Source organism: Serratia grimesii (genome assembly GCF_900186025.1).
Classification (GTDB): domain Bacteria; phylum Pseudomonadota; class Gammaproteobacteria; order Enterobacterales; family Enterobacteriaceae; genus Serratia; species Serratia grimesii.
Window position 1 is genome coordinate 876,325 of record NZ_LT883155.1, and the last position, 461,373, is coordinate 1,337,697.

At 53.1% G+C, this 461,373-nt stretch carries 414 protein-coding genes, 15 tRNA genes, 3 rRNA genes, 3 other RNA genes, 2 pseudogenes, 1 riboswitch and 1 other annotated feature (2 of these 439 cut by a window edge); of the genes and pseudogenes, 252 read left to right on the forward strand and 185 right to left on the reverse strand.

Annotated elements, in window-relative coordinates; all coding sequences use genetic code 11:
* The 5 genes from SGBXF1_RS04060 to SGBXF1_RS04080 form a co-directional block, all read left to right on the forward strand.
* Positions 1 to 1,466, forward strand: a 16S ribosomal RNA gene (locus tag SGBXF1_RS04060); it begins 77 nt to the left of the window's first position.
* Positions 1,467 to 1,610: 144 nt separating this feature from the next.
* Positions 1,611 to 1,686 (forward strand) — tRNA-Glu (locus SGBXF1_RS04065).
* Positions 1,687 to 1,920: 234 nt separating this feature from the next.
* A 23S ribosomal RNA gene (locus tag SGBXF1_RS04070) occupies positions 1,921 to 4,829 on the forward strand.
* Positions 4,830 to 4,930: 101 nt separating this feature from the next.
* Positions 4,931 to 5,046 (forward strand): 5S ribosomal RNA (rrf, locus tag SGBXF1_RS04075).
* The 16S, 23S and 5S rRNA genes sit together here with 2 tRNA genes alongside, the layout of an rRNA operon.
* Positions 5,047 to 5,141: 95 nt before the next feature.
* Positions 5,142 to 5,218 (forward strand) — tRNA-Asp (locus SGBXF1_RS04080).
* Between the two features lie 186 nt (positions 5,219 to 5,404).
* Here SGBXF1_RS04080 and SGBXF1_RS04085 read toward each other — a convergent pair.
* Complete coding sequence (locus SGBXF1_RS04085; RefSeq protein ID WP_186427862.1) at positions 5,405 to 5,794, reverse strand: hypothetical protein; 390 nt, start codon at positions 5,792 to 5,794, stop codon at positions 5,405 to 5,407.
* 298 nt (positions 5,795 to 6,092) lie between these two features.
* On the opposite strand from SGBXF1_RS04085, the gene SGBXF1_RS04090 reads away from it, so the two are divergent.
* The 17 genes from SGBXF1_RS04090 (at position 6,093) to dkgB (ending at position 20,563) form a co-directional block, all read left to right on the forward strand.
* Complete coding sequence (locus tag SGBXF1_RS04090; RefSeq protein WP_238321003.1) at positions 6,093 to 6,797, forward strand: beta-ketoacyl synthase chain length factor; 705 nt, start codon at positions 6,093 to 6,095, stop codon at positions 6,795 to 6,797.
* Positions 6,797 to 7,615, forward strand: a complete 819-nt coding sequence (locus SGBXF1_RS04095; protein WP_186427863.1) for a lysophospholipid acyltransferase family protein — start codon at positions 6,797 to 6,799, stop codon at positions 7,613 to 7,615. The genes SGBXF1_RS04090 and SGBXF1_RS04095 overlap by 1 nt, the downstream gene beginning before the upstream one ends.
* Positions 7,616 to 7,619: 4 nt before the next feature.
* A complete protein-coding gene (locus SGBXF1_RS04100; RefSeq protein WP_037426925.1) occupies positions 7,620 to 7,880 on the forward strand; it encodes a phosphopantetheine-binding protein in 261 nt (86 codons plus the stop codon).
* A 9-nt stretch (positions 7,881 to 7,889) separates the two neighbouring features.
* Positions 7,890 to 8,141 (forward strand): acyl carrier protein, encoded by a 252-nt coding sequence (locus SGBXF1_RS04105; protein WP_012005336.1) that lies wholly within the window; start codon positions 7,890 to 7,892, stop codon positions 8,139 to 8,141.
* A 15-nt stretch (positions 8,142 to 8,156) separates the two neighbouring features.
* Positions 8,157 to 8,741, forward strand: coding sequence for a COG4648 family protein (locus SGBXF1_RS04110; RefSeq protein ID WP_130379313.1), 585 nt, complete (start codon positions 8,157 to 8,159; stop codon positions 8,739 to 8,741).
* Entirely contained in the window at positions 8,708 to 10,081 is a 1,374-nt protein-coding gene (locus SGBXF1_RS04115) for an AMP-binding protein (protein ID WP_238321004.1), read from the forward strand. The genes SGBXF1_RS04110 and SGBXF1_RS04115 overlap by 34 nt, the downstream gene beginning before the upstream one ends.
* Positions 10,078 to 10,422, forward strand: a complete 345-nt coding sequence (locus tag SGBXF1_RS04120) for a 3-hydroxyacyl-ACP dehydratase FabZ family protein (RefSeq protein ID WP_037422917.1) — start codon at positions 10,078 to 10,080, stop codon at positions 10,420 to 10,422. The genes SGBXF1_RS04115 and SGBXF1_RS04120 overlap by 4 nt, the downstream gene beginning before the upstream one ends.
* Positions 10,413 to 12,131, forward strand: a complete 1,719-nt coding sequence (locus SGBXF1_RS04125) for a glycosyltransferase family 2 protein (RefSeq protein ID WP_186427864.1) — start codon at positions 10,413 to 10,415, stop codon at positions 12,129 to 12,131. Before SGBXF1_RS04120 ends, SGBXF1_RS04125 begins: the two co-directional genes overlap by 10 nt.
* Positions 12,128 to 12,556: an acyl-CoA thioesterase gene (locus tag SGBXF1_RS04130; RefSeq protein ID WP_186427865.1), complete on the forward strand. Its 429-nt coding sequence runs from the start codon at positions 12,128 to 12,130 to the stop codon at positions 12,554 to 12,556. Before SGBXF1_RS04125 ends, SGBXF1_RS04130 begins: the two co-directional genes overlap by 4 nt.
* Entirely contained in the window at positions 12,553 to 13,158 is a 606-nt protein-coding gene (locus SGBXF1_RS04135) for a LolA family protein (RefSeq protein WP_186427866.1), read from the forward strand. The genes SGBXF1_RS04130 and SGBXF1_RS04135 overlap by 4 nt, the downstream gene beginning before the upstream one ends.
* Positions 13,148 to 15,454, forward strand: a complete 2,307-nt coding sequence (locus SGBXF1_RS04140) for an MMPL family transporter (protein WP_186427867.1) — start codon at positions 13,148 to 13,150, stop codon at positions 15,452 to 15,454. Before SGBXF1_RS04135 ends, SGBXF1_RS04140 begins: the two co-directional genes overlap by 11 nt.
* Positions 15,454 to 16,026 (forward strand): DUF3261 domain-containing protein, encoded by a 573-nt coding sequence (locus SGBXF1_RS04145; RefSeq protein WP_037422923.1) that lies wholly within the window; start codon positions 15,454 to 15,456, stop codon positions 16,024 to 16,026. Before SGBXF1_RS04140 ends, SGBXF1_RS04145 begins: the two co-directional genes overlap by 1 nt.
* On the forward strand, positions 16,026 to 17,195 hold the full coding sequence (locus SGBXF1_RS04150) for a beta-ketoacyl-[acyl-carrier-protein] synthase family protein (protein WP_037422924.1): 1,170 nt from the start codon (positions 16,026 to 16,028) through the stop codon (positions 17,193 to 17,195). Before SGBXF1_RS04145 ends, SGBXF1_RS04150 begins: the two co-directional genes overlap by 1 nt.
* Positions 17,192 to 17,665: a hotdog family protein gene (locus tag SGBXF1_RS04155; protein WP_037422934.1), complete on the forward strand. Its 474-nt coding sequence runs from the start codon at positions 17,192 to 17,194 to the stop codon at positions 17,663 to 17,665. Before SGBXF1_RS04150 ends, SGBXF1_RS04155 begins: the two co-directional genes overlap by 4 nt.
* Complete coding sequence (locus SGBXF1_RS04160) at positions 17,662 to 18,393, forward strand: 3-ketoacyl-ACP reductase FabG2 (protein ID WP_186427868.1); 732 nt, start codon at positions 17,662 to 17,664, stop codon at positions 18,391 to 18,393. Before SGBXF1_RS04155 ends, SGBXF1_RS04160 begins: the two co-directional genes overlap by 4 nt.
* Positions 18,390 to 19,619, forward strand: coding sequence for a beta-ketoacyl-ACP synthase (locus SGBXF1_RS04165; protein ID WP_037422938.1), 1,230 nt, complete (start codon positions 18,390 to 18,392; stop codon positions 19,617 to 19,619). The genes SGBXF1_RS04160 and SGBXF1_RS04165 overlap by 4 nt, the downstream gene beginning before the upstream one ends.
* Before the next feature lie 140 nt (positions 19,620 to 19,759).
* On the forward strand, positions 19,760 to 20,563 hold the full coding sequence (dkgB, locus tag SGBXF1_RS04170; protein WP_186427869.1) for a 2,5-didehydrogluconate reductase DkgB: 804 nt from the start codon (positions 19,760 to 19,762) through the stop codon (positions 20,561 to 20,563).
* Positions 20,564 to 20,605: 42 nt separating this feature from the next.
* On the opposite strand, the gene yafC is transcribed toward dkgB, so the two are convergent.
* The gene (gene yafC, locus SGBXF1_RS04175; RefSeq protein ID WP_130379331.1) at positions 20,606 to 21,493 is read right to left on the reverse strand and encodes a DNA-binding transcriptional regulator YafC; all 888 of its coding nucleotides are present in this window, start codon (positions 21,491 to 21,493) and stop codon (positions 20,606 to 20,608) included.
* Between the two features lie 106 nt (positions 21,494 to 21,599).
* Here yafC and SGBXF1_RS04180 point away from each other — a divergent pair, with 106 nt between their 5' ends.
* Together SGBXF1_RS04180 and SGBXF1_RS04185 are read left to right on the forward strand one after the other, a co-directional pair.
* Positions 21,600 to 22,775, forward strand: a complete 1,176-nt coding sequence (locus SGBXF1_RS04180; RefSeq protein WP_186427870.1) for an MFS transporter — start codon at positions 21,600 to 21,602, stop codon at positions 22,773 to 22,775.
* A gap of 236 nt (positions 22,776 to 23,011) precedes the next feature.
* Positions 23,012 to 23,806: an endonuclease/exonuclease/phosphatase family protein gene (locus SGBXF1_RS04185; protein ID WP_073963495.1), complete on the forward strand. Its 795-nt coding sequence runs from the start codon at positions 23,012 to 23,014 to the stop codon at positions 23,804 to 23,806.
* Positions 23,807 to 23,870: 64 nt separating this feature from the next.
* On the opposite strand, the gene mltD is transcribed toward SGBXF1_RS04185, so the two are convergent.
* Both mltD and gloB read right to left on the reverse strand, forming a co-directional pair.
* On the reverse strand, positions 23,871 to 25,259 hold the full coding sequence (gene mltD, locus SGBXF1_RS04190) for a murein transglycosylase D (RefSeq protein WP_172479801.1): 1,389 nt from the start codon (positions 25,257 to 25,259) through the stop codon (positions 23,871 to 23,873).
* Positions 25,260 to 25,330: 71 nt separating this feature from the next.
* Positions 25,331 to 26,086, reverse strand: coding sequence for a hydroxyacylglutathione hydrolase (gene gloB / locus SGBXF1_RS04195; RefSeq protein WP_186427871.1), 756 nt, complete (start codon positions 26,084 to 26,086; stop codon positions 25,331 to 25,333).
* 168 nt (positions 26,087 to 26,254) lie between these two features.
* On the opposite strand from gloB, the gene SGBXF1_RS04200 reads away from it, so the two are divergent.
* The gene (locus SGBXF1_RS04200; protein WP_186427872.1) at positions 26,255 to 26,974 is read left to right on the forward strand and encodes a class I SAM-dependent methyltransferase; all 720 of its coding nucleotides are present in this window, start codon (positions 26,255 to 26,257) and stop codon (positions 26,972 to 26,974) included.
* On the opposite strand, the gene rnhA is transcribed toward SGBXF1_RS04200, so the two are convergent.
* Entirely contained in the window at positions 26,971 to 27,438 is a 468-nt protein-coding gene (gene rnhA / locus SGBXF1_RS04205; protein WP_061808633.1) for a ribonuclease HI, read from the reverse strand. The two genes, SGBXF1_RS04200 and rnhA, sit on opposite strands and share 4 nt — an antisense overlap.
* Before the next feature lie 72 nt (positions 27,439 to 27,510).
* Between rnhA and dnaQ the strand changes: the two genes are divergently transcribed.
* Positions 27,511 to 28,251, forward strand: coding sequence for a DNA polymerase III subunit epsilon (dnaQ, locus tag SGBXF1_RS04210; protein WP_037422963.1), 741 nt, complete (start codon positions 27,511 to 27,513; stop codon positions 28,249 to 28,251).
* Positions 28,252 to 28,408: 157 nt separating this feature from the next.
* Positions 28,409 to 28,485: transfer RNA gene (locus tag SGBXF1_RS04215), tRNA-Asp, on the forward strand.
* A gap of 46 nt (positions 28,486 to 28,531) precedes the next feature.
* Here SGBXF1_RS04215 and SGBXF1_RS04220 read toward each other — a convergent pair.
* The gene (locus SGBXF1_RS04220) at positions 28,532 to 29,992 is read right to left on the reverse strand and encodes an NCS1 family nucleobase:cation symporter-1 (protein WP_037422966.1); all 1,461 of its coding nucleotides are present in this window, start codon (positions 29,990 to 29,992) and stop codon (positions 28,532 to 28,534) included.
* Between the two features lie 165 nt (positions 29,993 to 30,157).
* Between SGBXF1_RS04220 and SGBXF1_RS04225 the strand changes: the two genes are divergently transcribed.
* Genes SGBXF1_RS04225 through puuE form a run of 3 tightly spaced genes read left to right on the forward strand, consistent with a single transcriptional unit; the run spans position 30,158 to position 32,605 of the window.
* Entirely contained in the window at positions 30,158 to 30,907 is a 750-nt protein-coding gene (locus tag SGBXF1_RS04225) for a GntR family transcriptional regulator (RefSeq protein WP_186427873.1), read from the forward strand.
* Positions 30,904 to 31,647, forward strand: coding sequence for an allantoin racemase (gene hpxA, locus SGBXF1_RS04230; protein WP_037422972.1), 744 nt, complete (start codon positions 30,904 to 30,906; stop codon positions 31,645 to 31,647). The genes SGBXF1_RS04225 and hpxA overlap by 4 nt, the downstream gene beginning before the upstream one ends.
* 19 nt (positions 31,648 to 31,666) lie before the next feature.
* The gene (puuE, locus tag SGBXF1_RS04235; protein WP_186427874.1) at positions 31,667 to 32,605 is read left to right on the forward strand and encodes an allantoinase PuuE; all 939 of its coding nucleotides are present in this window, start codon (positions 31,667 to 31,669) and stop codon (positions 32,603 to 32,605) included.
* A gap of 534 nt (positions 32,606 to 33,139) precedes the next feature.
* On the opposite strand, the gene SGBXF1_RS04240 is transcribed toward puuE, so the two are convergent.
* From SGBXF1_RS04240 to SGBXF1_RS04260, 5 genes are read right to left on the reverse strand one after another with little or no spacing between them, the layout of a single operon-like run.
* Positions 33,140 to 35,377 (reverse strand): TonB-dependent siderophore receptor, encoded by a 2,238-nt coding sequence (locus SGBXF1_RS04240; protein WP_037423078.1) that lies wholly within the window; start codon positions 35,375 to 35,377, stop codon positions 33,140 to 33,142.
* A gap of 39 nt (positions 35,378 to 35,416) precedes the next feature.
* On the reverse strand, positions 35,417 to 36,745 hold the full coding sequence (locus SGBXF1_RS04245; RefSeq protein WP_186427875.1) for a lysine N(6)-hydroxylase/L-ornithine N(5)-oxygenase family protein: 1,329 nt from the start codon (positions 36,743 to 36,745) through the stop codon (positions 35,417 to 35,419).
* Positions 36,742 to 38,490, reverse strand: coding sequence for an IucA/IucC family protein (gene iucC, locus SGBXF1_RS04250; protein ID WP_130379343.1), 1,749 nt, complete (start codon positions 38,488 to 38,490; stop codon positions 36,742 to 36,744). The genes SGBXF1_RS04245 and iucC overlap by 4 nt, the downstream gene beginning before the upstream one ends.
* Positions 38,487 to 39,437, reverse strand: a complete 951-nt coding sequence (locus tag SGBXF1_RS04255) for a GNAT family N-acetyltransferase (RefSeq protein ID WP_130379345.1) — start codon at positions 39,435 to 39,437, stop codon at positions 38,487 to 38,489. The genes iucC and SGBXF1_RS04255 overlap by 4 nt, the downstream gene beginning before the upstream one ends.
* On the reverse strand, positions 39,434 to 41,179 hold the full coding sequence (locus tag SGBXF1_RS04260; protein ID WP_186427876.1) for an IucA/IucC family protein: 1,746 nt from the start codon (positions 41,177 to 41,179) through the stop codon (positions 39,434 to 39,436). Before SGBXF1_RS04260 ends, SGBXF1_RS04255 begins: the two co-directional genes overlap by 4 nt.
* Positions 41,180 to 41,317: 138 nt before the next feature.
* Between SGBXF1_RS04260 and SGBXF1_RS04265 the strand changes: the two genes are divergently transcribed.
* Both SGBXF1_RS04265 and SGBXF1_RS04270 read left to right on the forward strand, forming a co-directional pair.
* Positions 41,318 to 42,541, forward strand: coding sequence for an MFS transporter (locus tag SGBXF1_RS04265; protein WP_186427877.1), 1,224 nt, complete (start codon positions 41,318 to 41,320; stop codon positions 42,539 to 42,541).
* A 5-nt stretch (positions 42,542 to 42,546) separates the two neighbouring features.
* Complete coding sequence (locus SGBXF1_RS04270) at positions 42,547 to 43,431, forward strand: siderophore-interacting protein (protein WP_186427878.1); 885 nt, start codon at positions 42,547 to 42,549, stop codon at positions 43,429 to 43,431.
* Between the two features lie 37 nt (positions 43,432 to 43,468).
* Here the strand turns inward: SGBXF1_RS04270 and hpxZ are convergent, their stop codons facing one another.
* The 4 genes from hpxZ to SGBXF1_RS04290 are packed head-to-tail and all read right to left on the reverse strand — an operon-like array spanning position 43,469 to position 47,055.
* Complete coding sequence (gene hpxZ, locus SGBXF1_RS04275) at positions 43,469 to 43,852, reverse strand: oxalurate catabolism protein HpxZ (RefSeq protein WP_037422993.1); 384 nt, start codon at positions 43,850 to 43,852, stop codon at positions 43,469 to 43,471.
* 3 nt (positions 43,853 to 43,855) lie between these two features.
* Positions 43,856 to 45,256: an AtzE family amidohydrolase gene (locus SGBXF1_RS04280; protein ID WP_061808644.1), complete on the reverse strand. Its 1,401-nt coding sequence runs from the start codon at positions 45,254 to 45,256 to the stop codon at positions 43,856 to 43,858.
* Positions 45,253 to 45,444, reverse strand: coding sequence for an oxalurate catabolism protein HpxX (hpxX, locus tag SGBXF1_RS04285; RefSeq protein ID WP_037422999.1), 192 nt, complete (start codon positions 45,442 to 45,444; stop codon positions 45,253 to 45,255). The genes SGBXF1_RS04280 and hpxX overlap by 4 nt, the downstream gene beginning before the upstream one ends.
* 24 nt (positions 45,445 to 45,468) lie before the next feature.
* Complete coding sequence (locus tag SGBXF1_RS04290; RefSeq protein ID WP_061808659.1) at positions 45,469 to 47,055, reverse strand: gamma-glutamyltransferase family protein; 1,587 nt, start codon at positions 47,053 to 47,055, stop codon at positions 45,469 to 45,471.
* A 256-nt stretch (positions 47,056 to 47,311) separates the two neighbouring features.
* Here SGBXF1_RS04290 and SGBXF1_RS04295 point away from each other — a divergent pair, with 256 nt between their 5' ends.
* The 10 genes from SGBXF1_RS04295 (at position 47,312) to SGBXF1_RS04340 (ending at position 56,099) form a co-directional block, all read left to right on the forward strand.
* On the forward strand, positions 47,312 to 48,151 hold the full coding sequence (locus SGBXF1_RS04295; RefSeq protein ID WP_186427879.1) for a MurR/RpiR family transcriptional regulator: 840 nt from the start codon (positions 47,312 to 47,314) through the stop codon (positions 48,149 to 48,151).
* Positions 48,152 to 48,369: 218 nt separating this feature from the next.
* Positions 48,370 to 49,161, forward strand: a complete 792-nt coding sequence (locus tag SGBXF1_RS04300) for a transporter substrate-binding domain-containing protein (protein ID WP_186427880.1) — start codon at positions 48,370 to 48,372, stop codon at positions 49,159 to 49,161.
* A 12-nt stretch (positions 49,162 to 49,173) separates the two neighbouring features.
* Entirely contained in the window at positions 49,174 to 49,839 is a 666-nt protein-coding gene (locus SGBXF1_RS04305; RefSeq protein WP_130379353.1) for an amino acid ABC transporter permease, read from the forward strand.
* On the forward strand, positions 49,839 to 50,495 hold the full coding sequence (locus tag SGBXF1_RS04310) for an amino acid ABC transporter permease (RefSeq protein ID WP_037423012.1): 657 nt from the start codon (positions 49,839 to 49,841) through the stop codon (positions 50,493 to 50,495). The genes SGBXF1_RS04305 and SGBXF1_RS04310 overlap by 1 nt, the downstream gene beginning before the upstream one ends.
* Entirely contained in the window at positions 50,476 to 51,219 is a 744-nt protein-coding gene (locus tag SGBXF1_RS04315) for an amino acid ABC transporter ATP-binding protein (RefSeq protein WP_186427881.1), read from the forward strand. The genes SGBXF1_RS04310 and SGBXF1_RS04315 overlap by 20 nt, the downstream gene beginning before the upstream one ends.
* Positions 51,220 to 51,383: 164 nt before the next feature.
* Positions 51,384 to 52,625, forward strand: coding sequence for a pyridoxal-phosphate-dependent aminotransferase family protein (locus SGBXF1_RS04320; protein WP_061808648.1), 1,242 nt, complete (start codon positions 51,384 to 51,386; stop codon positions 52,623 to 52,625).
* Positions 52,625 to 53,881: an allantoate amidohydrolase gene (gene hpxK / locus SGBXF1_RS04325; RefSeq protein ID WP_186427882.1), complete on the forward strand. Its 1,257-nt coding sequence runs from the start codon at positions 52,625 to 52,627 to the stop codon at positions 53,879 to 53,881. Before SGBXF1_RS04320 ends, hpxK begins: the two co-directional genes overlap by 1 nt.
* Positions 53,881 to 54,381 (forward strand): 2-oxo-4-hydroxy-4-carboxy-5-ureidoimidazoline decarboxylase, encoded by a 501-nt coding sequence (gene uraD / locus SGBXF1_RS04330; RefSeq protein WP_130379357.1) that lies wholly within the window; start codon positions 53,881 to 53,883, stop codon positions 54,379 to 54,381. Before hpxK ends, uraD begins: the two co-directional genes overlap by 1 nt.
* On the forward strand, positions 54,374 to 54,709 hold the full coding sequence (gene uraH, locus SGBXF1_RS04335; RefSeq protein WP_186427883.1) for a hydroxyisourate hydrolase: 336 nt from the start codon (positions 54,374 to 54,376) through the stop codon (positions 54,707 to 54,709). The genes uraD and uraH overlap by 8 nt, the downstream gene beginning before the upstream one ends.
* A gap of 37 nt (positions 54,710 to 54,746) precedes the next feature.
* Complete coding sequence (locus SGBXF1_RS04340; protein WP_037423027.1) at positions 54,747 to 56,099, forward strand: nucleobase:cation symporter-2 family protein; 1,353 nt, start codon at positions 54,747 to 54,749, stop codon at positions 56,097 to 56,099.
* Positions 56,100 to 56,132: 33 nt separating this feature from the next.
* Here the strand turns inward: SGBXF1_RS04340 and SGBXF1_RS04345 are convergent, their stop codons facing one another.
* Together SGBXF1_RS04345 and SGBXF1_RS04350 are read right to left on the reverse strand one after the other, a co-directional pair.
* On the reverse strand, positions 56,133 to 56,906 hold the full coding sequence (locus SGBXF1_RS04345; protein WP_186427884.1) for an amidohydrolase: 774 nt from the start codon (positions 56,904 to 56,906) through the stop codon (positions 56,133 to 56,135).
* Entirely contained in the window at positions 56,894 to 58,054 is a 1,161-nt protein-coding gene (locus SGBXF1_RS04350) for a pyridoxal phosphate-dependent aminotransferase (protein ID WP_186427885.1), read from the reverse strand. Before SGBXF1_RS04350 ends, SGBXF1_RS04345 begins: the two co-directional genes overlap by 13 nt.
* A 162-nt stretch (positions 58,055 to 58,216) precedes the next feature.
* Here SGBXF1_RS04350 and SGBXF1_RS04355 point away from each other — a divergent pair, with 162 nt between their 5' ends.
* Genes SGBXF1_RS04355 through SGBXF1_RS04365 form a run of 3 tightly spaced genes read left to right on the forward strand, consistent with a single transcriptional unit; the run spans position 58,217 to position 60,056 of the window.
* Positions 58,217 to 58,831, forward strand: a complete 615-nt coding sequence (locus SGBXF1_RS04355) for a methylthioribulose 1-phosphate dehydratase (protein WP_037423033.1) — start codon at positions 58,217 to 58,219, stop codon at positions 58,829 to 58,831.
* Positions 58,828 to 59,517, forward strand: coding sequence for an acireductone synthase (gene mtnC / locus SGBXF1_RS04360; protein ID WP_037423035.1), 690 nt, complete (start codon positions 58,828 to 58,830; stop codon positions 59,515 to 59,517). Before SGBXF1_RS04355 ends, mtnC begins: the two co-directional genes overlap by 4 nt.
* Positions 59,514 to 60,056, forward strand: coding sequence for a 1,2-dihydroxy-3-keto-5-methylthiopentene dioxygenase (locus tag SGBXF1_RS04365; protein WP_037423037.1), 543 nt, complete (start codon positions 59,514 to 59,516; stop codon positions 60,054 to 60,056). The genes mtnC and SGBXF1_RS04365 overlap by 4 nt, the downstream gene beginning before the upstream one ends.
* 17 nt (positions 60,057 to 60,073) lie before the next feature.
* On the opposite strand, the gene mtnA is transcribed toward SGBXF1_RS04365, so the two are convergent.
* Positions 60,074 to 61,102, reverse strand: coding sequence for an S-methyl-5-thioribose-1-phosphate isomerase (gene mtnA / locus SGBXF1_RS04370; protein ID WP_037423038.1), 1,029 nt, complete (start codon positions 61,100 to 61,102; stop codon positions 60,074 to 60,076).
* A gap of 144 nt (positions 61,103 to 61,246) precedes the next feature.
* Here mtnA and mtnK point away from each other — a divergent pair, with 144 nt between their 5' ends.
* Positions 61,247 to 62,446, forward strand: coding sequence for an S-methyl-5-thioribose kinase (gene mtnK, locus SGBXF1_RS04375; protein WP_037423039.1), 1,200 nt, complete (start codon positions 61,247 to 61,249; stop codon positions 62,444 to 62,446).
* A gap of 250 nt (positions 62,447 to 62,696) precedes the next feature.
* On the opposite strand, the gene fadE is transcribed toward mtnK, so the two are convergent.
* Positions 62,697 to 65,153, reverse strand: a complete 2,457-nt coding sequence (gene fadE, locus SGBXF1_RS04380; protein ID WP_061808656.1) for an acyl-CoA dehydrogenase FadE — start codon at positions 65,151 to 65,153, stop codon at positions 62,697 to 62,699.
* Between the two features lie 245 nt (positions 65,154 to 65,398).
* Between fadE and lpcA the strand changes: the two genes are divergently transcribed.
* Together lpcA and SGBXF1_RS04390 are read left to right on the forward strand one after the other, a co-directional pair.
* Positions 65,399 to 65,980: a D-sedoheptulose 7-phosphate isomerase gene (gene lpcA, locus SGBXF1_RS04385; protein WP_004949058.1), complete on the forward strand. Its 582-nt coding sequence runs from the start codon at positions 65,399 to 65,401 to the stop codon at positions 65,978 to 65,980.
* Between the two features lie 101 nt (positions 65,981 to 66,081).
* Positions 66,082 to 66,888, forward strand: coding sequence for a class II glutamine amidotransferase (locus SGBXF1_RS04390; RefSeq protein ID WP_037423042.1), 807 nt, complete (start codon positions 66,082 to 66,084; stop codon positions 66,886 to 66,888).
* On the opposite strand, the gene dpaA is transcribed toward SGBXF1_RS04390, so the two are convergent.
* On the reverse strand, positions 66,820 to 67,590 hold the full coding sequence (dpaA, locus tag SGBXF1_RS04395; protein ID WP_037423045.1) for a peptidoglycan meso-diaminopimelic acid protein amidase: 771 nt from the start codon (positions 67,588 to 67,590) through the stop codon (positions 66,820 to 66,822). The two genes, SGBXF1_RS04390 and dpaA, sit on opposite strands and share 69 nt — an antisense overlap.
* A 577-nt stretch (positions 67,591 to 68,167) precedes the next feature.
* Between dpaA and SGBXF1_RS04400 the strand changes: the two genes are divergently transcribed.
* Genes SGBXF1_RS04400 through nqrM form a run of 8 tightly spaced genes read left to right on the forward strand, consistent with a single transcriptional unit; the run spans position 68,168 to position 75,277 of the window.
* A complete protein-coding gene (locus tag SGBXF1_RS04400; RefSeq protein ID WP_186427886.1) occupies positions 68,168 to 69,517 on the forward strand; it encodes a Na(+)-translocating NADH-quinone reductase subunit A in 1,350 nt (449 codons plus the stop codon).
* 3 nt (positions 69,518 to 69,520) lie between these two features.
* Complete coding sequence (locus SGBXF1_RS04405; RefSeq protein ID WP_037423048.1) at positions 69,521 to 70,762, forward strand: NADH:ubiquinone reductase (Na(+)-transporting) subunit B; 1,242 nt, start codon at positions 69,521 to 69,523, stop codon at positions 70,760 to 70,762.
* The gene (locus SGBXF1_RS04410; RefSeq protein ID WP_037423050.1) at positions 70,752 to 71,546 is read left to right on the forward strand and encodes a Na(+)-translocating NADH-quinone reductase subunit C; all 795 of its coding nucleotides are present in this window, start codon (positions 70,752 to 70,754) and stop codon (positions 71,544 to 71,546) included. The genes SGBXF1_RS04405 and SGBXF1_RS04410 overlap by 11 nt, the downstream gene beginning before the upstream one ends.
* The gene (locus SGBXF1_RS04415) at positions 71,539 to 72,168 is read left to right on the forward strand and encodes an NADH:ubiquinone reductase (Na(+)-transporting) subunit D (protein ID WP_020825369.1); all 630 of its coding nucleotides are present in this window, start codon (positions 71,539 to 71,541) and stop codon (positions 72,166 to 72,168) included. The genes SGBXF1_RS04410 and SGBXF1_RS04415 overlap by 8 nt, the downstream gene beginning before the upstream one ends.
* Before the next feature lie 6 nt (positions 72,169 to 72,174).
* Positions 72,175 to 72,771, forward strand: a complete 597-nt coding sequence (gene nqrE / locus SGBXF1_RS04420) for an NADH:ubiquinone reductase (Na(+)-transporting) subunit E (protein WP_012005400.1) — start codon at positions 72,175 to 72,177, stop codon at positions 72,769 to 72,771.
* Positions 72,772 to 72,786: 15 nt separating this feature from the next.
* Positions 72,787 to 74,010, forward strand: coding sequence for an NADH:ubiquinone reductase (Na(+)-transporting) subunit F (gene nqrF, locus SGBXF1_RS04425; protein WP_037423058.1), 1,224 nt, complete (start codon positions 72,787 to 72,789; stop codon positions 74,008 to 74,010).
* A complete protein-coding gene (locus tag SGBXF1_RS04430) occupies positions 74,011 to 75,042 on the forward strand; it encodes an FAD:protein FMN transferase (protein ID WP_037423061.1) in 1,032 nt (343 codons plus the stop codon). It begins immediately after the preceding gene.
* Between the two features lie 7 nt (positions 75,043 to 75,049).
* On the forward strand, positions 75,050 to 75,277 hold the full coding sequence (nqrM, locus tag SGBXF1_RS04435) for a (Na+)-NQR maturation NqrM (RefSeq protein ID WP_037423064.1): 228 nt from the start codon (positions 75,050 to 75,052) through the stop codon (positions 75,275 to 75,277).
* A gap of 739 nt (positions 75,278 to 76,016) precedes the next feature.
* On the opposite strand, the gene SGBXF1_RS04440 is transcribed toward nqrM, so the two are convergent.
* On the reverse strand, positions 76,017 to 76,901 hold the full coding sequence (locus SGBXF1_RS04440; protein ID WP_186427887.1) for a glycerophosphodiester phosphodiesterase family protein: 885 nt from the start codon (positions 76,899 to 76,901) through the stop codon (positions 76,017 to 76,019).
* A 195-nt stretch (positions 76,902 to 77,096) separates the two neighbouring features.
* On the opposite strand from SGBXF1_RS04440, the gene dinB reads away from it, so the two are divergent.
* On the forward strand, positions 77,097 to 78,158 hold the full coding sequence (gene dinB / locus SGBXF1_RS04445) for a DNA polymerase IV (RefSeq protein WP_186427888.1): 1,062 nt from the start codon (positions 77,097 to 77,099) through the stop codon (positions 78,156 to 78,158).
* Between the two features lie 52 nt (positions 78,159 to 78,210).
* Here dinB and pepD read toward each other — a convergent pair whose 3' ends face one another.
* Complete coding sequence (pepD, locus tag SGBXF1_RS04450; protein WP_061806726.1) at positions 78,211 to 79,671, reverse strand: beta-Ala-His dipeptidase; 1,461 nt, start codon at positions 79,669 to 79,671, stop codon at positions 78,211 to 78,213.
* 324 nt (positions 79,672 to 79,995) lie between these two features.
* Here pepD and gpt point away from each other — a divergent pair, with 324 nt between their 5' ends.
* The 6 genes from gpt to SGBXF1_RS04480 all read left to right on the forward strand — a co-directional run bounded on the left by gpt (position 79,996) and on the right by SGBXF1_RS04480 (position 85,679).
* Positions 79,996 to 80,454 (forward strand): xanthine phosphoribosyltransferase, encoded by a 459-nt coding sequence (gene gpt / locus SGBXF1_RS04455; protein ID WP_037423424.1) that lies wholly within the window; start codon positions 79,996 to 79,998, stop codon positions 80,452 to 80,454.
* 226 nt (positions 80,455 to 80,680) lie between these two features.
* The gene (gene frsA, locus SGBXF1_RS04460; protein WP_061806727.1) at positions 80,681 to 81,928 is read left to right on the forward strand and encodes an esterase FrsA; all 1,248 of its coding nucleotides are present in this window, start codon (positions 80,681 to 80,683) and stop codon (positions 81,926 to 81,928) included.
* A gap of 60 nt (positions 81,929 to 81,988) precedes the next feature.
* A complete protein-coding gene (gene crl, locus SGBXF1_RS04465) occupies positions 81,989 to 82,390 on the forward strand; it encodes a sigma factor-binding protein Crl (RefSeq protein WP_037423417.1) in 402 nt (133 codons plus the stop codon).
* Positions 82,391 to 82,506: 116 nt separating this feature from the next.
* Positions 82,507 to 83,610 (forward strand): glutamate 5-kinase, encoded by a 1,104-nt coding sequence (proB, locus tag SGBXF1_RS04470; RefSeq protein WP_012005410.1) that lies wholly within the window; start codon positions 82,507 to 82,509, stop codon positions 83,608 to 83,610.
* A gap of 9 nt (positions 83,611 to 83,619) precedes the next feature.
* On the forward strand, positions 83,620 to 84,873 hold the full coding sequence (gene proA, locus SGBXF1_RS04475) for a glutamate-5-semialdehyde dehydrogenase (RefSeq protein ID WP_186427889.1): 1,254 nt from the start codon (positions 83,620 to 83,622) through the stop codon (positions 84,871 to 84,873).
* Positions 84,874 to 85,109: 236 nt separating this feature from the next.
* Positions 85,110 to 85,679, forward strand: coding sequence for a hypothetical protein (locus SGBXF1_RS04480; RefSeq protein ID WP_061806729.1), 570 nt, complete (start codon positions 85,110 to 85,112; stop codon positions 85,677 to 85,679).
* Positions 85,680 to 85,974: 295 nt separating this feature from the next.
* On the opposite strand, the gene SGBXF1_RS04485 is transcribed toward SGBXF1_RS04480, so the two are convergent.
* The 3 genes from SGBXF1_RS04485 to SGBXF1_RS04495 form a co-directional block, all read right to left on the reverse strand.
* Complete coding sequence (locus SGBXF1_RS04485) at positions 85,975 to 86,514, reverse strand: hypothetical protein (protein ID WP_186427890.1); 540 nt, start codon at positions 86,512 to 86,514, stop codon at positions 85,975 to 85,977.
* 558 nt (positions 86,515 to 87,072) lie between these two features.
* Positions 87,073 to 87,597: a cytochrome b561 gene (gene cybB, locus SGBXF1_RS04490; RefSeq protein WP_186428464.1), complete on the reverse strand. Its 525-nt coding sequence runs from the start codon at positions 87,595 to 87,597 to the stop codon at positions 87,073 to 87,075.
* A gap of 115 nt (positions 87,598 to 87,712) precedes the next feature.
* Complete coding sequence (locus tag SGBXF1_RS04495) at positions 87,713 to 89,200, reverse strand: UbiD family decarboxylase (RefSeq protein ID WP_186427891.1); 1,488 nt, start codon at positions 89,198 to 89,200, stop codon at positions 87,713 to 87,715.
* 107 nt (positions 89,201 to 89,307) lie between these two features.
* Here SGBXF1_RS04495 and SGBXF1_RS04500 point away from each other — a divergent pair, with 107 nt between their 5' ends.
* Positions 89,308 to 90,195: a LysR family transcriptional regulator gene (locus SGBXF1_RS04500; RefSeq protein ID WP_165392845.1), complete on the forward strand. Its 888-nt coding sequence runs from the start codon at positions 89,308 to 89,310 to the stop codon at positions 90,193 to 90,195.
* On the opposite strand, the gene SGBXF1_RS04505 is transcribed toward SGBXF1_RS04500, so the two are convergent.
* The gene (locus SGBXF1_RS04505) at positions 90,192 to 91,790 is read right to left on the reverse strand and encodes an ABC transporter substrate-binding protein (RefSeq protein ID WP_061806734.1); all 1,599 of its coding nucleotides are present in this window, start codon (positions 91,788 to 91,790) and stop codon (positions 90,192 to 90,194) included. The genes SGBXF1_RS04500 and SGBXF1_RS04505 overlap by 4 nt on opposite strands.
* 306 nt (positions 91,791 to 92,096) lie before the next feature.
* Here SGBXF1_RS04505 and bhsA point away from each other — a divergent pair, with 306 nt between their 5' ends.
* Positions 92,097 to 92,351, forward strand: a complete 255-nt coding sequence (gene bhsA, locus SGBXF1_RS04510) for a multiple stress resistance protein BhsA (protein ID WP_037423396.1) — start codon at positions 92,097 to 92,099, stop codon at positions 92,349 to 92,351.
* A gap of 486 nt (positions 92,352 to 92,837) precedes the next feature.
* Positions 92,838 to 94,184, forward strand: coding sequence for a condensation domain-containing protein (locus SGBXF1_RS04515; protein ID WP_186427892.1), 1,347 nt, complete (start codon positions 92,838 to 92,840; stop codon positions 94,182 to 94,184).
* Positions 94,185 to 94,301: 117 nt separating this feature from the next.
* On the opposite strand, the gene SGBXF1_RS04520 is transcribed toward SGBXF1_RS04515, so the two are convergent.
* Entirely contained in the window at positions 94,302 to 97,397 is a 3,096-nt protein-coding gene (locus tag SGBXF1_RS04520; RefSeq protein WP_186427893.1) for an amino acid adenylation domain-containing protein, read from the reverse strand.
* A 72-nt stretch (positions 97,398 to 97,469) separates the two neighbouring features.
* Positions 97,470 to 99,071 (reverse strand): condensation domain-containing protein, encoded by a 1,602-nt coding sequence (locus SGBXF1_RS04525; RefSeq protein WP_130379391.1) that lies wholly within the window; start codon positions 99,069 to 99,071, stop codon positions 97,470 to 97,472.
* A gap of 506 nt (positions 99,072 to 99,577) precedes the next feature.
* Between SGBXF1_RS04525 and SGBXF1_RS04530 the strand changes: the two genes are divergently transcribed.
* The 4 genes from SGBXF1_RS04530 (at position 99,578) to SGBXF1_RS04545 (ending at position 106,957) form a co-directional block, all read left to right on the forward strand.
* Entirely contained in the window at positions 99,578 to 101,701 is a 2,124-nt protein-coding gene (locus tag SGBXF1_RS04530) for a TonB-dependent receptor (RefSeq protein WP_130379393.1), read from the forward strand.
* A gap of 256 nt (positions 101,702 to 101,957) precedes the next feature.
* Entirely contained in the window at positions 101,958 to 104,879 is a 2,922-nt protein-coding gene (locus tag SGBXF1_RS04535) for a condensation domain-containing protein (RefSeq protein WP_186427894.1), read from the forward strand.
* Between the two features lie 46 nt (positions 104,880 to 104,925).
* Complete coding sequence (locus SGBXF1_RS04540; RefSeq protein WP_130379397.1) at positions 104,926 to 106,158, forward strand: YncE family protein; 1,233 nt, start codon at positions 104,926 to 104,928, stop codon at positions 106,156 to 106,158.
* A gap of 214 nt (positions 106,159 to 106,372) precedes the next feature.
* Positions 106,373 to 106,957, forward strand: a complete 585-nt coding sequence (locus SGBXF1_RS04545) for a flavin reductase family protein (protein WP_037423375.1) — start codon at positions 106,373 to 106,375, stop codon at positions 106,955 to 106,957.
* A gap of 62 nt (positions 106,958 to 107,019) precedes the next feature.
* Here the strand turns inward: SGBXF1_RS04545 and SGBXF1_RS04550 are convergent, their stop codons facing one another.
* Both SGBXF1_RS04550 and SGBXF1_RS04555 read right to left on the reverse strand, forming a co-directional pair.
* Positions 107,020 to 107,256, reverse strand: a complete 237-nt coding sequence (locus SGBXF1_RS04550) for a hypothetical protein (RefSeq protein ID WP_186427895.1) — start codon at positions 107,254 to 107,256, stop codon at positions 107,020 to 107,022.
* Between the two features lie 345 nt (positions 107,257 to 107,601).
* Positions 107,602 to 107,850: a hypothetical protein gene (locus SGBXF1_RS04555; protein WP_037423372.1), complete on the reverse strand. Its 249-nt coding sequence runs from the start codon at positions 107,848 to 107,850 to the stop codon at positions 107,602 to 107,604.
* A gap of 211 nt (positions 107,851 to 108,061) precedes the next feature.
* Between SGBXF1_RS04555 and SGBXF1_RS04560 the strand changes: the two genes are divergently transcribed.
* Positions 108,062 to 108,703, forward strand: coding sequence for a DsbA family protein (locus SGBXF1_RS04560; protein WP_037423370.1), 642 nt, complete (start codon positions 108,062 to 108,064; stop codon positions 108,701 to 108,703).
* Between the two features lie 3 nt (positions 108,704 to 108,706).
* Here the strand turns inward: SGBXF1_RS04560 and SGBXF1_RS04565 are convergent, their stop codons facing one another.
* Positions 108,707 to 109,429 (reverse strand): acid phosphatase, encoded by a 723-nt coding sequence (locus tag SGBXF1_RS04565; protein ID WP_186427896.1) that lies wholly within the window; start codon positions 109,427 to 109,429, stop codon positions 108,707 to 108,709.
* A 249-nt stretch (positions 109,430 to 109,678) separates the two neighbouring features.
* Here SGBXF1_RS04565 and feaR point away from each other — a divergent pair, with 249 nt between their 5' ends.
* Positions 109,679 to 110,593: a transcriptional regulator FeaR gene (gene feaR, locus SGBXF1_RS04570; RefSeq protein ID WP_037423431.1), complete on the forward strand. Its 915-nt coding sequence runs from the start codon at positions 109,679 to 109,681 to the stop codon at positions 110,591 to 110,593.
* 35 nt (positions 110,594 to 110,628) lie between these two features.
* On the opposite strand, the gene SGBXF1_RS04575 is transcribed toward feaR, so the two are convergent.
* The 4 genes from SGBXF1_RS04575 to SGBXF1_RS04590 all read right to left on the reverse strand — a co-directional run bounded on the left by SGBXF1_RS04575 (position 110,629) and on the right by SGBXF1_RS04590 (position 114,664).
* Positions 110,629 to 112,128, reverse strand: a complete 1,500-nt coding sequence (locus SGBXF1_RS04575; RefSeq protein WP_130379407.1) for an aldehyde dehydrogenase family protein — start codon at positions 112,126 to 112,128, stop codon at positions 110,629 to 110,631.
* A gap of 275 nt (positions 112,129 to 112,403) precedes the next feature.
* Positions 112,404 to 113,042 carry a leucine efflux protein LeuE gene (gene leuE / locus SGBXF1_RS04580; RefSeq protein WP_037423363.1) on the reverse strand — a complete coding sequence of 213 codons (639 nt, stop codon included), beginning with the start codon at positions 113,040 to 113,042 and terminating at the stop codon, positions 112,404 to 112,406.
* A gap of 168 nt (positions 113,043 to 113,210) precedes the next feature.
* A complete protein-coding gene (gene tehB / locus SGBXF1_RS04585; protein ID WP_186427897.1) occupies positions 113,211 to 114,071 on the reverse strand; it encodes an SAM-dependent methyltransferase TehB in 861 nt (286 codons plus the stop codon).
* Positions 114,072 to 114,193: 122 nt separating this feature from the next.
* The gene (locus SGBXF1_RS04590; protein WP_186427898.1) at positions 114,194 to 114,664 is read right to left on the reverse strand and encodes a GNAT family N-acetyltransferase; all 471 of its coding nucleotides are present in this window, start codon (positions 114,662 to 114,664) and stop codon (positions 114,194 to 114,196) included.
* 131 nt (positions 114,665 to 114,795) lie between these two features.
* Between SGBXF1_RS04590 and SGBXF1_RS04595 the strand changes: the two genes are divergently transcribed.
* Positions 114,796 to 115,914 carry a DUF1615 domain-containing protein gene (locus SGBXF1_RS04595; protein ID WP_186427899.1) on the forward strand — a complete coding sequence of 373 codons (1,119 nt, stop codon included), beginning with the start codon at positions 114,796 to 114,798 and terminating at the stop codon, positions 115,912 to 115,914.
* On the opposite strand, the gene SGBXF1_RS04600 is transcribed toward SGBXF1_RS04595, so the two are convergent.
* Both SGBXF1_RS04600 and SGBXF1_RS04605 read right to left on the reverse strand, forming a co-directional pair.
* Positions 115,911 to 116,516: a glutathione S-transferase gene (locus tag SGBXF1_RS04600; protein ID WP_186427900.1), complete on the reverse strand. Its 606-nt coding sequence runs from the start codon at positions 116,514 to 116,516 to the stop codon at positions 115,911 to 115,913. The genes SGBXF1_RS04595 and SGBXF1_RS04600 overlap by 4 nt on opposite strands.
* Positions 116,517 to 116,544: 28 nt before the next feature.
* Complete coding sequence (locus SGBXF1_RS04605; RefSeq protein ID WP_172479772.1) at positions 116,545 to 117,387, reverse strand: alpha/beta fold hydrolase; 843 nt, start codon at positions 117,385 to 117,387, stop codon at positions 116,545 to 116,547.
* 72 nt (positions 117,388 to 117,459) lie between these two features.
* Here SGBXF1_RS04605 and SGBXF1_RS04610 point away from each other — a divergent pair, with 72 nt between their 5' ends.
* Entirely contained in the window at positions 117,460 to 118,368 is a 909-nt protein-coding gene (locus tag SGBXF1_RS04610) for a LysR family transcriptional regulator (protein WP_186427901.1), read from the forward strand.
* 21 nt (positions 118,369 to 118,389) lie between these two features.
* Here the strand turns inward: SGBXF1_RS04610 and SGBXF1_RS04615 are convergent, their stop codons facing one another.
* Positions 118,390 to 120,066 (reverse strand): alpha-keto acid decarboxylase family protein, encoded by a 1,677-nt coding sequence (locus tag SGBXF1_RS04615; protein WP_061806747.1) that lies wholly within the window; start codon positions 120,064 to 120,066, stop codon positions 118,390 to 118,392.
* An 811-nt stretch (positions 120,067 to 120,877) separates the two neighbouring features.
* On the opposite strand from SGBXF1_RS04615, the gene pagP reads away from it, so the two are divergent.
* From pagP to SGBXF1_RS04630, 3 genes are all read left to right on the forward strand, one after another.
* Positions 120,878 to 121,471 (forward strand): lipid IV(A) palmitoyltransferase PagP, encoded by a 594-nt coding sequence (gene pagP, locus SGBXF1_RS04620; RefSeq protein WP_037423347.1) that lies wholly within the window; start codon positions 120,878 to 120,880, stop codon positions 121,469 to 121,471.
* Between the two features lie 248 nt (positions 121,472 to 121,719).
* On the forward strand, positions 121,720 to 122,205 hold the full coding sequence (locus tag SGBXF1_RS04625; RefSeq protein ID WP_037423345.1) for a YjjA family protein: 486 nt from the start codon (positions 121,720 to 121,722) through the stop codon (positions 122,203 to 122,205).
* A gap of 166 nt (positions 122,206 to 122,371) precedes the next feature.
* Complete coding sequence (locus tag SGBXF1_RS04630; protein ID WP_037423342.1) at positions 122,372 to 122,635, forward strand: putative hemolysin; 264 nt, start codon at positions 122,372 to 122,374, stop codon at positions 122,633 to 122,635.
* Between the two features lie 9 nt (positions 122,636 to 122,644).
* On the opposite strand, the gene SGBXF1_RS04635 is transcribed toward SGBXF1_RS04630, so the two are convergent.
* Positions 122,645 to 123,262 (reverse strand): hypothetical protein, encoded by a 618-nt coding sequence (locus tag SGBXF1_RS04635; protein ID WP_186427902.1) that lies wholly within the window; start codon positions 123,260 to 123,262, stop codon positions 122,645 to 122,647.
* Positions 123,263 to 123,370: 108 nt separating this feature from the next.
* The gene (locus tag SGBXF1_RS04640) at positions 123,371 to 124,060 is read right to left on the reverse strand and encodes a ZIP family metal transporter (protein ID WP_037423336.1); all 690 of its coding nucleotides are present in this window, start codon (positions 124,058 to 124,060) and stop codon (positions 123,371 to 123,373) included.
* A gap of 134 nt (positions 124,061 to 124,194) precedes the next feature.
* Here SGBXF1_RS04640 and SGBXF1_RS04645 point away from each other — a divergent pair, with 134 nt between their 5' ends.
* Positions 124,195 to 124,977: a DeoR/GlpR family DNA-binding transcription regulator gene (locus tag SGBXF1_RS04645; RefSeq protein WP_061806749.1), complete on the forward strand. Its 783-nt coding sequence runs from the start codon at positions 124,195 to 124,197 to the stop codon at positions 124,975 to 124,977.
* Between the two features lies 1 nt (position 124,978).
* Entirely contained in the window at positions 124,979 to 125,362 is a 384-nt protein-coding gene (locus SGBXF1_RS04650; RefSeq protein ID WP_037423330.1) for a VOC family protein, read from the forward strand.
* Here the strand turns inward: SGBXF1_RS04650 and SGBXF1_RS04655 are convergent, their stop codons facing one another.
* On the reverse strand, positions 125,363 to 126,271 hold the full coding sequence (locus tag SGBXF1_RS04655) for a LysR family transcriptional regulator (RefSeq protein WP_186427903.1): 909 nt from the start codon (positions 126,269 to 126,271) through the stop codon (positions 125,363 to 125,365).
* A 126-nt stretch (positions 126,272 to 126,397) separates the two neighbouring features.
* Between SGBXF1_RS04655 and SGBXF1_RS04660 the strand changes: the two genes are divergently transcribed.
* From SGBXF1_RS04660 to SGBXF1_RS04680, 5 genes are all read left to right on the forward strand, one after another.
* Positions 126,398 to 127,279 (forward strand): pirin family protein, encoded by an 882-nt coding sequence (locus SGBXF1_RS04660; protein ID WP_186427904.1) that lies wholly within the window; start codon positions 126,398 to 126,400, stop codon positions 127,277 to 127,279.
* 139 nt (positions 127,280 to 127,418) lie between these two features.
* Positions 127,419 to 128,045: an isochorismate family cysteine hydrolase YcaC gene (ycaC, locus tag SGBXF1_RS04665; RefSeq protein ID WP_037423323.1), complete on the forward strand. Its 627-nt coding sequence runs from the start codon at positions 127,419 to 127,421 to the stop codon at positions 128,043 to 128,045.
* A 175-nt stretch (positions 128,046 to 128,220) separates the two neighbouring features.
* A complete protein-coding gene (locus tag SGBXF1_RS04670) occupies positions 128,221 to 128,556 on the forward strand; it encodes a hypothetical protein (RefSeq protein ID WP_130379423.1) in 336 nt (111 codons plus the stop codon).
* Positions 128,557 to 128,620: 64 nt separating this feature from the next.
* Positions 128,621 to 129,073, forward strand: a complete 453-nt coding sequence (locus SGBXF1_RS04675; protein ID WP_037423318.1) for a thiol-disulfide oxidoreductase DCC family protein — start codon at positions 128,621 to 128,623, stop codon at positions 129,071 to 129,073.
* Positions 129,074 to 129,159: 86 nt separating this feature from the next.
* Entirely contained in the window at positions 129,160 to 129,423 is a 264-nt protein-coding gene (locus SGBXF1_RS04680; RefSeq protein ID WP_037423315.1) for a hypothetical protein, read from the forward strand.
* Here SGBXF1_RS04680 and SGBXF1_RS04685 read toward each other — a convergent pair.
* The 3 genes from SGBXF1_RS04685 to SGBXF1_RS04695 form a co-directional block, all read right to left on the reverse strand.
* Positions 129,411 to 129,962, reverse strand: coding sequence for a GNAT family N-acetyltransferase (locus SGBXF1_RS04685; protein ID WP_186427905.1), 552 nt, complete (start codon positions 129,960 to 129,962; stop codon positions 129,411 to 129,413). The genes SGBXF1_RS04680 and SGBXF1_RS04685 overlap by 13 nt on opposite strands.
* Before the next feature lie 100 nt (positions 129,963 to 130,062).
* Complete coding sequence (locus SGBXF1_RS04690; protein ID WP_061806754.1) at positions 130,063 to 130,818, reverse strand: DUF2076 domain-containing protein; 756 nt, start codon at positions 130,816 to 130,818, stop codon at positions 130,063 to 130,065.
* 126 nt (positions 130,819 to 130,944) lie between these two features.
* Entirely contained in the window at positions 130,945 to 131,730 is a 786-nt protein-coding gene (locus SGBXF1_RS04695; RefSeq protein WP_061806755.1) for a helix-turn-helix transcriptional regulator, read from the reverse strand.
* Positions 131,731 to 131,845: 115 nt separating this feature from the next.
* Here SGBXF1_RS04695 and SGBXF1_RS04700 point away from each other — a divergent pair, with 115 nt between their 5' ends.
* The gene (locus SGBXF1_RS04700; protein ID WP_061806756.1) at positions 131,846 to 132,616 is read left to right on the forward strand and encodes a class I SAM-dependent methyltransferase; all 771 of its coding nucleotides are present in this window, start codon (positions 131,846 to 131,848) and stop codon (positions 132,614 to 132,616) included.
* A gap of 102 nt (positions 132,617 to 132,718) precedes the next feature.
* On the opposite strand, the gene aqpZ is transcribed toward SGBXF1_RS04700, so the two are convergent.
* The gene (gene aqpZ / locus SGBXF1_RS04705; RefSeq protein ID WP_037423302.1) at positions 132,719 to 133,414 is read right to left on the reverse strand and encodes an aquaporin Z; all 696 of its coding nucleotides are present in this window, start codon (positions 133,412 to 133,414) and stop codon (positions 132,719 to 132,721) included.
* A gap of 445 nt (positions 133,415 to 133,859) precedes the next feature.
* On the opposite strand from aqpZ, the gene SGBXF1_RS04710 reads away from it, so the two are divergent.
* Positions 133,860 to 135,224 (forward strand): esterase-like activity of phytase family protein, encoded by a 1,365-nt coding sequence (locus SGBXF1_RS04710; protein WP_186427906.1) that lies wholly within the window; start codon positions 133,860 to 133,862, stop codon positions 135,222 to 135,224.
* A 38-nt stretch (positions 135,225 to 135,262) separates the two neighbouring features.
* On the opposite strand, the gene SGBXF1_RS04715 is transcribed toward SGBXF1_RS04710, so the two are convergent.
* On the reverse strand, positions 135,263 to 136,444 hold the full coding sequence (locus SGBXF1_RS04715) for a low temperature requirement protein A (RefSeq protein ID WP_186427907.1): 1,182 nt from the start codon (positions 136,442 to 136,444) through the stop codon (positions 135,263 to 135,265).
* Positions 136,445 to 136,752: 308 nt separating this feature from the next.
* Between SGBXF1_RS04715 and SGBXF1_RS04720 the strand changes: the two genes are divergently transcribed.
* Positions 136,753 to 137,037: a YdgH/BhsA/McbA family protein gene (locus tag SGBXF1_RS04720; RefSeq protein ID WP_037423294.1), complete on the forward strand. Its 285-nt coding sequence runs from the start codon at positions 136,753 to 136,755 to the stop codon at positions 137,035 to 137,037.
* A gap of 244 nt (positions 137,038 to 137,281) precedes the next feature.
* A complete protein-coding gene (locus SGBXF1_RS04725) occupies positions 137,282 to 137,839 on the forward strand; it encodes a class I SAM-dependent methyltransferase (protein ID WP_037423290.1) in 558 nt (185 codons plus the stop codon).
* On the opposite strand, the gene SGBXF1_RS04730 is transcribed toward SGBXF1_RS04725, so the two are convergent.
* Positions 137,840 to 138,301, reverse strand: coding sequence for a GNAT family N-acetyltransferase (locus SGBXF1_RS04730; RefSeq protein WP_037423288.1), 462 nt, complete (start codon positions 138,299 to 138,301; stop codon positions 137,840 to 137,842).
* A gap of 220 nt (positions 138,302 to 138,521) precedes the next feature.
* Between SGBXF1_RS04730 and SGBXF1_RS04735 the strand changes: the two genes are divergently transcribed.
* From SGBXF1_RS04735 to aroL, 4 genes are all read left to right on the forward strand, one after another.
* Complete coding sequence (locus SGBXF1_RS04735) at positions 138,522 to 139,637, forward strand: ABC transporter substrate-binding protein (protein ID WP_037423429.1); 1,116 nt, start codon at positions 138,522 to 138,524, stop codon at positions 139,635 to 139,637.
* Entirely contained in the window at positions 139,630 to 141,753 is a 2,124-nt protein-coding gene (locus SGBXF1_RS04740; RefSeq protein WP_037423286.1) for a TonB-dependent siderophore receptor, read from the forward strand. Before SGBXF1_RS04735 ends, SGBXF1_RS04740 begins: the two co-directional genes overlap by 8 nt.
* 90 nt (positions 141,754 to 141,843) lie before the next feature.
* A complete protein-coding gene (locus SGBXF1_RS04745) occupies positions 141,844 to 142,362 on the forward strand; it encodes a GNAT family N-acetyltransferase (RefSeq protein ID WP_037423284.1) in 519 nt (172 codons plus the stop codon).
* A 115-nt stretch (positions 142,363 to 142,477) separates the two neighbouring features.
* On the forward strand, positions 142,478 to 143,002 hold the full coding sequence (aroL, locus tag SGBXF1_RS04750) for a shikimate kinase AroL (protein WP_037423282.1): 525 nt from the start codon (positions 142,478 to 142,480) through the stop codon (positions 143,000 to 143,002).
* Positions 143,003 to 143,137: 135 nt separating this feature from the next.
* On the opposite strand, the gene SGBXF1_RS04755 is transcribed toward aroL, so the two are convergent.
* A complete protein-coding gene (locus tag SGBXF1_RS04755) occupies positions 143,138 to 143,890 on the reverse strand; it encodes an AraC family transcriptional regulator (protein WP_037423279.1) in 753 nt (250 codons plus the stop codon).
* 99 nt (positions 143,891 to 143,989) lie between these two features.
* Here SGBXF1_RS04755 and SGBXF1_RS04760 point away from each other — a divergent pair, with 99 nt between their 5' ends.
* From SGBXF1_RS04760 to ppnP, 7 genes are all read left to right on the forward strand, one after another.
* The gene (locus SGBXF1_RS04760) at positions 143,990 to 144,394 is read left to right on the forward strand and encodes a nuclear transport factor 2 family protein (protein ID WP_037423276.1); all 405 of its coding nucleotides are present in this window, start codon (positions 143,990 to 143,992) and stop codon (positions 144,392 to 144,394) included.
* A 46-nt stretch (positions 144,395 to 144,440) separates the two neighbouring features.
* Positions 144,441 to 144,641, forward strand: coding sequence for a YaiA family protein (locus tag SGBXF1_RS04765; protein ID WP_037423273.1), 201 nt, complete (start codon positions 144,441 to 144,443; stop codon positions 144,639 to 144,641).
* 306 nt (positions 144,642 to 144,947) lie between these two features.
* Positions 144,948 to 145,721, forward strand: coding sequence for an IclR family transcriptional regulator (locus tag SGBXF1_RS04770; RefSeq protein ID WP_037423270.1), 774 nt, complete (start codon positions 144,948 to 144,950; stop codon positions 145,719 to 145,721).
* A gap of 202 nt (positions 145,722 to 145,923) precedes the next feature.
* The gene (locus tag SGBXF1_RS04775) at positions 145,924 to 147,489 is read left to right on the forward strand and encodes an OPT/YSL family transporter (RefSeq protein WP_186428465.1); all 1,566 of its coding nucleotides are present in this window, start codon (positions 145,924 to 145,926) and stop codon (positions 147,487 to 147,489) included.
* 31 nt (positions 147,490 to 147,520) lie between these two features.
* The gene (locus SGBXF1_RS04780) at positions 147,521 to 148,450 is read left to right on the forward strand and encodes a DUF1177 domain-containing protein (RefSeq protein ID WP_061806761.1); all 930 of its coding nucleotides are present in this window, start codon (positions 147,521 to 147,523) and stop codon (positions 148,448 to 148,450) included.
* Positions 148,451 to 148,454: 4 nt separating this feature from the next.
* Entirely contained in the window at positions 148,455 to 149,132 is a 678-nt protein-coding gene (locus SGBXF1_RS04785; RefSeq protein WP_186427908.1) for an AroM family protein, read from the forward strand.
* A gap of 210 nt (positions 149,133 to 149,342) precedes the next feature.
* The gene (gene ppnP / locus SGBXF1_RS04790) at positions 149,343 to 149,633 is read left to right on the forward strand and encodes a pyrimidine/purine nucleoside phosphorylase (protein ID WP_037426875.1); all 291 of its coding nucleotides are present in this window, start codon (positions 149,343 to 149,345) and stop codon (positions 149,631 to 149,633) included.
* A 171-nt stretch (positions 149,634 to 149,804) separates the two neighbouring features.
* On the opposite strand, the gene rdgC is transcribed toward ppnP, so the two are convergent.
* Positions 149,805 to 150,716, reverse strand: a complete 912-nt coding sequence (gene rdgC, locus SGBXF1_RS04795) for a recombination-associated protein RdgC (protein WP_061806762.1) — start codon at positions 150,714 to 150,716, stop codon at positions 149,805 to 149,807.
* Between the two features lie 88 nt (positions 150,717 to 150,804).
* Entirely contained in the window at positions 150,805 to 153,417 is a 2,613-nt protein-coding gene (locus SGBXF1_RS04800) for an ATP-binding protein (protein WP_186427909.1), read from the reverse strand.
* 141 nt (positions 153,418 to 153,558) lie between these two features.
* Between SGBXF1_RS04800 and SGBXF1_RS04805 the strand changes: the two genes are divergently transcribed.
* The 6 genes from SGBXF1_RS04805 to SGBXF1_RS04830 all read left to right on the forward strand — a co-directional run bounded on the left by SGBXF1_RS04805 (position 153,559) and on the right by SGBXF1_RS04830 (position 159,772).
* Positions 153,559 to 155,079 carry a sugar ABC transporter ATP-binding protein gene (locus SGBXF1_RS04805; RefSeq protein WP_186427910.1) on the forward strand — a complete coding sequence of 507 codons (1,521 nt, stop codon included), beginning with the start codon at positions 153,559 to 153,561 and terminating at the stop codon, positions 155,077 to 155,079.
* A 28-nt stretch (positions 155,080 to 155,107) separates the two neighbouring features.
* Positions 155,108 to 156,097: an ABC transporter permease subunit gene (locus tag SGBXF1_RS04810; protein ID WP_037425954.1), complete on the forward strand. Its 990-nt coding sequence runs from the start codon at positions 155,108 to 155,110 to the stop codon at positions 156,095 to 156,097.
* A 99-nt stretch (positions 156,098 to 156,196) separates the two neighbouring features.
* On the forward strand, positions 156,197 to 157,138 hold the full coding sequence (locus tag SGBXF1_RS04815; protein WP_061806765.1) for an ABC transporter substrate-binding protein: 942 nt from the start codon (positions 156,197 to 156,199) through the stop codon (positions 157,136 to 157,138).
* Between the two features lie 62 nt (positions 157,139 to 157,200).
* Entirely contained in the window at positions 157,201 to 157,887 is a 687-nt protein-coding gene (locus SGBXF1_RS04820; protein ID WP_061806766.1) for a D-lyxose/D-mannose isomerase, read from the forward strand.
* Between the two features lie 11 nt (positions 157,888 to 157,898).
* The gene (locus SGBXF1_RS04825) at positions 157,899 to 158,759 is read left to right on the forward strand and encodes a ketose 1,6-bisphosphate aldolase (RefSeq protein WP_037425960.1); all 861 of its coding nucleotides are present in this window, start codon (positions 157,899 to 157,901) and stop codon (positions 158,757 to 158,759) included.
* On the forward strand, positions 158,759 to 159,772 hold the full coding sequence (locus SGBXF1_RS04830; RefSeq protein WP_186427911.1) for a carbohydrate kinase family protein: 1,014 nt from the start codon (positions 158,759 to 158,761) through the stop codon (positions 159,770 to 159,772). Before SGBXF1_RS04825 ends, SGBXF1_RS04830 begins: the two co-directional genes overlap by 1 nt.
* On the opposite strand, the gene SGBXF1_RS04835 is transcribed toward SGBXF1_RS04830, so the two are convergent.
* Positions 159,747 to 160,487, reverse strand: a complete 741-nt coding sequence (locus SGBXF1_RS04835) for a response regulator (protein WP_037425964.1) — start codon at positions 160,485 to 160,487, stop codon at positions 159,747 to 159,749. The genes SGBXF1_RS04830 and SGBXF1_RS04835 overlap by 26 nt on opposite strands.
* A 210-nt stretch (positions 160,488 to 160,697) precedes the next feature.
* Between SGBXF1_RS04835 and mak the strand changes: the two genes are divergently transcribed.
* Entirely contained in the window at positions 160,698 to 161,606 is a 909-nt protein-coding gene (gene mak / locus SGBXF1_RS04840) for a fructokinase (protein WP_037425966.1), read from the forward strand.
* A 78-nt stretch (positions 161,607 to 161,684) separates the two neighbouring features.
* On the opposite strand, the gene licT is transcribed toward mak, so the two are convergent.
* From licT to sbcD, 3 genes are all read right to left on the reverse strand, one after another.
* Positions 161,685 to 162,527, reverse strand: coding sequence for a BglG family transcription antiterminator LicT (gene licT / locus SGBXF1_RS04845; RefSeq protein WP_186427912.1), 843 nt, complete (start codon positions 162,525 to 162,527; stop codon positions 161,685 to 161,687).
* A 257-nt stretch (positions 162,528 to 162,784) separates the two neighbouring features.
* Positions 162,785 to 166,036, reverse strand: a complete 3,252-nt coding sequence (gene sbcC, locus SGBXF1_RS04850) for an exonuclease subunit SbcC (protein ID WP_186427913.1) — start codon at positions 166,034 to 166,036, stop codon at positions 162,785 to 162,787.
* Positions 166,033 to 167,265 (reverse strand): exonuclease subunit SbcD, encoded by a 1,233-nt coding sequence (gene sbcD / locus SGBXF1_RS04855; RefSeq protein WP_186427914.1) that lies wholly within the window; start codon positions 167,263 to 167,265, stop codon positions 166,033 to 166,035. The genes sbcC and sbcD overlap by 4 nt, the downstream gene beginning before the upstream one ends.
* A 488-nt stretch (positions 167,266 to 167,753) precedes the next feature.
* Between sbcD and phoB the strand changes: the two genes are divergently transcribed.
* The 5 genes from phoB (at position 167,754) to proY (ending at position 174,115) form a co-directional block, all read left to right on the forward strand.
* Positions 167,754 to 168,443, forward strand: a complete 690-nt coding sequence (gene phoB / locus SGBXF1_RS04860; RefSeq protein WP_020825449.1) for a phosphate response regulator transcription factor PhoB — start codon at positions 167,754 to 167,756, stop codon at positions 168,441 to 168,443.
* 24 nt (positions 168,444 to 168,467) lie between these two features.
* Entirely contained in the window at positions 168,468 to 169,784 is a 1,317-nt protein-coding gene (gene phoR, locus SGBXF1_RS04865; RefSeq protein WP_046374371.1) for a phosphate regulon sensor histidine kinase PhoR, read from the forward strand.
* 16 nt (positions 169,785 to 169,800) lie between these two features.
* On the forward strand, positions 169,801 to 170,739 hold the full coding sequence (locus tag SGBXF1_RS04870) for a PstS family phosphate ABC transporter substrate-binding protein (RefSeq protein ID WP_037425990.1): 939 nt from the start codon (positions 169,801 to 169,803) through the stop codon (positions 170,737 to 170,739).
* Positions 170,740 to 171,317: 578 nt separating this feature from the next.
* Complete coding sequence (gene brnQ, locus SGBXF1_RS04875; RefSeq protein ID WP_037425978.1) at positions 171,318 to 172,637, forward strand: branched-chain amino acid transport system II carrier protein; 1,320 nt, start codon at positions 171,318 to 171,320, stop codon at positions 172,635 to 172,637.
* A gap of 71 nt (positions 172,638 to 172,708) precedes the next feature.
* The gene (gene proY / locus SGBXF1_RS04880; protein WP_037425981.1) at positions 172,709 to 174,115 is read left to right on the forward strand and encodes a proline-specific permease ProY; all 1,407 of its coding nucleotides are present in this window, start codon (positions 172,709 to 172,711) and stop codon (positions 174,113 to 174,115) included.
* A gap of 33 nt (positions 174,116 to 174,148) precedes the next feature.
* On the opposite strand, the gene SGBXF1_RS04885 is transcribed toward proY, so the two are convergent.
* Both SGBXF1_RS04885 and SGBXF1_RS04890 read right to left on the reverse strand, forming a co-directional pair.
* Complete coding sequence (locus SGBXF1_RS04885; RefSeq protein WP_037425984.1) at positions 174,149 to 174,412, reverse strand: hypothetical protein; 264 nt, start codon at positions 174,410 to 174,412, stop codon at positions 174,149 to 174,151.
* Positions 174,413 to 174,543: 131 nt separating this feature from the next.
* Complete coding sequence (locus SGBXF1_RS04890; RefSeq protein WP_186427915.1) at positions 174,544 to 175,809, reverse strand: mechanosensitive ion channel family protein; 1,266 nt, start codon at positions 175,807 to 175,809, stop codon at positions 174,544 to 174,546.
* 247 nt (positions 175,810 to 176,056) lie between these two features.
* On the opposite strand from SGBXF1_RS04890, the gene malZ reads away from it, so the two are divergent.
* Positions 176,057 to 177,880: a maltodextrin glucosidase gene (gene malZ / locus SGBXF1_RS04895; protein WP_186427916.1), complete on the forward strand. Its 1,824-nt coding sequence runs from the start codon at positions 176,057 to 176,059 to the stop codon at positions 177,878 to 177,880.
* Positions 177,881 to 177,945: 65 nt separating this feature from the next.
* Here malZ and ggt read toward each other — a convergent pair whose 3' ends face one another.
* From ggt to SGBXF1_RS04910, 3 genes are all read right to left on the reverse strand, one after another.
* Positions 177,946 to 179,709: a gamma-glutamyltransferase gene (gene ggt / locus SGBXF1_RS04900; RefSeq protein WP_186427917.1), complete on the reverse strand. Its 1,764-nt coding sequence runs from the start codon at positions 179,707 to 179,709 to the stop codon at positions 177,946 to 177,948.
* 230 nt (positions 179,710 to 179,939) lie between these two features.
* A complete protein-coding gene (locus SGBXF1_RS04905; RefSeq protein ID WP_020825459.1) occupies positions 179,940 to 180,542 on the reverse strand; it encodes a peroxiredoxin C in 603 nt (200 codons plus the stop codon).
* Positions 180,543 to 180,771: 229 nt separating this feature from the next.
* Positions 180,772 to 181,353: an ACP phosphodiesterase gene (locus SGBXF1_RS04910; RefSeq protein ID WP_186427918.1), complete on the reverse strand. Its 582-nt coding sequence runs from the start codon at positions 181,351 to 181,353 to the stop codon at positions 180,772 to 180,774.
* 120 nt (positions 181,354 to 181,473) lie between these two features.
* Between SGBXF1_RS04910 and queA the strand changes: the two genes are divergently transcribed.
* The 6 genes from queA to secF all read left to right on the forward strand — a co-directional run bounded on the left by queA (position 181,474) and on the right by secF (position 189,713).
* Positions 181,474 to 182,553, forward strand: coding sequence for a tRNA preQ1(34) S-adenosylmethionine ribosyltransferase-isomerase QueA (queA, locus tag SGBXF1_RS04915; protein WP_061806780.1), 1,080 nt, complete (start codon positions 181,474 to 181,476; stop codon positions 182,551 to 182,553).
* 800 nt (positions 182,554 to 183,353) lie between these two features.
* The gene (locus SGBXF1_RS04920; RefSeq protein WP_186427919.1) at positions 183,354 to 185,102 is read left to right on the forward strand and encodes a hypothetical protein; all 1,749 of its coding nucleotides are present in this window, start codon (positions 183,354 to 183,356) and stop codon (positions 185,100 to 185,102) included.
* A 268-nt stretch (positions 185,103 to 185,370) separates the two neighbouring features.
* Positions 185,371 to 186,495: a tRNA guanosine(34) transglycosylase Tgt gene (gene tgt, locus SGBXF1_RS04925; protein ID WP_037424353.1), complete on the forward strand. Its 1,125-nt coding sequence runs from the start codon at positions 185,371 to 185,373 to the stop codon at positions 186,493 to 186,495.
* 33 nt (positions 186,496 to 186,528) lie between these two features.
* Positions 186,529 to 186,861 carry a preprotein translocase subunit YajC gene (gene yajC, locus SGBXF1_RS04930; protein ID WP_012005503.1) on the forward strand — a complete coding sequence of 111 codons (333 nt, stop codon included), beginning with the start codon at positions 186,529 to 186,531 and terminating at the stop codon, positions 186,859 to 186,861.
* A gap of 25 nt (positions 186,862 to 186,886) precedes the next feature.
* On the forward strand, positions 186,887 to 188,734 hold the full coding sequence (gene secD, locus SGBXF1_RS04935) for a protein translocase subunit SecD (RefSeq protein WP_073963408.1): 1,848 nt from the start codon (positions 186,887 to 186,889) through the stop codon (positions 188,732 to 188,734).
* 10 nt (positions 188,735 to 188,744) lie between these two features.
* Entirely contained in the window at positions 188,745 to 189,713 is a 969-nt protein-coding gene (gene secF / locus SGBXF1_RS04940) for a protein translocase subunit SecF (protein ID WP_061806782.1), read from the forward strand.
* Positions 189,714 to 189,794: 81 nt separating this feature from the next.
* On the opposite strand, the gene ttrR is transcribed toward secF, so the two are convergent.
* On the reverse strand, positions 189,795 to 190,394 hold the full coding sequence (gene ttrR, locus SGBXF1_RS04945) for a tetrathionate respiration response regulator TtrR (protein WP_061806783.1): 600 nt from the start codon (positions 190,392 to 190,394) through the stop codon (positions 189,795 to 189,797).
* Complete coding sequence (gene ttrS / locus SGBXF1_RS04950; RefSeq protein ID WP_186427920.1) at positions 190,369 to 192,126, reverse strand: tetrathionate respiration histidine kinase TtrS; 1,758 nt, start codon at positions 192,124 to 192,126, stop codon at positions 190,369 to 190,371. Before ttrS ends, ttrR begins: the two co-directional genes overlap by 26 nt.
* Positions 192,127 to 192,279: 153 nt before the next feature.
* On the opposite strand from ttrS, the gene ttrB reads away from it, so the two are divergent.
* The 3 genes from ttrB to ttrA are packed head-to-tail and all read left to right on the forward strand — an operon-like array spanning position 192,280 to position 197,145.
* The gene (ttrB, locus tag SGBXF1_RS04955) at positions 192,280 to 193,014 is read left to right on the forward strand and encodes a tetrathionate reductase subunit TtrB (protein WP_186427921.1); all 735 of its coding nucleotides are present in this window, start codon (positions 192,280 to 192,282) and stop codon (positions 193,012 to 193,014) included.
* Positions 193,011 to 194,069, forward strand: coding sequence for a tetrathionate reductase subunit TtrC (gene ttrC / locus SGBXF1_RS04960; RefSeq protein WP_186427922.1), 1,059 nt, complete (start codon positions 193,011 to 193,013; stop codon positions 194,067 to 194,069). Before ttrB ends, ttrC begins: the two co-directional genes overlap by 4 nt.
* Entirely contained in the window at positions 194,062 to 197,145 is a 3,084-nt protein-coding gene (gene ttrA / locus SGBXF1_RS04965) for a tetrathionate reductase subunit TtrA (RefSeq protein WP_186427923.1), read from the forward strand. The genes ttrC and ttrA overlap by 8 nt, the downstream gene beginning before the upstream one ends.
* A gap of 39 nt (positions 197,146 to 197,184) precedes the next feature.
* Here ttrA and SGBXF1_RS04970 read toward each other — a convergent pair whose 3' ends face one another.
* Positions 197,185 to 197,739: a SadB/YajI family lipoprotein gene (locus SGBXF1_RS04970; RefSeq protein ID WP_186427924.1), complete on the reverse strand. Its 555-nt coding sequence runs from the start codon at positions 197,737 to 197,739 to the stop codon at positions 197,185 to 197,187.
* Positions 197,740 to 197,925: 186 nt separating this feature from the next.
* Between SGBXF1_RS04970 and nrdR the strand changes: the two genes are divergently transcribed.
* The 6 genes from nrdR to pgpA all read left to right on the forward strand — a co-directional run bounded on the left by nrdR (position 197,926) and on the right by pgpA (position 202,177).
* Complete coding sequence (gene nrdR, locus SGBXF1_RS04975; protein ID WP_037424287.1) at positions 197,926 to 198,375, forward strand: transcriptional regulator NrdR; 450 nt, start codon at positions 197,926 to 197,928, stop codon at positions 198,373 to 198,375.
* A gap of 10 nt (positions 198,376 to 198,385) precedes the next feature.
* Positions 198,386 to 199,495 carry a bifunctional diaminohydroxyphosphoribosylaminopyrimidine deaminase/5-amino-6-(5-phosphoribosylamino)uracil reductase RibD gene (gene ribD, locus SGBXF1_RS04980; RefSeq protein ID WP_186427925.1) on the forward strand — a complete coding sequence of 370 codons (1,110 nt, stop codon included), beginning with the start codon at positions 198,386 to 198,388 and terminating at the stop codon, positions 199,493 to 199,495.
* Positions 199,496 to 199,738: 243 nt separating this feature from the next.
* Complete coding sequence (gene ribH, locus SGBXF1_RS04985) at positions 199,739 to 200,209, forward strand: 6,7-dimethyl-8-ribityllumazine synthase (RefSeq protein WP_037424293.1); 471 nt, start codon at positions 199,739 to 199,741, stop codon at positions 200,207 to 200,209.
* Between the two features lie 20 nt (positions 200,210 to 200,229).
* Positions 200,230 to 200,646: a transcription antitermination factor NusB gene (nusB, locus tag SGBXF1_RS04990; RefSeq protein ID WP_061806788.1), complete on the forward strand. Its 417-nt coding sequence runs from the start codon at positions 200,230 to 200,232 to the stop codon at positions 200,644 to 200,646.
* Between the two features lie 51 nt (positions 200,647 to 200,697).
* Complete coding sequence (thiL, locus tag SGBXF1_RS04995) at positions 200,698 to 201,681, forward strand: thiamine-phosphate kinase (RefSeq protein WP_186427926.1); 984 nt, start codon at positions 200,698 to 200,700, stop codon at positions 201,679 to 201,681.
* 1 nt (position 201,682) lies between these two features.
* On the forward strand, positions 201,683 to 202,177 hold the full coding sequence (gene pgpA / locus SGBXF1_RS05000) for a phosphatidylglycerophosphatase A (RefSeq protein WP_037424299.1): 495 nt from the start codon (positions 201,683 to 201,685) through the stop codon (positions 202,175 to 202,177).
* 46 nt (positions 202,178 to 202,223) lie between these two features.
* On the opposite strand, the gene SGBXF1_RS05005 is transcribed toward pgpA, so the two are convergent.
* From SGBXF1_RS05005 to xseB, 4 genes are all read right to left on the reverse strand, one after another.
* Positions 202,224 to 203,198 (reverse strand): aldo/keto reductase, encoded by a 975-nt coding sequence (locus SGBXF1_RS05005; RefSeq protein ID WP_186427927.1) that lies wholly within the window; start codon positions 203,196 to 203,198, stop codon positions 202,224 to 202,226.
* A 106-nt stretch (positions 203,199 to 203,304) separates the two neighbouring features.
* Positions 203,305 to 205,170: a 1-deoxy-D-xylulose-5-phosphate synthase gene (dxs, locus tag SGBXF1_RS05010; RefSeq protein WP_130379471.1), complete on the reverse strand. Its 1,866-nt coding sequence runs from the start codon at positions 205,168 to 205,170 to the stop codon at positions 203,305 to 203,307.
* Between the two features lie 158 nt (positions 205,171 to 205,328).
* Positions 205,329 to 206,249: a (2E,6E)-farnesyl diphosphate synthase gene (gene ispA / locus SGBXF1_RS05015; protein ID WP_037424308.1), complete on the reverse strand. Its 921-nt coding sequence runs from the start codon at positions 206,247 to 206,249 to the stop codon at positions 205,329 to 205,331.
* 5 nt (positions 206,250 to 206,254) lie between these two features.
* Entirely contained in the window at positions 206,255 to 206,518 is a 264-nt protein-coding gene (xseB, locus tag SGBXF1_RS05020) for an exodeoxyribonuclease VII small subunit (RefSeq protein ID WP_037424311.1), read from the reverse strand.
* A gap of 232 nt (positions 206,519 to 206,750) precedes the next feature.
* Between xseB and thiI the strand changes: the two genes are divergently transcribed.
* Positions 206,751 to 208,199 (forward strand): tRNA uracil 4-sulfurtransferase ThiI, encoded by a 1,449-nt coding sequence (gene thiI, locus SGBXF1_RS05025; RefSeq protein WP_037424314.1) that lies wholly within the window; start codon positions 206,751 to 206,753, stop codon positions 208,197 to 208,199.
* Between the two features lie 150 nt (positions 208,200 to 208,349).
* Here the strand turns inward: thiI and yajL are convergent, their stop codons facing one another.
* Positions 208,350 to 208,940: a protein deglycase YajL gene (gene yajL / locus SGBXF1_RS05030; RefSeq protein ID WP_186427928.1), complete on the reverse strand. Its 591-nt coding sequence runs from the start codon at positions 208,938 to 208,940 to the stop codon at positions 208,350 to 208,352.
* The gene (gene panE / locus SGBXF1_RS05035; protein ID WP_186427929.1) at positions 208,903 to 209,814 is read right to left on the reverse strand and encodes a 2-dehydropantoate 2-reductase; all 912 of its coding nucleotides are present in this window, start codon (positions 209,812 to 209,814) and stop codon (positions 208,903 to 208,905) included. The genes yajL and panE overlap by 38 nt, the downstream gene beginning before the upstream one ends.
* Positions 209,815 to 209,996: 182 nt before the next feature.
* Between panE and SGBXF1_RS05040 the strand changes: the two genes are divergently transcribed.
* Entirely contained in the window at positions 209,997 to 210,488 is a 492-nt protein-coding gene (locus tag SGBXF1_RS05040) for a YajQ family cyclic di-GMP-binding protein (RefSeq protein ID WP_037424321.1), read from the forward strand.
* A gap of 203 nt (positions 210,489 to 210,691) precedes the next feature.
* On the opposite strand, the gene SGBXF1_RS05045 is transcribed toward SGBXF1_RS05040, so the two are convergent.
* The 8 genes from SGBXF1_RS05045 to SGBXF1_RS05080 form a co-directional block, all read right to left on the reverse strand.
* Positions 210,692 to 212,056: an MFS transporter gene (locus SGBXF1_RS05045; RefSeq protein WP_037424323.1), complete on the reverse strand. Its 1,365-nt coding sequence runs from the start codon at positions 212,054 to 212,056 to the stop codon at positions 210,692 to 210,694.
* 349 nt (positions 212,057 to 212,405) lie between these two features.
* Positions 212,406 to 213,296 carry a heme o synthase gene (gene cyoE, locus SGBXF1_RS05050; protein WP_012005526.1) on the reverse strand — a complete coding sequence of 297 codons (891 nt, stop codon included), beginning with the start codon at positions 213,294 to 213,296 and terminating at the stop codon, positions 212,406 to 212,408.
* A gap of 17 nt (positions 213,297 to 213,313) precedes the next feature.
* Entirely contained in the window at positions 213,314 to 213,652 is a 339-nt protein-coding gene (locus SGBXF1_RS05055; protein WP_037424324.1) for a cytochrome o ubiquinol oxidase subunit IV, read from the reverse strand.
* Entirely contained in the window at positions 213,649 to 214,266 is a 618-nt protein-coding gene (locus SGBXF1_RS05060; RefSeq protein WP_037424326.1) for a cytochrome o ubiquinol oxidase subunit III, read from the reverse strand. The genes SGBXF1_RS05055 and SGBXF1_RS05060 overlap by 4 nt, the downstream gene beginning before the upstream one ends.
* A complete protein-coding gene (cyoB, locus tag SGBXF1_RS05065) occupies positions 214,256 to 216,247 on the reverse strand; it encodes a cytochrome o ubiquinol oxidase subunit I (protein ID WP_061806792.1) in 1,992 nt (663 codons plus the stop codon). The genes SGBXF1_RS05060 and cyoB overlap by 11 nt, the downstream gene beginning before the upstream one ends.
* 3 nt (positions 216,248 to 216,250) lie before the next feature.
* The gene (gene cyoA / locus SGBXF1_RS05070; protein WP_037424327.1) at positions 216,251 to 217,201 is read right to left on the reverse strand and encodes a cytochrome o ubiquinol oxidase subunit II; all 951 of its coding nucleotides are present in this window, start codon (positions 217,199 to 217,201) and stop codon (positions 216,251 to 216,253) included.
* Positions 217,202 to 217,642: 441 nt separating this feature from the next.
* Entirely contained in the window at positions 217,643 to 219,121 is a 1,479-nt protein-coding gene (gene ampG / locus SGBXF1_RS05075) for a muropeptide MFS transporter AmpG (RefSeq protein ID WP_186427930.1), read from the reverse strand.
* A gap of 53 nt (positions 219,122 to 219,174) precedes the next feature.
* On the reverse strand, positions 219,175 to 219,753 hold the full coding sequence (locus tag SGBXF1_RS05080; protein WP_037424332.1) for a lipoprotein: 579 nt from the start codon (positions 219,751 to 219,753) through the stop codon (positions 219,175 to 219,177).
* A 365-nt stretch (positions 219,754 to 220,118) separates the two neighbouring features.
* Between SGBXF1_RS05080 and bolA the strand changes: the two genes are divergently transcribed.
* From bolA to SGBXF1_RS05125, 9 genes are all read left to right on the forward strand, one after another.
* Positions 220,119 to 220,433: a transcriptional regulator BolA gene (gene bolA, locus SGBXF1_RS05085; protein ID WP_004940361.1), complete on the forward strand. Its 315-nt coding sequence runs from the start codon at positions 220,119 to 220,121 to the stop codon at positions 220,431 to 220,433.
* A gap of 366 nt (positions 220,434 to 220,799) precedes the next feature.
* Positions 220,800 to 222,104, forward strand: coding sequence for a trigger factor (gene tig, locus SGBXF1_RS05090; protein ID WP_186427931.1), 1,305 nt, complete (start codon positions 220,800 to 220,802; stop codon positions 222,102 to 222,104).
* Between the two features lie 563 nt (positions 222,105 to 222,667).
* Entirely contained in the window at positions 222,668 to 223,291 is a 624-nt protein-coding gene (gene clpP, locus SGBXF1_RS05095; protein WP_020825491.1) for an ATP-dependent Clp endopeptidase proteolytic subunit ClpP, read from the forward strand.
* A 163-nt stretch (positions 223,292 to 223,454) separates the two neighbouring features.
* Entirely contained in the window at positions 223,455 to 224,726 is a 1,272-nt protein-coding gene (gene clpX, locus SGBXF1_RS05100) for an ATP-dependent protease ATP-binding subunit ClpX (protein ID WP_061806794.1), read from the forward strand.
* 194 nt (positions 224,727 to 224,920) lie between these two features.
* On the forward strand, positions 224,921 to 227,275 hold the full coding sequence (gene lon, locus SGBXF1_RS05105) for an endopeptidase La (RefSeq protein WP_037424338.1): 2,355 nt from the start codon (positions 224,921 to 224,923) through the stop codon (positions 227,273 to 227,275).
* A 216-nt stretch (positions 227,276 to 227,491) separates the two neighbouring features.
* Entirely contained in the window at positions 227,492 to 227,764 is a 273-nt protein-coding gene (hupB, locus tag SGBXF1_RS05110; RefSeq protein ID WP_006319790.1) for a nucleoid-associated protein HU-beta, read from the forward strand.
* 182 nt (positions 227,765 to 227,946) lie between these two features.
* Entirely contained in the window at positions 227,947 to 229,833 is a 1,887-nt protein-coding gene (ppiD, locus tag SGBXF1_RS05115; RefSeq protein ID WP_186427932.1) for a peptidylprolyl isomerase, read from the forward strand.
* Positions 229,834 to 229,972: 139 nt separating this feature from the next.
* Positions 229,973 to 230,359: a ComEA family DNA-binding protein gene (locus SGBXF1_RS05120; RefSeq protein WP_130379483.1), complete on the forward strand. Its 387-nt coding sequence runs from the start codon at positions 229,973 to 229,975 to the stop codon at positions 230,357 to 230,359.
* A 156-nt stretch (positions 230,360 to 230,515) separates the two neighbouring features.
* The gene (locus SGBXF1_RS05125; RefSeq protein WP_037424348.1) at positions 230,516 to 230,932 is read left to right on the forward strand and encodes an acyl-CoA thioesterase; all 417 of its coding nucleotides are present in this window, start codon (positions 230,516 to 230,518) and stop codon (positions 230,930 to 230,932) included.
* A gap of 114 nt (positions 230,933 to 231,046) precedes the next feature.
* Here SGBXF1_RS05125 and queC read toward each other — a convergent pair whose 3' ends face one another.
* Positions 231,047 to 231,745 carry a 7-cyano-7-deazaguanine synthase QueC gene (gene queC / locus SGBXF1_RS05130; protein ID WP_061806798.1) on the reverse strand — a complete coding sequence of 233 codons (699 nt, stop codon included), beginning with the start codon at positions 231,743 to 231,745 and terminating at the stop codon, positions 231,047 to 231,049.
* 116 nt (positions 231,746 to 231,861) lie between these two features.
* A complete protein-coding gene (locus SGBXF1_RS05135) occupies positions 231,862 to 233,589 on the reverse strand; it encodes an SgrR family transcriptional regulator (RefSeq protein ID WP_186427933.1) in 1,728 nt (575 codons plus the stop codon).
* A 104-nt stretch (positions 233,590 to 233,693) separates the two neighbouring features.
* On the opposite strand from SGBXF1_RS05135, the gene cof reads away from it, so the two are divergent.
* Positions 233,694 to 234,518 (forward strand): HMP-PP phosphatase, encoded by an 825-nt coding sequence (cof, locus tag SGBXF1_RS05140; protein ID WP_186427934.1) that lies wholly within the window; start codon positions 233,694 to 233,696, stop codon positions 234,516 to 234,518.
* A 113-nt stretch (positions 234,519 to 234,631) separates the two neighbouring features.
* On the opposite strand, the gene SGBXF1_RS05145 is transcribed toward cof, so the two are convergent.
* Entirely contained in the window at positions 234,632 to 235,672 is a 1,041-nt protein-coding gene (locus SGBXF1_RS05145; RefSeq protein ID WP_037424359.1) for a PLP-dependent cysteine synthase family protein, read from the reverse strand.
* Between the two features lie 123 nt (positions 235,673 to 235,795).
* Between SGBXF1_RS05145 and SGBXF1_RS05150 the strand changes: the two genes are divergently transcribed.
* The 5 genes from SGBXF1_RS05150 (at position 235,796) to amtB (ending at position 242,121) form a co-directional block, all read left to right on the forward strand.
* Positions 235,796 to 236,257, forward strand: a complete 462-nt coding sequence (locus SGBXF1_RS05150) for an Lrp/AsnC family transcriptional regulator (protein WP_061806800.1) — start codon at positions 235,796 to 235,798, stop codon at positions 236,255 to 236,257.
* A gap of 213 nt (positions 236,258 to 236,470) precedes the next feature.
* Complete coding sequence (locus SGBXF1_RS05155; protein WP_186427935.1) at positions 236,471 to 238,246, forward strand: SmdA family multidrug ABC transporter permease/ATP-binding protein; 1,776 nt, start codon at positions 236,471 to 236,473, stop codon at positions 238,244 to 238,246.
* Positions 238,239 to 240,017, forward strand: coding sequence for a SmdB family multidrug efflux ABC transporter permease/ATP-binding protein (locus SGBXF1_RS05160; protein WP_186427936.1), 1,779 nt, complete (start codon positions 238,239 to 238,241; stop codon positions 240,015 to 240,017). The genes SGBXF1_RS05155 and SGBXF1_RS05160 overlap by 8 nt, the downstream gene beginning before the upstream one ends.
* Positions 240,018 to 240,459: 442 nt before the next feature.
* Complete coding sequence (glnK, locus tag SGBXF1_RS05165) at positions 240,460 to 240,798, forward strand: P-II family nitrogen regulator (RefSeq protein WP_012005549.1); 339 nt, start codon at positions 240,460 to 240,462, stop codon at positions 240,796 to 240,798.
* 36 nt (positions 240,799 to 240,834) lie between these two features.
* Positions 240,835 to 242,121 (forward strand): ammonium transporter AmtB, encoded by a 1,287-nt coding sequence (gene amtB / locus SGBXF1_RS05170; protein ID WP_037425288.1) that lies wholly within the window; start codon positions 240,835 to 240,837, stop codon positions 242,119 to 242,121.
* A 92-nt stretch (positions 242,122 to 242,213) separates the two neighbouring features.
* On the opposite strand, the gene tesB is transcribed toward amtB, so the two are convergent.
* The gene (tesB, locus tag SGBXF1_RS05175) at positions 242,214 to 243,077 is read right to left on the reverse strand and encodes an acyl-CoA thioesterase II (RefSeq protein ID WP_037425284.1); all 864 of its coding nucleotides are present in this window, start codon (positions 243,075 to 243,077) and stop codon (positions 242,214 to 242,216) included.
* A gap of 229 nt (positions 243,078 to 243,306) precedes the next feature.
* Here tesB and SGBXF1_RS05180 point away from each other — a divergent pair, with 229 nt between their 5' ends.
* Entirely contained in the window at positions 243,307 to 243,798 is a 492-nt protein-coding gene (locus SGBXF1_RS05180) for a YbaY family lipoprotein (protein ID WP_186427937.1), read from the forward strand.
* A 65-nt stretch (positions 243,799 to 243,863) separates the two neighbouring features.
* Here the strand turns inward: SGBXF1_RS05180 and SGBXF1_RS05185 are convergent, their stop codons facing one another.
* Positions 243,864 to 244,178: an MGMT family protein gene (locus SGBXF1_RS05185; protein ID WP_037425277.1), complete on the reverse strand. Its 315-nt coding sequence runs from the start codon at positions 244,176 to 244,178 to the stop codon at positions 243,864 to 243,866.
* A gap of 156 nt (positions 244,179 to 244,334) precedes the next feature.
* Here SGBXF1_RS05185 and ffs point away from each other — a divergent pair.
* Positions 244,335 to 244,431, forward strand: an RNA gene (gene ffs, locus SGBXF1_RS05190) — signal recognition particle sRNA small type.
* Between the two features lie 231 nt (positions 244,432 to 244,662).
* Here the strand turns inward: ffs and SGBXF1_RS05195 are convergent.
* The 3 genes and pseudogenes from SGBXF1_RS05195 to SGBXF1_RS05205 all read right to left on the reverse strand — a co-directional run bounded on the left by SGBXF1_RS05195 (position 244,663) and on the right by SGBXF1_RS05205 (position 250,468).
* Positions 244,663 to 246,639, reverse strand: a complete 1,977-nt coding sequence (locus SGBXF1_RS05195) for an alkyl/aryl-sulfatase (protein WP_037425274.1) — start codon at positions 246,637 to 246,639, stop codon at positions 244,663 to 244,665.
* 599 nt (positions 246,640 to 247,238) lie between these two features.
* Positions 247,239 to 248,582, reverse strand: a complete 1,344-nt coding sequence (locus SGBXF1_RS05200) for an NCS2 family permease (protein ID WP_061806802.1) — start codon at positions 248,580 to 248,582, stop codon at positions 247,239 to 247,241.
* Positions 248,583 to 248,655: 73 nt separating this feature from the next.
* Positions 248,656 to 250,468, reverse strand: a pseudogene (locus SGBXF1_RS05205) (adenine deaminase).
* 138 nt (positions 250,469 to 250,606) lie between these two features.
* Here SGBXF1_RS05205 and SGBXF1_RS05210 point away from each other — a divergent pair.
* Positions 250,607 to 251,536, forward strand: a complete 930-nt coding sequence (locus tag SGBXF1_RS05210; RefSeq protein ID WP_037425272.1) for a LysR family transcriptional regulator — start codon at positions 250,607 to 250,609, stop codon at positions 251,534 to 251,536.
* Between the two features lie 79 nt (positions 251,537 to 251,615).
* Here SGBXF1_RS05210 and SGBXF1_RS05215 read toward each other — a convergent pair whose 3' ends face one another.
* From SGBXF1_RS05215 to SGBXF1_RS05225, 3 genes are all read right to left on the reverse strand, one after another.
* Positions 251,616 to 251,819, reverse strand: coding sequence for an HHA domain-containing protein (locus SGBXF1_RS05215; protein WP_044548719.1), 204 nt, complete (start codon positions 251,817 to 251,819; stop codon positions 251,616 to 251,618).
* Positions 251,820 to 251,874: 55 nt separating this feature from the next.
* Entirely contained in the window at positions 251,875 to 252,243 is a 369-nt protein-coding gene (tomB, locus tag SGBXF1_RS05220; RefSeq protein WP_004940312.1) for an Hha toxicity modulator TomB, read from the reverse strand.
* Positions 252,244 to 252,405: 162 nt separating this feature from the next.
* Complete coding sequence (locus SGBXF1_RS05225) at positions 252,406 to 252,732, reverse strand: hypothetical protein (protein ID WP_061806803.1); 327 nt, start codon at positions 252,730 to 252,732, stop codon at positions 252,406 to 252,408.
* 330 nt (positions 252,733 to 253,062) lie between these two features.
* On the opposite strand from SGBXF1_RS05225, the gene SGBXF1_RS05230 reads away from it, so the two are divergent.
* The 4 genes from SGBXF1_RS05230 to SGBXF1_RS05245 are packed head-to-tail and all read left to right on the forward strand — an operon-like array spanning position 253,063 to position 255,677.
* A complete protein-coding gene (locus tag SGBXF1_RS05230; RefSeq protein WP_186427939.1) occupies positions 253,063 to 253,209 on the forward strand; it encodes a hypothetical protein in 147 nt (48 codons plus the stop codon).
* A complete protein-coding gene (locus tag SGBXF1_RS05235) occupies positions 253,206 to 253,919 on the forward strand; it encodes a metal ABC transporter ATP-binding protein (RefSeq protein ID WP_037425262.1) in 714 nt (237 codons plus the stop codon). The genes SGBXF1_RS05230 and SGBXF1_RS05235 overlap by 4 nt, the downstream gene beginning before the upstream one ends.
* Positions 253,916 to 254,773: a metal ABC transporter permease gene (locus tag SGBXF1_RS05240; RefSeq protein ID WP_037425259.1), complete on the forward strand. Its 858-nt coding sequence runs from the start codon at positions 253,916 to 253,918 to the stop codon at positions 254,771 to 254,773. The genes SGBXF1_RS05235 and SGBXF1_RS05240 overlap by 4 nt, the downstream gene beginning before the upstream one ends.
* A gap of 25 nt (positions 254,774 to 254,798) precedes the next feature.
* A complete protein-coding gene (locus tag SGBXF1_RS05245) occupies positions 254,799 to 255,677 on the forward strand; it encodes a metal ABC transporter solute-binding protein, Zn/Mn family (RefSeq protein WP_186427940.1) in 879 nt (292 codons plus the stop codon).
* 109 nt (positions 255,678 to 255,786) lie between these two features.
* On the opposite strand, the gene ykgO is transcribed toward SGBXF1_RS05245, so the two are convergent.
* The 4 genes from ykgO to sdeX all read right to left on the reverse strand — a co-directional run bounded on the left by ykgO (position 255,787) and on the right by sdeX (position 260,878).
* Positions 255,787 to 255,930 carry a type B 50S ribosomal protein L36 gene (gene ykgO, locus SGBXF1_RS05250; RefSeq protein WP_037425251.1) on the reverse strand — a complete coding sequence of 48 codons (144 nt, stop codon included), beginning with the start codon at positions 255,928 to 255,930 and terminating at the stop codon, positions 255,787 to 255,789.
* Positions 255,931 to 255,942: 12 nt separating this feature from the next.
* Complete coding sequence (locus SGBXF1_RS05255; RefSeq protein ID WP_037425248.1) at positions 255,943 to 256,200, reverse strand: type B 50S ribosomal protein L31; 258 nt, start codon at positions 256,198 to 256,200, stop codon at positions 255,943 to 255,945.
* A 326-nt stretch (positions 256,201 to 256,526) separates the two neighbouring features.
* Positions 256,527 to 259,673 carry a multidrug efflux RND transporter permease subunit SdeY gene (gene sdeY / locus SGBXF1_RS05260; protein ID WP_037425245.1) on the reverse strand — a complete coding sequence of 1,049 codons (3,147 nt, stop codon included), beginning with the start codon at positions 259,671 to 259,673 and terminating at the stop codon, positions 256,527 to 256,529.
* A gap of 17 nt (positions 259,674 to 259,690) precedes the next feature.
* A complete protein-coding gene (sdeX, locus tag SGBXF1_RS05265; protein ID WP_186427941.1) occupies positions 259,691 to 260,878 on the reverse strand; it encodes a multidrug efflux RND transporter periplasmic adaptor subunit SdeX in 1,188 nt (395 codons plus the stop codon).
* Between the two features lie 142 nt (positions 260,879 to 261,020).
* Here sdeX and acrR point away from each other — a divergent pair, with 142 nt between their 5' ends.
* The 3 genes from acrR to mscK all read left to right on the forward strand — a co-directional run bounded on the left by acrR (position 261,021) and on the right by mscK (position 265,561).
* Positions 261,021 to 261,704 carry a multidrug efflux transporter transcriptional repressor AcrR gene (acrR, locus tag SGBXF1_RS05270; RefSeq protein WP_186427942.1) on the forward strand — a complete coding sequence of 228 codons (684 nt, stop codon included), beginning with the start codon at positions 261,021 to 261,023 and terminating at the stop codon, positions 261,702 to 261,704.
* A 10-nt stretch (positions 261,705 to 261,714) separates the two neighbouring features.
* A complete protein-coding gene (locus SGBXF1_RS05275) occupies positions 261,715 to 262,068 on the forward strand; it encodes a DsrE/DsrF/TusD sulfur relay family protein (RefSeq protein ID WP_037425236.1) in 354 nt (117 codons plus the stop codon).
* 100 nt (positions 262,069 to 262,168) lie between these two features.
* Positions 262,169 to 265,561 (forward strand): mechanosensitive channel MscK, encoded by a 3,393-nt coding sequence (mscK, locus tag SGBXF1_RS05280; RefSeq protein ID WP_186427943.1) that lies wholly within the window; start codon positions 262,169 to 262,171, stop codon positions 265,559 to 265,561.
* Positions 265,562 to 265,601: 40 nt separating this feature from the next.
* On the opposite strand, the gene rsmS is transcribed toward mscK, so the two are convergent.
* Both rsmS and priC read right to left on the reverse strand, forming a co-directional pair.
* Positions 265,602 to 265,781, reverse strand: a complete 180-nt coding sequence (gene rsmS, locus SGBXF1_RS05285) for a pleiotropic regulatory protein RsmS (RefSeq protein WP_020825528.1) — start codon at positions 265,779 to 265,781, stop codon at positions 265,602 to 265,604.
* Positions 265,782 to 265,887: 106 nt separating this feature from the next.
* Positions 265,888 to 266,424 carry a primosomal replication protein PriC gene (gene priC, locus SGBXF1_RS05290; RefSeq protein ID WP_037425301.1) on the reverse strand — a complete coding sequence of 179 codons (537 nt, stop codon included), beginning with the start codon at positions 266,422 to 266,424 and terminating at the stop codon, positions 265,888 to 265,890.
* Between the two features lie 151 nt (positions 266,425 to 266,575).
* On the opposite strand from priC, the gene SGBXF1_RS05295 reads away from it, so the two are divergent.
* From SGBXF1_RS05295 to SGBXF1_RS05350, 12 genes are all read left to right on the forward strand, one after another.
* Positions 266,576 to 266,956, forward strand: a complete 381-nt coding sequence (locus tag SGBXF1_RS05295; protein WP_037425229.1) for a DUF454 family protein — start codon at positions 266,576 to 266,578, stop codon at positions 266,954 to 266,956.
* 192 nt (positions 266,957 to 267,148) lie between these two features.
* Positions 267,149 to 267,700: an adenine phosphoribosyltransferase gene (gene apt, locus SGBXF1_RS05300; RefSeq protein WP_037425226.1), complete on the forward strand. Its 552-nt coding sequence runs from the start codon at positions 267,149 to 267,151 to the stop codon at positions 267,698 to 267,700.
* A gap of 162 nt (positions 267,701 to 267,862) precedes the next feature.
* On the forward strand, positions 267,863 to 269,815 hold the full coding sequence (gene dnaX, locus SGBXF1_RS05305; protein WP_037425223.1) for a DNA polymerase III subunit gamma/tau: 1,953 nt from the start codon (positions 267,863 to 267,865) through the stop codon (positions 269,813 to 269,815).
* Positions 269,148 to 269,212 (forward strand) — a sequence feature (DnaX frameshifting element). Its footprint overlaps the gene before it by 65 nt.
* 41 nt (positions 269,816 to 269,856) lie before the next feature.
* Entirely contained in the window at positions 269,857 to 270,186 is a 330-nt protein-coding gene (locus SGBXF1_RS05310; protein WP_012005575.1) for a YbaB/EbfC family nucleoid-associated protein, read from the forward strand.
* Positions 270,186 to 270,791, forward strand: a complete 606-nt coding sequence (gene recR / locus SGBXF1_RS05315; RefSeq protein ID WP_037425220.1) for a recombination mediator RecR — start codon at positions 270,186 to 270,188, stop codon at positions 270,789 to 270,791. Before SGBXF1_RS05310 ends, recR begins: the two co-directional genes overlap by 1 nt.
* Before the next feature lie 144 nt (positions 270,792 to 270,935).
* Positions 270,936 to 272,801, forward strand: coding sequence for a molecular chaperone HtpG (gene htpG / locus SGBXF1_RS05320; RefSeq protein WP_037425216.1), 1,866 nt, complete (start codon positions 270,936 to 270,938; stop codon positions 272,799 to 272,801).
* Positions 272,802 to 273,003: 202 nt separating this feature from the next.
* Positions 273,004 to 273,648, forward strand: coding sequence for an adenylate kinase (adk, locus tag SGBXF1_RS05325; RefSeq protein WP_061806811.1), 645 nt, complete (start codon positions 273,004 to 273,006; stop codon positions 273,646 to 273,648).
* 164 nt (positions 273,649 to 273,812) lie between these two features.
* Positions 273,813 to 274,946, forward strand: a complete 1,134-nt coding sequence (locus SGBXF1_RS05330) for a sugar diacid recognition domain-containing protein (protein ID WP_037417837.1) — start codon at positions 273,813 to 273,815, stop codon at positions 274,944 to 274,946.
* Between the two features lie 118 nt (positions 274,947 to 275,064).
* On the forward strand, positions 275,065 to 276,330 hold the full coding sequence (locus SGBXF1_RS05335) for a GntP family permease (RefSeq protein ID WP_037417838.1): 1,266 nt from the start codon (positions 275,065 to 275,067) through the stop codon (positions 276,328 to 276,330).
* 9 nt (positions 276,331 to 276,339) lie between these two features.
* The gene (locus SGBXF1_RS05340; RefSeq protein ID WP_037417839.1) at positions 276,340 to 277,500 is read left to right on the forward strand and encodes a glycerate kinase; all 1,161 of its coding nucleotides are present in this window, start codon (positions 276,340 to 276,342) and stop codon (positions 277,498 to 277,500) included.
* Positions 277,501 to 277,645: 145 nt separating this feature from the next.
* Positions 277,646 to 278,608: a ferrochelatase gene (gene hemH / locus SGBXF1_RS05345; protein ID WP_037417840.1), complete on the forward strand. Its 963-nt coding sequence runs from the start codon at positions 277,646 to 277,648 to the stop codon at positions 278,606 to 278,608.
* 91 nt (positions 278,609 to 278,699) lie between these two features.
* Positions 278,700 to 280,004, forward strand: a complete 1,305-nt coding sequence (locus SGBXF1_RS05350) for an inosine/guanosine kinase (protein ID WP_037417841.1) — start codon at positions 278,700 to 278,702, stop codon at positions 280,002 to 280,004.
* A gap of 48 nt (positions 280,005 to 280,052) precedes the next feature.
* Here SGBXF1_RS05350 and ybaL read toward each other — a convergent pair whose 3' ends face one another.
* Both ybaL and SGBXF1_RS05360 read right to left on the reverse strand, forming a co-directional pair.
* Positions 280,053 to 281,744: a YbaL family putative K(+) efflux transporter gene (gene ybaL, locus SGBXF1_RS05355; protein WP_037417842.1), complete on the reverse strand. Its 1,692-nt coding sequence runs from the start codon at positions 281,742 to 281,744 to the stop codon at positions 280,053 to 280,055.
* 245 nt (positions 281,745 to 281,989) lie between these two features.
* Entirely contained in the window at positions 281,990 to 283,210 is a 1,221-nt protein-coding gene (locus SGBXF1_RS05360) for an MFS transporter (RefSeq protein WP_037418168.1), read from the reverse strand.
* Positions 283,211 to 283,390: 180 nt separating this feature from the next.
* Between SGBXF1_RS05360 and ushA the strand changes: the two genes are divergently transcribed.
* Both ushA and SGBXF1_RS05370 read left to right on the forward strand, forming a co-directional pair.
* Positions 283,391 to 285,046, forward strand: coding sequence for a bifunctional UDP-sugar hydrolase/5'-nucleotidase UshA (ushA, locus tag SGBXF1_RS05365; RefSeq protein ID WP_186427944.1), 1,656 nt, complete (start codon positions 283,391 to 283,393; stop codon positions 285,044 to 285,046).
* A gap of 234 nt (positions 285,047 to 285,280) precedes the next feature.
* Positions 285,281 to 286,021, forward strand: a complete 741-nt coding sequence (locus SGBXF1_RS05370) for a methyltransferase family protein (protein WP_186427945.1) — start codon at positions 285,281 to 285,283, stop codon at positions 286,019 to 286,021.
* Positions 286,022 to 286,070: 49 nt separating this feature from the next.
* Here SGBXF1_RS05370 and ybaK read toward each other — a convergent pair whose 3' ends face one another.
* The 3 genes from ybaK to copA all read right to left on the reverse strand — a co-directional run bounded on the left by ybaK (position 286,071) and on the right by copA (position 290,464).
* Positions 286,071 to 286,550 carry a Cys-tRNA(Pro)/Cys-tRNA(Cys) deacylase YbaK gene (ybaK, locus tag SGBXF1_RS05375; RefSeq protein ID WP_037417850.1) on the reverse strand — a complete coding sequence of 160 codons (480 nt, stop codon included), beginning with the start codon at positions 286,548 to 286,550 and terminating at the stop codon, positions 286,071 to 286,073.
* Positions 286,551 to 286,776: 226 nt separating this feature from the next.
* The gene (locus SGBXF1_RS05380) at positions 286,777 to 287,580 is read right to left on the reverse strand and encodes a TraB/GumN family protein (protein WP_037417851.1); all 804 of its coding nucleotides are present in this window, start codon (positions 287,578 to 287,580) and stop codon (positions 286,777 to 286,779) included.
* A gap of 160 nt (positions 287,581 to 287,740) precedes the next feature.
* The gene (copA, locus tag SGBXF1_RS05385) at positions 287,741 to 290,464 is read right to left on the reverse strand and encodes a copper-exporting P-type ATPase CopA (RefSeq protein ID WP_130379515.1); all 2,724 of its coding nucleotides are present in this window, start codon (positions 290,462 to 290,464) and stop codon (positions 287,741 to 287,743) included.
* Between the two features lie 108 nt (positions 290,465 to 290,572).
* On the opposite strand from copA, the gene cueR reads away from it, so the two are divergent.
* Together cueR and SGBXF1_RS05395 are read left to right on the forward strand one after the other, a co-directional pair.
* On the forward strand, positions 290,573 to 290,983 hold the full coding sequence (gene cueR / locus SGBXF1_RS05390; RefSeq protein WP_037417860.1) for a Cu(I)-responsive transcriptional regulator: 411 nt from the start codon (positions 290,573 to 290,575) through the stop codon (positions 290,981 to 290,983).
* Between the two features lie 132 nt (positions 290,984 to 291,115).
* Positions 291,116 to 292,870, forward strand: a complete 1,755-nt coding sequence (locus SGBXF1_RS05395) for a hypothetical protein (RefSeq protein WP_186427946.1) — start codon at positions 291,116 to 291,118, stop codon at positions 292,868 to 292,870.
* Between the two features lie 75 nt (positions 292,871 to 292,945).
* Here SGBXF1_RS05395 and SGBXF1_RS05400 read toward each other — a convergent pair whose 3' ends face one another.
* Positions 292,946 to 293,416: an NfeD family protein gene (locus tag SGBXF1_RS05400; RefSeq protein ID WP_037417864.1), complete on the reverse strand. Its 471-nt coding sequence runs from the start codon at positions 293,414 to 293,416 to the stop codon at positions 292,946 to 292,948.
* Between the two features lie 2 nt (positions 293,417 to 293,418).
* Positions 293,419 to 294,324 carry an SPFH domain-containing protein gene (locus tag SGBXF1_RS05405; RefSeq protein ID WP_037417867.1) on the reverse strand — a complete coding sequence of 302 codons (906 nt, stop codon included), beginning with the start codon at positions 294,322 to 294,324 and terminating at the stop codon, positions 293,419 to 293,421.
* Positions 294,325 to 294,564: 240 nt separating this feature from the next.
* Here SGBXF1_RS05405 and cfa point away from each other — a divergent pair, with 240 nt between their 5' ends.
* Entirely contained in the window at positions 294,565 to 295,716 is a 1,152-nt protein-coding gene (gene cfa / locus SGBXF1_RS05410; RefSeq protein WP_037417871.1) for a cyclopropane fatty acyl phospholipid synthase, read from the forward strand.
* Positions 295,717 to 295,841: 125 nt separating this feature from the next.
* Here the strand turns inward: cfa and SGBXF1_RS05415 are convergent, their stop codons facing one another.
* The 3 genes from SGBXF1_RS05415 to tesA all read right to left on the reverse strand — a co-directional run bounded on the left by SGBXF1_RS05415 (position 295,842) and on the right by tesA (position 298,216).
* Positions 295,842 to 296,696, reverse strand: a complete 855-nt coding sequence (locus SGBXF1_RS05415) for a co-chaperone YbbN (RefSeq protein ID WP_037417875.1) — start codon at positions 296,694 to 296,696, stop codon at positions 295,842 to 295,844.
* Positions 296,697 to 296,775: 79 nt separating this feature from the next.
* On the reverse strand, positions 296,776 to 297,552 hold the full coding sequence (locus SGBXF1_RS05420) for an SDR family oxidoreductase (RefSeq protein ID WP_037417878.1): 777 nt from the start codon (positions 297,550 to 297,552) through the stop codon (positions 296,776 to 296,778).
* Positions 297,553 to 297,577: 25 nt separating this feature from the next.
* Positions 297,578 to 298,216, reverse strand: coding sequence for a multifunctional acyl-CoA thioesterase I/protease I/lysophospholipase L1 (tesA, locus tag SGBXF1_RS05425; RefSeq protein WP_051922560.1), 639 nt, complete (start codon positions 298,214 to 298,216; stop codon positions 297,578 to 297,580).
* Here tesA and ybbA point away from each other — a divergent pair.
* From ybbA to galE (SGBXF1_RS05445), 4 genes are all read left to right on the forward strand, one after another.
* On the forward strand, positions 298,187 to 298,873 hold the full coding sequence (gene ybbA, locus SGBXF1_RS05430) for a putative ABC transporter ATP-binding protein YbbA (protein ID WP_037417885.1): 687 nt from the start codon (positions 298,187 to 298,189) through the stop codon (positions 298,871 to 298,873). The two genes, tesA and ybbA, sit on opposite strands and share 30 nt — an antisense overlap.
* Positions 298,870 to 301,302 (forward strand): putative ABC transporter permease subunit YbbP, encoded by a 2,433-nt coding sequence (gene ybbP, locus SGBXF1_RS05435; RefSeq protein ID WP_037417887.1) that lies wholly within the window; start codon positions 298,870 to 298,872, stop codon positions 301,300 to 301,302. The genes ybbA and ybbP overlap by 4 nt, the downstream gene beginning before the upstream one ends.
* Before the next feature lie 421 nt (positions 301,303 to 301,723).
* Positions 301,724 to 303,130 carry a sugar porter family MFS transporter gene (locus SGBXF1_RS05440; RefSeq protein WP_186427947.1) on the forward strand — a complete coding sequence of 469 codons (1,407 nt, stop codon included), beginning with the start codon at positions 301,724 to 301,726 and terminating at the stop codon, positions 303,128 to 303,130.
* Between the two features lie 60 nt (positions 303,131 to 303,190).
* A complete protein-coding gene (gene galE, locus SGBXF1_RS05445; RefSeq protein ID WP_186427948.1) occupies positions 303,191 to 304,207 on the forward strand; it encodes a UDP-glucose 4-epimerase GalE in 1,017 nt (338 codons plus the stop codon).
* A gap of 70 nt (positions 304,208 to 304,277) precedes the next feature.
* Here galE (SGBXF1_RS05445) and purK read toward each other — a convergent pair whose 3' ends face one another.
* From purK to ppiB, 4 genes are all read right to left on the reverse strand, one after another.
* Positions 304,278 to 305,345: a 5-(carboxyamino)imidazole ribonucleotide synthase gene (gene purK, locus SGBXF1_RS05450; protein ID WP_186427949.1), complete on the reverse strand. Its 1,068-nt coding sequence runs from the start codon at positions 305,343 to 305,345 to the stop codon at positions 304,278 to 304,280.
* Complete coding sequence (purE, locus tag SGBXF1_RS05455) at positions 305,342 to 305,866, reverse strand: 5-(carboxyamino)imidazole ribonucleotide mutase (protein ID WP_037417898.1); 525 nt, start codon at positions 305,864 to 305,866, stop codon at positions 305,342 to 305,344. The genes purK and purE overlap by 4 nt, the downstream gene beginning before the upstream one ends.
* Positions 305,867 to 306,031: 165 nt before the next feature.
* Positions 306,032 to 306,754, reverse strand: coding sequence for a UDP-2,3-diacylglucosamine diphosphatase (locus SGBXF1_RS05460; protein ID WP_037417901.1), 723 nt, complete (start codon positions 306,752 to 306,754; stop codon positions 306,032 to 306,034).
* Between the two features lie 10 nt (positions 306,755 to 306,764).
* The gene (gene ppiB / locus SGBXF1_RS05465; protein WP_037417904.1) at positions 306,765 to 307,259 is read right to left on the reverse strand and encodes a peptidylprolyl isomerase B; all 495 of its coding nucleotides are present in this window, start codon (positions 307,257 to 307,259) and stop codon (positions 306,765 to 306,767) included.
* 302 nt (positions 307,260 to 307,561) lie between these two features.
* Between ppiB and cysS the strand changes: the two genes are divergently transcribed.
* Positions 307,562 to 308,947, forward strand: a complete 1,386-nt coding sequence (gene cysS, locus SGBXF1_RS05470) for a cysteine--tRNA ligase (RefSeq protein ID WP_061806829.1) — start codon at positions 307,562 to 307,564, stop codon at positions 308,945 to 308,947.
* A gap of 193 nt (positions 308,948 to 309,140) precedes the next feature.
* On the opposite strand, the gene ybcJ is transcribed toward cysS, so the two are convergent.
* A complete protein-coding gene (ybcJ, locus tag SGBXF1_RS05475; RefSeq protein WP_037417915.1) occupies positions 309,141 to 309,353 on the reverse strand; it encodes a ribosome-associated protein YbcJ in 213 nt (70 codons plus the stop codon).
* A 10-nt stretch (positions 309,354 to 309,363) separates the two neighbouring features.
* Positions 309,364 to 310,230, reverse strand: a complete 867-nt coding sequence (gene folD, locus SGBXF1_RS05480) for a bifunctional methylenetetrahydrofolate dehydrogenase/methenyltetrahydrofolate cyclohydrolase FolD (protein ID WP_037417918.1) — start codon at positions 310,228 to 310,230, stop codon at positions 309,364 to 309,366.
* Positions 310,231 to 310,461: 231 nt separating this feature from the next.
* Between folD and SGBXF1_RS05485 the strand changes: the two genes are divergently transcribed.
* The 3 genes from SGBXF1_RS05485 (at position 310,462) to SGBXF1_RS05495 (ending at position 311,186) form a co-directional block, all read left to right on the forward strand.
* The gene (locus SGBXF1_RS05485; protein ID WP_037417919.1) at positions 310,462 to 310,671 is read left to right on the forward strand and encodes a hypothetical protein; all 210 of its coding nucleotides are present in this window, start codon (positions 310,462 to 310,464) and stop codon (positions 310,669 to 310,671) included.
* Positions 310,668 to 310,964, forward strand: a complete 297-nt coding sequence (locus SGBXF1_RS05490; RefSeq protein WP_130379535.1) for a hypothetical protein — start codon at positions 310,668 to 310,670, stop codon at positions 310,962 to 310,964. The genes SGBXF1_RS05485 and SGBXF1_RS05490 overlap by 4 nt, the downstream gene beginning before the upstream one ends.
* A 145-nt stretch (positions 310,965 to 311,109) precedes the next feature.
* Positions 311,110 to 311,186 (forward strand) — tRNA-Arg (locus SGBXF1_RS05495).
* A 15-nt stretch (positions 311,187 to 311,201) separates the two neighbouring features.
* On the opposite strand, the pseudogene SGBXF1_RS23775 reads toward SGBXF1_RS05495, so the two are convergent.
* Positions 311,202 to 311,333 (reverse strand): annotated as a pseudogene (locus SGBXF1_RS23775) (integrase); the annotation flags it as partial.
* 180 nt (positions 311,334 to 311,513) lie between these two features.
* On the opposite strand from SGBXF1_RS23775, the gene SGBXF1_RS05500 reads away from it, so the two are divergent.
* Positions 311,514 to 312,095, forward strand: coding sequence for a hypothetical protein (locus tag SGBXF1_RS05500; protein WP_186427950.1), 582 nt, complete (start codon positions 311,514 to 311,516; stop codon positions 312,093 to 312,095).
* A 30-nt stretch (positions 312,096 to 312,125) separates the two neighbouring features.
* Here SGBXF1_RS05500 and SGBXF1_RS05505 read toward each other — a convergent pair whose 3' ends face one another.
* Positions 312,126 to 312,815 carry a VIT1/CCC1 transporter family protein gene (locus SGBXF1_RS05505; RefSeq protein ID WP_037417926.1) on the reverse strand — a complete coding sequence of 230 codons (690 nt, stop codon included), beginning with the start codon at positions 312,813 to 312,815 and terminating at the stop codon, positions 312,126 to 312,128.
* 302 nt (positions 312,816 to 313,117) lie between these two features.
* On the opposite strand from SGBXF1_RS05505, the gene SGBXF1_RS05510 reads away from it, so the two are divergent.
* From SGBXF1_RS05510 to SGBXF1_RS05535, 6 genes are all read left to right on the forward strand, one after another.
* Entirely contained in the window at positions 313,118 to 314,662 is a 1,545-nt protein-coding gene (locus tag SGBXF1_RS05510; protein WP_186427951.1) for a glycosyltransferase family 39 protein, read from the forward strand.
* Between the two features lie 213 nt (positions 314,663 to 314,875).
* A complete protein-coding gene (locus SGBXF1_RS05515) occupies positions 314,876 to 316,495 on the forward strand; it encodes a mechanosensitive ion channel family protein (RefSeq protein WP_420329899.1) in 1,620 nt (539 codons plus the stop codon).
* Positions 316,496 to 316,536: 41 nt separating this feature from the next.
* The gene (locus SGBXF1_RS05520; protein WP_238321037.1) at positions 316,537 to 317,631 is read left to right on the forward strand and encodes a BamA/TamA family outer membrane protein; all 1,095 of its coding nucleotides are present in this window, start codon (positions 316,537 to 316,539) and stop codon (positions 317,629 to 317,631) included.
* A 51-nt stretch (positions 317,632 to 317,682) separates the two neighbouring features.
* A complete protein-coding gene (locus SGBXF1_RS05525) occupies positions 317,683 to 318,669 on the forward strand; it encodes a hypothetical protein (protein ID WP_420329900.1) in 987 nt (328 codons plus the stop codon).
* Between the two features lie 44 nt (positions 318,670 to 318,713).
* Complete coding sequence (locus tag SGBXF1_RS05530; protein ID WP_227021799.1) at positions 318,714 to 319,799, forward strand: BamA/TamA family outer membrane protein; 1,086 nt, start codon at positions 318,714 to 318,716, stop codon at positions 319,797 to 319,799.
* Positions 319,799 to 320,914 carry a DUF4056 domain-containing protein gene (locus tag SGBXF1_RS05535; RefSeq protein WP_186427954.1) on the forward strand — a complete coding sequence of 372 codons (1,116 nt, stop codon included), beginning with the start codon at positions 319,799 to 319,801 and terminating at the stop codon, positions 320,912 to 320,914. The genes SGBXF1_RS05530 and SGBXF1_RS05535 overlap by 1 nt, the downstream gene beginning before the upstream one ends.
* 42 nt (positions 320,915 to 320,956) lie before the next feature.
* Here SGBXF1_RS05535 and SGBXF1_RS23780 read toward each other — a convergent pair whose 3' ends face one another.
* Positions 320,957 to 321,118 (reverse strand): YnfU family zinc-binding protein, encoded by a 162-nt coding sequence (locus SGBXF1_RS23780; protein ID WP_218000716.1) that lies wholly within the window; start codon positions 321,116 to 321,118, stop codon positions 320,957 to 320,959.
* A gap of 314 nt (positions 321,119 to 321,432) precedes the next feature.
* On the reverse strand, positions 321,433 to 322,494 hold the full coding sequence (locus SGBXF1_RS05540; RefSeq protein ID WP_186427955.1) for an aldo/keto reductase: 1,062 nt from the start codon (positions 322,492 to 322,494) through the stop codon (positions 321,433 to 321,435).
* Positions 322,495 to 322,590: 96 nt separating this feature from the next.
* On the opposite strand from SGBXF1_RS05540, the gene SGBXF1_RS05545 reads away from it, so the two are divergent.
* From SGBXF1_RS05545 to SGBXF1_RS05555, 3 genes are all read left to right on the forward strand, one after another.
* Positions 322,591 to 323,502, forward strand: coding sequence for a LysR family transcriptional regulator (locus SGBXF1_RS05545; protein WP_186427956.1), 912 nt, complete (start codon positions 322,591 to 322,593; stop codon positions 323,500 to 323,502).
* Between the two features lie 129 nt (positions 323,503 to 323,631).
* Positions 323,632 to 324,183 (forward strand): flavodoxin family protein, encoded by a 552-nt coding sequence (locus SGBXF1_RS05550; RefSeq protein WP_037417940.1) that lies wholly within the window; start codon positions 323,632 to 323,634, stop codon positions 324,181 to 324,183.
* 593 nt (positions 324,184 to 324,776) lie between these two features.
* A complete protein-coding gene (locus tag SGBXF1_RS05555) occupies positions 324,777 to 326,225 on the forward strand; it encodes a GGDEF domain-containing protein (protein ID WP_037418180.1) in 1,449 nt (482 codons plus the stop codon).
* 6 nt (positions 326,226 to 326,231) lie between these two features.
* Here SGBXF1_RS05555 and SGBXF1_RS23785 read toward each other — a convergent pair whose 3' ends face one another.
* Both SGBXF1_RS23785 and SGBXF1_RS05560 read right to left on the reverse strand, forming a co-directional pair.
* The gene (locus tag SGBXF1_RS23785; RefSeq protein WP_218000717.1) at positions 326,232 to 326,393 is read right to left on the reverse strand and encodes a YnfU family zinc-binding protein; all 162 of its coding nucleotides are present in this window, start codon (positions 326,391 to 326,393) and stop codon (positions 326,232 to 326,234) included.
* Between the two features lie 225 nt (positions 326,394 to 326,618).
* Positions 326,619 to 327,098 carry a cold-shock protein gene (locus SGBXF1_RS05560; RefSeq protein ID WP_037417943.1) on the reverse strand — a complete coding sequence of 160 codons (480 nt, stop codon included), beginning with the start codon at positions 327,096 to 327,098 and terminating at the stop codon, positions 326,619 to 326,621.
* Positions 327,099 to 327,264: 166 nt separating this feature from the next.
* On the opposite strand from SGBXF1_RS05560, the gene SGBXF1_RS05565 reads away from it, so the two are divergent.
* Complete coding sequence (locus SGBXF1_RS05565) at positions 327,265 to 327,774, forward strand: VOC family protein (protein ID WP_037417947.1); 510 nt, start codon at positions 327,265 to 327,267, stop codon at positions 327,772 to 327,774.
* A 30-nt stretch (positions 327,775 to 327,804) separates the two neighbouring features.
* Here SGBXF1_RS05565 and SGBXF1_RS05570 read toward each other — a convergent pair whose 3' ends face one another.
* The 5 genes from SGBXF1_RS05570 to SGBXF1_RS05590 form a co-directional block, all read right to left on the reverse strand.
* Positions 327,805 to 328,632, reverse strand: coding sequence for an amino acid ABC transporter ATP-binding protein (locus tag SGBXF1_RS05570; protein WP_037417950.1), 828 nt, complete (start codon positions 328,630 to 328,632; stop codon positions 327,805 to 327,807).
* Positions 328,633 to 328,641: 9 nt separating this feature from the next.
* The gene (locus SGBXF1_RS05575; RefSeq protein ID WP_037417955.1) at positions 328,642 to 329,529 is read right to left on the reverse strand and encodes an amino acid ABC transporter permease; all 888 of its coding nucleotides are present in this window, start codon (positions 329,527 to 329,529) and stop codon (positions 328,642 to 328,644) included.
* A 47-nt stretch (positions 329,530 to 329,576) separates the two neighbouring features.
* Positions 329,577 to 330,104 (reverse strand): GNAT family N-acetyltransferase, encoded by a 528-nt coding sequence (locus SGBXF1_RS05580; protein WP_061806860.1) that lies wholly within the window; start codon positions 330,102 to 330,104, stop codon positions 329,577 to 329,579.
* A gap of 90 nt (positions 330,105 to 330,194) precedes the next feature.
* On the reverse strand, positions 330,195 to 331,520 hold the full coding sequence (locus SGBXF1_RS05585; protein WP_037417960.1) for an LLM class flavin-dependent oxidoreductase: 1,326 nt from the start codon (positions 331,518 to 331,520) through the stop codon (positions 330,195 to 330,197).
* 184 nt (positions 331,521 to 331,704) lie between these two features.
* Complete coding sequence (locus SGBXF1_RS05590) at positions 331,705 to 332,868, reverse strand: M20 peptidase aminoacylase family protein (protein ID WP_186427957.1); 1,164 nt, start codon at positions 332,866 to 332,868, stop codon at positions 331,705 to 331,707.
* Between the two features lie 346 nt (positions 332,869 to 333,214).
* Between SGBXF1_RS05590 and cspE the strand changes: the two genes are divergently transcribed.
* Positions 333,215 to 333,424 carry a transcription antiterminator/RNA stability regulator CspE gene (gene cspE / locus SGBXF1_RS05595; RefSeq protein WP_002210315.1) on the forward strand — a complete coding sequence of 70 codons (210 nt, stop codon included), beginning with the start codon at positions 333,215 to 333,217 and terminating at the stop codon, positions 333,422 to 333,424.
* Positions 333,425 to 333,491: 67 nt separating this feature from the next.
* On the opposite strand, the gene SGBXF1_RS05600 is transcribed toward cspE, so the two are convergent.
* The 3 genes from SGBXF1_RS05600 to crcB all read right to left on the reverse strand — a co-directional run bounded on the left by SGBXF1_RS05600 (position 333,492) and on the right by crcB (position 335,969).
* Positions 333,492 to 334,682 carry a multidrug effflux MFS transporter gene (locus SGBXF1_RS05600; protein ID WP_061806863.1) on the reverse strand — a complete coding sequence of 397 codons (1,191 nt, stop codon included), beginning with the start codon at positions 334,680 to 334,682 and terminating at the stop codon, positions 333,492 to 333,494.
* A gap of 5 nt (positions 334,683 to 334,687) precedes the next feature.
* Complete coding sequence (locus SGBXF1_RS05605) at positions 334,688 to 335,284, reverse strand: TetR/AcrR family transcriptional regulator (RefSeq protein ID WP_037417970.1); 597 nt, start codon at positions 335,282 to 335,284, stop codon at positions 334,688 to 334,690.
* Between the two features lie 301 nt (positions 335,285 to 335,585).
* On the reverse strand, positions 335,586 to 335,969 hold the full coding sequence (gene crcB, locus SGBXF1_RS05610; protein WP_037417973.1) for a fluoride efflux transporter CrcB: 384 nt from the start codon (positions 335,967 to 335,969) through the stop codon (positions 335,586 to 335,588).
* Positions 335,970 to 336,045: 76 nt separating this feature from the next.
* Positions 336,046 to 336,108: riboswitch (Fluoride riboswitch) on the reverse strand.
* 82 nt (positions 336,109 to 336,190) lie between these two features.
* Between crcB and SGBXF1_RS05615 the strand changes: the two genes are divergently transcribed.
* Positions 336,191 to 336,619, forward strand: coding sequence for a GNAT family N-acetyltransferase (locus SGBXF1_RS05615; protein WP_186428467.1), 429 nt, complete (start codon positions 336,191 to 336,193; stop codon positions 336,617 to 336,619).
* Here the strand turns inward: SGBXF1_RS05615 and SGBXF1_RS05620 are convergent, their stop codons facing one another.
* Positions 336,620 to 337,693, reverse strand: coding sequence for a diguanylate cyclase (locus tag SGBXF1_RS05620; RefSeq protein WP_037417977.1), 1,074 nt, complete (start codon positions 337,691 to 337,693; stop codon positions 336,620 to 336,622).
* 219 nt (positions 337,694 to 337,912) lie between these two features.
* Between SGBXF1_RS05620 and tatA the strand changes: the two genes are divergently transcribed.
* Positions 337,913 to 338,122 (forward strand): Sec-independent protein translocase subunit TatA, encoded by a 210-nt coding sequence (gene tatA, locus SGBXF1_RS05625; RefSeq protein WP_037417979.1) that lies wholly within the window; start codon positions 337,913 to 337,915, stop codon positions 338,120 to 338,122.
* Between the two features lie 95 nt (positions 338,123 to 338,217).
* Here tatA and lipA read toward each other — a convergent pair whose 3' ends face one another.
* The 14 genes from lipA to leuS form a co-directional block, all read right to left on the reverse strand.
* A complete protein-coding gene (lipA, locus tag SGBXF1_RS05630; RefSeq protein WP_012005634.1) occupies positions 338,218 to 339,183 on the reverse strand; it encodes a lipoyl synthase in 966 nt (321 codons plus the stop codon).
* A gap of 315 nt (positions 339,184 to 339,498) precedes the next feature.
* Positions 339,499 to 340,989, reverse strand: a complete 1,491-nt coding sequence (locus tag SGBXF1_RS05635; RefSeq protein WP_186427958.1) for an asparagine synthetase B family protein — start codon at positions 340,987 to 340,989, stop codon at positions 339,499 to 339,501.
* 406 nt (positions 340,990 to 341,395) lie between these two features.
* The gene (gene lipB / locus SGBXF1_RS05640; protein WP_186427959.1) at positions 341,396 to 342,064 is read right to left on the reverse strand and encodes a lipoyl(octanoyl) transferase LipB; all 669 of its coding nucleotides are present in this window, start codon (positions 342,062 to 342,064) and stop codon (positions 341,396 to 341,398) included.
* A gap of 134 nt (positions 342,065 to 342,198) precedes the next feature.
* A complete protein-coding gene (ybeD, locus tag SGBXF1_RS05645) occupies positions 342,199 to 342,462 on the reverse strand; it encodes a DUF493 family protein YbeD (protein ID WP_020825613.1) in 264 nt (87 codons plus the stop codon).
* A 111-nt stretch (positions 342,463 to 342,573) separates the two neighbouring features.
* The gene (dacA, locus tag SGBXF1_RS05650; RefSeq protein ID WP_037417985.1) at positions 342,574 to 343,785 is read right to left on the reverse strand and encodes a D-alanyl-D-alanine carboxypeptidase DacA; all 1,212 of its coding nucleotides are present in this window, start codon (positions 343,783 to 343,785) and stop codon (positions 342,574 to 342,576) included.
* A 176-nt stretch (positions 343,786 to 343,961) separates the two neighbouring features.
* Positions 343,962 to 345,053 (reverse strand): endolytic peptidoglycan transglycosylase RlpA, encoded by a 1,092-nt coding sequence (rlpA, locus tag SGBXF1_RS05655; protein WP_186427960.1) that lies wholly within the window; start codon positions 345,051 to 345,053, stop codon positions 343,962 to 343,964.
* Between the two features lie 10 nt (positions 345,054 to 345,063).
* Positions 345,064 to 346,176: a peptidoglycan glycosyltransferase MrdB gene (mrdB, locus tag SGBXF1_RS05660; protein ID WP_037417991.1), complete on the reverse strand. Its 1,113-nt coding sequence runs from the start codon at positions 346,174 to 346,176 to the stop codon at positions 345,064 to 345,066.
* Positions 346,177 to 346,184: 8 nt separating this feature from the next.
* The gene (gene mrdA / locus SGBXF1_RS05665; protein WP_061806865.1) at positions 346,185 to 348,080 is read right to left on the reverse strand and encodes a peptidoglycan DD-transpeptidase MrdA; all 1,896 of its coding nucleotides are present in this window, start codon (positions 348,078 to 348,080) and stop codon (positions 346,185 to 346,187) included.
* Positions 348,081 to 348,118: 38 nt separating this feature from the next.
* Complete coding sequence (rlmH, locus tag SGBXF1_RS05670; protein ID WP_004949595.1) at positions 348,119 to 348,589, reverse strand: 23S rRNA (pseudouridine(1915)-N(3))-methyltransferase RlmH; 471 nt, start codon at positions 348,587 to 348,589, stop codon at positions 348,119 to 348,121.
* Positions 348,590 to 348,592: 3 nt separating this feature from the next.
* Entirely contained in the window at positions 348,593 to 348,910 is a 318-nt protein-coding gene (gene rsfS, locus SGBXF1_RS05675) for a ribosome silencing factor (protein WP_037417998.1), read from the reverse strand.
* A 188-nt stretch (positions 348,911 to 349,098) separates the two neighbouring features.
* Positions 349,099 to 349,761, reverse strand: coding sequence for a nicotinate-nucleotide adenylyltransferase (gene nadD / locus SGBXF1_RS05680; protein WP_037418001.1), 663 nt, complete (start codon positions 349,759 to 349,761; stop codon positions 349,099 to 349,101).
* Positions 349,751 to 350,785 (reverse strand): DNA polymerase III subunit delta, encoded by a 1,035-nt coding sequence (holA, locus tag SGBXF1_RS05685; protein WP_061806867.1) that lies wholly within the window; start codon positions 350,783 to 350,785, stop codon positions 349,751 to 349,753. The genes nadD and holA overlap by 11 nt, the downstream gene beginning before the upstream one ends.
* Positions 350,782 to 351,342, reverse strand: coding sequence for an LPS assembly lipoprotein LptE (lptE, locus tag SGBXF1_RS05690; protein ID WP_037418006.1), 561 nt, complete (start codon positions 351,340 to 351,342; stop codon positions 350,782 to 350,784). Before lptE ends, holA begins: the two co-directional genes overlap by 4 nt.
* 14 nt (positions 351,343 to 351,356) lie before the next feature.
* A complete protein-coding gene (gene leuS, locus SGBXF1_RS05695; RefSeq protein WP_061806868.1) occupies positions 351,357 to 353,939 on the reverse strand; it encodes a leucine--tRNA ligase in 2,583 nt (860 codons plus the stop codon).
* A gap of 327 nt (positions 353,940 to 354,266) precedes the next feature.
* On the opposite strand from leuS, the gene SGBXF1_RS05700 reads away from it, so the two are divergent.
* Positions 354,267 to 354,749 (forward strand): zinc ribbon-containing protein, encoded by a 483-nt coding sequence (locus tag SGBXF1_RS05700; protein WP_037418010.1) that lies wholly within the window; start codon positions 354,267 to 354,269, stop codon positions 354,747 to 354,749.
* Positions 354,750 to 354,806: 57 nt separating this feature from the next.
* Here the strand turns inward: SGBXF1_RS05700 and SGBXF1_RS05705 are convergent, their stop codons facing one another.
* The 12 genes from SGBXF1_RS05705 to miaB all read right to left on the reverse strand — a co-directional run bounded on the left by SGBXF1_RS05705 (position 354,807) and on the right by miaB (position 366,720).
* The gene (locus SGBXF1_RS05705) at positions 354,807 to 355,505 is read right to left on the reverse strand and encodes an FMN-dependent NADH-azoreductase (RefSeq protein WP_061806869.1); all 699 of its coding nucleotides are present in this window, start codon (positions 355,503 to 355,505) and stop codon (positions 354,807 to 354,809) included.
* Between the two features lie 139 nt (positions 355,506 to 355,644).
* Positions 355,645 to 356,577: a pyrimidine-specific ribonucleoside hydrolase RihA gene (gene rihA, locus SGBXF1_RS05710; protein ID WP_130379557.1), complete on the reverse strand. Its 933-nt coding sequence runs from the start codon at positions 356,575 to 356,577 to the stop codon at positions 355,645 to 355,647.
* Positions 356,578 to 356,908: 331 nt separating this feature from the next.
* Positions 356,909 to 357,634, reverse strand: coding sequence for an amino acid ABC transporter ATP-binding protein (locus tag SGBXF1_RS05715; RefSeq protein ID WP_012005648.1), 726 nt, complete (start codon positions 357,632 to 357,634; stop codon positions 356,909 to 356,911).
* Positions 357,634 to 358,308, reverse strand: coding sequence for a glutamate/aspartate ABC transporter permease GltK (gltK, locus tag SGBXF1_RS05720; RefSeq protein ID WP_037418016.1), 675 nt, complete (start codon positions 358,306 to 358,308; stop codon positions 357,634 to 357,636). Before gltK ends, SGBXF1_RS05715 begins: the two co-directional genes overlap by 1 nt.
* Positions 358,308 to 359,048: an amino acid ABC transporter permease gene (locus SGBXF1_RS05725; protein WP_037418020.1), complete on the reverse strand. Its 741-nt coding sequence runs from the start codon at positions 359,046 to 359,048 to the stop codon at positions 358,308 to 358,310. Before SGBXF1_RS05725 ends, gltK begins: the two co-directional genes overlap by 1 nt.
* Before the next feature lie 212 nt (positions 359,049 to 359,260).
* On the reverse strand, positions 359,261 to 360,157 hold the full coding sequence (locus tag SGBXF1_RS05730; protein WP_037418024.1) for an amino acid ABC transporter substrate-binding protein: 897 nt from the start codon (positions 360,155 to 360,157) through the stop codon (positions 359,261 to 359,263).
* A 423-nt stretch (positions 360,158 to 360,580) separates the two neighbouring features.
* Positions 360,581 to 362,110, reverse strand: a complete 1,530-nt coding sequence (gene lnt, locus SGBXF1_RS05735; protein WP_130379559.1) for an apolipoprotein N-acyltransferase — start codon at positions 362,108 to 362,110, stop codon at positions 360,581 to 360,583.
* 7 nt (positions 362,111 to 362,117) lie between these two features.
* The gene (gene corC, locus SGBXF1_RS05740; protein ID WP_037418030.1) at positions 362,118 to 362,996 is read right to left on the reverse strand and encodes a CNNM family magnesium/cobalt transport protein CorC; all 879 of its coding nucleotides are present in this window, start codon (positions 362,994 to 362,996) and stop codon (positions 362,118 to 362,120) included.
* Between the two features lie 84 nt (positions 362,997 to 363,080).
* Positions 363,081 to 363,554 carry an rRNA maturation RNase YbeY gene (gene ybeY, locus SGBXF1_RS05745; RefSeq protein WP_020825630.1) on the reverse strand — a complete coding sequence of 158 codons (474 nt, stop codon included), beginning with the start codon at positions 363,552 to 363,554 and terminating at the stop codon, positions 363,081 to 363,083.
* The gene (locus tag SGBXF1_RS05750) at positions 363,551 to 364,606 is read right to left on the reverse strand and encodes a PhoH family protein (RefSeq protein ID WP_037418034.1); all 1,056 of its coding nucleotides are present in this window, start codon (positions 364,604 to 364,606) and stop codon (positions 363,551 to 363,553) included. The genes ybeY and SGBXF1_RS05750 overlap by 4 nt, the downstream gene beginning before the upstream one ends.
* A gap of 215 nt (positions 364,607 to 364,821) precedes the next feature.
* Entirely contained in the window at positions 364,822 to 365,157 is a 336-nt protein-coding gene (locus SGBXF1_RS05755) for a zinc ribbon domain-containing protein YjdM (protein ID WP_037418037.1), read from the reverse strand.
* 138 nt (positions 365,158 to 365,295) lie between these two features.
* Positions 365,296 to 366,720 carry a tRNA (N6-isopentenyl adenosine(37)-C2)-methylthiotransferase MiaB gene (gene miaB / locus SGBXF1_RS05760; protein WP_037418039.1) on the reverse strand — a complete coding sequence of 475 codons (1,425 nt, stop codon included), beginning with the start codon at positions 366,718 to 366,720 and terminating at the stop codon, positions 365,296 to 365,298.
* A gap of 196 nt (positions 366,721 to 366,916) precedes the next feature.
* Here miaB and ubiF point away from each other — a divergent pair, with 196 nt between their 5' ends.
* Positions 366,917 to 368,098, forward strand: a complete 1,182-nt coding sequence (gene ubiF / locus SGBXF1_RS05765; RefSeq protein WP_037418041.1) for a 3-demethoxyubiquinol 3-hydroxylase — start codon at positions 366,917 to 366,919, stop codon at positions 368,096 to 368,098.
* Positions 368,099 to 368,197: 99 nt separating this feature from the next.
* Here ubiF and SGBXF1_RS05770 read toward each other — a convergent pair.
* From SGBXF1_RS05770 to nagB, 12 genes are all read right to left on the reverse strand, one after another.
* A tRNA-Gln gene (locus SGBXF1_RS05770) sits at positions 368,198 to 368,272 on the reverse strand.
* 19 nt (positions 368,273 to 368,291) lie between these two features.
* Positions 368,292 to 368,368, reverse strand: a tRNA-Met gene (locus SGBXF1_RS05775).
* Between the two features lie 38 nt (positions 368,369 to 368,406).
* A tRNA-Gln gene (locus SGBXF1_RS05780) sits at positions 368,407 to 368,481 on the reverse strand.
* A 41-nt stretch (positions 368,482 to 368,522) separates the two neighbouring features.
* A tRNA-Gln gene (locus SGBXF1_RS05785) sits at positions 368,523 to 368,597 on the reverse strand.
* 28 nt (positions 368,598 to 368,625) lie between these two features.
* A tRNA-Leu gene (locus SGBXF1_RS05790) sits at positions 368,626 to 368,710 on the reverse strand.
* 8 nt (positions 368,711 to 368,718) lie between these two features.
* A tRNA-Met gene (locus SGBXF1_RS05795) sits at positions 368,719 to 368,795 on the reverse strand.
* 220 nt (positions 368,796 to 369,015) lie between these two features.
* The gene (asnB, locus tag SGBXF1_RS05800) at positions 369,016 to 370,680 is read right to left on the reverse strand and encodes an asparagine synthase B (protein ID WP_130379563.1); all 1,665 of its coding nucleotides are present in this window, start codon (positions 370,678 to 370,680) and stop codon (positions 369,016 to 369,018) included.
* A gap of 289 nt (positions 370,681 to 370,969) precedes the next feature.
* Positions 370,970 to 372,424 (reverse strand): chitinase ChiC, encoded by a 1,455-nt coding sequence (gene chiC / locus SGBXF1_RS05805; RefSeq protein WP_186427961.1) that lies wholly within the window; start codon positions 372,422 to 372,424, stop codon positions 370,970 to 370,972.
* A 284-nt stretch (positions 372,425 to 372,708) separates the two neighbouring features.
* Positions 372,709 to 373,461 carry an HAD-IIA family hydrolase gene (locus tag SGBXF1_RS05810; protein WP_037418050.1) on the reverse strand — a complete coding sequence of 251 codons (753 nt, stop codon included), beginning with the start codon at positions 373,459 to 373,461 and terminating at the stop codon, positions 372,709 to 372,711.
* Positions 373,462 to 373,528: 67 nt separating this feature from the next.
* Positions 373,529 to 374,749, reverse strand: coding sequence for a DNA-binding transcriptional regulator NagC (gene nagC / locus SGBXF1_RS05815; RefSeq protein WP_037418052.1), 1,221 nt, complete (start codon positions 374,747 to 374,749; stop codon positions 373,529 to 373,531).
* A 27-nt stretch (positions 374,750 to 374,776) separates the two neighbouring features.
* Positions 374,777 to 375,916, reverse strand: coding sequence for an N-acetylglucosamine-6-phosphate deacetylase (gene nagA, locus SGBXF1_RS05820; protein WP_061806874.1), 1,140 nt, complete (start codon positions 375,914 to 375,916; stop codon positions 374,777 to 374,779).
* Between the two features lie 18 nt (positions 375,917 to 375,934).
* On the reverse strand, positions 375,935 to 376,735 hold the full coding sequence (nagB, locus tag SGBXF1_RS05825) for a glucosamine-6-phosphate deaminase (RefSeq protein ID WP_012005664.1): 801 nt from the start codon (positions 376,733 to 376,735) through the stop codon (positions 375,935 to 375,937).
* 334 nt (positions 376,736 to 377,069) lie between these two features.
* Here nagB and nagE point away from each other — a divergent pair, with 334 nt between their 5' ends.
* From nagE to SGBXF1_RS05865, 8 genes are all read left to right on the forward strand, one after another.
* Positions 377,070 to 379,016 carry a PTS N-acetyl glucosamine transporter subunit IIABC gene (nagE, locus tag SGBXF1_RS05830; RefSeq protein ID WP_037418058.1) on the forward strand — a complete coding sequence of 649 codons (1,947 nt, stop codon included), beginning with the start codon at positions 377,070 to 377,072 and terminating at the stop codon, positions 379,014 to 379,016.
* A 251-nt stretch (positions 379,017 to 379,267) separates the two neighbouring features.
* Positions 379,268 to 380,932 (forward strand): glutamine--tRNA ligase, encoded by a 1,665-nt coding sequence (glnS, locus tag SGBXF1_RS05835; protein ID WP_037418061.1) that lies wholly within the window; start codon positions 379,268 to 379,270, stop codon positions 380,930 to 380,932.
* 580 nt (positions 380,933 to 381,512) lie between these two features.
* A complete protein-coding gene (gene chiP / locus SGBXF1_RS05840) occupies positions 381,513 to 382,916 on the forward strand; it encodes a chitoporin ChiP (RefSeq protein WP_037418064.1) in 1,404 nt (467 codons plus the stop codon).
* Positions 382,917 to 382,975: 59 nt separating this feature from the next.
* A complete protein-coding gene (gene chiQ, locus SGBXF1_RS05845) occupies positions 382,976 to 383,302 on the forward strand; it encodes a ChiQ/YbfN family lipoprotein (RefSeq protein ID WP_037418067.1) in 327 nt (108 codons plus the stop codon).
* A 14-nt stretch (positions 383,303 to 383,316) separates the two neighbouring features.
* Entirely contained in the window at positions 383,317 to 385,974 is a 2,658-nt protein-coding gene (locus SGBXF1_RS05850) for a beta-N-acetylhexosaminidase (RefSeq protein ID WP_186427962.1), read from the forward strand.
* Between the two features lie 76 nt (positions 385,975 to 386,050).
* Entirely contained in the window at positions 386,051 to 387,196 is a 1,146-nt protein-coding gene (locus tag SGBXF1_RS05855; protein ID WP_186427963.1) for an MFS transporter, read from the forward strand.
* Between the two features lie 49 nt (positions 387,197 to 387,245).
* A complete protein-coding gene (galE, locus tag SGBXF1_RS05860) occupies positions 387,246 to 388,298 on the forward strand; it encodes a UDP-glucose 4-epimerase GalE (protein WP_186428468.1) in 1,053 nt (350 codons plus the stop codon).
* Complete coding sequence (locus tag SGBXF1_RS05865; protein WP_186427964.1) at positions 388,288 to 390,249, forward strand: TcdA/TcdB catalytic glycosyltransferase domain-containing protein; 1,962 nt, start codon at positions 388,288 to 388,290, stop codon at positions 390,247 to 390,249. Before galE (SGBXF1_RS05860) ends, SGBXF1_RS05865 begins: the two co-directional genes overlap by 11 nt.
* A 214-nt stretch (positions 390,250 to 390,463) precedes the next feature.
* Here SGBXF1_RS05865 and fur read toward each other — a convergent pair whose 3' ends face one another.
* The 4 genes from fur to ybfF all read right to left on the reverse strand — a co-directional run bounded on the left by fur (position 390,464) and on the right by ybfF (position 393,364).
* Positions 390,464 to 390,910: a ferric iron uptake transcriptional regulator gene (gene fur, locus SGBXF1_RS05870; protein WP_037418079.1), complete on the reverse strand. Its 447-nt coding sequence runs from the start codon at positions 390,908 to 390,910 to the stop codon at positions 390,464 to 390,466.
* 320 nt (positions 390,911 to 391,230) lie between these two features.
* On the reverse strand, positions 391,231 to 391,770 hold the full coding sequence (fldA, locus tag SGBXF1_RS05875; RefSeq protein ID WP_037418081.1) for a flavodoxin FldA: 540 nt from the start codon (positions 391,768 to 391,770) through the stop codon (positions 391,231 to 391,233).
* Positions 391,771 to 392,011: 241 nt separating this feature from the next.
* Positions 392,012 to 392,299 carry a LexA regulated protein gene (gene ybfE, locus SGBXF1_RS05880; RefSeq protein WP_012005675.1) on the reverse strand — a complete coding sequence of 96 codons (288 nt, stop codon included), beginning with the start codon at positions 392,297 to 392,299 and terminating at the stop codon, positions 392,012 to 392,014.
* Between the two features lie 291 nt (positions 392,300 to 392,590).
* The gene (ybfF, locus tag SGBXF1_RS05885) at positions 392,591 to 393,364 is read right to left on the reverse strand and encodes an esterase (protein WP_130379575.1); all 774 of its coding nucleotides are present in this window, start codon (positions 393,362 to 393,364) and stop codon (positions 392,591 to 392,593) included.
* A gap of 281 nt (positions 393,365 to 393,645) precedes the next feature.
* Between ybfF and seqA the strand changes: the two genes are divergently transcribed.
* The 4 genes from seqA (at position 393,646) to SGBXF1_RS05905 (ending at position 397,041) form a co-directional block, all read left to right on the forward strand.
* Positions 393,646 to 394,185 (forward strand): replication initiation negative regulator SeqA, encoded by a 540-nt coding sequence (gene seqA / locus SGBXF1_RS05890; protein ID WP_037418084.1) that lies wholly within the window; start codon positions 393,646 to 393,648, stop codon positions 394,183 to 394,185.
* Positions 394,186 to 394,262: 77 nt separating this feature from the next.
* The gene (gene pgm / locus SGBXF1_RS05895) at positions 394,263 to 395,906 is read left to right on the forward strand and encodes a phosphoglucomutase (alpha-D-glucose-1,6-bisphosphate-dependent) (RefSeq protein ID WP_061806882.1); all 1,644 of its coding nucleotides are present in this window, start codon (positions 394,263 to 394,265) and stop codon (positions 395,904 to 395,906) included.
* A 185-nt stretch (positions 395,907 to 396,091) separates the two neighbouring features.
* Positions 396,092 to 396,742, forward strand: a complete 651-nt coding sequence (locus tag SGBXF1_RS05900; protein WP_186427965.1) for a PadR family transcriptional regulator — start codon at positions 396,092 to 396,094, stop codon at positions 396,740 to 396,742.
* Positions 396,742 to 397,041, forward strand: coding sequence for a DUF3861 domain-containing protein (locus SGBXF1_RS05905; protein WP_037418095.1), 300 nt, complete (start codon positions 396,742 to 396,744; stop codon positions 397,039 to 397,041). The genes SGBXF1_RS05900 and SGBXF1_RS05905 overlap by 1 nt, the downstream gene beginning before the upstream one ends.
* 48 nt (positions 397,042 to 397,089) lie before the next feature.
* On the opposite strand, the gene kdpE is transcribed toward SGBXF1_RS05905, so the two are convergent.
* The 6 genes from kdpE to SGBXF1_RS05935 form a co-directional block, all read right to left on the reverse strand.
* Positions 397,090 to 397,779 carry a two-component system response regulator KdpE gene (kdpE, locus tag SGBXF1_RS05910; protein WP_037418096.1) on the reverse strand — a complete coding sequence of 230 codons (690 nt, stop codon included), beginning with the start codon at positions 397,777 to 397,779 and terminating at the stop codon, positions 397,090 to 397,092.
* A gap of 18 nt (positions 397,780 to 397,797) precedes the next feature.
* On the reverse strand, positions 397,798 to 400,491 hold the full coding sequence (kdpD, locus tag SGBXF1_RS05915) for a two-component system sensor histidine kinase KdpD (protein WP_037418099.1): 2,694 nt from the start codon (positions 400,489 to 400,491) through the stop codon (positions 397,798 to 397,800).
* Positions 400,492 to 400,566: 75 nt separating this feature from the next.
* Entirely contained in the window at positions 400,567 to 401,136 is a 570-nt protein-coding gene (gene kdpC / locus SGBXF1_RS05920) for a potassium-transporting ATPase subunit KdpC (RefSeq protein WP_037418102.1), read from the reverse strand.
* Positions 401,137 to 401,155: 19 nt separating this feature from the next.
* Positions 401,156 to 403,225 (reverse strand): potassium-transporting ATPase subunit KdpB, encoded by a 2,070-nt coding sequence (gene kdpB, locus SGBXF1_RS05925; protein ID WP_037418104.1) that lies wholly within the window; start codon positions 403,223 to 403,225, stop codon positions 401,156 to 401,158.
* A 229-nt stretch (positions 403,226 to 403,454) separates the two neighbouring features.
* The gene (gene kdpA, locus SGBXF1_RS05930) at positions 403,455 to 405,143 is read right to left on the reverse strand and encodes a potassium-transporting ATPase subunit KdpA (protein ID WP_186427966.1); all 1,689 of its coding nucleotides are present in this window, start codon (positions 405,141 to 405,143) and stop codon (positions 403,455 to 403,457) included.
* On the reverse strand, positions 405,143 to 405,232 hold the full coding sequence (locus SGBXF1_RS05935; RefSeq protein WP_004949718.1) for a K(+)-transporting ATPase subunit F: 90 nt from the start codon (positions 405,230 to 405,232) through the stop codon (positions 405,143 to 405,145). Before SGBXF1_RS05935 ends, kdpA begins: the two co-directional genes overlap by 1 nt.
* A gap of 446 nt (positions 405,233 to 405,678) precedes the next feature.
* On the opposite strand from SGBXF1_RS05935, the gene SGBXF1_RS05940 reads away from it, so the two are divergent.
* The 12 genes from SGBXF1_RS05940 (at position 405,679) to nei (ending at position 416,027) form a co-directional block, all read left to right on the forward strand.
* On the forward strand, positions 405,679 to 405,885 hold the full coding sequence (locus SGBXF1_RS05940) for a YbfA family protein (protein WP_037418110.1): 207 nt from the start codon (positions 405,679 to 405,681) through the stop codon (positions 405,883 to 405,885).
* 144 nt (positions 405,886 to 406,029) lie between these two features.
* Positions 406,030 to 406,983 (forward strand): YbgA family protein, encoded by a 954-nt coding sequence (locus SGBXF1_RS05945; RefSeq protein ID WP_061806886.1) that lies wholly within the window; start codon positions 406,030 to 406,032, stop codon positions 406,981 to 406,983.
* Positions 406,984 to 406,998: 15 nt separating this feature from the next.
* On the forward strand, positions 406,999 to 408,429 hold the full coding sequence (phrB, locus tag SGBXF1_RS05950) for a deoxyribodipyrimidine photo-lyase (protein ID WP_186427967.1): 1,431 nt from the start codon (positions 406,999 to 407,001) through the stop codon (positions 408,427 to 408,429).
* A 22-nt stretch (positions 408,430 to 408,451) separates the two neighbouring features.
* Entirely contained in the window at positions 408,452 to 409,432 is a 981-nt protein-coding gene (locus tag SGBXF1_RS05955) for an MBL fold metallo-hydrolase (RefSeq protein ID WP_186427968.1), read from the forward strand.
* Between the two features lie 17 nt (positions 409,433 to 409,449).
* On the forward strand, positions 409,450 to 410,193 hold the full coding sequence (locus SGBXF1_RS05960; protein ID WP_061806889.1) for a type 2 GTP cyclohydrolase I: 744 nt from the start codon (positions 409,450 to 409,452) through the stop codon (positions 410,191 to 410,193).
* A gap of 162 nt (positions 410,194 to 410,355) precedes the next feature.
* Positions 410,356 to 411,012, forward strand: a complete 657-nt coding sequence (pxpB, locus tag SGBXF1_RS05965) for a 5-oxoprolinase subunit PxpB (RefSeq protein ID WP_073963415.1) — start codon at positions 410,356 to 410,358, stop codon at positions 411,010 to 411,012.
* Positions 411,006 to 411,938, forward strand: a complete 933-nt coding sequence (gene pxpC, locus SGBXF1_RS05970) for a 5-oxoprolinase subunit PxpC (protein ID WP_186427969.1) — start codon at positions 411,006 to 411,008, stop codon at positions 411,936 to 411,938. The genes pxpB and pxpC overlap by 7 nt, the downstream gene beginning before the upstream one ends.
* Positions 411,928 to 412,665: a 5-oxoprolinase subunit PxpA gene (pxpA, locus tag SGBXF1_RS05975; RefSeq protein ID WP_037418127.1), complete on the forward strand. Its 738-nt coding sequence runs from the start codon at positions 411,928 to 411,930 to the stop codon at positions 412,663 to 412,665. Before pxpC ends, pxpA begins: the two co-directional genes overlap by 11 nt.
* 111 nt (positions 412,666 to 412,776) lie before the next feature.
* The gene (locus tag SGBXF1_RS05980) at positions 412,777 to 413,508 is read left to right on the forward strand and encodes a DUF969 domain-containing protein (protein ID WP_186427970.1); all 732 of its coding nucleotides are present in this window, start codon (positions 412,777 to 412,779) and stop codon (positions 413,506 to 413,508) included.
* A complete protein-coding gene (locus SGBXF1_RS05985; RefSeq protein ID WP_130379589.1) occupies positions 413,505 to 414,524 on the forward strand; it encodes a DUF979 domain-containing protein in 1,020 nt (339 codons plus the stop codon). Before SGBXF1_RS05980 ends, SGBXF1_RS05985 begins: the two co-directional genes overlap by 4 nt.
* A gap of 9 nt (positions 414,525 to 414,533) precedes the next feature.
* Positions 414,534 to 415,178 carry a pyroglutamyl-peptidase I gene (gene pcp / locus SGBXF1_RS05990; protein ID WP_061806890.1) on the forward strand — a complete coding sequence of 215 codons (645 nt, stop codon included), beginning with the start codon at positions 414,534 to 414,536 and terminating at the stop codon, positions 415,176 to 415,178.
* A gap of 57 nt (positions 415,179 to 415,235) precedes the next feature.
* Positions 415,236 to 416,027, forward strand: coding sequence for an endonuclease VIII (gene nei / locus SGBXF1_RS05995; RefSeq protein ID WP_186427971.1), 792 nt, complete (start codon positions 415,236 to 415,238; stop codon positions 416,025 to 416,027).
* 59 nt (positions 416,028 to 416,086) lie between these two features.
* Here the strand turns inward: nei and SGBXF1_RS06000 are convergent, their stop codons facing one another.
* The gene (locus SGBXF1_RS06000) at positions 416,087 to 417,379 is read right to left on the reverse strand and encodes a citrate synthase (RefSeq protein WP_186427972.1); all 1,293 of its coding nucleotides are present in this window, start codon (positions 417,377 to 417,379) and stop codon (positions 416,087 to 416,089) included.
* 733 nt (positions 417,380 to 418,112) lie between these two features.
* On the opposite strand from SGBXF1_RS06000, the gene sdhC reads away from it, so the two are divergent.
* The 28 genes from sdhC to pnuC all read left to right on the forward strand — a co-directional run bounded on the left by sdhC (position 418,113) and on the right by pnuC (position 440,976).
* Entirely contained in the window at positions 418,113 to 418,502 is a 390-nt protein-coding gene (sdhC, locus tag SGBXF1_RS06005; RefSeq protein ID WP_004949747.1) for a succinate dehydrogenase cytochrome b556 subunit, read from the forward strand.
* A complete protein-coding gene (gene sdhD, locus SGBXF1_RS06010; protein WP_012005699.1) occupies positions 418,496 to 418,843 on the forward strand; it encodes a succinate dehydrogenase membrane anchor subunit in 348 nt (115 codons plus the stop codon). Before sdhC ends, sdhD begins: the two co-directional genes overlap by 7 nt.
* Position 418,844: 1 nt before the next feature.
* Positions 418,845 to 420,611, forward strand: coding sequence for a succinate dehydrogenase flavoprotein subunit (gene sdhA / locus SGBXF1_RS06015; protein WP_037418138.1), 1,767 nt, complete (start codon positions 418,845 to 418,847; stop codon positions 420,609 to 420,611).
* Positions 420,612 to 420,627: 16 nt separating this feature from the next.
* Positions 420,628 to 421,344 (forward strand): succinate dehydrogenase iron-sulfur subunit, encoded by a 717-nt coding sequence (locus SGBXF1_RS06020; protein WP_037418141.1) that lies wholly within the window; start codon positions 420,628 to 420,630, stop codon positions 421,342 to 421,344.
* A 267-nt stretch (positions 421,345 to 421,611) separates the two neighbouring features.
* Positions 421,612 to 424,419 carry a 2-oxoglutarate dehydrogenase E1 component gene (gene sucA, locus SGBXF1_RS06025; protein ID WP_037418144.1) on the forward strand — a complete coding sequence of 936 codons (2,808 nt, stop codon included), beginning with the start codon at positions 421,612 to 421,614 and terminating at the stop codon, positions 424,417 to 424,419.
* 17 nt (positions 424,420 to 424,436) lie between these two features.
* Positions 424,437 to 425,651: a 2-oxoglutarate dehydrogenase complex dihydrolipoyllysine-residue succinyltransferase gene (gene odhB / locus SGBXF1_RS06030; protein WP_061806891.1), complete on the forward strand. Its 1,215-nt coding sequence runs from the start codon at positions 424,437 to 424,439 to the stop codon at positions 425,649 to 425,651.
* Positions 425,652 to 425,893: 242 nt separating this feature from the next.
* The gene (gene sucC / locus SGBXF1_RS06035; protein ID WP_012005704.1) at positions 425,894 to 427,060 is read left to right on the forward strand and encodes an ADP-forming succinate--CoA ligase subunit beta; all 1,167 of its coding nucleotides are present in this window, start codon (positions 425,894 to 425,896) and stop codon (positions 427,058 to 427,060) included.
* The gene (gene sucD, locus SGBXF1_RS06040) at positions 427,060 to 427,932 is read left to right on the forward strand and encodes a succinate--CoA ligase subunit alpha (RefSeq protein WP_020825678.1); all 873 of its coding nucleotides are present in this window, start codon (positions 427,060 to 427,062) and stop codon (positions 427,930 to 427,932) included. Before sucC ends, sucD begins: the two co-directional genes overlap by 1 nt.
* Before the next feature lie 797 nt (positions 427,933 to 428,729).
* Complete coding sequence (gene cydA / locus SGBXF1_RS06045) at positions 428,730 to 430,298, forward strand: cytochrome ubiquinol oxidase subunit I (RefSeq protein WP_037418146.1); 1,569 nt, start codon at positions 428,730 to 428,732, stop codon at positions 430,296 to 430,298.
* A gap of 14 nt (positions 430,299 to 430,312) precedes the next feature.
* On the forward strand, positions 430,313 to 431,452 hold the full coding sequence (cydB, locus tag SGBXF1_RS06050) for a cytochrome d ubiquinol oxidase subunit II (protein ID WP_037418149.1): 1,140 nt from the start codon (positions 430,313 to 430,315) through the stop codon (positions 431,450 to 431,452).
* Positions 431,453 to 431,469: 17 nt separating this feature from the next.
* On the forward strand, positions 431,470 to 431,583 hold the full coding sequence (cydX, locus tag SGBXF1_RS06055) for a cytochrome bd-I oxidase subunit CydX (RefSeq protein WP_004949761.1): 114 nt from the start codon (positions 431,470 to 431,472) through the stop codon (positions 431,581 to 431,583).
* The gene (gene ybgE / locus SGBXF1_RS06060; RefSeq protein ID WP_037418152.1) at positions 431,583 to 431,879 is read left to right on the forward strand and encodes a cyd operon protein YbgE; all 297 of its coding nucleotides are present in this window, start codon (positions 431,583 to 431,585) and stop codon (positions 431,877 to 431,879) included. Before cydX ends, ybgE begins: the two co-directional genes overlap by 1 nt.
* Positions 431,880 to 432,009: 130 nt before the next feature.
* Complete coding sequence (ybgC, locus tag SGBXF1_RS06065; RefSeq protein WP_012005710.1) at positions 432,010 to 432,414, forward strand: tol-pal system-associated acyl-CoA thioesterase; 405 nt, start codon at positions 432,010 to 432,012, stop codon at positions 432,412 to 432,414.
* Entirely contained in the window at positions 432,411 to 433,094 is a 684-nt protein-coding gene (tolQ, locus tag SGBXF1_RS06070) for a Tol-Pal system protein TolQ (protein WP_006324117.1), read from the forward strand. The genes ybgC and tolQ overlap by 4 nt, the downstream gene beginning before the upstream one ends.
* A 12-nt stretch (positions 433,095 to 433,106) precedes the next feature.
* Positions 433,107 to 433,535 (forward strand): colicin uptake protein TolR, encoded by a 429-nt coding sequence (gene tolR / locus SGBXF1_RS06075; protein WP_037418155.1) that lies wholly within the window; start codon positions 433,107 to 433,109, stop codon positions 433,533 to 433,535.
* A gap of 81 nt (positions 433,536 to 433,616) precedes the next feature.
* Positions 433,617 to 434,870 (forward strand): cell envelope integrity protein TolA, encoded by a 1,254-nt coding sequence (gene tolA, locus SGBXF1_RS06080; protein ID WP_186427973.1) that lies wholly within the window; start codon positions 433,617 to 433,619, stop codon positions 434,868 to 434,870.
* A 133-nt stretch (positions 434,871 to 435,003) separates the two neighbouring features.
* Complete coding sequence (tolB, locus tag SGBXF1_RS06085) at positions 435,004 to 436,296, forward strand: Tol-Pal system beta propeller repeat protein TolB (protein ID WP_020825685.1); 1,293 nt, start codon at positions 435,004 to 435,006, stop codon at positions 436,294 to 436,296.
* 44 nt (positions 436,297 to 436,340) lie between these two features.
* On the forward strand, positions 436,341 to 436,850 hold the full coding sequence (gene pal / locus SGBXF1_RS06090; protein WP_037418161.1) for a peptidoglycan-associated lipoprotein Pal: 510 nt from the start codon (positions 436,341 to 436,343) through the stop codon (positions 436,848 to 436,850).
* Positions 436,851 to 436,859: 9 nt separating this feature from the next.
* Complete coding sequence (gene cpoB, locus SGBXF1_RS06095) at positions 436,860 to 437,660, forward strand: cell division protein CpoB (RefSeq protein ID WP_037418164.1); 801 nt, start codon at positions 436,860 to 436,862, stop codon at positions 437,658 to 437,660.
* 177 nt (positions 437,661 to 437,837) lie between these two features.
* Positions 437,838 to 437,913 (forward strand) — tRNA-Lys (locus SGBXF1_RS06100).
* Between the two features lie 32 nt (positions 437,914 to 437,945).
* Positions 437,946 to 438,021: transfer RNA gene (locus SGBXF1_RS06105), tRNA-Val, on the forward strand.
* Between the two features lie 7 nt (positions 438,022 to 438,028).
* Positions 438,029 to 438,104, forward strand: a tRNA-Lys gene (locus tag SGBXF1_RS06110).
* Positions 438,105 to 438,233: 129 nt separating this feature from the next.
* Positions 438,234 to 438,309 (forward strand) — tRNA-Lys (locus tag SGBXF1_RS06115).
* Between the two features lie 55 nt (positions 438,310 to 438,364).
* Positions 438,365 to 438,440: transfer RNA gene (locus SGBXF1_RS06120), tRNA-Lys, on the forward strand.
* Positions 438,441 to 438,485: 45 nt separating this feature from the next.
* Positions 438,486 to 438,610, forward strand: a non-coding RNA gene (locus tag SGBXF1_RS06125) — RtT sRNA.
* A 42-nt stretch (positions 438,611 to 438,652) separates the two neighbouring features.
* Positions 438,653 to 438,777: non-coding RNA, RtT sRNA (locus SGBXF1_RS06130), on the forward strand.
* A gap of 379 nt (positions 438,778 to 439,156) precedes the next feature.
* Entirely contained in the window at positions 439,157 to 440,218 is a 1,062-nt protein-coding gene (nadA, locus tag SGBXF1_RS06135; RefSeq protein ID WP_037421321.1) for a quinolinate synthase NadA, read from the forward strand.
* Positions 440,219 to 440,250: 32 nt separating this feature from the next.
* Complete coding sequence (gene pnuC, locus SGBXF1_RS06140) at positions 440,251 to 440,976, forward strand: nicotinamide riboside transporter PnuC (protein WP_061806899.1); 726 nt, start codon at positions 440,251 to 440,253, stop codon at positions 440,974 to 440,976.
* Between the two features lie 37 nt (positions 440,977 to 441,013).
* Here the strand turns inward: pnuC and zitB are convergent, their stop codons facing one another.
* The 3 genes from zitB to SGBXF1_RS06155 are packed head-to-tail and all read right to left on the reverse strand — an operon-like array spanning position 441,014 to position 445,778.
* Entirely contained in the window at positions 441,014 to 441,964 is a 951-nt protein-coding gene (gene zitB / locus SGBXF1_RS06145; RefSeq protein ID WP_037421327.1) for a CDF family zinc transporter ZitB, read from the reverse strand.
* Positions 441,964 to 445,176, reverse strand: a complete 3,213-nt coding sequence (locus SGBXF1_RS06150) for an ATP-binding protein (RefSeq protein WP_186427974.1) — start codon at positions 445,174 to 445,176, stop codon at positions 441,964 to 441,966. Before SGBXF1_RS06150 ends, zitB begins: the two co-directional genes overlap by 1 nt.
* Positions 445,173 to 445,778, reverse strand: a complete 606-nt coding sequence (locus SGBXF1_RS06155; RefSeq protein WP_130379599.1) for a response regulator transcription factor — start codon at positions 445,776 to 445,778, stop codon at positions 445,173 to 445,175. The genes SGBXF1_RS06150 and SGBXF1_RS06155 overlap by 4 nt, the downstream gene beginning before the upstream one ends.
* A 206-nt stretch (positions 445,779 to 445,984) precedes the next feature.
* On the opposite strand from SGBXF1_RS06155, the gene aroG reads away from it, so the two are divergent.
* Entirely contained in the window at positions 445,985 to 447,037 is a 1,053-nt protein-coding gene (gene aroG, locus SGBXF1_RS06160; RefSeq protein ID WP_186427975.1) for a 3-deoxy-7-phosphoheptulonate synthase AroG, read from the forward strand.
* A 183-nt stretch (positions 447,038 to 447,220) separates the two neighbouring features.
* Here aroG and gpmA read toward each other — a convergent pair whose 3' ends face one another.
* The 9 genes from gpmA to modE form a co-directional block, all read right to left on the reverse strand.
* Positions 447,221 to 447,973: a 2,3-diphosphoglycerate-dependent phosphoglycerate mutase gene (gene gpmA, locus SGBXF1_RS06165; RefSeq protein WP_004941818.1), complete on the reverse strand. Its 753-nt coding sequence runs from the start codon at positions 447,971 to 447,973 to the stop codon at positions 447,221 to 447,223.
* A gap of 214 nt (positions 447,974 to 448,187) precedes the next feature.
* Positions 448,188 to 448,526 (reverse strand): PsiF family protein, encoded by a 339-nt coding sequence (locus SGBXF1_RS06170; RefSeq protein ID WP_037421338.1) that lies wholly within the window; start codon positions 448,524 to 448,526, stop codon positions 448,188 to 448,190.
* Between the two features lie 196 nt (positions 448,527 to 448,722).
* Positions 448,723 to 449,766 (reverse strand): galactose-1-epimerase, encoded by a 1,044-nt coding sequence (gene galM, locus SGBXF1_RS06175; protein WP_186427976.1) that lies wholly within the window; start codon positions 449,764 to 449,766, stop codon positions 448,723 to 448,725.
* Positions 449,760 to 450,911 carry a galactokinase gene (gene galK, locus SGBXF1_RS06180; protein ID WP_186427977.1) on the reverse strand — a complete coding sequence of 384 codons (1,152 nt, stop codon included), beginning with the start codon at positions 450,909 to 450,911 and terminating at the stop codon, positions 449,760 to 449,762. The genes galM and galK overlap by 7 nt, the downstream gene beginning before the upstream one ends.
* A complete protein-coding gene (gene galT, locus SGBXF1_RS06185; RefSeq protein ID WP_186427978.1) occupies positions 450,908 to 451,960 on the reverse strand; it encodes a galactose-1-phosphate uridylyltransferase in 1,053 nt (350 codons plus the stop codon). The genes galK and galT overlap by 4 nt, the downstream gene beginning before the upstream one ends.
* 284 nt (positions 451,961 to 452,244) lie before the next feature.
* The gene (locus SGBXF1_RS06190; RefSeq protein WP_186427979.1) at positions 452,245 to 453,066 is read right to left on the reverse strand and encodes a CPBP family intramembrane glutamic endopeptidase; all 822 of its coding nucleotides are present in this window, start codon (positions 453,064 to 453,066) and stop codon (positions 452,245 to 452,247) included.
* Between the two features lie 136 nt (positions 453,067 to 453,202).
* Positions 453,203 to 453,775: a cysteine hydrolase family protein gene (locus SGBXF1_RS06195; RefSeq protein ID WP_037421354.1), complete on the reverse strand. Its 573-nt coding sequence runs from the start codon at positions 453,773 to 453,775 to the stop codon at positions 453,203 to 453,205.
* Between the two features lie 127 nt (positions 453,776 to 453,902).
* Positions 453,903 to 455,366, reverse strand: coding sequence for a molybdate ABC transporter ATP-binding protein ModF (gene modF / locus SGBXF1_RS06200; RefSeq protein ID WP_186427980.1), 1,464 nt, complete (start codon positions 455,364 to 455,366; stop codon positions 453,903 to 453,905).
* 90 nt (positions 455,367 to 455,456) lie between these two features.
* The gene (gene modE, locus SGBXF1_RS06205; protein WP_037421361.1) at positions 455,457 to 456,248 is read right to left on the reverse strand and encodes a molybdenum-dependent transcriptional regulator; all 792 of its coding nucleotides are present in this window, start codon (positions 456,246 to 456,248) and stop codon (positions 455,457 to 455,459) included.
* Between the two features lie 201 nt (positions 456,249 to 456,449).
* Here modE and SGBXF1_RS06210 point away from each other — a divergent pair, with 201 nt between their 5' ends.
* The 4 genes in view from SGBXF1_RS06210 to SGBXF1_RS06225 are tightly spaced (at most 7 nt apart) and all read left to right on the forward strand, a layout consistent with a single transcriptional unit that may run on beyond the window.
* The gene (locus SGBXF1_RS06210; protein ID WP_186427981.1) at positions 456,450 to 458,618 is read left to right on the forward strand and encodes a TonB-dependent siderophore receptor; all 2,169 of its coding nucleotides are present in this window, start codon (positions 456,450 to 456,452) and stop codon (positions 458,616 to 458,618) included.
* Positions 458,619 to 458,625: 7 nt separating this feature from the next.
* Positions 458,626 to 459,627, forward strand: coding sequence for an ABC transporter substrate-binding protein (locus SGBXF1_RS06215; RefSeq protein WP_186427982.1), 1,002 nt, complete (start codon positions 458,626 to 458,628; stop codon positions 459,625 to 459,627).
* 1 nt (position 459,628) lies between these two features.
* Complete coding sequence (locus SGBXF1_RS06220; protein WP_037421365.1) at positions 459,629 to 460,384, forward strand: class I SAM-dependent methyltransferase; 756 nt, start codon at positions 459,629 to 459,631, stop codon at positions 460,382 to 460,384.
* A 1-nt stretch (position 460,385) separates the two neighbouring features.
* On the forward strand, positions 460,386 to 461,373 hold the 5' portion of the coding sequence (locus tag SGBXF1_RS06225) for a FecCD family ABC transporter permease (protein WP_061806907.1). The gene runs 62 nt beyond the window's last position; only the first 988 of its 1,050 coding nucleotides appear in the window; its start codon is at positions 460,386 to 460,388; the stop codon falls past the right edge of the window.

Here is a 461,373-nt window from a genome sequence, read left to right on the forward strand (position 1 = left end):
GAGAGCTTGCTCTCTGGGTGACGAGCGGCGGACGGGTGAGTAATGTCTGGGAAACTGCCTGATGGAGGGGGATAACTACTGGAAACGGTAGCTAATACCGCATAACGTCTTCGGACCAAAGTGGGGGACCTTCGGGCCTCACGCCATCAGATGTGCCCAGATGGGATTAGCTAGTAGGTGGGGTAATGGCTCACCTAGGCGACGATCCCTAGCTGGTCTGAGAGGATGACCAGCCACACTGGAACTGAGACACGGTCCAGACTCCTACGGGAGGCAGCAGTGGGGAATATTGCACAATGGGCGCAAGCCTGATGCAGCCATGCCGCGTGTGTGAAGAAGGCCTTCGGGTTGTAAAGCACTTTCAGCGAGGAGGAAGGGCAGTGTGTTAATAGCACATTGCATTGACGTTACTCGCAGAAGAAGCACCGGCTAACTCCGTGCCAGCAGCCGCGGTAATACGGAGGGTGCAAGCGTTAATCGGAATTACTGGGCGTAAAGCGCACGCAGGCGGTTTGTTAAGTCAGATGTGAAATCCCCGCGCTTAACGTGGGAACTGCATTTGAAACTGGCAAGCTAGAGTCTTGTAGAGGGGGGTAGAATTCCAGGTGTAGCGGTGAAATGCGTAGAGATCTGGAGGAATACCGGTGGCGAAGGCGGCCCCCTGGACAAAGACTGACGCTCAGGTGCGAAAGCGTGGGGAGCAAACAGGATTAGATACCCTGGTAGTCCACGCTGTAAACGATGTCGACTTGGAGGTTGTGCCCTTGAGGCGTGGCTTCCGGAGCTAACGCGTTAAGTCGACCGCCTGGGGAGTACGGCCGCAAGGTTAAAACTCAAATGAATTGACGGGGGCCCGCACAAGCGGTGGAGCATGTGGTTTAATTCGATGCAACGCGAAGAACCTTACCTACTCTTGACATCCAGAGAATTCGCTAGAGATAGCTTAGTGCCTTCGGGAACTCTGAGACAGGTGCTGCATGGCTGTCGTCAGCTCGTGTTGTGAAATGTTGGGTTAAGTCCCGCAACGAGCGCAACCCTTATCCTTTGTTGCCAGCGCGTAATGGCGGGAACTCAAAGGAGACTGCCGGTGATAAACCGGAGGAAGGTGGGGATGACGTCAAGTCATCATGGCCCTTACGAGTAGGGCTACACACGTGCTACAATGGCGTATACAAAGAGAAGCGAACTCGCGAGAGCAAGCGGACCTCATAAAGTACGTCGTAGTCCGGATCGGAGTCTGCAACTCGACTCCGTGAAGTCGGAATCGCTAGTAATCGTAGATCAGAATGCTACGGTGAATACGTTCCCGGGCCTTGTACACACCGCCCGTCACACCATGGGAGTGGGTTGCAAAAGAAGTAGGTAGCTTAACCTTCGGGAGGGCGCTTACCACTTTGTGATTCATGACTGGGGTGAAGTCGTAACAAGGTAACCGTAGGGGAACCTGCGGTTGGATCACCTCCTTACCTAATGATATTGATTGCGTGAAGTGCTCACACAGATTGTCTGATGAAAAAGTAATGAGCAAAAGCGCTACCTGTTGATGTAATGAGTCTCTGACTCATGCTGATACGAACCGATTAAGACATTCAGTTTAATCGGATTTTCGTGTCCCCATCGTCTAGAGGCCTAGGACACTGCCCTTTCACGGCTGTAACAGGGGTTCGAATCCCCTTGGGGACGCCAATCCGATAATGAGTGAAAGACATTATCACCGGTTAGTCATAACCGAAAAAATCTTAAAGATGACTCTTGCGAGTCGTGTTTAAGATATTGCTCTTTAACAATCTGGAACAAGCTGAAAATTGAAACATGACAGCTGAAACTTACTCCTCCGTAGAAGTACTGGAGTAAGGAGTACCCTGTCATAGAGTCTCTCAAATGTAGCAATACGAAAGTGGAAACACCTTCGGGTTGTGAGGTTAAGTGACTAAGCGTACACGGTGGATGCCTAGGCAGTCAGAGGCGATGAAGGGCGTGCTAATCTGCGATAAGCGTCGGTAAGGTGATATGAACCGTTATAACCGGCGATACCCGAATGGGGAAACCCAGTGCAATTCGTTGCACTATCATACGATGAATACATAGTCGTATGAGGCGAACCGGGGGAACTGAAACATCTAAGTACCCCGAGGAAAAGAAATCAACCGAGATTCCCCCAGTAGCGGCGAGCGAACGGGGAGGAGCCCAGAACCTGAATCAGTTCTTGTGTTAGTGGAAGCGTCTGGAAAGTCGCACAGTAAAGGGTGATAGTCCCGTACACTAAAATGCATTAATTGTGAGTTCGATGAGTAGGGCGGGACACGTGACATCCTGTCTGAATATGGGGGGACCATCCTCCAAGGCTAAATACTCCTGACTGACCGATAGTGAACCAGTACCGTGAGGGAAAGGCGAAAAGAACCCCGGCGAGGGGAGTGAAATAGAACCTGAAACCGTGTACGTACAAGCAGTGGGAGCACCTTCGTGGTGTGACTGCGTACCTTTTGTATAATGGGTCAGCGACTTATATTTTGTAGCAAGGTTAACCGTATAGGGGAGCCGTAGGGAAACCGAGTCTTAACTGGGCGAATAGTTGCAAGGTATAGACCCGAAACCCGGTGATCTAGCCATGGGCAGGTTGAAGGTTGGGTAACACTAACTGGAGGACCGAACCGACTAATGTTGAAAAATTAGCGGATGACTTGTGGCTGGGGGTGAAAGGCCAATCAAACCGGGAGATAGCTGGTTCTCCCCGAAAGCTATTTAGGTAGCGCCTCGTGAACTCATCTTCGGGGGTAGAGCACTGTTTCGGCTAGGGGGCCATCCCGGCTTACCAAACCGATGCAAACTCCGAATACCGAAGAATGTTATCACGGGAGACACACGGCGGGTGCTAACGTCCGTCGTGAAGAGGGAAACAACCCAGACCGCCAGCTAAGGTCCCAAAGTCATGGTTAAGTGGGAAACGATGTGGGAAGGCATAGACAGCCAGGATGTTGGCTTAGAAGCAGCCATCATTTAAAGAAAGCGTAATAGCTCACTGGTCGAGTCGGCCTGCGCGGAAGATGTAACGGGGCTAAACCATGCACCGAAGCTGCGGCAGCGACGCTTAGGCGTTGTTGGGTAGGGGAGCGTTCTGTAAGCCGTTGAAGGTGGTCTGTGAGGATTGCTGGAGGTATCAGAAGTGCGAATGCTGACATAAGTAACGATAAAGCGGGTGAAAAACCCGCTCGCCGGAAGACCAAGGGTTCCTGTCCAACGTTAATCGGGGCAGGGTGAGTCGACCCCTAAGGCGAGGCCGAAAGGCGTAGTCGATGGGAAACAGGTTAATATTCCTGTACTCGGTGTTACTGCGAAGGGGGGACGGAGAAGGCTAGGCTAGCCGGGCGACGGTTGTCCCGGTTTAAGCGTGTAGGGGGAATGACCTGGTAAATCCGGTTATTCATTCAACCCTGAGGCGTGATGACGATGCACTACGGTGCAGAAGTAGTTGATGCCAAGCTTCCAGGAAAAGCCTCTAAGCATCAGGTAACACAGAATCGTACCCCAAACCGACACAGGTGGTCAGGTAGAGAATACCAAGGCGCTTGAGAGAACTCGGGTGAAGGAACTAGGCAAAATGGTGCCGTAACTTCGGGAGAAGGCACGCTGGCGCGTAGGTGAAGAGACTTGCTCTCGGAGCTGAAGCCAGTCGCAGATACCAGCTGGCTGCAACTGTTTAATAAAAACACAGCACTGTGCAAACACGAAAGTGGACGTATACGGTGTGACGCCTGCCCGGTGCTGGAAGGTTAATTGATGGGGTCAGCCGCAAGGCGAAGCTCTTGATCGAAGCCCCAGTAAACGGCGGCCGTAACTATAACGGTCCTAAGGTAGCGAAATTCCTTGTCGGGTAAGTTCCGACCTGCACGAATGGCGTAATGATGGCCAGGCTGTCTCCACCCGAGACTCAGTGAAATTGAACTCGCTGTGAAGATGCAGTGTACCCGCGGCAAGACGGAAAGACCCCGTGAACCTTTACTATAGCTTGACACTGAACATTGAGCCTTGATGTGTAGGATAGGTGGGAGGCTTTGAAGTGTGGACGCCAGTCTGCATGGAGCCAACCTTGAAATACCACCCTTTAATGTTTGATGTTCTAACTCGGCCCCGTAATCCGGGGTGAGGACAGTGTCTGGTGGGTAGTTTGACTGGGGCGGTCTCCTCCCAAAGAGTAACGGAGGAGCACGAAGGTTAGCTAATCACGGTCGGACATCGTGAGGTTAGTGCAAAGGCATAAGCTAGCTTGACTGCGAGAGTGACGGCTCGAGCAGGTACGAAAGTAGGTCTTAGTGATCCGGTGGTTCTGAATGGAAGGGCCATCGCTCAACGGATAAAAGGTACTCCGGGGATAACAGGCTGATACCGCCCAAGAGTTCATATCGACGGCGGTGTTTGGCACCTCGATGTCGGCTCATCACATCCTGGGGCTGAAGTAGGTCCCAAGGGTATGGCTGTTCGCCATTTAAAGTGGTACGCGAGCTGGGTTTAGAACGTCGTGAGACAGTTCGGTCCCTATCTGCCGTGGGCGTTGGAAGATTGAGAGGGGTTGCTCCTAGTACGAGAGGACCGGAGTGAACGCACCACTGGTGTTCGGGTTGTCATGCCAATGGCACTGCCCGGTAGCTAAGTGCGGAAAAGATAAGCGCTGAAAGCATCTAAGCGCGAAACTTGCCTCGAGATGAGTCTTCCCTGGGAACTTGATTCCCCTGAAGGAACGTTTAAGACTAAGACGTTGATAGGCTGGGTGTGTAAGTGCAGCGATGCATTGAGCTAACCAGTACTAATGATCCGTGAGACTTAACCTTACAACACCAAAGGTGTTTTTGATTTGAGAAGATTTTCAGCGATGTTCCGAGATTGGTTCTGATGGCTACGTGAAGTAGCGGTTGGAATGAAACAGAATTTGCCTGGCGGCAATAGCGCGGTGGTCCCACCTGACCCCATGCCGAACTCAGAAGTGAAACGCCGTAGCGCCGATGGTAGTGTGGGGTCTCCCCATGCGAGAGTAGGACACTGCCAGGCATCAATTAAACGTTATCGGTCTGACAACCGGTAATGAGCAAGATCGCCAAGAGCGGTGTTGCCCACATCGAAAGATGTGACGTGAAAGAACCGGTGGAGCGGTAGTTCAGTTGGTTAGAATACCTGCCTGTCACGCAGGGGGTCGCGGGTTCGAGCCCCGTCCGTTCCGCCACTAATTGATAAGCCCTGAGTCTATGACTCAGGGCTTTTTCATATTCAAAATCCAAAAAAATTAAATATTGCAGCGTGTTTTATGCGGTGAAAATCTGTTCTGATAAATAATTATCTGAATTGAATGCCAATATAAAGAATAATATACCCGGCAGTAGGAACCTCCGCCGGGTAATAAGTTTGGTGATTATTTAATATTCTGACGTGCCAGTTCTATCTGTATATCTTTATCGAGATTGGCCACCCAACGGTTATAATTTGGGTGAATCTTTCCCTCTTTGGCATCCATATTACTGCTGTCTAGATACTTAATCTGATAACTATTTGCATTGTAAGTGATGCGGATGTTGGCACTGTGCCCGCGTAACAGGATTTTGCCATCGATCACGCCATCACTTGTCGGATTCAGCATCCAGCTGCGATTCAACCCGGCAGAGAGAATCGCCTGGCGTACTTGTGCATCAGTGTGACTACCTACAACATTCTGATTGATGTTTTTTACCGGCGCGGTGCCAGCACACCCACTGATCAGGACTGCGGCGAATACGCCAGTTAAAATGAGCTTTAATGGTTTCATACTCTTTTCCATGAGCGGTCGTAAATAGGTAATGTATTAGCCATACACGAAGAATGATGTATGGTTGTCCTTCAATAAGATACCTCTATAGACCCTTTTCGACAAATATTGCTGCTTTTCATCGTGATAATTCTCTTTTTGCTCAAGTCCTACGAAGTTATGTCGATAAGTAACCCTAATCTTTTAATTGAATATTCCGCGCAAAAATAGGAATTTTGGGAATGCAATCTGAGGTCAGATATAATAAATTTACCCACGCAATTTTTCTGACCGGTAATACCCTTAATATGGCGGCGACATGAATATACTCAGTTGGTGGGCAATGGCTCCCGATCGTGGAACGCGTGAAGCTTGGCGTCAATGGGCTACGGATAACTCATTTACTACTGAATCTCAGGGCACATTACCTGGCTGTTCGCATATTCCCATGATGTCGCTGCGTCGGATGAGTGCCGGAACGCGTTTGGCAGTAGAGAGTGGGTTAATCTTACTGAATGACTTTCAGGCGGATATGGCGATCTTTACCAGCCGTCATGGTGAATTAGAGCGGACACACAAAATTCTCCAACACCTGCATCAGGACCAGCCGCTATCGCCAACGGATTTTGCCATGTCGGTGCACAACACGGCTGCAGGTTGGTTAACGATTATGGCGAAGAATACCTTGCCAACTACATCATTGGCTGCCGGTGAAGACAGCTTTCAGCAGGGTATGATTGAGGCTCAGGCCGTATTGGCGACGGGCAGTGCGGAACGGGTGCTATTAATTGATTTTGACGGTGTTGTGCCGGATGTTTACCGGCCTTTTGTTCCCGTGAACTCATATCCCTATGCTGTCGCGTTATTGTTGGAAAGTGGCGGTTCACTGCATTGCAACGTTGCAGACGCCGGGCCTACTGCCTGTCAGGAGCCACAGAGTCTGTCATTTTTGCGCGGTTGGTTGCGTACTGATGATGAGTTTACTGTTCCGGGTCCACGGCACGAATGGTTGTGGGGGCGCTGATGGCGACGACGATATCTGCGGAAAGTGTGCCTGAACAATCGTCTTGGTTTAATCGCTGTTGGCGGGTTGTGGCCACCGGCTTTTGCTTTTCACTTTTCGGCCTGGGTGGCCTGCTGCTATCAGGTGTTTGGTTTAACCTGATGCGTCTGGTGGTTCGCGATCCTGCGCGCCGTAGTCGACTGACCCAAAACTCGATCCGACATAGCTTCCGTTTCTTTTTGGCAACGACGCGCTTTTTCGGTGTACTGGATTACCATTTCGACAACGTTGAACGCTTGAGTGAGGACAGTGGCTGTCTGGTGATCGCTAACCATCCCAGCCTGCTGGATTATGTGTTGCTGGCTTCACAGATGCCGCGCTGCGACTGTATCGTCAAGGAAGCATTACTGAGCAACATGTTTGTCAGTGGTGTGATCAAAGCTGCGGGCTATCTGGCAAATGCGCAGTCGGATGTCCTGTTGGAACAGTGCCGGCAACGTTTAGCTAGCGGTGGGACTATCCTGATCTTTCCTGAAGGAACACGCACTACGCCGGGTAAGGCGTTGTCACTGCAACGAGGGGCTGCCAATATTGCGCTTCGTAGCCAGTGTGATATCCGCGTGGTGCATATCCACTGCCAGCCACCCATGCTGACGAAGCAGGGTAAATGGTATAAGATCCCGCCGATAAAACCGCAGTTCCGCATCACCGTTCAGGATAAGATCGACGCTCGCGCATTCATACATGCGAATGACGTTTCTCCCGCCCTCGCGGCAAGAAGATTAACCCAGCATTTAACTGACGCTTTACAGTCAGATTCTATAAATAATGAGAAATAGTGTAATGAATTTATTGAGCTCTGAAATCAAGCAATTGATCATTGATACGCTCAATCTTGAAGGTATGACACCGGAGGAGATTGACGCCGAAGCGCCGCTGTTTGGTGATGGACTGGGTTTGGACTCCATTGACGCATTGGAGCTGGGTTTAGCATTAAAGAACCGTTATGGCGTGGTGCTGTCGGCTGAAAGCCAAGATATGCGCCAACATTTTTATTCCGTGGAAACGCTGGCGAAGTTTGTTTCTGCACAGCGTAGCAAATAAGAGGTTTTCATGGATAAGCAAGAAATTTACCTGCAAATTCAGGCGCTACTGGTCAAGCTGTTCGAGTTGGATGCTGATGACATCAAACCCGAGTCTCGGTTGTACGAAGAGTTAGAGCTGGACAGTATTGATGCTGTGGATCTAGTGGTACACCTGCAAAAAACAACCGGTAAGAAGATTAAGCCGGAAATGTTCAAGTCGGTACGCACCGTGCAAGACGTGGTTGATGCCATCGATGAGTTACTGAAGTCAGACAGCTAAGATCAGGGCGTGAAGGTGAAGACCATTCCTTGGCTAAATGGAATCTTGCGGCTGTTACAGGTTGCGACCTGGCTAGTTCTACTGCTTTACCCGTTGGCTGTTTGGGTTGGTTTATCGCACTGGGGAACCACTGTCTTGGCGCCGTTATTGGTGACGGTCTTTACCCTTCGTCTGTTTGTACTGCGTGGTAAATTGCGTCAGCAAATGTGGTTGGGCAAAGCCTTGGCCATTGTTGGCATCTTGCTGGCGCTTGCCAGTTGGGCACTGAAACAGAGTCATTGGTTGCTGTATTACCCGGTACTGGTCAACGCATTGCTGTTGTTACTGTTTGCGTACTCGTTGTTTGCACCACCCACGGTGGTTGAGCGGTTGGCGCGTATAACCGAGCCACAGTTGGATGCCGTTGGCGTGGCTTATACTCGCAAGGTGACTCAGGTCTGGTGTGGGTTCTTTATTGTTAACGGTGCAATAGCGCTGGCAACCTGTCTGTCTGGGGATATAACACTCTGGACGTTGTATAACGGCGGCATCAGCTACCTGCTGATGGGGGCATTAATGGGTATTGAATGGATAGTCAGAAAAAGGATCAGGCACATCTGAGTTTACCGATGAGCCAATGGCTAAGTTCGGCGCGCGACGATTCTGTGCTTATTGCCTGGCGTGGCGCCGAGACATTATGCCTCGGCCAATTTCGCCGTGACGTTGCGGCATTGACCGAGAAACTGATGAGTAGGGAAGAGCATCGGTGGGCGCTGTGTTTTGATGATAGCTATCGTTTTGCCGTTGCGTTGTTGGCCTCTTTGTATGCCAACAGAGTGCCGGTAATTTTTGGTCATCAGCGCGAAGCTATCCTCAGAGAGCAGCGGGCAGACTTCGACGCACTGCTAACTGATTTACCCCTCGATCTTGATGTACCGATTTTGCCGGTAGCAGAAGGGGGCAGTACGGGGGTAGCGCTGCCTGCCTGGCCGCAAGACCCACGATTTATCCTTTATACCTCCGGCTCGACCGGCCAACCGCAAGCGGTGAATAAATCGGTGGGCTGTATGGATCGCGAAAGCGAACTGCTGGCAGCAACCTGGGGCGATGCTTTCCAGAGATGTTGCGTCGTGGCTACAGTCTCTCATCAACATATGTATGGCCTGAGTTTTCGATTATTCCTGCCACTGGCTTTGGGTCTGCCATTTGATGCCCAGTTGACGCGATACCATGAACAGTTGATTGCTCAGCATCAGGGGCGGCGTTTGGTGTTAGTCAGTAGCCCCGCGTGGCTTAAACGGTTGGATAACCGGTTGGCTGTCGCAGAGTGCGTTGATGTTCTTTCCGCAGGTGGCCCGCTATCCTGTGCTGAGGCGATGCTGTCTCAGCAAGCGCTGGGCGTATTGCCGTTGGAAATTTATGGCACGACGGAAACTGGCACACTGGCCTGGCGCAGGCAATATCGCGAGGCCACATTGTGGCAGCCGTTTGCGGATGTAAAGTTAACGGTGAACTCCGATGACAGTGTCCACGTTGCGTCCCCATTAATACCCGATACTGGGGAACTGGTGCTGAGCGATCTTATTCAGCTTGCGCCAGATGGCCGCCAATTTCAGTTAAAAGGCCGTGCAGACCGTATTATCAAGCTGGAAGAGAAACGTCTGTCGCTAACCGAAGTCGAGCAACGCTTAATTTCACTGCCGGAGATCGCCGATGCTGCAGTGTTAACGCAACAGCAAAGAGGGCGCACTGTATTGGCGGCGGTGATTGTGCTGTCTTCGTATGGTGAAACGCGCCGGCATACCTTGTCCGAAGGGGAATTTACTCGTGAGTTGCATCAGGCGTTACGAGGCTGGCTGGAGCCGGTGGCCCTGCCGCGCCATTGGCGTATTATCGACGTTATCCCGCTTAACCCACAAGGTAAACGCGCCTATGCCGAACTACAGGAGCTGTTTTTATGATGCAACCTGAGGTGCTGCAACAACAGGTGAGTGATGCTACCCATGCCAGCCTGCAACTGCGTTTACCTGCCGGGCTGTTTTGGTTCCGTGGCCATTTTCCAGAACACCCGATCTTGCCGGGGGTCACGCAGTTGAACTGGGTCATGCAGTATGCGCGTCAGTTGCTGGCTATTGAGGCCGAGTTTAGAGGGATCGAAGTGGTAAAGTTTCAACAACCCTTGCTGCCAGAACAAACAGTGACGTTGCAGCTTGAATGGCAGCCAGCGCGACATAAGTTGCTGTTTAGCTACCGCGTGGGTGAGGCGACGGCCAGCAGCGGCAAGATCTCATTATGTCAGTGAGTGCACCATTCTCTCCCTGCATTGTTATTCCCTGTTTCAATCACGGGCAGATGATGGCAGCAGTGCTGGCTGCACTGGCTGGCTATGGTTTGCCATGCCTGATCGTCGATGATGGTAGTGATCCCACGACTGCTCAGGAATTGCAGCGGTTGGCTGCCGGGCTGCCATGGGTCATGTTGCTACGGCTGGAGCAAAATCAAGGCAAAGGTGCGGCAGTCATCGCCGGTTTGCAGTTGGCACAACGGCAGGGCTACAGCCATGCTTTACAGGTGGATGCCGACGGTCAGCATCAACTGAGCGATATCCCGGCAATGATTACTGAAGCGCGCACTTATCCAGACTGTCTGATTTCCGGTCGGCCTGTTTATGACAGCTCAGTGCCGAAAGCGCGTTTGTATGGCCGCTACGTCACCCATGTCTGGGTGTGGATTGAAACCTTGTCGTTGTCGTTGAAAGACAGCATGTGCGGTTTTCGTGTCTATCCGGTGGCGCCGACGCTGGCGTTGACGACACGCCAACCGCTTGGCAAACGCATGGATTTTGATACCGAAGTGATGGTCAGATTGTACTGGCAGGGCGTCGCGAGCCGTTTTCTACCCACACGCGTAACCTATCCTGTCGACGGCGTTTCCCACTTCGATGCGTTGCGCGATAATTTGCGCATATCCTGGATGCATACCCGTTTGTTTTTCGGCATGTTGCTGCGCATTCCCCACTTGTTGCGCCAGCGGCGTCGGTTCGCTGTTCCAGAGCATTGGTCGGCGACGCAGGAGCGTCAAGGCCTGTGGGGTATTCGGCTGATGTTGCGGGTGTACCGTTTGTTCGGTCGCCAGGCCTTTCAGCTGTTGTTGTATCCGGTAATCGGCTATTTCTGGCTGACAGGCCGCACTCAGCGCGAGGCATCGCGAGAGTATTTACAACGTTTGCGGTTGTTTGCCCAAAGCAGGCAGCAGCCGTTGCCCGAGCCACTCGATAGCTTCCGTCACTTTATGCGGTTTGGTGATGCGATGCTTAATAAGCTGGCAAGTTGGCAGGGCGAGCTGAGAGATATCAGGCTGGTGAATCCTTCGCTATGCGAACATCAGATTGCCAGCGGCAAGGGAACCTTAATTCTGGCCTCGCATTTGGGAGACATTGAATCCTGTCGGGCATTGGGGGAGTTGGGTTCCGGCGTGATTGTTAATGCTCTGGTGTTTACGGAACACGCCGAGCGTTTCAATCAGTTGATGAAAGAGGTTAATCCTCGCGCCAATCTGAATTTGATCTCAGTGACGTCGTTGGGGCCGGAAACGGCTATGCGCTTGCAGGATAAACTGGATGCCGGTGAATGGGTGGCGATCGTGGGTGATCGCACTTCAGCGGGCAAATATCAGCGTGGTGAGCAGCCGCGCGTCGTGTGGAGCCATTTCCTCGACCATCCCGCACCGTTTCCACAGGGCCCGTTTGTTCTGGCCGCCGCGTTGCGCTGCCCGGTATTTTTGATGTTTGGCCTCAAGCAGCAGGGGCATCTTAACGTTTATTTTGAACCCTTTGCCGATCCGCTAATCTTACCGCGCCAGCAACGTCAGCAGGCGTTGCAAGAGGCTGTGGACCAGTATGCCGCGCGGCTGGAACATTATTGTCTGTTGGCGCCGCTCGACTGGTTTAATTTTTTCGATTTCTGGCAGTTGGCGTCGCAACCGTCATCGCAACAGAGGCCTGAGACATGAAGCTAAAAGACGATCCGCGATTCTCCGTCAAGGTTGAGATCACCATTCCTTTCCATGATACCGATGCTATGGGTGTGGTCTGGCATGGCAACTACTTCCGCTATTTTGAAATCGCCCGTGAGGCTTTGCTGAAACAGTTTAACTATGGCTACCGGCAAATGCAGGCATCGGGCTATGTTTGGCCGATCGTCGACACACGAGTGAAATATATTGCCCCAGTGTTGTTTGAACAGAAAATCATTGTCTGTGCCGAGTTGGAGGAATATGAAAATCGCCTGCGTATTGGCTACCGTATCCTTGACGCGCACAGCGGTCAGTTGACCACTCGCGGGCATACTATTCAGGTGGCGGTAGAGATTGCCAGCAAAGAAATGTGCTTTGTTTCGCCGCAGGTGTTGTTGGATAACATCGAGGAGGCACAATGAAATTTTGGATGCTGGCGTTCGTTACCTTTTTCAGTGTGAGCGTGCAGGCGGTAACGTTGCCGGAACTGCAACAGCGCTTTAGCCAACAGCCGGTACTGCGTGCTCAGTTCGAACAGCAACGCAGCATTAGCGGTATGGCAAAACCCTTGAAGTCTAGTGGTGAGCTGCTGATTTCTCAGCAAAAGGGGCTATGGTGGGCGCAACAAAAACCCTTCCCGTTGACCTTGCTGTTGGATGATAAACGTATGGTACAAACTCTGGCGGGCCAGCCACCGCAGGTAGTAACGGCGGAAAACAACCCGCAGATGTTCCAGTTCAACCATCTACTGACCGCACTGTTTCACGCTGACAGCCAGGCACTGGAGCAAAACTTTGCTTTGCAGTTCAGCGATCTGGGTAATAACCAATGGCGACTGGTGCTGACGCCAAAAACCACGCCGCTCGACAAGCTGTTCAAGCGCATTACTCTCAATGGCGAGCAATTCCTGGAAACTATTGATATTGATGATATGCAAAGTGACGCTACGCATATCCGTTTCTTTAACCAGAAAACGACACCCCAAACACTGACGGCTGAGGAGCAACAGCGTTTTGCGTCCTGAATTGCACCGGCGGTTAGCGTTTGGTTGGTTGGCGATTTGCCTGCTATTACTTGCCGCGCTGTGCTGGCTGCTGCCGCGTAGCCAGATTAACAGTAGCGTCTTGGCGTTATTACCGAAGCAGCAGCTGGTGGGCGTACCGGATGAACTGGCTGATGGCTTCAGTCGCCGGCTCGATCGGCAACTGATGTGGTTGGTGAGTCCACCTCCAGGAGCGGATAGTGCGGCAGTAAATTGGTGGTGGCAGCAATTACGGCAGATGCCCGAACTGCAGCAGGTTGGCGGGCCAATGGATGCGCAACGCCAACAGCAGTGGGGGCGATTTTTCTATCAGCATCGTAATGTGCTGTTGGATGACACTACCCGGCAACGGCTCCAGCAAGGACCGGATGCACAAAGCCAGTGGATTCTGGGACAACTCTATTCAGCTTTCGCTGGCGTCAGCGGTAAAGAACTGGCCAACGATCCATTGATGCTGGTTCGGGCCTCGCAATTGGCGCAGCAGCAAAACGGGGGATTGTTGAGTCTGTCCAACGGCTGGCTGGTGGCGCGCGACGTACAAGGCCGCAGTTGGTATCTGCTGCATGCGGAGTTAAGTGCATCTTCTTATGACATCACCAGTGCCCGACGGACGGTGGATAAACTGACAGCGTTGCAGCAACAACTGCAACAACGCTGGCCGGGCGCAGAGGTGCTGAACCGCGGCACACTGTTTTACAGCAACTACGCTAGCCAACAGGCCGAACGGGATATTTCCACTATTGGCCTAGCGTCGGTCGTGGGCGTGTTTTTATTGGTGTTGTTGATGTTCCGCTCGCCATTGCCGTTGTTGTTGTGCGCGCTGTCAGTGAGCATTGGCGCATTGGCGGGCACTGTCGCTACGTTGCTGGCGTTTGGGGAAATACATTTGATGACGCTGGTGTTGAGCATCAGCATTGTCGGCATTTCGGCGGATTACACGCTCTATTTCCTGACCGAACGTATGGTACATGGTCAGCAATCGACGCCTTTAGCCAGTTTGCAGAAACTGTTACCTGCCTTGTCGATGGCGCTAGTGACCACCGTGGTTGCCTATCTGGCACTGCTGATTGCGCCATTTCCGGGCTTACAGCAGCTGGCGGTGTTTGCCGCTGCGGGGCTAAGTGCGGCCTGTGTCACGGTGATATGTTGGTATCCTCGGTTATCGCGTCGGCTACCCGTGCGTCCGGCGCCGGGATTAACACTGATTCTGCGTTGGCTGCATGCCTGGCGTCATCGGCCAGTGCTGCGTTATGGGTTACCCGGAGCACTGCTGTTGCTGGTGGTCGTCGGTTTTAGCCAACTGAAGGTGGACGACGATATCGGGCAATTGCAGGCATTGCCAATGGAACTGCAGCAGCAGGAACAACGTATTGCGGCTCTCACGGGGCAGCATAACGATCAGAAATGGCTGGTGGTCTATGGCACCAATGCCGAACAATTGCTCCAGCGGCTGGAGCTGTTACAGCCCAAGCTGGCACAGGCTAAACGGCAAGGCATTCTGGCGGATTATCGGTTGTTACCTTTGCCTTCGCTTCAGCGTCAACAGCAGAACGTCGCCTTGTTACAACGGGTTGTACCCCAGGTGATGGCGCAGTTACAGCAGGCGGATTTGTCGCTGAAAGCCCCGGACTTAACGCCTGAATGGGTGACACCGGAACAGTGGATGGGCAGTGTGGTCAGCGAGGGCTGGCGGCTGCTGTGGTTGACGTTACCTGATGGACGCAGTGCGGTGTTGGTACCGGTGAACGGCGTGCAGAACAGTGCGGCGATGCAGACATTGGCTAAGCAAGTGCCGGGCACCGGGTGGATCGACCGAAAAACCGAATTCAGTGAACTCTTTGGGCAATACCGGTTGTATCTCTCGTATTTGCTAATGCTGTCAGTGGCGGCGATTGCGCTTATCTATCTCTGGCGTTTTGGTTTGCGCCATGGCCTGCGCTGTATGGTGCCAATGCTGTTGTCACTGGGTAGCGGTATTGCGGTGTTGGCATTGAGTGGCCATACGTTGAATTTGTTCTCGTTATTGGCACTGGTACTGGTACTGGGGATTGGTATTAACTATACGCTGTTCTTTACCAATCCCCGTGGTACCCCGACCACCTCGATGTTTGCCATCTTTATGGCGGTATTCACCACTCAACTGACCTTCGGCATGTTAGTGCTGAGTCATACGCAGGCCATCAGCAGTTTTGGTATCGTTTTGAGCAGCGGAATTGCCGTGGCATTTCTGTTGGCGCCGCTGACGTTAGCAACAAAAAGAAAAAGAGGAAAAGCCTGATGCACGGCTTACGAATGATGTTGTTAATGCTGGTCACCGTGCTGGCCGGTTGTGCCAGTTCGCAGGATCAAACCCTGCCGCAAGCCTGGCTGAAGCCCGGTACCCGGGTAACATTACCTGCGCCGACATTGGCTCAGCCGTTCAATCAGCAACAGTTACTGACTGCTAACGTGAAAGGGCAGCAGCATTCGATGCTGGTATTGCTCAATGCCGACGGCCAGCGTCTGCAACTGGTGGGAATGTCGCCGCTCGGTATTCGTTTGTTCAACCTGACCTATGATCACCAGGGTATCCGTACCGAACAGTTGATCAAGGTGGGGGAATTGCCACCAGCCAGCCAAGTGCTAGCCGACATTATGCTGAGCTATTGGCCGGTAGCAAATTGGCAACCCTTGTTGCCTGCGGGATGGCGCTTAGAGGATCAACCGCAGGTGCGCCGTCTGTATGATGATCGCGGGGTGATCGTCAGTGAAATTCGTTACCAGCAGACAGATGGGCGGCGTGAACCACTCTCTATTACACAATCTGCCTTCCACTATCGCATCACCATACAGAACCTGGGGAGCGAATAATGATCTACTTCTCCGCCGTAGGAATGGTGAATGCACTGGGTAATAGCTTGCCGCAGATTGCAGAAAATCTGGCGCGGGGCGTGTCTCCGGGGATGCAGCAGCAGACGCAATGGCTTATCGGCGGCGCACCATCCTGGTTTGGCAACGTGCAGGGGGAATTACCCACAATTCCTGAGTCACTCAAACAGCATAATTCTCGCAACAATCGTCTGCTGCTGGCGGCGTTGGCCCAGATCGGCGTGCCAGTGCGCGAGGCTATTGCCCGTTACGGTGTGTCACGTGTCGCGGTGATCATGGGGACCAGTACTTCGGGGATCCACGAGGGTGAGTTGGCCTTACAACAGTACCAGGCAGGGCAGTGGCCGCAGGGTTATGATTACCAGCAGCAGGAGTTGGGCGATCCGGGCCAGTTCCTCAGTGCTTTTCTCGCGACTCGTGGCCCGGCGTATACTCTGTCTACTGCCTGTTCATCGAGTGCTCGTGCCATCATCAGCGGCAAACGCCTGATTGATGCAGGGCTGGTGGATGCGGCGATTGTCGGCGGTGCTGACAGTCTGTGCCAAATGCCAATCAATGGATTCAACAGTCTGGAATCACTGTCTGCGGATCGCTGCACACCTTTTGCGACCGGGCGCAGCGGTATTAATATCGGCGAAGCCGCTGCACTGATGTTATTAACGCGGGAACCGGCACCCGTGGCGCTGCTGGGCGTCGGTGAGTCTTCGGATGCCTGGCATATGTCGGCGCCGCATCCGGCAGGTGAAGGCGCCGAGCGGGCTATCACAATGGCGCTGCGGCAGGCTGGTTTAGGCGTCGAGCAGATCGGTTATATTAATTTGCATGGTACCGCCACGCGGCTGAACGATCAGGTTGAAGCTCAAGTGGTTAATCGCCTGTTTGGTTCCCAGACACCCTGTAGTTCCACCAAACATCTCACGGGTCACACGCTGGGCGCAGCCGGTGCCGTAGAAGCTGCGTTGAGTTGGTTGCTGCTGACCGAGCAACTGCCGTTGCCACAGCAGGATTTCAGCGTTGTACCACGCGATGCTGAACTGGCAACTATCGGTCTGGTTTGCCGGCCGCAGTCTTTGGGGCCACGTACAATCTTGTCCAATTCGTTTGCCTTCGGTGGCAATAACGCTTGTCTGCTGTTGGGAGATGCCCCATGAATCCGTATCACACCGCCGAATACTACTTGCCTCACGCTTCTCCGATGGTACTGCTGGAGCGGGTACTGGAAGTGGGGGAGGAACATGCAAGATGTGCGGTTAAGGTTAGCGGCGATGGCGTGCTGGCACCTTTCCTTGACGCGCAGGGTGCATTACCAGGCTGGTATGGTATTGAGCTGATGGCGCAGGCGATTGGCGTATGGAGTGGATGGCATGGTCGCCAGAGCGCTCAGCCACCCCAGCTTGGCATGCTGCTTGGCGGGCGCGCGATTCGCTGCGAACTGTCATCCTTTCCCGCAGGCAGCGAACTGTTGGTGAGCGTGCACCAGCTGTTGAAAGATGAAAAATTAGCCAGTTTTGAGTGTGAAATTAGTATCAATAATGTGCAGATCGCACAGGGAAGGTTGAACACCTATCAGCCTGATCAACAAGAAATTATTCAATTAACGACCTTAAGGGGAGACGCATGATGCGTTCCGTTTTAGTCACCGGCGCCAGCAAAGGAATCGGCCAGGCGATTGCCTGCCGCTTGGCTGCGGATGGCTTTTTGATTGTAGTTCACTACCACAGGGATAAGACCGGGGCAGAACACACGCTGCAGCAGATTGTCAGTGCTGGCGGGCAAGGGCGGTTGATTCAGTTTGATATCAGCAACCGTATTGAGTGCCGTGAGCGGCTAGAGCAGGATATCGACACCCACGGTGCTTATTACGGCGTGGTGAACAATGCGGGGATCACCCGCGACGGTGCTTTCCCGGCATTAAGTGAAGACGACTGGGATGGCGTGATCCATACCAATCTCGACAGCTTCTACAACGTGCTACACCCTTGTGTTATGCCGATGATTGGCCTGCGCAAGGGGGGGCGGATCGTCGCGCTGTCGTCGGTTTCCGGCGTGATGGGCAACCGTGGGCAGGTCAACTACAGTGCGGCCAAGGCCGGTGTGATTGGTGCCTGTAAGGCGCTGGCAATTGAGCTGGCAAAGCGCAAAATTACGGTTAACTGTATTGCACCAGGCCTGATTGACACAGGGATGATCGACATGGAGCCGGCCGCGCTGGATGAAGCAATGCGCGCTATCCCGCTCAAACGCATGGGGTCGGCGGAAGAAGTGGCGGGGTTAGCCAGCTACCTGATGTCAGATGTTGCCGGTTATGTGACGCGGCAAGTCATTTCCATTAATGGAGGAATGGTATGACACAGCGCGTGGTCGTTACTGGTATGGCGGGTATCACCGCATTTGGCAATAATTGGGTGGACGTGTCCAGCCGACTGAGGCAGGGCAAGAATGCCGTGCGTTACATGTCACAATGGGAAGAGTATCAAGGGCTGAATACTCACCTCGGCGCACCGGTCGAGAATTTCGTGTTGCCGGATCACTACACCCGCAAGCGTATCCGTTCGATGGGACGTGTTTCATTACTGGCGACTCGGGCGACCGAATTGGCGCTGGAGCAAGCAGGACTACTGGGTGAGGCCGTATTGACCAACGGTGAGACCGGCATCGCCTACGGCTCATCGACCGGCAGTACCAAACCAGTCAGTGAGTTCGCCACCATGTTGACCGAAAAGCACACCGGCAATATTACCGGTACCACCTATGTGCAGATGATGCCTCATACTGCGGCGGTAAATGCAGGCCTGTTCTTCGGCTTGCGGGGCCGAGTGATCCCGACCTCCAGCGCCTGTACGTCGGGCAGCCAGGCGATTGGTTACGCTTACGAGAGTATTCGCCACGGCTATCAAACGGTGATGGTGGCGGGAGGCGCTGAAGAGCTATGTCCTTCGGAGGCCGCGGTGTTCGACACGCTGTTTGCCACCAGCCAGCAAAACGATCACCCCGAGCTATCACCTCGTCCGTTTGATCGTCAGCGAGACGGTTTGGTCATTGGCGAAGGCGCGGGAACGTTGATTCTGGAGTCGTTGGAGCATGCGTTGGCGCGTGGTGCCACTATTTACGGTGAAATTATCAGCTTTGCGACCAACTGTGATGCGGCACATATTACCCAGCCTCAGCAGGAAACCATGCAGGTTTGCATGCAACAGGCACTGAAAGCATCTGGGTTGGCAACCGGCGATATCGGCTATATCAGCGCTCATGGGACGGCAACAGACCGTGGTGATATCGCGGAAAGTCAGGCAACGGCAGCCATTTTCGGTAACCGTACGCCGATCTCTTCATTAAAAAGTTATTTTGGTCATACGCTGGGTGCTTGTGGTGCATTGGAAGCCTGGATGGCGCTGGAGATGATGCGCGAAGGCAGCTTTGCCCCAACGATTAACCTCAGTGAGCCGGACAGCACCTGTGGTGATCTGGATTACATCATGGGCGATTATCGCCAAATTGATACCGAATTTGTGCAATCGAACAACTTCGCGTTTGGTGGTATCAATACCTCGCTAATCCTGCGTCGTTGGGCATAACTCCTCATTGCCGGGGGCTCACCCCGGCAATTGTTGCTGTTTAATCAAAAGTCTTATGCACAATAGGGCGTTTTTGATCAACAAAACAGTTGCCATAATCCTCTCATATCGCTTTAACATCCTAATGAGAGAATAAAATTATGGGCATCCCTGCATTTGGTTTAGGCACTTTCCGTCTTCAGGATCAGGTCGTGATCGACTCGGTCAGCACAGCACTGGCACTGGGATATCGTGTCATTGATACTGCACAAATCTATGAGAACGAAGCGGCGGTAGGCCAGGCGATTGCCGCCAGCGGTGTTCCGCGTGACGAACTGTTCATCACTACCAAGATTTGGATCGCCAATCTGGCGAAGGGCAAGCTGATCCCAAGCCTGCAAGAAAGTCTGGCAAAGCTGCAAACCTCCTATGTTGATTTAACCTTAATCCATTGGCCTTCGCCGAATGATGAAGTCTCTGTCGCAGAGTTTATGACTGAGTTAGCGGAGGCGAAAGCGTTGGGCCTGACGCGTCAGATTGGTGTGTCCAACTTCACGCTGGATCTGATGCAACAGGCAATTGACGCCGTGGGGGCGGATCAAATTGCCACAAACCAGATTGAGCTTTCGCCATACTTGCAGAACCGCAAAGTGGTGGAGTTTGCCCAACAGCATGGCATTGCTATTACCTCCTACATGACGCTGGCTTATGGCAAAGCATTGCAGGATGAGACTATCAAGGCGATCGCGGCACGCCGCAATGCTACCCCGGCTCAAGTCATCTTGGCTTGGGCATTGCAACTGGGTTACGCGGTAATCCCATCATCGACCAAACGTGAAAACCTGGCGAGCAATCTGTTGGCGCAACAGTTGACGCTGACTGCCGAAGAAATGGCGGAGATCGCCACGTTGGAAAATAATGGCCGTTTGGTCAGCCCGGAAGGCCTGGCTCCGAACTGGGATTGATTTGACATCATACGCATCGAGGCGCCCAGACGGGCGCCTTTTTTATTGTGCCAGACGCTCACTGATAAAATCGATAAAGCTGCGCAGGCGGTTGCTGACTGCGCTGTCACTGTAATACACCGCATTGATCGGCATTGCTACCGGCAGTGTCTCTTTCACTAAGATTGGTACCAGATCGCCGCGTTTGATATCTGCCTCAGTCATAAAATCTGACAAGCAAGCAATGCCGTTACCGTGCAGGCTCAAATGGCGCTGGGTTTCACCGCTGTTGGTGGTCAGGCTTGGGGTGATTTCTAACTGTCGGCCGTCGGCACACGCGAGCGGCCAGCGGTTCAGGCTGGGTAGATCGTTAAAACCTATGCAGCAGTGCTGCGCCAGATCCTCTACGCATTGTGGCGTGCCGTACTGTGCTAAATAGGCAGGGGAGGCCAGTATCTGCCGATAGCTGGTCATCAGTTTGCGTGCTTTTAGGCTGGAGTCGGTTAATTCGCCGACGCGAATAGCAATATCGACCTTACGTTCTATCAGATTGATAAAGTTTTCTGAGGACACCAGCGACAACGACATTTCCGGATAAAGCGCCCGAAACTCCGCCACCAACGGCGTTAATACGTGTAATACCACCGGTGTTGCGGCATCGACGCGCAGTAACCCTTGAGGGCGTTGGCGACTTTCCATTAATGCGTTTTCTGCCGCAGCCATATCACTCAGTACCTTCTGCACTTGGCGGAAATAGTTTTCTCCTTCCTGCGTCAGGCTGATTTGGCGTGTAGTGCGGTTGAGCAACGTGACGCCCAGCTTGGTTTCCAGCTTCTTGACCGTGCGACTAACGACGGAATTAGCTTGGTCCAGTCGCTCTGCCGCCCGGCTGAAACTGCCGCTTTCAACCACGGTAACGAAGGTGATTAGCTCATCGGAATTCGCTTTCACTATTGCTCCTTTGGCAAAATTAATTTGATATTTTGAGCATTTTTATCATTTAACCATGCGCCGATAATAGCCGTCATCAACCTGAACGCTATTTGGAGTAAAAAAGATGCCTCTCGCATTACTTGCATTGACCATCAGTGCCTTTGCTATCGGTACAACGGAATTCGTGATTGTTGGGCTAATCCCGACGATTGCAGAACAACTTGGAGTGACGGTCCCTTCAGCCGGACTGCTGGTGACCATTTATGCCATCGGCGTGGCCATTGGAGCACCGGTCCTGACGGCATTAACGAGCCGGGTACCACGCAAACTGTTGCTGATTAGCCTGATGGTGTTGTTTACCTTGGGTAACTTATTGGCCTGGCAGTCGCCAAGCTATGAGTCGCTGGTGGTGGCTCGCCTGCTGACCGGTCTGGCCCACGGGGTGTTTTTCTCCATAGGCTCCACTATTGCCACCAGTTTGGTCGCGAAAGAGAAAGCCGCCTCGGCGATTGCCATCATGTTTGGAGGCCTGACGGTAGCGCTGGTGACCGGGGTACCGTTGGGGACCTTTATCGGTCAGCACTTTGGTTGGCGTGAAACCTTCCTGGCGGTGTCGTTGATCGGCGTGATTGCTACCGTAGCCAGCATGATTTTGGTGCCAAACAATATTAAAAATCAGGCCAGTGCCAGTATTGGCGAGCAGTTTAAAGTACTGACTCATCCACGTCTGCTGCTGATCTACGCGATTACTGCATTGGGCTACGGTGGTGTGTTCACAACCTTTACCTTCCTGGCACCGATGATGCAGGAACTGGCGGGCTTTTCTGCTCCGGCTGTCAGTTGGATTCTGTTGGCCTACGGTATTGCTGTGGCGATTGGTAATATTTGGGGCGGCAAACTCGCGGATCGACACGGGGCGGTACGCGCGCTCAGTTTTATTTTTGCCGCGCTGGCCGCGTTGCTGTTGGTGTTCCAGTTCACTGCCAGCCACAGTGTTGCCGCGTTGATGACGGTGATCGTGATGGGGGTATTTGCCTTTGGTAACGTTCCGGGCCTGCAGGTGTACGTCGTGCAGAAGGCAGAACAGTACACGCCAAATGCCGTGGATGTCGCTTCCGGTCTGAATATCGCGGCCTTTAACGTAGGTATTGCACTGGGGTCGGTGATTGGCGGTCAGACCGTAGTAAGCTTGGGATTGGCGCAAACGCCGTGGATTGGTGCACTGATTGTGTTGGTGGCACTGTTACTGGTCGGCGTTAGCGGACGGTTGGATAAAAAATACCGACAGCAACTGGCTTAATCCCCATTTCCGTGGCCCGCATCTTTTGCGGGCCTTTTTGCATTTAGGCTTCACCGCCGTCAACCTTTACACACATATACTGTCAGAAGATTGAATTCCCCGCCTTACGCCCCTATAACTGAAAAGGGTATGCCCCGTAAAAGCCATGCCGTCATGTCAGGGCAGGCGTATAATCGAATTATTGTTGGCGGGAATGTCACCGCCAGTTTCATCCTAATGGGAAATAGGCGAATAGCGTGCCGAAACGAACTTATGCAATGAGGTATGTTGCAGGCCAGCCAGTTGAGCGAATTTTCCCTGGCGCCATTAATCAACCGCTGCCACCCGGGGCTGCATTGCCCACATCTGGTGCGTTACGGGTAATGGTGTGGAATATCTTTAAGCAGCAACGGGCCGATTGGCTTTCGGTGTTGAAAAGTTATGGTAAGGATGCGCAACTGGTACTGTTGCAGGAAGCGCAAACGACGCCTGAACTGGTGAGTTTCGCGACCTCAAATTATCTGGCTGCCGATCAGGTTCCTGCTTTTGTGTTGCCACAGCACCCTTCTGGGGTCATGACACTGGCGGCGGCACATCCGGTCTACTGTTGTCCGTTACGCGAGCGTGAACCACTGCTGCGATTAGCCAAGTCGGCGTTGATCACCGTCTACCCGTTATTTAATGGTCAGTTATTGATGGTCGTGAATATCCATGCGGTGAACTTTAGCCTGGGGGTGGACGTTTATAGTAAGCAACTGGGGCCGATTGGTGAACAAATTGCCAATCATCACGGTCCGGTAATCATGGCCGGTGATTTTAATGCTTGGAGCCGTAAACGCATCAATGCGCTGTATCAGTTTGCCAGTGATATGGCATTGCGTGAGGTGAGCTTCACGGATGATCATCGCCGTAAGGCCTTTGGGCGCCCATTGGACTTTGTGTTTTATCGCAACATGGGTGTGGCTGAGGCTTCGGTACTGGTGACCAGTGCGTCGGATCATAACCCGCTGCTGGTGGAGTTTCATCCGGAAGCCGATAAACCACACTGGTAGTGCAGTGCCCAAAATACAGACAATAAAAAAGCACCCCGAAGGGTGCTTTTTTTGTGCCGAAAATTTAGGTATCCGGCGACGTTTTATCGCTGACAAACAAAGTCAATTTCAGACCTGGTTGCAGGCTGTTGTTGGCCTTTGCAAGCGTTGAGTTCCAACGCATCACGTCGTTAATATCGACGCCGTGACGACGTGCAATGCTGGCGAGCGAATCACCTTTACGAACTTGATAGGTGATACTGCTGTTATTGCCAGTGTTGCTGGCCACTTGCAGGGTTTGCCCAACTTTTAAGGTGCTCTTGGCACGTAAGTTGTTCCAACTCTGCAAATCGCTGGACTTAATGTTCAACCGTTTGGCGATGCCCGATACCGTGTCGCCGGAGCGCACTTTATACGAACTTCCACCAGTCAAACCGCTGTTCTTCGCCAACTGTGTTGTCGGCTGCGTCACTGCGATCTGGCCATCGGCCAACGAGTCTTTCAGCTGATCGGCATGACCTTTGGGAACCATAATGTAATGGGGCCCGTTGGGTGCCGTAACGCCTTTTTTGTAGCCAGGGTTGTAAGCTTTCATCTTGGTAAGAGAAAGCCCAGCCATCTCAGCCGCCTGAGTTAACTGTATTTGCTGCCCAACATCAATACGCGCCAGTGCACGGGTGTTATCAGTCTTAGGGAGATTGATACCGTACTTCTTGCTGTTTTTAATGATGTCGCTCAGTGCCAGCATTTTCGGGACATAAATTGACGTTTCACGTGGAAGCGACAATGCCCAGAAATTGGTTGGCTTACCCTGGCGCTTATTCGCCTTAACCGCCTGCATGACTCGGCCTTCACCACTGTTATAAGCGGCAATGGTCAGTAACCAGTCACCGTTAAACATGCGGTTCAAATACTGCATCATATCAAGCGCAGCAGTCGTCGAGGCCACAACATCGCGTCGCCCGTCATACCACTGATTGTTTTTCAAACCATAATTCCGACCCGTTTGCGGCACGATTTGCCATAGCCCTGCGGCGTTGGCACTTGACGTGGCGTGTGGGTCAAAAGCGCTCTCCACTATGGGTAGCAGTACCAGTTCCATCGGCATATTACGTTTCTTAATCTGCCCGACTATCCAGTACATGTACGGCTCTGCCCGTAATGTTACATCGTGGAGATAGCTCTTACTTTTTAGGTACTTTCTTTTTTGATCACGGATCCGGGAATTTTCCGGAACCTCCATCTTCAGCTCGTCGCTAATGAAGTTCCACAGGTTCTGTTGCGCGGCACCACTATTGTTATCTAGCCACCGCGCCGAGCTCGCTCGACCATTCGCTGTGTACTCTCCTGCTTCACCTTCTTGACCTGCCGAAGACAAACTCTGTGCATGCTGTTCTGGGGCCGGTGCGTCCTGCCTGGACGACTGGCACCCCACTAGCAAGACTGAGGCGAGAAATATCGCTTTAGCCTTCATGTGTGTGTCAATGTAGTTGCTTAAAAGACGAGCAATCATACTTTGCTTCGTCAAATAACACAACTAAAAGCTCAGAAGTTGTCTTTCCGCAGGCGTAATTCGGAAAAAACTGAATGAAGGTCTTGTGGTGGCGTATGAAAGTCTAATTCTCTTTGTAAATCAGTGTCATGACAGCGTAAAAATAAGTTAATTATACGCTCTAATTGTAGCGTGGTGGGCACGCTGGGTTGGCCTTTTGCCCGTAACGCAGCGACATGTTGCTGATATGTTTCAATCTCTCGATCTTCCGGCAAAATAGCCCGCGCAAACTTAAGATTTGAAAGCGTATATTCATGCGCGCAACAAATTAAGGTGTTATCGGGAAGTTGCGCGAGTTGTTGAAATGAGTCGTACATTTGCTCGGCGGTCCCTTCGAACAGTCTGCCGCAGCCAGCAGAGAAAATAGTGTCTCCGCAGAACAGATAAGGCGCGCTATAGAATGCCACATGTCCCAATGTATGTCCGGGAACGGCGATTGTGGCGAATTTTTGACCGTTTATTTCGATGGTTTCGCCATTATGAACGATGTGGTTGGCGCCTTTGTCTGCAGTTTCCTGCGGGCCATAGACTTTTAGCCCTGGATAGCGCGCCGTGATTTGCGCTACGCCACCGACGTGATCGTGATGATGATGGGTGAGTAGAATAGCGTCAGGCACCAGATGTAGACGATCGAGCGCTTCGAGTACCGGTTGCGCTTCGCCGGGATCGACAATAATGCAATGCCCTTTCTGGTTATCCAATAACCAAATGTAATTGTCCTGGAAGGCGGGAATGCTGATAAGATTCATGTAAGACCTCTTGTTGGTAACGGCTTGATTTACACGTCGTCTTTCTAAACGCGGTGCTGTTCGCTGCTGCACACGCTCACCCAGTGACTGACTGGCGTTAGCGCTTGGGGACACGAGTTAGCCACCTGGCTGCAATTTGAATCCATTGGGTAGAGAAGATACTAAATCATGAAACCAGCCCATACTCTACAAAAGCTCACCGGCCCACAGTCTTGGGCAGAGTTGCCGTGGGGGGAATACTATCGTGAGGCGCTCGAACGGCAGTTGCAACCCTGGTGGCCGAAGCTGTTTGGTTTCCATCTGCTTAAGCTCGGCAATCTCAGCGCTAGTCTGGCAACCGACAAGTGTGCTATTTCCCATCAGGTGAATGCGGGTCTGGAGGGTGAAAATCTGCAGGTGATCGCGGATGCCTACCAGTTGCCCTTTGCTGCTAAATCCGTGGATGCCTGTTTATTGGCGCATACGCTGTCTTATGCTGACGATCCGCACCGGATGCTGCGTGAAGTCGATCGCGTGTTGATTGATGACGGTTGGTTGGTGATCAGCAGTTTCAACCCGTTCAGTTTGCTGGGCTTAGGTAAGCTGGTACCGGGATTGCGTCGTCGTCAGCCCTATGTCAGCCGGATGTTCACCCAAATGCGTTTGCTGGACTGGCTGAGCCTGTTGAATTATGAAGTGTTATATCAGTCGCGTTTTCACGTGCTGCCGTGGCAACGCAAAGGCGGGAAGTTTCTGTGTACGCATTTACCGGCGCTGGGGTGTATAAGCGTGATTGTTGCGCGTAAACGCACTTTGCCGTTGACGCCAACACCGATGAAGCTTGGGGCGAGAAAGCCTTCTCTCAGCCGCGCTGTTGGCGCGACCAAGAGTTATCGCAAACTGCCTTAGCTTTCCGGTTTGTAACCCACATCATCTTGGGTTGGGTTACCCGCTGCATCACGTGCCAGTACGTCACAACGTTCGTTTTCCGGGTGACCGGCGTGGCCTTTGACCCATTCCCATTTGATGGTGTGGCGCTGAATAGCTAAATCCAACCGTTGCCACAGATCGACATTCTTAACCGGTTTTTTGTCGGCGGTTTTCCAACCGCGCTTTTTCCAGTTGTGGATCCAACTGGTGATGCCCTGGCGCACATATTGGCTGTCAGTGCTGAGGATCACTTCACAAGGCGTTGTCAGAGCTTCTAGCGCGACAATGGCCGCCATCATCTCCATACGGTTGTTGGTGGTCAGGCGGAAGCCCGCGCTGAAGGTTTTCTCAGTCTGTTTATAACGCAATATTGCGCCATAACCACCGGGGCCCGGATTGCCAAGGCAGGAGCCGTCGGTGAAAATTTCTACCTGTTTGAGCATCTCTGGTAGACTCTTCCTATCAGTTTTATAAAAGCCAAGTCTGACATAAACGAGCGCTGTGAGCACTGCAATATGATCTCTACAACCACCAGACAGATTGTCCTCGATACCGAAACCACCGGTATGAACAAACTCGGGGTGCATTACGAAGGCCACCGCATCATTGAAATTGGTGCGGTCGAGGTGATTAACCGTCGCCCGACGGGGCGTCACTATCACGTTTATATCAAGCCTGATCGCCTGGTCGATCCAGAGGCCTATGGGGTTCATGGCATCAGCGATGAATTCCTGGCAGATAAACCGACGTTTGACCAAATTGCCGATGAGTTTATCGACTTTATCCGCGGCGGTGAGTTAGTCATCCATAACGCGGCGTTCGACATCGGCTTTATGGATCACGAATTCCGCATGCTGCAACAGGGCATCCCGAAGACCGATACCTTCTGCACCATTACCGACAGCCTGTTAATGGCGCGTCGCCTGTTCCCAGGCAAACGTAATAACCTCGATGCCCTGTGCAGTCGTTATGAGATAGACAACAGCAAGCGTACCTTGCACGGCGCATTGCTCGATGCCGAAATCCTGGCGGAAGTGTATCTGGCGATGACCGGTGGTCAGACGTCGATCGCGTTCCAGATGGAAGGGGATACGCAAAATAACAACTCAACGCAGGACATTCAGCGTATTGTTCGCCCGGCGACAACGATGAAAGTGGTCTATGCCAACGATGAAGAAGTGGTCGCGCACGAAGCTCGCCTGGATCTGGTGGCGAAAAAAGGTGGCAGTTGCTTGTGGCGCACAGAAGTGGAGTAATGCTGTTTTCGGCGTATAAAAAGGCAGTCGGATAACCTTTACGTCGTGTTAGCTGAAAAACTGCGCAAACGGTTCATTTGGTAAGAAAAAGGCATTGACGCCATACTGACTCAACCGTAATATGCGCCTCGTTCCTCTCGAAAGAGAAGAACGGCGCGGAGCGGTAGTTCAGTTGGTTAGAATACCTGCCTGTCACGCAGGGGGTCGCGGGTTCGAGCCCCGTCCGTTCCGCCAACATTCAGAAGCCCTGAGTTAGCAATAACTCAGGGCTTCGTTGTTTTTAATCTTTGCTCAATTCGGCTTTGGCAAAGGTGACCGCCTGATTGGCTGCCCATTCTCGGCGGGCAATGATCCGATAGCATCCTCCACCCAACGCAGCACCGATAAACCAACTGAAGTTTGCCACCTCGTGCAAACCCGGTGTGAAGCTGATCGCCAGTCCAATCATCACCGCAGGTACCAGCGCCCAGATCGCATTCGGGTTGAACCCGTTTTTGTACCAGTAGCGACCGGCCGGGGTGGCGTTATACAAATCATCGACATGCAATTCCCCCCGCTTGATGATGTAAAAATCCATCAACAGAATGCCGAACAGTGGGCCGATAAAGGCCGCCAGAACATCCAGTGTGTAATGAATCAACTCGGGCGACTGAAACAGATTCCACGGCGTGAGCAGAAATGAGCCGACGGCGGCAATCATTCCGCCAGTACGGAAGCTGATCTTCTGCGGTGAGCAGTTAGAGAAATCAAATGCTGGTGATACAAAGTTGGCCACAATATTAATGCCAATAGTGGCCACTATCATGGTCAGCAACCCAAGGGCGACGGCAATATCACTGTCGAGACGGGTGACTGTTTCGATGGGATCGGTGATGAGCTGCCCGAACAACGGCAAGGTGCCGGAAACAATCACCACGGTCACCAGCGAAAATAACAGATAGTTAAACGGCAGTCCCCAACGGTTGCCGCGTTGCACCTCGGCAAAACTTTTGCCGTAGCGGGTAAAATCGCCAAAGTTAAGCAGTGGGCCTGAAAAATAAGATACCACTAGCGCAGTGGCGGTTAGCATTAACCAACCTTGTTCGCCGGCACTCAGGTTTTTACTTGTTAGCGTGAGGGAAAGGTTGGAAAAACCGACGCGGTAAATAATCCAGCCCGCCAGTGCGAACATCACCACATACACTGCCGGCCCGGCGATATCGATAAAGCGTTTAATGGCCTGCATACCATGCCAAAACACCATTGCTTGCAACAGCCACATGGTGATGTAGCAAAACCATCCAAGCTGCGATAGCCCAAGAAAATGTGGTTGGGTCATCGGCTCCAGCGACGGGAAGAATTTCAGCAGTGTCAGCATCAGTGCGTTGGAAGCCAGATAGGTTTGGATGCCGTACCAGGCGAAGGCAATCATGCCACGGATCACCGCGGGAATATTGGCACCAAACACGCCAAACGCCTGGCGGCTTAATACGGCGTAAGGCACGCCGCCAAGTTGGCTGGGTTTGGCCACCAGATTAGCGCAAAACTGTACGATGCAAATTCCTGCCAACAGGCAAATTAGCACCTGCCAGCTCGACAGACCGAGGGCGAAGAAGCTGGCTGCCACCACATAGCCACCCATACTGTGCACATCCGACATCCAGAAAGAAAAGATGTTGTACCAGCTCCAGTTTTGGTCACGCGTAGGTGCCAGGTCATCGTTGCACAGCTTAGGACTGTAGTTTTCATTAGGGTTTGGCATAAATCGTGCTCCTCTCAAGAACGTCACCCGGATGTCGTTATCTGTTTTTGGTAAAGCTTGCTGGGAGGGCTTTTGCAGGATCCAGGCCAGACTGTGTTTTCTTGTATACAAAATATCTGTTTTTTGTATACGATTTGGCTATCGAAGGGGACGGGGAGCAGAAAAATGATCGGTATGACGAACGGCGCCAGCGCTGTGTGGCAGGGGCAACAGGCCACTTACTTCATTGAAGATAAAGACGATCATATTTATAACTCGCTGGTGAAAGCCATTGTCGAACACCGGTTGTTGCCCGGCAGTAAACTGCCGGAAGAAGCGCTGGCAGAAACGTTTGGTGTTAGCCGGACCGGCATTCGGCGGGTATTGCAGCGCCTTGCTGCAGTGCAATTGGTCACCCAATTGCCCAAACGTGGTGCACAAGTGGCAACGCCGGGGCAAGACGAAGCTGCTCACGTTTTCCAAACGCGAAAAATGCTGGAGTGTGCCAACCTGCCGCAGGTGATTGCTCACTGCAGTGAAGATCATTTGTTGGCGATGGAAGAGATCGTGGCACAGGAACAGCAGGCGCATCGCGATCAGGACGGGGCTGCGGCGATTCGTCTGTCTGCGTCGTTCCACGTGCAGCTGCAGGCGATTGCCGGCAATCAAGTGCTGACGGAAATGGTTTCACTGCTCACATTGCGCTCATCGCTGGTGATAGCTGTATACGGTTCTCCCTGGCAGCAAGGCTGTCGTTGCCATGATCACACCGATCTACTGACGTTGTTGCGTGCGAAGGACAGTGCAGCGTTGGCGGATCACCTGTCCCGCCATTTTGACGATATCGTGGCTAATCTACAGTTTGACCAAGGTGCCAATGAGGCGCCGGATTTCGCCCATATTTTTGCTGCAACCGCATCACGGGAGTCGCTATGACCGCTCGCTGCATTATTCAGGTCATTAATCCGAATACTAGCTTGGCGATGACCGAAACCATAGCCGTCGCTGCTCGCTCGGTAGCCGCTCCGGGTACGGAGATTCTGGCCGTTAGCCCGCAAGCTGGGGCACCGTCGATAGAAGGGCATTTTGACGAAGCCATCGCGGCCATCGGTGTGTTGCAGCAGGTAAAGCTGGGGCGGGAGGCTGGCGTCAGCGGTCATATCATCGCCTGTTTCGGCGATCCGGGCCTGCTGGCGGCACGTGAACTGGCAAACCGGCCAGTGATTGGGATCGCTGAAGCAGCAATGCATATGGCGACGCTGGTCGCGACGCGTTTTTCCATTGTCACCACTCTGCCGCGTACCTTAGTCATCGCACGGCATTTGTTGCATCAATATGGTTTTGAACGGCACTGTGCCGCGTTGCATGCGATTGATCTACCGGTACTCGCGCTGGAAGATGGCAGTGGTCTGGCTCAGCAAAAAGTGCGTGAACAGTGCATCCGAACAAAACAGCAGGACGGCAGCGGGGCGATTGTGCTCGGTTGTGGAGGGATGGCCGATTTAGCGCGAGAACTGACGTTGGAATTGGGGATCCCAGTGATCGACGGCGTCAGCGCTGCGGTGAAAATGATCGAATCACTGCATGCGCTCGGTCTGAGCACCAGTAAACACGGCGATCTGGATTTCCCACAAGCAAAACCCTTGTCCGGCATGTTTAGCAGTTTCAACGGGTAATCAGAAAAGGGAAGCAGCGATGAGTGAGTACCAGTTCAATAAAGATTACCCCCGTGATTTGATCGGCTACGGCGGGCAACCGCCTCATGCTCGTTGGCCCGGACAGGCACGCATCGCAGTGCAGTTTGTCCTCAATTACGAGGAAGGCGCGGAAAATAACGTGCTGCATGGGGATGCGGGTTCTGAACAATTCCTTTCCGATATCATCGGTGCTGCCAGTTATCCGGAGCGGCACATGTCGATGGATTCCCTGTACGAATATGGTTCACGCGCTGGATTCTGGCGTATTCATAATGAGTTTCAGCGTCGTGGCCTGCCGTTGACGGTGTTTGGTGTGGCGATGGCGTTGGCGCGTAACCCGTTGGTGGTTGAAGCGATCAAAAACGCCGATTACGACGTAGTCAGCCACGGTTGGCGCTGGATCCACTATCAACATATGGATGAAGCGACCGAACGGCAGCATATGCAGCAGGCCATCACGGTATTGCGTGAGCTTTTCGGCAAGGCTCCACTCGGTTGGTATACCGGCCGCGACAGCCCAAATACCCGTCGGCTGGTGGTGGAACAAGGTGGCCTGTTGTACGACAGCGATTATTACGGTGACGATCTGCCGTTCTGGACCGAGGTGCTGTGTTCAGATGGTGAGAAAAAACCGCATTTGATTGTGCCCTATACCCTGGAAGCCAATGACATGCGTTTTGCCTCACCGCAAGGGTTTAACACCGGTGAGCAGTTCTTCACTTATCTGAAAGACAGCTTTGATGTGCTGTACGCCGAAGGGGCGGAGTCTCCGAAGATGTTGTCGATCGGGATGCATTGCCGCTTACTCGGGCGTCCGGGCAAATTCCGTGCGTTACAACGTTTCCTGGATTATATCGAACAACACGACAGAGTTTGGGTATGCCGGCGGCAAGACATCGCCGATCATTGGCTGGCGCAGCATCCGTTCAATCAATAAAAAAGGCCGATACGGCAATACTGCTCAGCTAGGCCTGACAGATTACTTCTCTGGTTTCTGTTAGTGACGTGTAAAGGAACATTTGGGCCGAAAGTCGATACCTGAACCCGTCGTCGCTGGGCAGACTATCCATTGTGTTTGACGTTACGGGCTGAAAATAACGGTGATGCTGAGATATGAGCACGTGGTTATATGCCCTTGAAGACGCCGAACGCAGGAACGGCGCATAGGCGAAACCGCCATGGACGGCGGTTTCAAGCGAGACAGGCAGGGACGCCTGTAGTAGCTGGCCGTGATGCGACGTGACGAAGGGAGGGCAGTTGGCGAAGCCAACCGTCTGACAGGGCAAAGGCGCGGGTTGCAAGGGACCGCGCCTTACGGTCCCTTGCTCGGTCGGGGCGCATAAACTGCATAGGACATCGCATATTTATCGACCGAAACCGTGCTCACATTCTTAGATAAATATTAACGGGCAAAAGGGCCGATACGACCCTTTTGCCATTCTGTTTGGGCGCATCTATTGCACCCACAGGATCAGAACAGTACGGAGTAATTCAGACCAAAGGTGCGACCGCGGCCTTTATAGCTGTACAGCTCTGGAGAGCCGTAGGTTGGACTATAAAGGATCGGTGCACGTTGGCCCCAGACAGTGGTGTATTCCTTGTCCAGCAGGTTCTCTACACTGAAACTGAGTTTACCCACCGGCAGAGCGTAACTACCGAGGAAATCGATGGTGTTGTAGCCATCAATTTTGCGGCCCTGAGTGGAACCGGCTTTGGTGTAATCACCATCATCCGATACGTCGAAGCTCTGTTGAGACTGCAAACGCAGATTCCAGTCGCCCGGTGCCCAGCCGACATAGGCAGTGACTTTTGATGGGCTTGCAGTGTCCACCAACAGCTTTTTCCACTCGCCGTTGACCTTGGTCTCGGAGCGGATGAAATTGAAGTTGGTACCCGCGCTCCAGTCACTGTCTTCGAAGAAGTAATCGACTGCGCCTTCTACCCCATAAATACGACGCTTATCGGAATTGACGTTGATAGTCATGTCGGTTTTATTGATTGAAATACTCTTATCGGACAGTGAGTAGTAGCCGGCGATCTGCGTGCGCAGATTATCGCCGGTATAGCGCCAGCCGAGCTCATAGGAGTTAACCTTGATCCCTTCCAGCTTGGAATCGCCGACGTTGACGCTTTTGTTCAACTGATAGTGGCCATTGTTCAGCGAATAAGTGCCGTTGCCGTAATATTTGCCCGGATCCGGGATTTCATAGCCCTGCGAGAAGTTGATCCAGGTCTGTTGACGTTCGGTCAGGTGCGCCAGCAGGCCGGCGTTGAACAGGGCGTTGTTATAGTCGGTTTTCCCGCCTGGGATCGCATCCGCTGACGTCGCGCCGCCGGTGGCGATGGCCTGTTGTTGGCTATAGCCAACAAAGTCATCAATCTTGTTTTCAGTGTACTGATAACGCACACCGCCGCTTAGGGTAAAGATAGGGTTGATATCGTAACTGGCCTGCATGAACGTGGCCAGGTTGCTGGTGGTATAACCCGGATAGCGACCGGTGTTATAGGCATTCTCCAGCGTCATACCACCGGATTGCTGTGCCTTCGCCAGATTGAAGAACTGCTGGTTGGAATTAAACGTTTCATGCTCGGCGTCGATGCCATAGGTCAGCGTCAGGGCGTCGATCGGTTTGCTGTTCAGCGTCAGCTTGCCGCCGTAAAAGTCGGTTTTCTGCTGTGAGGCGCCGATGCTGCTGACGTAGTAGTTCGGTGCTTTGCCCGCCAGCGTCGGGAACGGGTAGAAGGTCAGCGATTCATCGCGATAATAAACCTGCGCCACCAGATCCTGACCGAGGAAATCGGTGTTGGAGTACTGCAGGTTAATCAGGTGACGTTCAGTGCCAGGAATACGATCCGAATTCAGGTTGCCGCTGTTATACGCTTTGGCGTTGCCGGTCACTGCGGAGAAATTTTCTCCCAGGAACAAACCGTGATCGCCATCGGACTGGCTTTTGTAATACTGGGTAGTCAGTTGCAGCTGCTGGTGGTCGTCGATATTGATGGTGCCGGTACCCATCACGTCGAGACGATCGGAATACTGCAGGCCAGTCTGGGTATTGTCGATCAGGACTTCATTGCCCTTGCCATCGTACCAACCGCCATAACGTTGGTAAGAGACTGACAGACGGCCCGAGGCATTATCGTTACCGCCGCTGACTGCCGCCGCGACGTTCTCGTCGTGGTCGTTATGGCCGCCAAAGCCGGTTTTGCCACCGATCTGCAACTCAACCTGCTGCTCTTTCTGGCCTTTTTTGGTGACGATGTTGATCAAACCGCCGGTACTGCCGCCGCCGTACAGCGAGGTGGCACCGGAGATCACTTCAATGTGGTCGATGTTAAAGGGATCGATCGAATCCAACTGGCGGCTGTCGCTGCGTGAAGAGTTCAAACGCACGCCGTCGATCATCACCATCATTGAACGACCGCGCAGGTTCATGCCGTAGTTGGTACGGCCCTGGCCACTGACGTCCATTCCTGGGATCAATTGCGCCAGCATGTCCTTGATCTCTTTGCCACCCTGTACCTGCTGCTCAATTTCCTGGCTCTCAATCACCCAGGTAGTCTGTGCCATTTCTGCCACGGTACGGTGTGAGCGGCTGGCGGAAACCACCATCTGCTCTTCGCTTTTTTGTTCTTCTGCCCAGGCTGCGGCTGGTGCGAGCATCGCCAGCAGACAAGGATTTAATACCCAGAGGTGTTTACGCTTCATCATTATTATCTTCCAGTGTTTCCCATCATTGGTGTGTAGTTAAAATTCGGTGTAATTGAGCATGACGTGATCGGCACGGGCTGGTGTGCCCGGTTGCCGACTGCGCCATTGGATCACCGCCGGGGTGGACGTTAAATCGAACTGGTCGTGTCCTAAAGCCCGGTTAAGAATACGAGCCGATCGCCAGGCCATCAGGCTGAGCTGGGGTTCGGCGATGCCGTGACTATGCATGCCGGCGTTAACGGCAAACAGGCAGTTTTCCTTGGGACCTTGCCACTCAAGGGTGAAGTCGGGGGCCACACGGTACTGATCATCGGCGGTGGTTAGCAGACGTTCTGCCAGCGGTTCAAGGAATGCGGGGCGATCCTGCTGGTAGCCTGTGGCGAAGATCACCACATCGGTATCGACAGTTTCTTTGCCCTGATCGAGATGATGATGGGTCACCAACTGCCAGCCGTTGCCTGTGGCCTGGATCGCGGCCAGCGAGCGGCTTGGCAACAGGTGTGCCCAGGGTTTTTCACGCAACACTTCAAACTGGTGATACATCGCGCGGTAAATTGCTAACAGCGAGTCGCTGGTGATGCCATCGGAGGTCATCTTCTGCTCGGTCAGCATGCGCTGCTTGGCACTGTCGTTTAGGCCGTAGAAGCTGTCAACGTAGTCCGGGGTGAAGTACTCGTTGGCGAAGGCGGCTTCATCCAATGCGTTATAGTTGTTGCGACGTGAGATCCAGTTCAACTGCGCTGGTTGGCCCCATTCGGCACGGAAAATGTTCAGGAACAGGTCCGCACCGCTCTGGCCGCCGCCGACGATGGTGACGCGTTTGCCGGTCAAGTCCGGGTTGCGCAGCGTCATCTCACTGGCATGGAAGCAGCGATCGTTTTGTTCGGTGACGCAGTCTGGCAGCTTGATGCGTTTGCCAATGCCCAGACAGACGTGACGTGCCCGGTAGGTGGCACGTTGGGTGGTGACGACAAATTGGCGCTGTTGGTCGTCAAAGTCCACGCTTTGAATGTCTTGGCTGAACTCGAGCGATTTCAGCCCATTGGCGGCCCAATCCAGGTAGTCGGCGAACTCCTCACGCGACACCGTGCGCAGCTCGGTGGTCAGGAAGCGGTAAAATTTCTTCCGCTTCACCAAATAGTTAATAAAGCTGTAGGGATTCGTGGGCGATACCGCACTGACCAGATCTTTCAGGAAACTGGTCTGCATATGGCAATCCGGCACCATCATGCCGGGATGCCAGGAAAAATGGGGTTTGCGCTCGAGAAATTTACTGTTAAAACCGGCAACTTCGCTGCCGAGTGCGGCAATACTGAGGTTGAACGGACCGATGCCAATGCCGATGAAATCCAGAGGCTGATTCATTGGGCAAACTCCTTGGTGACCAGGTAAAGAGGGTTATCCAGATCCTGCAGATAGTTTGGCAACATGCGACTGCCGCCATCCTGCTCTGAGTAGGTGAGTTTCACCGGGTTGAGCACCACGCGAATGATTTGTGGTTTAAACAGATCAAAGAGAGCAAAGCGTTCTGCCATGTCTGGGTGTTGAGCCATATAGCTGTTCAACACGTGCGCCAGCAGTTGATAGAAGCGGGTTTCGCTGATTCCACAGGCTCGCATCAGCGGCGAAATAAAACGCAGCACAGTAACGAAATGCCCGGTTTGTAAGTCATGGATCAGGTAGTCGGCAGACAGACGTACGGTGACATCCTTCACGACTTTCGGTAGCGACGCCGCTTCAGGGAAGTCTTGATCAACCAAACGCATATCGCCCTGGAAGTCTTTTAACAGCACGCGCTGTGGCACATGGTCCTTCATCACCAGCGTGATGTTCTGCCCATGGGCGATCAGGGCCACGCCATAGCGGCACATCAGGTGGTACATCGGCAACACCACTACGCTGAACATCTGTTGCAACCAGGCTTCAGCACTCAGGCCGGAGCGGGCGATATAGGCGGCGATTAGTGGTTGGCCGTGGTTGTCGGTTTCCATCAGTGTCGCCATCAAAATGGCTTGCTCACCTTCTTGCAGATAGCAAGATGGGTTTTCACGCCAGATTACGCCGAGCATTTCCTGATACCGATAGGGTGCTTCGGCCAAAGAAGCGTAGGTTGGGTGTGTCATATAACCTGCCGCCGGTTCGCCAAGGATCTCGGCGCCGCTGGCGTGTAGTGTGCTGTCCTCGGTAAAAATCTGCTGTAACCAGCGCGATGCGGCCGGCCCGGCGCTGATGTATTTACCCGGAATACCGCGATAACACGAGGTATTGTAAATGGTCAGCGGCAGCTTAATGTCGAATGCGGAGCGGCGGCTGATGTTGGTCAGGGTACGCAACGATTGCTGTGCCAAATAGTTGTCGCCGAATTCACCCAGTTCCACCAGTTCGCCTTCGGCCAGTTGTGGCAGGAAGTGCAAGGCAATCTTTTGCTGCCACTGCCACGGATGCAGCGGCACCGGGATCCAGTCATGGGTCAGTCTCAGTTCGCGCCAACGGCGTTCAAAACGCTGGCGTTCGGCGCTATCCATTGCACTGCTAAGCAGATTTTCCAGTGGATACTCTTCGTCGGCACACCAGACGAAGCTGCCACGCTTGGCTGCTACCCAGTGCAGTCGGAACTGCCCCTGATACTCTGGCGCATATTGCTGTAATGCGGTCAGCCCCCAGCCACGGCGGCCTTTGTTGAACACAAATTTGGGATGTCCGGCCAACAGACATTGCAGTGCATCAGCGTCCAGCGCGATCAAATCCTGCGCGCTCATGCCATGACGGGCGGACAGCAGCTGCATATCACCGCGCAGCGTGGCGTACAGATCTTCCAAATGTTCGGCAATCTGCGCATCGTCCATTTTCAGCACCAGCGCTAACTGACGCAGCGTTTGGTCGGCGGCTAATGGGGTTTTATCGCAGGCCAGCGTAGCCGGATCGATATGCAGCCAACCCCAGATACCGCGTTCAGCGCTAAAACTGTAGTGGGCATCGCCCAGCGTGATGTGCCATTGCCCATTATGCTGTTCGGCATGCAGCGTGCGCTCGTATTCCAGCTCGGCGAGGATTTTGGCGATCATTTGGCGGTTAACACGTGGCCAGTCGACATAATCAGTGGTGATCATACTGAAGCCCCCCGGAAGAATTCATCACGTTGATTCATGATCAAACGTGAACGCTTATGCGGGAAATCAAACTCTTTGACGGTGTGGTAACCCGCAGTTTGCAGATGACGGAACAGGCGCTGGTTATCCGCGCGTGGTTCTGCAACGATACGAGTGGTGCGCGGTTCGTCCAGATACAGGTAATGCGTCAGGCCACGCAGCCAACTGCGGATGTAGTGTGCGCCGCGACAGTCTTCTTCACCGACCAGCATGTGCAGCCCACGGTCGAATGGCTGCCAGCGGTAGTGACGACCGATACGGTCCTCGGGGGCCCAATAGACTTCGAAATAGCCGAATGGGCGATCATCAAAGCAACCCAGCAGGGGATAGCAGTAACTGGAGTCCAGTTGACGTTGCAGATAGGCAGCCTGAGTCTCAAGTGGGCCGCTCATTTCCCAGAATGCGTCGACGCGGGGTGAGTTCATCCAGCGGGTGAACTGTTCGGCGTCGCGTTCCACTTCTGGCAGACGGAAGCTGAGGGTTTTCTTCAACTGGGGATCGTAACGGCGATACACTTCCCCGCTGGGCCGTGCCGGGCGTTGCGGGAACCACAGGCTGCGTTCGGCGTCATACTGCATTTTCCCGGACGCAGCGTGGCGTTCGGCACCTAGCCACAGTGGCAGTTGATAAAAGGTGTCGCGTGCCAGGTAGTCACTGTTAGCCAAGGCAAATAGCACCTGCGCTTGCGGTTCTTCGCACCATTGCGCATAGGGCAATGTGATACCGCTAAGTTGTGGTGCCGCGACCAGTAATTGATCCAGCGCCTGCACTAACCAACCTTGCGGAAGCTGCCCCGGATAGTGCAGCACGGCACTGCCGTCCAGGCCCAGCCCGAGTTGCAGCTCCTTTTCCAGCCGCTCGCAGCGAAAACCGCTGCCGGCATGCATCAGTTTAGCGTGCGGCATCATTGGGTCGCCCCCTGGCGCAGCGGGTTGACGAAGTCGAAGTAAATCACCGCCGGATCGACGATAGTATTTTCGTTATGGTCGTGCAGGTAACAGAAGAAATTGCCTTTGCAGTTCCAATGACTGCTGTCGAGCACGTAGTCCAGGCACAGAGTATTTTTTGCATTGGCGCGCAGGCCGCTCAGTGCATCGCGCACCCGTGCCATCAGCTGTTCTTCACTGTCGAAACCGGCCGCTGCCAGCGCAGCGGTGACCGCCAGGCTGGAATTAACCAAGAGGTAGTAAGGGAAGTAACGTAGCAGTTGTTGCTCACTGAAGCGGTTTTCCGCATCGGCCTCGCCAATCTCGTCTAACCAGGGGCCGGCATCGCGGGTAAAGCCGCTGCCCTGACAGTCGCGGTACAGCATGCCGATCGGCAGGTCCTGCTGCATCTCTACCAGAATATTTTGCTGGTGGGCCAGAAGAACCAGTCCGTAATCGGCTTCGGTGCTGAATAGTGGCAGTAAGACGTGTTGGCAATAAGCATCCAGCCAGGTATGGGCGGCCTGTTGCAATGGCAGGTTCAGGCGAGTGGCTAAACGGCGCACGGCTGCAGCCAGCAAGCTGTCGCCGCCGTCCGGTGCAGCTTGGGTCAAGGTCACCAGCACATTGGTTTGGTTTTCCGCTTGATCGAATAACAGGTTATCGCGCAGCGCCATCAAGCTTTCTTCCTGAATCGTCCCGTCCGCAGAACGCAAACCGGCCCAGCCGTCTTCCTGCATCACACGGAAGGTCGGATAACGTGCCTGCAAGTGCTGCCAGCGTGGTGTTTGTGCTAAACGGGCCAAACGGATGCCACGCTTCACTTCTTTTACCGACAGGGTACGCACTGAATTGGTCAGGCGTACGCTGAGGGAGAACTTGATCATGTCGCGGTTGCTGGCGCTGTACAGCGAACGAGAGGAGCTGGTTGGTAACCAACGTTCACCGGCTTCACCCAGATCGCGGAGCAGCCCCTGAGTCACCAGATCTTGGCACCAGACTTGCGTTAGCAAATGATCGGCTTGCCACGGATGCATCGGCAACAACCAGACGTCATCGGTAAAGTGTGCCAACAGCTGCGGGGCACTTTCGGCAGCAAAACGTTGCAGGCGTTGTTGCAGTGTCAGATTAAGACTCTCACCGCACAGCTGACGTTTATCGACAGCAAACCAACGCAGTGGGAAACGGGTGCCAAAGTCTGGCAGGTAACGGCGCGCCTGCTGCTCATTGAAGGGCTCATGGGATTTGGGGGCCGGGTGGAAGGCGTGGCCGACCAGCAGTCCTTGTTCCGCTTGGGCGAAGTTCAATGGCTGGTCGCGCAGTGCAGGCCAGTCCAGACGAACAGTGATCGCCTGTTGGGTATTATCATGACTTTCCAGCACACGCTGGCGGAAGCGGGCTACCACGTCATCCGACAATTCACCTTTCACCGAAGGTTTCTCCAGCAACAGGGTGACCAGTTGCTCTATGCTCAGCGCAACGCCTGCTCCGTCGTCCTGCTGATGCAGACGTGCCGGGAACAGATATTGGTGATGCTGAGTGGGGGAGGTATGGCGTAACGCGATGCGAATAGCCTGAGAAGACGAAAGTGGAATGTGGAGTTGTGGATGCTGTTGGTGGTTGGCTGGCGGAATGATTTGCCAGTCCCGAGTTTCACGCATCAATGCGTTGAGAAAACATTGGGCAGCCACGTCGGTCGTCGCGGTTTCAAACTGGATTGTCATGATCCCATTTCACTGTTTGAATCAATTGAGAATGATTCTTATATCAATAATATTTATTGTTATCAATCGTCCTATGATACAATTTTTCAATGAATTGAACATAACCTTATAATTTTATTAACGGTAAATTTACGTTTGATGCATATTTCTTCTCCCCCTAAATCACCGACAATTGGGAATACGTCTCCTTCCAATTGGCCTCTGGCGCTTTGTGCCGGGCTGTTGGGCATCGGGCAAAACGGCCTGTTGGTGGCATTGCCGGTGTTGGTGGGCATGACCCAATTATCGCTTTCGGTCTGGGCTGGGCTATTGACGCTCGGCTCAATGCTATTTCTGGTCGGTTCGCCATGGTGGGGCCGGCAGTCTGAAATTCGGGGCTGCAAGTTTGTGGTAACCATGGCATTAGCAGGGTATTTGTTCAGTTTTGCTTTACTGGCCTTAGCCGTTTGGGGGCTATCTGCCGGTTGGCTTTCACCGATGGTGGGGCTAGGTGGACTGATCGTGGCAAGAATTATCTATGGGTTGACGGTATCCGGTATGGTGCCTGCCAGCCAGACATGGGCGTTGCAGCGTGCAGGTTACGAACAGCGCATGTCGGCACTGGCGACCATCAGCTCCGGTCTGAGTTGCGGGAGGCTGCTTGGGCCGCTGTGCGCAGCATTGGCATTGTCTATTCATCCGATGGCGCCGTTGTGGCTGATGGCTATTGCACCATTGATTGCCTTGCTGGTGGTGTGCCGCCAGCACAACGATCCGCCGTTGCCGCCAGTCGCGCATCAGCAAAATCGGCTGCGTCTCAATATGGCACCTTATTTACTGTGCGCATTGTTGTTGGCTGCGTCCGTTAGCCTGATGCAACTGGGGCTGGCACCACATTTGACGCGTTTGTTTAACCACTCTGCCACCACCGTCAGCCATCATGTGGCGGTATTGCTGAGCGTCGCTGCGGCCTGTACGTTGTTGGCGCAGTTCCTGATCGTGCGCCCACAGCGCTTTAGCGCGCCGCAGCTACTGTTGATTGCGGCAGTATTGATGGTGGTGGGGCTGGGCCTGATGTGTGCTCAACCGTTGGCGCTATTTTATACCGGCTGTGCGCTGGCCTCCTTTGGCGCCGCCATGGCAACGCCGGGTTATCAGTTGATGCTGAACGATAAATTATCTACCGGCAAAGGGTCAGGGGCGATCGCAACCAGTCATACGTTGGGTTATGGTCTGAGTGCACTGATGGTGCCGGTGGTGGCAAGGTTTTATGGTGAGTCGCAGCTGATCGCGGCGGCTCTGACGATGGCGGTCCTGCTGGGTGGTATCAGCGGCTGGCTATGGCACCAGCACCGCATCCAGGTAAATTCTGCGGGAGAGTAAGCATTATGTCCGGCGTATCAAGCTACAGAATTTTTGATATCACACTGAAAGTAAAAGAGAATGTATCGCCTTCCTTGCTGCGCTGCGTTTTTGAGGGACCGGACGTCCACCGCATGAAGCTGGAAGCGCCGGATCAGCGCATCAAACTGTTGTTCCCGGCCGAGGAAGGGCAGAACCTACGCCTGGAAAACAGTGACGACTGGTATCGGAACTATATGGCGATACCGAAAGCACAGCGTCCGGTGATGCGCACTTATACGTTGCGCGCGTTACGGGTCGAACAGAACCAAATGGAGGTCGAGTTTGTACTGCATGGTGTGAACGGGCCGGCCTCCGCGTGGGCGACGCATGCCAAACCAGGAGATACCATTCAGACGGTGGCACCCAATGCCGATTTCGACGGTGACAGCGGCGGCTACGAATGGGCACCGCCGAGTGCGTTGCAACAAGCTCTGCTGATCGCCGACGAAACGGCCGTGCCGGCGGCGGTGGGCATTCTGGAGCAGTTGGCGCAGCAGGCCAACCCGCCACGGGTGCAGGCGTTTTTTGAAGTGCCGGTCGCGGGTGACTGCCTGAATATGGACCGCTTCCCGTTTGCCGAGGTGTATTGGTTACCGCGTGACGTGGGACATCAGCAGATGCATGGCACCTTGTTGGTGGAATCGGTGCGCCAACGGGTAAATATTCCCGAATCGGCGCGGACGCAAGCGCAGTCGCTGGCGGAAAACAGTCTGGGGGGCGATCTGCTGTGGGAACGAGCCGAAGGGGCGAAAAGCTTCTACGCCTGGGTTGCAGCAGAGTCTTCCGCTGTGAAGGCGTTACGCCGTTATCTGATTGGCGAACGCGATCTCGATCGTTCCACCGTTAACTTTATGGCGTACTGGTGTTGATATCAGCATTAAACGGGGCGCGAGCGCCCCGTTTGCCTTACGCCATCAAACTCACATGCGCGGCGACGATGCGCCAACCGCAGGGCAGTTTGACCCAGGTTTGCATCTGACGGCCAATGCGTTCGCTACCAGGTCGGCGAAATTCGGTGCTGGCCACCGCCATATCGTCACCGTAGGTGGTGATCACGGTGTTCTCAAGCAGACGTTCCAGTCCTTTTGAGGGCCGCTGCTGGCGGAAGTCGCGGATCTGATCGATACCGTACAAATTCTCCGTCGCGCCATAACGAACGGTACGCCCGTCGTGCCAAAACAGTTCATCCAATACGTCAATATCGTTGCTAATCAACGCCTGCTCATAGCGGTAAAAGGCGGCGTTCACCTCTGCCAAAACCGCTGGACGATCAATATAGTCACTCTTCATCAGTTAATCCTGTTTCCCCGGTAAAACACAGGCCGCCACGCCGCGTTGTTCCAGCGCATAGGCGGCGCGCAATGCCAGATCCTCGCGCCACGGCGGGGCGATCAGTTGCAGACCAATCGGCAGGCCAGAGGCCGTTTTCAGCGGCACGGTCACTACCGGTAAGCCGAGGAAGGAGATCGGTTGTGTCAACATCCCCATATTGGCACGGATGGGCAGATCGGCACCGTTTATGCGCATGGTTTCCTGACCAATGGCTGTAGCACTGCACGGTGTTGCTGGGGCGATCAGAATGTCCCAGTGTTCAAACAACGGCAATACCTGCTGTTGGAAATGGGAGCGGAAGCGTTGTGCCTGCACATACCAAGCGGCAGGCAGCATGGCACCGGCCAACAAGCGTTCACGTGACAATGGCTCAAAGCGTTCAGGGTGACTACGCAGCAGTGGCAGGTAGTGGTTACCTCCCTCCGCGGCAGTGAGAATAAACGCGGCAGAACGCGCCAGTTCAGCCTGTGGCAATTCGACTTCGGCGATGGCTTCAAGTGCCTGTGCGACTTGCAAGACCGCCGCTTTTGCGTCGTCATCGCACCATTGCTGAAAATATCCCGCCAGTACTGCACAACGCAGGCCCTGTTGTCCACGCGGCAGCAGTGACTCGGTTTGGGTGATCGGTTTTTCTGCCTGAAAGCGATCTTCGATATCGGTGCCTTGCATCACGTCATATACCGCCGCCAGATCACGCACCCGACGTGCAAAGGGACCGACATGATCCAGACTGGCGATAAAGGGTTGGCTGCCACTCCGCGACAAGCGACCAAAGGTAGGTTTTAGGCCAAAGATGCCGCACAACGAAGAGGGCACACGTATTGAACCGTTGGTATCGCTGCCGAGTGAGAATGTCACCAACCCGGCGGCGACGGCTGCCGCTGAACCGCCAGAAGAGCCGCCGGCAATGCGTGTGGTGTCGTGTGGGTTGCGTGTCGCGCCATAGTGACTATTTTCGGTGGTAAAGCCATAGGCATAGGCATCCATATTCAGCATGCCGGAGAGCAACGCACCCTGTGTCGCCAGCTTGTTCACCACCCAGGCATCCTGTTTGGCGGGCGGGTTATCGCAAAACAGGCTGGCACCGGCCAGGGTGGTCTCCCCGGTGACATCGAACAGGTTTTTCACTGCATAAGGAATGGCTGCCAGCGTCGGCAAAACCTGGCCCTTGGCGCGGATGCGATCAATATGATCGGCCTCACTCAACATACGTTCGCGGGTGATGTGGGTGTAGGCGTTCAACGAAGGATTGAGCTCATCGAGACTTTCCAGCGTTTGCTGGGCGATCTCTCGGGCAGACATCGCACCTTGGTTCAAAGCGGCGCGAATCTCGGCGATCGACAAAGCGCTTAGTGGATTCATGCTCGATATACCCCGGCAATTTCCAGGCGCTGATCAAGCGGCAAGGCCATCAGCGGTTCCGCCATCGCGGCGATGCGGTTGAACTGGGCCAACAGTTCTTGGCGGCGTACGTCATCCAGTTCCAGGGCCAATATGGCTTCCATCTGGCTGATATAGGCTGCCCAGTCGGCGGCAAGTGGATTGTTCATTGTGTCCCCTTCTTGATAGCGCGATTAGAAGCCAGCGGCGCTGCCGTTGCTGCGTGGATCAAAAGCGCCTTCGAGCATGCCGTTAGTATGGCGAACAATGGCGCCGGCGTGGCCGACGGCTTCGCTAAAGTCAGGCAGCAGCTCCACGTCGTGTCCGCGTTGACGTAAATAGCTCACGGTTTCCTCGGTGAAGCGCCCTTCAAGCTTCAACGAGTCAGAGCTTTCGCCCCAGGTGCGGCCGAGTAACCAGCGTGGGGCACTGATCGCCTGTTGCAGCGGTAATCCCTGCACCACATGGCGGACAAAAACTGCCGCCTGGGTCTGCGGTTGACCATCCCCTCCCATTGAGCCATACACCAGAGTGCGTCCGTCATACAAACGTGCGGCCGCCGGGTTCAGGGTGTGGAACGGTTGTTTACCCGGTGCCAGTGCCAATAGGTGGGCAGCATCCAAACTGAAAGAGGCGCCGCGGTTTTGCCACAGTACGCCGCTGTGTGGCAGCACTACGCCACTGCCGAATTCGTGATAAATGCTTTGGATAAAGGACACCGCCAGGCCGCTGCTGTCCATAACGCCCATCCAGACGGTATCGCCGGGGCCTTTACCTTTCCCCCAGTTAGCAGCCTGTTCAGGATCGATGTGTTTGGCCAGTGCATCCAGGTGCTCGGTGGTCAGCAATGCCTGTGGATCCTGTGTCATCTGACGTGGGTCTGTGATGAATTGGTCGCGCAGACTGAAGGCCAACTTGGTGGCTTCAACAATCCCATGGATGACAGCACCTTCGCTGCGGCTGGCGAGCGGCAGGCGGTCAGTCAGCCCGAGGATCGCCAGCGATACCAGGCCCTGAGTCGGCGGTGTCAGGTTAAAAACTTCGCCTTTCTGATGTTCAAGCCGCAACGGTGTACGGCGGCGTGGGCGATAATCTGCGAGATCCTGCGCGGTGAGTGGCATGCCGAGCCTGGCCATATCAGCCGCCATATCCAGCGCCAGTGGGCCGCGATAGAAACTGTCCAAACCCTCTTCGGCCAGCGTAATCAACGTATCCGCCAACTGTGGCTGGCAGAAGCGTTGCCCGGCGTGAGGTATTTCGCCATGCGGCAGGTAAGTGCGGGAAAAGCATTCCAGATTTGCCAGCTCAGAGTATTTGCTACGCGTGGCGGCTTCTTGCGAAGCAGTAACCGGAATGCCATCTGCGGCGTAGCGAATGGCATCTGCCAGCAGGCGCGGGAGCGGTAATTGTTCGCCACCAAGTTCGGCGGAATAATCCAACGCTTCCTGCCAGCCGCCAACGGTACCCGCGACAGTCAGTGCCGCTTTGGGACCCCGATGCGGTATGTGGCTTTCACCTGCGTAAAAATCCAGTGTGGCTAAAGAGCCTGCTGCCCCACTGGCATCGATCGCCACTGGATCGCCTTGTGGGGGAACGATCAACCAGAAGCCGTCGCCCCCCAAGCCGTTCATGTGTGGGTAGACTACGGCGATAGTGGCGGCAGCGGCGACCATCGCTTCAATCGCGTTTCCGCCTTCACGCAGTACCGCCAGTGCACTTTCGCTGGCGAGGTGGTGCGGTGTAACAGCCATGCCCAATGGCGCTGTGTTGCTGTTAATCATCTTTGGCCCTTGTTTGAGGTCAGCGTCTGCCTCAAACACAAGCAAGAGATGTTCCATGTTTTCGTTAAGGGCAATAATCGCTTGCCAGCAGGTGGATTGGGCATGCTATGTTCCGCTGAAACAAAGGTTACAATCTCCATCATATTTCACATGGCCGTGGTGTTATCTTCCTCGCTCACTCCAGTGACTAAGCTTCTGGGGGATTGGTTATTGCCTGGCCGCACGTTGAAATCTATTGGGGAAAGCAGGAGTAGCAATGAAGCAGATTGATGAACGCCTGCGCGGTGAATATCCACGGCTCACGCCGCAGGAACAGCGGGTGGCCGACTTTATTTTTGATCACTTTGATGACCTGATCAGCTACAACAGTGCTGAGCTAGCACGCTTGAGCGGCGTGTCCAAAGCTACGGTCAGCCGCTTGTTCAAACGCCTGGGGTACCCAAGCTACCGCGCTATGCGTGATGAGTTGCGCACCCTGCGTCAGAGCGGTATGCCGTTGACTGATAACCGTGATGCGGTGCAGGGCAACACCTTGCTGGCGCGGCACTACAAACAGGAAATGGCCAATCTCACCCACTGGGTAAACCACATTGATACCAATCAGTTCACTGCGGTGATCGCCGCTTTGGTGCAGGCGCGGCGTGTGGTGCTGATGGGGTTTCGCAACAGCTATCCGGTGGCGATGCACCTGCGCCAACAACTGATGCAAGTGCGGGAACAGGTCTTACTGGTGCCTCAGCCTGGCCAGACTTTGGCAGAAGAGTTGGTTGATCTGGATAAACGGGATGTGGCCGTGGTGGTGGCGTTTCGTCGCAGACCGCGTCAGTTGCGTGCACTGTTAACACAATTACAGGTTCAACAGGTGCCGACACTGCTGGTGTGTGAACCGCAGGTGCAGTCATTGATCCCGCTGGCGAGCTGGCATCTGGCGACGCCCCTCGACAGTGTTTCTGCTTTCGACAGTTATTCTGCGGCGATGAGTTTGGCTAACCTGATGAGCAATGCCTTGCTGCATGAGACCCTGGCGCAAGGTCGTCAACGCATTCACCAGATCGCTGACTTGTATAGCGATTTGGATGAGCTGGAACAGCGCTGACTTCAGCGCTATTTTGGTGCTTTCGCACTTTGATGGTGCGCTATTTTCCCGTTTGATTGATTGGCCTTGCCGTGACCATGGCAGGGTGACTCCTCTCCTAATGCCCTAACTTACGGGCAGTAACGCCAAACATTCCCGATGCTGTTAATTGGCACATTAGTTGCAAAGTGATAATCAAAGAATCTTTTGTTTCATCATTTCACCATCGGGGATAATCTATGAACTTCAAGAAAATCGGTGTAGTGGCGTTAGGTGCGGTGCTGCTAATGGCGCAGGCCGCGACGGCGATGGCGGATCAACTGCAGGAAATCCAGCAGCGCGGTGTGCTGCGTGTGGCTGTACCCCAGGATTTCCCACCGTTTGGTTCGGTGGGGACCGATTTACAGCCGCAGGGTTATGACATCGATATGGCGCAATATCTGGCCGACAAGATGAAACTTAAGTTGCAATTGGTGCCAGTCACCAGCGCCAACCGCGTGCCCTACCTGCAGACCAACAAGGTCGATTTGGTGATTTCCAGCCTGGGTAAAAATGCGGAGCGTGAGAAGGCGATTGCCTTTAGCCGCACCTATGCGCCGTTCTTCCTTGGCGTGTTTGGCCCGAAAGCGTCGGCGCTGGCGGACGCCGCGCAGTTGGACGGTAAAACCATTGGCGTGACGCGCGGTGCGGTGGAAGACATGGTGCTGAGCGACACCGCGCCGAAGGGCGCGCAGATCAAGCGATATGAAGATAACAACACCACGCTGTCGGCTTATCTGTCCGGTCAGGTGCAATACATCGCTACCGGCAATCTGGTGGTGAGCGCCATTGCGCGACAGAATCCGACTCATGCGCCAGTAGCCAAATTTATGCTTAAAGATTCACCGTGCTACGTGGGGTTGCGTTTGGGCGAGCCAGCGTTGAAAGCAAAAGTGGATGAACTGATTGAACAGGCGTTGAAAGACAACACCCTTAATGGTTTGTCGGAAAAATGGCTGAAAGCGCCATTGCCTGCCAACTTTGGCGCATAACGGGGACGCCTGATGACCTATCAGCTTAACTTTCCTGCTCTGTGGCCTTATCTGCCCGAATTGCTGGCCGGCCTGCTGACCACCATTGAGCTGACGGCCATGGCCACGGTGATGGGCGTTGCACTGGGTATTTTTGGTGCAGCGCTCCGTAGCGGCAAAGCTAACCTGCCCAGCCGTCTTTGGGGTGTTTACGTTGAGATCGTGCGCAATACGCCGTTCGTGGTGCAACTGTTCTTCATTGTATTTGGTCTGCCCAGTTTGGGATGGAAACTGACCGCCGGCCAGGCGGCATTACTGGCGATGGTGGTTAACCTGGGCGCTTACAGTACCGAAATCATCCGTGCAGGTATTCAGGTAACGCCGAAAGGCCAGTGGGAAGCGGGGCGGGTACTGGGATTCAGCCGTAGCCAAACGTTTTTGCGCATCGTGTTGCCGCCGTCGCTTCAGCGGATTTATCCGGCGCTGGTTAGTCAGTGCATTATTGTCATGCTGGGGTCATCGGTGGTGTCACAGGTGTCGTTCGAAGAACTGACGTTTGCAGCCAACCTGATTCAGTCGCGTACCTTCCTCAGTTTTGAGGTGTATCTGGTAACGGCGCTGTTTTACCTGCTGTTATCCATACTGATGCGCCAGCTGTTGCTGGCCGCCGGACGCCGTTTTCTAGGGAGCCAAAGCTGATGCTGACGTTTACCGATTGGGACATTGTACGCAATTTGCTGCTGGCGGCACGCTGGACGCTGTTGTTATCACTAACGGCATTTATTGGCGGCACCCTGGTGACCTTGCCGCTGTTGTTGCTACGCCTGAGCAAACGTAAGTGGGCGCTGCGGTTTGTTCGCGGTTATTCCGAGCTGTTTCAGGGCACGCCGCTGCTGATGCAGCTATTCCTGGCCTTTTTTGGGCTGGCACTATTTGGCATTGATGTTAGCCCCTGGACCGCGGCCGCGTTGGCGCTGACGTTATTCACCAGCGCTTTTCTGGTGGATATCTGGTCTGGCAGCATCGCCGCATTGCCGAAAGGCCAGTGGGAAGCGTCGCGCTGTCTGGGGCTGAGCTTTGGCCAGACGCTGGCGCGGGTGGTGGTGCCACAGGCAGTACGTATCGCCATCGCACCTACTGTCGGTTTTTCGGTTCAGGTGGTCAAGGGGACCGCACTGGCGTCGATCATTGGTTTCGTCGAACTGACCAAGGCCGGCACCATGTTGAATAACGTCACTTATCAACCGTTTAAAGTTTTTGGCTTGGTCGCTCTGGGGTACTTCCTGATGTGCTACCCATTGTCGCGCTACAGCCATTATCTGGAGAAGAAATTCCATGCCGCTCATCACAATTAATCAGGTTCAAAAGTATTACGGTCAGAACCATGTGCTGAAAGGCGTGGATCTGGATATTGATATGGGGCAGGTGATTTCGATCATCGGTCGCAGCGGTTCCGGTAAAAGCACGTTGTTACGCTGCATCAACGGGTTGGAAGGTTATCAGGAAGGCAGTATCAAACTGGGCGGTATGACGGTGACCGATCGCGATTCACAGGCGCGTGAAATCAGCCGCTCCATTGGCATGGTGTTCCAGAACTTCAATTTATTCCCACACATGACCGCGCTGGAGAACGTGATGCTGGCGCCGCGCCGAGTGCTGAAGAAAAGCCCGGCCGAATGCCGCGGGCTGGCGGAAGAGATGTTGAATAAAGTCGGGCTGGGCGAACGTATGCATTATTCGCCGGCCAACCTTTCAGGTGGACAGCAGCAGCGGGTGGCGATTGCCCGGGCATTGGCGATGAACCCGAAGGTTTTGCTGTGTGACGAAATTACCTCTGCGTTGGATCCTGAGCTGGTGGGCGAAGTGCTAAAAGTGCTGGAGCAACTGGCCAAAGAGGGGATGACGCTGATCCTGGTGACTCATGAAATGAACTTTGCCCGTGAAGTCGGTGATCGGGTGGTGTTTATGCACCAGGGAAAAGTATGGGAACAGGGTGACAGCCGTACGTTATTTGCCAACCCGCAAACGCAGGAATTAAAACAGTTTATTGCGTCGGTCCGCGGTCTGTCCGAACTCTGATAAGCGTAAATCTCTACCCAATAGATTTCAAGAGGCAGGAAGGCAGCAACGCAGCGAGTCCCTCCTGGGAGCGTACAAGTAGTACGTGACCACGGTGAGCGAGGAAAGCCAACGCATCTGCAACTTGAAAGATGAAGGGTATATTAAGCTGGTAAGGAATTAACATGTTAGATATCGCAAAATTTGATCAGATTAATCCCCCCGCCCGCCTGTTGATGGGGCCGGGTCCGATCAACGCCGATCCGCGCGTGCTGCGTGCCATGTCGAGCCAGTTGATTGGCCAGTACGATCCAGCAATGACTGGCTACATGAATCAGGTGATGGAACTGTATCGTGCGTTGTTCCGCACCGAAAACCGCTGGACCATGTTGGTGGACGGCACCTCCCGTTCGGGTATTGAAGCGATGCTGGTTTCCTCAATCCGCCCCGGTGACAAGGTGCTGGTACCGGTGTTTGGTCGTTTCGGTCATCTGCTGTGTGAGATTGCCCGCCGCTGCCGTGCTGAGGTGCACACCATTGAGGTGCCCTGGGGCGAAGTGTTCAGTGCGGACCAGATTGAAGATGCCATCAAGAAGGTACGTCCGCGTCTGTTGTTAACGGTGCAGGGTGATACCTCCACCACGATGTTGCAGCCGCTGGAGGCGTTGGGGGATATCTGCCGCCGCCACGGTGTACTTTTTTATACCGATGCCACCGCTTCATTTGCCGGTAACCCGTTGGAAACCGATGCTTGGGGGCTGGATGCCGTCTCCGCTGGGTTGCAAAAATGCCTGGGTGGCCCGTCGGGCAGCTCGCCAGTCACCCTCAGCCCGCAGTTTGAAGAGATCGTTCGCCGTCGTAAATGTGTAGAGCAGGGCATTCGTACAGCAGACCATGCCGATGGTGACGACGAGATGATCTACTCCAACTATTTCGATCTCGGCATGATCATGGATTACTGGGGCCCGGAGCGCCTGAACCACCATACCGAAGCCACCAGCATGCTGTTTGCCGCGCGCGAGTGCGCCAGGGTGATCCTGGAAGAAGGGCTGGATAACACCATTGCCCGTCATAAGCTGCACGGCGCGGCCATGCTGGCCGGTATTCAGGGCATGGGGCTGGAAGTCTTCGGCAACCTTGAAAACCGAATGAATAACGTGCTCGGCGTGGTGATCCCGCAGCAGGTGCACGGCGAGCAGGTACGTCAGATGATGCTGAATGATTTTGCCATCGAGATAGGTACGTCGTTCGGCCCACTGCAAGGCAAGATCTGGCGTATCGGCACCATGGGGTACAACGCGCGTAAAGATTGCGTGCTACAGACGTTGACCGCGCTGGAAGCGGTGCTGAATCGGCTTGGCTTTGTCAGCAAGCAGGGTGAAGCGCTACAGGCCGCTTGGAATACCTACGATGACGGGAGCCGTTGATGGCTGCGTTGTTGACCGCCCAGGAGGCGGAGCAGGCAGCGGCGCGGGTGATGGCACGTTGTGATGCACTGGCGGCGATCAGTGCTACGCCGGGCGAGTTGACACGGGTTTACCTGTCGCCGGAGCATCGGCGCGCCAATCTGTTAGTCGGTGATTGGATGCGCACTATCGGCATGACGGTGTGGCAAGACAGCGTCGGTAACATCTGCGGTCGCTATGAAGGCCAAACGCCAGGCGCTCCTGCGCTTTTGCTCGGTTCGCATTTGGATACGGTGCGTAATGCCGGGCGTTATGACGGCATGCTCGGCGTATTGACTGCGCTGGAAGTGGTGGCGCATTTGCATCAGCAGCAACGGCGTCTGCCAGTCGCAGTTGAAGTGATTGGCTTTGCTGATGAAGAAGGCACGCGTTTTAGCATCGCCTTACTCGGTAGCAGAGGTATTACTGGGCAGTGGCCGGCCGACTGGTTGGAAAGGACTGACGTCGACGGTATCAGCGTGGCGCAGGCACTGCGTGAATTTGGTCTTGATCCGGCGGCGGTCGGTGAGGCGCAGCGCGCACAAAGTGATATCTGCGGGTACCTGGAAGTGCACATTGAGCAAGGGCCATGCCTGGAAGCTGCCGACCTGGCACTGGGTGTGGTGACTGCGATTAACGGTGCCCGGCGCCTAAACTGCACCTTCATTGGTGAGGCGGGCCATGCCGGCACCGTACCTATGGGGCAACGTAAAGACGCATTGGCTGCGGCGGCGGAATGGATGGTGGCGATTGAGGCCATCACCGCAGCGAGTGATGGGCATCGGGTGGCGACCGTAGGACGGATAGAAAGTTTGCCGGGAGCGGTCAACGTGATCCCGGGCGAGGTCAGACTGTCGCTTGACGTGCGTGGCCCGGAAGACGGCCCGCTGGTGTCACTGCTGACGCAGTTACTGGCGCAGGCACACGCGATTTGCGCACGCCGGGGACTGCGTTTTTCCAGTGAAGAGTTTTACCGCATAAATGCAACGGAATGTGATGCAAATTTGCAACAGCGCTGGCAACAGAGCGTGGTGGCGGCGCAAGGACGCAGTCTGGCGTTGCCAAGCGGTGCAGGGCACGATGCGATTGCGTTAGCGGCCTGTTGGCCCGTGGGCATGTTATTTGTACGTTGTGATCGCGGTATTAGCCACCATCCGGCTGAAGCCGTCAGCCAGTCTGATGTGGCGCTGGCTATCCAGGCTTACTGTCAGACGGTTGCTACCTGGGGAGATGACTAATGCGTCTGCAACGGTTTAATCAATTACCCGTGGCACAAGCGGAACAGTTGCTGCGCCCTTGTGTGGAGATTCCAGCCTGGATCGCGGCGGTGATTACGGCGCGGCCATTCAGCAGTGTCGACAACGCACTGGCGGTGGCCTGGCAAGCAGCGCAACGTTGGCGAACCGAAGAGATCAAGCAGGCGTTGGCGCAGCATCCACGTATCGGGGAGCGTGCCAAGGGGAACGCGCGGGAGGCGCAGTTTTCTGAGCGTGAACAAGCGGCGGTCAATGCGGAGGATGCAGAGCTTGCCAATGCATTGCTGGCAGGGAACCGGCGCTATGAAGCGCAATTTGATCAGGTATTTTTGATCCGTGCCGCTGGCCGTGATGGGCCGGGTATTCTGCGGGAGCTTGAACGGCGATTGCATAACAGTGCAGAGCAGGAACGGCAGGAAACCGCTGAACAGCTGCGTGAGATCGTGATGCTGCGTTTTAAGGAGTTACTGAGCGATGAGTAAAATTAGCACCCATATTTTGGATACGTCACTCGGAAAACCCGCCGCCAGCGTGCGGCTGTGGCTGGAACGTGAGCAAAACGGCCAGTGGCAGACACTGGCAGAAAGCCATACGGATGCTGATGGTCGCGCACGTGATCTTATGTCGGATAGCCTGGTGACAGGGCATTACCGTCTGTCTGCCGATCTTGGCGCTTACTTTGCTGCCGATCGGCGTGCAACGTTGTATGCCACGGCCATCATCGATTTTGTCATCAATGATGATGCTCAGCATTACCATTTACCGCTGCTCATCAGCCCATATTCTTACTCAACCTATCGGGGCAGCTAAACGCCCTTAGCGGTTAACCCGCATTGACGAGGTATCTATGGCTCTGTCTCAGGATAAGGGCGCGGCTTCGTGCTGCCCGGAAAATGAAAAATTGCCGTTGGCAAAGACTTTCGCCTACGGCCTGCAGCATATTCTGACCATGTACGGTGGGATTATTGCGCCGCCGTTGATCATCGGTTCAGCCGCAGGGTTAAGCGCACCACAGATTGGCATGCTGGTGACGGCGGCATTGTTTGTCAGTGGGTTGGCGACCCTGCTGCAAACGTTGGGCCCCCCCGGTTTCGGTTCGCGATTGCCACTGGTACAGGGGGTTTCTTTCGCCGGGGTGGCAACCATGGTAACGATTGTGACGGGGGATGGGGGGCTGCCAGCGGTATTCGGTGCGGTGATTGCCGCTTCGCTGGTGGGGCTGTTGATTGCGCCATTCTTTTCACACATTATCCGTTTCTTCCCACCGGTGGTGACCGGCACTGTGGTGACGGTGATTGGCCTGTCATTGATGCCAGTGGCGGTACGTTGGGCGATGGGCGGTAATGCCAAGGCGGCGGACTGGGGCTCCACCGGGAATATTGGCCTGGCGGCTTTCACGCTGGCGGTCATTTTATTGCTCAATAAAGTGGGCTCACCGGCGTTGAAACGCCTGTCCGTGCTGTTGGCGATGGCGGTTGGTTGCGTGGTGGCAGTGCTGGTTGGCAAGGTCAGTTTTGCTGCTGTGGGGAACGGGCCATGGTTGGCATTCCCTGCGCCTTTTGCGTATGGCTGGCCCACCTTCGAATTAAGTGCCGTGTTATCCATGCTGTTGATTGTGCTGGTGCTGCTGACAGAAACCACGGCGGGGTTAATGGCGGTTGGCGACATTGTCGGTTCACCGGTGAATGCGCGCCGTATCGCCAATGGTCTACGCGCCGATATGCTGTCGAGTGCGTTGTCACCGGTCTTCAACTCATTCCCACAAAGCTCCTTTGCCCAGAATATTGGACTGGTGGCGATCACCGGCGTGAAGAGCCGTTTTGTCGTCAGCGCCGGTGGTGCAATTTTGGTGCTGCTGGGCGTTTTGCCTGTGCTGGGCCGATTAGTTGCCTGCATTCCGTTGCCGGTACTGGGCGGTGCGGGTGTGGTGCTGTTTGGTTCGGTGGCGGCCAGTGGCATTCGTACCCTGGCGAAAGTGGATTATAAGGACAACATGAATTTGGTGGTGGTGGCGACGGCGATCGCCTTCGGCATGATCCCGATCGTGATGCCGACCTTTTACGATCAGTTCCCGAATTGGGTGCGTACGTTGCTGCATTCAGGTATCAGCGCTTCATGCCTGGTGGCTCTCCTGTTGAATCTGCTGTTTAACCGTATTGAAAGTGCAGAAGAAAAGGCGGGAGAGGAAGAACTTTCTTGACGTCACGGGCGCAGTGGAGCACGCCCGGGATCATCAATCGTGGCGCAGGAAGCTGTCGGCATCGCGCCAGGCCGGGAAGGCGCTGCGGTAGCTTTGCAGGGTTTCCAGCGACAGCTCTGCATCCAGCTGTGCGGCGGCGAATGGTTCCGCTTGCGCCAGCGTTTCCCCTTGCGGGCTGAGGATCAGACTGTCACCGCTGTAGTTCAGCCCATTGCCGTCTTCGCCCACACGATTGCAGCCAGCCACGTACACCTGGTTTTCAATGGCGCGTGCTGCCAACAGGGTTTGCCAGTGTTTGCTGCGCGGTGCTGGCCAGTTGGCGACGTACAACGCCAGATCGTAATCTTGTTGATAGCGGGACCAAACTGGGAAGCGCAAGTCATAACAAATCTGCGGCAGAATCCGCCAGCCGCGCCATTCGAAAATTTCACGCCGTTTGCCCGCCTGATAATGCAGGTGTTCGCCGGCCATGCGGAACAGATGGCGCTTATCGTAGGCATGTACCTGACCGTTTGGCTCAACCAGCAGGAAACGGTTTACTGCGCCTTCGGCAGTTTTCAGCGCCACACTGCCGCCAACCAGAGCGTTGCTTTTGCTCGCCCAGCCGTGCAGCCAGTCGATCACCTGCTGTTCGGGTAGCGCACTTTCCCCGGCGTCCATAGCAAAACCGGTAGTGAACATCTCAGGCAGCACAATCAAATCGCGGCCACTTAACGGTGCCAGCAGCGTATCAAAATGACGCAGGTTGGCCTCGCCGTCGCGCCAGACTAAGGGGTGCTGCAACAGGGTAATTTTTAAAGTCGACATAACCGCTCCGCAGCTGCATCCAGCGTGGCATCCTGTTTAGCGAAGCACAGCCGGATCAATTTATGTGGGAAAGGATCGGCACAGAAGACCGACAGCGGGATCGCCGCCACGCCTACGTGCTCAGTTAACCAATGGCAGAACGCCACGTCGTCCAAATCGGAGACGGCGCTGTAATCTGCCAATAGGAAGTATGTACCTTCGCAGGGGAGAATTTCCAGTCGGCTGTTTGACAATGCCTGCACAAAACGATCGCGCTTGGCACGGTAAAACGCCGATAACTGCTGCCAATGTTCTGGTTCGCTGCGCAGCATATCTGCCAGTGCCAATTGCGCCGGGGTGTTGACTGAGAAGGTCAGGTATTGGTGCACTTTGCGTACTTCTGCACTCAGCGCTACTGGGGCCACGCAGTAACCCACTTTCCATCCTGTCATGTGGAAGGTTTTACCGAAAGAGGACACGGCGATCGCACGCTGACGCAATTGTGGGTGAGCTAATACGCTGGTGTGTCCCCCTTTGGCGAAGCAAATGTGCTCATAGACTTCATCGCTGAGGACATAGATTTCGTGATCGCTAATGGCGTGCCACAAGTGCTGCATATCTTCAGCTTGCCAGGCCGTGGCGGAGGGGTTGTGCGGCGTATTGAGGATCACCAGACGGGTACGTGGTGACAGCAATTCAGAAAATTGTTGCCAGTCTACGCTGAACGCCGGGGGGTGCAGTGCAATGCGTTTTAGCGTGCCGCCGGACAAGGCCACCGCCGGTGCATAGCTGTCGTAGCTGGGATCAAAGCAAATCACTTCATCGCCGGGACGTACTAACGCGCTGATGGCGGCGAACAGGGCTTCGGTAGCCCCTGCCGTGACGGTGACTTCGGTGGTGGCGTCCGGCAGCCAGCCGTACAGAGCCGCGGTTTTCTCGGCGATAGCCTCACGCAGTGGAGCAACGCCAGTCATCGGTGCATATTGGTTAGCGCCCTGACTCACATGCCAGGCCAAGCGCTCTTTCAGGTAGTCCGGACCATCAAAATCGGGAAAACCTTGCGACAAATTGATTGCCTGATGCTGTGCCGCCAATGCACTCATCTGGGTAAAAATGGTTGTGCCCAGCGCGGGCAGTTTACTTTCGGGAATCAATGCTGAAGTGCTCATAGCAGGCTAATACTCCTGGCGCTTATGTTGCCGTCAATATAACACGATGTTAGTATTTGGCAATCAAGACGCTTAGATGGCTAAATGAAGAAAAGATCTAACCATTAATCAAATCATTCTAAGCTTCATCTGCTGGACGACCTTACAGACCGGGAAACGATAATGACCGAAAATCCGCAACTTACAGCGCTATTGTCTGCTTGCCACTGGATTGGTGAGAAGGGCTGGTGTCCGGCGACGGGAGGTAACATGTCGTTGCGTCTCGACGATCAGCACTGTCTGGTGACCGAATCCGGCAAGGATAAAGGCAGCCTGACAGAAACAGATTTCCTGCTGGTAGAAACTGGCACTAATCATGTACCAAGCGGCCGTACACCATCGGCGGAAACCGGCCTGCATACCTTGATTTACCGTCTCTACCCGCAGATTGGTGCGGTGCTGCATACACATTCAGTGAATGCGACTGTGCTGTCGCGTGTTGAACGTAGTGATGGACTGTTGTTGCAGGGCTATGAGATGCAAAAATCACTCAGCGGACAAAACACGCACCTGGACAGCGTGGTTATCCCCATTTTCGATAACGATCAGGACATCCCGCGATTAGCAGCACGTGTGGCGGCTTATGCTGAAGTAACGCCATTGCAATATGGTTTTCTGGTGCGGGGACACGGTTTGTATTGCTGGGGCCGCCAGGTCGCAGAGGCTCGCCGTCATCTCGAAGGGCTGGAATTCCTGTTCCAGTGCGAACTGCAACGCCGTTTACTGGAGGCAAAATGATCCGCGCTATCGTCACCGACATTGAAGGCACCACCAGCGATATCCGCTTCGTACATCAAGTATTGTTCCCTTATGCACGTGAAAGGTTGGCGACGTTTCTTCGTCAGCACGCCGCTGATGCCGAAGTGACCGCGCCGCTGGCCGACTTACGCCATGAAATTGATCAGCCGCAGGCGGATATTGAGCAACTGATTACCACGCTGTATCGCTTTATGGACGAAGACCGCAAGTCTACCGCGCTGAAAGCATTGCAAGGCATCATTTGGCGCAGTGGCTACCAGAACGGTGATTTTCGTGGGCATTTGTATCCCGAAGTGGCCGGGCAATTGGCTGTCTGGCAGCAGCAAGGGCTGAAGTTGTATGTCTACTCATCCGGGTCGGTAGAGGCACAGAAACTGCTGTTCGGATACAGCGATGCCGGGGATCTGCGGCCGCTGTTCAGCGGTTATTTTGATACCCACGTTGGTGCCAAGCGTGACGTTGCGTCGTATCGTAATATTGCCAGTGAAATCGGTATTGATCCTGACGCGCTGTTATTTCTTTCTGACATTCACCAAGAGCTGGACGCCGCGCGTGCCGCCGGTTGGCATACCTGCCAACTGATCCGCAATGATGCCGATGAACAAAGCCAACATCCGCAGGTTAACCGGTTTGATCATATCGATTTAGGGGAGTTTGCCTCATGAGTGGATTAACCATTTTCAGTGATAAAGAGCCGCAGCAGCCTTTGTGGCAGAGCAATGATGCGCAGGCGATCCAGCAGCAGCTGGCGCAGATTGGCGTACGTTTCGAACGCTGGCAGGCGGATCGCGAACTGGGTGAAAACCCGGAACCTGCGACGGTGATCGCCGCCTATCAGCATCAGATCGATCGACTGGTGGCGGAGAAGGGTTACCAGAGTTGGGACGTGATTAGCATGCGTCCGGATAATGCCCAGCGTGACGTGTTGCGCAGCAAGTTTTTATCCGAGCATACCCACGGCGAAGATGAAGTGCGTTTCTTTGTCGAGGGTGCTGGACTGTTCTGCCTGCATCTGGATGGCAAGATCTTCCAGATCCTGTGTGAGAAGAACGATCTGATTTCGGTGCCGGCCGATACCCGCCATTGGTTCGATATGGGCTCAGCACCGAATTTCACTGCCATCCGCGTGTTCGATAACCCGGAAGGCTGGGTGGCGCATTTCACCGGCGACAACATCGCCGATGCGTATCCACGTCTCGATTGACCGCTATGATGCGGGCGTTAGCCTAACGCCCGCGTGAAAATTCCTTCATTAGCCTGTTGCGGCGTGATCACGCCGCTGTCGAACACCCAGCCACTAATCAGTGCCGCTGGCGTCACGTCGAATGCCGGGTTATAGACCGGGGCATCAACAGGTGCCCACTGGCATGAGCCAAAGCTACCCGCAACACCGGTCACCTCGGTGGCAGCGCGCTGCTCAATCGGGATTGCGGCTCCATTTGGGCAGTGCGGATCATGGGTGGTGTGCGGCGCGGCGACGTAGAACGGAATACGGTGGTAATGCGCCAGCACCGCCAGGCTATAGGTGCCAATCTTGTTAGCGACATCACCGTTAGCGGCGATGCGGTCGGCACCGACCCACACGGCATCTACCTGGCCCTGCGCCATTAGGCTAGCGGCCATAGAGTCGCAAATCAGCTTATATGGGATACCCAGTTCGCCCAGTTCCCAAGCGGTCAGTCGCCCTCCCTGTAGCAGCGGACGGGTTTCATCGACCCACACCTGTTGTACATTGCCTTGCTGATGAGCGCGCAACAGAACGCCGATGGCTGTGCCAATCCCCGCGGTTGCCAGGCCACCAGTGTTGCAATGTGTCAGCAGACGGCTGCCGGGTTTCACCAGTTCGGCACCGTGATCGGCAATGCGATCGCACAACTTGCGATCTTCTTCCACTAATCGCAATGCTTCTTCCACCATCGCGGATACCCACTGAGGTTGTGCTAGTGCGAGCTTCATGCGATCCAGATTGTTCATCAGGTTGACTGCCGTCGGTCGTGCGGCACGTAACGTGATCAGTGCTTGCTCCAGTTCTTCACGCGGCAGGCCGCGTTCCGCCAACAGAGCCAATAGCAGGCTGGCGGATAAACCAATTAACGGTGCACCGCGTACTCGCAGGCTGTGAATATGCCCCACCAATTCTTCCACGCTGTCACAGGTACGCCACTGTTTTTCCTGCGGCAAAGCCTGTTGATCGAGGATCCAAAGTCGGTTGTCACTCAAGGTCAAACTGGTGGTGTTAAGCGCTTGCATCGGCGGTTAATTCCTTGTTGCGTAGTTATTGCATCTGGAAAGCTATTCTGCCAACATGACATCCGGATGTATAGACGTCCAAATGCTTTTACGTCTAAAAAAATAAAATTGCTACGCCAGTGAGAAAGGAAGGAGGGGTTGGGTATGTCGCATTATCGTACGTTTACTGCTGCCGATGCTGTTGAGTATGCACGTCAATACGGGCAACTCACCGATCCTCACGCGCTCGTTAGCGCCGACGAGATTGGCGACGGTAACCTGAACCTGGTGTTCAAGATCCGCGATCGTGACGGTATAAGCCGGGTGATCGTCAAACAGGCACTTCCGTACGTACGTTGCGTGGGGGAATCTTGGCCATTGACCTTGGATCGTGCGCGTATTGAAGCAGAGACCCTGTTGATCCACGGTGGTTTTTGTCCACGGCATACGGTAAAGGTACTCCATCACGATCCCGAGCTGGCGGTGATGGTACAAGAAGATCTTTCTGATCATCACATCTGGCGCAGCGAATTGCTCAAGGGCAAGTATTACCCGTTGGCGGTTGGACAACTGGCGGAATATTTGGCCCAGACCCTCTTCCATACCTCCGACTTTTATCAGTCGGCCCAGCAGAAAAAAGCTGAGGTCAGCCGTTTTACCAATCCTGAACTGTGTCAGATCACTGAAGATCTGTTCTTTACCGATCCCTATATTGATCATGAACGTAATCAGTTCGATGCAGCACTGCTGCCGCAGGTGCTTGAACTGCGTCATGATGCGCCGCTAAAACTGGCTGTCGCCGGGTTGAAACATCGCTTTTTGAGCAAGGCAGAAGCGCTGCTGCATGGCGATATTCACAGTGGCTCGATTTTTGTCGCGGAAGGTAAACTGAAGGCGATAGACGCAGAATTTGGTTTCTATGGCCCGATCGGCTTTGATGTCGGTAGCGTGCTGGGGAACCTGTTATTGAATTACTGTGGCTTGCCGGGGCTTTTAGGGCCGCGTGATGCCGCCGCAGGGCGTGAGCAGCGTTTACAAGATGTACGCGAACTTTGGCTGATTTTCTCTGATCGTTTCCTGGCGTTATGTCACCAACAGACCCGTGAACTTGCGTTGGCAGTACCAGGCTATGCCGAACAGTTCCTGCAGCAGGTGTGGACGGATGCGGTAGGCTACTGTGGCAGTGAGCTGATCCGTCGCACTATTGGCCTGGCGCATGTTGCCGATCTGGACAGCATAGACGATGCCGAGATGCGCCTTGAGTGTCAGCGTAATGCTTTAGGGTTGGGCCGTGCGCTGATCGTCAATGCACCGCAAATCGAACATATCGACGCCCTGCTGGCGCGTATTCGCCAGAACGGCTAGTCTGCCGGATATCCTGAAGAAGGGAGCTGATGGATCCATCGCCAACAATCAACAGGTGGGGCAAGCTCAACCGCTGGCTTGCCTTACCTTTCGGGTTCGTAAGCCAAAATGGCGGCAACCTCCGCGTCTCCCAGTGTGATGCAGATAAGCATCAGCCTCGGAACGTCCCGTTCTTGCTGCATTTTTGAATAGAACCAGAAAGAGAAAAGGGGCGATGATTATCGCCCCTGGGTAAGTCAGTTGATTGCAGTTACGCGGCTTCGGTGTGTTTCTGGCGCTTATCCAGCTTTAGCGACTTTTCCGGCTTACTGGCCGCCAGCGCATCCGGCTCGAAGTCATCAACGTTAATGGAACGCAGGCGACTCTCTTCGGCTTTCACCAGGATCTTCGCTTCATCCGCGCTAATTTTGCCTTCTTCCAGTGCACGCTGTGCCAAACGATCCAATCGGGTGAACGGCAGATTCTTGCCGGCCGCTTTGCACAGACGGTCGTGAATCGGCTCGGCGGCGATTACGTCAGCCAGTGCGGCTTCCAGCAGACCCACTGGATTGTGCTCGCTTGGCGTCAGATACTGGCCACGACCCAGACGGCTACGTGTGGCGGACGGCTGCTGAATGATCTTGGCCAATTGGTGATCCAGTCGGTCAGACGGTGCGGTATGCACGCGGCCCAACGGGAAGACCACCAGGCGCATCACGCCAGCGATAAAGCGGTTCGGGAAGTTGCGCAGCAGATCGTCCAATGCTTGTTCTGCCTGATGCAAGCTATCCTGTACGGCCCAATGTACCAGCGGTAAATCGTCTTTCTGACGGCCTTCATCTTCAAAACGTTTCAGTGCCGCGGAAGCCAGATACATTTGGCTGAGGATATCCCCTAAGCGGGCGGAGATACGCTCACGACGTTTCAGACTGCCACCCAGCACGCCCATGGATACGTCCGACAGCAGCGCCAGGTTTGCACTCAGGCGGTTCAACTGTTGGTAGTAACGACGGGTCGAATCTTTGGTTGGTGTGCTGCTGGTGCGACCGTTGGTCAGGCCCAGCCAGAAGCTACGTACCTTATTACTGCCTACGTGGCCCAGATGACCGAACAGCAATTTGTCATAGGCGTTCAGGTCGTTCTTTTGCGCCGCAGCCATTTCGTCCAGCACGTAAGGATGGCAACGGATAGCGCCCTGACCGAAGATCATCATAGTACGGGTCAGGATGTTGGCGCCTTCAACCGTGATGGCGATAGGTGCACCTTGATAGGCACGGGCCAGGAAGTTGGATTTACCCAGCATGATGCCTTTACCGCCGGCGATATCCATTGCATCAATGATTGCCTGCTGACCGCGATGGGTACAGTGGTATTTCACGATAGCCGACAGCACGGCCGGTTTCTCGCCCAGCATCAGGCCGCTGGTGATAAGCGTAGCCGCTGCATCCATCACATAGGTGTTACCGGCGATACGCGCCAGTGGCTCTTCGATACCTTCCATCTTGCCGATTGAGAGCTTGAACTGACGGCGGATATGGGCGTATGCCCCAATAGCCAGCGCCATGGACTTCACACTACCGGTGGAGTTGGAAGGCAGGGTGATGCCACGGCCTACCGACAGGCACTCAACCAGCATACGCCAGCCCTGACCGGCCATTTTTGGCCCGCCAATGATGTAATCAATAGGCACGAACACGTCATTACCGCGAGTCGGGCCGTTTTGGAATGGGACGTTCAGCGGGAAGTGGCGGTTACCGATTTCAACACCTGGAGTGCTGGTTGGGATCAGCGCACAGGTGATACCCGGTGATTCATTATCGCCCAGCAGGTGATTCGGGTCATACAGTTTGAACGCCAGGCCAAGCACGGTCGCAACCGGTGCCAGCGTGATATAGCGTTTGTTCCAGGTCAGGCGCATGCCCAGCACCTGTTCGCCTTGCCACTCACCCATACAAACGGTGCCGACGTCCGGAATGGCACCGGCATCGGAACCCGCTTCCGGGCTGGTCAGGGCGAAACAAGGGATCTCATCGCCACGGGCCAGACCTGGCAGGTAGTGGTTTTTCTGCTCATCGGTACCGTAGTGTTGCAGCAGTTCACCTGGGCCGAGGGAGTTAGGTACGCCAACGGTGATGGCCAGGATGCCGGAAACGCCGGACAGTTTTTGCAGTACGCGTGCCTGTGCATAAGGAGAGAAGTCCAGGCCGCCGTATTCTTTTTTGATGATCATCGCGAAGAAGCGGTGTTCTTTCAGATATGCCCACAGTTCCGGCGGCAAATCTGCCAGTTCATGGGTGATCTGGAAGTCGTTCGCCATACGGCAGGCTTCTTCCACTGGGCCGTCAATAAACGCCTGCTCTTCGGCGGTCAATTGCGGTTTCGGGTAGTTATGCAGTTTGTTCCAGTCCGGCGTACCGCGGAACAAGTCGCCTTCCCACCAGGTAGTACCGGCTTCGATAGCTTCCTTTTCGGTGGTGGACATAGGTGGCATTACCTTGCGGAAAGCACGCAGCGCCGGGGCAGACAGCATTGAACGACGCAATGATGTGACGTTCAGTGGCAGCAAAATAATCGCCAGCGGCAGCAGCATCCAGAAGGTCCACAGACCAATGGCGCCCATAGCAGCGGTGTATGCCAGAAGAATAAGGCTACTGAGGGTGAGGTTCACTCGGTGATAAAACACCACACCAATGAGTGCCAGCAAAACAACAATACTAAGAACCATCATAAGAAGCTCCAAAGTGGCAAGAGGTCTGACCTGTTGTGTGTATGTAATAGGTTTTAGTACAACCCCATATTTTTATCAATGCATTTACAGTTTAATTACAACTTAAGTCACAAACTGACCGCATCAATAATCAAAAACCTCATTGGCGCCTCAACCGCGGTGCTGTTTGACTCACAGTGCTTCTCGGTTTTTCCCCGATCCGTTACACTGCGGGGCGGAAGATTGACGATAACAAGAGGTTCCTCATGTACCACGACCTTATTCGTAGTGAACTGAACGAAGCGGCCGATACCCTGGCAAAATTTATCAATGACGACGCCAATATCGACGCGATTCAACGTGCAGCAGTGCTGCTGGCCGATTCCTTTAAAGCCGGTGGGAAAGTCATCTCCTGCGGCAACGGCGGCTCTCACTGTGACGCTATGCACTTTGCCGAAGAGCTGACGGGCCGCTACCGTGAAAACCGTCCGGGCTATCCGGCGATTGCCATTTCCGACGTTAGCCACTTGTCCTGCGTCAGCAACGACTTCGGCTATGAGTACGTGTTTTCACGCTATGTGGAAGCGGTAGGCCGCGAAGGTGACGTATTGCTGGGCATTTCTACCTCCGGCAACTCCGGCAATATCATTAAAGCTATCGAAGCGGCACGTGCGAAGGGAATGAAAGTGATCACCCTTACCGGCAAAGATGGCGGCAAAATGGCGGGTTCCGCCGACGTGGAAATCCGTGTGCCGCACTTCGGCTATGCCGACCGCATTCAGGAAATCCATATCAAAGCGATTCACATCTTGATTCAACTGATCGAAAAAGAGATGGTTAAGGCGTAATAGCTGCCGAGGGACATTCGTCCCTCATTAATTATAGTACGGGCGCCGCATACCGCGTCCGTATAGATAGACGGTGTCAGTGTGGTTAAGGAGTGCTGGCGATGTGTGAACTGCTCGGGATGAGCGCAAACGTACCGACCGATATTTGCTTTAGCTTTACCGGGTTGGTTCAGCGCGGTGGCCGTACCGGGCCACATAAAGATGGTTGGGGCATTACCTTCTACGAAGGGAACGGTTGCCGCACGTTTAAGGATCCCCAGCCGAGTTTCGACTCGCCGATAGCCCGCCTGGTGCAGGAATACCCCATCAAATCCTGTGCGGTGGTTTCACATATCCGTCAGGCCAACCGTGGCGAAGTCTCGCTGGAAAATACTCACCCGTTCACCCGTGAACTGTGGGGACGTAATTGGACCTACGCACACAATGGTCAGTTGAAAGGCTATCGCCAGATGGAAACCGGCACTTTCCGCCCGGTTGGCCAGACTGACAGTGAGTATGCGTTCTGCTGGCTGCTGCATCAGCTGTCACTGAAATACCCGCGCACCCCAAGCCGTTGGCCACCGGTATTCCGTTATATCGCTCTGCTGGCAGATCAACTGCGTCAAAAGGGGGTATTCAATATGCTGTTGTCGGATGGGCGCTTTGTGATGGCTTATTGCTCCACCAACTTGTATTGGATTACCCGTCGCGCACCCTTTGGTAAAGCTACGCTGCTCGATCAGGATGTTGAGATTGATTTTCAGCAGCAGACCACACCTAATGATGTGGTCACGGTGATCGCTACCCAGCCACTGACGGCGAATGAAACCTGGCACAAGATTGCACCAGGCGAATTCGCGCTATTTCACTTCGGTGAGCGGCTTGGTCTGAGCGAAGGGATTGGTACTGACAGCGGGAGCCGTGGTTGACGCATATTGCGTCATCTGGCTGCTGCTCAGCACGGGTTGACCCAAGACGTATTGGCCATTGGCTACGCTGACCATCGGCGGCTGGTGGTTTTTGACGAAGTAGTCATAACCCGGTTTCAACTGGCGCCAGAAGGTAATGTAGTTGGATGAGCTGTGGCGTTTCAGGTTCTGATCGGTCATGCGGAACGGATAGATACTGATATCAATCCGGCTCTGACCGTAAGCGAATGCAGCTTCGACGTAACGGTAAATCTCATCCATATAGGTGTTGGTCATCGCATAACAACCAATCGATTTACATTCGCCGTGGATCATCAGATATGCGCCGGAATACCCCTGTGACTTATCGTAATCATTAGGGAAGCCGATATTTATTGCCCGATAATACTTACTGTCGGGTTTCAGATGACGTGCGTCAACGCTATAAAAGCCTTCCGGACTTTTAAAGTCACCTTCACGGCGTTTCGGCCCGAGGCCGCCGGAGAAATTACAGATTTGGAAAGAGTTCACCAGGCGGAATTCGTTGCCCATTTTAGCATACAATTCCAGCGTGCGTTCTTCTTTGAAAATCTGAATATAGACCGGTGAACCGACTAATTGCTGTTTAACTACCGGAACCTCGGGAACCTGCTCGCTGGCGCTACAGGCCGTGATCATCGGCATAGAAAAAAGCATCGCAAACAACAGTGCGATTTTTCTCATTATTATTCCTGCTTATATTTATCTGCTGGCTCAATACACATGGCCAACATGCCACTGATTATTGTTTTACGGTCTTAAAACACCGTCAGATTACCAGTGTGTTCTTTTTTAGCAATATGCGATGTGTATAAAAAAACTACAAACTTCGATAAAAGTGAATCGACAGGCAGATTTTAACGATTAGTGGTGTAAAACAGCCGAAATTTAATTGCGTTTGCTTGACTCAGGTCACTGCCCAACGCAGAAAAATGTTGTGGAAAATGTTAATATTCCGGCTCGAATTAATCTGCTGTTACGGTCGCGGAGTAGAGGTGTTGACGTTATCACCCTGCCTATTGCATGGACATCCAGCGGCAACAAAATATTAACAGCGTTTTTATCGCGCAAAATGGATGCAGGAGTTAATCAACGGAATGTACGTTACCCCATTTTGTCAGTGCGAAAGATTTCATGTTGAGCGTGATGCCGTTGCGCCCAACCCAGAGGCTGCATCAGTAGCCTCATCATCCAGGCATCGTCAGTACCAGCCTCTGGGGCCGGTAAGACGTGTGAAACTAACCAACATCGTATAAATCCTATGATTAAAATCAGAAAAGGGTTAGATCTGCCAATTGCCGGAACACCGGTTCAGGCGATTCAGGACGGCCCAATAATTCAGCATGTCGCCCTGCTTGGGGAAGAGTACGTCGGAATGCGCCCGTCCATGCTGGTGCAGGAAGGCGATAGCGTTAAGAAAGGTCAGGCGCTGTTCGAAGATAAAAAGACACCCGGTGTTTTCTTCACCGCACCTGCCAGTGGCCGTATTGTGGCAATCAACCGTGGTGAGCGGCGCGTATTGCAGTCGGTCGTGATTGCTGTTGAAAACGGCGGCGATGACCAACTGGAGTTTGCCCATTATCCAACGGCTGAACTCGCCATGTTGCCGCGTGAACAAGTCGAAAGCGAATTGCTCGCCAGTGGCCTGTGGACTGCGCTACGTACCCGTCCATTCAGTAAAACACCGGCTCCCGGTACCACCCCGCGCGCGATTTTCGTTACCGCCATGGACAGCCAGCCGCTGGCTGCCGATCCGCAGGTGATCATCGCTGAGCAGTTAGCGGCGTTCAACGCTGGGCTGTCTGTATTGGCGCGCATGACCGACGGCAAGGTGCATGTTTGTCACGCAGCCGGCGTGAATCTGGGTAAACAACCCGATGCACAGGTGACCTATAACGAGTTCGCCGGCCCGCATCCTGCGGGGCTGGTGGGGACTCATATTCATTTCCTCGAACCAGTCAGTTTGAAAAAGACCGTCTGGCATATCGGTTATCAGGACGTGATCGCCATTGGCACCCTGTTTACCACCGGTACACTCGATACCCATCGGGTGGTCGCGTTAGCCGGGCCGCAAGTGGAACACCCTGTGCTGCTGCGTACCCGGTTGGGGGCCAGCCTTGATGAACTGACTGCCGGTCGTCTGAAAGCCGGTGAGAACCGCGTGATTTCTGGCTCAGTGCTGAGCGGTACCCACGTTGCCGGACCGAACGCTTACCTTGGCCGTTTCCATTCGCTGGTTTCTGTATTGCAGGAAGGGCGCGATAAAGAGTTATTCGGTTGGATCGCGCCGTCGCCGGATAAATTCTCCATCACCCGCACCACGCTGGGCCACTTCCTGAAGAAGAAATTGTTTGCCTTCTCGACCACTACCCACGGCGGTGAGCGTGCGATGGTGCCGATCGGTAACTACGAGCGGGTGATGCCGCTGGATATCCTACCGACCCTGCTGCTGCGCGACCTGCTGGCGGGTGACAGTGACAGCGCACAGGCGTTGGGCTGTCTGGAGCTGGATGAAGAAGATCTGGCGCTGTGCACCTTCGTTTGCCCCGGCAAGTATGAATACGCTCCGGTGCTGCGCGATGTGCTGACCAAGATTGAGCAGGAAGGATAACCGATGGGCCTGAAGAACTTTTTTGAAAAAATCGAGCATCACTTCACACCGGGCGGCAAGCTGGAAAAGTGGTACCCGCTGTTTGAAGCGACGACCACGGTGTTCTATACCCCTGGTTTGGTGACACGTGGCGCTTCGCACGTACGCGACGCCATTGATCTGAAACGTATGATGATCCTGGTGTGGTTGGCGGTGTTCCCGGCAATGTTCTGGGGGATGTACAACGTCGGCCAACAAGCCATTCCTGCATTGCACCACCTTTACAGTGGCGATCAACTCCAGCAGGTGCTGGCAGGGGATTGGCACTACCGGTTGGCACAATGGTTGGGTGCCTCATTGGCGGCAGATGCAGGCTGGGTCAGCAAAATGGTGCTGGGCGCCTGCTATTTCCTGCCGATTTACGCCGTGGTGTTCCTGGTCGGTGGTTTCTGGGAGGTGCTGTTCGCCGTCATTCGCAAGCATGAGATTAACGAAGGCTTCTTCGTTACCTCTATTCTGTTTGCGTTGATCGTACCGCCAACGCTGCCGCTGTGGCAGGCCGCACTGGGCATTACCTTCGGTGTGGTGGTCGCGAAAGAGATATTTGGTGGTACGGGACGTAACTTCCTTAACCCGGCGTTAGCTGGGCGTGCGTTCCTGTTCTTTGCTTATCCGGCACAGATTTCCGGTGATCTGGTGTGGACCTCCGCTGACGGTTTCTCCGGCGCGACACCGCTGGCGCAGTGGAGCGCAGGTGGGGCACACAGCCTGAGTAACGTGGCTACTGGCCAGTCTATCAGTTGGATGGATGCCTTCCTCGGCAACATTCCCGGTTCAGTCGGTGAAGTCTCTACGCTGATGATCTTGCTTGGTGGCGCGATAATTCTGTTTGGTCGCGTAGCGTCCTGGCGCATTGTCGCTGGCGTGATGCTGGGCATGATGGCGACCGCCTTCCTGTTCAACGCCATTGGTTCTACTACCAACCCGTTGTTTGCCATGCCGTGGTACTGGCATCTGGTGTTAGGCGGTTTTGCCTTCGGCATGATCTTTATGGCCACCGATCCGGTTTCTGCCTCGTTTACCAACAAAGGCAAATGGTGGTACGGCATCCTGATTGGCGTGATGTGTGTGCTGATTCGGGTCGTCAACCCAGCCTATCCGGAAGGGATGATGCTGGCGATTCTGTTCGCCAATCTGTTCGCGCCGCTGTTCGATTATCTGGTGGTGCAGGCCAACATCAAGCGGAGAAAAGCCCGTGGCGAATGAATCTAAAAACGACAGCATCGGTAAAACGCTGCTGGTGGTATTGCTGCTGTGTCTGGTGTGTTCTGTGGTGGTGGCGGGTTCCGCCGTCGGCCTGAAGTCCAAACAGCAGGAACAGAAATTACTCGATAAACAGCGCAACATCCTCGATGTAGCAGGCTTGCTGCAACCGAAGATGGAAGGCGAGCAGGTTAAAGCGTTGTTCACACAACGCATCGAACCACGTTTGCTGGATTTAAACAGCGGCGAGTTTGTAACCGGCAAAGCGGCTACGTTCGATCTGGCTGCGGCATTGCGTGACGATAGCAAAAGCGCGGCGCTGCCGGCGGCTGACGATCCGGCGGGTATCAAACGCCGCAGTAATCAGGCAGAAATTTACCTGGTGCGTGACGACAGCGGTACGGTGAACAAAATTGTATTGCCGGTCTATGGCACAGGTCTGTGGTCGATGATGTACGCCTTTGTTGCGTTAGATAACGACGGCAACACGGTGAAGGGCATTACTTACTACCAGCAAGGGGAAACCCCGGGGCTGGGTGGTGAGGTTGAGAATGCCAGTTGGCGCCAGCAGTGGATCGGGAAAAAGCTGTTTGACGACAACGGGCAGCCGGCGATCCGCGTAGTGAAAGGCGGAGCGCGTCAGGGGGATGAACACGGGGTAGACGGTTTATCCGGCGCCACGCTGACCTCCAACGGTGTGCAGCATACTTTTGACTTCTGGTTGGGCGAGCACGGCTTTGGCCCGTTCCTGAAAAAAGTTCGTGAAGGAGCGCTGAAAAATGGCTGATTCCAAAGAGATTAAACGGGTCCTTTTGGGGCCGCTGTTCGACAACAACCCGATCGCCTTGCAGGTGCTTGGGGTCTGTTCTGCGTTGGCAGTGACTACCAAGCTGGAGACCGCAGTGGTGATGACCATTGCAGTGACGTTGGTAACGGCGTTTTCCAGCTTCTTTATTTCACTGATCCGTCACCATATTCCAAACAGTGTGCGCATCATCGTGCAGATGGCAATTATCGCTTCATTGGTCATTGTGGTCGATCAGCTGTTGCGTGCCTATGCGTTCGAGATCTCCAAACAGCTATCAGTGTTTGTCGGTTTGATCATCACTAACTGTATTGTGATGGGCCGCGCTGAGGCGTATGCCATGAAGTCACCGCCAATCGAGAGTTTCATGGACGGTATCGGCAACGGCCTGGGCTACGGGGTGATCCTGGTGTTGGTCGGTTTCCTGCGCGAGCTGTTCGGGTCTGGCAAGCTGTTTGGTATTCCCGTGCTGGAAACGGTGCAGAACGGTGGTTGGTATCAGCCGAACGGCCTGTTCCTGCTGGCACCGAGTGCGTTCTTTATCATCGGCCTGCTGATTTGGGCGCTACGCACCCTGAAACCAGCGCAGATCGAAAAGGAGTAATGGCCGATGGAACATTATATCAGCCTGTTTGTACGCGCAGTGTTCGTTGAGAACATGGCGTTGGCGTTCTTCCTGGGGATGTGTACCTTCCTGGCCGTGTCGAAGAAGGTATCGACCGCCTTTGGTTTGGGCATCGCGGTGACCTTGGTGCTTGGGATCTCCGTACCGGTGAACAACCTGGTCTACAACCTGATCCTGCGTGATGGCGCGCTGGTGGAAGGTGTTGATCTGAGCTTCCTCAACTTCATTACCTTTATCGGCGTAATTGCCGCGTTGGTACAGATTTTGGAGATGATCCTCGATCGCTTCTTCCCGTCGCTGTACAACGCACTCGGCATTTTCCTGCCATTGATCACAGTGAACTGCGCCATTTTCGGTGGCGTTTCCTTCATGGTGCAACGTGACTACAACTTCGCCGAATCGGTGGTGTACGGCTTCGGTTCCGGCACCGGCTGGATGTTGGCGATTGTCGCGATGGCGGGTATCCGCGAAAAACTCAAGTATGCCAATGTCCCCGCAGGGTTACGCGGTTTGGGCATTACCTTTATCACCACCGGGCTGATGGCGTTGGGCTTTATGTCCTTCTCCGGTGTTCAGTTGTAAAGGCGGGAAGAATTTATGGAAATTATTTTAGGCGTCGCGATGTTTACCGGCATCGTCATGGTGCTGGTGTTGCTCATCCTGTTCGCCAAATCAAAACTGGTGAACACCGGTGACATTGCGGTGGAAGTGAACGGCGATCTGGACAAAAGCTTTACTGCTCCGGCGGGTGACAAGCTGCTGAATATGCTCTCCAGCCAAGGGATCTTTGTTTCGTCTGCCTGTGGCGGCGGCGGTTCTTGCGGTCAGTGTCGAGTCGTGATCAAAGAGGGCGGCGGCGATATTCTGCCGACCGAACTGTCGCACATCAACAAGCGTGAAGCGAAAGAAGGTTGTCGACTGGCCTGTCAGGTGAACGTGAAGCAGAACCTGAAAATCGAGTTACCGGAAGAGATCTTCGGCGTGAAGAAATGGGAGTGCGAGGTTATCTCCAATGATAACAAAGCCACCTTTATCAAAGAGCTGAAACTGAAAATCCCTGACGGTGAAGACGTGCCGTTCCGCGCTGGTGGGTTTATCCAGATCGAAGCGCCGGCACACGATATCAGCTATGCCGATTTTGACGTGCCGGACGAGTACCGTGGTGACTGGGACAAGTTCAACCTGTTCCGCTACCGTTCGGTGGTTAATGAAACCACCGTGCGTGCCTACTCGATGGCGAACTACCCGGACGAAAAGGGCATCATCATGCTCAACGTGCGTATCGCCACGCCGCCACCGCGTGATCCGGATGTGCCGCCGGGCATTATGTCTTCCTACATTTGGTCGTTGAAGGCCGGTGACAAGGTGACCATTTCAGGTCCGTTCGGTGAGTTCTTCGCCAAGGACACCGACGCTGAAATGATCTTCATCGGCGGTGGTGCGGGTATGGCACCGATGCGTTCACATATCTTTGACCAGCTCAATCGTTTGAAGTCGAAACGCAAAATTACCTTCTGGTACGGTGCGCGTTCACTGCGTGAAATGTTCTATGAGGACGATTTCAACCGGTTGCAGGAAGAGAACGAGAACTTCACCTGGCATGTGGCACTTTCCGATCCGCAGCCTGAGGATAACTGGACGGGTTACACTGGCTTTATCCATAATGTTCTGTTGGAAAACTATCTGCGAAATCACCCCGCGCCGGAAGACTGCGAGTTCTACATGTGTGGTCCGCCAATGATGAACGCTGCGGTGATCAAGATGTTGAAAGATCTGGGTGTCGAAGACGAAAATATCATGCTTGATGACTTTGGTGGCTAAATGCGTGGATGGGCAATGAAGGGGTTAATAACGACGGTGGCGCTGAGCGCCACCCTGTTATTGACTGGCTGCGGGCCGGAGCAGGTGAATCTTGATGGTAAAACCATGGGGACGTCTTATTCGATCCGCTATGTTACCGGCGATGACACGCCGTCTGCCGCCAAAATGCAGGCGGAGATCGACAAGCGGTTGGAGTTGGTCAACGATCAAATGTCGACCTACCGGCCTGATTCTGAACTGAGCCGCTTCAATGCCAGCCGCGTAGTGGATAAACCTTTCCCGGTCTCTGCCGCCACGACTGAAGTGGTGCTGGAAGCGCTACGGATCAACCGCGTCACCGACGGTGCACTGGATGTGACCGTCGGGCCGTTGGTTAATCTGTGGGGTTTCGGACCTGAAGGGCGACCGGAAAAGGTACCGAGCGCTGCCGAACTGGAGCAGCGTCGCGCCTGGACCGGTATCGACAAATTGTCGGTGCAGGGCAATGCGTTGGTTAAGAGCATTCCTGAGTTATACGTAGATCTTTCTTCGATCGCGAAAGGCTATGGTGTGGATGTGATTGCCCAGTATCTGCAATCGCAGCAGGTCAAAAACTATATGGTAGATATTGGCGGCGAAGTCCGTACTCGCGGCCACAACGGTGAGAAAAAGCCGTGGCGTATCGCCATTGAACGGCCGACGGCGGGTATGGAGCAGAAGGCGCAACTGGTGATCCAGCCGGGCGAGATGTCGATCGCCACGTCGGGCGATTACCGCAACTACTTCGAGCAGGGCGGCGTGCGCTATTCGCATACTATCGATCCAATCACAGGCCGACCGATCCATCACCATTTAGTGTCGGTCACGGTGCTAAGCCCTACCTGTATGGCTGCCGATGGCTTGTCGACCGGGCTGAACGTTTTGGGGCCGGAACGCGGTATGGCGTTGGCGAATCTGATGGGGATCCCGGTGTTCATGATTGTGAAAACCGCGACCGGTTTTGAAGAGCGCTACTCCGATGCGTTTAAACCCTATTTGAACAACAATTCGTGAGGTCGCTATGTTGACCGTATTTGTCGCCAGCTTCGTGTTGTTTCTGCTGATTGTCGGCGGAATGTCATTGGGCTATGTGTTCAAGCGCAAGAGTCTGCAAGGCAGCTGTGGTGGTATTACAGCGCTGGGGATGGATAAAGTGTGTGATTGCCCGGAGCCTTGCGATGCGCGTAAGAAGCGTTTGGAGAAAGAGGCGATGCGTCAGAAGCAGTTGGAAAAGCACCGGATCCTCTGAATAACTGGGAAGCAAGCGGCGTAAATGCTTGTCAGTTAGTGTTTATCCAAGCGTGTGAGCAACGTTTCGGTCGATAAACCTACGCGGTTTTATGCGGTTTATACGCTCCGACCGAGCAAGGGACCGTAGGCGCGGTCCCTTGCAACCCGCGCCTTTGCCCCATCAGACGGTTGGCTTCGCCAACTTCCCTCTCTTCGTCACGCCGCATCACGGCCGGCTACGACAGGCGTCCCTGCCTGTCTCGCCTGAAACCGCCGTCCATGGCGGTTTCGCCTATGCGCCACTCCTGCGTTCGGCGTCTTCAAGGGCGCCCAACAGCGTGCTCATCTCATCATTTTCACTGTCTTTCATCACGCAACGTCAAACTGATGACATATGTTGCCCGGTGGCAGCCAATGCGGGTGTTGACCTTGAGCGCGCATCACCGTCTGCCGAGCAAGGAGGCGTTGTCAGGGGCAACCGGCCAGGGAAGGCCGGTTGAGGCGAGACAAACAGGGACGTTTGTCGTAGACGACCCGCCCGACAACGGTGACGCCGCAAGGGTATCTGCGTAGCAGACTGAGGGTGTTAAGCGAAGGCGGGGTTGGAGGGGCCGCGCCTTCGGCCCCTCCAATTGCCGGACATTGTTCTTACAGATAATTGCCCTACGTTTGTGGCAATTCCCTTTACACGCAACTAACAGATACCAACAAATAATCTGTCAGGCTTAACTGAACGGCATTAGGCGTATGCAGCGTAATTATTTGGCCTGACGGAAACTCTTCGCCTCGGCCGGGGAGTTGACCATCACGCCATCTACACCCAGCGCCAGCGCTTGCTGATATTCCGCCGGTGAGTTAATACCGAACAGAATAATGTGTGCCGGCCCTTGCGAACGGAAGCAGTCGATCGATTCTTTATCCCAGGTTAAAAACGCCTTGGAACGCCCTTCACCCAGCGTAAATTTTTCCACCACTTCTACTTCACGCTTCAGCTCCAACCCGTACCAACGCGGTTGCTGATTGTCTGGCTTCAGCTCGCACTGATGCGACAGACTGATATTTGCCAGCAGGTCACGGGTTTCATCGCGGGTCTCAAAGCGTTTAATGGCTTTCGGTAGCGCCTGCAGATATTTGGCATCGGTGGAATACACGCGTGTGCGGTCCAAGCTGTTGGTCTTCTCCAATGTCGCCAACAGGGCTTTGCCGAATTGAACAGGATCAGCGTCCGGTGACTTGATATCCAGATAGAAGTTGACCTTGGGGAAAGCATCCAGAATCTCATCCAATCTTGGAATGCCAATACCTTTTCCCCGGAACGGGTGTGCATCATCTTTGGCGAATGACCAACCTGCATCGACTTTTGCCAACTGCGCGGCGGTAAAGGCGGACACCAATCCTTGTTCGTTGGTCAGCGCTTTCAGATCAGAAGGGCGGTACAGCACGATTGCACCGTCTTTGGACTCCTGCAAGGTGATCCAAATAGCGTCGGCGCCGTTTTTCAATGCAGTTTCAATGGCGACGCGGGTGTTTTCAGGTGCGTCGGCGGTGCCACCCCGATGTGCAATAATGGCGGGGGCAGCCTGAGCGGCAATAGATATCAGGGATAAGGCAGAAGCGAACAAATAGACCGATAATGTTTTCATGTAGGGTGCCATCCTGTGCGAAGCGTTATTGTTGTCAGTCACTGAGGTAATTAATTTCCACAGCGTACTATTGAAAAATTACGCTTTTTTAACAAGTCGAAGATAATTGGTTGAAACCCTGTTTTCTCCGAACTGAACCGAGGCTTGAGCTTTCCATTTTTGCCTGTATACTTATACAGTGTTATTGGAGGCGCGATGCGTAAAATCATTCATGTCGATATGGACTGCTTCTTCGCTGCGGTAGAAATGCGCGATGATCCCAGTTTGCGCGATATTCCGTTGGCGATCGGCGGCAGTGCCGACCGACGTGGGGTGATCAGTACCGCCAATTATCCGGCACGCCGTTATGGTGTGCACAGCGCGATGTCGACGGCAATGGCACTCAAGCTTTGCCCGCATCTTAAACTGTTGCCCGGCCGTATGGCTGCCTATAAAGAAGCCTCACAACATATCCGCGAAATCTTTGCGCGCTATACCCCACTGATTGAACCGCTATCCCTGGATGAAGCCTATCTGGATGTGACCGACTGCACCCAGTGCAACGGCTCGGCGACGCTGATCGCCCAGCAAATCCGTCAGGCTATTTCCGATGAACTGAACCTCACTGCGTCAGCCGGTATCGCGCCCATCAAGTTCCTCGCCAAAATTGCTTCAGAGCTGAACAAGCCGAATGGCCAATACGTCATCACGCCAGCACAGGTGCCGGAATTTTTACAGCAGCTGCCGCTGAGCAAAATCCCCGGCGTGGGCAAAGTGACCGCGAAACGGTTGGAAGAAGTGGGGCTGATCACCTGCGCAGATGTGCAGCAGTACGATCTGGTTGCCTTGTTAAAGCGCTTCGGCAAGTTTGGCCGAGTGCTGTGGGAACGCTGTCAGGGGATCGATCTGCGCGAGGTTTCGCCGGAACGGTTGCGCAAATCGGTGGGAGTAGAGCGTACGCTGGCGGAAGATATCCATGACTGGGAAGAGTGCGAAACATTGATCGTCGATAAGCTCTATCCCGAGCTGGAGATGCGGTTGCGTAAAGTGAAACCGGATCTGCATATCGCCCGGCAAGGGGTAAAACTGAAGTTTCAGGATTTTCAGCAAACCACGCAGGAACATGTCTGGCCGGTGCTGAATAAAGACGACTTGATCAACGTGGCACGGCAGGTATGGCGTGAGCGGCGTGAAGGGCGTGGTGTGCGTCTGGTCGGGTTGCACGTAACGCTACTGGATCCCCAACTTGAGCGGCAACTGCTGCTGCCATGGGAATAATAAGGGCGCAAATATTTGCGCCCTTGGTTTGATCACTAAGTCATCTGTAATATTACGCGCGTTCCGGGATCGCTTTTAGCAGTGCGGTCAGCAGTTTCCAGTACAGGCCCACGCTTTCGATATGCACCTGCTCATCCGGCGAGTGTGGCCCGGTGATGGTTGGCCCAATCGACACCATATCCATATTTGGGTACGGCTTTTTGAACAGACCGCATTCCAGACCGGCGTGGATCACCATGATGTTTGGTGTTTTGTTAAACAGATCCTGATAGATCTCACGCACCAGATGCATGACCGGTGAGTCAGCATCAGGCTGCCAGCCCGGGTAACCACCTTTAGGTGCCACTTTGGCGTTAGCCAACTGGCCCAGAGCGGTCAGCATACCTACCACATAATCTTTACCACTGTCGATCAGTGAGCGGATCAGGCAGATGATTTCTGCTTCGCTGTCGCTGGTGGTGACCACGCCCACGTTCAGTGAGGTTTCTACCACGCCTTTTACTGCGTCGCTCATGCGGATCACGCCGTTTGGCGTGCCATTGAGCAGCGCGACGAAACGCTGCTGGCAGTCGGCGGTCATTGCCTGAGACGCACTTGTGGTTGGCTCCAGCAGTACGGTAATGTTCTTCTCTTTTGCGGCCAGTTCATTTTGCAAGGTTGCCAGGAACACCTGGGTCAGTCCTTTCAACGCATCGGCTTTTTCGGCCGGTACGGCAACCACCGCAGAGGCCTCACGCGGGATAGCATTGCGCAGCGTACCGCCATTCAGATCCAGCAGGCGCAGGTTCAGCTCAGCGGTATGATCAAACAGGAAGCGTGCCAGCAGTTTGTTGGCGTTGCCCAGACCCACGTGGATATCGGCACCGGAGTGACCGCCCTTCAGACCCTTGATCGTCAGCTTCAGGGTTTGGTAACCGGCAGGTACCGCTTCGCGCTGCAGTGGCAGGGTGGTGATGAAATCAATACCACCGGCGCAACCCATGTAGATCTCGCCTTCTTCTTCAGAGTCGGTATTGATCAGGATATCCGCTTGCAGCCAGTTAGCTTGCAGCCCGAATGCACCGTCCATACCTGCTTCTTCGGTCATGGTCAGCAGTACTTCCAGCGGCCCGTGCTCAACGCTGTCGTCGGCCAGCACTGCCAGTGCAGAAGCCATACCGATGCCGTTGTCGGCGCCCAGCGTGGTCCCGCGTGCTTTAATCCACTCGCCGTCAATGTATGGCTGAATCGGATCCTTGGTGAAGTCGTGCACCGTGTCGTTATTTTTCTGTGGCACCATGTCCAGGTGCGCCTGCAGGGCGACCGGTTTGCGGTTTTCCATACCCTTGGTGGCAGGTTTACGCAGCAGGATGTTGCCTACATGGTCACGTTCGGCGTGCAGGTGTTTCTCTTTCGCCCACTCGAGGATGTGCTGTGCCAGCGCTTCTTCATGATAAGAAGGATGCGGAATAGAGCAGATTTTGGCAAAAATATCCCACAGCGGCTGTGGTGAAAGTTGAGACAATTCAGACACTATAAGTCTCCTGTAACAGCATTCTCGGCAGTGCGGGAATGCCGCTCGGTTAGGGTTAGGGGCATCTGTGCAGCTTTGGCACGATCTCCAGAGAATATCACTTTATTCGGGGCGGTGCCCGTACCGTATTGCGCTGTTCAAGCGCTTGATCACACTCGTTTGACTCGCCATTGTTCATTTATTCAGCATCAATCACCATATGAAATACTTATGAAATTCCAGGTACAACTGGTATTTGATGCGGTCAGTCTTTATAATCTCGCGCAACCTTTTTTCCCCTGATTACTGAGTAAGCCGCACCACTGCTGGCTGGGACACCATTCTATGAGCGAAAAATACGTTGTTACCTGGGACATGCTGCAAATGCAAGCGCGCAAACTGGCTCACCGCCTGCTGCCGGTTGAGCAATGGACTGGCATTATTGCCGTAAGCCGCGGCGGTCTGGTACCGGCTGCCTTACTGGCACGTGAACTGGGCATTCGCCACGTGGATACCGTCTGCATTTCCAGCTATGACCATGACAACCAACGCGAAATGAAAGTGCTCAAGCGCGCAGAAGGCGACGGTGAAGGCTTTATCGTGATCGACGATCTGGTGGATACCGGCGGTACTGCGAAAGCGATCCGTGAAATGTACCCGAAAGCGCATTTCGTCACTATCTTCGCCAAGCCGGCAGGCCGCCCGCTGGTGGATGACTATGTGGTTGATATCCCGCAAGACACCTGGATCGAACAGCCATGGGACATGGCGGTGACCTTCGTGCCACCGATCGGCGGCCGTTAAGTTCGCCACACTGATTCGTGAAAACGCCCGGCTCTGCCGGGCGTTTTTGTTTCTGATATTCGCCCCTGGACCATAGGATGTGCATCAAGGCAGCCAGCGAGTGCTGCTGGTGCAGATACCGCTTCAAGTATGACGGGTATATCGCGCCAGAGTTCGGTACACTACCTCGAGTTAATTAGTAGGCTGTTTGCGGCCTACGGCCAGATTTACGGAGGCTGTTGTTACCATGGCACAGGCCAACCTTTCTGAAATCCTGTTCAAACCCTCATTTAAGCACCCAGAGACCTCGACGCTGGTCATGCGTGCGCGCAACAAAGTCAGTGCAGAACTGCATTCCACACTAGAAGGCAATACCGTCAGCAACTGGTATCGCATGCTTAACCCACTGATGTGGGCCTGGCGCGGTGTCGATCCGATTGAGATCAACGAAGTGCTGGCGCGCATTGCGGTTGCTGATGTGGAACACACCAACGACAAGTGGCTGGATACCGTAGTCGGTTACCGTAACGGTAACTGGATCTACGAATGGGTGCATCAGGGCATGCTCTGGCAGCAGCGTGCACTGGAACAACAGGACCCCTTGATCGGCGGGCAGTACTGGCTCAATGCGGCCAACTTTTACAGCATTGCCGGTTACCCGCACCTGAAAGGGGACGAACTGGCCGAACAGGCCGAGGCGCTCTCTAACCGGGCCTACGAAGAAGCTGCGTTGTTACTGCCGTACCAGTTGAAAGAACTGGAGTTCCGCATCGAAGGCGGCAGCAGCATTACCGGCTTCCTGCACATGCCGGAAAAAGGCGAAGCGCCGTTCCCAACGGTGCTGATGTGCGGCAGTCTGGACACGCTACAGACCGATTATCACCGCTTATTCCGTGACTATTTGGCGCCACATGGCATTGCCATGCTGACCATTGATATGCCTTCCATCGGTTCTTCTTACAAGTGGAAACTGACGCAAGATTCCAGCTTCCTGCACCAGCAGGTGCTCACTCAACTGGCCTCGGTGCCGTGGGTTGATCATCAGCGCGTCACTGCGTTTGGTTTCCGTTTCGGCGCCAACGTAGCAGTCCGTCTGGCCTATTTGGAGCCGCAGCGGCTACGGGGTGTGGCTTGTCTGGGGCCGGTGGTGCACCGCCTGCTGTGTGACATCAACACGCAGCGACATGTACCGGACATGTATATGGACGTGCTGGCCAGCCGTATGGGCATGGCCAACGCTTCGGATAACGTGCTGAAGATTGAGCTGAATAGCTATTCGCTGAAAACCCAAGGGTTGCTGGGCCGCCGCTGTCCGACGCCGATGTTGGCCGGTTACTGGGATCAAGATCCGCTCAGCCCGAAAGAGGAGTCGCAACTGATCGCGTCGTCTTCTATGGACGGCAAACTGATCGCCATACCGCGCGCACCTGTCTACAGCAGTTTCCACAAGGCATTGCTGCAAATGACACATTGGATGAAAGATAAAATGCGTTAAATAGTTGCTAAATTTTAACAATTTGTTAAAAAGAGTGGTCTACATTGAGGAGGTTAAAGAATGACGTTACCGAGTGGTCACCCTAAAAGCCGACTAATGAAACGTTTCGCCAGCTTGGGGCCGTATCTGCGTGAAGGGCAGTGTGAGAACGACCGTTTTTTCTTTGATTGTTTAGCCGTTTGCGTCAATGTTAAGCCCGCGCCAGAGAAGCGCGAATTCTGGGGCTGGTGGATCGAACTGCATGCTGAAGATACGCGCTTTACTTACGCCTATCAGTTCGGCCTGTTTGATAAAGAAGGGCATTGGACGCCGGAAAAGATTAAGGATACTGAAGTCAAAACCAAGCTGGAAACCACCCTGCGTGATTTCCACCGTCGCTTGGGCGAGCTGCTGACCACAATGGAACTGACGTTAGAGCCTGCCGCTGATTTCAAAGAAAAACTGATTAAACTTTCCGCCTGACCCCGTTTGACCACAAGTATTCTGCTGATTTCGCGTTGTGCCTGTTGGCATAACGCGTCTCTCCTGTTACAAAGTCCCTAAGCATTATTCTTCTCATCTTATACGGCAGAAACACTATGAACGGCAGCCAGACACTGGTTGTGAAATTGGGCACCAGCGTGTTGACCGGCGGATCGCTGCGTCTTAACCGTGCCCATATTGTCGAACTGGTACGCCAGTGCGCACAACAGCATGCAGCGGGTCACCGCATCGTTATCGTCACCTCCGGCGCGATTGCCGCCGGGCGCGAACATTTGGGTTACCCCGAACTCCCCGCCACCATTGCCTCCAAGCAGTTACTGGCGGCGGTCGGGCAGAGCCGGTTGATTCAACTGTGGGAGCAACTGTTTTCCATTTATGGCATTCACGTCGGGCAGATGTTGCTGACGCGTGCCGATCTGGAAGACCGTGAACGCTTCCTCAACGCGCGTGACACCATGACGGCGTTGCTGGACAACCGTATCGTGCCGGTGATCAATGAGAACGACGCGGTTGCGACCGCAGAAATCAAAGTGGGCGACAACGACAATCTGTCGGCATTGGCGGCGATCCTGGCCGGGGCTGATAAACTGTTGTTGCTGACCGATCAGCAGGGCCTGTACACCGCTGACCCACGTAATAACCCGCAGGCAGAGCTGATCCGAGAAGTGCACGGCATCGACGACGCACTGCGCGCCATCGCTGGCGACAGCGTTTCCGGCCTGGGCACCGGCGGCATGGGCACCAAGCTGCAAGCCGCTGACGTGGCCTGCCGCGCCGGTATCGATGTGATCATCGCCGCCGGCAGCAAGCCAGGCGTGGTGGCTGACGTGATTGAAGGCAAACCGGTGGGCACCCGTTTCCACGCGCTGGAAACCCCGCTGGAAAACCGCAAACGCTGGATCTTCGGCGCACCCCCGGCCGGTGAGATCACCGTCGACGACGGTGCGGTCGACGCCATTATGGCGCGCGGCAGTTCGCTGCTGCCGAAGGGCATCCGCGAAGTCAAAGGCGACTTCTCCCGTGGTGAAGTGATCCGCATTCGCAACCTGACGGGGCGCGATCTGGCGCACGGTGTCAGCCGTTATAACAGCGACGCGATGCGCATGATAGCCGGTCACCACTCGCAGGAAATCAGCGAAATTCTCGGTTATGAATACGGCCCGGTGGCAGTGCACCGTGACGATATGATAGTCAGTTAAGGAGTGAGCATGCTAGAGCAAATGGGGAAGGCCGCCAAGCAGGCCTCCTGGCAACTGGCGGTGCTGAGCACGGCGAAGAAAAACCAGGTACTGTCGGTGATTGCCGACAGACTGGAAGCCGAAAGCGAAGTGATTTTACAGGCTAACGAACAGGACATGGAACAGGCACGCGCCAGCGGGATGACCGAAGCGCTGCTTGATCGCCTGTTACTGACCCCGGCACGCCTGGCGGCGATCGCCAATGACGTGCGTCAGGTATGCCGTTTGAACGACCCGGTCGGCCATGTATTGGACGGCAGCCTGTTGGACAGCGGGTTGAAGCTGGAACGCCGCCGGGTACCGCTCGGTGTGATTGGCGTGATTTATGAAGCACGGCCCAACGTCACCATCGACGTCGCCAGCCTGTGTCTGAAAACCGGCAACGCGGTGATCCTGCGCGGTGGCAAAGAAACCCACCACACCAACCAGGCGACGGTGAAAGTGATCCAGCAGGCGCTGGAACAGTGCGGACTGCCGGCTGCGGCGGTACAGGCGATTGAAAGCCCGGACCGTGCGTTGGTGAATGAGTTGCTGCGCCTGGATCGCTACGTCGACATGCTGATCCCACGCGGTGGCGCTGGTCTGCACAAGCTGTGCCGCGAACAGTCGACCATCCCGGTGATCACCGGCGGTATCGGCGTTTGCCATACCTACGTTGACGACAGCGTTGATTTCGACAAAGCACTGACGGTTATCGAGAACGCCAAAATTCAACGTCCAAGCGCCTGTAACTCGCTGGAGACGCTGCTGGTGAACCGCAACATCGCCGCAGAGTTCTTGCCTGCCTTGAGCGCCAGAATGGCGGCGGTCGGCGTCACCCTGCATGCCGCGGAGAGCGCCATGCCGCTGTTGCAAGACGGCCCGGCAACGGTGGTGGCGGTAGCGGCGGAAGATTACGACGACGAATGGCTGTCGTTGGATTTGAACGTGGCGCTGGTGGATGACATCGATCAGGCCATCGACCATATTCGCACCCACGGCACCAGCCACTCCGACGCGATCCTCACCCGTTCACTGAGCAGCGCCGAGCACTTTGTACGTGCGGTGGATTCAAGCGCGGTTTACGTCAACGCCAGCACCCGTTTCACCGACGGCGGCCAGTTCGGCCTGGGCGCAGAAGTGGCCGTCAGCACCCAGAAACTGCACGCCCGTGGCCCGATGGGCCTGGACGCACTGACCACCTACAAGTGGATCGGTTACGGTGATGATTTGGTTCGGAACTAAGTTTTAGTTCGGTGTTTAAAAATGCAGGGGCGCAGTCCAATTGGACTGTGCCCTTTTTATTTTGGGGGAGTTTAGCGTTGCTGGCCTAAGCGGAACCTTATCTGGCAGTCGGCTTTGTGCCAGGAGCAGACGTTAAAAAATTATGTAGATACAGTTAGCATGCTCAGATTTATAAGTTAAAATAGCCGTGCACGGTAAGGCTGTTATCATCTTTTGATAGATACAAAAATATAATCATGAATAAAAGTTATTATTTCGAAAGTAAATATAAAAAATGGTCCATTACAGCCGTGGTATGCATCATTATGGGCGGATGGTTCTGGTATATGTTATGGGCAACAAGTATTTCCCATAATACCATTTTACAAAAATCGGTGCCTGAATGGACAACGTATATTTCTTTTGGTGCATTGATTGGAAGCTTCTCTTCTATTCACGCTTTTTATCTTCGCACTTTTAACAAAACAATAAAGTATCTTTCTAAAGCATTCTTTGGCGGTTTCTGCCTGGGATTTGTATTGAGCTTAAACTGTTACGATGTCTATGTTTATCTCTTCCCAGAAAAAATAATTGGCTATGAATCTGAATATGAGGTTGTCTTCCCAGGGCCATCGAGGGGTAAGCATGGGCATTGTGAAGCAGGTATCTGGTTAAAAGATCAGAACACCACCAGATGGATACAGCTTTGTACAAATAAAGAATTTCTGCGCAGCCACCGTAAGCAAGGAATGACAGGGGTATGGGTATCAGCTCGTGTTAATAAAATTGGAACCTACATCGTGAAATACGAATTTATTTATATGTAAATGAAATAATCTTAATGTATTTTAATCGCTTGGGTCGAAACTTTTTTCTGTCTGTGAAAATGAATGATAGTCAACGTCTGCTCCTCACTCATAGCTGACGTTGTTCTATTCAGGGGATAGAGCTGGGTCAGAAATGCTCGACTTTACAGATAATCTAGCCATTTATGAGTGAGTGGTGCGATACATCAAGTACCAACTGTTTTCACGAACAAACGATAATGAAAGCAAACAAAACAAGGGGCCAGGGCAGTAAAAACCACCCGAAGCCCCCAGTATTATCCCATCAATATTTCCGCTATTTCTTAACCATAAGGTGTTTGCGTTCCTCTTTACTCATCGCCTTGTTTGAGCTGGAAATAACGCAGTTATATTCTTTGTCTTTATTAATGACCATAAAGGTACTGACGGGGTTTTTAAAATCTTTGCCGATAGTGAAATAAACATAGTCCTGCGGCAAAGAACTTGGTTTAAAGGCACCAAACGCGTACATCCCTTCTATGCCGAGAGCGGATAAATCAATCGTCAGTTCCATCGGCTGTGTGGCCATCGGGGACGGGAGCATAGATTTCGCTGACATCATCATCGAGCTGGGGTTAACGGTATATTCGCTGGTGACTTTCATCCCGACATACTTGGATTCAGGCATTGAAAGTTCTTTCATACAGGCCGCGTCGTGCTTGGGCGCCGGGCTACCATTTTCTTGTACGGCATGCACGTGCTCCAGGGTAACCGTCTCTTTGCCGGTCACGGGTTGTTTGCTGTCTGCTGCGTGTGCCATGCCGGCCATTGTGATGGCGGCAACTGTCGGTAGAATAATGCCAGTCATTATTTTCATTACTTTGCTCCTGACTTTTTATGAGTGGAAAGCGCTATTAACTTTCCCATGTGTGTAGCCGATAGAACTTAATTAATGAAATCATAGGCGGCACTATGTCGTCTCATGTAAATGCGAGACAGGACAGAGTTAACCTAAAAATTAACTGGCGTTTTAAGCTGAATAAAATGAATAAACATTACTGTGACTTTGTTCGCCAGCGGGCTGGCATATTCGTTGTATGAATAACCTTAGTCAAAAGCCGGAATAGATACAACTCGATATATAAGAATTTTTTATCTTGAATTTAAGGGGAATGTAAGGAAACGATATAACTCATTTTCTTACAGAGAGTTATGTTTTTCTGCGGTGGGTTTGTCAGTAATGATTGCATGCAATCAGGTCTTTCTCTAACTAATAAGGTAATTTATTATTTCAATTGATATGTATGCATGTGGTCATTATTTTTATTCTTAAGTTATTTTCCTATCTGGAATAGACGCTATGTAATAAACCGCTCTTTAACCAATGGCCTATCAGCGGTAGGGCGGTTTATTAGCAGGCCAATTTCGCGTGATGTTAGCGTTTTTTTAACCGTGGCAGCATACGCACCAGCGCATTGTCCTTAACGAGGTAATGATGGAACAGCGCCGCCGCCGCATGCAGCCCAATCAGCCAATAGCCGAAGGCTGCCAGCGTCTTGTGCCAGCCGATAATCATCCTTGCCTGCGGCCGGTCGGCGACGTCGGCAAAGGGCATTGGCAGGCCAAACAAAAACCACTCTTTACCGCCCAGATAGCGGGAATAGACGCCCAGCACCGGCAGCGTCAGCAGTAATAGGTAAATCAGGGTATGCACCAAATGGGCCGCGCCGGTTTGCCATTTTGCCGGTTTCGGCTCGATGGCAGGGCTGGTGTGGCGCCAACGCAGCAACAGACGGGCGATCATCAATACAAATACCGTCACCCCACAACTAAAGTGGGTCACTACCAGTACGTACCACAGTGGGGTGCCTGGTACGGTAAAACCTCTCAGCTCAATGGTTGTGCAGGTGATGACCAGCAGGATCGCCACCAGCCAGTGCAGACGGATCTGCATTGGCATATAAGAGTTCTGCACCGGGTTACCTTTTACGCTCAAATAATATGTTTGCTGATGGTAACCAAATGTTAACGGTGAGGAAAGTGCCTGCGCGTTTCCCTGGTCGCCAGCACCTCTTTCAGAACCCGTAATCCCGCCATTTACGCTCCACCCGTTGTTTAATTTCATCCGGGTAGGAATGTTCGAAGCAGGCCGTGGTGGCGCGCATCTTGCCGCTAAATTGCTCCGACAGCAGGCAATTGATGATCATTTTACCGCCGTGCCCGGCCTGTTTGTCCTCATCATCCAGATAAGGCACCATCGGGATGCCGGGCTGGCCGGTAAAATCGTAAAAATCGCGTTTCGGGTGGCTGCGGGTCGCCAGCGCCCACACCACCTGGTTGATGTCGGTGATGTCTATATCGTTGCTGACCAGCAAGATTTTGGGTACCAGCCAGGCGACGTGCGAGTTGAAGAACTTCTCGACGATCAACTGCACGAAGCCGTCTGCGTCGGTATGCATCGTCGCCAACCGGTCGGTATCTACCGCCAATACCAGCCAGCAGGTAGCAGCCTCGTAGGAACACCAGGCCATGTCGATCGGCAGGTTCTCTTGGCGGCAGTGTTTCAGCGCCTCGGCGGAAATCATGGTACCCCAGATAGTGTGGTTCTCCTCTGGTGGCGTACCGGCGACGCAAATCGGCAGAATAGCGCGATCGCGGAAGGTGATGGCTTTCACGTGAAATACCGGCTGCTTCTTACCTTCAGCGAACGAATAGCCGTGGTATTCGCCCATCGGCCCTTCCGGCGCAGTTTCATCGAGGCTGATTTCTCCCTCCACCACAATTTCCGCCGTGGCCGGTACATACAGGTCATTGGTTTCGCATTTCACCACCTCAACGGCTTCGCCGGTCAGCGCGCCGATGTAGCCCGGCTCACTGGTCCAGGCGGGCAGCGGCATACCGGCTACCGCCATGGCCGCAGGCGGGGCGCCCAGCACCATCGCCCAGGGGGTATTTTTACCCTGTTCGCGCCACATGCTGTGGATCATGCCGATATGCTGCTGGGGCATCGCCGGGCCCACCAGCGTGTTTTTATCGTGCAGCATAGCGCGGGCGACCGACCAGCTGTCCCATTTGCCGTCGGGCGACTGCACGATATGGAAGCCGTAGGTGGCGAAATAGCGTCCGCCATCTTCCTGGTGCAGCAGCGGGATGGGGAAAATGTTCAGGTCGACGTCCGCGCCGCTGAGGATGTTTTCTTTGCAGGGCGCTTGTTGTGCGATCGTCGGTGCAATCGGCGGCTGGTCAGCGGCGGCGATGATTTTTTCGAGGATTTGTTTCGGCGTAGCCTGCTTCGGCAGGTTGAAATGGGCGGCGAGGCGGGAATAGGCCTGCCCCGGTTTGCCACTCATGCCGGCAGGCGCGCCGAGAATGCGAAAGTTACGGTTGTCTCCGGTCAGCGCGGTGAACAACGGTGCTGGCGCCCGGGTTTCATACACTTTGCGCACGATGGCGCCTACCTCCAGAACGGGATCGACATTTTCATCGATAACCACCAACTCCTCATTTTTTTGCAGATAATCCAGGTAGGTGCGGAAGTCCACCGCCGCTGATTTATGATCCATTTCATCACCTTCGGGTAAGAAGCCAGCCTTCAGATTACGTCGGAAAGGTGGATAGAAAAAATTGATGTTATTTGTTAGTTTTATAAAAAATATTTATGGCTACAGAAATGCAAGAAAAGATGCTGCAGTTGGATCTGCGCTGGTTAAAAACATTTTTGCTGGTGGCGGATACCGGTTCGATGACCGAAGCGGGCGATCAGTTGGCCCGTACACAAGCGGCGATTAGCACACACGTCAAGAATATCGAAGATGCGCTCGGTAAGAAGGTGTTTGATCGCACCGGTAAACGGTTGGTGCTCACGGCCACCGGCACCGAATTGCACTTTCACGCGCTCAAGATTCTTCATGTTTATAACCAGTCGATGCTTTCTCTGCAGCAGAGTGCCATCAAGGCCACCGTTCGTTTCGGTATTGCCGACGTCTATGCCGAAAAATATTTACCGCCCATCCTGCAATGCCTTCATCAGCATTATCCGGATGTTGAGCTGTCTTTAGTCTGCCTGCCTTCCTCGGCGCTGATCCCGATGATCGATAGCAAAGCGCTCGATCTTGCGCTGGTTACGCAAGAGGATCCGCTGCGCGGCCAGTGGCTATTCAGTGAGCGGATGTTCTGGGTCTGCGACGCTACCGCCGACATCGGTCGTCTGCGACCGTTGCCACTGTCGCTGTATGAATTCGGCAGCCGGGCGCTGGAACAGATGGCCGCTGCACTCGACACCCTGGAAGGGGGTTATCGGGTTCTTTACACCAGCCCGAATATTGCGGCGCAGAAGGCGGCGATCGCCACCGGTCGTTGTCTGGCGGCGATCGCCGAATGTCATATCTCGGCGGATATGCGCATCGCGGACAACCCACAGTTGCCGCCCTTACCTGTGCTGAATGTGGCGCTGATTGGCGCCCACGGCAGCAAGCAGCCAGGGCTGCTGGAGGGGATCGGAGGGCTGATTGGGCGGTTATTTGCCCCCACCACCGGCAGGGGCGAAGGCGGGGATTAGTTAACTTTGGCCTTGGCAAAGTCACTGCCGTTAACGTCAACCACATAGCCGCTGACGTTGCTGCGGGTGGCGTAGAACACCTTGCCGTTAGCCAGTGGCAGTAGCGGAGCCTGTTGGGCAAAAATCACCTGCGCTTGCTGATAAAGCTTGGCGCGTTCAGCAGGGACGCTGACCTGAATAGCCTGCTGGATCAGTTTGTCATAACTGCTGTCGCACCAGCGGGCGGCGTTGGCACCGGTTTGCACGCCTGCGCAGTTGAGCAGGGTAGCGAAGTTATCCGGGTCACCGTTATCCGACATCCAGCCATACAGCGCACTTTGCTGTTCCCCTTTGCGCAGCCCGGCCAGGTACTGGCCCCATTCCCAGGTGACAATTTTGGCTTTCACCCCCACTTTTGCCCAGTCGTTTTGAATCATCTGGGCAATCCGCCGTGAATTAGGGTTGTAAGGCCGTGCCACCGGCATCGACCAGATGTCGGTCTCAAACCCTTTCTCCAGTCCTGCCTGTTTGAGCAGTTCACGCGCTTTTTCCGGGTTGTAAGCATATTCAGACAGTTTGTCGTTATAGCCCAGCATGCCTGGCGGCAGTATCGAATAGGCTGGTGTACCGCTGTCTTTAAATACCGCAGCCACAATCGCTTTTTTGTCTACCGCGTAGCTCAGTGCCTGGCGTACCAGCACGTTATCAAATGGCTTCTTCTGGGTATTGAACGCCAGATAGCCGACGTTCAAGCCGTCGATACTGTTCAACTGCAGGTTTTTGTCGCTCTTGATGGCGTCAAACTGTTCCGCCAGCGGGGCAGGGATGATCTGGCACTCATTGGTTTTCAGCTTGGCCAGCCGGGTTTCCGGATTTGGCGTAATGGAGAAAATCAGGTGTTTGCTAGCCACCTCACCCTGCCAGTAATGTGGGTTGGCGATGTAGCGGATCAGGGAATCCTGTTTGTACTGTTGCAGCGCGAACGGACCGGTGCCGATAGGCCAGTTATCGACATTTTCCGGTGTGCCTTTTTTCAGCATGGCATCGGCATATTCGGCTGAAAGGATCGAAGCGAAGTCCATCGTCCAGTCAGCCAGGAATGCGGCATTAGGCTGGCTCAGGGTAAAGCGCACGTGGTCGTTATCCACCGCTTCCACTTTGGTGATCAGCTTGTCCAGCCCGGTATCGGTAAAGTATTCGTAGTTGCCGCCAGACACCTTGTGATACGGATTATTGGGGTCTTTTTGACGCATCACGGTGAATACGACGTCCTCGGCGTTGAAGTCTCGCGTTGGGGTGAAGAACTTATTGCTGTTGAATTTCACGCCCTTGCGCAACGTAAAGGTATAGGTTTTGCCGTCCGGGCTAATGGTCCACTCGGTCGCCAGTGAGGGCGCCGGGGTTTTATCGCTTTCACGCAGTGTCAGCAGGCGGTTGTACAACACCTGCGAAGTCGCGATAAAGGTGGTCCCGGAGCTGGAAAGCTGCGGGTTGAATGATTCCGGTGAGGCCACGGTGCAATAGACCAGAGTATCCGTTGCGGCCAGTGCGCTGCCTGCCGTCAACAAACCGGTTCCCGCCAATAACAGACCCACAGTGCTTTGTTTAAAATGCATAAAATGGATGGCTCCCTCAGGTTAATTGAGGACACTGCCGCCGCTGTGGCATTCAGGCAGCCCTCAATTTAAATATAAGTGATTGATAGAGGATATGGGAACTGGTGGTTGATGATTGATTTCTGGTCGTCAGGTTGTCTGTGATGTCAGCATAGTGGGGGAAATTGTATGCTTAGGTAAATAACTCCGATTTTTCAGCTGTCTGACAGAAATGTTATCGGCATGTCACTTTGGGGTCAGCAACCCCTGCTTAGAATCACCTCACCAGGCTGAATCTGGCCCGGTCAATCAAATGAGGTGGTTATTATGAAAACGATTAAATATGTTATGGCGGCGTTTATTCTGGCTGCGGTTTCAACCAGCAGCTTTGCCGCTAACAGCGTCAACTCCGGCGAAGGGCTGACTAAAATCGGTGTGGTCTCCGCTGGCGGAGCACTGACGCTCTCCAGTCTGGAAAATAAACTGGCGAAAAAAGCCGATCAGGCCGGAGCCAGTTCATACCGCATTATTGCCGCCAGTGGGGGCGATAAACTCCACGGTGTGGCGGTGATTTATCAATAATGGCAGGTACACGGTGTGGCGGTGATTTATCAATAATGGCAGGTAAATGCCGTTTAACCGGGGCGGTGTCGTCACCACGGCCCCGGTAGCCCAAATATGTAGCCGAGTTCTTTTCTTGTTGCCCCACCATTAGCGGTACCTATTCAGCCTCTCGCCTTTCTTTTTTGTCGCATGAACAGATTATTCTATATTCATGAAAATGATAATAAGTGTTATTATCATTTTCATTTGTAACTGAATCGAAACATTTTCAGTGCGGTGAGATGGACGTTTTAACACGACGACATCGTCTTGCTGTTACGTGCGCCAGGGGGGCAAGCACGCAAACCACAATAAAAAGGATCACGCCGGGCAGCCTGTAAATAGGTCGTCAGGCCGCGTCCGGTATTTACCCCGTATTAGCCGTTATTAGACGTAATCTGCGGCGGCGGGGTTTTGGCTTCCGTTGTTTCAACATTTGTTTATGGCTTATCAAAGGTAGGTAACATGTCGGAAACTGTTTTGGCTACAGAATGGCTGCCGCTGACACCGGCGCAGTTAGACTTCTGGGAAGAATTTACTTTGCATCCCGGGCAGCCTTTTTCCACCGTCGCCCACGTCACTGAATTATGCGGAGCGGTAGACGAGATGGCGCTGTGTCGGGCGATTACCCTCACTCTTGCAGAAACACAGGCATTTGCATTGCGGTTCAATGCAGGCAATGGCGAACGTCCGCCACAGCAGCGTTATGATCCTTCGTGGGCACCGGCGTTGAACCGTATTGACCTGCAAGAGCAGCCGGATCCCTATCAGTCCGCGATGCGCTTGATACAGGCGGATATTGCGCAACCCAGGGATCTGCGCAACCAGCCGTTGGCGGCAATGTGGTTAATCAAACTGGAGCCGTCTCGCTTTATCTGGTTCGTTCGTGCGCATCATATCGTGATCGATGGATTCGGTATGGCGTTAGTCGAACACCGTTGTGCGGCGCTGTATGCGCACTTTCTTAGTCACCATGCCATAGGGCAAGCATTGGGTGCGTTCGACGCTTTCCAGCATCATGAGCTGGCCTATGTCGCTTCTGAACGTTGTACTAAGGATCGTCTTTTTTGGCAGCGTTATTTACCGTCGTCACAGACGTTACCGACGGTACGCAAAGGCGGCAGGGAATATGGTGTGAAATGTCTGAGCACCAGCACGGCACTGCCGGACGAGATCTCGCAGCGACTGCGTTGGCTATCGGAGCGCAGCGGCATCGGCTGGCCTGATCTGCTACTGACACTGTCAGCCGCCTGGTTATTCTTTACCTTGCCACCGTTACCGCATGATAGGGGCGATACGCGCACCATGTGGATGCCAGTGATGAACCGTCGTAGCAGCAAGGCGACCAACACGCCCGCGCTGGCGGTTAATACACTGCCGTTTTTGGTCTCGCTGGGTGTGGAAGAGACACTCGGGCATTTTCTTTCCAGCATGGCGCAGACGTTGCGAGAGCTGCGTAGCCACGCTGGTTACCGTCTGCGGCAGATAGCCGCCGATCGCGGCGTGACACCTGCTTCGCGTTTATTTATTTCCCCATTTATCAATGTCCAGCCGTTTGATCCTGCTGGTTTTAGCGGGTGCAACAGCACACGCAAGGTACTGGCGGGTGGCTCGGGTGACGGCGCTAATCTGACTTTCCGTGGTCGCACTGATGCTGACGATTTACATCTGGATATTGATATCTACGTGCAGCAGTTCCCTGATATTGGGGTTGCTGACTTCGGCAACGTCCTACAGGGTTTTTTACTGCGAGCATTGAGAGAAGAGGCGTTGGAGACCAGGGTTGGTGAACTGGTAGCGGTGCCCGCCTGATTGCGAATAACCCGGCGTAATAGCTAAACCAATAGGGGTTGAACACGTTCGACCCGATTTACTCCTGGATGATACGAGCGGGCGCAGCACATACCGCGCCCCTACGTTTAAACCGTATTAGCGCGCCAGCAGTGCCGCGACCTCCCGTGCATTTTTGCAAGGAATAAGCAGTGTGGGTGGCAGACGGGTGCCGAAGGCATCATTGAGCTGGGTAGCCACTTGCCTAATGTGCGGCAGTTTCAGCCCCATGCTGATAAAGGCTGTTTCTTCTCCCCACTCAGGGCGTGGCGTTGCACCGATAGCCTGCAAATAGATAGCCAAAATCTTATCGCTGTTTACCGGTGGTGAACTTGGCAACGGCGCTGCGCAGGCGTTCAATCCCGCTGCTGCACGATCAACACTGAACGCGGCACGGATGCGGTGGCGGTCTGTTTTACCGTTGCCGGAAAGCGGTAGCGTTTCAGTGTGGATAAAGCGCGTTGGGATATGAGTGCAGGGCAGGTAGCCGGTGGAAAAGGCGCGGATGGCCGCCAACGACAGCGGTTTGTCGTCATGGGTAAGGTACATCGCTCCCAACGTGGCTTCTGCATTATCTCCGCCAGGATAGTCCACCACCACAATGTCGAGGATCGCCTCGTGCCCACGCAGTACATCTTCAATCTCCGGTAATGAAACGCGCACGCCACGGATTTTCACGTAACCGTTCACCCGGCTGGCGAACAGAATATTACCATCTGCACGATAGTAACCCTGATCGCCGGTGCGGAAGGCACGCAGTGGTTGCCCGTCGGGGCCGTCCAGAGTGACGAAGTCATGCTGTTTTAAATCACCGTCTTCCAGATAACCCAACGCCAGATTAACTCCCGCTGTATGAATACGGCCAACCACCCCTGTCGGGCAATGGGTGCCGTCGTCATGGCAGATAAAGTATTGGTTGGCCGGCAACGGTTGCCCATAGGGCACGGTGCCGGTGTCCTGTTTTGCAATTGGGTGCCAGATGCTCCAAATGGTGGTTTCTGTCGGGCCACCGAGTGAGAACAGGCTGATATCCGGGCGCAAACTCCGTAATAGTTGTACTGTTGCCGGCTTGATGTAATCGCCACCTTGGGCCACCAGGCGCAGTGAGTGCAGACTGTCGTCGGTTTTGCAGGTGAGCAGCATTTCCAGAATCGCAGGCACCGAACACCACAGGCTGACACGATGGCGCTCTACCAACTGGTTCCAACTGATGGCGTCTTTTTCCTGATGCGGTGCCGGTAACACCAGTGTCGCTCCGGCGCTGAGCGAACCGAACAGATCAAACATCGACATATCATGGTGCGGCGGCGTGACCGAGATCATCACGTCATCAGTGGTAACCGCCCAGCGTTGCAGGGTTTGGCCGATGACGTTGGCAGTCGCGCGGTTGTTGAGCACTACGCACTTCGGTTTGCCAGTGGTGCCGGAGGTATACAGGTAATAGCTGGCCTCGGTGCTGACGCTGCGTTCGGCCAGCGTCTGGCTGTCGGGCAATGCCGGGTTGCCTGCTGCCGGATCACGCAATTCTGCTGGCGTCACCCCATGCGGCGTATCGAGTTCACCGTGATGGACCACCAGATCCGGTCGACAGTTAGTCAGCAGATAAGCGGCACGCTCTGGTGGTGAATTGATGTCGATCGGCACCCAGATAATACCTAGCAGCGCACAGGCCAAAGAGATCGTCACATGTTCCGGGCTGCGTGCCAGATACAGTGCCAATACATTGCCGCGCCCCAGACCACGTTGTTGCAGATTGGCCATCACGGTGCCGATCTGTCGGCCAAGTTCTGGGTAAGTCAGGCTTTGTTGATCGCAAATCAATGCAGGTCGTGGCTGTGGGTCGTTAAACAACCGTTCAGCCAACTGTGCCAGGTACGGATAGGCGGTAAATGTCGCCTCGTTTTGGTTATGGCGGTAGTGCTGATAATCGATAAATTGCGCCGGGGTGATCTCCAGATCGCCACCCTGGCAGATTAACGTTATCCGGCGTTGCAGGGCATCCAGCATCGTCTGCACCTGCTCACCGTCCAATGCCTGTTCGGCATAGTCGACACACAGCAGCAAATTCTTGTCGGCATCTTGCGTCAACCGAATATCGATCGCCACCTGCGGTGTCTGCGTCACGCCGTCATGGTAGCGCACGGGGGCATTGGTTGGCAGCGTCTCCCAGCCTAAGCAATTGGTGAGGATCACAGGCAGCGCAGGTGATCCCTGACTGCGGTTAAACAACTGTCGCGCCAAATCAACACCGGAAAATGTGAGATGGTCGAGCGCACCTAATACGTTGTCTTGTAATGCCTGCGCACGGCTGACAAAGGTGCCGCCCTGACGCGCATAGCGCACCGCCACGAAGGTGGAAGCGTTGCTGAGTGAGCCGTCCGCAGCTGGAAAGGCGACAGGGATACCGACGCACAGTTCGCCATCGGTGGTCCACTGCGCCAGCGTATCAAGGATCAGTGCAGACAGGCTGCTGTTACGCAGCAATGCATGAGCAGAACCCAGTCGTGAGAACTGCTTTAACGTCTCGCGTGGCAGGGTTAGGTTGGCACGGCGGTAGCGTGAAGACTTGATATTAGCCAATGGAGTACGCCACGGTAGTGCCGACGGCGTGGTGACGTTCTGCAACTTGGCTTGCCAATAGGCAGCATCCGCCTGGCGCTGTTCTGCGCTGGCGACGGCAGGGGGTGTCGGTGGTGCAACGGGCTGCAGCGGAGCATCGTCAAATAACCGGGCAATTACAGTAGAAATACCCTGACCATCGAGGATCATCGCATCGAAGCTGGTGAAAATCACGGTGTCGTATTGGGCGCCTGTGGCGTCCTGTCTCTCCGGCAACTGAATGACGGCGATACGCCACAGAGGCTGTGTAGGATCGTGACGCTGGTGCGAATATTGATTGCGCAGGGTTGCCAGCTGTTGTTGTGCGGCCTGATGATCGAGTGCCCGCAGATCATGTCGATCCAAATTCAGCGTGGCTTCCGGCCGAACATGTTGAGTAAATCGCTGCGGATCGATGCAAGTGCGAAGCGCCGCGTAATGTTGTACCAGTTCACTCAGTCGACGTTCCAACCGCACCACGTCCAACTGCAGGCCGCGATATTCGCGAAAGTCGTGCATTGCCACGCCGCCGAGCGGCCATTGTTCGCTGCGCCCGAGCAGATAAGCCTGCTGTAGCGTGCTTAATGGTGTCTCCATGGTATATCCCTATTGTCGCTAACCAACGAAAAAGAAAGCAGGGCGCGTGAGGCTACGCACCCGGAACCGATATCAGGCTTTGGGTGCCAGCACCTTCAGCAGCATTTGCACACCTTCAGCAGCATTGGGCGCCCGTTCGCAGATCAAGGCGGCAAGTGCCGTAGGGGTAGGGTGGGCCACCACATCTTCTGGGGTCAGCGCCACCGACAGATATTTGTTAAGCACGGCCAATAAGGCCAGCAGGCCGTCCTGCGGCAGTTGTAAGGCATTGATGTCATCGTCATCACCCAGTTTGTCGTCTGGGGCAACACGTGCTAACAGTCGATGTAGCAATTGGCGTACCGGCACTTGGCGGTCCAATGCGTGTGCGGAGCATTGTGACAACCACTGCGTCAGTGGTTGATTGAAACTGTCTGGCCGGTTGGCCGCCCGTTTCAGCAGCGCGCCGTAGGTGGCGAACAACTGTGGCAGCAGCCGATCCGGAAAAGCGTCCAGGCGCACGTCCCAGTTGATCAGAATGCCGCCGTTGGCGTGTGCTACCTGGGCATCTAGTGCGACCTGCGGGCCTTGGGAAATAACCCATTCCAGCGGACCAAAGGTACGGGTGACGTCGTCAGAAAACAGCGCTTTCCCGTGGATACCGAAACCGGCGGTAAAGACCACCGGCGAAGGCTGCATACTGCCTTGTAGCCGTGAAAGATCACGCATCACACTGACGCCGGGATAGTCGGCATGGGCAATCAACTCCGCTAGCTGCGTCATCAGGCGCTGGCAGAAGGCGGGCAGGTTTTCCGCCGGATTCAGCGTAATGCCAAGAAGAACCAGATTGGAAAAATCGCCAATGATGTTGTCGACATTATCTGCTTCCCGGTGGAACAACGGCACGTTCAACCGGAAGCGTGACAGGTTCCAGCCATAGCCGACGGTTACGGCAAACAGCGCCAGAAACAGTGATGAAAGCGTGATGTGATGTGCTTTGGCGGTATCTTCCAGCGCTTTGGTTTCTTTGGCGCTCAGTTGCAGCGCCAGCCGATCGCTGCGGCAGTGATCAGGCGTGCGTAACAGATGCGGAGCGGGGGGTAACTGAGTCAGACGTTCACGCCACCAGGTCTGCGCACGGGTGCGGCGAACCTGTAACGCCGTGTCGGCATGTTGGCGGTCCAGGTAGTCAAAATAGGGGACGCTGTTGTCATCGGGCGCTGTTGGGCATTGATGATAAAACCGCGCTAAATCCTCTATCAATACACGAAAACCCATCGCATCCCCGGCAATCATGTCCAGATCCACATGCAATCTGCTGTGGCCACCGGGCAACAGACTGAGGCTGATATCACAGGGAACACCTTGTTCCAGCGGCAATTTTTGGCTGCTTTTTGTCTGGCGTTTATCGGCAAGCCGGTTGGTAACGTGGAGGGTATCTGCGTGACTAAAATCGTCCAGATGCAGGCAATGTTGAGGGCCACAGGCGTCAATCGTCTGCTGGCCATCTGCTGTCACGCGCAGGCGCAACATGGGGTGATGTAGGTAAAGAGCGGTAACGGCCTGTCTCAGTCGTTCGACATCCAGGTCATTGCAGTTAAATTCCGCATACAGGTGGGCAGACACGCCCCCCAGCGGCGCTTCAGATTGCCTGCCAACCCAGTAGGCAGCCTGCATCGTAGTCAACGCTTTCATCGGGTTTCCATCAGTATTGAGAGACTGTAAGAATATATGTCAATGTTAATGGTAATGAAAACCATTACTATTTTTATTTGTCTTAATAACGCATGAAAAAAATGCGGTTAATACAGTTTCCTGCTCTTTTTTTGAAATTGTTAATATCAATATAGTTATGTTTTATATTCATTTTAAATGAAATTATTGGTTTTTGTCGTTACGGGTAACTTCTGTTTTATTCCTTTGGGTTATGACTTTTCATCTACGCATTTATTTTCTTAAGTGATAATGATTTGCATTAAAATATGTAAAATATTATCATTATTAACATTTCTTTACGTTTCCAGACAAAAAATCTGCTTCCGCCCGCTGTGCGTCTGGGGTGGGGCGGTTGTCTGCGGCAGGGATATGCAATAGCAAGGTCAGGAAGGCCGTAATGCCATTGTTAGTGTGAGAATCAGCGTCGTTACCTATGTGAAAACAATTAAATTTTTGTGCATCTGGGATGAAAGGAGAATACATCTATGAGCAAGCATTTAGCGGCTCAAAGGCATAAAATCGTAGGAAACAAGGAAAAAGCAGGCTTACAGGCCATTGGGGCATTTTCCTCACTATTTCTGGGTCTTTGCTCTCTGTCTGTAGGGAGTGTTAACGCAGCAGCATTAGACGATAAGGTTCAGGAAACCGCAGATAGCAAACGTAACGACAACTGGCAGGACTCTGAGAGCCTGTTAGTGACCGGCGAAAAAATTAAACGCAGCATTTTTGATACCGGCTCCAGCGTACAAGTGTTCGACAGTGAGCGGATTTCTTCTATGCCCAATGCGTTGCAGGTTCCCGATTTGCTTCGCATGACCCCCAACGTGGTGGATTTGGGGATTGGTAACAACCTCCCAACGGTGCGCGGTATTGACGGTTCCGGGCCGAATGTCGGCGCCAATGCTTTCCTCAGCGGCACCCGCCCGCGCCTCAATCTGTCACTCGATGGCCGCTCATTGACCTATAACGAGCAGGCGTTCGGCCCGCAGTCGCTGTGGGATCTGGATCGTGTCGAAGTGTTCCTTGGCCCACAGAGTTATATTCAGGGGCGTAACGCCATTGCCGGCGCCATCGTGATGACCAGTAAGGATCCTACTTTTGACTGGGAAAGTGCTGTCAAGGGTGGGGTGGGTAACCAGCATTCATCACAGTTATCCGCCATGGCATCCGGCCCGCTGGTGGAAGATCAACTGGCATTCCGCGTTAGCGTTGATCGCCAGCGTCGCCGCAGTTATGCCGATCTGCCGGCTTATGCCCCGGTGGGGGATCCACGCGAGGTTGAAGCCACTACCGCCCGCGCCAAATTGTTGTTTAACCCGGCAGGTATGCGTGATCTGACCACCAAGCTGACCTTTAACCATTTTGGCAGCACCTCACCACAAAATGAGAGCCTCAACCCATTGGTTCACCCGACCAATCCACGTCATGACCCACGCCGAGCGGTGTTTAAAAGCAACTCGAACAGTGGCGTCTGGGATCTGGCTTGGGAGCAATCCGACAGCCTGACGCTCGAAAACCGGGTGATCTACACCGACTTTAATATCAACCGCCCTACAGCCTACAACATCCAATATGCTGAAATCGGTGGTAAAGAAGTGCATGTCGAACCCGTAGCGCGCTTTGGTGGGCCGGACAGCCGCTTGCATGGGTTGGCGGGGCTGCGTTATTTCCACGCCAAGCAGGATGAGTTCGTCAATATTTTCGGCGGCTCCAGCTTTAAGGATAAAACGGACACCAATTCTGCCTTTGCCGAACTGACCTACGCCATCACGCCTGAGGTCGATCTTACCGCCGCCAGCCGTCTGGAGCGTGAGCACCGTCAGCGTACCGGTGGCAGCCAAGCCGTGCGTATCGACTTCGACGAAACCTACACCGTGTTCCTGCCGAAGCTGGACCTGGCCTGGAAGCCGACGGATACCCAGACTTACGGCGCCAAAGTGGCACGTGGTTATAACGCCGGCGGCGGTGGCATCACTATCGGCAAACCGGTGGTTAGTTATACCTATGGTTCCGAGTATGTCTGGAACTATGAGTTGTATACCCGTCATCACCTGAAAGATGCCAATGTCATTCTCACCAGCAATATCTTCTACAACGACTACAAGGACATGCAACTGCCGTACTCGTTGGGGCCAGACTCGTCGGTGATTCGCAATGCTGACAAGGTGGAAACCTACGGTGCGGAGATGGGGGCAACCTGGCAGCCGCGTTGGGACTTCGAGCTGTTCACCAACGTTGGCCTGCTGAAGACCAAGATTAAGAAGTTCTCGGGCAGTGGTGTAGAAGGTCATGAGTTAGCGCGTGCGCCAGCTTATACCGCCAACATGGGTGCGAAGTACCAGTTGATGGCTGGGCTGGAACTGAGCGGCAACGTCGCATTCTCAGATTCTTACTACTCACAGTACGACAATGACTCTCGTGGACATATCGGTTCTTACTGGTCGGCAAATACCCAACTGGCGTACACCTTCGCCTATGGTCGCGCCACCCTGTATGCACAGAACCTGTTTGATTCAGAACGTCGTGTAATGGTCAGTGGCAATGACGTGTATACAGCGTCCCAGCAGCGTCCGCGCATGGTTGGTGCTGCACTTGAACTGACATTCTGATGCCGTAGCAGCCTGTCTACACAAGGGGCGTATCAACGCCTGAGGTTGTTGACAATACTCGACGGTTTAAGGGTAGGGGCGCGGCAAGTTGCGCCCAATAGCATCATCGAAGGGGTAAATCGGGGCGAACTTGTTCGCCCCCTACGGTTTAGCACTTGCGTGAGTTTGTCAGCAGTCAGAGGGGCGTATTGACGTCTCTTCTTATCGTCAGCATTCCCCGATGTTCCGGCGTGGCCGGGCACAAGGAGATAAAGCAGTGAGCGGTTATTTTGACAATATTCTCAGCGATGACGAGGCCCAGCGTCTGGATCTGGCGTTCGAGACCCTGGGTGTTCGGGCGGATGACGCCAGTCAGTCATTGAGCGAAACGGAAGAGCTGGCGTGGTTCATGCACCAACAGCGGGGTGATGGGGGGAGTCAGCAGGCAATGGCCTGGCGGTTAGGCGGTGAGCCGGACATCGGCAGATTGGTCAGTGCGCTGGAAGCCCTGGGCCGATTAATGCCGGAACTGGATGTTCGCTATGACTTTGATGACGAGCAAGGCTTACGCAAACTGCGCGCGAATACGACCCTGAACCCGATAAGTATTCAGGCGGTGGCGAATGAGCAACAGGCAGTTAGTCACTTGTTGCAGGCGCAGGCCACCCCTCTCGAATTGGCACGTGAAGCGCCGGTGCGCTTTTGGGTTTTCACCGGTAATGATGTGGTATTGGGCGTCGTGGCGCACGATATTTTGGCGGAAACGTTGTCATGCCGACAGTTATTGAAGACGTTATCGGCACTGTATAACGGGAATGACCCTGCGCAAGGTTTTGAGGTGATACCGCCGGTTGCGCCACTGCCAGAAGCGACAGCCCTCGTGCTGCCGTGGCCGCGACAGGCGATGGCATTACGGGATTACCGCACATCTGTTGTCCAGGATGATGTTCTGGCACAGGCTGGGGTGCGTATAGCGACCCGTGTTGCGCGTAAAATCCTGCCTGTTGCTGATAACCCGGCGACGTTATTGGCAGCGATCGCTGTTCGTTTTGGCCGCTTTATCTCAGCCCAGTCCGGTGGATTGCCGGTACAACTCTGCATCCCGCAGGATGATGCACAGCAGGCACTCGGCGTGGAAACCTGGATGAGCGCTGCCCGGCTGAAACGCCTGACGCTACACCCTGCTGATCCCGAAGTGGAAAACCGGCTGCTGGTGCAACAAACGGCGGAAGCCCCCAATCCACAGGTGGCCCAATTGTTGGTGACCTGGTTGGCGGACTCATCTGTGGCTCTGCAACTTGACGGTGTCAGTGCTGAACGACTGTTGCTGCCGCCGCTGCACACGCCTTTTGAATTGGTGCTGGCGCTGAGCCTGCCCGATCCGGATTCGGTGGTACTGGAACTGATCGCGGATCCTCGTTTAACACCGCACGCTGCCCCGTTCCTGTTAGAGCAGTTTGTCGCTTTCCTGGCGGGGCGGACTATCACGACGGCGTTGCTTCCTGCCATTGAGCAGCCGTTAGCTGTAGTTGAGCACGCCTTGCCCGTGAATGATGGGCAAGAAAATGACGCGATCGCCCAACTGATCCTGGCGGAGTTCCGCGAGGCGCTGGTTGCACCAGAGATGACCGTTGATGAAGATTTCTTCGATCGCGGCGGGCATTCGCTGGTGGCCACCCGAGTGATCGGCCGTTTGCTTAGCTTGCATCGCATAGAGCTCAACATTAACGATCTGTTCAGCCATGCCACTGCCCGCGGTTTGTCGGTTTATGCCAAACGTCATGTTGCGACAGCGCTGGCAACGCAGGAACTCGTCACGCAACAGCAGGGCGAAGCCGTCCAGGCTCCGTTGTCGCTGGCACAACATTCCCTGTGGAAAGTTTATGAGGCGTTCGGTCACGACGAAATCTTCAATCTGCCATTCGCTATTAGCTTCCTTGATCCGGTAGATGAAACGGCGTTGCGCCAGGCATTTATTGATGTGATGACACGCCACAGCGTATTGCGTTCGCTGTTTATCGAGCGCCACGGTGAGGTATGCCAGCAAGTGGTGCCCGCCGCTGAACTGTTGGACTATGCCTGGTTCCGCTTCTCTCATGAAACACCGGCCGGTAACGGCAGTGAATTGCTGGCCAAAGCGGGCGAACACCGCTTTAACCTCACCACGGAGCTGCCGCTGCGTGCCACCTTCCTGCGTGACGCGGCAACCGGCCAGCAATTGTTGTCGTTGCTGTTCCATCATGTCGTGCTGGATGAATGGTCGCTAAACCTGATGATGGACGAATTGGGCATCGCCTATCGCTACCGTGTCGCGGGGCAGAAGCCACAATGGACAAACGATGTGCCGCAGTTTTATGCCTTTGCCCGGCAGCAACAGGCAGGCGGTGTCGCACAACAGCATTTGGATTACTGGCTGGATAACTTGCGTGATGTACCGGTAGGGCAGCCGCTGTTCCAGCAGGAACCATCACATCATCCTGCCGTACCGGCAGAGGCCGATGTCAACGGGGGATGGCTGGAGTTTGACGTCGATCCTGCGGTGGCGGATGGGCTATACGCCCAGGCCAGGAAGAACAATGCCTCATTGTTCAACGTGGTTTATGCCGGTATCACCTCGGCTCTGCGCCTCCTCGGGGGCCCGGCAGATCTGCTGGTGGGTACGTCTACCTCCGGGCGCAACGACGCTGAGTTCTTCGACACCATTGGCTACTTTACTACCGTGGTGGTGCACCGGGTGCGCTTCGCCGAGCAACTCACTGTGGCTGGCCTGATCGATCAGGTCAAGAACACCATCAATGGCTCGATGCCCTACACCGATATCCCGATTGATCTGGTGGAAGAGGGGTTATTTGGTGCGCATGCCGATCGCAAGAATCACATGTTCGAAGTGTTCATCCAGATCCACAGTCGCATCAAGCTCAACGGGGCATTCACCCTACAAGACGGCAGCACGGTAGCGTATCGCCAGGTTGAACCGGAGAAAACTGAATCACTGCTCGGTTTGCAGTTTGAAGTGATGGAAGAAAACCTCGACGGCGTGAAATCCCTGCGCGTGATGATGACCTATCGAACCGATCACTACACCGCGCAACAGGCGGGGCTGATCGCCGATACCATTCAACACGTGTTCTTGCATTTTTCCCAGCAGGACGGTGGGAATATACCGCTTGCGGACCTGCCGCCGGCACCGCAGCAATGACGTTGTTCACCCTAACTGACTTTATTACTTTCATGGAGATAAATGGATGTCTGGAACAATAGGATCACCTCGCGCTTTACTGTCATTGTTGATCGCCACGTCGTTGGTGGTGGCCGGTGCGGCTCAGGCTCGCGACACAGGGATCAAACCTGAAGATATCAAGCGTCAGCCATTATCGTCGGCATTGGTGGAGATGGCTTATAGCCCAAGCCAGCAGTCGCTGTTTGTCAGCGCCCCGGACTGGAAGGAAGAGGCTCGCTCTCGTGTGTTGCGTTTAGATCCAACCACGCTGGCAGTGCAGGCGGAAATCCCTCTGCAGGTGAAAGGCTTCGGCGTAGCGCTGGATGATGCCAGCCACCGGTTGTATCTGACACAAGGGTTTAACGGCTCGGTCGGTGTGGTGGATACCACCACCAATCGTGCGGTTGGCAATATTACCGTGACTGAAAAGTCGATGCTTGAGAAGACGTATAAAGACGCGGGTATCACCGGCAAACGGCTGGAGTTCCTGCTCGGGGAACTTAAGCGTTTCAAGATCACTGAAGACTACCAGTACCGGATCCGTGAAATGAAGTACGACGCGCAGACTGGCCGTCTTTTCTTACCTGGACTGGGGTTCGGGGTGGATAGCGTGCTGTTTGTAGTGGATACCCGCAACAAAAAACTGGAGAAAATGATCCCCGGTTTTGGCTATAACGCGGTAGGTATCACGCTTGATGAGAAAGGACGGCGCGTCTTTGTCTCCAATATGCAGGGGCAGCTGATCACGCTGAATGCCGATACGCTGGCGATCACATCCACCAAAGAGATCCAGGCGGATCAATTGCTGAACCTGGTGTATGACGGTAAGAACAACCGTCTGTTAGGTGTGGATCAGGGGATCGATCGCGACAATTACCGCAACACGCATCTGGGGCACGATTACGTGAAGCGCAGTAGCGGGCACCGGGTCTTTGCATTAGACGCGGACAGCGGCAAGGTATTGGCCAGCGAGCTGACCGATGAGGTGCCGATTGGCCTGCTGTTGGACGAGAACAATCAACGGGTATACGTCACCAACCGCAAAGGGGTTCGTGTTGAGCACGGAGTGGGGACGCTGACGGTGTTTGACTCGAAGACCCTCAAGCGACTGCAGACGGTAGAGTTGCCACCGCACCCGAACAGCCTGGCGCTGGATACCAGCAACAACGTGTTGTTTGTGACGGTGAAAAACGACGGTGCCAGTACTAAGGCCGGTAAACCAGAAAGCGTCGTGCGCATCCAACTACCAAAAAACTAGTTTTACCCTATTGCGCCAGTGAATGCTGGCGCAGTATCTCCTCGCCAAACCTCAATGCATCGGCAACCTCAGGCTTATCATAGGTACACATTCCGTGCTTCTGTGCCGCCAACGTGATTGATCGCCACAGCAACGCAGATCTACACTGCAAAGTACAGGCAAACGCCGCATTACCTTAAGTTTGATCACCCAGAGACACCAATAAGGGCCTCCCATGAATCATTTTCGTCCCGTTGCACTGGAACATGCCAGCCGCTTGCTTAACCATGGCCCGACGGTGTTGATTACCAGCAGAAGTCAGGATGGTGCACGGCGCAATGTGATGGCTGCCGCCTGGTCGATGCCGGTTGAATTTACGCCGCCGCGGATTGCTATCGTGGTCGATAAAAATGCGCATTCCCGACAGATGATCGAAGAGAGTGGGGTGTTTGGCATCTGCATTCCTGCGGCGATGTTTATCGACACGACTTATGCAGTGGGCAACATTTCGGGGCAAGAAGTGGAAGATAAATTTTCCCGGTTCAATATTGCTACGTTCCCCAGTGCCAGTCTGAACGTGCCCTTGATAGAGCAAGGGTGCGTGGCGTGGTTGGAGTGCCGCCTGTTACCTGAAAGTGGTGCGCAGCAGAAATATGATACCTGTTTTGGTGAGGTGATTGCCGCCGCCGCAGACGAACGTGTGTTTCACGGTGGCCGTTGGAGCTTTGCCGACGCAGATCCGCAATTGCATACTATCCATCATTTGGGCGCCGGTAATTTTATTCGCAGCGGCGATACCCTGCGGGCCAAAGCGTTGTAAGTGATTCCCCCTAGCGCCTGCGTAGGGGGATATTTTAGCTATTGTGTGTCCAATCACTGACATTAATCGTTGTGCGCGTGGCGGAACTCCGGAGCCTGTTTCTCTGGCGCTTTCTTATGCGGCTTTCTGAGTGGTTTTTTATTGTGGTGTGGTTTGGGCTGCACTTTATTGCTATGCGGTTTCTTATTATTCTGATGAATAACTGGTTTGCCATTATATTCACTGACAGGAGGTGCAGCAAAAACCGATGTGCAATTTAATACCAATACGGCTGAAATAACAAATAGTAGTTTTTTCATTATGATGACCTGCACGCTAAATTTTATATTCTTGGTAAGTGTCAACGATATGACCGCTATTTAACGTGGCCCGTTAAAATAATGTCCGTGTCCGCCTGGACCACCACGCCCACCGCCACCACCTGGTGGTGGGAATATACAACCGGAAAGCATTGCGCTAATAGTCAGCGCGCTGATGAACATCAGAATACGACGCATAATATACCCTTTTAACTTTACATTGAGGTGGCTAGTATCATCTTCTGCTGAGGGTGTTAGCAATATGGAAAGGGTAGGGAAACCGAAAAGATTCTGTAAGTAGGATTATTCTAATCCGGAGGGTTACGGCTATTGAGACAGCACGAGTTAATATCCGGCGCTGAGCATTTCATCTCGTAATAAATCGACAATCGCTGGCTCTATGTCAGGGAATTGTCGGGTAATATCGTCAATGGCCTCTGCGACCGACGTGGCCGAAAAGGTACCGGAAAAAGGTAACAGTGGGAGGCTGGCATCACTGTCAGGGAATTCACCGCTGATGGTTCCGGTAATCACACCGGCTCTCTTTTCTGCGGTGAAGTCATATTCACCAACACTTTTATTAATCGCTGTCATTTTTACCTCGGCTCAGGCACTCCTGCGACAATCAGCGCCCTCTTTCAAGCATAGTTCCTGGGCTGGAGAATACCACTGACAGGCCGCGCTATGCCTTTGATGTGCGTCAATCCCACATAAACATAAGGTAATAAAGCCTGGCCTTAAGCCGATAATTTGATTATAAATCACCGGCGTTAGGGACAATGATCTCATCTGAATTGGAGTAGGTATGTTGGCTAAAATTAATCGACTGATCGCCGGTACATTGCTGGTTTTGTTACTTCCGACCATGGCTGCCGCGGCGGATTTTCGCGCTGGCGAACAATATAGTCGTCTGGATAAGCCTGTGGCCTCTGCGCCTGCGGTCGTGGAGTTTTTCTCCTTCTATTGCGGCCCGTGCTACCAGTTTGCTGATACCTACCACGTGGGGAGCACCGTCAGCCAGAAGCTGCCTGAGGGCACTAAACTGACCAAATATCACGTTGGCCTGATGGGGAAATTAGGCAATGAGCTGACCGAAGCCTGGTCGGTGGCGATGGTGATGGGCATTGAAGATAAAATTGAAGGTATGCTGTTTGACGAGCTGCAAAAGAAACGTGCTATCAACAGTGAAGAGGATATTCAGCGGGTGTTTGCCGCCGCCGGTGTTGACGCTGCTGCTTATGAGAACGCACGTCACAGCCTGCTGGTGAAAGGCATGATTGCCAAACAGAATGAAGCGGTGAAAGCGCTGGATGTACGCGCAACGCCATCATTTTATGTTTCCGGTAAGTACAAGATCGATAATGCCGGTATGTCGAGCCAAAGCATCGACGGCTACGCACAAGAGTATGCGGCCGTCGTTCGCTATTTGCTCGACACCCAGCCTTAAGCATTATTTTCCGGCAGGCAGGTCCAACGCGTGACGCAGTTCTTCGCGGGCCTGCTGGTATTGCTGCTGGAAATCTTGTTGGTGTGAGATCTGCTGGCTGATCACGCTACCGGCGATCCGACCCATTTCAATGTCCGACGGGTAGTGAATACCGGCAACCACGCGGTTGTCGCCGTATTGCCAGGCGCGAGCCATGATCTCGGCGCGTTTTTCCGGCACCATATTGGCCAGCGTAATGCCCATCAACGTGCCCAGCGTGGTGTGACCGGAAGGCCAGGAGCCGGAGGTAGAGCGTTTTACAATCGGTTCAATGCGGCTGTCCAGCATATGTGGACGCGGACGTTTCCAGAAGTCTTTGGCGGGATCAACCACGGCGGCTTCTGTCGCGACAACACGTTCAAAGAAGGCACTCAGTACCGGCAGCGCTTTGGCATTGAATTTCGGCCCCATAACGTTGCTATATACCCAAACATTTTCTTCCGCATCCGCCTTGGCCTGTGTGGCCATTTCCGGCGTCCTTTTCTGCTGCATATCCACGACTTCTTGCAGTTCCCGTTTGGTTTGCACGGAGTCATTGGCTGGCGGCGGCGGCAGGATCTGGGTCAGGTCAACCTGCTGTGCAGTTGTGAAGGGTTGTGCGTCTTCGGCGGCATAAACGCTGAACGCAGGCAGGGTGACAGCGGTGAATAAACACAGTGCCAGCGCAGATTTTTGTAATAATTTCATTAGGAATACCCATGGTGTGAAGGTGGCTGTCATCAAACTGAGCTCTATATTTGGCGAGCAATGTGATGGTTACATGAAGGGGACGTGTCAATTTGATGACTGCGCCTGTGTTGTGGGGGCAATCTGTGATCCCTGCGCCAGATCCCGGTCACGACATTGATTGTATGTTATCGGATTGTTATGTTGGTTTTCTGTTCAATGCCGCTTGCGGTTCGACAGCGTTCATCGCTGATGTTTGAAGGGGAAGCCATGACAATTTCCGCACAGAGCAGGGAAGTCGGCTTTGAGGAGTGGCTGGCGAAAATCAATTCCGCCTGTGGCCGGTTTTGCGCCAAGACGCTGGGGCCTGGGTTTAGCGGTGCGATGCAAGAGTTCCGCGCCCATGCGCTACGCCTGAGTGTGGTTGATGCTGCCCATACCCGCCTATATCGTACCCATCAAGAGATTGCCCGCAGCGACGGTTCGCACTTTTTCACTGTCTTTCAATTGCGTGGCAGTTCATTGATGGAGCAGGGAGATCGGCAGGCGGTACTGTCTGCCGGCGACGTCACATTGATCGACGCTTCACGTACCAGCAGCTTTACCTTTCAACAAGATTCCCGCCAAATTTCGTTACTGATGCCACGCAGCTATTTCGAACAATCTGCGCACGCGCCCGATTTGCAGTGTGCACGGCGTCTCGACGCGCAAAACAGCGTAGTGCGACTTAGTCGGCAACTGGTGTTGGGCTGCATGCAAGACCCGCAGATGAGCGCCCCGGAGAGCGAAGCGATATTGAGCGCCGTCGCGACGTTGTTACATCCAGCGCTGGTCGATCGCGAGGTTGAGGTTGATAGTCACCCGCGCAGTTTCACCCGAACGCTGGCGTTTATCGACACACATATTCAATCACCGCAGTTGCGGCCAGAATGGATTGCCAGTGAATTGGGCGTGTCGGTACGTAGTTTGTATCGGATGTTTTCCCGCCAGGGACTGGTGGTGGCGCAATATATCAAGCACCGCCGTCTGGATCTTTGTGCGCAGGCTCTGAGCCGTGCACCGGAACGACAAAAGTTGGCAACTATCGGTTATGAATGGGGTTTTACCGATCACAGCCACTTCTCTACTGCTTTCAAAAGCCGTTTTGGCGTTTCGCCGAGCGAATACCGCAAACAGCATCAGTAGCACCATAAAAGGGCTACTGATGCTTTGGACCATTCTTAGTAACGAATGCACACGGATTTGGATTCGGTATAGGCATCCAGCCAATCCGGGCCGAAATCACGCCCGCTGCCCGACTGTTTGAATCCACCGAAAGGCATATTGGCGTCGATCAACGTATGGGTGTTGACCCACACCGTACCGGCCTGAATGCGTGGCGTGTAAGCCATCGTGGATTGCAAACTGGTGGTCCACAGACTGGCGGTCAAACCGTAGTCGGTATCGTTGGCCTTTTGCAGTGCTTCTTCGGCGTCTGCGACACGGATCAAATTGACCACCGGGCCAAAGACCTCTTCACGCGTCAGGTTCAGCTTGTCGTCCGGGTTAATCACCAGCGTTGGTGGGATATAGAACCCCTGTGAGTCTGGCCCGGATGCGCCGCTGATCAGCTCTGCATGTTTGGACCTGGCGTCATCCAGATACGCGGCCACTTTATTGCGGTGATCGCTGGAGACCAGTGGGTTGATCTGCGCACTGGCATCCATTCCCGGCCCAACGGACAGTGATTTCACTGCCTGCTCGAACCCAGCCACCAGAGTGTCATAGATCGGCGCTTCAATATAAATTCGCGAACTGGCGGCGCACACTTGGCCCTGATTAAGGAAGCTGCCGGCCATCAGGCCTTCGATGACCTGTTGTGGATCGGCATCTTTCAGGACGATAGCCGGGTTTTTACCACCGAGCTCCAGTGTTACACGTGTCAGGCGGTCCGCTGCGGCGCGCGCGATCCCTTTGCCAACGGGTGTGGAGCCGGTGAAGCTTACTTTGGCGATCAATGGATGTTCGGTCAGCGCTTTGCCACAACCGCTACCTTTACCGGTTACCACGTTGAATACTCCTGGCGGAATACCGGCTTCGGTTGCCAGTTCGGCCATGCGCAATACGGTAAGTGGGGTGGTTTCTGAGGGTTTGATGACGATAGAACAACCTGCGGCCAGCGCTGGCATCACTTTCCACATGGCGATCATCAATGGGAAGTTCCACGGCACAATACCGGCGACCACGCCAATCGGTTCTTTGCGGGTATACACCTGGTATTTGGCGCCTGGCGGCATCGGGATCGACACGTCTAGTGTCTGCCCGGTGATCTTGGTGGTCAGCCCGGCGGTGTAACGCATCCAGTTTAGCGTGCAGCCAACTTCGAACATACGCGCAATATTGATCGACTTGCCTTGTTCCAGCGTTTCCAGTTGTGCCAACTCTTCGGTGTGTTGTTCAACCAGATCGGCATAGCGTAATAATATACGTTCGCGCTCTGCGGGTAAGCGTTGTGCCCAGACCCCAGAGGTAAATGCGTGGTGGGCAGATTGGACGGCGCGTGCGACGTCCTGCACGTTGGCGTCTGCGGTAGAGGAAATTTGCTGCCCATCGGCGGGGTTATACACTGCCAACCGACCTTCGGCGCTGGATTCACACCATTGGCCGTCGATATACAGACCATGATGACGATCGAGAAAACGTGAAACGTTGTCCATCACTGCTAGGGTATTGTCAGGCATACGCCCTCCGGTCAGACAAAATAGGTCGTACCCTTAATCCTTGACGCGACATTTGTGTTGGCTCTTCTCATCCGGGTCACTCACTTGTGTCAGCTCATCGGGATTGGGTCGTTAGCCGCCTTGATGCAACGCCAATTATTTTGGGTAAATCGTTAACCTTTAAAGTCTACAGCAGGCAGAGAAGATCGACTTTTGTCTGCCTGACAATCGGTTTGCCCTGCGTGACATAACGGGGGAAGGCTAACGGCTGAACAAGTCAGCCGTTGTGAGCGAGGTTAGGAGCTGAGAGTGGCCAGGCGGGTAGCGAAACCGAGGAACAACAGGCCAATCAGACCGTTACCCAGTTTTGCCAGACCTTTCTTGTGATTAAAGAAATGCGCCAGCATCGCGCCGCTAAAGATCAGCGTAGTCATGTAGATAAAACTGACTGATTCGAGGATCAACGCCAGAATAGTGAACGACAGGCCGGTATGGGCATAGTCAAAGTCGATGAACTGCACGAAGAACGAAACATAAAACAGGATCGCCTTCGGGTTGGTCAGACTGAGTGTCAGTGATTTACGCAGGATGCTATGGCTGCCTTCAACCTGAGGATGTTGCTCCGCATTTTTCTGGATAAAGGTGGCGTAGAGAATTTTTGCTCCCAGGAACAGCAGGTAAATCGCACCGAGAAATCGCACCAGCGTAAACAGGAATGGCGTCGTACGGATCAGTGAGGCTACGCCAATATAGGCGCAAAAAATCAGGATAGCATCGCCAATAAACACGCCCAGTGCGGCGGTATAGCCAGCGCGTACGCCACGTGTAACACCGGTTTTTAAAACGTATAGCGTATTCGGGCCTGGCAAAATGATGATGAAAATCACCCCGACCAGATAGGTCCAAAGATTCAGGACGCCAAAACTTTCTAACACAATAACCTCTCTATGCGCGGAACTGACAACCAATAACACTGGCTACACCCGTAGCCGGGCGCGATCCTAACGCCGTAACCACGGGTTGGCAACGTAATAAACTTCATGTTGTTTGCCGCATTTCGGCGCTGGCAGTCATGAGCCCGTTATACGGGGAGCGCGGGAATTTTATGGCTTGCGTGCCAGCAGCGTGGCAAAACGCAAAGAAATGCGATTGCCGGCAGCATCGGTTTTGTGTAATTGGCCAACGTCTTCGTTGTATTTAAGCACGTCCCAGTTGGCGTAATAGTTATTCAATTCACCCGCCTCAAAGGTGAACGGGAAGGGCAGAGAGCAAGGATAGTCTGGGGTATCCATCGCCGCGACGATCAGGTTGTAACCGCCACTGACAGTGCTGTCCTGCATGTTTTTCACCAGCGAGGGGATCTGCGCCGGATTGAGGAACATAAATACCACAGTGGAAAGAATAAAGTCGTACTCACCGCTGAAGCTATGCGTATTGAGGTCCTGCACGCTGGCGCGAATGTGCGACAGGCCTTCGCTGTCGATAATGCTGTTGAGATTATCAATAGAGGGAGCGTGTTTGTCCCAGGCGGTGACATCGAAGCCTTTCAGATTGAGGTAGAGCGAATTGCGTCCGCCGCCACAGCCTAGATCCAGCGCTTTACCGGGCGCGATACGCTGCACGGCCTCAATCACTTCGGAATGGGTGCGCGTCAGCTGGTGCTTTTTGTGGTAGTAATCTTCAGGTGAACAATAGAAAGCCAGTTGGCAGGTCATATCATCAGAAAATGAAACGATGCGATGCCATTGTTGTGGTTCGATAAACGGCGGTTGGCTCTCGGGGCTAAACTGCCAGGTTTCGGTGGTTTCGCCCTCTTCGGTCATGAGCGCGAAGGACAGCGTGCCACTCAGCAGGGTGAGTTTGGCCCAGGTGCCACTTTGGGTGTTGTGCTTTTGCTGGAAACTTTCCGGTAGCGTGGTGCTGTTCCATTCTGGCAGGATTTTATAACACAGCAGCTCAGTCATGCATCTCTCCTTGGATTCTGCATTGCCGCACAGAGCGGACCAGCAGAATGATTTTATATGTTGCATATAAAATACATGTTTATTGTCGCATTGAAAATGCCCACGATCATGAAAGGCGCGATTTAGAGTTTTCGGTACATTCGCGTGTTGACGGCCTTGAAGCCGAGTCGGGTATACAGTCTGGCTGCGCTCGGGTTGTCGTCGAAGACTGCCAACTCGGCATATTCTGCACCGGCAGCTCGCCCGGCATCCAACACTGCGCTGAGGATTTTCTCACCATAGCCTTTGCCACGCCAGGCAGTATCCACTTCAAAATCGTAAACAAACAGCTGTTTACCGAAGGTGCGTTGTTTAATGCTGTACCAGACGATGGCAATATTCTCGGCTGATCCACTCACGCGTGCACAAACCAGCCGATGATTTGGCGTTGCCAACCCATTGGGCAGGGCGTCGTTGTAGGACGCGGTTGCCTCCACCCGTGCCTGCTCCTGGCTTAACAGCAACGAACGCGCCAGATCACGGGCATATTCTTCGATCCCGTGAACGCGGTAACGCTCAAAGTCCTGCTGGTTCATGTCTATGAGTTCAATCATTACGTTATTCCTTTACGGTTGATGCGCTGTCATAGCTGGGTTCCGGTGGCAGGTGAACACATTTAAACTGGATCACGGCCCTCAGCTGGGCTAACGTCAGTGCAGTTTATGCTAAAACGATCAGGGAAAAGATGCTAATTCGCCGTTTTATCAACCCGATAACTTTGCGTCCGTTGAGCCTGGCTGCGCTGATGGTGTTGGCCGGTTGTACCACTAAAACGACGACGACGACGCCGGTACAACGTCCGGAAGATGTTAAAGCCCAACTGGTAAGGCTGATGCCGGCCAATACCGCCGATCGTCAAGGGTGGGCCACCGACATCACTGCCGCTTTCGCCGCACAGGGCATTGAACCTAGCTCTCAAAACCTGTGTTCGGTACTGGCAGTCACCGAGCAGGAGTCGACCTTCCAGGCAAATCCACCGGTACCGGGGCTACCCAAAATTGCCTGGAAAGAGATCGACCGCCGCGCTGACCAGCTGCATATTCCTAATTTTCTGGTGCATACCGCCTTGCTGATCAAATCATCGAACGGTAAGAGCTACAGCGAGCGTCTGGATAAGGTACGTACCGAAAAAGATCTTAGTGATATTTTTGATGACATGATCAATTCGGTACCGATGGGCCAAAAACTGTTTGGCAACCTGAATCCGGTGCATACCGCTGGGCCGATGCAGGTGAGCGTTGCCTTCGCCGAAGCACATGCCAAAGGCTACCCGTACCCGATTGACGGTACTATTCGCCGTGAAGTGTTCAGTCGCCGCGGTGGCATGTATTTTGGTATCGCCCATTTGTTAGGCTACCCAGCTAACTACAGCCAGCCCATTTACCGCTTTGCCGACTTCAATGCCGGTTGGTACGCCAGTCGCAATGCGGCGTTCCAGAGTGCGGTCAGCCGAACGACGGGCATTCCGTTGGCGCTGGACGGCGATTTGATCAACTACGGCACTGACAAGCCGGGTACCACCGAGTTGGCAGTACGTACACTTGGCAAACGGCTGGGTATGAGTGATTCGGCGATTCGTCGGGCGCTGGAGAAGGGAGATCGACTCGAATTTTCTGAGACCGATCTGTATGAACGGGTGTATGCCTTGGCGGAGAAAAGTACGGGCAAAAAGCTGCCGCGGGAAATGCTGCCGGGCATTCAACTGGAAAGCCCGAAAATCACCCGTAAGCTAACCACTGCCTGGTTTGCCAAGCGGGTGGATGAGCGGCGCCAACGCTGTATGACGCGCGCTTCGGCAGGTTAAACCAGCGGAGTGCTGAGAAACACCGGGTGTTTCTCAGCATTGGCGGAAAATGCCGCCAATACTGGATGTTGATCGGCGCTAATCTGCCCGGGCAGCATGTGTTGGGTGAAGCTCCAGGCAACCGCCACGCTGACCTCTGCGCTGCCCATCAAGTGCGGTATTGCAGCCTGCGGTAACTGCTTTTCCAGTTCGGCGTAGGCTGCCAGTAGTTGGCCCTGAATGCGATCCAGCCAGGGTTGGTGCTGTTTTTCTTGTGGGCGAAGTTGCTGTTCATAAACGATCTGCACCGTTTTTTCGCAGGCCGCCAGTGCCAAACCATTTAGTTGCAGGGCGCGTAGTCGTTCGGTGCCTTGAGTCGGTAGTAAGAGCCTCCCTGTGGGGGAGATGCCTGCGGCGTATTCCAGAATAAGTGAAGAATCCATCAGTATTTGATCGTCGTCCAGCACCAGTGTTGGGGCTTTCACCACCGGATTAAGGGCTTTAAATCGGTCGAAACCGCTAAAGACTGAAATTGCGTGGTGCTCAAACTCGATCCCCAATAATTTCAAACAAATAGCGACCCGGCGCACATAGGGTGAATCCAGCATGCCAATCAGTTGCATCTTGTACTCCTGAGCGCGTTCGCCCGGTTTAAAGTGAATGAATAAACGTTACCAGCTGTTGAGCGACGGTTTCCGGTGCATCCTCCATGAGAAAATGCCCCGCCTGCGGGATCACCTGTAGCCTGGCGCCGGGAATATCGCTCTGCAAACGGTAAGCGTAACTGACTGGTTGCCACTCATCGTTCTCACCCCACAGGATTTGCACTGGCAGACGTAGCTCTGGCAGGCGCTGAGCAAAGTCTTCAGTATAGCGCCCGTCGTAATGGGCGATTTGATGTTGATAAAATGCCGGTTGGCCGACCACGCCGACGATCGGTGCCAGATAGTGCTGTAACAGTTCTCCGGTCATCAGCGATTTGTTGAACACGGCCATTTCCAACTGACGCGTTAGGGTCTGTACGTGCTGTGAAGCGTCTAAGATGGCGTACTGACGATAGTGATCGCGAATGCTGCGCCAGGTGGGCGAAGGCCAGGAGTCGTAGCTGCAAATATCCGCGATGGTCAGCGACTGAAAACGTGTGGCATGTTTGAAGGCCGCACGCAGTGATAACGCGCCGCCAATATCGTGGCCAAACACGTGGGCAGAATCCAGTTGCCAGTGGTCCAGCAGGCCGAGCAGTAAATCTGCCTGTGCAGCAATTGAAGTGTCTGCCGACAATGGGCGTTCTGATGCGCCGTAACCCAGCAGATCATAGTAATAAACCTGGAAGCCGGCCGCCGTCAGGCGGGGCAGCAAATTTCGCCAGATGATCGAATGGGCAGGGGTACCGTGCACCAATACTAGCGGTTTACCTTCCCCGTGTATGCCGGTGGCAATGCGATATCCATTGATGATAACTTGCTGATTAACCAAAGAAGTTAGGCTGTTCATGATAGTTTATCCCCGTTGTCACGTCGAATACCCACCATACCCATCACCTTTTCATGACGCCAATGACAAGTTATGGTGATTAAATCCAATTTTTGTCATGAGGTGGCTATGAATCAGCGTTTGTCCATTGATGCATTGCGCGCGCTGCAGAGTGTTATCGACACCGGCAGCATGACGCGTGCGGCGCATCAGCTAAGCCTCAGCCAGTCGGCGGTGAGCTGGAAAATCAAACGGTTGGAGGAACAATTGGGTCGCACTCTGGTCGATCGCCAAGGGGTCTCTTTGACCGCCACTGTGGACGGTGAGGCGCTGTTGTTACATGGGCGACAGATTTTGCAGGCTCACGATCGGGCACTGGCGCATTTCTCTCCCTCTTTATTGCAAGGGAGGGTGCGTTTTGGTGCCACAGAGCAGATGTCACTGCCCCAGTTAGCCGCGTTGCTTGCGACCTTTACCCATCAGCATCCGCAGGTTGACGTGCAGTTGGTCATCGATCAAAGCCAGGTTTTGCGTAACGCTTTGGCCCAAGGGGAGTTGGATCTGGTTCTGCATCAGCAGTTCTGCGATCAGTTAAGCGCGGAAGATGTGGTGTTGGCAACGGAGCAAATTCATTGGTGTGTGCCGCCGGGGTGGCGTTTTCAGCCAGGTGACGGCGTGAAATTGGTCAGCTATGGGCCGGACTGCTTTTACCGCCGGTTGGCTGAAGAGCGCCTGAGCGCCGCGGGTATTGCCCATAAGGTCACGGTAGAATGCCCTTCGGTATCCGGTATGTTGGCCGCGATATCCGCTGGCATGGGTATTGGTCTGCTCAATCAGCAATCTGTCGATCGACGGGTGCAAATTGAAACGGCATTTGAGCGTAAGTTGCCGTTGCCGACCGTAGCGCATGCGTTGCGCTTAGGGGCCAGGCGGCAACACCCGCTACTGCAAAGGTTGCAGCAGCTGGTTGTGCAAGCTTTGGGGCAGCCCGCCGTGCTTTGAACGACGGCGGGTACTGCCGGGTTATGCGCGACGTGGATTGGTCAGGCCGAAGTTAAAGTTATTGCAGCGGTTGCAGAATTCTTTCATTACCGGCGGAGTGTCCATCATGGGCACCTTCACTTCGATAAAAGCCAACCGATCTTGACGTGAGGCGTGTTCCAACGCCAATTCCAACTGTTGGGTAGTTTCTACGGCCACGCTGAACGGTGTCGCCTGGGTATTGAGTACCGCTGGTAGTTTGGCGTAGTCCCACGGCCCGATATCGTTATACGACGAGTTTTCCCCAAGAATATAGCGTTCGATGGTGTAGCCGTCGTTATTAATCAGGAAGATAATCGGCTTCTGATCGTAGCGCAGCAGGGTGGAAACTTCCTGGGCGGTGAGCTGGAAAGAGCCATCACCGATAAACAACAGATGCCGCCGATCCGGCGCTGCCATCATGGTACCCAACAGTGCCGGCAGCGTGTACCCGATTGATCCCCAGATCGGCTGATTGACCACCTGCACGCCGTCCGGCATGCGCATGCCGCCAATCGCGGCGCCTGAGGTGCCATTTTCTACCACAACCACGTCATCGGCCCGAATAAAGCGTTGTATACGTTGCCATAAATAAGTCTGATCAATGGGTGTTTCGCTCGGTGTCGCCAACCGATGACGTGCCTCAGGCAACGGGTTCGGATGGTGATCTGCCACCTCTTCACCCAGTGCCAACAATGCCTGCAACAGGTCTGCTGCAGCGACCGCCGGGTAGGAGGTGTTACCCAGATTTAGCGAAAACGGTTGGATATCAATTTGCGCGTCGGACGGGATCCTGTGCGAGAAATAGCCGGTAGTGGAATCCACCAGACGTACACCGAAGCTCAATACGCAGTCGGCATGTGCCATGTGTTCATACAGTTCGGGGCGCGACAGATTACCGCTGTACCCGCCCATCCAACCTGGTGTGGTTTCAGGAATAATGCATTTTGCTGTCGGCATGTTGGTCAGTGGAATCGCGAATTTATGTGCGACGTCGATCACTAATTGCTGTAACTGAAAACGATCTACCATTTGGTCGACCAGAATAATCGGTTTTTTTGCGAGTTTTATCTGTGCCAGCAGCGCCATTGCCGCCAGTTGCACATTATATTTGTCGCTAGGTGGTAATTGCGGTGCTGCGACTGCCTGAGTGATTTCAATTTCTACGTCACAAATATCAGAAGGCAGTTGCAAATAAACCGGCTTCTTTTCCGTCCAGGCTCGGGAAATAACACGAGGAATTTCCACTGCGGCATTTTCAGGTGTGATAAGTGCTTGGGCAACGGTAAATTGTTTAAAGCAGTTCATGACATTATCAAAATTGCCGTCCGCCAGCGTATGGTGCAACAACAGGTGGTTTTTCATCGCGTGCAGTGGTGGGGTACCGGACAAGCAAACCACCGGAGCGGATTCGGCGTAAGCGCCGGCAATGCCGGATAACGCGGCTAGATCGCCGACGCCATAGGTGGTGATCAGTGCCCCGGCGCCTTTTAGCCGCGCATAACCGTCGGCCGCATAGGACGCATTCAATTCATTACAGTTACCGATAAATTCAAGATGACTATCCTGCTCGATCAATTCCAGCAGCGCCAGATTATAGTCGCCGGGCACGCCATAAATACGATCGATGTTCAGGGTGCGGAGCTGTTGCAGGATGAAAGCTCCAATAGTGATTTTCATGTGTTTCTCCGGATTTTTTATCTTTCTTTTATCAGGCAGAGAGCAGCAAATTACATTGCTGGCGATGTTGTGTAGCGAACAATTAAATAACGCGTTGCCCGGTTCATTCAGGGTGGCGCTCATTAGCTTTAACAATTATTTAAACTGTCGGCTTGTTCAAGTTGAGTAAGAGGTATGGGGGGCCAGTAGGTTGTATTCGCGGGTTTACGCTGTGATCATTCACTATAAATAGTGTGGATATTACCGGTGGTATTTTTCATCGAATGTAATAGAGATGTAAAATCCGGCTTCTCTAGCCAGATCATGCTGGGGTAGATGAACGTCCGGTACTTTACCTGTGGGCTACGTTGCCCGTTGTAACCTGAAAATTAAGGGTTGAGCCGTACTATACTGTGGTATGTAACTGCATATTTACACTGTCATTGCGTGTGCAAAGCCACAGTGGGGTTGGATCGCCTGTAAAACGGGGTTTTGGTAGCAACCAAAAACGTGATCGCTGTTACATTCGGTTGCCGGTTGCCAGTAAACATTTTGCTACGCTCAGCGTAGAAAAGAAGTTATATCGCATGCCGATACGGTGTCCATTCTTCTGGGCATCGCCGCTATTGCGGAGTATTCCGACAGACGCTGCCTTGGGCTCGCAGTAGCCTGTGCGCCCGGAATCTCAACGCCGGGCTTTTGTCACCGGAGGAGCAATTAAACTTAACCAAAGGACAACGAGGGGTAAGAAACCGGTTGGGTAAATAAGATACAGCTTGATCTTGATGTGGCGATCGGTAAGAATCGCCGGCCTTATTTTTTACAGGAGTTTATGATGCTTTTTAAACGGACAATTTTGGCTTGCTCAATGGCGTTGATATTTTCTGCACTACCTTCTTACGCTGAGGTTGGTGCAGAAAATAGCAACGCCACGCAGGCTGAAAAACCGGGGTTATGGCAGCGTTTCACGGATAACGTGGCTGAGACCTGGAACAACTCACCGAATAAAGATATCTATCTGCCGGCTATCACCTGGCACAACCGTTTGACTTACAGCCAAGAAAAAATCGACTCGTACAATGAGCGGCCGTGGGGCGGTGGTTATGGTATCTCGCGTTACGATAAAGACGGTGACTGGCACGGCCTCTATATGATGGTGTTTAAGGATTCGTTCAATAAGTGGGAACCGATCGGCGGTTACGCTTATGAGAAGATCTGGCGTCCACTGGATGACAAGGATTTCCGTCTGGGTCTGGGCTTTACGGCCAGTATCACCGCGCGTGACAACTGGAACTACATTCCTATCCCGGCCCCCTTGCCGCTGGCGTCTATCGGTTACAAACGCCTGACTTTCCAGGCCACCTATATTCCTGGCACCTACAATAACGGTAACGTGTTCTTCGCTTGGCTGCGTTGGCAGTTCTGATTACCGGCGGGCCATTCGGTCCGCCGTTCTCTATCCACCTTGTTGTACATTCTCCCACCAGAAAATTACCTGAATTCTGAAAAAAGTGCGGCGGTGCCAGATAAAAGGAACTTGTCGCGGGAGGTGGCGTCCGAAGAGGTGACCCGGCGCATTGCGCTTATTGCACATGATATGCCCAGCAGATTTCCCGCCCCCTAGAGAGCACGGGAAAGACGAAGGGATAGCAAGTTAAACAGGAGTTTTATCCCATGAATACCAAGCATCGTTTACTGTTGGCGCTGACATTGACCACGACCCTGTCTTGCGGGGCGGCTCAGGCTGCCGGGCTGATGGATTCCCTCAGCAGCGCAGCCGGCGAACTGAGCAAGTCAGGTGGCAGCACAGGCGGCACTTCGCTGTCTTCATTGACCGGTTTGTTGAACGGTGGCGATAAAGCATTAAGTTCCAGCAGCATGACTAACGCCGCCGGTATTTTGCAGTACTGTGTGAAAAATAACGTCTTGTCAGCCAATGGGACCGAGGCAGTAAAAGACCAACTGCTGAGCAAGCTGGGTATCAGCAGCACTGAAAATGCCAAAAGCCAGGACTACCAGCAAGGGCTGGGTGGTTTGCTGCAAACAGGCGAAGGCAAGAGCCTGGATCTGAATAGCCTGGGGACGTCGCAAATCACCGAAAAGGTGAAGCAAAAGGCCTGTGATCTGGTGCTGAAACAGGGCGCGTCCTTTATTTCCTGATAGCGTAAACGGCGGAGTGCTTCGGCAACCTTTTACCCCGTCATATTTCAAGCCGCAGCGTGGTTGGTTACACGCAGCCACCTTGTGACTTGCGAAGTCAGTGCCTGAGGATGAGCGATTTGCTACTTCTCGGCAACGTGAAATACAGAGGGGTTATAGAGGAAGAATGAACAAAATTCTAATGGTCTCCCTGTTGGCAGGGATGGCGATGCTACAGGGCTGCACGATGAAATCCAACGACGCGCCACCACCGCCACAGATGAAACCTATCGGTATGGCAAATCCAGCAGATGTTTATTGCACAGAGATCGGGGGGAAATTAAATGCTAAGCAAAATGCCAATGGCCAGTACTCCACCTGTACCTTGCCTAATGGTCAGGAAATTGAAAGCTGGGAGTTGTTCCGCCGCGATCACCCAGTGAAGAAATAAGTACTGTCGTTAAAACTCGCGATCGCTGATGGGCTGCAGTTTCACGCTGCCGCCCGTTTGCGTATTTAACGGTAGCCGCCAGTCTTGATGACTGCTAAGGGTGAAAGGCCTGGAGCGGAAGTTACAGCCGCTTTTGATATTTCTGATTTTCATCACGTATTCACCGGCCGGATTGGTCTTGATGTTGAAACTGCCGGCTGCGGGAATAAATACCTCGGCCAGTTGCTGTGGCTCCCCCGGTGTTTCCAGTTTGACCAGCACCGCAAAATCGTTGTTTTGGTTGTCCAACGTCAGTTGCTGCAAGCGGCCAGTGGTTTTGCGTTCCGGTTGATGCAAGTAACCGGCTGACAGTGGCCAGGGCTGGCCTGCATTATCGTGCAGCGGGCCACCGCATTGCTCGCGTGCCTCTCGCAGTGGCAATTCACGCTGGATAGCCCGATTGTAATCAGTGGCCGTAATGCTGATAAACTCATCGTCATTTTGATGCGCGCGTAGATAGCGTTTAGCGCTGAAGACCCCAGCGGCAATCAGCATAAAGAAGATAAATATTGTCAGGCGATTCCTGAAAATCCCCCCGAACAGCCTGCCTGGTAATTGAAATAGCCACTTCGCAATTTTTGACAGCATCTTTTTCCCTTCGCGCCCAAGCCGTTACGTTCTGCGGTAACGTTGCTTGCCTCAGTATAGCCAAATCGTTCGAGGTGAGTTGATCTGCCCGATGAAATTATTGCGCAGTCATCCGATCCCTTCTTCCAGCAGTAACAACAATAAAAACCCCGCAAAAAACATTGCGGTAGCCAGTGGTGTGTCTTTACCGCCTTCATGTGCTTCGACCAGCAGTTCTTCCGTGACCAAATAGAGCAGGGCAATCAGGCCGAAAGCCAGAAAAGCCGTTAACCAAAAGGCACCCAGAGTGGCAATGGGGGCGCCCAACATCCCGCCGAGGGGCAGCAACAGCGCCAGACCGGCGACTGCCAACATGGCTCTTATCCGTTTGCCGAGGAAATCACGCAGATCGCCTACGATTGATAATCCCAGAAACAACACTTCCAGCGTTAGCGCCAGGGTCAATAACAAACCGGCTTTCGCACCAGCGGCAAAGGCGATCCCCAAGACCAAACCATCGATAAATATATCCACGCCGACCGCTGCCACAAAGCCGATTGGCCCCTGAGCACGTTCTCCCAATCGTCTGACTAACAGCATCAACAGCACGCCAGCGGCACCCCCGAGCAAAACAGCCCAAGGTGATTGTTGCTTGAGATCAGGCAGGATTTCGGTCGCAGCGGCGGCAAACACAATACCGGCGGTAAAGTGATGAATGATGCGCATGGTCGCATCGCCAGGGCGGCGATAAAGCGCTACGGCGGCGCCGACAACGGTAGCTGCGGCGGGGAACAGCGTATAAAGCACGGCAGAAGTCATCAATATTCCCTTATCTGTGACGTAAGACTTTAGTCTAGCTTAGTCACAGCACGTCGACTTGTGGCATAAATAATTTGTACGTTTTTATACGTTTGTGTACATTTATGATCACTTGTTCGCCATCGAGAAACAGAATGTCCAAACTGTTACCCAATCAACGTCATGAGGTGATCCTAGCTACGCTACAGCAAGAGGGGCGGGTGCTGGCCGTTGACATGGCGGAACGCCTGAAGACGACTGAAGCGACGATCCGACGCGATCTGCGCCAATTAGCGGCGCAAAACTTGTGCAAACGTATCTATGGCGGCGCACTGGCCCCCACGCCAGCAAGCGGACCTATAAGCTCGCGGTTACATTTGAGCAGTAATGAAAAACAGGCATTGGCGCTGGCTGCACTGGAGTTGCTCAAAGAAGGGCAGATTATTTTCCTTGATGCCGGCAGCACCCACCTTTATCTGGCTGACCTGCTGCCGCGCGACCAACGACTGACCGTGGTGACTAACGCGCTGAGTATCGCCAGTAAAATGCTGGAACAGCCAGGGATTCGCACTATTTTGATTGGCGGTGAACTGGATGCTGATATTGGCGGCTGTGTGGATGCCAAAGCGGTGCAGGAAATTGACGGTTTCCATTTCGATCTCGCGTTTACCGGCATTTGTGCCTATGACCCCATCAGTGGTTTTTCGGCGATGAGTTATCAGGATGCTCAGTTCAAGAAACGTCTTCTGACGCGTTCTGGCAACGTGGCGGTGTTGTGTACCGACGACAAACTCAACACCTACGCCCCTTATCCTTTTTTGGCCGCCAGCCGCGTTGATTATTTGGTCACGCCGTCCGGTCGGCATCCGCAGCTTGAGCAGCAGGTGACTCACAGCGGCGGCAAAGTGTTGTACAGCGATTCATCTACGGGAGAGTGAAATGAAAATAGCCCATGTTGCACTGTGGACCCGCGATATTGATGCGCAGGTAGCGTTCTGGCAGCGTTACTTCAACGGCATTGCCGGGGAACTGTACGTTAGCCGTAACCGTCCTGGGTTTGTGTCCCGCTTTGTTAGTCTGGCCACAGGTCCGACGCTAGAGATTATGGGCTTGCCGGATTTACTGCCAGCGGAGCAGGCCAATGAACGCGTTGGTTGGGCGCATATAGCCCTGTCGGTCGGCGACGAAGGTCTTGTTGATCAGTTGGCGCAGCGCGCGCAGCAGGAGGGGATCTTGCAAGCGCCGCCACGCCGGACTGGCGATGGATTTTACGAGGCAATCATCCGTGATCCTGATGGTAATGCCATAGAAATCACGGCCTGATCACTCTTCTTCAATAGTGGCGAACTGCTGCGCCAGATAATCGAGCAGCAGCCGTACTGCCGGTAATTGTCCACGGCGTGATGGGAAGACCGCATGCACCACGCCGCCCTGAGGCTGCCAGCCAGGTAACAGCTGTACCAGTTCGCCACGCAACATGTCGTCGCGCATCATCATCGACGGCAGTTGCACAATTCCGGCCCCGGCAATCGCCGCGGTTCGCAGCATCAGCATGTCGTCGGTGACGAGCCGTGGCGTATGCTCCCATTCCATTTTTTCACCGTCGGGTCCGGTCAACTGCCACAGGTGCTGTGCACGTGCCGGTCCGAGATCCAGCGTGGGGTATTTACGCAATTCCTCCGGTTGTTGTACCGGGCCGAGGGTTCGCACCAGCGCAGGACTGGCGGCGATGCACCAGGTCCGTTGTGCCAAAATTTTCAGGACCAGATCGCTATCTTCCAACGGCGGTGGCCGCACGCGAATTGCCAGATCCAATCCTTCACCTACCACGTCAACTCGGCGGTTGGTGGCATCCAGGTGCACCGTGACTTTTGGGTAATCGGCCATAAAGGCCGCCACCATGCTGCCGACACGGGTATGCAGGATGGCCACTGGGCAAGACATACGCACGGTGCCGCATGGCTCAGCGCGAGTTTGTTCAATCGCCTGCTGCGCTGCATCGGCTTCAACCAGCATCGCCTTACAGTGCGTGTAATAGTTCAGGCCCACATCGGTGACGGAAAAGCGCCGGGTTGAGCGTTGAATAAGGCGCACACCCAGCCGCTCTTCTAATAAGGCTACGCGGCGGCTCAGTTTTGACTTTGGTATGCCCAGAGCGCGACTGGCGGGGGCGAATCCCTGATGATCAACCACGCTGGCGAAATAAAACAGATCGTTTAAATCGGTGAACATCGCCTCTCCTTATTGTCCTATATATAGAACACTGAGTGTACATCTTGCCTACTACTGCAGCAAAGGGGGCTGGATTAAACTTCTGGCATCAACTTAAGGTCGTGAGACCTGAAACAGGAGTTCAAGATGAAAAAAATTCTCGGTATTTACAACAGCCCTGAAGCCCACTGGGTTGGTAACGGTTTCCTGGTGAACTCGCTGTTCTCCTATAACGATCTGGGGGCGGAAATGAGCCCGTTCCTGCTGTTGGATCATGCAGCACCAACCAAGTTTCGTTCTGCCTCTGGTACACGTGGCGTCGGTCAACATCCGCATCGCGGGTTTGAAACGGTCACTATCGTGTATCAAGGGGAAGTTGAGCACCGTGATTCTACCGGCAGCGGCGGGGTGATTGGCCCCGGTGACGTACAGTGGATGACCGCGGCTTCTGGCATCTTGCACGAAGAATTCCATTCTCGGAATTTCTCGCGCAATGGCGGCACCATGGAAATGGTGCAGCTGTGGGTGAATCTGCCAGCCAAAGACAAAATGGCCGAGCCGGGTTACCAGACGCTGTTGAATGCTGACATTCCGGTCGTTCCGCTGGCGGATGGCGCAGGGCAAATTCGGGTCATTGCCGGTAACTTTGACGGTCACGACGGCCCGGCACGCACCTTCAGCCCGCTCAACGTTTGGGATATGAAGTTAAATGCAGGTCATACCACCACGCTGACAGTGAAAGAAGGCCATACGTTGGCGCTGGTGATATTGCACGGTGCTGTTCATGTTAACGGCGAGGAAGTGGTACGTGAAACCCAAATGGTCAGGTTTGACCGTGCGGGGGAATCGATCACTATCGAAGCCAATAACGATGTTGCTTTGCTGGTGTTGAGTGGCGAGCCGATCGATGAGCCTATCGTTGGTTATGGCCCGTTCGTGATGAACAGCGACGCGGAAATCCAGCAGGCTTTTCGTGACTTCAACGGTGGCAAGTTCGGCAGCATGGCGGCAGTTCACGACGCCGGGTAAGTACCAATCCACACCTCAGAACCGATCCGGAAAAACAGCGCCGGATCCGGTTCTACACTTAACGATAACCTCTGTGTTCTGGCTTTACGGCCAAGGGCACGCTTTAGCCGCAATAATCAAAACCCAACAGGAGTAAACCATGACTGCAAATTACAAACGCCTCGACAAGGATCAGGCTGCCGTATTGCTGGTGGATCATCAGGCAGGGCTGCTTTCACTGGTACGTGATATCGATCCCGATCGTTTTAAAAACAACGTGCTGGCGCTGGGTGATTTAGCGAAGTATTTCAACTTGCCAACCATTTTGACTACCAGTTTTGAAGACGGCCCTAACGGCCCCCTGGTTCCCGAGTTAAAGGCCCAATTCCCCGACGCGCCCTTTATTCCACGCCCCGGGCAGATTAATGCGTGGGACAATGACGATTTCGTCAATGCGGTGAAAGCCACTGGCCGTAAGCAGTTGATTATCGCCGGGGTGGTAACCGAAGTGTGTGTTGCCTTCCCGGCTCTGTCAGCCCTCAGCGAAGGTTTTGACGTGTTTGTCGTTACCGATGCTTCCGGCACGTTTAACGAACTGACACGTCAATCGGCATGGAGCCGTATGGAAGCCGAAGGTGCACAATTGATGACTTGGTTCGGCGTCGCCTGCGAACTGCACCGTGACTGGCGCAACGACGTGGAAGGGCTGGGTGCGCTGTTCGCCAACCATATTCCTGACTACCGCAATCTGATGACCAGTTACAGTACGCTGACCGGCAGTAAATAATGCTGTGACACAGGAAGTAAACGCCGAACGTTCTTTACACAATCCTTAAGCTTTCATCACGTTAGCGGTAGGATGTAAGCAAAGATCATCGGCGTGAAAAGGTCGTGAAAAGCGGCTTTCTCATTGGCCGGGAGCGGGGTAGGTTAGGCCCATTCCCGGCAAATGAGGTCATGACATGAAAAATGTAATCAAAGTACTGGCACTGCCTTTTCTGGCTGCTGTGACGCTGTTCAGCGTTAGCGCATTTTCTGCTCCACCATCGACAGATAAAGGTGCACCACCGCAGGCAGAACAAGGCTTCCGCTTGCCACCGTTCCCGGGCGGACATCTGCCCAAGCCTGGTTTTTGTCACGGTGGGGAGCTGTTCTGCGCAACGTCTGCCAGTGATAACCCAACCGAAACCATCAATAAGCTCACTGCGGTGATCCCGACAAGTAGCGCCAAGCATTATGAAGTCCGTGTTTCCGTTGTCGCCCTGCCGGATACGCCGCCTGCTCCTCCCGCGCCATAAACAGATCGGCTGGTTCTGAGGGGGAATGCAGGGTAGTCTGAGGAGGTTTTCCTCAGGAGGCAGGATGAATCTGTCAACGCTCCCCCCTTATCTCCAACCCGGCGATCGGGTGCTGTTATTCGATGGCGAATGCAACCTGTGTCACGGACTGGTGCGGTTTTTGATCCGCGCCGATCGGCAGGGCAAGATCCTGCTGGCCACGGTGCAATCGGTGGAGGGGCTAGCGATCTTGGACTGGTTGGGGTTACCCACCGACCGTTTTGACTCCATTGTGTATCTTGAACAAGGGCAGCACTGGCTACGTTCGGCGGCGTTTTTTCAGGCTTTGCGCCAGCTTGGTTGGCCCTTTCGGTTACTGGCACTGGCTCGCTTTCTACCATCACGGCTGTCCGATGCGTTTTATAACATGGTGGCCAGCAATCGCTACCGGCTGTTTGGCCGCAATCAAGGCTCCGCCTTGCCCGGAGAGCATCTGCCGGGACGTTATTTGCGTCATCGTTCTGATAACACTCGCTGAACTTTACGCTTCTTTACCCTTTAATTGATTGAAATGTCAGCACTCTGGCCGCATATAATGGAGCGTTCAGCCAAAAAGGAGAGTGTATGGGAATCAGTGAAGAAGAGCATATCCGCCGTTTAAGCCAGGAAAAGAATGCGGTGGGGAATACGGCGAAATGGGTAGCGATTGTCTCCGCCGTTTACTTCGCCATGATGGTGTTTTACGGTCATCCGATGGGTGTATTGACGATGTCCGGGCTGATTTTTGTCGTCTCCACCACCACCTGGTTGAAGAAGCGTCAAAAGGTGAAGTCCTACCGCAGGGTACTGGCGAAAATCAACGATGAACCACCAGCTCAGCGGCCCTGATATTCACTGCTTGTGATGCTGTAAACCAGACTTGGTGCGTCACCAGGTACGTCATCCAAGGTATCGACCAACCGTAAACCCGCTTTTTCCAGCACGCGGCATGAAGCTCGGTTTTTTTCACGCACAATAGCGGAAATTTCTGCCAGCCGTAGATGCTCAAAACCAAATTCGAGTGAGGCCTGTGCCAGTTCTGTGGCTAACCCACTGCCCCAAACCTGCGTATCAAAACGATAACCCAGATTCACCGTGCGCTGCGCGCCCAGTGGCCGCCAGGATATCCCACCAAAACCAATGATCCACTCCGGTCGGTCAAGCTGCGCTATAGCCCAAGAGCCGTACCCCTGATGTTGCCAATTTTCGATCCGTTCCACCAAAGCCTGCCGCGCCTGTTCCTCGCTGACAATGGGCCCCGCAGGGTTAAACCGTTGAGTGTCGGGATCGCCAAAAATGGCATAAAAGCGGGCAAGATCGTCGGCCACGGGCGGACGCATCAGCAGCCGGGTGCTAACAAAATGGTCGCTAGGGTTAATGTGTGGCATGGTTTCTCGTCACCTGCTGTGATAGGGCAGGTTTAACTGTAGACCAACTGTGCGGGGGAAGGAATATATAACCCCTCTCCGTGCGGAGAGGGGCACAGTCTTAGATAAACGAGTCGTCGTCGTTGTAATCGTCATCAGAGAAATCGGTATTGTCGTCGTTTTGATAATCCGCGTTCTGGAACCCATTATCCTGATTGAGGAAACGGCTATCGCCACCGTTGTTAAAGGTATCGAGATTGTTGGATGCATCAAAATTACGCATTGCGCTGTCATCCACCGGTGTTGCCGGTGTCTCATCAATAATGTTCACAATCTCTTCCGGCTGAGAATGACGGAACATACCGGTTAGCATATCGGCTAGCACTACACCGCCCGCTACGCCGGCTGCGGTCTGCAATGCGCCACCGAGGAATCCGCCGGCACGTGAAGGTGCTGCCTGTTGCGGTTGGCTGTAAGCCGGTTGTTGCTGTTGTGGCGCGTATCCTGCTTGCGGCTGATTGTTCCAGGCTGCGTTGTTCTGTTGTTGTGCCTGATACTGCTCACGTGGGCTTGGGGTGTTGCGGTTCCCGCCACCAAACAGACCGGCCAGGAAACCGCCGCTGCTTTGCTGGTTGGCGTTATTTTGCTGCTGTTGGGCAATCTGGCTTTCCAGATCTTTCACCCGTTGGTCCAGTTGCTTCAGCGCCGCTTCCTGAATGATCATTGCCTGCGCCATGTAATAAGGTGCGGAAGGCTGTTCACGGATGTGCTGATTGATTTGCTGCTCTGCCTGGAGATCCCTCTGGCCTGTCTTGGTCTCGGCATCTTTCAAGCGGCCAAACAGACCATCGATAAGGCGTTGTTCTTCAGATTGCATAGGATTACCTCAAGGAGATTAATAACGGTACTGGATGATCGATATCATCGGTAGCTCTCACCCTAGCGCGTTTGTATGAAGCAATAAATAAATGGCAGGTAAACCTGATTATGAATTTGTTACCAGTTACGGCAAAGGGATCAACATAACCAGTTTTAGCCCGCTGTTTTCCGCCGGATGAAACGTCAGTTGCCGAAAGCGTAGGGGGCCCTGCTGGGGATGTTCGAACACCCTTTCGCCACCTTCGCGTGCCATGACATCGTGTTGTTTCCACCAGTGGTTAAAAGCTTCGCTGTTGTGGGTCATATTGCGGACGAAGGCACGCATCTCTTCGGTATTTTGGTGGTGGCTGGTTTCGGCGCGAAACTCGGCGACGACACGTCGCGCACGATCTTCCCAGTCGCTGACCAGCGTTTTCGCCAATGGGTGGAAAAACATAAAGTGCAGCAGATTGGGGGTGTTGGTTTGGCCTAGCCAACCGCTGAACAGGCTTTCTGCTGTTGCATTCCAGGCTGCGACATTCCAGGTGATATCCAGTAAATAGCAAGGCACTGACACCTGATGAACGCTTTGTAAAACAGCGCTATTAGCCGTTTCCTGATGCTGCTCTTGTTCGGGATCGGTCACCCGTGCCAGGGTAAATAGATAGTGGCGTTCGGCATGCCCCAAACGGAGTGCTTTGGCAATGCGTGCCAGTGTATGCGGAGATATGGATACCTCTCGCCCCTGTTCAATCCAGGTATACCAAGTGGCACTAATGCCGCTGATTTGCGCCAGTTCTTCACGGCGCAGGCCACTGGTACGACGGCGTGGCGCGCTGGGTAAGCCCAGCATTTCCGGCGTAATGCGCTCACGGTGAGCTCGCAAAAAGGCACCGAGTGCTTTGGGGCCGGATAAGGCTTCTGATTGCATAGACTGGTACCCCTGATACTAGGATAACTGCTTATATTGTACCCGTATATTAAGCTGATTATAGTAACAAAAGTCATCCGACACAGGCGTAAGCCATACAATAAATGGGGCACATATGAGCAATAATAACAGTCATAAAAATGCGGTTGATCGTCAGTTTGGCGAGCAGGCCAGCGCTTATCTGACCAGCGCAGTCCATGCGCAGGGGAAAGATTTACAACGACTGGGGTTGTTGCTGGAGCCCCATGCCGACGCCAGGCTGCTTGATCTGGGCTGTGGTGCAGGACACGCCAGCTTTACGGCCGCGGCTAAAGTCGCGCAGGTGGTAGCCTACGACTTATCGGTACAGATGTTGACGGTAGTGAGCCAGGCGGCGGTAGATAAAGGTGTCAATAATATCCAGGTACAGCAGGGCGTAGCCGAATCACTGCCGTTTGATGATGCCAGCTTTGATCTGGTGATCAGCCGTTATTCGGCGCATCACTGGCATGATGTTGGTCAGGCGCTGCGCGAGGTCCGACGGGTGCTGAAACCGGGGGGAAAAGCCATCTTTATGGATGTGGTATCACCAGGGCATCCGTTGTTGGATATCTATCTGCAAACTGTTGAAGTCTTGCGCGACACCTCACATGTCCGCAATTATTCACCGGGAGAATGGCTGAACGTGATAACAGAATCTGGGTTACAGGTACGAGAAGTCACGTCAGATCGACTGTATCTGGAATTCAGCAGTTGGGTGGAACGTATGCGTACGCCAGAACATTTCGTTACGGCTATTCGCGCTTTTCAACAAGGGGTTTCTGACGATGTGCTGCAGCATTTCGCCATCCAGTCAGACGGGTCATTTACCAGCGATATCATGATGTTTGAAGTGAGCAAGGGATAAATAACGCCAGGGCAGCCAATATACCCTTCATCTTTCTGCAAGAGACACGCGGAAAGTCATCGGATATAGCGGCTGCCCTGACAGAGCATTGCCGGGTATAAATTACTTCTTGTCTTCCAACAGGCAGCGATAAATCAGGCCGCCGATAGCACCACCCACTAAGGGAACTAACCAGAATACCCAAAGCTGTTGCAATGCCCAGGTACCTTGGAAGATGGCTACGCCGGTACTGCGTGCAGGGTTAACGGAAGTATTGGTTACCGGAATACTGATCAAGTGAATCAGTGTTAATGTCAAACCAATCGCCAAGGGAGCAAAACCTGCGGGTGCACGTTTATCTGTCACGCCATGAATAACAATCAGGAAGAATGCAGTCAGCACCAATTCAATGACGATAGCGGATTGCAGAGAATAACCACCCGGTGAGTGTTCACCGTAACCGTTGGAGGCAAAGCCGCCAGCTGTTGCATCGAAACCTGCTTTACCGCTGGCGATTAAATACAATACCGCCGCTGCAGCAATCCCGCCAATAACCTGAGCAATCACGTAAGGAATAACATCTTTCGCGGCGAAACGGCCACCGGCAAACAACCCCACGGTAATGGCTGGGTTAAAGTGCCCGCCAGAAATATGGCCAACGGCATAGGCCATTGTTACCACGGTAAGACCAAAAGCGAGCGCAACACCGAGAAAACCAATACCCAGTTGTGGGAATGCTGCTGCTAATACTGCGCTACCACAACCACCGAACACCAACCAAAATGTGCCAAAAAATTCGGCAAAAAGTCGCTTTGACATAGATTCCATCCTACGGAAAATACTAACGGGCGTTAGCACTAAAAACTATAGAACACCTTTTTCAATTAATGCAGGTTTCTATCAGGATTTTCTTAATGCACCTTGAATAACGGTGGATATTAAATCTCTGGGAATTAACTTTGTCTATGCGAATACGGCTATATTTTTCTAATTACGGTGCGTTTGCTGGTTTTTTTATCTCTGTTATAAGAATTTACCCTAAGCTTAAGCGATAGGTTTTTTTTATGAAAAATAGCCAGCGTTAAATTTTAACTATCATATGTTTTTTCCATTGGTTTTGTCTGCGTTAATTGTTAATTCCTATTTGCCATCTTTAATTTTCAAGATAATTCATGGCATTAGGGTTGCCTGTCATGACATTGTCATGTGAGGTTAATACATTGGCTAGCTGCCAACCCTGCATTCTTAATTTTGAGCCATAACCATGAAAATAAAATCGGTTTCACTGTTAATCAGTTCGTTATTTCCCCTGTTGTCTTATGCCGCCGCTGACGTCGAAGTTGCACGCTATATTGTCAGTTTTCCTGGTGGTGAGCGTGTGAGTTATCAGGGCGCTTTCGCTAAAAACGTCCCACAGGGATTACCGGTAGGGATAGGTTCGGGCTTGGTATTCAATGGCCGTGAAGGTAACGACCTGTTGTTGACCACTGTGACCGATCGAGGGCCGAATGCCGATGCGCCTGCGATCGGCGAACAGGACGCCAAAATTTTCGCTAACCCTGCTTTCGTCCCGCTGTTAATGGATATTCGTGTCGGTAATGGCAAAGCCGTTGCCAGTAACTCACGCCCGCTGCATGACCAGCAAGGGCCGATTAGCGGATTGCCATTACCGGCGGGTCTAATTGGCTCCACCAATGAAGTCGCGTTAAGCGACACGCTGAAAACCTTGCAGGGTGATCGACGTGGGCTGGATACCGAAGGCATTACAGAGGATGGTAAAGGCGGTTATTGGCTGTGTGACGAATATGGCCCATTCCTGATCCACATCGACAGCCAAGGTAAGATCCTCGCCAAATACGGCCCAACAGCGGAGCAGGGCGAACTGGCGGTGGCTGGTGGATTGCCGAATATTATCAAGTGGCGTCAACCTAATCGTGGTTTCGAAGGCATTACCCGCCTGCCGGACGGGCGTATTTTGGCAGCGGTGCAGAGCACGCTCGATGTTGAGGGCAAAAGCAAGAACAAGGCACAGTTCACACGTCTGATCAGTTTTGATCCCGTTAGTGGCAAAACGGCGATGTACGGCTATCCAATCGATATCGACAGCTATAAAAAGGCTAAAGACGCCAAAGTGGGGGACATTGTGGCTGTAGACAACCAACATATTTTGTTGGTTGAGCAGGGCAGCGATAAAGACAAACAGATGATCAACAAGATCTATTTGGTTGATCTCAGCCAGGCAACAGATCTGTCAGCTTTCGATGGTAAAGGCAAAGCATTGGAGTTTGATGATGCAAAGGAACTCGCCAAACGTGGTGTGACGTTGGCACAGAAACGGGAAGTGGTCGATCTGCGTAAGCTAGGTTGGCAGCAGGAGAAAGTTGAAGGTCTGTCGCTGATCGACAATCGCACGTTGGCGGTAATTAACGATAACGATTTCGGCCTGCAGGCCAGTCTGATTGATGCGGAGCCAAAGGCGAAGAAAATTGGCGATTATCAGTTGGATAAACAGGGCAACCTGAGCCTGGACGGTAAATCAGTGCCGACCCGTATTGAATTACGCCCGCTGGAGAAACCGGAATCGCTCAGTGAACTGTGGGTCCTGACGCTGCCGCAACCGCTTAAGTAATCATCACGACAGGGGGCCTCGCCCCCTGTTTTCCTTCCTTATAAGATAGCGCTGTTGTGAGCCTGTGGCGCTCTGCTACGTGAAATGCTTTCCCATACTGCGACCACGACCATAATCAACGTGGTCAAACCGTTTACCATCAGTAAATCAGTGAGATAAGCAATCGGTGCCAGTACTGCCAGCGCGATAAGTCCCACCAGATGTGACAGTGGGAAGCGGCGATAGACCAGTCTTTTGTACAAAGCATTGGCAAGCAGATAAATGGCCGGTCCAAGGAGCAATACCGCTGCCGTTACGTTGTTAATATGTCCGTCGGGATGGGCAATAACCAGTTCGTTAGCAACGGCACAGACGATAATTGCACCTACCAGTACCACGTGCACATAGTGGAAGTTCGCACCCAATTGGCCAGGGTTTTCCGCTTGGCTGATGGCATGGCTGCCGGCTTTGCTGCTGGTATCAAAATAGACCCACCACATTGCCAGGCTACCGATAAACGCGACCAGAGATGCAATCAGTACCGGTGCAGTCCAGTACTCCATTTCGCTGAGGGTGGAGCCGGTAATCAGAATGGTTTCACCCAGCGCCACTATTACGAATAACTGGCAGCGTTCCGCCAGATGATGGCCTTCGATGGTCCATTCGCTGCTGCTGTCGGAGCGACCGAGCACGGGTAGACGAAAACCGAACATCGGTGAAACGTATTCGCACAGCACGGCTATTGCCCACAGCAACAGCCGATGATTGCCTTCCATCAGTCCACCCAAGATCCAGAACACTGCCGAAATGCACATCCAACCGAGAATGCGGCGGAAGTTCTGTTTCAGCGGATGGTCAGCAGGCAGGAGATTTAAGACCACCAATGAGCGGCCCACCTGGATCGCCACGTAAAACAGTGCAAACATCAGTCCGCGCTCGCCAAATGCTTGTGGTAACGCAGAAGAGGCAAATAGACCCAGCAGCATGATGGCGAAAAGCAGGATGCGAATTGGCCGGGTATCCGGGTTAAACCAGTTGGTGACCCACGCTGTGTATTGCCACGCAAGCCAGACGGCGAACCATAACAACAGCGTTTCGAGTGCGCCTGTCAGCGTCAGGTGGTGCAGCAGATAGTGAGAAAGTTGGGTAACGGCAAAAACGTAAATCAGATCGAACAACAGTTCTGAAAATGACACTGAGGCACCATGGCCATCACGCACACGCAGTAAGGTTTGCGACATAGGGAGTCCTTCCATAATGATAACCTTCAGAAATAGCGTAGTTCAGTCGCAGGGTGCTGAGAGAAGAATCTTAAAAGTGAAGGTTTTTATCTCCCATCGCCAAACGGACTTTTAATTGTCATCTGTCGGGGGTAGAGTGGCAGCATAACCCCGAATTACCCAGCTAAAGACATACCTGCACGCAATTCCTCCTTATTTTCATCACAATGATTGATGTTCTTTACATTGGATTACGTCTGCTTTCATTGCCTGATAGATAATTAACTCCACTGATACGAGAAAATAAACAAAAACATCTGGAGCTTATTATGAAACTATTACCTGGCATCGCAGCAGTTCTTTTGGCAGCCGCTTCATTTTCTTCCTTTGCAGCGCCGTTGTCATCAGTAAAACAGGTCAATACTGAACAGGCTAGCAGCATGCAAAGCCTTGGTGTAGTGTCGGTTTCCGGCATTAGTGGCTCTCCGGGTGATGCCGTTCACGCGCTGAAAGAAAAAGCTCAGGCGGATGGCGCCAGCAGTATCCGTATTATCGGGCTGGACACCCCGGGGGATTCCAGCGATTGGCGCGGTAATGCAGAAATATATCGTTAATCTCTTGGCATTAAATAAATTTCGGTCGCTGTAAATGGTGGCCGATAAAATAAACAGCTGTGGAATATAATCTGACCGGTAATGTTGTTGATTGATTACCTAAAGATTATTTCCGCAGCTTTTTTTATTTTTCGTCTGTTGGTTGCATTTCATTACAACTGTGTCGGTGGTTTTAGGAAACATGTTAATGAATACTTAAGGAATTGGGTTCAGATTGGTGGCTACTCAACGTAAGGAGGCCCCAATGTTAAATGCGACACGGCTGCAACTGAAGAACCACTTTACCTATCTCCAGCAGTTTATGGCTTCACCACGTACTGTTGGTACGCTGGCGCCTTCGTCCCCTTGGTTATGCCAAGCGATGCTCAATCAGATTGAATGGACAGGCGCACTGTCGATTGCAGAGTTAGGCGCGGCTGACGGTGTGTTGACCAAACGTATATTGGGGCGTATGCGCGCCGATGCATCGCTTGAGGCGTTTGAAATTCAATCTCATTTTGTGCATCAGCTGAGGAAAATTGACGACCGCCGTCTGCAGGTGATGGATCGTTCTGCCGAAGAGATGGCCCGTGACTACGACGTGGTGTTCTCTTGCCTACCGTTGTTGTCTATCCCGCTTAAAATCAGTATTCGCATTTTGCAACAGACACAGCAGTGCTTGCGCGCACGTAATGGCACGCTGGTGTTGTTTCAATACAGCCATTTGTCGGAAAAACTGCTGTCTCGCTATTTCCATTGGAAACGGCTACGTGTGGTACGTAACTTTCCCCCTGCGCTGGTCTATATCTGCACGCCGCGTTAACTAAAGCTTTTTTTCCATCACCACCACGTCGCCGCCATATTGCTGGCGACGCTCTATGGTTTGCCAGCCCCAACCTGAATACAACGCCTCGGATTTATCGGTAATCAGGTGCAGGACAGGGTGGTTGCGCTGGCGCGCCAGTTGCACGATGGCTGCCTCCAGACGCTGAGCAATACCTTGGCGTCTGTGGTCTGGGTGAACAAATACGCCTGCCAGCCAGGGGGAAAGATCCATCCGGTGATGATCGTCACTTGGCCATAGGCTAGCCATACCTAACGGGCATTCTCCCTCTAGCACCAACAGCGTGGTGTAGTCTTCACTGGGTTGCGTGCATTGGGCAAAACGTTGGCGTGTGCGTTCCAGTGAACCACCGCGCTGTGAGCCCCATTGACCAAATGCCCATGCGGCACAGACGTCGCTAAAGTGGGGACATTCCACCAATGGAATAATACGTTGGGTCATTTCTTCATCTCCTGGATTACCTGCCACTCTAGCCCACCTTTTATTGGATTATCGACCGATTTTTTAACTTTATAAAACCGGATTTACAGCGGTTTTGCATGTATCAGCGTCGAAACAGCGTAATTGAGCGGATTTGGCTCGTCCGGCGTGCGTTGTGATTGAAAGTGCTAATGAGAGTGATTATCATGCGCGCATATTCTTACGTTTATCCGGCCCATTCATGCGCAATCCCCTCGTTTTACTGCTGCTTTCTCTGTTGCTCGGCGTTTTTAACGTTCAGGCGAAAATGGTGACTGATATCACTGGCCGTCAGGTCGAAGTGCCGGATAACCCGCAGCGCATCGTGTTGGGCGAAAGCCGTATGTTGTATACGCTGGCATTATTGGAGCCGGGGAACCCCGCTCAGCGTATCGTCGGCTGGCCGGAAGACATGGCGCGTTTCGACGCGCAAAGCTGGCAGCTCTACACACAAAAATTTCCACAGATCAAAGCGATCCCTTCCATCAGCAAGGGGAATTTCCGCCAGGTTAATAGTGAAAACCTGATCAAGTTGAAGCCGGATTTGGTGATTCTTGCGCGTTATGCGCGTGAGGAAGGTGACAGTGATTTGTTACTAAAAACGCTAAATAAAGCCGGAATTGCTGTGATCTACGTCGATTTGCGGGTCGACTTGCTTAATAACACCGTGCCGAGTGTTCGATTGCTGGGCGAGGTTCTCAATCGTCAGCAGCGGGCGGAGCAGTTTATCAGCTTCTACCAGCAGCATATGGCGGTAATCCAACAGCGATTGGCGGGCTACCAGGGGCCAAAGCCCAAGGTGATGCTGCATCTGCACCTTGGGCGGCGCGAAACCTGTTGTACTACGGCGGCACATGGCAACCTTGGTGATCTGCTGGCTTTTGCCGGCGGTGACAATATCGCCAATGCCAGCATCAAAGGCGTTTATGGTGAGCTGAACCCGGAAACCATTCTGACTGCCAATCCTGACATCTACATTGCCACCGGTATGGCTGGGCCAGAGGGCAAGCGTTTTTCCGATCTGCGCCTTGGGCCATTGGTCACTCAGAAGGACGCTGACGAAAGCTTTCGGCAGATCATGCAAAAGCAACCAATGCTCGCCAACCTGAAAGCGGTAAAAAACCACCAAGCCTGGAGCATCTGGCACAACTTCTATCTCAGCCCTTACCACGTTGTGGCGGTTGAGATGTTCGCTAAAGCTTTCTACCCGGATCTGTTTGCAGACATCAACCCGCAGCAGACCTTTAAGCAGTTATATCAACAATTTTTGCCGTTACCTTTTTCAGGGACCTATTGGAGTCAGTTAAATAATGAATAACACCCAGCGTGGCTGGTGGTGCGCATTGCCTCTGGCGGCCTGTGCATCGGCACCGGCGTTCAGCGCCGACAAAACAGCAGAAAAGAGCGAAACTCTGGTGGTGGTTGGTCAACCAGAATCGGACGGTGTGAAAAGCTATCAGCCGCTGACAAGCGTGACCGGCACCCGTACCGAAACCAGTCTGCTGAACGTGCCACAGGCTATCGATGTCGTTCCGCAACAAGTGATTACCGATCAGGCTGTTAGTAGCCTGGACGAGGCACTGTATAACGTTAGCGGCATCACCCAGGCAAACACGTTGGGAGGGACTCAGGACGCGGTAATGAAACGTGGCTTTGGCGATAACCGCGACGGCTCAATTCTGCGCGACGGGGTGCGTTCGGTGCAGGCACGCAACTTTACCCCGACCACCGAGCGGGTTGAGGTATTGAAAGGTCCGGCCTCGATGCTATACGGCATGGGTGAACCAGGCGGAATGATCAATATGATCACTAAAAAGCCGCAGTTGCAGCAGCACACTCATGTGGAAGGTTGGGGCAGTAGCTTTAAGGGCGGTGGCGGCCAGTTGGACGTTACCGGGCCACTGGGGACTTCAGGTTTTGCCTATCGGATGATTGTCGATCACGATGAAACCGATTACTGGCGCAACTTTGGACGTAATCGCCAAACGGTGATCGCGCCATCGCTGATGTGGTACGGCGAAAGCACTACGGTACGCGTGGCTTACGAACATATGGAATATTTGGTGCCCTTTGATCGCGGGACCATCATTGATTCACGCACCGGTAAGCCGGTGAATACGCCGCGCGACCGACGTTTTGACGAAAGCTATAACGCCACGCGTGGCGATCAGGACAGCGTTACGCTGCAAGTTGATCAAGTACTGAACGAGAGCTGGAAAAGCTCGCTGACCTACGCCTACAGCCGCAATAGCTACAGCGACAACCAGGCGCGCGCGTTGGCACTGAATCCTGATACGGGTGTGTTGTCACGCCAGGCCGATTCCACGGCCCATGCTGTCAGCCATGCCAACGCGGTACAGCTGACGGTCAATGGCGACGTCGACTGGGGAAAAACCAACCACCAGATGCTGTTCGGGTTTGATTTTGAAGATAACCGCACCTATCGCGGTGATATGATCCGCGGTAAAAAGAACAGCGATTTCAACATCTATAATCCGGTGTATGGCCTGATGCCCACTTCGAATGCTGTCAGTGCTAAAGACAGTGATCAGCGTGAAAACCTCACCAGTTATGGCTGGTTTATGCAGGATTCTGTCCAACTGACCGAAAAGTGGCTGGTGATGGGCGGGTTACGTTATGACGCCTTTGACGTTTTTGCCGGGAAAGGGCGGCCATTTGTCACCAATACCGACAGTTCTGATAGCAAATTGATACCGCGCGCCGGGGTCGTCTACAAGCTGACGCCTTATGTCTCGCTGTACAGCAGTTACACAGAATCTTTCAAACCGAATTCTTCCATTGCCAGCCAGATTGATTCGCTGCCACCGGAACAAGGTAAGGCCTGGGAAGTGGGTAGCAAGGTTGAGTTACCCAACGGTATTACCGGGACTTTGGCGCTATTTGATATCACTAAACGCAACGTGATGGTCAACGAATTGGTGAATGGTGAAACCGTCACCCGCACCGCAGGGCGCGTACGTTCCCAAGGTGTGGAGCTGGATGTTGCAGGCAACATTACCGACTCATTGAGCCTGATTGGTTCTTATGCCTATACCGATGCACGCGTAGTGGATGATCCTGACAACAAAGGCAAAGAAATGACCAACGTGGCGCGTCATACTGCCTCGCTGTTTATGACGCAGGATCTGGGCTCTACGGGGTTATATAGCGGAGATAACGTACGAGTGGGCGCAGGGGCACGTTATGTGGGGCGCCGTCCAGGCGATGCCGCCAACAGTTTTAATCTCGACAACTACACTGTTGCCGACGCTTTTGCTGCTTACACTCTGCCGGTGAATGGCTATCGGGTGAAATGGCAGTTAAACGTGAAGAATCTGTTCGACAAAACCTATTACCCTTCCAGCGGCGGCAATTTGCGCGTTGCTGTGGGAGAACCACGTGAAGTGGTGCTGCGTGCCAGCGTCGACTTCTAATGGTGTGAGAAGGAACCCGTTCCCGGCGGCGGGTATCTGCCGTCGGGATATTTTGGTTAAATAGCCGCCCCTCTCGTTAAGGAGAACACGATGGGCCTGCAAATACGTTTGGCACAACAGCCGGATATTACTCAGATGATCGCCGTTGAGCGCTCGGCAGCGCAGCTCTTTCTGCAGCATCCCGCCTGGTGTTTTATTGCCGAAGAACCCGGGATGAGTCCTCAGCAGCATGCTGATTTTATTCAGCGGCAACATACGTGGTTGATGGAAAGTGCAGCGGGGGAGGTGGTCGGATTTATTGCTGTCATACCGCAACCGCAAGATTGGCATATCGCCGAGCTGTCGGTCGCCGCAAACTGGCAACGTCAGGGTATCGGTCGTCGTTTGATCGCGGAAGTTGCCGCGCAGGCGGCATTGCAAGGTGCGCAGCGTTTAACGTTGACGACGTTTATTGATGTGCCCTGGAACGCACCCTATTACCAGCGCCTTGGATTCAAACCGATCGCCGTCGAGCAACTCAGTGCAACATTGAGGCATCAGTTGGCTGAAGACAGCGCGCATGGCTTTGCTGCAGATAGCCGCTGTGCCATGGAATTTACACTATCGTAAATATTGAAATACAGGTGGATGGCGGTATGATGCAGCAACTACGCCATCGCACGATCTGCACGCCGGATTCTGGTGTGCAAACGCAATCACGTCACCGTATAAGGGACAACCCGTAATGACACAAACCATTTTCATGGTCGGCGCTCGCGGAGCCGGTAAAACCACGGTGGGCAATGCACTGGCGTTGGCACTGGGCTATCAATTTATCGATACCGATCTGTTTATGCAGCAGACCACGCAGATGAGCGTGGCGGAAATGGTAGAAAAAGAAGGCTGGCTGGGGTTTCGCCGCCGTGAAAGCATTGCGTTGCAAACCGTGACGCAACCGTCAACTGTAGTTGCCACCGGTGGTGGCGCAATCCTGGCAGAAGAGAACCGTCGCTTTATGCGTCAGCACGGTACGGTGATCTACCTACGCTCACCGGCTGACGTGCTGGCACAGCGACTGGAAGAATACCCACAAGACGCGCAGCGCCCAACATTGACCGGCCGTCCGATTGCCGAAGAGATGTTGGAAGTGTTGGCAGCACGTGAAGCCTTGTATCAGGAAGCTGCGCATTACGTGATGGACGGTACCGGCAACCCGCAACAGGTGGTGGCACAGATCCTGGCTGCTTTACAGCGTGAAACGGTAAAGTAATCCGTAGATGACATTGGCGGGCACAGTAGGTTGTGCCCGATTCGCCTGCATTTCCCCTCTGTTCCCCCTCACTGTCGCTTTATTGTGCCTAACTGCATCGTTAGCTTCAGGTGCCTGCGGTTTGGGGTGGAAAGACTAATCACGCCCCTGAACAGCTTGGTGCGACGTAAAATACAGCCCCGGAGTGATGCCAAAGCGTTGACGGAAAGCGGCAATATAAGCGCTGACATTTTCGTAACCGTACTCACCGGCAATCCGATTGACGGATTCACCGCGCGACAATGGCTCCAGTGAGCGGATCACTCGGGCTTGCTGACGCCAGCGGGCGAAAGTGACGCCCGTTTCGCCAATAAAGCGGCGGCTCAGAGTGCGGACGCTCAGTCCGGCCCAGCTAGCCCATTCAATTTGACTCCGGTTGTCAGCTGGCTCGTTCAGCAACGCACGCGCAATTTTCAACAACCGTGCGTCCTGCGGTAGCGGCAATTGCAGCGGAGTGCTTTCCTGCGTGCGTACCTCATCCAACAATACCTGTAATAGCCGCCGTTGCGGCGCGTTCAACCTTTGCCCAGCGAAGAGGGTAATGCGTTCCACTAACGCTTGAATTAATCCAGAGGCGGTGCTTAGACGCGGCTGTTCCGGTAGTCCACGACAGTAAGTTTCCGGCAGATACAAACTCCAGCCTGCAACATTGCCGCACGCCAGCGCCTGATGTGCGCAATGGGGTGGCAACCAACCGATATTACCTGCGGTCATTGCCCATTGCCGCTCGTGGGTTTCCAACGCGATCATGCCATGGGTTAACAAATAGATTTGCCCGTCGGTATGTTGGTGCCACGGTGTCAGGTGCTTTTTTTCATGCCAAAGTCGCTCGCTTTGCAGAATCATAATGATTGGCCGATTTTCAGTATAAAAAGTCTGAGTACGGTTATTATGCCATGCTCAGGCAACGCTATGATCTCCGCATCATGCAATTGTTGGAGAAGGCTGATGACCTCGAATACCCCAACCGCCATAGTGCTCGACGCGTTGCAACAGATCGTTGCTTCCCCAAAACACCAGCCAGCGCTGATCGCTGAATTCTTCTGTGCGGATTACCAGCAGAAGGTGGATGGCAAAACGCTCGATTATTCGCAGTTTGTTCAGCATATGGCATTGCTGAAGCAACTCACCCGCAGCATGACTCTGACGTTTGTCGCGGTTGCTGAACAGGGCAATGCTGTGTTGACGCACCATCAGGTGCGAGTACTCAAGCGGGATGGTAGCTACAGTCTGGTCAAGGTGCTGGCGCATTTCACTGTGCATGAGGGCAAAATCAGCGCCTGCGATGAATTGACACAATTGCTGGAAGGTGGTCACGACGATCGCGACCTGGGGTCACGCGTGTCGGTATAAATACCGCTGCTATACTTAAGCTTGTGGAATCACACGGGAGATCAGCATGCGCGAAAATGACCGACCTGGTTATCCGAGAACCGCCCGAGTGGTCGCCGTTGACCGGGGCGATCCGAGTTTGCATATGCACCGTTTTGAGGTGCGAACCGATGACATTGAGCCGAACACGCTGCTCAGTGAGCATCCCACCGAGCAGGAAGCGCTTGATGCCAAGCATCGCTACGAAGATCCTGCGCTGGAAGATTAATTGATATCCCCAGAAACCGGCGTCAGGCCGGTTTCTTTATTCACTCCATTGTCCACACTCACTCATTTTCTCATTACGTGATGCAGAATTAGCATGACATGCTGGTTTATACCGCCATCATCGAATAATTGCGTGGTAATTAACGGGTTTTATCGGCGTTATTTTCTGCATTTAATTTAACAAAGGATCATGCGCTGGTATTAATCGGCAGAATGAAAAATAAACTGCTTGACGATAAGTTGTACGAGTTTTAGTTTCTAATTATCAAACAGGAACTTGGTTCCATATAGTGGAACAAGGCAAATTATGACAACCCTGGAAAATGCTGCAGCGGTATTAAAATTATTTTCACAACAACAGATGATGCACGGTCAACCCGGTATTTCATTTAGCGATGTGGTAAATCAATTGGCGCTGCCAAAAAGTACCGTATCGCGCCTGCTGCAGACCATGGAAACCCAGGGCATGTTGGAGCGCGATCCTGACAGCAAGTTGTATAAAATCGGGCGTTTGTTGTTATCAGTATCCAGCCATTATTTGTCGACACCCTTGGTAGACAGTGTAGCCTCCAGCATGGTGCAGCTTAGCCAACAGACCTACTGTACGGGGTATGTTTCAGTACTGGAGGCACAGGAGATCATGGTGATGCGCATGTTCCCTGGTCGCCAATTCCTGCAGGTGGTGACGCCAGCGGGCAGTCGTTCACCGGTGGCGGAAACGTCTGTGGGGCGGGCAATACTGGCGCGTGAGTGCGATGAGCAGGTGATTACACGTTTTGCCACTGGTTATCGCGCGGTCTCACCTAATGCTCCACAAACGTTGGATGCGCTGTTGAGCAAGTTGGCGCAAATCCGTCTGCAAGGTTGGTCCTTGGCACGCAACGAAACGCTGCATGGCATCAGTTCGCTGGCGACTGCGGTGACCAATAAACATCGCAATGAGACCGTAGGGCTATGTTTATCCTTCGCTACACAGGAGGAGGACAAACCGTTTTCTCCCAGTGTGCTCGAAGCATTGATGGCGGTATCACGGAAATTAGCAGAAAAATTTGGTGATGATTATTGGCAACAGATCAAATAACGCACCGAAAACAAGCCGCTAGCCCCTCTAATTAACGAAATCAACACCAGGGTATTCGTTAATTATATGAATTAGCGTTGTGGGTAATAAATAACGCACCCATCACAGTTCCAAATAATGGAACTGTGATGGGTGTCTTCGCCATAAAAATATTATTGCCGTGCGCCAGTTAATATTCAGGGGAATGAAAGAGATGAAAGAGATGAAAGAAAATATACCCATTAATCCATTGAAAGATATCGGTACGTTGCTGGTGATGGTGTTGCTGTCCATCGTTGGGGCCATTATTGGCGTACAACTGATTACCACGTTGGGTGTGACGCCCAATACGTCGATTATTGGTGCATTGCTCGCCATGTTGTTGGCGCGTATTCCGCTACAGATGTTTCAACGTTACCGTTCGGTACATACACAAAACTTGGCGCAAACGGTGATTTCTTCCGCCACGTTTGGGGCTGCCAACGCATTGTTGATGCCGATTGCCGTACCCTATGTGATGGGACAACCGCAGTTGATCTTGCCGATGTTTTGCGGGGTTGCAGCGGCGATGCTGCTCGATGCCTATCTGCTGTATCGCATGTTTGATACCAAAATCTTTCCCGCAGCCAATGCCTGGCCGCCGGGCGTTGCAGCAGCGGAGGCGATTAAGGCCGGCGATCGGGGTGGCAAGCAGGCATGGTTACTGGTTGTCGGCGTGGTGGTGGGCATCGCCGGTTCGATGCTTAAGATCCCAATGGCCGCATTCGGTACCGCGTTTATAGGCAATATTTGGGCATTGAGTATGTTTGGTGTGGGTCTGCTGTTACGTGCTTACGCAGAGCCAATGGCAGGGTTCGACATCAACGCTCATTTTATTCCCCATGGCGTAATGGTCGGTGCCGGGTTGGTGGCGTTGATCCAGGTCGTGCAGGTGATCCGCAGCAAACGAGCCGATACAGCCGGTTATAACCAGGCCGATACCGAGGTGCGTAAGGCTCTTGGGTTGGGCGCTGTGGGTTATATCGTTATTGCAGCACTGTTGGCGTTGGCGGGGGGATTGTACAGCGAGATGTCGCCAATGATGTTGGTGCTGTTTGTGATTTACGCCGCGTTTGCTGCCTTTGTGCATGAGTTGATTGTCGGTATTGCCGCCATGCATTCCGGTTGGTTCCCCGCTTTTGCCGTGGCGCTGATCACGCTGATTATCGGCATTCTGATTGGTTTCCCACCGTTGGCACTGTGCGTGCTAACCGGATTTACTGCTGCCACCGGCCCGGCGTTTGCCGATATGGGCTTTGATCTAAAAGCCGGTTTTATCCTGCGTGGCTACGGTAAAGATTTGCAGCAGGAGCTGTTGGGGCGCCGGATCCAGCTGTTCGCTGCACTGATCGCCTTTGTCATTGCTATTCCTGTGGTGTACTTCACGTATACCAGTTACTTCCTACAGAACTTGATCCCACCGGTTGCACGTGTGTACGCCAAAACGATCGAGGCGGGGGCTCAACCGGGTATTGCTTACAGTCTACTGATCTGGGCGATCCCTGGCGCCATCGTGCAACTGATCGGTGGGCCAAAACGCCAACTCGGCGTGTTGCTAGCCACAGGCCTGTTGATCAACAACGCGCTGGCGGGCTGGGCGGTGATTGTCGGCATTATTCTGCGGATCCTGATTATTCGGCGTTGGGGTGATAAGGGCCGCACGCCAATGGAGATCATGGCCGCCGGTTTTATCGCTGGTGACGCGCTGTACAGCTTCTTCAATTCCATATTTTCCAGCAAAGGGAAATAACCATCCGGTTAAATTGTGAGGTCAGCCAATTATGAGTTTGCAACAAACGCTGCAGGTTTTTGAATTAATTGATAGTGCCTATGTGAACGGTCAGCAGGTGGTCGATCTATTCACGGCCTACCCCGGCATCCGCGCCAGCACGTTGCGTGCCAGTGGGCCGAAGGGGGCGACCGACTTCGTGCGTATCGAGATCCCTGGCAGTGCCGGTAAAAGCCAGGGTGGAAATGCGCCAACGTTGGGCATTATCGGCCGGTTGGGCGGTATTGGTGCACGGCCAACGCGTATTGGCCTGGTGTCTGACGGCGACGGCGCGATAGCCGCGGTAGCCAGTGCGCTGAAGCTGGCGGAAATGCAGCGCAAGGGCGATGTGCTGGCGGGCGATGTGATCATCACCACCCATATTTGTCCGGATGCACCGACTCGTCCGCATGATCCCGTCGATTTTATGGATTCGCCGATCGACGACGTGACGATGAACGATAATGAAGTGGTACCGGAGGCCGATGCGATTTTGTCCATCGACACCACCAAGGGGAATCGCATCATTAATCACAAAGGCTACGCGTTGTCGCCAACGGTGAAAGAAGGCTACATCCTGCGGGTGGCCGAAGATCTGCTGCGGATTATGGAGATGACCAGTGGACGACCGGCGGTGACCTTCCCGATCACGACGCAGGACATAACACCGTACGGTAACGGAGTGCATCATCTGAACAGTATTCTGCAACCTTCGACTGCAACGTCGGCTCCGGTGGTTGGCGTGGCGATTTGCACCGAGTCGGTGGTACCGGGTTGCGGTACCGGTGCCAGCCATGAAGTGGATATTGCGTTGACCGTCAAGTTCGCGGTGGAAGTGGCGAAAGAGTTTGGGCGCGGCACCTGTCAGTTTTACCAGACCGATGAATATGCGCAGCTGCTGGCGTTGTACGGCAGCCTGAGCCACTTGCAAAAAAGGAAATAACCTGATGAATGCCTCATTGGCTACGCTGACGATCGGTCAGGCACCACGCAACGACATCATGCCATTGTTGTCTGCTTATCTGCCTGCTGAACAGGTGAGGCATGTCGGATTGCTCGATGGTCTGAATGCTGCCCAGATTGACGAGCGCTATAGGCCACTAGAGGGTGAGAAAGTCTTGGTGTCTCGCCTGCTGGACGGTACGCAGGTCATACTGGCGGCTTCACGGGTCGAGCAAGGGTTACAGCAAATAATCAGTGAGCTTGAAGCAGATGGCTGTGAGGTAATTTTGCTGTTGTGCACCGGCGAATTCGGCCAACTGCATGCACAACAGGCGCTATTGCTGGAACCGGACCGCATTATTCCTCCACTGATTTCTGCCATTGTCAGCCAACATCGGGTGGGTATTGTGGTGCCGGTTGCAGAGCAAATCACCCAGCAAGCGAGTAAATGGCAATTGCTGGCGACGCCGCCCTGTTTCGCCGTGGCCAGCCCCTATCTGGCAGATGACGCTGCGTTGGCATTGGCCGCGTGCGAGCTACAGCAACAGGGGGCGCAAGTGGTGGTGCTCGACTGCATTGGCTATCACCGTCGGCATCGTGACTTCTTGCAGGCCCGGCTTGAAATCCCGGTGTTGTTGTCCAACGTATTGGTTGCCAAGTTAGCTGCTGAGCTAATTGACTGATTTAAAAATAGAATAAAATCGCAGGCCGTTGTCTGAAGCCGCTGCACGGCGCGGTTTTGGGCACGGATCCAGAATGGCTAGCTGGTACTCAATCACCCAGCAGAACTTTACTCTGCGCCACGATCGCATTTCGCGAGAAAAACCAGTGACAGATCAACCGCAATCCCCCAATATGGATTTCCCATAAAGTTGATTACGCGGGTGACAGTTATGCTGAAAGTGAACGAGTATTTTGCCGGAAAAGTGAAGTCTATCGGTTTCGATAGTAGCAGCATCGGTCTTACCAGCGTCGGTGTTATGGAAGAGGGTGAATACACCTTCAGCACTGCCCAGCCGGAAGAAATGACTGTGATTACCGGGGCATTGAAAGTGTTGCTGCCGGGCTCACCGGACTGGCAGGTGTTTACGCCAGGAGAGAAATTCTTCGTACCGGCCCACAGTGAGTTCAACCTGCAAGTGGCCGACGCGACCGCCTATCTGTGCCGTTATTTAAGTAAGTAATCCATACCCTTCTTACTTGAAGCTGCAGCGTTGTTGGCTGCGTGCACTCACCCCAGTCACTTACTTGAGTAAGCTCCTGGGGATTCTCGCACTTGCCGCCTGGCTGCAACTCCAATTAATTTGGGTATGCGGTGTGTTTTGCAAAGGCGCAACAATTTGCGCCTTTGGCGATTAACGCTGAGCTTCGCCACCCAGAGCTTCGATGGTGTTCTTGATTAACGCTGCCAGTTCGCTGGTCATCAGGATAAAGTCGGCGTCAAAACGTTGAGCAAAGTCGTCACGATCGATGTCGTCATTCTGCTCACGCAGCGCATCAGCAAACTTCAGACGCTTCAGCGAGCCGTCGTCCGCCAGTACCAGTTGAATACGCTCTTGCCAGTCCACCGCCAATTTGGTCACCAACTTGCCGGCTTCAATGTGCACTGCAATCTCATCGCTAATCAGGTTCTGTTTTTTGCAGCGAATAACGCCGCCGTCTTCCAGAATTGCCTTCAGTTCCGCTTCATCCTGAATGATGAAACCTGCTGGCAGTTCGCCGGAACGCACCCATTCAGTCAGCGTCAATTCAATCGGGCTTTCCATGGTCAAGGGGACCACTGGCAATGAACCCAGACTCTTGCGCAATAGCGCGAGTGTATCTTCCGCGCGTTTAGCACTGGCAGCATCAACCATGATCAGATCGTTGACGGTATCGATCCACATGAACGTCTGGTTAAAGCGGCTGAAGGCACGTGGCAGCAGGCTGTGCAGCACTTCGTCTTTCAGCGCGTCTTTCTCGGTTTTCTTCAGTTTGCGGTGCTGTTCACCTTCCAGGCGTTCAATCTTGGCCTGCAGCTCTTGTTTGATGACCGGCGACGGCAGGATTTTTTCTTCCTTGCGCGCGCAGATAACGATTTGGCCGTTAACCGCGTGTGTCAGTGATTCGCTGTGGGAACCCATCGGGGAGACCCAGCCGGTTTTCGCCATGTCCTGGCTGCCGCACGGGGTGAAAGCAAAAGCGCTGAGTTGTTTTTCCATTTCATCCGCGTTTAGCGCAACTTCGCGGCTCAAACGGTAAACCATCAAATTCTTAAACCACAGCATAATGTTATCCCTGGCTGGGCGTGCATCTGGCACGCTTATTCATCAAAAGCAGGGCGGCATAATAACGAATCAGAGGCGAAAAATCGCCTCATTCCCTCTGAATTGCGTCGTCGACCGCGTTTGAGCGACGTGCCCGTTGCAGCGCTAACGCCAGCTGACGCTGGCTGAAAGGCTTGCGCAGCAATTCAACATTAGGCAGCGTATCTTCGTGATTACGACGTATATCCTGACCACTGATCAGCAGGGCTGTGATGCGCGGATTAATCTCTCGCGCCAGCCCAATCACCTGTGCACCGTCCAGTTCACCCGGCAACATCAAATCGCTTATCAGCACCCCAATATCTGGGGTTTGTCGCAACAATGCCAGCGCCTCATGGCTGTCCGCGCAGTCCAGCGTCAGGTAACCGAGCTGATGTAGATGTTCACACAGCGTATGGCGCACGTCGTTTTCATCTTCCAGCACCAGCACCAGATTGTTGCTGCCGTCATTTTCCTCAGGTGGCAGGGGCGGTGCTTCAATCTGTGCTGGCGTAGGCGCTCGTGGCAACTGCAAGCGTACCAACGTACCTTGGCCCGGTGTGGTTTCAATCTGTACCCGGCCACCTGACTGGCGAACAAACCCGTAAACCATCGACAACCCAAGTCCACTGCCGCTGCCCACAGCCTTGGTGGTGAAGAAGGGTTCGAACACCTGCGCTTTGACCTCTTCCGACATGCCACATCCGGTGTCGATCACCTCCAGCGTCACCATGTCCTGCTTCTTGCCGCCGCTGCGCACCACTCTTTGGTTGTAGGTCCGGATCTTCACTATTCCGCTGCGGCCCTCCATGGCGTCCCGGGCGTTGACCACCAGGTTGATTAGCGCATTTTCTAACTGATTAGCATCAACCCACGCTGGCCAGCCGGGATGCTGAGACTCAATGACCAGTGAGAGCGTTGTGGGCAGTGAATGACGTAACAGCTCTTGCAGATTATCCACCAGAACGTGAAGAGTGATGGCCTGTGGATGCAGTGCCTGTTTACGAGAGAACGCCAGCAGTCGCTGGGTGAGTTGCGCCCCGCGTTCAGCCGCTTTCAGTGCGCGGGCAATGCGCTGTTCGGTTTGTGCATCTTGGGTCTGTTGGGTCGTCAGTTCCAGACTGCCAATAATCACTGCCAGCAGGTTATTAAAATCATGCGCCAATCCGCCGGTGAGCTGACCGACAGCCTTCATTTTCTGACTGTGCAGCAGTGCTTCTTCTAACGCTTTACGCTCAGTACGTTCCAGCACCACGTTGACCACACCTCGATTGGGTACCGGGCTAAAACGCAGCTCGACCGTACGGCCATCACTTAGCCGGAGCTCCTGCGGCTGAGGCAGTTCACTGGAGAGATTAGCCAACACGGCATCCCAGCGTTGACCCGCCGGAGGTGTCACGTGTTGCAGCAGTTCGCGGTAGTGTTGGCCCCGGTGTAACTGGTGTTCGTTTAATCCCAACAAAAGAGGATATTGCGGGTTCCACACGACCAATTGGCCGTCGTTATCAAAGAGCGCGAAGCCGTCACGCATGGCCAGAAACGTGGTTTCCAACTGGGTACTTTTCTCCTTCAACAGGCGGGAGGTCTGTTCCAGCGAGGCGGTATTACGTGCAAAAACGTTGAATGCGCGCGCCAGGTCGCCCAATTCATCGCGGCGTTGCAGCGCGGGTACGCTGACATCGCGCTCACCACGCGCCAGCCGCGTCATGGCGTTAGCGATTGCTGTCAGGTTCGAGCCAAGGTTGCGGTAGATATACAACCCAGCGAAGCCGGTAATCACCAACGCCAGCAGTGCGAACAGGCCGATAAATACGCTGATGGAACTGAGTTCATGGTGGGTTTGATGGGTTCGCAGCTCCGATTCGTCCGCCACCTTCTGTACGTAGAGATTAATGTCGTCATTGAGCATCGCCACTAACGCTTTGATATGGTAGGTATAATAGGCTAGGGCGAGATCGCTTTGTTCTAATTCCAGTGTTTCTGGCAGCAGCCGTTGTTCGTTTTCCCGAAACTGCCGCATTTTCTCATCCACTAACCCATCTGGGCTGTTTTGCGGCCAGTAAGCCATGACGCTATCAAGCTGTTGGGCCGCTGCCTTAGGCGTTGGGGTTTGAATGGCGATGGCCAACAGCCGGTCAATCTGACTCAGCAGCGGTTGCGAAGGTTGATTCAGGTTAAGGCGTTGGTTAAGGCTGGCGATATGTCGCAGCGTACTTTGTGACTGATACAAGCCGCTGAGCAGAATATTGCGTTGCAGGTGTCGCGCGTGGCCGAGATCCAGCATACGGGTCACACTGGTTTCCAATGCGTTACTGCGGCTGATGATGCGTTTGACCAGTGCGGGTTCACTGTGTGCCAGCGGCGCTTCTGCCAACCGGCTGAGTGAAGCCTGTAGTGCCAACTGAGTCTGTTTCAGCCGGGTGGATTCACTTTGATACTCCAATGCACCCACCACTTGCGAAAGCCGAATGGCAGCGGTCGCCACGTTTGAGGTGTCCCGGCTCAACGCCATACTGCCGTTCATCTCTTTCAGTGTCTGTGCCTGCACCTGTTCTTGCAGTTTGCCCGCATGGTTAAAGCCGACGATCGCTACCCCGCTGACCATCAGCGTCACCGCCACCACCAGCAGGTTGAACATCAGCAAGCGCCCACGTGCGCCGGCAAGGAATGGCAATCTGCGCATCGTATCTCCCGTAACTGACTGTTCGCAGTATAGATCCTCGTTCCATTAACAATATGACAAAGATGAACAGCCGCTGACATTTTGCATTTATTTATGCGTGGTTAACTGCGCTTAATCCGAACCGCAACCTGAGGTATGACGATGAGCGCAACCCCGATTCTGGAAATGCACAACATCGCCAAGAGTTTTGGTCAGTTTTATGCGCTGAAGGGCGTCAACCTGACGGTTTATCGCGGGGAGATCCACGCGCTGATGGGTGAAAACGGCGCGGGTAAAAGTACCTTAATGAAAATATTGGCCGGCGCGTATATCGCCAGCAGCGGGGAAATTTTTATCGATGGGCAGCCGTTTGCCATTAAAGGGCCAAAAGATGCCCTGGCGGCGGGTATCACGCTGATTTACCAGGAAATGAATCTGGCACCGAATCTAACGGTAGCGGAGAACATTTTTCTGGGCAGCGAGATCCAGCGCGGCGGCCTGGTGAAGCGCCAGCAGATGTTGCTGGAAGCCCAGAAGGTGATCGATCGTTTGGGCGCGCAGTTCAGTGCCGGCGATCGGGTGATGAGATTAACCATTGCCGAGCAGCAACAGGTGGAAATTGCCCGTGCGTTGCACCGCAACAGCCGCATCCTGGTCATGGATGAGCCGACGGCGGCGCTTTCTTCGCGAGAGACGCAGCGGTTGTTTGAGTTAATCAAGCGTCTGCGCGATGAGGGGATGGCGATCATTTACATCAGCCACCGTATGGCGGAAGTCTACGAGTTGTCGGATCGTGTTAGCGTGCTGCGCGACGGGCAATACGTCGGCAGCCTGATGCGCGACAAACTGTCTGCCAGCGAATTGGTGCGCATGATGGTGGGCCGTCCACTGAGCGATTTGTTCAACAAGGAACAAGGTATTGCTGTGGGCGAGCCGCGCCTGACGCTACACGGCCTGACCGATGGCAAGAAAGTGAAACCGATCAGTCTACAGGTGCGTGCCGGAGAGATCGTCGGTCTTGCCGGGCTGGTGGGCGCGGGCCGTTCCGAACTGGCGCAGTTGATTTTCGGTGTGCGCAAGTCCAGCGGCGGTACGGTAGAAATTGATGGCAAACCGGCCAATATCCATTCACCGCGCGACGCCATTGCGCTGGGCATCGGTTTTCTCACCGAAAACCGCAAAGAGCAGGGCTTGTTCCTCGATCTGGCTGCGCATGAAAATATCGTTATGGCGACGCTGGAGCGCGACGGACGCTATGGCCTGCTTAACCGACGAAAAGCACAGCGAATTTCCAGTGACGCCATCGGCCTGCTGAATATCCGCGTGCCACACGCCCAGGTTCGGGCGGGTGGCCTGTCTGGCGGTAACCAACAAAAACTGCTGATTTCACGTTGGGTGGCGATCGGCCCGCGCATTCTGATCCTCGATGAACCGACACGCGGTGTTGACGTCGGTGCCAAGAGCGAAATTTACCGCATCATGAGCCAGATGGCGCAGCAGGGGGTAGCGATCCTGATGATCTCTAGCGAACTGCCTGAGGTCGTAGGCATGAGTGATCGGGTTTACGTGATGCATGAAGGCAGCATCGCCGGGGAGCTGAACGGCAGTGACATCAGCCAGGAAAACATTATGACGCTGGCCACTGGCGTCGAACCCGCTTTGGAGAGCGCCAGCCATGAATAATTCTACCCCTACGCTCAAGGAGCCTGCCATGACATCGAATTCGCTGCCGCCAGGTGCAAAGAATCCAACGCTAAAACGGGCATTGTTGGGCGATATGATGCAAACCGTCGGTATCTTGCCGATATTGATCTTGATCGTCGCTGTGTTCGGTTTTGTTGCGCCAAACTTTTTTACCGATGCCAACCTACTGAATATTGCCCGGCAGGCATCGATTAATATCGTGCTGGCAGCGGGCATGACCTTCATCATTCTGACTGGCGGTATCGATCTTTCGGTAGGTTCGATGCTGGGGACCACCGCCGTGGTGGCAATGGCTGTCTCATTGATGCCGGGCTTCGCCGGGATGTCGATTCCGCTGGCGCTATTGGCCGGTTTGGGCATGGGGCTGTTTAACGGCTTTTTGGTGGCCTACGCCGGCCTGCCGCCGTTTATCGTTACGCTTGGGACATATACCGCCCTGCGTGGTGCCGCTTATCTGCTGGCCGACGGCACCACCATTATTAATTCCAATATCAGTTTCGAATGGATCGGTAACTCCTATCTGGGGCCGATCCCTTGGCTGGTGATTATCGCCTTTGCCGTGATCGCGCTGTGCTGGTTCATCCTGCGCCGTACTACGCTGGGTGTACATATCTATGCTGTGGGCGGCAACATCCAGGCGGCACGCCTGACCGGAATCAAAGTCGGCGCGGTGCTGCTGTTCGTCTATGGCATGAGCGGTTTGCTGTCAGGGCTGGGGGGAATAATGAGTGCCTCACGGTTGTACAGCGCCAACGGCAACCTCGGCATGGGCTATGAGCTGGATGCGATCGCTGCGGTGATCCTCGGTGGTACCAGCTTTGTCGGCGGCATTGGCACCATTACGGGCACGCTGGTGGGGGCGCTGATTATCGCCACCCTGAACAACGGCATGACGCTGATGGGCGTCTCTTATTTCTGGCAGTTGGTGATCAAAGGGGCGGTGATCATCATAGCTGTGCTGATCGACAAGTACCGCACCCGCAATTACCAGCATTAACTTACCCGAGTTTTTCAAGCTGCGGCGTGAGTGATAAAGAAAGGTTGGCGCCCACCGGGGCAAGTTTTTCGTAGATCAGAAAATAATGAGGAAAACACTATGCGTTTCAAGCCATTGATTACCGCTTTACTGGTTACCGCTGCGCTCGGCAGTGCCTCGTTGGTGCAGGCGAAAGAGTTGAAATCGATTGGGGTTACGGTAGGGGATTTGGCCAACCCATTCTTTGTACAGATCACCAAGGGCGCTGAGCTGAAAGCGCGTGAATTGGCGGGCGATAAGGTTAACGTCACGCTGGTGTCGAGTGGTTATGATCTTGGCCAGCAGGTGGCGCAGATCGATAACTTTATCGCTGCCAAGGTCGATATGATCATTCTCAATGCTGCGGATTCCAAGGGCATCGGCCCGGCGGTAAAACGGGCCAAAGATGCCGGTATCGTGGTGGTGGCGGTTGACGTGGCGGCCGAAGGCGCGGATGCCACGATCACTTCGGATAACACTCAGGCCGGCGCCATGGCCTGTAAATACATCAGCGATCGCCTGAAAGAGAAAGGCAATGTGGTGATCATCAATGGGCCGCCGGTATCTGCCGTACAGAACCGGGTTGAAGGTTGCATGACCGAGCTGAAGAAACATCCGGAGATCAAGCTGCTGTCTTATAACCAGAACGCTAAAGGCAGCCGTGAAGGCGGGCTGGAGATCATGACTGCGCTGTTGGCGGCCAATCCGAAGATCGACGGTGTCTTCGCGATTAACGATCCGACAGCGATCGGTGCCGATCTGGCAGCGAAGCAAGCACAACGTAGCGAATTCTTTATCGTTGGCGTAGATGGATCGCCGGACGGGGAAGAAGCACTTAAACGTGGTAACTCCTTGTTTGTGGCGACGCCTGCGCAGGATCCCCAGGTTATGGCGGCCAAGGCGGTCGAAATCGGCTACGACATTCTGCAAGGTAAACCTGCACCGACCGGCCCAGTGCTGATCCCGGTGACCATGATCGATAAAAACAATATCGGCAGCTACAAAGGCTGGACGGTTAAATAATCTCTTATCGGCGGGGCCTGTAATGTCAGGCCCCACATCCTTTCATCGCTTCCGGAGGTACCATGAACCGTTCCGCCGTGAACCAAATTCTGCAGCAAACCCAGCACTTTTTTGCCCGTTTTGACGTTCAGTTGCCACCTTTTGCCCATTTCAGCCCCGCCGTTTGGCGGCAGCTTGATCACCAACCGTGGCAAGAGGTGTTTGACCTGAAGTTGGGTTGGGATGTCACAGCGTTCGGCGGCGATGATTTTGCCCGCCAGGGACTCACGTTGTTTACCTTGCGCAATGGCTCACCCGGTGGGCAACCCTACGCCAAATGCTATGCGGAGAAGATCATGCATTGCCGTGAAGCACAGGTAACGCCGATGCATTTTCACTGGCGTAAGCGGGAAGACATCATCAACCGTGGCGGCGGCAACCTAATCGTTGAGTTACACAATGCGGACTCGCAGGAAGCGTTGGCTGAGAGCGCTGTGACCGTAACGTTGGACGGCTGCAAACAGACCCACGCAGCCGGTTCACGGCTGCGGCTGGCACCGGGAGAAAGCATTTGCCTGACGCCGGGTATCTACCACAGTTTTTGGGGGGAAGAGGGCTTCGGCGACGTGCTGGTAGGGGAAGTATCGACGGTAAACGATGACGACAATGACAACCGTTTCCTGACACCGCTCAGGCGTTTTAGCCAGATCGAGGAAGATCAGCCACCGCAGTGGTTGTTGTGTAACGAATACTTGCGCTTTATCGATTAAGGAGAACCACCATGGCATTGATTTCATTGGCACAGGGGCTGGCACATGCGCGTCAACAGGGCTATGCGTTAGGCGCGTTCAATGTTCTCGACAGTCACTTCCTGCGGGCGCTGTTTGCGGCAGCGCAGGCGGCTCGGTCACCTTTTATTATCAATATTGCAGAAGTGCACTTTAAATATGTCTCACTGGAGTCTTTGGTGGCGGCAATTAAAAGTGAAGTGGCACAGCATGATATCCCTGTGGTGTTGAATCTTGATCATGGCCTGCATTTCGACGCGGTGGTGCAGGCGTTGCGGCTGGGGTTCAGCTCAGTGATGTTTGACGGATCCGGTTTGAGCTACGAAGAGAACGTGCGTCAGACGCAGGAAGTGGTTCGCATGTGCCATGCGGTCGGCGTTTCGGTAGAGGCTGAGCTGGGCGCGGTCGGCGGTGACGAAGGCGGCGCGCTGTACGGCGAAGCCGACAGCAATAAATTTACCGATCCGCAGCGGGCGCGCGAATTTGTCGAATTGACCGGTATTGATGCGTTGGCGGTGGCGATTGGCAATGCTCACGGCAAATACAAAGGCGAGCCGAAGCTCGATTTTGAGCGATTGGCAGCTATCCAACAGCAGGCAGGGATTCCGTTGGTGCTACACGGCGGTTCTGGCATCAGCGATGCTGATTTTAAACGGGCGATTGGCCTGGGTATTCACAAAATTAATTTCTACACGGGTATGTCACAAGCCGCGCTGGGGGCGGTTGAGCAGCGGATAACGCAACGTCACGCGATTTACGATGAGTTTGCCGAAGTGTTATTAGCGGTGGAACAGTCGATCAGTGAAGTGGTGCAACAGCAAATGCATATTTTCGGCAGTGCCGGGCGCCTGTGATGACTCGCCGCGGCATTGTTTCGGCGGGCAACATGCTGGTGGATCATGTGCATCAAATTGCCCACTGGCCACAGCCGGGCTGGCTGGTGGAAATTGAACACAGTCAGCGTGCCACCGGCGGCGCGCCACTTAATGTGTTGTTGACGTTGACGCGTATGGAAACCGGTTTACCGCTGGCGGCGCTTGGGCTGATCGGTTGCGACGCCGATGGTGACTACATTTTGCAGATGCTGGCGCAGCATCGGGTCGACAGCCGTTTCGTACAGCGCAGCGAAGTGGCAATAACGTCAATGTCACAAGTGATGACTGAACCGGGTGGGCAGCGGACGTTTTTTCATGCGCTCGGTGCCAATCGGTTGCTGGATCTGGCCCATTTTGACGCTTTGAACACCGAGCATAAAATTTTCCATCTGGGTTATCTGCTGCTGCTCGACAGCCTGGATCGCCCAGATGAGGAGTTCGGCACGCGCAGCGCACGTCTTTTGGCACAAATGCAGCAGCGTGGATACCAAACTTCGTTAGATTTAGTGTCGCGCCAGGGTGATCCACGTTATCGGCCCTTGGTATTACCGGCTTTGCGCTGGCTGGATTATCTGGTGATCAACGAACTGGAGGCTGGTGAGTTTACCGGACTGGCGCTGCGTGGGGCCGATAATAGGTTGCAACAGCCGTTGATGGCGCAGGCCGCAGAACAATTATTGCAGTCCGGCGTGCGGCGAAGAGTGGTGATCCACTGCCCTGAAGGTGCCTACGGGCTGGAAACGTCGGGTGAAGCACGTTGGCAGCCGTCGTGGTGTGTGAGTGAAGCCGAGATCGTCGGAAGCGTTGGTGCTGGGGATGCCTTCTGTGCCGGGGTGTTATACGCCAGCCATGAAGACTGGTCTTTGGTGGAGACGTTGCAGCTAGCGCATGCCTGCGCGCGTTTCAACCTCTTGTGCGCCAACGCGATTGATGGCGCACAACCGTTGCCGGAATTGCTGGATTACATCAGGCGACAGCCACTGGCTGGCTGACGTCAGCAGCAAAGACATAACCCAGTCCGCGAATGGTGCGGATCAGTTCGGGCTGATGTGGATTGTTTTCGATCTTACGCCGTAGCCGCATGATCAATACGTCGATGGTACGATCGAACACCTCCAGCGTTTCGCTGTGGGTGAGTTCCAGCAGGCGATCGCGGGTCAGCACTTTACGCGCATGTTGCACCAACGCCAGCAACAAGCCGTATTCGCCCTGGGTGAGATCAACCGGTTGTCGCTGTGGGTTATGCAATGTGCAACGGCTCGTGTCCAGGCACCAACCATTAAACTGCCAGCCTTCGGGTTGACTGGGCGAAAGGGGAGCCGGTTCCAGCGCCAGTGCGCCGGTACGACGTAATACGGCTTTTGCGCGGGCAACGACCACGCGTGGGTTGAAGGGTTTGGCAATGTAGTCGTCGGCGCCCATTTCCAGACCGACCACCACATCGGACTCGGAACCGAGCCCCGTCAGCATCACTACCGGTAGATCCGGTCGCAAGCGATGGATCTGTTGTAGTACCAGCAAGCCATTGGTGTCCGGCAGGATCATATCGAGCAGTACCAATGCAATATCCGGCTGCTGGTTGATTAAGGTTAACGCCTCACTGCCACGGTGGCAGACATGAACGGTAAACACGTGTTCATTGAGCACGTCGCAAAGCACGTCACAGATAGCGGGATCGTCATCGACGATCAATATGGCAGGTTTCATCGCTGCTCTCCGGATTATATTATGCGGAAAATGTTATCAATAGGTTAACTGCTTAAATGCAGTGTACCCGATGGCTAATTAATAAGCGGCAGACGGACGTGTTCGGATGTGGAAATTGCCATCACCGTCACACTCGACGGTCATTGAGTGATCCTGGCAACTGAATATATTAGGCTGTGGCAACGTTGTGGTGCATTGAGGAGAAAAATCGTGCGCATTGGTATCGACCTGGGTGGCACCAAAATTGAAGTAATCGCGTTGGCCAACGATGGGCAGGAGTTGTTCCGTCATCGTATTGCCACGCCGCGTCATGACTATCAGCAAACGCTGGATGCCATTACCGGTCTGGTGATGCTGGCGGAAGAGAATACCGGCCAACAGGGGTCCGTTGGTGTCGGTATTCCCGGCACATTGTCGCCCTATACCGGTCTGGTAAAAAATGCCAATTCGGTGTGGCTTAATGGCCAGCCTCTGGATAAAGATTTATCAAGAATGCTGGCACGCGAAGTGCGTATCGCAAACGACGCTAACTGCCTGGCGGTTTCTGAAGCTACCGATGGCGCAGCCGCCGGCAAACAAACGGTGTTTGCGGTGATTATTGGCACCGGCTGTGGTGCAGGGGTGGCAATCAACGGTCAGGCGCACTCAGGCGGTAATGGTATCTCTGGCGAATGGGGACATAACCCGCTGCCGTGGCTGGACGATGACGAACTGCGTTTTCGTGCAGAGGTCCCCTGCTACTGTGGCAAACAAGGCTGTATCGAGACCTTTATTTCTGGTACGGGTTTTGCCACTGACTACGCACGCCTGAGTGGCAACCCGCTAAAAGGGCATGAGATTATGACGCTGGTGGCGCAAGGCGATGCTTTGGCGGAGCAAGCTATCAGCCGTTATGAACTGCGGCTGGCGAAATCGCTGGCGCATGTGATCAATATTTTTGATCCTGACGTGGTGGTGCTGGGCGGTGGTATGAGCAACGTGGACCGTTTGTATCAGCATGTGCCACAGTTGGTGAAGTCTTGGGTATTCGGTGGCGAATGTGAAACCCCGATCCGCAAAGCCGTGCATGGGGACTCCAGCGGTGTTCGCGGTGCAGCCTGGTTGTGGCCGCAGCAGTAACTGTTGCAAAAAAGCGCGGGCATGCCCGCGCTTTCATCAATGCTCTGCACAAAAATAGACGCCGAAATTTTTCTAACGCTATTTTACTTCGCTTTCGCTGCGAACCCGTTCGATATGTATAGTCAGAAACATCATCTCTTCGCTGGTTAACTGATGCTGGTAGTTTTTTTCTATGTGTTGGTTGATTTTCTCCGCGCAGGCGAAGGACTCACGGTATTTCTCTTTCACCACCAGATAGAGCGAATCATCATCGCTGTCGACGTAGTTTTTCCCTAGCAGGCGCTGGGCGAAAAACTTGAGATGGGTGACAAAGCGATGATAACTCAGGGCTTCTTCGTTATAGTCAAAACGAAAGTGGTATTTGACGATGTTGAGGATCTCCTGCATCACGCGGGTGATGTGCAGGGTGTTGTGCATCTCATCATTCAACTGCGCGTTGACCAAATGCAGGGCGATAAATCCTGCTTCGTCTTCCGGCAGGGTGGTGCCCAGCCGTTGGGCGATTAGCGCCAACGCCTCTAGCCCGACGGCAAATTCGCCCGGGTAGAGTTTTTTGATTTCCCACAGCAGCACGTTTTTAATGTCCAGCCCCTGTGCATGGCGTTGCAACGCAAAGTGGATGTGATCGGTCAGTGTGATGTAGACGATGTTGTGCAGCTTGCCTGGAAGACGTTGGCGGGCGAGGGTGATGATTTTGTCGGCGGTGGTTACACAAGCCAATGGGATCTCTGACAATAGCGTTTTAAAACGCTCAGCCATTTCGCTGCCGTTCAGCGTGAAGATCTTCTCGATCAAACTTTCGTCCAGCAGATCCCCAGCTTTCTTTTTAAAACCAATACCTTTCCCCATCACGACCGTCTCTTCCTGACGGTCGTCCAGCGTAATCACCACGTTATTATTGAGTATTTTTGCGATCTTCATGGCTATTCCCGGATGTTTCAGCGCGCTGAAAACGAAAAAACCTGACGCACGGGAGCGATCCTGTGCGTCAGGTTTTGCCTGTATTGAGATATCTCTACCCTCGGTATTTTAAGCGGTGGCTTAAAAAGCGACGGGCATACAGTAACAATCCTGTTATTAATAGCATGATAACGCTTGTCCTCGGCGGCTCAATGCTTTTCAGCGCGGACTGCCGCCGTGGTCACATTTATCCTCTGTTGCCTGCCAGTAACCTCGGATTATTCTAATCGGAACTGCGATTCCAGCCGGCTGATGCCAAGCCCGTTAACCTTTTTCACTTTAATCTGCACCGGAATACGTTCTTTCATTGCTTCAACGTGACTGATCACGCCAATGGTTTTCCCAGAGGCATTCAGGCTGTCTAAGGCATCCAGCGCAGTATCGAGGGTTTCTGCATCCAGCGTGCCGAAACCCTCGTCGAGGAACAGCGAATCGATACTGGTCTTGTGGCTGACGAGATCGGACAGCGCCAGCGCCAGCGCCAGGCTCACCAGGAAACTTTCGCCGCCGGATAGTGTACGAGTGTCGCGTAATGCATCTGCTTGCCAGGTATCCACCACCAGCAGTTCCAGCGCGTCGCTGGTTTTACGTTGCAGCAAATAGCGCCCATGCAGTCGGCCAAGCTGGTTATTGGCCAGATATACCAGGTGGTCAAGGGTTAATCCCTGAGCAAACTTACGGAATTTATCACCCTCTTTGGAGCCAATTAACTGATTGAGATAGCTCCAGTCGTCGTACTGCTGCTGGCTTTGGCTGATTTGCGCAAACAGCGACTGTTGATTGATGCGACGCATGGCGTCACTTTCTAACTGATTACGCACTTCACCCTGTTGTAGCTGCAAGGTTTTTAACTGTTGTGCCAGTGTTTCCAGGCTCTGGCTCAGGATGTGAGGATCGGCCTGAGTTTCATCCAGCCCTTCTGGGCGCTGTTGTTGGTGTTGTTGCAGGCTGTCAACGGCCTGTGCCAATAGTGCACGGGCTTCAACGTGTCGCCGTTGTAATTGTTCTTTGCAGTGTTGCAACTGTTGGCGTTGGGCATCATCCAGCAATGCGGCATTGAACGCGGCTTCGTCACTGAATTCACTGGCGGTGAGTGCCTGCAACCAGTCTTGTTCTGCCTGTTGCAGTCGCTCGGTTTGTTGCAATAGCTGTTGCTGCAATCCGGCAAGTTGGCCGCTCAGACGATCGCGTTGTTCCTGTGCCTTTTGCCACTGTTCTGCTGCCTGATGGCTGGCCTGCTCAAAGGCCGTTTGTTGAGCGCGTAGCTGCTCGCGAACTTGTACGACCTGTTGTTCGCCAAACAATGCCAGTCGTTGCGCACGCTGTTCACCAAGCGTGTTTTGGCCTTGTTGCCACTGTTGGTACAAGTGTTGTTGCTGCAATTGAGCGTCGGCGTAGCTTTTCTCCAGTAAGGTGAAACGCTCATCCAGGCGCGCTTTTTCCTGTTGCGCTTGCTGCTGCTGCACCTGTAGTACGGCCAGCGCATCCTTGGCTTGCTGCACCGCCAGTGCCGCCTGTTCGTGCTGCGTCAGCCGCTGCTGGCCTTCGCGCTCTTGTTGTTCGCAGTCGTTCAACCAGTCATGCAGACGTTCGGTATCCTGCAAGCCAAAATCAAATGCCAGCGGCGCCGTCAAACGTTGCCAATTTTGCAGATGCTCAGCTAATTGCTGTTCATCGTGTGCAATGGTCTGCTGTTGGCGCTGTAACTGTTGTTGCAGGCTATCGTAACGTGCCCGTAATTCGACGCCTTTCTTTTGTAATGCCTCGGTCTGGATTTTCATTTCTTCCAGACGTTTTTCGGTTTCTGATAGCTTTACCGCTTGGTATTGCTCAACTGCCGGATGCGTATTTGAGCCGCACAATGGGCAAGGCTCACCGGGTTGCAGACGCGCTCGCTCGGCTTCCAACCCCACGATCCGTTTTTCCAGCTCTACTGTTTTTTCAACGTCGGTTTGATGGGCTTTCTGTTGTTTATATTGTTGACGAGCGAGTTCCAGCTGTGGTTCCAACTGGGTCAGTTCGCTCTGGCCTGCACGTAGTTCCTGCCGTTGCTGTGTCAGCCGTTTGACGATTTGTTGTGACAGTGATGACAGGCTGAAAAGCTGTTGCCGCACGGGGCGCAGATCGGCCAACTCAGTCTGACGCTGGCGCAGTGCTGCCAGAGGTGCCTGCATTTCCAGCGTATGTTGCTGTTGTTGCTGCGTCGTCAGTGCGGCAGTGAGAACGTTAAGCTTTTCCTGGTGTTGCCCGGCCTGTGCGGTCAACTGGGTACGCTGAATGTCGAGTTGTTCCAGGTCCGCTTTTTGTTTCGCACATTGCTGTACCGCGGTATCGAACGCGTGTTGCCGTTCCGCCTGTGTTTTTTGCAACTGGGCGATCTGGTTATCAAGTGGAACGATTTGCTCGTCAATCAGCCGCTGCTGTGTTTGTTGCTGTTCGACATGCGCTTGCAACTGGGTACGCGCTTTTTCCATCGCCTGATGCAACGGTTCCATTTGAGCCAGCTGTTGCGTCTGCTGCTGTGTTAACAGGGTGATTTGTTGTTGCAATGCCTGCTGATCGCTGCGGCAGCGGTTACGTTCGTTAAGCCGTGGCCGCAGTTTTTCTGCCGGTTCGCTGCGTGCCAGTTGCTGTAGTTGCGGTTCTGCTGCGGTTTGCTCCAGCTCCACAGCGTTCAGCTGGCGTTGATATTCCTGCTGTTTTTGCTGCGTTTGTAGCCAAAACTGCAACCAGTTCAACGCTTGCTGCTGCTGGCGGGCTTGCCCGCTGAGGGTGTTTTCTTGTGCCCCTAATTCAACTAACTGGTTTTCCAGTTGTTGTCGTTGTTCATCATTCAGCAGTTCAATACCACTGGCACGTTGATGCAGCGCGTCCAGTTCGATCTTGGCCTGTTTGTGTTGTTCGAAAACCCGCTCAGAAAGCTGACCGTAGATCTCGGTGCCGGTTAACTCTTCCAGTAGCTCGGCACGGTCATTGGCGTCAGCATTGAGGAAAGCGGCGAACTGGCCCTGAGAAAGCATCATCGATTTGGTAAAGCGCCCGAAATCCAGCCCGGTAATAGCGGCGGTAAGATCCAGCTTGTCGCGTACTTTGTCCGCCAGGATCTTGCCATCCTCACGCAGTGCCAGCTCTACTTTAGGTGCCTGCAGATTACCGTCTGGCGCATTTTTGGCGCGTCGCTGGCTCCAGAAGGCGCGGTAGCCGACGCCCTTAACCTCAAACTCGACCTCTGCCAGCGACTCGGCTGTGTGACGTGTCATCAGTTCGTTTTGGCTCGGTGTGACGTTGAGGCGCGGTGTTTGGTGGTACAGCGCCAGACAGATGGCGTCCAAAAGGGTAGTTTTACCTGCACCGGTGGGGCCGGTGATGGCGAACAGCCCATTGCTGGCAAAGGGCTCGGCGGTGAAGTCTATCTTCCATTCACCCTGTAGTGAGTTGAGGTTTTTTAATCTCAGGCTGAGGATTTTCATTGGCTCGGCTCCTGGTCGTTCTGCTGCACCGACTCGACCACCTGCTGGAACATCTGGTTCATGCGTTGCCGACGTTCTTCGGCCATTTCAGGCTCTTGTGCTAGCCGTCGCTCGAAGACCTCATTGACGCTCAGTTCGTTGAGCGTTTCTTTGTCCTGCTGTTCAATGGCCTGGCGGCGCTGCTCTTTACTGCGGCGCAGTAACACCACCTCCACCGGCAGTTGATCGGCCAGTAACTGGATACGGCGCTGAATGTCGTTGAGATAATCCTGTGTCGCGACTTCGATATCTAACCACACCGGCAACTCGCCTTTATAATCGGCAAACTGCTGCAATTGTTGCTCTATCTGCGCCAAATCGCCCTTAATAAGCTGCATCGGCTGAAAGCTGGGAATGTCCAACGCGCTGACCTGTTGCAGGGCGCCTGTGGCGAAGTCCACCATAAAGACGCTTTTTGCTTTGCCCAATTCGTCGAAACTGAGCGGGATCGGTGAACCGCTATAGCGAATATGCTCGGATTTCGCGACGTTCTGCGCACGGTGAATATGCCCCAATGCGATGTAGTCGGCTGGCGGAAAAGCTTGGGCCGGGAAGGCGTCCAACGTACCAATATAGATATCGCGTACGGAATCGGAGGTGGTGACACCAACGGTCGTCAGGTGGCCCGTGGCAACGATAGGCAGTGCCAGACCGAGTGCATCGCGGTGTGCACAGGCTGCGTGATAGAGCGTCTGGTAATGTTCTGCGATGGCTTCTTGCAGCGCCTGCTGTTTTTGTACGCCTGATTCACCGGCACGGCTGGTGAGCAGATCTCGCGGGCGTAAGAACGGGATGGCGCACAGTACGGCACCCGGTTGGCCGTCGCGTTGATTCAGGACCACGATTTGCTGTTCGGTTTCAGTCTGCGCGTTGGCGATCACGGTCGTATTCAGGCAAGACAGCAATTCACGCGATTCATTTAAGGTTGCCACTGAGTCATGGTTACCCCCCAGTACCACCAATTGACAGCCGGTGTGCTGTAGCTCCACCACGAAGCGGTTGTACAGTTCGCGGGCATAGCTGGGTGGGGAGCCGGTATCGAACAGGTCCCCGGCGACGATCAGTGCATCCACCTGATGTTGCTCGATTTGGGCGATCAGCCAGCGCAGAAAAGCCTGGTGCTCGGCGGCACGGCTTTTGGTAAAAAAGTACTGGCCAAGATGCCAGTCAGAGGTGTGGATCAGGCGCATGACACTCCCGGGGCGATAAGGTAATGGCGGTGATTATAAAGGGCACTGTGGCTGCTGTCGTGACGGAATCATTATGACAACTGAATGATTTTTCTTTGACGTTGGAAATAATCGCTATGCTTACTGCCTATAACAGCCCGTTTTTTTCATAAAAGTGTCACAAAACTGACGCATAATGGCGCCGCAATGAGGCTGTGCCCCGCCATTGGTCGTGGCGCCGGCGCAGACCCAAAAGCATGCTGTCAAGGCAGAGGGGGAGGACATAGCGGGATTATGTTCGAACCCGACAACGCAGGCAGCGAGTTTTTGAGGCGCGCCCCTTCGGGCTGGAGCCATTTAAGCGTGCTGCTGTGTTGCTCACCGCTTATTTGGCGCCACCAAACCTCGCGGTTTGCGCCTTGCTTCACGCTTAAATGACCGCCAGCGGTGCTCACGAGCAATGGCGGGACACAGCCTAATAGATCGCTAACACATTGGCAGGATTGACGATGGCAAGACGCATACTGGTGGTGGAAGACGAAGCGCCGATCCGTGAGATGGTGTGCTTTGTGTTGGAACAGAATGGTTACCAACCGTTGGAAGCTGAGGATTATGACAGCGCAGTGACGCGCCTGTCTGAGCCGTTCCCTGATTTAGTGTTGCTCGACTGGATGCTACCCGGAGGTTCCGGCATTCAGTTTATTAAACATATGAAGCGTGAAGCACTGACCCGCGATATTCCGGTGATGATGTTGACCGCTCGTGGTGAAGAAGAAGATCGGGTACGCGGCCTGGAAGTTGGGGCAGACGATTATATTACCAAACCCTTCTCACCGAAGGAGCTGGTAGCGCGTATCAAGGCGGTAATGCGCCGTATTTCACCGATGGCGGTGGAAGAAGTGATTGAAATGCAAGGGCTGAGTCTGGATCCTTCTTCACACCGGGTGATGGCCAACGAGCAGGCGTTGGATATGGGGCCGACCGAGTTCAAACTGTTGCACTTCTTTATGACCCACCCAGAGCGAGTTTATAGCCGCGAACAGTTGCTTAATCACGTCTGGGGCACTAACGTTTATGTGGAAGACCGCACCGTTGATGTGCATATCCGCCGACTCCGTAAGGCGTTAGAGACCAGTGGTCATGACAAAATGGTTCAAACCGTTCGGGGCACAGGCTACCGATTCTCAACGCGCTACTGATCGCGCCGCGCTGGAGAATATGCCGTGTTAGAACGTCTATCCTGGAAGAGGCTGGCCCTGGAGCTGGCCCTTTTCTGCTTGCCTGCCTTATTGCTTGGGCTGATTTTCGGTTATCTGCCTTGGTTGCTGCTGGCCTCCGTGCTGGCTGCGCTGGTATGGAACTTCTACAACCAACTTAAACTTTCTCACTGGCTGTGGGTCGACCGCAGCATGACACCGCCACCTGGGCGTTGGAGCTGGGAGCCGCTGTTTTACGGCTTATACCAGATGCAACAGCGTAACCGTCGCCGACGTCGTGAATTGGCGTTGTTGATCAAACGCTTCCGCAGCGGTGCGGAGTCACTGCCCGATGCGGTAGTGATGACCACCGTTGAAGGTAACATCTTCTGGTGTAACGGTTTGGCGCAGCATCTGCTGGGTTTCCGTTGGCCAGAGGATAACGGCCAACACATCCTAAACCTGCTGCGTTATCCGGAATTCAGCCACTATCTGCAACAGCAAGAGTTCTCTCGACCGTTAACGCTGCAGTTGAACAATGAGCATTATGTTGAATTCCGCGTGATGCCCTATTCAGAAGGGCAGTTGTTGATGGTTGCGCGTGACGTTACGCAAATGCGCCAGCTGGAAGGGGCACGCCGTAATTTCTTCGCTAACGTCAGTCACGAGTTGCGTACTCCGCTGACGGTATTGCAGGGTTACCTGGAAATGATGAGCGACGAAGAGCTGGACGGTTCGTTACGTGGCAAGGCATTGGGCACCATGCAGGAACAGACACGGCGCATGGATGGGCTGGTCAAGCAGTTGCTGACATTGTCGCGTATTGAAGCCGCCCCAAATGTCGAAATGAACGAACGGGTCGATATTCCGTTGATGCTACGTGTGCTGCAACGTGAAGCGCAGTCACTGAGCGGCGGTAATCATGAGATTACTTTCCGGGTGAACGAACAGCTTAAGGTCTTTGGCAACGATGACCAGTTGCGCAGTGCGGTATCCAACCTGGTGTATAACGCGGTAAATCACACGCCAAAGGGCACCAATATTGAGGTGAGCTGGCAACAAACGCCAAACGGCGCGCAGTTCCAGGTCAGTGATAACGGTCCCGGTATCGCTGCTGAGCATATTCCTCGCCTGACGGAACGCTTTTACCGCGTTGATAAGGCCCGTTCACGCCAGACTGGCGGCAGCGGACTGGGGTTGGCGATCGTTAAGCATGCATTAAGCCACCACGATGCACGTCTGGAGATCCTCAGCGAGCAGGGCATTGGCACCCGATTCATTTTTACCTTGCCTAACCGGTTGATTGTTCCCGCAGCTTTATCAGAGAATGCGGTGAAAAATTAACGCGCGAGAGGCTGGCATGATCCGAATTACCCGAGGGCTACTGCTTTGCCTGGCGCTGCTGGCAAGCCGTGGCGCATTGGCGCAGCCGGACGGCATGCTGTCCGGCAACTTGTCGAGTGTCGGTTCAGATACGTTGGCAAATCTCATGGCGCTGTGGGCGCAGGATTTCAGTCAGCATTATCCCAACGTTAATTTGCAGATCCAGGCTGCGGGGTCCTCAACTGCACCAACCGCACTGGCGGCAGGTGCGGCGCAGCTTGGGCCGATGAGCCGACCGATGAAGGCGGCGGAGGTTTCGGCGTTCGAGCATCGCTATGGCTATGCGCCGCTGGCCGTGCCGGTCGCCGTCGATGCGCTGGTGGTGCTGGTCCATCAGGACAACCCATTGCGTGGGCTTAACCTGCAGCAGCTTGACCGAATTTTTTCCGCCACGCTGCGCTGTGGTGAAAACCAGCCGTTGACGCGCTGGGGGGAATTGGGATTGACCGGCGATTGGCAGCAGCGAACCTTGCAACGTTTTGGGCGTAATTCGGCCTCTGGAACTTACGGCTATTTCAAATTGCGTGCGCTGTGCGGCGGTGATTTTATGCCGCGCGTCAATGAATTGCCCGGTTCTGCATCGGTAGTGCAGGCCGTTGCCGGTTCACTAAATAGCATTGGATACGCCAGCATCGGTTTTCGGGCCAGTGGTGTGCGGCTATTGCCGTTGGCGGAGTCTGGGGAAAACTACATCACCCCCAATGACACCAATGTACGCAATGGCAGTTACCCATTGTCGCGCTACCTGTATATCTACATCAACAAAGCGCCCAACCAGCCGTTGGAGCCGCTGACCGCTGCCTTCCTCGATCGTGTGCTGTCTGATACCGGGCAAAACCTGGTTAATCACGACGGCTATCTGCCACTGCCCCCCGATACCTTGCGTAAAACACGATTAGCATTGGGCTTAAAATAAGCGCCCAGGAACAACTATCATGATTTGGCGCTACGCGTGCGGCGATGAACCTGCCGCGTTCTGGGTCATTTGACGACAGACGCAGTGGAATAAGCTACAAAACGTAATGCGCGCCATTTAGCGGGTTTGCTAAGGGCAAAAATCTGTTCATACCGCGCGGAAACTGAGTGTTTATTGGCGTTTTCGCGCGACCAATAGCTTTATGCTTCACGTTTTGTGAGATGCCTGCTCAAAAATGATACAAATCATGTATTGTATATTTATTGATAGCCACTATGATCGACTGGTGCTGAAAGATTATCTGGTCGATAGCTCTGCTTTTTGTCATGCGCCTTGCCTTTCAGCGCTATAAACGTTTAACTTAGGCCTCGTTGTCGGACTAAACCTCCATTTATAACTCTTAAAACTCTGCCCATCATCATGAGTGGTCACTTTCGAATAAGGACAAAGCGCCGGACGTTATGCGTTTTCTGCTCTTATTGGTCTCGCGATGAAATGGCAAGCCGGCAACCGGGTGGGGCATAACGCCACCACGTATCGGGCACTTTTTTTCATTTGAACAGGCAACACGACATCGTATGAGTCATCGTTTAACGTCAAAAGATATTATCGCATTAGGTTTTATGACCTTTGCCTTATTCGTCGGCGCCGGGAATATCATTTTCCCGCCGATGGTCGGTTTACAGTCCGGTGAGCACGTCTGGACTGCAGCTATTGGCTTCCTGATTACTGCCGTCGGTCTACCTGTGATGACGGTGATCGCGCTGGCGCGTGTCGGTGGCGGCATTGATGCTCTGAGCACGCCAATTGGCCGTCGCGCGGGTCTGCTGTTGGCGACTGTCTGCTATCTGGCTGTGGGCCCACTGTTTGCCACGCCGCGCACCGCGACCGTCTCCTTCGAAGTGGGTATTGCACCACTGACCGGTGATGGTGCCATGCCGTTGTTTATTTATAGCTTGGTGTATTTCGCACTGGTGATCGGCATTTCCCTGTATCCGGGCCGTCTGCTCGATACCGTGGGACACGTGTTGGCACCGCTGAAAATTGTTGCGCTGGGTGCGCTCGGCATTGCCGCGCTGGCCTGGCCTGCGGGTACGCCAATTCCGGCGACTGAGGTTTATCAGAACGTTCCGTTCTCTACCGGCTTCGTTAACGGCTATCTGACTATGGATACGCTAGGCGCACTGGTGTTTGGTATCGTTATCGTTAATGCCGCGCGTTCCCGTGGTGTGAAAGATGCCGGTCTGCTGACGCGTTATACCATTCTTGCTGGTTTGATCGCCGGTGTGGGCCTGACGCTGGTTTACCTGAGCCTGTTCAAGCTGGGTTCTGGTAGCGGTGTACTGGTTCCTGATGCCACCAATGGCGCAGTGATTCTGCATGCCTATGTACAAAACACCTTCGGTGGATTGGGCAGCTTCTTCCTGGCAGCGTTGATTTTCATCGCCTGTATGGTAACAGCGGTGGGCCTGACCTGTGCTTGCGCCGAGTTCTTTGCCCAGTACCTGCCCTTCTCCTATAAGACGCTGGTGTTTATCCTGGGGCTGTTCTCAATGCTGGTTTCAAACCTGGGCCTGAGCCATCTGATTCAGATCTCTATCCCGGTGCTGACCGCGATTTATCCGCCGTGTATCGTGCTGGTGGTGCTGAGTTTCACCCTGCGTTGGTGGAACAGCGCGCCGCGAATCATCGCGCCGGTGATGTTAGTCAGCCTGTTGTTTGGTATCCTTGACGCGGTGAAAGCGTCCACCTTCCAGCATTTCTTGCCGGATTGGACCAATCACCTGCCATTGGCTGATCAGGGACTGGCATGGTTGCCGCCGTCGCTGTTGATGCTGGTGCTGGTCGCAATTTATGACCGGGTTTGTACGCGCTCTGAAGTGACCGCGCACTCCTAATTCCCCGGCTAAATTTTGGGCCACGGACTTGTCCGTGGCTTTTTTACGTTTAAAAAACACGGGTTATCTTCATGCAACAACAGTCACCCGCCGCCCCTGCGGCCAATAAGCTGAAACGCGGCCTCAGTACACGTCACATTCGCTTTATGGCACTGGGCTCGGCTATCGGCACCGGTTTGTTCTACGGTTCGGCGGACGCCATTAAAATGGCCGGCCCGAGCGTTTTGTTGGCCTACCTGATTGGCGGTATTGTCGCCTTTATCATCATGCGCGCGCTGGGCGAGATGTCGGTCAACAACCCACAGGCCAGTTCGTTTTCACGCTATGCGCAGGATTACCTTGGCCCGATGGCTGGGTATATCACCGGCTGGACCTACTGTTTCGAAATCCTGATCGTTGCCATTGCCGATGTGACCGCTTTCGGTATCTATATGGGCATTTGGTTCCCTGAAGTGCCGCATTGGATTTGGGTGCTGAGCGTGGTGCTGGTGATAGGCGCTATCAACTTGATGAGCGTGAAGGTATTCGGTGAGCTGGAGTTCTGGTTCTCGTTCTTTAAAGTGGCCACCATCATTATCATGATTGCTGCGGGTATCGGCATCATCATCTGGGGGATTGGCAACGGCGGGCAACCGACTGGGATTCATAACCTGTGGTCCAACGGCGGTTTCTTCAGCAACGGCTTTATTGGCATGATCCTGTCGCTGCAACTGGTGATGTTTGCCTACGGCGGCATCGAAATTATTGGTATCACCGCCGGTGAAGCCAAAGACCCGAAAACCTCGATTCCCAAGGCCATCAACTCGGTGCCATGGCGTATTCTGGTGTTTTATGTCGGTACGCTGTTCGTCATCATGTCGATCTACCCGTGGAACCAGGTGGGGACTAACGGCAGCCCGTTCGTGCTGACCTTCCAGCACATGGGCATTACTGTGGCGGCGGGTATTCTTAACTTTGTGGTGATCACTGCATCGTTGTCTGCAATTAACAGCGATGTGTTTGGTGTTGGCCGCATGCTGCACGGCATGGCCGAACAGGGCCACGCGCCGAAGATGTTCAGCAAGGTCTCCAAACGCGGTATCCCGTGGGTCACGGTTGTGGTGATGATGTTCGCGTTGCTGCTGGCGGTATACCTGAACTACATCATGCCGGAAAATGTGTTCCTGGTGATTGCCTCACTGGCGACTTTCGCGACTGTGTGGGTGTGGATCATGATTTTGTTCTCGCAGATTGCTTTCCGCCGGAGCCTGAGCAAAGAGCAGGTGAAGAACCTGGCCTTCCCACTACGAGGCGGCGTGTTCACGTCAGTGGTGGCGATCATCTTCCTGGTGTTTATCATCGGTTTGATAGGTTACTTCCCAACCACACGCGTATCCCTGTATGCGGGTCTGGTATGGGTCGTGGTGCTGTTGGCAGGGTATTACTTCAAGGTTAATCGTCAGAAAAAATTGACGGTGCTGGCCCAACAGCAGGATTGAAAATAAAAACACCGGCCTTGCGCCGGTGTTTTTTTATTGCTTATCTTCCGGTTCGTCGTCACCAGAGGCGCGGGCTTCAATACGCAGACTACTGTCGTTCAATCGTTCTTCTTGCTCTTCGCCTGCTGCGCGCGACAGTATCTCACGGATATCCTGCATATTCCGGCTCAGGGTACTCAGTGCCGGTTGTAAGGTGCGGCTCATACGACTTTCGTCCAGTGAGGCGCTGTGCAGGCAGCTAACAAACATCAGGGCGGCCAACAGAGTAAACAGCCGATGGCGTAATGATTTCAGCAATCCTCTTTTCCTTCAGTGCTCGTTAATCAATGTATTAACGCTGTTTTCATGCCGAAAGAAAAGTGTACTGAGACATCCGTTGCCCCTGGGTTGAGAGTCATTACCGGCAGAAACAGTTACGTCAGTCTGCGTCAGGAAATCTCTGCGGTCTGCCGCATTTGGCTGAGCATGCTGCGCATGTCGTTGCCAGTTGGCGTTTGATGCACCCGCAGATCGAATTCGTTAATGACCGCCAGAATATGGTCAAAGATATCAGATTGAATACTTTCGTATTCCGCCCAGACCGTGGTGTTGGTGAAGGCATAAATTTCCAACGGCAATCCCTCCGGCAGCGGAGCTAACTGGCGCACCATCAGCGTCATATTTTGGTGAATATGCGGGTGGGCGCGCAGATACGCCACCAGATAAGCACGCAATGTACCCAGATTGGTCAGGCGGCGGCCGTTGAGTGGAGAACTGAGATCTACGGCAATCTGCTGGTTATGCTGGCTTAACTCCTGCGTTTTATCGTTCAGATAACGTTGCAGCAGCGGATTGCGGTTCAGCCGCTGTTGCTCTTCATCCGACAAAAAATGCACGCTGGTAGTATCGATATTGATGCTGCGCTTAATGCGGCGTCCACCGGATTCCGACATTGAACGCCAGTTCTTAAAGGAGTCGGAGATCAGTGCGTAGGTCGGGATGGTCGTCACGGTATTGTCCCAGTTACGTACTTTTACCGTGGTCAGACCGATGTCGGTGACTGCGCCGTCCGCACCGTATTTTGGCATCTCCAACCAGTCGCCGATGGTCAGCATGTCGTTGGCGGAAAGCTGGATACCGGCTACCAGCCCGAGGATCGGGTCTTTAAACACCAGCATCAGTACTGCGGTCATCGCCCCCAAGCCGCTGAGCAGCAGCAAGGGCGATTTGCCCATCAGCAGTGACACAATCATGATGCCAATCAGAATGGCGGCGACCAGCTTCAGCCCCTGAAAAATACCGCGCAATGGCAACTGGTTTGAAATCGGGCTTTGACGCAGCATTGCCAACAGCGTATCGAGCAGAGAAAACAGCGACAGCAGGGCGAAGCCCATGATCCACACCTGGGCAGCGGTGACAATAATCGCCTGCGTCTGGCTGCCTGCGTGGAGCCACAGTACCGCCTGCAAATTAATGATCACCCCTTGCAGTAGCAGAGCCACACGCTGGAATAGCTTGTATTGGGTAAGTGCTTGCTGCCATACCCGTTGCGATTGCTGACCGCGACGTTGGATCGCCGCCAATACGACGCGATGCAACACCAGGTGGATCACTACCGAGATGAGAACGATCAATCCCAGCACCATCAGCAGAGACATCACGCCACTGAATTCCAGCCCAAACTTCTCTAGCCACAGGGTTATCTGTTGTTGCATTACTGCTCCTTAAAAAATGCGCAAAAAATATCCAATACACTCAAAAGACGTTAGCCTAATGGCTGCGGGCCATAATGTGCGCCTGTTTACCCTTTTTTACATAGGGTTGCCGCTGACTGACGCTCTCCACCCCCCGGCTCCTCCCCGAGTTTGCAAGCCAGAGAGGAGGGGGACTTGCACTCAACGTGGCATTGTTCGTGGCATTGAATAACGTCGTCGATTTCGTTTTGTACAGCAGGAGAACAGTATGCTTAATGCCTGGCATCAACCGGTCCCGCCTTTCGTGGTGAAAAAGGGACAACGCCTGGATATCACGTTCTGGTTACAAGGGGATGATCTGCCCGAGCGCGTGTTCTTACGCGCCGAGCCGGATAATGAAGAATGGCTGTTGATCATGAAAACGCAGTGCGTTGAAGGTATGTCTCGCTATCAGGCCAGCCTGACGCTGAATGAAGGAGAGCCGACTCGCCGTTACTGCTTCAAACTGGTTTGGTGCGATCGGCAGCACTGGTTCGGGCCACAAGGGTGGTCGGTGACGCCGCCGGGACAATTGGCACAGTTTGCGGTCGATGTACCTGATAGCAGCCCGGTCTGGGTGGCTGACCAGATTTTTTATCAAATTTTTCCCGACCGTTTTGCCAGTAGCGGTGGCGGGCATGGTATTCAAAGCGGCAGCTATCGCCATCATGCTGCGGGTTGTGACGTTGTACGCCATGACTGGCAACATCCGTTGGAAGACCGTCATGCCGCATCCACCTTCTATGGTGGTGATTTGGATGGTATCAGCCAAAAGCTGCCTTATCTGCAAGAGTTGGGCGTAACGGCGCTGTACCTGAACCCGATTTTCACCGCGCCCAGCGTGCACAAATACGATACCGAAGACTATTACCAGGTCGATCCCTATTTTGGTGGTAATGCTGCTTTGCAACGTTTGCGAGTGAGCACTCACAAGGTAGGGATGAAACTGGTGCTAGACGGGGTGTTTAACCATACCGGCGATTCGCATGCGTGGTTTGATCGCCACCAGCAAGGTGAGAACGGCGCTTGCCACCACCCAGAGTCGCCGTACCGTGGCTGGTTTAATTTCTACCCTGATGGCCGCGCGCTTGATTGGAAAGGCAATGCCAGCCTGCCAAAACTCAACTTTGCCGAACCGCAGGTCGCAGAGGCGATTTATCGCGGTGACGGCAGTGTGGTGCGCCACTGGTTACGCCCGCCGTATAGCATTGATGGTTGGCGACTGGATGTCGTGCATATGTTGGGGGAGAACGGCGGCGCGACCGGCAATTTGCAGCATCTTGCGGGGATTTATCAGGCGGTAAAACAGGAAAACCCGCAAGCTTACATACTGGGTGAGCATTTTGGTGATGCACGTCGTTGGCTGCATGCCGGTGTGGAAGATGCGGCAATGAACTATATGGGGTTCGCTCTTCCTGTACGGGGGTTCCTTGCTGGGCTGGACGTAGCGCATCATCCGGTTCAGATGGATGCCGCGGATTGCGTCCAGTGGATGGATGACTACCGGGCCGGGCTACCACATGGCCGTCAACTGATTCAGTTCAACCAGCTTGATAGCCACGACACCGCGCGTTTTCTGACGCTGTTGCAAGGCAACCAAGCGCGGATGCGTATGGCAGCGGTGTGGCTGATGAGTTGGATCGGTGTGCCTTGTTTATATTATGGTGACGAGATTGGCCTTGATGGTGCTAACGACCCGTTCTGCCGTAAGCCGTTCCCGTGGGATGAAAGCCAGTGGGATCAGAGCCTGTTGGCCTTATTCCAGCGCATGGCGGCGTTGCGTAAACAGAGTCTGGCGCTGCGTCGTGGCGGCTGTCAGGTGTTGCATGCCACCGGTGAAACGCTGGCGTTTGTGCGCATCTATCAACAGGAACAGGTGCTGGTGGTGTTACAACGCGGAGGCAGAGGCGCAGTGACGTTGCCGCACAGTCCGCTGCTGGCCGCAGGTAAATGGCAACGGTTGGAAGGGAATGGCGAGTTGAATGACGAGCAGAGTGCTGTGTCCCTGCAACTGAACGAGGAGTCGGTAACCCTGTGGCGGCGCGTGGGCTAAGGGTGTGAAGGGGCCGATATACCGGCCCCTTAGTGGGTTAGTGGGCGTTCACACGCCCAGTCAGATCAATAACCTACTGCGGAACCGGCTGGGCGGCGGACGTCATTCGCACCATACAGGTAACCTTCGCGTACCTTGCCAGAAACTGCGGAGTCGTTTCCGGAGTTAGCAGGCGTAACGCCGACCGCGCCAGGTAAGCCAACCAGGATCAGTTCGGCGGCGCCCCATGGCGTTTGTTCTACCATCTTGTAGCCCATACCACTGAGCAGTTTCAGCGTATCGGCAGAAACCCCACGCTGTTCGTAGTAAACCTCATCCGGAAGCCATTGATGGTGGATACGCGGTGCATCTACGGCCTCTTGCGGCGCCATACCGTGGTCGATCACGTTCAGTGCGGTCTGCAAGGTAATCGTGATGATGCGCGATCCGCCTGGCGAACCTAGCACCATAAAGATTTTATTGTCTTTGGTCACCAATGTCGGGCTCATTGACGATAGTGGGCGCTTACCGGGGGCAATGCTGTTGGCAGTGCCTTGCACCAGCCCATAGAGGTTTTTCTCCCCGACCTTGACGGTAAAGTCGTCCATTTCATCGTTGAGGAAGAAGCCGGTGCCAGGGGCAATCACCACCGCACCAAAGCGACCGTTGACGGTATAGGTGGTAGAAACGGCGTTGCCATCATGATCGACAATCGAGTAGTGGGTTGTTTCCGGCTTTTCGTGGGGCTCCATACCGGGTTGGACATTCTCTGACGGTGTGGCTTTGTCAGCGACGATTTTCTTGCGGATCTCCTCGGCGTAGCTCTTGCTGACCAATCTGTCGATCGGGTTTTTGATGAACTCCGGGTCACCGAGATAGGTATTACGGTCCATATAGGCGTGGCGCATGGCTTCGGTCATGGTGTGGATGGCCGCCGCCGAGTTAAAGCCCATGCTTTTCAGGTCGTAGCCTTCGACCACGTTAAGGATTTCGCACAGTGTCACACCGCCTGAGCTGGGTGGCGGTGCCGAAACAAATTTATAGCCGCGATAACTACAGGTAATCGGCGGGGTTTCGGTGACGTTGTAGTTGGCGAAGTCGGCCGCCGTCAGAATACCGCCGCCCTGTTTGGCTGCTGCTTCTACCGCTTGCGGGATTTTACCCTTATAAAAGGCATCCGGGCCGTCTTTGGCGATGGCTTCCAGGGTATTGGCCAGGTCGCTTTGCACCAGACGATCGCCCGGCTGTAGCGCCGTGCCGTCTGGGCGCAGGAAGATCTTGGCGGATTCTGGATCCTGCTTAAAGCGTGCGACAGTGGTATCGAGGATGTCGGTATCGGCACGGGTCAGTATAAAACCCTCTCGCGCCAGTTTGATTGCCGGTTCCATCACCTGTTCACGGCTCAGTTTGCCGTATTTCTTGCGTGCGGTTTCCATGCCAAGCACGGTGCCTGGGACACCCGCCGCCAAATAACCGTACAGACTGGCCCCTTTCTTCACGTTACCGTCAGCATCCAGGTACATGTTGGCGCTGGCCGCTGCTGGTGCGGTTTCGCGGAAGTTAATAAAGGTATCGGTGCCGTCGGCCAGGTGCACCGTCATAAAGCCGCCGCCGCCGATGTTGCCGCAACACGGGTTGACTACCGCTTGCGCATAGCCCACGGCTACGGCTGCATCAATCGCGTTGCCACCCAGTTTAAGGATATCGACACCGACCTGTGAGGCCAGATGTTGAGATGTCACCACCATGCCATTTTTGGCTTCGACAGCCGGATTGGATGCGGCATACAGGCTACTGCTGACGAGCAGCGCTGCCATGGTCAGCGGTTTGCTCCATTTTTGTAAAAACATAGTTATTCCTACCCTGTCAGTTTTCTTATTGTGTTTGGCTTGCCATTTTTGCAGTGCAAACTGCGGGCCAGCGTATTGATACTAGCTACAGTTAAGGGATTGCGCGGAAAACAGCCGGGGAAATGTGAGCGGAAACAAGGAAATGAAGCACGGAAAGGGGGCAGGACGCCCTAATTTGGCGCAAAAAAAAACCGGCCACAAGGGCCGGTTGATACACTCACAGGCTGAAATTACAGCTTGGAAGCGTTCTCGGACAGGTATTTAGCTACGCCGTCTGGAGATGCGCCCATACCTGCTTTGCCTTTTTCCCACTGAGCCGGGCACACTTCGCCGTGTTGCTCGTGGAATTGCAGTGCGTCAACGGTACGGATCATTTCGTCGATGTTACGGCCGATTGGCAGGTCGTTAACAACCTGAGCGCGAACCACACCGTCTTTGTCGATCAGGAAAGAACCACGCAGGGCAACGCCTGCTTCTGGGTGCTCGATGCCGTAAGCTTTCTGAATTTCACGCTTGATGTCAGCAACCATTGCGTATTTCACTTCCCCGATGCCGCCATTCTCGACTGGGGTTTTACGCCATGCGTTGTGTACAAATTCGGAGTCGAATGAAACGCCAACCACTTCAACGCCACGCTTCTGGAATTCTTCATAGCGGTGATCGAAAGCGATCAGCTCAGAAGGACATACGAAGGTGAAGTCCATCGGCCAGAAGAACAGGACAGCTGGTTTGCCGTTCAGGTGCTTCTTGAAGTTGAAGTTTTCAACGATTTCGCCGTTGCCGAGTACGGCAGCTGCGGTGAAGTCAGGGGCTTGACGAGTTACCAGGACCATAATTACTCCTGTAATAGGTGTTAAGGGGTTGATGTAAAAGCAAGGGCCAGTATAGGGGCCACGACTTGTTGAATAAAGGGTAAAAGACCAATCAATGAGATAGCTTTTACCTATCAAAGTCGGTGATTAAATTTAGCGAGCTTTAAAAATAACCTTTTCCCATAAAAGGGCAAGGCTTAAAAAGCAATTTATTGTAAAGCGTCGCATTTTCAACGGTTTTGCTTGGGCCTCACAGCTTTTTATCTTTGGCTTGTTGCATCATCTGCGGATAAAACTGCCAAAATTGTATTTCAAGCTGATGGTAGTTGCGCTCTACGTCGGCGAAGGATCCAGCCAGTGCCGCCAAACGTGGACGACGGCTAGCCATACCCGCCAGCACGTTGCCGATAAACGGCAGTTCCGCATAACGCTCCAACCAGCGTTCCGGCCACAAATAACCATTTAAATTCTGGAAACGCGGTGGTGTCATCGGCAAATGCGGGGCGATCTGGTTACGGGCTTGCTGAGTAAAACCCTGTAGGCTGAGAGAGGGCTCCAGTTGCTGCCAGTGACGCGCCAGGAAGTGATCCCACACGACGTCGAGTGTGATGGGGGCTACGCGCCGATGCTCATCAGAGAAATAGTCGCGACAGGCTTTTACCTGAGGCAGGCTATCGGTTAGTACGTCGACACGGCGGTGCATCATAATACCGGCCACCACGTCGGGCTCGTACTCGCCTATAGGGTTGCCGCGTACGAAGTCGGCCAACAAATTGCCCAGTAATGAGCTTTCCGCCAGTGAGGCTAAATGAAGATGAGCGAGATAATTCATCCGGCAACTATACCTGAAGTCATGCAAATCCTCCTTATTTCTTGCCGCTGACCGCCCGCAGCTTTAGACTAGGCCGCCTGTTTTTTACCAACCAGTCCTATATTGAAGAAGTGAATAGCCATGCGCGTCGCCGATTTTTCGTTTGAACTTCCTGAGTCCCTGATTGCCCACTATCCCCAACCAGAGCGCAGCGGTTGCCGTTTGCTGCAGTTGGACGGGCCGAGTGGGGAGCTTAAGCATGGCGTCTTCACCGATCTGCTGGATAACCTGGAAGCCGGCGATCTGTTGGTGTTTAACAATACCCGAGTGATCCCTGCGCGTATGTTTGGCCGTAAGGTCAGCGGCGGCAAGATTGAAGTCCTGGTGGAGCGGGTATTGGACGATCATCGGGTGTTGGCGCATGTGCGAGCTTCTAAAGCCCCTAAGCCGGGCACCGACCTGCTGCTGGGGGACGACGAAAGTATCGCGGCCACGATGGTTGCGCGCCACGATACCTTGTTCGAACTGCGTTTCAATGACGAGCGGGATGTATTCACTATCCTTAATGCTGCCGGTCATATGCCACTGCCGCCGTATATCGATCGCCCGGACGAAGATGCCGACCGTGAGCTTTACCAGACGGTTTACAGCGAAAAACCGGGCGCAGTAGCGGCCCCGACCGCCGGACTGCACTTCGACGAGCCGCTGTTGGCTGCGCTGCGCGAGAAAGGCATTGAGATGGCGTTTGTCACCCTGCACGTGGGTGCGGGCACCTTCCAGCCAGTGCGGGTGGAAACCATTGAAGAGCACGTCATGCATGCCGAATATGCAGAAGTGCCGCAGGAGGTGGTTGACGCCGTATTAGCCTGCAAAGCGCGCGGTAAGCGTGTGGTGGCAGTCGGCACTACCTCGGTGCGTTCGCTGGAAAGCGCCGCTAACGCCAGCAAAGAGGCGTTAATTGCCCCGTTCTTCGACGACACCAGCATCTTTATCTTCCCGGGTTACCACTATCAGGTGGTTGACGCGCTGGTGACCAATTTCCATCTGCCGGAATCGACGCTGATTATGTTGGTTTCCGCTTTTGCCGGTTATAAAAACACCATGCATGCCTATCAGCAGGCAGTGGCCGAGCAGTACCGTTTCTTCAGCTATGGCGATGCGATGTTCATCAGCCGTAATCCGCAGGCGGAACAAGAGTCCGTCGGCGCAGATCCCCAGTAGAGTTCAAGACGTAGGGGGAGGTAAACGAACGAGGCCCTAGGCGCTTACTTAAGTAAACGTCTAGGGTGAGAACACGAAGTCAATATATCCGCAGCTTGAAGTATGACTATTATAATTATATTGAGTGATTTCCATAGGTGGAAATCACTGCTTTCTGCATTTTTACTCTATATTCCTCTGGTACTATAATGCTCTCTGATATTATATACTTGGATGTTTTTTATATTCCAACGGGTTGTGTGTGCGTTTTAATAACATCGTGGCGTTTGGTTTAAATTAATTTCACTATTTTTTATTGTTTGTTTATATTTTTTAAAATTATCAATGCAAATAATTTGTATTAATTTTGATGTCAGTGGTTATTTTGTGATTTTCAATTACATGATTTTTGTTGTGTGGTGAATGCCACAAGATAAATCAATTACTATATATATTCACTGGTATTATAATCTTATTGGTCACTATGATTATGAAACATTGTTAAATGCAGATGTTATAAAGTGTTGTTGTACCAACACCACTTAAAGGGATGTTTTTGAATATCGATAATGGATTGCATTAGCATGGGTGATGTTTTTATTTAGTTTAAAGATGACTTTTTTGATGGGAATAGAGTGATAACGGTTCGTATGTCACAGTGTCTAATCCGTTTATCAAAAAAATAATGACTATGTCATCTGCTGTAGAGGTGTCATTGTACAGTTACTGTTAGATAGCGCTTCATCGTTATTTAATGCTGAGATAAACGGGTTTTTACTTCATTAATCTATTTTTTTAGATATAAATAAGGGTATTAATTTATGAGCAATAGCGAGGGTTTAAATTTAATCAGTCGATGCAAGGATATTGCAACACTTAGAACAATAAATCCAACGGAGAACTTACAGCTTATTGATGTTGCTGAATACACTATTGGAGGGAAAGTTGGGGGGGGTTATTTCGTTTATGATATTACAGACACCAATAGTATAGATGATGGTGGTAGCGTGATTGTGGCTACCGGAGGTGCTCGTTGGAAGAGACGTACTGAGCAACTATTACCAATTCATTTCGGTGCTGTGCCAGGAAATAGTGTTGATGCAACCGAGGCTTTACGCCGCTATATATCTGCGTCAGAAAACCGAACTGTAGATTTCCGAGGAAGTTATTGGACGATATCAGGGACGCTTGATTTGATGAAGGTTTCTGGGATTATTGCTGATAATTCCTGCATATTCAAAGTAAATCCTAAGGAGTTTGACGGTGAGTGGGTAATAACAATTGGAGAACCAACGTTAAAATATAATCAAGGCCGTGCTAATCGTGTTGTAATTATTGGTAGTTTAATCGTCGATTCTACAAGTCGCGATGTGCCATTAAATGGGGTGTATTTAAAGGGGCAGTGGTTTAATATAGGGCATATTCGTGTTAATAATTTTAATGGTATTGGTATCAAACAGGAGGCTGTATGGGATTCAACAATTGATAGAATGTCTATTGAACTATGTGGCAACTCAACTTCATTTGCATATTCTCAAGAGGGTGGAGGAGATACTCATAACACGACACATATAAAATCATTGCAAGTAGAACAGTCATATAATAAAGCAATTAAAATGACCGGTGCCAGAGATGTTATAAATAATATCCATTGTGAAAGGACATATATTACAACACTAGATGATGGTTCAAAAACTACGTCAGGGCTTACATACATAACATGCTATTTTGGTCTTGGTAATTCAATAATAAACCAAGGGATCATTGATGCATATGCAGGACTGAAGGCACCAGATGGAACCCCTTGTTTGACTGCAAGTACATCCATAGTCTTGGCAATGGATTTCTCTACAATGAATAATATTTCAGCGGCCGAGTCTGTTGTTTCTTGTGGCTTTGGACACCAATCAGAATATAATGGTTTTACTGTCAAGGATATTTATATAGCAGAGCCGGCTGAAAAAATAACGTTACGTTCCCCGAGAATTACTGGAACTGTTTATTTGGGTTCGGAAGTTATTGTAGAGAATGGGGTTGTAAACAAGTTAACACCAAGAAATAATGCGTATAATATTATTGTAAGTGGTGGTTCGATAGTTACGCTAGATTACACACAAAACATTAGAGGGATGATAACATTTAATAATGTGACAATTTCAGGAGATATCTTGGATTTACGAGCTCCGGCAGGCTCTGGTTCTGGAACCTCTATCGGTGCACTGTACTCTCCAACTATATTTAATAATTGTAACCTAAATAAAGTGATTGGTTATTTCGGTTCAAGGGCTATTTTCAATGGTGGTCGTATTGCAACTGTTGCATTGGCATCTCAGTCTGCTTTTGAATTTTATAATGTTAAGGTTAATACTTTCGGCTACTCAGGTAACCGAGCATTTATAACTCGAGGTGTGCAAGCTGATACGGTGATAGCTTGGTCGGCACCAACTCACTATATTTGGCCTGTCGGTACGATAACTGAGCGTGTGGGGGGGGCTGCAAGTGGAGTAGGAATTATATATGTAAACCGTGGCAGTTTGGCTCAAGATTGGATGGCGATAGTATCAGTTTAATTAGTAGGTAAAATGTGTACGTAGATATTTCTCTTTGCATCTAGAGAGAATGTAAATGTGTGAAGAATTTCTTCAAATTATCACGAAGTAGCATAATTAGTTGGTGATAGGTTGGACTAGAACTAGGCCAGAAAATTAACATAAATCCACAAAGACTGGCCGGTATACGTATATGGGTACTGGTTGGCTTGTGGTGCGGGTTTGATGGTTGGTAGAATGCGCCTCTTTTTGTATCACGCCAGACTGTTTCTCTGGCGCTGGAGGCTTTGTGAAGTACGAATTAGACACAACCGATGGCCGCGCTCGCCGTGGCCGCCTGATCTTTGACCGTGGCGTGGTGGAAACCCCAGCCTTTATGCCTGTCGGTACTTACGGCACGGTAAAAGGCATGACGCCGGAAGAAGTAAAAGAGACCGGTGCACAGATCTTGTTGGGCAACACCTTCCACCTGTGGCTGCGCCCTGGGCAGGAGATCATGAAGCTGCATGGCGATCTGCATGATTTCATGCAATGGCATGGCCCGATCCTCACCGATTCCGGTGGCTTCCAGGTGTTCAGCCTGGGCGCGATGCGCAAAATCAAAGAGGAAGGCGTACATTTCCGTAATCCGATTAACGGCGATAAAGTCTTCCTCAGCCCTGAAAAATCGATGGAAATCCAGTATGACCTGGGTTCAGACATCGTGATGATCTTCGACGAATGTACGCCGTACCCGGCAGACTGGGACTACGCCAAGAGCTCGATGGAAATGTCTCTGCGCTGGGCAAAGCGCAGCCGTCAACGTTTTGATGAACTGAATAACAAGAACGCTTTATTCGGCATTATCCAGGGCGGTGTTTACGAAGATTTACGTGATGTATCAGTAAAAGGGCTGGTGGATATCGGTTTTGATGGTTACGCTGTGGGCGGCTTGGCAGTAGGCGAGCCAAAAGAGGATATGCACCGCATTCTTGAACATGTTTGCCCGCAAATTCCGGAAGATAAGCCACGTTACCTGATGGGCGTTGGCAAGCCGGAAGATCTGGTTGAAGGTGTGCGTCGCGGTATCGATATGTTCGACTGCGTGATGCCAACGCGTAATGCCCGTAACGGCCATCTGTTCGTGACTGACGGTGTGGTAAAAATCCGTAATGCCAAGCACAAGGATGATACTTCTCCGCTGGATAAAGACTGTGATTGCTACACATGTCGCAATTACAGCCGTGCCTACTTGCATCATCTCGATCGTTGCAACGAAATACTGGGTGCCCGATTGAACACCATTCATAACCTGCGTCACTACCAACGCCTGATGGCGGGTTTACGCGAGGCCATTGAACAGGGTAAATTAGAGCTGTTTGTTGCGGACTTCTACGGTCGGATCGGTAAACCGATTCCACCTTTAAACGCTTGAATTAATAATTGATAACTTAATGAGGGAATTTCAATGAGCTTTTTCATTTCTGACGCCGTCGCATCCGCAGGAGCTCCGTCTCAGGGAAGCCCGTACTCTCTGATCATTATGCTGGTGGTTTTTGGTCTGATTTTCTATTTCATGATCCTGCGTCCACAGCAGAAACGCGCTAAAGAGCACAAAAAACTGATGGACTCGATCGGTAAAGGTGATGAAGTGCTGACCACGGGTGGCCTGATTGGCCGCGTAACCAAAGTGGCTGACACCGGCATCATCGCCATTGCGCTGAACGACACCACGGAAGTGATGATCAAGCGTGACTTCGTGGCGGCCGTTCTGCCGAAAGGTACCATGAAGGCCCTGTAATTTTGTTTTCCCTAAGGGAATTGCCGTGCTAAACCGTTATCCTTTGTGGAAGTATCTGATGTTGATCGTGGTGATCATCGTCGGTCTGCTTTATGCGCTTCCCAACCTCTATGGTGAGGATCCGGCTGTACAAATCACTGGCGCGCGCGGTGTCGCCGCCAGTGAAACTACGCTGGACCAAGTCCGTACCGTATTAGAAAAAGACAAGATCGCGAGCAAGTCGATTGCGCTGGAAAATGGCGCAATCCTGGCTCGCTTTAGCAATCCTGATATTCAGCTGCGCGCCCGTGAAGCCTTGATGGCGGAGTTGGGTGACAAGTTTGTTGTTGCGCTGAACCTGGCTCCGGCTACGCCAGCCTGGTTGGCCATGCTGGGTGCAGAGCCGATGAAACTCGGTCTGGACCTGCGCGGTGGTGTGCACTTCCTGATGGAAGTGGACATGGACACTGCGCTGAGCAAGTTGCAGGAACAGACAATGGATACCCTGCGCAGCGAGCTGCGTGAAAAGGGCATTCCTTATGCGTCTATCCGCAAGCTGGACAACAATGGCGTGGAAGTGCGTTTCCGTGACGATGCTACCCGCGATCAGGCTATCAGCTACCTTAGCCCGCGTCAGCGCGATATGGTGTTCTCTGCCAACGGCACCAACACCCTGAAAGCCAGCTTGACGGATGCCCGTCTGAGCGAAGCTCGCGAATATGCGGTGCAACAAAACATCACTATCTTGCGTAACCGCGTGAACCAGCTCGGCGTTGCCGAACCGCTGGTACAACGTCAGGGCTCTGACCGTATTGTGGTCGAGCTGCCGGGTATTCAGGATACTGCGCGTGCCAAAGAGATTCTGGGCGCTACCGCGACGCTGGAGTTCCGTCTGGTTAACACCAATGCGGATGCCACAGCGGCAGCCAACGGCCGTGTGCCGGGTGACTCAGAAGTAAAAGACACGCGTGAAGGCCAGCCAGTTGTGCTGTACAAGCGTGTGATCCTGACCGGTGACCACATCACTGACTCGACTTCCAGCACTGACGAATACAACCAGCCGCAGGTTAATATCTCTCTGGATAGCGCCGGCGGTACGGCCATGTCTAACTTCACCAAGGACAATATCGGTAAGCCGATGGCGACCCTGTTTGTGGAGTATAAGGACAGCGGCAAAAAAGACGCCAACGGCCGCGCAATTCTGGTGAAACAGGAAGAAGTGATCAACGTGGCTAACATTCAGTCGCGTCTGGGCAACAGCTTCCGTATTACCGGCATTGGCAACCCGAACGAAGCACGCCAGCTTTCGCTGCTGCTGCGCGCCGGTGCGCTGATTGCGCCTATCCAGATCGTGGAAGAGCGTACTATCGGTCCAACCCTGGGACAGCAGAACATCACCCAAGGTTTGGAAGCCTGCTTGTGGGGCCTGGTGGCATCCATCGTATTTATGGTGGTTTGGTACCGTAAGTTCGGCATGATCGCAACCACGGCGCTGGTCGCCAACTTAGTGCTGATTGTCGGTGTGATGTCCCTGTTACCAGGGGCGACGCTGACCATGCCGGGTATTGCCGGTATCGTGCTAACGCTAGCGGTAGCGGTCGATGCCAACGTACTGATTAACGAACGTATCAAGGAAGAGCTGAAGAACGGACGTTCCGTTCAACAGGCGATCCATGAAGGCTATAAAGGCGCGTTCTCCAGTATCGTTGACGCCAACATCACTACCCTGATTACCGCGATCATTCTGTACGCAGTGGGCACCGGTTCAATCAAGGGCTTTGCGATTACCACCGCAATCGGTGTGGCGACGTCCATGTTCACCGCAATTGTCGGTACCCGTGCCATCGTCAACCTGCTTTACGGCGGCAAACGCATTAACAAGCTGTCTATCTGAGGAGTGCGTTGTGGCACAGGATTATACTGTTGAACAACTCAACTACGGCCGTAAAGTCTATGACTTTATGCGCTGGGATTACGTGGCCTTCGGCATCTCGCTGGTGCTGCTGATCGCGTCAATCGCCATTATGTCGGTGCGTGGTTTTAACTGGGGTCTGGACTTCACTGGCGGTACCGTCATTGAAATCAGCCTGGAAAAACCTGCCAACCTCGATCTGATGCGCGATACGCTGGAAAAAGCCGGGTTCCAGGACCCGGTTATTCAGAACTTTGGCAGCAGCCGTGACGTGATGGTGCGTATGCCACCAGCGACCGGCACTGCAGGCCAAGAACTGGGTAACAAAGTGATCGGCGTGATTAACGACTCAGTCGATAAAAATGCCACCGTGAAGCGAATTGAGTTCGTTGGCCCAAGTGTGGGCACCGAATTGGCGCAAAACGGCGGTATGGCACTGCTGGTCGCATTGATCTGTATTTTGATTTACGTGGGTTTCCGCTTTGAATGGCGCTTGGCGCTGGGGGCGGTTATCGCGTTGGCGCACGACGTGATCATTACCATGGGTGTGTTGTCGTTGTTCCGTATCGAGATTGACCTAACCATTGTAGCTTCATTGATGTCGGTTATCGGTTACTCGTTGAACGACAGCATCGTGGTTTCTGACCGTATTCGTGAGAACTTCCGCAAGATCCGCCGCGGAACGCCTTACGAAATTATGAACGTGTCGCTGACCCAGACGCTAAGCCGTACGTTGATGACATCCGGTACGACCTTGATGGTTGTTCTAATGTTGTACATCTTCGGTGGTGCGATGCTGCATGGCTTCTCTCTGGCGATGCTGATTGGTGTGTCTATCGGTACCGTATCCTCTATCTACGTTGCGTCTGCGCTGGCGTTGAAACTGGGTATGAAACGCGAACACATGCTGCAGCAGAAAGTGGAAAAAGAAGGCGCAGATCAGCCTTCGATTATGCCGTGATTTGCCCGTGAGTTGAAAATACAATGCCGGTCGGTTTATTCCGACCGGCATTTTTTTGCTTATAGATCGTGACTTTTTGGTCTACGAGCGTTCAATCGACGTCAGTTGGTTGAGTGAGTTCACCAGTTCTGCAAGACTGGTCGCCTGCATTTTTTCCATCACTTTAGCCCGATGAACTTCTACAGTACGAACCGCGATAAAGTGCCGATCGGCGATCAGTTTATTGGTCATCCCGGCGGCCACTGCACGGGCGATCTCGCGCTCGCGCGGCGTCAGTGCGCTGAAACGCTGTTGCAGTTGGTGGCGCTCAACCTGGCGTTGAGAATGCGCTAATCCGCGTTCGAGCGCTTCAATCAGCGGAGCGGCGGCAATCGGTTTTTGCAAAAAATCCAGTGCTCCCAATTTCATTTCCGCTACCGCCATAGAAATATCCCCGTGACCGGTGACAATCACTACCGCCAGCGTACTTTCCTGCCGACGCAGTTGCTGATGAACTTGCTGCCCGTCCAATCCAGGCATACGGATATCCAGCATGACTACGCCACATTGATAAAGATCGACCTTGTCGACAAAGCGTTGGCTGTCATGCCAGATTTGTACCCGATAATTCAGCCCTTCGAGTAAAAAGCGGCAGGCATCGGTAACGGCAAAATCGTCATCGACCAGGTGTATCAGCGCCATGGCGAGTTTCCTTTTGAATAACAGGGAAGTGCAGGGTAACGCGTAGCCCTTGCCGTTGAGCAGGGGCAGCATAATTTTCCAGTGTCAGATCGCCACCCTGGCTCTTTAGCAGTTTCTGGCAGATCACCAGCCCTAACCCGAGGCCCTCCTGTTTGGTACTGCGAAAGGGTACGAAGGGTAATGCCAGTTGTTCAGCGCTCAGGCCACCGCCATCATCCTCTATGACTAACCGTTGTTGATGTTCGTCGGTTTCCTGCCGCAAGGTAATGTGTTGGGCACCGGCTTGCAGGCTATTACTCAATATATTGGTGAGTACTTGCTCCAATAGCGTTGCCTGGCTGTACAACTGGCTTTGGGACGGGATTGCAAGAGTTAAGCGGCACTGTGGGTATTGTTGTTCGATCTGCATCAATTTTATAAGGTGTTCCACCAGTGGGCGTAGCAGGAGTGGCTGCGCGCTTTCATGTTGTGGGGTTTTACTTGCCCAGCGTCGCAAATTGACAATGCTTTCCGCGCCACGTTGCGCCTGCTGGCCAATCTGTTCGAGTATCGGCAACAGTTCGTGCTGGCTATCGCTGCGCTCAAGACGAATACGGCATCCCTCCGCATAATGACGGATTGCGGCCAGAGGTTGGTTCAGCTCATGAGCAAAGCCTGAGGCCATCTCGCCCAGAGTGCTGAGTCTTTGCGCTTGAGCCAAGGCCGTTTCTCTGGCACGTAACGTCTGATGCATCTGTTCGATCTGACGCCCACGTCGGTGTACCAAATGCCCAATCCACAGATGGTTGGCTCCGAGCAACACCATCGCGCCGATAATGGCGCTGAGCAACAGCAAGTGCTGTTGTGCCCAAAGAGATATGTCCTGCCAGAGTGAACGCTGTGTTGGGTGAAGATTCAGGTCATGCAGCAGCTGATTGACCTGGCGGGAAGATGCTGGGGCACCCCAAACAGGCAAACCGGGTATTTCCATTTGCAGTAACTGGCGGGCCAACTCATCGGCCAGTCGATCAGGTACATGGTTTAAGGCCGCAAATGACCAATTAGGGTAAAGCTCCGTGCTGGTCAGGCAGTGCTGGTCGCTGTGTTTTTCCAGCAGGGCGCGATAGTCACTGGCCTGTAGCAGTCCTTCCGTTTGCATTTTTTCCAACAGGCAAACCGGCACAATCACGGCGTCCAGTGCGCGATCGCGCAACTGATAAAGCAAGGCATCTGCCGGGTAACCACTGAAGTGCAGTGTCAGATCTTTTTCTGGGCGAAGACCCGCGCCAAGGAGTTCTTTATACCCCAACAGGTAACCGCCAAATGCGTCAGCGGCGACTGCCCCAACTTTTTGACCGACGAGCTGGCTGGCGGTGGTGATAGGGCTATCGTGTCTCACCAGTATGACACTGCCGACCACATTGTTTGATGCCTGTTGCGACTGTTGGGAGGAACGCAGTGAAACCAGCCAGCGCAATGGGTAGCGGTTATCCAACTGGACGTATTGTGCCGGGTTGGTGAGCAAAAAGTCGACGCGTTCACTGCGGACTGCGTCACCCATACCTGACAGGTTCACCGGCGACAATTGGAAGTGATCGTCAGGAAACTGACGATTTAGATGGTCGACCAAGGGTTGCCACTGGGCCAGTGCATGAGCATCGCCGCGCAGCGCGAGCACCGCGATAGTCCATTGTCCCGCCCAGGCAGTGTTTAACCAACTGCTCAACAACAGGAATAGCACTGATCTTTTCACATCATCTCCGCTTTTATGATCCGTATCACCGGGTTGAATTGTCCTGGATCAAGCCGACGCCGGGAATGTGGTAAACCACAATATTGGCGATCGGTTACCGTTTTTACACTCCGTTGTATCAGTTCCCCGGCGAATACTTATTGGGAGAAATCAATGGACAGTGGGAAACGGCAATTTTTACAACGACTCGGTGCGCTGACCGCCGGTGCCGCGCTGGTGCCATTGGCGCAATCAGGGTGGCAGTTGCAGCCGGCTCGGCGGGAGGGTGACAGTAAAAGGCGCATGGCAATGTTGATTGATCTGCGCCGCTGCATCGGTTGCCAGGCATGTACAGTCAGTTGCGCAGTAGAGAACCGGCTACCGCAGGGGCAATTCCGCACCAATGTACAGCAATATCAGGTCACCCTGGAGGGCCAGGATTCGACAACCAACGTGCTGTTACCGCGGTTGTGCAACCATTGTGATAATCCGCCTTGCGTACCGGTTTGTCCGGTACAGGCAACTTTCCAGCGTCAGGATGGCATCGTGGTGATCGATAACACCCGCTGCGTCGGTTGTGCCTACTGCGTACAGGCCTGCCCTTATGAGGCACGGTTTATCAATCACGAAACCCAGACTGCCGACAAGTGTACTTTCTGCGTGCATCGGCTTGATGCCGGCCTGCTGCCCGCTTGCGTTGAATCTTGCGTAGGCGGCGCGCGGATGATCGGTGATCTCAACGATCGGCAAGGTGCACTAAGACGTGCTCTGGATGAACATCAGGCGCAGCTTAAGGTACTGAAACCGGAACAAGGGACCCATCCTCAGGTGTTCTATCTGGGGCTTGATGAGGCATTTGTCAGTCACGTCCGGGGACAACCGGCGCTGTGGCAGGAGGTGCATTCATGATCCGCGAAATTATGGCCCGTCCACAGGAGATCGCCTGGTTGCCCTGGGCGGTGCAGTACTTTTTCTTTATTGGCATGGCATGCGGCAGCATCATTATTGCCGTCTGGTTGCGCTGGCGCGAGCCAAATAAGACGTCACGTCTGGAACTGGCTGCTGTGTCGTTGGCAGTGGTAAGCGGTACCGTCGCACCGCTGGCTTTGAGTGCAGACTTGCATCAACCCGCGCGTATTTGGCATTTCTACGCGTACTTCACCCCATGGTCATGGATGTCTCTCGGCTCGCTGTTTTTACCGCTGTTTACCCTATTAGTGGTCAGCTATTTCGTCTTGTTGCTGCGTAATCAGTTAAGACCGAAAACCTTGCCGTTTTGGGCGCGTTGGTTGATGTTCCGACCGGGATGGCGTGAGGAAACGTGGCTACGCTGGGTGGCGTTGGCCACCTTAGTGTCGGCGGCCAGCATCTTGCTCTATACCGGTCGTGAAGTTTCTATTCTGCGGTCGCAGCCGCTGTGGTTCAGCCTTTGGCTGCCTTGGTTGTTGTTGCTGACGGCCATGCAGGCCGTTTCGCCACTGCTGGCCTATTGGTTGCGTCAGGATGTTCAATGGCAACCACGTCTGGCACGTTATCAGGCCGTCACGCTTGTGCTGTTGTGTCTTTCTTGCCTTGGCTGGTGGGTGGATGGCAGCACGTCTTCTTCTGCGTTACACCAATTGTCGACTCAGGGCATGGTCTGGTGGATGGCTGGTATCGCCTTTGTCGCAATGACGTTATTGCTGTTGGTGTTGGCAGGGCGAATGTCCAACCAGCGGCTAAGTGCCAATGGGCTGCTGGGGCAGTGCGTTGTGGCGCTGTTGCTCTGCTGGGGTGTGCGTTGGATGTTGCTGATGCAAACCCAAACGCTGCCCAAATTCAATGTCGTGGCCAATCCCTATGTGTTGCCGCTTGGTAGCGAAGGGTTGCTGGCGATTCTGGGTACCCTGGGGTTGTGGATAGCGTTAATCATTGGAATTCGTGAATTGCAGCACCGGCTGATGGAGAAAAAACACTATGGCTAAGTCAACGCGGCGTCAGTGGTTAAAAGGCGGACTCGCACTGGGTGGATTGACGCTATTTGGTGCCAGTTATAGCGAGATGGTGCAAAAAGTCTTTACCGGCTTGCGAGACGGCAGCAGTGGTAAATTGACGCTGGACAGGATCAGCGCCAACGCGCTCCCAACAGAAGGGATTCGACACCCTGATGGCTGGCAAGTTAATCCACAGCAGGCGGTGTCCATGACCCAATGTTTTGGCTGCTGGACGCTTTGCGGTCTGCGGGTCAGGGTTGATCGTGACAGCAACCAGATATTGCGGGTGGCGGGCAACCCCTATCATCCCTTGTCTCACGATCACCACTTTCCTTATCGTTTGCCGGTCAGTGACGCGCTTAACCGTTTGGGTGGCGATGAAGGCCTGGAGCAGCGATCGACGGCCTGCGCCCGCGGAGCGACTTTATTGGAAGGGCTGACCAGCCCTTATCGGGTACTGGAACCGATGAAACGGGTAGGTCCGCGCGGCAGCGGTCAGTGGCAACGGATCAGCTTTGAACAGTTGATCCATGAGGTGGTCGAGGGCGGTGATCTTTTTGGCGAGGGGGCGGTTGAGGGATTACGGGCGATCCGCGATCTTGATACACCACTCGATCCGAAACAACCTTCACTGGGGCCAAAGGCCAATCAGTTGCTGGTCACCAATGCTGGTGATGAAGGCCGAGACGCTTTTATTAAGCGTTTTGCACAGAATGCTTTTGGGACGCGTAACTTTGGCCATCATGGGGCTTATTGTGGGTTGGCCTACCGTGCGGGATCCGGGGCCCTAATGGGGGATCTGGAAACGAATGCGCATGTGAAACCCGATTGGGATCACTTGCGTTTTGGGCTGTTTCTCGGTACTTCGCCAGCGCAGTCCGGCAACCCGTTCAAACGACAGGGGCGGCAGTTAGCCAATGCCCGCATGCGCGATGAATTCCGTTACGTGGTAGTGGCGCCAGCATTGCCCTTGACCACCACGCTGGCCAACGATCACAACCGTTGGGTGCCGGTGTTACCGGGCACTGATTCTGCATTGGCGATGGGTATGATCCGCTGGATTATTGAGCAGGAGCGTTATAACGCCGACTATCTGACATTACCTGGCGAGGTGGCAATGCAGGCCGCCGGGGAAAAAAGTTGGACCAACGCCACGCATTTGGTCGTGACTGATGAGGATCATCCGTTGTGTGGGCAATTTTTGCGTCAGGTGCATTTGGACGGTGTTACAACCGGGGAAGCCGAAAGCCCGTCTTTGGTCTGGGATGCACAGCGGGCTGAGCCGGTATCGTCGAATGAGGCTCTACAGGGGCAGTTGCGGGTGGAGCAACAGTTACGGCTGGCTGATGGTTCACAGGTTCAGGTTCGCTCGAGTTTCCTTTGCCTGCAACAGGCTGCTGAGCGTTTTACGCTGACTGAATACGGCAGCCGGTGTGGTGTCAATGCTGAGACCATTGCAGCACTGGCCAAAGAGTTCACGTCTTACCAGCGGCAAGCGGCGGTGATTGCTCACGGTGGCATGATGAGCGGTAACGGTTTCTATAACAGTTGGGCTGTGATGATGCTCAATGCGCTGATCGGTAACCTGAACCTGAAGGGCGGCGTCTCGGTAGGCGGCGGTAAGTTCAAGGAGTTTGCCGATGGGCCGCGTTATAACTTGAAAACCTTCCCAGGCATGGTGAAACCGAAAGGGCTGGTATTGTCGCGCAGCAAACAGGCGTATGAACAATCAGACGAGTATCGTCGCAAGGTTGAACAAGGGGAGAAACCCTACCCGGCCCGTGGGCCATGGTACCCCTTCGTGGCGGGACAGTTCACCGAACAACTTGCTCCGGCGCTTATGGGTTACCCCTATCCGCTAAAGGCCTGGATCAGCCACATGGGTAACCCACTTTACGGTGTTGCCGGCCTGCGTGAAGTGATCGAAAGTCGCCTTAAAGATCCACGGCAACTTCCGCTGTTTATTGCAGTCGATGCCTTTATTAACGAAACCAGTGCCTTGGCAGATTATATTGTGCCGGATACGCACAACTTCGAAAGCTGGGGGTTTACGGCACCCTGGTCCGGCGTGATGGTGCGATCGAGCACTGCGCGTTGGCCTGTCGTCCCGCCGCGAACTGTGAGCACGGCTGAGGGTCAGCCGGTGGCACTAGAAAGCTTTGTCATTGCGTTGTCGAAGGCAATGGCGCTGCCGGGGTTTGGTGATGCCGCCCTACAGGATACGCAAGGCAATGCTTTTGGGTTGCACACTGCGGAGGATTATTACCTGCGTGCTGCCGCCAACGTGGCTTTTGCCGGAGAGCCATTGCCTGAGGCAACAGAAAGCGAGCTACGATTGACCGGCGTGGACCGCCTGCAACCGGCGCTAGACACGGTGCTGAAAGCTGATGAACGGCTGCGGGTAGGTTATATGTTGGCGCGTGGCGGGCGTTTTGCGCCTTACGAGCAAGCCTGGAAAGGGGATGAAACCGGTCCGCAATGGAAGAAGGGACTGAATATCTGGAATGAAGAGGTGGCACGTCACCGCCATGCGATGACGGGAGAGCGTTACAGTGGGTGTCCGACGTACTATCCACCACGTTTTGCCGACGGCTCAGACGTGGGCAAACACTATCCACTGGATGTGTGGCCGTTCCGTTTGATGTCGTTTAAATCGCATCTGATGAGCAGTTCGACAGCGCCGATTGACCGCTTGCGTGCGGTGAAGCCAGTTAATCTGGTGGCGCTTAATCCGGTCGATGCTGAGCGCTATGCGTTACAGCATGGCGATCGGGTTCGGTTGCAGACCCCAGGTGGCAGCGTTGAGGCGCAAGTCAGCTTACTTGATGGCGTGATGCCGGGTGTTATTGCTATCGAGCACGGATACGGTCATCGTGAGATGGGAGCACGTGCGCACTTGCTGGATGGGCAGCCGATGGCGGCAGACCCGCGTATTGCCGCCGGCATCAATCTCAATGATCTTGGGTTGCCCGACCCGACCAGAGAAATCAGTAATAGCTGGCTTGATTGGGTCAGCGGCGCGGCGGTACGTCAGGGATTACCGGCAAGGTTACAACGGCTGGGATAATCTGAAGGCCCAGTCATCGATGATTGGGCCTTATTTTTGTCAGTTTTGCGCGGTAGCTACCGTAACAGGTTCTACGCTATGCAGCCGCACAAACCCCAGTTGTTCAGGTGTCAGGCCGCTGAAGCGTAGCTCAAAAGTATGCTCTGATTTAGGCAGCAGTGAGTCTGCACTGGCGATAGGTTGCGAAAGGGAATCTGTCGCCAGGGGGTTGCCGGTGGCAGGATCCAACTGGCCCCATTCCACCACTGCTTTGAACGCGGGCAGGGATGCCTGTGAAAGCGTGCGGACGTGCAATAAGGCTTGGGTGCCGTTAGCCTCGGTTTTCACGTGGCTCAGTGACACGCTCAGTTCGCCGAGGCTGCTCTGCAAGCGTGCGGCATTGTTGGCCGCTGGCAGCAGATAAACACCGCTGGTGGAGTTTTTATTCAGCTGGTTTTGCTGTTCCAACGCGGTAGCCTGATTAGTCAGGGTGGTTAACTGCTGATTCAGCGCAACTACCTGATTGTGCAGTTTTGGCACCTCGTGGTTTTGTGCGCAACCTGTCAGCAGGGCCAGTGTGCTCAGCAGGATAATCTTGGGGTAATGGGTTGTCATCGCGGGGATTTCCTATTCAACATCTCCTTTTATCAGCTTAGTCCGCCTGGCGGGGAAAGTCATCCAAGCCCTTCTTCGGCCTGTCGTTCCGGATGCGGGCTCGCAACAAATGGCCGACGGCCTTTGTTGTGGCCGCACTTCGGGGTAAACTGCTCTTAACTATGAAAACGTTTATCAGGACGTGTTATGCATTGCCCTTTCTGCGCCGCTGTTGATACCAAAGTCATTGATTCCCGTTTGGTGGGTGATGGTTCGCAGGTGCGCCGTCGCCGCCAGTGTTTGGTTTGTAATGAACGTTTCACCACCTTTGAAGTGGCTGAGCTGGTGATGCCACGGGTAATAAAAAGCGATGATGTGCGTGAGCCATTTAACGAAGACAAGCTGCGTCGCGGCATGCTGAAGGCGTTGGAAAAACGCCCGGTCAGTTCTGACGACGTGGAAAACGCGATCAACCACATTAAATCCCAATTGCGTGCCACCGGCGAGCGCGAAGTGCCAACTAAATTGGTCGGCAACCTGGTGATGGATGCGTTGAAAAAGTTGGATAAAGTCGCCTATATCCGCTTTGCCTCGGTGTATCGCAGCTTTGAAGATATTCGCGAATTCGGCGAAGAGATCGCCCGTCTACAGGATTAAGGGACCCTTCATGCATAACGATGAATTCTACATGGCACGCGCCTTTGAACTGGCGCGGCTGGGACGTTTCACTACCGCACCGAACCCGAATGTCGGCTGTGTTATTGTGCGCGATGGCGAAATCGTTGGTGAAGGTTACCACCTGCGAGCCGGTGAACCCCATGCAGAAGTCCATGCGCTGCACATGGCGGGCGAAAAAGCACGTGGTGCCACCGCCTATGTCACGCTGGAACCTTGCAGCCATCATGGCCGCACACCACCTTGCGCCGATGCACTGGTGGCCGCTGGGGTTGCCCGTGTCGTAGCTGCGATGCAAGACCCGAATCCAGAAGTGGCGGGGCGTGGCCTGTACAAATTACAGCAGGCGGGGCTGGATGTACGTCATGGTTTGATGCTGGCCGAAGCTGAAGCGGTGAATCTGGGCTTTCTCAAGCGGATGCGCACCGGTTTCCCTTATGTACAATTGAAACTTGGCGCCTCTCTCGATGGTCGTACGGCGATGGCGTCCGGTGAAAGCCAATGGATCACCTCGTCCGAGGCACGCCAAGACGTACAGCGGCTGCGAGCACAAAGCGCGGCGATTCTCAGTACCAGTGCCACTGTATTGGCTGATGATCCATCACTGACGGTGCGTTGGGATGAGTTGGATGCCGAGACTCAACGTATTTACCCACGAGAAAACCTGCGGCAGCCATTGCGCATTATCCTCGACAGCCAAAATCGCGTTACTCCGCAGCACCGGGTGGTGCAACAACCGGGGCCAACCTGGTTGGCACGTTTGCAGCCGGATGACCAGGTTTGGCCACAGGATGTCGAACAACTGACCTTCCCGGCACATGGTGCGGGGATTGATCTGGTCGTGATGATGATGCAATTGGCGAAACGACAAGTGAACTCCATCTGGGTCGAGGCTGGCGCGCACTTGGCAGGAGCTTTGTTGCAGGCTGGGTTGGTTGATGAGCTCATTTTGTACATCGCGCCAAAATTGTTGGGCGATAATGGCCACGGTTTGTGCCACTTACCGGGCCTGGAGCATTTGGCGGATGCGCCGGAATTCGTATTCAGCGAAGTGCGGCACGTCGGGCCCGATTTGCGGTTGCGATTGAAAGCAAAATACTGATTTTAATGTCTGAGTGTCGGGATTGTTGGTCTTTTACAACACCGACAGCCCAGGCTGGTGCTCGTTAATAATTGGCGTTACATCAAGGCGGCAAGCGCATGTATCCCGATGAGCTTACACAAGTAAGTGATTCGAGTAGGCGAGCGTAGCCAACACAGATGCAGCTTCAAGTATGACGGGTATAAAGAATATGATAGAATCCGCCCCCCTGCGGGGTACTGAACCCATTTTTAAGGAAAGCCCATGAAAGTTATCGAAGGTGTTGTTGCTACTCCAAATGCCCGTGTGGCGATTGCAATTGCACGTTTTAACAATTTCATCAACGACAGCCTGCTGCAAGGTGCTATTGACGCACTCAAGCGCATTGGTCAGGTTGCTGACGACAACATCACTGTTGTCTGGGTCCCGGGCGCTTACGAGTTGCCGCTGACTGCACGCGTGCTGGCCAACACCGGCAAATATGATGCAGTGATCGCACTGGGCACCGTTATCCGTGGGGGCACCGCGCACTTTGAATATGTCGCGGGCGAAGCCAGCTCTGGCCTGGGCAGTGTTTCTATGAACACTGAAATCCCGGTTGCCTTTGGCGTGCTGACAACCGAAAGCATCGAACAGGCTATCGAACGTGCTGGCACCAAAGCAGGCAACAAGGGCGCTGAAGCGGCTCTGACCGCACTTGAAATGATTAATGTTATCAAAGCTATTAAAGCCTGAATTTAGTTAAGGGGAATTCCGTGAAACCTGCTGCTCGTCGCCGCGCTCGTGAGTGCGCTGTTCAAGCGCTTTACTCTTGGCAGTTGTCTAAAAATGACATTGCCGATGTTGAACACCAGTTCCTGTCGGAGCAAGATGTCAAAGATGTAGACATCGCCTATTTTCGGGAGCTGCTGTCCGGCGTGGCGGTGAATGCAGGTCTGCTGGATAGCCTGATGGCACCTGTCCTGTCGCGCCAGCTCGAAGAGCTGGGCCAGGTAGAAAGAGCCGTTCTGCGCATTGCGCTGTTTGAGCTGAAAATGCGTGAGGATGTGCCTTACAAAGTGGCAATCAATGAAGCGATCGAGTTGGCGAAAACCTTCGGCGCTGAAGACAGCCACAAGTTTGTGAATGGTGTGCTGGATAAAGTGGCACCAAGCATCCGCAAGAAAAAATAAAGAATTAAGGCCGGTATCCCCGGCCTTAATTTCATCTATTGGAATATGACCATGGCATGTGGCGAATTTGACCTCATTGCCCGCTATTTTGACCGGTTTAAGAGTCTGCGCCGGGACGTACAGTTGGGCATTGGAGATGACTGCGCACTTCTGACAGTGGCAGAAAAACAGCTTTTGGCCGTCAGTACCGACACTCTGGTTTCGGGCGTTCACTTCCTGCCGGATATCGATCCGGCCGATCTCGGCTACAAAGCACTGGCCGTCAATCTGAGCGATTTGGCCGCCATGGGCGCCGATCCCGCTTGGCTTTCACTGGCATTAACCTTGCCGGACGTGAATGAGCCCTGGCTGAAGGCGTTCAGTGACAGCCTGTTTGAACAACTTAATTATTACGGCATGCAGTTGATTGGCGGCGATACCACACGCGGCCCATTAAGCATGACGTTAACCATTCACGGCCTTATCCCAGCGGGTCGGGCGTTGACCCGCAGCGGCGCTCGCATTGGTGACTGGATCTACACCACCGGTACGCTGGGTGACAGCGCCGCCGGTCTGGCTATTTTGCAGGATCGTCTGCAAGTGGCGGACGTTGACGCACGTAATTACCTGGTTGGTCGTCATCTGCGGCCACAACCACGTGTATTGCAAGGACAGGCGCTGCGCGATCTGGCCAGTTCGGCGATTGATATTTCGGACGGTTTGATTTCGGATCTGAAACACGTGCTTAGCGCTTCCGAGTGCGGTGCGCGGATCAACCTCGATGAGCTGCCGTTGTCACAGGCGTTAAGCAGCAATGTGGACGTTGAGCAGGCATTGCGCTGGGCGTTGACCGGCGGCGAAGATTACGAGTTGTGCTTCACCGTGCCGGAAATCAACCGTGGTGCACTGGAGGTGGCGTTAAGCCATCTGGGCGCTGACTATACCTGTATTGGTCAGATTGGCCCGCTTTCCGAAGGCATCAAATTCTACCGCAACGATGAAGCAGTGGAATTGCCATGGCGTGGCTTTGACCATTTCAGTGAAGGGCAGGCGTAACATGGATGAAGCTAAACGCCGCTTGCGGATGAGCAATCCATGGCACCTGCTGGCCACCGGCTTCGGCAGTGGTTTGTCGCCAGTCATGCCTGGGACGATGGGATCACTGGCTGCGATTCCGTTTTGGCTGCTGCTGATCCAACTGCCTTGGCAACTGTATTCACTCTTAGTGATGTTCAGTATCTGTATCGGTGTTTATCTGTGCCATCAGACCGCCAAAGACATGAAGGTGCACGATCACGGCAGCATCGTCTGGGACGAGTTTGTCGGTATGTGGATCACGCTGATGGCACTGCCGGTCAACGACTGGCAATGGGTCGCAGCTGGTTTCGTGATTTTCCGTATTTTGGATATCTGGAAGCCATGGCCGATTCGCTGGTTTGATCGCAACGTTCATGGCGGCATGGGCATCATGGTCGATGACATCGTCGCTGGGGTGTTTTCCGCCGGTATTATCTACCTGATTGGGCACCACTGGCCGGTTGGGTTGTTCTGATGACAAGGGCGCAGTGTAATACTGCGCCCTTGAGCACCACGCTACGCTATTCAAATCCTGTCACATGATGCGGCACATAGGCCGTTTCCAGCTCAGCAATTTCCTCCGGTGTTAACGTAAGATCGACGGCGGCGACGGCGTCTTCAAGATGGTCATGGCGTGATGCGCCGATAATTGGGGCGCTGACGACCGGCTTACTCAACAGCCACGCCAGTGCAACTTGCGCACGGGACACACCGCGTTCTTCGGCAATACTGGCTACGCGCTCTGCGATAATGGCATCAATGCCTTCGGTTTCATCGTACAGGTTTTTACCAACCTGATCAGACACCAGCCGTGCAGTGCTTTCTCCCCAAGGGCGTGTTAAGCGGCCCCGCGCCAGTGGGCTCCATGGCAGTACTGCAATGCCTTCGGCAGCGCACAGCGGCAGCATCTCACGCTCTTCTTCGCGTTGGATCAGATTGTATTGATCCTGCATGCTGACAAAGCGTGTCCAGCCGTGCAGATCGGCGGTGTACAGCGCCTTGGCAAACTGCCAGGCGTACATCGAGGATGCGCCGATGTAACGCGCCTTACCGGCTTTCACCACTTCATGCAGTGCTTCCAGCGTTTCCTCCAGCGGCGTTTCATAATCCCAGCGGTGAATCTGCAACAGATCAACATAATCGGTGCCCAGGCGCCGCAAACTGTCGTCGATGGACTGCATGATTTTGGCGCGCGACAGCCCGCGCTCCAGATTGCTCAGTGGGAAATAGACTTTGGTGGCAATCACCACCTGGTCACGGTGGGCATAATCGCGCAGTGCCCGACCGACGATCTCCTCACTGCTGCCATCTGAGTAGCTGTTGGCGGTGTCAAAGAAGTTGATACCGGCATCCAGAGCCTGCTTCAGCAGCGGGCGACTGCTTTCTTCGGGTAGCGTCCAGGCGTGATTGCCACGGCTGGGTTCACCGTAGGTCATGCAGCCCAGACAGATGCGCGAGACGTTCAGGTCGGTGCTGCCCAGTTTCAGATACTTCATGCTTGCCTCCCGTGTTAGCACAGAACTTTAACTGTAGCGGATTTTCAGGAGGCAGAAATGAAAACGCCCCCGCAAAGCGGAGGCGTCGGTCAATGTGACGTAGGGATTATTGCGCCAGCCATACATCGATTTGCCGCTGGATGCCTGCGGTATCCAGACCCAGATCGACGCGGACTTCTTCCTGGCTGCCCTGAGAGACAAAATAATCCGGCAGGCCGATATTCAGCACAGGGACTACACGGCGCTTGGCCATCAGCAACTCGTTTACGCCGCTGCCGGCACCGCCCATAATGGCGTTTTCTTCCAGTGTAACCAGTGCATCGTGGCTGGCCGCCAGTTCCAGCACCAGTTGTTCGTCAAGTGGCTTCACGAAACGCATATCCACCAACGTGGCGTTCATGGCTTCCGCCACCTGTGCCGCTTCCGGCAACAGGGTCCCGAAGTTCAGGATTGCCAGCTTTTCACCTTCGCGGCGGACCACGCCTTTGCCTATCGGCAGTGCGCTGAGCGGCTCCAGTGGTGCACCGGTGCCGTTGCCACGTGGGTAGCGCACGGCGCTTGGGCCTTCATTATAGTGATAACCGGTGTACAGCATCTGGCGGCACTCGTTCTCGTCGCTTGGCGTCATGATCACCATGGTTGGGATACAACGCATGAATGACAGATCGAATGCACCTTGGTGAGTCTGGCCGTCGGCGCCGACAATGCCGCCACGATCGATAGCAAACATCACCGGTAACTTTTGAATGGCGACGTCGTGAATCAACTGATCGTAAGCACGTTGCAGGAAGGTGGAATAAATTGCCACCACCGGCTTGTAGCCGCCAATCGCCAGCCCGGCGGCGAAGGTCACCGCATGCTGCTCGGCGATAGCCACGTCAAAATATTGCTGTGGATAGTCACGGGAGAATTGCACCATGCCAGAGCCTTCACGCATTGCGGGAGTGATGGCCATCAGCGAGCTGTCCTTGGCGGCCGTTTCACACAGCCAATCACCAAAGACTTTTGAATAGGTTGGCAGGCCCCCCGCGCTTTTCGGCAGAGTACCACTGGCTGGATCGAATTTGGGTACCGCATGGAAACTGATTGGATCTTTTTCCGCTGGGGCGTAACCACGGCCTTTTTTGGTCATGATATGCAGCAACTGCGGGCCTTTCAGATCGCGCATGTTTTTCAGCGTGGCAACCAGACCCTGGACATCGTGACCGTCGACTGGGCCAATGTAGTTAAAGCCCAGCTCTTCGAACAGCGTGCCCGGCACGACCATGCCTTTCAGGTGTTCTTCGGTGCGTTTGACCAGCTCTTTGATTGGCGGCAGGCCAGAGAGTACTTTTTTTCCGCCCTCACGCAGGGTGGAGTAGAGTTTACCGGAAAGCAGCTGTGCCAGATGGTTATTCAGGGCACCGACATTCTCTGAGATCGACATTTCGTTGTCGTTCAGAACCACCAGCATGTCTGGGTTAATGTCGCCAGCGTGATTCATGGCTTCAAACGCCATACCAGCGGTGATTGCGCCATCGCCGATCACGCAGACGGTGCGGCGATTTTTGCCTTCGCGCTCCGCTGCTACCGCCATGCCGAGCCCAGCGCTGATCGATGTAGAGGAGTGGCCAACCGACAGCACATCGTATTCGCTTTCCGCACGCCACGGGAAAGGATGAAGGCCATTTTTCTGACGAATAGTGGCGATTTTGTCACGGCGGCCGGTCAGAATTTTATGTGGGTAGGCTTGGTGGCCAACGTCCCATACCAGGTGATCGAACGGTGTTTGGTACACATAGTGCAACGCCACCGTCAGTTCGACGGTACCCAGCCCGGACGCAAAATGGCCGCTGGAGCGGCTGACGCTGTCCAGGAGGTATTGCCGAAGTTCGTCACACAGTTTCGGCAGGCTCTCTTTTGGGAGCGAGCGGAGTTCATCGGGATTTTCCGCTAGCGCCAAGGTCGGGTATTTGGCTATATCAAGACTCATTCGATACTCATATCAGAGGATTTTACCCTTCATCTTTCAAGGTGCAGCGGTGTTGACCGCTTTCTCTCATCCCGGTCACCGGGATGACCCAGTTCCGGGGGTTTCGCTCAGTTTCCGCCTGGCTGCAACTTGAAATCAATTGGGTATTACGTCACACGTTAATTGTCGCGTTCAATAATGAAGCTGGCTAACGCTCGCAATGGCGCTGTGTTATAAGATTGTGCTGCCAAAGTATCTAATGCAGCTAAAGCTTCCTGATAGAGATCCCACGCTTTTGCTTTCGCGCTGTCAAGCCCGAGCAAAGCTGGATAGGTGCTCTTTCCATGTTGCTGGTCTGCGCCTTGGCGTTTGCCTATTTTTTCTGTTTCGCCGACCACATCTAAAATATCATCCTGCACCTGAAACGCCAGACCAATTGCGGCCGCGTAACGGTCGAGCTGCGGCAACGCTGCACGGCCAGGTTCACCAGCAGCCAAGGCTCCAAGGCGAACTGCGGCGCGGATCAATGCGCCGGTCTTATGGCGATGGATCTGCTCCAATGCTTCCAGGCCAACCTGCTGATCTTCAGCTTCGAGATCCAGCGACTGGCCACCACACATACCCGCAACGCCGCTGGCGGTAGCCAACTCGGAAACCATCGCCAACCGATCACGCAACGCCACATCAGGCATATCGGCATCGGCCAGAATGGAAAATGCCAGCGTTTGCAGAGCATCGCCGGCCAAAATGGCGTTGGCCTCACCAAATTTGATGTGGCAGGTCGGCTGACCACGACGCAGGTCGTCGTCGTCCATTGCCGGCAGATCGTCATGGATCAGTGAATAGGCGTGAATGCATTCTACCGCAGCTGCGGGCGCATCCAAATTATTCAGTGATACACCAAACATCTGCCCAGTGGTGTATACCAGGAACGGACGTAGGCGTTTGCCGCCCAGCAACGCGCCATGACGCATTGCCGCCACCATATTGCCATTGTTGAACGGCAACGGTGCGATAAAATCCAGCAGCGTGCGGTCGGCCCGCTGGCGTAACGCCTGCAACTGGTCAGAAAAAGCGGTTTGTTGGACGGTCTCGGACATGGTGATTACTCGGCATCCGGTGTGAAAGGCGCCAGTGCAGTATCATCGGCACTGTCGTTAAGCAGAATTTGTACGCGTTGCTCCGCTTGTTGAAGCTTCTGCTGACCCTGACGCGCCAGCTGTACGCCACGCTCGAACTCATTGAGTGCATCTTCCAACGGCAATTCACCCGATTCCAGACGCGTTACGATGCTTTCAAGCTCGCTGAGGGAGCTTTCAAAGCTGACGCTTTGCTCTGTACTGTCTGATTGTGCAGGTTTTTTCGGCATAATTTTCTTTTTACATCATCATGTGAACAGTAGCGCCAGAGCCTATCCTAGCGGATTTTGATTAGCAAATCATGGCGCGCATGTGTGGTTTTGTGCACCGAGCCCCACCAGATGGTGGTATACTCTGCGCCGCAAATGCGATTGATAAAACATTCGGCAGCCCCGAGGGTTTTATCAATCGCATATACATTGTAAATCCTTTTCCCACGTAATTCTGACAATAAAGACCGCCATGAAGTTTATCATTAAATTGTTCCCGGAAATCACCATCAAGAGCCAATCTGTGCGCTTGCGCTTTATCAAGATCCTCTCGACCAGTATCCGCAACGTCCTGAAGCAGTATGATGAAACACTGGCGGTTGTCCGTCACTGGGATCATATCGAAGTTCGCGCCAAAGATGAAAATCAGCGTCCGATTATTGCTGACGCACTGACGCGCATTCCCGGTATACACCACATTTTGGAAGTGGAAGACCGTGACTATACCGACATCCACCATATTTTCGAGCAGACGCTGGAAGCCTACCGTGAACAATTGGAAGGTAAAACCTTCTGTGTGCGCGTCAAACGCCGTGGCAAGCAGGACTTTAACTCCCAGGACGTTGAGCGTTACGTCGGCGGCGGTCTGAACCAGCATATTGAAAGTGCACGCGTTAAGCTGTCGCATCCGCAGGTGACGGTCAATCTGGAAATTGAAGACGACAAGTTGATGTTGGTGAAAGCCCGTCGTGAAGGCATTGGTGGTTACCCTGTGGGTACACAGGAAGACGTGCTGTCGCTGATTTCTGGTGGTTTCGACTCGGGCGTTTCCAGCTATATGCTGATGCGTCGTGGTTGCCGCGTACATTATTGCTTCTTCAACCTGGGGGGCGCGGCGCATGAAATTGGCGTGCGTCAGGTAGCTCACTACCTGTGGAACCGTTTTGCCAGTTCGCACAAGGTGCGGTTTATCGCTATCGATTTTGAACCTGTGGTGGGCGAGATCCTGGAAAAGGTCGAAGACGGCCAGATGGGTGTGGTGCTTAAGCGCATGATGGTTCGTGCTGCTTCGCAGATTGCCGAACGTTATGGCGTGCAGGCACTGGTGACCGGTGAGGCCTTGGGCCAGGTGTCCAGCCAGACGCTGACGAACCTGCGCCTGATCGACAATGCGTCCGATACGCTGATCCTGCGTCCGCTGATCTCCCACGATAAAGAGCACATCATCAAAGTGGCGCGTGAGATTGGCACCGAGGATTTTGCCAAGACTATGCCGGAATACTGCGGCGTGATTTCGAAAAGCCCGACGGTAAAAGCAATCAAAGCGAAAATCGAAGAAGAAGAGGGTAACTTTGATTTCAGCATTCTCGATCGTGTGGTGAGCGAAGCCAAGAACGTGGATATTCGTACTATCGCCGAGCAGACGCAGGAACAGGTTACCGAAGTGGAAACCGTGGCGGCGTTTGGCACTGACGAGGTGATCCTGGATATTCGTTCTAACGACGAACAGGAAGACAAGCCACTGAAGTTGGATCAGGTTGAGGTAAAATCACTGCCGTTCTACAAGCTCAGCACCCAGTTTGGCGATTTGGACCAGAGCAAAACCTACCTGCTGTACTGTGAGCGTGGCGTGATGAGCCGCCTGCAGGCGCTGTATTTGCTGGAGCAAGGGTTCACTAACGTGAAGGTCTATCGCCCATAATCCACTTCATACTTAAAGCTGCAACTGTGTTGGCTGCGTACACTGATCTCGGTCACTTACTCAGGTAAGCTCCCGGGGATTCGCGTACTAGCCGCCTTGTTGCAACTTCAATTATTTTGCGGATTTTAGACTTTATTTCAGAACGGGGGATTAATCGCGGAAATCGTACATCCCCGGTATTAACACCAGCTGAGCGGCGATCTCCGCCGCTTTGGCTTTACCCAGCAGCAAATCAATTAGCTTCAGCGCAAACTCCATTGAAGTTCCCGGCCCCTGGCTGGTGAGCAGATTAACGCGCGCATCATAAACCACACGGCGCTCCATCCATTTATCCGCGGGAATGTGTTCTTTCAACCCTGGGAACCCGGTCATATTGCCGATGGGGAACAGATCGTGGTGTTGTAACACCAGTGCCGGTGCTGCACAGATGGCGGCGACGATATGGCTTTGCAGATGCATTTGGCGCACTTTCTCCACCAGCAGTGGACTGTCACGAAAACATTCGGCACCTTTCAATCCGCCGGGTAGCACGATGGCATCAAAAGGCTCGTCCACAATCGACACCAGCGAGGCATCCGCCAACAGTTTAACGCCGCGTGAACAGACAATTGTCAGATCGCCATCGCTCGCCACACTGGCCGTGGTGACTTTAACGCCTGCTCGCACCAGCAGATCGATGGTGGTGACGGCTTCGGTTTCTTCGCTACCAGGTGCCAGGCAGACCAGCGCCGATACGCTCATATTCATTTTCCTTTCGCTTTATCAATTCAAACAGCCGCGCATTTTCTGGCAGGGTTACGCCATGGCTACGTGCGCGGCGCAGCAGGTAGCCGGTAATGTAGTCGATCTCTGTGTGGCGTTGGGTACGGATGTCTTGCAGCATCGAAGAAATGTTGTCTGCGGTACTCTGGATCACGGCCATGACGTACTGTAGCAACCCCTCGCAAGAGGTGTGGTAGCCCTCCATTTCCATCACACTGGAGACTTCGCGGCAGATAGCTTCAACTTGCTCTGGATAGCGCTGAAGATCACCATTACGGCAGTTATACAGCGCCGTTAACGGGTTGATCACGCAGTTGACGGCTAACTTACGCCAATTCGCAGAGGCAATATTATTGTGCCAGGCGACATCCGGCAACGCTTGATGTAACACCTCTGCCAGGTGGCTGAGGGATATCGCCGCAGGGGAGGTCGGGCCAATATGAGTGGTTCCGCCAGCGACATGGATAATAGTGCTGCCGTCATGGCGTGCTGCATGGGTTGTCGTCCCCTGCAATATCGGCTGGTTGTTTGCTGGAAGTTCGTCCTGAGTACCCATACCGTTATGCAGTAACAGGATGGCACAGCGCGGGTTTAACTTCGGCAACAGCGCACTGACTGCGCCGGACACCTGCCAGGCTTTCAAGGTGACCAGTAGCAATTCACTCTGCGCCAAATGTTCGGGATCGTTAGTGGGCAAATTACGGTTGAACGAGGGGCCATTAGGCTCAATTACGTTCACTGCGCAGAAAGGCTGTGGCACCCGTAACCATCCCTGTACGTCGTGGCCCTGCTGATAAAGCCGAGAGAGCCACAGCTGTCCGAGCGCACCGCAACCAAGAATAGTTATTTTCATCCAGACTCCTTGGGGGAACGGGGATATCGCTCAATTACTGTCGTATAATTATAGACTTTTCTGCTGTTCGACGGGTTATTCGCCAACAGGTTAGGCAGATTTTGCCTGAGGCCTTAAAGCGGTTATCATGCTCGGCATCGAAATCGCCTATCGCATTAGGCTCTCATTCAGGAGGAAGAAGTATGCCATCTTTCGACATTGTTTCCGAAATTGATATGCAGGAAGTGCGTAACGCCGTTGAGAACGCCACGCGCGATCTTGGCACCCGTTGGGATTTCCGTAACGTGCCGGCCAGTTTTGAGCTGAACGAAAAAGACGAAAGCATCAAAGTCGCCAGCGAGTCTGATTTCCAGGTGCAGCAGTTGCTCGATATTCTGCGTGAAAAGCTGAGTAAACGCAGCATCGAAGGCAGCGCGCTTGAGATCCCGGAAGAAATGACCCACAGCGGTAAAACCTACAGTGTGGACGCCAAGCTCAAACAAGGTATCGAAACCGCCCAAGCGAAGAAAATCGTCAAGCTGATCAAAGATAGCAAGCTGAAAGTCCAGGTACAGATTCAGGGTGATGAAGTGCGGGTAACCGGCAAATCACGTGACGATCTGCAGGGCGTGATGGCGCTGGTACGCGGTGCCGATCTGGGACAGCCGTTCCAGTTCAAGAACTTCCGCGATTAAGGTTTTAGCGAAGGTGAAGATCTTGAAGGGCCAGCTTGCTGGCCCTTTAGTTAGATGACAAAGTTGTCTTTGAATCCGAGATACTCGGGCCTAGCGCACCGAGGGGCGCTCCGGCGGGCAAGCCGCTACGACCCCTTCGGCACGCTCTCCCTAATAATGGGCTTTGTCAGTAGTCTGAAGGGCCAGCTTGCTGGCCCTTTTCTTTACAGTGAATTCACCAGCGCTTCCAATTGGCCGCGGTTGGTTTGTTTGGTATCGACCTTTACGTAGGCGCTGCGTTCTTCCGGCACCACTATCGCTTCCGCCACACCCGGCTGGGCTTTCAGACGGCTTTCCAATGCTGAATCTTTCACGGCCAGTTCCGACAGGGTAATACGCAGGCTACTGACGTAGGGCGGTTCTTGCATGGTACTGCTGACCAAGAACCAAATGGCAGCCAGCACCGCGCCAGCGATAAACACCAGTCCAGCGCCTTGGAGGCCATACAGGAAACCGCCCAGACTGCCACCGATCGCCACGCCAATAAACTGGCTGGTAGAGTACACGCCCATCGCTGTGCCTTTATAGCCCGCCGGAGACTCTTTACTGATCAATGAAGGCAAGATTGCCTCCATGACGTTGAATGCCATAAAGAACAGCTGTACACCCGCAATAATGCCCCACAGGTGTGCGCCGGACAGCCACAACAGTATTTCAGCGCAAAACAGCACCGCCACGCAACCCATGAAGACTTGCTTCATTCGGCGTTTCTTCTCGGCATAAATGATAAAGGGTACTACGGCGGCGAAAGAAACCAGCATGGTAACCAGATAGACAATCCAGTGTTCGCTTGGTACCAAACCGGCTTTTTCCATCGCCAATGGCAGTGCCACGAAGCTGGACATCAGCAGAATATGCAGGCACATGATGCCGAAATTCAGTTTTAGCAGACGGGAGTTGCTCAGCACTTTGCTGAAACTACCGCGAACTATACTGGATTCACGGTTCAACACGTGATGGCTTGCGGAAGGCACAACCGCTAGAGTAATCACGATACCGGCCAATGCCAGCACGGCAATCATCCAAAACAGTGCATGCAGACCGAAGGCGTGGGTGACAATCGGGCCGACGACCATGGCAATTGCGAAGGTAATACCGAAGCTGACCCCGATAAATGCCATGGCCTTGGTACGGTTCTGTTCCCGAGTGAGGTCAGACAGTAACGCCATGACTGCCGCCGCGATAGCACCAGAGCCTTGTAATGCCCGACCAAGAATTACGCCCCAGATAGAATCGGTTGCGGCGGCGATAACGCTGCCAAGCGCAAAGATCAGCAACCCGCCGACGATCAGTGGTTTGCGGCCGATACGGTCTGAGATCAGACCAAAGGGGATCTGGAAAACAGCCTGCGCCAGGCCGTAAATACCGATGGCAATACCGATCAATGTTTCGCTGGCACCGTTCAACGCCATGCCATAGGTGGTCAGTACCGGCAGCACCATAAACATGCCGAGCATGCGCAGTGAAAATACCGTTCCTAATCCCCAGGTCGCCCGACGTTCCAGTGGGGTCATTGCATTATCGTTCATTAAAACCTCATTAAAAGCCATTCCGTCAGGTTATCGGTGATAACGCCTGATGGGATAGCTTCTGTTAAAACTGCGTCATTTTAGTGTGAAGGGCAGGGGGGGTAAATCTAATGTTGTTTAGCAGATATTACAGTTCGTCGGCTTTTGGGCGAGACAAATAAAATGGGCCGCGAAGGCGGCCCACAAAACAGCTAACAAAGACTCTGCAACTAGAAGTAATGAATTAAGTACTAATAGAAACAAAGGATTATGTCTGCTGCCTTACCCAAACATCCGAAAACCACGTTTTTCGGGTGTTTGTCACCAATTTAATGGGCCGCGAAAGCGGCCCATTTACAGACGATTTGGCTTACCAGACGTAAGTCATCAGCGCTTCCGGCGCCGCTGTGGCGCTGAAGTCGATAGACATCATGACGCTCAGCGAGGTAATGGCAACGATCGAGAACACGAATAGCTTACGTGCCCAAACGCTGTCATTTTCGGTTTTGTAACCACGCAATGCCATGCCCAACCACCATACGCTTACCGCCGCAGCGACGATCAGGTATTTGTAGCCGGCGTAGCCGCCCAGGGTCAACATCAGAGTGGCAATCATAAACGCCACAATGTAGACCGTGATGTGGTTCTTCGCGACCGAAATGCCTTTGACGACCGGCAGTACCGGAATGTTGGCTGCCTGGTAATCTTTAAAGCGGAAGATGGCAATCGCATAGGAATGCGGCATCTGCCACAGGCTAAAGATAGCCAGCAGGATCAACGCACCGGCATCGAACTCGTTGGTGACTGCGCAATAACCGATAACCGGTGGCGCAGCGCCCGACAAGCTGCCGATCAACGTGCCGTATACCGAGTGGCGTTTCATGTACAGGCTATAAACGCCGACATAAACCACGAAGCCCATCACCGCCAGCCACATGGCCAGCGGGTTAGCACCGATATACAGCAACGCAAAGCCCGCAATACCCAGAGCGGTAGCATAAACCAGGCTTACACTCGGCGCGATCAGGCCCTTAACCAGCACCCGATTCTTCGTTCTCTCCATTTTCTTGTCGATGTCGCGGTCAATGTAGTTGTTAAATACACAGCCCGAAGCGACAACCAACGAGACCCCCACCAGGGTGGCGAGAAACAGGGGATAGTCGATGCTCCCTTTGGAGGCGAGCAGGAATCCCCCGACGACAGAAATTAAATTGCCGAAAATAATTCCTGGTTTAGTTACTTGCAGGTATTGCTTAATCATCACGTCCAGCTCTGCTCTTAATCGACCATCATATTGATGTTGAGGTTGTACATAATCCAGAGTGAACCCACAACAACGATACCGATGATCATAGCGGTGAACAGCAATGCCACCAGGTTCCAGCGCTCTTCCGATGAGGTATTCATGTGCAGGAAGTAAATCAGGTGAACAACCACCTGAATCACGGCCATGCCGACTACAACCGCCAGGATAGTGGAGTGAGAGGCCGCGCCGCTCATCACCATCGCAAATGGAATCACCGTCAGGATGATCGACAGAATAAAGCCGATCAGATAGGTCTTAACGCTACCGTGGCTTGCGCCGCCGTGAGAAGTTTCATGGGATGAATGACTCATGACATAACCCCCAGCAAGTAAACAACGGTGAATACGCAGATCCAGACCACATCCAGGAAGTGCCAGAACAAGCTCAGGCACATCAGACGGGTTTTGTTAGTTGATGTCAGACCACGCTTGCTGACCTGAATCATCATGATAACGATCCAAACCAGGCCGGTAGACACGTGCAGACCGTGGGTAGCAACCAGTGCGAAGAAGCCGGACAGGAACGCACTGCGATCCGGACCATAGCCTTCAACGATCAGGTGATGGAATTCATAGATTTCCATCGCTACGAAGCCCAGACCAAACAGGAAGGTCAGGAACAGCCAGGTATTAACGCTGCCAACCTTGCCTTTGTTCATGCCGATCATCGCCATACCGTAGGTGATGGAGCTGAACAACAGCAGGAAGGTCTCAACCAGAACAAACTTCAGATCGAAGATGTCTTTGCCAGAGGGACCGCCAGCGGTCCCGTTCACCAGTACTGCATAAGTCGCGAACAAGCTCGCAAACAAAATACAGTCGCTCATCAGGTAGATCCAGAATCCGAAGACTTTGGTCTCTCCTGCGTCGTGGTGCCCATGCTCTGCATGGGCTGCGTTATGGTTAGTCAGAGTATCAGTTGACATGTTTCACGCCTGCTTTGCTGATTTGTTCATAGTGTTGGTTTTCAATGCGCTCGATTTCATCAACCTGCACATAGTAATCAACATCTTCATCGAAGCTCTTGGCAATCCAGGTCACGATCATACCTACGAAGGCTGCGATCGCCATCCACCAGATGTCCCAGATCATCGCGAAACCAAATACCAGGCTGAAGCCAGCAATAATCACACCGGCACCGGTATTTTTCGGCATATGAATCGGTTCGTATTTCGCCGGTTTCTTATAAGCTTCGCCTTTTTCTTTCATGTCCCAGAACTCATCACGGTCATGAATCTGTGGCACTACAGCAAAGTTATAGAACGGCGGTGGAGACGAAGTAGACCACTCCAGCGTACGAGCACCCCATGGGTCACCGGTCAGGTCACGGTTCTGCTCACGGTCACGCACACTGACGTAGATCTGAATCAGTTGGCACAAGATACCGCAGGCAATCAGAGCCGCGCCGCCAGCTGCTACCAGCAGCAGTGGGTGGAACTCTGGGTTGATGTTCTGGCTGATACGACGAGTCATACCCATAAAGCCCAGAGCATACAGCGGCATGAAGGCCACGAAGAAACCGATGATCCAGAACCAGAACGCACGGATACCCCAGGTTTCGTTCAGCGTGAAGCCGAAGGATTTAGGGAACCAGTAAGTCAGGCCAGCGAAGCAACCGAACACCACACCACCGATAATCACGTTATGGAAGTGGGCAATCAGGAACAGACTGTTGTGCAGCACGAAGTTCGCACCCGGTACTGCCAGCAGAACGCCGGTCATCCCACCTACGGAGAAGGTGATGATGAAGCCGATGGTCCACAGCATTGCGGAATTGAGCTGAATGCGGCCCTGGTACATGGTGAACAGCCAGTTGAAGATTTTCACCCCGGTCGGGATGGAAATGATCATGGTGGCGATACCGAAGAAGGCGTTAACGTTCGCGCCGGACCCCATGGTAAAGAAGTGGTGCAGCCATACGATGAACGACAGAACGGTAATCGCGATGGTTGCCCATACCAGTGAGGTATAGCCGAACAGGCGTTTTCTTGAGAAGGTCGCGGTGACTTCAGAGAACACACCAAACACTGGCAGCACCAGGATATACACCTCTGGGTGACCCCAGGCCCAAATCAGGTTGATGTACATCATCATGTTGCCGCCCATATCATTGGTAAAGAAATGGAAGCCCAGGTAGCGATCCAGGGTCAGCAACGCGATGGTAACAGTCAGAATTGGGAAAGAAACGATGATCAGGACGTTAGTACACAGCGCCGCCCAGGTGAACACCGGCATCTTCATCAGAGGCATGCCAGGAGCACGCATCTTCATGATGGTTGCGAAGAAGTTCACACCGGTCAACAAGGTACCCAGACCAGAAATCTGCAGACTCCAGATCCAGTAATCGACCCCGACGCCAGGACTGTATTCCTTACCTGATAGCGGCGGATACGCCAGCCAACCGGTCTGCGCAAACTCACCCACCCCCAGAGAGATGTTGATCAGGACGACACCCACCACGAAGAACCAGAAACTCAGGGAGTTCAGGAACGGGAAGGCAACGTCGCGCGCACCGATTTGCAAGGGTACAACCACGTTCATCAGGCCGACCACGAAAGGCATCGCCATGAAGAAGATCATGATTACGCCGTGGGCGGTAAAGATCTGGTCGTAGTGGTGCGGTGGCAGGAATCCGGCCTCGCCGGCGGACGCAAGCGCCTGCTGGCTACGCATCATGATGGCATCGGCAAAACCACGCAGCAACATAACCATTGCCACGATGATGTACATGATACCAATTTTTTTATGGTCGACCGAAGTCAGCCAATCGCTCCATAGCCATTTCCACTTGCCGAAATAGGTTATCAGCGCCAGCAGTGCCAGGCCCCCGATAACAATTGCAGCAACGGTGACCATGATGATCGGTTCGTGGTACGGAACCGCATCAATCGTTAATTTTCCCAACATCAGTTATTCCTCGGCTCCGGCGTGAGCTGCATGTTCACCCATGTCCATACCCTGGCTCATGTCCATACCTTCGTGCGTGGTAGCGCCCTTGTGCATGTTCATATCGCCCATAAATTTGCCAATAGTTTCTTTGAACAAATTCGGTTTGACACTGGAGAAGTACTCAACCGGGTTATTTTCACTCGGCTCTGCCAGTTTGTTAAAGTCGCTGGTGGCGTTAAGGTTAGTCGACGATGCTTTCACCTTGGCAACCCACTGATCGAAGTCGCCTTCGGTTGGGGTGACAATGGCGGTGAATTTCATGCCGGAGAACCCGCGACCGCTGAAGCTGCTGGAAATACCGTCGTATTTGCCGGCTTCATTGCCGATCAGGTGCAGTTTAGTCTGCATCCCGGCCATCGCATAAATCTGCCCGCCTAACTGTGGGATAAAGAACGAGTTCATTACCGAGTTAGAGGTGATTTTGAATTCAACTGGAACGTCTTTCGGGAAAGCCAGCTCATTAACCGTTGCGATGCCTTGTTCCGGGTAGATAAACAGCCATTTCCAGTCGAGCGACACCACTTCGATCGTCATCGGCTTCTTGTCAGTGACAATCGGCTTGAACGGATCGAGTTCGTGGGTAGTCTTCCAGGTAATGGTGCCAAGGATGGCGATGATAATGATAGGAATGGTCCAGACGACCGCTTCGATTTTGTTGGAATGTGACCAGTTCGGACTGTATTTGGCGTCTTTGTTGGAAGCACGGTACTTCCAGGCAAAGGCGAACGCCATAAAGATAACTGGTACCACTACGATCAACATTAATGCGATTGCAGTGATAATCAGTGTCCGTTGCTCAACACCAATTGCTCCTTTGGGGTTCATCAATACCATATTGCAACCACTGAGCATTACAGTGGAAGCAATTAATGACAACATCCCAATACTTTTATTGTATTTCTTAAGTCTCATCTAACGACCTCAATTACAAAGGCTCTATTGTCGTTTCATGTGTGCGGGCATTTTACGGGAAGGTTGCAGTACTGTAAACATGCTTAAGGGAGTGTCAGCGCCTTGTTGACACTTTCTGTTAAGGGTGTCACAGATGTCACGCTGCGTGACAATTTACTAATGGCAACAACGCGTTGGCACGCTGAATCGTTCCGGGTGGAACCTATGTTAAGGAAAACTAAAGGTATGATGAGTTTGGCAGATTAAGCTGTCGTTTTTAAATACGCAGTAAAGGTTTATTTAATGTAAAATAAATGTGTATTAAAAGTGAATTTAATTTTATTTCCGAGTGCGTTACTCGGAAATAAAAAATAATTTACTCGCCAATTATGTTTTTTATCCGAAATAAACTCATCACGCTGATGCATTTTTGCCGACCGGTGTGAACACCGGTCGGTGATATCACGCCAATTTAGTACGGCGTAGTGCCAGATAGTCCAGCATACTGCCCATCGCAATGCCTACCAGACTCAACGCGGCACCAAACTGCAACAGTCGATCAGCCAGATTTGGAAAGGCACTCCAGTCAAGAGCGTTGGTGATCAGCAGAACCAGCCACAGCCCCAATAAAGAGCAGCCTAGTGTCAGCATGCGCAATGCCCAACGGTAAAACTGGCGGAACTCGGTACGTGGCATGAAGTCATCGGTACGCTGGGTATATTCCAGCGTCTGACGACACAGACGCAGCAGCAACAGCCCAGGCAGGGCGGCGACGATCGAGAACAAATAGAATAGCGGCCAGCCGTGCGCTTCGACAAACCAGCCGGCAATAGGGCCCACATAAACACGCCCGACGGCGGACAGTGCAGACAAAAGGGCAAACTGGGTGGCGGAAAATGACTTGTTGCACAGTGTCATCAATAACGCGACGAAGGCTGCTGTCCCCATACCACCGCACAGGTTCTCCAGGAAGATAGCACTGCCCATGGTCATAATGTTTTTATCGGTAACAGCAAGGATCCAATAACCGAGATTGGAAACTGCTTGCAGGATACCGAACAGCATCAGGGCGCGGAACAAACTGAGGCGCTGCATCAGCACGCCGCCAAACAGCGCACCGACGATGGTGGCGAACAGACCCAGTGTTTTATTCACCAAACCAACTTCCCCAGCATCGAAGCCGACGCCGCGGATCAGGAAGGTGGTGCTCAGGCTGCCGGCAAAGGCATCGCCCATTTTGTACATCACGATCAACAGTAAAATCAGCCAGGCGTTGTTACGTGCGAAGAAATCACGTAACGGGGCAACCACGGCTTGTTCCATGGTGCGTGGTGCTGGAATGCTGTCGTCCGGTTCTGGGGCCATTAAGGTGGCGGCGATACCAATCAGCATCAGTCCTGCCATTAGCCAATAGGTTGACTGCCAGCCGAAGTAACGATCTGCCAGCCAAAGTGCTAACCCACCGGAGACCAGCATCGCCAGACGATAGCCCAGAACTGAGATAGCGGCGCCGGTGCCGCGATCTTCGGCGTTCAGTAGATCGGTTTTATAGGCGTCAAAAACGATATCCTGCGATGCAGAACAGAAGGCGACCAGTACCGCCAACGCTGCCAGCCACCAAAGATCTTGCGCCGGTTGCATAAAGCCCATCGCGACGATTGATGCCACCAGCAGTAATTGGCTGATCAGCAACCAGCCACGCCGCCGCCCAAGGAATGGCGGGGTATAGCGGTCCATAAAGGGTGACCACAGGAATTTGAACACATAGGCCTGTCCAACCAGAGAGAAAATACCAATGGTTTTCAGATCGATGTTTTCGACGGTCATCCAGGCTTGTAGCGTGCCGGAGGTCAGTGCCAGTGGCAGACCCGACGCAAAGCCCAGCAGCAGGAGGATGGCAGAATTACGCTGGGTGAAGATATTCAGATACTGTTTCGACATGAGTTCCCTGTCTGCACCGCCCGACGATCCGGGCGGCACAAGGCGAGCGCGGCTTAACGCGCGTTTTGCTTGATAAAGTCGTTGACGCTGGTGTCTTGCGCCATATCGGCAATAACGTCACCCAGCACGCTGTTGACCGCGTTGGTGATTTTCTCGTTGGTTGCGGTGAAGGCGCCCTGAACGTTATACGTTGAGCGGTAGTTCTTCACCTGCTTGCTGCCGTTCTTCGCCTGAGCGATGATCGAAATATCAGCCTTGGTGGTGATGTTGTAGCGGAGATTACCTTCAGAGACGTCCGCATACAGATTATTCACGACGATTTGCAGGTCAACTGCACCGTCTGCGCCAATCATGTAGCCGCGGGCGCCCATTTGTTTCTCTAACACTTCTTGCAGCAGGAAGCGCAGATCACGTGAAGGCGTCAGCGTCACAAGCTGACCGTCGCGATTCACTTTTGCCAGCGCCTGATCTTTACGCTGATCCGCACCGTTAATGCTGATGGTTAAGCCTTGCAGCGTGGGATCTTGCTGCGGCAGTACGATCTTTGGTGTCACGTTCAAGGTGTTGCTGCTGGTAGCACAGCCAGCCAGCATCAGTGCGGCCAACAGTGGAAGGCAAAGTTTTTTCAACATAGTTACTGTCTCATTCTCGATGGATTTTAAGCTGCTGCAAACTGCCAAAGGCAGAGCGGCGGGTTTGAGCACGCTTTCTGTAATAATCAGAGCGGGATAGCCAACAACAAATTGTCGACATCATAGCATCGCCGTCAGCCGGAGGAAGCGCAGAACGCACCGGAGTGACAAATTTTTACCTGCCGTTGATAAAAACATGCTTTTTTGGCTGCCTCAATCAGATAAACCTCAAGCGGCGGTGGATGTTGACCACTTTTTACCCGCAAGAAAGAGAAATTTACCTGAGGAATGGTCTAAAAGGGGGGAAAGCGGCTAATATTGAAATAGATGGGGCGGTCCTCTGCCGGTGTAGTAAAGGAGATCCTATGATTCGCGAGCAAATAGAAGCAAAGTTAAGGGCGGCGTTTGAGCCCGCGTATCTGGAAGTCGTTGATGAAAGTTATCGTCATAACGTTCCGGCGGGTTCAGAAAGCCATTTTAAAGTCGTATTGGTTAGCGATCGCTTCGTCGGCGAACGTTTTCTGACGCGGCATCGTTCAATTTACGGCGTGCTGTCAGAAGAATTGGCAGATGGTGTCCATGCGTTGGCATTGCACACCTATACCCTGAAAGAGTGGGAAGGTTTGCAAGATACCGTGCCGGCATCTCCTCCATGTCGTGGGGCCGGTACCTTAGCCTGATGGCTAAATTTGCGGTATCAGTGGAACTTTGACCACGAATTGGGGTATTACTACAGACGAATTTTGGAACGGCCTGCGGGCCGTTTCTGTTTTTGACGACGACACAGCCGATGCGTCATGCAGCTAAGGCCGGGTCGGTTTCGGCGGCCTTTTGACGATCAAATCGACAAAAGTGTGAGTTTTAGCGCGCCGCCGCCACCTTGCTTTCCTCGACTCGCTCCGCATGCGCCGCTATAATGTCGCGTCTTATTTTTCCGGAATGGTTTCGGGACGCTTCTGTCATCAGGAAACTCGGTTCTGTAATGTAGCCGTCCTGGTTCTTGGAACGGAGTTGACCGAGCACTGTGATTTTTTTGAGGTAACAAGATGCAAGTTTCAGTAGAAACCACTCAAGGCCTTGGGCGCCGTCTCTCTATTACTGTACCCGCTGATACAATCAAGCAGGCTATTAAAAAAGAGCTGATCAACGCGGCAAAAAGCGTTCGTATCGATGGCTTCCGTAAAGGCCATGTACCGATGAACATCGTTGAGCAGCGTTATGGCGCTTCCGTTCGTCAAGACGTGCTGGGCGAAGCGATGCAACGCAGCTTTGTTGATGCGATCATCAAAGAAAAGATCAATCCGGCTGGCGCACCAAACTATGTGCCGGGCGAGTACAAAGAAGGTGAAGACTTCACTTTCGCCGTTGAGTTCGAAGTGTATCCAGAAGTTGAGCTGAAAGGCCTGGATGGCATCGAAGTTGAGAAGCCAGTTGTTGAAGTTAACGACGCTGACGTTGACACCATGCTGGACACCCTGCGCAAGCAGCAGGCGACCTGGAAAGACAGCGATCGCGCAGCGCAAGCTGAAGACCGTGTGACTGTTGACTTCTCTGGTTCCATCGACGGTGAAGAGTTTGAAGGCGGCAAAGCCTCTGACTTCGTACTGGCTATGGGCCAGGGCCGCATGATCCCAGGCTTCGAAGAAGGTCTGGTTGGTCATAAAGCTGGTGAAGAATTCACCATCGACGTTAACTTCCCAGAAGATTACCACGCTGAAAACCTGAAGGGCAAAGCGGCTAAGTTCGCTATCGTTCTGAAGAAAGTTGAAGAGCGTGAGCTGCCAGAGCTGACTGAAGAATTCATCAAACGTTTCGGCGTGGCTGATGGTTCTATCGAAGGCCTGCGTGCTGAAGTGCGTAAAAACATGGAGCGCGAGCTGAAAGGCGCAGTGCGTAACCGCATCAAGACTCAGGCAATCGACGGTCTGGTCAGTGCTAACGAAATCGACGTTCCTGCTGCGCTGATCGACGGCGAAGTTGACGTTCTGCGCCGTCAGGCTGCACAACGTTTCGGCGGTAACGAGAAGCAAGCACTGGAACTGCCACGCGAACTGTTCGAAGAGCAGGCTAAGCGTCGCGTAGTTGTCGGTCTGCTGCTGGGCGAAGTAATCAGCATCAACGATCTGAAAGCTGACGAAGATCGCGTTAAAACGCTGATCGAAGAAATGGCTTCTGCTTACGAAGATCCAAGTGAAGTTGTTGAGTTTTACAGCAAAAACAAAGAGCTGATGAACAACATGCGCAACGTTGCTCTGGAAGAACAAGCGGTTGAAGCCCTGCTGGCAAAAGCGAAAGTGACTGAGAAAGCCACTACCTTCAGCGAGCTGATGAACCAGACTCAACAGGCGTAATGTCTGTACGTCGGGGCGCACATGTTGCGCCCTTGGGACCGGCTTGCTGGATCCTGGCGTTAAAAAAGCCCGTAACCTTCGGTTGCGGGCTTTTCTTTTTGCCACGTCGCTGATTAATCTCAGGTTAAGCGTGACAATATGCACTATATTTACACTGTTGCTCTTGGAACAGTCTGGCATGATGTTTACTGCCAGTAACGTGGGTGCGCAGGGTAACCGCTAAAAATACATTGCCGGGCTTGAAATTCTCTCAGTGGCCCCAATCTGTAAAAAGTATATGTATACCCTATAGCTTTCAAGTTGCAGCTAGGCACCCAGCTCGCTCATCCCCAGGCACTTACTCGAGTAAGTCACTGGGGATGAGCGAGTGCAGGTAACAACGCTGTGACTTGAAAGATGACGGGTATAGGCTGTTTGCCAGAGTGCGCGGGATAAGAAAAACCGTCGGGTACGTGTGGCGCGGGTCGAATGCTTGAGCATAGTCATCATGACCGTTCTCAAGTAGAATCGGTGTAATAGGGTGTAACCCTGGCCGCCAAGGCAATTTCTATTAGGAGACGGTAATGTCATACAGTGGCGAACGAGATCAATTTGCACCTAACATGGCCCTGGTGCCGATGGTGGTAGAGCAGACTTCACGCGGGGAGCGTTCTTACGACATCTATTCCCGCCTGCTGAAAGAGCGCATTATTTTCCTGACCGGCCAGGTCGAAGATCACATGGCCAACCTGATTGTGGCGCAGATGCTGTTCCTTGAAGCAGAAAGCCCGGAAAAAGACATTTACCTCTACATTAACTCTCCGGGTGGCGTGATCACTGCTGGCATGTCAATCTATGACACCATGAAGTTCATCAAGCCGGACGTCAGCACCATTTGTATGGGTCAGGCGTGCTCGATGGGCTCGTTCCTGCTAACGGCAGGTGCCAAGGGCAAACGCTTCTGCTTGCCGAATTCACGCGTGATGATTCACCAGCCGCTGGGCGGTTATCAGGGCCAGGCGACGGATATCGAAATCCATGCGCGGGAAATCCTGAAGGTGAAGGCACGTATGAATGAGCTGATGGCGGAACATACCGGCCAGTCATTGGAGCAGATCGAACGCGATACCGAGCGCGATCGCTTTATGACCGCGGAAGAAGCGGTAGAATACGGTCTGGTTGACGGTATTCTGACGCACCGCAAGTAGCACCACGCGGCTGGCGAGGTAATATGTGCGAGCCGATAGACTATAGTAATCAGAGCGGGCGCGGCTCGCTCTGGTGAGCATTATCGGCATTCCCGGTATGAATTTGGGGCGCACGGCCGCCGTGATTTTCCTGCGGGACAAAGACTAAAGAAGAGGTTTACTGATGACAGATAAGCGCAAAGACGGTTCAGGAAAGCTGCTGTACTGCTCTTTCTGCGGCAAAAGCCAGCATGAAGTGCGTAAGCTGATTGCCGGTCCGTCAGTGTATATCTGCGATGAATGTGTTGACCTGTGTAACGACATTATTCGCGAAGAGATTAAAGAAGTTGCCCCGCATCGTGAGCGCAGTGCGCTACCGACGCCGCACGAGATCCGCCACCATCTGGATGACTACGTCATTGGTCAGGAGCAGGCGAAGAAAGTGCTGGCGGTTGCGGTGTATAACCACTACAAACGCTTGCGCAACGGCGATACCAGCAACGGTATTGAGTTGGGCAAAAGCAACATTCTGCTGATTGGCCCGACCGGTAGCGGTAAAACCTTACTGGCGGAAACCTTGGCGCGCTTCCTGGATGTGCCTTTCACCATGGCCGATGCCACCACACTGACCGAAGCCGGTTATGTGGGTGAGGACGTGGAGAATATTATCCAGAAGCTGTTGCAGAAATGTGACTACGACGTGCAGAAAGCACAGCGCGGCATTGTCTACATCGATGAAATCGATAAGATTTCTCGTAAGTCAGACAACCCGTCCATTACCCGTGACGTTTCGGGTGAAGGCGTGCAGCAGGCATTGTTGAAACTGATTGAAGGCACCATTGCTGCTGTTCCGCCGCAAGGTGGTCGTAAGCATCCGCAGCAGGAATTCCTGCAAGTTGATACTTCGAAAATCCTGTTTATCTGTGGTGGCGCATTTGCCGGCCTGGATAAGGTGATCGGTCAGCGCGTCAATACCGGTTCCGGTATCGGCTTCGGCGCAACCGTGAAGGGTGAAGCAGAGAAAGCAACTGAAGGTGAATTGCTGCTGCAGGCTGAACCGGAAGATCTGATCAAGTTTGGTTTGATCCCAGAGTTCATCGGTCGTCTGCCAGTGGTCGCTACGCTGAGCGAGCTGAGCGAAGATGCACTGATCCAGATCCTGAAAGAACCGAAAAATGCTCTGACCAAACAGTATCAGGCGTTGTTCAATCTGGAAGGTGTCGAACTGGAGTTCCGTGAAGAAGCGCTGAATGCTATCGCCAAGAAAGCCATGACACGTAAAACCGGTGCACGTGGCCTGCGTTCTATCGTGGAAGGCGCGCTGCTGGATACCATGTATGACCTGCCATCTATGGAAAGCGTCGACAAAGTGGTGATCGACGAGTCGGTCATTGCCGGTCAGTCCAAGCCGTTGCTGATTTACGGCAAGCCGGAAGCACAGGCTTCAGGCGAATAATTCGCCAGTCAAACCAGAAAGTTAATACCAAAATGGGGGATTTTATCCCCCATTTCTTTTTCCTGCATTCTTGCCGTTGAATGTAAGAGATTCATCCCCATATACTCATTAACCAGATTTTATGAAACGTTTGATGCTTGCGTCTCATGAGATTCCCCTCAACCTGGCGGAAGTTAAACTTAAGAGAGAGCTCTATGAACCCTGAGCGTTCCGAACGCATTGAAATCCCCGTCTTGCCATTGCGCGACGTGGTGGTTTATCCGCACATGGTGATCCCGTTATTTGTTGGCCGGGAAAAATCGATTCGGTGCCTCGAAGCAGCAATGGATCATGATAAGAAGATCATGCTGGTGGCACAGAAAGAGGCCTCAACGGATGAACCTGGCATTAATGATTTATTCTCTGTCGGTACCGTAGCGTCGATCCTGCAGATGCTGAAATTGCCTGATGGCACGGTAAAAGTGCTGGTAGAAGGCCTGCAGCGGGCACGTATTACTACGCTTTCCGATAGCGGTGAGCATTTTGCTGCCCAGGCAGAATATCTTGAGTCGCCGGCAATTGATGAGCGTGAGCAAGAAGTCCTGGTGCGTACTGCCATCAATCAGTTTGAAGGCTACATCAAACTGAACAAGAAGATTCCACCGGAGGTGCTGACGTCATTGAACAGCATCGACGATGCTGCACGCCTGGCGGATACCATCGCCGCGCACATGCCGCTGAAACTCAGCGACAAGCAATCCGTACTGGAGATGTTCGATATTACTGAACGTCTGGAGTACCTGATGGCGATGATGGAGTCGGAAATCGACCTGTTGCAGGTTGAAAAACGTATCCGTAACCGCGTCAAAAAACAGATGGAAAAAAGTCAGCGCGAGTACTATCTGAATGAGCAGATGAAGGCGATTCAGAAAGAACTGGGCGAAATGGACGACGCGCCGGACGAGCATGAAGCGCTGAAGCGTAAGATTGAAGCGGCCAAAATGCCGAAAGAAGCGCGCGAAAAAACCGAAGCGGAACTGCAAAAGCTGAAAATGATGTCACCGATGTCTGCGGAAGCGACCGTTGTACGCGGCTACATCGATTGGATGTTGCAGGTACCGTGGAATGCACGCAGCAAGGTGAAGAAAGACCTGGTCAAGGCCCAGGAAGTGCTCGATATCGATCACTACGGCCTGGAGCGCGTCAAGGATCGTATCCTTGAGTATCTCGCCGTGCAGAGCCGCGTTAGCAAAATCAAAGGGCCGATCTTGTGTCTGGTAGGGCCTCCAGGTGTGGGTAAAACCTCGCTGGGCCAGTCGATCGCTAAGGCGACCGGCCGTCAATACGTGCGTATGGCGCTGGGTGGCGTGCGTGATGAAGCGGAAATCCGCGGGCATCGACGTACCTATATCGGTTCAATGCCGGGCAAACTGATCCAGAAAATGGCCAAGGTTGGGGTGAAGAACCCACTGTTCCTGTTGGATGAGATCGACAAAATGTCTTCGGACATGCGTGGCGATCCTGCTTCTGCACTGCTTGAAGTGCTGGATCCGGAACAGAACGTGGCGTTTAACGATCACTACCTGGAAGTCGATTACGATCTGTCCGACGTAATGTTTGTTGCCACCTCGAACTCGATGAACATTCCTGCGCCGTTGCTGGACCGTATGGAAGTGATCCGCCTGTCAGGCTATACCGAGGATGAGAAGCTTAATATCGCCAAGCAGCACTTGCTGCCGAAGCAGCTTGAGCGCAATGCCCTGAAGAAAGGTGAACTGACGGTAGACGACAGCGCCATTGTCGGCATTATCCGTTTCTACACCCGTGAAGCTGGGGTGCGTAGCCTGGAGCGTGAAATCTCCAAGCTGTGTCGTAAAGCGGTGAAAACGCTGCTTATGGACAAGAAGGTCAAGCATATTGAGATCAACGGCGACAACCTGAAGGATTATCTGGGTGTACAGCGTGTCGATTACGGCCGTGCAGATACCGAAAACCGTGTGGGCGAAGTTACGGGTCTGGCGTGGACGGAAGTGGGTGGCGATTTGCTGACCATTGAAACCGCCTGTGTACCGGGCAAGGGCAAGCTGACCTACACCGGTTCTCTGGGTGAAGTGATGCAGGAATCGATTCAGGCAGCACTGACCGTCGTGCGTGCTCGCGCGGACAAATTGGGTATTAACCCTGATTTTTACGAGAAGCGTGACATCCACGTGCACGTGCCGGAAGGCGCTACACCGAAAGATGGTCCAAGTGCCGGTATTGCGATGTGTACAGCGTTGGTTTCCTGTCTGACAGGCAACCCGGTTCGCGCCGATGTGGCAATGACTGGTGAGATCACGTTGCGTGGCCAGGTATTACCTATTGGTGGCCTGAAAGAAAAACTGCTGGCAGCGCATCGCGGCGGTATCAAAACCGTGCTGATTCCATTTGAGAACAAGCGCGATCTGGAAGAGATTCCAGACAACGTTATCGCCGATCTGGAGATTCATCCGGTGCAACGAATCGATGAAGTTTTGAACCTTGCGTTGCAAAACCCGGCCTTCGGCGCACTGCCGGTAGCGGCAAAATAGTGACGAATCGCAAAAACCATTGATAAAACTTATGCTGGCAAGTCATTTCGGACTTGCCAGTCTTTTTTTGTACCGCTAAGTTAGAAAGCTATCGACCCGCGTTTTGTCACGCTTTCGGTGGCTTGCCAAGGTTCGATGGGATTGATATAACAGCTGCGCTGTCGCAACCGTAGGGATTTTTCGGTGCGACGATTGAATTCTAGAGGGGATGATAGAGTGAATAAGTCACAACTGATCGACAAAATTGCCGCAGGTGCTGATATTTCCAAAGCGGCAGCTGGACGTGCTTTAGATGCAGTCATTGCATCTGTTACCGAATCCTTGAAGGAAGGGGATGACGTGGCTCTGGTTGGTTTCGGTTCTTTTACAGTGCGTGAGCGTTCAGCCCGTACTGGCCGTAATCCACAAACCGGTAAAGAGATCAAAATCGCGGCAGCCAAAGTTCCGGCCTTCCGTGCAGGGAAAGCGCTGAAAGACGCAGTAAACTGATTGTTTGCGTCTAACCGTTTAGCGTTACAGGGTTTTGTAATAAACAATCACCTGACGCAACGGTGCTGGTAAGGTAAGATATAAGGCGCATCAGATTGATGCGCTTTTTTTATTTTTGTCGCAGGGAATGCGCCTGCGCAAGGGTGTTTTTAATCCACATCACAGCGGAGTGTTGTCACACTATGATGGACAATTTACGCGCGGCAGCTAATAACGTCGTGCTCAAAATCATCCTGGCCCTGATCATCTTGTCATTTATTTTGACCGGGGTGGGTAACTACCTGATCGGCGGTTCCGGCGATTATGCAGCGAAAGTAAATGGTCAGGTGATCGAGCGCGCTCAGCTGGAACAGGCTTTCCAAAGCGAACGCAGCCGTATGCAGCAACAGCTGGGTGACCAGTTCTCCGCACTGGCGGGCAATGAAGGCTACATGCAGCAGATGCGCCATCAGGCGCTGTCACAGTTGATCGACAACATGCTGCTGGATCAATACGCCAAGAAATTAGGCCTGAGCGTCAGCGACGATCAGGTGAAGGACGCCATCCGCAAGGCGCCTTATTTCCAGACTAACGGCCAGTTCGATAACGCGAAATATCTCGATCTGATTAGCCGCATGGGTTACACCGCCGATAACTTTGCGCAATCAATGCGTCAGCAATTGGTGAACCAGCAAGTGATCCAAGCCTTCGGTGGTTCTGGTTTCATCTTGCCATCTGAAGCTCAGGACATGACAGCGCTGGTGTTACAGCAGCGTGATGTGCGTTTGGCGACGCTGGATCTGAAAGCCTTGCAGGCCAAGCAGACCGTGACTGATGATGAGCTGAAAGAGTTCTACAACCAGAACAAGAACAGCTTTATTGCGCCGGAGCAGGTCAAAGTAAGCTATATCCCGATGGATGCTGCCTCTATGCAGGACAAGGTGACGGTGACCGACGCGGATATCAGCGCTTATTACGACCAGCACAAAAGCAGCTATGGCCAACCTGAACGCAAGAATTACAGCGTTATCCAGCTGAAAACTGAGGCAGAAGCCAACGCTGTACTGGATGAGCTGAAAAAAGGCGGCGATTTTGCCACTCTGGCGAAAGAAAAATCTACCGACATCATTTCACGCCGTACTGGCGGTGAATTGGGTTGGCTGGAGCCGGAAACCACAGCAGACGAACTGAAGCAAGCCAACCTGACCGAAAAAGGCCAACTGTCTAGCGTGGTGAAATCCTCTGTAGGTTATCTGATCGTGCGTCTGAACGATATTGAACCTGAGAAAGTGAAGCCGTTGAGCGAAGTGCATGATGCAATCGCCAAACAGGTTAAGCAGGAAAAAGCCGTAGATGCGTATTACGCATTGCAGCAGAAGGTAAGCGAAGCCGCTTCCAGCGATAACGAGTCCCTGGCATCAGCAGAAGAGGCCGCGGGTGTGAAAGCGGCGCACACTGACTGGTTTACTCGCGATGACATCCCGGCGGCACTGAACTTCAAACCTGTGATTCAGTCGATTTTTGACGGTTCACTGATTGGTGAAGGGGGGGCTCCGGGGAGTAACTCTGATGTGATCACCGTTGATGGTGACCGCGCCTTCGTGATCCGTGTTTCTGGCCACAAGCCAGAAGGCATTGAGCCGTTCGACCAAGTCAAAGATCGCGTAGCTGAATTGGTTAAACGTAATAAAGCGGAACAGGAAGCGAAACTGCAGGGCGAGAAACTGCTGGTTGAGCTGAAACAAGGCAAAGGCGACGATGCGATGAAAGCTGCAGGCCTGAGCTTTGGTAGCGTGCAGAAGATGGCACGTGCGCCGGAAGACAGCCAACTGGTGCAGAGCGTGTTTGCGTTGCCGCATCCGCAGGAAGGTAAGCCCGTTTACGGTATGTCGCAGGACAATCAAGGTAACGTAGTGCTGGTTGCACTTGATGCCGTGAATCCTGGCACCTTGCCAGCGGAAGAAATGAAAACCTTCGTCAGCAAAATGGAAGAAGGCGCTACCGGCGTGTCCTTCGACTCTCTGCTGGCCAGCTTGCGTAAAGAAGCCAAAATCACCATGGGCGCCGCTGAGCAGCAGCAACCTCAGTAAAACACCGCAGTTTTCTGCAACGCAATGTAATCCTAAAAGGCCGCTTTCGCGGCCTTTTCCATATCTGAAATCCGTTAATTGCTGAAGATCGTCCGCTGCGGCAAGGTGAGCTTGCTGTTAAACACAAGGAGGATACAGCATGCAACTTACAGAAATAAAAGCGGTTAATGGCCGTGGAGTGAGCTTCAAAGCGTTGTTGGTGGCCGCACTGATCTGCCTTGCAGGACCGTCACTGGCGGCGGAAGAGAAAATGGCGACCGGGCAGGTGCTATCAACACCGTCGGCTAAGGCAGGGCAAGGCGCGGAGGCTGGCGTGGCTACCAATAATGAGGTGTCAGTCAGCATTAATCAGGGGGATGCTGAGCAACTGGCCAGCGCGCTGAAGGGCGTGGGGTTAAAGAAAGCGGAGAGCATTGTGCGCTATCGCGAGCAGAATGGCCCCTTTACACAGATTGAACAACTCCAGGAAGTGCCGGGCATTGGGCCGGCCTTATTTGAAATGAATCGTGCACGGCTCAAAATGTGATGTTACTCACAGCTGAGTGGCAAAGTGCCCATGCAGCTCTTTTTCCTCTGCTACATTTTACAGGTCTTACCAGTTTGGCGGGTTGACCAAACGCGTAAAGGAGCCGCCAGCGGCTCCTTCTTTACTGTAATCACCAGGCAGGAGCAGCCGTACACTATGCACCAGACATTTATCAAAGTCCGTGGTTATCATCTTGATTTTTATCAACATGTTAATAACGCCCGCTATCTGGAGTTTTTGGAAGAGGCGCGCTGGGATTGGCTGGAAAATCAGGAAGGTTTCCGCTGGATGACGGAAAATAACATCGCCTTCATCGTGGTGAACATTAATATAAATTACCGCACACCCGCGTTGTTAGGGGACAAACTGCGTATCGACAGCCAGATGGTGCAGCTTAACGGCAAAAGCGGTGTGCTGAGCCAAAAGGTGATACAAGATGCTGCAGGCACGCCAGTGGCTGATGCCATGCTGACCTTCGTTTGTGTGGATCTGAAAACTCAACGGGCGCTACCTATCGAGGGGCAACTGCGCGAACATTTGCAGGCACTCACGCAGCCGGAAGAGGGTCAGTAAACTAACGGGCGGCAATTCTGCCGCCGTTCTACCTGTCATATTTCAAGCTGCATCCGTGTTGGCTGTGTTTACTGACCGTCTCGACGCAACTCAAATTATTCAGGCTATCTTCACTCAGACCAGACCGGTCTTCTGCTTCAGGCTTGCCATGACTTCGGCTTTGTTGATTTGGTACTGCTGTAGGCCGTTAGCACGTAGATGGCAGGCGGCACATTCACCACAACCGTTGCCCTTGATGCCGTTGTAGCAGGTCAGTGTTTCTTGCTGCACCAATGCCAACTGATGATAGTAATCCGCCAGCGCCCAGGTTTCTGCTTTGTTCAACCACATCAGCGGTGTTTCAAAACGGATATCACGGGCGATACCCAACACTATCGCGTGATTCAACGCTTTGACAAATTCGTCTCGGCAGTCCGGGTAGCCGGAGAAATCGGTTTCGCACACGCCGGTGATCACGGCTTCTGCTTCAACCTGATAGGCATAGATCGCCGCTAGCGTCAGGAACAAAATGTTGCGGCCTGGCACAAAGGTACTTGGCAGCGCATTTTTTTCATCTGGGTTGTAGGCGGGGACCGGAATATTGTCACGGGTCAAGCTGCTGATCGCCAGTTCGTTGAGAAGACCTACATCCAACAGCTTGTGCGCTTTGGCCCCCAGAGCCACCGACAGCTCCTGAGCCACCTCAATCTCAGCGCGATGGCGCTGGCCGTAATCGAAGGTAACGCAGTGAACTTCGTCATACTGCTGTAATGCCTGGATCAAGCAGGTCGTGGAATCTTGTCCACCGCTGAAAACGACAACCGCGCGCTTCATAAAATCACCTTATTGGATTTGGCCTTTCCCGACACACAATCGGGCGGCAGGATAAAAATGCGTTGCGGCAGCAATGGTAGCAGAAATAGCTGAATACCGCAGGGGCACACCTGTGTTCAGTCTGCTGAGAGCAGTTCTGTATTTTTTACCGGCGGCGGCAACCAGGCTTGGCAGAAGTCGAACCAACCGTAGGCAGTCAGGGTAACGCCATGGATGCGTGGTGGCGCGCTGATTTGATACTGATAATGAAACAGGGGAGTGATGATCGCCGCTGTCATCAATTGCCGATAATAATCTTTTAACTGCTCATGACGCTGTTGCTGTGCTGGAAGCTGTTGGATCTTTTGTAGCGTCTGTTGCTGATGCTGCCAGCGAGAATCAGGCAGAATACCGCGCCACAGCGTATCTTGCCGTAGCCAGCTTTCTAATGTTGCCTCTGGCGACTCCCCAATTAGATTGTCCGCAAGTAGCAGGTCGGCCTGCTCGATTTGCTCGGCGCTTTGCCAGCGTTTGCCCGCGTAGTAGCGCACATCCAGTTCACAACCGTGTTGTGCCAACAGTTGCTGTAATGCAACGGTGACCGTTTCCAGCTCCACTGGGGGCCGGTACAACAATCTCAGCTTGGCTGGCAGGGCAATATCATCATCGACGTGATGTTGTGGGATCGCCCAACCGGGTAGCATTTCGTGGCTGGGGGTGATGACACTGTTTGGTACCGGCAGATTGGCCAGCAAACCGGATTGCTGGATTAACATCAGCAGCTTTTTCCCTTGTGCCTCACTGAGTACGCCGTGTTTTAAATTCACCGCCAGATAGCACCAACCCAGACTCATACTGCGTTGTACCGGTCGGGCCAGTGCCAGGTCTTCCTGTTGGCCAATGGTAATACGCACAGGGTGTTGGCAACTGGTATAAGCATCGCCGGTTTGCAGTTCCGGCGTGATCCAATACTCAATGCTCTCCAGATAAGGATGCTGCAAATGGTAAAACGCGTGTTGTTCCAATCGCACCAAATGTGGTTCGTTGAGCGTCAGTTTAAACGGGCCTGCACCAATGCTTGGCGTATCCGGATGCGTGAGCAGACAAGGCAACTCTGCCAGTCGGTGCGCCAGCCAGTAATCTGGATGCTGCAAATCAAACTGCAGGCACAGTGCATGCGGCAGACTGAGGGTGACAACGTTGGCCAGGCTGGGTTGGCTACGCGGATGTTTCAGCAGCTTTTCCAGCGTTTGCAGCAGTTGTTGCCCAGTCAAGGGGGCGCCGTTGTGCCAGCGCAATTGGCTGCGCAGAAAGAATTGCCAACGCAAACCGTCATGGCTGATTTGCCAGTGATGCGCCAGATCCGGTTGTGGCTCGGTATTACCGGTAATAAAGCGCGTCAGGCCGGCATGCAGAGTGGCGACCAAATGCTGTTCTGCACGGCCGGTGAGTGTCAGGGGATCCAGCGATTCCAGCGTCCGGTAGTAAGGGATACGCAGCGTTGGGCTGCCTGCCTGCCATTGGCCACCGAGATGTGGGTTGAGTAGTTTTTGTAAATGTTGTGGATCCAACTGCGCCATTTCCAATGCGCCCTGATGATCGCCATCATGTAACAGCCGTTGCAGGTGGGCGGCGCGGAGCTCATCGGGTGTTTTCAAACAATGCAGTCGTGCACGTTTGCCACGTCCGGGCTGCGACTGCCAGCTCAGCCAACCTTGATCCTGCAATTGCTGCACCAGGGTACGGGCATGACGCTCACTGCAATAGAACATGGCTGCCAGCTCGCTGATGGTGATAGCGACTGGCGTACCACCCAGTTGCTGGTACAGGCGTTGGTATTGGCTGAGGCGGTGGGTCAGGCGCATGATGGGAAATCCGGAACAGTTTTCCAGAATTGTTCACTATTACTTCCGTAAATACCATCCCATACTGCAGGGACTGTAATCGCGTTCACATTCACGAGGTCTTTATGTATCGCCTGGCGGCTTTTGATATGGATGGCACTTTGCTGACACCGGATCACCGGGTTGGGCCGGAAACTCTGGCGGTGCTAAAGCAGCTTGTTGAGCGGGAAATGGTCGTCACCTTCGCGACCGGGCGTCACTATCTGGATGCGCAGCCGATCATGGCGCAACTGGGCCTGCAAGGCTACCTGATTACCGGCAACGGTACGCGAGTCTATGACAATCAAGGGCAGCAGTTGCATGCCACCGATTTGCCTGCCGATATTGCCGAGGAGGTATTGCATACCTATTGGCGCACCGACGCCAGCATGCACGTATTCCGTGACGAAGGCTGGATGACGGAGTTCGCGGTGCCGGAGGAGATGTTACAGGCACACCATTTGAGTGGCTTCCACTACCAACTTACCGAAGTGCGGCGCTTGCCGGCGTTTGGCAACAGCAAGGTTTGTTTTGTTGGACCGCACGAAGAACTGCTGAAGCTTCAGGTGCAATTGCGACAGCATTTTGCGGCCCGTATCGACCTCTGCTTCTCCGCCTATGAATGTCTGGAGGTCTTGCCGTTAGGCTGCAATAAGGGCTCAGCGCTGGACACGTTAAGCCGTCATTTGGGGCTGAAAATGGCTGACTGCATGGCGTTTGGTGATGCGATGAACGACAAGGAGATGCTGGCGGCGGTAGGACACGGTGTGGTGATGGGGAATGCCCTGCCACAGTTAAAGTCATTATTGCCACAGCTACAGGTTATCGGGCACTGCGAACAGCAGGCAGTGGCTCACTATTTACAACATTGGCTGCGTTCACCTTACCTCACCTATTCCCCCGAATTATGAGGTTTTCCTTACAGCCAGCCGGGTATGACTTACCCGGCTTTTTTTATCCCCTCGGTGTTTCACGCCGCCATCTTGTGGGCCGCAACGCGAAATCTATGGGGAATGAGGCCGATTTACAGGTCAGCTAGTTGCGCCAGATACGGTTTCAGGTCGCCGATATTGTTGCTGACCCATTCTTCGTTGTAATAGGTATCCAAATAACGTTCGCCGCTATCGCACAACAAGGTGACGATCGAGCCTTGTTCGCCGTTTTCCCGCATCTGTTTTGCCAGCTGTAATGCACCCCAGACGTTAGTGCCGGTGGATGCGCCCACTTTGCGCCCCAATACCGTCTCCAGCCAATGGATAGTCGCAACGCTGGCGGCATCTGGCACACGTAGCATGCTATCGACCACGGAAGGGATAAATGATGGCTCGGCACGAGGGCGGCCAATGCCTTCAATCCGGCTGCCACAACTGCCAATAAGGGTGCGGTCACGCTGGTGGAAACAATCATAGAATACCGAGTTTTCCGGATCGACCACCGTCAGGCTTGTGTCGTGCCCCTGATAGCGGATATAGCGGCCCAGCGTTGCTGAGGTACCGCCGGTTCCGGCGCTCATGACGATGTGTTTAGGGACCGGGAACGGTTCGCGTGCCATTTGACGGAAAATACTGTCGGCGATGTTGTTGTTGCCACGCCAGTCGGTAGCACGCTCGGCGTAAGTGAACTGATCCATATAGTGACCGTTGAGCTCTTTCGCCAGTTGCTCGGAGACGGCGTAAATCTGCGCTGCATGATCGACGAAGTGGCAACGACCACCGTAGAACGCGATCTGCTCAACTTTGCGGCGTGCGGTACAAGAAGGCATCACAGCAATAAAAGGCAAGCCAATCAATCTGGCGAAGTAGGCTTCAGATACCGCTGTACTGCCGGAGGATGCTTCGATAATGGTGGTGTTTTCGGTGATCCAACCGTTACACAGGCCGTACAAGAACAGCGAGCGCGCCAAGCGGTGCTTCAGGCTGCCGGTCGGGTGCGTGCTCTCGTCTTTCAGGTACAGGCAGATACCGGGAAATTCAGGGAGGTTCAGGCGGATCAGGTGCGTGTCGGCGGAGCGTTGAAAATCCGCTTCTATTTCACCGATAGCATATTTTACCCAAGAATTTGTCATCATCTGGCCTCAGAATAGGGGAGCTTATTTACCGCATAATATAGCCTGCCGCTAAGAAAAAAGGATTGCCATTTTTCCTGTTTAATCGCCTAATGGGAGAAAATTATTCTCCTGGTTGACGATATGCTAGATAAAACAGACCGTAAATTACTTTGCATGCTGCAGCAGGACTGTACGCAGCCGCTACAGGCGCTGGCGGATGCGGTCAATCTCACATCGACACCCTGCTGGAAAAGGCTCAAACGGCTGGAAGAAGAGGGCTATATCCGTGGACGGGTTGCACTACTGGATAACGAAAAGCTCGGCCTGGGTCTGACAGCATTTGTGCTGATCAAAACCCAGCAGCACAGCAGTGAGTGGTATCAGCAGTTTGTGCAATTGACCAAGCAGATGCCGGAAGTGCTGGCATTCTATCGCATGGCGGGAGAATACGATTACCTGATGCAGGTGGAGGTGGCGGATATGAAGAGCTACGACAGCTTTTACAAACGCCTGGTGAACGGTGTGCCGGGGTTAATCGACGTCACTTCCAGCTTCGCGATGGAAAAAATCAAATACACCACTGCACTGCCGGTTCCTGAGTGAAAAGTTCACCAAATTGGCGAAGTAACGGTGGTATCCTACTCTGCTGAGGCAGAATAAGAGATGAACCAATACCTTTTGAATTTCAAGTTGCAGCGAAGCAACCCGTTCGCTCCCGCCAGGCGCTTACTCTGATAAGTAAATTGGCGAGCGAGTGCAGGCAACAATGCTACGGCTTGAAAGGTAATAGGTATTTAAATTCTGGAATAAAACTGCGTGAAATTATTTGCTCAAATCGGCTGGTATTTCCGCCGCGAGTGGCGCCGCTACCTCGGGGCCGTGGTGCTGCTGATCATCATTGCCATATTGCAATTGTTGCCGCCCAAGCTGGTGGGGATCATTGTGGATGGCATCACCGAAAAACAGATGTCCGGCGGGGTGCTGATGGCATGGCTGGGGCTGATGCTCGGTACTGCCGTGGTTGTTTACCTGCTGCGTTATGTGTGGCGGGTATTGCTGTTTGGCGCGTCCTATCAACTTGCCGTTGAGCTGCGTGAAAACTTCTACCGCCAACTTAGCCGTCAGAATCCGGCCTTCTATCTGCGTCACCGCACGGGTGATCTGATGGCGCGTGCCACCAACGATGTCGATCGTGTGGTGTTCGCTGCCGGTGAAGGGGTGTTAACGCTGGTCGATTCGCTGGTGATGGGATTGGCCGTGCTGGTCGTCATGAGCACCCAAATTAGCTGGCAACTGACCCTGCTATCGCTCATTCCTATGCCGATCATGGCGATAGTCATCAAATATTATGGCGATCAGTTGCACCAGCGTTTTAAATCAGCGCAGGCCGCGTTCTCCAGCCTGAACGATCAGGCGCAAGAAAGCATGACCAGTATCCGGATGATCAAGGCGTTTGGCCTGGAAGATCACCAGTCCAATCAGTTTGCTGAAGTGGCTGCCCAAACTGGCGCTAAAAATATGCATGTGGCGCGGGTGGATGCCCGTTTTGACCCGACGATTTATATCGCCATCGGTACTGCCAATCTGTTGGCCATCGGCGGCGGCAGTTGGATGGTAGTGAACGGCTCGATGACGCTGGGTCAACTAACCAGCTTTGTGATGTACCTCGGCCTGATGATTTGGCCCATGCTGGCGCTGGCCTGGATGTTCAACATTGTCGAGCGCGGTAGCGCAGCCTATAGCCGTATTCGCAGTTTGTTGGACGAAGCACCTGCGGTGACAGATGGCGAGCATAGGTTGCCGGCTGGACGCGGTACTCTGGCCGTTGATATCCGGGCGTTCCACTATCCTGGCAATACGCACCCGACACTGCACGATGTGACATTGAAGCTGGAGCCAGGGCAAATGCTTGGCCTGTGCGGCCCGACCGGTGCCGGTAAATCGACGTTGTTGTCGTTGATCCAGCGTCAGTTTGATATTGATGATGGCCAGATCAGTTATCAGGGGTTGCCATTGACTCAGGTGAAGCTCGACGATTGGCGTTCACGCTTGTCCGTGGTTAGCCAGACGCCGTTCTTGTTCTCAGACAGCGTGGCGAACAATATCGCGCTGGGCAATCCGGGGGCAACGCAGGAACAAATTGAGCGAGCAGCTCGGCTGGCCAGTGTGCATGACGACATTCTGCGCCTGCCTCAAGGCTATGAAACCGAAGTAGGCGAGCGTGGCGTGATGCTTTCCGGTGGGCAGAAGCAGCGTATCTCTATTGCCCGCGCCTTGTTGCTGGATGCGGAAATCCTGATCCTTGATGATGCGCTGTCGGCGGTGGATGGCCGTACTGAACATCAAATCCTGCATAATCTGCGTAGCTGGGGACAAAACCGTACGGTGATTATCAGCGCACACCGGCTATCGGCATTGACCGAAGCCAGTGAGATTCTGGTGATACAGCACGGTGGCGTGGCGCAACGTGGCCAGCATGCGTCTCTGGCGGCACAGCCGGGTTGGTATCGCGATATGTATCGTTATCAGCAACTGGAAGCAGCGCTGGATGAGGCTCCTGAAGGCAGTGAGGAGATGTTAACCAATGAATAAGGTGCAAAAGCTGTGGCCGACGCTGAAACGGTTGCTGGCTTATGGATCGCCGTACCGCAAACCGCTGGGGTTGGCGGTATTAATGCTGTGGGTCGCAGCTGCGTCGGAAGTCGCCGGACCCATTCTGGTCAGTTACTTTATCGATAACTATGTCGCCAAGGGCCAATTGCCGTTGATGATCGTCTGTGGGTTGGCCGCTGCTTACATTCTGTTGGAGTTGCTGGCGGCGGCTTTGCATTATTTTCAGGCATTGCTGTTCAACCAGGCGGCGGTTGGGGTGGTTCAACGTCTGCGTACGGATGTGATGGATGCTGCGTTACGCCAACCGCTGAGTGCCTTTGATACACAGCCGGTCGGTCAGTTGATCTCGCGGGTAACCAATGACACGGAAGTGATCAAAGATCTGTACGTGATGGTTGTGTCCACCGTGTTGAAAAGCGCCGCGCTGATTGGTGCCATGCTGGTAGCAATGTTCAGTCTCGACTGGCGTATGGCGCTGGTGGCGATCTGCATCTTCCCGGCGGTGTTTGTGGTGATGGGGATTTATCAGTATTACAGCATACCGATTGTACGCCGGGTACGTAGCTATCTGGCGGACATTAACGATGGCTTTAACGAAGTGATCAACGGTATGGGGGTGATTCAGCAGTTCCGTCAGCAGATCCGCTTTGGTGAGCGCATGAGCGCCGCAAGCCGTTCTCATTACACTGCGCGTATGCAAACCCTCAGGTTGGATGGTTTCCTTCTGCGCCCACTGCTCAGCCTGTTTTCGGCGTTAGTGCTGTGTGGTTTGCTGATGCTGTTCGGTTTCAGTGGTGAGGGGGCAATTGGTGTCGGGGTGCTGTATGCCTTTATCAACTATTTGGGCCGTCTGAATGAGCCGTTGATTGAGCTGACGTCGCAGCAATCTATCCTGCAGCAGGCGGTGGTTGCCGGTGAACGTATTTTTGAACTGATGGATCGTCAGCAACAGAGTTACGGCACGGATGAACGTCCGCTGGAAAGCGGGCGCATAGATATTGACGATCTGAGCTTTGCCTACCGCGATGACAAAAAGGTGCTGCAGCATATTTCGTTGTCAGTACCCTCCCGCGGTTTCGTGGCGCTGGTCGGGCATACCGGCAGCGGTAAGAGTACGTTAGCCAACTTGTTGATGGGCTACTACCCCGTTAACCAGGGAGAGGTGAGTCTCGATGGACGTCCGCTAGCCAGTCTGTCACACCGTACGTTGCGACAAGGTGTGGCGATGGTGCAGCAGGATCCGGTGGTGATTGCCGAGTCAGTACTTGCCAACGTGACGCTGGGACGCAATATCAGTGAGGAAGCGGTCTGGCAAGCGCTGGAAATGGTTCAACTGGCTGAGCTGGTGCGCGGTTTCCCGCAAGGTATTCACACGCGTTTGGGTGAGCAGGGTAACAATCTTTCCGTGGGTCAGAAACAGCTATTGGCGATGGCCAGAGTGCTGGTGCAGGCTCCGCAGATCTTGATCCTCGACGAGGCGACCGCCAACATCGACTCAGGCACTGAACAAGCGATCCAACGGGCGCTGCGGTTGATACGCGAACATACCACGTTGGTGGTGATCGCCCACCGCCTGTCGACCATTGTGGATGCAGATACTATTCTGGTACTGCATCGTGGTCAGGCTGTCGAGCAGGGCAATCATCAGCAACTGCTGGCGCAGCAAGGGCGTTACTACCAGATGTATCAGCTGCAACTGGTTGGTGAAGAGCTGGCTGCCGCCAACCGCGAAGAAACACAAACTGCATGATTTCTGAGGCCGCTTTAGCGGCCTCAGACTGCTGACAAAGCCCGTTATTAGGGAGAGCGTGCTGAAGGGGTCGTAGCGGCTTGCCCGCCGGAGCGCCCCTCGGTGCGCTAGGCCCGGGTATCTCAGATTCAAAGATAACGTTGTCATCAAACTCAGGCCGCTTTAGCGGCCTCGTTCTATTCTCACCACGCACCACAATCAAGCATCGCTGCGTTTTAAATCCCTTTCTCTGCACTTTTACGACGCGTCACGCACCAAAATAGTGCGCAATATTTAATCAATTGCCTGTGCGCTAGCCTACCGTTGGCTAACGGTGTTGCGTTATAGCCCTGCCCAGTCAGTTAATTTGCTGAATTAGCGTACAAAACCATTTGTGGCATAGCCTTTGCTTTATAAGACTCGTATCCGGGGTGAGTTTGGGCTTAATTCGTGGAGGGGCAATATGAAGCTGGTGACCGTGGTGATTAAACCATTCAAGCTGGAGGACGTGCGTGAAGCCCTATCCTCTGTAGGTATTCAGGGGCTGACCGTAAGCGAAGTGAAAGGCTTTGGTCGCCAGAAAGGGCATGCTGAGCTGTATCGCGGCGCTGAGTACAGCGTCAACTTCTTACCCAAAGTTAAAATCGACATTGCTATCGCTGACGACCAGTTAGATGAAGTAGTTGATGTCATTAGTAAAGCTGCCTATACCGGCAAAATAGGTGACGGCAAAATTTTCGTTGCCGAATTGCAACGTGTCATTCGCATTCGCACCGGCGAAACAGATGAAGCAGCACTGTAATCACAGGCTCAGTAAAGTAATGGGGATGGATTGATAATGAAAAAACTTTTATCCATGTTGGGCCTGAGTACGGTAACCATGGTTCCTTCTTTGGCCCTGGCCGCTCCGGCGGTCGCAGACAAGGCTGACAACGCCTTCATGATGATTTGCACCGCTTTGGTGCTGTTCATGACCTTGCCGGGTGTGGCGTTGTTTTACGGTGGTTTGCTGCGTTCCAAAAACGTGCTTTCCATGTTGACCCAAGTGACGGTCACCTTTGCTCTGGTGTGCGTGTTGTGGGTGCTTTATGGCTACAGCCTGGCTTTCAGCGAAGGTAACGCATTCTTCGGTGGCTTCCAGACGGCGATGCTGAAAGGCATCGGTATCGACAGCGTTACCGGTACTTTTAACCAGATGATCCACGTGGCGTTCCAGTGTTCGTTCGCCTGTATTACCGTCGCGTTGGTGGTGGGGGGCTTTGCTGAGCGTATCCGCTTTTCTGCGGTGGTGATCTTTGCGGCTATTTGGTTCACCATTTCTTACCTGCCGATTGCCCACATGGTGTGGGGCGGCGGTTTCCTGGCCACTGACGGCGCGCTGGATTTTGCCGGCGGTACTGTTGTGCACATCAACGCCGCCAGTGCCGGACTGGTTGGTGCTTATCTGCTGGGCAAGCGTGCCGGTTTCGGCAAGGAAGCTTTCAAACCGCACAACCTGCCAATGGTATTTACCGGGGCTTCTATCTTGTACATCGGCTGGTTCGGCTTTAACGCCGGTTCTGCCAGCGCGGCTAACGGCATTGCGGCACTGGCGTTCCTCAATACCGTAGTGGCCACCGCAGGTGCGATCCTCTCCTGGACCTTTGCCGAATGGATTGTTCGTGGCAAGCCTTCACTGTTGGGCGCTTGTTCCGGCATGATCGCCGGGCTGGTTGCCATCACGCCGGCTGCGGGCACCGTGGGCGTTGGCGGGGCGTTGATTATCGGTCTGATTGGCGGTATTGCCGGCCTGTGGGGCGTGGTCACGCTGAAGAAATGGCTGAAGGTCGATGATACCTGTGATGTGTTCGGTGTGCATGGTGTGTGTGGCATCGTTGGCTGCCTGCTGACGGGGGTATTTACCTCTGCATCACTGGGCGGTACCGGTTACGCGGAAGGCGTTACCATGGCCCATCAGGTATGGATCCAGTTATTGAGTGTAGTTATCACCCTAGTCTGGTCCGGTGTGGCTGCCTTTATTGCCTTCAAAGTGGCGGGCGCCATTGTTGGCCTGCGCGTCCCAGAAGAGCAAGAACGCGAAGGTCTGGACGTTAACAGTCATGGTGAGAGTGCCTATAACCAATAAGCCTTAAAGAAGAGCGGTGCGCTGAATAACTAGAAAATAATGATGATGCAAAAAGGGCGATGAAGACATCGCCCTTTTTCTTTGGTGGAAGATTAAGCTTCGCGTTGGCGGATCACGCCTTCCTGTACTGTAGTTGCAACCAGCACGCCATCACGGGTATAGAATTGGCCGCGTACAAAGCCACGGGCGCCAGAAGCAGAAGGGCTCTCCACGACGTACAGCAACCAGTCATCCATGCGGAATGGACGGTGGAACCACATTGAGTGGTCGATCGTCGCGACCTGCATGCCAGGTTCCAGGAACCCGACGCCGTGTGGCTGTAGCGCGGTTGGCAGGAAGTTGAAATCAGACGCATAGCCGAGCAAATACTGGTGGATACGCAGATCGTCCGGCATGGTGCCATTGGCGCGGAACCATACGTAACGGTTCGGTTCTTCCACGCTGCCTTTCAATGGGTTATGGAATTTGACCGGGCGCATTTCAATCGGTTTCTGCCCGATAAACTTCTCACGCACTTTGTCTGGCAACATGTGTGACAGCTTCTGGGCAATCTCCGATTCAGACATCAATCCTTCCGGAGGCGGCACATCTGGCATGGTGTTCTGGTGCTCAAACCCGTCTTCTGGGCTTTGGAAAGAGGCCGTCATGTAGAAGATTGGTTTACCGTGCTGAATAGCGCTGACGCGGCGGGCGCTGAAGCTGTTGCCGTCACGCAGAATTTCCACGTCATAAATAATTGGCTTACTGCTGTCGCCGGGACGCAGGAAATAGCTGTGGAATGAGTGCACGCTGCGTTCAGCCGGCACGGTTTGCTTGGCGGCATACAGCGCCTGACCAACGACTTGGCCGCCGAATACTTGACGTAGTCCCAGGTCTTCGCTTTGACCACGGAACAACCCTTCTTCAATTTTTTCCAGATCCAGCAGATCTAGGAGGTTTTGCAGTGCCTGGCTCATAAAATTACTACCCTTTTATAATCATTTTGAGCAGTGTGCGGAATATCACGGCAAGACGTCAATATATTGCGTTAAAGCACAGGGAAAATGGACTGAATACTGAGCATTATTAGAGGGCTAAATGATTAATAGGCAGGACTAAATGGATTTTTCAGTGTTTTGTGCTAAGTTTAATGAGTGCGGTGGTGAAAGCCACCAACATGTTGATAATAAAAAAGGAGACCGATCCATGAAACTCTGGCAAATCGTAGGTGGAGCAGCAGCATTAACGATCACCCTGGCGGGCTGTGCCCAAAAGAGTGCGAAAGTGCCTACACCGACCGCGGCAAACCCAGCGATTGCGCAAACGCAGATTCAGGGCCCGGCGGTGACTGGTTCGGTTAACATTCGCCAGCGCATAGCGCTGCCACCGGATGCGGTACTGACAGTCACGCTCTCTGATGCCTCCCTGGCGGATGCGCCATCTAAAGTGATCGCCCAGCGTGCGGTTCGCACTGAGGGCAAGCAGGCGCCGTTTAATTTTGTACTGCCGTACAATCCGGCCGACATACAGCCTAATGCGCGCATTATCCTAAGCGCGGCGATTACGGTAAATGGTCAGATGACCTTTATTACCGACACGATCCAGGAAGTGGTTAATCGTAATGGCACCCGTGCCGACCTGCTGTTAGTTCCCGTGCAGGGCATTCCGGTTCAGGCAACGCCAACAACGATGCCGTAATTCTGCATTCCTGATGCAGTAAACTATCAACAGCCTTTGCGCTCTGGCCAAAGGCTGTTTTGTTCTTACCAGCGCCAGCCGTAAATCAGCAGATCAACCGTGCTGTGTTTGCCGAAGATAATTCCCTCCTCAAGCAATGCTTGTCGTTGGCGTTGGAAATCCTCACCTTGCTGCGAAATTTGCCCGTGCCGGTTAATTACCCTATGCCAGGGTAGGCTGCTGCCTTCAGGCAGACGCCTGAGTACACCGCCGACTTGCCGAGCTGCACGCGGTGAGCCAGCCAGCTGTGCAACTTCTCCATAGGTCGTGACCTTGCCATAGGGAATGGCAGCCACCACGTGGAAAACGCGTTGGCTGAAGGAGGCGTCTTCTGGTTCCATTGTTGTCTTCCTGCGCGAGTAAAACCCCAGGCCAAGAGTGTGCCACAGACAAGGTGGGTAAGAAAACAGCGGTTGGCCCGGGTTGGCTTGCTATTTGGCGGGGCATCGCCGATAATGCCCACCGCTTCAGAGTACAGAAGCCGTCAATGGGGGCCCTGTTGGTTCTCCCGCAACACTAACTTGTGAACTCGGTCAGATCCGGAAGGAAGCAGCCGTAGCAGGTGACGTGTGTGCCGGGATGTAGCTGGCAGGGCCTCCACCAATTTCTAAGCCCTATCGCCTTTTCCCCGTCATTATTTTTAGCACTCTCTCTGCACTCAACAACACGCAAGCTCAACGTAGAAAACATAGCCACAGAAAGTGGTGGTGAACTGCCAGAAGCGCTCTAAATGCGCAAATGGGGCGGGATAATTTACCGCGGCGTGTGAACTTCCGATATGTTTCGGATGTACCCTGCGACGTAGAAAGCCGCAGGGCATGAGTGTTACGGAGTTACAATATTGAACCAGAATTCAAAGTTATCCATATAGCCTAACATTTCGTCCATTTTTGCTCCGTTCCCCGTCACCTTCACTTCTCCCTTATCTTCCGCCTGTTTTAGCGTTTCCTCCTTGAGGATGATTTTATTCAACGTGTCGCGATTAAGGGTGAGGGTCGCATCGGCATCTTTGGCTTCGGCATTGGCGGTGTGATTTAGCACCCCGTTTTCCAGTTCCAGCTTGTACTTGCCACCATCATTACCAAGATCAATGTTAAACACGGCTTTGGCCTTGCCCGCCTTTTCTCCGTTGATATGCACCGCCAGGAAGTCAAAGAACATTTCCGGCGTCATCGCTCGCACGGTATCTGGGCTGGCGGTATTCGGGGTTGGTCCTTTCACCACGCCGTTACGCAGTTCTTGCGCGCCAGTGAGATAGAAGTTACGCCATGGACCAGATTCAGCCTGATAGCCCAGTTGTTCCAAAGCATCGGCTTCAAGATTGCGCGCATCCTGATTCTTCGGATCGGCAAAGACTATTTTACTGACCACCTGAGCAACCCAACGATAGTTGCCTTGATCAAAGTCGGTTTTGGCTTTTTTGAGAATGGCGTCAGCGCCCCCCATGTAATCGACAAATTTTTTCGCAGCTTCTTCTGGAGGTAGCTCGTCCAGTGTTGCCGGATTGCCGTCAAACCAGCCAAGATAGAGCACATATGTTGCTTTAACATCATGGCTTACAGAACCATAGTAGCCCCGGTTCGCCCAGGTTTTTGCCAAGCTGTCCGGCAGTTTGAAGTTCGCGGCTATTTCATCACGGGTGAGGCCTTCATTCGCCATCCGTAGGGTCTGGTCGTTAATATAGCGGTAAAGATCACGCTGGCTTTTAAGAAGGTTTACGACATTCTCGTTACCCCAGGTTGGCCAGTGATGCTGAGCCATAATGATTTCTGCTTTATCACCCCAGCGAACTATCGCTTCATTGATATATTTCGACCAAGGTAGAGGTTCGCGAATTTTTGCGCCACGCAGGGAATAGGTATTGTGCAGCGTATGGGTCACATCTTCTGCCGCTTCGATGAGCTTCTTCTCTTCGATAAACCACAGCATCTCTGATGGGGCTTCAGAGCCTGGTGCCAGCATGAAATCATAGGTAAGACCGTCGATAACCTCCTTTTGCCCATCTTTTTCAATGATGTTGGTTGGGGCTATCAGGGTAACGGTACCCGCCGATGTGGTTGTGCCCAACCCGGCACCCACCTGGCCTTTAGCGTCCGGTTTAAGCAGGTTGCCGTACATATAGCTGGCGCGGCGGCTCATGACGTTACCCGCCATGATGTTTTCCGCCACGGCGGCTTCCATAAAACCGGCAGGCGCATAGACTTTCACTTTGCCTGACTTAACATCTGCTTCATCGACAACACCTCTCACGCCGCCATAGTGGTCAACGTGGCTATGGGTGTAGATGATGGCGACAACAGGTTTTTTCCCTCGATTTTTATAATAGAGATCCATACCTACTTTGGCGGTTTCTGCTGAAACCAACGGGTCGACTACGGTTACTCCCTCTTTACCTTCAATGATGGTCATGTTGGAGAGGTCTAAGTTACGGATCTGGTAAACGCCATCCGTCACCTCGAATAACCCACTGATATTAATCAACTGAGACTGACGCCACAGGCTCGGATTAACGGTGTCGGGGGATTTTTCGCCTTCCTTGATGAATGCATATTGCTGCGGATTCCAGATCACATTGCCTTGTTCACCTTTAATAACCTCGGTTGGCAAAGGAGCAATAAAGCCTTTATGAGCGTTAGCAAAGTCGGTGTTATCAGAAAAGGGGAGTTGATCGTACAGTGCGTCATTCGCTTGCTTGGTTGCGGAGGCTGCGTCTTTCGGCGCAACTTCAGCCCAGGATGGGACAGTGACGGTCGAGAGTACGCCCGCTAATGCCAGTCGTCTCATGATTGGTGTTAATTTCATTGGAATCCCCGTTGAGGTTTAGATGGCGAAATATCAATAACTGTGGTTTCCCTTGTAACGATTTGTAACTCAAATATTAAATGTAATAGATGATTAAGATTGAGCAAGTTTAAATAAAAAGAGCATCGCTGATAGATGATTTGACGAAAGAGGCTTAACTTACTACATGGGAAGTGTTGTTTTTTTTTAACGAGCTGGCGTCGTTTTTGATGTTTTGATTGAGTTTTTGAGTCTTTACCTTCCTGCGTTATGAATAAATACCCTTTAAAATCATTGCATTGTATTTTTATTCTCTTTTCGTTTTGTATTTTTTCTTGGTTTCTTTATGTTTTTAATCTCATGTAGGAATTTTATTAATATTTTTATTGTCTTAACGGGTTTGTAATGGTTATTTTTATAATTGATATTTTCATGATAACAGGGGGGAATGATCGAATTTTTCATTATGGATAGGAAAACGAGTAAAATAGAATGTTTCAGATTAGAGATAAGAACGGAAGTTAGGGGATACTGCTATTTGATAGGGAGTCAATAAAAGTGGTTTTGCGCGGAAACTGTTAACGTGTTGCGCTGGGTTTCTACAGCGCAACACGTCAATCTTAGTGTCTAACCAGCGTAGCGAAATAGTACGCCAGTGGGATCGCCAGTAGATAAAGACCCACAGGCACTTCACGCCACTTACCGGCAATCACCTTGATAATGATATAGAACAGCAACCCACCTGCGATGCCAGTACCAAAGCTGTTGGCGATCAATGTGATCATCACCATCATCAGTACCGGCAGGCCGTCGGTAAAGTTGGCCAAGTCGACTTTGCGCAACCCGCTGAACATATTCAGGCCGATCAAAATCAGCGCTGGTGCAGTCGCTTCTTTCGGGATCATCAGGGCAACCGGCGTGAACAGTAGCATCAGTAAAAACATCACCGCCGCAGCGAGTGCGGTTAGCCCGGTTTTTCCGCCAGCTTCGGCGGCTGCTGAAGACTCGATCAGCGCTGTGGCGGCAGGAATACCGACACAGGGACCGAGGGCTGCGGCGATAGAGTCCACCATGAAGGGGCGGTTGATGTGCGGCATATTACCGTGCTCGTCCAGCAATCCGGCTTCCCCCCCCACGGCCAGCGTCGTGCCCATGGTTGAGAAAAACTCCGAAGCGAAAAACACAAACAGATAGGGTAAGAAGGCAATATTCAATGCGCCGATCAGATCGACATGGCCGAATACTGGGGCCAATGAATGCGGCATCGCCATCAGGCTGGTTGGCAGATGTGTTACGCCGAATGGGATACCGACCAGAGTAGCGAACAGGATCGCCCAGAGAATAGCGCCGGGAATGCGCCGGGCCTGTAGAGCAATCGCCAAAAACAGGCCACACAATGCAATCAATGCACCGGGCGCAGTGAAGTCACCCAGCATCAGCGCATTGGATTTTGCGTTGGCCAGTACCAACCCGGCGTTGCGGAACCCCAGTATCGCGACAAACAGCCCGATAGAGGCCGTTAGCCCAAGCTTGATCGATTGCGGTACCGAGCGAGTGACGACTTCACGCAGCCCTAACCGGGTTAAGACGAAAAACAAAATACCTGACCAGCAAGCGATACCCAGACCAATTTGCCAACTGATGCCTTCACTGCCAGCCAGTGTCACGCCCACCAGCACTGAACCGCCGATACCCGGCCCAACAATAAACGGCAGATTACCGTAAAATGCCATCAGCAAGGTACCCAACACGAACACCAGAATGGTGCCTGTGGTGACTGCGCCTTTATCCATACCCCCGACGGCCAGTAATCCGGGGATCACGACCAGCAGATAGGCTGCGGCCAGAAAACCGGTGATCCCGGCCAGGCATTCGGTTTTGACACTACTTTGCCGCGCGTGCAGTTGAAAACGCCGCTGCAGCCAGCCCCCTGGTGTTGGAGCAGGTACTGAATTTTCTGCCATGAAGGCAATCTCCTGTCGCTATACCTGTCGTATCTCAAGCGGAACGGCCTGGCCGCAGCTTGAAATCTATAGGTTATCTGTTGTTATTATGTTTGTTTTTATGCTGGTGTTTCCCAGCAGGCGATCAGTGGATCGACAATCTGGCGCGTTGTGCCGTCAGTCAGGCCGAGATCGGTCAGGTGTGGTCCGGCGTTGCATGCCAGGCACGTGCCTTCTATTGCTTTGAAAACCCGGTAAGGCGGTTCCCAATCAGCGATCTGTGCGCTCATATCGCGCAGATTTCTAAACTGTTGTGCCAATTCGGTCGCGGGCAGGTCCGAAAGCATGCCGGCAATCGGCATCGCCACCTGTGCCAGGATTTTGCCGTTTTGACTTAAGGCCATGCCGCCGCCAGTGGCGATTAGGGCATTGGCGGCCTGCGCCATATCGGCAGGATCACGCCCCAGTACCACCAGATTGTGTGAGTCATGCGAATAACTGGTGGCGATAGCGCCACGCAATTCACCCCAACCCTCCAGCAGTGCCAGTTGTGGCGTGGCTTGGTGACGACCATGACGGTGCTGAACCCAAATCAGGCTAAAGCCATCTGGAATCTGTACGTTACCGTCACGTACTTCGACCGTTGTTTCTCCCCACTGGGTAAAACGAGCCCCCTTAATGTGACGCAGAGTCGCTTTGCCATGGTGGATGGCGGGAATCTTCAGTATGAAATCGTCTGCAACCAGCGGTTGCAGTTGTAAGGTATTACGTGGTGCTGCGACATTCGGGTTAGCGTTGAGGGGGGCCAGCATCTTGCCGTCTTGTGCCATCAGTTTCCCTGCGACGTAGACCTGCCGCGCGCACAATGACTCCAGCGAATCAAATACCACCAGATCAGCGATGCGGCCTGCCGCAATCAACCCGAGATCATTGCGTTGTAAGCGGATGGCGGCATTGAGCGTAGCCATGCGTAGTACATAAGTTGCCGGCAACCCCTGTTCGATCAGCATATTAAGCAACGCCACAATGCCGCCTTTTTCCAGCAGCATGTCGGGTGGCACATCGTCGGTGCACACGGTGACTTGTGAGGATAGGTGCGGGAGCGTTTTCAGTGCTGTGACGATCTCTGGTAGCAGGTAAGGGTGAGACCCTCTTATTTCTAATGTCAGGCCCGCGCGTAATTTTTCCAGCGCATCTGCGCCGGAGGTCAGTTCGTGGTCAGAAGTAACACCCGCTGCCAGATAGGCTTGTAGTTGAGCACCGCTCAACCCACGTGCATGGCCTTCAATCAACTTGCCGCTATTTAGCCCTGCATCAAGGATTTCGAGCATGCGCTCGCTGCCATTGAGTACGCCATGCATATCCATGACTTCTGCGACACCGCCGACTTCCGGCCATGCCAGCATGGTTTCCATCTCTTGACCGCCAAAGTCAGCGCCAGACATTTCTAATCCCGGCGTGGAAGGTACGCTCGAGGGCGCAGCGCAGATCACCCGGAGCGGCAAGCCTCGGCTGGCATCGACGGCATAACGCACGCCAGCAACGCCGAGTACGTTGGCCAGCTCGTGCGGATCCCAGAAGATCGTCGTGGTCCCTTGGGCGACGACGATCTCAGCGTAGCGTTCTGGTGGCAGGTGCGAGCTTTCAACATGCACGTGGGTGTCGATCAGCCCAGGGCTCAGGTAAGCGCCAGCCAAATCTTGTGTCAGTAAGGCGTCAGTCATTGTGCGGCAGGGGTGAACACTGGCAATCAATGAGCCAACGATGCCGACATCAGCGTGGCGAATCTCACCGGTTGCCATGTCAATTAACGCGGCGTTTGTCAGCAGTAAATCGAAAGGAAGTTGGCCTAATGCGGCTTTCACCGCACGCTGGCGTTCGCCCGCGCTGGTGTAATGAGTGGTCATGGTAATTACCCGGCATAATGACAGGGTTGTTACTCTAGGCGGGCGGGGGGACTTTGCACAGATGATTTAATTTATCGCCTGATAAGAAACGTTTATGCTGTCGCAAACGTTTACTTTGTTAGCTGACGGAAACCTGACATGTCTGAACCCTGGCGCCGGTTGCCCGCGCTTTCTCTAAAGCAGATCCAATATTTCGTTACCTTGGCGAGATTGCGGCATTTTACCGATACGGCAAACCGACTGGCGATCAGTCAGCCGGCGTTGAGCAGTGCGCTGCGGCAGATAGAGTTGGTGTTAGGGGGCAAGTTGGTGAACCGCACGGCCTCTGCGGTGACATTAACAGAACAGGGCGCGGCTATCTTGCCACATGCTGAGCGGCTGCTGAACGTGGCACAGGCCGCGTTTGACGATATGCAGCGTATTATGTTGGCGGGTGGCGACGGCACCGTGCGTATCGGGCTGGTGCCCTCCGTCAGCGGGTTATTATTTCCGGCAGTGCCGCAATTACTGGCGACGCACTTTCCTCGTCTGCGTATCGAGTTTCATGATCAAACGAATGACTCGCTGTTATTACAGTTAGATAACGGGTTAATCGATTTTGGCATTGGTGCGCTGGATAGCTCAGTGCCCGAGTCGCTGGAGATATATCCGTTGCAGGAAGACCCATTTGTGGTGGTTATGCGTCGTGATGATCCCTTGGCTGAATCACATCACTTACCGTGGCGACAATTAACTCGCCGGGATATCGCTGTTTTTTCTAAAGGGAATATCAGCCGATTGGTGTTGGCACTGGCCGAAAGTCACCGTTTGAATTTAACCGCGCGCTACCAGGTGGATTTTTTAGAGACGTTATATGGTTTGGTGCGTTCGAAATTAGCGGTGGCAATTTTACCGCAACTTTACACCACACATTTGAATGATGACGAATTAACCGTGGTTCAGCTGCAACAGCCAATGTTAAGCCGCACCGTGGCGTTAATGCGCAGCACACACAGAAACCATCCAGTATTAATTGATGATTGTTTCCAATTGTTATTGCAAGATTTCCAACAGCGAATGAAAGTCTAGGAAGTCAATGGGATAAATACGCTAGCAGGGGAACATTGAAGCCGATGAATGTATCGGCCCAACGCATTTTACACCGGGACTATCTTACAAACTTCCAAACGGCCGTTGGGATTTTATCGTACAGCTTATTCATGGTGAGCTCAGCCAGACGATGGTCGGCTGCAGAGTAAAACAACTCGAGCTCATCATCTGAAAGCTCATATTTGTTTTTTTCAATGACGCGTTCCAGTGTGTCAATTGTGGTGCATTTACGTAAACGCATCAGATAATCAATTTTAGTCATGATAACCTTTGGTGTAATAAACCGTAGAGAAGAATAATTTGGGGATAATTATCCCCTAAGTTTTCATTGTCGTACAGATGTCCTCTCCTGAGAACATTCTGAATAATCGCGCCTTGGTTTTTTGCCAACGACGCAAATCGGAATCATTTATACCGTAACTGCTGAACAGCGTGTAGGTATCATCGAGATACTCTTCGACTAACTCCGATAAATCACTTTCGTCCATGTATTTAATTTTATAACTCATCACAAACGAAGCAATATGTTCTATCAACTCATTAAGCTGAAGGTTGACGGAAGATGTCGGATCGTTCACCCAGCCGTGGTGACTGTCGCCCAGCGTGGCAATGCCTTCATCATACAGGTTTTCGCACAAGAATTTTAGCTGAGCAATATCGTGCCTTTTAGGCGAATACTCATCCATATCATCCCCTCCGTAAGTCTTAATTTCGGTGTTGATAACACTCTGTGAGTAAGCTGATTTACATCATAGACGGAGACAGCTTAATGAAGATGACAAAATAAACTTTCCGTATAATGAATATAAATCATTTCTTCGCATCTGGCCTGCTGTTATTACGTAAACTTACAATTCATCTGCTGTAGATGGACGGGAGTTATCAATGATGTCAAAGATGAGTCCCTGTTCGGCTACGCGAAAAGTGACACTATCGCTGATGTATTCCTCTGCACTGATATCCAGACAGGCATTGAAAATTGTCCATTTATAGCGGTAACTCATTGAATACTTATCGTTGCTCAGTGCTTGAATATCAAGTATTTCTAATGAACCTTCGGCATAACGCGCACTTTCTGAATAAAAACTCAAGCCGCTGGTCAATGCCGGTTCCAACTCTGACATTTTATCGATGATCACTTTCTTTAGTTTTTTAACAGAAAGTGCTTCCGTCATTGTTCGACAGTGGAGAATTAGATCCATTTAATGCCTGACCTTATGGCGTTCCTGTCTAATTATCTTACTCCTTTTTGAACACTTCGTCGGTAAACTTTTCGTTAACTGAAGGCTTTTTTACACTAACCCAACGTTGTTTATCGGTTAATAACCCTGATGTTACTCAGTATATCTCTAAAGGAGTAGCCCTCGTTTTCGAAAAGGGTCATGTGTCGGCAGATGCTTCACTTTATTGTTACGTTCAGTTGCACTAATCACTGAGTGGGCACTTGAGCTGCTGAAGTCTTTGTGATGTTATACTGTAACAATTTAATCTCTTGTCGTCTGATCATGAAACTGACATCCACATCACACGATGGCGCTGTGCCGTCATTGCATTCACTGTTCACTGCTTCTGCAGGATTACGCTGCGGCATCGCTACCTTGCTGTTGGTCTTACTCTGGTTGGGCATATCCTGGGCGGTGGCATTGCCATGATAACGTTACAAGAGGCGGTGATTGGTTACGGCGGGGCACCTCTGTTTCCACCGCTCAGTGGCCACTTTGCTGCGGGTTCTCTTACCGCGGTTGTCGGGGTAAACGGCGCCGGAAAATCGACGTTGCTGAAAACGTTGGCTGGGCTTTTGCCGCTACAGAACGGCAGCCTGTCCTTTAGTGGTAATACATTGCCGCGGATGGCGTATTTGCCGCAGCAGGCTGAACTGGATCGCCAGTTTCCGATCGTGGTGAGCGATCTGGTGGCGATGGGAAGCTGGCCGCAGAGCGGCATGTTTGGTGGGTTGCGCAAACGCGTTGCACTGCAAATTGCTGAGGCGTTAGATACCGTGGGTATGACGTCGATGGCACATAGTCCGGTTGGCGAGCTTTCCGGGGGGCAACTACAGCGGGTATTGTTCGCACGTCTGCTGGTCCAGCAGGCACCACTGATTTTACTGGATGAACCTTTTACCGGCATCGACAGCGCGACGACTCAGTTGTTGTTGCAAGTGATCGCACAGTTGCATCGACAAGGGAAGACCGTCATTGCGGTACTGCATGACATGTCGATGGTGGCTAATCATTTTCCTCAAGCATTGTTACTGACACCGGAGTGCTGCCACTGGGGAGCTGCCAGTCGGGTGTTGGAGCATATCCCCGCGTTGAATGTCGCCAGCCCACTGGTATGTCGTGTGGCGGTGGCGCAATGATGTTACTTGATACACTCATTGATCCCTTTGCCTCATTCGGCTTCATGCGCCGTGCGTTGGTTGCTTGCTTTGCACTGTCGCTCAGCGCCGCACCGCTAGGGGTTTTCTTGTTGCTTCGGCGCATGAGTCTGGTGGGTGATGCGTTATCCCATGCGGTGCTACCGGGGGCCGCGATCGGTTATCTGATTTCCGGCATGTCACTGATCGCAATGGGGGTCGGAGGGTTTATTGCCGGTTTGGCAGTAGCGATGTTGTCCGGATTGGTCAGCCGCCGGACGCCGCTGAAAGAAGACGCCAGTTTTGCAGGTTTTTATCTGGGATCACTGGCGCTGGGAGTGACATTAGTTTCGCTACGGGGGTCCAGCGTTGATTTACTGCACGTGTTGTTTGGCTCGATCCTGGCGGTGGACACGCATGCCATTTTAATGGTGGGGGCGATAACCAGCTTCTCTTTATTAGTGTTGGCCGCGTTGTACCGTGCGTTGGTGATTGAATCTTTTGACGCCACCTTTTTACGCGTCAGCGCACCACGCTGGTTGGCGCTGATACACGGGATGTTTCTGGCTTTGGTGGTGATCAACCTGGTCGCCGGTTTCCAAATCCTCGGTACCTTAATGTCGGTTGGACTGATGATGTTGCCTGCTGCCAGCGCACGTTTTTGGGCGCGCAATCTGCCGCATACGTTGGCGGTTGCTATGGGGATTGGCATGCTTTCGAGCTTTGTCGGGCTTGAATGGTCGTACTACGCGTCATTGCCCGCTGGTCCTGCGATTGTGCTGAGTGCCAGCGTAATCTTTTTTGCTTCGATTTTGTTTGGGACGCGTGGGGGAATCTACTCTCTCGCGCGCCGTTGAGAAGTGCTATGTGCAAGGAGAAAGTATGAAACGTTTACCTATATCGCTGGCAGTGGCTGCTCTGCTGTCCAGCCCATTGGCTATGGCGAAGACCGTCGACGCTGTCGCCAGTTTTTCTATCCTCGGTGATATCGTCAAGCAGGTAGGGGGAGAGCATGTGAATGTCTCTACCTTGGTAGGCCCGGACGGTGACCCACACAGTTTTGAACCGTCGCCGAAAGACAGCAAACTGCTTTCACAGGCGAATGTGGTGTTTGTCAGCGGTCTGGGGTTGGAAGGATGGATCGATCGCCTGGTCAGCGCGTCAGGTTACAAAGGGCAGGTGGTTACAGCATCGCAAGGGGTTAACTCACGGCAGATGAATGAAGACGGTAAGGAAATCACCGATCCCCATGCCTGGAACAGCATGAAGAATGGCGTGCAGTATGCGACTAATGTGATGAATGCGCTGATTGCTGCCGATCCTGAAGATGCCAACTATTTCCGTCAACGTGGCGCGGAGTATATCCAGCAGTTGCAGAAGTTGGATCTGTGGGCAAAAACAGAATTTGCTGCAGTACCACAGCAAAAGCGTAAGGTGCTGACCAGCCATGATGCTTTTGGCTATTTTGGGCAAGAATATGGCGTCACCTTCCTTGCCCCAGTCGGTTTCTCTACCGAGGCCGAAGCCAGCGCCAGCGACGTGGCCGGTTTGATCAAGCAAATCAAACAAGAAAAGGTTAATGCTTACTTTATTGAAAACCAGACAGACCCACGCCTGGTGAAGCAAATTGCCGCCGCCACGGGGGCCAAGGCTGGGGGGGAACTGTATCCGGAGGCCTTATCCAAAGCTAATGGTCCAGCAGCCACTTACGTGCAGGCATTTAAGCACAATGTCGATACTCTACTCGGCAGCATGAAATAACGGATTCGCCCTGTCTGTCAGGCAGGGCATTTTTGGTGTTACAGCTTTCTCCATAAAAAAAGCCCCGTTGAGCAGCAACGGGGCTTTGCGACAGACAGATGGCACTGCATTACTTACGTTTTTTCTTACGTCCCTGTACCGCTTTAAAGCGTGGGTTACTTTTACAAATCACATAGATACGACCTTTTCGCCGCACGACTTTGCAATCCGGATGACGATTCTTCGCCGAACGCAACGAGCTCAAAACCTGCATATCGATTCCCTTTTACTTACTGCCAGTAAAGAAGCGACCAAAACGCTGCTGGAAGCGTGCGGTACTGCCTTCTTTTGAGAACTCTTTCTGCTTGCCCGTGTAATACGGATGAGAAGCGGAAGAGATATCGAGAGTGACATACGGCCAGCTCTCACCTTCAAGCTCAATGGTGCGGTCGGTCTTAATGGTCGATCCCACCTTAAAGTAGGTATCAGCACTGAGATCGTGGAACACGACGGTGCGGTAGTTTGGGTGGATGCCTGCTTTCATGATGCACTCCGATGTAATGTTATACTATAACAATAATTATGCGCTGCACGGCAGGGCGGATCAAGTACAAAATGCATCTGTAGATGAATTAATGAGAGTGATTTGCATTAAGAGGATGAAGCAAAAGAAAAAGGCCGCATAAGCGGCCTAAGATTACGGAGGAAGTGACTTGTGGTTAAAGCAACGACATACGCGCTGCAATAAACAAAGGATATTGTCTCTGGTTTACTCCAAACATCCGAAAACCCCGTTTTTCGGGTGTTTGCCACCAAAAAAAAGGCCGCATAAGCGGCCTTTGTATTCAGAGGTAAGCGGTCACTGTGTTATCAGTGATGCTCGACCGGATGGCTGTGTTCTACATCCTCAGACTTCTTGCTGAAGCGGCGGCGAACCACCACGAAGAAGACCGGAACAAAGAAGATGGCCAGAACGGTTGCGGTGATCATCCCGCCCATAACGCCGGTACCTACTGCGTTCTGTGCACCGGAGCCTGCACCGCTACTGATAACCAGCGGCAGTACCCCGAGGATAAATGCCAGTGAAGTCATCAGAATCGGACGAAGACGCATACGTACCGCTTCTAATGTGGCTTCTATCAGACCTTTGCCTTCTTTATCCATCAGGTCTTTGGCGAATTCCACAATCAATATGGCGTTCTTCGCTGACAGACCTATGGTGGTCAACAGCCCCACCTGGAAGTACACGTCGTTGTTCAGACCGCGCATCGTGGCTGCCAACAGCGCACCGATAACCCCCAGTGGCAGAACCAGCATAACCGAGAACGGAATTGACCAGCTCTCATACAATGCAGCCAGACACAGGAACACCACCAGAATCGAGATGGCATACAGCGCAGGAGCCTGGTTACCGGACAGACGTTCCTGATAGGACATACCTGTCCAGTCATAACCAATGCCGCTCGGCAGTTTCGAAGCCAACTCTTCCATCATGTTCATTGCTTCACCGGTACTCTTACCCGGTGCAGCCTGACCCAGAATTTCCATGGAAGGCAGGCCGTTATAACGTTCCAGACGTGGTGAACCGTATTCCCATTTCGCGGAAGCGAAGGCGGAGAACGGAACCATCTGGCCGCTAGTGCCACGAACAAACCATTTGTTGATGTCTTCTGGCAACATACGGAACGGTGCGTCAGCCTGCACGTATACTTTCTTCACACGACCGCGGTCGATGAAGTCGTTAACGTATGAACCACCCAGTGCCGTTGTCAGCGTGCTGTTAATGGTGGTGATGCTAACACCCAGCGCCTTGGCTTTCTCTTGGTCGATGATCAGCTTGAACTGCGGCGTATCTTCCAAACCGTTTGGACGCATGCCCACCAGTAAGTCCGGATGCTTGGCTGCCATACCCAACAACTGGTTACGTGCTTCGGTCAGTTTTTCATGCCCCAGGCCACCCTGGTCAATCAGCTGGAAGTCGAAACCGGTCGCGGTACCTAATTCGATAATCGCTGGCAAGTTGAACGGGAATACCAAGCCGTCTTTGATTTGCGAGAACGCACCCATGGCGCGGCCTGCAATCGCCGGCACTTTATTCTGTTCACCTTTACGTTCGGACCAGTCTTTCAGGCTGACGAACGACAGACCGTTGTTCTGACCATTACCGTTAAAGCCGAAGCCCGCAACGGTAAACACAGAAACGACGTTATCTTTTTCTTTGGTCAGGAAGTAGTCGGTGACTTCTTCCAGTACCTTAGAGGTACGCGCTTCGGTGGCACCCGCTGGCAACTGTACCATGGTCAACAATATGCCCTGGTCTTCGTCCGGCAGGAACGAAGAAGGCAGACGCAGGAACAATAGCCCCATACCTACAACGATCAGCAGGTAGATCACCAGATAACGACCAGTGCTGCGCAGAATGCCCGCGACGCTGTCAGTGTAGTGGTGGGTGCTCTTTTCGAACATGCGGTTAAACCAACCGAAGAAGCCGGTTTTAACCCCGTGATCGCCCTTCGGCACAGGTTTGAGCATGGTGGCGCACAGTGCTGGTGTCAGGATCAACGCAACCAGTACTGACAGTGCCATCGCAGAAACGATAGTGATGGAGAACTGACGGTAGATAGCGCCCGTTGAGCCACCAAAGAATGCCATTGGTACGAATACCGCTGACAGCACCATGGCAATACCGACCAACGCACCCTGAATCTGCTCCATCGATTTCTTGGTGGCTTCTTTCGGCGGGAGTCCCTCTTCGGACATCACACGCTCGACGTTCTCTACCACCACGATGGCGTCATCCACCAACAAGCCTATCGCCAGCACCATGCCGAACATCGTCAGGGTGTTTATCGAGAAGCCAAACGCCGCGAGAATCGCAAAGGTCCCCAGCAATACTACCGGTACCGCAATCGTTGGGATCAAGGTTGCGCGGAAGTTTTGCAGGAACAAATACATCACCAGGAACACCAGGATGATGGCTTCGATCAGCGTTTTTACCACTTCGTTAATTGAGATTTTAACGAACGGGGTCGTGTCGTACGGGTAAACCACTTTCATCCCTTGAGGGAAGAAAGGTTGCATCTTGGTCAGCGCGTCTTTAACCGCTTTCGCGGTGTTCAGGGCGTTGGCGCCTGTAGCCAGTTTGATACCCAAGCCAGCAGCCGGTTTACCGTTATAACGCGCGGTAACGGCATAGCTTTCCGCACCACGTTCAATGTGTGCAACATCTCTCAAGCGAACCTGAGAACCGTCAGCATTCACCTTCAGCAGAATTTTACCGAACTCTTCTGGAGAGGTCAGACGGGTCTGCGCAATGATTGATGCGTTAAGTTGTTGGCCTGGCACCGGCGGCATCCCACCCAATTGCCCTGCGGCAATCTGGTTGTTCTGCTCGGTGATGGCGGACGTCACGTCCGTCGTGGTCAGCTGGAAATTGTTCAGCTTGTTTGGATCCAACCAGATACGCATGGCGTACTGGGCACCAAACAGTTGCACTTCACCCACACCGGATGAACGGCTGATAGGGTCTTTGATGTTAGAGGCTACATAGTCCGCGATATCGTCCTGAGTCATGCTCGGATCGTCGGAAATGAAGCCAGCAACCATCAGGAAGCTGCTGCTCGATTTTTCAACTTTCAGGCCCTGCTGCTGTACTTCTTGTGGCAGCAGCGGTGTAGCCAGTGACAATTTGTTCTGAACCTGAACCTGTGCGATATCAGGGTCGGTGCCAGAGTTAAATGTCAATGTAATGGTGACGCTACCAGAGGAGTCACTGGTGGAGGACATGTACATCAGATTATCGATACCGTTCATATTCTGTTCGATAATCTGAGTGACGGTATCCTGCACCGTTTTTGCATCCGCGCCTGGATAGTTTGCGGAAATACTGACCGCTGGTGGTGCAATAGTTGGATACTGCGCAATAGGCAGTTTCATTATTGCAAGCACCCCCGCCAACATGACGATGATGGCGATTACCCAGGCGAAAATCGGGCGATCTATAAAGAACTTAGCCATGTCTTACCGGCTCCTTTTTATGACTTCTGCGCTTCAGACTGCGGCTGCTTTTGCGCCTGAGTGTCAACTTCCTGCACTTTTACCTGAGCGCCTGGGCGGGCTTTCATCAGACCGGTGACAATCACGCGGTCGCCGGCTTTCAAACCGTCGGTAACCAGCCATTTGTCGCCAATCGCCTGATCCGCTTTCAGCGTGCGCAATTCGACTTTGTCGTCAGCGCCCACGACCAGCGCGGTAGCTTCGCCACGTGGATTACGTGTTACACCCTGTTGTGGTACCAGCAACGCATCGCTACGCACACCTTCATCCAGACGCGCACGAACGAACATGCCCGGCAGCAGGATATCGTTCGGGTTCGGGAACACGGCGCGAATAGTGATGGAGCCCGTGGTTTCATCAACTGTGACGTCAGAGAATTCCAGCGTGCCTTCCTGCTCGTATTGCGCACCGTTTTCCAGCAGCAGTTTCACCTTGGCCTTACCGTTTTCCTGTTTCAGCGCACCGCTGGCCAGTTCTTGCTTCAGGCGCAGGAAATCGTTGCTCGACTGTGTGACGTCAACGTACATCGGATCAAGTTGCTGCACGGTGGACAGTGCAGTGGTCTGGCCGTTAGTCACCAGCGCACCTTCAGTTACGGCAGATTTGCCGATACGTCCGGAGATCGGTGAAGTCACTTTGGTGTAAGCCAGGTTGATGCGTGCGGTTTCCACTGCGGCTTTTGCAGCGACCACTGCGGCTTCTGCCTGCTGCAACGTGGAGACGGCGGTATCGTAATCCTGCTTACTGATGTAACTGGTACCCAGCAATGGTTTGTAGCGGTTTACCGTGACGCGCGCGATCGATGCGCTGGCCTGTGCTTTGGCCAAATCGCCTTTGGCACTGTCATAGCTTGCCTGATAGGTGGCAGGATCGATCTGATACAGGGAAGACCCTGCTTTGATATCACTGCCTTCAACAAAGTTGCGTTTCAGGATAATACCGCTGACCTGAGGGCGAACTTCGGCGATACGATACGCAGCGGTACGGCCAGGAAGATCGGTAGTCATATTGAGAGGCTCTGCCTTCAATGTCACTACACCCACTTCGGGAGCCGGTGGTTGGGCGCCTTGCTGTTGGGTTTCTTTATCGTTACATCCTGTAAGCATTAAGCTGCCTGAAAGCATCAGAACTGCCGCCAGAGGCGTTAACCCTCTGTTTTTGTTCATAGAAAAACCTCAAGTGTCCGATTTCAAAATGATCAATGGATCACAAGCTTTAAAACCCATTGCTGCGTTAATTATATGTGCGTGCTATGGTACATACATACGCGAATGTATGTAAATCACACTCCCCCGAAAAAACAACGTCATGGCACGAAAAACCAAACAGCAGGCGCTAGAAACTCGACAGCACATACTTGATGCTGCGGTGCAAGAATTCTCTGAACGTGGCGTTTCTGCAACGTCATTGACAGATATTGCCACCGCTGCCGGGGTTACGCGTGGTGCAATTTATTGGCACTTCAAGAACAAGGTAGACCTGTTTAACGAAGTTTGGGAATTATCAGAGTCGAAAATAGGCGATCTCGAAATAGAGTATCAGGCAAAGTTCCCCGAGAATCCACTGCGTATTTTACGAGAAATTCTGATTTACATTCTGACCGCTACGGTCGATGACAGCCGCCGGAGAGCACTGATGGAAATCGTTTTCCACAAGTGCGAATTCGTGGGTGAAATGATGCCGTTGCAGGAAGCACGTAAAGTGCTGTATCTGGCCGGTTACGAACGCATCGAGTCGGTACTGCGAGACTGTATGGGTCATGGCCAATTGCCTGCTGATTTACATACCCGCCGTGCGGCGATCATTCTGCACGCTTATATTACCGGCCTGATGGAAAACTGGCTGTTTATGCCGGAGAGCTTTGACTTGAAAGCAGAAGCCACGATGCTGATAGATTCTTTCCTCGAAATGGCCCAGTTTAGCCCAACCTTGCGTATCAAGCCGGAAGAGCTGGCGGCACTGCCGTGCAGCGTCGAAAGTCATCCTTTATAGGAGAAGCACTATGTCATCTGTTGTGTTGATCGCCAATGGCGCCGCCTATGGTCACGAATCGTTATTTAATGCATTACGCCTGGCGATTGCGCTGAAAGAACAGCAAACCGATCTCGATCTGAAACTGTTCCTGATGTCTGATGCGGTGGTCGCCGGCCTCGCTGGGCAACAGCCGCATGAAGGCTACCATTTGCAGCAGATGCTGGAAATTCTCACTGCACAGCAGGTACCGGTGAAGCTGTGTAAAACCTGCGCGGATGCGCGGGGGGTTAGCCGGTTACCGCTGGCTGACGGCGTAGAGATCGGCACGTTGGTTGAGCTGGCGCAGTGGACGCTGGCGGCCGAGAAAGTGCTGACGTTCTGATTCCGGTACATCTGTACATCACCAGCAATGCTTTTCTTATTCTTTGGCTATCTGCGATCGTGATAATCTTTCTGCTTCTTTATTGATTCGAAGCTAAATCATGCATCGCAGGTTAGTTAAACGCCCTTTTTCAGCGTTACCCTCGTTCCTTGGTGTGGATCTCTGCCGCACGCTTGTCCTATTTTTATTGATCGCGGTTTGCGCGGTCTGCCAGCCCACGGCTTATGCTGCGCTGAATGGCGATCTACCGTCTCGCAGCGAAATTCAAAGCCAACTGGATGCGTTGAATAAGCAAAAAACGCTGACGCCGGTGAATAAACTGACCCAGCAGGATTTGACCCGGACGCTTGAACTGCTGGATGCAATCGAACGCACCAAACAAGATGGAGCCCAGCTTAAACAGCAGCTGCAATTGGCTCCTGGCAAATTACGGCAGGTGACCGCTGATCTAGAGGCGTTGAAAGCGCCGGTAGACAGTGCGGCTGCCAGAGCTGAACTGTTGCCGCTTTCGCTACGCCAGTTAGAAACCCGCCTCTATCAGACGCTTGACGACTTGCAGACGGCGCAAGAAAACCTGTCGACTTATAACAGCCAACTGGTTTCATTGCAGACCCAGCCAGAGCGGGTACAAAGCAGTATGTATACTGCTTCGCAGCGCCTGCAGGAAATCCGCAACCAAATCAATGACCAGACGCCGGGCCAGAGTTCATTGCGCGACAGCCAGTTGGTGATGCTGGCAACTGAACAGACGTTGCTCAACGCGCAAATTGATCTACAGCGAAAAAGTCTGGAAGCCAACACCACCTTGCAGGATCTGTTGCAGAAGCAGCGGGATTACACCACCGGGCACATTGATGCACTGGACCATAGCGTGCAGCTACTGCAAGAGGTGGTCAACAGTAAGCGGCTGACGTTATCGGAAAAAACCGCGAAAGAAGCACAGAATCCGGAAGATGCGACAGATATTCAGCATGATCAGTTGGTCAGCAAGGAGCTGGACGTTAACCGTCAACTTAGTCAACGGCTGATCGCGGCGACTGAAGAGAGCAACGTGCTGTTCCAACAGAATATTCGGGTGAAGAACTGGCTCGATCGTGGCTTGCAGGCGGAGCGTAATCTGAAGGAACAAATCCAGGTACTGAAAGGCAGCCTGGTATTGTCGCGCATTTTGTATCAGCAGCAACAAAGTCTGCCGCAGGGAACGCTGGTGGCTGATATGGGGACACGCATTGCCGATCTCCGTCTGGAGCAATTTGATATCAACCAGCAGCGTGACGATCTGTTCAAGGGTGATGATTACATCAATAAGTTGGTCGCCGACAGTAAAGAAAAAGCCAGTGCGGACGTGCTTGATGCCTTGAATGAAATCGTCGATATGCGGCGTGAGCTGTTGGATCAGTTGAATAAACAGCTCAGCAATCAGTTGGCACAGTCGATCAGCTTGCAGATCAACCAGCAACAGTTGACCAGTGTTAACACCTCGCTACGAGATACGCTAACCCAGCAGATTTTCTGGGTAAACAGCAATAAGCCGGTCGATTTGGCATGGTTGAAAGCATTGCCGGGGGCGGTCAAAGATCAAATTGCCGCGCTCGATTTCAAAATAGACATCGGCAAAATGCTGCAAGGTGGGTTGAATTCATTAGTCATCCTTATCCCGCTGTTGCTGTTACTGGGTTTGCTACGTTGGCGCTATAAGCTGATCGACAATCATTTGCAGAAACTGGCGAATGATGTCGGGCAGTTAAAGCGCGATAGCCAATTGCATACGCCGAAAGCCATTATTTTGACCCTGTTGAAGGTATTGCCAGGTTCGGCGCTATTACTCGGCGCCGGTTTCTGGTGTTACCGGGCAGATATTGGCCTCAGTGACTTTATTTGGGCACTCTCGCAGCAGTTAGCGATGTTCTGGCTGGTTTTCGGCTTTACCTATCGTCTATTGGCACGTGGCGGCATCAGCGAGCGGCATTTCAACTTTTCTGTTGAACTCTGTGCGCACTATCGTCGTCAGACGGTGCGCTTGGGCCTGGCGCTACTGCCGTTAATCTTCTGGTCAGTGCTGGGTGAGAAAGCGCCGTTACGGCTGGTGGAAGATGTTATTGGCCAGGTGGTGGTGATGCTGACATTGGCGCTGTTAGCCGTGCTGGTGTTCCCAATGTGTCGCGACAGTTGGCGTGAGAAAGGCTCACATGCGGTGCGGTTAGTGATCGTCACTGCTATTGCAGCGACGCCGCTGATTTTGCTCGGGTTGATGTTCGCCGGTTACTTCTACACTACACTGCGCCTTGCTGGCCGCTGGATCGACAGTCTCTATTTATTCTTCCTGTGGAACATTGTTTATCTGACCGCTATTCGCGGTTTGAGCGTTGCGGCGCGGCGGCTGGCATATCGGCGTGCGTTGGCTCGCCGTCAGAGTTTGGCGAAAGAGAAAGAGGGGGCCGAAGGGGTCGAGCCGGTTGAAGAGCCACCTTTGGCGCTCGATCAGATCAACGAACAATCGCTGCGTCTGACCACTATGGTGCTATTTATTATCTTCGCCAGCGCTCTGTACGGTATTTGGTCGGATCTGGTAACGGTGATTTCGTATCTGGACAGCATCACGCTCTGGCATTATACCGCGACCGTTGCGGGCAGCAGCGTGGCACAGGCGGTGACGCTGGGTAATATGATGGTCGCGATAGCTGCGGTGATCGTCGCTTACGTCATGACCCGCAACCTGCCAGGTTTACTGGAAGTGGTGGTGTTGTCACGGCTGCAGTTGCGGCAGGGGACGTCTTACGCTGTCACGACCATACTGACCTATCTGATTACCACCGTGGGCGCTGTGACCGCACTCGGGTCGCTGGGTGTCTCTTGGGATAAACTGCAGTGGTTGGCCGCCGGTTTAACCGTAGGGTTAGGGTTTGGTCTGCAGGAGATTTTCGCCAACTTTGTCTCTGGTTTGATCATCCTGTTCGAACGGCCGATCCGCATCGGCGACACCATTACTATTGGTAGCTTCTCCGGCTCGGTCAGTAAAATTCGCATTCGCGCCACGACCATCACTGACTTTGACCGCAAAGAGGTGATCATCCCGAACAAAGCGTTTGTGACCGAGCGGTTGATCAACTGGTCTCTGTCAGACACCATCACCCGTGTATTGATCAAAGTCGGTGTGGCTTATGGTTCAGATCTGGATAAGGTGAAAGCGGTGCTGTTAAAGGCAGCGCACGATAATCCGCGGGTAATGACCGATCCAGAACCGCAGGTATTCTTCCTTAATTTTGGCGCCAGCACGCTGGATCATGAACTGCGTCTTTATGTCCGGGAATTGCGTGACCGCAGCTATACCGTCGACGAACTGAACCGTTCGATCGAACGCCTGTGTCGTGAGAACGACATCAATATTGCTTTCAACCAGCTTGAAGTGTACTTGCACAACCAGCAGGGCAATGAGGTGCAGGAAGTCAAACGGACACTGTCACCGGGAGAAGGTGGAGTATCGGCAGGATAGTGGGATGAGAATCAAGGGTTCAGCGCAGGCTGAACCCTTTTTATTGCCCGACAGGCAGGTAGGGAGAGGTCACACCATTGCGTTGCAGCTTTTCCTGATAATCCCGTTTGACGATATCCAACGCCGCCAGTGCGGTGGCTGGATCGATCTCATTGCATTCCAACAGGTAAATCAGATCTACCGCCAGTTGCAGTTCTGGTGAGGCATTTTCTAGAGACATAAAACCCACGTTTTAATTGAGATGAATGAGTGATGCTTCGCTTCGGCTGAGTATAGTGAACAAGATCCTCGGAGGGGAATAATCATTAAAATATTGTGATAAATCTTCAAAAACCGTTTTCTTTGCGCTCAATACTGCGTTCAATGCGCGCCAATGCTTGGCGGCAACGCATCAATCGACCTTCCAGCGCCGCGAGTTCATGTTGTAGTTTTTGCTGTGCAGCCAGCGTCGTTTGTCTTCCTAAAAGACTTTCCCGATCTTGAATCATTGCAATGATTCGGCGCTCATAATCCTGATGCTCGGCCAGCTTGTGATACAAATCGACTGCTGCCACTTCCTTGGGTTGATTCTTGCGGCGCAGAGCTTGAGTCGCAAGCTCGCGCTGCAGAGCGGTGATCTGTGCTACCAGCCGCTCGGCCAGAAAGGCAACCTGTGTCGTGCGTTTGTCGTTGGCAGCGGTCTGCAATTGGGTAAAGTTCTTTTGCACTTCTGTCAGGTAATCGCGCAGACGTGTGCCGCGGTTGGAAAACAGCGCTGCGTCAAAGCGTGCCTGCGGAATAGGGGCATCGCCGCGCGGTGTGATTTCGCCGGCAAGTACCGTGATCTGTTGTTCTAACACGTGTAAAAGACGCTGAGTGCTCACGTTGGCTCCATAACAATGAGATTGGGTTCAGCTTGCCCGCGATCACGCCGTGAAACAAGCGCCACGCGTATATTCCGGTTGCAGTGGCTGGCGATGCGGCAGATGCCGGTGGTAAAGTAGCCGCTAACAGGTCCAAGGATGAAGGAGTGACATGACACGTTGGTTATTGATTATCCTCGGTTGGCTGGCGGTGGTGCTGGCAACGCTGGGCGTGGTATTGCCGTTATTACCGACGACGCCGTTCCTGTTGCTGGCCGCTTGGTGTTTTGCCCGTTCGTCGCCGCGATTCCACTCTTGGTTACTGTACCGTTCATGGTTCGGGTCTTATCTGCGTCATTGGCAGCAGCATCGTGCGTTACCGCCTGGGGCCAAATGGAAGGCCGTGTTGGTGATCGTGCTAACCTTTGCGATTTCGCTATGGTTGGTGAAAATCTGGTGGGTACGCGGGTTATTATTATTGATGTTGGCCATTCTGCTGGCCTTTATGCTGCGTCTACCTGTTGTTGACCTGCCGCAACAAAAACAGCGCTGATTGTGGCTTATGATAGTCAGTAGCTTTTAGGCTGCAGCTTGAAAGATGCAGGCGACAGTTGCATTTGTCCGCCAGTTTGCATAGATTTGGGCGTTTTCGTGCGCGGGGTGCTCCCCATTTCCTGTTTATCGCGGGATTGGGTTTCAGACGACCTGCGTGCAAGTCATTAGGCAGTTTTATCAGGCAATAATTATGACCGCTACTGCGCAGCAGCTTCAGTTTATTAAAGACAGTATCAAAACCATTCCGGACTACCCTAAGCCGGGCATACTGTTCCGTGACGTCACCAGCCTGCTGGAAAACCCGCTGGCCTATGCTGCCAGTATTGAATTACTGGTTGAGCGCTTCCGCGAAGCGGGCGTCACCAAAGTGGTGGGCACCGAAGCGCGTGGTTTCCTGTTTGGTGCTCCGGTTGCGTTGGCGCTGGGCGTGGGTTTTGTACCTGTACGTAAACCAGGCAAGCTGCCGCGTGCGACCCTCAGCGAAAGCTATGAGCTGGAATACGGTACTGACAAGCTGGAAATCCACACCGATGCTATCAACGCGGGTGATAAAGTGCTGGTGGTTGACGATCTGCTGGCGACAGGTGGCACCATTGAGGCGACAGCCAAGCTGATCCGCCGTTTGGGTGGTGAAGTTAAAGACGCAGCATTCATTATTAACCTGCCGGATCTTGGCGGTGAAGCGCGTTTAAACGGCTTGGGTATCGAATGCTACAGCCTGGTCAACTTCGCCGGCCACTGATTTAAAATTTATATCCCCAATAGATTTCGTCTCACCGCCAGGCGTGTGCATATGTTGCCCATAACGCGGCGGCACGAAAGATGATGGGGATAAACAGCCTCGCGGATCGCCACGAGGCTGTGTTAGCATGACCCTCCAGATTACTCGACTTTTCCGGTATTAATGAGCTATCAGGTTCTTGCCCGTAAGTGGCGCCCTCAAACGTTTGCAGATGTTGTCGGACAGGAACACGTCCTGACTGCGCTGGCTAACGGCCTCTCGCTGGGGCGGATTCATCACGCCTATCTGTTCTCGGGAACGCGTGGCGTGGGTAAAACCACCATTGCGCGCCTGCTGGCCAAAGGCCTGAACTGTGAAACCGGCATCACCGCCACACCGTGCGGTCAATGCGATAACTGCCGCGAGATTGAGCAGGGGCGTTTTGTCGATCTGATCGAGATTGATGCCGCGTCCAGAACCAAGGTGGAAGATACCCGCGATCTGCTCGATAACGTCCAGTATGCGCCCGCCCGTGGTCGCTTCAAGGTTTACCTGATTGACGAAGTGCACATGCTCTCGCGCCACAGCTTCAATGCGCTGTTGAAAACGCTGGAAGAGCCACCTGCACACGTCAAATTCCTGCTGGCAACCACTGATCCGCAAAAATTGCCTGTGACCATTCTGTCACGTTGTTTGCAATTCCATCTCAAGGCGTTGGATGTCGACCAAATCCGCAGCCAGTTGGAAACGGTACTGCAAGCAGAACACATCACCAGCGATCAGCGTGCATTGCAGCTTTTAGCGCGCGCCGCTGACGGTAGCATGCGCGATGCACTGAGCCTCACTGACCAGGCGATTGCCATGGGGCAGGGGCAGGTAACCACCGCCACGGTTAGCCAGATGCTTGGCACACTCGACGACGAACAGCCACTGGCTATCCTCGAGGCGTTGGTGAGTGCCGATGGTGAAAAGGTGATGGCACAGGTAGCGCAGGCCGCTTCGCGCGGTGTCGATTGGGAAAATCTGCTAGTCGAAACGTTGGCGTTGCTGCACCGTATCGCGATGGTGCAATTGCTGCCATCGGTGCTGGACAACCATTACGCCGCTATCGAACAGCGGCTGCGTGAGTTAGCGCGTACTTTGCCGCCGACTGACGTGCAACTTTATTACCAAACGCTGCTGATCGGGCGTAAAGAGCTGGCTTTTGCACCGGATCGCCGTATGGGGGTTGAAATGACCTTGCTGCGTGCACTGGCGTTTCACCCGAAAGCGGTGATTCCAGAGCCGGTCGCGATGGTGCAGACGGCACCCGTGCAATTGACACAGCCGCAGTCTCAACTGGCACAGCCACAACAGTTTCAGGATGCGCCACCGCCGTTAGGGCAGGCCGCACCGCAGAACAATCAACCGGCGCATTTACCGGATGCCACCGCGCAATTATTAAAGGCGCGAACCCAACTGCTACGGCAGCAGGGAGCATCCACACCAAAAAAGAGTGAACCGGCGGCGCCTGGAAAAGCGCGGCCGGCAAACTCAGCACTGGAGCGGTTGGCTTCCGTGACTGAGCGCAGCCAGCAGCGCCAGGCGGAAAAGATCGTGCAGGAAAAACCGGCCAAGCCGGAAGCTTACCGCTGGCGAGCATTAACCGAGCCAGAGGCCGAACCGGAGCCGCTGGCTACGCCAAAAGCACTGCGTACCGCGCTTGAGCATGAGAAAACGCCTGAACTGTCAGCTAAGCTGGTGGTTGAGTCGTTGGAGCGCGATGCTTGGGCCGCGGAAATCGATAAGCTAAAAATTCCGAAACTGGTACAGCAACTGGCATTAAACGCGGTTAAACAACAGCTGGAACCGGGTAAGATTTGTCTCCATCTGCGGTCGTCGCAGCGTCATCTGAACTCGCCATCGGCGCAGAAGGTGCTGACTGATGCGCTCAGCGAGCTGTATGGCAGCCCGGTTGAGTTGACCGTGGTGGAAGACGATAATCCAGCGGAGCGGACTCCGCTGGAGTGGCGACAAGCCATTTATGAAGAAAAACTGGCGCAGGCGCGTCAGTCGATCGTTGCGGATACCAATATCCAGACGCTGCGCCGTTTCTTTGACGCGGATCTGGATGAAGAGAGTATTCGCCCCATTTAAACGCCGCGTAAAGTGCGCGGCCCTAGCGACGAGAGACGACTATGTTTGGTAAAGGCGGTCTGGGCAACCTGATGAAGCAAGCCCAGCAAATGCAAGAAAAAATGCAGCAGATGCAGGAAGAAGTCGCCAAATTGGAAGTGACGGGCGAATCTGGTGCTGGCCTGGTGAAAGTCACCATCAATGGCGCGCACAACTGCCGTCGTGTGGAGATCGATCCGAGCCTGATGGAAGACGACAAAGATATGCTGGAAGATCTGATCGCTGCGGCGATCAACGATGCAGCACGTCGTATCGACGAAACCCAGAAAGAGAAGATGGCATCCGTGTCCAATGGCATGCAACTGCCACCTGGCTTTAAGATGCCGTTCTGATGCAAACCAGCCCGCTCCTTGAAACACTGATGGAGGCATTGCGTTGTCTGCCGGGCGTAGGCCCTAAATCGGCGCAACGCATGGCATTCCAGTTGTTGCAGCGCGATCGCAGCGGTGGAATGAGCCTGGCGCAGGCGCTGACCCGTGCCATGTCGGAAATCGGTCATTGTGCCGATTGCCGCACGTTCACCGAGCAAGATATTTGCACTATCTGCGCCAATCCGCGCCGTCAGCAAAACGGCCAGATCTGTGTGGTGGAAAGCCCGGCTGATATTCACGCCATTGAGCAGACCGGCCAGTTCGCCGGGCGCTACTTTGTGCTGATGGGCCACTTGTCGCCGATGGACGGCATTGGGCCTGGCGATATCGGTTTGGATCGGCTGGAGCAACGGCTGGAAAAAGAAAGCATTACCGAAGTGATCCTGGCCACCAACCCGACGGTGGAAGGTGAGGCTACTGCCAACTATATTGCCGAGATGTGTGGTCAGTATGGTGTGGTTGCCAGCCGCATTGCCCACGGCGTGCCGGTGGGTGGCGAACTCGAGATGGTTGATGGCACTACGCTGTCACATTCATTGGCAGGTCGCCACGTCATTAAGTTTTAATGTTTTCCTCTGACGGGGCTATTTGGCCCCGTCAGTTATTCTGCAAAAATTTCCCGCCAGTCGCTTGAAAAACAACGCCCTTACCCCCACTTGATCCTCATTGTCCGATTTTGGTAGCTATTGTCTTTGAGGTAATCAATGAGTATGAAAGGTCAAGAAACCCGTGGTTTCCAGTCTGAAGTAAAACAACTGCTTCATTTGATGATTCATTCGCTGTACTCCAATAAAGAAATTTTCCTGCGTGAGCTGATCTCCAATGCCTCAGACGCCGCCGACAAACTGCGTTTCCGTGCATTGTCCACACCTGAGCTGTATGAAGGTGACGGTGAGCTGCGTGTACGCCTGTCCTTCGATAAAGACAAACGTACGTTGACCATTGCTGACAACGGCATTGGTATGAGCCGCGAAGAAGTGATTGAAAACCTGGGTACTATCGCCAAATCAGGTACCAAGGCCTTCCTGGAATCTATCGGCTCTGATCAGGCTAAAGACAGCCAACTGATCGGCCAGTTCGGCGTGGGCTTCTACTCCGCGTTCATCGTGGCGGATAAAGTGACCGTTCGCACCCGCGCTGCCGGCGCTGCTGCTGATCAGGGCGTGTTCTGGGAGTCTGTTGGTGAAGGTGATTACACCATTGCTGACATTAGCAAAGAAGATCGCGGTACTGAAATCACGCTGCATCTGCGTGAAGGCGAAGACGAGTATCTCGATGCCTGGCGCCTGCGTTCGGTGATCGGCAAATACTCCGATCACATCGCACTGCCTGTTGAAATTGAAACCAAAAACGAAGAAGACGGCACCGTTACCTGGGAGAAAATCAACAAAGCACAGGCTTTGTGGACCCGTGGCAAGGCTGACGTTACCGACGAAGAATACAAAGAGTTCTACAAGCACATCGCGCACGATTTTACCGATCCGCTGAGCTGGAGCCATAACCGGGTTGAAGGGAAGCAGGAATACACCAGCCTGCTGTATATCCCGGCACAGGCACCTTGGGACATGTGGAACCGCGATCACAAGCACGGTCTGAAGCTGTATGTGCAGCGCGTATTCATCATGGACGACGCTGAGCAGTTCATGCCGAATTACCTGCGTTTCGTGCGTGGTCTGATAGATTCCAACGATCTGCCGCTGAACGTTTCTCGTGAAATTCTGCAAGACAGCCGCGTAACGCAAAACCTGCGTGGTGCGCTGACGAAGCGTGTACTGCAGATGCTGGAAAAACTGGCTAAAGACGATGCTGAAGGCTACCAGAAGTTCTGGCAGCAGTTCGGTCTGGTGTTGAAAGAAGGCCCAGCGGAAGATGGCAGCAACAAAGAAGCCATTGCCAAACTGCTGCGTTTTGCTTCGACCCACGGCGACAGCTCGGCGCAAACCGTTTCGCTGGAAGAATACGTTGGCCGGATGGCAGAAGGGCAGGAAAAGATCTATTACATCACTGCTGACAGCTATGCTGCCGCCAAGAGCAGCCCGCACCTGGAGCTGTTCCGTAAGAAAGGCATCGAAGTGCTGCTGCTGTCCGATCGCATTGACGAATGGATGATGAGCTACCTGACCGAGTTTGACGGCAAGCCGTTCCAATCTGTCAGCAAGGCGGACGACGCATTGGACAAGCTGGCGGATGAAACCGAAGAACAGAAAGCCGCTGAGAAGCAGTTGGAGCCGTTTGTTGATCGCGTGAAAACGCTGCTGGGGGATCGTGTGAAGGATGTGCGCCTGACGCACCGCCTGACGGATACGCCGGCTATCGTTATCACCGATGCTGATGAAATGAGCACCCAGATGGCAAAACTGTTTGCCGCGGCAGGCCAGGAAGCTCCGGCCGTGAAATACATTTTCGAACTGAATCCGGAGCATGCGCTGGTCAAACGCGCATCCGATGTGGGTGATAACGAACAATTCGCTGAATGGATTGACCTGTTACTGGATCAGGCGCTGCTGGCTGAACGCGGCACGCTGGAAGACCCAAATCAGTTTATTCGCCGTATGAATAAGCTGTTGTCCGCATAATTTCGATTATATACGCCTCTACCCTGTATGTTAGGGGCGTATTTTTTTGTTTTATCACTGATTTTCCGCGTTTTATCCTCTGTTTTACTCCCTGTGTTCCGCAATCGATTTCCTCGCGTACCTTGAGCCAGCCCCCCCTGAAATGGTATGGTTGAGCGTTTTCGCAATTTTATAAAAACTACATAGCAAGGGGATTTACGCAATGCGTATCATTCTGCTGGGCGCTCCGGGCGCTGGTAAAGGTACTCAGGCTCAATTCATCATGGAGAAATACGGTATTCCGCAAATCTCTACTGGTGATATGTTGCGCGCAGCCGTGAAGGCCGGCAGTGAACTGGGCAAGCAGGCGAAAGAGATCATGGACGCCGGCAAGCTGGTGACCGATGAGCTGGTAATTGCACTGGTTAAAGAACGCATCACCCAGGAAGACTGCCGTAATGGCTTCCTGCTGGACGGTTTCCCACGCACTATTCCACAGGCTGATGCGATGAAAGAAGCCGGCATCAACGTGGATTACGTGCTGGAATTTGATGTGCCAGACGAACTGATCGTTGATCGTATTGTTGGCCGTCGCGTACATGCGCCGTCTGGCCGTGTGTATCACGTTAAATTCAATCCGCCACAGGTGGAAGGTAAAGATGACGTGACCGGTGAAGAACTGACGACGCGTAAAGACGATCAGGAAGAAACCGTACGTAAACGTTTGGTGGAATACCATCAGATGACTGCACCGCTGATTTCTTATTACAGCAAAGAAGCTGAAGCAGGTAACACCCAATACCGTAAAATCGATGGCACCCGTAAAGTGACCGAAGTGAGCGCTGAACTGGCGACCATTCTCGGTTAATCGGTTTTTTATAGCTGTGCGTAACGCCAGGCCTTAGGTCTGGCGTTTTTTTTGTCTTTTTCTGCCGAAGTGTGATCGCCTCGGCTTGTTGTCACACTGCCCTTTAATAACCCCGTGAAAGTGGCGTATAACTGCCTGCATTTCCATCATTAGCAGGAGCCGGTATGCTCAGACCCACCAATTTGCTGGCAGAATCCACCGCACGCCAGATCGTGCAGCGTGCGATGGGCATCATCAATCATTCCGTCAACGTGATGGACAGTAACGGTGTCATCATTGCTTCCGGTAATCCCTCACGCCTGTTCCAGCGTCATGAAGGTGCTGTGTTGGCACTGACCGAGAATCGCGTGGTGGAAATCGATGCAGTGACCGCTACGCATTTGAAAGGTGTGCGACCCGGGATCAACCTGCCATTCAGTTTTCGTAGCCAGCAGGTGGGCGTGATCGGCATTTCTGGTGAGCCGGCGCAGGTACGCGCTTATGCCGAACTGGTGAAAATGGCGGCTGAGCTGATGGTAGAGCAGGCGGCTTTGCTGGATCAAAACCAGTGGGAAAAACGTTACCGTGAGGAACTGGCGAATCAGTTACTGCAACCGCAACCGGCAACGGCCTCACTGGAGGCGATGGCTGCCTATTTGGGGTTGGATCTGCAACAGCCGCGTATTGTTTGGGTCGTCGAATTGCAAGATCCCCAACCACATTTGCTGCGTGAACTGCTGACAGAATTGGAACATACCCAACGTGAAGCCCTGATCGCAATTACTGGCTTCAACGAAATGATCCTGCTGCGGCCAGCCTGTCTGGTGCAAGGTGAGTGGAGTTTGAAACAGGAGCGCAAGCAGGCACAACAGTTGCAGACTCAGCTTCAATCGCGCTTTAACCTGCGCCTGATAATCGGCGGATTCTTTAACGGTGAATCAGGGTTACATCGTTCAAATCTGACGGCTCGCGCTACGCAGGCGATGGCGCAGCGACTGAAGTTGCGCCATAAGACACTGTTCTATCAAGATTTCCCGTTGCCATCATTACTGTGTGATTTAGGTGAGGACTGGCGTGCTCAGGAGCTTTCTCGGCCCTGGCAGGTATTGGGTGCCAGCGATGAAAAAGGGGTGTTGCGTAGCACCCTTCGGCACTATTTTTCGCGGAATTGTGATCAGACGCAAACTGCTGCCGAGCTTCATATTCACGTCAATACACTCCGCTATCGCTTACAGCGCATTGAGGCTATTACGGGATTAAAAATCAATCAGTTAACTGACACGCTACAGTTATATATCGGCATGTTGATGCACGAATGAATTGTGTAAAGCCACAACTTTGTGGCGGACAGCCGCGTAGGTTTTTGTGGCTTTCTCTCACGCTAATACCCGAGGCTCAGGATATGTTTTCCCCACACCAACAACGGGGAAAATAATAATGACAACGGTATCCACGCTTGGGGCACTGGTAGCATTGATCGTCGCTATCGTCCTGATTCTACGCAAGGTCCCACCTGCATATGGCATGATTGCCGGTGCATTGGCCGGTGGATTATGCGGCGGCGCCGATCTGGTGCAGACCGTGACACTGATGATTACCGGGGCTCAGGGCATCACCAATGCCGTGATGCGCATTCTGGCGGCAGGGGTGTTGGCCGGGGTGTTGATTGAGTCCGGTGCCGCACACACAATTGCCGAAACTATCGTTCGTAAAGTCGGAGAAACCCGCGCGCTGCTGGCATTGGCAGTGGCTACACTGATCCTGACTGCGGTCGGTGTATTTATCGACGTAGCGGTGATCACGGTGGCACCTATTGCGCTTTCAATTGCTCAAAAAGCCGGGATATCACGTGCCGCCATTTTGTTGGCGATGATCGGTGGCGGTAAGGCCGGTAACGTGATGTCGCCAAACCCGAACACCATTGCGGCTGCCGACAACTTCCATGTACCGCTGACCTCAGTGATGATGGCCGGTATCGTGCCTGGCCTGTGCGGGTTGGTGGTGGCTTATCTGCTTGCCCGACGTTTGAGCAACAAGGGCGACAAGGTGATGGCGGAGGAATTAACTCAACATGTCGAAGGATCCCGTCCGGGCTTTGCGGCGGCGATCAGTGCACCATTGGTTGCCATTGTGTTGCTGTCGTTACGTCCCATTGCGGGAATTGCCATTGATCCACTGATTGCGCTACCAGCCGGTGGACTGGCGGGGGCATTGCTGATGGGGCGCATCCGTCAGTGCAATCAGTTTATGGTTTCAGGTCTGTCCCGTATGGCACCGGTAGCGATTATGTTGCTCGGTACTGGCACGCTGGCAGGCATTATCGCCAACTCGGCGCTGAAGGACGCGTTGATTAACGGATTGACCCACACAGGTATGCCGGCCTGGTTGCTTGCGCCGCTGTCTGGGGCCCTGATGTCGATGGCGACCGCTTCCACCACCGCCGGTACCGCCGTGGCATCCGGCGTATTCAGCAGTACCTTGCTGGAACTGGGGGTCAGTGGGCTGGCCGGCGCAGCGATGATCCATGCCGGTGCTACGGTGCTGGATCACCTGCCACACGGCAGTTTCTTCCACGCCACTGGCGGCAGCGTCAATATGGCCGTCCATCAACGGCTGAAGTTACTGCCGTATGAAACCCTGATCGGCTTTACCATCGCGGCCGTCTCGGCGTTGATGTTTGGCGTATTTAATCTGGCGGGATAAGGAATACTGATGAAAACGCTGAAAAAAGTGGTTATTGCCCCGGACTCGTTTAAAGAGAGCCTGAGTGCGTTGGAGGTGGCTGAGGCCATTGAGCGCGGGTTCCGCCAGGTCTACCCACAGGCCCAGTATGTGAAACTGCCGATGGCAGACGGCGGCGAAGGTACGGTGGATTCCATGGTGGCAGCCACCGGCGGGGAAATCGTCAGGGTTGAGGTAATGGGGCCGCTGGGCCAGCCGGTTCAGGCCTTTTACGGATTGTTGGGGGATGGGGAAACCGCCGTTATTGAGATGGCGGCGGCTTCTGGCCTGCACCTGGCACCTAAAGCGCTGCGTGATCCACGGATCACCACCAGTTACGGTACCGGTGAACTGATCCTGGCTGCGTTAGAGCGCGGTGTGAAGGCGATTATTCTTGGCATCGGCGGCAGTGCCACTAACGACGGTGGCGCCGGTATGATGCAAGCACTGGGTGCCAGGCTGCTGGATGATAAACAAAATCCACTGTTGCCCGGTGGCGCGGCATTGGCGCAGCTAGCGCAAATCGATCTTTCAGAGGTAGACCCACGTCTGCAACAGGTGAGCGTGACCGCTGCCTGTGACGTGGATAACCCTTTATGTGGCCCTCATGGCGCTTCGGCGGTGTTTGGCCCGCAGAAGGGCGCAACGCCTGAAATGGTGACGCAGTTGGATTCGGCACTGAGCCATTTTGGCAGTTTGTTGCAGCAGGCTACCGGCCGTGAAGTGATCAACACTCCGGGGGCCGGTGCAGCGGGCGGAATGGGGGCGGCCTTGCTCGGTATGCTCAACGCTCGCTTACGGCCGGGAATTGAAATCGTGATTGAAACTTTGCGACTGGAAGAGGCGCTTTGCGACGCCGATCTGGTGATCACCGGAGAAGGGCGACTGGACAGCCAGTCGATCCACGGCAAAACACCGATTGGCGTGGCAAGGGTAGCCAAACGCCATGGCTTGCCGGTGATCGGCATTGCCGGCAGCCTGTCGAAAGATTATCAGGTCGTGCATCAGCACGGTATTGATGCCGCTTTTTCAGTGCTTGATCGTATTGTCACCCTGGACGAAGCCCTGACGGAGGCGGCCGATAATCTGGAAGTGACGGCACGCAATGTGGCGGCAGTCTGGCAGCTGGCGCAAGGGCAGAACATGGCTTAAGTTTCCCGCCTTCATCATGGGTAGTACCTGTTGCTGATATCGGTTCCGACAAGGCGCTTTTCCGTTACAATAGGCGCCATTAATCGATGTTAACGCCCTGACCCAGAACGGGGGGTTAGCTTGCAAGGAATCAAGGGGAACTGAGATGAAGCAAGAGAAACACGGGGTACTGCTGGTGAACCTGGGCACACCGGATGCTCCGACCTCATCGGCGGTAAAACGCTATCTGAAGGAATTCCTCAGTGACGACCGGGTGGTTGATACTTCGCCGTTGATTTGGTGGCCGATCCTTAACGGTGCGATCTTGCCGATACGTTCACCGCGGGTTGCCAAGCTGTATCAATCGGTGTGGATGGACGAAGGTTCACCGCTGTTGGTCTACAGCCGCCGTCAGCAGCGCGCACTGGCTGCACGGATGCCGAATACACCGGTAGAGTTGGGCATGAGCTACGGCTCGCCGAGTCTGTCAGAGGCTATCGACAAGTTACTGGCGCAAGGGGTGACCAATCTGGTGGTATTGCCGCTGTACCCGCAATATTCCTGCTCAACCAGTGCGGCGGTCTGGGACGGGGTGGCGCGGATACTGAAAGGCTATCGTCGACTGCCTTCGATCAGCTTTATTCGCGATTATGCGGAACACCCGGCCTATATTGCTGCACTGCGCCAGAGCGTTGAACGTTCCTTCGCCGAGCATGGTCAACCGGATCGTCTGGTATTGTCATTCCACGGCATTCCCAAACGCTATGCGCGCCTTGGCGACGATTACCCACAACGCTGTGAAGACACGCTGCGCGCCCTGACCGCCACGTTACCTGTGGCACCAGATCGGGTGATGATGACGTACCAGTCGCGCTTTGGTCGCGAGCCATGGCTGACGCCTTACACCGACGAAACCTTGAAAAGTCTTCCTGCACAAGGCATTAAGCATATTCAGCTCATTTGCCCCGGTTTCTCGGCGGACTGTCTGGAAACGCTGGAAGAGATCAAAGAGCAAAACCGTGAGATCTTCCTTCATGCAGGTGGTGAGAAGTTCGAGTATATTTCTGCGCTGAACGACGAATCGGCACACATTGATATGATGCAGCAACTAGTGGCACAGCGCTTCTGATCCTCAGTGCGCAAAATGGTGACAGCCATCATCAATCGGGCAGGAATGTGCTAACATTCTCTGCCTGTTAACTGCCACTGCCGCCAATTACATGAAATTTCCTGGTAAACGTAAGTCCAAACACTATTTTCCGGTGAACGCCCGCGATCCGCTCTTACAGCAAGTTCAACCTGAAAATGAAATCAGCACCTCGTATGTCGTCGGCATTGACCAGACGCTGGTAGATATTGAGGCAAAAGTGGATGACACTTTTGTCCAGCGCTATGGCCTGAGCCTCGGGCATTCTTTGGTGATTGAAGATGATGTAGCTGAAGCGTTATATCAGGAACTGATCGACAATAATCTGATCACTCATCAGTTTGCCGGCGGCACCATCGGCAATACTTTGCACAACTATTCAGTGCTGGCAGATGACCGCTCGGTGCTGCTCGGCGTGATGTGCAGCAATATCAAAATTGGTAGCTACGCCTACCGCTATCTGTGCAATACCTCCAGCCGTACCGATCTTAACCACCTGCAGGCGGTTGATGGTGCCATTGGGCGCTGTTTCACGCTGATCGGTGAAAGCGGCGAGCGTACTTTCGCTATCAGCCCTGGGCAGATGAACCAGCTGCGGCCGGAAAGTGTGAAGGAAGAAGTGATTGCCGGTGCCTCCGCATTGGTGCTGACGTCCTACCTGGTACGTTGCAAAGAAGGGGAGCCGATGCCGGCTGCGACCATGCAGGCGATTGAGTTTGCCAAAAAGCATGATGTACCGGTGGTGCTGACGTTGGGAACCAAGTATGTCATTGCCGACAACCCACAGTGGTGGCGTGACTTCCTGAAAGAACACGTATCGATCCTGGCGATGAACGAAGATGAAGCGCTGGAACTGACAGGGCTGAGTGATCCGTTGACTGCGTCGGACATGGCACTTGAATGGGTCGATCTGGTGTTGTGCACTGCCGGGCCAAACGGGCTTTATATGGCAGGTTACACCGAAGAGTCCAATAAGCGTGAAACACAGCATCCATTGTTGCCGGGGCATATCGCCGAATTCAACCGTTATGAGTTCAGCCGTGCGATGCGGCGCGAAAGTTGTGAGAATCCATTCCGTGTTTATTCCCACATAGCACCCTACATGGGTGGGCCTGAGAAAATCATGAACACCAACGGTGCCGGTGATGGGGCATTGTCGGCGCTGCTGCATGATATTGCGGCCAACGGCTACCACCGTAATAACGTGCCGAACTCCAGTAAACACGTTCGCAGCTACCTGACCTATTCTTCGCTGGCGCAGGTGTGTAAATACGCCAACCGCGTCAGCTATCAGGTGTTGAATCAGCATTCGCCACGCTTGACGCGCGGTTTGCCAGAGCGGGAAGACAGTCTGGAAGAGTCTTACTGGGAACGGTAAAAAACGAAAGGTCCGGCGAGCCGGACCTTTTTTGCATCATTTGTTATATCAGATCGGGCAGCCGCCCATTTTCTCTTCTTCAGTCAGCGTATCCAGTTTAAGGATATTCAGCATGCTGTTGGCGATTTCCCGTTCCCCCATCACCACCTGATTCGCCCCGCGATCGGAGATATACGACACTTCGTCATCGTAGTGCGCCCGGGCGATAATCTCGATATTTGGCCGCTTGGTCCGCGCAGAGGCCACGATCTCGCCGGCCTCATAACCGTTGGGGATAGTCAGCAGCAGCCAGCGTGCACAGTCGAGTCGTGCCAGATCCATGATCTCCGGATTCGCTGCATTGCCCAACACTGTTTTGATGCCTTGCTCGCGCAATGCCTCAACCCGTGGGCGCGAATTCTCGATCACCACCAGCGGAATGCCAGCTTCGGCCAATTTGGCCCCCAGCAGGCTACCAACACGGCCATAACCGACCACCAGCGCGTGATTGCACATATCGACTGGGATTTGCTTCTCCTCTTCCACTGCCTCTTCCAGGATTTGGTCTTCCATGGTCTCTGTCTTGGCCAGATAACGCTCGAGCAGCGTGAACAGCAATGGATTCAACATAATCGACAAGATGGCCCCGGCCAGCACTAAATTGCGACCGTGTTCAGACATCATACCCAGCGTGATCCCAAGGCCAGCCAGAATGAAGGCGAACTCACCGATTTGTGCGAGGCTGGCGGAAATGGTCAGCGCGGTGCGCTTGGAGTGGCCGAACATTTTCACCAGCAGGAAGGCTGCTGCCGATTTACCGAACACGATAATCGCCAGTGTTGCCAGTACCGCCAGAGGCTCGTTGATCAAAATCATCGGATCAAACAGCATGCCGACCGACACAAAGAACAGTACGGCAAAGGCATCGCGCAGCGGTAGGGTGTCGTGGGCCGCTCGATGGCTCAGCTCTGACTCGTTCAGTACCATACCGGCGAAGAATGCCCCCAGTGCAAAGGAAACGTCGAACAGTTTCACTGCGCCATAGGCTATGCCGAGCGCCAATGCCAATACGGCCAGGGTAAACAGCTCACGCGAGCCCGTACTGGCGGTTTTCGCCAGGATCCACGGCACCAGGCGACGGCCAACCACAATCATCAGCGCGATAAAGGCGATGACTTTACCAATGGTCATCGCCAGTTCAATTAACAACTGGCCGCTACTGGCGTTGTTATTGCCCAGCATATTGCCGAACGCAGGCAGTAACACCAGCGTCAGCACCATCGCCAGGTCTTCCACGATCAGCCACCCGATGGCAATCTGCCCACGCTGGCTATCGATCAACTGGCGTTCTTCCAGCGCACGCAGCAGCACTACGGTACTTGCGGTGGACAGACAGAGACCGAATACCAGACCGGAAATTAAATCCCAACCGAGCAGTTTTGATAGTCCCATGCCTAGCAAGGTGGCGACGGCAATCTGGGCCACGGCACCGGGAATGGCGATATGTTTTACTGCGAGGAGGTCTTTAAGAGAGAAATGGAGGCCAACACCGAACATCAACAGAATCACGCCGATTTCCGCCAGTTCTGGAGCCAGCGAGGTGTCGGCAACAAAACCGGGGGTAAAAGGGCCGGCGAGCACACCTGCGGCAAGGTACCCCACCAGTGGGGAGATGCGCAGGCGATTCGCCAGCATACCGAGGAGGAAGGCGAGTACTAACCCTCCGACAATAGTGGTGATTAACGGTGTTGAATTATGCATCCAGACTCCTTCTAGCTATGCATGGCAGCAGAGGGGAAACGCAACAAAGTTACGAAAAGATACATTTAGTTTATTGCATTTGTTCGCGTTACGCTTAGCTAAATTGAGCTATTTTGTGAAAAAGCAGAGGATTCCGCTTTTTACCGGTCAGTAAGGGAATTTAACACTTAATAATTCAAATAACATGGGTTTGTGTTGAAGAAGAGCCGGTTGAACGTCAGCATTCAACCGGTATTAATGCAGGGTTATTGTGAGTTATGGTCAATATTGGGCAGTAACGCAGTGATAATGCCGATTAACGGCAGGAAAGCACATATTTGATAGACTAACTCGATACTGGTCAAATCTGCGACATAACCAAGAACTGCCGCGCCTAACCCACCCATACCAAAGGCAAAACCGAAGAATAATCCGGAAACCATGCCTACTTTACCTGGAATTAGCTCTTGGGCATAAACCAGAATAGCGGAGAACGCTGACGCAAGGATTACCCCTATAAATACCGTCAAAATACCGGTCCAATACAGAGATGCATAGGGTAAAACAAGCGTAAATGGCGCTGCGCCCAAGATGGAGCCCCAAATGACACGTTTTCTTCCTATCTTATCACCAATAGGGCCGCCAATAATGGTGCCTGCGGCGACGGCGAACAGGAAGGCAAACAGATGGAATTGGGCGTTTTGCACTGAAACACCGAACTTATGCATCAAATAAAAAGTGTAATAGCTGCTGATACTCGCCAAATAGAAGTATTTGGAGAAAATCAATATCAGCAGAATGCCAATTGCATAGGTAACGGTACGTTTTGGCAGCAGTTTTACCGAAGAGGCAGTTTTGGGCTGACCTTTCGTTGCACGATGCTGCAACTGATACCACTTACTGACCTGCAACAACACGACGATAGCTAACAGTGCTGCTAATGAAAACCAGGCTACGTTGCCTTTGCCATAAGGCGCGATAATCAGCGCCGCCAGCAGTGGCCCAAGGGAGCTGCCAAAGTTACCGCCAACCTGGAACAGCGACTGCGCCAGTCCATGCCGACCACCGGAAGCCATACGCGCTACGCGAGAGGATTCCGGATGGAACACCGAAGAGCCGGTGCCAACCAGTGCCGCTGCCAGCAGTACCAGCGGGAAGGTATTGGCGACAGACAGCAACAGCAACCCGCATAGCGTAAAGCCCATACCGATCGGCAGCGAATAAGGTTGTGGATGCTTATCTGTGTAGTAGCCAATCAGTGGCTGCAATAAAGAAGCCGTTAGCTGATAGGTCAGCGTAATCATACCGATCTGTACGAAACTGAGGCTGAAGTCAGCCTGTAAGATCGGGTAAATCGCCAGGATCAGCGATTGAATCATATCGTTAAGCAGGTGAGAGACGCTGATGGCACCAAGAATCGAGAATGCAGTCCCTTTAACCGCGCTGCCTTTAGCCGGTGGGATGGCAGTATCGCTACGGTCGGTCATTTTATTATTAGCCTGGTAAGTTTTAGAGGACAGAGCAGATATCTTAGCAAGTTGGTCAATATTTGCCATATCCGACATAATTTGACGCACATCGCAAAAATTTGAAATTAGTTGCCTTCGTTTCGCGCTACACTTTCGTCCATCTCAAAAAAACAGTTAATAATCATATGGAGTTCCGCCATGCGCTTTTCGTTCAATACCACCGCATGCGCGTTGGCTGTGTCCCTGACTTTCCTGTCGGGAGCCGCCAGCGCCTGGGAAAAGGATAAGACCTACGACATCACCATTTTGCACACCAACGATCATCACGGCCATTTCTGGCAGAATGATCACGGTGAGTATGGCTTGGGCGCACAGAAGACACTGGTGGACAGCATTCGCCAGGATGTTGCAGCCAAGGGCGGTAGTCTGCTGCTGCTGTCGGGCGGTGATATCAATACCGGTGTACCGGAGTCAGACCTGCAAGATGCCGAGCCGGACTTCCGTGGTATGAATCTGGTAGGTTATGACGCGATGGCGATCGGTAACCATGAGTTCGACAATCCACTCAGCGTTTTGCGCCAACAAGAAAAATGGGCAACCTTCCCGCTGTTGTCGGCCAACATTTATCAGAAAAGCACTCAGCAACGCTTATTCAAACCTTATGCCTTATTCGATAAGCAGGGCATCAAGATCGCAGTTATCGGCCTGACGACCGATGATACTGCCAAGATTGGTAATCCAGAATATTTCACCGACATCGAGTTCCGCGTACCAGAGCAGGAAGCTAAACAGGTGGTCGAACAACTGCGTAAGGACGAAAAACCGGACGTAATCATCGCCGCGACCCATATGGGCCATTACGATGATGGCAACCATGGTTCCAACGCGCCTGGCGACGTGGAGATGGCGCGCAGCTTGCCTGCAGGTTATCTGGATATGATCGTCGGCGGCCACTCGCAGGATCCGGTCTGTATGGCTGGTGAAAACCACAAGCAAGTGGATTATGTGCCGGGTACCCCGTGCTCACCGGATCGTCAGAACGGCACCTGGATCGTACAGGCGCATGAGTGGGGCAAGTACGTGGGACGTGCCGATTTCCAGTTCCGTAATGGCGAACTGAAATTGGTCCATTATCAACTGATCCCTGTCAATCTTAAGAAGAAAGTGGAAAAAGCCGACGGAACCAGCGAACGCGTGTATTACACACAGCAGATCGCAGAAGATCCGTCGATGATGAAATTACTGACGCCGTTCCAAGAGAAAGGCAAAGCCCAGTTAGATGTGAAAATTGGTAGCGTTAACGGCAAATTGGAAGGCGATCGCAGCAAGGTGCGTTTCGTGCAGACCAATCTGGCGCGTGTACTGCTGGCCGCGCAAATGGAACGTGCCGAAGCTGACTTTGCGGTGATGAGTGGTGGTGGTGTACGCGACTCGATTGAGGGGGGTGACATTACCTATAAGAACGTGCTGAAGGTACAACCGTTTGGCAATACGCTGGTCTACGTCGAGATGAAAGGCAGTGACGTAGAAAAATACCTGGCGGTAGTGGCCAACATGAAAGTGGATTCCGGAGCCTACGCGCAGTTTGCCAACGTCAGCTTGACGGCAGACGGCCAGCAGGGCGTTAGCAATGTCAAAATCAACGGTGAGCCGCTACAGGCTGATAAAACGTACCGCATGGCGACCCTGAACTTCAATGCGCTGGGCGGTGACGGTTATCCGAAGCTGGATACCCTGCCAAGCTACGTCAACACCGGTTTTATCGATGCCGAGGTGCTGAAACAGTATATTGAGAAGCACTCACCGCTGGACGCCGCGGCCTATGAGCCGAAAGGCGAGATTGTTTATCAGTAATCTTCCGGCGGCTTTTACCGGTTAAAAGCCGCCGTTTATCTTCCTCCACATTGCCACGCCTCTGAATAAAAGCACTCTAATATTATTAATTTCAATATTGTTTTCCTTATCTTGCATAGTTGTATTTCTATTTTCTTTGTCTATACCTTTAGGGTTAATGATTTTATTTTTCTTAAATCATAATTTTCCAGGGGGAAATATCAGCGAAATTATCGTGATTAAAAAGGAAAATAAATGCACAGGACAATGATACTTTTATATGGCGTATTCGGCTATTTAGGCGGGGTGGTCGGTTTTATTTTGCTTATTTTATTACTTAACGGCTGGGGACTAAGAAATATGGTTGCCATCGTAGGGGAGGGCAGTATGTGGCCCTGGCTGGTGAATACCGGTTTACTCCTGCTGTTTGGCCTGGTGCACTCGGTGATGGCCCATGAAAGGTTCAAGGTTCGTTTGGCGTTGTCCCTGGCGCTGGAAAGAAGTACCTATGTATTGATTGCCGGTTTGTTGTTGGCATTGCTGGCGCTTATGTGGCAGCCACTGCCGGGTGCCTTGTGTCGGTTGCCGCCGGAAAGTGTCGCCGCATGGGGACTTAACGGCATCAGCGTGCTGGGCTGGTTAGTGGTCTTTGCTTCAACCTGCATGATTAGCCACACCGATTTATTTGGCTTGCGACAATCCTGGTTGCAGTGGAGAGAGCGGCAATATACCGACTTGCCTTTTCAGGTCAGAGGATTTTACCGACTGACGAGGCATCCCATGATGACGGGAATGTTACTGGCCTTTTGGTTCACTCCCGAGATGACCACTGGGCGCCTGTTATTTAATTCAGGAATGACATTATATATTTTGGTGGGCGTATATTTTGAAGAGCGCAGCCTGGTTAAAGCACTGGGGCAGGATTATCAGCAGTACTGTCGACAGGTGCCGATGTTGTTGCCACGAATGAGGGGGCGTAATAAGCCGGTGGAGTAATGAGATCCCGCGGCCGATGCTGGGGCGCCGGCCGCGTATTGATGGTTTTTCAGTCGCGCTTGGCGATATCGGCAAAGCTGCCGGCCAGCAACCGGCAAAGATCTTGTGCCGCCAGTTCGATGTCCAGCCCGCGTTTACCGCCGGAGACGTAAATGGTGGCGAACTGCTGTGCCGGGCTGTCGATCACCGTTGGCAGCCGCTTTTTCTGCCCCAGCGGGCTGATGCCACCAACCAGATAACCGGTGACGCGCTGTGCCAGCATTGGATCGGCCATCTCTGCTTTTTTGGCTCCGAGCGCGCGGGCGACCTTTTTCAGATCCAACTGAGTGGCTACCGGCGTGACCGCTACCGCCAGATGTTTGGCGTCGCCGTTCAATGCTACCAGCAGCGTTTTATAAACGCGGTCGGCATCCAGCCCCAGTTTTTTCACCGCCTCATCGCCGAAGTTGGTCTCCGCGCTGTCGTGATGATAAGGGTGAAGGGTAAAAGCGACTTTTTGTTTCTCGAGCAGGATCACTGCGGGCGTCATCGTGTTTTCCTATTTCCCCCTGCGAGGGGAGTTGCAAGACCAGGCAACAAAATTACAAAAATATAACGGTAACAGCAACCTGAGAGACTGTTACGTAAAGCGGGTTGCCAAGATGTTCACTGGGTTGCTACCCTGTCTATTGTAACCGTTAACACGGTTGCTATGCGTATAACTAAAATACAAGAAATTCCTCTTTGACTGGCCAGTAGCGATATTGGCCACTTTTTTACTCTGCTTGCAGCATCGCTGGCAGGTTATCTTCGCCGTACAAATGCAATGCACCTACAGCTACCACGTAATTGCCAGCCGGTAATTTCTCCAGTTTTTTACGCCAGTCGCGATTGCGTTGATGCATCAACACATCATACAAACCCGCGCTGAATGTGGCGGGCAGCGTTTCCAGTGCGCCGCTGGGTTTTGCGTCCAGCCACCAACTTACCATGGTTTGCAGAAGTCGGGCGTTGGTATGCCAGTGTTCCAGCGTATCGCGCAACAGCGCCATGCCGCCTTCCGGTAATTGTTCCAGCATCGCCAACTGTTGCTGCGCACCTTCTAACTCGATCACCTTTTTATGCTGCGCCCTGGCGGCCTGCAATAGCTGATAATCCACCCCATACTCAGCACGTAGTCCTAATCGTTGAGCCTGACGCGCCTGCATCATCAACGCCACTTGCCAACCTGGCAGGGTAGAGAACGATTCTGCATCGGTACCCAATTCCTGGCATAGCGTTAATAGCTGCTGGAACTCTGGCTCCGAGAGTCTTTGTTCAAGTTCCGGTTGCAGTTCAACGTGGTCGAAAGGAGAGGCGGAATCGGTGATATCGGCTTCAACAATCAAGGCATCTGCTTGCTTGAGGCGCGCGGCCAATTTAGCGGGCAGTGGGGCCATATCCACCGTACCCATATGAATGCTGCCGACCAAATGGAACTGACGATCGCCAGGCAAGCGAATATCCAGTGCCGGGTAAGCGTAGGTCATTGGGGAAATCAGACCGAGAAAGGCAGCGATACGACGTAACAGTTGACCCATACAACGTGACTCCTGGAGAACTTGCTCGCCTTTCAGCTTGAAAGGGGAAGGGCGTAACCTTTTCCCCATGCTAAACGCTAAGCGGCATACAAGAAAGCCTGAAGAGTGAAGGAATTATCCCAAAGGAAACGGGGCGCAGTGATTTGCGCCCCATTGGCATTCAGCGTTTGGGTTTAAAACGCAGCAACCGGTTGGCGTTACTGACGACGGTGATAGAAGACAGTGCCATAGCGGCACCCGCCACCACTGGGCTGAGCAGGGTACCCGTCAGCGGATACAGCACCCCGGCGGCAATTGGGATGCCGAGCGTGTTGTAAACAAAGGCCCCGAGCAGATTCTGCTTCATATTCCGCAGAGTGGCTTTCGACAGTTCCAGCGCATCGGCAACGCCGTTCAGGCTATGGCGCATCAGGGTGATGGCGGCGGTTTCAATAGCGATATCGCTGCCACTGCCCATGGCGATGCCGACATCGGCCTGTGCCAGCGCAGGGGCATCGTTGATGCCGTCACCGATCATGGCTACCCGATGGCCCTGTGCCTGCAACTGTTTAATTGCCTCGGCTTTACCGTCTGGTAGCACACCGGCAATGACCTGATCGATACCGGCTTCTTTGGCAATGGCGTTAGCCGTCACTGGGTTGTCACCAGTCAGCATCACCAGTTGATAGCCCTGGCGATGTAAACGTTGCAGCGCCTCAACGCTGTCGCTGCGCAGTGGATCGCGGATGGCGATCAACGCAGCGGGTTTACCGTCGACGGCCAGCAGTACAGGCGTAATACCGCGTTCCGCTTGTTGCTGCATCTGAGCATCCAGCTCCGCGGTTATCACTACCTGATGCTGTTGCAACAATGCTGCATTGCCCAGCAGTAGTTTCACTCCGTCCACTTCGCCACTGACGCCAGCACCCCGCAGCGTGCGGAATTGCGTGACTTGTGGCAGCGTTTGCCCTGCTGCGTGATCAACGATGGCTCGTGCCAAGGGGTGGCTGGCACCCTGTTCCAACGCGGCAGCCCAAGACACCACCTGTTGTTCGTCTACCTGGTTAAAGGTGAGGATCTCCACCACGCGCGGCTGGCCTTCTGTCAGGGTACCGGTTTTATCGAAGACTAACGTGTCCAGTTGGCTTGCCTGCTGCAATGCATCGGCATCACGGACCAACACGCCAAACTCCGCAGCGCGTCCTACGCCAGAGATGATCGACATCGGCGTTGCCAGACCCAGTGCACAAGGGCAGGCGATAATCAGTACCGTGGTGGCGATCACCAGTGTGTAAACCAATTGCGGCTGCGGGCCAAAAATGTACCAAATCGCGGCGCTGAAAAGCGCGATAGCCACGACCGCGGGTACGAATACCGCAGAAATACGGTCTGCCAGTTGGCCGATCTCCGGCTTGCTGCTTTGCGCTTGCCGTACCAGCTTAATGATGCGCGCCAGCGTGGTTTTGCTGCCAATGGCACCTGCACGGAACAGTACGGTGCCATCATCGACTACCGTACCGGCATGAACGGTGTCGCCAATGCTTTTCTGCTGAGGTACCGCCTCACCGGTCAGCATCGCTTCATCCAGCCAGACTTCACCCTGAATGATCTCACCGTCAACCGGGATACGATCACCGGTAGTCAGCCGCAATGTCATGCCGAGCTGCACTTGCGCTAACGGAATACTTTTTTCACCGTCTTCGGTCACCAGCCGTGCCGTCGGTGGCGTCAGATCCAATAGACGTTCCAGCGCCTGTGATGAGCGCTGGCGAGCGCGTTGTTCCAGCGCATGACCCAGGTTGATCAGCCCGATGATCATTGCACTGGCTTCGTAATACAGATGCCGCGCCGCCATTGGGAAGAAGTCTGGCCACAGGTTAACGCTGATCGAATATAACCACGCGGCGCCGGTGCCGAGTGCCACCAGCGTGTCCATGGTAGCGCTACCGTTCATCAGCGCACGCCAGGCGTTACGATAAAAGTGCCCACCGGCAAATACCATCACTGCCAGTGTAATCAGGCCGACCAACAGCCACGGGCGCTGCGTTTCCGGCGTCAGAGACATGCTGCCACCGAACAGGCCCCAGGCCATCAGCGGAATACCCAGCGCCAGGCCCAGCGCGGCCTGCCAGCGGAAGCGTTTCATGTTAGCCTGCGCAGTCTGCTGTTGGCGTTCGCGACGTTCGGTTTCGTCCTGGATCATTTCTGCGCCGTAACCGGCTTTTTCGACTGCGGCGACCAATGTCTGCGGATCGGCACTGCCGGTGATCAGCGCGCTGCGCTCTGCTAAATTGACGCGAGCTTGCTCTACGCCCGGCACGCTTTGCAGCGCGTTCTGCACTTTGCTGACGCAGCTGGCGCAGCTCATGCCACTGAGCAACAGTTGCACGCTGTCATCATCGTTTTCGTTATTGGCTGCTGGAAGGGAATACGGGGCCGCTGCCTGGGTTTCCGGCAAAGTTGGGACTGATTCAGTCAACGGCTCAGATTTTGGGTGATTGATGGCTCCGGCGACGCTGGCGTGATAACCGGCGTCCTCTACCGCGGCGATCAGCGCCTCGGGGCCCGCATCGCCATAAACTTTGGCGCTATCAATGCTGACATCGGCGGCGATCACACCCGGCACAGCTTCCAACGCTTTACGAGTACTGGCGGCGCAGTGCATGCAGCTTAGGCCACTCAACTGCAACTCGGTATCTGCGTGTTGCGCCACAGCGGCCTGATAGCCAGCGGCAATCACACTGTCGATCAGGGCCTGACTCGGCGCATCGCCGGTCACCTTGGCATAATGAACATTGACCTCTGCCTGTTCGACATCATTACGGCTTTCCAGGGCTTTTTTCACCCGTTGTGCGCAATTCATGCAGGTCAGCCCCTGCAATGCCAGCACGGTGGTTTGTGACATGATTCGATTCCCTCGCTCAAGTGCGGTGTTTAAAGGTTGACCGCTTGACCTATTTTCACTAAGAATGAAGCTTAAACCTTCCAGCAAGGGGAAGGTCAAGGGGGAAAAATGAATATCAGCGATGTGGCAAAAAAAACCGGCTTAACCAGCAAGGCAATTCGCTTTTATGAAGAAAAAGGCTTGGTGACCACACCGATCCGTACCGATAACGGATACCGCAGTTACAGCCCGAAGCACATCGAAGAACTGACGTTGTTACGCCAGGCGCGGCAGGTGGGCTTTAATCTGGATGAGTGCCGGGAGCTGGTGGCCTTATTCAATGATCCGGCCCGTCATAGCGCGGATGTAAAATCACGCACGTTGCAAAAAGTGGCGGATATTGAAAAGCACATCACTGAGTTGGGTGAGATGCGCCAGCGTTTACTGGCGCTGGCGGATCAGTGCCCAGGCGATGACGGGGCAGACTGCCCGATCATTAATAATCTGGCGGGGTGCTGTCATCAGGTTACTTCGACCTAATCACCTGGGATTTTGACTAAAATAGGGTTGTCTGCTTATGTGCTATACAACCTGAAGCCTTGGCGTATGGAAGAGCTGCCTTTTAGAGTTCTGGTGTCTATCGAGACATTCATTCATCAAAGAGGCGCTCCAATGAATACCAGTTCGGATATCGTTACATCGCTCGCCATTATTCCGAGTTTTGATGCTTTAAGATCTTATGTGCCTGCCCAGGCAGGTATAAGGATTACCCTTAAAGAATGGAAAGAGAACGGCATTCATGGTGGTGGGGATTTTATCTCTATTGTTGGTGTGAAAGCAGACGATGGTGGTCATGTCGCGCAAACAACCGGGTTTTATTGGGAGAGAATTGCTAGCACGGTTAATTTTTATGATTACGGGATAGAATCTACGGATAGAACGTCGTCGAATTATATTGATGTAACCAAGAGCCTGCAGGCGGCGATAAACAAAGCCATTGAGAAAAAATGCGTGCTGGTTAGCGAATTTCCTAAGGCAGGTTCTTATGCTAAAATCGGTTTATTTATTTCATCTTCAATTAATATTACTGGGCTGACTTGTTTATCTGGCGCTTTGCATTTATTCATTAAATCTTCGTCATTCATTCCAAAAACTGATATTGGGTTGAGGCTCCCGTGGGTTGTTATCAATCAAAATGGCGAGTATGACGAAAATGGTTTAGTGTACGGAACGACACAAGGTAATCAGGATCTTGATACGATTACAATCTACAATATGGATGGCTACGCAGGTAAAGCTATTAACGGCCAACTTCATACTCTCTCAGGATCTAGAGTTAAATTTCTATCTTCAATGCATATGAATGGATCTGGAGTATATTTCGCTTCTGCGTTTGATAATGTAATTAATGACATCAGGGCATTAATCTGTGGCAATGAAACAATGTTTGGCATAGATTTAACCAGCTATCCTGCAGCATCAGGCTCTACTTTCGATGAGTCTAACGCTAATACGATTCACTCTTTGATGGCTCATGATTGTAGAGAAAAGTCTTGGAGAGTTTCTGGTTCAAAAAATTGGCTAACAAAAGTCCATGAAGAAGGCACGTTAGTAACAAAAGAAACCGTTGAAAAAAATAACTCTGTAGAAAAAAGAAACGGATGTGGTTATATGAATAGTTACTTCTCATCTGTTGGAGGTGGTGCAGGTATTATCAATATTTACGCCTCTAAAAATAGTTCAGTTGAGCATGTTCATACTTTTGGCGCAACAGCAACTTCAGTAGGTAATATTTCTTCAACAGCTAATGTTACAATAATATCGGGCGATCCAGCACCTAATGGAGGCTCTGTGGGGACACTTTTTGCCAAAGATGTTGTTGTAATAGCTAATGCCAGGGTTAATTTTGGCTCTGTAATAACGACGGGTTTGTTGGATATTCGTGACGATCATTCCTCTATATCAAGAAGTAATATCGCAGGTGATTTACTGATTTCTTCATCCGCTAAGGTTCTAAACAGTTTTATTAGTGGCAATGTGATTTCTACATCAATGCCTAGATTTAGTAATTGTGATTTTCAAAAGAACTTTACTGGTGGGGGAAGTCTTCAAAACACGAAGGTTATTGGTAATGTGGCAACTGTCGATAATTTACGATTGGTTCTGATTGATGTCTCTCTAGCCACGCTCATGGTCACCGGGACGGGGGTTTCGTTAGAGGTACAAGGTGGTAACTTTAATCGAATTACTTTTACTGCCGGTGTTACGGGTAGGTGGATATTATTCCCATCTCCCAGAGTTAATGTGACTGTAGATAATTGGTTACCGCCGACTTCTACTGCTGGCCATGGCTTATTTACCATCAATCCGCTCACGAACACGATTTACACGGTTCATGGGGGGGCGTGGGTAGATTATAGAGCATAGTACTTCGAATAGCGCAAAGGCGGTAAATTGTTCTCTGTCCACTGCATTAAGCCGGGGTAACCCCGGCTTAATGATTTAACGGGATTGTTGGGGGAGTGCGCGGATCACCAGAGTGATGCCTTCGACAGCGATCACTTCGACTTCGGTGCCCACAGCCAGGTCTTCATTGGCTTGTGCACGCCAACTGCTGTCGCCGATGTTAATACGGCCCATGCCATTGTGCATCGGTTCTGTCAGTGTAGCGCGGGTGCCTATCAACTGACGATTACGCTGATTTAGCACCTGCGAACCGCTAGAGGGCGCAGCCGGGCGTTGACGTAGCCAGTACCACCACAGATAGGCCACGACAACCGTCAGCACGGAAAAGATCACCCCCTGCCATTCCCAGGCCAACTGCGGTAATAGCCAGACAATTGCACCGACCACCACCGCAGACACACCGCTCCATAACAGGTAGCCACTGGCGCCAAGCATTTCTGCCGCCAGCAACAGCCCGCCGAGGGAAAGCCAGAACCAATGTGGGTTTGCTGCAATTTGTTCGAGCATGATTACTTGCCTTTGGTCTCTTTCAACAGTTCGGCAATGCCACCTATTGAACCAAGCAGGCTGCTAGCATCCAGCGGCATCATGACGACTTTACTGTTGTTAGCGGAGCCGATTTTCTGCAACGCATCGGTGTACTTCTGCGCCACAAAGTAGTTTACCGCCTGGATATTGCCGCTGGCGATCGCGTCGGAAACCAGTTGCGTGGCTCGAGCTTCTGCTTCTGCGGCACGTTCACGCGCTTCCGCCTGCAAGAATGCCGATTGACGTTCGCCTTCCGCTTTCAAAATTTGTGATTGCTTGTCACCTTCTGCACGAAGAATGGCTGCCTGGCGCACCCCTTCGGCCTCTAGAATGTCTGCACGCTTGGTCCGCTCAGCTTTCATCTGGGCGTTCATTGAGGCAATCAATTCGGCCGGTGGGCGTACATCGCGGATCTCGATACGGGTGATTTTAATGCCCCACGGGTTAGTGGCTTCGTCGACGATGTGCAGTAAACGGCTGTTGATGCTGTCACGTTGCGAGAGGATTTCGTCCAGCTCCATTGAGCCAAGCACAGTACGGAAGTTGGTCATGGTCAGGTTGACGATTGCCAGTTCCAGGTTGCTGACCTCATAAGCGGCACGCGCTGGATCGACGACCTGAATAAAACACACTGCATCGATAGCGACGTTGGCGTTATCGCGCGAGATGATTTCCTGTGAAGGAATGTCCAGCACCTGCTCCATCATATTAATTTTTCTGCCGATGCGATCCATAAACGGCACCACCAGGTTCAAACCAGGCATCAGCGTTTTGGTATATCGGCCGAAACGTTCCACAGTCCATTGGAACCCTTGCGGAACAATTTTGACGCCAGCGAATACGATGATTAGCGCGACGACAATCACGATGGGGATAAGGGTAAACATGGCAAACCTCCTGTCAGACATATGTAAACAGATATTACGCCAGCTGCCGTGTAAAGACTAATAAATCGGGGGTATTGAACAATTAACATTCCAAATAGGCATGTTTCCAATAATTTTAATTCATTTCATGATGTTGTCTGCCTTGGCTACAGTAAAAAGCAATGTCGCTTTTCACTTCAAATATTTGTCATTTTTATTTGCGACTATGCTTTTTGAAATGACATCTTGCCAAGGATTGTTATGGACTCAATCAGTGTTGATGAACTTGCCCCGAAAAAAGATCGTTGGTATCGCATTGTGGAAGAATTACTGTCCGCAGCGGGTATTACTATCAACGGCAGCCGTGCCTGTGACATCAAGGTACATAACCCCGCCTTGTTTAAACGCATTTTGCAGGAAGGGTCGCTCGGGTTTGGTGAAAGTTATATGGACGGCTGGTGGGATTGCGAGCGGTTGGATGGGTTATTTACCCGCATTCTGCAAGCCGGCGTTGATGAGCGGTTGCCAAAAAACCTGAGTGACATTGCGCGCATCGCCTATGCCCGGTTATTCAATCGCCAGTCTCGTAAACGTGCCTGGCAGGTGGGCAAAGAACATTACGACATCGGCAATGACTTGTTCCGCGCGATGCTCGATCCCTATATGCAATATTCCTGTGGTTACTGGAAGGACGCAGAAACGCTGGAACAGGCGCAGTTAGCCAAGCTGAAAATGATCTGCGAAAAGCTGCAATTGAAACCGGGGATGTCATTGCTGGACATTGGTTGCGGATGGGGCGGCTTGGCGCAGTATGCGGCAGAAAACTACGGCGTATCAGTGCACGGTGTGACCATTTCGGCTGAGCAGCAAAAGTTGGCGCAAGAACGCTGTGCTGGCCTTGATGTCGAAATACTGTTGCAGGATTACCGTGACTTGAACCGTCAGTTTGACCGCATTGTATCTGTCGGCATGTTTGAACACGTGGGGCCAAAAAACTACGACACTTATTTCCGTGTCGCGTCGCGTAATCTCAAACCCGACGGCCTTTTCCTGCTCCACACTATTGGTGCCAACCAAACTAATCTTCACGTCGATGCCTGGATAGACAAATATATCTTCCCCAATGGTTGCTTGCCTTCGGTACGCCATATTGCCGAAGCCAGTGAAGGGCGTTTTGTGATGGAAGATTGGCACAACATTGGTGCTGACTATGATCGGACGCTGATGGCTTGGTATGAGAACTTCAAACAAGCGTGGCCGATGTTGTCCGAGGGGTATTCTGAGCGTTTCGAACGGATGTTCACCTATTATCTGAACGCCTGTGCCGGAGCTTTCCGCTCGCGTGATATTCAGCTGTGGCAGGTGTTGTTCAGCCCGAAAGGCGTTGAAGGTGGGGCACGGGTTTACCGCTAAATCCCCTTCGTCTTTCCAGCTAAAGCGTTGTTGGCTACATATTCGAACCCTGGTTACTTAGTTATCTAAGCTCCCAGGGCTTCTCACGTTTGCCGCCGAGATGCAGCTTCACGTATGACGGATATTTAGTAGAGCAGTGAGTAGAGCTGACGACGATACTTACCCGCCAGCGCGTCGCCGGTGCCCAGCGCGGCCAAAATATCCATCAGCGTTTTACGCGCATTACCGTTGGCGGCGGCGAGATCTTTCTTCAGATGCCCCATCAACAGTTCCAGCGCCTCTTCATTACGCCCAACCTGATGCAGTTGCAGTGCTAATTGCACGGCTAAATCGACGTTCTCCGGTTGCTGCTCCACTTGCTGTTGCAACAGCTGAATTTCCGGCGTGTCAGCGGCCTGTTTCAGCAGTTCAATTTGCGCCAGCAGGCCCTGATAACGGGTATCTTTATCCTGCAAAGGAATGGTCGCCAGCACGGCTTCGGCATCTTCTGTGCGGTTCAGCGCGATCTGGGTTTCTGCCAGCGTCAAACCGATATCACTGCGTTGCTGGCTGGCTTGCCAGGCGTCTTTCAACAGCGGCAGCGCTTCTGCCGCATTGCCTTCTGCCAACAGCTCGGTCGCCTGAGCCAGTTTCAGGTCTTCTTCCTTCGGCAGGAAACGTTGCAGGAATTCACGGATCATCTCTTCCGGCTGTGGACCTTGGAAACCGTCGACCGGCTGACCATCTTTGAACAGATATACCGTCGGCAGCGAGCGCAGGCCAAACTGGGCGGCAATGGCTTGTTCGGTGTCACAATCTACTTTTGCCAGCAGAAATTGACCGGCATATTCCGCCGCCAGCTTATCGAGTATCGGGGTGAGTTGCAGACAGTGTTGGCTGCGATCCGACCAGAAGTAGAACACCACCGGCATGGACATTGATTGTTCCAGCGTCTGGTGCAGGTTTGTTTCGTTAATATCAACAACAGCTTGAGCTAGCATGTAATTTTCTCTCTGATCTTGCGGAGCCATTGGCATTGAAATGGGGGCGAAGAGGCATTCTTCAACCCCGTCGGCCAAATTAACCGTTGCTGCGCAACACCCAGTCCAGGCAACGGCCAGGCAGAATGCGTCGTAATACGGTGAGCGCGTGCGCCAGCAGGGTCACCGGATACCGCAGTTTTGCCTTCGGGTTTTCCAACGCGTGGCGTAATTTAGGTAAAATGGCCTCAGGTGGCAGCGTCAGACGCTTGGCGATACCGGGGTTATGCACCGGTTTATCACTCTGCGCCTGATTGACGTTTTGAGTAAAGTGGGTGGAAATTGGGCCGGGTTCAATCAGGCTGACCTGAATACCTGTGCCGTGTAGCTCCATCCGCAGCGCGTCGGACCAGGCTTCCAGCGCAAACTTGCTGGCGGCATAGGCACCGCGCCCGGCACTGGACACCAGCCCCATCACCGAACTGGTCTGAATAATACGACCCTCGCCGTGCGGCAGCATCGCCGGCAACAGCAACTGGGTTAATTGATGGGTGCCGAACAGATTGGTGGCGAACTGCCGTTCCAACTGCTGACGGGAAATGCTGCTCAGCGGGCCGTAAACGCCAAAACCGCCGTTGTTGAACAGGCCATACAGGCGGCCGTCGGTCAGTTCGATCACTTGGGCGGCGGCACGCTCGACGCTGGCACTGTCGTCCAGGTCCAGCTCAATGCCTTCCAGTCCTAGTTGACGCATATTTTCCACGTCTTGTGGCTTGCGACAGGCGGCCAGCACCCGGTAACCGCGGTTACGCAGATCTTGCGCTGCAATTAATCCAATCCCGCTGGAACAGCCGGTTATCAACACTGCTTTTTGCATAACTTTACCTAGTGTACAACCCTATTTAATTAGACTCATGTTTTACTAGAGGTTCCAGGCGTTCCGCCATCCAGGTGGCGATAAACGGTTGGGCATCCTTATTGGGATGCAATCCGTCATCCTGCATCCATTCCGACTTAATCACCACCTGTTCCATGTAGAACGGCAGTAGCGGAATGTTGAACTGCTTAGCCAGCGCTGGGTAAATCGCGCTAAAGGCTTCGGTATAACGGCGGCCATAGTTGGGGGGAATACGGATCTGCATCAGCAGCGGCTGTGCGCCAGCTTGCTGCACCAACGTGATGATTTGGCTAAGATCGCGCTGCAGATCCTGCGCCGGGAAGCCGCGTAGACCGTCGTTGGCACCCAGTTCGATCAGCACCCAGCGTGGCTGGTGTTGTTTCAGTAACTCAGGCAGTCGCGCCAGTCCTTGTGCGGCGGTGTCGCCGCTGATACTGGCATTGACCAGTTGCGGGTCACTCGGTTTTTTCTGCCATTGCTCGGCCAGCAACGTCGGCCAGGCTTGCGCCACCGGCAAGCGGTAACCGGCGCTTAAACTGTCGCCTAAAATCAATAATGTATCGGCGGCAACAGCGCGTAAACTGAATAATCCCAACAGCAAAAGGAAGGGAAGATGCCAGCGGAAAACGTTCTTGAAGTTCATCATCTTAGTAAACACGTTGGTCAGGGTGAGCATCAGCTCTCCATCCTTACCGGAGTCGAGCTGGTTGTCAAACCCGCACAGACAATTGCCCTGATTGGCGAGTCCGGCTCGGGCAAATCAACGTTGCTGGGGATCCTCGCCGGGCTGGACGACGGCAGTGAAGGGGACGTGTATTTGTTGGGCGAATCGCTGACCGCACTGGATGAAGAGGGCCGCGCCGCGCTACGTGCTAAAAATGTCGGCTTTGTATTTCAGTCATTTATGTTGGTACCCACGCTGAACGCACTGGAAAACGTGCAGTTACCGGCGTTATTGCGTGGTGAAAGCGATCGTCAGAGCCGCGAGCAGGCGGTGCAGTTGCTGGAACAACTTGGGTTGGGTAAACGTCTGACTCACCTGCCGGCGCAGCTTTCTGGTGGCGAGCAGCAGCGGGTAGCGTTGGCGCGGGCGTTTAGCGGTCGGCCACGGGTGCTGTTTGCCGATGAACCGACCGGCAACCTTGATCGCCAGACAGGTGAACGCATTGCCGATTTACTGTTTTCCCTTAACCGTGATTTTTCCACCACGCTAATCCTGGTGACCCATGATGAAACGCTGGCGGCACGCTGCCAGCGGCGGTTGCGCCTGCGCGAAGGCAAGCTGTGGGAGGAAGTATGATCTGGCGTTGGTTTTGGCGGGAGTGGCGCTCGCCGTCACTGCTGATCGTTTGGTTAGCACTGACGCTGTCGATGGCTTGTGTATTGGCACTGGGCAGCATCAGTGATCGTATGGACAAGGGCCTGAGCCAGCAGAGCCGTGATTTTATCGCGGGCGACCGAGTATTGCGGAGCGCTCGTCCGGTACCGGAAGGCTGGTTGTTGGACGCGCAGCAACAAGGACTGAAAGTCAGTCGACAGTTGTCGTTCACCACCATGACCTATGCCGGGGATCGGCCCCAGTTGGCGGATGTGAAGGCCACTGACCTGGCCTATCCGCTGTACGGCAAGCTGGAAACCCGTCCTGCCAGCGTCCAACTGGCTCCGGGGAATGTATTGGTCGCCCCACGTTTGCTGGCGCTGCTGAACGTCAAGGTGGGGGATACGCTGGATGTTGGTGATACTCGCCTGCGTATCGTCGGTGAAATCATTCAGGAGCCAGATTCGGGCTTCAACCCGTTCCAGACCGCGCCACGTATTATGATCAATCTGGCGGACGTGGACAAAACCGGGGCAGTGCAGCCGGGCAGTCGGCTGACCTATCGGTATATGTTTGCCGGTACTCCGCAGGATATTCAGCGTTACGAGGCCCGGCTGACACCACAACTTAAGCCCGATCAGCGCTGGTTTGGGCCGCAGGAGTCTGGCAGTGCGTTGGGTAAATCATTACAGCGTTCGCAGCAGTTCTTGTTGCTGTCGGCGCTGCTGACACTGCTGTTATCTATTGCCGCCGTGGCGGTGGCGATGAGCCACTATTGCCGTAGTCGTTACGATCTGATCGCTGTATTAAAAACGCTGGGAGCGGGTCGCAGCGCGTTGCGTAAGTTGATTGTTGGCCAGTGGCTGGCAGTGATTTTGCTGGCAGCCGCCTGTGGTGGACTGATCGGGCTAGGGTTTGAAGCCGTGTTAATCCGGTTGCTGGCACCTGTGCTGCCAGCTGAACTGCCCGCGGCGGGAACCTGGCCGTGGCTATGGGCAATTGGTGCGTTGCTGATGATTTCGCTGCTGGTGGGGTTACGCCCATACCGTCAGCTACTGGCGACTCAACCACTCCGGGTATTGCGCCGTGATATGGTGGCCAATGTCTGGCCACTGCGCTATTTCCTGCCGGCGACGGCGTTGATTGTCGTGGTATTGCTGATCGCGCTGATGGGAGCCAGCACGCTGTTGTGGTCTATCCTCGCCGGTATTTTGGTGCTGGCCTTGTTGTTGGGCGGTATTGGTTGGGGCAGTTTGCTATTGCTACGCCGTATTACGCTGAAAAACCTTGCTCTGCGGCTGGCGGTTAATCGGCTGCTGCATCAGCCCTGGGTCACGATCAGCCAACTGGCGGCCTTTTCACTGTCGTTCATGTTGCTGGCGTTACTACTGGTTCTGCGCGGTGATTTGCTTGAGCGTTGGCAGCAGCAACTGCCGCCGGATAGCCCGAACTACTTCTTGCTAAACATGACCGAAGCGCAGGTGCCACAGGTGAAAACCTTCCTGCAACAGCATCAAATTAAACCGGAAACCTATTACCCGATTGTCCGTGTGCGCCTTACGGAGATTAACCAACAGGTGGCGACCGAGCGGGTGCATGAGGACGATCCGGGCGGCGAGGCGGTAAATCGTGAGCTGAACCTGACCTGGCTGGCGGATTTGCCAGCGCACAACCCTTTGCTGGCAGGCAGTTGGCCGCCGAAGGCTGGGGAAGTCTCGATGGATCAGGGCATTGCCGGGCGGCTCAAGGTCAAATTGGGCGATACCCTGACCTTCAGCGGTGATACCCAGTCATTCAGCGCCAAAGTCACTAGCCTGCGGCAGGTGGATTGGGAAAGTCTGAAACCGAACTTCTATTTCATCTTCCCGCCGGGTGCATTGGATGGCCAGCCACAAACCTGGCTCACCAGTTTCCGCTACGACGGGGACGGGCAGATGTTGACCCAGCTTAATCGGCAGTTCCCGACGCTCAGCCTGCTGGACATAGGTTCGATCCTTAAACAGGTGGGCGGCGTGTTGCAGCAGGTGAGTCGCGCGCTGGAAGTGATGGTAGTGTTGGTGGTGCTTTGCGGCGGTTTGCTACTGATGGCGCAGGTGCAGATAGGTATGCGCCAACGGCGTCAGGAACTGGTGGTGTACCGCACGTTGGGGGCTGGCAAGCGACTGTTACGCAGTACGTTGTGGTGCGAGTTTGCCCTGTTGGGGCTGGTAGCTGGCATTGCTGCCGCGGTGGGCGCAGAAGCGGCGTTGTGGCTGTTGCAGAGCCAGGTGTTTGACTTCCCATGGGCGCCGACGCCTGTGCTGTGGTGGGCGTTGCCGTTACTCAGTGCGTTGCTGCTGTCGCTATGTGGTGGTTGGCTAGGCGTGCGGTTGTTGCGTGGCCAGGCATTGTTCCGCAGTTACGACGGTTAACTTGCCGTTATTAACAGGCGGCCCAGGTAATCTGGGCCGCCTGAACCAAATATTGCTCCTTTCACCTTGTCACTCCCATGTATTGATAACTCCCCATATTTAATTTGCGCGCTTAGCCTATTGGCTCTCACCTTTGGCAGAGTATGTTGTGAAATCGATTACATTTATAGTTAAGATTACTAAAATGGATACCGCGCGTTATGGTAAAAAGATGTTACCAGTCTCGTTGTGATAAAAGGATTATTATGATTATTATCCATTAAAATCAATTATAAAAAGTGATTTTATAGGCTGGTTGGTTTTCGTGTGTTAAAAATAAAATAATGTAATCGTTTCCACTAATGTGATCGCACTCACTTCTCTCGGATGAATTGCCTCCTATCATAACGACAACTTAAGAACGTTATCGATCGGAGGCTGTATGAGTACTACCGTCAAGGTTGCGGCGACGGAAAAAAGCCAAAACAATGCAGGTATGACTTTTTTCGTCTGTTTTTTGGCTGCGCTGGCTGGGCTTCTGTTTGGTCTGGATATCGGCGTCATTGCGGGTGCTCTGCCATTTATTACGGATTCGTTCCATATCACGAGTTCTCAGCAGGAGTGGGTGGTTAGCTCCATGATGTTTGGCGCCGCGGTCGGCGCTGTTGGCAGCGGTTGGATGAACTTTCGCATCGGGCGTAAATACAGCCTGATGATTGGTGCAGTTCTGTTTGTTCTCGGCTCGTTGTGCTCTGCGGCGGCGCCAAATGTGGAAATACTGCTGATCTCCCGCGTTCTTCTTGGGTTGGCGGTAGGTGTCGCATCCTACACTGCACCCATTTATCTGTCTGAAATCGCGCCGGAAAAAATTCGTGGCAGTATGATTTCTATGTATCAATTGATGATCACCATCGGGATCCTGGCCGCTTACCTGTCGGATACCGCGTTCAGTTATACCGGTGCCTGGCGCTGGATGCTGGGGGTGATCACTATTCCTGCCGTATTGCTGCTGATTGGGGTGTTTTTCCTGCCGGATAGCCCACGCTGGTTGGCTTCACGTAATCGTCATGAACAAGCGCGTCAGGTTTTGGAAAAACTGCGTGACAGTAGTGCTCAGGCACAGAACGAACTGAACGAAATTCGTGAGAGCCTTAAGCTGAAGCAAAGTGGTTGGACGCTGTTTAAGGACAATAAGAATTTCCGACGTGCCGTTTTCCTCGGCGTGCTGCTACAGGTGATGCAACAGTTCACCGGGATGAACGTCATCATGTATTACGCGCCGAAGATTTTTGGTCTGGCGGGCTTTGCCAGTACTGCGCAGCAGATGTGGGGCACGGTTATTGTTGGGTTGGTTAACGTCTTAGCCACCTTTATCGCCATTGGTTTGGTTGATCGCTGGGGGCGCAAACCGACGCTGACGCTGGGCTTTATCGTCATGGCTGTCGGCATGGGGGCTCTGGGGACGATGATGAATGTGGGGATGAATTCGCCGACAGAACAATACTTCGCCATTATTATGCTGTTGATGTTTATTGTCGGGTTCGCCATGAGTGCCGGTCCACTGATTTGGGTACTGTGTTCAGAGATCCAGCCGTTGAAGGGCCGCGATTTTGGTATCACCTGTTCCACTGCAACCAACTGGATTGCCAACATGATCGTAGGAGCGACGTTCCTGACTATGCTGAATTCACTGGGCAGTGCTCACACCTTCTGGGTTTATGCGACGCTCAATGTCGTGTTTATTTTCATCACGCTGGCGCTAATCCCGGAAACGAAGAATATCTCTCTGGAGCATATTGAGCGCAACCTGATGGCTGGCAAACCGTTACGTAAAATTGGCTCACGTTAAGTCATACATGCGACCCGCCATGTGGCGGGTTTTGCGCCAGACACTGATTAAGGGAAAATTATGACGATTCTGGTTACCGGCGGCGCCGGGTACATTGGTTCACACACCGTACTGAGCTTGTTGGAACGTGGTGAAGATGTGGTGGTGTTGGACAATTTGATCAATGCATCTGAAGAGTCTTTACGCCGCGTGGAACAGCTGACAGGTAAAGCCGCAGTGTTCTATCAGGGAGATGTGCAGGATGCCGGTTGCCTGAAGCGTATCTTTGAGGAAAACAACGTTGTCTCGGTGATCCACTTTGCCGGCCTGAAGGCGGTGGGGGAGTCCACCCAAAAGCCCCTGGAATATTATCAAAACAACGTGGCAGGCACGCTGGTGTTACTGGAAGCGATGCGGCAAGCGGGTGTCCATCAGTTTATCTTCAGCTCCTCTGCCACAGTATACGGTGAGCACGCCCCGGTCCCTTACCGGGAAGATATGCCGATCGGCGGCACCACCAGTCCTTACGGTACGTCCAAGTGGATGGTAGAGCATATCCTGCAGGATTTTGCCAAGGCCGAACCGGCATTCTCTATCATTGCACTCCGCTACTTTAACCCGGTGGGCGCGCATGAGTCCGGTTTGATTGGCGAAGACCCTAGCGGCATCCCTAATAACCTGCTGCCTTACATTGCCCAGGTGGCCATTGGTCAACGGGAAACGTTGAGTGTGTTTGGCGGCGACTATCCCACTAAAGATGGTACGGGCGTGCGTGACTACATTCATGTGATGGATGTGGCGCAGGGCCACTTGGCAGCGATGGATCACTTACCGCAGATAGCTGGTTTCAAAGCCTATAATCTGGGCTCCGGGGTAGGTTATTCGGTGCTGGAAATGGTGAAGGCGTTTGAAAAAGCCTCGGGCGTTACCATTCCTTATCAGATTTTACCGCGTCGTGCGGGCGACTTGCCTGCCTTCTGGGCCGATGCGGGGTTAGCGAAAAAAGAACTGGGTTGGCAAGTTCAGCGCGGGTTGGATGTGATGATGCGTGATACCTGGAATTGGCAAAGCAAAAATCCGCAGGGCTATCGCCGCTAGCTTTTCATCGGCAATAAAAAAGGGTTCAGCTCTATGAGTTGAACCCTTTGTTTTTGGCACGGATAAACGTTTAAGCCAGTTTTTGCTGCGCCCAGGCCAGACCGCTTTGGTATTCGGTCGGCAGCAGCGGAGCCAGTGCCTGCAAGGTTTGCAGAAGCGCAGCGGCGTCAGGGTCGTTCAGATTCAGGTGCCCGACCTTACGACCTTCACGCACCTCTTTTTCGTACCAGTGCAGATGCACCAATGGCAGTGCTAACCATTGCTGATTTACCGCGGTACCGATCAGGTTGACCATCACTGATGGCGTGCTCACAACGGGCTTCGGTAGCGGCAGAGCGAGAATGGCACGTAAATGCAGTTCGAACTGGCTGATGGACGCGCCGTTCTGCGTCCAATGGCCGCTGTTGTGTACCCGGGGTGCCAGCTCATTAATCAACAGGCGATCGCCAACGATAAAGCATTCCATTGCCATCACACCGATGTAGTTCAGCTCATCAAGGATGGCTGTCAGCATCTGTTCGGCTTGTTGCTGCAAGGCCGGGTTAGGCTGCGGTAAGGCGACGCTGGTGCGTAGAATACCCTCTTCATGCAGGTTATGGGTCAGCGGATAGAACACCGACTTGCCGTCGTGCCCACGCGCACCAACCAATGACACCTCACCGGAGAAGTTAATCCCTTGTTCGACGATACATTCACCGTAGGCGTCTGCCGGTAACTCGGCCTCCTGGCCTGGGCGTAAGCGCCATTGGCCACGGCCGTCGTATCCGCCAACACGGCGTTTGACGATTGCCAGTTCGCCTAGGGTAGCAAACACCTGTGGCCATTCGTCGGCGTCAGCCAGCAGTTGCCACGGCGCTGTGTCCAGGCCCAGTTGATCGAGCAACTGTTTCTGCGTCAGGCGGTCCGCCAGGCGTGGGAAAATATCACGGTTGACGAAGCTGTTATGGGTTGCCAGTTCGCGCGTCAGTGCCGTTTCCGGCCAGCGCTCGATCTCAGCTGTGATCACACTGTTCTGATAAGGCACGGCTTCCGGCTCGGCGTCGATGCCAACCGGATACACGGCGATACCCAGCGGTTCGCCTGCTTGACGCAGCATGCGACCTAACTGGCCGTTGCCCAGTACGCAAACCGGCTTCATGCTTCCTCCCGCGGATCCGGATTGTTCAGTACGTCGTCGGTCTGCGCTTGACGCCAGTCTGCCAGACGTTGTGCCAGCAGGGTGTCGTGTAACGCCAGAATTTGTGCTGCCAGCAGGGCGGCATTGGCGGCACCGGCTTTGCCGATTGCCAGCGTGCCAACGGGAATGCCACGTGGCATTTGTACGATGGAGTACAGGCTATCTACACCACTCAGTGCGGCGCTTTGGACCGGCACACCCAGCACCGGAACCAGTGTTTTCGCGGCCAGCATGCCCGGCAGATGCGCAGCACCGCCTGCACCGGCGATGATCACGTCAAAGCCATTAGCACTTGCCTGTTCGGCGAAGCTGAACAGCTTATCTGGCGTACGATGAGCGGAAACGACTTCGACATGGAACGGGACATCGAGTGAGGTCAGGACTTCGGCCGCAAACTGCATGGTGGCCCAGTCACTTTTCGATCCCATTACAATTGCGATTTTAACCCCAGCGTGGGTGGCTGAAGCGGCGTTGGCTCCCATGGGTGTAAGGCTCCTGTAATTGTACAAACGACGGCCGGTTGCCTGCGGCGGGAGGCCGAATGAGGGCGTAGAGCATACCATGAGCGCACGGCAAGGAAAACGGTTGCGTCGACGGTTTTCACCGTCAAAAGCGCGAATTTTTTACTCGCGCAATATGTCAGGAACTTAGAAGGGGAATTGGATCAATTCGACAGCGTCAGCGCTGACTTTGATCATTGAGCCTTCAACGTGCCAGGCACCCAGTACTGCGCGGTGGCCTTTACCGTTGCTCAACGTTAGTTCATGCACGGCTGGACGGTGTGTGTGGCCGTGGATCATCCAGTGAACGTTGTGACGCACCATCGCCTGCTCAACCGCTTGAGGGTTGACGTCCATAATGGATTCAGACTTGTATTGGTTGCTCTGCTGGCTACGAGCACGCATTTTGGCTGCGATCTTAAGTCGCCAACGCAGCGGCATTGCCAGAAACAGCTTTTGGATCAGCGGATTGTGCACTTTACGGCGGAACTGTTGATAGGCCTGATCGTCGGTACACAGTGTGTCGCCATGCAGGATCAGGATTTTTCGACCATACAGGTCCAGCACCTTCTCTTCTGGCAGCAGTTGCATACCACTGGCGCGGGCAAAGCGTTTGCCAACCAGAAAATCACGATTACCGTGGATAAAATAGCAGGGCACACCAGCCTGTTGCAGCGTCTTTAACGCAGTGGCGATCTCACCGTGCAGCGGCTCGGGATCGTCATCACCGATCCAGGCTTCGAACAGGTCGCCAAGAATGTACAGGGCGTCGGCGTGGATGGCATCTTGCTGCAAAAAACGCAGAAAACCGGCAGTGATTGCCGGTTCCTGTGCGCTTAAATGCAGATCTGCGATGAACAGCGTGTTCATGCAGCCGCGATTACTCGCTGACGGTAACGCTAGTGATGATCACGTCTTCTACCGGTACGTCCTGGTGCATGCCGCTGCGGCCAGTTTTCACGGCTTTGATCTTGTTGACCACGTCCATGCCTTCAACCACTTCAGCAAATACGCAGTAGCCCCAGCCTTGCGCGTTTTCGCCGCGGAAGTTCAGGAAGTCGTTGTCAGCTACGTTGATGAAGAACTGTGCGGTCGCGGAGTGTGGATCGTTGGTACGCGCCATTGCCAGGGTACCGATGGTGTTTTTCAGACCGTTGTTGGCTTCGTTCTTGATGGTAGCCTTGGTGTCTTTCTGGTTCATGCCAGGCTCGAAACCGCCGCCCTGAACCATAAAGCCATTGATAACACGGTGGAAAATGGTGTTATCGTAGAAACCTTCACGGCAGTAGTTCAGGAAGTTTTCAACGGTAACCGGCGCTTTGTCAGCAAAGGTGTTGATAACGATGTCGCCGTGATTAGTGTGGAAAGTAACCATAGTTTTAGTCCTAACAAGATGAAGTGAGATGTCACGTAAAGCGAGTGAACAATCAGACCGCCGTTATAACATATCTCCTTTAATGAGTCAGCAGCGGCTAAACCGCGCACAGTCTGTGGTAAAAGTGATTTTGTTATATTATAACGTTAGTGGCGATCGCTGATTTATCACTGTTTTCCACCATTGAGCTCAGCAAAGCGCGGCCTTAACCTTGCATTAGCTCAGGCTTCGGGTTTCAATACACTGCTGGGTGAATCGCCTAATTACCATTTTTGTTATCACGCACACCACGGAATGTCCCGATGCTAAAGATTTTTAATACCCTGAGTCGTCAAAAAGAGGAATTTAAACCCATTCATGCCGGTAAAGTTGGCATGTACGTGTGCGGGGTAACCATCTATGACCTGTGTCATATCGGCCATGGGCGTACCTTTGTTGCTTTCGACGTTGTGGCGCGTTATTTGCGTTATCTCGGCTATTCGCTGAACTACGTGCGTAACGTCACCGACGTTGATGATAAAATTATCCGCCGCGCGACAGAGAATGGCGAAAGCTGTGATCAACTGACCACGCGCATGTTGGCGGAGATGCACGCCGACTTTGATTCCTTGTTGATCGAGCGTCCGGACATCGAGCCACGAGCTACACAGCATATTGCTGAGATTATTGAGATCACACAGCGTCTGATCGACCGTGATCACGCATACGTAGCCAGTAATGGCGACGTGATGTTCTCTATTGACAGCGATCCACAATACGGCCTGTTGTCACGCCAGGATCTGGATCAACTGCAGGCCGGTGCGCGGGTAGAGATCGATGACGTAAAACGCAACCCGATGGATTTCGTGCTGTGGAAGATGTCCAAGCCGGGCGAACCGAGCTGGGAATCTCCGTGGGGTGCAGGGCGTCCGGGCTGGCACATTGAATGTTCTGCCATGAACGGCAAGCAGCTGGGCACCCATTTTGATATCCACGGTGGTGGTTCCGATCTGATGTTCCCGCACCACGAGAACGAGATTGCTCAGTCAAGCTGTGCGCATGACGGCCCGTACGTGAACTACTGGATGCACTCCGGTATGGTGATGATCGACAAAGAGAAAATGTCCAAGTCATTGGATAATTTCTTCACCATCCGCGACGTGTTGGGTTACTACGACGCTGAAACCGTGCGTTACTTCCTGATGTCTGGCCACTATCGCAGCCAACTGAACTACAGCGAAGAGAACCTGAAACAGGCGCGTACCGCACTGGAACGTTTGTACACCGCGCTGCGCGGTACCGATGCCAACGCTCAACCGGCCGGCGGTGAAGTCTTTGAAACCCGTTTCCGCGAAGCCATGGACGACGATTTCAATACGCCGGAAGCCTACTCAGCCCTGTTTGATTTGGCGCGTGAGGTTAACCGTCTGAAGGCTGAAGACCTGAATGCAGCAAATGGGTTGGCAGCGGAATTACGCAAGCTGGCGAAGGTGCTGGGCCTGTTGCAGCAAGAACCTGAATTGTTCCTGCAGAGTGGCGCACAAGCTGACGATGCTGAAGTGACAGAGATCGAAGCCTTGATCAAACAGCGTAACGACGCCCGTAAAGCCAAAGATTGGGCGCTAGCGGACGCTGCGCGTGATCGCTTGAACGAGATGAACATTGTGCTGGAAGATGGCCCGCAGGGGACCACCTGGCGCCGTAAGTAATCCACATACCCTCATACTTGAAGCTGCATCTGTGTTAGCTGCGAGTATCCACCCCAGTCACTTACTTGAGTAAGCTCCTGGGGATGAATGCTCTGGCTGCCGTGATGCAATTCCAATTATTTCGGGTATAGACCACCGACAAACAAAAAAGGCGCTGAATTAACATTCAGCGCCTTTTTCTATGGAGCACGGTTTACGGCTTAACAACAACCTTGCCGCCGTTAAACTCCACGACCTGATCGGCAACGATTTTGCAGCGCTTACGCGTTTCAACTTTACCGTTCACTTTCACCTGCCCATCGGCGATGACTTCTTTGGCGGCGCCGCCGCTTTCACACCAGCCCTGGAACTTGAGCAGATCGCACAGTTCGACGTGCGGGTGATTTTCCAGATTAAAAGTTTCCATACTGCCTTACTTATTTAGGTTGAACGTCGTGATAAACCTCGCAGGCCTGCAAGGTATTTTGGATCAGTGTAGCAACGGTCATTGGGCCAACGCCACCCGGAACCGGAGTAATGTAAGCGGCTCGCTCACTGGCGGCATCGAATTCTACGTCGCCGACCACTTTACCACTTTCCAGACGGTTAATGCCGACATCAACGACGATGGCACCCGGTTTAATCCAGTCGCCTGGAATAAAGCCCGGTTTCCCGACCGCAACTATCAGCAGATCGGCATTTTCAACGTGGTGGCGCAGATTTTTGGTAAAGCGGTGGGTCACCGTCGTCGTGCAACCAGCCAACAACAACTCCATGCTCATTGGGCGACCAACAATGTTGGATGCGCCAACCACCACGGCATTCAGACCGTAGGTATCGATGTTATAGCGTTCTAGCAAAGTGACGATACCGCGTGGTGTACATGGACGCAGCTTAGGCGAACGCTGGCACAGGCGACCGACGTTGTACGGATGGAAACCGTCGACGTCTTTATCCGGATGTATGCGTTCCAGCACTTTGACGTTATCGATACCTGCGGGCAGCGGCAGCTGCACTAAAATGCCGTCGATCTCGCCGTCGGCATTCAGCCGATCGATCAGCGACAGCAATTCGGCCTCACTGGTGGTGGCAGGAAGATCGTAGGAGCGGGAGATAAAGCCCACTTCATCACAGGCACGACGCTTGCTGGCGACGTAAATTTGTGAGGCTGGGTTTTCGCCAACCAGCACTACCGCCAGGCCCGGAGCACGTTTACCGGCAGCCAGACGTTGTTTAACTTGCTCAGCCACTTCGTTTCTAACCTGCTGCGCAATCGTTTTACCATCAATAATCTTTGCTGACATCAGTGAGGAAATCCATCAATTAAGAAAAGCGGGGAATGGGGCTATTTTGTCAGAAGCGGAGCGCGCTGTCAGGCGTTGAATCGTGATCGGCTGCGTTTGTCGGGTGTGATTTACGCTTTTTTTATACCAACAGAATGATCCTCTACGCCTTTTTTACTGCTCACTGCGTAGGCTGTTGCTATTCACACTGCGGTATTCGCGTCAGCCGTAGGCGCAAACGGAGCAACAATCATGATGATCATTACCCGGCTACACCCATTGCATCACCAGATTGATAACCCCGCTGATCTGCCCAAGCATGTGGGGGAAACGGTGTTTGATTCGTCGATGCATCCCGCTGATGTGGCACAGCTGATTGCGTTGCACCAACTCGGTACACATAAAGCATTACCTTCCTGGAAAGCACGGCTGAGTGCGCTGTGCCGGAAGCTGTATGTATGAGAAACACCGGGGGGATTGGCCTTATGCTGCTGGCATGGATACCAATAGGCCAGGCTTCGTTAAATGCTGCGCCAGTCAGCACCGTCTTAAATCAGCAGTTAGTCGCAGCTTGCAACCTGTTGACCACAGAGCATGCTGATTGGGGAAATATCAATGCGATGGTACGCTCGGCGCGCATTTGCCTGCAACGCCCTGCCGGGCAGCAGCAATCGGAGCGTATTCCTGAACCGAGCGATTCTGGGCTGGCTCAACGTAACGGCAATCTGCCGTTGAGCGTAAACCAAGGTAAATGATGGCGTTAAGTGAATTCGCGGTGACCGCAATGGCTGAAAATTCGCCATAAAGTACAGCTGCCGCCGTAACGTCATGAAAAGGCATTGACTCAGTAACCCCTGACCGTATAATCCCACTCCGCAACCTAGGTTGCCGCATCCCAATGCGCCCTTAGCTCAGTTGGATAGAGCAACGGCCTTCTAAGCCGTAGGTCACAGGTTCGAGCCCTGTAGGGCGTACCATTTCGATTCAACTGCTTACGCAATTCTCAATCCTGCTTGATTTCCCTCTTGTGTCGTATTTGCGTCGCTCACGCCTAATATGGCGTCAATTTTTCGTGCCTGCTCGGTTAGATGGTTAGGGGCCGGATGCGCGTATCTGAAAATTAGCGACTGAGCTTTGCCTGGCATGCCAAGTTTTTATATCCAAATGACATGATGATGATCCGGTGTTAGTAGATGCCCTGATGGAGCACGATGCAGCTTTGTAAATAATGGCAAAGTGCCTTTTTTCAATACGGTTGTATTGATATGGTTCTGCGCACCTACAGGGACTGAGCCGAGAGTGTCATGGTATTTAAAGCCAGAATGGAAACAGCAAGCCGCCAAGAGTTGGGGGCGTTGTTGAGCAATAACTTTGAATTAGTTAAGGATATCCTTGGTTACCCACCCTACGTCGGAAAATGCTGTGGTCCGGTATGGTTGGCTAACCAAAATGCAATACGGCAGACCACTCATGAGTTAACCGTAAAGGATATTCTAGCAACCTTGAACGAGATGGGAAAAGGTCACGCAGCAAGGGCATTTTGGTGTTTGCTTGAAGCGGATATTCAACGCCAGCTGGCCCCGAAGTTGGGTCACTCTCTACTGAAGAATATCTTTAGTGGTCTTCGCTACGGCGAATTGGTCGAGTTCTTGCGTGGGTTTAAACCCGTTGAAATTCCTTCGCTGGTGGTATTGTTGCCAAAGGCGTTAAAGTCACTGATGAAGGAATTTAATGGCAACCTCGGACGTTTGTCTGATTATTTAAAGACTGAAGGACTAACGGATAAAATAGCGCCTGCAATAGCAGCCGAGACTATTTTACGTTCCAGTATTACCTGGGGAATTATTTTGAATGCATTACCGGTAGTGTGCGTCATTATTTTATAACCAGAATAGGGGCTCACAGGGGCGCCGACCTCAACCGGCCATCGAACCAAAAAGCGCACCAACGCCCGATGACATCGCCATCGCCAGGGCGCTCCAGAACGTAATGCGAACCATACCGGGACGTATCGGGGCACCCCCTGCTTTAGCGGCAACACCACCCAGAATGGCCAGAGATATCAATGCAGAAAGAGCAATGGCTGGGATCGCCCACGCGCCCGTGACAATCATGGCGACCAGTAAAGGCAAGATGGCCCCCGTCGAGAAACTCGCAGCAGAGGCCAACGCCGCCTGTAAGGGGCGGGCAGTGGTGATTTCTGAGATGCCTAACTCTTCACGCGCATGTGCTGCTAAAGCGTCATGGCGCATCAGTTTTTCAGCCACTTGTTTTGCCAGCGTAACGTCCAGGCCTCGATGGACATAAATTGCTGTTAACTCCCGGTGTTCACCTGGGTAGTCAGCATCCAGCTCTGCTTGTTCTTCCGCTAGCGCCGCTTTTTCTGTATCGGCCTGAGAGGATACGGAGACATATTCGCCGGTCGCCATCGACATCGCTCCCGCGACCAAACCGGCAATGCCGGTTAGCAAAATACTTTGGTGAGTGACGTTGGCCGATGCTACCCCCAGCAGCAAACTTGCAGTAGACACGATCCCATCATTAGCACCAAGGACTGCGGCTCTGAGCCAACCTATCTTCTCTATGCTGTGTCGTTCTCTGTGCATGAGGGCACTCCCTTTAATAGCGTTTATGGCTGTCTGTCAGCATGTTGTGTTCAAGCCTCTTTAGTTTAGCGTGGTACGGCTTTTGGGACGGCTGCTGGCAGGAAAATGCGTGAGTATGTTCTGTCTTGGACCGGGTATCTGTGGGGGGAACACGGAGTTCATGGGCGGAGTGTCAAAGAATGTGGTTTTTCCGGCAAAAATTCACGGACTTTTTCGCGATGATTGAGTCGCCATTTACCTGTTCTCGGCAATGATGACACCGCGTCTCCACATAGTGTGGAACAACCCGGCGGAATGCGGCTATGTCACTGCAACAAATATCAAATACTCCCATGACGAGCAATAGGGTGAAGGGCATCGGCTATAGATATTATGCGTATCTGATCGTGATATTCGCAGCCGTAATTCGGTTTATTTCTTTAACCGACAAATATTTTTGGTGTGACGAGGCATCCAGCGTTCTGACCAGTCGCTATGACGTGGCTGCATTGTTGTACCACGCTTCTTTTGACGTTCATCCTCCGCTTTATTATTTGTTACTGCACGCTTGGATGGCCCTGTTTGGTGACAGCATCTTGGCGGTCCGTTCGCTCAGTTTGGTGTTTGGCGTCATTACGGTCGCGTTGACGATCAAACTGACCCGCTGGGTTGCCGGCAAACGGGCAGCGCTGCTGGCCGGCTGGTTAGTGGCAATCATGCCGATGGCGGTGCGCTACAGCCAGGAAGCACGGATGTATGCACTGATGGGGATGTTGACGATTGCAGCTACCATGGCGTTGGTAATGTGGCTGAAAACACCGGACAACCGCCGCTATTTATTCGTCTATGCGCTGCTGATGACGCTGAGCTTTTATACTCACTACTTCACCATTTTTGCCTTATTCAGCCATTGGACCGTCTTGCTGGTATTGTCGTTCCGGCGTGACGAGCCGGTGAATTATCTCAAACAACCGGTGTGGTGGTTGACCAATCTGACGATAGGGTTGGCCTATATCCCGTGGTTGTTAGTGCTGTTCAATTTGTTGGCGCATATTGCCGAGCTGAGAGTTGGTGGGGACGTAGGTTGGATCCCAAACGTATTATTGAGTGATCTGCCCGCCATGTTTTGGCGTTTTTTCATCGGAGACGATGGCCGAAACTATTTCTGGGGTATTTTCTGGTTATTGCCGGCGCTTTTTATCGGGTTATCTTGCCTGCTGATGTTGCAACGCGGAGTGGCAAGCAAGTTTAAGCTGTTGGTGTTCTGTGGCGTATTTATCCCCGTTATTTTGGTCTTTACGATTTCCTGGCGGACGCCGCTGTTTGTTGACCGCTATTTATTTTTTGCGGCACTAGGTATTCCGATTATTTTGGCGGTCATGATTGCAGAAAGTAAAAGCAAGGTTCGTGGAATCTCGTTGTTGCTATTTTTTAGCCTGCTGTTTGGCAGTGGGTTGCGTCATGATTACTCATCAGATAAAGATGAATTTAAGGGGATGGTGCATTATATCAACAGCCATTATCAGCCTGATGATGTCGTGGTTGTGAGTAATATGTTTAATTACTTGAGCTATGTGTATTACAACAAGAAAACGTATCGTGCTCTGTTGTATACACCGCCGAAACCTAATGGCATTTCCGGTAAGCCCAATGCCTACGGGTTTGGTACCTTTTTCCATGATCGGGCGGCACAAACCTACGTCGATAATCTCAAGTCTCTTTCTGCGACCCATCGACGAGTTTGGTTGGTCAGCGGTGGTGATTTCAATCAGGACTTTGGCCGCTCTCAACCAGGTTGGGTTAATACCAATACGTTTAAAAGTGGTGGGTTCGAGTCACGGTTGTTCGTTGTTCGCCCCGTAAAATAAGAAAGGGGGGGATTCCCCCCTTGACCCCGTCAATTAAAGTGGGCTATCACGTAAAAATGAGATCCCCAACAGCCATTCATCATTTGTCCTCTATTTTCGTCCACACCCACCTTGAATATGCCTAAGGCTGGTCTATGCTCAAAACGGAAGTATTTCCAAGCCCGTTTTATGCGTGCGCTTGAATAATAAAATAAAATTCCTAAATTTCGGGTGATGCTTATGATTAGGTCTCTGATATGGCTTCTGACATGGGCATCTTTATTTTCATCATTTCAATTGGCTGCCGCAGAACCGCGACAGTTAGCCTCTGTTCAAGAACAAGCCCGCACTGTTTATATTTTTCACCAGCCCATTGTTATGCTACAGGCGAAATTTGGCCTGACCACGCCGGAGGAGCGGGTGCTGCGTATTCGCAATACGCTGCGCTCGTTAACGGAAGAGGATATAAAACACCCCATTAAAGTGATAGCTGTTCAGCGATATGGGCAGCAAGGGCGCTTGTTGACCATCAACGACAAACCACTGATGCTGCTGGCCCAGGGTGATCTGGACGAGGGCGATGATCTTACACTCGACCAAGCCACGGAACGCGTGTTGGCGCGGTTTGATGCCCAACGTTCATCTCTCAAGGACCAATACGCGTCGAGCTATCTGGCCATTGCGACGCTGAAAGCCGTGGCAGCAACATTCTTACTTGGCTCGCTGTACTACGTCGCATTCAAATCCTGGCAACGGGTCAAAAAATATTACGCGGAGAAAGTGCTGCTTAAGCGTGGATGGATACCGTATAGCTGGCGAGAATTTCTCGGGGCATTCGAAGTTAGGTTTTACGCGTTATTAATGTTTCTGTTGGGGATTACCGCTTTTTACTTCTGGTTAAGCTGGCTGTTTCGCCAATTTCCTTGGACCCGCATTTGGGGGGAATCATTGGGTAACTGGTCGGTGGATGTTTTACAGAAAATCTCGCTGTCAGTTATCTCAGCATTTCCAGGGCTCGCGATTGTTCTAATTATTTTCCTCATCACTGCCTTTATCCTTAAGTTATTGAAGGTACTTTTAAAACGGGTTGAAAACGGACAACTGGAGATTCCCGGATTACACAGGGAAACCGTAGGAGCGACGCGTAAGCTGATTTCGGTCATGGTCTGGTTGTTTGCTTTGTCGGCAGCTTATCCTTTTTTACCTGGTGCTAACTCACTGGCTTTTAAAGGGATCAGTATTTTCTTTGGGCTGATGCTGACCTTAGGCTCGGCAGGTGTAATGAATCACGCGATGAGTGGGTTGGTCTTGATTTACTCCCGTGCGCTGCGAAAAGGCGATGTGATTCGTATCGCCGACAATGAAGGGCAGGTGAGTGAAGTCGGTATGTTAGCGACTAAAATAATCACACGTGAAAACTATATTGTGACCGTCCCTAATGCCGTGGTCGTCAGCGGAAAAATCACCAACCTCAGCGCGCAGAACCCTGGTGGTGGTGTGAATCTGACGACCAGCATCACTATCGGCTACGACACCCCCTGGCGCCAGGTTCATGCCATGCTGGAGCTGGCAGCAAGTCGCACCGAAGGTGTTGATCATCAGTCTCCTCCGCTGGTACGTCAATTGAGTTTGATGGATTGGTACATCGCCTATGAACTTCAGGTCAGGTTATTGCCGGGGGAGTCGTTGGCAGGGGCGAAGAGTCGACTGCATAGCCACATTCAGGACGTGTTTAACGAATTCAACGTACAAATCATGTCACCGAATTTTGTAAACCAACCGGAGAATGCCGTCATGGTAGCCAGTGAAAACTGGTTTGCAGCCCCAGCGGTCTCTCCGGATAAGCAGGCATGAACAAGGTACACATCTGGCTGTGTGCAATAAGCATAGTGGTGATGCAACCGTTCAATACCGGTGCTACCGGGTTTATTGATGCTGACGATGGCATGCTGGATATGGGCGATTATCTGAGCGATAACCGCTACGGATTTTTACCCGTTCCTACGGTGATTACTGAACCAGCAGTGGGTTACGGTGCCGGTTTATTCGGTCTTTTTTTACATGATTCCGCCGCCCATCGTCCTTCACCTGAAGGACATTTTATTCCCCCAGCCATGACATTATTCGGCGGTGGTACAACGCAAAACGGCACCTGGTTCGTAGGCGGAGGACACCGTCATACCTGGAATGATGATCACATTCGTTATCTTGTCGCGCTGGGCTACGCAGATATCAACCTGAATATTTATACCGGCGATGTAGAGGGTTTTGGCGATGGTAAGGGGGTTAACACTCGCACAAAGGGTTATGGCGGGACACAAAAGCTGCTGTTCAGAGTGGAGGACAGTCCTTTATTTCTCGGGGCGTCGCAGTTTTACGCCAATATGGACATTTCAGCGGATCAGCCGCTAATCAACCATGCTCTACAGCGTGTATTGGGTGAGTCTAGCTCGACATCAGGCACGGGGCTGGTGGTGGAGTACGACACCACAGATAACTTTTTCTATCCGCAAAATGGGGTGTCACTCACTGCCGAATACCAGTTTTACACCCATTTTTTAGGCGGTGATTATCGCTATGACTTGCTGACTGTCGATGGGCAGTATTTTTACCCGCTGAACACATCTTTAACACTTGTTGTTGCCGGAAATTATCAGTCGCTTTCAAACGCCGATAACCATCTACCGCCGATGGCTCGTCCTTATATCGATTTACGCGGGATCTCCCGTTATCGCTTTCAGGGGGATTATGTTGGCACCGTACAGACACAAGTCGAGTGGCAGGTTGCCCCACGTTGGATCCTGCAAGGATTCGTGGGTACGGGGAGTGCAAGTCGGGAGCGGGGCGATCTTTTTGAAAAAACACAGGTAGCGTGGGGGAGTGGCTTCCGTTATCTGATCGCCCGCAAATTCGGGCTTCATACCGGCATTGATGTCGCTTTTAGTGACAATGAGCAGGCCGTTTATTTCAATGTGGGTTCCGGGTTGTAGACCGCCCGAAACCTGGCCTTAAACACCCTGTATAACTGAGGGAGCTTGATGATGATGCTAAGGCGTAGAGAGTCGGATAGTGTTAATTTTTGTGCCTGGCGGGTCGCGCTGCCGTTGCTGTTTTTATCGGGAAGCGCGTTTGGGGCCACCACTGAAACAACGCAAAGTGACAGTACGTTCCCCATATGGGGAGATGAGGCCCGAGCACGCGGCTACTCAATACCATTGCCGTTTGGTGCAAACCTCAGCTATATGAATATACGGCAGAATGTGGATGTCGATAGCATTACCTTTTCCGGGTTAAACCTCGGCGCGCATCCTATTCCCTCTGATTTGTTTAACATCGATGTGGCGCATACGCGCGAGCGCAGCAAAAGCGAAAACCTTCGCCTCGATATGTGGGTTTTCCCCTTCCTGAATATTTATGGGCTGGTGGGATACACCAAGGGATCGTCTGTTTCTAACGTTTCAGTGGATGCAGATCCTTCACTTTATACCGGGCTGGATCGTGTGATCGCTGCGGCGGTCCATCGCCTCAATACTACCGGTGATTTGCAAAATATCGATTTCACACTCGACTTTAAAGGTACCACCTACGGCGCTGGTTTTACACTCGCAGGGGGTTACGGCAATTGGTTTACATTGGTGGATACCAACTACACCCAAACCGATTTTGATATTCTCGATGGCAAGATATCGGCCACAACCATTTCGCCACGCGTGGGCTATCGCTTTAATTTACAGGGTATTTCTGGGCCATCTCATTTAAGCATTTGGCTTGGTGCCATGTACCAGGATGTTCAGCAGGAGTTCAAAGGAAAGCTTTCGGATTTGCATATGCCCCCAGAGCTTCAACCGCTGATAGCGGCGGTCAATCGGGATGATTCAGGACGTTTTGATGTGAAGCAGCACCTGACTTCCCCATGGAATATGTTGGTTGGGGCGCAATATGAAATCACGCAAAACTTTAATGTGCTGACCGAAATAGGTTTTAACGATCGCAACAGTTTCTTCCTGGCGGGTGAATACAGATTCTGATGAATAAGCCCAGTATCTCGATCGGTATCTTGCTGAGTATGATAATGATGCAGGCGAACGCTGAGAGCGTGTCGCGTGAATCCATTGATACCTTTTTGGGCAAACTTGGCGCGGATAATCAATACGATCCTGCGCGAGGTATTAACTGGAGCATCCTCCCAGGCCCATTTTATACACCGGAGCTCAAACTGGGGCTGGGTATCGCCGTGGCAGGGATTTACCGTGTTGATCCTACCGATAAAAAAACGCAGAACTCTTCCATATCACTTACCGGGCTTATCACCACCAGCGGTGCGTTGGGTCTGGGGCTGACAAACTATACGTTTTTTCACGATGATCAATGGCGGCTTTTTGTTGAAGGATCGGTGGCGAAAGTCCCCACTAAATTTTGGGGAATAGGCTATGACGCTGCACAGGGTAGCGAGCAGAAATACACCGAGGATTCATTTCGTCTCCACCCTCAGGTTCTGTACAGGGTGGTGGGTAATCTGTATGCCGGGGTTGGTTGGGATGTTTCGTCCTTGCACGCGTCAGTAGATCAACCGCATGCGGGTGATCTTTTTTCGCGTTATGACGTGCCGACCTCTTCGGTAAGTTCAGGGGCTACGATGGCGTTAAACTACGATTCGCGAGACGTGATTACTCGCCCACGGAAGGGGCAGTTTTTCAGCGCAGAATACAGCCTTTTTGACCCTGAGTTAGGCTCGGATACCCGGTTTACCGCGCTACAGCTGCAATATAATTACTATCTTGCACTTAACGACGCTGATGTTCTTGCGTTCGATGTGTGGGGGCGTTTTACACAAGGTGACGTTCCCTGGGACCGGCTTTCTGAGGCGGGCGATGACAGACGTTTACGCGGGTATTACCAGGGCCGTTATCGCGATAAAGACGTGGTCAGCACACAGGTGGAATACCGTAAGCAGCTTAGTTGGCGGCACGGTTATGTGTTGTGGGTGGGGGCCGGTGCATTGGGAGACAGCCCGCAGAATTTATCTCAACATCCGCTCTTGCCAACAGTGGGGGCAGGCTACCGTTTTGAAGTCAAACCGAATATGAATATCCGTCTCGATCTGGGTTTTGGAAAAGAGAGTGCCGGGTTTTATTTTCAAATCGCGGAGGCTTTTTAATGCGTGGGCTTCTTCTCACTTTGCTGTTTGTGGTCTCTGGGTATTACAGCATGCCCGGCAAAGCGGAAATCTTACCCGTTGGGCAGGCTAAACGGGTTTGGCCTGTGGCACAACATCTTGTTGCGCCTGAATCACTGCGACCGTGCTGTGCATTTGGCTATGATCTTCAGGTTCGTGCCGTAGGGGTGCCGATCCCTGTCTACCAGATCGGCAATGTACTCACTCTCAGTACACTGGGAAAACACCATTACAACGATAGTGCGCTTGAGGCGGTGAAAAATATCGTTGGATTGAGCGAGGAAAAAAATGGGCTGATCTATACCCATCGTGGAGGGTTTATTGATATCGCCCATGTGCGGGACACTGCGGATAACACCTTTTACCTCTTTACCCGCATTTATCCGTCACTGGGGCAGCGGCAACGTATTTTTTATAGTGAAGAACTGGGGTTAAGGCGGGTTCAGCTCTATTCCTTTGTACCGCCAGCGTCTAGTGTGAAGCGCTATACATTGGCAGCCTGGCTTGCTGGACATTTAGCGTTCCAACTGGCTCAGTGGCATGAAATCGCCCAGTGGTATGGCTTCCAGTCTGTACCGGGGTTCTCAGAAGAGATTTCTGCATTCTCGCCTGAAGATCTTTACTCCAATTTATTAGGCGCAAGGCTCGCGATTAACGTACTTTTACAGGGGCATGGCGATACGGTGGAGCACTACAACACCGCTATGGAAAAGGCCCTGCTTAAGGCACTTATTCAGCTTGGCGCAGTTAGCAAACAGGCAACAGAAAGAAAGTTTCGTGAGGTTGACGGTGACTGGTGGAATAGCAAACGCCGGGTGCCAGACAAATTCCTCGTGCTTAATCGCAACTATGATCTCAGTGAAAATCGCCTGCCTACACCCGTACCTTTCGAAAAGATCACACCTGTACGTTTAACGATGCCGGTAAAGGTCGCGGGCGCTGAAATGAAATTAATAGGTGAACTGCAAATTCATAAAGGCCATGATATGCAACGTCTTAAATCCCCAGAAGGGTTCTATGTTCCTGCCCAATTTATTGAATTAGCCGAACAGGCAAAATTTGCCGATCAGATTCAATTACAACGTATAAATAAGTGACCTGTTCTACCTGTTGCCCAATAAAGGCAAGGGGTGGGGACATCACTTTTCGTCAGGAAGGAAGTAGTGACCGCATTTAGGGCAAATTATGGTGATGTTTTTTCGCACCTTTCGGCTATTTTGTTCAGAAACGTGAGCGCACTTGGGACAGGTCATTTTTACTGAGGTGTCGCTGAACATCTTAAGGGCTTCAAAGATAGACATATCTTTCACCGGGTCGATGTAGGGAACCTCACTCTACCATTCAGCGTTATCAATAGCCCTTCATTGATTGTTTATTAATCATTTTTGTGAGCGCGATGGGGGAATTTTGCGGCCATGAACAGAGGGCGCAGAAGCAAAAGTGTCACATTTCCATCCGACGTTACATCTGCCGGATCAACCTTACGCAGGGATGACAGTTCTATACATTAAGGCTGGTAGTTTAACAGCTACCCGATGATGTTGTGTGTTATCCATTCCCTGTAGTGTAGTACCCATCCCTGTTAAGTTTATCCCGCCTTGAGCGGGATTTTTTTTTATCTGCGGGAAATGACTAACTCTCCAAACATAATGTCGCGCGAGGCCTGCAACGCCAGAAAATCATGAGGGAAACCCAGCTCAATGGCACTGGCTGTTTCCAGACGTTGCCACTGATCTTCCGTTAGTTTGACGTCCAGCGCTCCCAGGTTATCTTCCAATTGTGGCAGCGTGCGTGCTCCGATGATCGGCGCTGTCACAGCCGGGTTGCGCAGCGTCCAGGCCAGGGCCACTTGCGAAGGACTGAAACCGGACTCGTCGGCCAATGACTGCACGGTGTCGGCAATTGAAATATTGCGCTCGGTTAGCATGCCTTTGTTGCGTACCATTGCGCGCCGGGTGCCGTTCTCTTCCCCCTGCGGCTGTAAGTCTTGCCGACTGTATTTACCGCTTAATATGCCCCCGGACAGCGGCGACCATGGGATAACCCCAAGGCCCAGTTCCTGTGCCATGGGGATCAGTTCGCGCTCTACGGTTCGTTCCAACAGGCTGTATTCGATCTGTAAGCCAATCAACGGCGACCAGCCGCGCAAATCGGCCAGTGTCTGCATTCTGGCAGCTTGCCAGGCGGGGAGATCCGAAACGGCCAGATACAACACCTTGCCAGCGCGTACCAAATCGTCCATGGCACGCATGATCTCTTCAACGGGCGTGGTGGAGTCCCACGCGTGCAGATACAGCAGATCAATATAATCGGTGTTCAGACGCCGCAGGCTTTCCTCCACGGAGCAAACCATGCTTTTACGGTGGTTGCCCCCCGAGTTTGGGTTGTCAGGCTGCATTGGCAGTGTGTATTTGGTGGCGATCACTAAGCGATCGCGACGGCCGGTAGAGAACGCCCCAATAAAGCGCTCGGCGCTGCCCTCGGTATAGCGGTTGGCGGTATCAATAAAATTACCGCCGTAGTCGATATACGCATCGAATAGCCGGCGAGCTTCTGCCTGTTCTGCGCCCCAGCCCCAATCGGTACCGAAGGTCATGGTGCCAAGTGCCAGTGGCGAGACGCGAAGGCCAGAACGGCCCAAAAGGCGGTAATGGTTCAGGGCAAGTGATGTCTGCATGGGCGTTTCCTCTGTGGTTTTCTTCAAGGATAGGCTCCGCTGGAAGTGTATTGAATACGCTATAATCTTCATGAATTATTAAGCGTGGAGAGCATAATGAGGGGGAGTGACTTCGCAGAACTGCGCGCGTTTGCGGCCATTGTTGAATATGGCAGTTTTGCTCGCGCGGCAGCGCAATTGGGTATGTCTGCTTCAGCACTTAGTCAAACGCAGCGTAATCTGGAAGCTCGGTTGGGTGTGCGCCTGTTGAACCGTACTACTCGCAGTGTGGCACTGACGCAGGCGGGGGCGCTGCTCTTGGCCCGGCTGCAGCCGGCCATGGCCGAGATTGAGTCGGCTGTTACGCAAACTGCGGCATTGCGATTGCAACCCGCGGGCACGCTACGGCTCAATGCGTCCAGTCTGGCGGCTATCCATTATCTGGCTCCGTTGCTGGCCCCGTTTAATGCACATTATCCTGACATCATTGTGGATCTGAGCGTTGAGGATCGGCTGGTAGACATTGTGGCTGCCGGTTTTGACGCAGGTGTACGTCTGCACGAGCGGCTGCCAAAAGATATGGTGGCAGTTGCTCTCGGGGAGAAACAGCGGATGTGCGTGGTCGCATCGCCCACTTATCTGGCACGCTATGGAACGCCACAAACCCCCTATGCGTTACGCCAGCATCGCTGCCTGAATACCCGCTGGCCAACCAACGGCAACCTTTATCGCTGGGAGTTTGAGCGTGACGGAGAAACATTGGATATTGCAGTAGAAGGCCCGTTAATTGTGGATGATCCGCAGGTTCTGGTGCGTGCGGCAGCTGACGGGTTGGGAATTGCCTATTTATTTGAGAGTCAGGCAGCAGAAGCTGTACGTGATGGCCGGTTGTTACCGCTATTGACGGCCTGGACGCCGCCATTTCCTGGATTTTACCTTTATTATCCCGCCAACAGACAAATGCCCCGTCCACTTCGTGCCTTTATTGATTTCGCCCGGCAGCAAGGCTCGAAGGTTGTGGGGGCATGAGCAGCGTCCGGTTTTTTTGAATAACTCTGTCAGATAAATTTGGTATTCACTCCAGAGCCAGTTGATTAGATTGGATCACATTATCCTCGAGTGCCGTCGGCGCTCTAATACAATGATCTGGAGTCCATTATGGCGAAGACAGTGGTTGTTTTTCATTCCGGCTACGGCCACACCGAGCGTTTGGCAAAAGTTGTCGCTCAAGGGGCAGAGGCGGAACTGATCGCTATCGATCAGGAAGGCAATATCAGCGAAGAAGCCTGGCAGAAACTGGATGAAGCGGATGCCATCATCTTTGGTTCACCGACCTACATGGGCGGTCCATCCTGGCAATTCAAGAAATTTGCGGATGCCAGTTCAAAGGCTTGGTTTAGTCGCAAATGGCAGGACAAGGTTTTCGGTGGGTTTACTAACAGTGCCAGCCTGAACGGTGATAAGCAGGTGACGCTGATCGCGCTGCAAACGTTGGCTTCGCAGCACGGTGGCCTGTGGGTCAGTCTGGGGTTGATGCCGGCTAATACCAAATCGGCACAGCGCACCGATGTAAACAATCTGGGTGGGTCAGTAGGGCTATTGGTGCAAACACCGGCCGATGCCAGTGTGGATGAAATGCTGTCTGGTGATTTGGAAACTGCCAGCTTATACGGTCAGCGTGTTGCAGGCTTTGCCGCCAAACTGGCGTAATGGTTACTCCCCCTTTCGTCAACGAAAGGGGGTTATTGCCCTCGTACTGTGCTTTTTTATACGCATGCCTTGCTCATTTTCTCTACACAATTGAAGCGTAAAGTGGTGCATGTTATTAGCCTGCTTGGGCTAACACTGCATTTCGTACAAATATTCCCGGTTCCTAGACCGGGTTTTTTGTTGCTAAGGTGTGCTTAAGCTTCTGGCGATACAATGAGCAATAGCACAGACATGCAATGGCTGTGCCGTAACTGTCGATTAGCTGCTCTTCAAGCGAGCCCGCACTGTGCGGGCTTTTTTTATGAATTGCGCTTCTGGACGACTTGCTGGAAAATATTGGGCAGCAGAGCAGCGAAACAGTAAATAATACCCATTTTAATTTTATGGTTTTTTGCGTTAATGCTGATTGGCATAGGTTTGCGCTATGCTGATAGATATCTCTGGATATTATTGTCGGACGAGTGGCCATTAATCTCGTTTTGAATTGTCTGTATTTTTTACGTTAAGGTCCGGTTGTCATGTCCTCCTCATCATGTTTGTCGAGGGAATATGCGTAGAATTGCTCTGGTTATTATCAATATATGGGTAAGGCGATGAACGCCAGAATAAACACCAAACATGGCTTGCCTGCCACAATCCAGTTGATCACACTTTTTCTGCTGGCATTTTTACTTTCACTGCTGGGTATTTTTACTCGCCCAATAGGCTCACTTTCCCTGTTTTGGCCGGTGAATGCGATTTTGCTTGGCCTGTTATTACGCAAGCCGGCTTATGCCACTCCTGCGGGGTGGCTGATCACCTATCTTGGGATGATTGCTGCTGATTTGGCTAACGGTGAAAGCCTGTCACTGGCGATGTGGCTTAATGCTTGCAACATGTCTCTGATTGGCACTGGTTATGCCGTAATGCTGATGCTGCCGAAGTCGCAACGCCGGATGGGTAAACCTCAGGCCATCCTGTATATGTTTACCGCCAGCCTGAGCGGGGCCGCAGTGGCATCGACTTTGTCGATATTGCGTAACGAAAGTTTGTACAACAACACGGCAGTGATCGCTTGGCTGGCGTGGTTCAGCGAGCAATTCTCGACCAATTTGCTGTTGTTGCCGGTGCTGCTGGCAGCACCCCGGCTCAAGCAATTGCTGCGAATGCAGATCAACTGGCAACTGCGTGCCGGTATGCCACTGTTGGCCTTGTTGTTTTCGCTGGTGTTCAGTGTCTATATCGGTGGGCCTGGCGCTATTGCTTTCCCGATCCCGGCATTGTTGTGGTGTGCGGTGCGTTACCAGCTATTCACGGTGACCTTGCTAACACTGCTGACGGGCATGACTGAGATCAGCAGCATTTCCGCCAACCTGATGCTGTATGAAACGCCGAACAATCATAATGCGTTTCTCGATACGCTGATGTCAGCCCGTCTGGGGATCGCCATGTTGGTGATGGGGCCGTTGATCCTGGCGAGTTCGATCGCCGTTAATCGCAAGCTACTCCGGCGGCTGGAGCACAGTGCTAATCACGACTTTCTTACCGGGGTGTTGGCGCGTAACGCACTGACGCGCAAGGCGGGCGAGTTGTTGGATCATAAACATAAGTCGAAAGAGGCGGTGTCGCTGCTGTTGATCGATATCGACCATTTTAAGCAAATTAACGACACCTACGGCCATTTGGTTGGCGATCAGGTATTGGCTTCATTTGCGCATGTCGTTCGGCGCGAACTGCGTCACGATCAGCTATTTGGTCGCTTGGGTGGGGAAGAGTTTGCCATCATGCTACCGCGTGCACTGGCGGCTCAGGGTTTGGCCCTGGGGGAGCATTTGCGGCAATTGGTAGAAAAGGCCGATGTGTACCCCAGAGGGAAAACGCCGTTGAACATTACCATTAGCGTCGGTGTTGCCAGTTTGGCGATGAACGAAGTGAAGTCGCTGGAACAGCTCATGAATATGGCAGACATTGCGCTTTATCGCGCCAAATCGCAGGGACGTAACCGTGTTGAGTCGTTTAATGTGGTCAGTGGTAACAGTATTGGCCACATTATGTTCAAGTAGGTTTTTTTAGTTCTGTTTAGGTTCAAATTCTGTGCCGCAGTTTGGGCAGATCAGCATGACATTTTTTCGTAGTGTGGCGCACTTTTGGGTGGTGACGTAGGCGCATTTAGGGCAGGCGATTTTAGTCGAGCGGTTGATAAAGCCTTTAACACTACTGGTATCAGACATAATGAATGGCCTGTGTCAGGTGAAAACCCACGCTAACACAGGTGATATCAAATTGCTTCGAATGTTTTATCGCCGTCATTCTTCAAGCTACAGCGGTCCCGGAGTTACTGTAGGGGGGCGATTATATTCGCCCGACTAATGCGGGTGCCGCATGCAGGTCCTTACCAGACCTGAGGATGAGCGAGCTGCAACGTGACATGCAGAGGCATATGCGGTTGACAGTGATTAGAGGCTTTTCAGCACTTTCAGCGTTTCATCCATGTCGATCTCGTGTTCCGAGAAGGTATAGGTGTCGTTCTGGAAAGTGGTGATTGTCAGCATACGCAGCGTCTGCATGGTCTGCGGCGCATCTTCGGACTGCGGGCGAATGCGATTCATCAGCAGGCCTACAGACAACACTGTGTTTTCTTTATCCACGTCCGCTTTCACCGGCACTTCTTTGGTGAAGGTGTTGAAGGATTTAATGCTGGTGATTTTGATTCTTTCGTTGGCGATGATGATGTACTTGCTCGATGCCAGTACCTTGACCGCAAACGCCGAAGGGCCTTTGGTGTTGTTGGTCGGCTCGAAAGTCACCGCCGCGTTTTTCTTAATCAGCTCCGGATTCTGCACTTTAATCACGTGAAAATAACGATTTTCCCCGTTCTCATCGGTAATAAAGCCGAAGCCTTTGTCTTCAAAAAAAGTCGTTATCTTGCCGTTCATCATCATTCTCATAAAGTCGTTCAATACAGTGCTTATGATAGCGCGGAATGCCTTGCAGTGACAGATTGTGTGCCCAGCATTTGATAATGCAATAACGGCATTTAGCGGGTTTCTACCCACATGCTATTTTCAGCCTGACGTTATTCATTTCTGAAAGGGAAAATCGATGGGAATTAAACGGCTGAATCATGCGGTGTTGTATGTCAGTGACGTGCAACAGAGCGCGGATTTTTATCATCAGGTTCTGGGTTTTAAGCTCAAAGCCTCCGATAGCCCTGACAAAGCAGTGTTTACCCAAGCCGCTGATTCGGACAACGATCACGACCTGGCGTTGTTCAGCAAAAATCTGGGACAGCAAAGAGCGGGGGTATTTCGTGCTAACGGTGAACCACCGGCGGAAAACGAGCCGCCAGCCGGGTTGTACCATTTGGCCTGGGAAGTCGACAGCCTGGAAGAACTGGAGCGCATTCGTGATCAGTTGGCACAACGCGGTATTCTTGGGCTTGAGGAGGACCATGGTGTACATAAGAGTATTTATGGTCACGATCCGGACGGGTTACTGTTTGAAGTGACCTGGTTTATTCCGCAGGCACTGTTAACTGAACAAGATCGTCATCAGCGTGGTATTAAACCGCTGGATTTTGCCGCCGAAAAACGCCGTTTTACGGTGGCATGAATAAACGGGGCGCGTCTTGCGCCCCACCGGTTACAGCACCTTATTGAGAAAATTGATGGTGCGATGATGTTGCGGATGGTTCAGTACTCGACGGGCATCACCCTGTTCGACAATTTTCCCATCGACCATAAACACAATGTGATCTGCGGCCTCGCGTGCAAAGCCAATCTCATGGGTGACCACCACCAGCGTTACGCCAAGATCCGCCAGTCCTTTGATCACGTCCAAAACTTCCCCAACCAGCTCTGGATCGAGTGCTGAGGTGGGTTCATCAAAGAGAATGACTTTTGGGTTTAATGCCAGCGCGCGGGCAATAGCGATGCGCTGTTGTTGGCCACCGGACAGATGGCGTGGGTAGGCGTCTGCTTTGTGACGCAGACCGACGGTATCCAGTAATTGATTAGCCACGTCTTTCGCCTGTGCTCGCGAGTAAATTTTATGTACCACGGGCGCTTCAGTGATGTTCTCCAGTACCGTCAGGTGAGGGAACAGATTGAAGTTCTGGAACACATAGCCGACATTGATGCGCTGCTTGAGAATGGCATTCTCTTTAAGCTCGTACAGTTTGTCTCCCTTGCGTCGGTAGCCAACGTAATCACCGTCGATACGGATGAAACCTTCGTCGACGCGTTCCAGATGGTTGATGGCCCGCAGTAGGGTAGATTTCCCTGAACCGGATGGCCCGAGAATCACTGTGACGGTGCCCGGCTGCAACGTTAGGCTGACGTCATCCAGCGCCTTGTGCTTACCGAAAAACTTGCTCACGTTACTGATCTCAATCAGACCACGCGCGGGAACTGGCACGAGGTTGCGGACCGGCGCTTCGCGCAGGGCATAATAATCAATGGCTTCGGACATGGGATTCTCCTAACGTTTTAACCAGCCAGCCAGTTTCTGCCATGGCGTAGGTGGGAGTTCGCGTACCGCGCCCCGGGCGAAATAGCGCTCAATGTAATACTGAATGACTGACAGCGCCGTGGTAATGAACAGGTACCAGATGGTGGCGACCATCAGCAGCGGGATGACTTGCTGGGTGCGGTTGTAGATAACCTGGATGGTGTAAAACAGTTCCGGCAGTGCCAGCACGTAGACAATCGAAGTGCCCTTCGCCAGGCTGATAATTTCGTTGAAGCCCGTCGGGATGATGGAGCGCAGCGCCTGTGGCAAAATAATACGGAAAGTGCGGCGATAACCCGGCAGACCCAGTGCGGCGGCAGCCTCATGTTGGCCGTACTCCACGCCGATAATGCCGCCACGGATGATTTCTGCGGTATAGGCAGATTGGACCAACGTGAGCCCGAGTACAGCGACAGAAAATTGGCTGAGAATATCAATGGTCGGGTAGCTGGCGAACACCACAGAAGTAAAGGGTATGCCCAGTGAAATCGCGTCATACAGGTAAGAGAAGTTATACAGGATGATCAGCACCAGAATCAGTGGCAGCGAGCGGAACAGCCAGATATAACCCCATGCCAAGGAGGCCAGCAGGTAAGACCGCGACAGTCGTGCCAGCGCCAGCAGTGTGCCAAAAATGATGCTGAACAGCGTGCCGAGCAGCGTCAACAACAGGGTTTGCCCCAATCCTGACAGAACCGCAGGCGCAAAGAACCACTCGGCGAAGACACCCCACTCCCAACGTTCGTTAACTGCCACTGACTGGATGATTGCCGCCAGAATAAAGACCGAAAACAGCGCGCCCACTAGCCGTAATGGGTAGCGTGCGGGCACCACTTTTAATACTTCTTGTTTGGACATCGCGGGTCTCCTGAAACAGATAAAAGGGGTAGGAAGGGGACAATCCCCTAGGCAATCTTCCTTTCCGATGCGCAACAGACTGCACCCGCTGTTATCAGGTTTTTTCGAAACGGCAACCGGCCGTCATAAGGCGGGTGGCTGTAGACTTCACTGTCGACGGTGGTATCGAACTGTGGTTGATAGCCATTGTTTAAATACAAGCCAACGGCTTCTGGTTGACGAAAACCGGTGGTCAGATAGAGTTGGCGATAGCCTTGTTCCCACGCCAGTGTTTCCAACTGCTGCAACACCCGTTGTGCCAGGCCCTGACGGCGCAGATCCGTCCGCGTCCAAATGCGCTTGAGTTCAGCGGTTTGCGGATCGTAGCGTTTGAACGCCCCCATAGCGATCGGCTCCCCTGCGCGCAGCAGCACGATAAAAGCACCTTGCGGCGGAGCGTAGAGGCTCAAAGATTCCTGTTCCTGGTCACCAAAATAGTCGCCATAGCGTTGGCGGTACTCACCGAACAACCCTGCAATTACCGGTTCGATCAGCGGATCGTCCGGCAGCGTTTGGATAAAAACGTCATTTGCCATCTGTATGCTCCTAATCGCCCAGGCTGTTATGTTTTAAGGGGCGGACCCTAAAGGTTGTTCGCATAACGGATATTCCTGAAAATACATGGGTTATTGCGTAAATTGATTCGGTGGCAATTTGAGGCCAAGGTGCTCGCGTAGCGTATCGCCGCTGTAATCGCTGCGGAACAGACCACGCTGTTGCAGGATCGGCACCACGCGATCGACAAAGTGGCCAAATGAATTCGGTGTACCACCGCTAATGATGAAACCGTCGGCGGCATGCGTGTCGAACCAGTTTTGCAGACCGTCCGCCACCGCTTCCGGAGTTCCACCGAATACCGGGCGCGGTGAAGCCGCTTCCAGCGCGACTTCACGCAGTGTCAAATTACGTTCGCGAGCATTGCGCTTGATGGTATCGGTGGTGCTACGGAAACTGTTTTGTCCGAGCTCCCCGATATCCGGGAAAGGCTCATCCAGAGGATGGCGGGAGAAGTCGTAGTGCTCAAAGTAGCGCCCAAGGTAGTTGAGCGCGTTGTCGATGCTGACCAGTCGTGCGGTTTCCCAATACTGACGCTCCACGTCTTCATTGTCGTCACCGACGATCACGCTGACACCTTGGAAGATCCGTAGGTCATCCGGTTCGCGCCCTTGCTCTACCAGCTGTTTTTTGACGTCATGATAAAACGTCTGGGCTTGTTGCTGGGTGTCATGGTGGGTGAAGATCGCGTCAGCATGTTTGGCCGCTAACTGTTTGCCGTCTTCCGATGCGCCCGCCTGGAACAGGATCGGGCGGCCTTGTGGTGTACGGCCAATATTCAGTGGCCCTTGCACCGAGAAAAACTCACCCTGGTGATTCAGGGTATGGAGTTTCCCGGCACTGAAGAATTCGCCGCTGTGCTTGTTACGCACAAAGGCGTCGGCTTCCCACGAGTCCCACAGCCCTTTGGTCACGTCGAGGTATTCGCTGGCAATGCGGTAGCGCAGGCTGTGCTCTGGGTGCTCGGTACGTGAGAAGTTCTTTGCCGATCCTTCCAGCGGCGAAGTCACCACATTCCAACCGGCGCGGCCCTTGCTCAGGTGATCAAGGCTGGCGAATTGGCGCGCAACGGTAAAGGGATCGCTGTACGAAGTAGATAAAGTGCCCACCAAGCCAATTTTACTGGTGGCGGCAGAGAGGGCGGCAAGCAGGGTTAGCGGTTCAAAACGATTGAGAAAATGCGGAATGGATTTTTCATTGATATATAAGCCGTCGGCCACAAACACGAAATCCAATTTACCCTGTTCGGCTTTCTTTGCCGTGGCAATATTAAAGTCGAGATTAATACTGGCATCGGCAGTGGCATCCGGATGCCGCCAGGCCGACATATTTCCTGATGCACCATGCAAAATGGCGCCAAGGCGCAATTGTCGTTGATTCTTCGCACTGTTGCTCATTGCTATCACCCTGTTAAGTGCCCATGCGGCGCTATCTGTAGAGCTCCACTATTGATGAGCGACATCAGGATGTAAAACAACAAAACAGCATATTCAAATGTTGAAAATAGCAAATATAACAGCGCAGAAATAATAAATCGCAGCGCAGAATACCCTGCACTGCGAAATAATTATTGGGTGAGTCTTACACCTTGCTAGTGGTTTTTTCTGGTGCAGTAGCTAATTGTTGCAGTGTGCGTTCTGCCAATAAGTCAAAATATTGTGAAGCGGGGAAAATCGCCTGCTCATCCGGATTGAAGCGTGGATGATGCAGACCGAACTCACTTGCTGAGCCGATACTGACAAAAACGCCCGGAACATGGTGCAGATAGAGGGCGAAGTCTTCACCGCCCATTTGCAATTCGGCCTCTTCTACCCGATAACCCGCTTCGACAGCGACAGTTTTACTGAACGCTGCCCAGCGTGCGTCATTCACAACCGCCGGTGGCCCGGCCTGCCAGTGCAGTTCAGCTTCTGCCCCAAGGGACGCTGCTACACCGTTAATAACCTGGCGGATTTTATCCGGTACCTGGCGGCGTACCTTGTTACTATGGGTACGCACGGTACCTTCCAGTTCCACGGTCTGCGGCAGGACGTTCCACGTGTTGCCACCCTCAATGCGCGTAACACTTACCACCAGCGACTCCAGCGAGCTAAAGCTACGGCTGGGCAGGGTTTGCAATGCATTCACAATTTGGCTGGCGGTAACAATGGTGTCTACACCTTGTTCCGGTTTGGCGGCGTGCGCACCTTTACCGGTGATCAGGATCTGGAAGCGGTCGACGTTGGCGTAAAACGGGCCTGCGCGGGTAGCAAAGGTGCCAGTGGGCAGTTCCGGCGCATTGTGCAGGCCGAACACCGCGGCCACGTTATCCAGCGCACCGGCGTCGATCAGGTGCTGGGCGCCATTGAACGTTTCTTCTGCCGGCTGAAAGAAAACACGTACTGTACCCGGCAGAGTGGCCTCGCGTGCTTTTAACAAATGTGCAGCGCCAAGCATGACCGATGTGTGAAAATCATGCCCGCAGGCGTGCATTACGCCGCTGTTTTGTGAACTGAACGGGACGCCGGAAATTTCTTCGATTGGCAGGGCGTCAATATCACCGCGCAGCGCAATGATCGGTCCCTTCCCACTGCCGATTTCGGCCACTACGCCGGTTTTCAGCCCCAGCGGTAAAATACGGATACCGGCCTCTTCCAGCCAGCGGGTGAGGCGGGCGGTTGTAGCAAACTCGTGATTGGACAGCTCAGGGTTCTGATGCAGTTCACGGCGGTAGGCGACGATTTTTTCGGCCAGTTGGCGGGTCATAGTCTTGGCTCACAGTGGTTAGTAAGCTTTAACCCTAGTGCAGGGCGGCCGGAAGCAAAAAGACTATCTGGTTATATTTCATAGCGATTGTGTCTGCATCACGATGGCAACGTGCGTTGACTGTGCGTGAAACAGGCGTTCGGTCGTTGTTCGCCAGGGTTTTAAGAGGATTGGACTACCCAGTGCGGGAATGTCCAAGAGGACACATGCTTTACACCGTTTGAGACGGATTTTTTCACTTTTTATCGGTTTTATGTGATCCAGGTTGTGGACAAAATCCCGTCTAATTGCTGTACTGTACTGGACACACGTTTTGTGTCTTACATTCACGTTAAAGGTAAGTTTGATGTCTAAGATTAAAGGTAGCGTTAAGTGGTTTAATGAATCCAAGGGCTTCGGCTTCATTACTCCGGAAGATGGCAGCAAGGACGTTTTCGTTCACTTCTCTGCTATCGCTAGCAATGGTTTCAAAACTCTTGCTGAAGGCCAGCGTGTAGAATTTGAAATCACGAACGGTGCCAAAGGGCCATCTGCTGCTAACGTTATCGCTATCTAAGCTACAGTAGCCGAAATTCTTAAAACCCGCTCCTTGAGCGGGTTTTTTATTATAATTTTGCTGTAACTCAGGCCGGTTGTTTACGTACCAGTAAGCTAAACAGCAGGATGGCGATGGCGTAACAGCCCACAATAGTCAGTGCCATCGACACGCTGGAAGTACCGCCCAATCCGGTGAGTGGCACGCTGCATGCCCCGAGTGCAAACATGCTCACGCCTATCAGCGCAGATGCGCTCCCTGCCTTGTCCCCCTGGCTTTGCATCGCCAAAGATGATGCTGTAGGGCCGACAATCCCGATCACCGCTACCGAGAAGAACAGCGGTACCATCAGCAGTCCTAGTGGTGCGTGCAAAGCGGCAGCCAGCAGCAACAGCAGCGATGAGACCGCCGCTAATGTTAAACCGCCTTTGAGTACCTTCCTTTCACCAAAATGTATGCTTAGACGGCTGGCGACCTGCGCAGAAATGATCAACCCGACGCCATTGACGGCGAAACACAGGCTGAACATCTGCGGGCTGAGGCCATAAATCTGCTGCAACACGAAAGGCGAGGCGCCGATATAGGCGAACATGCCTGCCATGACAAAACCCTGTGTGAGGCACAGGCCCATGAATTGGCGCTGGGTGAGTAACCCGCCCAAAGATTGCAACATCGCCAAGATCCCGCCCTGGCTGCGACGCTCTGCAGGCAGTGATTCATGCAGTTTCAAACTGGCGAGAGTAAACAGCAGTACTGCGATGGCTGCCAGAACACCGAAAATCCCGCGCCAGTCCATAAACTGCAACATCGCGCCACCCAACACGGGTGCAATGATGGGGGCCAGGCCGTTGACCAACATTAGCAGGGCGAAAAAGCGAGTCAGTTCGTGTCCGGAATAGAGATCGCGGGCGATGGCACGGGAAATAACGGCGCCACCCGCACCTGCCAAGCCTTGTAACAGGCGGGCGATCAGTAATTGGTCGATATTGGGTGCCAGTGCACACCACAGGGAAGCCACCAACAGCAGTGCCAGCGAAAGCAGCAGCGGGCGCATGCGGCCAAGTTTGTCGCTGTAGGGGCCAAAAATCAGCTGACCGACTCCCAACCCGAGCAGACCGGCAGTCAGACTGAGCTGAGCCGTGGAGGTAGAAGTATTTAGCTCACCTGCCATTTCCGGCAGGGCAGGTAAGTAAAGGTCGATGCACAGCGGCCCTAGTGAGGCAAGCAGGCCAAGCACGAGCGCGTACACCAGACGTTGTCTGGCTATTTGTCTGGTCATGTGGATTAGGGTTTCCTGAACAGGTGAGAGATAGCTTGTTGGTATAGGCCGTTCAGCAAGCTGATATCGGCTTTTTGTGTGGTGAGGATGCGATAACCGGTGCCTTCGCTTAAAACGGCAATAAATTCCACCCTGGCAGCGATTTCCTGCTCGCTGAAATGCGGGTAGATCCGCTGTAAATTCTGGCAAACATGGTGGAACAACCGTGTTTCTGCATCGCTGAGCATTTTCGCCACGATTGGGTTGCGGGTGGCCTCGGCAGTGACCTCCAACATCAACATGTGGTCGGTTTCGCTTTCACCGGGTTGTTGAAACAGAGTACGTGCTGCCAGAGTGCCGGCGATCAGGTTGATATGATCACCGAGATCTTCCAGACGCCGCATTTTACTGGCGATGATGCGATTGACGATCTCTTCGATGATCGCGTCTTTGTTGTCGAAGTAGCGATAGATCTGGCCGACGCTCAGTTGGGAACCTTGCGCGATTTCCGCCATGCTGGCGGCGTGAAAACCGTGCTGGCGAAAACAGAGTTTTGCCGCGTCAACAATCTGATCGCGGCGCGCCTGTACTTTAGCCTGCCTGCTGTCGCTGGTGGTTATCATGTCCCGATCCTTTGCCAAGAGAAGTAGGGTTCACCTTCTGGGTGTGAACGTTCATTCTCAATTGTAATGCAACTATGGCAATAGGCAATAGCACAACTGCAAAGGTCGTGTCGGGTGCTGAACGTTAGGCGAACAGATAAACCTTGATGAAGGTGCCAACAATCAGCAGACACAGCAGAGTCGCGGTAATTTCAGTGGCGGTTTTTGGCAGGCTAAACATCTGAGTTCTCATCCAGTTGGGGATACTGGATGAGATTATGCGCAGGGCAGATTAAGGAAACATTAAGGCAACGAAATTAGCTCACTGCCCGTTAATCCAAATCACCAGCATAAATGCCAGCAGGGTCATCGCTAGCGAGCCCGCCAGGTTGAGCAACATATTGGCCAGAGCCCAGGCGAAACGACCATCCTGTAGCAAATACACCACTTCCAGAGAAAAGGTGGAAAAGGTGGTCAAACCGCCGCAGAAACCGGTAGTGATCAGCAGCTTCCAGGTGGGATCCAGATGCGTCATCCGGGAGAAGATTGCGATAGCCAAGCCGATGATAAAGCCGCCCAGCAAATTCACCGCCAGTGTTCCCAAGGGAATATGGGCATTAAGCGGGTTCATCTTCATACTGATGGTCCAGCGCAGTACGCTGCCCACACCGCCGCCGATAAAAACTGCCAATAAAGAACTCAACATGGTCAAAACTGCCTTTCATTAAATGGGAAGTCAAACTCAGAAAGGTCCAGGCACAATGCTACGCACCCCTCTGAGAGGTTACGTAGACATCATCAGCCTGTGAAGGCGGTTATGGAGGAATGTCATCTCCGTTGTTTAGCGTAGCAGTTTTACTGCGCTGGCTGGATATTACACCTGGCGCTGCCTATTTTGTAGTATCGGTGGTGACAGGAGCAACAGAAATGAAAGTGAGGGCAGCAGTATTGGCAGATAAAGACGCCATTGTGGCATTGATGGAAGCGTTGGATTATGCCGGAACAGAATCCTTTATTGATACGCGTTTGATGCAACTATTAGCTCATCCTGACGAGGCATTATTGGTGGCGACAGAAGGCGATGAGGTGCAGGGCGTGTTATCACTGCATTTTCTGCCCCAACTGGCATTGGCCGGGGATATTTGCCGCATCAGCTACTTCTGTGTTGACGATAATGCCCGTGGCGCAGGGGTTGGTCAGCGTTTGCTGTTAGAGGGTGAGGCACTGGCATGTCAACGCGGCTGTGACCGCCTTGAAGTGCATTGTCATAGCCGTCGGGAACGAGCACATGCGTTTTACCAGCGTGAGGGGTTTCGCGAGGTACCTAAGTATTTTGCTAAGTTATTAAGCTATTAATTAATTAACGCGTTTAGTCGCGGGTATGGCCAGTTCCAGGCGATTACGCCCGTTGTTTTTTGCCCGGTACAGCGCGTTGTCAGCGGCTTTTAACCAGTCCAGATAGCCGCTCATATCGCTGTGGTAATCGGCAATACCGGCGCTGATATTCAGCCGTAGCTGTGGCGCTTCACGGAAAATAATATCATTCAGTCGTTCCTGAATACGTACCAGCGCAATACTTGCCTGCTCAGCGCTGGTGTTTGGCAGCACGGCACCAAACTCATCTCCGCCGTAGCGGCCAACAATATCCACTGCACGTAATCCAATTAACAGCTCTTCTGCCAGCACCGCCAGTGCCTCGTCACCCAGCGCATGTCCGAAAGTGTCATTGATGGTTTTAAAACGATCGATATCCATCAAAATCAGCGTCGCGCTGTGCTGGTAGCGCCGGCAACTGTCAAATTGGTGATGCAGTAAATGTTCCCAATGACGGCGGTTGTACAATCCGGTCAGGCCGTCACGCATGCTGATACGCAGCAGTTCCTGTTTTTTCTCCGCCAGTCGCTTGGCGGTACGGTAAGTCACCAACCCCAAGAGTGTGGGGTAGAGATAGATCATCGGCAGGCACAGATAGATCTGCAGCGGTGTGCTTTGTGGTTGAAAGGGAAAGCCCAGCAGTGCACTGATCGCCAGGGCACTGAACACTTGCAAGGCCAATCCTTTAAGGAACAGTGATTTTCCAGCAGAGGCGATATTGTTCATGCCCATCATTGACAGGATGACTACCGACGGTAAGGCATTGAAAGCCATCATCGCGACCCATAGCCCACCAAAAAACGAATCGATCAGCAGGTTACGGATTTCAGCCTTGAAAGGCATGGTGGAGCGGCGTGCCCATTGATAAGCAAGGTGTGGCCAGATAAAACCATGGAAAATCAGCAGGCTCCATACCCAAGGGGATGTTTGCTGCGAATAAAGCACCGAGAACACACAGATAAAACCGACCCCGAGGCCGACAGTACGAGGCAAATAGGTGCGTTTGGCAAAGCTGAGGCCGGAACGTCTGGTATCAATGACTGAAGGCGTGTACATCCGGCAACTCCCCAATGAGTAGAAGGACAGCGTACCATGCAGCTACGAAACTCAGAATAGTCTGATTAATGTTCAAGGCATTTAAAATGGCATCTTGGCGCAAGATCTCACTCTGTTACATGTTGCTGTTGTTTTGGCTCAGGGAAAGTAGGTAAATATTATCAGGCAAGGTTTGTTTTTTCGCTGCGTCCGCAGCGCTATATGAATAAGAAGGTGAGTATGGAAGGTCTCAGTATTACCAAACTTCTGGTGATTGCGGTGTTGATCATCTTGCTGTTCGGTACCAGCAAACTGCGTTCTCTGGGCGCAGATTTAGGCGCTGCACTGAAAGGCTTTAAAAAGGCTGTCGGTGATGATACGACACCGCCACCAGCAAACACGGCTGAAAGCCAGTCCAACCCACAGAGCGTGGAAAAGAAAGACCAGTAATTACGCTTTTTGTTGGGTAATAAAAAACGGATGCCACAAGGACATCCGTTTTTTGCCGTTTCCGTGATTGGAAACGTAACAATTCATTGCTGCGATTACTTCACTTCCATCCCTTTTGCCTGTAAATCGGCATGGTAGGACGAACGCACAAACGGACCGCAAGCGGCATGGGTGAAGCCCATCGCCATCGCTTCTTCTTTCATTTCATCGAACTCGGCCGGGCTGACATAACGCTGTACTGGCAGGTGATGACGGCTTGGCTGCAAGTACTGGCCCAGAGTCAGCATGGTGACGCCATGGCGACGCAGATCGCGCATGACTTCAACGATTTCCGCATTTGTCTCACCCAGACCGACCATCAGGCCTGATTTGGTTGGAATGTGCGGATGTGCTTCTTTAAAGCGTTCCAGCAACTTCAGTGACCACTCGTAGTTAGCGCCTGGACGAACCTGACGATAGACACGTGGCACGTTTTCCAGATTGTGGTTGAACACGTCCGGTGGGGTTTCGGTCAGAATTTCCAATGCGCGATCCATACGGCCACGGAAGTCTGGTACCAGCGTTTCAATCTTGATGGTCGGGTTTTTAGCGCGGATGGCAGCGATACAATCGGCAAAGTGCTGAGCACCACCGTCGCGCAGATCGTCGCGGTCAACCGAGGTAATGACCACATAACGCAGACCCATATCGGCGATGGTTTGAGCCAGTTTCTCCGGCTCGTTAGCATCCGGGGCGACTGGGCGACCGTGTGCCACGTCGCAGAATGGGCAGCGGCGGGTACAGATAGCGCCCAGGATCATAAAGGTGGCTGTGCCGTGGTTGAAGCACTCAGACAGATTCGGGCAAGAAGCTTCTTCGCACACCGAATGCAGACCGTTTTTACGCATTGCGGCTTTAATGCCTTGAATGCGCGTAGAGTCGGCAGGGAGTTTGATTTTCATCCACTCGGGTTTACGCAACAGCTCCTGCCGTTCGGTGACCACCGTTTTAACCGGGATCAACGCCATTTTGTCTGCATCGCGGTATTTTACGCCGCGTTCCATCTGAATTGGTTTACTCATAATCGTGCAGGTTCCAGTTACGTGCTGATGTTATTTTTGGTTTGATTTCAATTTGTTATGAAAATCTTTGCTCAATGAAGCCAACGCTAGATGAAGATTATACACTTTTATAACGTTTCATTCAGTCACTTTAATCAGGAGATCATGCAAACATATGTGGTAGTGTTTTTTGTAACAAATTGAATTATTGGTTTTTTATGGGAAATACTAAATTATATTATATAGCCATGGGAACAAAGCAGTTTAGCGAGAGTACATGAGAAATTTAACAAACATGATAAATAGAAGCAGCCGAGTAAAGGCTGCTATATTTTTTTAACGATTGGTAATTGATTTTATAAAGTTAAATAGCCCTGCTTTTATTAATATGTCTTTAATCCTAGTTTTCATATCAGGGGGGTTAATTGGCATTTTTAATGTTTCAGGCCACTTTAATTCAATTATCATTTTATAAAAAATGAAATTCGGGCGGCTTCTTAATTTTGCAGAGGTAGAAAGCATAACCTCTAATAGTTCACGGTTGTTATAAGGAGTGAATGCCTCTTGAGCTATATCCCACTCTAGTTGGCTTTGAGCCTGCCAACTCCCCATGCGATGCTCCCAGTAAAATAGATCTAGAATATCAATTTTGTATTTTGATGAGGTTTCATAGGCTTCACTAAACCAATTTTTTATTTTTTCTCTTATAAATGGAATTTTTTCCCATTCAGGCTCTAAAGAAAGTATATCTTCGTAGCTTCTGATTGGCTTATGTTCTCCGCTAGGATAGTAGAAACAACGAGCTATTTCTGAACAGTTTCCTTTCAGACATACTAATTCTTGAGGGTAGTTAGAAAAAATACCGTATGCAATTTTCCCCCAATCATTAAAGTGAGATGGGACAGAGTTTTTTTCATAAATACTCTTAAATTCTTCAGTTGGTGATTGATCGCAGTTAAGTATGTTATGGGATAAATTTAATTTATTTAGTAACTTTTTTGGAATTGATATGTCATCGGATTTTTCATCAAGAGAACGGTATTTTAAAGTATAGAAATACGCCTCATTGCTTATTTTTTTAGACAATGCGAGAATTAGTCGCGAGTCCCAGCCTGCAGTCATAGGGATGGCTATTTTGAATCTTTTACTTGCGGAAAGTATTGAGTTTTCAATTAAATTAGCTGATTCTTTGGCCGCTTTTTTTGCATCCATTGATTCAAGCTTACGATTAGGCCAATATCTCTTTTGTGAGGAGGCATTGAACTCTAAGTAATGGTTTGGTACTAGATGCTCAACATCATCATATAAAGACAGGCCACTTGGGATCCAATGTTCAATATCTCTTTCCATATAAGATGATTCTATGTAAGCGCTGTGATTTATCCCCTTTTGTATACTACAAGCTAGCTTTATTATTTCGGTTGACGAACCAATATAAATCCCATTCTCACTTTTTTTATAATTAACACTTCGTAACCCACAAGGATCATGGAAGACGTAGTTTTTATCTTTTATTTTTAATAAAATAACAAATCGACCGGTGAGGTGATTTAGTTTTTTAGAAAACTCATCGATGGACGGTTGGTCTTTTATCAATTCTGAAATTATATCCCTGTCACTTTTTTCTATATTAATTGGGCTAATAATAAAACCTAATAAAGTGATGCTATATGTATTATCATCATTGCCTACAGAATGTGTTTTAAGCTCTTTATGAGTGTAAAGATGATGATCTCCAAATTTCTCTTGAGAGAAATGCTCTGTTAAACCAGTTATAACGGAAGGGGATAGTATAAATTGTCTACGAAGACTTAATAATGAATTCATTCTTTGGCCCGTATTATGTTTTCTTCTTAAGAATAATTATTTTCTTTTATAAGTAAAGTTTATGCAAGTTTTTATTACTAAAAGTAAATCTTGTCTTGTTTGGAGATATCAAAATTAAATTTAATTTAGTTTAATCAATGGGTTACTATGTTCCGTGATGAAATTATTGTAAGTGCAACTAACTATACAAGAATTTTAGAAGAGAAGTATTGAAGAAAATTGTTGAGATCTGACATTTTTTATAAAAAATATTATTTTAATTTGAGGTGGGACTATTATATCTAAAATTATAGGGGAGTGAGTATAGGTGTGAATAAGAGTCATAGTTATTATAGGTTTCTAGCTATGACTCTCTTTGATAATATTTGATAAATAAAAAACAGTGGGTTAATTTATTTATAGATAGTTAGATGTACTCTTCCACTCTCCAGTTACGAAGCTCGACCTTCGGGTAGCCGAGTAAATGAACAAATTCCTGTACCAGGACTGGGTGTACGTCTTCAATACCAACGCCAGGCACAAGCGCGCTGACCTGCGCCATCTGCATGCCGGCGTAACCACAAGGGTTGATACGCTGGAAAGGGGTAAGATCCATGGCGACATTCAAGGCCAAGCCGTGGAATGAACTGCCTTTACGGATCCTCAAACCCAACGAACAAATTTTTTGCTCCCCCACGTAAACACCGGGCGCATCCGGACGGGCGCGTGACTCGATGTTGAAGTGTGCAAGGGTATTAATAACGGTATCTTCAATAGCCGTGACTAGCTGGCGAACGCCAACTTTGTTGCGTTTCAGATCAACCATCACATACATCACCTGTTGCCCCGGACCGTGGTATGTCACCTGGCCGCCACGATCGCTCTGAATCACCGGAATGTCACCCGGCATTAACAGATGCTCGGCTTTACCGGCTTGGCCTTGGGTAAACACGGGCTGATGCTGAACCAACCACAGCTCATCGGGCGTGGTCTCGGTTCGGCGATCGGTGAAGTTGTGCATGGCTTGGGATACAGGCTCGTAGGGCTGCAACCCCAGCTGACGCAAAATGATCTTGTCTGGTTGCAAAAGAGTCATCGCCAGGTTACAGAAGTGGTAATGCCATTATACCGGGCGCTCTGGCCCGCGACCAGCATTTCGCTGACCAAAAATGCGCAACCCGGGCAGAGAATACTCTGTCCCGGGTTGAAAAGCAGGTGTTTGTGCTGGAATTACAGCACCATGCGGACAATTTCAAGGTTGCCCAACTCATCATATAAGGTTTCCACCTGGTCTATATGAGTCGCGTTGATGGTGATGGACACGGAGTGGTAATTGCCTTTGCTGCTCGGTTTAACCTGTGGGTTATAATCCCCAGGAGCATGGCGCTGCACCACTTCAACCACCTGGTCTACCAGCTCGGGTTGTGCCAAGCCCATTACTTTGTAGGTAAATGAGCAAGGGAATTCGAGCAGTTCGTTCAGTTTAGTTTTCATGTGCGCTCCAGAGTGCGGCTATCAATATAGCGATTCTATAAATTATAACTCCCGCCGGAGCGGGAGTTAAAGTTAATCAGTATATGGGGGCGATTTCGCCCATTTCAACTGTTAACCGAACCAGTGGTGGAACATCAGTTTGATGTAATCCACGATACGACTGAAGAAACCACCTTCTTTCACTTCGTTCATCACCACCAGTGGGCGCTGATCAATGGTTTTGCCATCGAGCTGGAAGTTGATGCTGCCGACAACCTGGTTTTTAGCCAGAGGGGCATGAATTTCTGGTGTGTTCAACACGTAGCTGGCTTTGAGATCTTTCATTCGGCCGCGTGGAATGGTCAGGTAAACGTCTTTGTCTACGCCCAACTCAACGCGATCCGTATCACCGAACCACACTGGCTCAGAGGCGAACTCTTTACCCACTTTCAGTGGTGCAACGGTTTCGAAGAAGCGGAAGCCCCACGTCAGCAGTTTTTTGCTTTCGGTTTCACGGCCTTTATAAGTACGACCACCCAGTACCGCAGAGATCAGGCGCATCTGGCCTTCAGTTGCAGAGGCAACCAGGTTATAACCTGCAGCATCGGTATGACCGGTTTTGATGCCGTCCACGTTCAGACTGGTATCCCACAGCAAACCGTTACGGTTCATCTGGCGGATATTGTTGAAGGTGAACTCTTTTTCTTTATAAATTGCGTATTCATCTGGCACGTCGCGGATCAGCGCTTGGCCGATCAACGCCATATCGCGTGCCGAGCTGTACTGACCCTGTGCATCCAAACCGTGTACGGTTTGGAAATGGGTATTTTGCAGGCCCAACTTGCTGACGTAGGTATTCATCAGATTAACGAACGCATCCTGGCTACCTGCCACGTAGTCGGCCATCGCCACACAGGCATCGTTGCCGGACTGCAGGTTAATGCCGCGGGTCAGCTTGGAAACCGGTACGCGGTCGCCTGGCTTCAGGAACATCAGCGAAGAGCCCTTGAATACCGGGTTGCCGGTTGCCCAGGCATCTTGTCCGACGGTAACCAGGTCTTCCTGACCGATTTTGCCTGCTTTCAGCGCCTGGCCGATGACGTAGCTGGTCATCATTTTGGTCAGGCTGGCTGGGTCGCGGCGCGCATCGGCGTTCATTTCGGCCAAAACTTTACCGGAGTTGTAATCAATCAGGACGTAGGCTTCCGCATCGATCTGCGGTACCCCTGGGATCATGGTCTTGATATTAACGTCATCGGCATGCGCAACAGTAGTTGCACTCATCGCGATAACGGTGCCGAGCGCTATGCTCTTGATTAAACGGAAAGAAGTTACTTGTTTCATGATCGAGACTACAACATCCATGAGGGTAAAGTTAAAAACGAGCCACACTATAACAGATGAGATCCCGGCAGGCATTAGCCAATCCTCTGACTCATCGCGCTTTACTGGCTTTAGCTGAAAGAAAATGTTTCAGCTAAAGGAATGGTTATCAGTCGCGATTTCTGCCGGAACTCTGTTTAAGGTGCAGCAGTGACAAAAGATTGTTGCTGCGCTTCGGTAGCCAGGCGTTGTTGCAGTTGAGCCGCTTGTTGGCGACTGCTGAACGGGCCTAACTGTACGCGGTATACGTTGCCGCTGGCGGCCACTTTACCCGGCACGCCAAATTTTTGGCTCAGGCTTTGTTGCCAGGTCTGTGCACGTTCAGCACTGCTCAGTGCACCAACCTGGACGACATAGCTTCCGCCAGAAGCCATACTGCTTGCCCCAACGGCTGCTGTGGCAGCTACTGGGGCCGCAATGGCGGCAGCGTTAACTGCAGGTTCAGGTTCGGACCCTTCCAGTACGCCTGCCGGGACGGCACTCGGTGCACCCAGGAAACCGCTGCGGCTACTATTACTGGTGGCCGCTGCTGGGGCGTCATCGCCGGTATTCAGGCTGCTGTTGTCAATCGGGCGTACTGCGGCACCGCTGGCGACAGGGATATCCTGTTGTACGGGAGTCCCCATGCTGCTGGAACCGAGATCCGGACGAGAGGGCAGTGCGTAGCTTTGTTTGGCAACGGTGGTACCAATGGTGCCAGGGCCGCTCAAGGTGCCGTCCGGGGCAACATTGATGAAATCAACCTTGACCTTGGTGTTGTTGGACAGGTTCAGGCGATCGGCAACGGCTTTTGACAGATCGATAATACGGCCTTTGGTGTAAGGCCCACGATCGTTAACCCGAACCACCAGTTGGCGGCCATTGGCCAGGTTAGTTACGCGCACGTAGCTTGGGAGCGGCAGCGTTGGGTGTGCGGCGGTCAGACCGTTAGGATCGAACTGTTCTCCCAGGGCCGTGGTGTTACCACGGGCTTCTTCACCATAGGAACTGGCCAGGCCGGTTTGCGAGAAGTTCTGCGGATCTTTCACGATGCGGTAAGTGTCGCCATTAACCTTATAATCCTGCATGTTATTAGGGTTATAGGGTTCATATTGAGGCTCAACGCCGCCGATTTCCACCACGGGCCCGTTATAGGGCTGCTGCGGTGGCGCTTGTTGTTCCGAGGTCGGGGCGGTACAGGCGGAAAGTAACACCGCGACTACGCCGACCCAAAGCCATTCCTTACGCATTACTCACCTCTTATAAACTTTTAGACATCATTTTCCGATGCGTGTGGATCGACATGATGATGCCGAACCCGGCCATAAGCACAATCAGCGCCGAACCCCCGTAGCTGACCAGAGGCAAAGGTACGCCAACTACCGGTAAAATGCCACTGACCATACCAATGTTAACAAACACATAAACGAACAAAATCAGCATCAGGCCACCGACCATGACTCGGCCGAAGGTGGTTTGTGCCTTGGCGGCGATCATCAGCCCGCGGATAATCACCAGCAGATACAGCGCCAGAAGCACCAGTACCCCGACCAACCCTAACTCCTCGGCCAATACCGCGAAGATAAAGTCGGTGTGGCGTTCCGGCAGGAATTCCAATTGCGACTGGGTACCGTGCAGCCAACCCTTGCCTGACAGGCCACCGGAGCCAATGGCGATTTTTGACTGAATAATATGATAGCCGGCGCCCAGTGGGTCGGTTTCCGGATCGAGCAGCATCATGACGCGGTCACGCTGATAACCGTGCATCAGGAAGAACCACAGTACTGGGATAAAGGCGGCCAGCAGTAGCGCGGCCACGGCGATCAGCTTCCAGCTCATGCCGGAAAGGAACAGTACAAACAGACCGGAGGCGGCAATCAGAATTGAGGTCCCCAGATCCGGCTGTGCCGCAACCAACAGGGTTGGCAGGAAAATCAGCACCAGTGCAATGGCGGTATTCTTCAGCGAAGGCGGACAGACATCGCGGTTCATAAAGCGCGCCACCATCAGCGGCACGGCAATCTTGGCGATCTCGGACGGCTGGAAGCGCACAAAACCGAGATCAAGCCAGCGCTGCGCGCCTTTACTGATCTGGCCGAAAGCGTCTACCAGTATCAGCAGGATCACGCAGAAAATATACAAATACGGCGCCCAGCTTTCATAGACCCGCGGTGGAATTTGCGCCATGACGGCCATCACTATCAGCCCCATGACAATCTGGCCGATCTTGCGCTCCATCATGCCAATATCCTGGCCGCTGGCGCTCCACATCACGAACGCGCTGTAGACCAGCAAGGCCAGAATTAAGAGCAGGAATGTGGGGTCGATATGGATTTTGGTCCAGATCGAGCCCTTTTGTTGGCTTTCAGTCATGTTCTACCTTAATCACCCTCTACGCCTGGTGGCAGTGGGGCTTCAGATGGTAATTGCGTATTGTTGTCGCCCAGCAAAATGTGATCGAGGATCTGACGAGTGATCGTCCCGACCGCCGGACCGGAGCCGCCGTTTTCCAGAATGATGGCGACCGATACCGTTGGATTGTTATACGGTGCAAAGGCGGTCATCAACTTATGGTCACGCAGGTGTTCCGCCAGTTTGTGGGCGTTGTAGGTTTCGTAGCCGAATACCTGTGCGGTACCCGATTTCGCCGCGGCTTTGTAAGGTGCATCCGAGAAGTACTTACGCGCCGTCCCGTTCGGACGGTTGGCTACACCATACATGCCATCTTTGGCAATTTCCCAGAAGCCAGAATGAATATCGCCGATCTGCTTGCTCTCTTCCTGTGTGAAGGGAACCAGGGCACCATTGATTCTGGTGCTTTGCAGCAGGTGTGGCGTTTTGACGTTGCCGTCGTTAATCAGGGTGGTCAGTGCCTTGGCCATCTGGATCGGTGTTGCCGTCCAGTAGCCCTGGCCGATACCTACCGGAATGGTGTCACCCTGATACCAGGGTTTTTTATAGCGCTTGAATTTCCATTCACGGGTCGGCATCAGGCCGGAACGTTCCTCGGACAGATCGATGCCGGTATATTCGCCGTAACCGAATCGGGTCAGCCAAGTCGACAGGCGATCGATACCCATGTCGTAGGCGACTTGATAGAAGAAGGTATCCGCTGATTCTTCCAACGCCTTGGTGACGTTCAGGCGGCCATGGCCCCATTTTTTCCAGTCGCGGAAGCGTTTTTCTGAACCGGGCAATTGCCACCAGCCGGGATCGAACAGGGTGGTATTTTTGGTGATCACCCCGGCGCTGAGCGCCGAGACGGAAATGTACGGTTTCACTGTTGAGGCCGGTGGATAAAGCCCTTGTGTGGCACGGTTGATCAGTGGCCGGTTCGGGTCATTCAGCAGCCCCTGATAGTCTTTACTGGAGATGCCATCAACGAACAGGTTCGGATCATAGCTGGGGTTCGAGACCATCGCCAGAATGCCACCGGTGCGTGGATCGCTTACCACCACTGCCGCGCGGCTGCCGACCAGCAACTGCTCAATATAGCGTTGCAGGTTGAGATCCAGTGTCAGGTAAACGTCTTGACCGGCAGAAGGGGGCTGTTCATGCAGTTGGCGGATCACTCGGCCGCGGTTGTTGACTTCAACCTCTTCGTAGCCGGTTTTACCATGCAGAGTATCTTCGTAATAGCGTTCAATGCCCAGCTTGCCGATATCATGTGTCGCGGCGTAGTTGGCCAGTTTGCCGTCTTTATCCAGCCGTTCAACGTCACGGTCGTTGATCTTCGACACATAGCCGATCACATGGGTCAGGGCAGAACCATAAGGGTAGTAGCGGCGTTGATAGCCTTTGACTTCGACACCCGGGAAGCGGAATTGGTTAACCGCGAAACGCGCCACCTGCACTTCGTTCAGGGCGGTTTTCACCGGGATAGAGACAAAACGGCGCGAGCGTTTGCGCTCTTTCTCGAAATTGGTGATGTCGTCATCGGTCAGATCAACCACTGGCCGCAATGCCTGCAGCGTGGCCTTAAGATCGTCGATCTTTTCCGGCATCAATTCCAGTTGGTAAATCGTGCGGTTGAGCGCCAGCGGAGTGCCGTTGCGATCGTAAATTATGCCGCGACTGGGGGCGATGGGCACCAGTTTGATGCGGTTTTCGTTGGAGCGGGTGCGGTAATCCTCAAAACGGACGATTTGCAGATTATACAGATTGGCGATGAGGATGCCGGTCAGCACCAGGATGACCAAGAACGCCACCAGGGCGCGGCGTACAAACAGGGCCGATTCAGCCGTATAGTCGCGAAAAGGGTTACGTTCTATTTTCATCCCGCTGCTTTATTTCACTCTGTCACGGTTACCACCGGTTATTCCCGGTGGTAAGGATGATTTGTTGTAATACTCCAGGCGCGATAGAGGCTTTCAGCCACCAGAACGCGCACTAAAGGATGCGGCAATGTCAACGGCGAGAGCGACCAACTTTGTTCGGCTGCGGCCTTGCACGCAGGGGCTAGCCCTTCTGGACCGCCAATTAACAGGCTGACGTTGCGGCCATCCTGCTTCCAGCGTTCGAGCTGTTGCGCCAACTGCGGTGTTTCCCACGGCGTACCGGGGATATCCAGCGTGACAATACGATTGCCTTTGCCCACCGCCGCCAGCATCTGCTCACCTTCCTTTTCCAGAATGCGTTTGATATCGGCATTCTTGCCGCGCTTGCCCGCCGGGATTTCGGTCAGCTCAAACGGCATGTCTTTCGGAAAGCGGTGCAGATAATCCATAAAGCCGGTCTGCACCCAGTCTGGCATTTTAGTGCCGACCGCTACCAGTTGCAGTTTCACCGCTTAGCTCCAGAGTTTTTCCAGCTCGTACAACTGACGGCTTTCTTCTTGCATCACGTGAACAATCACTTCACCTAAATCGACAACGACCCAGTCAGAAGCTTCCTGACCTTTCATGCCGAACAGTTCCATACCCGCGTTGCGCGCTTCTTGCACAACGTGGTTGGCGATCGACATCACGTGACGGGTCGAGGTACCGCTGCAGATGATCATGCAATCGGTGATGCTGGATTTACCCTGTACATCCAGAGCGATAATGTCTTGGCCTTTCAGGTCATCAATTTTATCGATGACGAAATCTTGGAGCGCTTTACCTTGCAAAGGTTCCCCCTCGGGTGTGTTCGGTTCATTCGACTGCGGCGGGCAACTGCCCGTATTGCGGCCTGAATCAATGATAAGTCGGCAGGATGCCGCTGAAAGCCAGCTGGTGACTGCCCGGCCAGCTAAGGTTTCCGGGGTTTTCAGCGAATACCTGAAAAATAGCGGCGCAGTATATCATGCGGCTCTCGCTAGCGATATAAACCCTGTAACTCGATATAGCGTTGTACTGAACGTGGCAATAGATCGTCACAGTTGAGGCCTTGATGGCGGCGCTGGCGGATTTCCGTGGCAGAAATTTCCAACTGTGGTGTATCTGCCAGATAGATATAGCCTTGAGGCTTTAGGCTAAGCTGTGTGGCATCGGTCACCTGATGCTGTTCCAACCACTGTTGCAGTTCTTGGGTGTCCATCCGATCATTGTAACCCGGACGGGCCAGCACCAGCAGGTGACAGGTATCCAGCAGCGATTGCCAGCGGTGCCATTTGTGTAACGACAATAGCGAGTCCTGGCCAATAATAAACGCCAGTGGCAATTGAGCGCCACGTTCTTTACGAATGGCTTCCAGCGTCTCTATGGTATAGGACGGCGTTGTGCGGTGCAGTTCACGGTCGTCAACGGCAAATAACGGGTTATCGGCGATGGCCAACTCCACCATTTTCAACCGTTGCTGGGCATTAGCCTCGGGCTGAGGGCGATGCGGGGGAACATGGTTTGGCAACAGCGTGACTCGGCTCAGGCCAACCTCTGTTGCGAGTGCTTCTACCGGCCGCAAATGGCCGTAGTGAATCGGGTCAAAGGTACCGCCAAACAACGCGTGCAGAACGGTGGTGTCTTGCGTTTTAGTGGGCATCTGAAAAACTCGTGGCCAGAGGTTTGCCGCACAGCAGCATTGACAGGGTTTCCAGCTCCGACCAAACCGACTGGCCGTAATCCTGCTTAAGGGTAATTTCAATCTGTGCCAGCAGATGTACCGCTTGGCGCAATTGGGCACCGGAGAGCCGCTGTAATGCTTGCGTGACCAGGTTACGACGGTTTTGCCACACCTTGTACTGATCAAACAATGTGCGCAATGGCACTGACGCCATGCGTCGTTGCAGGTTCAGCAATTGCAGTAATTCACGCTGTAGGGTACGTAGCAGGATCACAGGTTCGACATCTTCCTGCTGCATCTGTTGCAGGATATGCCAGGCACGTTTACTTTTCCCGGCCAACAAAGCATCCAGCCAATGGAATGGCGTGAAGTGCGCGGCGTCGTTTACCGCCAGTTCAACGCGCGGCAATGTAAGTTTACCGTCCGGATGCAGTAGTGACAGCCTTTCAAGCGCCTGCGACAACGCGAGCAGATTGCCTTCGTAGCAATAACACAGCAATTGATTGGCTGCGTCGTCCAATTCCAACTTCATGGTTTTGGCGCGCTGTGCTACCCAGCGTGGCAACTGCGCCTGCTCTGGCGTCTGACAACTGACATAAGCACCATGCGGAGTGAGTGCCTTGAACCAGGCGCTGTTTTCTTGTGCCTTGGTCAGGCGTGGCCCACGCAGTATCAGCAAAATATCGTCATGCAGCAGGGCTGCCAACTTGACGAGCTGTTCACCGATCGGCGCGGTTGGCCCGTTCTCAGGGAAGATCAGCATCAGTGTCTGGCGGCTGGCAAACAGACTCATGGCCTGACAGATGCTGAAAATGGCGTCCCAATCGGTATGGGCGTCAAGCGAAATGCTGTAGTGCTCGGTGAACTGCTGTTGCTGTGCAGCCTGACGGATCAGATCCTGGCTTTCCTGCAACAATAGCGGTTCATTACCACTTAATAAATAACAAGCGCGCAGCCCCTCTCGGAGCTGCGCGGCAAGTTGTTCAGGATAAATACGAATCATTGTGCTGCGAGACTTGCCGCTTTTTCACCGGCGGCCGCTGCTTTTTGTTGCGTTTCTTCTTCTGCCGCATGCACGGTCAGCAGTTTGCGTACCAATTGCTGGGCTGCCTGCTCACGCATTTCCTGGCGAATAATCTCCTGCTCGGAGTCTTTAGCCAATGCGGTCAGCGGGTTATCGAAGAACGAACGGAACACTTTCACGCTCAGCGGGTACAGATCATGACCCGGGAGCAGCACCTGTGCCTGAACGGTTAGCACCATTTGGTACTCAGCGGTTTTACCGTCCTGGAAGATAGACGCGGTATCCTGGCTTTCAGTTGCGCCAATGATGCGCAGGGAAGGGAGATCCTTACGTTTCGCATCTTTGACAATGGTTACGCCGCTTAGACGCAACTGTTCACGCACTGCACGGGTCAGCGGACCATAAGGGTCTGCGCTATCCAGCAGTAGCGTTTTCATTTCTGAGGGCACCTGCGTGGTTCCACGCAGGTGAAAACCGCAGCCAGCGGTGACCAGCACCGCCAACCCCAGCAACAACGTTAGAATACGATGTCGCACAACGCCTCCTTGTGTTAACCCACAACCAGGTTAAGCAATTTGCCCGGAACATAGATCACTTTACGAACCGTAACCCCGTCCAGATATTTAGCGACCAGATGTTCCTCGGCAGCGCGCGCGCGCACTTGCTCTTCGGTTGCATCGGCTGCCACAGTGATTTTAGCGCGAACCTTGCCGTTTACCTGCACAACGACCAGCTTGGAGTCTTCGACCATAGCTTGCTCATCGGCTTGCGGCCAGGCTGCTGTATCCACATCACCTTCGCCACCCAGAGCCTGCCACAGTGAGAAGCAAACGTGCGGCGTGAACGGATACAGCATCCGTACCACAGACAGCAGTGCTTCTTGCAACAGCGCGCGATCTTGCTCGCTTTCTTGCGGCGCACGGGCCAGTTTGTTCATCAGTTCCATTACCGCGGCGATCGCGGTGTTGAACGTCTGACGACGGCCGATATCGTCGGTCACTTTAGCGATGGTTTTATGCAGATCGCGGCGCAGTGCTTTTTGATCTTCGTTCAGTGTCGCAACGTTCAGCGGCTGAACTGCACCTTTTTCCAGATGTTCGTAGGCCAGTTTCCAGACGCGTTTCAGGAAGCGGTTTGCCCCTTCAACACCGGATTCCTGCCATTCCAGCGTCATTTCTGCCGGTGAAGCGAACATCATGAACAGGCGCACGGTATCCGCGCCGTATTTCTCAACCATCACTTGTGGGTCAATGCCGTTGTTTTTCGACTTCGACATTTTGCTCATGCCAGCATAGACCAGTTCACGACCTTGTGGATCGGTGGCTTTAATAATGCGGCCTTTGTCGTCACGTTCAACGTTGGCGTCGACTGGAGAAACCCAAACGCGCTCACCGCTGTTGCCGGTGTAATAGAAGGCGTCTGCCAACACCATTCCCTGACACAGCAGGCGTTTTGCCGGCTCATCGGAATCCACCAGACCTGCGTCACGCAGCAGTTTGTGGAAGAAGCGGAAATACATCAGGTGCATGATGGCATGTTCGATGCCACCAACATACTGATCAACCGGCAGCCAGTAGTTGGCGGCGGCTGGGTCCAGCATACCCTTGTCGTACTGCGGGCAGGTGTAACGCGCGTAGTACCAGGATGACTCCATGAAGGTATCGAAGGTATCAGTTTCACGGAAAGCAGGCTGACCATTTACGGTGGTTTTCGCCCACTCTGGATCGGCCTTGATCGGGCTGGTGATGCCGTCCATTACCACATCTTCAGGCAAGATCACCGGCAGTTGGTCTTCCGGTGTTGGCATCACGGTACCGTCTTCCAACGTCACCATTGGAATTGGCGCACCCCAATAACGTTGACGGGAAACGCCCCAGTCACGCAGACGGTAGTTCACCTTGCGCTGGCCGACGCCTTTGGCGACCAATTTGTCGGCAATGGCGTTGAAACCGGCTTGGTGATCCAAACCGTCAAACTCGCCAGAGTTGAACAGCGTGCCTTTTTCGGTCATCGCTTCGGCTTGCACATCGGGTTGGCTGCCGTCGAGTGCCAGCACGACCGGTTTGATCGGCAAACCGTACTTGGTCGCGAACTCCCAGTCACGTTGATCGTGAGCAGGGACTGCCATCACGGCACCTGTGCCGTATTCCATCAGTACAAAGTTGGCAACCCAAATTGGCACTTGCTCGCCAGACAGTGGGTGGATGGCGAACAGGCCAGTAGGCATGCCTTTCTTTTCCATCGTCGCCATTTCGGCTTCGGCCACTTTGGTGTTACGGCACTCTTCGATAAATTCAGTCAGTGCAGGGTTGTTCACTGCACCTTGCTGCGCCAGCGGGTGGCCCGCGGCAACGGCGACGTAAGTGGCACCCATAAAGGTGTCAGGACGGGTGGTATAAACCGTCAGTTTCTCATCGCTGCCCGCCACGTCAAAGGTGATGTCCACCCCTTCAGAACGGCCAATCCAGTTACGCTGCATGGTTTTCACCTGCTCTGGCCAGCTTTCAAGCGTGTCCAAATCGTTGAGCAGTTGATCGGCGTAGTCAGTGATTTTAATAAACCACTGAGGGATCTCTTTACGCTCAACCTTGGTGTCACAGCGCCAGCAGCAGCCGTCGATAACCTGTTCGTTGGCCAACACGGTCAGATCGTGTGGGCACCAGTTTACCGCGGAGGTCTTTTTATAGACCAAACCTTTTTCGTACAGCTTGGTGAAGAACCACTGTTCCCAACGGTAGTAATCTGGATCGCAGGTGGCGATCTCGCGATCCCAGTCATAGCCGAAGCCCAGCAGTTTTAGCTGGTTCTTCATGTATTCGATGTTGTCGTAGGTCCACGGAGCCGGTGCGGTGTTGTTTTTGACCGCAGCACCTTCCGCCGGCAGACCGAACGCATCCCAGCCGATCGGCTGTAGTACGTTTTTACCTAGCATGCGCTGATAGCGCGAGATCACGTCGCCGATAGTGTAGTTACGAACGTGCCCCATGTGCAGACGGCCTGATGGGTATGGCAGCATGGATAGGCAGTAATACTTTTCCTTGCTCGCATCTTCGGTAACCTTGAAAGTTTGCTTCTCTTCCCAGTGAAGCTGTACGTTCGATTCTATGTCTTCTGGACGGTATTGCTCTTGCATGGCGGCTGGTGGTCCTGTAGGTGTAAAACAGCTACATCCGTAGCATTCTGTTGAGTACTTATAGATCCGCATAGCATAGCTGATAAGACCTCTCGGCAACAACACCAAGCGCCCGACTCGGCGTATTTAAAAAATCGCCGCCATGATATGACTCACATCTTGAGGATCCTGTGCGTTGCCAAGTGACATCAGCAATTTACCGCTAAAATGATAAGAGCTACTTTATACCCGTCATCTTTCAAGCCGCAGCTAGGCGCCTGGCTGCAACTTGAAAGCTATAGGGTATGGGAGGAAAGCCCTGTCACGTAAGTTCATCGAGGAGAGATTATGAACAAGGTTGCTCAGTACTACCGCGAATTGGTGGCATCTCTGACCGAACGTTTGAAAAATGGCGAGCGTGATATCGACTCACTGGTTGCGAGCGCTGAAAAACGGCTGAATGAAGCCGGTGAGCTGACGCGCGAAGAAGTGGAGCAGGTTACTCAGGCAGTACGGCGCGATTTGGAAGAGTTTGCGCGTAGCTACCAGGAAAGCCGGGACGAATTTACCGATAGCGTTTTTATGCGGGTGATTAAGGAGAGCTTGTGGCAGGAGCTGGCGGATATCACGGATAAAACCCAGTTGGAATGGCGAGAAGTCTTCAAAGACGTCAGCCATCATGGCGTTTACCACAGCGGTGAAGTCGTCGGTCTGGGTAACCTGGTGTGCGAACAGTGCCATCATCATATGGCATTTTACACACCAGAAGTGCTGCCACTATGTCCGAAATGCGGTCACGATCAGTTCCAGCGTCGTCCTTTCGAGCCTTAATATTCCCACGCCCCGGACTTCTCCCACAGAGAAAGAGCCGGGGCAGGAGCATTGCCATTAACCAAACAGTTTCTTCATCAGGTTACTGAGAAAACCACCGCTAGCTGGGGCTGTTGCTATTTCAGGTTGACTGACGGGCGCGATGTACTGCGCAGCAGGCACTTTCTGAGCTACTGCAATACGGCTGTCCTGCGTCGCTTTTTCTGCTGCTTCCGGCCCGTAAGCAAAACCTTCCGCCAACACGAACTCCACGTCAGTAATACCGATAAACCCTAAGAACAGCTTCAGATAAGGTGTGATCAGATCTGTTGGCGTATCGGCATGGATACCGCCGCGGCTGGAGATCACGATCGCTTTCTTACCGGTGACCAGGCCTTCTGAACCCTCTGAGGTATAACGGAAGGTTTGGCCAGCACGTGCCACCAGGTCGAAATAGATTTTCAACTGGGTCGGGATATTGAAGTTGTACATTGGGGCGCTGATGATAATGGTGTCGTGCGATTTCAGTTCGGCAATCAGCTCATCGGAAAGCGCCAGCGTCTTTTGCTGACGTGGTGTTAAAGGCTTATCGCCGGCACTAAAGCCGCCAATGACTTCGCCATCCAGCTCCGGCAGGGTCGGGTTGGCCAGGTCGCGGAAGGTAAAGCTGTCACTTGGGTGTGCTTCACGCCACTGTTGAACAAAAAAATCGACTAATTTTCCAGACTGGGAGTAATCACCCAGGATACTTGATTTCAGGACCAGTATACGACTCATCGGGTATTCTCCAGGCTTGGTCTAAGGTGTCAGTGCTGCTGTGCATTTGATAGCATCTTAGAGGCAAGCCTGGATCAGTGATAGCGTAAAAATTCGCTGAGTTAAATCAAAAAAATTGAATGTATGAGGGCGCTATCAATCAGTAACGCGCCACGCGTTCGGTTAACAGATTGATAAACCCTTCGCGGTCAATGTCGGTCAGCACTTCCACATTGGCCGCTTTGCCGTTTTGCCCGAAGATATCCACCACCGTCATCCCCTGGGTGTACTCCCCTTTGGTTTCTACACCGACCCAGCGTTCGATACTGCCAAACAACTGTGGTGCCAGTAGCCAGGCGATGGTGCAGGGGTCGTGCATTGCGGCACCGGGTAACCCGCGCGGGTGGCTGAGATACAGCGGCAGGTAGAAGTCGAGCATTTCTGCTACGGCCTGCGCCACAGGGTTTTTGATGTTCCGGATACGTTCAATATCCTGTGGCAGCACCAACGCCTGGTGAGTCACATTCAACCCCGCCATAGTCATTGGCACACCGGATTTCAGGACCATTTCGGCGGCTTCCGGATCGACGAAAATATTAAATTCCGCCACCGGGGTGGTGTTGCCGGCGTTCATGCCGCCGCCCATAAAGACGATACGCTCGATGTTGCTTTTCAGCTCAGGGTATTGAGCCAGCAGCAGGGCGATGTTGGTCATTGGGCCGGTGACCACCAGTGTGATCGGGTCTGGGCTGCTGCGCAGCAGGCTGGCGATCAGTTCGACGGCGGTTTGTGTGACCGGCTTGATGGTGGGTGTTGGCAGATGGGTATTGCCCATGCCGGTTTTACCATGCACATAGTCGGCAATCACCAACTCTCGCATTAGTGGGCCCGCAGCACCGGCGGCGACAGGAATATCTTCGCGTTTCATCAGCGTCAGCAGGCCGAGCGCATTATGCAGGGTTTTCTCCGGCGTCTGGTTACCGGCAGAGGTGGTGATGGCTTTAACGTCCAGTTCCGGAGAACTCAGCGCCATAGCAAGGGCAATGGCATCGTCGAGGCCGGGATCACAATCGATAATGATAGGGCGAGGCATATTTATCTCCTTTTTACCCGTCGTCTTTCAAGCTGCAGTGTTGTTACCTGCACTCGCTCACCCCAGTTACTTACTCAATACTCAAGTAAGCGCCTGGGGATGAGCGAGCTGGTCGCCTAGTTGCAACTTGAAAGCCATAGGGTAGAGTTGTGTTCCGAGCATCGGATCAAAACCAGGGAGAAACAAGCGCTTTTAGTGCCGGGAGGGGAGAGATGCGCCCCGAATGGAGCGCATGCATATTGAGACAAGTGTTGTTTTTTTCCTGAGATACCCGGGCCTAGCGCACCGAGGGGCGCTCTCCCTAATAACGGGCACGAGCGCATCAGTTAAATCAGTGCAGGATTTTCGCCAGGAAGTCTTTAGCCCGCTCAGACTCGGGGTTGTTGAAGAAGTCGTCTTTATTGCGGTCTTCGACAATTTTGCCTTCGTCCATAAAGATCACCCGGTTGGCTACCTTGCGGGCAAAGCCCATTTCGTGGGTTACCACCATCATGGTCATACCTTCGTTCGCCAGTTCAACCATAACGTCCAGCACTTCGTTGATCATTTCCGGATCGAGCGCCGAGGTGGGTTCATCGAACAGCATAGCGATAGGATCCATACACAGCGCACGGGCGATAGCCACACGCTGCTGCTGGCCACCGGAAAGCTGGCCGGGAAACTTGTTGGCATGAGCGGTCAGACCGACGCGCTCCAGCAACTTCAGGCCTTTCTCGCGTGAGGCGGCTTTGTCGCGTTTGAGCACTTTAACCTGTGCCAACGTCAGATTGTCGATGATCGACAGATGAGGGAACAGCTCAAAGTGCTGAAACACCATGCCGACTTTGGAACGCAATTGCGCCAGGTTGGTTTTCTTGTTGTTGACCGGCGTACCGTTCACCAGGATATCGCCCTGTTGGATCGGCTCCAGGCCGTTGACGGTTTTGATCAGGGTTGACTTGCCTGAACCTGAAGGACCGCAGACAACCACCACTTCACCTTTTTTGACTTCAGTGGTGCAATCGGTCAGAACCTGAAAGTGACCGTACCACTTAGAAACATTTTTCAGGGATATCATCAAACAGTCCTTTTCTTCAAATAGCTTACCAGCGCCGAGGCGGCGAGACTGATAACAAAGTAGACAAAGCCGGCAAACAGGATCATTTCGACCTGTGTACCGTCGCGCTCACCGATGGTGGAAGCGGTACGGAAGAAGTCAGCCAGGCTCAGTACATACACCAGAGAGGTATCCTGGAAGAGTACGATGCCTTGGGTCAGCAGCAGCGGCACCATGGCGCGGAACGCTTGCGGCAAGATCACCAGCCTCATGGATTGCCAGTGGGTCATACCTAATGCCAGCGCTGCGGAGGACTGACCGCGCGAAATACTGATAATGCCGGCACGGATAATTTCCGAGTAATAGGCCGCTTCAAACAGGGAAAAGGCTACCATAGCCGAGATCAGGCGAATATCGGTTTTCGGTGATAAGCCTAGAACCTGTTGTAATAAGCTTGGAACAACAAGATAGAACCACAGCAACACCATAACCAATGGCACTGAGCGGAACAGGTTGACGTACACGGCAGCGAACCAACTGATTGGCTTGAACGGCGACAGTCGCATGACGGCGAGAATGGTGCCCCAAAGGATACCAACAACGATGGCGGTCACGGTGATCTTCAACGTGATGACCAGACCCTGCAGGAGATAGGGGAAGCTTGGGACAATCGATGCCCAGTCAAATTCGTACATTATTTACTCCCCATATTGCCGGGCAACTGCACTTTTCTTTCTACCAAACGCATAAGCAGCATGATGACGGCATTGATGCCGATATAGGCCAGCGTAATTGCGGTAAAGGATTCATAGGCATGCGCTGAGTAATCGAGCAATTTGCCCGCTTGGGCAGCCATGTCGACTAACCCGATAGTGGAAGCGATGGCGGAGTTTTTGACCAGGTTGAGCATTTCCGAGGTCATCGGCGGCACAATCACCCGGTAAGCATTCGGTAACAGCACGTAGCGATAGGTTTGTGGCAACGTCAGGCCCATAGCCAGCCCGGCAGCTCTCTGGCCACGTGGCAGTGACTGGATGGCGGCACGAACTTGTTCGCACACACGTGCAGCCGTAAACAGCCCAAGGCACAGCATTGAAGAAACAAAGAACTGCACGTTAGGATCGAGTTCAGTTTTGAACCACATGCCGATGTTGGTAGGCAGCAGTTCCGGGATCACCAGATACCAGGTAAAGAATTGTACGATCAGCGGCACATTACGGAACAATTCAACGTAACAGGTGCCAAGGGTGGAAAGAAAGCGGTTGGGTACGGTACGCAAGATACCGAATAGCGAACCGACAAAGAAAGCGATAATCCACGCACAGACGGAGAGGGCTACCGTTACCTGAAAGCCAGACCAAATCCAGCCGAGATAAGTGGTATTCCCAAACGGGGCCTGCTGCAGAAAGATACCCCAGTTCCAATCTATTGACATAACAAACTCCGTTAAGCGGGCGCAGAGCGCCTAAAGATTGATGACTATTCAACGCCGATGGCCCCGCGGCCAGTCGGGCTGACTTATGTGTGCGGGCATCAGTGGTTCGTTATAGGGGAAAATGCGAGAGGGGAACGGCCTCCCGCATTCCTGTCTGTCCCAGTCATCAACAGGGCTGGTTTGGCCTGGTGGCCGCCCCAGCTCTTGTTCTATTAGTTCAATGCTTTATCGTTAGGTTCTTTGAACAATTTCTTCATGTCGTCTGACAGTTCGAAGTTCATGTTGAGGTTCTTTGGTGGGATAGGTTGTTTGAACCACTTATCGAACCATTTTGTTGCTTCACCTGAAGTCTGTGCCTGAGCGATAGTGTCATCGACCAGTTTTTTGAACTCAGGATCGTCTTTACGCAGCATACAGCCGTAGGCTTCTTGAGATTGCGGCGTTCCAAGAATTTCCCATTGGTCCGGTTTCTTCGCTTTCGCGCGCTCACCTGCCAGCAGGGCGTCATCCATCATAAAGGCTACGGCACGGCCGCTTTCCAGGGTACGGAATGAGTCACCGTGGTCTTTGGCGCTGATGATGCGCATGTTCATTTTGTTGCTGTCGTTCAGCTTATTGAGCAGCACTTCAGAGGTGGTACCAGACGTCACGACTACCGGTTTACCGGCCAGATCTTTGAAATCTTTAATGTCAGAGCCTTTTTTCACCAACAGGCGGGTGCCGACCACGAAGATGGTGTCGGAGAAGGCGGCCTGTTTTTGGCGCTCAAGGTTGTTAGTGGTTGAGCCACACTCGAAATCAAAGGTCCCGTTTTGCAGCAGCGGAATACGGTTCTGTGACGTTATTGGCAACATTTTTACCTGCAGGTTAGGCAGGTTCAGTTTTTTCTTAACAGCATCAACGATTTGGTTGGAGTAGTCCTGGGAGTAACCCACAACTTTCTGCTGGTTGTCGTAGTAGGAGAACGGCACTGATGATTCGCGGTGGCCGACAACGATCACGCCGTTATCTTTGATTTTCTTCAGCGTACCGGTCAGTTCTTCCGCATGGGCTACGCTACCCGCCATACCGATCAGCAGTAACGATAACGCCAATTTACGCATTTGCATGGTCCAACTCCTTTGCTGTTGTGGTGGCTCAAATTCAAAGAGCATCAGATTCAAAATGGAGGTCTATTGCTTAAGTTATAAAGATAGTCTTAGTACTGATAACCGTTAGAAAATAGCCGATTGTGAACGGATTGAAACTAAAATGTTTCATTTTTTGAGACGCCACGCGCACCAAATTAATGCAACAAAATCTCAATGCACCTATATGGTGCCGCTCATGCTCTCGAGTTGTGCACAAGTGCGACAAAGCGTCAGTAAAAGTAAATCGGTCATCAATTACAGAGTAATTAAAGCAAGGAGTGTGCCAGAAACGTTGATTTAGCAATGGTTTATGTCAGCGGGATTTCAAACTGTGACGATATGAGAGGTTATGGAAAAGCGGGGGCATTGAGGGGGGCGTGCCAACGGCAACGCCCCACGGGATTATTTACGACGCAGTTTGAGGATCAGCGCCAGGCCACCGAGCAGTAAAGTAATGATCCACAATGGCGTGGCGCCAAAGCGGGCATAAGGTGTGATGCCGGTGGTTGGTGTCATTTTCACTTCTAGTACCTTACGGGTGAACTGCGGAATCTCCGCGATCACCTCGCCGTTAGCGTCAACGGCGGCAGTGACACCATTGTTGGTACTGCGCAATAGCGGACGGCCCAACTCCAGAGCACGCATACGCGCCATCTGGAAGTGCTGCCACGGGCCGATAGAATGGCCGAACCAGGCGTCATTGGATATGGTCAACAGGAAGTTGGTATCCGGACGGAAGTTGTCGCGAACCTGTTGGCCCAAGACAATCTCATAACAGATCGCCGCAGTCAGGTTATATCCCTTCACACTGAGCTGTGGCTGGACATAATCGCCACGGCTGAAGGAAGACATGGGTAGATCAAAGAATGGGGCGAGTGGGCGTAACAACGTCTCCAGCGGGACAAATTCGCCGAACGGCACTAAATGGTGCTTGTTGTAGCGGTCTTTGGCCGGGTAGGTATAGGGTGTGGGTTCGCCCAATACAATGGCGCTGTTGTAAATTTGCTGCCCCTGCGGTGTTGCACGCACGTCAACAATGCCGGTGATCAGGCTGCTGTTTTTGGCACGCATCAGATCATCCATCATGGTCAGGAAACCATTCTGGCTGGCTTCATAGTCAGGGATGGCGGATTCCGGCCAGATGATGATCGGCGCTTTGCCCACATAAGGGCGCGTTTCATCCAGATAGGTCTGTAATGTGCTGACCAGCGCCTTCGGATCCCATTTCATCGACTGGGCGATGTTGCCCTGAACCATCGCGACGTTGACTGCTTTGTCCGGCTGTGGGGTAAACCAGTGCAATTGGCGCAGTGGCCACGGTAACAGCAGCAGCGCGACGGCAACCACCGCTGGCGTGATACGGCGCTGATTCACGGCATAGACCAGCAGTCCGGCGATCGCCATCAGCATAAAGGTGATGGTATCGACCCCCATCAGCGGCGCAATGCCTTTTAACGGCCCGTTGAGCTGGCTGTAGCCGAACTGTAGCCAAGGGAAACCGGTCAGTACCCAACCACGCAGAAACTCGGTCACTTGCCACAATACCGGCGCGGCAATGGCCAGGCGGTACCAACGGGTGGCAGGCCACAGTCGTGCCAGCAGCCCGGCAAACAGCCCGGTATACAGCGACAAATAGGCGGCCAGTAACGCGACCAGGAAAATATTGACGGAGAAGGGCATGCCACCGAAGTCAGCAATGCTGACGTAAACCCAGTTAATGCCTGTACCGAATAGACCGAAGCCCCAACAGAAACCAAGTAAAGCGGACTGTTTGGTTGTGCGATTCAGGGTAACGGCCAGCAGGCCAAACAAGGAGACAATGGCCGCAGGCCAGATATCGTAAGGAGAAAATGCCAGCGTACCGCTGGCACCGGTCAACAGCGCCAGTAGGGCGCGAACCCACTGGCGTTCAAGGAAAGAGGCTTTAGCCATGTTTAATTTAGTCTTCCAGTTTCGGTTGCGGAGAATCGTCCGGAATTTTTACATGAACCTGGATGATACGTCGACTGTCGGCCATCGCAACTTTAAATAGGTAACCTTCGATTTCAATGGTTTCCCCCCGCGCAGGCAGATGACCGAAGGCTTGCATCACCAGACCACCGATGGTGTCGACCTCGTCATCACTGAAGTGAGTGCCGAAGGCTTCATTGAAGTCTTCAATCGGTGCCAACGCACGCACGGTATACATATGACGGCTGAGCTGGCGGATATCCAGATCGTCTTCGTCATCATATTCATCTTCAATTTCGCCGACAATCAGCTCCAGAATGTCTTCGATAGTGACCAGGCCGGATACGCCGCCGAATTCATCAATGACAATGGCCATGTGATAACGCTGGGAGCGGAACTCCTTCAGCATCCGGTCAACTCGCTTACTTTCCGGCACCACCACTGCGGTGCGCAGCACTTTGTCGATGCTAAATGCTTCAGATTCTGCCCGCATAAACGGCAGCAGATCCTTGGCCATCAAAATGCCTTCGATGTGATCTTTATCTTCGCTGATCACCGGGAAGCGCGAGTGGGCGGATTCAATAATCACGTCCAGGCACTCTTCCAGCGTTTGGTTGCGCTTGAGCGTCACCATCTGGGAGCGCGGAATCATGATGTCGCGCACGCGCTGCTCGGCGATATCCATCACGCCTTCCAGCATGTCTCGGGTATCGGGATCGATCAGGTCGTTTTGCTCGGAATCACGGATCAGCTCTACCAGATCACCACGGTTTTTGGGTTCGCCGTGGAACAGCTGGTTAAGGATAAGAGTAAAGAACCCCTTCTTGGGACTGGGGCTGTCATTGCTTTGTGAATGGTCGTCGCTCATGGCGTTTTAGTTAACATCACTCATGTCAGAGTTAGGGGAGTCAGCGACAGCCCCATACAGGGGCTGTGGGGAAATCAGCTGACGTCAGAGAGGGTCTTTTTCCGCCAGGTACGGGTCCGGGTAGCCCAGGCCGTGCATGATTTCGGTTTCCAAAGACTCCATTTCTTCGGCTTCATCGTCTTCGATGTGGTCATACCCTAGCAGATGAAGGCTACCGTGAACAACCATATGCGCCCAGTGCGCTTCCAGTGCCTTCTCTTGCTCAACCGCTTCCTGTTCAACGACCTGACGGCAGATGATCAAATCGCCAAGCAGCGGTAGCTCGATACCCGGTGGGGCTTCGAACGGGAATGACAGCACATTGGTGGGTTTGTCCTTACCGCGATAAGTCAGGTTTAATTCGTTGCTTTCGGCCTCGTCTACCAGGCGAATGGTCACTTCGGCCTCTTCTTGAAACTGCGGTAGCACACCTTCCAGCCAGCGCTGGAAGGTGGCCTCGTCTGGCAGACCGTTACTGTCTGCACAGGCAATCTGCAGATCCAAAATCACCTGACTCATGGTATCTCCTGCTCGGAGGCGATAGTCGCCTCGCGCTTACGTTGTTCGTTAATGGCGTCTTTGCGTTTCTGTTCGGCGGCTTCCCAGGCTTCATAGGCGATCACCACGCGGGCAACGACCGGATGTCGTACCACATCTTCGCTGTGGAAGAAGTTGAAGCTCAGCTCTTCGACGTCCGCCAGCACTTCCATCGCGTGGCGCAGGCCGGATTTTTGGTTGCGTGGCAGGTCTACCTGCGTCACGTCACCGGTAATCACCGCTTTTGAGTTGAAGCCGATACGCGTCAGGAACATCTTCATCTGTTCGATGGTGGTGTTCTGGCTTTCATCAAGGATGATAAACGCATCGTTGAGGGTACGACCGCGCATATAGGCCAGCGGCGCAACTTCAATCACATTGCGTTCAATCAGCTTTTCTACACGCTCGAAGCCCAGCATTTCAAACAGGGCGTCGTACAAAGGGCGCAGGTAAGGATCGACCTTTTGACTCAGATCCCCGGGCAGGAAGCCCAGTTTTTCACCGGCCTCGACGGCAGGACGAGTCAGCAGAATACGACGAATGTCCTGACGTTCCAGTGCATCTACCGCGGCAGCAACCGCCAGATAGGTCTTACCGGTCCCCGCAGGGCCGATGCCGAAGGTAATGTCATGATCGAGAATATTGGCGATGTACTGTGCCTGGTTCGGCGTACGCGGTTTCACCATGCCACGTTTGGTTTTAATGGTGACGGCTTTACCGTAATCCGGCACGCTGTCAGCAACCTGTTCCAGCACCCGACTTTCTTTGATAGCCAGATGAATCTGTTCCGGATCGATATCCGGAATGACACCGCGGATAGGGGAGGTGTCCACATACAGGTGGCGCAGAATATCGGCGGCGGCAACCACGCACGGGTTCTTGCCAATCAGCTTAAAACGATTGTCACGGCGGTTGATCTCAATACCCAACCGGCGTTCGAGTTGTTTGATGTTCTCATCAAACGGGCCGCACAGGCTGAGTAATCGCTTATTGTCTGCCGGCTCTAACAAAATTTCTTGTGTTGCGACGTTCAAACTATTCCTCAAGGCTCATATCGGGCCTGGTTGATTTTCGGTACGCGCATTCAGGGCAAAACCTGAGGTTCTCTACCTTGAATTATTCATGGTGCGACGCACTGGCGCAAGTTTACCCATGATCTATCTGTGCGCCGACGGCGAAATTCAAGGGCTGATAGAGGAAAAACGCGGCCTAAACAGCCGCGTAATAACGTGAGAGTAATGTCTGCGGATCAGTTCTTTTTCACGAACTCGGATTTCAGCTTCATTTGACCAAACCCATCGATCTTACAGTCGATGTTGTGGTCGCCTTCCACCAGGCGGATGTTCTTCACCTTGGTGCCAATCTTCAGCATTGAAGAGCTACCTTTGACCTTCAGATCTTTTACCACGGTCACGGCGTCGCCGTCGGCCAGCAGGTTGCCGTTGGCATCTTTAACAATCAGTGCATCGTTGTCTTCTGCTGGGGCGCTGTCGCTCCACTCGTGGGCACATTCAGGACAGATGAACATGGCGTTGTCCTGATAGGTGTATTCGGAGTTGCACTTCGGGCAGTGTGGGAGTTGCATGTTATGTCGCCTCTTTAATCAAAAAAATAAAAAAAGAAAATTGCCGGGCGCGTGGCCCGACAGAGAAATAATAAGGATAAACATTATCGTGGCGGCGGGAAGCGCGATCGCCACGTTTAGCGCCAGGTGAAAACAGCGTTAGGGTTGGTAGATGCCGACACCCAGAGCGTTTTCTTTGCGGGTACGGGCGATCACCGACTGCGGGGATTCATGTACGCGCAGATCCATCTGCTGTTCGGTACGCACCACTGCGCCACGCAGTGAGTTGGTCAAGACTTCGGTGATTTCTACATCGACGAACTGGCCGATCATGTCTGGCGTGCCTTCAAAATTCACCATGCGGTTGCATTCGGTACGACCGGCTAATTCCATCACGCTTTTGCGCGAGGTGCCTTCCACCAAAATGCGCTGTACGGTACCCAGCATGCGACGGCTGAACTGCAGGACCTGCTGATTGATGCGATCTTGCAGAATGTACAACCGCTGCTTTTTCTCTTCTTCGCTGACGTCATCAACCATATCGGCCGCGGGGGTGCCCGGACGTGACGAATAAATAAAGCTGAAGCTGGCGTCGAAGTTGATCTCGGCAATCAGGTTCATGGTCTGCTCGAAATCGGCCTGGGTTTCGCCCGGGAAGCCGATGATGAAGTCTGAGCTGAGCTGAATGTTTGGACGCGCCTTGCGCAGTTTGCGAATGATCGCTTTGTATTCCAGTGCAGTGTGCGCACGTTTCATCATGGTCAGGATGCGGTCTGAGCCACTCTGCACCGGCAGATGCAGGAAACTGACCAGCTCTGGCGTATCTTCATACACGGCGATGATGTCGTCACTGAACTCGATCGGGTGGCTGGTGGTGAAACGGATGCGATCAATACCGTCAATGGCCGCCACCAGACGTAGCAGTTCAGCGAACGAACAGATGTTGCCGTCGTAGGTGGCACCGCGGTAGGCGTTGACGTTCTGGCCAAGCAGATTCACTTCCCGCACGCCTTGCGCTGCCAACTGTGCGATTTCGAACAGCACGTCGTCGCTTGGGCGGCTGACTTCTTCGCCGCGGGTATAAGGCACTACACAGAAGGTACAGTACTTGTTGCAGCCTTCCATGATAGAGACAAAGGCCGTTGGCCCCTCAGCGCGTGGTTCCGGTAGCCGATCGAATTTTTCGATTTCCGGGAAGCTGATGTCGACCACCGGGCTGCGAGTGCCCTGCACGTGGTTGATCATTTCCGGTAGGCGGTGCAGGGTCTGCGGACCGAACACCACGTCTACGCAGGGGGCACGCGTACGGATCAATTCACCTTCCTGGGAGGCGACACAGCCGCCCACACCGATGATCAGCGCCGGGTTTTTCTCTTTCAATAATCTCCAGCGCCCCAGCATGGCGAAAACTTTCTCTTGCGCTTTTTCGCGGATCGAGCAGGTGTTCAGCAGCAGCACGTCCGCTTCTTCGGCGTTTTCGGTCCACTCGAAGCCGTGCGTGCTGTTCAACAGGTCTGCCATTTTTGATGAATCGTATTCATTCATCTGGCAGCCCCAGGTCTTTATATGTAGTTTTTTCGTCATTGACTTGCCATTACTCAGTGCGGAGCGAAAGTTGCGATACGCGACATGCAGGGTACTATTGTAAACATTTGACGCCGTTGTGACCAGCGTGGGGAAAACGGCATGCAACCTGAAGCCAAATTAAAAATCCGTTACACTGATGCCAAACGCCATGCCGGTGGGGATGGCGATAATCCACTAAGAAAATATAGCCAATATGAACACTTCTCAAAAACGGTATGACGCCGTGGTGGTCGGGGGCGGAATGGTCGGTGCTGCCGCTGCTCTGGGGCTGGCACAGGCGGGTTGGTCCGTGGCCTTGCTGGAACATCAGGCGCCGCAAGCGTTCGATGCGCAAAGTCCACCGGATCTGCGCATTTCTGCGATTGGCTGCACATCGGTGGGGTTACTCAAACAACTTGGTGCCTGGCCAGCGGTACAAGCCATGCGTACGGCACCGTATCGTCGCCTGGAAACCTGGGAGTGGGCATCTTCACGGGTGGCATTTGATGCCGTCTCGCTCGGTCTGCCTGAACTGGGTTTTATGGTGGAGAACCGCATTCTGCAACTGGCTCTGTGGCAACAATTGGAACAATGCGAAAATCTGACGCTCTGCTGCCCCGCCAGACTGCGTTCTCTGCAACGTGCCGATAACCATTGGCAAGTGACATTGGACTCTTCTGAGACGCTAGAGGCGCGTCTGGTGGTGGGGGCTGACGGTGCCAACTCACAGGTACGCAATTTGGTGGCTATTGGCACTAACGGTTGGCAGTATCGCCAGTCCTGCATGCTGATCACCGTCGATACCGGAGCACCGCAACAGGATGTGACCTGGCAGCAGTTTTTCCCTTCCGGGCCGCGTGCTTTCCTGCCGCTATATGATCAATGGGCTTCGTTGGTGTGGTACGACAGCCCACAACGCATCCGTCAGCTGCAAGCAATGCCGCCAGTGCAGTTGGAGCGGGAAATCGCAGAGGCATTTCCTGCACGTCTGGGAGCGGTAAAAGTACATGCTGCCGGCTCGTTCCCACTGGCACGTCGACATGCTCAGCGTTATGTATTGCCAGGTTTGGTATTGCTCGGTGATGCGGCCCATACCATTAATCCACTGGCTGGACAGGGCGTTAACCTGGGCTATCGCGATGTGGAAGCGTTGTTGGCCGTAGTGAGTGATGCACGGGAGCAGGGCGAGGACTGGAGCAGCGAAGCCGTGCTAATGCGTTATCAGCGTCGTCGCCGTACCGATAATCTGCTGATGCAAAGTGGTATGGATCTCTTTTATACCGCTTTTAGCAATAACTTGGCGCCGCTCAGCGTGGTTCGCAATATTGCACTGATGGCAGCTCAGCGGGCGGGCAAGCTGAAGGAGCATGCGCTGAAATACGCGTTGGGGCTGTAGTGAGGTTTTCCTGTAGGGCGCAGTAGGTTGCGCCCGCATAACACGATTTCACCAAGCGCAGAAAAGCAAAAAGCCCGCCTAAGCGGGCTTTTCTAAATGTGGCTGGGGTGCCAGGATTCGAACCTGGGTATGCTGGTATCAGAAACCAGAGCCTTACCGCTTGGCGACACCCCAATGGTGTGACAGTAAAATATGGTGGCTACGACGGGATTTGAACCTGTGACCCCATCATTATGAGTGATGTGCTCTAACCAGCTGAGCTACGTAGCCATTTGTCGATATTTTACTTTCAAAGTCAAAAGTGATGATGGCTGGGGTACCTGGATTCGAACCAGGGAATGCTGGTATCAAAAACCAGTGCCTTACCGCTTGGCGATACCCCATCAACATGTTTAACTTTTTTTAGCATCGACCATTTAAAAAATGGCTGGGGTACCTGGATTCGAACCAGGGTATGCTGGTATCAAAAACCAGTGCCTTACCGCTTGGCGATACCCCATTAGATGCCTGCAACTCGATGAATGAAATGGTGCGGGAGGCGAGACTTGAACTCGCACACCTTGCGGCGCTAGAACCTAAATCTAGTGCGTCTACCAATTTCGCCACTCCCGCAAAAAAGATGGTGGCTACGACGGGATTTGAACCTGTGACCCCATCATTATGAGTGATGTGCTCTAACCAGCTGAGCTACGTAGCCATCTTTTTTCGCGCAACCTTCATCGGCGTTGCGGGGCGCATTATGCGTATATGGCCGTTTTGCGTCAACAAGTTTTTTCCCAAAAAAGCGACCTGATGTGTTGTTTGTCTGGGTTGTGAACAGTATGGCGATAAAATCATCAATTCAGGCGATTAATGGTTGAAAACATCAACAAAAAGGCGGACCCGAAGGCCCGCCCAAGGAATAAAACGTCGGACGATTATTTGTAGGCGGCTTGGTGAACGCCGACTGCACGACCAGAAGGATCGTCCATCTTTTTGAATGACTCATCCCATTCGATGGCTTTCGCGGAAGAGCAGGCCACTGACGGGCCGCCTGGTACGCATTCGGCCGCGCTTGGCAGTGGGAACAACTCTTCAAAGATTTCGCGATACAGGTAGCCTTCTTTGGACGCAGGCGTGTTGTACGGGAAACGGAAACGTGCGGTTTCGAGCTGTTGATCGCTGATTTGCTTGGCAGCGACTTCTTTCAGCGTGTCGATCCAGCTGTAACCAACGCCGTCGGAGAACTGCTCTTTCTGGCGCCAAGCCACGCTGGCAGGCAGATAGGACTCAAAACATTCGCGCAGGATATGTTTTTCCATTTTGCCATTGCCGCACATTTTGTCTTTCGGGTTGATACGCATCGCCACGTCGAGGAATTTTTTATCCAGGAAGGGTACGCGTGCTTCTACACCCCAGGCAGACATTGCTTTATTCGCGCGAGCACAGTCAAACATATGTAGTGCCAGCAGCTTACGTACGGTTTCGTCATGGAATTCGCGTGCATCCGGCGCCTTATGGAAGTACAGGTAGCCACCGAACACTTCGTCTGCTCCCTCGCCAGACAGCACCATCTTGATACCCATCGCTTTGATCTTGCGTGACATCAGGTACATCGGGGTCGAGGCGCGAATAGTTGTCACGTCATAGGTTTCGATGTGATAAATCACGTCACGAATGGCATCCAGGCCTTCTTGCACGGTGAAATGAATTTCATGGTGCACGGTGCCCAGGTGGTTTGCTACCTCCTGCGCGGCACGCAGGTCTGGGGAGCCTTCTAAACCGACGGCGAATGAATGCAGTTGCGGCCACCAGGCTTCGCTGCGCTCTTGATCTTCCACGCGGCGTGCGGCGTATTTTTTGGTAATGGCGGAAATTACGGAAGAGTCCAGGCCGCCAGACAACAGTACGCCGTAGGGCACGTCGGACATCAGGTGACTTTTCACCGAGTCTTCCAGTGCGTTGCGCAGGGCATTGGCGTCGGTGACGTTGTCTTTGACATTGTCGTAATCGAACCAGTCACGCTGGTAATATTCGCGGATCTCGCCGTCCTGACTCCACAGATAGCTGCCTGCCGGGAATTCTTTAATGGTGCGGCAAACTGGCACCAACGCTTTCATTTCAGAGGCGACATACAGGTTGCCGAATTCATCATGGCCCATGTACAGCGGGATAATACCCAGATGGTCACGGCCAATCAGATAAGCGTCTTTTTCTGAATCATAGAGTGCGAAGGCGAACATGCCCTGTAGATCGTCGAGGAAATCGGTGCCTTTCTCTTGGTACAGCGCCAGGATCACTTCACAGTCGGAGCCGGTCTGGAACGCATAGCGATCGCTCAGTTGTTGGCGCAGCGCCTGGTGGTTGTAAATCTCACCGTTAACAGCCAGAACGTGGGTATGTGCCGCGTTGTACAGCGGTTGTGCGCCATTGTTGACGTCGACAATCGATAGGCGCTCATGCACCAGAATGGCTTTATCGCTGGCGTAAACACCGGACCAATCCGGCCCGCGGTGGCGCATGAGACGGGACAGCTCCAATGCTTTTTTACGCAGTTCAACGGGATCAGACTTCAGATCGAGCACACCGAAAATAGAACACATATACCGACTCTCCTAACGACTTTTATAGACTGTGATGTTGTTTTTGCTGTTATAGGCAGCGTGGACGGCTCATCAATGATGGCGCGCTTTTGCTGCGTTGTGTTTATGAAAATGCGTCAAAACCAACAGGGGATGCAAGCGTTTTAGCGCTGCGCTAGAAAATAGTTGTTTGGGGTAGGGTGAATATTAGCGGATGTTCGGTTAATGATGGTTAAAATTAACGATAATGCAATTTTTTGATGAATAGATGAGTTGCCGGAGAATTTTACCGGCAACTCATTGCGGACTATCAGGCAGTCAACTGCCAGAGTGTGAAGGCTGCATCCGGTGTCCATCCGGCGTTAGAAGTGTGTGCTTGCAGGCAGGTGTATTTCTTTCCTTTGTAGGTCACTAGATCACCGGTTTTGTAGCTGTGGTTGTTTTGCCATTCAGTGACACCAGGATCCGGAGGCGTGCTGCCGTCAGCCGTTTTCACGGCCAGTGCACTGCTCGGCAATGAGGTGTTGCCCTTGTTATCGGTAGTGGTGACAAAATAACTGTATTGCGTTGCCGGTGTGAGACCGCTGTCTTGCAGTGACAAACCACCGGTTTGGCCGATCGCGGTGCCATTACGATAAACCGTATATTGGCTGACCGGATTGGCGCTGTTGGCCGCCGCCCAGTTCAGCGTAAGGGATGTAGACGTTATCGCGCTGGCGTTTAACGCCGTTGGCGCATCAGGCTTTCCCGGCGGTGGTGTTACACCTCCCTGGATGAGTGCGGCATAACGTGTTTTGAATTCCCAGTTATAGGCCACACCGGCTTTGCTCTTGCCATTGTCCCAGTTAACCGACCAGGTCATCAGACCTTTGATAGACAGCCCTTTGGCATCAAGGCGTGCAAAGGCGTTATATACGGCTTGCTTATCGACCACATACCCGGTAGCGGCGGCATCATTGTTGGTTGGCAAGCCGATAACAAACTTGGACGCAGGGATTTTGGTGTAACCACGGGTGCCAGTAACCAGACTTTCCGTCAGGTAATACAGAAAATCTTCTTTCATGGCATCATTATTTTGAGTGATCCAGGCACCTTTACCACCATTGGCTTCATCGACCCAGATCCCATCACCGCCCTGATTATAATATTGTGGCGCGATAAAGTCGTAATAACCCTCGAGTGCATTAATATAATCTAGGTAAGTGCCGTTGGTACGTAAATAAGGGAATTCTGGCGCCATGCTGACAATGAAGTTTTTGCCTTCTGCTGCATAATGTGTTTTTACTTTTTTCAATGCTGCTGGTAAGACGGTCTTATTATTAGCAGCGCCAATGGCGGCTTGTTCCAGATCGATGTCCAAACCATCAAAACCGTAGGTTTCCACCAAACGGATAATTTCATTAGCAAGCCGGTCTTCGTCGCCGGTTTTCAGGTCGATGTGAGCGTCAGCACCGCCCAATGAAATTAGCACCGCACGGCCTTGGCTGTTCAGTACGCCGACCTGACGGCGGAACTCGGTATCAGATAGGTTGTAAGGCTTGAAAGTTGGGATACCTTCGCCTTTCATAAATGCCACAGCAACCACGTTATATTCAGCCGGGATGTCTGTCAGGTTCATATTGGCGAACTGACCTTGCTGGTAACCGTCACTGGCGCCTGCGGCCCAGTTATGCCAAAAGCCCATCATGATTTTCTTATTGGACATGTCTGGCATGATTGCGGCGTCATCTGCGACTTGTGCATTAATAATATTATTGGTGCTCATGGTAACCTCGTTATTTTAGGTAAGATTATTTCCACTTGCCGTCAATAGGGATTATTGGCGGGGCGTAAATATATAGTGCGGATTTTTAACGAAGATGGAGTGAAACCTTTAGCGGGCAATAATAAATTAAATTCAACGTGGGGGAATATAGCCTAAAAATAGGAATCTCCTTGATAAGACAAATTTGTAAGTTCACGGAGACATAGATAGTTGTGTGGCTGGGCGCATAAACGCAGCCTCAAGTATGACGGGTATAAGGGTGGCCGTAATGGCCACCACAGGTATTAGAAAATATTGATATCGGCAACGGAAGGGAAGATGTAGCTCGGACGGAACGGCATGGTTTCTACATCGTTCAACGTCGAAACGCCAGACAGGACCAAGACGGTTTCCAGACCCGCCTGGAAGCCCGCCAGGATATCGGTGCGCAGGTTGTCGCCAACAATCACGGTTTCTTCCGAGTGCCCCTGCATTTTGTTTAGTGCGGCACGGATGATCCACGGACTTGGTTTGCCGACGTAAAATGGTTTACGCCCGGTAATTTTCTCAATCGGCGCACAGAGTGCACCACAGGCTGGTACGAAGCCATGCCCATGAGTATCCGGGTTAGTGGCAATGAAGCGTGCGCCATTATTCACGAAGTAGGCGGCTTTGTGCATCATGTCCCAGTTATAGGAGCGAGTTTCACCGACGATCACAAAGTCTGGGTTGATATCGGTAATGGTGAAGCCGGCTTTATACAGTTCGTGGATCAGTGCACCTTCACCGACCACGTAGGCTTTTTTGCCTTCCTGACGGCGCAGAAAGTCGGCGGTAGCCATGGCTGAGGTATAAAAAGCGCTCTCTGGGACGTCAAGCCCGGCAGCGGAGAAGCGGTTCGCCAGATCTTGCGCGGTCTGTGACGGATAGTTCGTCAGAACGACCAGTGGCATACCTTGTTCCTGAATACGCGCCAGGAAAAGATCGGCACCGGGGACCGGCGTGTTGTCATGCAGCAGCACGCCGTCGATATCACATATAACGTTTTTGATTGTCATTGTTGCTGTTTCTCATGATTTGCGGCAGGCAAAACGCGAAGATAGCACACCTGCCTGAAGCGACGGATCAGCTTTCCAGCAATCGCTGCAATAGCACGCCGTTGAGCATCGCCCGCTTGGCCAGGGCGAAAGCGCCGATCGCCGAGCGATGATTGAGTTCGGAGGTGACCACCGGCAGATTCTTGCGGAAGTCCTTCAGCACCTGAGTGTTAATGCAGCTTTGGATTGCCGGCAACAGCACTTTTTCCGCCTCGGTGATTTCACCGGCGATCACCACTTTCTGTGGATTAAACAGATTGATGGCAATAGCGACGGCTTTACCGAGATAACGACCGACGTGCTCAATCACTTCGCTGGCCAGCAGATCACCGCGGTTAGCGGCTTTGCAAATGGCGGCGATGCTACAGTCGTCGAGCGTCAGCTTGCTTGGGTAACCTTGGGTCAACAATTGGCGTACGCGGTGTTCAATTGCGGCGTTCGCGGCAACGGTTTCCAGGCAACCGAAGTTACCACAGTGGCAGCGTTCGCCCAGCGGGTCGATCTGAATGTGACCAATTTCACCGACATTGCCGTTGTTGCCCAGGAAAATCTGGCCGTTGACGATAATGCCGGCACCGGTACCACGGTGCAGACGCACCAAAATAGAGTCTTCACAGTCGCGGGTGGCACCAAAGTAATGCTCAGCTAATGCCAGGCTGCGAATGTCATGGCCGACGAAACTGGTGACATTAAACCGTTGTTGCAGGTTGTCGACCAGCGCCCAGTTGTTGACGCTGATGTGCGGCATATAGCGCACCACGCCTAGCGCAGGATCAACCAAGCCAGGCAGGATCACTGCAATGGCAATTAACTCGCGCAGCTTGCGTTGGTAGCTTTCGATAAACTGTGAAATGGCGATGAACAACGCATTTTCCAGTGTCTCCTGGGTACGCTCCGGCAACGGGTAGTGTTCTTCACCAAGCGATTTCCCGCTCATGTCGTACAGGGTGATGGTGGCATCATGACGACCAAGGCGCACAGCCACGGTATGGAAATGCCGGGTTTCGGAGACAATGGAAATGGCGCGGCGACCGCCGGTGGAGGCTTGCTGATCGACTTCTTTGATCAGCCCGCGCTCCAACAGCTGGCGAGTAATTTTAGTGACGCTGGCGGGCGCTAGCTGGCTCAGTTCGGCTATTTGAATGCGCGAGATCGGACCTTGTTGGTCGATCAGACGGTAAACCGCCGCGCCGTTGAGTTGCTTGACTAAGTCAACGTTCCCTATCTGTGCCTGTCCGCCAGTACTCATCAATAATTTTACTCGCTGTTCATTAAATTAAACCTCGTTACCGTTAACGAGCGTTTTGGTGACCTTAAAATCACGGGTAAATGCGGTCAGGTTCGCCACCTTACCGGCTTCGATCGTGCCTAAACGGTGATCCACGCCGATGGCACGTGCTGGATACAGCGTTGCCATACGCAGTGCTTCGTCCAACGCGATACCGACGTGCTCAACGCTGTTCTTCAACGCGTCAATCATGGTCAGCGCAGAGCCACTCAGGGTGCCGTTTTCGTCTACGCACAGCCCGTCGCGATAGTATATTGTTTTACCGGCGAAAATAAATTGGTCAATATCGGCACCCGCCGGAGCGGTAGCGTCAGTGACCAGCACCAATTTATCACCTTTCATGCGTTTGGCGTTACGGATACTCGCCCAGGCCACATGATGACCGTCAGCGATAATGCCGGTATAGACTTCCGGCGTATCGAAAATTGCCCCCATCAGCCCAGGTTCACGCCCGGTAATATACGGCATCGCATTATACAGGTGAGTGGCGAAGGTAATGCCGGCAGCAAAGCCTGTGCGGGCCTGATCGTAAGTCGCATTCGAGTGACCGGCGGACACTACGATGCCTGCTGCGGTCAACTGTTTGATAAAGTGTGGCTCCACCATTTCCGGTGCCAGCGTGACTTTGGTGATCACATCAGCGTTGGCGCACAGGTAGTCGATCATCTCGCTGGTTGGCTTGCGGATAAACGCTGGGTTGTGGGTGCCTTTCTTCAGCGGGCTAAGATATGGCCCTTCCAGATGCAGGCCAAGCGCCTGATTCGGATGTTTTTTCAGATAAGCGCGCATCACGTCGATGCTGTGCTTCATAAATTCGTCGCTGCTGGTGATCAGCGTTGGCAGATAGCTGGTACAGCCGGATTTTTCGTTGGCACGCTGCATGATTTCCAGCGTCTCTTCCGAAATGGCGTCCAGCGAATCGTTAAATTGCACGCCGCCGCAGCCGTTAAGTTGCACGTCAATCAAACCGGGGGCCAGGATAGCGCCACCCAGATCGCGCGTTTCAATGCCGGCCGGCAGCTCAGCCAGCGGGCAGACTCGTTCAATCAGCCCATCAGCGATAATAACTGCGTGGTCGTCAAGTACGTCGTGGCCGGTGAAAATACGGCCGTGGGTTAAAGCGAACATCGTAGCCCCCTGCAAGAATTAAAGACTCTTAACGCTTTCCGCTTCTAATTCGCGGAAATATTTAACGGTTTTGACTTTCAGTTCCATGGTGGATGGCTCATCGCACACCACAACAGCTTTGGCATGCAATTGCAGGCAACTGATGGTCCACATGTGGTTGATATTGCCTTCCACTGCGGCTTCCAGAGCTTGTGCTTTGGCGTGGCCGGTCACCAGAATCATCACTTCTTCTGCGTCGAGCAGCGTACCTACACCCACGGTCAGTGCAAACTTCGGTACCAGGCTGACATCACCGCCGAAGAAGCGGGAGTTGGCGATACGGGTATCTTCAGTCAGCGTTTTGATGCGAGTACGCGATGCCAGAGACGAAGCCGGCTCGTTAAACGCGATATGACCGTCAATGCCGACGCCACCCATGAACAGATTGATTTTGCCGTAGGATTTGATTTTTGCTTCGTACTGGCGGCACTCGGCGTCAACGTCCGGTGCATTACCATTCAGCAAGTTGATATTTTCACTTGGGATATCAACGTGATCAAAGAAATTACGGTACATGAAGGTATGATAGCTTTCCGGGTGTTCCTGCGGCAGGCCAACGTATTCATCCATGTTGAAAGTCACCACATGCTTAAAGCTTACTTCACCTGCTTTGTGCATCGCAATCAGATGTTTGTACGCTTCCAGTGGAGTACCACCGGTTGGCAGGCCGAGCACAAACGGACGCTCCGCAGTAGGCTTGAATGCGTTGATGCGCTGGACGATATGGCGGGCGGCCCATTTGCCGACTTGTGCAGTATCTTTCAGTGGGATAAGTCTCATCTAACACCTCTTAGGGTAAGAAAACTAAAGCTATACTGGTTCGAGCCTGTGCAAGAGTCCTAAGCGTAACCCAGCTTTATGATTCTCGCGTGAAGCGTCAGGTTCGATGATTTTTTTAATGATAAAATAAGTTTTGTGTGATGGCTAGCAATGTGGCAGCTAAAGACTGCTTTTTGGTGATATAAATCACAAAAAAGGAGGTTTTAATTTGCGATACGAAATAATTTTTTTACACTCCACTTGTTGTCGCTCGTCCAGAGTTAATCGCAGTGTGTGATGGCGCTTGCGTAAAATATGATAAAGCCCATAAAAGGGCATTAGGGGGAATATTAAGGTGAACATACTCGGCTTTTTCCAAAGATTGGGCAGGTCGTTGCAACTGCCAATCGCAGTACTGCCCGTTGCGGCGCTTTTGCTACGCTTCGGGCAGCCTGATTTACTCAATATTTCGTTCATCGCACAGGCCGGTGGATCAATCTTCGATAACCTGGCGTTAATCTTTGCTATCGGTGTGGCGGCAACCTGGTCGAAAGACAATGCCGGTTCCGCTGCATTGGCGGGCGCGGTGGGTTACTTCATCCTGACCAAAGCAATGGTCACTATTAACCCAGCAATCAATATGGGTGTGTTGGCAGGTATCATTACCGGCCTGGTGGGCGGTGCGGTTTATAACCGCTGGTCCGGCATCAAACTGCCTGAGTTCCTCTCATTCTTCGGCGGTAAGCGTTTCGTCCCAATCGCTACCGGCTTTTTCTGTTTAATCCTTGCTGCTGTCTTTGGTTATATCTGGCCACCGGTACAGAATGCTATCCACGCAGGCGGTGAATGGATTGTTTCCATGGGCGCGATCGGTTCCGGCATCTTCGGTTTCGTTAACCGTCTGCTGATCCCAACCGGTTTACACCAGGTACTGAACACCATTGCCTGGTTCCAGATTGGTGAGTTTACCAATGCTGCCGGCACCATCTTCCACGGTGACATCAACCGCTTCTATGCAGGTGACGGTACTGCCGGGATGTTCATGTCCGGCTTCTTCCCAATCATGATGTTTGGTCTGCCGGGTGCGGCATTAGCCATGTATTTCGCAGCACCAAAAGAACGTCGCCCAATGGTGGGCGGGATGCTGCTGTCTGTTGCGTTGACTGCCTTCCTGACCGGTGTAACCGAGCCACTTGAATTCCTGTTCATGTTCCTGGCTCCGCTGCTGTATCTGGTCCACGCTATCTTGACCGGTATCAGTCTGTTTGTTGCTACGTTGCTGGGCATCCACGCTGGCTTCTCCTTCTCTGCAGGCGCCATCGACTATGTGTTGATGTATAACTTGCCGGCTGCCAGCAAGAACGTCTGGATGCTGGTTGTGATGGGCCTGGTCGCTTTCGCAGTGTACTTCGTGCTGTTCTCTATCATTATCCGTGCGTTTAACTTGAAAACTCCGGGCCGTGAAGATGCGTCTGATGATGTCGTCGCACCTGAAGCTAACAGCAATACGGATGAAGGCCTGCGTGCACTGTCTCGCAGCTACATTGGTGCCATCGGTGGTTCTGACAACCTGACCGGCATTGATGCCTGTATCACGCGTTTACGTCTGACTGTTAAAGATTCTTCAAAAGTACTCGATGCAAGCTGTAAGCGCCTGGGGGCTTCAGGCGTGGTGAAACTGAACAAGCAAACCGTTCAGGTTATCGTGGGATCTAAAGCTGAAGCTATTGCTGATGGTATGCGTGCAGTCATTGCTACCGGTCCGGTTCCTGCGGCAGAAGTCGCACCGGCTGCTGGCGTGAATGTCGCAAAATCACAGGCCGTACCTAATGCACCTAAAGTGGCCTTTGAGTCGCTGGTGGCTCCGGTAACGGGTGATGTGGTGGCGTTGGATCAGGTTCCTGATGAAGCCTTTGCCAGTAAAGCCGTCGGCGACGGCCTGGCGATTCGCCCGACCGATAAAACCGTAGTTGCACCTGCTGATGGTACCATTGTGAAAATCTTCAACACCAATCATGCATTCTGTCTGGAAACGGACAAGGGTGCGGAGATTGTGGTGCACATGGGTATCGACACCGTAGCGCTGAACGGCCAAGGCTTCAAACGTCTGGTTGAAGAGGGTGCTGAGGTGAAAGCCGGTCAGCCAATCCTTGAATTGGATCTGGAGTTCCTGAACGCCAATGCTCGTTCGATGATCAGCCCGGTTGTGGTCAGTAACTCTGACGATTACGCGGGTCTGACGGCGCTGGCGACCGGCTCTGTGGTGGCTGGCCAGACCAAACTGTTTGAGATCCAAAAATAAACTGTTTTACCTGAGTAGTACCCAGGGTGTTTAACGAGTCATGACGGAACGCACCCTACCTTTGGCGGGAAGAGAGTAATCTCTTCCCGCTTTTTTATGGATGATGAAGAGATAAGGGGGCCCTGAAAGGGGGCTGCGATCCATCGTGGTGCAATGCTCCGCATTTTTCGTGAAACAAACGGTTGTTTCCGGGCGTGGCTTGTTGGATCATAGGCGGTTATGTGTAGCGCTTTGCATTGAGGAATAGTGAAATGAGTGAGGCAGAAGCCCGCCCAACCAATTTTATCCGCCAGATCATTGATGAAGATCTGGCGTCAGGGAAACATGCGTCTGTTCATACCCGTTTCCCGCCAGAGCCAAATGGCTATCTGCATATCGGCCATGCTAAATCCATCTGCCTGAACTTTGGCATTGCCCAAGATTATCAAGGCCAGTGCAACCTGCGTTTCGATGACACTAACCCGGTAAAAGAAGACATCGAGTTCGTTGAGTCGATCAAACACGACGTGGAGTGGTTGGGCTTTGAGTGGAGCGGTAACGTTCGTTACTCCTCAGATTACTTCGATCAACTGCACCAGTATGCGGTGGAGCTGATCAGTAAAGGCTTGGCCTATGTCGACGAACTGTCGCCTGAGCAGATCCGTGAATATCGCGGTAGCCTGACCAAGCCGGGCAAAGACAGCCCATACCGTGGCCGCAGCGTAGAAGAGAACCTGGCGCTGTTTGAGAAAATGCGCAACGGTGAGTTCGCCGAAGGTGCCGCTTGTCTGCGTGCCAAAATTGATATGGCGTCCTCGTTTATCGTGATGCGCGATCCGGTGCTGTACCGTATCAAATTTGCTGAGCATCATCAGACAGGCAACAAATGGTGCATCTACCCGATGTACGATTTCACCCACTGCATTTCCGATGCGCTGGAAGGGATCACCCATTCGCTGTGTACGCTGGAGTTCCAGGACAATCGCCGTCTGTATGACTGGGTGCTGGATAACATCACTATCCCTTGTCATCCGCGTCAGTACGAATTCTCGCGTCTGAATCTCGAGTACGCGATCATGTCGAAGCGCAAGCTGAACCAGTTGGTGACTGAGCAGATCGTTGAAGGCTGGGATGACCCGCGTATGCCGACCGTTTCTGGTCTGCGTCGCCGTGGTTATACCGCTGCGTCAATCCGCGAGTTCTGTCAGCGTATCGGCGTGACCAAGCAAGATAACAACGTCGAAATGATGGCGCTTGAGGCTTGTATTCGTGAAGAGCTGAACGAGAATGCGCCACGTGCGATGGCCGTGCTGGATCCGGTGAAGGTTGTCATCGAAAATATGACCACCGGCGTGGAAATGGTGACCATGCCTAACCACCCGAACAAACCAGAAATGGGCAGCCGTGAAGTGCCGTTCAGCCGTGAAGTCTATATCGATCGCGCCGACTTCCGTGAAGAAGCCAACAAGCAGTACAAGCGTCTGGTATTGGGTAAAGAAGTACGTCTGCGTAATGCATATGTGATCAAGGCAGAGCGCGTTGAGAAAGACGCTGAAGGCGAGATCACCACTATTTTCTGCAGCTACGATCCAGATACCTTGAGCAAGGATCCTGCCGATGGCCGCAAGGTAAAAGGCGTAATCCACTGGGTGTCTGCTGAGCATGCGCTGCCGGCGGAAATTCGTGTGTATGACCGTCTGTTCAACGTGCCAAACCCGGCGGCGGCAGAGGACTTCCTCACCACCATCAACCCTGAGTCACTGGTTATCAAGCACGGCTTCGTGGAGCCAAGCCTGGCGGCCGCACAGCCTGAAAAAGCCTACCAGTTCGAGCGTGAAGGTTATTTCTGTGCTGACAGCCGCTATTCCTCGGCTGAACACCTGGTGTTCAACCGCACGGTTGGCCTGCGAGATACCTGGGCTAAAATTGACGCCTGAGTACTGAAATAGTGTTAACGCGAAAAAGCGCAACGTGAGTTGCGCTTTTTTTATGCCCGCCTTCGCTGTTTATTCCCTTCTAAGCGTTTTATTTTCTCAATCTATTTTTAAATTTTTATCTGCCCGGTGCATCAGTAATTTCTTGATATAAATCATTAGTAATATAACATTGTCTTATATATTCGCGATGCGAATTAATGTCATTTAGAGAGCGCTCTCATATTTTTTCTTCTGACTGACCTTTTTGATTAAGCTGAAACCATTAATCGTCTCTGGTTGACCTTGTATCATTGTTTATTCTGATTTTATTGAATTTTTTATTCGTCACCCTCTTTGCATAGCCACGTAACAAAATCTCATCGATATGTGCTCTTTGTCATACTTTGACAAATCTCTCTCATAATTCATTTGATAATTCGCGTCGCGAAAAATAGTCTAGATGTAGCAATAAGTGCTGTGGGGTTTGAGCTCTGTCAGCATTATTTTTTACCCGGTTGGGTTTTTTATTAGCAGTCGTGCAGGGCAGTGGTGAACACGGGCGGCTGCAACTTTTAAAGTTAAGTCAAAGAGGAATTTCATTATGGGTACGCACGGTGCTCAGCGTAAAACGCTGGCGCTCGCAGTCGCGGGTGCGCTGTTGGGAACAGGGTTTGCCATGGCCCCTGAGGCGAAAGCCGCAGGGTTTGTCGATGATTCCACGATGACCGGCGGTGTTTATTACTGGCAGCGTGAGCGCGACCGTAAAGATCTCAATCCGACCAGTGACGATTACAATAAATACACCACTAACCTGTCACATTCGACGGCCAACCTGAGCCTGGATTTCGCGTCGGGTTACGCCTGGGACATGTTCGGTCTGGACGTAGGGGCCTTTACCGCCATTGAGCTGGCCGAGTCCAGTGCCAGCGGCCATCCGAACGAAATTGCGTTCTCTTCCAAAAACCGTACCTATGATGAAGATTACAGCGGCGATAAAGGCGGCATCAGCCTGTATAAAGCTGCAGGTAAATTCAAGTATGGCCCTGTCTGGGCACGTGCCGGTTATATCCAGCCAACCGGCCAAACTCTGCTGGCTCCGCACTGGAGCTTTATGCCGGGCACCTATCAAGGGGCTGAGGCTGGCGCCAAGTTTGACTATGGCGACGCAGGAGCATTGAGCTTCTCCTACATGTGGACCAATAAGTACAAAGCGCCATGGCATATCGAAATGGATGACTTCCGCCAGAACGATAAAAAAACGGGCGTCTCCTACCTTCACTCCCTTGGTGCGAAGTATGACTTTAAAAACGACTTTGTACTGGAAGCGGCATTCGGTCAGGCCCAGGGTTATGTAAACCAGTACTTCACCAAAGCATCTTATAAATTCGATCTGGTAGGCAACCCGTTGACGACCAGCTACCAGTTCTACGGTACGGAAGATCGTATTAGCGACAAGAATGATCCTAACAGCATCTATGACGGGTTAGCTTGGTTGCAGGCGCTGACTTTTGGCTACACCACGGGGCAGTTTAACTGGCGCCTGGAAGGAACCATGGTCAAGGCCGAGGGCAACCAGGGTTACTTCCTGCAACGTATGACCCCAACTTACGCCTCCTCCAACGGTCGTCTCGATGTGTGGTGGGATAACCGTTCCGACTTTAACGCCAACGGCGAAAAAGCGGTTTACGCCGGTGTGATGTACGACCTGAGCAACTGGAACCTGCCGGGTATGGCCGTGGGCGGTTCTTACGTTTACGCCTGGGATGCAAAACCGAGTACCAACCCAATGTATGACCAGAGCCAGCGACTGAAAGAGAGCGCCTGGAGCCTGGACGCGATGTACACCATTCAGGAAGGCCGCGCCAAAGGCACCTTACTGAAACTGCACTACACCCAGTATGACAACCACACCAACATCCCAAGCTGGGGCGGCGGTTACGGCAACATTTTCCAGGACGAGAAAGACGTCAAATTCATGGTTATCGCGCCATTCACCATTTTCTAATGCGTTCCCCGGCGGCAACGCCGGGGACAGTGTTTTCGCCACTTAACGGGAAAATTTTGATGAAAAAAATCATGTTGATGTTGGCCGCAACTGTCACGCTGAGTGCTTGTGTACAGCCAGCAGCACCGCCGGAAGATGTCAAATTGAAACAGGCTTACAGTGCCTGTATTAACACCGCCGAAGGTTCGCCAGAAAGGTTGCAGCCATGTAAGGCAGTACTGAATGTGCTGAAACAAGAGAAACAACATCAGCAGTTTGCCGAGCAGGAAACGGTGCGGGTGATGGATTATCAGAACTGCATTCAAGCGGTTCATAGCGGCAACGGCCAGGCTTATGACGCCAAGTGCGGCAAAATTTGGAAAGAGATTCACGATAACAATAATTAAGGATGATGCTAAAGATGAATAAATTCAAATTGAGTGCGCTTGCTGCATTGACGGCAACCGTTGGATTATTTGGCAGCGTGGGGAACGCGATGGCCAATCAGCAATTGGTGGATCAACTTAGCCAGTTGAAACTGAATTTGAAAATGGTCGATAACCGGGCCGCAGACAGTGGCCTGGATTGTGGGAAGCTGGGTGCCGATTGGGCAGCATGCAATAAGGTCTTGATCAGCCTGACCAATGATAATCAGGAGATTAAAGGCCACGACTGGGCGATTTACTTCCACAGCGCTCGCCAGACAATGCGGGTGGACAACGATCAATTCAAAATATCTCACCTGACGGGTGATCTGTATAAACTGGAGCCCACCGATAAGTTTACCGGTTTCCCTGCGGGACAAACGGTTGATATTCCTATTATTGCAGAATACTGGCAGTTGTTTAAAACAGACTTTGTGCCGCGCTGGTATGCCACTTCAGGTGATGCCAAGCCAAAAATCCTGATCAATACCGACACCGAAGATCTGAGTCAGTTTGTTGCTCCCTTTACGGGTGACCAGTGGAAGCGCATCAAGGATGACAACAACATCTTAATGACGCCAGCCTCCCGCTTCACAAAAAATGCCGAGCTGAAAACCTTGCCGACAGCGTCACTACGCGGTCAGATCGTACCCACGCCGCTGGATGTGAAAGTACATCCTCAGGATGTGGATCTGCGTAATGGCGTAGCACTGGAGTTAAGTGCACTGTCCAAACCGGCAGCAGATGCGGCAACCCAACGCTTTGCCTTATTGGGTATAACCCATAACGCGAATGGGTATCCGATAAAGACTGACATCCAGCCAGGAAAATTCAACGGCGAGTTGGCGGTGCCCGGTGCCTATGAGTTGAACATTGGCAATAAGGGAGCACAGGTCATCGGTTTCGATCAGGCCGGAGTTTTCTACGGCCTGCAGTCTATACTGTCGCTGATTCCTTCCGACGGCAGCGCTAAAATTGCCATGCTGGATGTTAAAGATGCACCGCGCTTCCAGTATCGCGGCATCTTCCTGGACGTCGCACGTAACTTCCATCAAAAAGATGCGGTTTTGCGCTTACTCGATCAGATGGCGGCTTACAAACTCAATAAATTCCATTTTCACCTGAGTGATGATGAAGGTTGGCGTATCGCCATCCCCGGCTTACCGGAGTTGACGGAAGTCGGGGGGCAGCGCTGCCATGATTTGAGTGAAACTACCTGCTTGTTACCACAGTACGGTCATGGGCCTGACGTCTACGGTGGGTTCTTCTCTCGTCAGGATTACATCGACATTATCAAGTACGCTCAGGCGCGCAAGATTGAAGTGATCCCAGAAATCGATATGCCGGCGCATGCCCGTGCAGCGGTGGTCTCAATGGAGGCACGTTATAAAAAGCTGCATGCTGCGGGTAAAGAGCAAGAGGCCAACGAATTCCGTTTGGTGGATCCGACCGATACCTCTAATACGACCTCGGTTCAGTACTTTAACCGCCAGAGTTACCTTAACCCATGCCTGGACTCGTCTAAGCGCTTTGTCGATAAGGTGATTGGTGAGATTGCCCAAATGCACAAAGAGGCAGGCCAACCGCTGCGTACCTGGCATTTTGGCGGCGACGAGGCGAAAAACATTCGTTTAGGTGCCGGTTATACCGATCGTACCAATCCAGAGTCGGGTAAGGGCATCATTGATCAGAGTAAAGAAGACAAACCATGGGCGAAGTCCCAGGTGTGCCAGGCGATGATCAAAGACGGTAAAGTCGCGGATATGGAACACCTGCCAAGCTACTTTGGTGTCGAAGTTAGCCAATTGGTGAAAGCGCATGGCATCGACAGAATGCAGGCTTGGCAGGATGGCCTGAAAGATGCGAAGAATGCCAAGGCTTTCGCTACTGAACGTGTCGGGGTGAATTTCTGGGATACCTTATATTGGGGCGGTTTTGATAGTGCCAATGATTGGGCCAACAAAGGCTACGAAGTGATCCTGTCCAACCCGGATTATGTCTACATGGATTTCCCGTATGAGGTGAACCCGGACGAGCGTGGCTATTACTGGGGCACCCGTTTCAGTGACGAACAGAAAATGTTCAGCTTTGCCCCGAACAACTTGCCGCAAAATGCGGAAACCTCGGTTGACCGTGATGGCAATCATTTTACCGCCAAGAGCGACAAACCTTGGCCGGGCGCTTACGGTATCTCTGCCCAGATGTGGAGTGAAACCCAACGCACCGACGCAGAAATGGAATACATGATATTCCCTCGCTCGTTGTCGGTGGCAGAACGTGCATGGCATCGGGCAAGTTGGGAGCAAGATTACCAGGCAGGTCGGGAGTATAAAGGCGGGGAAACCCACTTTGTCGACACGAAGAAACTGGATCGTGATTGGCTGCGCTTTGCTAACCTCCTTGGCCAACGAGAGCTGGCAAAACTGGACAAAGGTGGCGTGAGTTATCGGCTGCCAGTGCCGGGCGCTCGCGTGGTAGGTGGCAAACTGGAGGCGAATATCTCGTTGCCGGGTCTGGGCATTGAGTATTCTACAGATGGTGGCAAGCAATGGCAGCGGTACGATGCCAAAACTAAGCCTAGTGTCAGCGGTGACGTGCACATTCGTGCAATAAGCCCGGACGGTAAGCGTTATAGCCGCGCCGAGAAAGTGTAAATCCTGAACCACGGCCCGTCTGTTCGCAGGCGGGCCGTTATTGATCCTTAACTGCAGCGACCGACGGTAATCAGAGATGAATTCGATACGGCTGACCTTTATGGTCGTTGCTTTTTTTTCCGGGATTGCCGGGGCGCTGCAAATACCGACCCTAAGCCTGTTCCTCACCACGGAGGTGCGGGTTACGTCATTATGGGTTGGTTTTTTTTATGCGGTTAACGCTGGCGTCGGCATTATTGTCAGCTTTTTGCTGGCAAAAAAATCAGACCGCCAGCGTGACCGGCGTAATCTGATTTTAATCTGTTATTTATTGGCGGCAGGGAACTGTCTGTTATTTGCATTTAATCGCAATTATTTGACATTAATAACAGCGGGCGTGCTGTTAACTGCCATCGCCAATACCGCCATTCCGCAATTATTTGCTCTTGCCCGTGAGTATGGAGAGCGGTCGTCGCAAAACGTCGCGATGTTCAGCGCGATAATGCGAGCCCAACTTTCTCTTGCCTGGGTCTTTGGTCCGCCATTGGCTTTTATGCTGGTGGTGAATTATGGCTTCACAGCCATGTTTATTTTTGCCGCGGGGATATTTCTGGTAGTCACGTTGTTGGCGTGGTGGATATTGCCAGAGGTGGCTCGTATCACCATCAACAGCGACATCGCAATGCAGCAAAAAACGGTCTTTGATAAAGACGTTGGCTTGCTGTTTTTTGCCTCTGTATTGATGTGGACCTGCAGCGCCATGTATCTGATTGATGTCCCACTGTATATCAGCGCCGAACTGGGTTTGCCACAGAGCCTGACGGGGTGGGTTATGGGCGTCGCTGCGGCCATTGAAATCCCAATCATGATTTTGGCTGGGCGCTATGTGAACCGTGTTGGCAAGCGCCTGATGATGGCCGGTGCAATGTTGGCTGGCATGCTGTTTTATGCTGGAATGCTGTGTTTTACCTCGGCCAGTGGACTATTGGCCTTGCAGGTATTTAACGCGATATTTATTGGCATTATCGCCACCGTCGGCATGCTGTATTTCCAGGATTTGATGCCGGAACGGGCCGGTATGGCGACGACGTTGTTCACCAACAGCATTTCAACCGGCGTGATCCTGGCCGGAATATTACAAGGGATTCTGACCGAATACGGGCCGCATTCCTCCGTTTATCTGTTAGCCGTGTTACTGCTTTTTATTGCTTTACCTGTCGGTTTTAAAGTCCGGGAAGTTTAGGTGGTTTCTGAGTGAGTCGTTTATTTTTAAACACAAACAAGGATACATGATGGCTATATTGGTGACGGGCGGCGCCGGTTATATCGGCTCGCATACTGTATTGGCACTGTTAGAAAGGGGGGAGAATGTTGTCGTATTGGACAATCTCTCTAACAGTTCGCCAGAGTCTTTATTTAGAGTGGAACGATTAACGGGTAGAAAAGTGATTTTCTATCAAGGAGATATTCAACACCATCATCTGTTGGACCATATCTTCCGGCAACATGATATTCATGCCGTTATTCATCTTGCAGGTTTGAAATCTGTCAGGGAATCTACCGAAGAACCGTTGAAATATTATCAAAATAATATCTCAGGCTCGCTGATCGTGTTGGACAGAATGCGCCATGCGGGCGTTAATCAGTTTATTTTTAGCTCTTCAGCCACTGTTTATGGGCCTGCGGAATATACCCCATTGACGGAAAACTGTCGTGTCGGGCAGACCACGAATCCTTACGGTACTTCTAAGCTGATTGTTGAGCAGATCCTGGCGGAGTTCGCTTCCACTGCGCCGCAGATGGCGATTACCGCATTACGTTACTTTAATCCAGCTGGGGCGCATGAGTCAGGCTTGATCGGTGAGGATCCCGCCGGCATTCCCAATAATCTTCTGGCGTATCTGGCACAGGTGGCTATTGGCAAACTCGCGGTGTTGCCAGTGTATGGCAACGACTACCCTACCAGTGATGGTACTGGGGTACGTGATTATATTCATGTTATGGATCTGGCCGAGGGGCATTTGAAAGCGCTGGATAACCTGCAGCCAGGTTTTAACGTCTATAACCTGGGTACCGGAAAAGGTTACTCGGTACTGGAAATTATTCAGGCATTCGAACGCGCCTGTGGGTTCAAGATCGCCTATCAATTTAATCCCCGGCGTGCGGGTGATATAGCCGAGTGTTGGTCCGATCCGTCATTGGCGGCGGAAAAACTGGGTTGGCAAGCCAAGCGCAGCCTGGAAAAAATGGTGTGTGATGCGTGGTCTTGGCAGAGCAAAAATCCGCAGGGTTATGGTCCTCCGGCACCGCTGTCATCAATAAGGATGGTAGCCGATGGAGCTTAACAAAGGGCACTTGGGGATCCTGCAGGATGATCTGTTTCAGGCCGAGTATGAGGCGAGATTAAGCGAGCTGAAGTTTGAATTCGTGAAGTACCAGCGTCAGTCTACGCCAGAGATAAAGGCACGTTATCAACGCGGGGTGGCTCAACTGCGGGACTGGTTGTCTGCACGGGGTCACTTATTTGATGCCGTGCGCTGTTCTTCACTATTTTGTGTGCCGACGCGGCCTCTTGCCGCACAGGAACAATTGCTGCATCGCATTTGGCTGGGCGGTGCCATTCCTGACGATGCCAGAGAGGTTATTTCTCAGTGGGGAGATGCGCAGCAGGCAGTGAGTCGTGGTGAGGCTCATGACTGGGTCGGCATGTTATGGGTTTGGGACACACAGCAGCTGGCAAAGGATGCCTATTTCATTGCTTCTCCCGAGAGCCTGGGCGGCCAGTTGGGAGAGTACGATGCCGGTAACCATCGCCTACAGGTACATTCGTTGAGTGAACTGGCGCAAAGAAAAGTCGGTAATAGTCTGGGCTTTATTCATCAGCTTCATGATAAACGCTACTACGCCACACTTTCCGACTACTTCCGCTTTTTGATTTTGATCGAGATGGGTGGCGTGTATATGGATATCGATACGCTTCCCCACCGTTCGGCGACACTGTTTCTGATTAAGCCCGAGCTGCCGGATTTTCTTCAGTTTCGCCCCGGAGGTGAGGTTAATCACGTCAGTTGGTTGAATCTGTTTCTCGACGAAACTGGAATGATCATCAGTCGTAAAGGAGATATGTCGTTATGCAGGATGTTGGCGGGGCTTGATCAAATTTACGCGGGAGAACGCCGTGAGGTCCCGGAAAAGAATTCGGTTTATGAACGGAAACTGTTTGATCCCTTTTATCAGCTGTGGAGCCGCCATATTGAACGCACTTTCCTCAGTCATGATCGTTTTTGTCAGAATTATGGTGTCCATTATGACGCTGCCCCGCAGGCGGTGACCTGTGGTATTCGTGGTATGCGCCTGCTGGAAGATGTGATCACCAATGAGAGGCTACCGCTGTCGCAAGAAGAGGAGCAGAGCTACCGGCAATGCGTTAGCCGGTTGGAAAGGGTGGATTGGCAACTTGAGCAGCCGCTGGATTTGGCACGCTATGCGGAAATATTTACCGTCGATGAAGTACCTCGCATGGCTTATCCGGCGCAGATTCGGTCCGATATCGACCATTACCACTACTATTCGGTGCTTTCTCATGATCGCCGGCTTGATCGGGTAAACCAGCTTTTTGGTGAATATTTGATTGCCGATAACAGACGGCAGATAGCGGCAGGGAGTTACTGGCGATCTACCGTGGGGGTGGGGGAGGCGATGCTGCCTGAACCGCAAGGATCGTTGCATTTCTTGGCGGGACGGCGGGTGGATGAAGCGGATAAGACCCGCATGGCAAAGCTGATTTTTAGCACCAGTTATCTGGAATACTGTTCTGTTGGCAATCGCGCCGGTCTGGATCTGGTGTCTTTGCAGCAGGCGCAAAATATTGAGCCTTACCTAGACCTGATTACTGTGGCTTATGATCGACGCGGGGAGTTTATCGGTTTTTTCAATGCGGCGACTGTCAGTGAACTGTATGGCATAGACGCGGATTACCTTTATCGCGATGAAATGAAACCGCTTGATGAGGCCTATGACAGCTTTGTGAAAAGTCACTGTGTTGCTGACGACTATTTTGTCTGTAGTTTGGCGATTGAGAGCCAATATCGTGGGCTGGGATATTTTAATCAAATGTTTGCCCTGATTAAGCTGCAAGCGGATCAGCGACAGGCGAAAAACATCGTGCTGTGCGTATGGCAACGCAGTGATGCCTGCCAAATTTATTTGAACAAGGGGTTTCGTGTTCGTGGTGTGTTCGACCAAGCCAAGGCGCTGTTTTTTGATCGGCTGTTATTTCTTGAATATGCATTGTAACGAGTTTACCCATCCGCGTGTCGGCGGGTGAGTTGACGTTGAAGTGAGTGTAAGTGGGAAGCGAGAAGTACCGTGGAGAAGTGCCGCTGCAATTGTTGTCATTTAGCTATTATCTTTCCCCGGGCCTGTCCGGGGATTTTTTTATCTATTCATCGCAGAGCTACAGGCATAAAAAAACCGCCGTTAAGGCGGTTCTCAATACCGTTTTAGGGCATTATTTTTTGTCGTGCAGAGTTTCGTCTTCGCGGCAGTCGCCAGTTTCACAGTGGCCGTACAGATACAGGCTGTGGTTGCTGAGCTTGATGCCGTGCTGCTTGGCGATATCACGCTGACGCACTTCGATAGATTCATCGCTGAATTCGATCACTTTGCCGCAGTCCAGGCAAATCAGGTGATCGTGGTGATGTTGCTGGGTCAGTTCGAACACGGACTTGCCGCCTTCGAAGTTGTGACGAGTCACAATGCCTGCATCATCAAATTGGTTCAGTACGCGGTAAACCGTAGCCAGGCCAATTTCTTCGCCCATATCTATCAGTTTTTTGTACAGATCTTCCGCACTGACGTGATGGCATTCCGGATTTTGCAGTACTTCCAGGATTTTGAGTCGCGGAAGCGTGACTTTTAAGCCGGCCTTCTTCAATGCGGTATTGTTGTCAGTCATGCGGATTCAGTCCTGTTACTATGCTAATCAAGTTGAGGCGTTCTCGCCTGTGGCATCGGTCGGCACAAAGTGTTAATTGCGTCTCATTATAGAACCGGTTGACCTAAATAGAAACCGCCGGTTGTTAACAAAGATATAATTGCACTATTGCATGTTGCACACGCAACGTCTTGATGGATGGGATAAACCGATATCTCAGTCTACCTTGACGATGTGAGAAGTTACAAATGTGTATCTTCTATTGCAGTAATCCGTACTGCCGATGACGGCCCTGCCGGCAACACTATGCACTTTGCAGGGCTTTTGTTCAACCTTTGGCGTTACCCGACGATCTCGGCCAGGCTCAACTCTTCGACGATTTGTTTTACCCAACCTTCGACACGTTCATTGGTCAGCTCTGGCTGGCGATCTTCGTCAATGGCAAGGCCAATGAAATGGCTGTCACTTGCCAAACCTTTCGACGCTTCGAAGTGGTAACCTTTAGTCGGCCAGTGGCCTACAATGGCGGCGCCACGTGGTTCAATGATGTCGCGGATAGTACCCATCGCATCACAGAAATATTCTGCGTAGTCTTCTTGGTCGCCACAGCCAAACAGCGCAACCAACTTGCCGTTAAAGTCGATCTCTTCCAGCGTTGGGAAGAAGTCATCCCAGTCGCACTGGGCTTCACCGTAGTACCAAGTCGGGATACCGAGCAACAGGATATCGAAACCTTCCAGGTCTTCTTTGCTGCTTTTGGCGATGTCGTGCATTTCGCAAACATCATCGCCAAACTGTTGCTTAAGAATTTTCTGGATCATCTTGGCAATGTTTTCGGTATTGCCAGTGTCGCTGCCAAAGAAAATGCCTACATTAGCCATATCGCGTATAACCTTTAAATTCAATAAATTGCATTACACGATGTTAGCGCTGACTACGATAACACCGATTAAAATGATGCCATGGCAAGGGAAACCCTTACCGGTAATTGCGTATCATGCCAGAAATTTACCCCGGGGTTTTATCACGTTTATGCGATACCGGGTGGAATATACACTAGGTATAAAACGATGTTGATCGGGCGTCATCCTTAACGCCGCGCCGCATGTGCGGCTGCAATGATCAATGTTCTGGCTGGTCGTCTGCCAGTTGCGCCAACAGCATTTGCTCAATAAGCTCGCTGCGACTGATATTACGCTGTTCCGCCAATTTGTTCAGGGCGTCCACCGCATCCGCGTTGATCTTCAGTTCCACACGCCGTAAGCCACGGACTTTATCGCGTCGAAGCTGATTACGCTTATTGATTCTAAGCTGTTCATCTCGGGATAGCGGGTTGGTTTTCGGGCGCCCCGGACGGCGTTCATCTGCGAACAGATCCAGCGTCGTGCGATCCGTTTGTTCTTTTGCCATAGGTAGCGGTACTGCAAGGGAGTTTGCATCAAAAAGCGCGTAAACGCTTCTGGATGGTTCGGTTAACACACTTCGGGCCAATAAACCCTAACCCAAATTCACCCCCAGCTTGGCGCTATTAAACACGCTTAGCACGGCGGCAAAATTATAGCGCGCCATATTACCCCAGCAGATGGAGCGACGACAATGTTTAACTGAGCCGAAAACGCGCTAAGCCGTTATCTTTAGCGCGTTTTTTCACCAGATAGCCGTTTTAGGTAGGGTTCCTGCTCTAACAAGGCGCCGTGCGACTCAGGCTTCGCCGAGAAAACGGTGTATGGCACGTAACACGGCTTCTGGTTTTTCCGCATGAACCCAGTGCCCAGTGCCTGCAACCACGTGCGCACGTGCCTGCGGGAACTGGCGGGCAATATCTGCGCGGTAGCTATCTTGGACATAAGGTGACAGCCCACCACGAATGAACAGTGTCGGGTGTGGCCAGGCGGGCACTTCTTGCCAGCCGGTGATATTTTCATATTGATCGATCAGCGCCGGCAGGTTGAAGCGCCATTCGCCCTGATGGAATGACTTCAGCAAGAATTGGATCACACCTTCTTCATCCAGATAGCTGCGCATCAATTCCGCAGCTTGCTGGCGCTGAGTGATGCCGGCTGCGCTGACGGCTTGTAACGCGGCAAAAATTTCGTCGTGGCGGCGAACTTGATAATCCACCGGCGCCACGTCAATAATGATCAGTTTGTCCACTCGATCTGGTGCGATCGCCGTCAGTGCCATCGCCGCTTTACCGCCCATTGAATGGCCGATAACAATGACCTTCTCCAGGTGCAAATCATCCAGCAGTGCCAGCAGATCCTGTGCCATTTCCGAATAGGTCATTACCGCTGAACGTGGCGACAGGCCGTGGTTACGCAAGTCGACTTTAATCACGCTGTGCTGCTGGTTAAGGTCGCGCGCCAGCACGCCCAGATTGTCCAGATTGCCAAATAGCCCGTGGATCAGCATGACCGGCAGCGCTGCGGACTCAGTAGCCAGCAATTGATAATGTAATTTCATGGTGAAGTTCATACTGAGAGAGATTCAGATTAGGTTATCATGATTAAAACACACGATGAATATACCCGTTGCCGTGCTGCCGCTTGAAATCCATAGGGTATAACGCGGATTTTTCATGATAAGGTGCGGGTTTGGCAACGCGGATGCTGGGCGGACTCTAGGTAATAGTCTGCTTTTGCCGTGTTGGGGCACATTGTTATGTTCGCTCCCGCGCTTTTAACCTTATAATCCCATGGCTTGAATGCAGGATCTGGCTTCAGGTTCTAAGTAGAAAAAAACAGTACTGGATAAAGATGAAAACTATTGAAGTCGACGAAGAGCTTTACCGCTATATTGCCAGCCACACGCAACATATTGGTGAGAGCGCGTCTGATATTTTGCGCCGTATGTTGAAATTTACCGCCGGTCAGCCGTTACGCGCTGCGCCAGCTGCCAGCGCACAGAGCGCCGAGCAGGACAAAATTGTTGCTGCACCGCGCCCGCGCGATCGCGTGCGTGCCGTGCGCGAACTGCTGTTGTCGGATGAATATGCCGAGCAGAGCAAAGCGGTGAACCGTTTTATGCTGGTACTTTCCACCCTGTATACCCTCGATGCGGCGGGTTTTGCCACCGCAACTGAAGCGTTGCATGGCCGTACCCGTACTTATTTTGCAGGCGATCAACAAACCCTGTTGGCGAATGGAACGCACACCAAGCCGAAGCACGTTCCAGGCACGCCTTATTGGGTGATCACCAATACCAATACCGGTCGCAAACGCAGCATGGTGGAGCACATCATGCAGGCTATGCAGTTCCCGACGGAACTGACAGATAAAGTTTGCGGCACTATCTAATTTAGCGAACAGCCCGTCATGGTGGCCGTGAGCGACATATTGCCAGGCCGCTGGACAGGGATTAGGGAGATATGTCGATGGCGAATAACCCACGTGCCGGGCAGCCGGCTCAGCAAAGCGATTTGATCAACGTAGCCCAGCTGACGTCGCAGTACTACGTACTGCAACCGGAAGCGGGCAACGCCGCACATGCGGTGAAGTTCGGGACCTCAGGCCATCGTGGCAGCGCTCAACGCCACAGCTTCAATGAAGCCCATATTCTCGCTATCGCGCAGGCGATTGCCGAAGTACGCCATCAGCAAGGGGTTACCGGCCCATGCTACGTGGGTAAAGATACTCATGCGCTGTCAGAGCCGGCCTTCATTTCTGTATTGGAAGTGCTGACCGCCAACGGTGTGGATGTGATCGTGCAGGAAAATAACGGTTTTACACCGACGCCTGCGGTATCTCACGCTATCTTGTGTCACAACCGCAATGGCGGGGCATTGGCTGACGGTATCGTTATTACCCCATCCCATAATCCACCTGAAGACGGCGGCATCAAATATAACCCGACCAACGGCGGCCCGGCTGACACCAATCTGACCTCAGTGATTGAAAAGCGTGCCAATGAACTGCTGTCATTGCAGTTGAAAGGCGTGCAGCGTCAGTCACTGGATAAAGCCTGGAACAGCGGTCATGTGCACGCGCAGGATCTGGTGCAGCCGTATGTTGCAGGCTTGGTGGATGTGGTCGATATGCCTGCCATTCAACGTGCTGGTCTGAAGTTGGGTGTTGATCCTCTCGGAGGGTCAGGCATTGCCTATTGGCAACGTATTGCTGAGCACTACAAGCTGGATCTGACGCTGGTAAATGATTCTATCGATCAGACCTTCCGCTTTATGCATCTGGACCACGACGGTGTGATCCGCATGGACTGCTCGTCAGTTCCGGCGATGGGTGGCCTGCTTGCGCTGCGTGACAAGTTTGATCTGGCGTTTGCTAATGACCCGGACTATGACCGTCATGGCATTGTGACACCGGCAGGCCTGATGAACCCGAACCATTATCTGGCGGTATCTATCAACTATCTGTTCCAGCATCGTCCGCAGTGGGGCGCTGATGTGGCGGTGGGTAAGACGCTGGTTTCCAGCGCGATGATTGACCGTGTAGTGGCTGATTTAGGTCGCAAGCTGGTTGAAGTGCCAGTGGGCTTCAAATGGTTTGTTGATGGTCTGTTTGACGGTAGCCTGGGCTTTGGTGGCGAAGAGAGCGCTGGTGCATCGTTCCTGCGTTTCAACGGCACACCTTGGTCGACTGACAAAGACGGCATGATCATGTGTCTGTTGGCCGCTGAAATCACTGCGGTGACTGGCGAAAACCCACAGCATCACTACGATGATTTGGCCAAGCGCTTTGGTGCGCCGAGCTACAATCGCATCCAGGCACCCGCAACGTCAGCGCAAAAAGCCGCGTTGTCCAAACTGTCGCCGGACATGGTTAAGGCAGATACTCTGGCGGGTGATCCGATCACCGCCCGTCTGACCGCAGCACCGGGCAATGGTGCACCGATTGGCGGCCTGAAAGTGATGACTGATAATGGCTGGTTCGCGGCACGACCTTCCGGTACTGAAGAAGCCTACAAAATTTACTGTGAGAGCTTCCTGGGTGCTGAACATCGCGAAAAGATTGAGCATGAAGCTGTCGATATCGTGAGTGCGGTGCTGGCTTCCGCCAAGTAATTTCTCTTTTGTCTGATAAAAAGCGCTGTTTTTACAGCGCTTTTTTTATGCCTGCAATTTAGATATATCTTTTTTGCAAACGTCGCTTGCGCGTTTAGATATATCGATCTAGATTAGATATATCGAAGTGAGTTAGATATATCTAAATCACCTCGTCAACGAACTATTTATTGAGAGGTATAACTATGTTTCACCGTTTAGATTTACACCGTCGTCATGGTTGTCACCATGACAGCGAAGAAGGGCACGATCATCGTCGTCGCGGCGGGCGTCATCACTTTGGTGGTGTTCACGGCGAAGAACAAGGGCGTGGTGGGCGCGGCGGACGTGGTGGGCGCCACCGTATGTTTGAACATGGCGATCTGCGGTTGGTGCTACTGGCGCTGGTGGCACGTAAACCAAGCCACGGTTATGAGCTTATCAAGGCGATTGATGAGGCATCCTCCGGTCTGTATGTGCCAAGCCCTGGCGTGATTTATCCAACGCTGACACTGCTGGAAGAGCAAGATTTTCTTGAGCCGATCACCAGCGGTAACGGTCGTAAAAGCTACCAAATTACCGAATTGGGCCAACGTGAACTGCAAAAGCACCAGGCCGCTGTCGACGTCATCCTGGCCCGTTTGGCCGGTGCTGGTCGCGGTCATCATCATCACGGTAATCTTGCTGAAGGTATCTCTGACGCTATGAACCGCCTGCGCAGTTTGCTGCGGGGTAATGTGATGCGTGCCGATCTTTCACCGCAGCAGGTTGAACGCATTAATGCTGCATTACTGACCGCCGTAGCGGCGATTGAAAGCGAAATGAATATTGCCCCAACAGTACAGGAGAATGACTGATGCCAGGCCACCGTTTCCGTATCACCGTTGAGGCTCTGAGCGATCGCAAAGGCGAGCCTGTCGACAAAGCGCCACTGAGCTTTGAGGTGGAGAACCACGACGACATCCTTGGCATTGTCGAGCGCATCAAAGCGCGTGAAGATCTGAACTTTGGCGAGAACAACAGTGCGGCTTTTGCCGTTGGCCTAAAGTTGTTTTCTGAAGTGATGATCGAAAACCGCAAGCACCCGGTATTTGCACCGCTGCGCGAAGCGTTCAAAGAGTTTATGGTGGGGTTGAAGAAAGGCCCGCAACAGTAGGGGCGCCACATGCTGCGCCCGTTTAATCGAATACTGCGCCTATTAACGTCAAGGCATAAAGCGGTAACCGACGCCGGTTTCGGTCAGTAAATGTTTTGGCCGGGCCGGATCGGCTTCGAGTTTTTGTCGTAGATGGCCCATATAAATCCGCAAATAATGGCTATGTTCGACATAATTCGGCCCCCAGACGTGGCTCAGTAGCTGACGCTGGGTGATGACTTTACCGGAGTTCGCCAGCAGTTCGGCCAGCAGACGAAACTCAATCGGCGTTAGATGTAGATCTTCACCCTTGCGCAATACCCGACGGTTGATCAGATCGACGGTAATTTCGGAGAAGCTCACCAGCGGACTTTCCTGTAGGCTGCCGGAATGACGGCGTAAGGCAACCCGTACCCTAGCAAGCAGTTCACCGATACCAAAGGGTTTGCTGAGATAGTCGTCTGCTCCAGCGTCCAGCGCGGCAATTTTGTCTTCTTCGGCATTGCGCGCTGACAGCACAATCACCGGAATAGCGCTCCATTGCCGTAAATCGCGGATATAGTTAAGCCCGTCGCCGTCCGGCAACCCTAAATCAAGAATAATCAGATCCGGTTTGCGCGTACCGGCTTCAATCAACCCGCGTTGCAACGTTTCACTTTCAAACACCCGCAGACCTTCACTTTCGAGCGCGGTGCGGACGAAACGCCGGATCTCTTTCTCATCTTCGACAATCAGAATATTGGTTGGCGTATTGCTCACAAGACTCCCGGGGCTTGATTAAAGATCAAAGGCTTCATTGTCTATTTCCGGTGGTTTTTCCAGCGGTAGCACAAAGCGGAAACTGGCACCGCCGTTGGCACCGTTTTCTGCCCAGATACGGCCACCATGTACTTCAATAATGGCACGGCAAATCGCTAACCCCAAACCCACACCGGGGATCGCAGATTCTTTATTGCCACGGGAAAATTTATCGAAAATAAGCTGCTTTTTCCCTTCGGGAATTCCCGGGCCATTGTCCCAGACTTCGACTTCCAGCCATTCAGGCAGAGTATGGGCACGAATGCCGATAGTAGCATCGTAGCCGGCATATTTATTGGCATTTTCCAACAGGTTAGTGAAAACCCTCTCCAACAAACTGCCATCGCAGTTAACCAATATCTGCTCTGGTGGCAGCTCAACCTTGATCTGATGCTGAGTCATCAACGGTTCCAGCATATGCAGTGATGCGCCGACGATCTCTTCCAGTGACTGCCACTCTTTACGCAGGTTAAAGCCACCCGATTGAATACGTGCCATGTCCAGTAGGTTGTTCACCAGCCGTGTGGTGCTCAGCACCTGTTGGCGGATTTGACTCGCTTGTGGCGCATGATTGGAGCCTTCTGCCGCTAGGTCGAGCGTCAGAATTTCCGCCTGACCGAACAACACCGTCAGCGGGGTGCGTAAATCGTGAGACAGGGCCGCCAAGAGCGAGTTGCGCAGTTGCTCGCGTTCAGCATCCAGTTTGGCTTCCTCGGCACTGCGTGCCAAGTGTAAGCGTTCCAACGCACTGGCGATTAAGACTGCAAAGGTCTGGAGCAACCGCTGTTGTTCCGGCACCATCAGTTGGCGAAGGTTGCTGGGTTCGATGGCCAATAAGCCAAAGGTTTGTTTCGACGTGGCTAATGGCAGCAGCTGATAGGGGACTCCGGGCAGGGTGTCGGTACCGGCACCGGCAGGCATGCCCTTATCAAAGCTCCAGCGTGCGATAGCTTCATCCACCGATAACAACCCACCGGTTTCCCCGACCATTTGCTGCAACTTACCGTCCTCCTGTGGCAGCAACAGCACGGTTTTTGCCTGGAAGCTACTGGAGAGGAAATGGCGGCTGGTTTTGGCGATGTCTTCGGTTGTCAGTGCCTGGCTCAGCCCACGGGAGATCTCATACAGATGACGAGCACGTTGTTCACGATAACGTGCGACGCGGGCCTGATAACGAACGCCGGCAGTCAGGTTGCCGATGGTAATGCCAACAATCAACATGACGGCAAAGGTCAGCAGATATTGCATATCACTGACGGCAAACGACCATTCGGGCTGGACGAAAAACAGGTCAAAGCTGGCGACGTTGATCACTGCCGCCAGCACGGAGGGCCAGCGGCCAAAGAACAGCGCGACAATGGCAACACCAAGTAAGTAGACCATCACCAGGTTGGCTTGGTCGAAGCCCGGCAGCAGCCACTGGGACAGCAGGGTGATCAGGGCGCAGAGTGCGACGGCCACCGCGCAACCGCGCAACTGAATTCGCCACTTTTCGGTAAAGTTACGATTATCATGCTCTTTACCTGGCGGCGGAAAACTGTCGTTTTCCAGTGCGACAATCACCAAGTCGAGGTCAGGGCCGAGCCGACCGAGGCGGTCGGCAAAGCTGCCGCGCAGTTTCCAGCGTTGCTCACTACGACGACCAATAATGATTTTACCCAGGTTGTGCTCACGGGCATAACGCAGCACTGCTCGTTCTTCATAAGGCTCGGACAACGTTGCGGTTTCGGCACCCAATTCCTGTGCCAGCCGCAGCGCTCGCAGTATTGCCCGACGTTGATTCTCCGGCAAGCGGTGAAGCTTTGGTGTTTCCACATATACCGCGTGCCAGTGGCAACCCAGTCTGGCTGCCAGGCGGGCGGCGATACGCACCAGCTTTTCGTTGCCGCTATTATGGCCGACGCACAGCAGAATGCTGTCGCGGGTATGCCAGACGCGTTCTCGGCCTTGGGTATCGCGGAAGGCACGCATCTGATCATCAACCCGATCGGCAGTGCGGCGTAACGCCAGTTCACGCAGGGCAATCAAGTTGCCTTTACGGAAAAAGTGCTCGATAGCACGTTCGGCTTGACCGGGGATATACACCTTGCCTTCATTCAGGCGCTGACGCAGATCGTCCGGCGGCAGGTCAACCAGCACCACCTCGGTGGCTTCGTCGAAGACATGGTCGGGCACTGTTTCGCGTACTCGCACCCCGGTTACGCCGCCCACCACGTCGTTTAGGCTTTCCAGATGTTGTACGTTGACCGTGGTCAGTACGTCGATGCCTGCATCCAGCAGTTCTTCCACGTCCTGCCAGCGTTTCGGGTGGCGTGAGCCATGGGCATTGCTGTGCGCCAGTTCGTCCATCAGGACCAGCGCCGGGTGGCGAGCGAGTGCGGCATCAAGATCAAACTCCTGCACCACCCTGCCGCGATACTGAATGCGCTTTTGTGGTAACACATCTAACCCATTCAGCAGGGCAGCGGTTTCGCTGCGACCGTGGGTCTCCACCACACCCACCAGCACGTCCAGTCCCTGGCCACGCAGCCGCTGTGCCTCCTGCAACATGGCGTAGGTTTTGCCCACCCCGGCGCAGGCGCCGAAGAACACCTTCAGGCGGCCACGGGGTTTTTCATTGGCCAGCGCCAGCAGGCTGTCAGGGTCGGGGCGCTGTTGTTCCTCATCCACCATTGGAGTTCCTTTTGCAGCAACGTAAAGCGGGTCCGGCATGCCGGACCCAATACTTACCCTTTAACACTTAGGGCATTATTTCAATGCGTCGAGTGCCAGATTTAATTTCAGCACGTTAACTACTGACTCTCCCATAAAATTGGGGGTCGCCTGATCGGTGCTTTCATCAATCAGTTTGGCGATTTGCTCCGGTGCTAATTGACGTGCCGCAGCAACTCGGGCCAATTGGTATTGCGCCGCCGCAAGCGAAATTTGTGGATCCAGGCCACTGCCAGATGCAGTCAGCAGATCGACCGGGATCGGGCCTTTCATCGCTGGGTTGGCTTGGCGCAATTGCGCTGCACGTTCAGCGATGGCTTTATCCAGCGCCGGGTTGGTGGCAGCCAGGTTGCTGCCGGCAGACGCCATGGCATTATAGGCTGAATCACCGGTGGCAGAAGGGCGTCCCCAGAAATACTCCGGTTTAGTGAAGTTTTGGCCAATTAACGCCGAGCCGATCACGTTGTCCCCCTGATGCAGCAGCGAGCCGTTGGCTGTGCGGGAAAACAGTAACTGCGACAGTCCGGTCGTCAACAACGGGTAGGCGATACCGGTAATCAACGTCAGCAGGATCAGCATAACCAGCGAAGGACGTAAGTAAGACATAGTTATTTCCTCTCAATTATTAACCGGCAATGTGCAAAGCAACCAGGACTAGATCGATCAACTTGATGCCGACAAACGGGACTAACAGACCACCGACACCGTAGATCCATAAGTTGCGACGCAGCAGTGCGGCAGCACTCATTGGCTTGTAGCTCACCCCTTTCAGCGCCAGTGGGATCAAGAACACAATCACCAATGCGTTGAAAATAACCGCCGACATAATGGCGGAGGCAGGGGAGTGCAGATGCATCACGTTTAGCGCGTTCAACTGTGGATAGGTTGCCGCGAACGCCGCCGGAATAATGGCAAAATACTTGGCCACGTCATTGGCGATACTGAACGTCGTCAGTGAGCCACGTGTCATCAGCATTTGTTTACCGATATGCACCACTTCAATCAGCTTGGTCGGGTTGGAATCCAGATCAACCATGTTGCCCGCTTCTTTGGCGGCCTGGGTTCCCGAGTTCATCGCTACCGCGACATCGGCCTGTGCCAGTGCTGGGGCGTCGTTGGTACCGTCGCCAGTCATCGCGACCAGGCGTCCTTCCGCCTGATATTGGCGAATCAACGCCAGCTTGGCTTCCGGAGTTGCTTCCGATAGGAAGTCATCCACCCCGGCTTCGGCGGCGATAGCTGCCGCGGTCAGTGGGTTATCACCGGTGATCATTACCGTTTTGATGCCCATTTTGCGCAGTTCGGCGAAGCGCTCTTTGATACCGCCCTTGACGATATCTTTCAGTGCGACCACCCCCAGCACACGTGGGCCTTCGGCCACCACCAATGGCGTGCCGCCGGTACGTGCCACGCTGGCGACCAAATCGTCCACCGCTTGCGGGAAGTGGCCCTGATTAGATTCTACGTGGCGGCGAATGGCATCCACCGCGCCTTTACGGATCATGCGGTCCTGCACGTTGACGCCGCTCATGCGCGTCTGTGCGGAGAAGGGCACAAAAGTGGCATTCAATGCCTGTAGATCACGTTCGCGCAGGTTGAAGCGTTGCTTGGCCAGTACCACAATGCTGCGGCCTTCCGGCGTTTCATCGGCCAATGAAGACAGCTGTGCGGCATCGGCCAGTTCCTGTTCTTTTACCCCAGGTGCCGGCAGGAACTCGGAAGCTTGGCGGTTACCCAGCGTGATGGTGCCGGTTTTATCCAGCAGTAACACGTCCACGTCACCGGCGGCTTCTACCGCCCGGCCGCTGGTGGCGATGACGTTGGCACCCAGCATACGGCTCATGCCTGCCACGCCGATGGCAGACAGCAGACCGCCAATAGTCGTAGGGATCAGACAGACCAGCAGTGCCACCAGTACGGTGATGGTGACGACAGAACCCCCGTTTGCGGCTTCCACGCTATATTGCGAGAACGGGAACAGGGTGGCTGTCGCCAGCACGAACACAATGGTCAGTGCGACCAACAGAATAGTCAGTGCCACTTCGTTCGGAGTTTTACGGCGTTTGGCGCCTTCCACCATGGCAATCATTCGATCGAGGAAGGTTTCGCCTGGGTTGACGCTGCACTGCACCACCAGCCAGTCGGACAGAACACGGGTACCGCCGGTTACCGAGGAGAAGTCGCCGCCGGATTCACGTATAACCGGGGCAGATTCACCAGTAATGGCGCTTTCATCGACCGATGCGCCGCCTTCGAGCACTTCCCCGTCGCACGGAATGGTGTCACCGGCCTCTACCAGGACGATGTCACCTTTTCGCAGGCTCTCGGCGGAAACTTTCTCGGTAGCCCCATCACGGCGCGGTCCCGCCAATTTCTTCGCCCAACTGGTTTTCTTGGTGCCCCTCAGGCTCTCCGCCTGGGCCTTGCTGCGCCCCTCGGCCAGCGCTTCGGCAACGTTAGCGAACAGTACGGTGAACCACAGCCACAGAGCAATGCTACCGGTAAAGGCCGCGTTACCCTCCGTCTGTTTGGCGAGGATCGCTAACCAGATCACTGTGGTCAGGATGCTGCCGATATACACCACGAACATCACTGGGTTACGCCATTGGGTGCGCGGATCCAATTTTTTCAGCGCATCGATCAGCGCGGTACGGACCAATGCCGGTTCAAACAGCGCGCGTTGTTTGCGAGTCATCTTTATTCTCTCTTCCTATTTCATTCCCTATGGATTTCGAGCTGCAGCTAGGCGACCAGCTCTCTTATCCCCAGGCGCTTACTTAAGTAAGTAACTGGGGTGAGCGACAAATCTGTCGGGAACAGATTTGAACGCTGCTTGCAGCGGCCCCGAAGGGGCAAGGCCCACGGATGGGTCTTGTAAAGCAGGTAACAACGCTGCGGCTCGAAAGGCGACGGGAATGCGTCGGTTATTTGGTCAGCCAAAGTTGCAAATGCTCAGCCACCGGTCCCAGCGCCAGCGCCGGTACGAAGGTCAATGCGCCCACCAGCAGTACGGTGCCGATCAACAGGCCGATAAACAGCGGCCCATAGGTTGGCAGGGTGCCGTTACCCGCCGGCTGCCGTTTCTTGACACACAGCGAACCGGCAATTGCCAGCACCGGCAGGATCACCCCGAAGCGGCCGACGAACATGGCAAAGGCCAACAGCAGGTTGTAGAACGGCGTGTTGACGCTCAGCCCGGCAAAGGCACTACCGTTGTTGTTGGCTGCGGACGACACGGCATACAGCACTTCGCTAAAACCGTGTGCACCTGGATTCAGGATACCGGCGCGTCCTGCGTCGGTCGCGATGGCCAGTGCCGTACCCAATAGCACCAGCGTCGGTGTCACCAGAATCGCCAGCGCGGTCATTTTCATGTCATAGACATCAATTTTTTTGCCCAGGTATTCGGGTGTACGGCCAATCATCAAACCGGCAATAAATACGGTCAGCAGGACGAACAACAACATGCCGTACAGACCAGAACCGACGCCGCCGAATACCACTTCACCAATTTGCATCAGCCACATGGGTACCATGCCACCCAGCGCAGTGAAGGAGTCATGCATGGCATTGACAGCACCGCAGGAGGCCGCAGTAGTCACCACCGAAAACAGGCTGGTGGCGAGAATGCCAAAGCGTGATTCCTTGCCTTCCATGTTGATGTTGCTATTGCTGCCCAACTCGCTCAAATGCGGGTTACCCGCCAGTTCGGCAAACATGACCACAACGACCGCGACCACAAAGATCAGCGCCATTGCCCAGATCAACGCGTGGCCCTGACGGTTCTCCCCAGCCACACGGCCAAAAGCGAAACACAGCGCGCACGGGATCAAGAAGATCGCCAGCATCTGCACAAAGTTGGTCAGCACCGTTGGGTTTTCGAACGGATGCGCTGAGTTAGCGCCAAAGAAGCCGCCGCCATTGGTACCGAGCATCTTGATCGCTTCCTGTGAGGCTACCGGTCCCATTGGCAGCGTCTGCTGCGCACCTTCCAGCGTGCTGATATGCACGTAAGGCAAGAAGTTTTGCAGTGTGCCTTGGCTGACGAAGAACAAGGCAATCAGCAGTGAAATGGGCAGTAATACGTATAGCGTCACGCGGAATATGTCGATCCATGCATTACCGATGGTGGCACTGGAACGGCGAGTGAAGGCGCGGATTAAGGCAAATGCCACCGCGATACCGGTCGCGGCTGACAGGAAGTTCTGTACTGCCAATCCCGCCATCTGACTGAAATAGCTGAGTGTGCTTTCACCGCTGTAGGCCTGCCAGTTGGTGTTGGTGACAAAGCTAACGGCAGTATTGAACGCCAGATCCCAGGACAGGCCGGGGAAGCCCTGCGGGTTAAGTGGCAGTGAACCTTGTGTCATCAACAGCACGAACAGCAAAGCCAGACCGAGCAGGTTAAACCACATGATCGCCAGCGCGTACTGCCACCATTTCATCTCAGCGGTAGTATTGCCACAGCAGCGCCAAACGGCAGCTTCTAACTGACGCATTGCTGGCAGCTGTTCACCTTCGATCAACCGTGCCAGAAAACCGCCCAATGGACGTGCTAGCAGCAGAAGCACCAGTAGGAAGCTGGCAATCAATAAAAAGGCTGAAGCCGCCATCAGAAATCCTCCGCATTGAACAGGGCATAAACCAGATAGCCCAACAGCAGCAGGACCAACAGCGCACCACCAATAACGCTGATACTCACAGGACACCTCCAGAGGTGTAGTTTTTGATAAGGCGAGTGTAGGGAGGGCGGTAGAAAGAAGATGAAAAAATAGCGTGGGCCGGTGTAAAAAAAGTATAAAAATGGCTGAAATTACAGCGAAAAATGGCTTTTTGACGGTGTTTTTTTTGAGCGGGGGCGCTCTTGAGCCAGCATGCCGTACTCACAATAAGCTGTTTGGCGTAAATAGGCTGTGAATATCCACAATGTAACCAATGGTTAGTTAATTATTAACCTTGGTGTAACAAAATTACGTGATGATGTATTTAATTGCGATTTTTTGACCTATTTAGTGGTCGGATGAGTAGTAAACTTTCATCAATTGCGCTAAAATTTTGTCCAGTTACCAAATGGTCTCATTTTAATTGTTTACGCCAGTGCTGTTTCCAAGATAAATCAACGGCCAGGCGTTTTTTGAGGAGGTTCGCATGTCTATCTATCACGCTTATTCATTGCATCGGATTCTCCTGCGCCGCAGCGCAGTGATCCTGGCAGGTGTATTGGCTTTACCGGTAATGCTTTTCCGTAGCGACCGCGCACGTTTTTACAGCTATCTGCATCGCGTCTGGTCAAAAACCAGCGATAAGCCGGTCTGGCTGCAACAGGCGGAACTGGCGTCCTGCGATTTTTACTGATCGTTGGCGTCGTCCCGTAAAACCCTCGCTTTACAGCGGGGGTTTTTTTATGGGCGCGGTTCAGTCATTGTACCGGTAAGGTTCGTCCCCAGAGGGAAATTCCTCTACACTTTTAACATCATCCAATGCTGCGGGAGCCTATTGATGAGTGACAAAATTCCTATCGGGATCAGCGCCTGCCTGCTGGGTGAGAAGGTGCGATTTGACGGCGGCCATAAACGCTTGGCCTTCGCAGTAGAACAACTGGCACCTTATGTGCGTTTTGAAGCGGTATGTCCGGAAATGGCGATCGGTATGCCGACCCCGCGTCCGGCGCTGCGGTTGATCAAAAAACAACATCATATAGCGTTGCGCTACAGCAATGACGACAGCATTGATGTGACCGACCAGATGCAGCAGTTTTCAGCACAACGCATTGCTGCCTTGCAGCATTTGTGCGGTTACATTGTTTGCGCCAACTCGCCAAGCTGCGGTATGGAACGAGTCCGGCTATATGACGATAGCGGCGAAGGCGCGCGTAAAAGCGGTGTCGGGCTGTACACTGCCGAGCTGCTGCGGCAAATGCCCTGGTTGCCGGTGGAAGAAGATGGGCGGTTGAACGATGCGGCGCTGCGGGAAAATTTTGTAGAGCGCGTTTATGCGCTGTATGAATTGAACATGCTGTGGCGCAAAGGATTAACCCGGGGTGGGTTGATCGCCTTTCATAGCCGTTACAAGCTGTCGCTGCTGGCGCATTCACAGCCGGAATACCGTGAGTTGGGCCGTTTTGTGGCTGACGTGGATAAATGGGCGTCGCTGGAGGCATTTGCCATTGAATACCGTAGTCGCCTGATGAAACTGTTGGCCCACAAGGCGACGCGCCGTAACCACACCAACGTGCTGATGCATGTGCAGGGTTATTTCCGCAGTCATCTGAGTTCTGCGCAGCGCCAGGAACTGGCACAGTTGATTGATCGTTATCGGCAGGGCGTACAACCGCTACTGGCACCGATCACCCTGCTTAAACATTACATGGCTGAGTACCCCGATCGCTATCTGGCCGATCAGCGCTATTTCGAACCCTATCCAGAGGCGTTGCGCCTGCGTTATGGCCACTAACCGACAAGGAGTTTTATGACCACGCATCTGGTCTGGTTGCGTAACGATCTGCGTATTACCGACAATAAAGCGCTGCACGCCGCCTGCAGCGATCCTGACGCACGCGTGTTGGCCGTGTTTATCGCTACCCCGCAACAATGGTTACAGCACGAAATGGCACCGCGCCAGGCGGCATTTATCCATGCCAATTTACTGCTGGTGCAGCAGGCTCTTGCTGAGCGTGGCATCCCATTCGGCTACCATCAATGTGATGATTTCGCCACCTCGGTTGACTGGTTGGCCGCTTACTGCGAGCAGGAGCAGGTAGATAGGCTATTTTACAATCGCCAGTACGAAATCAACGAACGCGATCGTGATCAACAGTTGGAACAGTGTTTAGCCGGAAAAGTGGTTTGTCAGCGTTTTGATGACAGCCTGTTATTGCCACCAGGTAGCGTGCAAACCGGTGGCGGTGAAATGTACAAGGTCTATACGCCGTTTCGTAAAGCTTTTATTCAACGCCTGACAGAATCGGACGTCCGTTCCCTACCTGCACCCAAAATGCGGGCTGGTGGTGCGCTGCCAATAACCGCCGTACCTGAAGCGTTTAATTACCCGCCTGCAGAGGCAATGGGGGATTTCCCCGCAGGAGAAGAGGCGGCGCTGCAACGGTTACGTACTTTTTGTCGTGAGCAGGTGCAAGATTACCTTGAGCAACGAGATCGGCCTGCCATTGCTGGCACCAGCAGCCTGTCGCCTTATCTGGCGATTGGCATCTTGTCGCCGCGCCAATGTTTTAACCGCCTGCGAGCTGAATGCCCGCAGGTATTGGAAAACAACGATAGCGGCGCCTTTGGTTGGCTCAATGAGCTGATCTGGCGTGAGTTTTATCGGCATTTGATGGTGGCTTATCCTGCGTTATGCAGGCACCGTCCCTTTATCGATTGGACGGATAGGGTACGCTGGCGGAATAATCCAGAGTTATTGCAGGCCTGGCAGCAGGGCGTAACGGGTTATCCGATTGTCGATGCAGCCATGCGTCAGTTGAATAAAACCGGTTGGATGCACAACCGGTTACGTATGATCAGCGCCAGCTTTCTGGTGAAAGACTTGCTGATTGATTGGCGCGCTGGCGAACGCTATTTCATGTCACAGCTGGTAGACGGTGATCTGGCGGCCAATAACGGCGGCTGGCAGTGGGCAGCGTCAACCGGTACCGACGCCGCGCCATATTTCCGCATCTTTAACCCGACCACTCAAGGCGAACGTTTTGATCCGCAAGGCACTTTTATCCGTAAATGGTTGCCCGAGCTGGCGGATGTACCGGACAATGCTATCCATCAACCCCATCGCTGGGCGGATCAACAGCAGCGTGTGCTGGATTATCCGCTGCCGATTGTCGACCACAAGCAGGCGCGGTTGGAGACGCTGGCAGCCTTTGAAGCGGCGAAGCGCGGGGAATATTAAGGCAACAGCAAGGAGCGACATAATGATGAAAAAGGTGCTGGCCCTGTGCCTGAGCGGTTATTCAGCCCTGGCGATAGCTGGTTTTGATGTCGTGGCGTTAGGTGTGGACGGTGGGGTTAGCGACGGCAATCTAACCTCCTACTTGATCCGCAGCGACAATCAGTCGCAGTATCTGGCGCTGGATGCCGGTTCGCTGCTGCCAGGTATCGCCAAAGGGCTGGAAAAGGGCAGTTTCCCTCAAGTCACCCCTGAATTGGCTGCGCCTTATACCCCGCAAGGCTACATATTCCGCCAACTGATAGGCGCTTATTTTATCAGTCACGGCCATCTCGACCATGTGGCGGGGCTGATTATCGGCTCGCCGGAAGACAGCAAGAAGAATATCTATGCCCAGGCAGATACCATTCTGACCCTGCGTAATCATTATTTTAACTGGAAGGCTTGGCCAAACTTCACCGACTCCGGCAATGGTTCGAGGTTGGGCACTTACCGTTTGCAAACGGTGAGGCCGCAGCAACGTGTGACTCTTGGCGTCACCGGCTTGACGGGCGTGATGTATCCGCTCAGCCATGACCGTTACCCGTCATCGATGTTGCTGGTGTCCGACCGCAGCGGGTCTTTTGCTTATTTCGGCGATACCGGGCCGGATGCACTTGAGCAATCACGTAATCTGGATAGCGCCTGGCGTGTGCTGGGGCCGTTAATCGAACAGAAAAAACTGAAAGGGATGATCATCGAAACGTCCTACCCCAATGAGGTGGAGGATAAAAATCTGTATGGGCATTTGACGCCAGCGTGGCTGCTGAAGGAACTGAAAAATCTGACGCAGTACAGCGGCGGCGAAGGTTCACTGAAAGATTTCCCGGTGGTGATCAGCCATATCAAACCCAGCCTGAAGCAAGGTGACGACGTGCGTGCGACCATTAAGCAACAGTTGGAACAGGGCAACAGTCTGGGCGTAAAATTTATCCTGATGGAACAGGGCGAACGGCAGACATTTTGAATTGAAGAGAGAACTTTATGCGTAACCTCGATCTGGAACAGTTGATCAACAGCGAACTGAACACCGCCGCGTTTCAGGATTACGGGCCAAATGGCCTGCAAGTGGAAGGGCGGCCGCATGTGCAGCGTATTGTTACTGGTGTTACTGCGTGCCAGGCCTTGCTGGATGCCGCAGTGGTACACCAGGCGGATGCTATTGTGGTGCACCACGGTTATTTCTGGAAAAACGAAGCGCCATCGGTACGCGGTATGAAACGCAACCGACTGAAAACTCTGCTGAGCAATGATATCAACCTGTATGGATATCACTTGCCGCTGGACGCACATCCGGTGTTGGGCAATAACGCGCAGTTGGCACATTTACTCGGGATCCGGGTGATTGGCGAAGTGGAGCCGCTGGTGCCGCACGGCGAATTCGAGCAGCCATTGACCGGTATTGAACTGCAACAGCGTATCGAAAGCCGTCTGGGCCGTTCTGTGCTGCACTGTGGTGATAATGCGCCGGCTCATATCCGCCGCGTCGCCTGGTGTACCGGCGGCGGTCAGGGTTTTATCGATAGCGCGGCACGTTTTGGCGTGGACGCTTTCATCAGTGGCGAAGTTTCTGAACAGACTATTCACAGCGCGCGGGAAATGGGCATTCATTTCTTTGCGGCTGGTCACCATGCCACTGAGCGTGGTGGTGTAAAGGCGCTCGGTGAGTGGCTGGCCCAACAGCATGGCTTTGATGTGACCTTTATCGATATCCCCAATCCCGCCTGATTTTCCTCCCAGGATCCAGCCCGGTTTTTACCGTGGCTGAATCCTTTTAATAGCCTAATCCCTTATTTTATCAAAGGTTGTTCTATTGACAGCCAGAGCGCTGTCGCGCATAACAGATAGGTTTTGCAAATAATAAAAGACGACAGGGATAAGGGGAAAAGGGTGCAACGAGCACGATGTTACTTATTAGGTGAAAGAGCGGTAGTGCTTGAACTGTCGCCGCCGGTGACGCTGTCGAGCCAGCAGCGGATCTGGGCGCTGGCCGAAAAACTGAATCATCATCCCGACGTGCGTGAAGTGGTGCCGGGTATGAACAATCTTACGCTGCTGTTGAATACACCGAAGGCTGACGCGGAAGCGATGTTGGTGCTGTTACAAGAGGGCTGGGATAGTAAGGAAAGCCTGGTACCGGAATCACGTCAGGTGGATATTCCGGTTATTTATGGTGGCCAGGATGGGCCTGACCTGGATGAAGTGGCTCGCCACACCGGTATGACGCCACGGCAGGTAGTGGAATGCCACTCCTCAGCGGCCTACGTGGTTTATTTCCTTGGTTTTCAACCTGGTTTCTCCTACATGGGCGGTATGCCTGAAAAATTGGCGACGCCGCGTCGCGCCGAACCACGCCTGTCAGTGGCAGCAGGTTCTGTAGGCATTGGCGGGAGCCAGACCGGTATTTATCCGTTGGTCACTCCCGGTGGCTGGCAGTTGATTGGGCGTACACCGTTGGCGCTGTTTAATCCTTATGAAATGCCACCAACCTTGCTGCGCCCCGGCGATAGCGTGCGGTTTGTGCCACAGAAGGAGGGCGTATGTTGAAGATCTTGCGTGCGGGTATTTACACCACGGTGCAGGATCTGGGCCGTAACGGTTTCCGTCGTCTGGGGATCAGCCAGGGGGGCGCTCTCGACCAACCTGCGTTGAGGATCGCTAACTTGCTGGTAGGTAATGACGCCAAAGCTGCTGGTCTGGAAATCACTCTTGGGCAATTCAGCGCCGAATTTACCCAGCCAGGTTGGATCGCTCTGACCGGTGCCGGTTGCGATGCGCAGTTGGACGGGAAACCGCTATGGACCGGCTGGCGTTATCCGGTCAATGCGGGTCAACAGCTTGTTCTGAAAATGCCAAAACGCGGCATGCGTACTTATCTGGCGATAGCTGGTGGTATCGCTGTTCCGGAAATGCTTGGCTCCCATAGCACCGATAGCAAAGCGGCCTTTGGCGGGCTGGAAGGGCGCAATCTGCGAGATGGTGACAGTCTGCCATTGGGGCAGGGACTTTTATTGCCACAGCAGAGCACTGGCGTAAAGCAATTGCTGTTCAACAACCGCATCCGTGCGTTGCCAGGGCCGGAATATGATGAATTCAGTGAAGAGGCGAAAGAGGCTTTCTGGCGTACCGCTTGGCAACTGAGTCCGCAGAGCAATCGTATGGGCTATCGCCTGCATGGCAGCAATGCGTTAAACCGCACCACCGATCGTGAAATGTTGTCACATGGCCTGCTACCGGGCGTCGTACAGGTGCCACATAACGGCCAGCCAATCGTGCTGATGGCGGATGCACAGACTACCGGGGGTTACCCGCGTATTGCCTGCGTGATCGAGGCCGATCTCTACCATTTGGCGCAGATTCGTCTGGGTGAAGCCATCCACTTTGTTCCCTGTACGTTGGCAGAGGCGCAACGTGCCAAGGCTGAACAGGAACACTTTATCCAACAGATTGCCTGGGGGTTAAATGATCGTTGATTTGAATGCCGATCTTGGGGAGGGTTGCGCCAACGATCAGGCGCTGCTGCAACTGGTCAGCTCGGCCAATATTGCCTGCGGTTTCCACGCCGGGGATGCGCAAACCATGCGTCAATCGGTGCGTTGGGCACTGCAATACGGTGTCGCTATTGGCGCACATCCAAGCTTTCCCGACCGTGAGAATTTTGGCCGCACCCGTATGCAATTGCCGCCAGAGACAGTGTATGCGCAAGTGGTGTATCAACTTGGCGCACTGGCCGCGATCGCCCGTGCTGAAGGTGGGGTGATGGTACATGTGAAGCCCCATGGCATGTTGTATAACCAGGCCGCGGTAGAACCGGAACTGGCGGAAGCTATCGCCCGGGCGGTTAAAGCGGTCGATCCGACATTACGGCTGGTGGGGCTGGCAGGCAGTGAGCTGATCCGCGCCGGTCAACAACAGGGGCTCACAACTCGGCAGGAAGTTTTTGCCGATCGTGGCTATCAGGCCGATGGCACGCTGGTGCCGCGTGGTCAGACTGGGGCGCTGATTACCAGTGATGACCTGGCGTTGGCACAAACACTTGAAATGGTACGTCACCATCGGGTTCGTACGCTGGACGGCACTTGGGCCGCCGTTCAAGCTGAAACCGTCTGCCTGCATGGGGACGGTGAACATGCGCTGGAATATGCACGAACATTGCGCGAACGTTTTGCCCTGGAAGGCATCAGCGTCAGCGCTGAATAAAAATAATTAAATACATACAACACAAACACACAACACAACATTACCCAATGAATTTCGAGTTGCAGGTAACAACGCTGCGGCTTGAAAGGCGAAGGGTAAAAGGGAGATATAATGGAACAGGCCGTTAATCTATGGCCACTGATCGGCATCGCCGCCATCGTGGTTGGATTTGTTTTACGCTTTAATCCTGTGCTGGTAGTGATTGTCGCCGGCATTATCACCGGGCTGGCAGCGCTGATGCCGCTGGATACTATCCTGGAAAAACTGGGTGAAGGCTTCCTCAATACCCGTAACCTGCCGCTGATTTTGTTACTGCCATTGGCGGTGATTGGCTTGCTGGAGCGCCACGGGCTAAAAGAACGCGCACAGGCGTGGATCGCCAAGATCAAAAGTGCTACCGCCGGACGGTTGTTGATCGTTTATCTGTTTGTGCGTGAAATCACCGCCGCCATGGGGCTGACCAGCCTGGGTGGTCACCCGCAAATGGTTCGCCCGTTGCTGGCACCGATGGCTGAAGGAGCGGCAGAAAATCGCTATGGAGAATTGCCAGAACGTACGCGTCACCGCCTGCGTGCTATGTCTGCTGCTACGGATAACGTCGGGTTGTTCTTTGGTGAAGATATTTTCGTGGCCTTCGGCGCAATTATCTTCATGCACAACTTTATGCTGGAGTCTGGTGGTATTCAGACCGAGCCATTGCATATCGCACTTTGGGGTATCCCAACCGCCATCTTCGCCTTCCTGATCCATTCATTCCGGCTTTACCGGATGGATAAACAGCTCAGCGCTGAACTTTCGCAGCTCAATCAGGCGGCGTTGCAGGCCAAAGGAGATGTCCAATGACTTTCCAACAACAATATCTCTACTGGTTGGCGGGCGTGGTGCTGTTGATCGTGGCAGTGATGTCTTTCCGCGATCGTGCCAATCCACGCCGTATCACCACGGGCCTGTTCTGGGCGCTGTATGGTCTGGTGTTCCTGGTCGGTGACTGGACTTATAGTCTGTTAGGTGACGTACTGGGTGAGGGCAGCAATGAGAAACGCATGCTGCACATCATTGTCGGCGTGGTGGTGGTGATCATGGCATTGATCGCCGGCTTTGGCGGTGTACGCCTTGGTAGCTATCACCAGCGTACTCCACAGCAACGTGAAGAGAGTGCCAAGCGCTTGGGCAACCGGCTGTTTATTCCTGCGTTGGCCATCCCGGTGGTAACGGTGATTGGCGTGCTGTTGTTCAATAATATTCCGGCTCTGCAAACCGCGGTATTCGGCAGTGGCAATCACGCCACCCTGATTACTTTGTTCTCGATGACCGTCGGCTGTTTGCTTGGCCTGGTTATCGCAGTGAAAATGACCCATGAAAAAGCGCTGCAACCGATCCAGGAAGCGCGTCGCCTGCTGGATTCCATCGGTTGGGCGTTTATTTTGCCGCAAATTCTCGCCACGCTGGGCCTGTTGTTTACCGCTGCTGGTGTCGGCACGGCCATTTCTCATCTGACTCAAGAGTATCTGGCGGTCGACAATCGCTTTATTGCCGTAGCGGTTTACGCCATCGGTATGGCGTTGCTGACGATGGTGATGGGCAATGCCTTTGCTGCTTTCCCGATCGTCACTGCCGGTATCGGTATCCCGATCCTGGTATTGCAGCACGGGGGGAACCCAGCGGTTATGGCGGCTATCGGCATGTTTTCCGGCTATTGCGGCACGCTGATGACGCCAATGGCTGCTAACTTTAATATTGTACCGGCGGCGTTACTGGAACTGCCGGACAAGAATGCGGTGATCAAGGCACAGGTACCAACTGGGGTGTTGTTGCTGCTGGTTAACGTATTCCTGCTTTATTTCCTGATGTTCCTGTAAGGAGAACGCATGCAAAAGGTATTGATCACGGGTTTTGAGCCCTTTGGCGGCGAACGCGTTAATCCTTCGTGGGAAGTGGTCAAGCAACTCAATGATATGGAATTTGCTGGCGCGCGCATTATTGCGCGCCAACTGCCCTGTGTATTTGGCGCGGCGTTGGAAGCACTGAATGCCGCGATTGATGAGGTGCAACCTGTGATGGTGCTGGCTATCGGTCAGGCTGGTGGTCGCACCGACATAACCCTTGAACGGGTGGCGATCAACATCGATGATGCGCGTATCCCCGATAATCAGGGGCAGCAGCCAATAGACGAAACTATCGTTGCAAGTGGGCCTGCCGCCTATTTCAGCACTTTGCCGATCAAGGCAATGGTGAACTCGATGCGTGAAGCCGGTATCCCGGCCTCGGTATCACAAACGGCAGGGACCTATGTCTGCAACCATGTGATGTACGGTTTGTTGCACCGCTTAAGTGACCAACAGGCAATCAAGGGTGGGTTTATTCATATCCCTTATCTGCCGGAACAGGCGGCGGCGCACCCTGGTGCGCCGAGCATGGCGGCGAACACGGTGTTGTTTGCCCTCGAGCTGGCGATCTCCATTGCATTGCAGGTGGAACATGATTTGAAAGTGGTTGGCGGTGCAACACACTAGCATGCGTCATTCCCCGGTGCGGCTAGCTGTACCGGGGGCTTATTCAGGAGTATTCATATGCCGGAAGGACCGGAAATTCGCCGGGCGGCAGATGCACTGGCGGCGGCAGTGCTCGACCAGCCGCTGACCGAGGTCGGTTTTGCTTTCCCCCAGCTTAAACATTATCGCAACCAGTTAATTGGCGAGCGCATTATTGCTATTGAACCGCGTGGCAAGGCGCTGCTAACCCATTTTTCCAACGGATTGACGCTGTACAGCCATAACCAATTGTATGGTGTATGGAAGGTGGTGAACGCAGGGGAGATACCTGAAACAAAACGTGATTTGCGGGTACGGCTCGAAACAGCCGAACGAGCAATTTTGTTGTACAGCGCGTCGGAGATTACTGTCGGGCCGCGTGAGGAAATCGAGCAGCATCCGTTCTTACAACGTATCGGCCCCGACGTACTGGATATGACGTTAACGGTGGCCGCGGTGGAGCAAAGGCTGCTGTCACCGGCGTTTCGCCGTAGGCAACTGGGGGGCATGTTGCTCGATCAGGCTTTTCTTGCGGGGTTGGGCAACTATCTGCGTGCTGAAATTCTCTGGCAGGCAGAGTTGGCACCTCAACATAAGCCGCAAGAGTTGGAGCCTGACATTTTACAGCGACTGGCGGAGGCTTTATTGGCAGTGCCGCGGTTGTCTTACCAGACACGTGGACAGGTGCATGAAAACCGCCATCATGGCGCACTGTTCAGTTTTAAAGTATTTCACCGCAGTGGTGAACCCTGTGAGCGTTGCGGTGCGATGATCGAGCGCACCTCGCTGTCTTCACGCCCTTTCTATTGGTGCCCTGTTTGCCAGAAATAGTAAAAAAAACGCCGCCCCTAAGGACGGCGTCTTGCTGCAATACGTAGGGTAAAGCGGCGTTATTTGTTTTTTACTTGAGACTTGAAGTCACGCTCGGCATAGCCGGTGTACAACTGACGCGGACGGGCAATCTTGATGCCTTCGTCATGCATTTCGTTCCAGTGTGCAATCCAGCCGATGGTACGGGCGATGGCAAAGATAACGGTGAACATGGAAGAAGGGATCCCCATCGCCTTCAGGATGATGCCTGAGTAGAAGTCGACGTTCGGGTACAGTTTCTTCTCGATGAAGTACGGGTCGTTCAGCGCGATGTGTTCCAGCTCCATCGCCACTTGCAACAGGTTGTCGTCCTTCTTGTTCAGTTCTTTCAGCACTTCGTGACAAGTTTCGCGCATCACGGTGGCGCGTGGGTCGTAGTTCTTATAGACGCGGTGGCCGAAGCCCATCAGACGGAACGAGTCGTTCTTGTCCTTGGCGCGCTTGATGAACTCTGGGATGTGCTCAACGGTTTTGATCTCTTCCAGCATCTTCAGTGCGGCTTCGTTGGCGCCGCCGTGTGCTGGTCCCCACAGGGAAGCGATGCCAGCAGCAATACAGGCAAACGGGTTAGCGCCTGAAGAACCTGCGGTACGCACGGTTGAGGTGGACGCATTCTGCTCATGGTCTGCGTGCAGGATCAGGATGCGATCCATAGCGCGTTCCAGCACTGGGTTCACCACGTATTCTTCACACGGAGTGGCGAACATCATATGCAGGAAGTTGCCGGCATAGGACAGATCGTTACGTGGGTAAACGAACGGCTGGCCCAGAGAATATTTGTAACACATGGCTGCCACGGTAGGCATTTTGGACAGCAGGCGGAACGCGGTGATCTCGCGGTGACGCTCGTTGTTGACGTCCAGTGCATCGTGGTAGAACGCCGCCAGGGCGCCGGTTACACCACACAGCACAGCCATTGGGTGTGAGTCACGACGGAAACCACGGAACAGATGGGTGATCTGGTCGTGGATCATGGTGTGACGGGTCACGGTGGTTTTGAAGGTCTCGAACTCTTCTGAGGTTGGCGTTTCGCCATACAGCAGGATATAGCACACTTCCAGATAGGAAGACTCTTTCGCCAGCTGTTCGATCGGGAAGCCGCGGTGCAGCAGTACGCCTTTGTCACCGTCGATAAAAGTGATTTTTGATTCGCAGGAAGCGGTAGAGGTAAAGCCGGGATCAAACGTGAAATAACCTTTGGAGCCCAGGGCGCGGACATCGAGGACATCGGGGCCCAGTGTCGGGGTTAATACGCCCAGTTCGATTGGAGCTTCACCATCATTAATGGTTAGCGTCGCTTTCTTATCAGTCATTTACAGTCTCCTTTGCGCCTTATTTTAAAAACCTCTAACAACTGAAATACCTTAATTCTCCTCAGGTTGCCCGCAAAAAATGGAGCGGACGCTAACTCTGTGAGCGACTGCGCAAATGCGCGGGTAGGGTACAGAGTGCTAACCAGGCGAACGAGGTGGGTGACCAGTTGTTAACGATTCATCGGAATTCGTTATGTTCTGTTAATCTTACCTACGACGTGTTCGGGGGTGGTTGAACCTATCCCAATAAACTGTTTTATATGCCTTATTTGTTCTTATCTGCGGCAATGTGCTGCAAATGCGATCGGCAAAAACCGCCATTGGGATAGGTTCTTTCAAATACACTGTTGCATATCCTGAACATCGGGGGAAGTGTATCTGCTGACCTATAGCGCATCATAGGGCCGTTTGTGCCCCTATATGTAATGGAATTGTTGATCTCTTGTCAAATCAGATAATTAATTTTATGCTAATTGTGAAATCCGTGATCTAAATCACTGTTCGGGGGAAATGTTACCAAAGGGATTGTATGGGAATTGTAATCAGAATGTGATCCTCCTATACTGCCGCCAGGTCTCCGGGATACCCTGAAGTAGGAGCACCCAGCGTTATAACTACGCGCCGTTTAAGCACAGAGGATGTTGTTGTTTGAGCGCGTGACGTGTGAGGGTTTTGGCTCTTAACGCTGTCTGATCCCCGCCCAGGCCGGAGGAAGGAAAATAATAAGAGCTGTGTGGGCAAAAACGTGAAAAAACAAAGACCTGTCAACCTGGATCTGCAAACGATTCAGTTTCCCGTAACTGCGATAGCGTCCATCTTACACCGAGTCTCTGGCGTAATTACCTTCGTTGCCGTGGGTATCCTCCTCTGGCTGCTGGGCCTGTCACTCTCTTCCCAAGAGGGTTTCATGCAGGCTGCTGCCATCATGAATAGCTTCGTTGTCAAATTCATATTCTGGGGCATCCTCACTGCGCTGGCCTATCACATTTGCGGTGGCATTCGCCATTTGTTAATGGATTTTGGCTATATCGAAGAGAGTTTAGCCGCCGGTACCCGTTCTGCCCAGGTGGCGATCGGTCTGACCGTCGTGCTGTCAGTTCTGGCTGGAGTCCTCGTATGGTAAACAATGTTTCTGCATTAGGACGCAACGGCGTACACGATTGGTTGTTACTGCGTGCTTCCGCTATCGTCATCACCCTGTATGTTCTGTATATCCTGGGCTTTTTTGTCACGGCTCCGGATCTCACCTACGAAATCTGGCGCGGCTTCTTCGCCACCTCTATTACGAAAGTGTTCACGCTGCTGACGCTGCTGTCGATTCTGGCTCACGCCTGGATCGGTTTGTGGCAGGTGCTGACGGATTACGTCAAGCCGGTAGCGGTACGTCTGGTGTTGCAACTGGCGATCGTTGTCGTGTTGCTGGTCTATTTACTGTACGGAACAATCGTAGTGTGGGGTGCGTAAGATGAAACTGCCGGTCAGAGAGTTTGATGCTGTCGTTATCGGTGCAGGCGGCGCAGGTATGCGCGCGGCACTGCAAATTTCTCAAGCGGGTTCTTCTTGTGCCCTGCTGTCCAAAGTATTCCCGACCCGTTCCCATACCGTGTCTGCACAGGGTGGTATTACCGTAGCCCTGGGTAACAACCACGAAGATAACTGGGAATGGCATATGTATGACACGGTGAAAGGGTCCGATTATATCGGTGACCAAGACGCCATCGAATATATGTGTAAAACCGGCCCTGAAGCCGTTCTGGAACTGGAACATATGGGGCTGCCGTTTTCTCGTACGGATGATGGCCGCATCTATCAGCGTCCATTCGGCGGTCAGTCACTGAACTTCGGTGGCGAGCAGGCGGCCCGTACTGCGGCGGCAGCTGACCGTACCGGTCATGCCTTGCTGCATACCCTGTATCAACAGAACCTGAAAAACCACACCACTATCTTCTCCGAGTGGTACGCACTGGATCTGGTAAAAAACCAGGATGGCGCGGTAGTCGGTACCACCGCTATCTGCATTGAAACCGGTGAAGTAGTTTACTTCAAAGCCAAGGCGACCGTGTTGGCAACGGGCGGCGCAGGCCGTATTTATCAGTCCACCACTAACGCACATATCAATACCGGTGACGGTGTTGGCATGGCAATTCGTGCCGGCGTGCCTGTGCAGGACATGGAAATGTGGCAGTTCCACCCGACCGGCATCGCTGGTGCTGGGGTGCTGGTGACCGAAGGTTGCCGTGGTGAAGGCGGTTATCTGCTGAATAAACACGGCGAGCGTTTCATGGAGCGCTATGCGCCGAACGCTAAAGACCTGGCGGGTCGCGACGTGGTTGCACGTTCGATCATGATTGAAATCCGTGAAGGTCGTGGCTGTGACGGTCCATGGGGCCCACACGTCAAACTGAAGCTGGATCATCTGGGTAAAGACGTGCTGGAATCCCGCCTGCCGGGCATTCTGGAACTGTCGCGCACCTTCGCGCACGTCGATCCAGTGAAAGAGCCTATCCCGGTTATCCCAACCTGCCACTATATGATGGGCGGTATTCCGACCAAAGTGACTGGTCAGGCACTGACTGTGAACGAGAAAGGCGAGGATGTCGTGATCCCAGGCCTGTTCGCCGTTGGCGAAATTGCCTGCGTATCGGTGCACGGCGCCAACCGTCTGGGCGGTAACTCGTTGCTGGATCTGGTGGTGTTCGGTCGTGCCGCCGGCATGCATCTGCAGGAATCTATCCTCGAGCAGGGCGCCAGCCGTGAAGCGAGCGAATCCGATGTAGAAGCGTCGCTGGATCGCCTGAACCGCTGGAACAACACCCGTTCAGGTGAAGATCCGGTTGAAATCCGTAAGGCACTGCAAGCCTGCATGCAGCACAACTTCTCGGTATTCCGTGAAGGTGATGCGATGGCAAAAGGCCTGGAAGAGCTGAAAGAGATCCGTGAACGTCTGAAGAATGCACGTCTGGACGATACCTCCAGCGAGTTCAACACCCAGCGCATCGAATGTCTGGAGTTGGATAACCTGATGGAGACTGCGTTTTCCACTGCCGTGTCGGCCAACTTCCGTACCGAGAGCCGTGGCGCACACAGCCGCTTCGACTTCCCAGAACGTGATGATGCCAACTGGCTGTGTCACTCGCTGTATCAGCCGCAATCGGAAAGCATGACGCGTCGTGAAGTGAACATGCAACCGAAGCTGCGCCCGGCATTCCCGCCGAAAGTGCGTTCTTACTAATTGCGGAGATCGATTGATGAAACTCGAATTTTCAATTTATCGCTACAATCCAGATGTTGACGACGCTCCGCACATGCAGGACTACAGCCTGGAAGCGGAAGAAGGTCGTGACATGATGTTGCTGGATGCGTTGATCCAGCTGAAAGAGAAAGATCCGAGCCTGTCGTTCCGCCGTTCTTGCCGTGAAGGGGTCTGTGGTTCCGATGGCCTCAACATGAACGGTAAAAACGGTCTGGCATGTATCACACCGGTCTCGTCATTGCGTAAAGGCAATAACAAGATTGTGATTCGTCCTTTGCCAGGCTTACCGGTAGTGCGCGATCTGGTCGTAGATATGGGTCAGTTCTATACCCAGTACGAAAAGATCAAACCTTACCTGCAGAACGACGGCAAGAACCCACCGGCACGTGAGCACCTGCAATCGCCGGAGCAACGCGCTAAGTTGGATGGTCTTTACGAGTGCATTTTATGCGCTTGTTGTTCGACCTCTTGCCCGTCATTCTGGTGGAATCCTGACAAGTTCATTGGCCCGGCTGGCCTGTTGGCAGCGTATCGCTTCCTGATTGACAGCCGTGATACGGAAACGGAAGAACGTTTAGACGATCTGGACGACGCTTTCAGTGTTTTCCGCTGCCATAGCATTATGAATTGTGTCAGTGTATGTCCTAAAGGCTTGAATCCGACGCGTGCGATCGGCCATATCAAGTCTATGCTGCTGCAACGCGGCGCATAACTGGAATGAGATGCTGCGCCGGGCAGTTTCCGGCGCACATCACCAAGGAGGGAACCTCTAAAAACTGACCCGCGGCTGCTGCGCAAAGCAGTCTGGTTCGCCCGCCGGTTTTTAGAGGTTCCTTGTAAGGGACCGCAAGGTCCATAGCAGAACGTACCGAGCTTGTATGGCTATAAGGTACGTCGCGTTTCTACGGCAAACCGTATCCAACACGGTAATTATGTTAACCACGGCGAAAACTAAAGCTTCAAAGCTTAAGGGATCATGATGCAGAACGGCGCAATGAAGGCCTGGCTGGATTCCTCCTATCTGGCGGGCGCGAACCAGTCTTACATAGAACAGCTCTATGAAGACTTCTTAACCGATCCGGGCTCCGTTGAAGATAGCTGGCGTTCCATTTTTCAACAGCTACCAACCGCGGGTGTAAAACCCGATCAGCTTCACTCTCAAACGCGTGACTACTTCCGCCGCCTGGCGAAAGATTCTGCGCGTTATAACACCACCATCAACGATCCAGACACCGACGCCAAACAGGTCAAGGTACTGCAGCTGATTAACGCCTTCCGTTTCCGCGGACATCAGCATGCCAACCTCGATCCGCTCGGTCTGTGGCAGCGGGAGCAAGTTCCTGACCTTGAGCCTAGCTATCACAACCTGACCGAAGCCGACTTCCAGGAAACCTTCAACGTGGGTTCTTTCGCCATCGGCAAAGAAACCATGAAGCTGGGCGACCTGTATGCTGCGCTGAAGCAGACCTACTGCGGCTCGATCGGTGCTGAATACATGCACATCACCAATACCGAAGAGAAACGCTGGATCCAGCAGCGTATTGAATCGGTAGTGGGGCACGCCAGCTTTACCAACGACGAGAAACGCCGTTTCCTGAACGAGCTGACCGCTGCGGAAGGCCTGGAACGTTACCTGGGTGCCAAGTTCCCTGGTGCGAAGCGCTTCTCGCTGGAAGGTGGCGATGCGCTGGTGCCGATGCTGAAAGAGATGGTGCGCCATGCCGGTAAGAACGGCACGCGCGAAGTGGTATTGGGCATGGCCCACCGCGGCCGTCTGAACGTGTTGATCAACGTGCTGGGCAAAAAACCTGCCGACTTGTTCGACGAGTTTGCCGGCAAGCATAAAGAACACCTCGGCACCGGTGACGTGAAATATCACCAGGGCTTCTCCTCCGACGTAGAAACCGAAGGCGGCATGGTTCACCTGGCGCTGGCGTTTAACCCGTCGCACCTGGAGATCGTCAGCCCGGTAGTTATGGGTTCTGTACGTGCCCGTCGTGACCGTCTGGACGAAGCGCGCAGCAACATGGTACTGCCAATCACCATCCACGGTGACGCCGCCATTACTGGCCAGGGTGTGGTTCAGGAAACGCTGAACATGTCTCAGGCTCGTGGCTACGAAGTGGGTGGCACGGTACGTATCGTGATCAACAACCAGGTTGGTTTCACTACCTCCAACCCGTTGGATGCGCGTTCTACCGAATACTGTACTGACATCGCCAAGATGGTGCAGTCGCCGATCTTCCACGTGAATGCTGACGATCCGGAAGCGGTGGCCTTTGTTACCCGTCTGGCGTTGGATTTCCGTAACACCTTCAAACGTGACGTGATGATCGATCTGGTCTGCTACCGTCGCCACGGGCACAACGAGGCCGATGAGCCAAGTGCAACCCAGCCGGTGATGTACCAGAAGATCAAGAAACACCCAACGCCGCGCAAGATTTATGCTGACGTGCTGACCGAACAAAAAGTCGCTAGCCTGGAAGATGCCACGGAAATGGTCAACCTGTACCGTGATGCACTCGACCGTGGTGATTGCGTGGTTGAAGAATGGCGTCCGATGAACCTGCACTCCTTTACCTGGTCGCCGTACCTCAACCACGAGTGGGACGAAGAGTACCCAAGCAAGGTTGAAATGAAGCGCCTGCAGGAACTGGCCCGTCGCATCAGCACCGCGCCGGAAGCGATCGAAATGCAGTCACGCGTAGCGAAAATCTACGGTGACCGCGCAGAGATGGCTGCAGGTAATAAAGCGTTCGACTGGGGCGCAGCGGAAACGCTGGCTTACGCCACTTTGGTTGACGAAGGGATTCCAATCCGCCTTTCCGGTGAAGATGCCGGTCGTGGCACCTTCTTCCACCGTCATGCGGTGGTACACAACCAGAAAAACGGTTCGGTTTACGTGCCGCTGGCCAATGTCCACAGCGGGCAGGGCGAGTTCAAGGTGTGGGACTCCGTACTGTCTGAAGAAGCCGTTCTGGCGTTCGAATATGGCTACGCCACCGCAGAACCACGCACCCTGACCATCTGGGAAGCGCAGTTCGGTGACTTCGCTAACGGCGCTCAGGTGGTAATCGACCAGTTCATCAGCTCCGGCGAGCAGAAATGGGGCCGTATGTGTGGCCTGGTGATGCTGCTGCCGCACGGTTACGAAGGCCAGGGCCCAGAGCACTCATCTGCGCGTCTGGAACGTTACCTGCAGCTGTGTGCTGAGCAGAACATGCAGGTATGCATCCCGTCCACCCCGGCGCAGGTTTACCATATGCTGCGTCGTCAGGCGCTGCGCGGTATGCGCCGTCCGCTGGTGGTGATGTCACCGAAATCTCTGCTGCGTCACCCACTGGCAACGTCTTCTTTAGATGAACTGGCTAACGGCACCTTCATGCCGGCGATTGGTGAGATCGACGATCTGGATCCGAAAGCGGTCAAACGCGTGGTGCTGTGCTCCGGTAAGGTCTATTACGATCTGCTGGAACAGCGTCGCAAGAACGACCAGAAAGACGTGGCCATCGTACGTATCGAGCAACTGTACCCGTTCCCGCATCAGGCCCTTCAGGCAGTGCTGGAGAAGTATGCTCACGTGCATGATTTCGTCTGGTGTCAGGAAGAGCCGCTGAACCAGGGTGCCTGGTACTGTAGCCAACACAATTTCCGTGAAGTGGTGCCGTTCGGGGCTTCTTTACGTTACGCAGGACGTCCAGCCTCTGCCTCTCCGGCAGTCGGTTATATGTCCGTACACCAGAAGCAGCAGCAAGCTCTGGTTAATGACGCGCTGAATATTGATTAAAGATTAAGGGAAAGCAAATGAGTAGCGTAGATATTCTGGTTCCTGACCTTCCTGAATCGGTTGCAGATGCGACCGTAGCCACCTGGCACAAGAAACCAGGTGACAGCGTCCAGCGTGACGAAGTTCTGGTTGAAATCGAAACTGACAAAGTTGTGCTGGAAGTACCGGCCAGCGAAGCAGGGATCCTCGATGCGATCGTGGAAGAAGAGGGCGCAACCGTGCTTTCTCGCCAGATCCTCGGCCGTATTCGCCCGGGTAATAGCTCTGGCAAACCGACCGAAGAGAAGAGCCAGGCTAAAGAAGCCACTCCAGCTCAGCGCGCAACCGCCAGTCTGGAAGAAGAAAGCAACGACGCACTCAGCCCGGCGATTCGCCGCCTGATTGCCGAGCACGATCTGGATGCTGCTGCCATCAAAGGCAGCGGCGTGGGTGGCCGTATCACCCGCGAAGACGTGGAAGCACACCTGGCTAACGGCAAAAAAGCCGACAAACCAGCCGCCGTTGAAGCCGCTCCGCAGCCTGCTCTAAGTGGCCGTAGCGAGAAGCGTGTCCCTATGACCCGTCTGCGCAAACGCGTAGCCGAGCGCCTGTTGGAAGCGAAGAACAGCACTGCGATGCTGACAACCTTCAACGAAATCAACATGCAGCCGATCATGGACATGCGTAAGCAGTACGGTGAAGCCTTCGAAAAACGTCACGGTGTACGTCTGGGCTTCATGTCCTTCTACATCAAGGCCGTGGTTGAAGCGTTGAAACGCTTCCCAGAAGTGAATGCTTCTATCGACGGCACCGACGTGGTGTACCACAACTATTTCGATATCAGCATTGCGGTATCTACCCCACGTGGCCTGGTGACCCCAGTACTGCGTGACGTAGACAGCATGAGCATGGCGGACATCGAGAAGAAAATCAAAGAACTGGCAGTTAAAGGCCGTGATGGCAAATTGACTGTGGAAGAGCTGACCGGCGGTAACTTCACCATTACCAATGGCGGTGTATTCGGTTCACTGATGTCTACCCCGATCATCAACCCACCGCAGAGCGCCATCCTGGGCATGCACGCCATTAAAGATCGCCCAATGGCGGTGAAAGGCCAGGTTGTGATCCAGCCGATGATGTATCTGGCACTGTCTTACGACCATCGCCTGATCGACGGTAAAGAATCCGTTGGTTACCTGGTGACGGTTAAAGAGATGCTGGAAGATCCGGCTCGTCTGCTGCTGGACGTTTAGTAACCCTGATGGGGGCGTATACCTTAAATAATTGAAGTTGCATCGTGGCGGCAACGGATCGAATCCCCAGGAGCATAGCGAACTATGTGACTGGGGTGAGAGCAGGCAGCTAACAAAGATGCAGCTTCAAGTACGACGGGTATGCCGCGCCCACACTCTGTGCTATGTGGCCGACTAAAGTCATGCGGTTTTCCGCCAAAATGACTCGGCTAAAACCTTCAGAACTGAATGGATAGAACATCATGAATTTACACGAATATCAGGCAAAACAGCTGTTTGCTCGGTATGGTATGCCGGCACCAACCGGTTATGCCTGTACCACACCGCGTGAAGCGGAAGAAGCCGCATCCAAAATCGGCTCCGGCCCGTGGGTGGTTAAATGTCAGGTTCATGCTGGCGGTCGCGGTAAAGCTGGCGGCGTTAAAGTTGTCAACAGCAAAGAAGATATCCGTGCTTTCGCTGAAGCCTGGCTGGGCAAACGTCTGGTGACCTACCAGACTGACGCGCTGGGCCAACCGGTTCACCAGATTCTGGTAGAAGCTGCGACCGACATCGATAAAGAACTGTATTTGGGTGCGGTAGTTGACCGTGCAAGCCGTCGTGTGGTGTTCATGGCATCTACCGAGGGTGGCGTTGAAATCGAGAAAGTTGCGGAAGAAACCCCGGAACTGATCCACAAAATGACCATCGATCCACTGGCAGGCCCACAGCCTTACCAGGGTCGTGAGTTGGCCTTCAAACTGGGTCTGACTGGCAAACAAGTTGGCCAGTTCGCCAAGATCTTCATGGGTCTGGCGACCTTGTTCCTGGAGCGTGACCTGGCGATGGTTGAGATCAACCCGCTGGTCGTGACCAAGCAGGGCGATCTGATTTGCCTTGACGGCAAACTGGGTGCCGACGGCAACGCACTGTTCCGTCAGCCTGAACTGCGTGAAATGCGTGACCTTTCTCAGGAAGATGAGCGTGAATCCCGTGCGGCACAGTGGGAGCTGAACTACGTTGCTCTCGACGGCAACATCGGTTGTATGGTTAACGGCGCAGGCCTGGCGATGGGTACCATGGACATCGTTAAACTGCACGGTGGCGAACCTGCTAACTTCCTCGATGTGGGCGGTGGTGCAACCAAAGAGCGCGTGACTGAAGCTTTCAAAATCATCCTGTCTGACGACAAGGTGAAAGCCGTTCTGGTTAACATTTTCGGTGGTATCGTGCGTTGCGACCTGATCGCCGACGGTATCATTGGCGCAGTAGCCGAAGTGGGCGTTAACGTCCCGGTGGTGGTGCGTCTGGAAGGGAATAACGCCGAGCTGGGCGCCAAGAAACTGGCGGACAGCGGTCTGAATATCATTGCTGCGACCAGCCTGACTGATGCGGCTCAGCAAGTTGTTGCGGCAGTGGGGAGCAAATAATGTCCATTTTAATCGATAAAAACACCAAAGTAATTTGCCAGGGCTTCACCGGTAGCCAGGGGACTTTCCACTCTGAGCAAGCTATCGCTTATGGCACCAAAATGGTCGGCGGTGTTACGCCGGGTAAAGGTGGCACTCAGCACCTGGGCCTGCCAGTGTTCAACACTGTGCGTGAAGCGGTAGAAGCGACTGGCGCAACAGCGTCCGTTATCTATGTACCGGCGCCATTCTGCAAAGACTCCATTCTGGAAGCTATCGATGCAGGCATCAAACTGATCATCACCATCACTGAAGGCATCCCTACGCTGGATATGCTGACCGTGAAAGTGAAGTTGGATGAAGCTGGCGTGCGCATGATTGGCCCGAACTGCCCAGGTGTTATCACCCCGGGCGAGTGCAAAATCGGCATCATGCCAGGCCACATCCATCTGCCGGGTAAAGTGGGTATCGTTTCCCGTTCTGGTACCCTAACCTACGAAGCGGTAAAACAAACTACCGATACCGGCCTGGGCCAGTCTACCTGTGTGGGCATCGGTGGCGACCCGATCCCGGGCTCTAACTTCATCGATATCCTGAAATTGTTCCAGGAAGATCCGCAAACCGAAGCGATCGTGATGATCGGTGAGATCGGCGGCAGCGCTGAAGAAGAAGCTGCAGCCTACATCAAAGAACACGTGACTAAGCCAGTGGTTGGCTATATCGCGGGTGTTACCGCGCCTAAAGGCAAACGTATGGGCCATGCTGGCGCCATCATTGCTGGCGGCAAAGGCACTGCAGACGAGAAGTTTGCGGCGCTGGAAGCGGCTGGGGTTAAAACCGTACGCAGCCTGGCTGATATCGGCGAGGCAGTAAAAGCGGTTCTGAATCGCTAATTTACCGCCTGCAGTAACCTCTATTTCAACAGGGCCAGACTTTTTGTCTGGCCCTGTTTTTTTTGCCTGCCGTAGGCAAGAACTCTGGTCGATATCCTGTGGGTACCGGACGTTAGAACCAGGAGTATAGCCATTAGGTGACGGAATGAGGATATACGGCGGGTGTATATACTGACTGTTTTAACCCATAAATTTTCTTTTTTATTGCCAGAAATTATCAGAGTAAAAAAATAAGCTAAGCTTGTCCTGAGAGTAGGTTAATAAAAGCTAACATTAGTCACAGGCTAACTCCGATTTAAATACAAATAACCATTAAATATCACATCTATTTAACACAAAAAGCACGTGGATAGACTACGAAACCATTATGTAACATAACCACAAGATAATTATGAGAAATTGTGAGCTGAATCTGGAAATAAAATGCAGATAGGCTTAAATTGTTTCAGATCAAATTACGTCTGAATACCTCTTTAGGCCAGAATTTGACCTGTAACCAAAAGTCTAACCCATATCACGTAAAAACCTATTTATTGTGTGGGATTGGGCGAGTATCATCCATGATGAATATGGATGGTTGATCTTGTTGCATTTGTTACCCGTTGTCGGTTTTCAGTGGTGTGTTTAGTACATTGGCCTGTGGGGCCCGCGTCGAATGCATGGTTGAAAGCGGAGAAGCTGGATCAAATTTTTGTTGTGTTTAAGGGCATTCACTGCGGGGCGTTACCGGTAGCTTCACCCGAAGTCATATCGATAACCGCATGTCGGAGTCTTCCTGCGAGGAGCAAGGAGTCAAGATGTTTGATATTGTCGAACTGTCGCGCTTACAGTTTGCTTTAACGGCGATGTACCATTTCTTATTTGTCCCATTAACGCTAGGTATGGCGTTTTTGCTGGCAATTATGGAAACGGTATATGTACTGTCAGGCAAGCAAATCTATAAAGATATGACCAAATTCTGGGGCAAGTTATTTGCAATTAACTTTGCTCTGGGTGTGGCCACCGGTTTGACCATGGAGTTCCAGTTCGGGACTAACTGGTCATATTTCTCACATTACGTCGGTGATATTTTCGGGGCCCCTCTGGCCATCGAAGGTCTGATGGCGTTCTTCCTTGAATCGACGCTGGTCGGCCTGTTCTTCTTCGGCTGGGATCGTCTGGGCAAGGTGCAGCACATGGCCGTTACCTGGCTTGTTGCATTAGGCTCTAACTTCTCCGCGCTGTGGATCCTGGTCGCCAACGGTTGGATGCAGAACCCAATTGCCTCGGATTTCAACTTCGAAACCATGCGTATGGAGATGCTCAGCTTCTCCGAACTGGTACTCAACCCAGTTGCGCAAGTGAAGTTTGTACACACCGTGGCTGCCGGCTATACCTGTGGCGCGATGTTCGTTCTGGGTATCAGTTCTTACTACCTGCTGAAAGGCCGTGATACTGCCTTTGCCAAGCGCTCTTTCGCTATTGCCGCCAGCTTCGGTATGGCTGCTGTGCTGTCTGTTATCGTGTTGGGTGATGAATCCGGTTACGAAATGGGCGACGTGCAGAAAACCAAACTGGCTGCCATTGAAGCTGAGTGGGACACTCAACCGGCTCCGGCCTCCTTTACCCTGTTCGGGATCCCGAATCAGGATAAAATGGAAAACTCCTACTCGATCCAAATTCCTTATGCGCTTGGCCTGATTGCCACCCGCTCAACAGATACCCAGGTCATCGGCCTGAAAGATCTGATGGCGCAGCATGAAGTCCGTATCCGCAACGGTATGAAAGCTTACCAGTTGTTGGAAGAGCTGCGCAGCGGCAATACCGACCCGGCAGTACGTGCCGAGTTCAATAAAGCCAAACAGGATTTGGGCTACGGCTTACTGTTGAAGCGTTATACCCAGAACGTCACTGACGCGACGGAAACGCAGATCCAACAGGCAACCAAAGACTCAATTCCACGCGTAGCACCACTGTACTTCGCCTTCCGTATCATGGTGGCCTGTGGCGTGCTGATGCTGCTGATTATTGGTCTGTCGTTCTGGAGCGTGCTTCGCGGCCGCATTGGCCAGAAGAAGTGGCTGCACCGTGCGGCGCTGTATGGCTTGCCATTACCATGGATTGCGATCGAAGCCGGCTGGTTCGTGGCTGAATATGGTCGTCAACCTTGGGCAATTGGTGAGGTGTTACCGACTGCGGTCGCTAACTCTTCACTGACTGCGGGCGACATTTTGTTCTCGATGGGGCTGATTTGCGGCTTGTACACCCTGTTCCTGGTGGCTGAAATGTACCTGATGTTCAAATTTGCACGTCTGGGTCCAAGCAGCCTGAAAACTGGCCGCTACCACTTTGAACAACCGACTGCCGCCGTGCAGGAAGCGCGCTAAACAGGAGTCCACGTATGTTTGATTATGAAGTACTGCGATTTATCTGGTGGGTCCTGATTGGCGTACTGCTGATCGGTTTCGCCGTCACCGACGGTTTCGACATGGGTGTCGGCATCCTGGTGCGCATTATCGGTAAAACCGATACTGAGCGCCGTGTGATGATCAACTCCATCGCACCGCACTGGGACGGTAACCAGGTGTGGCTGATCACTGCCGGTGGTGCGTTGTTCGCTGCCTGGCCGATGGTCTATGCGGCGGCGTTCTCCGGTTTCTATGTCGCCATGATCCTGGTTTTGGCTGCATTGTTCTTCCGTCCGGTCGGTTTTGACTACCGTTCGAAGCTGGAAAGCAGCCGCTGGCGCAACATGTGGGACTGGGGCATCTTCATCGGTAGCTTCGTGCCTGCTGTGGTCTTCGGTGTGGCGTTCGGTAACCTGTTGCAGGGTGTGCCGTTCCACATGGATGAATACATGCGTCTGTTCTACACCGGTAACTTCTTCCAACTGCTGAATCCGTTTGGTTTGTTGGCGGGTGTGGTCAGCTTGACCATGCTGGTGACTCAAGGGGCAACCTATCTGCAGATGCGTACCAGCGGTGAGATTCACCTGCGTGCACGTGCTGCTGCGCAGATCTCCACGCTGGTGATGGCAGTGTTCTTCCTGTTGGGAGGCATCTGGCTGGTTAAAGGTATCGATGGTTATGTGATTACGTCGACGCTGAACACCATGGCGGAATCTAACCCGATGCGTAAAGAAGTGGCTCATCAGGCCGGTGCCTGGTTGATCAACTTCAATAAGTATCCGCTGCTGTGGGCACTGCCTGCACTGGGTGTGGTGCTGCCGCTGTTCACGATTCTGTTCTCGCGTTTGTCTAAAGACGCGCTGGCGTTCGTGACCTCGTCGCTGACCATTGCCTGTGTGATCCTGACCGCCGGGGTGACCATGTTCCCGTTCGTGATGCCATCAAGCACTGTACCTAACATCAGCCTGACCATGTGGGACGCTACCTCCAGCTTGTTGACGCTGGAAGTGATGACCGTTGTTGCGGCCATCTTTGTGCCTCTCGTGCTGGCATACACCAGTTGGTCGTACTACAAAATGTTTGGTCGTCTCGATAAGAACTTCATCGAGAACAACAAGCATTCGCTGTATTAAGGATAGGGAGCTAAACCATGTGGTATTTTGCCTGGATTCTCGGAACGCTTCTTGCCTGTGCCTTTGGCATCATCACGGCGCTGGCACTTGAGCATCACGAAGATTCAAAAGCACAGCAAGACGGTAAGTGATGAGTTCGTCATTGACTGACAAGCTGTACGCTGTCACTGATAAGGGTCCTATCAGGGCCCTTTCATTGGTGTTGGCGTTGATTTTGGCGGGCTGTATTTTCTGGGATCCGACCCGCTTTGCGGCGAAGACCAGCTCGCTGGAGATTTGGGAAGGTCTGCTGCTTATTTGGGCAGTGTGTGCCGGGGTTGTTCATGGCGTCGGGTTCCGACCGCAACGCACTCTGTGGCGTGCTTTTTTTGCGCCACTTCCGGCAATTGTGATCCTGGCCGCAGGATTACTTTACGTTTCTTTATAATCTCCGCTATACCCCCAAGTTATGGGCCATCGCGGCCCATAATTATTTTCGTTCCCATCTTGTAACCCATTCCCAACCCGATCCGTCTTGCGTATAGTAGCACCGTTAAATTGCATTGCTGGGAAGTAGAGTGAGTAATACGTTGTTTCGATGGCCGGTTCGCGTTTACTACGAAGATACCGATGCCAGTGGTGTGGTCTATCACGCCCGCTATGTGGCTTTTTTTGAAAGAGCGCGCACTGAGATGCTGCGTCATCATAACTTTCATCAACAGCAGCTGCTCAGTGAAAATGTCGCCTTCGCTGTCCGGCGCATGACGGTAGATTATCTGCTTCCTGCACGTCTTGATGACCAGCTGGAAGTTCAGAGTGAAATCACCTCAATGCGCGGGGCTTCTCTCACGTTTGCTCAACGTATTGTCAATTCTGACGGAACTCTTTTGAGTCAGGCCGATGTGTTGATTGCATGCATTGATCCACACCAAATGAAGCCGATAGCGCTTCCTAAGTCTATTGTCGCGGAGTTTAAGCAGTGAATGAGATGAACATCCTAGATTTATTCTTGAAGGCAAGCCTGCTGGTTAAGCTTATCATGTTGATTTTGATATGCTTCTCAGTGGCCTCCTGGGCGATCATCATTCAGCGCACCCGCATTTTGAATGCGGCTACGCGTGACGCCGAAGCCTTTGAAGACAAATTCTGGTCCGGTATTGAGCTTTCCCGTTTGTATCAGGAAAGCCAGGCTCGTCGCGATAGCCTGACGGGTTCCGAGCAAATCTTCCACTCTGGTTTCAAAGAGTTCGCTCGTCTGCATCGCGCTAACAACCATGCACCGGAATCGGTGATCGAAGGTGCGTCGCGTGCGATGCGTATCTCGATGAACCGCGAACTGGAAACGCTGGAAAACCACATTCCTTTCCTCGGCACAGTGGGTTCGATCAGCCCGTATATCGGTCTGTTCGGTACCGTGTGGGGGATCATGCATGCCTTTATCGCACTGGGTGCGGTTAAACAGGCCACGCTGCAAATGGTAGCACCGGGTATCGCTGAAGCACTGATCGCAACTGCTATCGGTTTGTTCGCCGCTATTCCGGCCGTAATGGCCTATAACCGCCTCAACCAGCGCGTCAACAAGCTTGAGCAGAATTACGACAACTTTATGGAAGAGTTCACCGCTATTCTGCATCGTCAGGCCTTCTCCAGCGACAGCAAATAAGTAGGAGGTAGCATGGCGAGAGTTCGTGGACGTAATCGGCGCGAGCTGAAGTCCGAAATTAACATAGTTCCGTTGCTCGACGTGTTGCTGGTGTTGTTGCTGATCTTTATGGCAACGGCGCCGATTATCACGCAGAGTGTTGAGGTTGATCTGCCAGACGCGACCGATTCTAAAGCGGTGTCCAGCAGTGATAATCCGCCGGTAATCCTCGAGGTTTCTGGCGTGGGTCAATACACCCTGGTGGTGGATCACGATCGCATGGAGCTGTTGCCGCCGGAGCAGGTTGCTGCTGAAGCCAAGTCGCGTTTAGCGGCTAACCCTAAAACGGTCTTTTTGATCGGTGGGGCGAAGGAAGTTCCGTATGATGAGATTATCAAGGCATTGAATATTCTCCATCAGGCGGGCGTCACTTCTGTAGGGCTGATGACCCAGCCAATCTGACCCTAGGGCCAGTGGCAACCCGGTTCCTGTGCTGCGGCGCAGGAACCCCGTATAAGCAACGCCAGTTTTTGGGAATCTATTTTGGTAAAGGCAACTGAGCAAAACGATAAGCTGAACCGCGCCGTTATTGTTTCGGTCGTTCTGCACTTTGTATTGATTGCCCTGCTGATTTGGGGATCGCTGCAAGAAAACGTCGAAATGAGTGCCGGCGGTGGCGGCGACGGTTCGGTCGTCGGTGCAGTGATGGTCGATCCCGGGGCAGTGGTGGAGCAGTACAACCGCCAGCAACAGCAGAGTAACGACGCGCAGCGTGCTGAAAAGCAGCGCCAGAAAAAAGCGGAACAACAGGCCGAAGAACTTCAGCAGAAGCAGGCGGCGGAACAACAGCGCCTGAAAGAACTGGAGAAAGAGCGTTTGACCGCGCAGGAAAAAGCGGCCCAGGACGCGAAAGCACAGGCTGAACAGCAAAAGCAGGCCGCAGAGCAACAAAAGCAGGCTGCTGAACAGCAAAAAGTGGCTGAGAACGCCGCGGCGAAAGCCAAAGAACAACAGAAAGTAGCGGAAGCGGCCGCTGCGAAGGCCAAGGCCGAAGCGGATAAAGTCGCTAAAGCACAGGCGGACGCGCAGAAGAAAGCTGAGTCTGAAGCCAAGAAAGAAGCCGCTGTTGCTGCTTCCGCTAAGAAGCAGGCGGAAGAAGCGAAGAAAGCCGCTGCTGAGGCTGCAGAGCAAAAAGCTGCCCAAGCGGCTGAGAAAAAGGCTGCTGCTGACGCCGAGAAGAAAGCGGCAGCAGAAGCCGAGAAGGCTGAGAAAAAAGCGGCTGCTGATGCTGAGAAGAAAGCAGCAGCAGAGGCTGAGAAAAAAGCTGCCGCCGCAGAGAAGGCTGCTGCCAAGAAAGCGGCTGATGCCAAGAAAAAAGCCGCTGCAGCCGCTGCTGAGCAGTCTTCAGAAGTTGATGACCTGTTTGGAGGCCTGGCTGACGGCAAAAACGCGCCGAAAGGCGGCGGCAAGCAGAAAGGTGACGGTAAACCGGCAGGTCAGGGCAATGCCAAGACTGCAGGTGCCAGTGGTGCTGAGATCAACGGATATTTGGGGCAGATTACTTCTGCCATTCAAAGCAAGTTTTACGACGCAGACTTGTATAAAGGGCGTAAGTGCGACCTGCGGATTAAATTGGCACCGGACGGCCTATTGATTGATGTTAAATCTGAAGGGGGTGATCCCGCACTGTGTCAGGCGGCAATAGCTGCTGCGAAACAGGCGAAGATCCCGAAACCGCCAAGTCAGGCAGTTTATGAGGTGTTTAAGAATGCTCCCCTTACGTTTAAGCCACAATAATGGTTGTTTTAGCTAAGTCATATCGCAGGGATGTACTAAGGTAACCAACAGGGATTATGTAGTTTTGTTTGCGTTGGTTTGTTAAAATTCTGCTAATTTATCGCAGGCATTCCGCCTGGATAAGGGAGATGAGATGAAGCAGGCATTTCGAGTAGCGTTAGGTTTTTTAATACTGTGGGCATCCGTTCTTCACGCGGAAGTTCGCATTGAAATCACCCAAGGGGTCGACTCTGCTCGCCCGATTGGCGTGGTGCCGTTTAAATGGGCGGGCCCAGGCACGCCTCCGGAAGATATTGGCAAGATTGTCGGCGCAGACCTGCGCAATAGCGGCAAATTCAACCCAATTGACGTGGCGCGTATGCCGCAGCAACCAACCACCGCGTCTGAAGTGACGCCGGCGGCCTGGACTGCATTGGGCATTGACGCGGTCGTGGTCGGTCAGGTGCAACCTGGTGCGGACGGCGGCTACCTGATCTCTTATCAACTGGTTGACACCTCGGGTTCACCGGGCACCGTTCTGGCGCAGAACCAGTATAAAGTGACCAAACAATGGTTGCGTTATTCTGCTCACACCGCCAGCGACGAAGTGTTTGAGAAACTGACCGGTATCAAAGGCGCATTCCGTACCCGTATCGCTTACGTGGTACAGACCAACGGCGGGAAATTCCCGTACGAGCTGCGCGTAGCGGATTACGATGGCTACAACCAGTTTGTGGTACACCGTTCACCAGAACCATTGATGTCTCCAGCCTGGTCGCCGGACGGCAGCAAACTGGCGTACGTAACCTTTGAAAGCGGCCGTTCAGCGTTGGTTGTGCAGACACTGGCTAACGGTGCTATCCGTCAGATCGCTTCGTTCCCGCGTCACAACGGTGCACCTGCGTTCTCACCGGACGGCAGCCGACTGGCCTTTGCGCTGTCTAAAAGCGGCAGCCTGAACCTGTATGTGATGAACCTTGGCTCTGGCCAAATCACTCAAATCACCGACGGGCGCAGCAACAATACTGAACCGACCTGGTTCCCGGATGGTCAGTCTCTGGCTTATACCTCCGATCAGGGCGGCCGACCACAGATTTATAAAGTCAGTGCCAGTGGCGGTGCGTCACAGCGTCTGACATGGGAAGGCTCTCAGAACCAGGATTCTGAAGTCAGCTCTGATGGTAAATTCCTGGTGATGGTGAGCTCCAACAATGGTGCTCAGCATATCGCCAAACAAGATCTCGGATCAGGCGCCGTTCAAGTTTTAACCGGCACCTTCCTGGACGAAACGCCTAGTATTGCGCCAAATGGCACCATGGTGATCTATAGCTCCACGCAAGGTATGGGCTCCGTGTTGCAACTGGTATCGACTGATGGGCGTTTCAAAGCGCGTCTTCCGGCAACTGATGGACAGGTCAAATTCCCTGCCTGGTCGCCGTATCTGTGATGCATGTGTAAATATGTATGGCAAACTATAAAAGGATTAAAGAAATGCAACTGAACAAAGTGCTGAAAGGGCTTCTGCTGGCACTGCCAGTTCTGGCTGTAGCGGCTTGTAGTTCTAACAAAAGCGCAAACAACGACCAATCTGGTATGGGCGCTGGCACTGGTACAGAAAACGGCAGCAGCAACCTGTCTTCTGAAGAACAAGCTCGTCTGCAGATGCAAGAACTGCAGAAGAACAACATTGTTTACTTCGGCCTGGACAAGTATGACGTGAGCTCTGAGTTCGCTCAGATGCTGGACGCGCACGCTGCATTCCTGCGTAACAACCCGTCTTACAAAGTGACCGTAGAAGGTCATGCGGATGAGCGCGGCACGCCGGAATACAACATTGCCCTGGGTGAGCGTCGTGCTAACTCAGTTAAAATGTACCTGCAAGGTAAAGGCGTTTCTGCTGACCAGATCTCTATCGTTTCTTACGGTAAAGAAAAACCAGCAGTACTGGGCCACGACGAAGCGGCTTATGCTAAAAACCGTCGTGCAGTTCTGGTTTACTAAGAGAATCGCATGAACAGTAACTTCAGACGTCACTTGTTGAGTCTGTCGTTACTGGTTGGCGTAGCGGTCCCATGGGCCGCTACTGCCCAAGCGCCAATCAGTAATGTCGGCTCCGGCTCGGTCGAAGACCGTGTCACCTCACTTGAGCGTATCAGCAATGCTCAGGGCCAGCTTTTAAACCAACTCCAGCAACAACTCTCTGACAACCAGCGTGATATTGACTCTCTCCGCGGACAAATCCAGGAAAACCAATATCAACTAAATCAGGTTGTTGAACGCCAAAAGCAGATCTATCAACAGATGGATAGCATCAGCCAGGGCGGTTCTCAGAGCTCTGCTGCCGCAGCAGGTGCCGCGGGTGGGGCAGCAGCGGCTGCATCCTCCGATGGCGCTGAGAGTGCGTCTGCGGGCGCCACAGCTGCCGCGCCGGCTAGCTCGGGTGATGAAAACAGCGACTACAACGCCGCTGTTTCATTGGCGCTGGAAAAAAAACAGTATGACCAGGCTATTTCCGCTTTTCAGACCTTCGTAAAACAGTACCCAAAATCGACTTACCAACCTAATGCTAACTACTGGCTGGGCCAGTTGTTTTACAACAAGGGTAAGAAAGATGATGCGGCTTACTATTATGCGGTGGTGGTGAAGAATTACGCTAAATCACCAAAGGCGCCGGACGCAATGTACAAGGTGGGTATCATCATGCAGGAAAAAGGGCAGGCTGATAAAGCCAAAGCCGTGTTCCAGCAGGTGATTAAACAGTACCCAACCAGTGCTGCGGCCAAACAGGCGAAAAGTCGAGTAGCCGGTTAACAAGCAAAAAATGAGCCCAGAAGTTAGTCGATTTGACCGATTTCTGGGCTCATTCGTGTGAAGAACAAGCAGTTGAACCACTTGTTCGAAAATTTAAGTTGCGCTGCCAAGATAAATTAGTAATATATGCCGCCGTTGCCAAGACATCTTGCAAGATGTTAAAGCAGCTAGGAAATTGGGTCGTTAGCTCAGTTGGTAGAGCAGTTGACTTTTAATCAATTGGTCGCAGGTTCGAATCCCGCACGACCCACCAATTTCTGAAGTAGTAGCAGTAACCACACTAGTGGGTGATTAGCTCAGTTGGTAGAGCATCTCCTTTACACGGAGGGGGTCGGCGGTTCGAGCCCGTCATCACCCACCACTGCTGTGGGCCGTTAGCTCAGTTGGTAGAGCAGTTGACTTTTAATCAATTGGTCGCAGGTTCGAATCCCGCACGGCCCACCAATTTCAGATTGGTTGAGATGTGAAACAGAAGGTCCAAGTCGAGTTTTTCGAATTGTCCCCACCCCGCATCGTTTTCCGCAATACAGTCTTAATGTCTGTATGTGTTGTTCAGCAGTAAGCCACGTCAGTGGGCCGTTAGCTCAGTTGGTAGAGCAGTTGACTTTTAATCAATTGGTCGCAGGTTCGAATCCCGCACGGCCCACCATTATTGCAGCGAGTTTTTCTCCTGCTTACGCGGTTCAGCAGTAAACCACATCAGTGGGTCGTTAGCTCAGTTGGTAGAGCAGTTGACTTTTAATCAATTGGTCGCAGGTTCGAATCCCGCACGACCCACCATTCTTTAAGATACACTCCTCTTATTATTAAAAAATCTTGGTTGGCATAACGCACGAATCGTGTGAGTGAGACCCTGCGTTCAGGTTCGAGCATCGCGCAGCGATACGACAACGCGCAGCGTTGCCCGTAGGGTGAGGCCAGCGGCCGAATCAATCCCGCACGACCCACCATTTCTTAGAATACCTCAACACTTTCCCTAGCTTGAATATCACATAACGCACGAATCGTGTGGGTGAGACCCTGCGTTCAGGTTCGAGCATCGCGCAGCGATACGACAACGCATAGCGTTGCCCGTAGGGTGAGGCCAGCGGCCGAATCAATCCCGCACGACCCACCATTTCTTAGAATACCTCAGCACTTTCCCTAGCTTGAATATCACATAACGCACGAATCGTGTGGGTGAGACCCTGCGTTCAGGTTCGAGCACCTCTTCGTTTCCCCACAATTGTTTCTAAACAGCTTCGCTTTACCCATTAGCTGAATCAATCCCGCCCTCTCAATCGGCATACTGTTTTCTAAAACATGCATTTTGTTTTTCAGTTTTTTGCCGCTTTCGTTAAATATTCAATCTATTAAACGACTATTGCGTAATAGTGAAAATATCAGCGGACTTTTCGCGCTATTTTAGGTATTTTGTTTAGTATATAAAACGAATGGGGTTGTGATGGGGTTATACCCAGGCAGCAGACACCCAGCCTAGCACAGAGATTGTAGCGATGAGTGAAATGTTTGATGTGAATGCGGCGGTGTACCCGTTCCCGCCTAAACCCGTGCCGTTGGATGTTGCGCAGAAGGCGTTTTATCGCGAGAAGATTAAAAGGCTTCTCAAACAGCGCAATGCCGTGATGGTAGCCCATTACTATACCGATCCGGAAATCCAGGCGTTGGCAGAAGAAACGGGGGGCTGCGTGGCAGACTCACTGGAGATGGCTCGTTTTGGCAGTAATCATCCCGCGTCGACCCTGTTGGTTGCCGGAGTTCGTTTTATGGGGGAAACCGCCAAGATCCTCAGTCCGGAAAAGCAGGTGCTGATGCCAACGTTAAATGCGGAGTGCTCCTTGGATCTCGGCTGCCCGGAAGAAGAGTTCCATGCCTTTTGTGATAGCCATCCAGATCGCACCGTGGTGGTCTACGCTAATACCTCAGCGGCAGTAAAAGCACGTGCTGACTGGGTCGTGACGTCCAGTATTGCTGTCGAATTAATTGAGCACCTCGACAGCCTGGGGGAAAAAATTATTTGGGCACCGGATCGTCATCTGGGTAGCTACGTACAAAAGCAGACTGGTGCCGATGTGTTGTGCTGGCAGGGCGCCTGTATCGTCCATGACGAGTTTAAAACCCAAGCGTTGATGCGTATGAAGGCCTTGTACCCAGACGCAGCGATACTGGTGCACCCAGAGTCGCCACAGGCAGTGGTTGATCTCGCAGATGCGGTGGGTTCAACCAGCCAATTAATTCAGGCGGCAAAAAACCTGCCTAACCCGCAGCTGATTGTCGCTACCGATCGCGGTATTTTCTATAAGATGCAACAGGCCTGTCCGGACAAGGAATTATTTGAAGCGCCTACCGCCGGTGAAGGTGCCACCTGCCGCAGCTGCGCACACTGTCCGTGGATGGCGATGAATGGTCTGAAAGCCATCGCCGATGGGCTGGAGCAGGGGGGCGTACTGCACGAGATCCACGTCGATGCTACGTTGCGCCAAAAAGCGCTGATCCCGCTGAATCGAATGCTTGAGTTTGCTGCGCAATTAAAAATGCCGGTGAAAGGGAATGCCTGAGGGCAGATTAACCGCTTAATAAGGATGATAAAATGAGCTTTTTCAGTACCAGCAATATCCTGGTGCATATCCCGTTGGGTGCCGGAGGCTATGATCTGTCATGGATTGAAGCTATTGGTACCCTGTTCGGGTTGCTCTGCATTTGGTATGCCAGCAAAGAGAAGATTATTAACTATCTGTTTGGTTTGATTAACGTCACGTTGTTCGCGGTGATCTTCTTCCAAATTCAGCTCTACGCCAGCCTGCTGCTACAGTTATTCTTCTTTGTTGCCAATATCTACGGCTGGTACGCCTGGAGCCGTCAGACTCAGGATAATCAGGCCGAGCTGAAGATTCGTTGGTTGTCATTGCCGAAGGCGCTGACTTGGGCGGCAGTGTGTGTCATTGGCATAGCCTTGATGACGTTCAACATTGACCGCGTGTTTGCCTGGTTGACGCAAGCTGCGGTGACTGTGATGCAGGGCTTGGGCCTCAGCGTGCAAATGCCGCAGTTGCAGCCGGATGCCTTCCCATTCTGGGATTCGACCATGATGGTACTGTCGATCGTGGCGATGATCCTGATGACACGCAAATACGTGGAAAACTGGTTGTTGTGGGTAGTGATCGACGTGATTAGCGTAGCGATTTTCGCCTACCAGGGCGTCTATGCCATGGCGCTGGAATATGTGATTCTGACGCTGATTGCACTGAACGGCTCTTGGCTATGGATCAGGAGCGCAAGCAGTAACCAATCGCGGCCTTTATCTTCTGCACCATAACAACGCTGGGGCGCCGAATAAGGCGCCCCAGTTGATTCTAGTGATGATGCCCCACGTGTGAATGTGAGTGATCACTTGGCTCTGGCGCCCGGTTAATCCCACAGTCGGGCGTATCACAATGCCGATATTCCATCTGAATGGTCACGTGACCAATCCGATAATGTTCCAGTAAGTAAGCTTGAATGCGATTCAGCAGGCCATCGTGATCGTTCGGTGGTATCACCTGCGCATGCAATGTCATGAGCTTCTGTTCACCAATTTGCCAGACGTGCACATGATGGATATTACGGACTTCCGGAATATTCAGGCATAGGTCTTTTTGCAACTTGTTGATATCCACTTCCTGTGGTGTGCCTTCCAACAGCTCGTGGAAGCTTTCTTTCAACAGTCGCCAGGCGCTGCGTATGACCAGACAGGAGACCAACACCGAGAGTATCGGGTCGATTGGGGTCCAGCCGGTGGTCAGTATCACAATGGCGGCAGCAATGGCACCCACCGAACCCAGTAAATCCCCCAGCACGTGCAATGCCGCGGCGCGGACATTGATATTTTTCTCTTCGCTGCCGCGATGCAGCAGCCAGAAGGCGAACAGGTTAGCCAGCAGCCCCGCTATGGCGATAATCAGCATTGGCGTACCCATTACTGGCTGAGGTTCGAAGAAACGCCGTATGGCCTCCCACAGGATGAATACGACGATCACCAGCAACGCCGCGGCGTTGAGGAAAGCAGCCAGAGTGGTCAGGCGCAGATAACCAAAGGTGTGACGCGCATTGGGTTTGCGTTGCGAGAAGTGTACCGCCATCAACGCGACCAGCAAGGCAGCGGCGTCGGTGAGCATGTGGCCGGCATCTGCTAGCAGAGCCAGTGAACCAGAAATTAATCCACCGGCGACTTCGGCGACCATAAATACCGCAGTGACTAAAAAAGCGGTCAGTAGGCGTTTACTATTACTGTCTTTTGGCTGATGTACATGTGGAGCGTCCGACATTATTCATCCTTATGCATAGCGAAATACGACTTGTCAGTGCTGACCAGATCATCCAGTTCTATCAGTATCTGTTCCACTAACACACTTAATTCAGTATAGGCAGCCTGATTCAATGTTCCTTCACGGCCACTTTCTACCAGGTGTTGGCACAGATTTGCTGCTGTCGGCAATTGCAGCATCAGCAAACTGCCCTTAATTCGATGTGCGCTTTGCCCCAAAGACAGTAAATCTTGATTCTGTACTGCCTGTTCAAGCCGTTGTCGATCTTGTTGCAGCGTTGTCAGTAGGGTGGTCGCCAGGCGTTGGAGCATGGAATGGTCATTGCCAGCCATTTCGGCCAAAGTCTGCTGTAGGTCAGTGAGGACTAACTGCTGCTCTGCGACCTGCGGTTGCTGCGGTAATGCTTGAGCGATAGCCGACAGTGAAATGGGCTTGGTCAAAAACCGATCAATCGCCACCAACCCTGGCGGGATGCGAGTAAATTCCTGCACGTCAGCCGAGCAGAGAATAATTTGGCAGGCCGGAAGATGGTGGCGTAGTTCGTCGCGGCGTATCAGTCGTGCCAGCGTCAGGCCATCCGGACGTGGCATATTGTAATCAATAAACAGCAGGTCAAACGGTTGCCGACGGTGGGCTTTCAGCAATCTATAACCCTGTTCAAATAACGTTGGTTGTAGCCCGAAGTGGCGCAATTGCCGCTCCATCAGCAGTAAGTTGGTGGGATGATCGTCGATCAGTGCCACGCGCAGGGTTGGCGCCGGTAAATTGAACTGTTTGTCGGCCGGGTGGGCCGTTGGATCAACAGTGGCCTGGGCCACTGGCACCGAAACATAAACCTGGGTGCCCACGCCGGGCTGCGAATGTAGCTCAATACGGCCGCCCATTTGCTCGATGATTTCCTTGCAGATAGACAGCCCCAGACCGGTGCCCTGCACGGATACCCGCTGTGCACCGCGTGCCCGGTAAAAGGGTTGGAATAGCTTGTCTATCTCATCGGCGGCAATACCACACCCGCTATCGGCCACCGTCAGACACAACTCGCCCTGTTGCGTAGCGTGTTCGTGCCAACCGATGCTTACCTGAATAGTGCCGCGAGCTGTGAATTTAATCGCATTATTTATCAGGTTGTTAGCTACCTGAAGTAAACGCTCACCATCAATAAGAACAGCGGTGGGTAGGTTGTCGGCTGCGCTCACGCTTAATTTCACCGGGCGTTCGCCAATCAGTGGCTGATACAGGGCGCTGATGTGGTCAATCCAGGGCTGCAACGTCACAGCTTTAGGCACTAATGTCAGTGAGCCGGTTTCCAACCTTGCGTGATCCTGCAAGTCATTGAGTAAGTTGAGTAACGACGACGCTGAACTGTAAATGACCGGCAATCCCTCAGGCGCTGGCTGGCGTTTGAGCTCAAGTTCCAGCAAGCCGAGAATAGCGTGCATTGGGGTACGCAGCTCATGACTGACGGTAGCCAGGAATTTGCTTTTCATGCGGTTCTCAGCTTCAGCATGTCGGCGTGCCTGCTCGAGAACTTCACGTTCGCGCTTTTCACGTCGTTGCAAGATAAAGCGGCGAAGTGTCAGTCCCAGCAACAGCAAAATTGCCGCTGCCAGAAGCGCTAAAAGCCAGGTGGTTTGTGGCTGCATGCGGTTTTCATTCACTGCGTCAATCAGGTTGCTGCGATCGACAATCCATTCATCGCGTAATGATTGCAGTGTTTCTGACGGGATCTGCATCAGATTTTTATCGAGGATAGCTAACAGCAGCGGTTGATCCTGACGTACACCGAATGCCACTGGGTAGGCAATGTTATTGGCGGCGAACGCCAGTTTTATCGCACCAGAATAACGTGATAGGGCGACAAAGTTTGCTGAGATCACGTTATCAACCAGTGCATCTATTTGGCCGTTCGCCAAAGCGTCATACAGGGTTTTGCTGTCGGTAAAACGGATCAGCTCTTCATTGGGGGGAACCAGCCCTTGAGCCAGATCCCCCTGCAACACGCCGATACGTTTGCCGGCCAGATCACCCCAGGTGGAAATGCCGTTGGTGTGTTGACCAATGTAAACCCCCCACAACGAACGGTGGATTGGCATACTGGCGCTGTAGCGCGCCTTCACACCACGCGCTAATGGCAGGGCGGTACGGAAGCTGGCCTGACCGGATTGCACCAGTTGGTCCGCTTGCTCGGCGTTGCGTGCCCAAAGTGGCATAAAGCGCAACCCGGTGTTCTGCGCAATGATATTCAAAATGTCGATCGCGTAACCGCGCGGCTGCCCACCGGCACCGCGGTAGGCGAACGGAAAGTTATTCTCAATGGCGGCGTAATAAACGGTGGGATGGGTTGCCACCCAGTTTTTTTCCATCTGGGTCAGGTCGGCGTTGCCAGTGTCGAGATAGCTGGGGATCTTCTTGCTCCAGCGGCTCTGAATGGCGTTCATAAACTCCATCGGGGTATCGGCGATGGCAAGATTGAGCGTCTCGATCAGCGTCGGGTTGGCGGAAGCAAATACGAATGACAGATTCCCGAGGTTGACGGTACTTTCAATCTGATAAAGCTGGCCGAGCTGTAATTGGTCAATAATAAAACTGGCGCTGGCTTCGTCGGCAATAAAGTAATCGCTGCTGCCGTTGAGCAAGGCATACACCGCCTGCAGGTTATTGTCATAACGCTGCACGTGAGAGGACACCGCTTTCAACGCATTACCGGCCTGCATATCGGTTAGTGTGCTGATTGCCACCCGCGCATTGGCGGAGTTGAGCATCACTTGACGGTCATTGCTGCGATCTCGCAGTACACGTAAATTACTGACGTAATAAGGCTGAGAAACTTTTAGATTATGCAGTGCTTCATTTTGCGGAATGCCGTACACCAGATCGATGGTGCCGTTATGGAGCGCCTGCTCAAGCTGCGCCAGATCGGTAAAGCCGTAAATCTGAAAGTGGATGCCAGTGACCTGCTGAACGTAACCGAGGTAGTCGGCGTTCAGACCGTATAAATCGTCATCCACGATGATGTTATAGGGGCTGGTGTTTTCGCTGATGATACCGATGCGCAGAGTAGCGTCACGCCAGGGGTTTTTCTCACTGGCGATTAGCATATCCGGTGGAATACTCAGGTTGCTGACCAGTTGGTAGCGCACCGGTTGTCCTGCCTGCGCAATATTACCTAAACACAACAACAGAGCTAACAACAACAGAACGCCACGCATCATGGCGTAAGCTCTTTAAATACCGCCACCAGTTCCAGCAGATTACTGGCACCAGTCTTGCGCAAAATATTTTTCTTATGGGTACTGACGGTTTTGTTACTGATGTTCAGCATGTCGGCAATTTGCAGATTGGACAATCCTTTACTAAGCAGCCCAAGAATCTGAAGTTCTTTTGGTGTCAGCAGAGCACCTTCCGCGGGCAGAGTTTCTTCCGCCATTGCGGCGACGGGAAAGCTCAGGGCTCCATCCAGTACAGTTTCAATCGCGTGCACCAACTGGTCGAGCCGGTTGCCCTTATGGACAAAGCCATTAGCACCGGCTGTATAGGCCATACGGGCGTAGATTTCTTCTTCCTGCGCGGTATAGATCAGGATCGGCTGTTGTGGATAGTGACGACGGATTTTTTTCAACAACTGCAGACCATCGACCTGCGGCAGGCCAATATCGAGGATCACCAACGAAAAATCGTGGGTGGCCAGTTGGCTCAGCGCCTGGACATCGTCTTGCACCGCCTGCAGGTGATACGGACGGGACGATTTGATTAGCGCCGCTTCCAGTGCGACATGAACCACCGGGTGGTCATCAACTAATAACAGAGAGGGCATGGTTTGGCTCGAGTAACTGTATCCTGGTAGCTAGCATAACGAAAAAGGAGCCACTGCGCTCCCCTGATGAAACAGCACAATCTACTGTTAATTTGGCCGTTCATTCTGCAGGCGGCAAAGGTGATTTACAGCGCTACCCTCACAGGCTAAATTGGTTGGATCTACGCTCTGCGAAATACCGCCTCTCGATACCGAATGGAAAAGTTATGAATTACCAAAACGACGATTTACGCATTAAAGAAATTAAGGAACTCCTGCCACCAGTGGCCCTGTTAGAAAAGTTTCCGGCTACTGAACGCGCAGCAGAGACGGTGTCAAAGGCACGTAATGCTATTCATCAGATCCTTCGTGGCAGTGACGATCGCCTGCTGGTTGTCATCGGTCCATGCTCGATCCACGATACCAAAGCCGCCAAAGAGTACGCTGGTCGCCTGCTGGCGTTGCGCCAGGAACTGAGCGGCGAGCTGGAAGTGGTGATGCGCGTTTATTTTGAGAAACCGCGTACTACCGTGGGCTGGAAAGGGCTGATCAACGATCCACAAATGGACAACAGCTTCCAAATCAACGATGGCCTGCGTTTGGCACGCAAGTTGTTGCTGGATATCAACGATAGTGGCCTTCCGGCGGCTGGCGAATTCCTCGACATGATCACGCCACAGTATCTGGCGGATCTGATGAGCTGGGGCGCAATCGGCGCACGTACTACGGAATCTCAGGTACACCGTGAGCTGTCTTCCGGTTTGTCATGCCCAGTCGGTTTCAAAAACGGCACCGACGGCACCATCAAGGTGGCGATTGATGCCATCAACGCCGCCAGCGCACCGCACTGTTTCCTGTCGGTGACCAAATGGGGCCACTCGGCCATTGTGAATACCAGCGGTAACGGCGATTGTCACATCATTCTGCGCGGCGGCAAAGAGCCGAACTACAGCGCTTCGCATGTGAAAGAAGTTAAAGAAGGTCTGGTCAAAGCGGGTCTGCCTGCACAGGTGATGATCGACTTCAGCCACGCCAACAGCAGCAAGCAGTTCAAAAAGCAGCTGGAAGTGAACGCAGACGTCTGCCAACAGATTGCCGGCGGTGAAAAGGCGATTATGGGCGTGATGATCGAAAGCCATCTGGTGGAAGGTAATCAGAACCTGGAAAGCGGCGAGCCGCTGGTCTACGGCAAGAGCGTCACCGACGCCTGCATCGGCTGGTCAGATACCGAGACCGTTCTGCGCGAACTGGCAGTAGCCGTGAAAGCACGCCGAGCCTAATATCCCCCATCGTCTTTCAAGCCGCTCGCTCATCCCCAGTTACTTACTCAAGTAAGCGCCTGGGGATGAGCGAGCGGGTCGCCTAGCTGCAACTTGAAAGCCATAGGGGATAGGATGGGTAGTTTCTTAATAAAAAAAAGCCCCCGGCCAAAACCGGGGGCTTTTTAGATCAACGGGCGAAAATTACTTCGCTTTACCCTGGTTTGCCACGGCGGCCGCTTTAGCAGCGATCTCGTCGGCATTGCCCAGATAGTAACGTTTGATTGGCTTGAAGTTCTCGTCAAACTCATATACCAACGGCACGCCGGTTGGGATGTTCAGTTCGAGGATCTCGTCTTCGCTCAGGTTATCCAGGTATTTCACCAGTGCACGCAGGGAGTTGCCGTGAGCAGCAACGATAACGCGCTCACCGCTTTTGATACGTGGCAGGATTTCTTCATCCCAGTAAGGGATCACGCGATCGATGGTCAGCGCCAGGCTTTCGGTCAGCGGCAGCTCTTTTTCGGTCAGCGCGGAATAACGTGGGTCGTGGCCCGGGTAGCGCTCGTCATCTTTGGTCAGCTCTGGTGGGGTTACGGCAAAACCGCGACGCCATTGCTTAACCTGCTCATCACCGTATTTTTCTGCGGTTTCAGCCTTGTTCAGACCCTGCAGCGCACCGTAGTGACGCTCGTTCAGTTTCCAGGATTTTTCAGTCGGCAGCCAAGCCTGATCCAATTCGTCCAGAATGTTCCACAGGGTGTGGATTGCACGCTTCAGTACGGAGGTGTAAGCAAAGTCAAAGGAGAAACCTTCATCTTTCAACAGCTTGCCTGCTGCTTTTGCTTCGGTGCGGCCTTTGTCTGACAAATCAACATCATACCAACCGGTGAAGCGGTTTTCGTTGTTCCACTGGCTTTCGCCGTGACGCACCAGAACCAGCTTAGTTACAGCCATAGCTTAACTCCTTAATAATCTGACATTTCAATGATAACGAAAATCATTATATTGCCGCGGCCGGTGGCTCGGCAATCGATAGTGTTTAACCATAGCCAATTTCTTGCCGCAAAGTAAGTGCTGTGCTGAGGAAAAGCTGAATCGATCAGGCGGGCGCAGAAAGGGAAGGCAGCACGGCTAAAGGGAATTCAGCCGTGCCGAAGGATCAGGGGAATCAGGCCGATTTTTTCAGGCAATTGCTCATGAAGGTTTTACGTTCATCGCCTTTCAGACTTTTGGTCTTGGCGTCGGCGTTACAGGTTTTCATTTTCTGCTGCTGCGGGGTCAAGGTTTTGGTCGCAGTGGTGCCTTCGGATTTCAGGCAGGTACTCATAAAGGTGGAGCGGTCTGCACCTTTCAGCGTTTTGCTAGAGGCCTGTTGATTACAATCGGTCATGCGTTTCTGTTGTGCAGCCTGCGCCGGGGACGGCGTTTTTGTTGCAGTTTCGGCAGCCATCAGGTTTGAGCTCAGCAGTAAACCTGCCAGTAATGGAAGTGCAGTAATCAGACGCATAGGTGTTCCTTCAGCTATTGACCGGCCGGGGTGGCCGAAAATTGTGACCTTGCACAAGGTGTTGTGCTTATCACCGTAGCCTGATTCTAGTGCTCACTTTGGAATAAGGAAAGGCGGCCACCTGTGGGGCGGAAGGGTAAAAAGGTAAGCATTTATAACAAACGGCCCCTCGCCGCATAGCAAGGGGCGTAGCGGGTCAGATAGGATAAAACTGATAATGGGTGGCGCTTTGATAATGTTGCCCTGGTTGCAGCCAGCAATCGGGTTGTGGCCATTCTGGATGGTGCGGGCTGTCCGGCAAGAACTCGCTTTCAAGGGCGACACCAGCGTAATTGGCGTAGCTGCCACCATCACGTGCGGGGGTACCGCCCAGATAATTGCCACTGTAGAGCTGTAAAGCCGGCGCGGTGGTGAATACACTCATTTTCACCTGGCCATCGGCCGACCACAGGTGGGCTGCTGGGCTGTCCAACGCAGCACATGTACGGTGCAACAGGAAGGCGTGATCGTAGCCTTTTACACGTTGCTGGTCGCGATCGTGCAGAAAATCCTGCAGCAGCGTTTTCGGGCGACGGAAATCCATGCCGCTGCCTTCTACCGGCGTAAGAGCCGCACTGGGGATCCCATCACTGTCGACCGGTAGATAGCGATCGGCAAACAGTTGCAACCGCTGGTGGCGCGCATCAGTGCCCGCACCGTCCAGGTTGAAGTAGGCGTGATTGGTCAAGTTGACGGGACAGGCACGATCGGTTTGCGCCTGATAACTGATTTCCAGACGATTATCGGCAGTAAGTTGATAGCACACCTCGACATCGAGGTTACCGGGAAAACCCTGGTCACCGTCTGGCGAATGCAGTGAGTAGCTTACCTGGTGCGCGTTCTGCTGAATAATGTGCCATCTGCGGGCGTTGAAACCTTCTGGCCCGCCGTGTAACTGGTGTTCCCCTTGATTGGCATCCAGAGGATGTCGTTTGCCATCAATCTGCAGACTCGCGGTAGCGATACGGTTAGCGTAGCGCCCGACGGTAGCACCCAGATAGGCTGCTTGCAGCAGATAGTCAGCCGGTGTTTGGCAACCCAGCAGCAGTTCACGTGTTTTGCCTGATTTCAGCGGAAGGACGGCTGAAAGCCAGGTAGCGCCCCAATCCATCAGGGTTACCGTCATTCCGGCGGCGTTTTTCAACTGGGTTAACTGGTAGGGCTGGCCATCTGGAGCCAGCGCCCGGTTGTCGCTCAGCATGTGCCAGCCCCTTCGGATGCTTTGCAAACGTAGAAGGTTTCTTTCAGCCCATTGGTCTGTAATGGATATTCACGGGCTACCGCTTCGCGTACTGGCGCGACTAACGCCTGCGGCATCAGGGCTACAATGCAACCGCCAAAGCCGCCACCCGTCATACGCACACCACCTTGCTCACCGATAACGGCTTTGACAATGTCTACCAATCGGTCGATTGGTGGTACGGTAATTTCAAAATCATCGCGCATAGAGGCGTGTGACTCCGCCATCAATCGGCCCATCAACCTCATATCACCAGCAGCTAACGCATCAGCGGCGGCCAGCGTACGATCGTTTTCGCTGATCACGTGACGTGCTCGTTTGGCGACGATCGGATCCAGCTCATGTTGGATCGAGAAAAAAAGATCTGGGCTGACATCGCGTAGCGCTTTGACACCAAAGAAGCGCGCTGCCGCTTCACACTGTTGGCGTCGGGTGTTGTATTCGCTGTCCACCAGGCCGCGTTTTACATTGGAGTTGATGATGACTACGGCAATATCTTCTGGCACCGATACTGCCCGAGTTGCCAATGAGCGGCAGTCGATCAACAAGGCATGGTCTTTCTCACCGAGTGCGGAAATCAACTGATCCATAATCCCGCAGTTGCAGCCGACGAACTGGTTTTCTGCTTCCTGGCCATTCAGTGCCAGGGCCACGCCATCCAACGGTAGCTGATACAGTGCCTGCATCGCTTGGCCCACGGCAACTTCCAGCGAGGCAGAAGAACTGAGGCCGGCACCCTGTGGCACGTTGCCGGAAATCACCAGGTCGGCACCGCCAAAATCAGCGTTACGTTGTTGCAGGTGCTTGATCACGCCCCGTACATAGTCGGACCAACGCTGGTTTGGGTGACTTACGATCGGGCTGTCGAGCGAGAACTGATCCTGTTGGTTGTCGTAATCGGCGGCGATGACCCGGATCTGACGATCATTACGTTTGGCGCAGGCGATCACTGTCTGATAATCAATGGCGCACGGCAGCACAAAACCGTCGTTATAGTCAGTGTGTTCGCCGATCAGATTCACCCGGCCAGGGGCCTGAATAGTCAGCTCGGGAGCGTAACCAAAACGTTCGCTGAACAGGGCGTGGGTAATATTTTTCAAACTCATGATTGGGCTCCGGCTTCACGGTAATGAATATCGCTAACAGCGCGCAGACGCTCTGCGGCCTGTTCTGCAGTCAGATCACGCTGGGTTTCCGCCAGCATTTCGTAACCCACCATAAATTTACGCACCGTAGCGGAACGCAGTAGCGGTGGATAAAAATGGGCATGCAATTGCCAGTGGCGGTTATCCGCATCATTGAACGGCGCGCCGTGCCAGCCCATGGAATAAGGGAAGGAGCACTGGAACAGGTTGTCGTAGCGGCTGGTGAGCTTTTTCAGTGCCACGGCCAGATCGAGACTCTGTGCGGTGCTGAGGTCGGTAATACGCTGCACGCTATGCTTCGGCAGCAGCAATGTTTCAAACGGCCAGGCGGCCCAGTATGGCACCACAGCCAGCCAATGTTCGGTTTCCACTACGGTACGGCTGCCGTCAGCCAGTTCACGTTGAACGTAGTCCAGCAGCATTGAGGATTGGTGTTGTTGGAAATACGCGCGCTGGAGACGATCTTCATGCTCGACCTCGTTTGGCAGAAAACTGTTGGCCCAAACTTGTCCATGTGGGTGTGGATTGGAACACCCCATAGCCGCGCCTTTATTTTCAAATACCTGCACCCACGGATAGCTGCGCCCCAGATCGGCAGTCTGTTCCTGCCAGGTTGCGATTACGCATTCCAGCGCTGGAAGCGTCAGCTCCGGCAGGGTTTTGCTGTGATCGGGGGAAAAGCAAATCACCCGGCTGGTTCCACGTGCGCTCTGGCAGCGCATCAAAGGATCTACGCTTTCCGGTGCCAGAGGGGTGTCAGTCATCAATGCGGCAAAGTCATTGGTGAACACATAGGTGTTCTGATAATCCGGGTTTTTATCGCCGGTGACACGGGTATTACCTGGGCAAAGGAAGCAGTTCGGATCGTGCTGCGGCAGTGTTTCTTGCTGCGTGGCTTCCTGCTGGCCCTGCCAAGGCCGCTTAGCCCGGTGTGGCGAGACGAGTACCCATTGTCCAGTCAGTGGGTTATAGCGGCGATGGGGATGATCGATTGGGTTAAAATCCGTCATGACGGTTCCTTTTTCTTGGTCGATGCGGCTAGGTGTAATCGCTTTCATCTACCGCTAACGCCCCAGTAATGCATATAAATGGATAACTATGGGCAAAAAGATAGCACGTCTTTCGGAGTGAAAAGGTGATCTAGCGCGAAAAATGGAATCGCTTACACTAAGTGTAACAGCAAGAAATAGCGATGGTGCAGTCTGGGTATATCAAGAGGGAAGGAATAATCCGTGCTTGAGTGATAGCGTTTTCACCAGGATGGCCGGCAGGCAGGCGCCTACCGGCTCAAGCGTCAGGAATGTTGGTAGAGCGGGTAAGTGAACAGCAACAAATGTGTCAGATTAAGCCCAAAGTGGAACAAAATAGGCACCCACAAGCGACCGCTCCACATCCACGCCAGACCGTAAATCAACCCAGCCAGTGTAGCGAAAGCCACCATCAACATACCGCCAGCCAGATGTGCAGCACCAAAAATCAGGGCTGCGATAACCAGCGCCGGCCAGGCACCCAACCATTGGCTAAGACGTTGTTGCAAATAGCCGCGGAATAATGCCTCTTCGGCCATGCAGACAAAAAACAGGTTAGCCATGACGAAAGGCAGGATAAACCAAGGAATATGTAATTCAAACTTAAGGCCACCGAGTGCCACTGCCAGTACTAGCAAGGCAGGGATGCTGATGAGCAACATAACCCAGGCTGACAAGCCAACGTTCTTTTCTGGTTTATCGCGTTTAAATAATGTAGGTAGACAGGCGAATAACAAGAAGGGGACCAGCGCCTTGTCGAAGTTGTAATACATGGTTAACGGCGCGCTTAGCGGGCCAGCCTTATCACCATCCACAGCTTTGAAATTGTTAATGCCGGGGATCAAGTGTAAAAACAGTGCAATAGAGCTGGCGACCAATAAAATCTCCAGTAGCAGGGCAAGTGGACGTTTGTCACGGTAATAATGTCGCAGCCCTGCAAGAGCAACGATGCCCAATAAGCATGCCAGGCTGAGCGGAGTAAGTACCCCGTGGTACATCCCCATCCCTGCCGATGCGGCCAAAATTAACCAGGCAATCAGCCGGTTAAATGGCAAAAAGAATAACGAAGCAGCCAATACGCCCCACATAACTATGTCCCTTTAAAATATGTACACGGCGCTCAGTGCCTTTGCGGCGTGTGATCATGGCGGAATTGAGCGCTAATTCGGATAGTAACACAGTGAAGTTACAGTAAAGGTCGGGGCAGTGGCGTAAATAATGCCATTAACCTTTCATCCAGGCTGACGACCGGGTAATTTCTGCCAGATTTTGCAAAATGTCCAGACTCTGCTGGTGCATGTCAAAAGTAGGCGCAGCGCACAAATCCTGCAAAACCGTGACCTGAAAACCAACATCGTGTGCCTGCCTGGCGGTACTTTCGATTGCCAGTGGAGTACTGACGCCGCCCAGCAACAAATGATGGCAGTGATGTTCCTGCAGCCAGGCTAACAAATTGTTACCGGCAAAGGCGGAAACGCCGTGTTTTTCAAACTCAATATCTGCCGGTAGCACCTGCAAGTCCTTATCCCACTGGCAACCAGGGCTACTCAAACGCAGCGCACCTATCTGTTTCAGGTGGTTGAACAAAGGAGAATGGGCGGGAATATCATGATAGTCGTCGGCAAAACCGACTCGCACCCAAATTACCGGAATTTTACGCACACGAGCGTAAGCCGCAGCGGCATTGGTGTTGGCGACCAGATTTTGTGCCACTGCCTGTTCACGGCAATGATTCACACGGCCTTTGGGGCCAATCAGATCGTCGATAAGATCGATAATAATCAGTGCGGCGGACATAGTGTCTCCAGAAACGAATCCTTTACCCCTTATGATAAAAGGCCAAATGTGATGTGTTACGGAGGAAGTGTTGCCGGATATGTCATCGGATGAGTGGCCTTGCCACCCATCCGTATCATCATCGGGGTCAGGCTAACGCATCAAGCTGATAGCGATATCCTTCGTTGTCAGGAACAAAGCTCAGTCGGTGAGTAATGCTCTGCGGTGCGTCTTCGGCATGGTGAGAAACAAACAGCAACTGAGTGTTACCTTGGCCGATCAACACGTCGATAAAACGGCGAACCAGCTGGCGATTGAGCGGATCTAACCCTTGCAGTGGTTCATCGAGGATCAGCAACGTCGGGTGCTTGACCAATGCGCGGGCGATCAAGGCTAGTCGCTGTTGTCCCCAGGACAAGCTATGAAACGGGGCGTCTCCATTCAATCCCAGCAGGGCCAACCATTGGTCGGCCAACTGCCGTTGGCGATCGGACACCGCCTGATAAATGCCAATCGAATCGAAGAAACCGGACAGGATCACGTTACGGACGTTGGTGCTGACACGGTAGTCCAGGTGCAGGCTGCTGCTGACGTAACCGATATGGCGTTTGATATCCCAGATGGTTTCCCCGCTACCACGACGGCGACCGAATAGCGTGAGATCGTTACTGTAGCCTTGAGGATGATCGCCAGTGATCAGGCTGAGCAGGGTGGATTTACCAGCACCGTTTGGGCCAACGATCTGCCAGTGTTCATTGGGGTTAACCTGCCAGTCGAGATGATTGAGAATAGGTCGATCGTTGTAGCTGACAATCCCGTCGCGCAGGACAATTAACGGTTGGTCCGCCGGTAACGTGGTTGTTTGCGCTGGATCTTCCGTCTCTGGTAGTGCCAGACCATCAAGGTTTTCACTGTGCGCCAATTGTGCGACCAACGCGTCGGCCATCACCTGCTCACGTGTCCCTTGGTTTGCCAATGTGCAGTCTGCCAATACGCCAACATGGCGGATAAAGTCGGGCACTTCGTCAAAGCGATTGAGCACCAGCACCAAAGTATAACCATGTCCAGAGAGGTCGCTCAGCAGCGCAGCCAGTTGGGCGCGCGAATTCACATCTAGCCCGTCAAAAGGCTCATCGAGGATAAGCAAGTCGGGTTGCGGCATCAGCGCCCGACACAGCAAGGTTTTGCGTGTTTCGCCGGTAGAAAGGTATTTGAAGCGACGCGACAGCAACGGGGTAATGCCAAACTGTTCTGCCAGTTGGGCACAGCGCGTAGAATTCTTGACGTCTTCCTGAATGATTTCAGCCACAGTGCGGCCAGTGTCTTCTTCACCGGGGCTGAGCAGGTCGGTATTGTTGCGTTGCCATTCGTCGCTGACCAACTTTTGTAACTGTTCGAAAGAAATGCGTACCGCGTGGCTAAAGTCACTACGGCGTTCGCCGCTCAGCAATATCAATTCATCGGCCAGTGCACGTGCCAGCGCAGATTTGCCGCTACCGTTGGCGCCGACAAAGGCCCAACTGTCGCCAGCCTGAATATTCAGGATATCCAGCATTAAGGTGCGGGTATCGCTTAAGCGAAATGACCCTTGCGAAATGTGCAACGACGACATCACCTGTTCCTTTTTATGCAATTATTTTGTTTAGAAATAGGCGCATTGCAAGGTGATGTCAATCGGCAAAAATGCAACGTAACGTTGCGTTTAACACAACGTGGCTACGATCACCCGGTCTGCGTTAAACAAGGCGTATACCGTGCTGCCTGGACGTAATTTAAGTTGTTGCAGCTCAGGGTTGGCCACGGTGGCACACAGGGTTTCACCGCCCGTCAGCGTTACCAGTACTTCGCTGTGATCGGTGCCGGGCTGAATACTGGCGACCACACCTGCCAGGGAGTTGTCTGCGGCACCCGCCAACGCGGGATCGGTATTCAGCTTTACCCAAGGGGCCTTAATCAATGCCAGCACTTCTTTACCGGGTGAGAGTTGCAGTCTATCGGCACTCTGTTGGGTAATCGCCGCACTGAGACGGGTTTTGCCGTCGTTAAGTAAAATATCGAGGTGTTGTTGTACTTGCTGGTGATCGCGTTCGATAACCGTGCCAAAGAACTGGTTACGCGCACTGGTTTGCAGCGAAAAACGTGAGATTGCTGCCAAAAGACTGTCGAGCGGCAGGTTGTCTTGTTGCAGCACATCGAAGGCTTTTTGCTGGATCTGTCCCAAGAGGTCGTAAAGCTGGATCAGCCGCTCGCCGTAATGGGTCACCTGCGCGCCACCGCCGCCTTTACCCCCTGTCGCACGCTCAACCACAGTCTGTTCTGCCAACTGGTTCATGTCGTTAATCGCATCCCAGGCGCTTTTATAGCTGATACCTGCCAGCTTAGCGCCCTGGCTAATGGAACCTGTGTGTCGGACCTGTTTAAGCAGCGCGATACGGCGTGGATCGGCGAACAGTTTTTGCTGGAGTTTTAGAGTAAGAAGAATTTCGGCCTGCATAACGCGTCCTGTCGGCTGCAAAAGTCTTATTGTCGCTGATTTAGCAGCAAAGCGCCAAAGGATGGATCGTTGGTTGTCGTGGAGGAGTGCACAAGGACAATAAAACTGGTGATTGATATTTGATATGTTATAACATAACTAAAAATATAAAGATGGCCTCAGGCCTCGCCACGTTTTTATTTCACCACAGGGATGCTGTAAATGAGTGCTGCACGCAGGCGTTTCGTCACGCCAGGAAAATCACTTTGTTGTCTGATTACCACTTTGTTTTTTCTCTTGTCGGATACCGCTCTGGCCGCCGTCAACGACTGTGACAAAGCGGACAAGTCACTGCGCTGTGAAGACAGTGTTACCGTAGAAGCATCAACTGCGCCTCAAAGCACATACGGTTCATTAGACGCAGTCACACAGGCGGCTTCACGTTTGGGGCTGACCAGCCAGGAAACGCCACGCAGTGTGGACGTTATCAACCGGCAGGCTATTGAGCAGCGTGGAGACCAAACACTGGCTGATGTGGTCGAACACGCGACCGGTATGTCTGGCGTGGCTTCACCTACGCTGAGTAATAACTTTTCGCTACGTGGTTTTAGGCCGGTCTCTTGGTTGTATAACGGTGTCGAAACGCCTGGCAGTACGATCCAGTTGGCGGATCCCTCCCACTACGACAGTGTTGAGGTTCTGCGCGGCCCTGGCTCAGTGCTAAATGGGCTGAGTGCTGCTGGCGGTAGCGTCAATTTGGTTTCGCGCCAGCCAACGTTTAGTCGCCAGCCTGTTGAGCTTGACTACGGTTTGTCTAGCTACAACAGTCAGCGTCTGCATATTGGTGCTGGCGGTGCGCTTTTGGACGATGTGGCGGCTTATCGTCTGGATATCAGCGGCAGCGACAACGGTACCAACGTCCAATATGAACGCGATAAACAGAAACGAGTGTCTGGTGCCTTACTGTTTAAACTGACAGAAAATGCCCTGCTCACGCTAAGTTTGGACCGTATGCTGAACCGTACTACCAATCCTTACTACGGCACACCGCTGGTGGACGGACGCATTGCCCGCGAACTGCGCGATATCAACTACAACAACCTGACTGACAGTCGGATCCAGAGCAATGCCACTTCGTTCCAGGCCAGTTTGGACTGGTTCACCACGCCGGAAATCGAACTGCATAACCAGTTCTATTACTACAGCGGTTTTCGTGAGTGGCACAATGTAGAACGTTTTCGTACGTCGGCCGCAACCCAACCTGGCTATGTTAATCGCGATTCTTTCGGGGCGTTGGCCCATGATGATGATCTAATTGGCAACCGCAGTTCACTGGTGTTTGATCGGCCGCTGGGTGGTTTTGATAACCGGTTGGTGGTCGGTGTTGATGTGAGCAAACGCCGCTTCCAGTACTACTCTAACGGCTTTCCCGGTTCTGAGGACGTTTCGCTGCTGGCTCCGGTCAGAGAAGATTTCTCGCAGGGAACCGACCGTCAGCGTTCCCCCGTTCGTCACGTCACGCAAAACCAGTACGCGGGATTTTTGGAAGACCATTTCAGTCTGACTGAGCGCTTAACCTTGCTGGGGCAACTGCGTTACAACCATATGCTGATGGATTGGCATTTCCAAAGCCCACAAGAGGAAACCCATAAGCACACCTACGTGTTTAGCGTCTGGAGCCTGGGGCCCAGTTATGCGTTAACCGATAATCTTAATGTCTACGCTAACTACACCACGGGTCAGGAACCCGGCACCGATCTGTTCTTTTTAAGCCCGACACAAACCGGTTTGCCGCTAACCCGGACGCGCCAATGGGAAATGGGTGCCAAGGGCCAGTTTTGGGAAAATAAGGGGGAAGCCACACTGGCGTTGTACGAGCTGCGTAAGGACAACTTATTTGTGCCCAATGCACAGCAGCCGGATACCTTGAATGCTGTCGGTCGACAGACTTCGCGCGGTGTTGAGTTAAGTGTAATGCTGCGACCAAGCTGGCAATGGGAACTGGCTGCCAATGCGGCCTATACACACGCCCGCTACGATGAATACCGTGGCGGTAGCCCGTTGCGTAGCTATAACGGCAATCGTCCGGCTTACATTCCTGACTGGACCGCCAATCTTACTGCGCGTTACAAGCCGACGGAGTCACTGGGGCTAACTTCATCGCTGCGCTATGTTGGGAGCAGTTATAACGACGATGCCAACCAGCGCAAAATGCCGGCCTACACCACGCTCGATCTGGCAGCAGACTATCAACTAACCCCGATCGTTAACCTAGGCGTTCGTATCAGAAATGCCACCAACCAACTGTATGCCTACCAGCGTACTTACCCGGATCAGGTGCTGATTGCGCCGTCGCGTACCTATGAAAGCTTTATTTCGGTGAGGTTCTGATAGCGCCATGCCGTCGATAATCCGCCTGTTGTGCGCACTTGGGGTGGTGATTAGCACATTGGTGCAGGCTAAGCCTGTGACGTTGAGCAACTGTGGCCAACAATACCGTTACCCGGTGGTGCCTGAACGCGTACTGGTGTACGCGAATCCTGCGCTGGAAAATATGCTGGCTCTGGGACTCGTGGCGCGTGTTGTTGGCATTATTGGCTATGACTACGCGCAGGATACTGTGCCTTCTTCTGCGTCAGCAGGATGGGATAAGGTCCTGAGTAAGCTGTCAGCCACCGCACCGCCAGCGGCGGAGCCCTTGCTGTTATTGAATCCGGATTTTATCTACTCGGCCAGCTACTACTGGCTCAATAGCCCGGAAACCCCTAATCGCGAACGGCTAACAGAGTGGGGGATCGCGACGTATCTCTCGCCCAATGTCTGTCGGGGACAGCAAAGCACGGTAAACTCAGTAGCGAGCTTCGACGGCATTTTTGCCGAGCTGAGAGATATTGCTCGCATTTTTAACGTCTCGCGCCACGCCGAAACGTTAATCCAGCATCAGCAAGCTCAGCTGCGAGAATTCAGGCTACAGGCGGCATCACTTCCTCATCAGCGATTGCTTTGGTGGTATGCCGGTACCCAAACCCCTTATGTGGCAGGCTGCTGCGGTGCACCGTCGCTGCTAACCCAGCAGGTTGGCAGCGAAAATCTATTTGCTGATCTACCAGCACTTTGGCCTACCGTCTCTTGGGAAACCATCGCGGCCCGTGATCCTGATGTGATTGTGCTTGGCGATTTGCCCCGCGGCGGCCTCGGCGACAGTGCCAAAGACAAAATCCATTTTTTAGAACATCACCCGCTAACGGCAACCCTGCGTGCCGTACGGCAAAAGCACTACGTCATCTTGCCCGGTTATGACCTGGATCCCTCGGTCCGTACGGTCCCGGCTTTGCATCGTTTAATCATGGGCCTGCAGCAACAGGTCTCACCATTGCCCATTCCCAATAAGGAACCCTGATATGTCCTCCTTTTCATTCTCTTCACTGCTGGCCTCGTGGGATCAACAACAAGGTGCCTACATCGCCGAGCGGGAAGCGCGTTTCAATGCACAACTGGATGTACTGGAACTCTCGGCAGGTCAGGATTTTCATGTGCTGGATCTGGCCTGTGGGCCTGGCTCACTCAGCTTACGTATCCTTCAGCGCTTCCCGAAAGCCAAGGTAACGGCAATGGATCTTGATCCGTTATTGCTGGCAATTGCCCGTGGCGCCTTGGCGGAATACGGCGATCGGATCCGTATCCTTCAGGCCGATCTCGCCGATCCTGACTGCTTTTCATTGCTGAGTGGCCCCGCACCGCAGGCGGCAGTTTCCAGTACCGCACTGCATTGGCTAATGCCGGAGCAATTGGGGGTTTTGTATCGCAACATTGCTGAATTATTGCCCGACGGTGGCGTGTTTTTGAATGCTGATCACCAGCGTTTTGATCATCGGCACCCGCGCATTAAGGCGTTCGCGAAGCAACACGATGACCAGACGCAACAACGGGCCTGGCAAAACGGTGTCGAAGACTGGGATCAGTGGTTTGCCAACGTGCAGCAATTGCCGGAATTGGCGCAATATCGGCAACAGAGGGAAAGCCTGTTCGCCGGGCGACCAGTACCTCCTGCAGCAGCATTGGACTTTCACGTCGCCAGTTTGATACAGGCCGGTTTTAAAGAGGCAGGGCCGGTCTGGCAATTGCTGGATGACTACGTGATTGCAGGCTGGAAATAGCATGGATGGGTCCGTACGTCGCCGTTTCACTCGCCTACCGCGATGCTCTGGGGGCTGCTGGTTGTTAATGCTCACCCTCGCGTTGCCGCTGTTTTTACTGGGTGCGTCGTTGTATGGACCGGCCCCTATATCGCTGCAGGATGCATGGCATATTTTATCTGACCCCGGTGCTGTTAATGCCTCCGGAAACACGGAGGTTTACCAACGGATAATCTGGTCGCTGAGAATGCCAAGAGCTTTGCTGGCTGCGGTAGCTGGCGCCGGATTGGCATTGGCCGGCACTCTCCTGCAATCACTGACACGCAACCCACTGGCCGATCCTTGGGTATTGGGGATCTCTTCCGGTGCAGGTGTGGGCGCGGTTCTTGTGCTTGTTTTGGGCATTGGCGGGGGGCTGTTGTCGGTGCCAGGTGGGGCATTTATCGGTGCGGCCGGAGCGTTTGCGCTGGTTTTACTGCTCGCCGGGCGTTCTCTGCATGCTGAGTCATCGTTGTTTATTCTGGCTGGCGTCGCTGTTACACAGCTGCTTTCAGCTTTGACTTCGCTAATTACCCTGTGGCAGGCGGACGCCAATGCCACTCGTGGCGTAATGTTTTGGCTACTGGGTTCTTTCAGTGATGCGCGTTGGCCGCAGGTCGGCCTGATCACGTTGCTGCTGGTGGCGGCGTTATTAATTTGCTGGATGAGGGCAGGGGAGCTGGATGCTCTGGCTTTTGGTGGCCTGACCGCAGCCTCTTTGGGGGTGGCGGTGGTACCACTGAAGCTGCTGCTGTATGTCACTACTATGGCGCTGACCGCGGTGATTGTTGCGTTCAGCGGTGCAGTGGGGTTTATCGGACTGACAGTGCCCCATGTCGCCAGGCTGCTGGTTGGGCCACGCCACCGGTTGTTACTGCCAGCCAGTGCATTGTGCGGTGCGCTGTTTGCCGTTGCAGCAGATACGTTGGCCAGAACCTTGTTTGCGCCTCGTGAGTTACCGGTTGGAGTAC

Bases quoted from the DNA above. Each gene is read 5' to 3' on its own strand.
- SGBXF1_RS04085 (WP_186427862.1), bottom strand. From the start codon at position 5,794: ATGAAACCATTAAAGCTCATTTTAACTGGCGTATTCGCCGCAGTCCTG.
- SGBXF1_RS04090 (WP_238321003.1), top strand. From the start codon at position 6,093: ATGAATATACTCAGTTGGTGGGCAATGGCTCCCGATCGTGGAACGCGT.
- SGBXF1_RS04095 (WP_186427863.1), top strand. From the start codon at position 6,797: ATGGCGACGACGATATCTGCGGAAAGTGTGCCTGAACAATCGTCTTGG.
- SGBXF1_RS04100 (WP_037426925.1), top strand. From the start codon at position 7,620: ATGAATTTATTGAGCTCTGAAATCAAGCAATTGATCATTGATACGCTC.
- SGBXF1_RS04105 (WP_012005336.1), top strand. From the start codon at position 7,890: ATGGATAAGCAAGAAATTTACCTGCAAATTCAGGCGCTACTGGTCAAG.
- SGBXF1_RS04115 (WP_238321004.1), top strand. From the start codon at position 8,708: ATGGATAGTCAGAAAAAGGATCAGGCACATCTGAGTTTACCGATGAGC.
- SGBXF1_RS04120 (WP_037422917.1), top strand. From the start codon at position 10,078: ATGATGCAACCTGAGGTGCTGCAACAACAGGTGAGTGATGCTACCCAT.
- SGBXF1_RS04125 (WP_186427864.1), top strand. From the start codon at position 10,413: ATGTCAGTGAGTGCACCATTCTCTCCCTGCATTGTTATTCCCTGTTTC.
- SGBXF1_RS04130 (WP_186427865.1), top strand. From the start codon at position 12,128: ATGAAGCTAAAAGACGATCCGCGATTCTCCGTCAAGGTTGAGATCACC.
- SGBXF1_RS04135 (WP_186427866.1), top strand. From the start codon at position 12,553: ATGAAATTTTGGATGCTGGCGTTCGTTACCTTTTTCAGTGTGAGCGTG.
- SGBXF1_RS04145 (WP_037422923.1), top strand. From the start codon at position 15,454: ATGCACGGCTTACGAATGATGTTGTTAATGCTGGTCACCGTGCTGGCC.
- SGBXF1_RS04150 (WP_037422924.1), top strand. From the start codon at position 16,026: ATGATCTACTTCTCCGCCGTAGGAATGGTGAATGCACTGGGTAATAGC.
- SGBXF1_RS04155 (WP_037422934.1), top strand. From the start codon at position 17,192: ATGAATCCGTATCACACCGCCGAATACTACTTGCCTCACGCTTCTCCG.
- SGBXF1_RS04160 (WP_186427868.1), top strand. From the start codon at position 17,662: ATGATGCGTTCCGTTTTAGTCACCGGCGCCAGCAAAGGAATCGGCCAG.
- SGBXF1_RS04165 (WP_037422938.1), top strand. From the start codon at position 18,390: ATGACACAGCGCGTGGTCGTTACTGGTATGGCGGGTATCACCGCATTT.
- dkgB (WP_186427869.1), top strand. From the start codon at position 19,760: ATGGGCATCCCTGCATTTGGTTTAGGCACTTTCCGTCTTCAGGATCAG.
- SGBXF1_RS04180 (WP_186427870.1), top strand. From the start codon at position 21,600: ATGCCTCTCGCATTACTTGCATTGACCATCAGTGCCTTTGCTATCGGT.
- mltD (WP_172479801.1), bottom strand. From the start codon at position 25,259: ATGAAGGCTAAAGCGATATTTCTCGCCTCAGTCTTGCTAGTGGGGTGC.
- gloB (WP_186427871.1), bottom strand. From the start codon at position 26,086: ATGAATCTTATCAGCATTCCCGCCTTCCAGGACAATTACATTTGGTTA.
- SGBXF1_RS04200 (WP_186427872.1), top strand. From the start codon at position 26,255: ATGAAACCAGCCCATACTCTACAAAAGCTCACCGGCCCACAGTCTTGG.
- rnhA (WP_061808633.1), bottom strand. From the start codon at position 27,438: ATGCTCAAACAGGTAGAAATTTTCACCGACGGCTCCTGCCTTGGCAAT.
- dnaQ (WP_037422963.1), top strand. From the start codon at position 27,511: ATGATCTCTACAACCACCAGACAGATTGTCCTCGATACCGAAACCACC.
- SGBXF1_RS04220 (WP_037422966.1), bottom strand. From the start codon at position 29,992: ATGCCAAACCCTAATGAAAACTACAGTCCTAAGCTGTGCAACGATGAC.
- SGBXF1_RS04225 (WP_186427873.1), top strand. From the start codon at position 30,158: ATGATCGGTATGACGAACGGCGCCAGCGCTGTGTGGCAGGGGCAACAG.
- hpxA (WP_037422972.1), top strand. From the start codon at position 30,904: ATGACCGCTCGCTGCATTATTCAGGTCATTAATCCGAATACTAGCTTG.
- puuE (WP_186427874.1), top strand. From the start codon at position 31,667: ATGAGTGAGTACCAGTTCAATAAAGATTACCCCCGTGATTTGATCGGC.
- SGBXF1_RS04240 (WP_037423078.1), bottom strand. From the start codon at position 35,377: ATGAAGCGTAAACACCTCTGGGTATTAAATCCTTGTCTGCTGGCGATG.
- SGBXF1_RS04245 (WP_186427875.1), bottom strand. From the start codon at position 36,745: ATGAATCAGCCTCTGGATTTCATCGGCATTGGCATCGGTCCGTTCAAC.
- iucC (WP_130379343.1), bottom strand. From the start codon at position 38,490: ATGATCACCACTGATTATGTCGACTGGCCACGTGTTAACCGCCAAATG.
- SGBXF1_RS04255 (WP_130379345.1), bottom strand. From the start codon at position 39,437: ATGATGCCGCACGCTAAACTGATGCATGCCGGCAGCGGTTTTCGCTGC.
- SGBXF1_RS04260 (WP_186427876.1), bottom strand. From the start codon at position 41,179: ATGACAATCCAGTTTGAAACCGCGACGACCGACGTGGCTGCCCAATGT.
- SGBXF1_RS04265 (WP_186427877.1), top strand. From the start codon at position 41,318: ATGCATATTTCTTCTCCCCCTAAATCACCGACAATTGGGAATACGTCT.
- SGBXF1_RS04270 (WP_186427878.1), top strand. From the start codon at position 42,547: ATGTCCGGCGTATCAAGCTACAGAATTTTTGATATCACACTGAAAGTA.
- hpxZ (WP_037422993.1), bottom strand. From the start codon at position 43,852: ATGAAGAGTGACTATATTGATCGTCCAGCGGTTTTGGCAGAGGTGAAC.
- SGBXF1_RS04280 (WP_061808644.1), bottom strand. From the start codon at position 45,256: ATGAATCCACTAAGCGCTTTGTCGATCGCCGAGATTCGCGCCGCTTTG.
- hpxX (WP_037422999.1), bottom strand. From the start codon at position 45,444: ATGAACAATCCACTTGCCGCCGACTGGGCAGCCTATATCAGCCAGATG.
- SGBXF1_RS04290 (WP_061808659.1), bottom strand. From the start codon at position 47,055: ATGATTAACAGCAACACAGCGCCATTGGGCATGGCTGTTACACCGCAC.
- SGBXF1_RS04295 (WP_186427879.1), top strand. From the start codon at position 47,312: ATGAAGCAGATTGATGAACGCCTGCGCGGTGAATATCCACGGCTCACG.
- SGBXF1_RS04300 (WP_186427880.1), top strand. From the start codon at position 48,370: ATGAACTTCAAGAAAATCGGTGTAGTGGCGTTAGGTGCGGTGCTGCTA.
- SGBXF1_RS04305 (WP_130379353.1), top strand. From the start codon at position 49,174: ATGACCTATCAGCTTAACTTTCCTGCTCTGTGGCCTTATCTGCCCGAA.
- SGBXF1_RS04310 (WP_037423012.1), top strand. From the start codon at position 49,839: ATGCTGACGTTTACCGATTGGGACATTGTACGCAATTTGCTGCTGGCG.
- SGBXF1_RS04315 (WP_186427881.1), top strand. From the start codon at position 50,476: ATGCCGCTCATCACAATTAATCAGGTTCAAAAGTATTACGGTCAGAAC.
- SGBXF1_RS04320 (WP_061808648.1), top strand. From the start codon at position 51,384: ATGTTAGATATCGCAAAATTTGATCAGATTAATCCCCCCGCCCGCCTG.
- hpxK (WP_186427882.1), top strand. From the start codon at position 52,625: ATGGCTGCGTTGTTGACCGCCCAGGAGGCGGAGCAGGCAGCGGCGCGG.
- uraD (WP_130379357.1), top strand. From the start codon at position 53,881: ATGCGTCTGCAACGGTTTAATCAATTACCCGTGGCACAAGCGGAACAG.
- uraH (WP_186427883.1), top strand. From the start codon at position 54,374: ATGAGTAAAATTAGCACCCATATTTTGGATACGTCACTCGGAAAACCC.
- SGBXF1_RS04340 (WP_037423027.1), top strand. From the start codon at position 54,747: ATGGCTCTGTCTCAGGATAAGGGCGCGGCTTCGTGCTGCCCGGAAAAT.
- SGBXF1_RS04345 (WP_186427884.1), bottom strand. From the start codon at position 56,906: ATGTCGACTTTAAAAATTACCCTGTTGCAGCACCCCTTAGTCTGGCGC.
- SGBXF1_RS04350 (WP_186427885.1), bottom strand. From the start codon at position 58,054: ATGAGCACTTCAGCATTGATTCCCGAAAGTAAACTGCCCGCGCTGGGC.
- SGBXF1_RS04355 (WP_037423033.1), top strand. From the start codon at position 58,217: ATGACCGAAAATCCGCAACTTACAGCGCTATTGTCTGCTTGCCACTGG.
- mtnC (WP_037423035.1), top strand. From the start codon at position 58,828: ATGATCCGCGCTATCGTCACCGACATTGAAGGCACCACCAGCGATATC.
- SGBXF1_RS04365 (WP_037423037.1), top strand. From the start codon at position 59,514: ATGAGTGGATTAACCATTTTCAGTGATAAAGAGCCGCAGCAGCCTTTG.
- mtnA (WP_037423038.1), bottom strand. From the start codon at position 61,102: ATGCAAGCGCTTAACACCACCAGTTTGACCTTGAGTGACAACCGACTT.
- mtnK (WP_037423039.1), top strand. From the start codon at position 61,247: ATGTCGCATTATCGTACGTTTACTGCTGCCGATGCTGTTGAGTATGCA.
- fadE (WP_061808656.1), bottom strand. From the start codon at position 65,153: ATGATGGTTCTTAGTATTGTTGTTTTGCTGGCACTCATTGGTGTGGTG.
- lpcA (WP_004949058.1), top strand. From the start codon at position 65,399: ATGTACCACGACCTTATTCGTAGTGAACTGAACGAAGCGGCCGATACC.
- SGBXF1_RS04390 (WP_037423042.1), top strand. From the start codon at position 66,082: ATGTGTGAACTGCTCGGGATGAGCGCAAACGTACCGACCGATATTTGC.
- dpaA (WP_037423045.1), bottom strand. From the start codon at position 67,590: ATGAGAAAAATCGCACTGTTGTTTGCGATGCTTTTTTCTATGCCGATG.
- SGBXF1_RS04400 (WP_186427886.1), top strand. From the start codon at position 68,168: ATGATTAAAATCAGAAAAGGGTTAGATCTGCCAATTGCCGGAACACCG.
- SGBXF1_RS04405 (WP_037423048.1), top strand. From the start codon at position 69,521: ATGGGCCTGAAGAACTTTTTTGAAAAAATCGAGCATCACTTCACACCG.
- SGBXF1_RS04415 (WP_020825369.1), top strand. From the start codon at position 71,539: ATGGCTGATTCCAAAGAGATTAAACGGGTCCTTTTGGGGCCGCTGTTC.
- nqrE (WP_012005400.1), top strand. From the start codon at position 72,175: ATGGAACATTATATCAGCCTGTTTGTACGCGCAGTGTTCGTTGAGAAC.
- nqrF (WP_037423058.1), top strand. From the start codon at position 72,787: ATGGAAATTATTTTAGGCGTCGCGATGTTTACCGGCATCGTCATGGTG.
- SGBXF1_RS04430 (WP_037423061.1), top strand. From the start codon at position 74,011: ATGCGTGGATGGGCAATGAAGGGGTTAATAACGACGGTGGCGCTGAGC.
- nqrM (WP_037423064.1), top strand. From the start codon at position 75,050: ATGTTGACCGTATTTGTCGCCAGCTTCGTGTTGTTTCTGCTGATTGTC.
- SGBXF1_RS04440 (WP_186427887.1), bottom strand. From the start codon at position 76,901: ATGAAAACATTATCGGTCTATTTGTTCGCTTCTGCCTTATCCCTGATA.
- dinB (WP_186427888.1), top strand. From the start codon at position 77,097: ATGCGTAAAATCATTCATGTCGATATGGACTGCTTCTTCGCTGCGGTA.
- gpt (WP_037423424.1), top strand. From the start codon at position 79,996: ATGAGCGAAAAATACGTTGTTACCTGGGACATGCTGCAAATGCAAGCG.
- frsA (WP_061806727.1), top strand. From the start codon at position 80,681: ATGGCACAGGCCAACCTTTCTGAAATCCTGTTCAAACCCTCATTTAAG.
- crl (WP_037423417.1), top strand. From the start codon at position 81,989: ATGACGTTACCGAGTGGTCACCCTAAAAGCCGACTAATGAAACGTTTC.
- proB (WP_012005410.1), top strand. From the start codon at position 82,507: ATGAACGGCAGCCAGACACTGGTTGTGAAATTGGGCACCAGCGTGTTG.
- proA (WP_186427889.1), top strand. From the start codon at position 83,620: ATGCTAGAGCAAATGGGGAAGGCCGCCAAGCAGGCCTCCTGGCAACTG.
- SGBXF1_RS04480 (WP_061806729.1), top strand. From the start codon at position 85,110: ATGAATAAAAGTTATTATTTCGAAAGTAAATATAAAAAATGGTCCATT.
- SGBXF1_RS04485 (WP_186427890.1), bottom strand. From the start codon at position 86,514: ATGAAAATAATGACTGGCATTATTCTACCGACAGTTGCCGCCATCACA.
- cybB (WP_186428464.1), bottom strand. From the start codon at position 87,597: ATGCCAATGCAGATCCGTCTGCACTGGCTGGTGGCGATCCTGCTGGTC.
- SGBXF1_RS04495 (WP_186427891.1), bottom strand. From the start codon at position 89,200: ATGGATCATAAATCAGCGGCGGTGGACTTCCGCACCTACCTGGATTAT.
- SGBXF1_RS04500 (WP_165392845.1), top strand. From the start codon at position 89,308: ATGCAAGAAAAGATGCTGCAGTTGGATCTGCGCTGGTTAAAAACATTT.
- SGBXF1_RS04505 (WP_061806734.1), bottom strand. From the start codon at position 91,790: ATGCATTTTAAACAAAGCACTGTGGGTCTGTTATTGGCGGGAACCGGT.
- bhsA (WP_037423396.1), top strand. From the start codon at position 92,097: ATGAAAACGATTAAATATGTTATGGCGGCGTTTATTCTGGCTGCGGTT.
- SGBXF1_RS04515 (WP_186427892.1), top strand. From the start codon at position 92,838: ATGTCGGAAACTGTTTTGGCTACAGAATGGCTGCCGCTGACACCGGCG.
- SGBXF1_RS04520 (WP_186427893.1), bottom strand. From the start codon at position 97,397: ATGGAGACACCATTAAGCACGCTACAGCAGGCTTATCTGCTCGGGCGC.
- SGBXF1_RS04525 (WP_130379391.1), bottom strand. From the start codon at position 99,071: ATGAAAGCGTTGACTACGATGCAGGCTGCCTACTGGGTTGGCAGGCAA.
- SGBXF1_RS04530 (WP_130379393.1), top strand. From the start codon at position 99,578: ATGAGCAAGCATTTAGCGGCTCAAAGGCATAAAATCGTAGGAAACAAG.
- SGBXF1_RS04540 (WP_130379397.1), top strand. From the start codon at position 104,926: ATGTCTGGAACAATAGGATCACCTCGCGCTTTACTGTCATTGTTGATC.
- SGBXF1_RS04545 (WP_037423375.1), top strand. From the start codon at position 106,373: ATGAATCATTTTCGTCCCGTTGCACTGGAACATGCCAGCCGCTTGCTT.
- SGBXF1_RS04550 (WP_186427895.1), bottom strand. From the start codon at position 107,256: ATGAAAAAACTACTATTTGTTATTTCAGCCGTATTGGTATTAAATTGC.
- SGBXF1_RS04555 (WP_037423372.1), bottom strand. From the start codon at position 107,850: ATGACAGCGATTAATAAAAGTGTTGGTGAATATGACTTCACCGCAGAA.
- SGBXF1_RS04560 (WP_037423370.1), top strand. From the start codon at position 108,062: ATGTTGGCTAAAATTAATCGACTGATCGCCGGTACATTGCTGGTTTTG.
- SGBXF1_RS04565 (WP_186427896.1), bottom strand. From the start codon at position 109,429: ATGAAATTATTACAAAAATCTGCGCTGGCACTGTGTTTATTCACCGCT.
- feaR (WP_037423431.1), top strand. From the start codon at position 109,679: ATGACAATTTCCGCACAGAGCAGGGAAGTCGGCTTTGAGGAGTGGCTG.
- SGBXF1_RS04575 (WP_130379407.1), bottom strand. From the start codon at position 112,128: ATGCCTGACAATACCCTAGCAGTGATGGACAACGTTTCACGTTTTCTC.
- tehB (WP_186427897.1), bottom strand. From the start codon at position 114,071: ATGACTGAGCTGCTGTGTTATAAAATCCTGCCAGAATGGAACAGCACC.
- SGBXF1_RS04590 (WP_186427898.1), bottom strand. From the start codon at position 114,664: ATGATTGAACTCATAGACATGAACCAGCAGGACTTTGAGCGTTACCGC.
- SGBXF1_RS04595 (WP_186427899.1), top strand. From the start codon at position 114,796: ATGCTAATTCGCCGTTTTATCAACCCGATAACTTTGCGTCCGTTGAGC.
- SGBXF1_RS04600 (WP_186427900.1), bottom strand. From the start codon at position 116,516: ATGCAACTGATTGGCATGCTGGATTCACCCTATGTGCGCCGGGTCGCT.
- SGBXF1_RS04605 (WP_172479772.1), bottom strand. From the start codon at position 117,387: ATGAACAGCCTAACTTCTTTGGTTAATCAGCAAGTTATCATCAATGGA.
- SGBXF1_RS04610 (WP_186427901.1), top strand. From the start codon at position 117,460: ATGGTGATTAAATCCAATTTTTGTCATGAGGTGGCTATGAATCAGCGT.
- SGBXF1_RS04615 (WP_061806747.1), bottom strand. From the start codon at position 120,066: ATGAAAATCACTATTGGAGCTTTCATCCTGCAACAGCTCCGCACCCTG.
- pagP (WP_037423347.1), top strand. From the start codon at position 120,878: ATGATGCTTTTTAAACGGACAATTTTGGCTTGCTCAATGGCGTTGATA.
- SGBXF1_RS04625 (WP_037423345.1), top strand. From the start codon at position 121,720: ATGAATACCAAGCATCGTTTACTGTTGGCGCTGACATTGACCACGACC.
- SGBXF1_RS04630 (WP_037423342.1), top strand. From the start codon at position 122,372: ATGAACAAAATTCTAATGGTCTCCCTGTTGGCAGGGATGGCGATGCTA.
- SGBXF1_RS04635 (WP_186427902.1), bottom strand. From the start codon at position 123,262: ATGCTGTCAAAAATTGCGAAGTGGCTATTTCAATTACCAGGCAGGCTG.
- SGBXF1_RS04640 (WP_037423336.1), bottom strand. From the start codon at position 124,060: ATGACTTCTGCCGTGCTTTATACGCTGTTCCCCGCCGCAGCTACCGTT.
- SGBXF1_RS04645 (WP_061806749.1), top strand. From the start codon at position 124,195: ATGTCCAAACTGTTACCCAATCAACGTCATGAGGTGATCCTAGCTACG.
- SGBXF1_RS04650 (WP_037423330.1), top strand. From the start codon at position 124,979: ATGAAAATAGCCCATGTTGCACTGTGGACCCGCGATATTGATGCGCAG.
- SGBXF1_RS04655 (WP_186427903.1), bottom strand. From the start codon at position 126,271: ATGTTCACCGATTTAAACGATCTGTTTTATTTCGCCAGCGTGGTTGAT.
- SGBXF1_RS04660 (WP_186427904.1), top strand. From the start codon at position 126,398: ATGAAAAAAATTCTCGGTATTTACAACAGCCCTGAAGCCCACTGGGTT.
- ycaC (WP_037423323.1), top strand. From the start codon at position 127,419: ATGACTGCAAATTACAAACGCCTCGACAAGGATCAGGCTGCCGTATTG.
- SGBXF1_RS04670 (WP_130379423.1), top strand. From the start codon at position 128,221: ATGAAAAATGTAATCAAAGTACTGGCACTGCCTTTTCTGGCTGCTGTG.
- SGBXF1_RS04675 (WP_037423318.1), top strand. From the start codon at position 128,621: ATGAATCTGTCAACGCTCCCCCCTTATCTCCAACCCGGCGATCGGGTG.
- SGBXF1_RS04680 (WP_037423315.1), top strand. From the start codon at position 129,160: ATGGGAATCAGTGAAGAAGAGCATATCCGCCGTTTAAGCCAGGAAAAG.
- SGBXF1_RS04685 (WP_186427905.1), bottom strand. From the start codon at position 129,962: ATGCCACACATTAACCCTAGCGACCATTTTGTTAGCACCCGGCTGCTG.
- SGBXF1_RS04690 (WP_061806754.1), bottom strand. From the start codon at position 130,818: ATGCAATCTGAAGAACAACGCCTTATCGATGGTCTGTTTGGCCGCTTG.
- SGBXF1_RS04695 (WP_061806755.1), bottom strand. From the start codon at position 131,730: ATGCAATCAGAAGCCTTATCCGGCCCCAAAGCACTCGGTGCCTTTTTG.
- SGBXF1_RS04700 (WP_061806756.1), top strand. From the start codon at position 131,846: ATGAGCAATAATAACAGTCATAAAAATGCGGTTGATCGTCAGTTTGGC.
- aqpZ (WP_037423302.1), bottom strand. From the start codon at position 133,414: ATGTCAAAGCGACTTTTTGCCGAATTTTTTGGCACATTTTGGTTGGTG.
- SGBXF1_RS04710 (WP_186427906.1), top strand. From the start codon at position 133,860: ATGAAAATAAAATCGGTTTCACTGTTAATCAGTTCGTTATTTCCCCTG.
- SGBXF1_RS04715 (WP_186427907.1), bottom strand. From the start codon at position 136,444: ATGTCGCAAACCTTACTGCGTGTGCGTGATGGCCATGGTGCCTCAGTG.
- SGBXF1_RS04720 (WP_037423294.1), top strand. From the start codon at position 136,753: ATGAAACTATTACCTGGCATCGCAGCAGTTCTTTTGGCAGCCGCTTCA.
- SGBXF1_RS04725 (WP_037423290.1), top strand. From the start codon at position 137,282: ATGTTAAATGCGACACGGCTGCAACTGAAGAACCACTTTACCTATCTC.
- SGBXF1_RS04730 (WP_037423288.1), bottom strand. From the start codon at position 138,301: ATGACCCAACGTATTATTCCATTGGTGGAATGTCCCCACTTTAGCGAC.
- SGBXF1_RS04735 (WP_037423429.1), top strand. From the start codon at position 138,522: ATGCGCAATCCCCTCGTTTTACTGCTGCTTTCTCTGTTGCTCGGCGTT.
- SGBXF1_RS04740 (WP_037423286.1), top strand. From the start codon at position 139,630: ATGAATAACACCCAGCGTGGCTGGTGGTGCGCATTGCCTCTGGCGGCC.
- SGBXF1_RS04745 (WP_037423284.1), top strand. From the start codon at position 141,844: ATGGGCCTGCAAATACGTTTGGCACAACAGCCGGATATTACTCAGATG.
- aroL (WP_037423282.1), top strand. From the start codon at position 142,478: ATGACACAAACCATTTTCATGGTCGGCGCTCGCGGAGCCGGTAAAACC.
- SGBXF1_RS04760 (WP_037423276.1), top strand. From the start codon at position 143,990: ATGACCTCGAATACCCCAACCGCCATAGTGCTCGACGCGTTGCAACAG.
- SGBXF1_RS04765 (WP_037423273.1), top strand. From the start codon at position 144,441: ATGCGCGAAAATGACCGACCTGGTTATCCGAGAACCGCCCGAGTGGTC.
- SGBXF1_RS04770 (WP_037423270.1), top strand. From the start codon at position 144,948: ATGACAACCCTGGAAAATGCTGCAGCGGTATTAAAATTATTTTCACAA.
- SGBXF1_RS04775 (WP_186428465.1), top strand. From the start codon at position 145,924: ATGAAAGAAAATATACCCATTAATCCATTGAAAGATATCGGTACGTTG.
- SGBXF1_RS04780 (WP_061806761.1), top strand. From the start codon at position 147,521: ATGAGTTTGCAACAAACGCTGCAGGTTTTTGAATTAATTGATAGTGCC.
- SGBXF1_RS04785 (WP_186427908.1), top strand. From the start codon at position 148,455: ATGAATGCCTCATTGGCTACGCTGACGATCGGTCAGGCACCACGCAAC.
- ppnP (WP_037426875.1), top strand. From the start codon at position 149,343: ATGCTGAAAGTGAACGAGTATTTTGCCGGAAAAGTGAAGTCTATCGGT.
- rdgC (WP_061806762.1), bottom strand. From the start codon at position 150,716: ATGCTGTGGTTTAAGAATTTGATGGTTTACCGTTTGAGCCGCGAAGTT.
- SGBXF1_RS04800 (WP_186427909.1), bottom strand. From the start codon at position 153,417: ATGCGCAGATTGCCATTCCTTGCCGGCGCACGTGGGCGCTTGCTGATG.
- SGBXF1_RS04805 (WP_186427910.1), top strand. From the start codon at position 153,559: ATGAGCGCAACCCCGATTCTGGAAATGCACAACATCGCCAAGAGTTTT.
- SGBXF1_RS04810 (WP_037425954.1), top strand. From the start codon at position 155,108: ATGACATCGAATTCGCTGCCGCCAGGTGCAAAGAATCCAACGCTAAAA.
- SGBXF1_RS04815 (WP_061806765.1), top strand. From the start codon at position 156,197: ATGCGTTTCAAGCCATTGATTACCGCTTTACTGGTTACCGCTGCGCTC.
- SGBXF1_RS04820 (WP_061806766.1), top strand. From the start codon at position 157,201: ATGAACCGTTCCGCCGTGAACCAAATTCTGCAGCAAACCCAGCACTTT.
- SGBXF1_RS04825 (WP_037425960.1), top strand. From the start codon at position 157,899: ATGGCATTGATTTCATTGGCACAGGGGCTGGCACATGCGCGTCAACAG.
- SGBXF1_RS04830 (WP_186427911.1), top strand. From the start codon at position 158,759: ATGACTCGCCGCGGCATTGTTTCGGCGGGCAACATGCTGGTGGATCAT.
- SGBXF1_RS04835 (WP_037425964.1), bottom strand. From the start codon at position 160,487: ATGAAACCTGCCATATTGATCGTCGATGACGATCCCGCTATCTGTGAC.
- licT (WP_186427912.1), bottom strand. From the start codon at position 162,527: ATGAAGATCGCAAAAATACTCAATAATAACGTGGTGATTACGCTGGAC.
- sbcC (WP_186427913.1), bottom strand. From the start codon at position 166,036: ATGAAAATCCTCAGCCTGAGATTAAAAAACCTCAACTCACTACAGGGT.
- sbcD (WP_186427914.1), bottom strand. From the start codon at position 167,265: ATGCGCCTGATCCACACCTCTGACTGGCATCTTGGCCAGTACTTTTTT.
- phoB (WP_020825449.1), top strand. From the start codon at position 167,754: ATGGCAAGACGCATACTGGTGGTGGAAGACGAAGCGCCGATCCGTGAG.
- SGBXF1_RS04870 (WP_037425990.1), top strand. From the start codon at position 169,801: ATGATCCGAATTACCCGAGGGCTACTGCTTTGCCTGGCGCTGCTGGCA.
- brnQ (WP_037425978.1), top strand. From the start codon at position 171,318: ATGAGTCATCGTTTAACGTCAAAAGATATTATCGCATTAGGTTTTATG.
- proY (WP_037425981.1), top strand. From the start codon at position 172,709: ATGCAACAACAGTCACCCGCCGCCCCTGCGGCCAATAAGCTGAAACGC.
- SGBXF1_RS04890 (WP_186427915.1), bottom strand. From the start codon at position 175,809: ATGCAACAACAGATAACCCTGTGGCTAGAGAAGTTTGGGCTGGAATTC.
- malZ (WP_186427916.1), top strand. From the start codon at position 176,057: ATGCTTAATGCCTGGCATCAACCGGTCCCGCCTTTCGTGGTGAAAAAG.
- ggt (WP_186427917.1), bottom strand. From the start codon at position 179,709: ATGTTTTTACAAAAATGGAGCAAACCGCTGACCATGGCAGCGCTGCTC.
- SGBXF1_RS04905 (WP_020825459.1), bottom strand. From the start codon at position 180,542: ATGGTCCTGGTAACTCGTCAAGCCCCTGACTTCACCGCAGCTGCCGTA.
- SGBXF1_RS04910 (WP_186427918.1), bottom strand. From the start codon at position 181,353: ATGAATTATCTCGCTCATCTTCATTTAGCCTCACTGGCGGAAAGCTCA.
- queA (WP_061806780.1), top strand. From the start codon at position 181,474: ATGCGCGTCGCCGATTTTTCGTTTGAACTTCCTGAGTCCCTGATTGCC.
- SGBXF1_RS04920 (WP_186427919.1), top strand. From the start codon at position 183,354: ATGAGCAATAGCGAGGGTTTAAATTTAATCAGTCGATGCAAGGATATT.
- yajC (WP_012005503.1), top strand. From the start codon at position 186,529: ATGAGCTTTTTCATTTCTGACGCCGTCGCATCCGCAGGAGCTCCGTCT.
- ttrR (WP_061806783.1), bottom strand. From the start codon at position 190,394: ATGGCGCTGATACACCTGGTCGATGACGATTTTGCCGTTACCGATGCC.
- ttrB (WP_186427921.1), top strand. From the start codon at position 192,280: ATGGACAGTGGGAAACGGCAATTTTTACAACGACTCGGTGCGCTGACC.
- ttrC (WP_186427922.1), top strand. From the start codon at position 193,011: ATGATCCGCGAAATTATGGCCCGTCCACAGGAGATCGCCTGGTTGCCC.
- ttrA (WP_186427923.1), top strand. From the start codon at position 194,062: ATGGCTAAGTCAACGCGGCGTCAGTGGTTAAAAGGCGGACTCGCACTG.
- SGBXF1_RS04970 (WP_186427924.1), bottom strand. From the start codon at position 197,739: ATGACAACCCATTACCCCAAGATTATCCTGCTGAGCACACTGGCCCTG.
- nrdR (WP_037424287.1), top strand. From the start codon at position 197,926: ATGCATTGCCCTTTCTGCGCCGCTGTTGATACCAAAGTCATTGATTCC.
- ribD (WP_186427925.1), top strand. From the start codon at position 198,386: ATGCATAACGATGAATTCTACATGGCACGCGCCTTTGAACTGGCGCGG.
- ribH (WP_037424293.1), top strand. From the start codon at position 199,739: ATGAAAGTTATCGAAGGTGTTGTTGCTACTCCAAATGCCCGTGTGGCG.
- thiL (WP_186427926.1), top strand. From the start codon at position 200,698: ATGGCATGTGGCGAATTTGACCTCATTGCCCGCTATTTTGACCGGTTT.
- pgpA (WP_037424299.1), top strand. From the start codon at position 201,683: ATGGATGAAGCTAAACGCCGCTTGCGGATGAGCAATCCATGGCACCTG.
- SGBXF1_RS05005 (WP_186427927.1), bottom strand. From the start codon at position 203,198: ATGAAGTATCTGAAACTGGGCAGCACCGACCTGAACGTCTCGCGCATC.
- dxs (WP_130379471.1), bottom strand. From the start codon at position 205,170: ATGAGTCTTGATATAGCCAAATACCCGACCTTGGCGCTAGCGGAAAAT.
- ispA (WP_037424308.1), bottom strand. From the start codon at position 206,249: ATGTCCGAGACCGTCCAACAAACCGCTTTTTCTGACCAGTTGCAGGCG.
- xseB (WP_037424311.1), bottom strand. From the start codon at position 206,518: ATGCCGAAAAAACCTGCACAATCAGACAGTACAGAGCAAAGCGTCAGC.
- thiI (WP_037424314.1), top strand. From the start codon at position 206,751: ATGAAGTTTATCATTAAATTGTTCCCGGAAATCACCATCAAGAGCCAA.
- yajL (WP_186427928.1), bottom strand. From the start codon at position 208,940: ATGAGCGTATCGGCGCTGGTCTGCCTGGCACCTGGTAGCGAAGAAACC.
- panE (WP_186427929.1), bottom strand. From the start codon at position 209,814: ATGAAAATAACTATTCTTGGTTGCGGTGCGCTCGGACAGCTGTGGCTC.
- SGBXF1_RS05040 (WP_037424321.1), top strand. From the start codon at position 209,997: ATGCCATCTTTCGACATTGTTTCCGAAATTGATATGCAGGAAGTGCGT.
- SGBXF1_RS05045 (WP_037424323.1), bottom strand. From the start codon at position 212,056: ATGAACGATAATGCAATGACCCCACTGGAACGTCGGGCGACCTGGGGA.
- cyoE (WP_012005526.1), bottom strand. From the start codon at position 213,296: ATGATTAAGCAATACCTGCAAGTAACTAAACCAGGAATTATTTTCGGC.
- SGBXF1_RS05055 (WP_037424324.1), bottom strand. From the start codon at position 213,652: ATGAGTCATTCATCCCATGAAACTTCTCACGGCGGCGCAAGCCACGGT.
- SGBXF1_RS05060 (WP_037424326.1), bottom strand. From the start codon at position 214,266: ATGTCAACTGATACTCTGACTAACCATAACGCAGCCCATGCAGAGCAT.
- cyoB (WP_061806792.1), bottom strand. From the start codon at position 216,247: ATGTTGGGAAAATTAACGATTGATGCGGTTCCGTACCACGAACCGATC.
- cyoA (WP_037424327.1), bottom strand. From the start codon at position 217,201: ATGAGACTTAAGAAATACAATAAAAGTATTGGGATGTTGTCATTAATT.
- ampG (WP_186427930.1), bottom strand. From the start codon at position 219,121: ATGTCGAAACAGTATCTGAATATCTTCACCCAGCGTAATTCTGCCATC.
- SGBXF1_RS05080 (WP_037424332.1), bottom strand. From the start codon at position 219,753: ATGTTGAAAAAACTTTGCCTTCCACTGTTGGCCGCACTGATGCTGGCT.
- bolA (WP_004940361.1), top strand. From the start codon at position 220,119: ATGATTCGCGAGCAAATAGAAGCAAAGTTAAGGGCGGCGTTTGAGCCC.
- tig (WP_186427931.1), top strand. From the start codon at position 220,800: ATGCAAGTTTCAGTAGAAACCACTCAAGGCCTTGGGCGCCGTCTCTCT.
- clpP (WP_020825491.1), top strand. From the start codon at position 222,668: ATGTCATACAGTGGCGAACGAGATCAATTTGCACCTAACATGGCCCTG.
- clpX (WP_061806794.1), top strand. From the start codon at position 223,455: ATGACAGATAAGCGCAAAGACGGTTCAGGAAAGCTGCTGTACTGCTCT.
- lon (WP_037424338.1), top strand. From the start codon at position 224,921: ATGAACCCTGAGCGTTCCGAACGCATTGAAATCCCCGTCTTGCCATTG.
- ppiD (WP_186427932.1), top strand. From the start codon at position 227,947: ATGATGGACAATTTACGCGCGGCAGCTAATAACGTCGTGCTCAAAATC.
- SGBXF1_RS05120 (WP_130379483.1), top strand. From the start codon at position 229,973: ATGCAACTTACAGAAATAAAAGCGGTTAATGGCCGTGGAGTGAGCTTC.
- SGBXF1_RS05125 (WP_037424348.1), top strand. From the start codon at position 230,516: ATGCACCAGACATTTATCAAAGTCCGTGGTTATCATCTTGATTTTTAT.
- queC (WP_061806798.1), bottom strand. From the start codon at position 231,745: ATGAAGCGCGCGGTTGTCGTTTTCAGCGGTGGACAAGATTCCACGACC.
- SGBXF1_RS05135 (WP_186427933.1), bottom strand. From the start codon at position 233,589: ATGCGCCTGACCCACCGCCTCAGCCAATACCAACGCCTGTACCAGCAA.
- cof (WP_186427934.1), top strand. From the start codon at position 233,694: ATGTATCGCCTGGCGGCTTTTGATATGGATGGCACTTTGCTGACACCG.
- SGBXF1_RS05145 (WP_037424359.1), bottom strand. From the start codon at position 235,672: ATGACAAATTCTTGGGTAAAATATGCTATCGGTGAAATAGAAGCGGAT.
- SGBXF1_RS05150 (WP_061806800.1), top strand. From the start codon at position 235,796: ATGCTAGATAAAACAGACCGTAAATTACTTTGCATGCTGCAGCAGGAC.
- SGBXF1_RS05160 (WP_186427936.1), top strand. From the start codon at position 238,239: ATGAATAAGGTGCAAAAGCTGTGGCCGACGCTGAAACGGTTGCTGGCT.
- glnK (WP_012005549.1), top strand. From the start codon at position 240,460: ATGAAGCTGGTGACCGTGGTGATTAAACCATTCAAGCTGGAGGACGTG.
- amtB (WP_037425288.1), top strand. From the start codon at position 240,835: ATGAAAAAACTTTTATCCATGTTGGGCCTGAGTACGGTAACCATGGTT.
- tesB (WP_037425284.1), bottom strand. From the start codon at position 243,077: ATGAGCCAGGCACTGCAAAACCTCCTAGATCTGCTGGATCTGGAAAAA.
- SGBXF1_RS05180 (WP_186427937.1), top strand. From the start codon at position 243,307: ATGAAACTCTGGCAAATCGTAGGTGGAGCAGCAGCATTAACGATCACC.
- SGBXF1_RS05185 (WP_037425277.1), bottom strand. From the start codon at position 244,178: ATGGAACCAGAAGACGCCTCCTTCAGCCAACGCGTTTTCCACGTGGTG.
- SGBXF1_RS05195 (WP_037425274.1), bottom strand. From the start codon at position 246,639: ATGAAATTAACACCAATCATGAGACGACTGGCATTAGCGGGCGTACTC.
- SGBXF1_RS05200 (WP_061806802.1), bottom strand. From the start codon at position 248,582: ATGGCAGAAAATTCAGTACCTGCTCCAACACCAGGGGGCTGGCTGCAG.
- SGBXF1_RS05210 (WP_037425272.1), top strand. From the start codon at position 250,607: ATGTCTGAACCCTGGCGCCGGTTGCCCGCGCTTTCTCTAAAGCAGATC.
- SGBXF1_RS05215 (WP_044548719.1), bottom strand. From the start codon at position 251,819: ATGACTAAAATTGATTATCTGATGCGTTTACGTAAATGCACCACAATT.
- tomB (WP_004940312.1), bottom strand. From the start codon at position 252,243: ATGGATGAGTATTCGCCTAAAAGGCACGATATTGCTCAGCTAAAATTC.
- SGBXF1_RS05225 (WP_061806803.1), bottom strand. From the start codon at position 252,732: ATGACGGAAGCACTTTCTGTTAAAAAACTAAAGAAAGTGATCATCGAT.
- SGBXF1_RS05230 (WP_186427939.1), top strand. From the start codon at position 253,063: ATGAAACTGACATCCACATCACACGATGGCGCTGTGCCGTCATTGCAT.
- SGBXF1_RS05235 (WP_037425262.1), top strand. From the start codon at position 253,206: ATGATAACGTTACAAGAGGCGGTGATTGGTTACGGCGGGGCACCTCTG.
- SGBXF1_RS05240 (WP_037425259.1), top strand. From the start codon at position 253,916: ATGATGTTACTTGATACACTCATTGATCCCTTTGCCTCATTCGGCTTC.
- SGBXF1_RS05245 (WP_186427940.1), top strand. From the start codon at position 254,799: ATGAAACGTTTACCTATATCGCTGGCAGTGGCTGCTCTGCTGTCCAGC.
- ykgO (WP_037425251.1), bottom strand. From the start codon at position 255,930: ATGCAGGTTTTGAGCTCGTTGCGTTCGGCGAAGAATCGTCATCCGGAT.
- SGBXF1_RS05255 (WP_037425248.1), bottom strand. From the start codon at position 256,200: ATGAAAGCAGGCATCCACCCAAACTACCGCACCGTCGTGTTCCACGAT.
- sdeY (WP_037425245.1), bottom strand. From the start codon at position 259,673: ATGGCTAAGTTCTTTATAGATCGCCCGATTTTCGCCTGGGTAATCGCC.
- sdeX (WP_186427941.1), bottom strand. From the start codon at position 260,878: ATGAACAAAAACAGAGGGTTAACGCCTCTGGCGGCAGTTCTGATGCTT.
- acrR (WP_186427942.1), top strand. From the start codon at position 261,021: ATGGCACGAAAAACCAAACAGCAGGCGCTAGAAACTCGACAGCACATA.
- SGBXF1_RS05275 (WP_037425236.1), top strand. From the start codon at position 261,715: ATGTCATCTGTTGTGTTGATCGCCAATGGCGCCGCCTATGGTCACGAA.
- mscK (WP_186427943.1), top strand. From the start codon at position 262,169: ATGCATCGCAGGTTAGTTAAACGCCCTTTTTCAGCGTTACCCTCGTTC.
- rsmS (WP_020825528.1), bottom strand. From the start codon at position 265,781: ATGTCTCTAGAAAATGCCTCACCAGAACTGCAACTGGCGGTAGATCTG.
- SGBXF1_RS05295 (WP_037425229.1), top strand. From the start codon at position 266,576: ATGACACGTTGGTTATTGATTATCCTCGGTTGGCTGGCGGTGGTGCTG.
- apt (WP_037425226.1), top strand. From the start codon at position 267,149: ATGACCGCTACTGCGCAGCAGCTTCAGTTTATTAAAGACAGTATCAAA.
- dnaX (WP_037425223.1), top strand. From the start codon at position 267,863: ATGAGCTATCAGGTTCTTGCCCGTAAGTGGCGCCCTCAAACGTTTGCA.
- SGBXF1_RS05310 (WP_012005575.1), top strand. From the start codon at position 269,857: ATGTTTGGTAAAGGCGGTCTGGGCAACCTGATGAAGCAAGCCCAGCAA.
- recR (WP_037425220.1), top strand. From the start codon at position 270,186: ATGCAAACCAGCCCGCTCCTTGAAACACTGATGGAGGCATTGCGTTGT.
- htpG (WP_037425216.1), top strand. From the start codon at position 270,936: ATGAAAGGTCAAGAAACCCGTGGTTTCCAGTCTGAAGTAAAACAACTG.
- adk (WP_061806811.1), top strand. From the start codon at position 273,004: ATGCGTATCATTCTGCTGGGCGCTCCGGGCGCTGGTAAAGGTACTCAG.
- SGBXF1_RS05330 (WP_037417837.1), top strand. From the start codon at position 273,813: ATGCTCAGACCCACCAATTTGCTGGCAGAATCCACCGCACGCCAGATC.
- SGBXF1_RS05335 (WP_037417838.1), top strand. From the start codon at position 275,065: ATGACAACGGTATCCACGCTTGGGGCACTGGTAGCATTGATCGTCGCT.
- SGBXF1_RS05340 (WP_037417839.1), top strand. From the start codon at position 276,340: ATGAAAACGCTGAAAAAAGTGGTTATTGCCCCGGACTCGTTTAAAGAG.
- hemH (WP_037417840.1), top strand. From the start codon at position 277,646: ATGAAGCAAGAGAAACACGGGGTACTGCTGGTGAACCTGGGCACACCG.
- SGBXF1_RS05350 (WP_037417841.1), top strand. From the start codon at position 278,700: ATGAAATTTCCTGGTAAACGTAAGTCCAAACACTATTTTCCGGTGAAC.
- ybaL (WP_037417842.1), bottom strand. From the start codon at position 281,744: ATGCATAATTCAACACCGTTAATCACCACTATTGTCGGAGGGTTAGTA.
- SGBXF1_RS05360 (WP_037418168.1), bottom strand. From the start codon at position 283,210: ATGACCGACCGTAGCGATACTGCCATCCCACCGGCTAAAGGCAGCGCG.
- ushA (WP_186427944.1), top strand. From the start codon at position 283,391: ATGCGCTTTTCGTTCAATACCACCGCATGCGCGTTGGCTGTGTCCCTG.
- SGBXF1_RS05370 (WP_186427945.1), top strand. From the start codon at position 285,281: ATGCACAGGACAATGATACTTTTATATGGCGTATTCGGCTATTTAGGC.
- ybaK (WP_037417850.1), bottom strand. From the start codon at position 286,550: ATGACGCCCGCAGTGATCCTGCTCGAGAAACAAAAAGTCGCTTTTACC.
- SGBXF1_RS05380 (WP_037417851.1), bottom strand. From the start codon at position 287,580: ATGGGTCAACTGTTACGTCGTATCGCTGCCTTTCTCGGTCTGATTTCC.
- copA (WP_130379515.1), bottom strand. From the start codon at position 290,464: ATGTCACAAACCACCGTGCTGGCATTGCAGGGGCTGACCTGCATGAAT.
- cueR (WP_037417860.1), top strand. From the start codon at position 290,573: ATGAATATCAGCGATGTGGCAAAAAAAACCGGCTTAACCAGCAAGGCA.
- SGBXF1_RS05395 (WP_186427946.1), top strand. From the start codon at position 291,116: ATGAATACCAGTTCGGATATCGTTACATCGCTCGCCATTATTCCGAGT.
- SGBXF1_RS05400 (WP_037417864.1), bottom strand. From the start codon at position 293,416: ATGCTCGAACAAATTGCAGCAAACCCACATTGGTTCTGGCTTTCCCTC.
- SGBXF1_RS05405 (WP_037417867.1), bottom strand. From the start codon at position 294,324: ATGTTTACCCTTATCCCCATCGTGATTGTCGTCGCGCTAATCATCGTA.
- cfa (WP_037417871.1), top strand. From the start codon at position 294,565: ATGGACTCAATCAGTGTTGATGAACTTGCCCCGAAAAAAGATCGTTGG.
- SGBXF1_RS05415 (WP_037417875.1), bottom strand. From the start codon at position 296,696: ATGCTAGCTCAAGCTGTTGTTGATATTAACGAAACAAACCTGCACCAG.
- SGBXF1_RS05420 (WP_037417878.1), bottom strand. From the start codon at position 297,552: ATGCAAAAAGCAGTGTTGATAACCGGCTGTTCCAGCGGGATTGGATTA.
- ybbA (WP_037417885.1), top strand. From the start codon at position 298,187: ATGCCAGCGGAAAACGTTCTTGAAGTTCATCATCTTAGTAAACACGTT.
- tesA (WP_051922560.1), bottom strand. From the start codon at position 298,216: ATGAACTTCAAGAACGTTTTCCGCTGGCATCTTCCCTTCCTTTTGCTG.
- ybbP (WP_037417887.1), top strand. From the start codon at position 298,870: ATGATCTGGCGTTGGTTTTGGCGGGAGTGGCGCTCGCCGTCACTGCTG.
- SGBXF1_RS05440 (WP_186427947.1), top strand. From the start codon at position 301,724: ATGAGTACTACCGTCAAGGTTGCGGCGACGGAAAAAAGCCAAAACAAT.
- galE (WP_186427948.1), top strand. From the start codon at position 303,191: ATGACGATTCTGGTTACCGGCGGCGCCGGGTACATTGGTTCACACACC.
- purK (WP_186427949.1), bottom strand. From the start codon at position 305,345: ATGAAGCCGGTTTGCGTACTGGGCAACGGCCAGTTAGGTCGCATGCTG.
- purE (WP_037417898.1), bottom strand. From the start codon at position 305,866: ATGGGAGCCAACGCCGCTTCAGCCACCCACGCTGGGGTTAAAATCGCA.
- SGBXF1_RS05460 (WP_037417901.1), bottom strand. From the start codon at position 306,754: ATGAACACGCTGTTCATCGCAGATCTGCATTTAAGCGCACAGGAACCG.
- ppiB (WP_037417904.1), bottom strand. From the start codon at position 307,259: ATGGTTACTTTCCACACTAATCACGGCGACATCGTTATCAACACCTTT.
- cysS (WP_061806829.1), top strand. From the start codon at position 307,562: ATGCTAAAGATTTTTAATACCCTGAGTCGTCAAAAAGAGGAATTTAAA.
- ybcJ (WP_037417915.1), bottom strand. From the start codon at position 309,353: ATGGAAACTTTTAATCTGGAAAATCACCCGCACGTCGAACTGTGCGAT.
- folD (WP_037417918.1), bottom strand. From the start codon at position 310,230: ATGTCAGCAAAGATTATTGATGGTAAAACGATTGCGCAGCAGGTTAGA.
- SGBXF1_RS05485 (WP_037417919.1), top strand. From the start codon at position 310,462: ATGATGATCATTACCCGGCTACACCCATTGCATCACCAGATTGATAAC.
- SGBXF1_RS05490 (WP_130379535.1), top strand. From the start codon at position 310,668: ATGAGAAACACCGGGGGGATTGGCCTTATGCTGCTGGCATGGATACCA.
- SGBXF1_RS05500 (WP_186427950.1), top strand. From the start codon at position 311,514: ATGGTATTTAAAGCCAGAATGGAAACAGCAAGCCGCCAAGAGTTGGGG.
- SGBXF1_RS05505 (WP_037417926.1), bottom strand. From the start codon at position 312,815: ATGCACAGAGAACGACACAGCATAGAGAAGATAGGTTGGCTCAGAGCC.
- SGBXF1_RS05510 (WP_186427951.1), top strand. From the start codon at position 313,118: ATGTCACTGCAACAAATATCAAATACTCCCATGACGAGCAATAGGGTG.
- SGBXF1_RS05515 (WP_420329899.1), top strand. From the start codon at position 314,876: ATGCTTATGATTAGGTCTCTGATATGGCTTCTGACATGGGCATCTTTA.
- SGBXF1_RS05520 (WP_238321037.1), top strand. From the start codon at position 316,537: ATGCAACCGTTCAATACCGGTGCTACCGGGTTTATTGATGCTGACGAT.
- SGBXF1_RS05525 (WP_420329900.1), top strand. From the start codon at position 317,683: ATGATGCTAAGGCGTAGAGAGTCGGATAGTGTTAATTTTTGTGCCTGG.
- SGBXF1_RS05530 (WP_227021799.1), top strand. From the start codon at position 318,714: ATGATGCAGGCGAACGCTGAGAGCGTGTCGCGTGAATCCATTGATACC.
- SGBXF1_RS05535 (WP_186427954.1), top strand. From the start codon at position 319,799: ATGCGTGGGCTTCTTCTCACTTTGCTGTTTGTGGTCTCTGGGTATTAC.
- SGBXF1_RS23780 (WP_218000716.1), bottom strand. From the start codon at position 321,118: ATGTCTATCTTTGAAGCCCTTAAGATGTTCAGCGACACCTCAGTAAAA.
- SGBXF1_RS05540 (WP_186427955.1), bottom strand. From the start codon at position 322,494: ATGCAGACATCACTTGCCCTGAACCATTACCGCCTTTTGGGCCGTTCT.
- SGBXF1_RS05545 (WP_186427956.1), top strand. From the start codon at position 322,591: ATGAGGGGGAGTGACTTCGCAGAACTGCGCGCGTTTGCGGCCATTGTT.
- SGBXF1_RS05550 (WP_037417940.1), top strand. From the start codon at position 323,632: ATGGCGAAGACAGTGGTTGTTTTTCATTCCGGCTACGGCCACACCGAG.
- SGBXF1_RS05555 (WP_037418180.1), top strand. From the start codon at position 324,777: ATGAACGCCAGAATAAACACCAAACATGGCTTGCCTGCCACAATCCAG.
- SGBXF1_RS23785 (WP_218000717.1), bottom strand. From the start codon at position 326,393: ATGTCTGATACCAGTAGTGTTAAAGGCTTTATCAACCGCTCGACTAAA.
- SGBXF1_RS05560 (WP_037417943.1), bottom strand. From the start codon at position 327,098: ATGAACGGCAAGATAACGACTTTTTTTGAAGACAAAGGCTTCGGCTTT.
- SGBXF1_RS05565 (WP_037417947.1), top strand. From the start codon at position 327,265: ATGGGAATTAAACGGCTGAATCATGCGGTGTTGTATGTCAGTGACGTG.
- SGBXF1_RS05570 (WP_037417950.1), bottom strand. From the start codon at position 328,632: ATGTCCGAAGCCATTGATTATTATGCCCTGCGCGAAGCGCCGGTCCGC.
- SGBXF1_RS05575 (WP_037417955.1), bottom strand. From the start codon at position 329,529: ATGTCCAAACAAGAAGTATTAAAAGTGGTGCCCGCACGCTACCCATTA.
- SGBXF1_RS05580 (WP_061806860.1), bottom strand. From the start codon at position 330,104: ATGGCAAATGACGTTTTTATCCAAACGCTGCCGGACGATCCGCTGATC.
- SGBXF1_RS05585 (WP_037417960.1), bottom strand. From the start codon at position 331,520: ATGAGCAACAGTGCGAAGAATCAACGACAATTGCGCCTTGGCGCCATT.
- SGBXF1_RS05590 (WP_186427957.1), bottom strand. From the start codon at position 332,868: ATGACCCGCCAACTGGCCGAAAAAATCGTCGCCTACCGCCGTGAACTG.
- cspE (WP_002210315.1), top strand. From the start codon at position 333,215: ATGTCTAAGATTAAAGGTAGCGTTAAGTGGTTTAATGAATCCAAGGGC.
- SGBXF1_RS05600 (WP_061806863.1), bottom strand. From the start codon at position 334,682: ATGACCAGACAAATAGCCAGACAACGTCTGGTGTACGCGCTCGTGCTT.
- SGBXF1_RS05605 (WP_037417970.1), bottom strand. From the start codon at position 335,284: ATGATAACCACCAGCGACAGCAGGCAGGCTAAAGTACAGGCGCGCCGC.
- crcB (WP_037417973.1), bottom strand. From the start codon at position 335,969: ATGTTGAGTTCTTTATTGGCAGTTTTTATCGGCGGCGGTGTGGGCAGC.
- SGBXF1_RS05615 (WP_186428467.1), top strand. From the start codon at position 336,191: ATGAAAGTGAGGGCAGCAGTATTGGCAGATAAAGACGCCATTGTGGCA.
- SGBXF1_RS05620 (WP_037417977.1), bottom strand. From the start codon at position 337,693: ATGTACACGCCTTCAGTCATTGATACCAGACGTTCCGGCCTCAGCTTT.
- tatA (WP_037417979.1), top strand. From the start codon at position 337,913: ATGGAAGGTCTCAGTATTACCAAACTTCTGGTGATTGCGGTGTTGATC.
- lipA (WP_012005634.1), bottom strand. From the start codon at position 339,183: ATGAGTAAACCAATTCAGATGGAACGCGGCGTAAAATACCGCGATGCA.
- SGBXF1_RS05635 (WP_186427958.1), bottom strand. From the start codon at position 340,989: ATGAATTCATTATTAAGTCTTCGTAGACAATTTATACTATCCCCTTCC.
- lipB (WP_186427959.1), bottom strand. From the start codon at position 342,064: ATGACTCTTTTGCAACCAGACAAGATCATTTTGCGTCAGCTGGGGTTG.
- ybeD (WP_020825613.1), bottom strand. From the start codon at position 342,462: ATGAAAACTAAACTGAACGAACTGCTCGAATTCCCTTGCTCATTTACC.
- dacA (WP_037417985.1), bottom strand. From the start codon at position 343,785: ATGAAACAAGTAACTTCTTTCCGTTTAATCAAGAGCATAGCGCTCGGC.
- rlpA (WP_186427960.1), bottom strand. From the start codon at position 345,053: ATGCGTAAGGAATGGCTTTGGGTCGGCGTAGTCGCGGTGTTACTTTCC.
- mrdB (WP_037417991.1), bottom strand. From the start codon at position 346,176: ATGACTGAAAGCCAACAAAAGGGCTCGATCTGGACCAAAATCCATATC.
- mrdA (WP_061806865.1), bottom strand. From the start codon at position 348,080: ATGAAAATAGAACGTAACCCTTTTCGCGACTATACGGCTGAATCGGCC.
- nadD (WP_037418001.1), bottom strand. From the start codon at position 349,761: ATGCCCACTAAAACGCAAGACACCACCGTTCTGCACGCGTTGTTTGGC.
- holA (WP_061806867.1), bottom strand. From the start codon at position 350,785: ATGATTCGTATTTATCCTGAACAACTTGCCGCGCAGCTCCGAGAGGGG.
- leuS (WP_061806868.1), bottom strand. From the start codon at position 353,939: ATGCAAGAGCAATACCGTCCAGAAGACATAGAATCGAACGTACAGCTT.
- SGBXF1_RS05700 (WP_037418010.1), top strand. From the start codon at position 354,267: ATGAACAAGGTTGCTCAGTACTACCGCGAATTGGTGGCATCTCTGACC.
- SGBXF1_RS05705 (WP_061806869.1), bottom strand. From the start codon at position 355,505: ATGAGTCGTATACTGGTCCTGAAATCAAGTATCCTGGGTGATTACTCC.
- rihA (WP_130379557.1), bottom strand. From the start codon at position 356,577: ATGCCTCGCCCTATCATTATCGATTGTGATCCCGGCCTCGACGATGCC.
- SGBXF1_RS05715 (WP_012005648.1), bottom strand. From the start codon at position 357,634: ATGATATCCCTGAAAAATGTTTCTAAGTGGTACGGTCACTTTCAGGTT.
- gltK (WP_037418016.1), bottom strand. From the start codon at position 358,308: ATGTACGAATTTGACTGGGCATCGATTGTCCCAAGCTTCCCCTATCTC.
- SGBXF1_RS05725 (WP_037418020.1), bottom strand. From the start codon at position 359,048: ATGTCAATAGATTGGAACTGGGGTATCTTTCTGCAGCAGGCCCCGTTT.
- SGBXF1_RS05730 (WP_037418024.1), bottom strand. From the start codon at position 360,157: ATGCAAATGCGTAAATTGGCGTTATCGTTACTGCTGATCGGTATGGCG.
- lnt (WP_130379559.1), bottom strand. From the start codon at position 362,110: ATGGCTAAAGCCTCTTTCCTTGAACGCCAGTGGGTTCGCGCCCTACTG.
- corC (WP_037418030.1), bottom strand. From the start codon at position 362,996: ATGAGCGACGACCATTCACAAAGCAATGACAGCCCCAGTCCCAAGAAG.
- ybeY (WP_020825630.1), bottom strand. From the start codon at position 363,554: ATGAGTCAGGTGATTTTGGATCTGCAGATTGCCTGTGCAGACAGTAAC.
- SGBXF1_RS05755 (WP_037418037.1), bottom strand. From the start codon at position 365,157: ATGCAACTCCCACACTGCCCGAAGTGCAACTCCGAATACACCTATCAG.
- miaB (WP_037418039.1), bottom strand. From the start codon at position 366,720: ATGACGAAAAAACTACATATAAAGACCTGGGGCTGCCAGATGAATGAA.
- ubiF (WP_037418041.1), top strand. From the start codon at position 366,917: ATGAACACTTCTCAAAAACGGTATGACGCCGTGGTGGTCGGGGGCGGA.
- asnB (WP_130379563.1), bottom strand. From the start codon at position 370,680: ATGTGTTCTATTTTCGGTGTGCTCGATCTGAAGTCTGATCCCGTTGAA.
- chiC (WP_186427961.1), bottom strand. From the start codon at position 372,424: ATGAGCACCAATAATATTATTAATGCACAAGTCGCAGATGACGCCGCA.
- SGBXF1_RS05810 (WP_037418050.1), bottom strand. From the start codon at position 373,461: ATGACAATCAAAAACGTTATATGTGATATCGACGGCGTGCTGCTGCAT.
- nagC (WP_037418052.1), bottom strand. From the start codon at position 374,749: ATGAGTACTGGCGGACAGGCACAGATAGGGAACGTTGACTTAGTCAAG.
- nagA (WP_061806874.1), bottom strand. From the start codon at position 375,916: ATGTTCGCTTTAACCCACGGCCGTATTTTCACCGGCCACGACGTACTT.
- nagB (WP_012005664.1), bottom strand. From the start codon at position 376,735: ATGAGACTTATCCCACTGAAAGATACTGCACAAGTCGGCAAATGGGCC.
- glnS (WP_037418061.1), top strand. From the start codon at position 379,268: ATGAGTGAGGCAGAAGCCCGCCCAACCAATTTTATCCGCCAGATCATT.
- chiP (WP_037418064.1), top strand. From the start codon at position 381,513: ATGGGTACGCACGGTGCTCAGCGTAAAACGCTGGCGCTCGCAGTCGCG.
- chiQ (WP_037418067.1), top strand. From the start codon at position 382,976: ATGAAAAAAATCATGTTGATGTTGGCCGCAACTGTCACGCTGAGTGCT.
- SGBXF1_RS05850 (WP_186427962.1), top strand. From the start codon at position 383,317: ATGAATAAATTCAAATTGAGTGCGCTTGCTGCATTGACGGCAACCGTT.
- SGBXF1_RS05855 (WP_186427963.1), top strand. From the start codon at position 386,051: ATGAATTCGATACGGCTGACCTTTATGGTCGTTGCTTTTTTTTCCGGG.
- galE (WP_186428468.1), top strand. From the start codon at position 387,246: ATGGCTATATTGGTGACGGGCGGCGCCGGTTATATCGGCTCGCATACT.
- SGBXF1_RS05865 (WP_186427964.1), top strand. From the start codon at position 388,288: ATGGAGCTTAACAAAGGGCACTTGGGGATCCTGCAGGATGATCTGTTT.
- fur (WP_037418079.1), bottom strand. From the start codon at position 390,910: ATGACTGACAACAATACCGCATTGAAGAAGGCCGGCTTAAAAGTCACG.
- fldA (WP_037418081.1), bottom strand. From the start codon at position 391,770: ATGGCTAATGTAGGCATTTTCTTTGGCAGCGACACTGGCAATACCGAA.
- ybfE (WP_012005675.1), bottom strand. From the start codon at position 392,299: ATGGCAAAAGAACAAACGGATCGCACGACGCTGGATCTGTTCGCAGAT.
- ybfF (WP_130379575.1), bottom strand. From the start codon at position 393,364: ATGAACTTCACCATGAAATTACATTATCAATTGCTGGCTACTGAGTCC.
- seqA (WP_037418084.1), top strand. From the start codon at position 393,646: ATGAAAACTATTGAAGTCGACGAAGAGCTTTACCGCTATATTGCCAGC.
- pgm (WP_061806882.1), top strand. From the start codon at position 394,263: ATGGCGAATAACCCACGTGCCGGGCAGCCGGCTCAGCAAAGCGATTTG.
- SGBXF1_RS05900 (WP_186427965.1), top strand. From the start codon at position 396,092: ATGTTTCACCGTTTAGATTTACACCGTCGTCATGGTTGTCACCATGAC.
- SGBXF1_RS05905 (WP_037418095.1), top strand. From the start codon at position 396,742: ATGCCAGGCCACCGTTTCCGTATCACCGTTGAGGCTCTGAGCGATCGC.
- kdpD (WP_037418099.1), bottom strand. From the start codon at position 400,491: ATGGTGGATGAGGAACAACAGCGCCCCGACCCTGACAGCCTGCTGGCG.
- kdpC (WP_037418102.1), bottom strand. From the start codon at position 401,136: ATGTCTTACTTACGTCCTTCGCTGGTTATGCTGATCCTGCTGACGTTG.
- kdpB (WP_037418104.1), bottom strand. From the start codon at position 403,225: ATGACTCGCAAACAACGCGCGCTGTTTGAACCGGCATTGGTCCGTACC.
- kdpA (WP_186427966.1), bottom strand. From the start codon at position 405,143: ATGGCGGCTTCAGCCTTTTTATTGATTGCCAGCTTCCTACTGGTGCTT.
- SGBXF1_RS05940 (WP_037418110.1), top strand. From the start codon at position 405,679: ATGTCTATCTATCACGCTTATTCATTGCATCGGATTCTCCTGCGCCGC.
- SGBXF1_RS05945 (WP_061806886.1), top strand. From the start codon at position 406,030: ATGAGTGACAAAATTCCTATCGGGATCAGCGCCTGCCTGCTGGGTGAG.
- phrB (WP_186427967.1), top strand. From the start codon at position 406,999: ATGACCACGCATCTGGTCTGGTTGCGTAACGATCTGCGTATTACCGAC.
- SGBXF1_RS05955 (WP_186427968.1), top strand. From the start codon at position 408,452: ATGATGAAAAAGGTGCTGGCCCTGTGCCTGAGCGGTTATTCAGCCCTG.
- SGBXF1_RS05960 (WP_061806889.1), top strand. From the start codon at position 409,450: ATGCGTAACCTCGATCTGGAACAGTTGATCAACAGCGAACTGAACACC.
- pxpC (WP_186427969.1), top strand. From the start codon at position 411,006: ATGTTGAAGATCTTGCGTGCGGGTATTTACACCACGGTGCAGGATCTG.
- pxpA (WP_037418127.1), top strand. From the start codon at position 411,928: ATGATCGTTGATTTGAATGCCGATCTTGGGGAGGGTTGCGCCAACGAT.
- SGBXF1_RS05980 (WP_186427970.1), top strand. From the start codon at position 412,777: ATGGAACAGGCCGTTAATCTATGGCCACTGATCGGCATCGCCGCCATC.
- SGBXF1_RS05985 (WP_130379589.1), top strand. From the start codon at position 413,505: ATGACTTTCCAACAACAATATCTCTACTGGTTGGCGGGCGTGGTGCTG.
- pcp (WP_061806890.1), top strand. From the start codon at position 414,534: ATGCAAAAGGTATTGATCACGGGTTTTGAGCCCTTTGGCGGCGAACGC.
- nei (WP_186427971.1), top strand. From the start codon at position 415,236: ATGCCGGAAGGACCGGAAATTCGCCGGGCGGCAGATGCACTGGCGGCG.
- SGBXF1_RS06000 (WP_186427972.1), bottom strand. From the start codon at position 417,379: ATGACTGATAAGAAAGCGACGCTAACCATTAATGATGGTGAAGCTCCA.
- sdhD (WP_012005699.1), top strand. From the start codon at position 418,496: ATGGTAAACAATGTTTCTGCATTAGGACGCAACGGCGTACACGATTGG.
- sdhA (WP_037418138.1), top strand. From the start codon at position 418,845: ATGAAACTGCCGGTCAGAGAGTTTGATGCTGTCGTTATCGGTGCAGGC.
- SGBXF1_RS06020 (WP_037418141.1), top strand. From the start codon at position 420,628: ATGAAACTCGAATTTTCAATTTATCGCTACAATCCAGATGTTGACGAC.
- sucA (WP_037418144.1), top strand. From the start codon at position 421,612: ATGCAGAACGGCGCAATGAAGGCCTGGCTGGATTCCTCCTATCTGGCG.
- odhB (WP_061806891.1), top strand. From the start codon at position 424,437: ATGAGTAGCGTAGATATTCTGGTTCCTGACCTTCCTGAATCGGTTGCA.
- sucC (WP_012005704.1), top strand. From the start codon at position 425,894: ATGAATTTACACGAATATCAGGCAAAACAGCTGTTTGCTCGGTATGGT.
- sucD (WP_020825678.1), top strand. From the start codon at position 427,060: ATGTCCATTTTAATCGATAAAAACACCAAAGTAATTTGCCAGGGCTTC.
- cydA (WP_037418146.1), top strand. From the start codon at position 428,730: ATGTTTGATATTGTCGAACTGTCGCGCTTACAGTTTGCTTTAACGGCG.
- cydB (WP_037418149.1), top strand. From the start codon at position 430,313: ATGTTTGATTATGAAGTACTGCGATTTATCTGGTGGGTCCTGATTGGC.
- cydX (WP_004949761.1), top strand. From the start codon at position 431,470: ATGTGGTATTTTGCCTGGATTCTCGGAACGCTTCTTGCCTGTGCCTTT.
- ybgE (WP_037418152.1), top strand. From the start codon at position 431,583: ATGAGTTCGTCATTGACTGACAAGCTGTACGCTGTCACTGATAAGGGT.
- tolR (WP_037418155.1), top strand. From the start codon at position 433,107: ATGGCGAGAGTTCGTGGACGTAATCGGCGCGAGCTGAAGTCCGAAATT.
- tolB (WP_020825685.1), top strand. From the start codon at position 435,004: ATGAAGCAGGCATTTCGAGTAGCGTTAGGTTTTTTAATACTGTGGGCA.
- pal (WP_037418161.1), top strand. From the start codon at position 436,341: ATGCAACTGAACAAAGTGCTGAAAGGGCTTCTGCTGGCACTGCCAGTT.
- cpoB (WP_037418164.1), top strand. From the start codon at position 436,860: ATGAACAGTAACTTCAGACGTCACTTGTTGAGTCTGTCGTTACTGGTT.
- nadA (WP_037421321.1), top strand. From the start codon at position 439,157: ATGAGTGAAATGTTTGATGTGAATGCGGCGGTGTACCCGTTCCCGCCT.
- pnuC (WP_061806899.1), top strand. From the start codon at position 440,251: ATGAGCTTTTTCAGTACCAGCAATATCCTGGTGCATATCCCGTTGGGT.
- zitB (WP_037421327.1), bottom strand. From the start codon at position 441,964: ATGTCGGACGCTCCACATGTACATCAGCCAAAAGACAGTAATAGTAAA.
- SGBXF1_RS06150 (WP_186427974.1), bottom strand. From the start codon at position 445,176: ATGATGCGTGGCGTTCTGTTGTTGTTAGCTCTGTTGTTGTGTTTAGGT.
- SGBXF1_RS06155 (WP_130379599.1), bottom strand. From the start codon at position 445,778: ATGCCCTCTCTGTTATTAGTTGATGACCACCCGGTGGTTCATGTCGCA.
- aroG (WP_186427975.1), top strand. From the start codon at position 445,985: ATGAATTACCAAAACGACGATTTACGCATTAAAGAAATTAAGGAACTC.
- gpmA (WP_004941818.1), bottom strand. From the start codon at position 447,973: ATGGCTGTAACTAAGCTGGTTCTGGTGCGTCACGGCGAAAGCCAGTGG.
- SGBXF1_RS06170 (WP_037421338.1), bottom strand. From the start codon at position 448,526: ATGCGTCTGATTACTGCACTTCCATTACTGGCAGGTTTACTGCTGAGC.
- galM (WP_186427976.1), bottom strand. From the start codon at position 449,766: ATGCTGAGCGACAACCGGGCGCTGGCTCCAGATGGCCAGCCCTACCAG.
- galK (WP_186427977.1), bottom strand. From the start codon at position 450,911: ATGAGTTTGAAAAATATTACCCACGCCCTGTTCAGCGAACGTTTTGGT.
- galT (WP_186427978.1), bottom strand. From the start codon at position 451,960: ATGACGGATTTTAACCCAATCGATCATCCCCATCGCCGCTATAACCCA.
- SGBXF1_RS06190 (WP_186427979.1), bottom strand. From the start codon at position 453,066: ATGTGGGGCGTATTGGCTGCTTCGTTATTCTTTTTGCCATTTAACCGG.
- SGBXF1_RS06195 (WP_037421354.1), bottom strand. From the start codon at position 453,775: ATGTCCGCCGCACTGATTATTATCGATCTTATCGACGATCTGATTGGC.
- modF (WP_186427980.1), bottom strand. From the start codon at position 455,366: ATGTCGTCGTTGCACATTTCGCAAGGGTCATTTCGCTTAAGCGATACC.
- modE (WP_037421361.1), bottom strand. From the start codon at position 456,248: ATGCAGGCCGAAATTCTTCTTACTCTAAAACTCCAGCAAAAACTGTTC.
- SGBXF1_RS06210 (WP_186427981.1), top strand. From the start codon at position 456,450: ATGAGTGCTGCACGCAGGCGTTTCGTCACGCCAGGAAAATCACTTTGT.
- SGBXF1_RS06215 (WP_186427982.1), top strand. From the start codon at position 458,626: ATGCCGTCGATAATCCGCCTGTTGTGCGCACTTGGGGTGGTGATTAGC.
- SGBXF1_RS06220 (WP_037421365.1), top strand. From the start codon at position 459,629: ATGTCCTCCTTTTCATTCTCTTCACTGCTGGCCTCGTGGGATCAACAA.